Genomic DNA, 390,343 nt, shown 5'->3' with positions numbered 1-390,343 from the left:
AATCCGAGAATTCAACGCCGGTGAGTCCGTGGCTGCTGAGGCATGCGTCTGGTGCTCGCGGAGCTTTCTCGGGGTCGCACATCATGACCGTGGTGGTCGACGGCGAGAGCCTGACCCTGCCGGACCGTATGACCCTCACCGTGCGGGTGGAGGTGCCCACGGGCGGCGGGCACACCGTGGACCGGGAGGGCTGGGAGGCCGTCATGTGCCGGCTGGCGGTCGGCGTGGCTGACGCTGAGCGGGAGGGCCAGATCGTGTGGGTCTCCCCGGCCAGCAGCCACGTGACGCGCTCCTGGGACCTCTGGGAAGGCCGGATCACCCCGCTGCCGGTCGTAGCCCTGAGCGCGTAGCCATGGGCGGTGGTGCGGCCGCGAGGGCTGCAACCACCTGCGCCCCGGCGCCGCCGTCCCTGCCGCAGCGCACCGCCCGGGGCGGGCGAGGATTCCGGAGGAATCAGGTCCCAAAACCCTTAGGGTTTCATCATCTTGACGACCCGTAGGGTCGTGCGCCGTTCCTCCGGAGGAGGACGCGCGCTAATTGTTTTTAGGCTGGCAGGGAATGTACTGCAATTGAAATGAGCGGCAACTCGAATTCCAATTAATTCCCCGCCAGCTGCGCCCCACTCACCCGAGCGGAGCGCTCTATTCTACGCATGGAAAGAGGGGCAATTGATGGAGCCGACCGGAAACATGGATGCTGGGCTGCGCCATGTCGTCGAGGGGCGTGCGGTCGTGAGCCGTGCGTGGATCGTCGCCTACACCGGGGCGGGCCGCTCAACCGTGGCCCGGTGGTACGCGCTGCGCCACGAGCAGCCGGAGGGGCGCCGTCACCCGGAGCGGGTGGTCACCATCGACCGGGTCGACTACTACGACCAGGCGGAGGTGGAAGCGTTCTGGGCTGCGCACCAGAGGCCGTGGGGACGGCACGGTTGGGCGTCTCCGGGGTAGGAGCGGGGCAGGGCAGGGAGAGCGGGGGCGGGGGCCGTCCGGTGTCCTCAGAGCGCGCTCAGACCGTCGAGGTCGCCCTGGCGGAGCTCCGGCGGGCCGGTGGCCACCAGCGCGGCCTGGCGGCCCGGCTCGCCCGTACGCACGGCGGCGGCGAACGGACATGGGGCGGGCCGTCACACGACGCCCGGACCGCGTACGACGAGGAGCACGAGCACCAGGCGCAGCGGTCGGCCCCGGTAGGAGCGGCTGCGCCCCGTGGTGCCTCCCACGTCGGCCCGGCGCCACCGCGTCGGGCGAGGAGACAGGCCAGCGCAGCGCCGCCCCGACTTCCCCGCGACCACCCCCAGCACCACACCACCACCACACAGCAGGCAGGCCGGGGGAACAAGGGGAAGTCTGAGCACTCACCAGACGCGAACCGGGGCCTGACCTGCGGTTGTGCAACGGCCGCCGATTTTCCGGTGTCGCCATTGTTGTCGCTGTTGTCGTCGCTAATACCGTCGTCATTACCGTCGCCAATAGTGTCGCCGTTATACGACCGGTCCTCCCGTGGCCCCATGGGGGCCGAGGGCGCCCAGCACGCCGGGAGCGCCCGAGGGTGAGCCCCGGGGGTCCCGGAACGCCGCCCAGGAGGCCGCCAGGCGCCCCGGGGCCGCCTCGTCCGTCGCGGTGGCCCACCGGCCGCCGCGACACCCTCAGAGGCCAGCGCAGCGCCGCCCCGTCTTCCCCGCGACCGCCCCCACCACCAGACACCACACCCCACCACCACAGCAGGGCAGGCCAGGAGAACAAGGGGAAGTCCGAGCACTCACCGAATGCGAACCGGGGTCTGACCTGCGGTTGTGCAAGGACCGGGCCGAAACATGCGCGCCGGATAGTGGTACGGATAGCAGAACGGATAGTGGACCGGATAGCGGTACGGATAGTGCGCCCCTGCCGCCGAACCACCCCGCCCAGTCCTGAACGCGTCGACCAGGGCGCCGTCCTGCCATCGGGCCGGCGCGGCCCTCCCCGGGCCGTACAGGGCCCCGGACTGCCCCGCGCCGAGGTGTGGCAGGGTGCCAGGCGTCCGGGGCGGGTGGCTGGTGCCCGGTACCAGTGACGGAACACCCGCCCCGAACACCCCCGGGACCACATCCCCGCGGGCGCGGGGAGCAGACGCGGGCTCGCTCGGCTGCGCTCTTGGTGTTGGGACCATCCCCGCATGCGCGGGGAGCAGAGTCATCCGTAGCCGCCCTTCATGCCGTCGGCGGGACCATCCCCGCATGCGCGGGGAGCAGGACGCCCTGGCAGAACTGCCTGGGCCAGGACCGGGACCATCCCCGCATGCGCGGGGAGCAGGCCCGGAGCGGGAGGCTGGTTGTCTGCGACGGGGGACCATCCCCGCATGCGCGGGGAGCAGACTGCTTGACCTGCGACGCTACCGCGCCGCACAGCGGTTCTGACACACTTTCACCGAAACGGATATAGCACCCAAAGGCGCCCACGGAAGCCATGCCACCAGGGTGCCGCAGCGTGACACTCTGCACACCGCATTTCAGGTCCGACAAGAAAAATTTCCAACGGGTTGAGGTCTGCGGATTGCTGTGGTGAGTGAGTGCCGTCCCGCCTCTGACCTGCGGTGGTGAGTTTCCGACCAGGAAACTCACCACGCCCCGGGGCGAAAACTCACTGCCGCCGTGCGCACTCACCGCGAAAACTCACTGCCCCGTGCGGACTCACCGCGGAAAACTCACTGCCGCAGGTCAGCGGCCCGCCGGGGCGGTTGGCGTCGAGGTCCTGGACCTCGAGGACGTCGACGCCGGGACCCGTCGTCATCGTCGTCAGGTGGCGAGAGCGACGACGGCGACCAAGCCCACGACGACCGCAACGAGGAGGCCGCCGCCCCCGATCGCGACACCCAGCGGCTTCTCCATACGGGGGTGGCGGTGCGTGACGTAGGCCAGGCCGGCCAGGACGAGCCCGGACACCAGGACCAGGAGCAGCCCGACGAACAGGACGAGGACGAGGGTGAGCGTGGACACGGCGTTCTCCATTTCGGTGGGTGCGCTCCGGTAGAGCGCGGGCCACAGTCCGCAATCCCGGACGGCGAAGCGAGTCCTCGCGAAGATCCGTTCCGGGCCTTCGCAGAGAGGTCTCTGACGGGGCGTGGGGCGGATTCGCGAGCACTTGACGAACGGTTGGTGCGGGGTGGTGGCAGCACAATGACCGAGCCACGAGTTAGCGGCGCAACTCCGTGATCGCACAGCTCAGCCTTAGGCGCTGGGCGGAGTTCATTGGGCACCCGGCCGTGCGCCTGCACGCGCGTCTTGGCACCTGCGGATTCACCGATCTCGGCGGTGTTGAACATGAGCTGGAGGCCCGGAGATCAGGAGTCGGCCCTCCCGGCCTCGCTCTCCGGGCTTCCGGACGTCGGCGGTGGATGCCGTCTGCCGGCTCGTGGGCTTACCCCTTCGCCGCAGGGGTGGGAGGGCGGATGCCTGGCTACAGCAGTCCGGCTACGTCGGCGAGCCAGCGCCCGAGCAGATCGGTCTCCAAGTAGAAGGGGGCCACGGTCGCGGTGATCAACATCAGGGGCACCGCACCGAGCAGCATCCGGTCAGCTCCTGGCACAGAGGCCCACTTCGTCATCAGGTACTTGTCGCCGAGCGCGACAACAGTGAACCAGCACACGATCGCCCCGGCGAGGACGGCCAGGACGGCGACGGTGAGCCTGGCGATGCTCAGGCCCGGCTCGGCCTGAAACCCTGCACTGAGCCCTGTTCCCAGAGCCCCGGTCACCACTAGCGCCAGACAGATGAAGACCGTGTCGCAGCTCGCTTTGGGCCGCGACACGCTGGAGTGCAGGACGACCCGGGTACGTTTCCGGGCACGGTCAAAGGTGTGCAGCTCCGGCGAGTAGCGGTCGCCCGAGCTTCGGGACTTCCGCGCAGGAGCAACAGGGGGACGGTGCGGACCTGACGTACTCGCCTGGGCGGTCCGAGTACGGCGTTGAGCGAGTATGGCTTCCATGCCGGTGTCTTGCGTTGACACCCCGGAAACTGTGTGTGGCTGCTCCTCGACGAGGCGCTGGTTCTGCTTGCGCAGGACACCGACTTCCTGCTGCAGCAGCCGGGCCTGCTTGCGCTGCTCGGAGAGGTCGGCCTCGATCTGGTGGATGTAGTCCTGGGCGTGGCGCAGGCTCTCATCCTGTTCCCGGACCTGTTCCTGCAGGAGTGCTCGTGCGCCTTCGGTGGTCCGGGCGTGATCGAGTGCCTGGGCCAGTTTCGCGGCGAGGTCGCGGGCCTGGGTCTCGAGGTCGGCCAGGCGTGTGTCGGCGACCCGCTTCGCGTGCTGCTGCTCGTCCCGCAGGCGGTCCAGCTCCTCCCTGATCTGGACGAGCTGGACCGCGGGGGACCCGCTGGTGGCGTGTGCCTGACTGCACAGGGCGTCCAGCAGGTCGCCCGTCTCCTGGTCCCAGAGCAGGCCCCGCTCCTCGAGGAAGGCCCGCAGTTTACGAAGAAAGTCGTACGAGGCGACCCGGTCCCCGCTCAGGTAACGCGAGAGGGCGGCCTGCGAGATATACAGCGCTGCGGCTATGTCCTTCTGCGTGCCCCCGGTGGCAAGGAAGCCGTCCACCACGTCGCGCAACGCTGCCGCGTACGCGGCACCCGCCGCCGCTCCCTCTTCGGATCCACCCATCCCGGCCCCTCTACCCCCGTGAACACCGTCCGCAAGCAGCGCAGTTGACCGATTGTCGCGTATCCCTCGACGCGCCGGGGCCGACTCGTCGAGGACAGCCGCACACGACTGGACCCGGCCGGGCGTTACCGATTGCCGGGAACGGGCCGTTCCCACTCCCGCACCGCACACCGTCGCCCAAAGCTGTCATCAGCGGACGCACAGGGCGGACGCGAAACCCGAGTGAATGAGGTCGGACGATGGCCCTCTCCCCGAACCTGGTACCCGCATCCGTCACCGCAGTCAGCGGTCTCGCCACCGCGATGGCCGGCGCCCCCTGGTGGGGAGTCGTGATCTGCCTCGTCCTGACGCTGGCCGCGACATCCGTCCAGAACCTCTTCCCCCAGGACTCCCCCGACCGCCTCACCTGGTGGACCAACCACCGCGAGCACCGACACCTCCGCCGCACCCACGACCGCGACACCCGCCCAGGACCACCGGCATGACACGGGGCGGGGCGGCCGGTAGGTCCTGCGGCGCGGCGACCGGCGCAGCCCGGGTCGCCTACCGGTTCTTCCCGTTCCGTACGAGGGCGACGATCGCACCCGGCGCTACGGCGATCGCCGACACGAGCGTCGTCAGCAGCACGGGCGATGGCCAGTCATAGCCGATCCCTACTTCTGCGTTAGCCCCGTAGAGAGCGGCGACCAGAACGACGAGAACCGAGACACCCAGGACGCCCATCGCCCACGCCCTGGAGGCAGAAGGAGTACGCAACGGCACAAGCGCGACTAGTACCCACACCACCGCGAATACCACCAGAACTAATAGCAACATGCTCATTGCGGACTCCCCCAGGCCAGTTCCGAAGACAGGACAGACGACAGTGCCACGCTCTACGGGCCACGTCACCCCCGCAGAACCGCACCCTGACAGAACAACGACGGTGCCCGCCCCGCCCGTACAGCGGCTCCGGGGAGTGCTCGCGGTGTCGTGTGGCAGGGTGCCGTGGGTCTGGGGCGGGTGGCTGGTGCCCGGCCGGTTACGGAACACCCGCCCCGGACGACACCGGGGTGCTTGGCGGGGCCAGGGGAGCGCCCAGCCCGCCGGATGCGGTCCAGACGGCTCCAGCGGTGACCCTGCCCCTCGCGGCGGTCCTCCGGTCGACGGACTGTCCTTAGCTGCTGGTACAGCGCCGCCCTGCTTCCCCGGGTCCACGCCCGCCACCGTTGTCCGGCGGCAACGTGCCTGTGGGCTTCGCGTCGGCGGTCTGGTGCGCGGCTACAGCAGGCCGATGTTCTCGGCCAAATGGCGCCCCCAAGCATCCATACCGGGGATCCATGGAATGACCAGCCCTGCAGGCAGGGCGAACGGAACACCAACAATTGCGACCATGGTTGCCGTGTCAATCACGGTTGAATCGGCAGCAAACGAGATGAAGATCCCGGCGACCCAGCCCGGAAGGCCGTTGCTTCTTCCGGGGTGACGCCGCTCGCCAGCAGTATCCCGTCGAGCTCGCGCCCGTATGGCAGGAGGGTTCCGCCCAGCCACTCCTTTGCGGTGCGCTGTTCCTGCTCGGTGAGCTGTCCGGTGGGACTGATATGTCCTCTGTGGAGCGCGGCGAGAACCATGTCCCTGCCCTGCCAGGCCTGCCGGGAACGCAGTGCCCACAGGTGCGCCCCGAACTCATCCGGGGTACGGACCGTGGCCAGGCTCTCCACCAGAGACGGGCCCGGTACGGCTGCCCTTCCAGGGCGCCGCGCAGCTGGGTGGCTGTCCGTCGTGCCGGGCCGGTCACCCGGGCCCGGCACGGCCGCTGTAGCGGGTGCCCACACCTCGACGGGATCGTTGTCCAGGTGATCCGCGGGCAAGGTGTGGACAACTACTGCTGCCTGGGCGTTCTCGGAGTTGTCCACGACTTGTCCCGGGACAATCGTGGGGCCTTCGGGTACGCGGTCGACGGGACGGAGCCCGACGTGCTCGCGCGGGACATCGAGCTCCCGGTCCTGCTCGGCCAGCTGCTCGGCGGCCACCCGCAGGACCGCAGAGATCTGGTCCAGCGGGGGAACGTCGAGCACCGACTCCGTAGGCGCCGGGACCGTCTGCGTCTCTTCCCTGGCGTGGACCGGCTGCACTGGATCGGCGACACCCCATAGGGACCGCGCCCATTAAGCGCGTTGAGCCAGCAAGCCCCGCAAGTCCGGCTGCAAGGGGGCGGCGACACGGCCTGACCCACTGTGGCGCGCCGAGGGGCTAGCACCGCAAGCACCCGATCCGGCGGCCAGGTTTGAGGGCTTCCCTCGTGTGCACGCGTGTGCACGTGCACGTGCACGTGTGCACGCATTAACGCGCGCGACCACCCCCACCGAGCCGGTTCCGGTGGCCTGGACGCTCTCGGAGGACGTCTCCGGATCGGACCCCGGCCGCCGGGCTCCCGTGCCTCCCGTACGGGCCGCACACCCACCGCTCACCCGACGCCCGCCCACGGCCGCGCCCTCGCACCGGCGCAGCCGCGCAGTCGTCCAGGGGCGGACAGGCAGGCGCGGCTGCGGGGACGGGTGCGCGGGCGCAGCCCTGGGTGGTGGTGCCTTGCGTATGCGTGTGCGCAGCACGCCCGGCACGGGACACGCTCGGCACGCGTTGGGGGGCCGCCCAACAGGTCCTCGACACTGTCTCGCGACTCCCTGAAAGGGCGCGTGGCGGCAACCGAACGGCAAGCGGCAACGTCCGAAATCACAAAGGTCGCGCAGCTGATCAGATACCCGGCCATGATGCTCTTCAGGCAGCGGCAACGTCAGAACAACGTGGGCCGGATGTCCCGCTGCGCCGAGTCCGGGCACTACTTCCTTCCAAAGAGGAGCCGTCCATGAGTGAGCCGAGTCCTGCAGGACCACCGCCTCCTAACCCGCCGTCGCCTGGCCCGACACCTCCCAGAAGCCGCTTGGGCGAATGGGCAGCCGTCCTGTCTGCGCTGACAGGCGTGGCTGGGCTCTTACTCGGATTCTTCGGACTTCCGGTGGTGTTCAATTCGCCGACTGCGAGAACGCCGGTGGCACAGCCACCCGCCACAGTCACCGTGACGCACACGCCGACTGCCACCGAGTCCACCCCGGCTTCCACCGCCCCCTCCTCGTCGGCGGAGCCCGCGGCGGTCACCAGCAAAAACCTCCGCATGCCCGCCGACTACAGCCTTTTCCTTTCGGACAACCCGATCAAGCCTCGTCAGGATTTCAACTCCGATCTCTCCTACACCGTCGCGAATGGACTGACTTCGAAATCGGGGAAGCTCGTCCGACTGGACTCCGGACAGGACGGGACGCGGGCCGAATGCGAATCAGAAACCCGATACACCGACGCCGTCGGGGAACCGCAGCTGACCCAGGGAACCAGGGTCTGTGTTCTCAGTAACGATCACGTGGGGCTCGTGACAATCCGGACCGCTCCAGAGCAGCGGGACGGTGGCCACTTCGTGACCTTCGACATCATCGCCTGGCCGTAGATCCGTCAGAATCGAAAGAGCGGTTGTCTTGGACGGGGTCCAGAGACCCCAGGGGCGGGCGGCGCCGCGTTCCCAGGCCGGCTGCGCATGCGGCCGACGGACCCTTCAACAGCCGATGTGCTGCGCAGCCGGGCGAGCCCGACGTTGAGGTGGCCGGGCACCGGTACGCGGCACTGATCGGCGGGCCACTGGACGGGCAGCGCCTCGACGTCACCGGGTGGAGCGTGCAGCAGCTGGTGGACGGCGCGGCACTCATCACCGAGCAGGGTGCGTACGGGCCGGGCGGGCCCACTACGAGGGCCAGCCCGGCGACCCGGACCGACTGCACTGGGTCGGCGACAGCGCCTGACCCAGCTGTCGCGCGCCGAGGAGCAAGCCCCGCACGGTGGTTACTTACTCCTTCCCTCCTCCCTCGGCGGAGAGAGCCCGCCACCAGGCTCCAGGCCAGTCAATTGGCCGCTCCATGCCAGGAGGTGAGGAGTAAGGAACCACCGGGCGCGCGTCCCGGGTGCCCTTCGGAGGGTTGCTCGGCGGCCGACTGCGGGGGTCGGCACGAGGCCCTGCCGCACTGTGGCGCACCGAGGGGCCAGCCGTGCCACACCCGTGCCGGAACAGGCTGAGGAATCACGGGGAATCTGGTTCGTCGGCAGCCACGAAGGCCGGCGTGAGGGCTCGCCGTAACGTGACCGCGTGGATGAACCCAGGATCAAGGTGTACGGCTCAGCGACCGAGATCACCATTGCGGCGAACGCCGCAGGGTTGCGCGACCTGGCTGAGCGACTCATGGGGCTCACAGATCCCGAACTCAGCGACGGGTACCACGAGCACCTCGAGAGCGGCATCAATCTCGAAGACGGGATCGGTCAGCCTGATCCTGGCCCGGGACGAAGCGCTGTAGAGCCACGCCGACCCAGCACCGGTACCGCTTGACCCGCGCCGGCTACGGCAGGAAGGCAGAACCGGCCGGATTCGAACCGGCGTCCTCGCGATTTTGGAGACCGCGCGCGACGACCTCTGCGCTACAGCTCCGCCCCGTCCGCCATCCTAAAAGTGGTCACTTACAGTAGCCGCGCAAGCCCGGACGAGGGTCCGGGCCGTCCAGTCGTCCGCTGGGCGTCAGCGGATGTCTGGACGGGGCGGGCGGCGGGTGATTCCGGGCCGGCTGCGATGTGCCAACGACGCGTTTCGGCGCAGTGTGGGACATCGAGGGGTTAGGCCCGCAAGCCCGGCCGGAACCGTGCCGTGCCGTCGGTGCGGGCACCGCCACCCGTGTCCGTTTGACCGTCATACCCACCGCCACCCTGTCCGGTTTGCACCGTCATGCCCACCGCCACCCCACCGTCATCGGGTGGCGGTGCATGACGGTCAAAACGGGCGGGGTGGCGGTGCCATGTCGGTGCCGGGTGGCGGTCCTGACCTGGCCAAACAGCGAAAACGGCCCATCTGCGGTTTTCGCCCTCAGACAGGCCTCAGGGCCGAAAAAGCGCTCCAGTCGTCCCGAAGGGGCCCGGCGCGGCCGGACGACCCCGGCGAGGGCACCGGATCATCTGCCCGGACATCCGCCAGGGACCTGTCGGGAATCCGTCCAAAGGGCCCGTTCATCTGTCCCCCGAACAGACCCGGGACGGATTCCCGACAGGTCCCTGGACAGATCCCTGGCAGATGGCTGGACAGACCTCCGCAGTGCAGGCCCGCACGTTCTACGGCTCGCCACGAGGAAGTCGAAACCCCGCGCGCCTCACGCCGCTGTCTTCTCGCCAGGTTGAGCGATCGAGTCCTGGCGGGCCGGCGCAAGAGCCATCCTGAGCGTATGGAGGACTTCGAGTTCAACTGCTGGAGATGCTGGGAGACCAACCTCATCCAGGCCGGCCCAATGGATTCTGGACCACCACGCACTACGAAGTGCCCAGCGAGTGGAACTGCTGGTCATGCGGCGCCAGCAACACCACCCCCGACGACTGACACAGGCGACCTCCCGCTGCACCCGCGACCGACCTCCCCGCAGGCACTGCGCAGATTGCGCACCCGCAGGGTGCCCTTCAAGGCAGCGCGGAAGCATCGCGCGGGATTGCGCACCTTGCCGCGTACCGAATCCACGTCGCAGGAAGGACGCCTCACGCGCACAAGCGGCAGGAGCGCCACTGGTGTCCGGTCCGAGGATCGCGGCTTGCCGACGGACAGAGCGCCCAGCCAGCTCATGCCGTCCTCGCCTCGAGTTGCCCCTGACGGCGGGCAAGGCGCTTCAGCTCCACCCGGGCCGCGGGAACGCGGCCGGATGCAGTGGACCAGAACGGATGCCACTGAATCCGCACGGACAAGACCAGCAAGCGGCGGCGTAGCGCGGTGGTGCGGCGGGGGCGGGGTGTGGCGAGCTGGCGGTAGGTGGCGTGCCAGTGGCTTTAGTGCCGTCAGTTGTTCACGGGTTTGGGAGGCACCCAGATCCACGGTCGGGTGATGTTCACGAGTTTCGACAGCACCGGGGTACTTGCCAGGGCAGCATCGGGGTGCTCCTGGTGAAAGGTCCTGGTCATGCCGCAGATGTCGAAGGTCGAGTTGTACGCGGCGATCCGGCGTGATCACCGAGCTGGCATGAAGATGCGCGAGCTTGAGCGCAAGTACAACGTGTCGTGGCGGACGGTGAAGAAGGCCGTGGACTCGGTCTGGCCGGAGCCGCGCAAGAAGCTTCCGCCGCGGCCGACCGCGCTGGATCCGTACAAGCCGGTGATCGACGAGATGCTGCGGACGGACCTCGACGCGCCGCGCAAGCAACGGCACACGATCACCCGGATCTTCCACCGGCTGGTCGAGGAGCACAGCGCCGACGTGTCCTACCAGATGGTCCGGCGCTACGTCTCCGACCGGAAGCCGGAGATCCTCGCGGCCTCGGGGAAGGCCCCGGTGGAAGCGTTCGTGCCTCAGTCCCACCTGCCCGGTCACGAGGCTGAGGTCGACTTCGGTGACGTGACGGTGCGTCTGGCCGGCGAGCTGGTGACCTGCTATTTGTTCTCGCTTCGCCTGTCCTACTCGGGCAAGGCCGTGCACCGGGTTTTCGCTTCGTGCGGCCAGGAAGCGTTCTTCGAAGGGCATGTGCATGCGCTTCGGACGCTGGGCGGGGTTCCCCGGACCAAGATCCGCTACGACAACCTGAAGTCGGCCGTCGCCCAGGTGCTAGGGCTGAGCCGGGCGAGGGTGGAGACCGATCGGTGGATCGCTTTCCGCTCGCACTTCAACATCGAGAGCTTCTACTGCCGCCCCGGGCATCGAAGGCGCCCATGAGAAGGGCGGCGTCGAGGGGATGATCGGCTACTTCCGACGCAATCACTTCACTCCGGTCCCGGAAGTCGACTCCCTCGCCGAGCTAAACGAGATGGTTGATCAGTGGGACCTGCACGACGGGCACCGCCGGATCGGCTCGCGGCCGCGGACCGTGGACGAGTACTTCACCGTCGAACAGCCGCTGCTCATGCCGCTGCCGGAGGAGCCGTTCGAGACGGGCCGGCTGTTCACTCCGCGGGTCGACCGGTACAGCCAGATCGCCGTTCGCACCAACCGCTACTCGGTCCCGACCCGCCTCATCGGCAAGCGAGTGCGCGTCGTCCTGCACGCCTCTCACCTGGTGGTTTATGACAGGAATGTCGAGGTGGCCCGGCATGAAAGGCTGATCGCGAAGGGCAGCTGCCGCCTGGATCTGGACCACTACCTCGAAGCCCTCATCCGCAAGCCCGGTGCCTTTCCCGGTGCCACGGCTCTGGAACAGGCCCGGTCGGCGGGCAAGTTCACGCCGGTCCACGACGCCTGGTGGGCCCAGGCCCGCAAAGTTCACGGAGAACGGGACGGCACCCGGGCGTTGATCGAGGTCCTGCTGCTGAACCGGCACCTCGCCCACGAGCATGTGGTCGCGGGCCTGGCCACCGCGCTGCGGGCCGGCGCCCTGACCGCTGACGCCGTTGCCCTGGAGGCCCGCAAAGCCGCCCAGGCAGAGGACGAGCCAACAGTCGGAGCATCCGCTCCGGCGATTCCCGGGACGCCAGCGACTGTCACGTCGCTGCACGAGTGGCGCCTCGCGCACCTCCCGCCGGACACCAGACCGCTGCCGTCGGTGACCCCCTATGACCAACTGCTCCGACGCCGCCGCACCAGCGGCAGCGACCACCATGAGGGAGAAGCACAGTGACCACCCTGCCCCGCCAGCGAGGCTTGACCGAGCAGGCCGCCGACGCCGCGATCGACAGTGCTTGCCGCCTGCTGCGGTTGCCCTCAATTCGCAACGAGTTCAACGAGATCGCCGACCGGGCGATCAAAGATCAGATGACCTACCGCGGCTTCCTCGCCGAGCTGCTGATGACCGAGTGCGACGACCGGGCCAGGCGTCGTTCGGAACGACGGATCAAGGCCGCGGGCTTTCCACGGGAGAAGTCCTTGCGGGCCTTCGACTTCGACGCCAACCCGAACATCGACGCTGCGTGTGTCCACACCCTGGCCAGCTGCGAGTGGATCAAGAAGAGTCAGCCGCTCTGCCTGATCGGCGACTCCGGCACCGGCAAGTCCCACATGCTCATCGCCCTGGGCACCGAGGCCGCGATGAAGGGCTACCGGGTCCGCTACACGCTCGCCACGAAGCTGGTGAACGAGCTGGTCGAGGCCGCCGACGAGAAGCAGCTCAACAAGACCATCGCCCGCTACGGCCGCGTCGATCTCCTCTGCATCGACGAACTCGGCTACATGGAACTCGACCGACACGGCGCCGAACTCCTCTTCCAGGTTCTGACCGAACGCGAGGAAAAGAACAGTGTCGCCATCGCCTCCAACGAGTCCTTCGGCGGCTGGACCAAGACCTTCACCGACCCCCGCCTCTGCGCGGCCATCGTCGACCGTCTCACCTTCAACGGCACCATCATCGAAACCGGAACCGGCTCCTACCGCCTCGCCAGCACACGCGCGCGAGCCGAAGAGCCAGCCAAAGCCAGCTGACCCTGCATCTCCCACGCCGATGGACCGCCGCCTCGCCGGCGGCGGTTCCGCCTATGCTGACGGCGCGCGAAACAGCAGCAAGAGCACTGGTCAGACGCCTTCAGACCGACCAAGGGCCTCGTCGAGCCCGGTACAGTGTGCGATCGTCGCATCGTCCGCCGCCACCGCGTGGCGTGCCTCCGCCTGCCGGACACGATGGATGATTTCGACGGGTCCGCTCGACGCCAAGACGGCCATGACCCCTGGCCAGTCCGCGAGCTGGAACCGATCCACGATGCGGCTGGCTCCATTGCTGAGCAGGACGGCACCGGTCAGCTCGGAAACCGGACAGCTCCCGGTGATCGCCTCCTCTGCCGCCCACGGGTCGTCCTTGGCCACCCAGAAGCCGCCCGGCTGGTTTCGGTTGGCGCGCAAGTCCCGCAGGATTCGGTGGTACTCGTCGCTCCCTTCGGCGACGGACTCGAGCGCGGCTTGGTACGACCGGCTGATGACCACCTCCCTGGGATCGGAGACGACCAGCGGCCCACCAACTGCTTTGTCGAGCACGAGAACCGAGTCACCGAGCACCAGGTACTCGATGAGGCCGCCGGACAGCCGCAGGATGGCTACGGTTGCTGACGGACTGATGGAGTTGGCGACGTCGCAGGTGCCCCGGTGAATGTCCGTCACCTGCTGGATGGCCTCGGCGAGGAGCGCCGCGAGGCTGTGGTCCCGCTCGCGTGACAGGAGGCTGAGGAGGCTGCCTCCCAGGTGGCTGGCGTACCAGGCCACGCCGTGTCGGCAGATCGATTCGGTGCCGGCGATGCCGGCGCCGTCGATTAGCACGACTCCCGTCGGTACAGCGCCGGTGAAGTCCTCGTTCGCGTGGCCAGTCCGCGCCGCAGCGCTCGTCATCGTCACCCGCATGCCCTGCCGCTGCCCTCCTGCTGATTGAGGCGTCGACCATACAACCGCCGATGCCTTGGGGCGCACACAGCACGTTCAGCCGTAATCGTTTGGGCACGTTGACCTGCACGCCGACACGCCAAGCCGCAGTGCCGTCATTTCTCGTGAACACCCACCGCGACGCCGAGCATGAACTGCTGCTGAAACAGATCGACAAACGCTGTCGCTGGAAGTGAACGAAGCCACCGCATTGACGATGCCGGGGCTGCCCGCGCCGATGCTCTCGAAGAAGGTGCTCTTGGTGAGCCAGGCGTAGAGGCTGAAGAGTCCGCCATAGGAGTAGCCGAAGAGACCGTGACCGCCCGGGGCTGTGCCGTAGTCGCGTTCGATTCGCGGGTGCAGGTCGTCGGTAAGGAAGTTCAGGAACATGTCCCCGCGGCTGTCGCTCAATTCAGCGAGGTAGGCGTCGGCTTAGAGCTGTCCCGTAAATGATGGTGGAGGCAGGCACGACAAGGTGCAGTGGCAAGATGACGGCTTCGACGCTCCTGAGAGGTCATCTTCGTGCCCACGCCCGCCGACTACCTCGCACTGGCGCATGCCGAGAAGGACAGCGTCGTGCTGCAGCGTCTCGCGCAATGTCCGTACCCCTTCGTCTGGCAGGCCCTGGCTGCCAATCCCCACACCCCGCCCGTCGCCCTGCAGGAGCTGAGCACGGCCCGAGACAGCGTCTGGAACGACAACAGGCTCCTGTGTCTGCTGGCGAAACATTCCGGCGCGGACCCCGTCGTTCTTCGAGCTGTCCTCGGTGCCGTTGCCGCGAAGCTCGAAGAGGGCGAACGGCCCTACGCCGCCGTGCTTGCTCTTGCAGACCGGCTGGAACTTGATGCGGACGCGGTGAGGAAGCTCGGCAACCTCCGTGGCGCCTCTGCCCGTCTACGCCACCTGCTCAGACTGCGGTTGAGCCTTCGCACCTGAGCTGTCTCTGGTCATGGGTGAGATGATCTTGTTGTGGCTGGTGTGATCACGGCGTCGGAGCCCTCTTGGATAGCCCCCTTCACCGGGTTGAGTCCGCGGCAGTTCGGGAAACTCGTGACGGTTTTGCGGCATCAGGGAGCTGATGCGGTCCGCAGGGGCCGGCCGTGGAGCCTGTCATTGGAGGATCGGACACTGCTGGTCGCGGCGTACTGGCGCACGAATCTGACCATGCGGCAGCTTGCCCCGCTGTTCGGGGTGTCCAAGTCGGCGGCGGACCGGATCATCGATCACCTCGGGCCGATGCTCGCCCTCCAGCCCCGCAAGCGGTTCGCGAAGGACACGGTGCTCATCGTGGACGGCACCCTGGTGCCCACCCGTGACCACACCGTTGCTGAGCAGTCGAAGAACTACCGGTACTCCACCAACCACCAGGTGGTCATCGACGCCGACACCCGCCTCGTCGTGGTGGTCAGCCGGCCCTTGCCCGGCAACCGCAACGACTGCAAGGCGTGGGAGGAGTCCGGGGCGAAGGCGGCCGTCGGCACGACGATGACCATCGCCGACGGCGGCTATCCGGGCACCGGGCTCGTGATGCCGCACCGGCGCCAAAAGGGCAAGGAGCTGCCCGGCTGGAAGCAGGCCCACAACAAGTCCCACAAACAGGTCCGCGCCCGCGTCGAGCACGCTTTCGCTCGCATGAAGACTTGGAAGATTCTCCGCGATTGCCGTCTCAAAGGCGACGGCGTCCACGACGCCATGCTCGGCATCGCACGGATGCACAACCTCGCCGTCGCCGGATAGACCACCCGCCGTGCAGCAGCCCACCATGCTCGAGGCCGCTCAGAGATCATTTACGGGACAACGCTTTGCTCGCGAGTCGTCACACCCCTTTCGACCCCCATTTCCACCGCATCGATGTACTCCTTCGCGATGGGTTCGCCGGGCGGCACGAGGTCGCGGTTGCGCAACCGCTCCCAGCGCTCGGCTTCCTCGCCGGCCGGAGCAGCTGTCGCGTGTCCGCGGCTTCTTCTACGTCGTCGGACTGGCCGCGTACGCACCCGACGACTTCCGTGAGTTCGTGGAGTCGATCGACGACCTGACCGTGATGCTGTCCTCACTCGCGGAACGTGAAGGGCTCGAGGCGAAGGACGCGCGGGAGGTGGCCGCCATCACCACTGCCGCGATTCGCGGTCTCCTCCTGCAGGAACTCCTCACTACCGGAACCCGCTCGGAAGACGCGGTCACCTTCATCTTGCGCATGCGCGAAGGCCGAGCCGCTCCACGATCACGTCCGGAACGTTGAGCCTTCGCGCCTCCGGGGCGGCCCGAAGCTGCGTGTCCTGCCCATATGCCTCGTCGCCGGTCACCCACGGTGCCTCCACCCGGCGTCCAGTGCGGCAGCGATCATCTCCCAGGCAGGGCCTCGGCGAAGTCGCGTCATGCCCGGTTTGTGATCTGTGGGGCCCAGGAGGTGAGGGGTGTCGAACGTCCACGGACTTGAGTGCTGGTAGCTTCGCGCCCGTGATCGTGTATCCGCTGTGGCATGTCGGCCACCAGAACGAAGCTGGCGACGACGGCTCGACAGTGCACGTCGATGAGAGTGGCGTGTTCTGCGACGAGTCGGACGGCGACGACGTAAAACTGCTCGGTATCTACTCAACCCGCGAACGGGTTGAACAGCGTGTGCGTCAGGCTCGGCTGCTACCGGGCTTCCGTGACGAACCGGAGTGCTTCTCCTTCGACCCCTGCGAGCTCGATGAGAATGATTGGACCGAGGGCTTCGTTCGAGTTCCGCCGAGCGAGTAGGTCCGCAGGCAGAGCCCTGGTGGGCTGCCGTTCCCTGGGCGCGTAAACCTCAGCGCTTCGACGCCGCCCGGTCCTCCAAGGACAGGCCCCACGGTCGGCCCTTGCGGACCGCGTCCGCACCCTCGCGCCGCAGCACGATCACCAGCTTCCCGAAGATACGCGGGCTCAGCCCGGTGAACTGGGCTGTCCAGGACGGCTCCGACGCCGTGATCACACCAGCCACGCCGGGATCATCGCACCGGCCCGACGTGCCGCCCCAGCACCCCTCCCCGCCTCAGCGGAACTCGTGGACCACCTGGATATCGCCGACGATGTGAGCGTTGAAGTTGTCCATCTCCTCGGCCGGAACCCAGAGCTCGAGGATCGTCTGCCCGCCGGCCTGCTGGACGGGATACCGGCTCAAGAACTCCGACTCCACCTCAAAACGAGTGACAAAGCCGGCACCGTCATGCTTCACGTTCCAGTCCCGGGCGATCCTGATCGCGTAGTCCTCGTTCAAAACCGGGTAGAAGATCGGCTGCTCGGGCAGCCGGGGCGGCCACGCACGCCAGTTCAGCTCCCGAACCAGATCCAGCTCCCTGGGGCCGGTGGGGCGCCACAGGGTCGTCGTTGCTTGCTGGCTGGTCATGTGCATCGCTCTCTGAACGTAGGCCGCTGGTACGGCGGGTCGAGAAGCCGGACGATACCGGCACCGCGATCTTAGTAGCTACGCAGTTTCCGCACCCTGGACAGCTCCGTGACCAGCAGTTACGGGACAGCCCTTACGAGCTCGTGCACGGTTAGCGGTGAGACGTCGAGCGCGGATCGGCGATCATGGCTGCGTGGTGGGGAACGTGACGCGCACAGCAATCATCAGCGACCGGAGGATCACGGGCTTGTCGCCCGCTGTGATCGCTGAACTTGTTGCTGAGGTGGGCCCGTTGTGGCATGAGCGGCACCAGGCCAGGCTTGCGTCCAGGCCGCGGAAGCGTGCCGTGGGCGCTGGCGCGAAGCACCAGATGGTGTTCGTCGACCGGCTCCTGGCCACGCTGGTGCACCTTCGCCATGGGGTTACTCATGAGGTACTGGCCTGCTGGTTCGGTGTGGACCGCTCGACCGTCACCCGGGCTGTCGGTGAGGTGCGACCCCCGCTCGCCGAGCGAGGGTCCACCGTCAGCCCCGACGTGCGGCTGCGAACTCTGGCTGAGGTCGTGGAGCATCTCGGCCAGACCGGGAAGACGGGCATCATCGACGGCACCGAGATCCGGGTCCGCCGCCCGGCCGTCGGCCGCAAGGACCGAGACAGGTTCATCTCCGGCAAGAACAAGCAGAACGCCGTGAAGGCCATGGTGTTCACCGACGGGGACGGACGGCTGCTGTTCTGCAGCCCGACCAAGCCCGGAAGCTGCGCGGACATCACCCACGCCCGCGAGTTAGGGCTGGTCAAGCTCCTGACCGACGGTCCAGCGGTCGAGATCCTCGCCGATGCCGGCTACCAAGGACTCGGAGCACAGACCGGCGGACGCGTCGTGACGCCCCCGCACCGCAAGTTCAAGAAGAACGCCCCGGACTGGTACGAGGAGATACACGAGCGCCAGCGCAAAACGCACTCCTCACGCCGCATCCGGGTCGAGCACGGCATCGCCCACCTGAAGAACTGGCGGGCACTGGCTCGCCACGTCGGCCGCCGCGAGCACATGGACGACACCGTCCAAGCCATCGCCGGCCTGCTGTCCCAGCAACAGACCGCAGACCGGATCCTGGCGTGGCAGACGTGAGCACCGAGGCCCCCGGCTCTTCGACGTCTCACCGCTAACCGTGCACGAGCTCGTTAGGGATTGCAGATCATCAAGGTGTTGCTTCCCGCCCTGAGGCTGGTTGGTCTGGTATGCGCATCCCCGGACGAGACCCGTGACCAACTCTCCGCGACGTTCGCGGTGTTGTTCCCACATCTGGACGAGCGGCAGCGACGGCTGCTGATGGGAACCGAGGCCCGGCTGCTGAGGCATGGTGGCATCCGCGCTGTCGCCCGGGCGGCCCAGGTCAGCGAGACAACGGTAGCAATGGCGTGTTCGAGCTGGAATCCGGAGAGGGGCCGTTGGGGCGGGTCCGGCGTCCCGGCGGAGGACGCAAACGGGTCGCCGATCTGGATCCGGGGCTGCGGCCGGCACTACTGGCCCTGGTCGAGCCCGACGAGAGAGGCGACCCCATGTCGCCGCTGCGGTGGACGGTGAAATCGACCCGTACGCTCGCGGCGGAGCCGGCCCGGGCCGGGCACCGGATCAGCGCCGATACCGTGGGCGACCTGCTACGGGAGGAAGGCTTCAGTCTTCAGACCAACGCGAAGACGCTCGAGGGCAGTCAGCATCCGGACCGGGATGCCCAGTTCCGCTACCTCAACAAGCAGGCCCGCAACTGCCGGGACGCCGGCCAGCCGGTCATCAGCGTGGACACCAAGAAGAAGGAGCTCGTCAGCGACTCCAGTGGCCTCCCGCCGGCAAGCCTGTCCCGGTCAGCGTCCACGACTTCGCCGACCCGCAGCTGGGCAAAGCCATCCCCTACGGAATCTACGATCTGACCGCGAACACCGGCTGGGTCAACGTCGGCACCGATCACGACACCGCCGCGTTCGCAGAGGAATCGATCCGCCGCTGGTGGCACGGCCAGGGCCAGGCTGCCTACCCTCAGGCGACACGGCTGCTGATCACCGCCGACGCCGGCGGATCCAACGGCCGCACCCGGTCCTGGAAGCTCAAGCTGGCCCAACTCGCAGCTGAAACCGGGCTCACGATCACCATGTGTCACCTACCACCAGGCACATCGAAGTGGAAGATCGAGCACCGGCTCTTCTCGCACATCACCATGAACTGGAACAGCCGCCCGCAAGGTACAGACGCTGGGACCGGGCGACACCGGTCGCGGGTTTTATGAAGCGGCCGTTGGTGACCAGGACGATGACGTCGCCCTTGTGGACGGGGCGCCCGGTGCCGTTGAGGACACGCAGATCAGGTGTCCCGACCACTGCTCCGGCAAGGCCCGCACGGCGGTGTTTGCACTGGAGGACCCAGCGTCGCCCGAACGGGCCGGTGGCCTTCACGTCCGGCCCCGTTATCGCCGGCGCCGCCGACCTGGACCATCCGCGCAGCCGTCACGGAGCATCAGACCGCGTATCGCGTGCTCGAACTGCCGGTGCTGCAGCCCGTCCGCAGGGCAGCCATCGGGTACCTAAGGGCTCTCACCTGGGTGTGCCGCAGGGCTTGCGCCTGCACGCGGGAGCGGAACCAGACGAAACCACCGGCTCCCGCCAGAAGCGCCAAGAACAGGGGAACCCAGGGGCGGACAGCGAGCCAGTACACCACCTGGGAAGACAGCCAGCCGATGACGACAACGCCGACATGGATATAGCCGGTGTAGGCCTGCTTGCGCATACGCCACCGGGCAGAGCCGCGCCCGGGGCGCTTGACACGACGTCGCGCGATCATCGCGTGCTCCGGTCCCACGGAATCGGGTAGGTCACCGTCAACCGCGGTCGCGGACGGGCCGCTGTCTTCGGCGTCTACGGGAACCGGATCGGATACAACACCATCGGCCGAGACCGCAGTGTCGACGATGTCCGCTCGGGAGTGGAGGGCACAGTCAACGAGTTCGCCCACGGACACGGAATACGGCGCTGCCGCTACCGAGGACAGGGAAAGGCCCACATCCAGCACGTTCTGACAGCCATTGCCGTCAACATCGAGCGCCTCAGCGGACTGCCACCGGCCGAAGAAACACCGACGTCCCGCCGACCGACTGCCTTCCAGCGCTTCCTCGACCAGCGCGAGATACCCCGGCCGAAGTCCTGGCGAACCTTGGGAACCTGACCGGCACCTTCAAGATCCCCGACAGAGTCAAGTTAGGCCTCCTTGCTCCTCCTTCAGCCCCCGACTTGCGGAAGTTGATCGACCGCGACCGGTAGCCGCAGTGGCGGCCGTATCCGTCGCGCGGAGGAGGGCGAAGACCCCTCGCTCCGGCGATCCGCCAGGAGGTCGGTCGCTCCAGGATGAGTTGTGTCCCCGCCGGGCGCACCGAAGCACCGGCGAACCCTGGAGTTGGGTAGTTCATGATGAACCGTCGTATGGTCATGCTCGCGGTACCCGCGCTCACCTTCGCCTACGGCCTGTTCCGGATCGCGGACGGACTGGACGGCGAGCGAGGCCCCGGCCCCGCCTGGACCATCGGGCATCTGGCGTTCTGCGCGGCGCTGGTTCTCTTCGCGGTGGTGTTCCGTTGGCTGAGGGGGCTCGCCCCGTCGGGCGACCGAGTCGCGGCTGTGGCGTACTGGACGGCGACGGCCGGAGTCACCGTCCTCCTGATGCAGTTCGGGATCGACCTGGTGGCGGGGGCGGTGTCCGCGGACCACCTGGAGATGTCCCTGTTCACGGAACGGGCCTCGGAAGTGCCCGGTGTGGCAGCGATCGTCTACGACTTCGGCCCGTACCTCTTCTATGTGGGGATGCTCGCCCTCATCGTGCGGCTGGCCGTTGTCAGGGTGGTCAAGCCGTGGACGGCGGTCCTCGTCCTCGCCGACCTGGTGATGCCGCTGGCCGACAAGGATCTGATCCCGGTCGGTGCGCTGCTACTGTCCATCTCCTTCGCGCAGATCGCGCGGGTGATGGAGTCGCAGCAGGCCGCCCCCGGCTCGGCGGACGACCGTGGCAAGGGGCACCCGGCGGTGGGCGGTGCGCGGTGACGCGTCAGGGAGAACTGTGTTCGGGGGAGCTGTGATCTGGAGAGGCATTGGCGTGGGGGCGGACCGGATACGGGGGCGGCTTCGCGCCTTGTCCCCACGCGCGGTCGACACCGGGCTCACGGCCCTCGTGGCCGCCGCCCAGCTCTGGCCCTTCGCCGCACGGGCCGGCGGGGGCGGCGGACCGTGGAGCGGGTGGGGCGTCCTGGTCGTACTGGCCTCGGCAGTGCCGCTGTACTGGCGGCGGAGCCACCCGATAACGGTACTGCTGGTGAGCCTCGCGGCGACCAGTAGCTATGACTACGTCGGCGAGGTGCCGCCTCAACCGGTCTGGTACGCCGGTGTGGTGGCGATCCACTCGGTCGCCGAGCGGTCGGGGCGGTGGGCCCGTAACACGGTGGTCGCCGCGACCGTACTCGGCAGTTTTGCGCTCGCCTCTTCCGAATCCGGGCTGCGGATGAGCGTGTTGTGCGTCGCGGCTTACGCGCTCGGCAGGGCGGCCGCGGCCGGCCGGGCCCACGCCGAACGGCTTGAGCGTGAGCGTCTGGTGGAAGTAGAGAAGGCCGCACTCGCCGAACGGGCCAGAATCGCCCGGGACATGCACGACATCCTGTCCCACGCGGTGAGCCTGATGGTCGTCCAGGCCGAGGCCGGACCTGTAGTCCTGGCCACGGACCCGGCTCGCGCCGAGCGTGCCTTCGACGCCATCGCGAGTGCGGGGCGCGATGCGATGGTGCAGCTCAGAGGGATCCTCAAGGTGCTCGGCCCGGACCGGGCCGAGCAGCCCGAACGCACCCCCCAGCCCACCCTCGCCGATCTACCCGTCCTGACCGCCGGATCGGGCCTCACGGTCGAGTGCACGCAGACCGACGGCTCGGCCATCACCGTCGAGTACCCGCAGCCTGACGGGGCCGGCTACCGTCCGCTCGCCCCGCACGTGGAGACTGCTGCATTCCGCATCGTCCAGGAGGCGTTGACCAATATCGTCAGGCATGCGGGCACCGACCGCGCCCGGCTTCACCTCCACTGGCAGGAAGACCAAGGCATCGTGCAGTTCGACATAACCGACGACGGCGTGGCCACCGGACAGCGGCCCGCCCGTTCCCTGCCCTCCGGCGGCCATGGCCTGATCAACATCCGGGAACGCGCACGTTCGTGCGGCGGAACCGCCGAATGCGGTCCCCGTACCGACGGCCCAGGCTTCCGGGTCCGCGCCCGCCTCCCTCTCCTCCTTCCGTCATGAGCGGCGGTACGGCGGCCAGGCCGCTGCGCGTGGTCGTCGCCGACGACCAGGAACTGGTCCGGGCCGGCTTCACGATGATTCTGGACGCCCAGCCGGACATCGAGGTCGTCGCGGAGGCCGCCGACGGCGCCGAGGCGATCGCGGCGGTACGGGCCCACGCCCCGGACATCGCACTGCTCGACATTCGCATGCCAGGCACCGACGGCCTCACCGCCACTGCCGAGATCTGCGCTACCACCGCCACCCGCGTGATCATCCTGACCACCTTCGACCTCGACGCGTACGTGTTCGAGGCGCTGCGCGCGGGCGCGAGCGGTTTCCTCCTCAAGGACGTCCGGCGCGACGATCTCGCCCACGCGGTCCGGGTCGTCGCGGGCGGCGATTCCCTCCTCTCGCCTTCCGTCACCAGCAAGCTCATTACCCACTGCACCAACGCACCCACAGCTGTGCCGCTGCTCCCCGACCCGCGCCTCGACTCCCTCACCTCGCGCGAGACCGAGACCCTGCGCCTGCTCGCCCGCGGCCTCACCAACCCGGAGATGGCCGTGACCATGGTCATCAGCGAACACACCGTGAAGACCCACGTCAGCAACATTCTTGCCAAGCTCGGCCTCCGTGACCGCATCCAGGCGGTGATCACGGCCTATGAGGCAGGGCTGGCGGTACCGGGCCGAAGGGACCCGATGAACTACGTGGCCAGGGCGTCGTCTTCCGGCTCCGCCAGGACGACGGCAGCAGCCCCACTTCGTGGGGTGCTTGGAGGCGTTGAGAGGTAGTGGCGACGCGAAGCGGACTGTTCGCCGGTTGGCGATACCCCGTACAACTTCGCGCAGCACGAGACGACGTCAACGGAGCGATATACCAACTTCATGACAGTGAGCCACCTGCGGATGCACCGCTCCGCGTCGGTCGCCCGGACACAAGGCACCACCCGGTGTCAGTGGCCAGAGATCGCCATATGACCGTGTCCTGCATGGTCAGCTTGAGGAACCGTTTGTAGCAGCAGAGGGCGGCTGCGAGTCCGAGAAAGGCCAGGTAGTTGCGGGGGTGTCGTTCGTATCGGTGGTTGAGTCTGCGGTAGCCGGTGAGCCAGGACATGGTGCGTTCGATGACCCATCTGCGGCGGCCGAGCCGTTCGCTGGACTCGATGCCCTTGCGGGCGATGCGGACCCCGATGTGCTTGCCCCAGAGCCATCGCCGCAGGTGAGGTACGTCGTATGCCTTGTCCGCGTGGACACGCTGGGGTTTGAAGTACCGGCTGCGGTGGGGGTCGCGTCTCGTTCGGTGGCCGGTGATCACTGGCTTCAGCGCGAGGCTGTCGTGGGTGTTGGCCGCGGAGAGGCCGACGAGGAGGGGCAGTCCGTTCGCGTCCGACAGGACGTGCGTCCTGGAACCCGGCTTGCCCCGGTCCACGGGGCTCTGACCTGTGAGTTCGCCCCTTTTCCAGCCCTCACGTGCGCGGAGTCCAGGACCGCTCGGGACAGGTCGAGCAGGTCCCGTTCATCCAGGAGCTGGAAAATCTCCTGATGCAATCGGCCCCCATACACCGGCTCTCGACCAGATGACGAAGCGGCGGTGCACGGTCCACTTCGACGCCCCGAAGCACGGGGGTAAGGCCCGCCAGGCGCAGCCACTGACCAGCACGTAGATGATCGCCGCGAAGACTGCCTCATCATCGATGTCTCGCAACCCCGCCACCTTGGGGCCGCACACGCGCCGGCGGCAAGAACGGCCTCGCTACCTCCCACAGCCCGTCCGGAACGATCCATCCCCACTGTCCATTTCCCATGGCAAACACAACGACCAACTGACCATGTAGGAAACGGCCTTAGGTTGGCGGACGCCGAGGACTACGCCCGCCTCACCCAGGAGAGCCTGCACCAGGTCGCGAAGACCACGGTAAAGACTCCGCCGCAGTAGACCCGGCATCTACCGCGACCGGCGCTGGGGTGGTGTGGGTGCCAGCCGTGCCGCGGGCGGTAGGGGCGCGTGCTGAGGGCAGGCTTCGAACGCCTGGATCACCAGTCCTGCGAAGCGTCGGGAGGCCGTGATCTGGGTGGCGGTGGATGTGGCGTGGATTCCCTTGTTGGCCATGAGGATGAGGATCAGGTCGTCCAAGACGAAGTCGGAGCGCAAGCGCCCCACTTCTTTAGCTCGCTGGGCCAGTTCGGCAACTGCCTTCACCGTGTACTCACGGACCATGGCGGCATCCGGGCCCCCCGGGAATGCCGACAGGAAGGCTTCGGTGAAGCCCCGGTCGCGGGCGTGGAGCTCACAGATCTTCTGGATCACCAGGCACAGGCCGCGCCACGGATCGACGTCGGCGCACCCCTCGTCGACAATGACGCGGCACGCGTGAAGCTGGTCCGCGAAGGCATCAGCGATCAGCAGCTGCTTCGTCGGGAAGTGGCGGTACAAGGTGGCGGGCCCCACCCCGGCGCGCCGCGCGATCTCCCGCATAGGCACGTCCAGGCCGCCGGCGGAGAACAGCGCTCGGGCCGAGTCGAGGATGCGTTCCCGGTTGTCCAGCGCGTCGGAACGCAGGCGGTGAGGCAATTGGTCGGTCACCACTCTCACTTTACCTAAACGGACGGGGGCGTCCGTTACGGTCCGGAAGGTAGAAGCTCGCCGAGAGCATCGGGGCGCGCAGTTCGGTCGCGGGGAGGCCCCTTCCCGCCGGGCGGCGGCCGGTTGCGGTCACGGAGCGGGGATCTGCCCCAGCAGTCCGAGAACAAGGGAGACGACGTTGAAGGCCATCGCGATCCAGACGTACGGAGGTCCTGAGGGTCTGGCTGTTATCGACCTGCCGACGCCCGCCCCTGCTGCCGGGCAGGTGCTGATCGCCACCGAAGCGGTGGGTGTCGGCGGCGTCGACACCGTGATCCGAAGCGGAGCTCTGGCCGCCTACGGCTTCAAGGAGGGCCACATCCCCGGTGGCGAGGTGGCAGGGACCGTGACCGCGGTCGGCGACGGCGTCGACACGTCATGGATCGGCCAGCGGGTGTGGGGCTTCACCGGCACCGGCGGAGGCTACGCCGAACAGGCCGTCGCACCGGTCGAGGAAATCCTCCCCCTGCCCGGCGGGCTGTCCGCCATCCACGCGGTGACGCTCGGCAGTGCCGGTACGGTGGCCCACTTCGGACTGCGCCACGCCCACTTCACTCCCGGAGAGACGGTCCTGGTACGCGGCGCGGCCGGCAGCATCGGGATCGCGACCGTGCAGCTCGCGGCCCGCGCTGGTGCCGCAGCAGTGGCGGTCACGACATCGTCGGCCGAACGCGGCAAGCGGCTACGCCGTCTCGGCGCGGCCCATGTGCTGGAGCGCTCCGGCGACGGAGGGGAAGGCGCTCCCACGGGCTACGACGTCATCATCGACGTGGTGGCCGGTGAGGACATGCCGTCGTTCTTCGAAAGGCTCAATCCGAACGGCCGCATGGTGGTTGTGGGCGCTGTCGCAGGCCAGCCGCCCGCAGACTTCGGCACGAAGATCACGGCGGCGTTCCAGAAGTCGATGTCCTTCGCCACGTTCAGCGCGGCCACCATCTCCCAAGCCGACCGGTGTGCCGTGCGCAGCGAGCAGTTCGCCGCAGCCAGCCGCGGTGACCTCGACACTGTGGTGCACGAGGTGATGCCACTGGATCAAGCCGTGCTGGCGCACCAGAAGATGGACGCGGGTGAAGTGTTCGGCAGGATCGTGCTGACGCCGTAGCATCCGCGCTCCCCGACGTATGGGCGTATCTCGTGCACGGGCCGGGCAGCCGGCCATCAAGCCTACCGATGGTCATCGATGACACCGGGTTCCTCAAGGACGGGGGACGCGTCGGCGTGCGTGGCCCGGCAGTACACCGGCGCCGCGGGCAAGGTCACCATCTGTCAGGCCGGGGTTTCGCTGCACCTGGCTTCCGACGGCTGAGGTGCTTGCGGGTCTCGGCACGGGCGAACTTCATGTGCCGGGACTCCTCTACGAGGATGATGTTGATGGTGCGGACGAAGGGCACCACCCGTTCGCCCGGGCTGCAAAGGAGTCGGTCAGGACTCTGCTTCCGTGGTGGTCAGCCGTCACATTTCGACCAGGCCGACCACGTCGGGGCGCAGCCGCCGCGCGGACGGTGCGGAAGGGCACTGATGCTACTGCCACGCCCTGCCCCTCGGTGAAGCAAGCCCTACCGGGTACGACCGCGACTCCTTCCACACTGGATCGACAAGGACGGCGACGGCTGCGACACCCGCCGCGAGGTGCTCCTGGCCGAAGCCGTCACAAAGCCGTCGCGAAGCCGGAGCAAGGCGACCGGTGCGCGATCAGGGGCGGTTCCTGGTCCTCGTTCTACGACGAGGCCGAGGTGACCGACGCCTGGGAGCTGGACATCGATCGCATGGTCCCGCTGGCCGGAGGCCTGGGATGGCCTCGGCCAGGCGCGCGATGCCGAAGTCGCACAGCTTCGCGGTGTTGCCGGTTGGTCGATGAGGATGTTGGCCGGCTTGAGGTCGCGGTGGACGATGCCGCGGTGGTGGGTGTTCTCCAGCGCTTGGCTGGCCTGGAGCGCCCGGGTCAGGTCCTGGGCAACGGAGAGCGGGCGGCCGGTGAGCGTGTTCAGCGGCTCTCCGTCGACAAGGTCCATGGCCAGGAAGAGGATCCGGCGGCCGTCGAGTTCGGCGCCACCGTGGTCCCGGATGGCGACGACGGGGTGCTCCCCGGTTGCTCTGTGGGGTGGAGCCGTCCGTCGCCGGGGGCATCCGCCGTCCGTTCCACCCCGTGGGCCGCAGTTCTATCCGGCTCCGCACGGCGCAGCTGCGCTGCTCATCGGGGCGCTGGCCCTCCGGCGGAGTCCTCTCAGGGCCTCAGGGCCTCAGGGCCTCAGGGCCTCAGGGCCTCAGGGCCTCAGGGCCTCAGGGCCTCAGGGCACAGGCTGCTGGGTCATGCCCCCGAACGGCGGGTACCAGGGCTCGAACTCCGGGAGATCCGTGTGAGGCATGTGCTGGTGGAATATGGCATCGAGGAGCTCCCGTTCTTCTCTGAGATGGTCGTCCAGCGCCCGCGCCGACGCCCGCCGACGCCGCCCCAAGGTGGGCAAGATCGCGCAGAATGCCGCACTGCGGGACTTCATCCAGCATCACCTGTCCCTGCGGTGGAGCCCGGAGCGGATCTGCAACGCTCTGCGTGCACAATTCCCCGGGCGGCCGGAGATGTACGTGATTCACGAGACGGTCTGCCAGGCCGCCCTCTATGTCCAGGGCCGCGGCGACTACGCCGTGAAGTGGCCCGCGCCCTGCGCTCGGGGCGAACACGTCGCTGGCCCCAGCGACAGGCGGCCAGTCGGCAGCCGCGCTACAGCCACCCGATGGTCGTGATCAGTGAACGACCGGCCGAGGCGGAGGACCGGGCGGTGCCCGGCCACTGGGGGGCGACCTCATCATCGGAAAGGACAACGGCTGCGCAATCGATACTCTCGTCGAACGCGCCACCCGCTACGTGATGCTGGTACACCTGCCGGACGGCCGCGACGCCGAGCACATGCGCGACGCGCTGGTGAAGACCGTGCAGAGTCTGCCCTCGCATTTTGACGCTCTCCCCCAAGGGCACCGACCTGTCCGTCCACACCCGCGAGCACCTGGCTGCCGTTGCTGCCGAGCTCATCGGCCGCCCACGCAAAACGCTCGGCTGGGAAAATCCAGCCGAGCGCCTGCATAAATTACTCGCCGCCTGACACAACCAACCACGTGTTGCGACGATTCCCTAGAAACCGCCTAGTACGTGTACCGGCCGCCGACGGTGAGGTCGTAAGTGTCAGCGCCAGTACCGTCCGACGGTGGATGATCGCATTCTGAAACCAGGGAAGGCTCACCAGCACTGCGACTGTTGGGCCTCCTGAGTTCGTCAAAGTCCCAACGAGGCTAACGCCTCAATTTCGACCTCTGTACCCGTCTACCTGTTCGGCGATTTCCTCCAGAGCCTCCGCTCCGATGACCTTCTCCAGGGAGTCACCCACAAATTCACGGGCTCGAGCCAGTCGCGCAGGGAGGCCGTACTCCACCACATACTCAAGGAGAATGTGGTGGTCTTCTCCTGCCCCAATACGTGACAGCACCCGATCCAGAGAAACTACGTACTCCTCCAAATCCCGGAACAAATCGGTGAATCCCGCCAGCTCTACTGGGATGCTCTGGGTCACGTCCGTCACCTTTTTACCTGAATGTTCTCGACCGCTAGATCGCCATCAGCAACCCATTCGGTGATACCCATCTTCGAATTGCATCTCGACTGAACCCGGCCAGCCGGGACGTCGAATTCGAGCACGTGATTCCCCCTGCCTCGACCGATCCCCAGCGTGCGCTCGGCGTCACGCGGACTCATAGGCTTTCCCTTAGCTGGAACGAGGAAGACCTTGTTCTGGTCACTCGCTCTGATGACCTTACTCTGGATGATTCCTGCCTTGCCCCGGGAATTCGTGTAGTGCCGCATCCGAATCAGCTCTTCAGCGGCATCATCGCCACCTGAAGGATAATTGTGGACGAGGACCGGAGTGGGGCCCGCCAGCACATAGTACGTATGCAGGCCATTGACGGTGAGGTCGTGTGTGCGTTGCGGGCCCCGCTGATCACGGACTTCGGTAACGGCCACGCCGGCGTCGTTCGGGGTGCGCAGTGTGTCGCCGACCCGGAGGTCACCGGCTTCCTTCCACCTCTGGTCTTCCTCCAGCCAGAACGGGTGGTTGTCCGTGGCCGTGATCGTGGCCGGCCCGTGGTCGGTGGTGACGGTGAGCCGGGTGAAGTCCTTGTCGCCCTCAGTCGTGAAGGTGTTGGTCACCGGCCGCGTGGCGGTCAGCCCTGCGTGCGGATCGCTGGCGGCGACCCGGTCCCCGATACGTATTTCCTCGATGGCTCGGGTGGTGCCGTCGGCGAGCAGCACGGGGGTGCCGGACGGGAAGCTGTGGGGCTTGGCGCAGGTCGCGGCGTCGCGTTCCCCCCTCGCGCGGTCGGCGAGTTTCCGCGCCTCGACCTTGGCGAGCGCGCGGGCGTCGATCAGGGTGCTGGCGCGGAGCGGGTAGGTGAGGCGGACCTTGCAGCCGCAGCGATCGGCGTCGGCTTGGGCTTGTGCCTGTACGCGGGCCGCGACCGAGGCGTAGAGCGGTCCGGCTGCCGGGTTGGAGCATTTCAGGGTGCCTGAGACGTTGTTGCCGCGGATGGGGAAGGTGCGTTGCGGGCTGGTGCACTCGCCGGCGGGTTTGCCGTCGATGGAGAACGTGGCGCTCATCACCGCGGTGACTTCGCCCTTGGTGACGCGTTCCTTCCGCGCGATGGAGCTGACCGAGCCGGTGAAGTTCTGGGTGGCGGTGCAGCCCGACGGGCTGCAGTCCATCTCTCCCGCGCCGTCCAGGATGAAGGAAATACCCCGGTCGGTAGCGTCCTTGAGCTGGTCGGCGTACTCGACCAGGGTGTCGAACATCTTGTCGGCGGCGTCGGCGAGGATCGGGGTCAGGTCCATTCCCTCGCCGTCGCCGGATGCCAATGGACCCGTGGTCACCCTCGGGCGAGCTTCAGGCACTTCTCCTTTCTCGATCTGTTCCCTCATGTCGGAGAGGCCTTCACGGAGGTCGTACGCCTCCAGGCGCAGTACGCGATGCGGTGCGGCCTTGGTCACCAGCAGGCGTCCCGCCGAGGTTTCGACGCCGAGTGCGGGTGTTCCGTTCACGTTCGACGGACGCTGCCCTGACGAGTTCGAGGGCCCGGAGCCCTTTGCCGGCGGTGACTTCTCCATGTCGGTCAGGGCCTTGTCCAGCACGGCGGCCAGCTTCGGCGGGGCGACGGTACGCGCCAGCGCCTCGTCCACGAGTTTCGATCCGTCGTCCAGTCCCACGGTCCACTCGCTGGGCGGGGCCTTCGCGCCTGCCTTCAGGTCCTCTTTGGGGGCGGGGTCGTGCTGCCACCGCATGAACGTCTTGCCGCCTATGCGCAGTACGTCCCGCCCGTGGTCGTTCCGACCGGACGACGTGCTGCCGAACTGGCTGCCGCTCGCGGTGACGCTGATCTCGTTCTCGGTGATGCCGAAGGACGAGGTGTCCTTGTAGCGCAACCCCGGCGCTGTGGCCAGGTCGTCGACGGCTTCCCTGAACGGTCGCAGGTCACGGTGCGCGGCCTGCGTCTCCTTGGAGTCGGAGGAAGAGGAGGTGAGCGACAGAAGTCCGCCGATCAGGGCGAGAACGAGCACCGTGAGACCGCCCAGGAAGACGGCCCGCCCACGGCTGGGGCGGGCCCGTAGCAGCCCTGGTACGGAGAACCACGGGTTGGACGAGGCGTTGGGCGTCCTCCCCGGCATCGCGGGCGGAGGGGGCGGTACCGGAGGGGGCGCTGTCGGATCTGCCGCCGGGCTCGGCCTCACCGGACCGTTCGGTGCCTGCGCTGTGTCCGGTTGGTGCGTGAGACGAGGGGTGCTGTCGTCCGCCATGGCAGTGTGACCTTTCGTGTGTCCGGCTGAAGTCCTGGGAGCGCGTTCTCACTGGGCGTTCTCCAGTGCGCGTTTGCAGACCGTGTGGCGAGCGAGGGTGCTGCTGGTGGGGCCCGGGATGCGTGTCCGCGGACGCGGCGGCCGGCGGCCTCGTACTGGGGGGTGCGACCCGTCACGACGCCGGTCGCTCGGGCTGCCGGCGGCCTACCACTGGCAGGTGGCGACAATCACCAGCAAGAGGAACGCGATCCCGAGCATCGGCAGCCACCCGCGGGAGTGGGGGTTCTTCTGGTTGACCTCGACGATGCCGCCGAGTGCGAGTCGGGGGTGGTTCTCGGCGTAGTGAGCAGCCGCCAGATCGCCGACCTCGGATTCGGTGGTCCACCGGGTGGCGAACCTGCATTCGCCGCACCGGTACCGGTGTGCCATGTCAACTCCTCGGTGCCGTGGGACATAGGGACGAGGGAGGAGTGCGTGACCACCGATCGCCGGCGTACGAAGAGCCGGTCTGGAGGGCGCGCTCGTAAGCAAGTAGAGGGAGAAGGGTGCTGGACGGGTGGCCGGTGTGCGCTCCCCTGTTGCGTCGGCCGCGTCCCAGGAGACGGGGCCTACACGACGCACACACCGGCCACGTCAGACGGTGCGGTGAGAGGACACCGCACGGGGACGCTGTGTGCCGGCGTCGTCAGTCGCGCTGTGGTGCGTCCTCGCACAGCGCCGTGTCCAGCAGCTGCCGTAGCTGCGCGTCCGGGCGCTGGCCGACCTGCACCAGCACGTTGGTGACGAGGGAGACGTAGCGGCCGTCGTCCATGGTCAGGGTGAAGGTCTGGTAGCCCGGGACACCGCCGGAGTGGCCGCGTGCCGTACCGCCGCAGGAGGGATCGAACGTCTGGAGGCCCAGGCCGTAGCCCGTGTCGGTGCCCACCTGCCGCACTGTGCGCATCTCGGCAAGGCTCTTATCGGTAAGGACCTTTCCGGTGGCCAGCGCCTGGTAGAACGCGCTCATGTCCTCCAGCGTGGAGATCATGGATCCCGCGCTGCTGTACAGCGAGGGGTCGTACGTGACTGCCGGCACCCACAGGTAGAAGGAGCCCACCCGGACGCCGTGGTAGCCGTTGACGGCCGGCGTGGGCAGGGCGCGGTCACCGGGTGCGGGGAAGAGGGTGTGGGGCAGACCGAGCGGTTCGATGACGCGATCGGTCACGGCCTTGTGCACCGGCTGCCCCGTCAGCTTCTCGATGAGCATTCCGAGGATGTAGTAGTCCGTGTTGGAGTAGGTGAATCCTTCACCGGGGGCTGAGACCGGAGGCGAGGCGTCCAGCGCGTACCGCACCACCGCCGACAGGCTGAAGGTGCCGTCCGGGTTCGACGGAGGCGTCTTCAGCCCGGGGGACGGGGAGTAGGCGCCGAGACCGCCGGTGTGCTGCATCAGATGGCGCACGGTGATGCGAGTGCCGTCGTAGCCGTTGCCGGCGACGACACCGGGCAGGTAGTCATCGATCGGCGCGTCCAGGGAGACGCGGCCCTCCTCGGCCAGCTGCAGCACCACCACCGCTGTGAAGGTCTTGGTCTGACTGCCGATACGGATGTGTTCGTCGGCCTTGATGGGCCGGTTGGCGTTGACGGTTCCCGTACCCGCCGACACGGTCCAGGATTCGCTGCCGTTTCCGGCGTGGACTGCGGCACCGGGCCCCGCCGCCGCCTGGAACGCCTTGAGCGCGGCAAGCGTGTCGGAGTGGTCGGACTCGGCAGTGGCGGCGTGTGCCGTTGAGCTGGACAGCGTCAGTACCGTCGCGCACACGGCGCCGATGACGGAGGCCAGTTTCGTACCGTTTCGGGTGGTCATTCGGTGTCCGCTCCTCGGAGAGGTCTCGCTCGGTCGGGTTTGTGCCGGTCCTGCCGGCTCAGTTCTTCGCGGCGGCTTCGAAGGCGGCCGCCAGGCGCGGGATGTAGTCCGCGTAGGCAGGACGCCAGCACCCGTAGGTGTGGCTGCCGTCGCACTGGGGGGACAGGGAGGCGCCGTTGCCGTAGTCGACGAGCCGGCTGGGGATGCCGAGCTGGTCCAAGCGGTTCTTGACCGTGCGGGCGGCAGTCGCTGTGTTGGCGTCAATCACGCCCTGGTCCCCGGTGTAGAGGGTGACCTGGGTGTTCAGAAGCTTGGACAGGTTGGCAGGGGCGGCGGGGTCGTACGCATTCCAGCGGTGGTCAGCGCCCAGGACCGGGTACGGCGAGCCGAAGACGGCGTCGCTGTCGACGTTCGGTCCGTAGTTCGGGCAGCCCTGGCTGCTGGAGGTGCTGAGCGCGCACCAGGCGCCGGGGAGATTGAGCTCCGTGGCGAGTACGGCGGCGCGGACCGTGGCCATGGAGAAGTCGACTCCGCCGGAGAGGGAGGAGGTGTGGCCGAAGAGGTCGGGTCTGGCCTGGGCGTAGTGGAGTGCACCCGATCCGCCCATGGACAGCCCGGTGACTGCGCGGTGTTCGCGGTCAGGGAGGGTGCGCAGGTTGGCGTCGATGTAGGGGACGACCTGTTCGAGGTGGAAGGTCTCCCAGTCGGCCGCCCCCACGGCGGTGTTCTGCATGTACCAGTCGGCGTACCAGCTCTTGAGGCCTCCGTCGGGGACCACGGTGATCATGGCGTCGGAGTGCAGGGCCGGGGCTGCGGCGGCATCGTCCACGTTGCCGCCGCCTCCATGGAGGAAGTACGTCACCGGCCATCGCCGGTCAGGATCGTCGGCGTACCCGCTGGGCAGGAAGATCCGGATGCGGTGCGGGCCGGCAACTTCCGGCGTGGTGACGGTGATCGTGAAGTCGGTGCTGGAGCGTACTTCGGTGCCGTCCGCGACCTGGCTCAGGCCGAAGCCGTCCTTGAAGTCGATGCCGGGGACGGCCGGGGTGTCCGCCCAGGCGGCCGATCCCGCGGACACGGCCGGGAGCAGTGCCGCCAACAGGACGCCGGCGAGGCGACGGTGGCGGGCTGATGGAGTTCTCAATCCGGTACTCCCTTGTGCGAGGTGACCGACGGTCCGTCGGCACGACCACGATGCGGGCCACCGGGTCCGGAGAACAGGGCATGTGCAGGTCAGGAGGAGGTCATCTGTGACCGGTCATCCGTGACCGGTCGTCTCGATACCCTCGGGCGGTACCGGTGCCCATGGAAAGTGAGTCCGGAGTGACCAATGAGTTAGGCACGCGTATGCGTCAGCTGCGCAAACGCGCCTGCCTCACCCAGGAGCAGCTGGCGGAGCTGGCCGAGGTGAGCGTGAGCACGATCGGCCGGCTGGAGAACGGCAGGCTCCCCGAGCACCGGCTGCGGACGTTGCAGAAGGTGGCGGAAGTCCTGAACGTGAAGCCGGAGGAATGGCAACGGCTTACCGCGACCCTGGACGGGCAGCCGGCCCTCGCCGATCCGGCCGAGGCGCTGCTACCCGTTGATACGCGCGGAGAGCCGACCCCCGCTGCTCAGCCCGAGGAGCCGGCGCCGACCGGTCAGCCGGGGGAACCGGCACCCGCCGTTCAGCCGCGGACCCAGCCGGGGCCACCTGCACCGGCCGCGCCGCTCCCCGTTCCCGAGCGTGCCGTGCCGTCGCCGGCCGGCCCGCTCGTCGACGCCGCCGCCTCACTGGCCCGCGAGGTCGGCCGACGCTGGCAGCGGGAGGAAAAACATCGTCGCGTCCACGACCCGTTCCCCATACCCGTGCGATACCAGCCGGCTCCCGCCGTCCTGATGGACCGTCCGGAGAACATCCAGCGCCTGCAGCCGGGACTCCTTGCCCGGGATCTGGACCTGAACGGCGACCTGCGGACTGTCGCCGACACCTATCGGAGTGTCGAGTCGCAGCGACTGGTCATTCTCGGTCGCGCCGGCTCGGGGAAGTCCATCCTGGCCATCAGGTTCGTCCTCGATCTCCTCGCGGCCCCGAGTTCTTCGCTCCGGGTGCCGGTGATTCTCAGCATCGGATCCTGGGACCCGCTGACCATCACACCGCGAGACCTGCTGGTCGACCATCTTCTACGGGACCACCCGCATCTGGCCCGTACGACCCCCGAGGGTGCGACGCTGGCCGCCGAACTCGTCGACTCCGATCTGATTCTGCCCGTCCTGGACGGTTTCGACGAGCTCGCCGAAGCCCTGCGCGGCCCTGCGCTGGAAGCACTCAACGCCACGTCCCACCCGGTGGTCCTGACCAGTCGGCGGGACGAGTACGCCCGAGCGGTCCGCGACGTGCACACGCCTCTGGTGCTGGCAGCCTGCATCGAACTGGCCGACCTGACCGTCGAGGATCTGGCCGCGTACCTGCCCCGGACCGACCGACTCGGCGCAACCCTGGGCAGCGGCGGTGCCACAGGGGTGTGGGGTGCCGTTCTGGACGAACTGCGGGCCCGTGACACCCCGACGAGCAGCCAGCTAGGACAGGTCCTGGGAACACCGCTGATGGTGACCCTGGCCAGGACCATGTACAGCGAGGTGCCCGGTAACGACCCTGTCGAACTGCTCGACACTGCGCGCTTTCCCACCGGTCGCCACATCGAGGAACATCTGCTGGCGAATTTCGTGCCCACGGTCTACCGGCACCGCACCCCCGAACGGGCCGACCCCGCCCCGGGACGGCGCAACCGCGACCCTGACCAAGCCGAACGCTGGCTCGGCTACCTCGCCCACAGCCTGGCCACCGGTGCCCATGAGCGTCGGGATCTTGCCTGGTGGCGGCTCGGCGCGTCCGTACGACTGCCGATGCGCGTCCTGCACACCGCGCTGCTGGGCGGTCTGTGCATGTTCGCGGCCAACTGGCTTGTGATACTTTTCGCCGTTTCTCTCGGGTACGTGCCCACAGTGCAGACGTCGACGATGCTCGAGGTGGCGATGTTCGGGCTCTGCTCCGCGGTCGTCTTCGGTCTCGCGCACTGTGCACTTGCCGCCGTGGGCCGTACCGTGGCCGTTCCGACCCAGGTACGACTCAGGCTGGCGGCCGTGGCTCCCCGGGTCGAGCACAGGCCGGTTCGAGAGATCCTCACGCGCTTCGGGGTCGGGCTGTTGGCCGGCTCTGTACTGGGCGTCGCACACGCCTGGACGAACGCGATGTTCCGCGCGTTGGCCGGAACCATCCCGCGCGCGGATCTGATCAACGCGGCGATTCAGGACACGCTGGCCCTGGGACTGATCTTCGGTCTGACGGCCGGCTTGTCCGTGGGACTCGTCGCAGCCTTCGAGGCACCCGTGGACATCGCCGCCGCGGCCACGCCGATGCGCCTGCTGTCCGTCAACCGGTCAACCGCCACTCGGCAGTTCCTCGTGCTTGCTGCCGCTGTCACTGCCGGACTCGCTGTCTGCGGCCATGTCGTCGTCAGCCTGCTCCAGCAGGTGCTGCCCTGGACGCTGTTGTGGACGCTGGAGGAGGCTCTGCTGCTGGGGGCGGTCGGCGGGCTGGGCGGCTCGGCGGCGTACGTGCTCGCACTCACGGCGTGGGGGCAATGGCTGACGGTGGGCCGGTTCTGGCTGCCGCTGACGCGCAGGCTGCCGTGGGACACCGCCGCCTTCCTGGACGACGCCTATCGCCGGGGGGTGCTCCGGCAAGCTGGTGCCGTGTACCAGTTCCGGCACATCCGGCTGCAGCAACACCTCGCTCGCGTCTACGACCTCTCCGGCCGCGTCCCCAGCTATGTGAAACCGGGGCCGGGGCGCCGCGCATCCGATGAGAGGACGTCGTCGGAAGGCCATTGAGGGGCTGCTCGATGGTGGTGCTGGGGCGTGCGGGATCCGCTGCGAACGCGTTCCCGTCGGGTGCGCCGGGCGCGCCCGACGGCCAGGCGCTCTTCGGTTTCGCCGGCGGCGAGGCGTAGTCCTCGGCGACCTCGTCGTAGCCGTGCTGGAGCAGGACGGCCCGGACGTGGTCGACGGCGTCCTTGCCCAGGCTGAGCCACCGGCGCATCCCCGCCACTCCCCTACGCCGCGGACTTCGAGGATCCAGAGGTGACACAGGCCGCGGACGAGAACTTCTGGGAACGATTACGCGCAGCACTGGCCTTGTCGCAGGCGCTGCTTCTGGAAGAGGCATACCTCCGCAACGCCACCCGATGGCACCGCCTCACCGAGGACACCCTCCACGCGGTGCGCGTCGCTCTAGGTCCACGCGCGCTACTGACTGTCTGGCCCGATCTCACCCCTGATGTCGACGCGGTCCTCGCCGCACTGCCCCAGGACGAATCCGTGGAGTTCGTCCGGGAGGCACCGGACGCAACGATCCATCACGTCATCGTTGACGAGAGCGACCACCAACGACTCGCGACCTTGGTGGAGGGCGCGCGGGCTGCCTGCGTGCTGCCCCTACCCCTCGACGAACACCCTCCGCTCTTCCAGGCCGCTCTGCCCGACAGCGACGGCGTGCTCCGCGCCCGGTGGTGACCTGGCTTCTCTTCTGTTCGTCCGCACACGGCTGTGTGCGTTCACTCATACGCCGACATCGCCGGCCGTTCGGACGGGGTTGTCGCCGTGCAGGGAACCGAGTCGGTCCTGGTGCGGTGTGCGCGCAGCCTTCTTCTTCAGCTCGATGGTTTCGCGGTGGAGGTTCGCGGTCACTGGGCCTCTTCCACCTTGACCAGGTGGCGCGCTCGAGGGCGACGACGGCTCGGACGACGACTGTGATCCGGGTGGTGCTGCAGCGGAGCTTGCGCAGGAGACGCCAGGACTTGAGGATCGCCATGGCGCGTTCGCCAGGACTGCGAATCTCCGCGTGATCCCGATGGTAGCGTCGGCGCCGGTCGCGCGGATGTTTGCCACGGATCGGAACGCGGATGGCAGGGCCGACGCCCTGATCCACCCTGTCGGCCCAGCACTTGACGCCGTCCGAGGCGAGGACTTGCACGTTCATCCTGTGGCGCTTCTTCCTCCCGGAGCAGTACCGCTGGTCCACAGCGATGCGGCCGATCGCCGGCACGGTGCGGTCGCGGATCACGTAGGCCTTCTTCCGCACGGCTGCCATGGCCTGTTCCAGCATGGGCGCGAGGGCGTCCAGCAAGTCGACGGCCTCGCGTATGCAGCGGTAGGCCGTGGCGATCCCGATGCGGAACCCTGCGGCAGGACGGGCGTAGGTCTCAGCGCAGCGCAACTGGGCCAGAACGAGCAGGGCCCGCCGGCCACAGGTCAGGCGACGCCACCGGGAGCCGATCCGACAGCGGTGACCTGCGAGAACGGCAAGGGGTTGCGGGGTGCGGGGTGCGGGGTGCGGGGTGCGGGTAGACAAGCACGCGAAAGCTTCTGACGGACTGGTGATCTTGGTCGTGCACCCGTCTACCAGGAGCCTTCTTCACGCCCGCCACCAGGGCGCCGGCCCCAACACCCATCGGGTCGGAAACAAATCAAGATCATTTTGCAACGACGCTGGGCCCTGATGGCTTCGCAGGGCGCGTCAAACTACGTCCGAGGGTTACAGCATGCAAGATCGCAATTATGAACAAATGGCTCAAATGTCGCAGCGTCGAATCAGGGTCCTGGGAACATCGCGAGGGCATCCAGGCACGCATCAGCGAGTTGCGCGCGCTCCTGAACGATCGAGAGGAAGCACATCGGGAGGAAGAGGAGCCTGAGCGCGGGAGGAAGGAGAAACTTTTCGAGGAGGCCCATGCGGAATTGAACAAGGCGGAGGATGCCATCTCCCCCAATCACTCCTCCAGATATAAGAACGCAGCCCACGTCATCGTCGGGCGAATCCATATCGACGCCGCGCACAACATACTGCTGCGGTTGTCGAAAGATTCCGAGGTACTGCCGCTGCTACCGGGCGTGCTGGCCTTCTTGCGCGAGCATCTGCTGCCAGACGATCCGCGGCGGATCGAGGCTGAGAGGATCGCAAAGGAAGCGTCGGAGGAGAAACCTCCGTCGGATGTGAAGCGTGAGATCCTGCTTGAGGCGATGGGAGTGGCCCGCCAGGCGAGAGTCGACGAGGCCATGCGGGTGCGCAGCTTCGTCTACATCGTTTGGTGGATCATGCTCGGCTTGACCGCACTGGCCGTCCTCATTGCAATTCTTGGGTTCGTCAGCCCTGGAACGGTTCCGCTGTGTTTCACTCCCGAGGAGCTCAACGAATCCGCAAAGGTAGCCGTCTGCCCGGTCGAAATGAACCGCATTCCGGAGACCGCAAACCCTGCGGAGGCAAGGGAATTGGTGGCGGGAGCCGCCGAGGGGGCGGACTACCTGATCATCGAACTGGTAGGCCTTCTAGCTGCAAGCATCGCCGCCGCCGCGGCACTCCGCCGCATGCGGGGAACTTCGACGCCATTCGCTGTGCCCCTGACCCTCGCACTGCTCAAACTGCCGACCGGGGCGCTGACAGCTGTGCTCGGGATCTTGCTCATGCGTGGCGGGTTTGTGCCTGGGCTTACCAATCTGGACTCATCAGCTCAGATCATCGCTTGGGCTGTTGTCTTCGGATATGCACAGCAGATCTTCACGCATTTCGTGGACAACCAGGCGCAGTCCATTCTCGCCGTAGGGGGCCCCGGGGCCGCGCCCCCTGCACCCTCGACATCGGCTCTGGATTTTGGCGACGGTCAATCGTGACGCCTGAATGCGGGGACACAATGAGCCTTCCAACCTCATGCTGAGATGTGGTGATGGAGGGAACAGCCTTCACGGTGTCGATGATTCGGTTGGTGCTGCAGCGGAGCTTTTGAGCAGGCGCCAACCTTTCAGGGCGGCCATGGCCTCCTCGCCGACGCACTCAGCCTTTTCCATCTTGATCACGCGCCGAGTTCGACGGCGACGACGGCTCGGACGACGGCGGTGACCGGGTGGTGCTGCAGCGGAGCTTCCGCAGGAGCCGCCAGGACCTGAGTATGGCCATGGTGGGATCGCCGAGGCTGCGGATCTTGGCGAGGTCCCGGTTGTGACGTCGGTGAACACGGGCCAGTCGAGGCAGGCGGACACGACAGTGACGGGTCTTCTCGCACAAGCACCTGTGCGGTCACGATGCCCCTGGCTGGCCACGTGCGATGGCGTCACCGACAGACCGACGGATCAAGGCAAGGACACGAGATTCCGGTCAATCGGCCCAAGTGACAGATCCGTCGGTGACGCCATCACCGCCTCGGCCGACCACGGCAGGGTCTGGGCGAACAGATCGTGTTCAGCCTGCACGTCGTCGGGGGCCGCTCGGGCATCGAGGAGGTCCCGGGGAAGTCGTAGGCAGCCACACCCCAGTGCCATGTATGTTCGAATCGCGGCGCGACTGCCACCCGCGTCACCCCCTGAAAGTACGCAGGCCCCCGCCCCGGCAGGTCCAGTGCCGGGGGCGGGGCGTTTGTACTGGTCTCAGGCGGCCCAGCCGGCCGAGACTTCCTCCGCTCACGTGTTCCCATGGCCGGTGAGGGAGCGGTGCGGCCCTCGCGGTACTGCGGCCCGTCACGGGGACCGGGGCCTGATCCGCACACTCCATACCGGCACGGCCTGACACCGAGCCTGGCCCGGCCGGATGAGCAACCTACCCCGCTCCAAGAAGCCGGCCAGGGCCGAGCGCATGCCCGGTGGGCCGCTGCGCGCGTGTCACCACATCGAGTTCCCGAATGTAGCCAAGGTGACAGGGGTGCCGCGCTCGGCCACGCCAACCAGGTGACGAGTGCCGACCGACTGCGGCTTCCGGGAGCACCCCCATCCGCTCCCGGAGGCCACAGCACCAAGTGCCACCCCAACCCCGTGGTGGAGGCCACAGGGGACGGAGCGGCAGCAGGCCGCGGCTCCTGGGCTCACGTGTCGCACACCCGAAGCGGCCCAGGGCCTCAGCAGCGCGCCAGCCGAGCACTGGCCGCAGGAGACGCATTCTTCGACCGTGCGGATCAACTTCTCGCGGTCCGCCCCGCCCAGGTCGGCCGGAAGTCTGCGACATGTCCCTGAGGACTGTGGCCATGGGTGGTGCACACTCCCTCATTCAGCGGTTCACGTCTCCGGACGAGTTCATACGGGCCCAGGTGCGATCGTCTCGGGGCCGAACGGATCTCAGGCGGGCGACGAGGGCGAGGGCGGCCAGTACGGGGGAGGTGCCAGCTCCGCGCGGGCCGTCGTGGCCGAGCCGCACCCCGTATACGCGGGCCCGAGCGAGCGCTCAGTAGTCCTGTGAGCTGTCGCTGGACGCGGCAGCCGCAGAGTGGGACCAGAGCGCCCGGGAGCGAACGCGCTGCACGTGCAGGTGGCGGGTGAGACGGATCGCGGGCCGGACGAGTAGCTCGATGCTGCCGATCAGGAAGCACCAGGTTCCCGCGGTGGTCCACTGCTCGGAGAAGAACATGATGCTGCCGGTGACGAACCACAGGGCGATGAGAGCGTCGTTGGCGATACTGGCCACTTCGTAGCGTCGCTTGATGACGAGTTCTTCGCGGCCTACGTGGATGACCAAGGGCGTGCTGTCCGGAGCGTTCTTCATGCCTCCACGTTACGGAAGCCGCGCGAAACTCGGCGGTGGTCGCGTCGCGGGGCTGTCCTCGGGCGGGCACGGTTGTGGTGGCCCAGACAAGGCCGGGCGATGAGCTGCTTGTGCTGCTCGTCGCTGAGGCGGTCGCACCTGTTGCGGACGGTGGTAGCCCCGGAGCACAACCGGACCGGTTCGGCCGCATAGGCGAGCCGGAGGTGCACAGCTTCCCCGGACCGCACCTCGCACGAGGCGCTCGTCACCGCCGTACGCTCATGAAGGACGGCGAGCGGGAGCCGGGCCGCTCACCCCCGCATGGGCTCAAGGACGATGTCGATGGTGAGGGTGAAGCGGGGACATGTGGTGTGCCCGATACAGCACTGTCACGTTGGCTGCCGGGGTGAGATGATCTTCTGGTTGGGCGTGCTGGGAGGGGGTCGTGCCCGGGTAGCGTGCCGTCGTCGTACGGGGGGCACCGGCATCTGGTCGCGGGACCTCGGCTGCCGCGCTGTGCTGCCACAAGGCTGGCGAGAAGATTCGTTAGGGCATCGCCACCCGCTACCGGAAGACCGCAACCATCAACCTGGCCGGTCTCCACATCGCGGGCATCTTCCTCTGATCTGGTATCGCCACTCCACAGGTGGACAAAGAGCTGCTGTCGCCTGATCGTGAGGCGTCGTCACCGGGCCGGAGGGGGTGGCCAGTGCCGCCCTGCACATCCCACTGACTGGCCGCATGACAGTGCTCGCCGCAGCGGCCACACTTGCGGTGGCGGCCACCAGGCTGCCGTCGGCCTTGGTGACTGCGGCCGGGGCAGTGGCCGGAGATAAGTGAGACGAGGCGAGATCGGCCTCGGCGCCACGGCTCTGCCCCGCATCCAGGCAAGAGGGGCGAGAGCCGTGCGTCCGACGGTCAGCGCACCGGCTCCTCCCCCGTTACGTCTGTGCCGCCAACGATCCAGGAGAGCCACGCTTGGCTCCCGGAGTCCCCGCCCGGGAGGAGGTGATACACGCGCCACAGCCCGGTTCCGGCATCGGCCGTGCCGAGGGCAGCGCCGACCTGGGCGAAGGCCACTTCGCCCAGGACGGCATCGAACATGGTGCGCCTGGATCCGTTGAGGCAGACACCGAGTCCACCCGGGCGGGCACACCGGAGTCCGGCTCCGGGTCGCCCAGTACAAGGTGGTCCCTGACGACGGCGCGCAGCCGGTAGGGGCCGGCAACACCGAGTGCGGTGGGCTCGGTAGGTGCGGAGCCGACGCGCATCGCGCGCAGGGTGTGGTCCCCGCCCCTCGTCGGTGGCGAACCACTGATCGCCCGACGACGCGAACGAGCCCGCCTCCGCAGTGAGAGGGGTGTTCGCTGGAGAGGGCGTCACACCAGCATGGCGGCCTGAACGACTCGCGACCGGCGACTCACCTTCTCGTCGGGCTCCGCCGCCCGAGCCGGAGAATCCGGGGGCGGGACACGGCTTGATCGGCCACCCTCCTACTCGTCGCCCGTCACGGGAACCCCGTCCCAGGCAGGTGCGTTGACAGGGGTTGCGGGGAGGTGCGAGGGGAGTAGGACTGTGGTGCAGGGACACTCGCGGCATCCTTGGCGGCTGCTACTGGTCGAGGACGACAGGGAGCTGGTCGACATGCTCTCCGGCATACTGCGGGCCGAGGGGTACGCGGTCGACGTCGCGACCGACGGCCAGCGCGGTCTGCACCTCGGCCTCTCCCGCACGTACGACGTGCTCGTCGTCGACCGGCGCCTGCCGGCTCTCGACGGCCTCGACATGGTGAGCCGGTTACGGTCCCGCGCCGTCCGGGCGCCCGTATTGCTGCTGACTGCGATGGGCACGGTGCACGACCGGGTCAACGGGCTCGACGCCGGCGCCGACGACTACCTCACCAAGCCATTCGCTCTCGACGAACTTAGCGCCCGATTACGGGCGTTGTGCCGACGGGCGCTGGAGTCCACCGATGTGCTCAAGATCGGATCGGGACGCCTGCACGTCGGCCGGCGGGAAGTCGAGCTTGCCAGCGGCGAGCAGATCGCCCTCGCGGCAAGGGAGTTCGCCCTGCTGTGGGCGCTCGCCTCGCGTCCGGAAGCCGTGCACTCGCGGGCGGAGCTGCGGCGGCTGGTCTTCCAGGAGGCTCCCGCGTCGTCCATCGTCGACACCTACGTCTACTATCTGCGCCGCAAGCTCGGCCGGCGGGTCGTGCGCACGGTCCGCGGTCTCGGTTACCGCCTGGGCGCCCTGTGAGGCCGCCGACTGCCACCGAGTGGGCGGCGGTGCGCCGGGCGCGGCTACGGATCGCCGTGATCACAGGGGCGATCGTCACCCTGCTGATCACGGTCGTGGGCGGCGTCGCGCTCACGGTGATGGTGCACGCACAGAACGATCAGGTGTGGCGTGACTTGCGCTACGGGGCCGGGCACGGCCATCTGGCCAGCCCTCCGGTGTGCACCTGGCTGTACGCGCCCGGCGTGGCTCCCTTGTCCAACGCCCCCGGCGGCTTCCCGCTGCGCGCGGACGTGGCCCGGGCACGTAGCACCCACGAAGCCGTGGAGCGCACCATAGAACGTGACCGCACGGTCTACCTGGTGCGCACACAGGTCCGGGCTGACGGTGACGTGGTGCAGGCGGTGTTCGACATGCGCTTCCAGCTGGCCGACCGCGAGCATCTGTGGTTCGCGCTGGGTGTGGCCGAACTGGTGGGGCTGCTCGCCGCGGTCGTCACCGGGGCGCTCCTCGGTCGACGGGCCGTGGCACCTCTGGCGGAGGCCCTCACCCGGCAGCATCAGTTCGTCACGGACGCCAGTCACGAACTGCGCACGCCGGTCACCCAGGTGCACACGCGGGCGCAGGTTCTGGCACGGCAAGCGGCTGACCAGGACCTGCCGGACCCTCATCGCGACGGGCTGGCCCGGCTGGTCACTTCGGCCGGCAGGCTCGGCGAGGTGCTCGACGACCTGCTGCTGTCCGCGAGCCTCGCGGCAGGTCCGGCACGAACGTCGGAACGCCGTCCGGTGGATCTGGTCGCGCTGGCCCGTGCGGTGGTGGCCGAGGAGTCGGACCGGGTGCGGGCGCGTGGCCTGACCGTCGTCGTGGACGCCCCGCCGCATCCCCTCCTCGTCGACGGAATCCAGTCCGCGCTGCGTCGCGCCGTCGGTGAACTGCTGTCCAACGCGATCGGCCACACCCCGGCCGAGGGGCGGATCAAGGTGGCCCTGTCGCGGTTCTCCGGCACGGTCGTGCTGGCCGTCACGGACACCGGGTCCGGCTTCGACCCGGCCGCGGTCGACCAGTTGTTCCAGAGGTTCCACCGTGGCAGCGGCGACGGCGGACGATACGGTCTGGGGCTCGCGCTGCTGCGCGAGGTCGTCACCCGCCACCGGGGCACGGTCGCCGCCACCGGTCGTCCGGGCCACGGCGCCCGGTTCACCATCCGGTTGCCGGAGTACGTGCCTGCCGGCCCGGGCCCGGCGCGTCCGGTCACGGCAGTTCGCGCGATGCGAGCAGTCGGGCCGCGGCGCGGACGTCCGCGTCCAGCGGACGGTCAGGCTCGACCGGGGGAATCACCTCGATCAGAGCGTCGAGGAGTTCTGCGCATCGGGGCGCGGTGGGGCGGCGGGCGCCGACGTGAACCGCCTGGCGCAGACCGAGCGCGAGGGAGCCGGACAGCAGGCTGAGCAGCTCCGCCATGTCGTAGGAGCGCAGGGCAGCCTGGGTGCCGAACGGTACGACGTCCTGGTTGTGCAGGTTCGTCGGCAGACTCTGCATGCCCGCCGGTGTCGCGTTTCTCCGGATCTCCGCGACGAACGCGGTGCTGGCCAGCTGTACCCCCTGGAGACCGTGTTGCAGGCCCGGGGCGGTGGCGAGCATCGGCGGCAGTCCCCCGTTGCGAGCCGGATCGGTCAGCAGGTCGAGCTGGCGTTCGGCGAGGTTGCCCAGCTGGGCGGTGACGGAGGCGAGCAGGTCGGCCGCGAACGCGGCGGGCTGCCCGAAGAAGTTCCCGCCGTGCACCACCTTTCCCTCGTCCACGTCGTCGGGGAAGAACAGTGGATTGTCGCTGATGCCGCCGAGATCCGCGGCGACCACGCCGTCGACGTAGCGCAGCGCGTCCTCGGCCGCGCCGAGCAGCTGGGGGGCGCAACGAATGCTGTAGGGCTCCTGCAGTGGCCGGTCTCCGGAGGGGGTGGTGCCGGTGAGCGTTCCCCGCATCCGCGCACCGACATCGATCGCGCCGGTGTGGCCGTAGACGCGCAGCAGGTCGCCGTCGAGGAAGCCGGGGTCGCAGCCGAGGGTGTCGGCCAGCAGGCAGGTGAGGGCCATGAGTGAGCGGTGCGCCGTGCGGACGGTGTCGCGGGCCAGAGCCGTGGCGGCGGTGGTGACGGAGGTGCCGTTGACGAGGGCGAGCGCGTCGCGGCCGTCCAGAGCGAGCGGGCGCAGCCCGGCGGCGGTCAGGGCTTCGTCGGCCGGCATGCGGTGGCCGTCCACGTAGGCGTGTCCCCTGCCCCGCAGCGCTTGGGTGGCGTAGGCGAGCGGAATGAGGTCACCGCTCGCGCCGACGGAACCGTAGCGGGGGATGGCGGGCGAGAACGTCGTGGCGAACATGGCGGCGAGCCGGTCGACGACCTCGGCGGACACGCCGGAGACACCCTGCGCGAGGGACCAGGTACGCAGCAGGAGGGCGGCACGACTGATCTCGTGCGGCAGGTCCGGTCCTTGGCCGGCACCGAGGTGGGCCAAGGTGTTGTCGCACTGGTCCACCTCGTCGGGGCGGCCGGCGTACCCCACGAGTGCGCCGAATCCGGTGGTGACACCGTAGATCGACGGGGCCTCGCCGTCGCCGTCGCCGTGCCGCAGGCCGTGGAGGAACCGACGGCCGCGGTCCAGACGCGCGCGGGCCTCGGGGTCCACGGTGACGGTGAGTGGCGTCGCCGCGCGGCGCAGGGCGGCGGAGTCCGGGGGGCGGCTGAGCGAGAAGGCGTCCATGGTGGTGAGCACGTTGCGAAACGTAGGCGGGGAATCTCAGAGCGCTCTGAAACTCGGTGACTAGCTTCCGGGGAATGACCCATGACTACCTGATCATCGGTGCGGGGCCCGCCGGGCTGCAGCTGGCCGCCTTGTTCGAGCGGGACGGCGCGGACTACGTCGTTCTGGAGCGCGGCAGTGGTCCGGGGACGTTCTTCACGCGGTACCCCCGACACCGCTATCTGATCTCGAACAACAAAGTACACACGGGTTACGACGATCCGGAGCTGCGGCTGCGGATGGACTGGAACTCCCTGCTGAGCGACGACCCGGAACTCCTGTTCACCCGGTACAGTCCGCGTTACTTCCCGCCGGCCGACGACCTGGTGCGCTATCTGTCGGACTTCGCCTCACGGACCGGGGCGCGTGTGCGGTACGACACCGCCGTCGAGAAGGTCTCACGGGACGCGGCGGGATTCACCGTCACCGACCACACCGGGAAGACGTGGCGTGCACGGCATCTGGTGGTCGCCACCGGAGTGCCGGTACCGAACCTGCCTGCGGTCCCGGGCGTCGAACTGGCCGAACGCTACGACACGATCGACACCGATCCGAAGTCGTTCACCGACCAGCGGGTGCTCATCATCGGCCGTGGCAACTCCGCCTTCGAGACGGCCGAGAACCTGATGGAGACCGCGGCGGTCATTCACGTCGTCGGCTCGGGCTCGCTGAAGATGGCTTGGCGGACGCACTATGTGGGACACCTGCGCGCGGTCTACAACAACTTTCTGGACAGCTACCAACTCAAGTCGCAGAACGCTCTTCTCGACGGCAGGGTGCTCGCCATCAGGCGCGAACGGGACGGTTTCCACGTGCCGGTCGCCTTCGAGCGGGTCGACGAAGTGGTCAAGGAACTCCGCTACGACCGGGTGATCGTCGCCACCGGCTTCCGGTTCGACAGCTCGATCTTCGACCACACCTGCGCACCGGACCTGATCATCGGCGACCGTTTCCCGGCGTTGACGCCTCTCGGCGAATCGGTCAACGTACCCGACCTGTACTTCGCGGGGACGCTGATGCAGGGCCGTGACTTCGGGAAGGCAACGACCGGCTTCATCCACGGCTTCCGCTATGCGGTGCGTGCGCTGCACCGGGGCCTGCGGCAGCGCCACGACGGCGTGTCCTGGCCGACGACGGCGCTGGGGGACGCCACGGAGCGGGCCGTCGACGCGGTGATCAGCCGCGTCAACCGGTCCTCCGCTCTGTGGCAGCAGTTCGCCGTCCTCGGCGACCTGCTGCTGCTCGCCCCCGACGGCACTCTGCGCTACGCCGAGGAGGTTCCGGTCGCTCACGTGCCGGGTGCCGTGCGCGCCGGTGACTTCGGTGAGGTGGCCGCATACGCCGTGGTCACTCTGGAGTACGGGGAGGACCACGACCGGGTGGACCCCTTCGACGTCTCCGCGGGCCGCAAGTCCCAGCAGGACGTGTCCGGCCTGGACGGCCGCTATCTGCATCCGGTCGTCCGCTGGTACCGGGACGGCGGACTCGTCGCCGAGCACCACCTCACCGAGAACCTCGAGAACGAGTGGGACAGCGAGCTCTTCCACCGGGCCCCGCTGGACGCCTTCCTCACCGCGCACCGCAGCCCGGCCGCCCCGGTGGCGCCGTGACGCTCCGCGAACTGCACGACAGTGCACGGGAGATGCTGGATCCGGTCTTCTACGACTACGTGGCGGGAGGCGCGGGCGACGAGCGTGTCGTCGCCGACAACGAGCGGGCCTTCGGCCGGTACGCGCTGCTGCCGAGGGTGCTGAGCGGCAGCGAGGCGCGGGACACCGCCGTCGATCTGCCGGGGGCCCGGCAGGCCGCCCCGGTGTTCGTCGCACCGACCGCCTTCCACCGGCTGGTGCACCGGGACGGCGAGCGCGCCACGGCCCGTGCAGCCGCGGCCGAGGGCGCCGTCCTGGTGACGGGGACGGCCGCGACCACCGCGGTCCTCGACGTCGTCGCCGCGGCGCGAGAAGCGGCCTCTGACCCGGCTGTGTGGTTCCAGATGTATCTGCATCCCCGCAGGGAGGTCACCGCGGCCCTCGTCCGGCGCGCCGAGGACGCGGGCTGCACGGCTTTGGTGGTCACCGTCGACTCGCCGGTGTTCGGCCGGCACACCAGAGACCTGCGCAACGGTTTCACCGACCTGCCGCCCGGATACGCGGCGGAGAACATGCGCGACCTGCCCGGTGCCGAACCGGGCGCGCTGACCGCCGTCCCCATGTCTCCGACGGTCCGCTGGCCGGACTTCGCCGAGACCTTGGGCGGCACCTCGCTTCCCGTACTGGTCAAAGGGGTTCTGCATCCGGACGACGCACGGCTGGCTGTCGAGCACGGTGCGGCCGGGGTGATCGTCTCCAACCACGGGGGCCGCCAGTGCGACGCGGTCCCGGCGGCCGTGGACTGCTTGCCCGCGATCACGGACGCGGTCGCGGGCCGGGTTCCCGTCCTGCTCGACGGCGGGGTGCGCCGGGGCAGCGACGTCGCGGTGGCGCTCGCACTGGGCGCGAGCGCCGTCGGCGTCGGACGCCCCGTGGTCTGGGGCCTCGCCGTCGACGGGGAGGCGGGAGCACGGGGCGTCCTCGCCACACTGCGCGACGAGTACGACCACACGCTCGCCCTGTGCGGTGGTCGCCGCAACGCCGATCTGACGGCCGACATGGTCGTACGGAGGGGTGGGACATGGTGAGGAGCCGGACGCGTGCGGACGCGTGGTTGCTTCCGCGCGCCGTGGTGGCGCTGCGCGTGCGCATCTTCGAGAAGGTCAACGGAGACCGGGCGGTGACCCTGCCCAACGCCACGCACGGGCCTGAGGTGTTCGAGCGGGTCTACGCGCATCCCGCCGCGAACGGCAGGAGCGAGGGGGCCGGTCTGTCCGACCTGTTCTGGTACTGGCTCGCGCCGGGGCCCGAGGTGCACCAGGAGCACCTGGAGCCCGGCGAGCGCTACCAGGACGTGGCCGCGACGACGCGGCGCATCCTCGCCGGGAACTCGGAAGATCTCATGGCGTCAGCCGCCCACGCCGTCGCCTCTGCGCTGGACACACTCCCGGACACGCGGGTCAGCCTCGTACGGCTGCGGGACCTGGTGATGCCCGCGTGGGCCGCGTTCTGCTACGAGCTGGTCTTCCGGGAGCCGTGCCCGTCGGCGGCCCGGAAACTGATCACCGCTCACGCCGATGACGTGATCACCGCCCTGAAGTGCACCGGTCTGCGCCATCCACGACGCCGGGCCCGGCTGACGGCCTATCTGCGGGACCGTGTCGCGGCCGGTCACGTGCCGCACCGGCTGCCGGCCTCCCTTTCACTGCCGGAGCAGGTGCACTACCTGCAAGGGACGTTCTTCAACACGGCCGTAGTGCAGCTGTCCGAGGCGACCGCACACGTCCTGCTCGCCCTCGCCCGCCACCAGGACGTGCAGCAACGCCTCGCCGCGGATGCGGAAGACGACCGGTACCTCACGCAGGTGCTCGACGAGACGATGCGCCTGTACCCACTCTTCGGCATCGCCCATCGCATCACCACGGACGACATACCTCTGGACGCGACGACGGTACTGCCGGCCGGTTCCGTGGTGTGTTTCAGCTATCCCGACTACCACGCCACCGGATACGAACGCCCCGACGAGTTCGACCCGGACCGCTGGGCGGACCTGGCCGCCAGGGATGTCCATCACATCCCGTACGGCGTAGCGGCGAACCGCCCGTGCCCGGCCTGGCGCCTGGCGCCGCTCGTGCTGCGATCCGCGGTCCGCGAGGTGCTGGGCCGGTTCCGGCTGGACTCGACGGTCTCGCACACCCGCTCCATTCCGCACCGGGCGCCCTGCCTGCTGATACCGCGCGGCCTGCTGCCCGGACCTCGCCGCCTGAGCGCGCTGCGGAGCTTCGTGCGGCTCCGGGACGGGGTGGAGGACGTCACGCGGGGTGTACGCCAGCTGGTCCTCGGCACGCTCATGGTCCTGCATGCCCGCAGACTGCGTCCGACGGAACGGTACTTCGACGGGCAGCGGGCCGGAGGCTGTCCGGTCCCTCACCCGGAGAGAGGGGACGGATGACTCCCGAGGAGCAGCGTCGGTTCTTCCGCGGGGTGGGAAGATGACCGCACCCACGCAACCGGCGTCCCTGATACCCCGCCCTCTGGTGTTCTGGACCGGTGTCGCCCTCACCTGCGCGGGCGTCGGCCAGCACGTGTGGATGTTCATCGATTCCGCGTCCATGGGATTCCACATGGCGATGATGGGCACGTCCGGCGTGATGTGGGCCGCCATGGTCGCCATCGTGGTGGGCGTGGCGATCTCCGGGTTCGCGGTCGTGCAGCCTCCCGGAGCGGATCCGGCCGCACCCCCGGATCCGGCCCCGACGCCCCCGCCCCGGACGAGCCGCCACGGCTTGATCGCCGTTCTGAGCTTCGCGCTGATGGTGGACCAGATGAAACCCGCCACCCTGGCGTTCATCCAGCCCGGTATGCGCGCCGAGTTCCACCTCGGCGCCGCCGAGATCTCGTGGTTGCCCACAGTGGCACTGAGCGGCACAGTACTGGGATCACTCGTGGGGGGCCGGGCCGCGGACCGAATCGGGCGCAGGGCCACGATTCTCGTCGCGTCCCTTCTGTTCCTCGGTACGACGGTGTGCGGCGCCATGCCGACCTTCGGCGGCATCCTCGTCATGTGCGCCCTGATGGGCATGGCGGCGGGAGCCATGCTGCCCGTCGTCTACGCCCTGATGACTGAGAGCCTGCCACCCGGACGGCGCGCGGCCATCATGGTGCTCCAGGCCGGGCTCACCACCACGGGCGGCTACATGGCGGCCGCCGGACTGGCCGCGGTGCTCGTCCCGCTGGCCGGCTGGCGTGTCCTGTGGTTCGCCCAGCTCCCGCTGGTCCTGATCCTGATCGCGCTGAACAGGTGGATTCCGGAATCGGCCGCCTTCACGGCGCAGCAGTCACGGCCCGTGCGTGTCCCCGCCTCCACCCTGTTCAAACACCCCCAGAGAGCCAAGACGTTGGTCGTCAGCGGTTACGCGCTCGCCTGGGGCCTCGTCTACTGGGGTTTCATCACCTTCCTGCCCACCCAACTGGAGGCCTCGAACGAGGGGGGCATGTCCGCCGCCACGCTGCTGTTCATCTCCTCGCTGTTGTCCATCCCCACCTGCGTGGTGGCCGCGTGGCTCTACATGCGCTGGTCGGCGAAGGGCACCATGGTCGTCTACGCGGCCCTCACCGTCGCGGCGCTGTTCACCCTGGCCTCCGTCGGGCTGGACGGCAGCCGGCCGGTCCTCCTCACCGCGGTGATCCTGCTGTTCGCCGGAACCGCCGGTGTCATCGCACTGATCGGTCCCTACACGGCCGAGATCTATCCCATGGCCATCCGGGGGACCGCGGGCGGCTGGGCAGCGGCGGTCGGCAAGTCCGGCGGAGCCTTCGGGCCGCCGCTCATCGCACTGGTCCTGTCCGCGCCGGGAGGCATGCGCACCGCCGCTGTGCTGGTCGCGGTGCCGATGGCCGTCGCCGGGGGTGCCGTCGCCCTGCGCGGGAGCAATCCGGGGGCGGCTGCCCTGCACTCCGCGGATGCCACCCGGCAGAACGCCGTACTCGACGATCTGGCGCGCAGCGATCTCGTTCCCTCCGAGAGAACGACGAGGGTGGCACCTGTGGCGCGCAAGGATGGCGCTGCGCCGTGAGCAGCGGTGTCCACGACGGCGCACGCACCGTGCCTGGCTCCCTGCCACACGGTGTCGCCCCGGTCGGCACTTCCTGAACGGACCGTGCCCCGCTCGCGTGTTCTCGCGCGAGCGGGGCACGGATCCGGAAGAGAGGCCGCTAACTCCCGCCCACGAGACGTCGTTTGTCGGGTTTCCCGGCGGCCGTGAGCGGTACCTCGTCGATGAGGGTGAGCCGGGTGGGTGCGCAGGCCTCGCCCAGGCTCGTCGTCACCAGTGCGCGCAGTTCTCCCAGGTCAGGAGTGTGGCCGGTCTCGGGCACGACGAAGGCATGGACGGCTTCGCCCGTACTGTCGTCCGGCACGGCGACGACGTACGCCTCGGCGACGGAGGGATGGACGGCGAGCAGCCGTTCGACGGGCCCGGCGTAGTGGACGTTGGCGTTGACAATGATCACGTCACGGATCCGGCCTGTGAGCCACAGCCGCCCCGCAGCGTCGAGGCGGCCGAGGTCGCGAGTGGCTACCCATCCGTCGCGGAACACCGCGGCCGTGAGGGCGGGTTCCTGCCAGTAGCCGGAGCTCTGGGGCGGGGTGCGGACGAAGAGTTCGCCGTCGGTGCCGTGCGCCACCGGGCGGCCCGAGGGGTCGCGGACCTCCAGTTCGACGGGCGGTACTCCGAGGGAGCCGGCGGGCTCCTCCGGGGTGGCCATGGAGATCATGCCGGTCTCGGTCTGTCCGTAGCCGTGGAAGACGACCGGGCCGAGCACCTCGGCGGCCTCCCGCAGCCGTCCCGGATCCAGCGGTGATCCCGACACCATGAGGGCGCGCAGACCGTCGAGGTCGACCGGCGACCCGCGCTGGGCGGCCACGAGTTTCGTCAGCCGGGCAGCCGTGACGACGCTCGCGGTCGCCCGGTGCCGGACGAGGGCGGCGGGGAAGTCCGACGGGTCGGCGGTGACGAGCGTGCCGCCGGCGGCAAGTGCCAGCAGGCCGTACTCCATCATCACCTGGCTGGCCAGGGTGCCGAACACCAGGAATCGGTCCATGCGCCCGGCCAGTTCGCGGACGGCGGGTGGCCAGGCGGCCGGCCGGTGTACCCACGACGCGGTCATCGCCGCGTAGGTCTGGGCGCACGCCTTGGGAAAGCCGGTGCTGCCGCTGGTGTGCAGGAGGCGGGCGACGCCACCGGGCCGGGCCAGAACCCGTGGCCGGACACCGTCGTCCGCCGACGCCAGCAGATCACCGAGCGCGAGGACGAGCCCGTCCTTCCTGTCGCCGGCGACGTCGGACCGGTCGGCGACCGTCACCCCGGCACCCCGCAGGAGATGCTCCTGCTGCTCTCTGGTCAGGCCGGGCCGCACGCCGACGACACGAGCGCCGACGACGTGAGCGGCGATGATCGCGGCGAACTCCCCGGGGCCGGTCCCCAGCAGCATGGCGACGCCGTCGCCGGGCCCGACTCCGTGCTGCCGCAGGCCGCTCACCGCCCGCCTCACCGTACCGAGGAGCTCGGCTCCCGAGACTTCCCGGCCGGCGTGCTCGAACACCGTCCGATCGCCTGCCGCGTCGAGGATGTCCAGTACGGCGCCGGGGAACTGCTCAGTCAAGGCACTCCTTCACGAAAGCGGTGAGCGGCTGCCGGTGGACCTCCGCCAAATTCCATTCGTTCTCCAGGTTCTCCGCCAGGTGATGGGTCCCGGCGAGCACTCCGTCCCGGTAGTACCGGACGACGGGATGGAGGTACGTGGAGTCCATGGCGTGGTCCACATCGTTCTCGACGACCCGCGGGACGCCGACGTCGAACGGGTCGACCTGGTCGTGCTCGGGTCCGTACTCCAGGTCGACGACGAACCGGTGCGGGGCGGGGCCGAGGCTTCCGTCGGTCACGTAGTCCAGCGGCACCTCCTCCTGGTACACGGCGAGGTCACCGTCCACGCCGACCACGTCACCGAGGAACCCGAACTGCTGCCACAGGCCCGACGAGCGGTTGACCCGGCCGATGACGGCGTCGGCGATCGCCTCCGGCGTCGCGGTGAGCGTCCGGGCCGGCCAGGGGGTATCGAGGTGACGAGCGCTCAGGATGCGGTGCAGGGCGCGAGTCGCGTAGCGGAAACCGTGGATGAAACCGTTGGTGGACTTCTTGAAGTCCCGCTGCTGCATCAGGGTGCCGGCGAAGTAGAGGTCCGGTACGTTGACCGACTCGAAGGACGAGGTCTGCTCGGGAAACCGGTCCTTGATGACGAGCGCGGGGCGGCAGGTCTCGTCGAAGACGGACGCGTCGAAGCGGAAGCCGGTGCAGACGATGATCCGGTCGTAGTGCAGTTCGCGCAGCGGTTCCGTGGTCCGCGCGTAGCGGAGCATCACCCGGAAGCCGCCGCTCCCTGACTTCTCGATGCTCTCGACGGTGCCGTCGAGCACCGCGTTCTGCGACTTGAGCTGATAGGTGTCCAGGAAGTTGTTGTTCACCGCGCGCAGATGCCCGAGATAGTGGGTTTTCCAGGCGAGTTTGATCGAGTGCGGTCCGACGACGTGGATCACCGCGGCCTTCTCGACGAGGCTGTCGGCGGTTTCGAAGGCGGAGTTCCCCTTGCCGATGACCAGCACCCGCTGATCGGTGAAGGACACCGGGTCGGGATCGAAGGCGTCGTACCGCTCGGCGAGTTCGACGCCCGGGACGGGTGGCTCGTGGAGCCGGGAGACACCGGTCGCCATGACGAGCCGCCTGGCCTGCCAGGAGCGCCCGCCGCCGTCGAGTACCGTGAACACGCCGTCCGCACGGGAGACCCGCACGACCTCTGTCCCGTACTCGACGCGCACGCCGGTACGAGCCGCGAAGTCGGCCAGGTAGCGCACCAGGTCGTCCGCCGGTGGGAAGTAGCGCTCGCTGTACCGGGTGAAGAGCAGCTCCGGGTCGTCGCTGAGCAGCGAGTTCCAGTCCATGCGCAGGTTGAGTTCCGGGTCCGTGAAACCCGTGTGCACCTTGTTGGTCGATATCAGCTGCCGATGGCGGGGGTACCGGGTGAAGAACGTCCCCGGTCCACTCCCCCGCTCCAGGACGACATAGTCGCGTCCGTCGCGTTCCAGCAGAGAGGCAAGTTGAAGTCCGGCCGGTCCGGCCCCGATGATGAGATAGTCGCGCACCATGGGCCGGACGGTAGTGACGCGAAATCAGAGCGCTCTGAGATTCCGTGGCCCCACGTGACCCCACCAACCCGCTGAGCGCCTGGTAGCTCCGGGGCCGTCCGCGGCATTCGCGTCGCCCAGAGGGCCCGTCGCCGGGGCAAGCACTCCGCTGCCCGGATGCCAGGGCCCGGATCCAGCCCGCACTGGGCTGCCTCACCCTGACTCAAGACGAAGCAGGGTTCCCGGCAGCGGCGGTCTGCCCGTGACTCCGTACACCGGCGCCGATGCCACTGGCCTCGCCCTGACCTGTTCTGCAGGCCGTCGGGTGACGTCGTGGTGAGCGACCGCGGCGAAGGGTGGACGCCGATGCCAGGAATCCGACGAGTACAGCCGTCATTGACCCGGGCGGAGGCACCACCACCCGGTACGCCTACGTGGCTCCAGCTGCGGCCACGATCGGACGGTGTGCGGGCGGCGGTCGCCGAGGCGCCCTGAACAGCGAGCCGATCAAGTGGATCTTCGATTCAATCTGGGCCATCGACGGGATTCGGTCACGTCAGCAGTCCTCTTGAGCGGCCCGCATACTCACCGTGTCGATCGCACAGCGGGACCGGCCCAACGCACCACGCGCCCCCAAGTGGTCCGGGACCACGCGGTGCTGCCGAGCCCGTACTCGAGCTGGACTTCCCTGGGCGAGACGTCGACAGACCGTGCGCCGACCGTGTCGGGATCACCTGGCCCTGTGGTGCCCGCGTCGGGACCGTCTGTACAGCACCGCGCAGGACCCTGCGGCGAACAATGCGCCTGGGGCGGCGGTGGTCACGGCCAGCGACAGGCTGCCCAGGCTCCACAACGGCTGGCACGCGTTCGTGCCTACCATGCAGCCGAGGAGCCCGACCTGCACCGCCCATGTGTAAGTCGCGACGAAGCCGGCGCCGTAGGCGGCGAGCGTGGCCCGCGCAACTGGCAGTAAGGCGGGCCCGCGTCCGGCCCAGAAGGCAGCCGTCAGCTGCGCGGCGCCAATTGTCACCCAGAGCGCGGTTTCCGTACTCAGCAGCGCCACAGGGGTGAGGATTACCGTGACTGCCAGGCCGCTCGGGACGCCGAGTCGTGCCCACAGGCGCCCTGGCGGCCTGGCCGGGCCGAACTCACCGCGCGCGGCCGCGGCGGCTGGTCTCCACGACCACCACCGCCCGGCTGACAGCAGCACGCACACGGTGGGGATCGCCACCGATGCCCAGGCGGTCATGCTCACCTGGCTCATCCGCTGTGCACTCAGGAAGAAAGCGGCCGCGCCGGGCCAGCCCGGCGCCACGAACGAGGCGGCGTAGAGGGTCCACTCGGGAAGGCTGAGCAGGAACAACATCGCAGGCCATGTCCCTGCGGCGGACAGACCGAAGGCTGTCCACATGAGCAGTCGGGGTCTGCGGCTGTCGCGCACCGCTGCGACCCAGGCAGTTGCCACCCTTTCCAGCCAGCTCACCGCACCCCAGCCGGCTGCAGCACAGAGGACAACGTAGGGGAACACCATGGAGACGCCGTGACCGCCGACCATCGCTGCCGAGGAGGCGAGTGAGGGCGACAGGATCCGCGCCGTGAACAGGCCGAGCCCGAGACCGATCCCCGCTCGGCGCAGTCCGTGGAGGCGCTGCGCCGACCCCATCTCTGCGTGGTGCAGGCCGCGCGATTCCACAACGCTCCACACCGTCACACCCACCACGCCCACGAGGAGCATCGTGGCAGCGAGGGCCGCGACAGCGTCGGTCACCGTAGTCGCGAGGGTTCCGCCACCGAGGGGGCCCAGTTTCATCAGGGCGTAGAGGTAAGCCGTGATGAGCCCGACCGCGAACAGATCAAGTGGCGCGATGCGAACGCTTGGCCCAGGCTGCACGGCTTTGCGCACGCGCGTGGAAGGCAGGGGGTGCACGTTGAGGAGGTGTGCGTAGCCGCGTGACCCGTTCGATGCGGGCGGTTGTTCGACCGCGTGGGCGAGAACGCGTTGCAGCGGTTCCGCCGTGCCCATCCACTCCACCGCCCGGGCGTCGGCGTCCAGTTCGCGGCTTCGGAGGACGGCATTGCGCAGAAGCAGGATCACTGCTCCGAGGAACAGGCCCCCGAAGGTGGCGCTCAAGCCTGCGGCGAGGGCGCCCGACGGCACGTGCCCACCCATGGTGCCCGACATCTGGGACGCGCCTGCGGGCGAGGTGATCACGCTGAGGCTTCCCAAGCCGGACAGGACCAGTGCGGGCAGCAACAGCACGGCACTCCTGCCGACGAGCAGCGTGAGGAATCCGATGTCCAGATCACGGTTGCGTACATGTGCCAGCTCGTGCAGCACCACGGCGTCGAAGGAGTCTCGATCACGGGAGTGGAGGGCGAGCAGACCGCTGCTGAGCACCACATGACGCCTGCCCACCCGTCCGAAAGCCAGCCCTTGGACACACGGATTGAGCGGCTCGAGAAGGAACACGACACGCCCGCCGACCCCCGCCAGCTCGACGAGGAAGGACAGCCTGGACTCCACTTCCGGAGCGACCACTCCGGACAGGAGCACGTAACCGCGGTGCCGTGTGCGCCAGCCCGGCAGCAGCCAGTAGGCGACGGCGATCGCAAGGACAAACGCGAGCGCCATCAAGGACGGCAAGAACCACCCCATGCCGGCGCGAGGGTCGTGGCACAGCGAGGCTTCTACGTCTCCGGCCGCACCTACGGCAGCCCCCTCGGAAACCCGCCTCGCCGCACCGTCCTCAACTGCGCGCTGGTGGCACTCATAGAACGCGGCGACCTCATCCAGCCGCACACTGGTGAAGGCGACGCTGGAAACCGCGGTGGCGGACTGCATCACCACATAGGCGGTCACCGCGATCAGGAGGATGAACCGGATGGTGGTGCCCGTCGGGAGAAGGGTAGACCGGGACGGGGCAAAGCCCGGGTGTCTCACCCCGCCGCCGGTTCACCGTGCTGAGCAGTCCGATCGCTCCGGCCGGGGGGCGGACCCGAGGCATCGTCTGTCGCTGCGCATTGTGCTGCGGCCGTTGCCAGTTCCGCGATGATTCCGTCCGCGACAGCCTGTGCGACAGGTGCCGCCAGTCGTTGACGTAGTCCCGACTCCATGGCCAGCTGTCGCACCTGCGCGAGTTGCTCCGGCGTGAGCGTCGGCAACGGCTCCCCCGCCGCACGAATCGCTCCCTCGCCGCCTCGGAGGCGAGCGCGCCAGCGGTACCACCGCGTCCGGAGCGCCGGTTCGGCGGCACCCACCGTCCGATCGACCAGCTGCTGCGCCAGGTGATCGCTTACCTGAGTGGCTACCGCGAGTACCGCGGTGGTGAGGAGGACGGCGACGCCTTCCAGGCCCAGCCCGAGCGGCTCAGCGCCCCGCATCGCCCGCCGCCTCCGAGCCTCCGACGCGGTGAGGTATGTGCGGGACACGACCGCGAACTGCGGCAACTCGTCCGGCGCAACGTCCTGCAAGACCCTTCGGGCCAATTGCACTGCCCAGTCCGGTCTTTCCCCCGCTCCGGTCATCCTCCGCCCCCTGCTCCTTCAACGCTGCGGTTGCTTCGCGAACGTCAGCGATGCTCGACAGCCTGCCCCATTTGCAGTCTCCTCACCCTTTTGACGGGCGGCGCTGCCTGGCGTTGGTCGTCTCTCGGCCAGTCCGCGAACGGATCGATGGATCGGGGCCGGTCGAGCGCGGAGGCCTGACCGCGCTCCGGCTGGGCCGTGGAGTACCGTACGCGGGCCACCCTCGCTCGCTGTCATTCCGATCACGGGGAGCGGGGAGGCGAGGTGGAACACGCTGCTTGAGCTGGACGTGGCCGCCGGATGGCAGCCGACCCGGCCACCCGCGGGCCCCCGTGCCAGCATGAAAGCGTCTGTTTCTCGGAGACTGGGCGTGGCCAGAGCCTCTGATTTGCAGCTCGCTGTAACCGGATTGGTGATGCCAGAGGAATCACAGAGAGTGTTCCGGAGAGTGGGAGCCGCTCCGCCTGCCGCCTCAGTACTGTGACTTCGCATGACCGACACCGAGATCGAGATCACCGCAGACCTGGTCCGTGACCTGCTGCAGGAGCAACATCCAGACCTTGCAGGGCTGGCCATCCGGGAGGTGGCGGGCGGCTGGGGCAATCAAATGTGGCGCCTCGGAGACGAGTTGGCCGTGCGCATGCAGCGCATGGACCCCACTCCGGAGCTCCAGCTCAAGGAACGGCGGTGGCTACCGGTGCTAGCCCCGCGCTTGCCGCTCCCTGTGCCGCTCCCGGTGCGGTTCGGGGACCCGTCCGAGCGCTTTCCCAAGCACTGGACCGTGATGACGTGGGTTGCCGGCGAGCCGCTGGACCACGGCTCGATCAACCACGGCTCCCACGCGGCCGACACGCTGGCGGGCTTCCTCCGGGCGCTCCATGTAGAGGCGCCCGCCGAGGCGCCGATCTCTACGGATTTCGGTGCCCATCCCAGGAATTGCACGGACGGCTTCGAGAGCTTTTTCCAGGCCGTAGTCCCCGACGACATCGCTGCTGACGTCCGGGCCGTCTGGGACGACGCCGTTGCGGCCGACGCGTGGGAGGGCCCGCCGGTGTGGGTGCACGGCGACCTCCATCCCGCGAACGTCGTCGTCTCGGACGGAACGCTCTCGGGCATCGTCGACTTCGGTGCCCTGTTCGCCGGCGATCCGGCGTGGGACCTCGCCGCCGCATGGGTGCTGCTGCCCGCGGGCTCGGCCTCACGGTTCTTCGACATGTACGCGCACGCAGACGAAGCGGCGATCCGGCGCGCCCGTGGGCTGGCTGCTATGAAGAGCCTGTTCCTGATGCTCATGGGGCAGAACGGAGACCGGGGCCTTCCCGGCGGCAAGCCGCACTGGGGACCTGCAGGCCGGGCGGCACTTGACCGGGTCCTGAAGGGCGTTTGATGCACGCTCCTGCGAGCCTGTTCTCGATCTTGGCTGAGGGCCATGCGGCAGCCGACCTCCGTGGGTTCATCGATCACCACGCGCGGTGGAGATGCCAGTCCACAGCCTCTGCTGCCCATGGCCCGGATCGAACTGGCGGAGCTTCTCCTCGGTGCATGCTCGTCGGACCTTGAGATCATCCGACTTCGGCGAGTGCGCCACTCATCGGCTGGGAAGCCTGACAACCACACGACACGAAGTGGCCCGATGTCGTCATCCCGCCTTCTGCTGGGGTCGGCCCACACGTTCCCAGGTCTGGACGACCGCCAGAGCGTACGCCACTCGGGTGTCCAGGCGTTGGGGGTCTAGACGATAGGTCCTGCTGACGCCTCGGTAGTCCAGTGCCGTGCCCGTGCCGGGTGCGCGCCAGCGGGTCCGGCACGGGCTTCTGAACGTGTGGTCATCCGCGGTGCCGTCGAAGAACGAGTAGAGCATCATGCACAGTGCGAAGAGGAACCAGACGGGGGCTGTCGCCACGTAGACGAGCCACGCGTACCAGGTGCCCACCTTTCCGGTGAGCGGCTGCGGCACGTTGGTGACCACTGCCGACCATCGGACGCGCCGAGGCCAGGGCAGGAGGCGGGCGGCTCGGCGGGTGATGGTGGCCAGGGACGCGCCCTCGGTCGTGCAGACCTCATAGACGTCCGGAGTGGCGGAGCGCACCGAACACCGCAGCCGGCTGTCCGGGCCGCAGTGGATCCAGATGGACACGGGCACCTGGTGGCCGAGGCGCTGTGCACTGCGAGGGATGAAGACACGTGCCAGCGGGGTGTCCTCGGGGCGTCGGGCGGTCGACAGCCGGATCGTCGAGGCCATTTCGGCGTCGTACGGCAGCTGTGCCTGCAGGGGGTCGGGCACCGGAACGGGATTGTTCACGGAGACGAGGAACGAATACGGGGTGTTGTCCACGGTGTCATCCAAAGGGGTTGGCGTCCGAGAGGCGGCCGAGAACGTCGCCCGCTGTCTCTCGCGCCTGGTCGATTTTCTCGTGGATCTTCTCGGATCCGTACTGGACCGGATCGGTCGCCACGCGTACGCCTTCCTTGTACAGGTTCTTCGCGCCGAGGATCGTCTCGTAGCCGCGGGCCGTCCAGGAGCGGGGGTCGATATAGCGGCCGACCGTTTCCCCCGCGCCGTCGACAATGGGCCGGACGGAGTCCGCGAGGGCGGGGATACGTCCCAGCGGGGTGTTTTCGATCAACTGGGGCATCGCCCTCTGAAAGACCATGTCCGTGACCCCGGCGCCGGCTCGGTACAGGTTGCGGTCACCGAACTCCTTGGCCACGGCGACCGCGAGGCGATCCCCCAAAGTGTCCGCGGTGATGTGGATCGCGTGTGCTTTGCTGCCGAGGGCTCCGATGTTGCGCACTGCCCATTCCTCGGCGTCGTCGCCCAGTTTCGCAGTCCTGCCGACATGGGCGATGATGTCGTCCGCGCGCTTCCAGGAGTCTGCTGCCTTCGCTCCGAAGTCCAGCACGTTCATCGGAATCTTGACGCCCTTGAAGGCTCCCTTTCCGACTTTGCCGAGCCGTAGAAGGTCACCGAAGGGCACGAACCCGACGAGGTCCAGACCGATGTCCAGGGCGTTTCCCTTCTTCGCGCCTGCTGCCCAGCCGACACCGTGGAAGGTGAGGGCGCCGGCATTGAGCACCATGCCTATGCCCTCGAAGACGACGGCACCGATGATGGTCTCGGAGAAGATGACCGCGAGGATGTCGCAGGCGGCGCTGGCGTAGCCGAGCCAGTCCCCGATCTTGTAGATCGTGTCCGCGTGCTCCTTGATCCAGTTCCAGATGTCGCCCACAAGACCTTTGATCTTGTCGCCGACGCTCGTGAGAAGGTCACCGAGCTTGTCGAGCAGGGACTGATCAGGCGCGAACTCGGCGGCTCTGCGGATCGCCGCGGCAGCGGCGCGTGCCATTTCGTCGTGGTGGGTCAGGAGGTCGTGCGCCTTCTTGATGATGGCGTTCAGCTCTTCACGGGCCTCGTTGACTCGCTTCACCGCGTGGTCCAGGCGCTGCTGGGCTCGGTGCAGTTCGGCCTCCGTGTCGAAGGTCCGGCCCGCAAGCCGCAGGTCCCCGTTGTTCTGCGCGTCCGTCAGCGCTTTTCGCCCGTGTGCGGCCTCCTCCTCGTAACGGCCTGCCAGGACCTGGAAGTCCCGCAGGTGTGAGTCCCAGGTGTGCAGTGCGTGCGCGGCGTCGATCAGTGAGTGGTGGCCGTCAACCAGGTATTTGGGCAGGGTTCCGGTCTTCTTGGCGAAGGCGGAGGCGGCATCGCCGACCCAGGCAGCGTCCGCTTTGCCGAGGCGGGTCAGCGTTTCGTGGGCGTCATGGAGCCGCTTGGCCCCGCTGTTGAGCGCGATGACCAGCCGTCGTACCGAAGCGGGCGCGCCGGGTGCGGGGTCGAAGCCGAGCGCTTCGTACGTATGGGTGCTCATGGGATTCGTTCTTCTCGACGCGATCAGTAGGAGCTGAAGGGGGAGACGGAGGGGGCCACATCGGCCTCCCCCGGGCCGTCGGTCTCACCGAACTCGACGGTGTCGGCGATGTCCGCGAGGACTGCCTGGTGAAGATAGAGGTCCTGGACGTCGGCAGTGCTCAGGCAGAACAGCAGGAGCCGGTCTTCGCCAGGGAAGGGCAGCCAGACTTCGATCCGGACGAAGAACCGTTCCTGCTCGCCGTCCGGCAGCTCCCACACCGCGCGAGACCCTGCTATGCGGACGACTGCGGGACCGGCTGGAAGAGTCACCAGCTGGGTCTCGCCCTCGTTGCCGTCTCCTGCGGCGTGGTCCAGTGACTCCGCGATGCCCGCGGCCGTGACATGCGGGTCCGGGTTGCCCAGTTCGCGCACGCTGACCGTGAGTGTGGCCCTGCTGACGCGCTCGGGAGGCTGGGAGCCGTCCGAGCTGCCGCCGACAGGGAAGATGCCGAGCGCGTTGTGGACGGCGCCTCCCGCGACAAGGGTCTCCGCGTTAGCCGCGTACATGGCCTTGGTCAACCGGTGCAGCTGCTCGAGGTCTCCGCGCTCGCCCCAGTAGTCGCGGGCGAAACTCCGCAGTTGTTCTCCGAAGGCGTCCTCGTCTTCACCGATGCCCAGCGGGACGGTCTGGAACTCGGGCGGGACCTGGAAGCGAAAGGCGGTGGGCGACGTCGGCGACCCGCCGCTGTGGTCATCCGTTGTGCTTGAATCGTGCACGAGAGTCACCGGCCGTCGGCCCTCACGGCCCGCATCATCGCGTCGACCTCGTCCTCCAACTGCTGGTAGAGCCTGCCCGACTCTGCGACCTTCTCGGTGATACCGCCCGTGGCGTCGGCAATCAGCTTGATTCCATACCCCCACTTCTCCTGGAAGTCGTCACAGGCATCGCCCAGCTCCTGGGAGCCGCAGCCCTTGGGCCCGATCTCCTTGAGCTGATGCATCGTAGTCCGCATGCCCCCCGCGCACTCGCTGAGATCTCGTATGAGGCGGGACAGCGCCTCGAACTCCGCTTTGCAGAAACCGGCCATGGTCGTCGCGCTCCCCTACGTCTGTGCAACAGTCCATCTTCGCAGGTGGGGCAGGGCGCGATCAGGCCGCCCGGCTTGGAACACAAGGCGCCCATACAAACTTCCCGGGCGCTTCACCCCTCGGCTCGGGCTTCTTCGTTCGTCGTTTCGCGGAGCTGCTTGCCGACTGTGTGCCCGTAGTGGCGTGGGGGCCGGGTGTTTCGCTTCGGGGTGACGGGCCAGGCCCGGGGCCGGGAGGCCTTCCACAGCCGGCTTTCGGGCGGAGATGTCGAAAGTCGCGGCGGACGCGGGCTGGAGGGAGCCTGTCGGGCGGGGTCGGGTCTTCCCACGGCCGCCGCAGGTCGGCTGCCAGCGGGCGGGCGAGCCGTAGCTGCGTGGAGCCCGCGAGGATCAAGCCCTCGCTCAGTTCCGAAGGATCTCGGTGATCCCCAGATCGGCGGCGACCGACCTGATCGTCGCTTCCGGCCGCGACTCGTACAGCGCGACCGCGTCCGCCTTGAACCCCGCGGATAGTTCTTCATGACCACGAGATGTCCGTCCTCAGATCCTCAGGATCCAGTGTCTCGTGTGTCCGACATCAGAGGTCGAGGATCGCACTTCAGGAACTGGTCGAGGTCGCGCCAGGACATCAACCGCCTCCGCGACGTCCTCGACCCTCCGATCCCCGAGTCGGCCACCCTGCGGTCCCCGGCGTCGGCTACCACCCACAGCACGCGCAGCGCGCCTGGCGCGACATCGCCGACCTGCTCGCCGAGTGCCTGCCCGTGACGGAGGACCTGGGGCATGACAGGTACCGGAGGACTGACGGGCGTCAGGAAGCGGCCAGGGCGCCGGTCGGGAACCGTCACACCGCGCACCCGGCAGGTCGACGGCCGGACTGGTGACGGGCCGCGGCGGGGGATAGCCCCCCTTTCGGTTCTGGGGTGTGCCGGATCGCGACCCGTTGGGGGCGAAACTAGCGTCCAGTCATGACTTCGACGCTGCGTAAGCACCTTGCCCTGGCACTCGGTATCGCTATGCTGCTCGCTGCCGAGGTGGCCCCTGCTGTCGACCAGCCAGCCGGTCCCTCCTCCGTGAAGCAGTTACGCAGGGACACCGAGGCGATCCACGCTCTCGGCATCAGCGGTGTGCAGGCCCGCGTGATCGCGCCTGACGGTCGGCAGTCGGTGGCCACCAGCGGCACCGCCGATCTGAACACCGGCCGCCCGGTCCGGTCCGACGGCTACTTCCGCATGGCCAGTACGTCCAAGACACTGGTCGCCACCGTGGTCCTCCAACTGGAGGGCGAGGGCGAGCTGTCCCTGGACGACACGGTCGACCACTGGCTGCCGGGAGTGGTGCAGGGTAACGGCAACGACGGCAGCCGGACCTCCATCCGTCACCTGCTCCAGCACACCAGTGGAATCCGCGACGATCTTCCCGGATACACCACGCCGCACGAGTACTACCAGCAGCGCCATGCCGTCCACAGCCCCGAGCAGTTGGTTGCCCGGGCCATGGCCCACGCACCGGCAGACTTCTTGCCGGGCGAGGGCTGGGAGTACTCCAACACCGGCTACGTCCTGCTCGGGCTGATCATTCAGAAGGCCACCGGTCAAGCCGCCCACCGGGAGATCGAGGACCGCATCCTGCGCCCGCTCGGCCTCGATGGGACGCGGTGGATGGGCACCTCTCCCACCCTGCCCCGGCCGCACGCCAAGGCCTACCAGCTCTTCGGCCCCGGTTCCCGGGTGGACGTCACCGACCAGGTTGCGGTGGACTACGAGAGCCTTTCGTGGGTCACGACCACGCAGGACGAGAACGACTTCTTCCGGGCGCTACTCGCGGGCCGTCTGCTATCGACACGGCAACTGGCCAAGATGAAGCAGACCGTCCCCGTGAGCGGGCAGGTACAACAGATGTGGCCCAAGGGCCGATACGGGCTCGGCCTGGTCGAACGCCCCTTGGACTGCGGAGGAACCTACTGGAGCCACGAGGGCGGGGACGGCGGCTACATCACTCTCAACGGCGTCTCCGACGACGGCAGGCGAAGCGCCGTGGTCTCCATGTCCGAGGCACGCGGCGACACCCTGGAGCACATCATGGAGCAGGAGGACGCGGCCAGCGCCCTGATCGACCACGCACTGTGCGTCAAGGGTCCCGGGGCCCTGTGAGCAGAGGCGGACTCGGGCACAGCGCCCGGCTTCCGACACCGGCGCCCGCACGCCGCACTGAAGGCCGGCCGACTGTCCGTCCAGGACGCCGAGGCCTTCGCCGTACACACGGCAGCCGTGAACCAGTTGCTGGCGGTCATGGGCAGAGCCGGGGCGAGCCCGAAGCAGCTCCGTGCCGTCGTGGGGCGTGCCCCTCGACGCACTCTCGCAAGCGTTGCGCGCACGCAACCAGCGCTAGTTGCTCCGTACCCGGCACGTGGCCCTGAAAGGGGACCCGAGAAGCTATTCGTCGGTGTGCGAGAGTGCCGCGAGAAGCCGCATTCTCTCGTCGCTGTCGCTGTTCCTGTCGGGGTAGTAGACGACGAGGATGACGTCGCCGATGGGGAGCTTGTCGCGGTGGAGGCGTAGTTCACCGACGGCAGGGTGGTGGACCGTGGTCGTTCCTCCGTCGAGGCTGCGGACGTCATGGCGGGCCCACAGGGTGCGGAACCGCTGACTGGACAGGGCCAGCTCTCCGACGAGCTCGACGAAGCGGGGGTTGTCGGTGTCGTCCCCGATGGTGGTGCGAAGGGCGGCGACGAAATCGGCTGTGGCTTTCGTCCAGTCCTGGTGGAAGGCCTGTTCCTCAGGATCGAGAAGGAGAGAACGAAGCCGGTTCTGGCCGGGTCGCAGGCGAGGGGAGAGCGCGACCGCCATGGCGTTGGAGGCCAGGACGTCGAAGGCGCGCCCTTCGACGAACGCGGGGATCTGAAGGTGGGCGAGCAGCTCGTGCACCCGCGCCGGTACGTGCTCGGGCCGCGTGCGGCGCGGCGCCTTGGGGCGCGCGGCCGTGAGACCGAGCAGATACGCCCGCTCGATGTCGTCGAGCTGCAGGACCCGCCCGAGCGATTCGAGGACCTGCGGTGAGGGGTTCTTGTCCCGGCCCCTTTCCAGGCGCAGGTAGTAGTCGGGGCTGATACCGGCGAGCAGGGCGACTTCCTCACGGCGGAGGCCGGGCACGCGGCGGTTGCCGCCGGGCGGGACTCCTGCCTGCGCCGGGGAGACCAGCTCACGCCGGGCACGTAGATAGCTGCCGAGACGATTGCCGGATTCTTCATCCTTCATACCGACACCGTAATGCGGCACACGTGTCCGAGAGGGGGCCCTGGCAGGACCAGGGAAGACGGGGGCTCTGCCACAGCCGGGCAGTACCGCCGAGACTGCAGGAGCGCTGTTTCGAATGGGACAGGGAACATCACTGTCTGCGTCGCGGGCCTGAATGCCGTGGCGCCTTGGATTGAAGGGGAAGACCTCATGGATCTCTCCAGCCGCACCGTACTCGTCGTCGGCGGAACCTCGGGTATCGGGCGAGAGCTGGCCCGTCGGTTCGCCGCGGCCGGCAGCACCGTGGCCGTTGGCGGCCGCAGCCGGAAAGCACTGTCGGAACTCGCCGAAGAAGGTTTCGGCACGATCACCATCGACGTCACCGACGGTGCGTCCGTCGCATCCGCCCGTGACGTCGCGCTCGCCCGGTACCCCGAGCTCGACACCGTGGTGACGATGCCGGGCGTCATGCTCCTGGAGGACCTGCGCGACCCCGCGCACTTCGTGGCGGCGCAGCGAACAATCGACACCAACCTGCTCGGCACCATCCGGGTCGTCGACGCCTTCACCCCGCACCTGCTCCGGCGGGGCGGCGGCACCTTCATCACCGTCACTTCCGGCATCGCTTTCCTGCCCTTCCCGCCCATGCCCACCTACGCCGCCTCGAAAGCCGCGGTACACGCCTACTCCGAGGCCCTGCGCGCTCAACTCGACGGCACCGGGATCGGCGTCGTCGAGCTCGTGCCCCCGGCCGTCGCCACGGCAGGGCAGGAGAAGGTGAACCCGCACGCACTGCCGCTCGATGACTTCGCCACCGAGGTCATGCACCTGCTCTCGCAGGACCCCACCCCCCACGAAATCCTCGTGAAGGGCGTCCTCATGCACCGCTGGGCCGAGCGCGACGGCACCTACGACGATCTCGTCACACAGCGCTCCAAGGCCCTGGCCATGCTTCCCAGCCGCCAAGGCTGACGCTCATTCCGCCGATCGGCGACCTCATCGCTCACGCCGGCAGGGGAGGCCATTCCCGCGTGGCCTCCCCTGCCGGGCAACGACGCTTTCAGTGGCAGGTGTCTCCGAGGGGGCGAGCAGACGGTTGTCGATCTTCGGAGAGCGGTTCTGGCGGTCGAGTTCCTGACGAACGAGCAGGCGGCTCGGCGCGGGTCGTTTCACGAGGTGCCCTCGCACGCTGAGCTGGGCAGTCCGGTCGGGAAGGTCCGGCCGGCGTACGCGGCGCAACGTACCGACAGATGCGTCGGCAACATTCGATAAGATGCCGACACTGATCGCCGGAATGCTGCACACCGCCTTGGCCGCCGTCGAGAACGGCACCTCCCTCGATACGGTCACACAGCGCACCCTCGCACTCGTGCGCCGCTGCCTCACCACGGCCGGCAACACCGCCCGCGCACCGGAGGAAGGGGCCTGAGGCCCGCCCGCTGGAGCGATCGGCCGCGGCACCGACCTCGACAAGTACCGCCGTCTCATCCGAGCTCGCGGCATCACACCCAGGATCGCCCGCCGTGGTGCCCCGCACGGTTCCGGCCTGGGCAAGACCCGCTGGGTCGTCGACGGCGGTTCACACGACTGCGCCGAGCGTTCACCACGGCACGGCAGGACAGCGCGTGCGGACACTCAGCGGGTTGCCTGGAGCAACCCGGCCGAGCGTGCACTCGCTCGGGAGGCGGAGCAGCACCGGTCAGGCACCCATGCGGGCGACGGGGAGTGCGGGCTCACCCGCTCCCCAGGTCGCCTTGGCTCCCGAGTCTCCGATCCGGTAAACCTGCACGATCGCTCCGACCGCCACGACAAGCGAGAGCAGGACGGCGGCGATCCGCACGGTTGTGGCGTGCTTCCCGCTCGTAGCGACCGACCCGTTCACCTCCCGCGTCGAGGGCATCCCGACGCGCCGGTAGGTCCACCAGAGTGCCGTTGCCATCACGAATAGGCCCACCCCCCACGGCAGGAGCCCGTCCCCCATCTCCGTGTGCCGTTCTAGCTGTGCGTTCTCGTTCACGCGTTCCGCGAGCCATTCTCCGGCACGGGTGGTGAGTGGGACGGCGACCAAGGTCACCAGTGCCAGGACGGGCAGAGACAGACCTAGCCTGCGCATCACCGACGGCCACAGGGCACAGGCCAGCAGAGCCAGCGCGGTGAGAGGCACCAGCACCACGACGAAGTGGACGAGCAGCGGGTGCGCGGGGATGCCGTTGATCTCTGTGGGGCCCATCGGATCAGCTCCTGGGGGATGCGGTGCGTGGCGGCGGCAGGGCGGACGGTCACTGGCCCGCCGTGTGCCGGTGCACAGGAGGACGGGACGTGCCCAGTCGTATCTGTTCCTGGCCCGTTCAGAGGAGCAAACCCGTGGGGGACACCTGACCCCCGGTATGACGTCGCCCTGTGCGAGCCTGTGCCGACGCGGGTCTCGCTCACGGCCGTCCGGCCGCAGCGTACTGTTCCCGGAATTGGCGTGGCCCCGCACGGGGCACGGATCCACGGGGCCGGGGCTCTGAACCACGTCTGTCGGTCAGGCGTCCTTGATCTTCTCCTTGGCCGGCCGGGCGTCGGCTGGGCGTCGCCCTTGGCCTTTTCATGTCACGTAGGGGCACAGCAGGCGGGTGTCGTACGAGCTCTCTTCAGCTGCCCCGTCGGCCCACGGGTCCGGGGGCGAGGTTCGACCAGCACGGTCCCCGGAGCCGGTCCCGGGGACCCTCGCTACTCCTCAAGACTGCCCGCGGATGCGGTACGGCCGCATCCTGCGGCTTGGCGGGCCAACGGGCAGCTCCGTTCGCGGCCCAAAGGGCAAGCTTCGACGATTCATCGGGGTGGAACGCTTCTTCCGTCCGTAACCCTTTCCACCTGGTAGTAGGTGGCGACGCACGAGGCAGGCCAGGGCCGCTTCCCTCTGCTACCGAACGGTTCCGACATCTTGCTGACGACGAGTGGCGTGTAGGGCAACACCGTCGCCCCGGCCGCCGCCTGGTGTCGGAGCAGGCGGTCCTGTCGGTCCCAGGCCTCAGCTCGCAGGCGCATGTCCGTCTCCAGGGCCCGTAGCGGGAAGGCGAGCACGGCTGTGAGGCCCACACACGCCAGCGCTGCACCTGCGACTACCGGCTTCGTGCGCGGGCGGTAGCGCCGGGCTGTGACGTTGCCGAGTAGGCCTCCCAAGCCGGTGAGCAGGAGGAGAAACGGAAACAGGAAATCGTTCCACAGTCGGTTGGCGGTGGCGACCGACGGGCCGAACGCCGGATAGGCGATCACCGTGCATACGTATCCGGAGAACAGCAGAGCAGCTGCTCCGATTCCGAGGAGCAGGGGCGCTCTGTGGTCGGGCCGGGGGATGCGCCCGTCCACGCGGCGGACGAGGACACCGATCAGCACCCCCAGGGCGATGACACCGAGATACTGCCAGCTCGTCACCAGGGTGTAGAGGATGTCTACGTACCCCCTCAGCGAAGCTGAGAGCGAGTCGGGCGCGAACATGGAGTCCGCGTGGTGGCGTGTGCGCCGATTGCGTGAGCCGGGTGAGGCAAGAAGGACGGCGGTGCCGATGAGAATTCCCGCACCGGCAGCTGCACACCAGGCCCTCACGAACGTGAGCCCTCCCACAGGGAAGAGTTTGCGGCCCAGTAGCAGTGCCAGGGCAAGAAGGGTGAGGGTCACCACGGAGGTTTCTTCGGACAGGGTGCCCATGACTGCTCCGAGGCCGAACGCGGACGCGGCGGCAGCCGTCTTGCCCCATCTTGAGGTTGCCAGCAGGGCCGGGATCGTAGCGGCAGCGGCAAGGACGGGCGGGAAGGTGTGGGAAACAGACGAGGCAGGCCAGAAGAACGTCTTGTACGTGTTCACAGAGCCGAAGCAGAAGACGGCCAGAAGCATGACCGCCGAGAAGAGCGGAATGCCGCGTGGTACCTGCCACCCGGCGTGCCGGAGCAACGCATTCGCCCACGCCCACAGCAGAGCCAGCATCACGACCGAGCTGATCCCGGCGTACCACTGCTGGCCTGCGACGCCGTAGGTGGCGTAGGAGGCGACGAGCACGCCGTTGGCGATCCGTCCGTTGTCCGCGGAGTAGAACCGGTCCACCAGGGCCATGAAACCTTCGTCGCGTACGAGTGGCAGGAAGCACCATTCGTCGCCACTTGGGCGTACCCACCGCGCAATCCAGGAAGCTCCGCCGAAGAGCAACAGCGGTAGCAGTGGCAGCAGCTTCATTCCTGTCGCGGCGAGGCGGGGCAGGGCGATGACAGGAGTGGCTGAGTTCTCGGTCCCGTGGGTGTCGGTATCGGTTTTCTCTGGCTGCGGGGCGGGCGTCGGGAGTTCTTCGCTGCCCGAGCGGGCGGCGCTAGAGGGTGGAGGTGTGTTGCTTCGTCTCGGCAAGAGTGTTCTGTTTCGCTCCCGTGATGCTCGCCGGCCGTCGGCCGGAGTTGATGGCCCAGCGGGCGAGAAGGAAGGAGATCGGGGTGACGAGGACTCCGGCGACGAGTGCGGCAACGTTCTTGTCCATTCCGAGTCGGCTGACGGCCACGTAGAGAAGGGCGCCTGAGGCGACGAGGTTGAAGGCACTGGACAGCGGATACCTGCGGAACGCGCGCCAGGTCGGGCGGGTTCGACAGGTGATGTAGGAATTGAGCAGAAAAGACCCCATAATGCTGACCGAATATCCGAGAATATGTGCCATAAGGTATGGAATCCAAGGATTCAGGATGGCGTAGGTACTTAGATAGACGGACGTATTGACGAATCCGATCGCCACGAACGTCACGAATTGCCGAGTGGTTGTCGAGCGCCCTGCCGGCGTTTCAATCGGCCCATGGTGAGGAGGGTGCCTGGGAGCGGGACTCTCGTCCGTTTCCCGTACCACAAATGCTGGGCGGCGTTTCACCTCGTGGTAGATGCGGCCGACGTACTCACCGATGATTCCGAGGGTGATCAGTTGCATTCCGCCCAAGCCCACCGCAACCATCAGGAGTGTCGCGTAACCGGGAACGGTTGCGCCGTGCAGTGCCACGTCGAAGCCCACCCATGCCGCGTAGACGACGGTGGCGAGAAGGCACCAGAATCCTGCGTAGATGGCCAGTCGCAGGGGCCGGTTGTTGAAGGACAGCAGCCCGTCGATGCCGTAGTTGAGCAGACGGCGGCCGCCCCATTTCGAACTGCCGGCGAACCGTGGGGCGTTTTGGTAGGTGAAGGTAGCTGTCGTGAAGCCGATCCAGGAGAAGATCCCCTTGGAGAACCGGTTGGTCTCAGGCAGCGACAGAACCGTGTCGACCGCCTGACGCGACAGCAGCCTGAAGTCCCCCGCCCCGTCCAATACCTGTACGTCCATCAGGTGGCGCACCAGGGCGTAGTACCCGCGGCTCAACAGGCTGCGTGCCGCGCTCTCACCGTGCCGGTCCCTGCGCGGGACCACCTGGTCGTATCCCTGGCCGTGCAAAGCGAGCATCTGAGGAATGAGCGCCGGAGGATGCTGCAAATCCGCGTCCATGATGACCACTGCCCGCCCGCGGGACATGCGCAGGCCTGCGAGCATCGCAGCCTCCTTACCGAAATTCCTGCTCAGCACCGAGTACCTGATGCGGCGGTCAGCGACGCGCATGCCGTCGATGATGGCCCGTGTGCAGTCGGTACTGCCGTCGTCCACATAGCAGATCTCGAAGTCGATCCCCAATGGGCCGAGGACCTCATCGACCGCTGAGTGGAACCTTTCGACGACGGCGGCCTCGTTGAAGCACGGAACGACCACTGAGAGTTGAGGAGTCACCAAGATAATTCTCCTGACCGAACAGCCAGCGCGGTGCCGTCCACCGCAACCCGGGTCCTGCCCCTTGCACCGTGCAGCGGCAAACCCTCGACGTCATTCCACCGGAATAGCTTCGGAGATGGACGAAAGCGCACCACCAACCGCTCGCGAGCGACCCATTTGGCCTTCCAAAGCCACACGATGACCTCGGCTGGGGGATCCCACCGCGCTCCACGTAATGGGCTCAGAGCTCGCGGCGAGTCTGACGTCACTACCGTCGCCCCACTACATCGGGCAGGATGATTTGCGTACCGCGTACCATACGAGCAGACAAGTGAGCTCAGCAACGTGCCGTTTCGGCCCTGAAGCGGGCAAACGTCGCCAGGTGAACGACATCCCGCTGACCTGAACCGCTCGGGGTGTTACGAAACTTCCGTCGTGTTTCGCTGCTGCTGAACCGCCTGCCTTCCTCGCGAATCCCCCTCGGACTTACGGACGGCACGGTCGCATCCCGGATCGTAATCTCTCATTCATTAGGCTCAGCGTCTGCTTTGCTGCGGAAATGGAAATCCGAAGAGGCGAACAGGTCGCGAGGGAAAGCCATCAAAGCACAGCACAGCCCATGCCCTTGCCGAGGCGTCTGGGGCAGCACGCTGGGCAGGGGGTGCTGGAGATCGGACACAACGACGATGTCGGCAGACTCTGCGAGCGGACATCGAAAAGCCTCACGTCGTGGCTCCTGGACTCGACCACCGCACTGGCAGATTCGGAGGTGTACTCGTCGGCCGGCGCGTTCTGTGTCTTCGCCCGCTCGATTGCGGCGTCGGTGCGGGATTTGAGGTCTTCAGCCTCGCCCCCTCGGACGAGGTCGAAGACCTTATGCGCCGTGGTAACAGCTGACGTGGCTGCTGTCGTGGACGAGGCCGTTCGACCAACGTTTTGCGCAGCGAAGCACGTCAGTTGGTTGGCTCGTCGTGAGGTTCACCGAGATCGTCCAAGAGTCCGGTGACGCGCTGGTGGCGCTGGATTACCCGTTCCCACCCGCGAGTCTCAGCATCGGAGACCAGTTGCTGTTCGATGCAGAGGCGTTCGCGCAGGCGCGGCGCGTACTGAGGCGTGGTGACGAACTTCGCGCAGGTCAGGTAGAGGTCTCACTCGCAGGGCGCTCTTGCGGCAGGTGCAGGCTTCGGCCGAGTTCGAGTTGGGTGCCATCCGGCTCGTAGTCAGGCATCGGTTACTCCGGCAGTTCAGCGACGTAGGCGGACGGGGGGCGGCAGGGCCCCGGTACGGTCGCGGACCTCGCGGCAGGTGGACCTGCGGCGGCCCGGGGCGGCGGGTTTGCCGGACCTGCTCCCCACTGCACCGGTTGTCCTGGCCGGGCCTGTCACGAGCCGTCAACGGTCCCGCCGGTTGGGCAGCCTCCGGCATGGGCCTGGCCACAGCCGTCCTGTGGCTGTGCAGCCCCGGCGCCAGCTTCGTCATCGGCACCGCACTTCCCGCCGACGGCGGATACACCGCGTAGTGATCCCTGGGTTGCGATCGTCTTCACGAGCGCGCCCGGGCCCTATCGCGGGGCTGCGTGCGCCCGGGCAAAGCACGCTTATGGGCTTGCGGCACGACTTGCCGCATGCGGCGCCGCGGCTGCTGTCCCGGCGTCGACCGCTCCACCATCACCCTGCGATCGGCGAGATACGAAGACTGCCGGCAGAGCAGGGAGGCGCGCTCTCAGACCGGCCCAGCCTGCGGCTGCGGACCTTGGCGGATGTATTCGCATACGCCCAGGCCGAAAGCATCGAGCTGCGGCTGGACTCCTCCGAGGCCCAAGTTCGCCGGCCCCCGGCCAGCCGCGGCGGACGCCGACTGCCCCGACGATGCCCCGGTACGTGATCGCTCGTTCGTGGATTCCGGCACGTCAACACGGCCTTCGCCTGATCCTGTGCTCCGACCCTGGTGTGATGCGCTTGCACCAAGGCCCCATCGGTTCAGCTCCGTGCGCCCTGGGCATCCGCGCCGGAACTTCGTGCACCAAGCGCAGCCGGAACCCGGTTCCACCAAATCCCGGCTGCGAATGTCTGATCATTCTGGGGCACAGCCAAGTTCAAGATTGATTCTGGTGCTGGTGCGCTCCGGTCCCAACAACCGCGTCACGGCTCACGCCTACCTCCAGTTGGAACGGGGTGGACGGCGTGGAGCTGCACTGACATCTGCCCGGCGTACGGCAACGGGGTTTCCGAAGTGCCGATGTCGAGCACGCCTCGCTGGACGAGTCGGTAGTGCGGGGCCCGGTGAGCGACGCCAGTTCTCGGTGTGGCGCTACGGAGCGGACCCAGTTCATCTGGACGTCACCGGGGACGGCTGTGCGCGGAGTGCCGGGCGTTCCCCCATGATGCCCGGTGATCCCGAAGGGGTGACCATGGGAGGCCGTGCTCGGTTCGGTCTCAGTAGTCGAACACCGACCAGCAGATGTCGTTGCGCAGCCGCTGGTCATCAAGTACGAGGTCGTGGATCGCGTCCGGGAGCTGGTTGCGCTGCCACTGGCACTCGAGTCGTCCCGCGGTGTCGCTCTCGCCTTTCAGTGCCGCTGCCCGTGCGGCTTTGATCGCGTAGGCGGCCGCGCCGAGCTCGTGCGCGGCAACGTGGGCGACGGCCCCGGCCTGGCCGGCCGCGTACGCGGCATGCCGGGCTGCCCCACGCAGGTCTCTGGCGGCCCCCATCGCATGGCCGCCCGCCGCGCGGGCTTGCATCATCTTGACCTCTCCACGCACCCAGCCCCGGGCATGCTCGATCGCCTGACGCGGTCGCGGGTCCCCGGGCTGGGCCGACTCGAAGAGGCCAAGGACGTGCTCCGCACAAGTGGCCGCCCATAGAGCGAGGAGATGGTGATCCGCATCGGTGAGAGTCCCACCACGGCGGATCGTCACGAAGCGAGGGTCCCGGACCTTCGGGAGGATCATGACGTGCACTCCTTCCTGCGCACATCGGCGTCGATCGCTGCGGTGTGCCCTGGCGGCCGGTCAGCCGTCTGACTCAGGGAATGGGCCCGGAGTGCTCATCGGCCGGGCGACACGATAGCTGCCGCCTGTCGCGAGCGGGTAGCGGCAGAGCACATCGACGAGTACCGGGACCTGCAGGACGTCCTCCGTGTGCCGAACGTCGTGAGGCGTCACGACGCGCAGTTCGTCCGTCGTCAGATCGAAGTCTCCGGACACGGTGTGCGCGCTCCGGGCCAAGGCTCTGAGTCGTGTCCTTGCACGCCCCGTGCAGACTCTGCGACCAGGAGCTGAGGGATCGAGCGACGGGGAAACTGCACGCGGGTGGCGGCTATCGTCCCGGAGGCAGCGGAACGGGCTGCCTGGCGTGTTCGTGCACGGCAATGATGAGCGCGGCCTGAGCAGCGACGGAGCGGCTGCGGTCGCCGTCGTCCAGGGCGGCCAGAACGTCGGCCGCAGCCTCACGCACGCGGTGGGGCACTTCCTCCTCGGCAGCGATCTTGTAGGCGTCGTTTCGGCGAGCAGCGCGTTCGTCGGGGGTGACACCGTGCGGGCCGCTCCGGGGGAAGACCGCGGCTTCGTAGTTGCAGACGATCAGCAGGACGTACTGGGCGATGCCCTCCGCGTACCCGTGCGCCATCACGGCTGTCCTGGCACGCGCGTGCGCGGCCGTTGCGCGCCGCCGCACGAGGAAGGCTCCGACGGCGCTTCCGGCCCCCATGATGATCCCCAGGATCAGGGCAGTGAGCGGGCCTTCGATGATGAGGCCCACCAGTGCGCTTGCCGCGGTGGCCAGGCAGGTTATGCCGCTGGTGACCAACAGGAGGGCACGGGCAGGCGTCATGGAGCTCATGGGATGCAGTCTGCCAGGACCGGGTGGTCGGCCGACGGCCACCTCCCGCTGCCCGCGTGCGCGAGCGGTACTGCCGTGGGCCGGCTGTTCGCGGTGCCCGTCCGCCAGGTTCCCAGCCGGGGGCCGGACGAAGGAGAGTGCGGGCGGTGCGGCGGGGGGTACGTACCTGGCCCAGGTGTGCGGGATCGAGATGAAGGGCGGCGGCTTCGTCGCCCACACGGCCGACATTCTCGCTGCGGCAGGCTGGGACGTGAACCTGACGCCGTGGGCGGCCGACTCGTCCGCCTGCGCGTCCTGCCGCCCCGGCGGTGGTGGAACTCCTCCCAAGCCGTGCGCGGCTGGTCTCCTGCCCTGTCCCGGGCACACCCGGCCTACGAGACGGCGCGCTCGCTCTCGCCGAACCCGTCGGGCCGGCTCCGGACCACCGCGATGCAGAACCCGGACTGTGCGAACGGGTTTGGTTAGGTGTGGAGATGTGGGTGGGTCATGGGGCCGTGTGCTCGAATCGGACGCAGTTGGGCTTGGTGCTCATCGAGCGGAGGGCGGAGGTCCGACCCTCCGGGATCATCGGCCCGATGAGATGAGGATGCCGTCATGTCAGCCTGCGGCATCAGCGGATCGTCGGTGCTCCGTCCAGGCCCAGCATCTCCAGTAGCCGCCGCATCATGTCCTCGAAGAGCGGACGCCAGTCATCGAAGGCGAACGCCAGATGCTCGTGAACAGCCATACAGACCATGCCGTAAATCTGACGCCAGCAGGTGATCATCAAGTAGACGACGCCCAGTGGAAGGTCGGGGTCCATGCCATCTCGATATGCAACAAGCTGCCCGCGCAGAGCGACCGGGATGTCCTCCTCGCACGGATAGTTGAGCTTGCCGGAGGTCGACAGCCTCCGGAACGGCGGGACGTACACGGCGCCGACCTCGCGCACGAACAGCGTGCCCGTACTCTCGTCGTTCGCAGCAGCCCGCGGGTAGAAAGTGCCTACCAGGAGACTGAACTCCGTCTGATGCGCGACAGACCAGACGAGCACGGCCTCCGTCGCCGCGTAGAGGTGGGCGGCCGTATCGTCGGAGTCCTGGCGGAGCACCGCTGACCGCATACTGTCGACCAGTTCGGCAGTCAGGTCCTCGTAGACAGCCGTCACAAGTCCGGCCTTACCGTCGAAGTAGCGGTAGAGAGCAGGAGGGCTGACCCCCAGACTGCGGGCTACTGCTGAGAGGGAGAGTCCAGCAAGCCCCTCCGAGGCAAGTAGTTGACGGGCCTCACGTCTGGCCTCCTGTATCAGTTGTGTCCTCATGCGCTCACGGCGCGAGGGCTTCTGGCCGCTCTGCCCCTCGGTCGTACCTTCCACTGCCACTCTCCTGGGTGATCGCTGTCCCGACGCTGACTCTACGTGTGGCGTGCGTTTCACCGAAGGGCTTGCGCTGACATGCATTCGCGAGGTTAATGGTCTTCACATAGCGAGCCGCACTCACGCGTCTACGTTGGGTGGCGCTCGCATGCCTCTAGTCGCTGGTTCCCGTATGACTGTCGGAACCCATTCGATCGGAGCTCCCATGGAGTTAAGCCGACCCATTCCACCTCCACCGCGCACGGCGCCGAATGTAGGTGGCCCGATGAAAACCGAGTCGGGGCAAACTGTCATGCTGCGCGTGACCAAGGGCCTCCTATGGGTCGGCGAAGCTGCCTACCCCCTGCGAAACCTGGCACGCGTGTACACGGTCGATGTCATCCCGAACCGCGCGAAGGCATGGCGACAGTTCTGGTGGCGAACCGGCATCCTGCTCGGGCTGCTGCTGGTCGTCAAGCAGATCGACAGCATGGTCGCAGCCATCCTGTTGATCAATCCCGGAGGCCTGGCGCTGGTCTATTTCACGATCCGGCTGCTCATCGTCATCAAGTCCAAGGACTACTACGCCCTGGCCGCCGAGACTTGTGGGCAGTCCACCGCCATGGTGACTGCGGCCGACCGGGGGCACCTGCGCAGTCTGGCGTTCGCGATCACTGAAGCCATCGACAACCCAGCTGCCGAATTTCAGATGCAGGTACAAGCGATCAACTTCAACCCGCGGCACTACCACACAGGCGACAACGTGAACATGTACGGCGGGGTCGGCAACACAGGAGTGGCAAAGTGACGATGGCCGGAGACACGTACCACTGGGGCGACAGCGTCGCCATCAATGGCGGCAGCAATCACACTGGGATCGACAAGCGCCACGTCACCTCCAGTGCAGCAGGCCACCCCGCAGAGGAATTGCGCGTAGCGCTGGCCGAGTTGACCCGCCTGCTGCAAGACCTCCGACCGCGGTTGGAGGCCATTGACGCCGAGGTGATCGACGGTTCCCTGGCTGAGCTCGAGTCCGGCACCAGCGACCCGCAGCGCCAACGCGGTATTTTGCTCACGCTTGCGGGTATCGCCGCCACCGTCGGCGCCGTCGGGCAACCGGTTGCCGAGATCATCTCCCAACTCCTGCCTCTCGTGGGCAACCAGTAGAGATTCGACAGCCCACGCCACCAGCTGAGACTCCAGCGTCGCCACAGAGCGACTGGCCGACGCCGGCGGCGAAGGGCTGACGGCCGGCCGTCGCTGCTCGCTTCCGCATTGCCGAAGTGGCGGCCGCGATCCGGAGTGCAGCGGACAAGTCCCGGTGGGCTCGGCCGGATCACCGTGACCGGTGCCACCGGGCAGTCGTTACGTGAGCTCAGGTTCTTATGACGGCCCCCGCGGTCGGCGGAACCCCTTGCGATTGTCCGCACCCATCGACGCGACATCTGGCATTTCGGCAACGAGGCAACGAGGCAACGAGGCAACGAGGCAGTCAACTGCCACCTGCCTCACTGGTCGCTTGTGAGAAACGAGTACCGTAACCACCCCTGTCGTGACCGCTATTCCGATGTTCCTAGAGGCTGTCACCCAGCAAGCCGTCATGAAAGGCTGCGCCGCTTGCAGACCGACCACATCGACATCGAGGAAGCGCTCTCCGCGCTCACCGACCTGATCCGCAGCGGCAAGCCCGAGTGGTCAGCTCTTGCAGGATGCCTGCATCGGACATCGTCGAGGCCCAGTGGGTCGCCGAGCGGCGAGGGATGGAACCCCCAGAGTCCGTGATAACCGGCCCAACGACCTCCTCCGCGCCGACCTCTCCAGGCACCTCAGGGACGAACGCCGGGTCGACGTCATGGAGCAGCCCATTCCGCTTGCCGACGAAGCGGGTGTGCCGCTGACCCACTCGCCTCTATCACGCCCGGAATGATGGGCCGTCAAACGCAGCAGGGGTGGTGCGACGGGGTGCCGGACGCCGTCACCGATCCTGTTGGCTTGTTCGCTCACGCGGCAAGTGGCATGCCGAGACGGGCAAGGTGGCTGATGCGGGTGCGGTCGAGCTGGTGGCCGTTCCATTAGGCACCAAGGCGAATGAGGCGGTCCGGTGAGAGTGCTCACCCACCAGCCGCAGACGGCAGTGCTCCGGTGGGGCGTGTGTCGGGCTGTGAGCCGGGTGTGGTAGGCGAAGTTGACTGATTCGAAGCCGCTGCTGACCATCCCGACGTAGTCTCCGTCCGGGACTCGAAAACAGGACGGCTCATGCCGGCATTTCCCGTATCCGCCTGGACGGCCTACGCCACAGGAGGCGCGGGACTCTGAAAGGGGATGCCCTTGTCGGATCCAGTGTCGTTACTGGCCATGGCCGGCGCCACCACCGTCGTTTCAGCCATGGCCACCTCCGCGTGGGAGGTGGCCCGCGACCGGACGGTGGCGCTCTTCGGACGGCGTGACGAAGGTACGGCGGGAGGCGAGGAAGACCCCGTGCAGGCCGAGTTGGAGGCGAGTGCGGCCCGGGTGCGGGACGCGGCCGAGCTGGACGTCGTCCGCAACAGGCAGGTGCAGCGCTGGCAGGAGAACCTGGAGGATCTGCTGCGCCGTGCCCCGGAACTCTCCGGTGAAGTGACCGCGCTGATCGACGAGGTCGGTGCTCTGTTGCCGCCGGCTCAGAACATCTGGCAGCAGAGCGTGCATGCTACTGGCGGCGGGTCGGCGTACGGCGCTCTCGGGCCGGGCAGCAGCGTGCATATCCACCATCGCGCCTCGCCGTACCCCTCGCCACCACCGGCCGGCGCCACCGACGCCGGGGAAGACACGCCGTGACGCAGTCCGTCCGCGCCGAGAACGGCTTTGCCTATGGCGTTGTCGGCGCGGACATCCACGTCTTCGGCGATGGCATACCGGTGTACCTGCTTCAACGGTGGCGCCCACCGGCCACCGCCGACGACTCGTTCCTGCGCGAGGTTCCGAGCCGCATGCTCAACGCCCGTTTCGCCGTTGTGGAGTTCACCGGCCGGACGGCGGAACTGGCATCGCTGCGGCGATGGCGAGACGAAGGGCCACAGCTCGCCGTGCGGTGGCTGCACGCGCCGGGCGGGCAGGGCAAAACCCGGCTCGCCGACCACTTCGCGCATGAGTCGGCGGACGACGGCTGGCAAGTGGTCACCGCCACGCACGGCCCCGGGAGCGTAATTCCGCCGCCCGGCAGCCAGGACCTCGGTGCCGCTGCGGACGGCACCCTGCTGATCGTCGACTACGCGGACCGCTGGCCACTGTCGCACTTGCTCTGGCTGTTCAGCAACGCTCTGCTGCACCGGCCCGAGGTGCCCGCGCGCATCCTGCTGCTGGCCCGAGGCGACGATGTCTGGCCCGCCGTCCGCGCCTCGGTTGCCAACCTTCAGGCCGGAACATCCGCGCAGTTCCTGCCCCCGCTGCCCGACGGGACGCAGGAGAGGGAGGGCTATGGGTCACCGCGGACAGAGATGTTCGCTGTCGCGCGGGACAGCTTCGCCGCCCGGTACGGCGCCCCGTCCCTCCGCGTCGAAACACCCGCCGCCCTCGCCGGCGACGACTTCGGGCTGACCCTGTCGGTACACCTCGCGGCCTTGGTCGCCGTCGACGCCCACGTCGCGGGCCGCCGTCCGCCGCCCGACCTCGCCGGGCTGACCTGCTACCTCCTGGACCGCGAACACCTGCACTGGGCACGGCTGCACGGAGAGGGCGGCCACGAGATCGACCCGACCGCGCGGGCCTTCACCACCCCGCCCGACGCGATGAACCGGACCGTTTTCACCGCCGCGCTCACGGGGCCGATGGCGCCCGCTCAGGGGTTGGACGTCGTTGCCGGGCTCGACCTGAAGCTCCCGGCGCACCGCGTGCTCGCCGACCACGCCGTCTGCTACCCACCGGCGGACCCAGCCCAGGAGACCGTCCTGGAACCCCTGTACCCAGACCGCCTCAGCGAGGACTTCCTGGCACTCACCCTCCCGGGGCACCACGCCGAGTACCCGGCCCAGCCATGGGCCCGAGCCACCGTCGGCACTCTGCTCACCGACGCCACCGACCCTTCCACACTCCTGTGGACCCCCCGCGCCGTCACCTTTCTGGCATCGGCCGCCCAGCGCTGGCCACACGTCGGACCACGGCATTTGTACCCGCTCCTCGCCGCCGCCCCCCAGGTCGCCGTCGCCGCAGGCAGCGCCGCCCTGACCACGCTGGCCGATCTCGACGACATCGCCCCCGAACTCCTCGAAGCCATTGCGGCCCGCTTTCCGTCGTTCGGGCGACCCCACGCCGACCTCGACCCGGGCATCGCCGCCGTCAGCACCCGACTACTGCCTCACCGGCTCGCACGCGCCGGGCACCTCAACGACCAGGCGGCCATCCGGAACGAGCACAGCGTCCGCCTATACCACGCGGGGCAACTGGACGAATCGCTGGCGGCGGCCGAGGAGGCCGTGCGGGAATACCGGGCGATCGACGGGAACGAACTACGGAACCCCGCCGAGGCGGAGCTGGTCGAACGCAACCTCGCGACCGCGCTGGCGGCCTATGGCAGGCGGCTCTCCGCAGTCGGACGCCGCACCGACGCACTGGCGGCCACCGAGGAAGCCATCATGATCCTGCGCGAACTCGCCGGACGGGACGGTCGGTACCGGTCCGATCTCGCGAGTGCCCTGCTGAGCGTCGGGCGGGACCTCTTCCAGGCCGATCGGTGGGCCGACGCGACCGTCACGACACAGGAATGCGTGATCCTTTTGAGGGAGTTGGCCGCTGACGACCCCGTGGCCCATGAGCCCGACCTGTCCGCGTCTCTGGTGGCGCTCGGCCTGTGCCTCGGATTCACCGCCACCCCCGAGGAGTCTGTGGCGGCGCTCCGGGAGGGCATTATTATCCTGCGCCGCCTCGCGCGGACGAACGCGGCAGCGTACACCGACGCCCTGGCGAATGCCCTGGCCAACCTCGCCAAGGCACTGTGGCGCACGGGCGAATCCGGGAGTGTCCCTGTGGCGCAGGAGGCGGCGGCTCTGCTCCGCCGACTCGCCGCGGTCCATCCTGTCTCGTACGAGAGCAAGTTGGCGAACGTACTGGCCGGGAGCGCTGTGCACCTGCTCTACGCGGGGCAGCAAGCCGAGGCGCTCTCCGCCGCCCACGAGTCCGTATCCATACTGCGGCGCCTGGCCGGGCGCCAACCGCAAGCCCACACGCACGTACTGGCCGAGGCACTGGCCTCACTCAGCATCGTGCTCCTCGCCACCGGCCGCCGTGACGACGCCATCGCCGCGGCCGACGAGGCCGTGACCATACGCCGCCGCATGGCCGAGGCCGACCCGGGATTCGAGCCGAGGCTCGCCCTCATGCTGCTCTTCGCCGTCGGCCTGCGGACCGAGGCGGGCGGCTCCTGGCTGGATGAAGCCGTCGTCCTGCTCACCGAGGCCGGAACAGTCATCGAACGGCACGGCACCATGCCAGCGCAGCTTTCTCAGGGGTACCGCGAAGCTCGGGCCCTCCTCGCCGACCGCCTGACCGCAGGGGGACACCGCGCCGCGGCCGATGACCTCCCGCGTACTGTCCCCGGACCACCTGGTGAAGAGGATGCCGGCATGTGAAGCCGAGCTGCCCTGGTACGAACTGATCGCCGCCGTTGCGGCTGGTGGCAAGACCGCAGTATGGGGCGCGTCTCATGACGGGGCTGCCCCGGCGAGCCAGTCCAGGGCAGTTCAGGCCAGCGACTGCAGCGCGGCCCGCAGAGTCCCCCGGCCCAGCTCCAGCCGGTTCAGATCCCGCACCGCCGCCAGCACACAGGGAGACTCTAGCGGCTACGACCCGTGCCACCACCGCTCGCGCCACCTGCACTGTCAGCTCAGACATCTTCGGCCACGGCCCCGGCTGCGTCGACCTTATACGGGGGCGACTGACGGACTTGTCTGGCAAACGGTAGAAGCTCGCTGAACACTGCCGCGCCGACGTTCGGTCGGTAGTCACAACGGCGGACCATTTCATGAGCCTCTGGTGCTCGGGCGCAGCCCTTGTTCTGCGCCCGAGCACCAGGTCAGGTCTGATCTGCGGCGCGCAGGGCCCGCGCCAGCCATTCCAGCTCCTCGGTCGCGTCGGGCGAAGAATTCTGCCCGCGCACACAGGCAACAAGCCTGCGGTAGTGCTCTGCTCCTGCCTTGATCCCGGCTTCCAGACTATGCAGAACGGCGGCCCGATCGGTGTCTCCGAACAACTCGGACAGCACCTCGGCCGCTGCTGGGCCCTCGGGTGCGACTCCGTCTGTTCTGGCCTCCGCGATGGTCTGCACGATCTGCCTGGCCCACCAGATGGACGCCCCAGGAGGACGGGCTTGCCCCGGCACGGGCGTGTTCAGCTCCATCCAAGTGCGCAACCGGGCCCGGAACCCAGGGTCACGCAGCAACTCGGCCAGTTCGATCCAGGCGTCGACCTGCTCTGGTGTGGGATCGTCGGGCAATTCGATGCTGTAGGCGCGTATGCGGTCGCGCAGGTGCGGGTCGTCGAGACCGCCGAACACCTCCTCCTTGAATTCGTCGATGATCTGCTTGCGCTCGGCGGCGGAAAGCCGCGCCAATCGGTTCATCAGCGTTGTCTCCTCAACGGTCGAACCCCGTTTCGCCACGGTGGACAGGACGGCCCGGCTCACCTTGAGTGAGCGGATCTGCGCGTCAAGCGCGGCCACATGCGCGTCGGCGACCTCGGCGACCGTGGTGCTGCCGCCCAGGACACGGCACACGTCGTCGAGCCCGAGGCCCAGCTCCCGCAGGGTGCGGACCAGCTCGACGCGGGCCACGGACCCGGCGTCGTACAACCGGTACCCGCCCGTGGAGCGGGCCACAGGCGGCACCGCCCCATGGTCCGACCAGAAGCGCAGGGTACGCACCGGGAGTCCGGTGCGGTGCGCGAGTCGGCCAATGGTGAATACGTCAAGGTGTTCGTGGGCCATGGGTAGGATCCTGGACCTTCCGGCGGCTGGAGACTCAAGCGTCTCGGACGAGAAGGCTTCAGGAATCGCGAAACCACGGCACTGACCTCGCAGATCACGCGTCCGCCGCAGCGCCGACCTGGACCACGCCCCCCGGCCCTCGCCACCCACGCAGTCGCCCTCGACGGCACCGACCCAGCCGCCGAGATCCGCGGCCACGCCCCATACGGCGTGGACCGGATCATCGAGGTGTCCCTGTCCGACAACGCCGACCTGGACAACGACGTCGCCGCCAACGGCGCGGTCATCGCCGCCTACGCGACCCGCGCCGACCGTACCGAGATCCCTTTCTGGACACTGCTGTTCAACAACGTCACCCTGCGCCTACCGGTCAGCGACGACTTCCCCCGCAGCCGCCGAACGTCAGGCCGCCCGCGATCTCACGGCCGCAGCCGCCGTCGGGGCTCTCACCATCGATGTCGGCGACCGCTATCCCCTGACCGACATCGCGAAAGCCCACGCACGCGTCGACGTCGGCGGTCGCGGCCGCGTTCTGCTCGACATCCCGCAGTGACGGGACTCGCCCCGGCCTGGGGCGCACAACAGAACGGAGGGTCCACTCCCCCCAGAGAGCACCACGTCACTGAGGACCGTGCGCCAAGGCCCGGACGCTTTGCTTTTGACAGGAGCGATCCGGCGACAAGCTGGACCGATGCCGGTATGCCGGTACGCGCCGGAAGGGGGGACCGTGCTCTAGTCGATCAAGGCATCGGCCATAATGATCACCAGACCGATCAACATGTCCATGCTCCCCGCCCGGCACGAGGACGGCCATCCGTACCCAGCGATTCGCGCGGCCCAGGTACCCCATCCGAACAGAGCAACCGTGTTGAGCAGCAGGGCCGTGTCCACGGCCGTGGCTTCTGACCACCACCCGGCCACGGCGGCAAGGAGCATCAACACTGTCGGCAGCACGGCGGCGACCAGTGGCCACTCGGCAAGCACCAACCGAAGTCTGCTCGTCGTCGTTGCCCCGTCGAAAGACGCACGCTGGGCGATGACGTGCGCGTACCCATGGGCGGCACTTGCCGCCAGAGCGGTGAGTACTACCCACAGCGCGTCCGGGCCGGGATCGGCCTTCTCGCCTGTCGCATCCAGCGCAGCCACCAAGGCGCTGGCCAGCACCAGTCCGTAGATGCCGCTGAACAGCGCCTGCTCCGTCGGCCGGCGTCGCAAGGCCGACCTCGGTGGAACGCTTTCGGGGCGGACGTGTTTGGCGCGGGGCATCGCATCGCCTCGGTGAGGGAAGAGGGCTGGGTCCGCACATGCTCACCCGCGTGGTGTCAGGGACCACGACGCCACGCGCTGCTCGCCTGGTTGTTGTGCCATAAGAGGAGCGCCGTGCGGCGCGGGGAGCAGAAGGTCCGCGAACTCGAGGCCCGACCGCAGGAGGACAAGCGGCGCGGCTGCTGGCACGGGCCGAGGGTCGTGGAAGATCCGGCCCCTGATCGTCACAGCGCGCACGGGCACCGTGACCTGGGCGCATGGTGTGACGATGTGATCAATGCGGGCTTCGTGTCCCCGTAGACGGAACCCAGGCCAGGGGACTGAGCTGCTGCCCGGGAGCCGTGTAGATCCCCGGACCGCAGCCCGCCTACGAAGCCGTCAGACGAGCTCGATGGTCAGCTCGAAGTCATCGCCGCCGTGCCAGCCGGAGGAGTAGACCGAGCTGGACTTCGAGGTGTCCGACCAGCCGTAGAAGTGCTCCCAGCTCACCTTGTCGCCGTGCCAGTGGTTGGTGTCGGTGCGTGCGTACGCTTGGACGGCCTTTCCGTCGGTCTTCGTGTCCCAGAGCTGGAAGTTGCCCTTGACCTGCGACTTCCCGCTCACCGTCTGCAGGCACTCTTGGTACTTGGCCTTCCCCCCGGTGATGGTGATCGTCTTCCAGGCGGAACACGAGGCCGCGGCGGCCTTGACCGCGTGCTGTTCGGCCGTCGCGGCGGCGGCCGGGGCGGCAGCAAGGCCACCCGACAAGGCCAGTCCGGCAAGGATCAGAGCGAAGTCCTGACGTGACATCCAGAGTGTCCTTTCACTGGCACAGCGGACCGGGCCCCGATCGGAGACCGCTCATCCGCTGAGACGCAACTACCGTGCCCTGCCAACAGCCCTCGGGAGAACGATCGGCGGCAATGATCACCCCATCGGTGATGGTGCTTCACTGTTTAACGAGCGTCGGCAGTCGACTCGCCGTTGGCATGAGGACCAAGGCGCGGTCACGGAGGCCGGTGTGGTTGTCCGGGCAGGCAGCGCTGATCATGAACCAGGTGCTCGACCAGCAGAGGCGGGCCTGGCCCCGGCCGAGGGCTTCCCGTGGGCGTCCACCCCTCCAACCGTTACCTGAGCCGGTTGCGTGCGGGGTGCGCGACGCCGTTCTCCAGCTTCAGGCCGTGCTCGGCGGGGGCGGGGGCGATCGACCGAACGGATGCGATGTTCTGCCACCGCCAGCGCGGGGTGTGTTCATCAGGGACGTCCGGAGACGCGAACTGGAAAGGCACGTGAAGGTGGCCGGCCACGGCGACGGCAACGCCAGGAGGAAGGTCGTCAGGGGTGGTGGACGGTGGACGGTTGCCAGGGGGCGTCCGCTTGTGGGCAGGATGGCCTCCTGGTACTCATCGGTGCTCGCGAGGTAGTGCGCGAAGCCCGAGGCGCCGCGGATCCGGCGCAGACGCATCTGTTCGCCGTCATTCGAGCAAGGCGTTCGAGAGCGGACCCGGTCGTGCAGGCTTCCTTGTCAGCGAACCTGGTCGCTCTTCGATCCGATGCCCTTGATCCTGGTCGGAGTTCCGTCCGGGGTGAACGCGTGGTGGAACGTGAAGGCGTCCGGCGCGGAGCCGTGGGCGTGGAGGTGCTCAAGCTTCGAAACCCCGTCCTGCCAGGTGGGTGTCACATCGTCGGAGACCCACCAGAACACGTAATTCGGGTGCCCCGTCCTCTCGAACCAGTCATAACGCCTGTTCAGCGCCTCACGGTGCGGGCCGGTATAGATGGCGTCGAAGACGGGGCGCAGGTCGGTCCAGAGTGAGAGGGTCGTGGCCAGAGCGGTGGTTTCCGCCGTTTGGCCCTTGCTGTACCAGGTCGGTGCGGCGAACTCTCCCCAGGTACCCCAGTCCGCTTCGAAGAGCATGCCCTGGTCGCCGTCCACCGCTTCAGCGCGCGCGAGGTATCCGGGATGCTGACTGATCTTCCGGTAGACGACCTCACCGACGTCGTAGAACTCGCGCGTGAGAGGTGCGGGATCGGCGAGAGGTGACTTCAGGACGCCGAATGTGTACAGAGCAAGGTGGGGCATGCGTCTCTTCCTGGTTCGGGATGTCTGGTGTGGACCCGGTTCGGTGGCTTACGCCTGGGGCGAGGATTCGTGGGGCGTGACCGATGCATCCTGATGCGGTAACTCAGCCTGATCTAACTCCTGTGCGATCGTGGGCGATCGCCGAAGACCAGGTGAAGGTAGCTGCCCCTGCGCTCCGTGTCGAAGTTGCGCATTACCTCTTCAAGTGGCCTCCTGCACGGGTCATCAGGGGCCTGGGGGCCAGCTCCGAGCCCTTGAAGACCGCTATTACGCCACGGCAAGGCGTCCGCCAAGTGCAGGGGTTCGTCGCCCACGAGCCTGGCCGCAGTGATCACCACGTCGTAGTGGGCGGTCTGGCTGTCGGCGCACGGTCTCGAGGCCCCGTCCATTTGCGGCCTCGTCGGTGAAGGACCGGGCCCAGCCTGGCTGCTCTGACGCTACCGCGCCTTGACGGCTGCAGACAGGAGACGTGGTGCGGGCTCCTCCGACGAGGCTTCAGAGCAGAGCCGCGTACACGCTGCGTCGTCGCGAGGGCGTCATGGCCGGCCGCGGCGGGGTCTCGCTCGAGCCAGACGCGGGTCAGCTCGCGGGTCTCCCAGCGAATGCCCGTACACAAATATCAGCAGCCCAGGCTCATGTGACGCAGGTGGGCGGCCGGAGCGAGCGAGGAGAAGCGGCATGCTCTTTCAAGGAAACGGGGAGTCTGTCCAGGAAACGCGGGGTCTGTTCGCGACACGGGCCGGCTGCGAGGTCGGCGCGGACGCGATCTGCTTTACCCCGCACACACTCCAGGTCGATCGGCGGCAGGGCGGACAGAGCATGCGTTTGTCGTCGTGTTCGCGGACCACGGAGGACAACCGAGACTACCGTCGCCTCATGGGCCTCTGGTCGGGACGAGGCCGGCTTGGGGCTGCGGCCCGACTGCGGACGCGGGCCCTCTCTCCGGGAGAGCGGGCGGCGCACGGCGTCCGGGTGGCGGGGTGGCCGCACGGCGTCCGGCAGCGCGGTGCGTGGAGCCCCTTTACCGGTCTACCCGCCCCGAAGCCGCCCCCTCAAAGTGAGCCGCTGAGGACCTCGGGACCCGCCGCCCTCCGGCGTCGGCAGTCAGCGCCGAAGGGTGCGGCAGATGTCAGTCACGGGCAGCGGCAAGGGCGCCCGTCTCGGTCAAGGCCTGGCGCAACTGTTCGGTCTCCGCCGTGGCGCAGTGTCCCGGACAGGGGCACCCGCCACAGGACGCCAACGCCGTGCCCGCAGGCTGCGGCCACCATCTGCCGCTCCGAAAGCGGTCTCCGTCATCCATGCACCACCGCGGCCGTCTTCCACATCCTCACCCACGGCCCGTCATACCGGGCTCTGAACCGACCGACACAGGAAGGCAGCGAGTGAAGCGATTCTTCGGCAAGGTCCGCATGGCGGAGCCACAGGTCTCCGAGGCAGAACGCGAGCTCTTCGGCGGGCCGTTGCGCTACGACATGGGCTGGTCCCGACACGAGCACGCGGGACTGGACCTGACCATGCGTTCAGCGCTGCGCCAGATGCCCGGACTCGTCGTCGCCGCCCTTCGGATGGCCTGGAGCGCGGATCGCCGCGCGCTCGTGGCAGTGGCGATCAGCGAACTCGGCCAAGGCATCGCCGCCGCGGTCGGCCTGCTCGCCGTCAACGCGGTCATGCACGCGCTGTTAGGAGCCGGAGACGCTGTCGAGCGGCTGCACGCCCTGTTGCCGGGTCTGCTCGCCGCCGCATGCGTCGCCGTCGTGAACTCCGCCCTGGCAGGGTGGTCGACCTCACGGGCCGGCCGCCTGGAGCCCAAGGTGGAGAGGATCGCCACCACGCAGTACCTGGCCGCCGCGACCGCCGTCGAACTCGAAGCGATCGACGACCCGGACTTCCGCCGCCTGATCGACATCGCCCAATACGGGCCCGCCTCCGCGCGCCGCATGATCGGCGCCTGTGTCTCCGCACTGAACAGCAGCATCTCGCTGATCGCCACGGCCGGTGTACTCACCGTCCTGCATCCCACGCTGCTGCCCATGCTGGTGGTCATCGCCGCGCCCCGCGGGTGGGGCGCCATGCGGGTGGCACAGGAACGCTATGTGTCGATGATGAGCTGGATCGAGCACCTGCGGGCCAGTCGCCTCATCGGCAACCTCCTCACCGAACGCACGGCCGCCCAAGAGGTACGTATCCACGACGTCGGCCCCTTCCTCCTCGACCGGTACCGGCGCATGGCCGCCGGCGCAGAGGCGGAACAGGAACGGCTGGCCTCCAGCAAAGCCGTCACCGAATGGGTCGCCTCCGCACTGTCCGGACTGGCGATGGCCGCCACCTACGGCAGCATGATCTGGCTGATCATGGCCGGACACATGAGCCTCGCCGTCGCCGGCACGGCCGTGATCGCGGTACGGACCGGGTCGGCGAGCCTGGGCGCCCTGGTGATGAACGTCAATCAACTGCACGAAGAGTCCCTCTACGTCCGGGACCACGGACAGTTCCTGGTCGAGGCCGCTCAACGCGCCATCCCCCAGACCGGCAGCCCCGTCCCCGACAAGGTCGAGCAGGTCTCCCTGGAACACGTCACCTATCGGTATCCCGACCGCGAAGCACCGGCCTTGGACGACGTGACACTCACCCTCCCCATGGGGTCGGTCACCGCCGTCGTAGGCGAGAACGGCTCCGGCAAGAGCACCTTGATGAAGATCCTTTCCGGTCTCCTGCTGCCTCACGAAGGCACTGTGAAGTGGGGTGAGGCCGACATCGCCGGGCTGGAACGTGCCCAGGTCTTCCACCGCGTCTCCCTGCTCACCCAGGACTTCCAGCGCTGGCCGGTCACGGCCGCGATGAACATCCGCATCGGCCGTCCCGGCCGCGACGCCTCGACCCACGACCTGCAGCAGTCCGTCGACTACGCCGGAGCCGGGCCCGTCACCGCCAAACTCCCTAACGGGCTGGACAGCATGCTCGGCCGCATGTTCCGCGGAGCCATCGAACTCTCCGGCGGGGAATGGCAGAAAGTGGGTCTGGCCCGCACCCATTGGCGGAGTTCGACCTCGCAGGAAGACAGCGTCCTGATCGTCGACGAGCCGACTTCCGCCCTCGACCCGGAAGCGGAGATCGCCGCCTTCGACCGTATCCGGCACCTGGCCGGCCCACATCGGGCCGTCGTCCTGGTCACCCACCGCATGTCCGGCGTCCGCCACGCCGACCACATCTACGTGCTCGACCAAGGACGCCTCGCCGAGCACGGCACGCACGACAGCCTCATGGCCGCGGGCGGGCAGTACGCCGCCATGTTCGACACCCAGGCGGCCCAGTACGCCCCGACCCCGAACGTCCCGAAGCCGGCATCGCCCAGCGCCTTGGACAAGGCATGACCCGCTTCACCGAGGGACAGAGCGAAGCCCTCTCCGTCGGCACGAGAAGCATCGCAGTCCGTCCTGTCAGCTGCGCAGAGTGCGCCGGCCCGTCCCTCGGTGCGTCCCGGCGCCCCGCGTTCATCACCGACCGGATTCCCCGGGTCCTGCTGGTCCACTACGTCTTTGACGGCGCAGCCGAGGAGCGCCAGGTTCAGGCCGTGCCGGTCGAGCGGGGCCTCGCCCCGGCCGGCCCGCCCACCACCGTGAGCAGGTCCACGACGAAGATCAGCGTCGAGCCGGCCGGGATCGACGGAGAGGGCGACTGCTTGCCGTAGCCGAGACGCGGGGGAACGATGATCTCGCGTCGGCCACCGGCCTTCATTCCCCTCACCCCCCGGTCCCAGCCCTTGATGACCTTGCCACCGCCCACCGCGAACTTGAACGGCCGGTCCCGCTCCCAGGAGGAGTCGAATTCCCGTCCCGACGCGAACGTGACCCCTACGTAGTGAACCTGCACGACCCTGCCCGGCTGTGCCTCGGGCCCGTCCCCCACCACAAGGTCCCGGATCCTCAGCTCGGTAGGCGCGTCACCCTCCGGAACCACGATGTCGGGCTTCGTCAGTTCGCTCATCAGGGTCCCATCCCTCGCCACCGGAGTGCCACGGAGCACGGCTCTCGCATCGGAGGAATGTACCGGAGCGGGAGCCGGTCCCGCCCTCGCAGGCGCCAAGGCCGGTCGCGCGACGCTCGCCGGTGTCGCGCACGCACGACCCCGACGACCCGCGTGACACGTCCCCCTGCACAGCAGTCAGAGGCAGGACGGGCAATTCCTGCTGGTCGTCACCGGCCTTACCGCCGTGGAACGCAGCGAGGCATCATGGCCCGCGTGACGAACTACGCGGAGTTGCACCCCGCACGGATACCGGGCTATCACGACGGCCCCTTCTCCCAGCGCACCGAACTTCTGAGAACGAGGTTGTTCTGGTTGGGACACTTGTACCCCAGCGCCGACGGAGAGGCCGGCGAGTTGCTGTTCGGTCCGGATTACCCATGGTCCGACCACCGGAACTTCCAGCGCCGCCTCCGGCGGGAGGACGACTGGCCCACCTTCACCGTGCCACTCGGTGGTGAGTCCCGCCTCCACGTCGTCTACCGCACCGTCGAGGAGGAAGCGGGGGTCGACTACCTCGTACATCATCCTGACTGGGACAGAGCAGAGCTCCTCGCACAGACGGGGGGAAACTTCACCGGCCCCGGGCTGTCCTGGCGGGAGTTGGCAGCCGCCGCGTACAACCGCCTCCCTGGCGGCACGACCACGGACCCCCATGCCCGCCTCTTGCTCCTCCTGCCGGCCTTCGGGGACGACGCCGTACCGGCGCAGAACGCCGTCTGCTGCCTGGCAGAGGCGCTGAGCGCCTGTTTGGGCATGCCTGACACCGGGCCGCTCGCGGATGCCATCCTCGAACACCAGGGCCTGACCGGTCGCGTGCGCTGGGTCACGACTGACGGCAGGCGGACCAACGACGGCATGCACTCCTTCCGTAACCCCGCAAGCCACAACGCCCTGCCGGACGAACGCCTTACCCGGGTGTCGGCCGCTCTGGCGGGGTGAGGTTGTCGGTGGCCGGCGGAGAGAGAGCAGATGTGCGTGTCCGCCCAGTACCTCATGACGTCGATCAGTTGCCGGGTGTCACCGATGCGCCGGAGAAGGACGAGCGGGTGCGAGGTCACCGTGATCGTCCGGATGGGCGAGCAGCGGCGCCAGCGCGCTGCCGACGCTGCTCCAATGACGGTGTCCCCCAAGAGGCCGCACAGATAGGCGGCGCGAGGCAGCCATGACAGCAAGGCAGGCACAGGTCTAGGTGATCATGGAGTTGCGACGCTCTGTGGTCACCGGGAAGACGGCGCTGCTACGTTCACAGGCGCGGCGGTCGATGTCGGGTGCCGATGGGCCAGCTCACAATGGCGGATACGGCTTCCTCGAGGTCTCGAACTCGCCTTGTGCGGCCGATGGTTCTGGTGCGTAATGAGTGCCACGTCACAGCGGCCCATCTCAGGGGGATGCATGGGAACGCCCGCAACGCCGCCACCGAGACCATCCGAACCACCGGCACCGCGCCGCGCGTACGCGACCGCAGGCGCGCCCGGACCGAGCCTCCCGCCGCACGGTGACCTGGTCATCAGCGATCGGCTGCTCTGGGTGAACAGGGCCGCCTACCCTCTGGAGAACATCACCCGCGTCTACACGTTCGTACTGACCCCGCGTCGCGGAGAGGCGTTCGTGCAGTTCCTGAAGCGCGGCGGGGGCACTGTGGTCCTGATCTTCGTCCTGATGCTCTTCTCAAACGTGTCGGGCGGGTCGAGCGACTTCGAATCCTCCTCGGGCGACGACAGCGTGATCCAGTTCCTCGTGGTGCTCGCCGTGCTTGTACTCATCTACTTCTTCGGCACGATGGCGTCCGTGGTCTTCGCATCGAGTCATTACACGCTTGCCATCGAGACGAACGGCCAGTCCACGGCCCTGGTGGCGGGAGACCCCCGTCATCTCGACGAACTCGTGGTCAAGATCGCCGAGACGATCGACAAGCCGAACGCAGTGCTGAGGGTCAGGGTGGAGACCCTGTCGATCACCAACTACGGCAACTACCACTTCGGCGACTCGGTGAACATCTACGGCGGCTCGGGCCACACGGGGGTACTGAAATGAGCGGCGGGGACTTCCAGTTCGGCGACAGGGTCAGCATCGTCGGCGGTCAGGGCCATCGGGGCATCGTCCACCACAACCACGCCGCCCCGCAGCGCACCCTGGAGGAACAGCTGGGGGAGGTCGTCCAGCTCGCGCTGGCACTGCGCGGCGACGTACCCGACGACACGGACCGCGCCTCCATCGACCACGCGCTGCCCGCCCTCGGCGCCGACGAGCCCCCGGCCCGGCGCCGGTCACTGATGGCGCTCGCGGCCATCGCCGCCACCGTCGGCGCGGTCGGTGAACCCCTGCTCGGTTCCGTCAAGGCCGCGCTCGAACTCCTGGGCCGCTAAGAGCTCGCACAGATAAGCGTGTGCTCATGGACGGCGGTTCGGGCGGTCGTCCCAGCGGTGGGTCGTCCAGGCCCGGCGGATCAGGCTACGGACGGTGATGACCGTGTCCGCAAGGTCGAAGAAGGCGTCGATGACCGTCGCGCGGCGTTCGTAGCAGCGGGCGAGCCGGTAGAAGGCGTTCTGCCAGGCGTGGGTGCGCTCGACGTGCCACCGCTGGCTGGCCTGGATCGGCGCCTTCTCACCCTTGTGCGCGATGCGGCCGTGCAGACCGCGGGCGGCGAGTTCGGTGCGGGTCTTGTCCGAGTCGTAGCCGGCGTCCAGGCTGGACGTGGCCCTGGCGGTGCGCCGGCGAGAGCCTCTCGCGAAAGACGAACGGACTTACCTCAACACGATTGGCTCTCGCGTGAATCGCCCACCGAGGCAAAAGGCAGGTCGCGGCAGCCTCGGCGGGGCAGGAACCGTGTGAAACGGCAGACAAGCGACCAGAATCCCGGCCGGGTAAGTATGATCAAGCGATGTCTGACATGACGGAAACCACGCCCGGCTGGCTCACCACGGACGAACTGGACATGGCCAGGGCCCGGATGCCCGTCCTGTACGTCGAGGCTGTCCCTGTGCGGGTGGACGAGAGCGGCGACGTCACCAGCATCGGGCTGCTCCTCCGGATCGGCGCCGACGGAACCATCAGCCGAGCCCTCGTGTCCGGTCGCGTCCTGCACCACGAGCGAGTCCGTGACGCCCTGCTGCGCCATCTGGAGAAGGATCTCGGTTCGGTGGCCCTGCCGCGCGTCCCGGCCTCGCTGCAGCCCTTCACCGTTGCCGAATACTTCCCCACCACGGGCGTCACCCCGTTCCATGATCCTCGCCAGCATGCGGTGTCCCTCGCGTACGTCGTGCCGGTGACCGGCGATTGCCGCCCGCGTCAGGACGCACTGGACCTGGTGTGGTTCAGCCCGCAGGAGGCGGCCTCACCGGCTGTGCAGAGCGAAATGCCGGGCGGCCACGGAGTGCTTCTGAAGCAGGCTCTGGCCCACATCGGACACATCTACTGAAGGGCCCTGGCGGTTTCGTTTGGATCAGCCGGTCGTTGGTCTGAGTTGCCGTTGGCTGACGCGCAGTGGGCGCGCATCGAGCCGCTGCTTCCGGACCGGACGCCGAAGCGGGGTGGCCGCCGGCGCGATCACCGTGAGGTGGTCGACGATATTGCCTGCAAGTTCCGAACCGGGACCCAGTGGGTGTATCTGCCGGAGAAATACGGCAACTGGCGAGGCGTCTACAACCAGCTGCGGATGTAGGCCGCCGACGGCACCTGGGAGCGCGTGTTCACCGCCCTGGTGGCCCAGGCCGACGCGGACGAGGGTCTGGCCTGGGCCGTGTCGGTGGACTCCACGATCGTACGGGCCCACCAACACGCGGCCGAGGCCCGTGAAAAGGGGCCCCGGGCGGCGAACCTGACGACCACGCCATCGGCCGGTCCCGCGGCGGACTGACCACGAAGATGCACCTCGCCGCCGATGCCCGCTGCCGACCTCTGGCGTTCGTTCTCACCGCGGGCCAGGGCCCGGTGACCCCCCGCTTCCACCGATGCCATGGTCCGCCTGCGTGTCCCGCGCCCGCGAGGACGGCCCCGCACCAGGCCGGACCTGGTCCTGGCCGACAAGGCGCACTCCTCTCGCGCGGTCCGCGAGCACCTGCGCAAGCGCGGCATCCGAGCAGTGATCCCCGTGCCCGCTGACCAGCGCGCACAACTGCTACGCCGGGGCGGCCGCGGCGGTAGGCCACGGCCTTCGACCGGGGGGCGTACAAGCTGCGCAACACCGTCGAGCGGTGCATCAACCGCTTGAAGCAGTGGCGAGGCATCGCCACCCGCTACGAGAAGACCGCCATCATCCACCTGGCTGGACTCCACGTCGCGGGCATCTCGCTCTTGTCCGCCCCGTAGCCCGGTCTCGCTCGGTGACCTGTGGTGTTCAGCGGCCGATGCTGTCCAGTTCGGCTACATCCGCGTCTGAGAGGGAGAGACCGGCGCCTGCGATGTTGTCACGCAGGTGGGCGGTGGACGAAGTGCCGGGGATGAGCAGGATGTTCGGCGAGCGCTGCAGCAGCCAGGCCAGCGCGACCGACATGGGTGCCGCCCCCAGTCGGTTCGCGACCTGTGAGAGGGCCTCGGACTGTAGCGGCGTGAAGCCTCCCAGAGGGAAAAACGGCACATAGGCGATCCCATCGCTCGCGAGACGATCCACGAGATCGTCGTCGTGGCGGTGGGCGAGGTTGTACATGTTCTGCACGCAGACGATCGGGGCGATGCCGCCCGCCTCGGCGACCTGCTCCCCAGTGACATTGCTGACGCCGAGGTGGCGGATCAGTCCCTCTTGCTGGAGGTCGACGAGCGTTCCGAATGCTTCGGCGATCGAGCCGGGCTGGGGGCCCTGAGCGTCGCCCATGCGCATGTTGACCAAGTCGAGGGTATCGACGCCGAGGGATTCGAGGTTTTCATGGATCTGCTTGCGCAGGTCTTCGGGACGCCGCGCCGTGGGCCAGCCGCCCTGTGCGTCGCGGGTCGCACCCACCTTGGTGGCGATGAACAGCGGCTCCGGGTAGGGGCGCAGCGCTTCACGGATGAGCTCATTGGTGAAGCGCGGTCCGTAAGCGTCGCTGGTGTCGATGTGGTTGATCCCGAGGCTGACTGCCTCGCGCAGCACGGCCAGGGCGCCGTCGTGATCGGCGGGGGGCCCCATGACCCACGGGCCGGCGAGTTGCATCGCGCCGTAGCCGAACCGGGTGACGGAGGAGTCACCCAGCGTCCAGGTTCCGCCGGGAAGAGGTGTGGAGGGCGTGTTCATCGTGGTGCCTTTCACTTCATGCCTGGGGTGGTGTTTCCAGCCCTCTTGCATCAGTGTTGGGGAGAAACTTCCTGTCGGGAAGTAGGCACTCTGAAGTGCGTAACAGCCCAGAAGGTGAAAGGCGGAGATCAGTGACGATGTCGAGGGCCGACGAGAAAGCGCAGGCCAAGGCGGAGTACAACGCGTTCCTGGCGGTCTGCCCCAGTCGCCAGCTCCTCGACCGGATCTCGGACAAGTGGGTCGTCCTGATCCTGTGTGCGCTGGGCGGTGACACACCCGAAAAGTCCGGAGCATCGCACGCCCCGAAGAGGATGCGCTACTCCGAACTGGCCCGGCTACTGGTTGGCGTCAGCCAGAAGATGTTGACCCAGACGCTAAGAGCTCTCGAACGCGACGGGTTGCTCATCCGCACCGTGACACCCACGGTTCCTGTCACCGTCACCTACGAGCTGACCGAACTCGGGCTCTCACTCCACCACCTGACACGCGGGCTCAGACTGTGGGCCCAGACCCACATGGAACAGGTCCTCGCCGAGCGCGAGAACCACGACGCACGCGCTTCCTAGCGTGGCAGCGTTCTCCGTCTCCGCTGCCGGCTGGGATCGGCCTGACCATGAGTGCGGTGCAGTGGACGCGGGTCAAGTCGAGCCCGTGTCTGCGGATGGGGCGCCGACCGGACCTATGACCGGAAGAACGAGTGGGTGATCCAAACGAAACGGCCTGGCTGGCTGTGCGCTGTGGCGAGCGATCTCCGACCGTGTTCAGGAGTCAGGGCGAGCAGGTGTCGGCCTCAGGGCTCAGGTCGTCGCTCATGGCCGTGGTCCTCACTGCCCCTCGCGTGCGCGCCTCTGCGCTTCGAGGTACATGTCGATGGCCTGCTGTTGCTGTTCCGGGGTGAGCGTGGCTTCAGCCGGGCTCTTCGCCGTCGTCACTGCGGGCGCGGGCTGGATCAGCCAACGCGCCCCGACCAGCGCCAAGCCGAAGACACCCAGGACGATGCCGAATGTCTTCTGCGATTCCGCGTCGTGCAGGTGCTGATCGGCCAGCGCCATGTCCTCGTCGGACGTGCTGTCGAAGCCGAGGACGTCACCCCAGGCACTGGCACTGGCGTTGATCTGCTGCTGCTGGGCACCGGTGTAGTCGACGTCCCCATCGCCCCATGTGATCAGTCCGGTGACGGCGATGGCGAGGCCGAGGAGGGTGACGGTGAGCCGGGCGCGTCCGGGATTGCGGGCGGAGATGGGCATGGTCGTGGTCCTTACTGCTCGATGACGAAGTAGATGGCCCTGTTCTCGTCCACCTTCTCCAGCAGACCATCGTCCGCCAGCCGTCGGTACACCTCGCGAATGTACTTCTCGGAGGGGTGGAACCCGGCGTCCCGGAGGGTCTGCATCCCGCGGCTCGGGTCCCAGGTACCGCCCAGGGAGCGGAGGGACTTCTCCAGGGACTCCCGCTGGTTGCTCTCGGCCTTCTGGACCTTGGCCATGTGGTTGCGGATGCTTTCGGGCGCGCCCTTGTAGTCGCAGTGCTCGCACTTCTTCCAGGCGCCCGCTCTGACGGCGGCGTCGGTGACGGGGTTGTCGGGTCCGTAGCCCTGGGACTTGAGGAGTTCGGCGACGGAGCTGTTGTGGTGGGCGGCGAGGTAGGCGGCTTCGGCGATCTTGTCGTGGCCGGGGGCGAATGTGCGGCCGTAGCCGACTGTCGTCCGGCAACCGCAGTGGCAGCGGTCCGTGGGCGTTGCTGTATCTGTCATCCCGTCAGATTAGCGACTTGAAAACACCCTTGGCAATGCTTGGATATCCAAGGGTTCCTTGGGTCAAAGGGCGAGCGCTACCGGCCCGTACTCGCGCCACCGACGGGCGGAGGAGTGGGCCGGCCCCAGGAGGGGAAGTCGGCCGGCATCGCCCGCCAGGAACCCGCTCGCAACCAAGTGCCGTGCCTCGGTGGCCTTGAGTGCGTCCTCGCCGTTCAACGCGTGCTCGCCCACGTCGTGTTGCTTTCGCCGTCCTGTTCGGCCGAGGCTCCGGGAGCGCCGTCCACTCGCCTCGGCTGCCGCTGTGGCGACAACGGCCCGGGCTTCGGCTCGTCCGATGAGGAAGACTGAGTCCATGAGAGACGTCGTTTTCACACGCAGGAGCGACTGGATTCCGACTGTGATCCGCGAGGACGGTGACCTGAAGCTGGCGCTCGGGGCCGGGGCCGATGCCGGCCATGCGCCTCGCACCTTCACGTTCTCCATCGGGGAGGCCCATCTTGCGGTGATCCGGGAGGACCTGGCCAGACACCTGTTGCTGTGGAGTGCCGTCCTTCCGCTGTGCGACGCCGCCGGAACCCGGGGCCGGCTCGACGAGAAAGCTGCCGTCGCGCTCCTGGACCCGATCCTTCTTGCCGCGCCCGCAGACGTGGACGCGCTCTTCCAGCGCATCCGGTGGGACAGGGGTCGGCTCATCGCACATGGAGCTGACGTCGATCTGCTCGGGCGCGGTCAGGTCTGCGCGGCGATGCGCGCGGCGACCGAGACGTCCGACGGAAGACGAGCTCAGGAGTACCACGCGGCCCGCCGTCGCGCCGAGCACGGGGTGGTACTCGGTCCGCTCGACGCCGCGATCCTGATGTACACGGGCCAGTACCTGCACGGCGCGACGATACCGAGGCGGATCCCCGATGCCGTCGACCCGGCGCTGTTGCCCGAGGTCATGCGTGTGATCGCCACGGCGGAACAGGCATGTGCCGGCATGCGGATCGGCCGCGATCCGCGACGGGGAAAACGTGCCACGGACAAGCGTGACTGGGGTCGGATGGCGACCGCCGTCGACGCGGCCGTGCACCGTGCACGGCCTGAGCTCGTCGATGACGCGGTGCGTACCGTGAGCTTCCTGATGTGCTCGGAAGCCGCGGACCGCTCCAGGAGCACGTCCATGGAGGATGACGAGGACGCTGCCCGCGACCGCTTCGGCGAGAGTACGAGGAAGACGATCCTGTCGTTCACCGACGACAAGGGGGCCGAGAAGAAGTGGCTCGCTGACGATGCCCGAACCGCCACCGCGGAGTTCTGGGAGTTCGTCGGTGATCGCTCCGCCTCGGACAACGAAGTGTTCACCATCGAGGACGAGGAGATGGGCGAGGGAATCCAGCTTCACTTCTACGCGGATTCCATCGCCCGGGTCACGACGGCACACGAAGGCGGAGGGTCGGATCCGGAGTACCGGGTCGAGTACAGCCTGGTCGATGGGATCGGCGGATACCGGAACCTGGTGAGCGCCTTCGTCCGCGGCGGCTGTGCCGCACTCGAACAGTACGGCTCCTGGATGTCGGATGCCGCTGAGCTCGAGCGCGCGCGCCGACGGCGGGACGCCGAGTAGTCCCAGCGGCGGCCCGTGCACGCGCCGCCGGCAGGACCTGTGAGGAGCGGACAACAGGTACCGGCTGACTCGGGCCGTATCGCTCGGCCGGGGCCCGGGGCGGGGCATCGACGATCTCGAGGCCGAGGCGCCGGATCAGTTTCGAGTGCTTGTCCGGTCTTCACCGGTCTGATCGAGCGTGCGACCGTCGACACGCTTGCCACCCCGGGAGCGGTCTCGTGTGGGACGGACACGGCGGAGGACGGGCGCCGGTCATGGGCGGTGCTTGAGCTGCAGGTGCGGGCCACGGCCGGTGCGACTCTTTCCCGGGCCCACCGCAGGCGGTCACTTGTCCTCGAGGGCGTGCCCGTCGCGCAGAGGTAACGGACCGCCGTGCGGCCCGGGGAACTTGGGGAAAGTACCTGCCGAGGATGTTGATGTGATGGCGCAGGCACGGCGTCGGCCTGGCGACGCCCTCGTCGCGCACTTCGAAGCAGTCGCTGGGCAGCGCGGCCGGCCTGGCGAGGGAGCCCCGCCCGGCCGTGCCCGATCACTCGACAGGTGCCTGCCGGCTGCGGTCCCTGAGCGACCTCTCGATGGCGTTCGCACACGTGGTGAACGTTTCGACCTGGTCAGGAGTCAGATCGCGTACGGAGATCTGCTCCAGGGTGCGCCACATATCGGCGATGGGCTCCCGCAGCGCGCGGCCGGCATCGGTGAGGCTGACCACCATGACCCGCCGGTCGTGGGGAGCGGGCACCCGGGTGAGCAGTCCGGCCTCCTGCATGCGGCGCAGCGACTTGGAGACGGTGGAGTGGTCGAGGCCTACACGCTCGAGCAGTTCTGCCTGTGTCTGGCCGTCCTGGTCGAAGAGCTGCATCAGCAGCAGTTCCTGTCCCGGGTGCAGGTTCAGGGCGCGCAGCATGGCGGCGGCGTGGCTGCGATGGGCGCGGGCGAGCTGGAAGACGGCGTAGCTCAATCGCCCGTCGCGCGCGGCGTTCGGCAGTTCCGCTGAGGTGGTGTCGGACATGGCTGTTTCCTCATCGTTGGAGTGAGCGGGAACGGTCAGTTGACGGTGAGGACGATTTTGCCGCGGTTGTGGCCGGCATCGCTGGCCTGCTGCGCCTTGGCGGCTTCTGCGAGCGGGTAGGTGGCGCTGAGCGTGGTCACCAGTGTGCCGTCTGCGGCCTCCTGGGCCAGTTCGGCCAGCCTCGCGGCGGAGCGCCGCTGCGGGCCCTCGGCGAAGACGATTCCGAGTTCGCGGGCGCGGAAGTCGGCGGTGGTGACAATCCGGTCAGTGGTGCCGCGCAGGATGATCGAGTCCTCCAGTGCCCCCTTGCCCGCGGCGTCGAGGACAGCGTCCACCCCTTCGGGGGCCAGCTCGCGGACCCGCTGTACCAGGTTGTCCCCGTAGACCAGCGCGGTCGCGCCGAGCGAGGTGACGTACTCCTGGTTGGCCGGTCCGGCAGTGCCGATGACGCGGGCACCGCGTGCCACGGCGAGCTGGACGGCGATGGTGCCGAGCGCGCCGGACGCTCCATGGATCAGCAGCGTCTCCCCCGAGGTGACGTCGAGCAGGTCCAGCACGCGTTCGGCACCGTCGCTCGCCACAGGCAGAGCTGCGGCGTTCGACCACTCCAGGCCGACCGGCTTGGGTGCGAGGACGGCCGCCGACGCCAGGGCGTACTGGGCGTAGGAGCCGGTGTCGGACCAGCCCAGGACCTCGTCCCCCACCTGCAGGTGGTCGACTTCCCCGCCGACCGCGTCGACCACACCGGCGATCTCCCCGCCGGGCACGGCGGGCAGCGTGGTGGGGAATATGGCCTCCATCACGCCGGAGCGGATCTTTCCGTCCACCGGATTGACGCCGACGGCCCGTACACGTACACGGACCTGGCCGGGACCGGGCCGAGGAACGTCGATCTCTGCCTCGCGCAGAACCTCGGTGCCGCCGAACGCGTCGAAAACAATGGCCTTCATGACTGTGCTCTCCTCATCCGGATGTCCCGCCGATCACTTATGTGGCCAGCCACGTAAAAGTAGCACTGATTATGTGGCTGGCCAAGTAATTCCTCCGAGAGGCTTTCGGACGGCGCGAATGCGGTCACCGTCTCCGCCTCACGGGCCGCCGGCGTGCATCGCAGACTTCTCCATCGGCGCTTGGACCTGCACCCGGACCTGCTTGCGGCCGTCACCGCACGCGCTGCCGCCGGACCACCGGCCTGCACCGCCACCGGCCGCAGGGCGAGCAAGCAGTCCCCGTCGCGGACATCGCGAACCTCACCGACCGCATCCGTCGCCCGGACCGCGCCCACATCCGTCACCTCGAACGACGTCTCGCCGAAGTCCTCGGCAAACAAGTCCGGCGACAAGCCGGAGTCGGCGGACCCTCCGATTACGACGTGCCGGGCTCCGAACACGATCGACGGGAACGCTCCGTGGCACTGAGCCGAGAACGTTCTCCTCGCTGCCCCTGTCGTCGAGGATCCGCACCCTCACAACAGCGATCGAAACCCTGCTACGAGGGGCGGAGAACGGGATCGATCTCTGCCAGGCTTTCTTGCAGCCGACCGGCCCCCAGGGCAACACGGTCGTCAGGGTCGCCCGACATCGCCTCGCAGAGCCGTAGCGCCTCCTCCAAGTCGTCCGAGAAGATGCTGAAGACATCGACGATCGCGGTGTGGATGTAGTCGGCGTGGTTGTCGTCGGCGACTGCCAACGCGGACGCGACCAACCTCAGTCCGGCCCTGTCCTTTCGCCGAAGCAAGCCCTCCGCGGTCTGCCGGGTGACGAAAGTGTCACCGGGATCGAGCACGAGCCCCAGCAGCGGCTCCACGGCCTCCGGCATCTCGGCGAACCCTGCCAGGCTGTGCCCAGCGTCCGCCCGGTCACGCCAGTCATCGCTTCGCCCGAGTTCGCCGAGCGTCACGACGACCGCACGCCGAAGGTCGTTGTCCACGGATTCGCCCGCCCCTCCTCACGATGCCGGTCAAAATATCACCCAGGCGCCCGACCGGATGATCGCCAGGACAGGTCCTGTCCCTCGAGGCCGTGCCGGCGCGGAACCGGCGGCCGAGCTGGTGAGGAGCATGCCCTCCGACCTCTCGGAGGGCGCAGGCCTCGACGACGGCACGTGGTAGGCCGACGCCGTGCGGGCGACCACCCGGATGGAACACACCCGCAAGCCACTCGGCCCGGTGCCGTGTACTGATGCAGCGATGGTGATGATCCTCCGGCGGGGCGGGGCTCTCAGTCGTCACGATCTGCAGCGCCAGCGTGAAGTGCTGACCGTCCGTCCCTGCCAGCAGGCTGTCGAACAGTGGGGTGAGTCCGTTCACCGCACCGCATTCGGCATCGTGATTGGTCCACCAGGTGGCCGCCGGTCCGAGCAGGGACACCACCCGGTCCGCAGCGCGCTCGGCGGTCTCGACGGGCAGGTGCCGGTGGCTCGGCCAGACCAGGTCGACGGCCGCGACCTGGGCCAGGAACGAGGCTGCTCCGTGCGTCTCCAGCACTTCCAGAGCGGCGCAGATCTCCGGAGCGGTCGGCGGGGCGTATGCGGGCAGGAAGCGCCGCCAGGCATCGTCGGCCGCGATCGAGGCCAGCAGCGTGCGGATCCGGGCTGCCAGCTCCGGCAGGCCGGGTTCCGGCTCGGTGAACCGTCCGGCTGCCACGTACACCCGCGCAGGCGTGGACAGCTCCGCCATGCCGGCTTCCAGCTCGGCCAGGACCATGGGTGACGTCACAGCATGATTCTGCCGTACACCCCGCCCGCGCCTCGCTCCGCACCTGCCCCGTGCCGCGGCAGGTGTGTGGGTATGCCGAGTGTGACCTGCGGTGCTGACACGTGGGTGGCACGACGGGCGGCCAGGTGTCCCGCTGAAGCGTGGGCAGGACGCATCAGCTCGAGGGCGAGGGCCACGCGGCGTCAGAGTTCTGGGTGGCTGCCCACGAGGCGAGGAGGCGCAATCCTTCCTCATGGGGTGAGCCGGGCTCGGCGGTGTAGACAGTGAGGGTGAGGCCGGGTTCTGCGGCCATCTCCAGCCCTTCGTAAGCAAGCGTGAGATCACCGATGGCGTGGTGGTGGAAGCGCTTGGTGCCGGTGCCGTGGTGGCGGACGTTGTGGGCGCCCCAGCGGGTGCGGAAGTCGTCGCTGCGGGTGGAGAGTTCACCGACGAGGTCGTGCAGGTCCTTGTCATGGGGGTTGCGGCCGGCTTCGGTGCGCAGGATCGACACGGCAACGTCGGCGGCTTGGTCCCAGTCGGGGTAGAAGCGGCGGGAGGCGGGGTCGAGGAAGTTGAAGCGGGCCAGGTTGGCCTGGTTGTGGGCCGTGGCGTAGACGTCGTCGTAGAAGGCGCGGGCGAGCTGGTTGGTGGCGAGCATGTCCATGCGGCCGTTGCGGACGAAGGCCGGGCCTGCGGTGACAGCGTCCAGGACCCATTGCAGGCTGCGGTGGGCCTTCCACTGCGGGGAGCGCCTTCGGGGGCGGGTGAGGGCGTCCGAGCCGTCGGCTGTGTGGGCGAGGTTCAGCAGGTGGGCGCGTTCGGCGTCGTCGAGCTGCAGGGCGCGGGCGAGGGCTTCCAGGACGGCTGGGGAGGCGCCGGCGAGGTTGCCGCGTTCGAGTTTGGAGTAGTACTCCACGCTCATGTCGGCCAGTGCTGCGACCTCGCTCCTGCGCAGGCCGGGAACCCGGCGGCGGCTGCCGGACGGCAGGCCCGCCTGACAGGGGGTGATCTTCGCGCGCCGCGAGGTCAGGAACTCGCGGATCTCTGCTTGGTTGTCCACGTCTTCGACGGTACGTCCCGCCGTCGCCCGCAGCGATGTACTGGCAGTACACCCCTTGACCGTACCTCGCTCCGTTTCGAGACGTTGGAGGACCCGAAGATCCTTCACCCCACCGACGCGATCATGCGCACGGCGGTGACGTGTGTGTGCGGCTCGGATCTGTGGCCCTACCGCGGCGCCGAGCCCACCGACGAGCCGCATCCGATGGGGCACGAGTACGTCGGCTTCGTCGAGGAGGTCGGCTCCGAGGTCACCTCGGTCGAGCCGGGCCAGTCGTGGTCGGCTCGTTCGCCACCTCGGACAACACCTGCGCGAACTGCAGAAACGGCTTCCAGTCCAACTGCCTGCACCGCGAGTTCATGTCCACCTGCCAGGCGGACCATGTGCGTATCCCGAACGCCCAGGGCACGCTGGTCGCCACCGACGGCGTGCCGGGCGAGGAGCTGTGGCCGGTTCTGCTGGCGGTCTCCGACGTCATGGGCACCGGCTGGTGGGCCGCCGACGCGGCCGAGGTGAAGCCCGGGGCGACCGCCGTGGTGGTCGGCGACGGCGCGGTCGGCCTGTGCGCCGTGATCGCCGCGAAGGACCCGGAGCTCCGTACCGTCGACGATGCCGGTCGTCAGGAAGTGGCGGCTGCCTGGACCTTGCGGGCGAGCTCGGCGGCTTCGACGACGATCGGGTGGCCCGAGGTGGAGGGACACCGGCATCAGGTGCCCCGGCCGGAATGGGGCTCGACGTCCGCTGCGGACAGCCGTACCAGTTGGGTGTGCGCGGGTAAGGCGCGAGAAGTCGAGTCCCCGATCCGCTTGTTCCTCGGGAAGTGAGTTCCAGCAGCAGATCGCGAAGAGTTCTTCGCAAAGAACCCTTTGCGAAGAACTCTTTGCGGTCTACTGTGTGTCGCATGGCTGATGCAGTGGAGAGGCCGGGCGGCCCGAAGGTTGAGAAGGACTCGATTGTCCTGGACGCACAGGGGCTGCGCGCCCTGGCGCATCCGGTGCGCGTGCAGCTGGTCGGGCTGTTGCGGAAGTACGGCCCGTCGACGGCCACCCGTGTTGCGGAGCGGCTGGGCGTGAACTCCGGTACGGCCAGCTACCACCTCCGGCAGCTCGGCGCGGCCGGTTTCGTCGAGGAGGACACCGGACGCGGCAACGCGCGAGAACGCTGGTGGCGTTCGGTGCACCGGACCACCTGGTTCAACGATCCGGAACTGGCCGAGCGGGAGCCCGAGGCGGCACTGGCCTATCAGCAGTCCGTCGCCTCCATCTACACCCTGCGTGCGCAGCAGACCCTGAACGAGCTTCAGACTATGCCCCGCGCGTGGAGGAACACCTTCGACATGAGCGACTGGGCCCTGCGGCTCACCCCCGAGGAAACCGCAGACCTGTACCGGGAGTTGACCGAGGTCATCGCACGCTACCGGCGGGACGCGCCGGAGACCGCGGCAAGTGCTCCCGAGGGAGCCGAGCGGGTTGCCGTGATCACGCAGATCCTGCCCGAACTGGATGCGCCTGCCGCGTCGTCGCTCCCTTCCCTGCCGCAGGATGCGGAAGGGAAGCCCACCTCATGACCTGCGACGCCGCAGGGGGCGGCGGCATATCCGGCACGAGGTCCTTACGGTCGCTGGGCGGGGTGCTGGCGGCGATGGCCGTGTCGCTGACGGGCACGCGGATCTCCGTTGTGGCACTGCCCTGGTTCGTCCTGGTCACGACCGGCAGCGCCACTCAGACCGGGCTGGTCGCCTTCTGCGAGATGACTCCCTACGTGGTGGTCAAGGCGTTCACCGGGCCGCTGGTGGACCGGATCGGCCCACGAGCCGTTTCCTGGACCACCGATCTGTCCAGCGCGACCGCCGCCGCCGCGGTTCCCCTCCTCCACACTCTGGACCTGCTCTCCTTTCCCCTTCTGCTGGTGCTGGTCGCGCTGATCGGCGCGGCCAGGGGACCCGGCGACCTGGCCAAGGAGGTGATGGTCCCGGAAGCAGCCGAGCTCGGCCGGGTGCCGCTGGAGCGGGCCACGGGTCTGTCCGGCGTGATCGAGCGGCTCGCCTCCACCGTCGGTCTGGCGATCGGCGGGTCCCTGGTGGCGCTGCTCGGTCCCCTGACCGCACTCGCCGTCAACGCGGGCTGCTTCGCCCTCGGATCGGTGATCATCAAACTCGCGCTGCCGCGCGGCATGGGGCACACGGCCGAGGAAGCCCCCTCGTCGGCCGGGAAGACGGAACCGGGCTACTGGCGGCGGTTCGGCGAGGGTTTCACCTTCCTGCGCGGCGAGCCGCTGCTGCTCACCGTCATCGTCATGGTCGGCATCACCAACCTGCTGGACGCGGCGATCACCTCGGTGCTCGTACCCGTGTGGGCCAGGGAGTCCGGCGTCGGGCCGGCCGCGATCGGCCTGATGGGCAGCGTGATGGGAGCCGCGGGAGTCGGCGGGAGCCTGATCGCCGCGATGGCCGCCCACCGGCTGCGGCGCCGGATGATGGTCCTCACCGGGTTCCTGCTGGCCGGGGCACCGAGGTTCCTGATCCTCGCCGCCGATGCCCCGCCACGGATGGTGATCACGGTGTTCGCGGTCAGCGGGTTCGGCGCCGGCTTCGTCAACCCGGTGCTGGGGGCAGTTCTCGTCGAGCGGGTGCCGCGCCAAATGCTGGGACGGGTCAACGCGCTCGGTGACTCACTGGCCTGGGCCGGTATCCCTCTCGGTGGGCTGCTCGCCGGGGCGGCGGTGACCGCCTTCGGACTGGTACCGGTTCTGCTCACCTGTGGCGCCGCGTACTTCCTCACCACGAACCTGGCCGGACTGCGGCCGGAATGGCGCGAGATTGACCGAACGCGTGGGCGGGGCGTCCTGAAGGCGCATACGGAGGAAGAAGTCCCACAAGACAGTGCGAGTACGACGACATAGCCAGTGCGGGAGGGCGTCGGACCATCCGGTTCCCTCTCCCTCCCGTCGGTCCTTCCGGCCTCGCCCACGCCCCACCGCGCGGCCGACGGGATCTACATCCGACCCCGGCTCACTCCCGAGCCGGCAGCTCTGCCGGAACGGCACGTCGGACACGTACACGCTCCACTCGAAGGAACAGAAGCCGCCGTCCGCGACGCGGCTCTCCGTCCGCGCTGAACGCCTCACCGCTGAGAACGTCGGCGAACGAATCATGGGAGAGCGCCGCCACGCCTTCGCTCCCTGGCACGACCTCCCGCGGACTGACGCCTCCGTCCCTCTCGGAAATCAGGGGTTGACACCCGTCCGGGCTGAACGCGATGTCGCCCAGGGCTAGGTGGTCGGGCGACGAGGACACCACCGAGCGATCGGCCGCGTCCGCGACGTCCCACAACTGCACCCCGTCCCCGAGGACGCGGTGCGGGGACGCGCTCCTTCGCCCCGTCCGTCCTGTCGACGTCCAGGACGGCCGGCGAGCAGGCCGGCCCGCAGAACTGATGGCTTGCCCGCGCCCGATGCCCCCGCCGGCTGCTCCGCTCCCCCGTTGCTCGCCGGGTAGGCACGGTTTCGGGCCAGCACGATGGAGCCGAGGGTCGCTCCGGCGCAAGCGCTCTGAGGGCAACCGGTGGAGGGGCCCCGACGTGACCGGCCTCGGGAGGACCGGGGCACGCGCATCCTGCCGGCGTCCGGAAAGTCGGCCGGCTGGTCACGGTGCAGACCGGCTCGTTCGGTACCGCGTCATCGAGCAGTGAGGTACATGACCCGTCAGCGGCGGAGGAACGCCTCCGTCGTCGCCACGAACCGGCCCGGGTCGTCGAGCCACGGATAGTGGCCCGCTCCCGGTTGCACCACGAGCGTGGCGTCGGGGAACGCCTCCGCGATCTCCGCCGCGGACGCAGGCGGGCTGTTCAGGTCGAACTCTCCGGTGAGCAGCAGAAGAGGAGCGTCGCACGCACGCAGCGCCGCACGAGTGTTCTCCGGGTCGAAGGCGCCCTCGGCCGCGAAGAGAGCTGCGGCCTCCTGGTTGCTCGGCCGGCTGGCTGCGTGGTGCTGCTGTGCCGTGGCGTCCCACCGGCCCCAGAAGAAGGGGGCGATGGATTCCCAGTCGCTGCCCGTGCCCTCGGTGATCGCTTCCAGAGCGGTGAACGCCGCCGGGAACCACGGCTCGTTCTTCCGGAGTTGCGCGAGTTCGCGCCGCGTCCCGGCTGTGATCGCCACGCCGACAGCCCGGGGGCTGGGGCCGATGAGGGCGAGCCTGCTGACTTTCTCCGGATGCCGGGCCGCGTAGTGCGTCGCGATGTTCGTGCCGGCGGAGTGGCCGAGCAGATCCATCCGCGCAAGGCCGAGGTGTCGGCGCAGGGCCTCGACATCGTCGGTCAGGCGATCGCAGCGGTAGGAGGTGGTGTCCTGTGGGATCCCGGACCGGCCGGTTCCGCGAAGGTCCAGCACGATCAGCCGACGGTACGCGGACAGGCCGCCGAGGTCGCCGAGGTAGACGGAGTCCGCAGGTCCTCCAGGGATGCAGACGACTGGGTCGCCGTCACCGGTCACGCGGTACGAGAGCTGGGTTCCGTCAGGTGCGGAGAAGGTAGGCATGGGGGGATCCTGTCAGCCATAACCTGGTTGTACAACCAGGTTATGGAAGGCTGGTCGTGGTGTATAACCGGGTTGTGGCAGCCGAAGAGAGTGCGCGTCAGATCCTTGAGACGCTGAACGAGGAACAAGCCGGGCGGATACTCGCGGGCATGAACGAGGTCATTCGCGCGGGCGAGGAGATGCGGAAGCTGCGCGCAGAGATGATCAAGGCGCTTGCCGGCTTCGGCTGGACGCAGGAACGTATCGCGCAGTTCACCGACATGAGTCAGCCCGCTGTGTCCAAACAGATGGCGAAGCACAGGACCGATGACCTGCCGCCGCATTCGACGGGGGCGCTCCTCGGGCAGCGCGATGTCCCCTGGCTCGAAGGACGACTGTGGGGACTCGCCGAGCTGATCTCCGAGGCCCTCGACGAAACCGCCCGCTGTACCCGCTGCGTCAACGCACTGACCCGGGGGAAGAAACGCTTCACCCCCCGCAACATCGACGAGCTGCGGCGTCTCGTCGAGGAGGATCTGAGGCTGCACTTGACGGAGCTGCCCGACGGTTGTCAGGCCGCGTACGACGAGATCAGCCGCGGTCTCGACCTTCCCTCCAAGGTCGCCCCCACCACATCGGCATCGGTACGACGCTCCATCGGTCACCGGATTCAACGCGATCTGCTCAGGGGTGCGCACGCCGCTGGACTCCGCGGTGGTCAACGATGAGCATGGCGCCGACGAGTGCGGGTTCAATCCACCGCGGGAGCCTCCGGGACGACGAAGACGGTACACCGGCCGGTCATTCGGATCCGGGTAGCGGCGGCGTCTTCGGCTCGTCGGGGAGACGACGACCGAGGCGACAGGATCACGATGCGGATCAGAGTTCACCTCTACGACAGCACGGCGCGCGCCTGACCGAGGAGCAGCTCCGGCAAGCAATCGACGAAGCGATGGACAAGATGGAGCACGCGCAGCGCAACGGCGGGACTGTCCCGCAGGTCAGGGCCTGGAAGTGACGCGCGGACAGTGGGGCCGCGTGGCCGCTCCCGTGGGCGGCCTGACCACGGGGATGCTCGGGTCCGCGCTTCTGGCAGCCGCCTGGACGGCGTGCGACGTCGGGGTGAACGGCGCGGCCAACGGGCTCGCGCTGATCTTCTACGGAGCCCTGCTCACGCTTGTCGCAGCAGCCTGGTGGGGTGTGCTCATCGGATACACAGGCCGCTGGAACCTCGCGGTCGCCCTCCTCGGCGGCACGCTCGGCGCCGCGGTCATGGTCTGGATCTTCGTCGTCCTCCTCCACGTTCCGGACGGCTACCGCTGCTGACTTCTGAGGTACGCGGGATCCCCGGCTGGAACATGCACGCAAGACCGCCCCTGAACCCACCCAGGCCCCAGCCGCCGGTGACGGCGTCGGCACGCATTCCAGTAGCCGGCCCCTCGACCTCCTGACCGGTCCCGACCTCGTGTCGCTCGTCGGCGCGGCCGGCCTCATCGGGCGGCCCTGGTGGCACGCGTTGCCGCAGTGGGACCGACGGAAAGGAGCCCGGGGTCCGCCGCCGGCCGAGGCCGAGGGACCGGAGTCAGCCCTGCGACCTCGCCGTGCGTTGAAGCTGCGTACTCGCCGTGCGTTGAGCCCGGCGTGGGCGGCGAGACGTCGCGGAGAGAACGGAACGGTCTGCTCGGAGACGGTGTCTCGGGACCGTCCTATCCGTTCGGGGGCAGTTCGCCCTGCGCGACTTCGACCCCGTGGTGCAGCCAGGCAGCCCCGGTGAGAGATGACGCACCCGCTACGGCGCACAGGAGGACCATGGCCATCAGAGCCGGGGCCGTGCGCCGGACTGGAGGCTTCGCAAGCAGCGCCTTGACCCGCGCGGGCACGGGGCCGGTAGTTCCTCCTGCGGCGACAACCGGCAGTGCGCCACGGTTCCGGCGATGGGTCGCGGCCAAGGCGGCGCGCCCGACAGCCCGGGCGGCCAGACGGCGGTCTCCGCACACCCGGGCAGCAGCCTCGTCCGCAGCCCGTTCCGCGGCGAAGGAGATGTGCGGGATGACGGCGGACAGGGCTGGGTGACACCAGCCGGCGAGCTGGGCGACCGCGAGGAACAGGTGGTGTCGGGCAGCCAGGTGAGCGCGCTCGTGCCCGATCAGCACCTCGCGCTCTCCAGGCTGCAAGGCCTGGAGCATGCCCTCGGTGACCACGATCCGCCCCGCCCCCCGCATACCGCCGGGCAGCGCGAAGGCGTCCGGCCGCTCGTCGTCGACGACGCGCATGTCCCCCGCTCCGGGCAGGTGAGCAATCTTCTTCCGGGCTGTTCGCAGCCGCGTCACTTCGACTGCGGCACCCCGCACCCCGACGCCCATGGTCACGGCGAGGGCGCCTGCCGACAGTGCGGCGACCGCGACGACAAGAGCCGGCGGGCCGGCGTGGACCGGCTGGAGGACGTGGGCGAGGGCGGCGATCACGGGAACACGGAGGACGAGCGGAAGGAGAAGGACTCCCAGGCAGGAAACGACGCCAAGGGCCAGTGCGGCCGCCGCACCGGTCATGACGCACAGCGCCATGTCCGGACGTACCCGTTGGGCAGTCCTTCGCGCCAGAGGTGGCAACGCCCACGGCAGCAGCAGTGGGATCAGCAGGAGGGTGATCACTCGCGGCCGTCCTCCAGCAGGCGGAGCAGCTCGGCCTCGTCCTGCGGGCTGAGTCCGTCGACGAATCGGGCCAGCACGACGCTGCGGTTGTCGCCGCCCTGGTCAAGTTCGCGGTGCATACGCTGGGCAGTCAGGCCGTGTGAGTCCTCCACCGCGAAGTAGACGTATCCGCGCCCGTCCGCCCGGCGCTCCACCACTCCCTTCTTGTGCAGCCGTCCCAGCAGAGTGGCCACCGTGGTGCGCGCCAGATCCTGGGATATCGATGCTCTGACCTGCGCTGCCGACTGCGGGACTCCGGCTGCCCACAGCGCCTCGAGCACGCTGGCCTCCAGCTCGCCGGCGGGCCTGCGCTCGCCTTCGGTGTCCGTCAAGGAAGGGCCTCCCCCACGATTCGTCTACAGTGCTGTAGACCGACTACTGTGCTGTAGACAGAGTAGGCGCTTCAGATACGTCCGCGTCGCGCATCACACGGCGCCGCGGACGGCCCGATCCGGCCAGCAACGAAGGGCTCGCCCCATGACACCCGCGCACCCGGTCGCAGCACCGATGTACCTCGCGGTGAATCTGCTCGACGCGCAGTCGCTGCTCGCCACCTTCGGCATGCTGGGACTCGCCCTCGTCCTCTTCGCCGAAACCGGTCTGCTGGTCGGGTTCTTCCTGCCCGGCGACTCCCTCCTCTTCACCGCCGGCCTCCTGTCCGCAGGCACGGCGGACAAGCCGGCGACACTGTCCCTGCCCTGGGTCCTGCTCGCCTCGGCAGCCGGCGCTCTGGCCGGTGCCCAGTGCGGCTACCTCATCGGGCGTCGAGCGGGCGGGGCGGTCCTCGCCCGCAGCGGGTCCAAGCGCCTGCACCACGGCACGGAGCGTGCCGGGGAGCTACTACAACGGTACGGCCACCCCAAAGCGATCGTGCTGGCCCGCTTCGTCCCCGTGGTGCGGACGGTCCTGAACCCGCTCGCCGGGGCACTGGACGTCCCCACCCGGGTCTTCACCCTCTGGCAGATCGCCGGTGGCCTGGTCTGGACGGCCGGCCTGGTGCTGGCCGGGTACGGCCTCGGCTCATCCGTTCCCGATGTCGACCGCTATCTGCTGCCCGTCATCGCCCTGATCGTCATTGTGTCCCTGCTGCCGCCGGCAGCAGGACTGCTCCGCTCCCGGCGGGCCGCCAAGCACCGGAACGAGACCCCCTGATGCATCTCGCCTACGACGGCTCGTCCATCGACGGCCCTGCCTACCTCAGCATCGTCGGGCTGGCCCATCGGGCGCCCGGCTGGGTCGACAGCCTGGTCACCGGCTGGTCGGCCTTCGGGCTGGGACTGTTCGCCCTGTTGATGGTCCTCGCCTGGTGGCAGGCCCGACGCGCGGACACTCCGGCAGCGGCGGTCACCGCACTGGCGGTCCCACCGGTCACCGTCCTCGCCTTCGGCGTCGACTCCCTGCTGAAGCTGGCCGTCCACGAGAACCGCCCCTGCCGGCAACTGCACGCGATCACCCTCGAAGCGTGCCCCGCGCCCGGCGACTGGTCCTTCCCCAGCAACCACGCAGCCCTCGCCTCTGCGGCCGCCTTCGCGCTGCTCCTCGTATCACGACGCCTGGGCCTCGTCGCCTTGGCCGCCGCGGCCCTGATGGCGGCCTCCCGGGTGTGGGTGGGTGCGCACTACCCCCACGACGTCCTCATCGGGTTCGCCGTCGGCGCGCTCGTCGCCCTCCCCGCCACCTGGGCCGTGCAGCGCAAGCAGAGCGCGCTCGCCGCCCGGCTGAAGAACGGCCCGCTGCGCCCCTTGCTGACCACGGCCCGACCAGCCCCCGACGGCGGTGGCGGCTTCGCCGGGAGGCAGTGACCGGCCGCGCGTCGGCGGTCGCGTCGGCGGTGGCGCTGTCATCGACCGGAGAGTTCGCCGACCGCACCACGGTGCACGTCGACGAGCTGGTCGACGCGGCGTGGATCTCCACCCCCTCATCGAGCTCCGAGCCGCCGTTCGGCGTCTGACCGGGCCTGCCCGGACGACCGCGCCTCCACTGCGCGCGGCAGGCTGACGACACTCCAACCTGTCGTCAGTCGCTTCGGCGTGGCCACGGTGCCGTCCCGCCTCTCACCGGTGCTGCCGCACGGGGTGAGCCCGCTGCGCGTCGACGGCGCACCCCCCGGAGACCCGCCGGGTGCCCGTGGCGCGTCTCTCCGGCCACTCGCCCTGGCGATCACGGCCGTGACCCGAGCGATCACTTCGACCGCCTGAACCGTGCGGACGGTGGGACAGCCACGTGCGCTCCATGCGTACCGCGGACCGCTCCCGGCCGCTGCTGGTGCGGGCCCCTACGACCAGGCGGACGGATCCCGAACTGATTGTCACTGGGTGCGCCTAGAGTCTCTACCACTCGTCACGGTGCGTTGCCGTCGACGGGTCTCATCAGTGTGCCGCCGGAGCGGCGGCGTCCAGAACAACGGGGAGAACAGCGCATGGGGTGGGTACCGGCGGGTGACTACGAAGTCGCCCTGGAGGCAGGCCAGGTGGTGTGCCGCAACGGGAAGGGACGGCGGCTGAAGACCGTCCCGGCCAAACTGAAGGATGATCCGGCGGTCGTCGGGCTCCGGCAGTTGACCGAGTGGCTGGAGCGGCACGAACGCCGGTGCCTGACCGACGTCGAGCAGTGGATGGTGCGCTCGCTGCCTGTGCCCACGGCTGTTCTCGCCCAGGTCTGGCCCGACCCGGCCTGGCAGGCGGCCCTGCGGGACGTCGTGGTGACCGGCACGGACGGCGGGGTCGCCGGGTTCCTGCGCGATGTCGACCCCACGCGCGGTCTCGGCCTCGTCGACCTGGACGGCGACACGGTCCGCATCACCCCGGATGTCGTCAGGGTGCCTCACCCCGTCCTCCTCGACGACCTCGAAGATCTGAGGGAGTTCGCTGTCGAACTGGGGGTGCACCAGAACGTGGAACAACTGTTCCGCGAGGTGTGGCACCGCCCGCAGGGCATCGCCCCGGACACCACCTCCGTCGACACCTACGCCGGCGGAGTGTTCAAGGAACTGCGATTCCTGCACGGCCGCGTCACCCAGCTCGGGTACCGGTCACGCGGCGGGTACGCCGTCTGCCCGGTCGTCGAGGACGGTGCCACCGCCGAGGCCCGCATCTGGATCGGCGAGCACGACGGATACGACGAGTACGGCACGGAGACGGGCCCCCTGGGCTGGACCGACCCCGCGGGGCAGGCGTTGACGGCCGCCGAGGTCGGACCTGTCACCTGGTCCGAGGGCATGCGCATGGCGGCGGCGCTCTACGCCGGCCGCGACGTGGAGGACGAGGAGCGGGCGGCATGAACACCACTACGACGAAGGCAACGACGGCGAACACCAACGTGAACACGACCGCTGCGGACACGACGGCATCCCTGCCTGCCCAGCCCCGGGGCGAAGGCACCTCCACCCACGCCGCCGAGGCGCGCGTGGCAACCCTGCTGGACGCCGGCGCGATCCTCCCCGCCGGCAGCACCGACCGGGACGACGCCGACGCGCTGACCGCCCGCACCTACACGCACACCGCCCTCGGTGACCGCCCCGTGGTCCGTCTCGTGCCCGGCACCCTCGGCGAAGCCGAGGACCTGGCACTGGAGTTCCTCGGCTTTGCGCGGACCTCCGAGCCCCCCGTCGTGGGCCAGGTGCGCCGCGAAACACTGGGCTTCCCTGCCTGGGCCCTGGTCAACGACCCCGCGAACGGGCACCACGCCCTCGCCCTGGTCAAGGACATCGAGCGGCTGGGCCGCCAGGCCAGGAGCCGGGCCGGAGCGGCCAAGGAGGGCTTCGACGCACTCGGCACCAGGCTCGGCCGGGCCGTGCCGCACTTCCTTCCCACCTACTACGAGCAGGTGGCGCGCCTCTTCCTCCAGGCGGAGAACACCAGCTACGCCGCTTCCTTCTTCGGCAAGGCCCGCGAAGCCGAACGGGTGCACGGGCTGGTCGTGGACGAGGACCGGCAGCGGGCTGTCTTCCTTGAGTTCGCCTTCGCCGGTGCGCTGACCGTCAAGGCACTGCGGCAGTACGTGCGCGACCTGGTGGCCCGGCTCGCACCGGCGGACGCCTGGACACAGTTCCGCCGTCTACTGGTCGAGCGATGCGCCGCCGGCATGCCACCGTATGCGGCGCTGCCGCAGGATGTCCGCGCACTGGTCAAGGCCGCCGGACTGGACCGTGAGGCCGCCGAACGCGATCTGGTGGCCGATCTGATCGGCTCCCCCGGAATCGTCCGCGCGCCCGCCTCGTTCTGGACCGCCTACCGCTCCGCGCTCGTCGCACTCGCCCGACGTGAGGCGGCCGTGCGCACCCGGCTCCTCGCTTTCTTCCCGGAGACCTTCAGCGAGAGCAACCTGGACTCCGACGGAGAACACGGCTGGCTGGGGCTGCTGGCCGAATCCGGCGCCGAGGACCTGCTGACCGCGCTCCCGGACACTTCCGACGCAGCCGCCCCCAGTGACCAGTCCGTGTCTCCGGCGGACTGGATCGCCCGCTGGGAAGCGCACCGCCGACGCAACCGTGTCTCGCCCGGCCGCAGCCCGCAGACTCTTGACCTGGCCACCCGGATGGCGGACCGGCTGCGCGCCGACGGCCGCCCTCTCGAGCTGTTCCAGGGCCGCTGGCAGCGCACCGCCGACCTGGATCTCCTCGACCTCTGCCTGGCCCACGGCATCCCCGTCGCCGAGCCGGACGACCAGGACACGGCCACGCAGGGCCCCGGCGTCGCACTCGGCTCCTGGCTCACCGACCCCGCGCCCGGTGCGCGGGATCTCACCGCCGTCGCCGAACGACCGGCCTTCCGCGCCCTGCTGATCCGGGCAGTCGCCGGCCTCGGCGGTGGACGCGGTCAGCGACCGGACGACACCGGCATGGCGAGACTGGCGGCGCATCCGGTGCTGTCCGAAATCCTGCGGGAATGGCTGACCACCTGCGCGGAGGAGTACACCGCCGCGCGAGGACTTCCTGGGCTGAGGATCGCCTTCAACAAGCTCTCGGCGTTCCGCTCCGTGGTCGCGGAGGTCGCCCCGGAGGCGGTGAGGCTCCTCCAGGGCCACGATGTCGTCCCGCTGCTCGTCTCGACCCTGCGCACCGGCGTCCTCGACGAACTGGGCTGGCCCGCGCTGGACGAGACCTATGCCGAACTGGCCGCCGAGGCGGCCGCCACGCGTCAGCGACATGGCCGGTCCGAGGGCGTCGGCGTCACCGGGGCCTGGCCCGCGCTGATCCTGAACACCCAGGAACGCGCCGTCGTCGTCGGGCCGGAAGGCGTTCTGCTGCGGCACCCGCTGCGGCTGCCCTCAACCATCGACCACTGGCGGCAGCTCGCCTTCCGTTACGCCGACGGCGAGTTGCTCGTCATCTGGTGGGAGGAGGGCAAGCAGCGCGGCTACTGGTCGAGCCGTCCCGCCGAGGTGTTCACCGTCGGCGGCGAGCAGATTCCGCGCTGGGGCGCTTCCGGCCCCTCCGACGACGTCTGCCTGCCCCTGACCGGCGGCGGCCGCGCCACCGGCGGCAAGGCCCTGCACGCGGGCGACACCTCCATCCCGCCGCAGCGAGCCGTCCTCTCCGACGGCACCGGTCACTGGCGGGACGGCCACCAGGGCACGAGGCGGGTCTGGCTGGAATACGACCCGGCCAGCGGAACGCACGGTCGCGCCTCCCTGCCCGCTTTCCTCCACTCCGGAGTGCAGGACGGCACCCGGCTGCTCACCGAACACTGTCAGGTGCTGCCCCTTCAGCCCGGTCTGGAAAGCACCCCGTTCGGCACGGACGGCACGGTCCTCGGCCGCTGGGTCCGCCACACAGTGACCGAACCGGGTGTGCCCGCCCCCGCGGACGGGCACCGCATCGTCGCGGGTACCCCCGACGGCCACACGGTGACCCTGCCGCACTCTCGGCCCGTCGGCTCCCCGGTCCCGCTCGGCGCCCTCACCCTCCCGGGCGGATCGCGCCCCGTCATGGCCCTCTCCGGGCGCTCCGTCGAGGCCCACCCGGCGGACACGGAACGCATCGGCGGAAGCCTGTGGTCCGTCGTCCCCGGCTCCTCCGGCGGCAACGGCGCTGCGGGCACCCCCTACGTCCCTCCCGTCGCCTACTGGCACGCCATGCGCCCCAGGGACGAGCAGGGCTCCACCGCCCTGCGGAACCTGACGGACTCACGGGCGGAAGAGCTGTTCAAGGAGGTCGTCGACGCGGTCGTCCGGCAGCTGGAAGCTTCCCGTGCCGTGCAGGACTACACCGGTCCTTCGTCGCGTGAGGTGAGCCTGGAAGCCGTCGCCCGGGTGCTGCCCGAGGTGTCCGACGCCCGGCTCCTCGCGGGCGTCACCGCGCTCGTACGCGAGGCGGTGGACCGGGCTGCCTCGGCCGCCCGTTACGTGGAACCGCCTCAGCCCGCCGCGCCCCGGAGCGCCACACGCACCCAGGACATGTTCTCCGACCGCTCGCCCGAACACGGCGACGACACGACCCTTCTGCACGCCACCGGCTGGGGTTCCGAGCGCATGTCCGGCGGCTGGTGGGGAGCGGCAGGACGGTGGATCACGATCCGGCAGATCCTTGCCGTCAATCACGTCCTCGGCGGGCAGCCGGCTTTCGGCCCGCCCGTGCCGTCCAAGGTCCCGTTCACCCCCGTGGACGGCTGGCAGCGGGACGAGTGCACCGTCCCCGGCCAGTCCCAGGACTGGACTTCCCTGCTCGACAGGCTGCCCGAACTGGCTTACCGGGCGGCCTCGGCGACCACCTCGCCCGAGCACCGCGCAGGTCTCGTGATCCTGCTCGAGACGCTCGCCGAGGGCCCGCTGGCCGACCCGGCGGGTACGGTCCGGCAGGTGGAGCTCGTCGAGCCGTATGCAGGAACGCCCGGGCAGGGGCGCCCCGAGGCCGTCCACCGGCTCGGCCAGGTACTGCGCAAGGGCACCCGCACCGTCGTGGTACTGGCCGAGCGCGGCCGGAACTCCCGTAGCGACGCGTCACGCTGGCTGGCCCTGGACCACGATCCCACCGGGGCCTTCGGCCCCGTTCCCGGTTTCACCCTGGACCATGAGCACGTCCACCGGCAGGGCATCACCCGCACCCGCCTGAGCCGGCTCACCACCCTGGTACGGGAGCAGGGGCCGGCCCCCTGGCGCCCCGTGGCCGCGGAGGCCTTCCACACGGCCACCGGGATCGGTCCCCTCCAGTCCGCGGCCCTGGTGTCGGCCGCCGTCGATGAGCCGGGCGCCGAAGCCCTCGGGCTGCTCGGGGTGAAGACCCGCGCCTTCGAGGCGGCCCAGGCCAGGCTGAACGCCCTGCCCCGCGCCGACCACCATGCCCTGGTCCAGGCGCTGCTGCCCGGCGATCCCGCCGAGCTGTGGACCACGGGTCCGGACGTCCGGGCCGCCGCCGAGGTCTGGCAGACACGTCTCGCCTCCCTCGTCCGCGTCCCCGAGGAACTGGACCTCGACCTGTCGGGCACGACGCCCGGCGCCGTCGACGTGGTGCTCAACCCGGGTTCCCGGACGTGGCTGGGCAAGGGGTCCCCGGTCGAGGACGGCACAGGACGGCCCGGCCTGCGCCGGGTGAGTGCGCACGGCTCGCTCTCCTCCGCCCTGACCGCGCTGCGGACCCTGGCCTACACGCTGCCGTACGGGCACCCCCTGCGGGCACACCTGCCCGTCGGGCTCGCGGCCCTGCGCCGCACCCTCGCGGACCCGGACGTGGTGCTGGACCTCGGGCTGGACTGGACCGAGGCGGGCACCTCGATCGGCCCCGTGGTCAGGGCCGCCCACCAGCTGCCCGAGTCCGGCGGCGCGGGGCCCGACGGACTGGTCCGGGCCGGTGCGGCGCTGCTCCTCGCGGCCGACCACGGCAGCAACGAAAAACTCCTGATCCGCCCGGCCGGGCTGGACGGCCCCGAGGACCCGGCGTTCGGCCTGGTCGAGGGCACCGTCGCGCAGTACCGGGTGGGTGAACTCCGCGCCCTGCGCTCCCTGCTGGGCAAGGAGATCGATGCCGTTGTCTCGGCGGGTGCCCCTGACGGCGGCCCTCACCACCCTGTCCAGGACCCGACGCGCGCGGTGCCGGACCTGGTGGCCGAGGCCGCCGCAGCCCTCGGGCTGAGCGCCGACGCAACAGCCCTGTACCTGATGCTGCTCGCCCTGCCCGATCCGACGGACCGCAACTGCACCCGCTGGACCGAGTGGAAGCCCGCGCGGATGAAGAAGGCCCGGGCGGAGCTCGCCGCCACCGACCTCGTGGTGGAGGCCAAGCGCTCCCGCGCCGGCCGAACTCTGTTCCTGCCGTGCGGCTGGCTCGAACGCGGTGCGCCCGGCCTTCCCCTGGAGACCTGGAAGGAACGTCTGTACCCCGTGGCAGGATCCACCCGGACCCTGCCGGAGGTCCCCGTGCACGAGCTGTTCGCCACGGCTTGGGCACGGGCCCGGGGCGGCGACGCCCCCGCCTTCGAAGAACTGGACACCCGCGCACCCCGGAAGGGCCACCGCCGATGACGAGCGACATGACAATGACCACCGGCACCACCACCACGCCCGGGGCCCCGGACCGGTCGACACCCCCTGCCGGTGTCTCCGGCCGGGAGAACCGCCAGGTCACAGCACCGGAGGATCAGTACGGCACCGAGCTGGCCTTCCTCGCCGCCCACGACTCGGGACCGCGCCCGCCCGGCTGGCTGCTCACCCCGCGTGCCGTCGTCACCTTCGTGATGGGCAGTGCGGGCGAGGCACTCGGCCTGCCGAAGTCCGCGCGGCCCGGCGCCGGAGTGCCGCGGCGCCTGGTGATCGAGCAGAAGTTCGTCGGCGAACGGGCTCTGGTCGAACGCTGCGTGGTGACCCTCGCCGGGGAGCGCGGGCTGCTGCTGGTGGGAGAACCCGGGACCGCCAAGTCGATGCTCTCCGAACTGCTGTCGGCGGCCGTCTGCGGGACGAGCGCGCTCACCGTGCAGGGCACCGCGGGCACCACCGAGGATCAGCTCAAGTACGGCTGGAACTACGCGCTGCTGCTCGCCCAGGGCCCCACCGAGCAGGCCCTGGTGCCGTCCCCGGTGCTCACCGCCATGACCCGGGGTGCCGTCGCCCGCGTGGAGGAGGTCACCCGTTGTCTGCCCGAGGTCCAGGACGCGCTCGTGTCCTTGCTGTCCGAACGGCGGATCGCGGTACCCGAACTCGCGGGGAGTGAGGGTGCCCAGGTGTACGCGGCCCCCGGGTTCACACTCATCGCCACCGCCAACCTCCGGGACAAGGGCGTGTCGGAGATGTCGGCGGCGCTGAAGCGGCGCTTCAACTTCGAGACCGTGGGCCCGATCGGTGACGTGGACGCCGAGACCGCGCTCGTCCGACGCCAGTCGCGGGCCGCTGTCGAACGGGCGGGTGCCGACTACCAGGTGGACGACTCGGTCCTCGAAGCCCTCGTCACCGCTTTTCGGGACCTGCGCGACGGCCGCTCCGTGGAAGGCTGGGAGGTCGAGCGCCCGTCCACGGTGATGAGCACGGCGGAGGCGGTCTCCGTCGCGGGATCTCTGGGCCTGGCCACCGCGTACTTCCCGGGCGACCGCGACGTGCTCTCTCTCCTGCCCGGCCATCTGCTCGGCGTCGTCCGCAAGGACGACCCCGCCGACGCGGCACGGCTGCTGGGGTACTGGGACGGGCCGGTGCGCAGGCGCGCGGAGCAGGGGTCGGCAACCTGGCGTTCCCTGTGGGAGCTTCGCGCGGTGCTGGAGAACTGACGGATGAGCGAGTCGACCACCCCTTGCACGCGGACGGCCCCCGACGACTGGGCCACCACCGGCACGTCGCCCGGCGCCGAGGTGTCACCCGCCGGTGCACCGCGGCGCCCGGCGGGCGCGCCCACCACTCCGGAGGACGCGGTCGCGGCACTCGCAGCGGCCGGACCGGGGCTGCCGTTCCTGATCGGGGTGCGCCACCACGCGCCGTCGCTCGCGGCCGCCCTGCCGGCGCTCCTGGACGCGGCGGCCCCCGACATCCTCCTCGTCGAACTGCCCGCCGAGTTCCAGCCCTGGCTGGGGTGGCTCTCCCACGAGGAGACCGAGGCTCCGGTGGCGCTGGCCGCCGTGCCCTCCGACGGGACGGGGGCGGCAGGAGAACGAGGGCCGGCCTTCTATCCGTTCGCGGACTTCTCTCCCGAACTGGTCGCCCTGCGCTGGGCGGCACGGAACGGCGTCCCGGCCGTGGCCTGCGATCTGCCGCTGTCGGACCGGTCCTGGGCACGGGGCGGGCCGGACGACCCCGCCCGCGCACCGTTCCCCGGCGCCAGTTCCGCACCCGTGCCGGGCGAGGGGTACGGGCTGTCCGCCGCAGTCCGGTCCCGGCTGACCGGCCGGGCCGGCGACGACCTGTGGGACCGGCTGGTGGAGGCCCCGGCACCCGGTTCGACACCCGAGGCGCTCCGTCGTGCCGCCCTCCTCACCGGCTGGGCGCTGCGGTACGAGGCCGAGGCGAGCGGCGGCGTGGACGGCGGGGACCTGGTGCGCGAGGACTGTATGCGCGGACATGTCGCCGAGGCCTTGGCGAGCGGCCGACGGCCCGCCGTGGTGGTGGGAGCCTTTCACGCCCCGGCCCTGCTGCTGTCCGCCTCCGGAGTCACCGAGGCGACCGCCCGGCGGGAGCAGGCCGGCCCCGCCGTTCCGCAACAGCCGGACGCGGACAGTCATGTGACCGGCTCTGCCGCGGCGGTGGCGTGCACGGTCTCGCTGATCCCTTACACGTACCCGCTCCTCGACTCACGGTCCGGGTACCCGGCCGGTATCCGGGATCCGGAGTGGCAGCAGACCGTCCTGGAGGCCGCCGGGTCCCCGTCCGCGTTGCACGAGGCACTGGTCCGCACCGCGGTCCGTGTCTGTGCGGCCCTGCGCGAGCAGGGCCACCCCTACGGACCGGCGGACGGCCGGGAGGTCGTCCGGGTCGCCGGGGACCTGGCGCGCCTGCGCGGACTGCCCGCCCCTGGTCGCGGCGAGTTCCTGGAGGCCGTGCAGACGGTGCTCGGCCGCGGCGAGACCTATGGCACCGGCCGAGCCGTCGCCCAGGCACTCGAACGCGTACTCGTCGGAGCGCGCACCGGGCGGCCCGCCCCCGCCGCTCCGCGCAGCGGCCTGGGTCCGGCCGTGGAGGCCGAGACCGCGGCGCTCTCGCTCCCCGGCCCGGACGACGCTCACGAGAAGGCGCCTCGTGATCTCCGGCTCGATCCGGCCCGCTCCACCCTTGACGGTCGGCGCGAACTGCTGCTGCGCAGGCTGACGGTGTGCGGCATCCCCTACGCGCGCGAACAGTCGGTGACGGGTGCGGCGGGCTCGGAAGGACTGACGACCCGCTGGCAGGTGGCGTGGACCCCGGCGACGGCCGCCATGCTCACCGCGGCCGGAGCCCGGGGCGTCACCCCGGCCCAGGCGGCCGAAGGGGTGCTGCGACAGCGACAGGCGGCTGAACGCGAGCAAGGCGGACCGTCGGCTGCCCAGGTCGTGAGGGGCCTCACGGAGGCCGCCGAGTGCGGGCTCCCCGCCCTGGCCGACGAGCGGCTCACGGAACTGGCGTCCGTGCTCCCCGCCAGTGGCACCCTTCCCGAGATACTCGCCGGGCTCGGCCTCCTGGACCGCATCGCCGCAGGTCATCTTCCGGGCATGGCCTCTCCTGAGGCCGCGTCAGCTCATGGGGCCACCGAAGACCCGGCTGTTCCCGAGCACCTCACCGCCTCCGCCCGTGCCGTCCGCACCGCGCAGGCGGCGGAGATCCTGACCTCGGCGGCGGTCCGTCAGGTCGACGGCCTGACCGGGTCCGAGGATGCCGAGGACGCCCGCGCCCTGCTCGAACTGGCCCAGCGCGCAGACCGGGTGGGCGGTATCCGGCTCACCGACGCCCTCGCCCGGCTGGCCGCCGACGGCACTCCGCTGATCGCCGCGGCAGCCGGCGCCGTCCGGGTGCTCACGGACCACGAGGAGGCCGAGGTCTTCGGAGTGCGCGTCGCCTCCTGGGTGGACGGTGCGGTCGACAGTGCCTCCCGGGCCGCACTCACCGCCCGCCTCACCGGCGTCCTGACGGTCGCTGGACCGCTCCTGACCGTCGGATCCGGCACCCTGGATCCGCTGTTGCACCGTGTCGTCGAGTTGGACGACGCCGCGTTCCTGACACGGCTTCCCGCGCTTCGAGGCGGCTTCGACACTCTCAGCCCGGCCGCACGTGACCGGCTGCTGGACACCGTCGAGGAGCGGCTCGGTGAGCGGGTGGACAGCCTCGACGCCGATGACCCGGCCGACCTGGCGGCCCGGACGGCCGCCGACCTCTCGGCCCGCGAACTCCTCATCGGCCTCGGTCTGCCCGTGCCCCTCGACAGGCCGGACGACCGGTTCCCGCCCCAGTCGGACCACCCCTTCGCTCCCCCGCCACTCGCCACCACATCCCTCGCCGGGGCGGGCGCGTCCGCCAACTCCGCACCGGCGCAAGCCCACCCCACGGGAGCCCCGTCCGCGCGGACACTCGCCCCCGCCGACCGGTGGCGGCTCGTTCTCGGCCGGCGTCCCGATCAGCTGCCGTCCGCCGCCGCCCGGCTGGCGACCGCACTGGACGAGCTGTACGGGGAAGGACACGGCGAGGGTTCACGTGGCGGCATGCCCGACCCAGGTCTGGGCCGTGGCCGGCGGGGCGGCCGCGAGGCACCGTTCCCCGGGGTCCGCGACTGGTCGGAGGAACTGGCCGCGCTGTTCGGCCCCGGTATCCGCGAGGAGGTCCTCGCCGCCGCTGCCGCGACCGGCCGGCAGGACGTCCTCGCGGAGATCGACCCGGCGGCCGCCGCCCCCTCCGTGGAACTGCTCCGTACGGTCCTGCGCTACGCCGGTGGCCTCCCCGAGGCGCGTCTGGCGGCGCTTCGGCCGCTGGTGCGCCGCCTGGTCGACGAACTGACCCGGCAGCTCGCCACCCGGCTGCGGCCGGCACTCACCGGCACCATGCTCGCCAGGCCCACCCGTCGCCCGGGCGGCCGGCTGGACCTGCCGCGCACGCTGCGTGCCAATCTGGCCACCGCCCGCCGGACGGCTGACGGAACGGTCCAGGTGATTCCCGAGAAGCCGGTGTTCCGCAGCCGGGCCCGCCGGTCGGCGGACTGGCGCCTGATCCTGGTCACCGACGTCTCCGGATCCATGGAGGCCTCCACGATCTGGTCCGCGCTGACCGCCTCCGTGCTGGCCGGTGTGCCGACCCTGAGCACCCACTTCCTCGCCTTCTCCACGGAGGTCGTCGACCTCACCGGCCATGTGCACGATCCCCTCTCGCTCCTGCTGGAGGTGAGCGTGGGCGGCGGCACACACATCGCCGCCGGGCTGCGGCACGCGCGCAGCCTGATCACGGTGCCCACCCGGACCCTCGTCGTCGTCATCAGCGACTTCGAGGAGGGCGCTCCGCCAGGCGCGCTGCTGGCCGAGGTGCGGGCCTTGGTCGCCACCGGGGCCCATGTCCTCGGGTGCGCGAGCCTCGACGACGCGGGCCGGCCCCGCTACTCGACGGGCGTCGCCGGTCAGCTCGTGGCCGCCGGTATGCCCGTGGCAGCACTCAGCCCACTCGAACTGGCCCGCTGGATAGGGGAGAAGACCGCATGACCGCCGCCCAGTTGCCACCTGTCGCGCCGGAGGTCACGGCCACGCTGGTGGAAGACCTCTCGCCCCGGCTGCGCAAGCGGCTGGACGCGGCGGTCACCAAGCTCGGCTCCCGCCCGTCGCAGCGCGACGGGGACACGGTGACGATCGCTGTCGACGAGGAGACCGAACTGCGCCTGCACGCCCCGGGCGGCGTGGTGGCGTCGGCGGACGCCATCAGCTGCGGCTGTCTCCTCGCCCCGGCCTGCGTCCACCGCGCGGCCGCCGCCTGCGCCGCCCCCACCGCGGACCCGGTCCCCGAGCCCGCCGGGCGACCGGCTCCGGTCGCAGCCGGACCGGCATCGCACGTCGACGACACCGCCCCCGCGCCAGACGTGGCGAGCCCGGCCCAGCGTGCCGCGGCTGACGCCGTGTGGGCGGCGGCCGCCGCCGTGCTGGACGCCGGCGTCGACGGGGCCGGTGCCGTCGCCCAAGCGGCGCTCCTCCGCGCGGCGCACACCGCCCGGCTCCAGGATCTGCCGCGCGCGGCGGGCGCCGCACTGTCCGTCGTCACACTGCTGCGCGCGGCCCGTGCCGGGGACCCGTCCTACCGCACCGCGGACCTCGTGACCACCTTGGTCGAACTACTGGGGACGGCACGCCGGGTGGGGACCGCGTCCGGTGCGGAACTGGCCGCCGTCAAGGGCCGGTCGCGCCGCCCGTACAGTCCGGACGGCTCGCTGCGCCTGTACGGTCTGTTCACCGAACCCGTGGTCACCGACTCGGGGCACGGCGGTGTCCGCACCTGGGTCGCCGGACCCGACGGCCGGCTCTGCACGGTCAGCGACGTGGCCCCCGGCGGCGTCGGACGCGCCCTGGGCGTGGCCGACCGCGCCGTGCGTCTCGGGGAGAGCGCGCTCACCCACCGGGAGCTGGGCCGCGCCGGGCTGGCGGTTTCGGGGGCGACGGTCTCGGCGGACGGCAGACTGGGCGCGGGGAAGGGTGTCAAGGCAGTCACGGCCCGGGGCGCGGCGTGGACGGAGCCGCCGCTCGCCAGCTTGTGGGAGACGCCGCCCTCTGCGCAGGCCGAACGGGCTCTGCGTTCAGCATCCCGCTATGCGGACCCGGACGGCGGCGGCAGCGACCTGCTCTTCCTGGACGTGGAACTTCGTGGTGCCGTACGGGAGTCCGGCGGCACCTGTCTGCTCGCGTTGTGCGGAGGTGGCGTCCCCGTCCGGCTCACGGTCGCCGACGACGACCCCGCGCTGGCCCACCGGGACAACCTGATGCTCCTGGCCACGGCACCGGGGACACGGCTGCGGATCATCGGCCGCCTCGTGCCCGCGCTCCACCCCAGGCTCGCCCTCCTCGCCTGCTCGCACCCCACCGGTGAGGGCACGATCGACCTCGGTCTGGACCGTCTTCGCCGCGCCGACCTTCCTGTCCCGCACGCCCACGTGCACGCCGTCCCGCCCGGGCCCGGCGATTCCGGCGGACACTCCCCCCTGCACCTTCTCGAGCGGCGCGTCGAACAGACGATACCGGCGGGCCGGGCGGCCATCGGCATGCTCGGTGATGTCTCCGCCGAGACCCGTCGTCTGCGTCGGGCGGGGCTTCCCACGGCCGCCGGCCTGCTCGCCGCTCTGTGCGCCTCCGCGGCCCGACGTGAACGCGACCCCTTCGGTCGTCTCCTCCCCGCCGACACCGACGGTTTCGCCACCCACTGGCTCGCCGCCGCCCGTTACACCTCCGCCGTATCCGAGTCCCTCTGCGCGGCCGCCTGGGAACAGGCGCGGACAGGGCAATCTCACGGACGCACCCACGGCCCGTCCTCCGATCCGGCGTCACCGAACGCGCGGCACATCTGTGTGCCATGACCGGGTTCCAGCGGGCCGCCCGAGCAGTCCGGCATCACCTGCGCAGTTGTTGTCGGTCAGTGGCCGCGTCCACTGTGTTCGCCGGAGTCGGACGGATGGGGGCGGAGGCCGCAATGGGTGGGGATCACGGACCGGGGACGATCGTCGAGGTCGCATACGCGCTGGCATGGGACCTGGAGGCCCGTGCGATTTGGCGGCCCCTGACCGCCCGGGCGGCACGGGAGCGGGACGGCGTGGGTCTACCTTACGTCGTGGTGTACCGGCTTCCGGGGCGGGAGGTTCCGCTGGAGGTCCGGCTGGTTTCCTGGCGGGAGCACTACGTCGGGCTGTGGGTCTACGACGACCGGGGCCGCCGTACCGACGAGCTGGACCTGCGTCTGCTGGATGATCCGGGCCGGCTGCTCAGTCGACGTACCCGCACGTGGCGGTACACCGGGCCTGACGTCCCGGAGTTCGACGACGAGTGCCCTCGATCCACGACGGAACTGTTCCCGGACGGCAGGGGATCGATCACGCGGAAGCCCGAAGGCGAGCTCGGGCGGACACTCATCACCGTGCCTGACGCCGCTACACGGCGTTGGCAGGCCCGCCCCGGGTTCGATGACTGGCCCGTGGGCGCTGTCAGCAGGCTCGGGTTGCAGGGACCGGTGACGCTCCGGGCGGCGCTGCCCGCCCCTGACGCGGCGGAGACGCCGGACGCCGCGCGCGAGGCCCCCGCCACGTGCTGGCACCCGCCCCGCCCCGCACAACCCGGGCCGATCGACGCGCTGTTCAGGCCGGGGACACGTGTGACCGACGGGTACCACCCCGAGATGACGGTCGTGGAGCCGCGAAGGATGGGCACCCTGTGCGTGCCGAGCGGCCTCCTGGCCGTTTCCGGACCGGACGACCGCGCCGGGAAAGGGCCCGCCATGACGATCCCCGTCCCACCGGGGGCATACGCACTCGAAGAAGGCCAGGTCCACTTCGGCTACGACTGCGAGTGGCGCCAGACCTGGGTGACCCGCACGGACACCACGGCGGTCCGGTTGCTCATCAGCGAGACGCCCGCGCTGTCGTGGGAGATGTGCCTCGGGCCCGATGACGACACGAGGCTGCTCGTCGAGAACGAGATCTTCGGCTTCGACACCGATGCTGCGACTGGATGCTTCGCCGACGCCGGGGCTTGGGTGCCGCTCCAAGAGCTCTTCGAGCGGCATCTCCTCCGGGGTGAGCCGGGCGTCGGGGAGGACATCACGGACTCGATGTACTTCCTGCGTACTCAGGACGGGGCATCCGGCGGCGAACTGGTCGCGTTCGCGACGACCGGCGACGGTACCTACCCCGTGTGGGTGGGGCGCTCCGCGGACGGGGAGGTGGCCGAGCTGGTGGTGCCGGTCGGGGGAATGCCCACGGTACTCCAGGACGACAGTTCAGCTCCTCATGCCGGCAGGGACACGAGCTGAGCGGGGAGGACGACGGGGCCCCGGCAGGTCCTGGAGCGACGCCGAAAAATACCTCCTGCCGCAAGGTCTCCCTCTTTACCCGTCCGGGCGACGGCGTGGAGAGCGCCGACGATGGGGGCGGGGCCTCGTTGGGCGCACCGGTGGGGGTGGGCGCGCCCGACGCGCTCGTGTCAGACGGCCAGCGCCCGGGTGGTCACGGGGTCGCGGGTCACGATGTAGCAGGAGACCGTTGCGGCGCCGCCGACGCCCCAGCGGTCCTCCTCCGGCCACGTGTACCAGTAGACGTCTTCGTCAGCCGCTTCACGCTTCCATGTGCCGGGCGCCGAACGGTGTTCCCGGCGGCACGCCTCACCCGCCTGCCGCTGGGCGTTGGCGTCGCCGGGGTATTCGGTGCCCAAGGTCGCATGGGCGAACACACGGACGTCGTGGGGCTGGGTGCAGGGCACGGCGACGACCATGTCGAGCATGCGGTTTCCGGTCGCGAGGTCAGCACATGTGCCCTCCTTCTGATCACCGACCGGCCTGACGGCGGTCTTCGCGTCGAGCGTGGGTTCCGACGGCGTGGGCATGACCGGCGGGGAGTCGCCCTGTCCGCTCAGCGTCATCACCGCGTGAAGGCCGGTCATGTCCGCCAGGGCACTGTCCTTCCTGTCGAGAAGGCCGGAGAAGTCGGCTTCGGCGCGAGTGATGTGCCCCTCGGCGTCCGCAACGATGCTCAGCGTCACCGGGGTGTCCGTGCCGCTGGGGTCGATATTGCTGGTGAGTTCGGCTCGCATGTCCTGGGAGAACATGCGCAGCGCGTTGTACGCGGTGAGCTTTGCCGTGTACGTCCGGCCGCCCTCAGTGGCCTTGGTTCCCTTCACGTCCTGGGCACCGCTCAGTATCTCGAGCAGTGTGCCGCCGAACGCGGACTCGGATCCCCGCAGTGCGCTGATCGATGCCTCACCTCCGAAGGTCTCCAGAGTGCCCTCGTATGTCAGCCAGTAGCCGGCCTCGCCCGCACGCAGTCGCACGGCGTCCGGGTCCACGGCGATCCGGGTCCGCGCGGGGGAATTCCCTGGGCCCAGCCGAACGCCCAGCAGTGCGTCCTTGGCCCCTTCCGGCAGGCCAGGCGCCAATGACCACTCGACGGAACCAGCCGCGCGGCCGCTGGAGAAGTCGACACGTCCGGTGGACCGCTGGACCGTGTCCCCTGCGGGTGAGCCGAACGTCAGGGTCTGTGTGAAACGAGCACTCCCGCTCTCCTGGGTCGCGAGCAGGGCTTGACGGGGCTGCTGCCCGACCGGCGCGTCGAAGACGGGATGAGCGGGCTGCTCGTCCTCGGAACTGCCCGAACAGGCGGTGAGAAGGAGAGTGGGTACCACAACGGTACACAGGAGGCGAAGCCGGCTTTTGATCACTCAGGTTCGACCACCCAGACCACCCGCCGGTTGCGCCTCTCCGCATAACGGTATGGCCACTCCGCCCTCTCCCTAGCGGCACGGCTGTCCCGGCATGCCGGCCGCGGAAGAGGTCGTGCCTGTTGAAGGATCTATGGCACGGCATGCTTCCACGGGCACCTGCTGTCAGACGGGTGGCCAGTTCCGCGGCGCCGCGTCGGCCACCTGCTGGAGTTCGGAGCGGGTGGCGCCGCCGGCAGCCTGGACGGCGATGCCGTTCGCCACAGTCATGACGTATCGGGGAGCAGTTCCGGGTCCGCGCCGGGAGGCAGATCACCCTCGTCGACGGCCTGCTGGAACCGGTGGCGGAGGCGAGCACGGCCGTCGTCGCGCCAGGCGACCAGGGCATCCTGGGCCACCTGTCCGGACTCGCCGGCCTCACTCCGACCGGTAGCGGTCTCCTCCGTTCCGGGGCGCCGCGGTCCTCCCCCCGCTCAGGCGCCGGTCATGGACGACCCATGGGTGCGGGGCGGGAGTGCACGCTCACGGCATAACCGCATCCGTCCTGATAGGGGTCCCCGCTCCAGGTGGCGTAGCGCTGTCGCAGGGTCAGTCCGGCCTGGGTGCACCAGTGGTCGAAGTCCGCAAGTGTGAGCGGCGGCTCCGGCAAGGGCAGGTGTGCCGCGTCCAGACCCATGCCCGTGACCAGGAGACCGCCGGGCTGCAGCGCGGCGGCCAGTTGACGGATGACAACCGCCTCGGTGCCCGGGGCCAGCAGGGGGATGACGTTTCCGGCAGCGAGCACCAGGTCGAAGTCTGGCTTCAGACCGAGAGTGTCCAGGCGGGCCAGGTCGCCGAGGAGCCACTCCTGCCCGGGGGCCTCACGGCGCGCGACGGCGAGCATCGAGGAGTCGACGTCCACGCCGGTGCAGTGGTAGCCGAGCTCCGCGAGCCGGATCGCGATCCGGCCCGTGCCGCAACCTGCGTCGAGCACCCGGGCTTCGGGCCGCAGCAGTGCGGCGCAGAACGTGGCCTCGCCGTGGACGTCGTGGCCGGATGCGACGAGACGCGCGAAGCGCCGAGCGTACTCCTCCCCCGCTCGGCCCCCGGTGAGTTCCGCCCAGCGGTCCTGTTGCCCAGTCATGTTCAGCGTGCCTTCCAGTCGGTCTCGCCCTGCGGGAACGAGGCGGTGTCTTCACATTTAGGCGCGGACCGGTCGTTACCGCGCGGCACAGTGAACAGCGCGTGGTCGCAGAAGGCAAGGAACGGGATCGGTGACCACGCCGCCGACGCGTGGCGGACTCAGGGCGAGGTCACCCCAGTGGTCACCAGGAGCGGCTGGAACGAGTGGAGACCGGCCCTCTGACGCCCCACGGACGACGCCGTGGGACAGGACGAACCGGGATGTCCACCGTGCCGGTCCACAAGCGCCCCGGCTGAGTACGATCGCCTGTGCCGGTTCCCAGTACGCGAGCGGTTGTCCGCCACGCGCGGCACCGGAATGGTGGACACATGCGTCGACTCCTCCTGCTCTCACCGCTGTTACTGTTCGCCCTCGGCTGCGGGGTGGTGCAGTCCTCCGAGGACGAGGCGGCGGACGCCGCACGCGAGGCCGCCAGGAAGGCAGGGGAGCGGCTCTACGGCCAGAGTCCACGCACGGCGGAGGAGGTCGGGCGTTCCGCTGCGGGCATCGACGGGGTGGAAGTACTGCGGGTGAGGGGGACTTCGACACACGACGGGGATGGCATCGACGTGGTCGTCCGCACGTCCGGCTCGGCGTACGACGGCTGGCTCGCCCCCGAGGAGGTGACCGTGCAGCGCTGTTTCGCGGTGCGGGTGTCGCCGAAGTCGGAGTGGGGTGAGGCCCCTCGGGACGTGGATTGCCCGGACAGCCCTCCGCAGGCCTTCGCCCCGCCGCCCGAAGCGCCCCCACTGCCGTACGAGGAGCTCCGCGCGAAGCTTCCGAGGGTGCCGGAGGGCGGCCGGGTGGACGAGGCCGAGGTACGCCGTACGCTCGCTGCCCTGGACCTGCATCCGGGAATCCGGAGCGAGGTGAAGGCGGACGGCGGAATGGTCGGCGTTCTCCTGTCCGTCAGGGGCAACGGCTTCGACGCGCAGGACTGCCTCCTTGCCCGCGTGGCCCCCGGAGACACGGAGGTATGGGTGCCTTCGCGTATTCAGCGAATGCCCGGAGAGGGCGGCTGCGCCGTGGGCAACGCCTTGGGCCCGCAACCGTCATCTCGGTGAACGAGGTCCCGGCCTCCTCGGTCCTCGTGCCGCGGATCCGCGTACCCATCGGGTTCACGCGGCGGTGTGACGCGGTGCACGACGGTGATCCCGGACGAGCGGACGAGCTGACGAGCTGACGAGCTGACGACATCATGGATTCCCCACCACCACTCCACCATTCAGGTTAGGCTGACCTAAGTGGCCGTGGAGTCGGGGGCTTTACGCCGAACCGTCGTCGGCGCACCCGGCTTCGGCTGGCAACCCATCCGTTTCGGACCGGGCAACACACCTGGCGCCCATCAGAGTTCCGCCCGCACGAGGGCCTGGCATCGAGTGAGCGTGGGATGAGCGGGACAGGAATACAGATGGAGTCACTCGGTACGGCGGAGGCGACGAACCAGGTCGCGGCCGTCGGGGATCAGCTCCTGATGGAGCGGCTGGAGCTCGAGCGGCTCCGTGGCAGGGTCGTCGTGATCAAGTTCGGCGGCCACGCCATGGTGAACGAGGAACTCAGGACGACCTTCGCGCAGGACGTCGTGACCCTGCGGGGCGCCGGCCTGCTCCCGGTGGTCGTGCACGGCGGCGGCCCCCAGATAAGCGCGATGCTGGAACGGCTCGACCTGGAGGTGCGCTTCGAGGCGGGCCTGCGCGTGACGACCCCGGAGGTGATGGATGTCGTACGCATGGTACTGACGGGTCGGGTACAGCGTGAGCTGGTGGGCCTGATCAACGCGCACGGGCCCTTCGCGGTAGGGATCTCGGGTGAGGACGCGCACACCATGACCGCCGTACGGCGAACGGTCCGGGTGAACGGCGAACCCGTGGACATCGGGCTGGTCGGCGAAGTCGTGGACGTGAACGCTGATACCGTCCGTGCGCTCCTGGAGCAGGATCACATCCCTGTCATCTCCCCCGTGGCACGTGGAACGGACGGGCAGGTCTACAACGTCAACGCCGATCTCGCGGCGGCGGCTCTGGCGGTGGCTCTCGACGCGGAGAAGCTGGTGATGCTCACGGACGTCGAAGGCCTGTACGCGAACTGGCCGTACGGCACCGAAGTGATCCGGCGGATCACGACCGAGGAGACAGAGAAGCTGCTGCCTGAGCTGACGAGCGGCATGCTCCCGAAAATGGAAGGCTGCTTGAGGGCCGTCCGTGCCGGTGTCCGCAGCGCTCACATCCTGGACGGACGCGTACCCAACTCCGCGCTACGCGGCATCGTGTCCGGCGACTCCCTGGGGACCACCGTGGTTCCGGACCAGGGACCCCGCATGGGGTGACGCTCGACCACGGGGTCGCGGCACGTCAGCCGCGCGCTTCTTCTGCCTCCGGGTGAGTGGATACCTCGATCCGGCTGGGACCGGCGGCTCGGAGTCCAGGCCGCTCCGGAAGCCTGGCTCCTTGACGGTCACCTACGCCCTGGCTACGCATGGGTGATGCAGCATCACGGTGGGCTGACGCCGACCCAGGCTCGGGAAGCCGCCCTGGAGCGCTACCCGTACGAGACGGACGACACCCCGTTCCATGGACTCGCCTTTCACGTCGAGGCGTGGCACTGGGCGATGCCGGCCCCGCATGGAAATCGATACGTGGTGGAACTCCCCGAGCTGACCCACCCGTCCCCTGAATACCGGGCCATCGAGTGACGCTCGAAGACCCGGGCCACTCCCGGACGGGCGAGGACCCTTCGCTTCCGAGGAGCAGATGACGGCCGGCGGTGGCTGCCGAGTGGCGTACGCCGGCCCACGGTCGCAGACCTGGCGATGCGACCGGGTCGGCCGGCGTGCGCCGAGAACGGGTACCGGCACGGGATGTGGCGCCGGAGGGCACCGTGAGGCCCACAGGCCGGATCCCGCCGACGTCGCCTGACTTTCGAAAAGACCCTGGCGTTCCCACCCTGCCTGTGCTCCCCTGGTGTTACAGAGATGCCGCGTGTGTTTCATTGTACGAGTCGAAGAACGTCAGGCTGAAGGACTCGAGGAGGAGTTCGAGGCGATGGATGGACTCAACAGGCGCGAGATGTCGATGACGGGCGGAGCCTCAGGTGCCGTGGGGGCGTTGGGGGCCGCGTCGCCGGCGGGTGCCCGGTCACCGTGGGCACCGCCGTCCCCAGGGAAGCGCGCTCCGTCCACCACTCCAGGGACGGGGCCGACATGGAGGACCGTGTCGCCGGGACGAGCCTCCGTGTGAGGCGAACCGCGAGACCGGGCACCGGAGATCCATTCGCGTGAGCGGGACCCGCACCGGTGCCGGACGCCGTTCCGCGACGTCTCATGTCGCGCTTCGCGACTCGCAGACCACGGCTCACGGCTCGCACGTCCACGTTCGCACTTCACGTTTCCGCACGTCACGTTTCACACGTCACGGCACGGTTCTCATCGATCAGGACTCACGAAGGAGTTCAGGACAATGGACGGACTCAGCAGGCGCAAGATGTTGATGGCGGGCGGGGCCCTGGGGGCCGTCGGGGCGCTGGGGGCGGCTTCGCCGGCCCTCGCCCGGCCTCTGTGGACGTGGTCACCCAGCGCGTCGGTGGCAGGCACGGGCGTGGGGGTCGATCCGGAGTACGTGTGGGACGAGGAAGCCGACCCGGTACTCGCGGCAGTGATCGACCGCGGCGAGGTGTCCAGGGTCAACGCGCTGCTCAAGCAATGGACGCGGAACGACCAGCCGTTGCCCGACGGACTCCCGGGGGACCTGCGGGAGTTCATGGAGAGCGCCCGTCGCATGCCGTCCTGGGCGGACAAGGCGCGGCTCGACCGCGGCGCTCGGTTCAGCAAGACCAAGGGGATCTACGTGGGGGCTCTGTACGGCCTCGGCAGTGGCCTGATGAGTACCGCCATACCCAGGGAGTCACGCGCCGTGTACTACTCCAAGGGTGGCGCCGACATGAAGGACCGCATCGCCAAGACCGCGCGGCTCGGCTACGACATCGGGGACCTCGACGCCTACCTGCCGCAGGGCTCGATGATCGTCACCGCCGTGAAGACCCGCATGGTGCACGCCGCCGTGCGCCACCTGCTGCCGCAGTCCCCCGCCTGGTCACAGACCAGCGGCGGCCAGAAGATCCCGATCAGCCAGGCCGACATCATGGTCACCTGGCACAGCCTGGCCACCTTCGTCATGAGCAAGATGAAGGAGTGGGGTGTCCGGGTCGGCACCGCTGATTCCGAGGCGTATCTCCACGTGTGGCAGGTGAGCGCGCACATGCTCGGCGTCAGCGACGAGTACATCCCCGCCACCTGGGACGCGGCCAACGCCCAGTCGAAGCAGGTCCTCGATCCGATCCTCGGCCACACTCCCGAGGGGGAAGCACTGACAGAAGTCCTCCTCGGTATCGTGGCCGAGCTCGACGCCGGGCTCACACGCCCTCTGATCAGCGCGTTCTCCAGGTACACACTGGGCGGCGAGGTCGGAGACATGATCGGCCTGTCCAAGCAGCCTGTCCTGGAACGGCTGATCGCGACGGCCTGGCCGCTGCTCGTGGCCTTCCGTGAAGGTCTGATACCCATTCCCGCCGTCCCCGCGGTCCTCTGGACACTGGAGGAAGCGCTCCGTAGGTTCGTCCTGCTCTTCCTCGCCGAGGGCCGGCCCATCGCCATCGACATCCCGGACATGAACCGCCCCTCCTGAACGACACGGACGCCAACCCCCTTGCGGGCAACCGCCCGTCACCGCCAGGGGCGGCCCCCACCGCCCCTGGCGACCCACTGCCCCGTCACCCCACCCGGAGCCGAACCGCACACATGCAGCCGTCGACGAGATCGCAGCGCAGCGGGAAGACACGTCGATGCCTCCCCCAGACCCCCGGATACCCAACTCCGCAGAGGCACATAGGAGAAGAGGCAGCCCATGCCTGGTGCTGACCGTCCCGCCCGGCCTTCCTCCGACAGCCCTGCTCTGGGCAGACGACGGTTCCTGGGATATGTACTGGCAGCACCGACGCTGGTGACGGCCGCCGAACTCGTGCCCGCCGCGGAGGCCCGGGCCGACGAAACCTCGGGGGGCATCCCTTCTGCGGACATCACGGAACTGGTCGACCTCAACGACGTCATGTCCGCGGCCGCCCTGCCGACCTCCGGTCTGATCACGGTCCAGGTCCACACGGACGACACGGTGTCCTTCGCGTTGCCGCGGGCCGAGGTGGGACAGGGCATCACCACCTCGACGGCCATGCTCATCGCCGAGGAAATGGACGTACCGCTCGCCGACGTCCGGGTCACTCTGGCAGACGCGCGCCCGGAACTCGTCTTCAACCAGCTCACCGGCGGGTCCAACACGACCATCGCGACCTACACGCCCGTCCGGGTGGCAGCCGCCATCGCGCGCGGCCGACTACTCGAAGCCGCCGCGGTCGCACTCGACGCCGCCGTCACGGAACTCACCATCAGAGCGGGGGTGATCACGGGCCCTGCAGGCAGGAGCACCACCATCGGCGCACTGGCCGAGAAGGCAGCGGGCCTACGGACCCGGCAGGTCAGCACCGCACTCAAGTCACCCGGGCAGTTCACCGTCATCGGTCGGCCGCAGGGACGGATCGACGCCCTCGACGCGGTCACCGGCCGGAAGAAGTTCGCCATGGACCTCGCCGTCCCGGGCGCAGCCCCGACCATGGTGTGCCGTCCGCCGACCATCAACGGAAAGGTCGGATCCGTAGCCAACGCCGATGAGGTCCGGGCCATGCCAGGTGTCACCGACGTAGTCGTGATCACCACCGGTGTGGCCGTGCGCGCCCGAACCTTCGGCCAGTGCATCGACGGCGTACGCGCTCTCCGTGTGTCGTGGGAGCCCGGGAGCGCGGAGGGCAAGTCCGACGAGACCGTACGTCAGGAACTGGCTGCCGCCGAGATTCCCCTGGGACTCCCGCCACTGACTCCGAGCGTGGAGGGCAGGTTCACCTTCCACTTCCGCAGCAACAGTGCGCTGGAGACCAACTGTGCCATTGCCGACGTAAGGCCCGACCGTGCCGAGGTCTGGTCCAGCCTCAAAGCGCCGATCGTCGCGAAGCAGGCGATCGCCGCCGAACTCGGGCTGCCGCTCGGCGCGGTGACGGTCCATGTCACCGAGGGCGGCGGCTCCTTCGGACGTAAGCTCTTCTTCGACGCCGCGTTGGAAGCGGTGGAGGTCTCCCGGAAGATCGGGAAACCGGTCAAACTGATGTGGCATCGCGCCGACGACTCCCGTCAGGGGCGTACCCATCCCATGGCCACGTCCCGCGTGCGCATCGCCTACGTCGGAGACACCGTCCTCAGCTACAAGCAGCGGCACACCAGCGTGGCCACGGACCTGGGCCACGGCTTCGGGGAGATTCTCACCGCCATGGCCGCGAGGCTGCCGGTGGCCGATCTCGGATTCTCGGAGACCTTCTTCCAGCTCTCCCAGTCGATGCCGTACGACTTCGGTGTCAGCAGCCGTCTGCTGAACGAGACCGACAAGGGCTTCAACACGGGCAGCATGCGCAACGTCTACTCCCCCGACGTCACCTGCGCCCGGGAACTCATGATCGACAAGCTGGCGTCGAAGACGGGGAAGGACCCCTGTCGGTTCCGGCGCGACGCCCTCAAGGACGAGCGGTCCACCGCCGTGCTGGAGAAGGTGGCCGAGGTCGGGCGCTGGGGCAGACCGATGCCGGACGGTACGGCGCAGGGCATCGCGTTCCACTCCGAGTACCACGCGGTCAGCGCGGTCCTGGTGGAGATCGACTGCCGGCCCGAGACCGTCAACCGCCCCGTCCGCGACGGTGTCACCGGGCCCCGCGTCACCAAGGTGGTCGTCGCCGTCGACGCCGGCCTCACCGTCAACCCGCGCGGACTCGAGGCACAGATGACGGGCTGCGCCATGGACGGCATCGCGCTGGCCCTGACCTCCAGCCTGCACCTGCGCGACGGGTACTTCCTGGAGGCGAGCTGGGACAACTACTTCTACACCAGGCAATGGAACACGCCGCCCGAGCTGGACGTCGTCATCATGCCCGACACCACGGGGAAGCCCGGTGGTGCGGGAGAGCTCGGGGTCGCCGCGTCGATGGCCGCGGTCGCCTGCGCGTACGGCCGCGCGACCGGAACGATGCCCACCACGTTCCCCATCAACCACGGCACGCTTTCCTTCGAGCCGAAGCCGACGACCCCACCTGTCCCGCAGTCCCCGACAGATGGCCTGGACCACGCTTACTGATGTGAGGAGTTTTTCGTGCCCGAGCAGACATTCCGCCTCAACGGCGAGCAGGTCACCGTGGACATCGACGACGACGTGCGGCTTTTGTGGGTGCTGCGTGACGTCCTGGGCGTCACCGGTCCGAAGTACGGCTGCGGCATCAACGTCTGCAAGGCGTGCACCAGCCACCTCAACGGCAAGGCGGTGAATCCGTGCGCGATTCCGGTGGGGAGGCTGACGCCGACCGACGAGGTGACGACGATCGAGGGGCTGGCGGGCACGGTGGCCGAGGACTTGCACCCGATGCAGCGGGCATGGCTCGACCAGGATGTCGCCCAGTGCGGCTACTGCCAGCCCGGTCAGATCATGGCAGCCGTCGCGGTCGTACGCCGGGCAGCGGAGGAAGGCCGCGAGGTGACCGAGGCCGACCTGGACGGCATCCGCAACATCTGTCGCTGCGGCACGTACTTCCGCATCCGCGAAGCCATCAGAGCCGGCGCCGAGAACATGTGAGGGTGGCGGACCTCCGGCCCCTCCGCACGTTCGCGGCGGCGCGCGCGGTGGGGCTGCTCATGGAGCGGGACCTGATCACACGCCGGGCGGCAAGTGGGCACCACCGGAGCCCGGATCCGCGGCATGCTTCCCGGAGAGCGTCACCATCCATGCCCAGAGGCCACGGAACCAGTCGGAGATGCCCAGGTCGCGAGCTCCGCAGTCACCACCGCCAGGTGGTGGGACGTCGCCCATGCCCGCCACTGCGTGCCGCCGCCCGCTTTCAGCCTCCGGCCGTCGGCACACTCGTGGAGTGGCGCGTCCCCCACGACGTTCGTGAACCGGTGACGGGCCAGTGAGGCGAGGACACGAGGTCGCGGCTCAGGATGAAGAAGTCGTCGTTGCCCGGGCGCGTAAGCGGATATCGGCATCGGCCTCACCCCCGCGACTCGACTCGGCCGAGCGCACTCCGGTGAACACCTGCGTCGTCCATACGGGTCGCCTGGCTCACCCCTTCGGCACAGTCGCACAGCGTTCCGAAGGCAAGGCGGAGAAGGTGGGCCTGCCGGTGATGACAGGAGGACGGCGCCGACTGGTACGACGAAACGATCAGTGCTACAGCGGAGGGCAGGGCATTCATGCCGGGACCGAAACGACAGCCGCGCGTTCCCCGGCGCCGGGGTGACCGGAGGGCGACGGACCAGATGGTGCGGACGCTCCTGCGGCGCCGCAAGAAGGCCCTGACCGCCGAGGACGTGACGGTCACCGATCCACCGAAGGTACGCCGAGCCGTGACGGCGGCTGCGCTCGGAAACACGATGGAGTGGTTCGACTTCGGTGTCTACGCCTACCTGGCGGGCACCCTCGGCAAAGTCTTCTTCCCGTCGAGTTCGCCGGGCGCGCAGGTGGTGTCCACGTTCGCGACGTTCGCCGCCGCCTTCCTCGTACGGCCGCTCGGCGGACTGGTCTTCGGCCCGCTCGGTGACCGGGTGGGACGCCAGAAGGTCCTCGCGGTCACCATGATCATGATGGCGGCGAGCACGTTCGCGGTCGGCTTCCTCCCTTCCTACGCGACGATCGGATTCGCCGCCCCTCTGCTGCTGTTGGTGTGCCGGCTGGTACAGGGGTTCTCCACCGGTGGCGAGTACGCCGGCGCCACGACGTACATCGCCGAGTACGCGCCGGACAAGCGCCGCGGCTTCCTCGGCAGCTGGCTGGACTTCGGCACCTTCGTCGGCTACTCGCTGGGGTCCGGCCTCGTCACCGTGCTGACGGCGACGATCGGTACGGAGGGGCTGACGGACTGGGGGTGGCGCATCCCGTTCTTCGTCGCGGGACCACTCGGCCTGATCGGTCTCTACATGCGGCTGAAGCTCGAGGAGACCCCCGTCTTCCAGCGTGAGGAGGAAGCCCAGGCCGAAGCCCTGTCGGAGGGTGACCCCGTCGAACAGGCACGTCAGTCCGGCAAGGGCCGGCTGAAGGAGATCTTCACCAAGCACTGGCAGGCGGTGCTCATCTGCATGGGTCTGGTGCTGCTCTACAACGTCACGAACTACATGGTGACCTCCTACCTGCCGACGTACATGGCCGAGACGCTCGGCGAACCGGAGACGGCCTCGCAGCTCCTGGTCCTCGGGACCATGCTCCTCGTGGTGCTGATGATCACAGCGGTCGGCAGGTCGTCGGACCGGTGGGGCCGGCGACCGGTCTTCATGGCCGGGAGCGCGGCGCTCATCGTGTTCGCGATCCCGGCCTTCCTGCTCATCCGGGAGGGCGGCATCCTGCTGCCGGCGTTCGGGTGCGGCATTCTCGGACTGCTCCTGGTCTGCTTCGCGGGGACGTCCGCGTCGACGCTGCCGGCGCTGTTCCCGACGCGTATCCGCTACGGCGCCCTGTCGATCGCCTTCAACATCTCCGTGTCGTTGTTCGGCGGGACCACCCCGCTGTTCGCCTCCGCCCTCGTCGAGGCGACCGGCAACGACATGGTTCCGGCGTACTACCTCATGGTGGCCGGCGTCGTCGGACTCATCTCCTCCTTCTTCCTGCACGAGACGGCGGGCAAGCCGCTGCGCGGTTCCGGGCCCATGGTGGAGACCCCGGAACAAGCGCGGGTGCTCGTCGCACACAGCCGGACACGAGCGGGACGGCAGGCCCGTGACGTGTGGATCCGGATGCGGCACCCGTGGGGCGGGGACGACCGCAAGAGCTGACGGTGGCCGGGAAGCCGGCCACCGGGCGGGCCCCGGGCTCCTCCCGCCGGCTGGATCGTCGGCCGGACCGCTTCAGGATGCCTTCAGGTTGGGATCGCTAGCGTGGCCCGCATGATCGACAGTGGCGCGACCCGATGGGTGACCGACTTGATGAGCTCCCTCGGGGCGCCGGGGGCCGGGCTGGCCATCGCGCTGGAGAACATCTTCCCGCCGTTGCCCAGCGAGGTGATCCTCCCCTTGGCAGGCTTCACCGCGAGCGTCGGCGGGATGGGGCTCTACGCGGCTCTGGTGTGGACGACCATCGGATCGGTCGTCGGCGCACTCGCACTGTACGGAATCGGCGCCGCCCTGGGACGCGACCGGATGGTCACCCTCGCGACCAAGGTCCCGCTGGTGAAGGTCACGGACATCGAGAGGACGGAGGCGTGGTTCGAACGCCACGGCACCAAAGCAGTCTTCTTCGGCCGGATGATCCCGGTGTTCCGCAGTCTCATCTCGATTCCGGCGGGAGTGGAGCGTATGCCCCTTCCGGTCTTCCTCACGTTGACCACTCTGGGCAGCGCACTGTGGAACACGGCGTTCGTCCTGGCCGGCTTCTTTCTCGGCGAGCGGTGGGAGGTGGTCTCCGGATACGTGTCCACCTATTCCAAGGTCGTCCTCGCGGCAGCCGGCCTCGCTCTCCTCGTCCTCATCGGGATGCGGGTGTTCCGCAGGTCCGGTCGGAGGGAGCAGCCCGCCGGCCGGACATCTGGGCGGAACCTGCCGGCCGACGAGCGGTAGCCGGAACGACCCGCCGCGTACGGACGTGCGTTCACGCCAGGGAGGCGACGGCCCGGCCCGTAGCACGACTGAGGTGACCACAGGCCCTGTGCGGGCCCGGGCCGCCTCAGCCTCGACGGTTGCGTGCGGCTCAGCCGGTTCTGCTCGCCGCGGCGCTTGCCCTCGCCCTTGCCGTCGCCGCAGGGCGCGGCATCTGCTGGATTCCTGCGACCTGCCGGTGGGGCGTGGCGCCCACGGGGTCGGTTTCGCCACCGCCACGTCACTGCGGGGACATCTGGCGGCGGAGGCGGGAGTCGCCCCCTCCGCGTACCGGCGGACCTTCCGCGCCTCGGGCCCGGTCGCGCACGGCACCGGGGAAGCGCCGATCAGGGAGTCCGCCCGGCCCCGGGGCGGCTGATGACCTACGAGCCGCCCGCTGTCGCCCCGGATCCCGGCGCCCCACGCGGACCACTGGAGCGGAAATACCCCCAGGGGGTATGTTGTCATCAGTGGGTGAGGGCCCGGCATCGGGTCCACACTGGATGGAAGTGGGGATGATGGTCATGGATCACAGCACGCACCACGCCGATCCCGCGCACGACCTCGCCGCCGACCAGCACGGCGGCGGGCCTCACGACCGGCACGCGGCGGGGGCGTCATGGCCCATGGCCGCCAAGGCGACACTGCACTGCCTGACCGGCTGCGCCGTCGGCGAGATCCTAGGCATGGTCGTCGGCACCGCCCTGATGTGGGGCAACGTCCCGACCATGGTCCTGGCGATCGCCCTCGCCTTCGTGTTCGGCTATTCGTTCACGTTGTTCGCCGTTCGCCGGGCGGGCCTGGACCTCAAGACCGCGATCAAGGTCGCGCTCGCCGCCGACACGGTGTCCATCGCCGTGATGGAACTGATCGACAACGGCATCATCGCCCTGGTCCCCGGCGCTATGGACGCGAACCTGACCGAAGGACTGTTCTGGTCGGCGCTCCTGGGCAGCCTCGCCGTCGCCTTCCTCGTCACGACTCCGCTGAACAAGTGGATGATCGGCCGGGGCAAGGGGCATGCGGTCGTCCACGCCTACCACTGACCGGACCCGCGGGCGGTCGCCCCTGAGTCCCGGCCACCCTGCTGCCGTCCGCGTGTCAGAGTCGCCGGTGGTCACTCTGCGTTCCCGGATGGGTCGTCGTTCTTGATCGGTCCCGGCGGCAGCTGGGGCCTGGCTCCGGTGGCACCTGGATGGGGTTGTTGCACATGCCGTAGCGGCATGTGGTGGGGTCGGGGCACCACAGCACGAAAGGCTCTGTCTGCGATGTACCCCTCCCTCACGCCTCCCCGGCAGGTCAAGATCGGTGATGCCGCTGCGTTCGCCGGGATCACCCCACGCGCCATCCGCCACTACCACGAGATCGGTCTGCTGCCGGAGCCCGCGCGCGGCGGGGACGGCCGCCGCCGCTACGGCTATGACGACATGACCCGCCTGCTGTGGATCCGCAAGATGGCTGATGCCGGTATCAGCCTGGACGACATGCGGGCCGCCTTCGGCGAAGTCCGGGACGAAGCTGGAGACGGGGCCCTGGAGCAAGCCCCGGATATCGAGTCGGTCCTGAGCAGGCTGGAGGAAACCTTGGCAGCGCAGGAGGCCGCCATCAAACGTCGGCGCGCGGCTGTCCAGCGCCTCCAAGCGGTCGGCAGCCCGCTGGGGCTGCTCTCCGAACTGGTCACGGACCGGCTCAGCCACCTGCCCCCGGGCGCGTTGCGCCCCTCCGATCTGGACGCCCTGCTGGTCACGGAACGGATCTTCGGGCCGCTGGGCGCCGCCATGCAGGCCGGCACGTTCATCGTGCTGGCCACCCACCCCGACCTGCGGGCCGAGGAGGACCGTCTTGAGGCGGCCGAGGCCGCCCTCGACGACGGCGTCGAACCCGACGACCCGCGCGTCGAAGAGCTCGCCGTACAGCGATGCACTCACCAAATGGCCCTGAATCAGGCCATCGAGGCAGCTGGTCCAGACGCGGCCGAGGAGAAGATCTTCGAGATCTACGAAGCCGACCTGAAAGGGGAGGAGGGCAAAGAGATGAGTGCCGCCGCGGCGATCACCAAGATGCCTTACGACTTCTCTCCTGCCCGGATGCGCTGCGTAGAACTCGCCGGACGGCTCTTCGGCGAGGCCCTTGCCGACGCCCACTCCGCGGACAGCTGATCGCCTGTGCCTGGCACTGACGTGGTCCGACAACCGGTCGCGTCCATCCGCATGTGACCGGTCGGGTCAGACATCGAGCCCGGGCCGCGTCGGAAGGTCGCGCTGGTGACCGGGGCGAACAAGGGCATCGGCAGAGGCGTCGCCGAGCAGCTCGCCGCGCTGGGCATGCCGGTGCTGCTCGGTGCCAGGGATCTCCGACGGGGTGAGGAGACAGCGGCGGCACTGCGCGCGATGGGTGGTGACGTGCACACAGTCGGCCTGGAGGTCACCGACCAGGAGCGGGTGGACGGGTCGCGGGTGCTTCGGATCAGAGGCGGATGACGACGAGGGCGATGTCGTCGGCGGCACCCCCCGCGACGCCGAGACGGTCCAGGAGCACATCGGCCAGCCGGCCGGGGGCGAGAGCGCCTTCCTGGGCGAGGGCCGTGGTCAAGCGGGCCAGGCCGACGTCGATGTCCTCGTCGCGGCGCTCGATGAGGCCGTCGGTGTACATCACGAGCGTGTCCCCCCGGGTGTAAGGGAGGCCCGTCTGCGGGCGGGGCACGTGGTGGGGACGGGCGCCGAGCGGCGGATCGGTCGCCTGGTCGAGCAGTTCGCAGGTCCCGTCGGAGTGGCGGAGGACAGGCGGAGGATGCCCGGCGCTGCTGTAGATGATCAGCTCGCTGCGCGTGTCGATGAGTACCTTGACCGCGGTCGCGGCCGTGGCACCGGACAGCGAACGGGCGTACAGGCCGAGGACTTCGAGGGCCTGGGCGGGACTGGGAATGGCACGGATGACCGCGCTCAGGGCGCTGCGGAGCATACCCATGACCGCGGCGGCGTGCAGACCGTGGCCGACGACGTCTCCGACAGCCGCGGCGTAGCGGTCCGGTGGCAGGTCGACGACGTCGTACCAGTCTCCGCACACGTTCAGCGATGTGGTCGCGGGCCGGTAGCGCACGGCGATGTTGTCGTCGTGCCGGTCCAGGTCGGGGACGGAGAGCATGGCTTCCTGCAGGGTGACGGCTACTTGCCGTTCGCGGGCGTGGGCCGAGCGCAGTTCCTGGTTCAGCCGGTACAGCTCGCCGGCCCGTGCGTACAGCTCGGCCGCCATTCCCTTCTCCCGCTCGGTGAACTCCTCGGTCAGCTGGCGTGCGCGGCGTGAGTGCACGAAATCCGTGACGTCCTCGGCTCGCTGGACGATCCACTTGACCGTGCTGCCGGACCCGGCGATCGGCGTGTGGATCGAGGACCACCACCGCTCCTCGAACCCGCCCGGCTGGTCGGGTGCGGGGATGTCGTACCTCTGCAGCACCAGGGTGTCCGGTTCACCGGTGTCGAGAACCCGGTGCAGTGATGCCTTCAGGTTCTGTTGTGCGTCGTCGGGGAGGCCGGGGCGCTCCGGCAGGGCGTCGAAGAAGTACTTCCCGACGAGTTGCTCCCTGGTCCGCCGGGTGGTGTGCAGATACGCCGTGTTGACGTACGTGATCACCAGGTCCGTGTCCATTATCAGATACGGGCTCGGCGTGGCGTCGAAGAAGGCGCCGAAGTTGATGTCCGCCGTCATCACGCGCTCTCCGCGATAGGTGAGCGAGGCTGCTTTCCCATTCCAATCTACGCGCGATCCACCGGCCGGTCTCGGGCTGGGGAGAACATCCCGACGTCTGGGCCGCGCCTTGCCGCTCACGCGGGCCTCCGTGGTCCGACCGTCGGGACCGCGCTCCACCTCTCCGGTCCCGTCGGCGCACCACGATCGTCTGTCCACCGTTGACGACCATGCGTCGGACACGGATGGCGGCGCTCGGCGGGGAACGGGGCGACGGTCAGTTCGTGTAGACCTCAGCGCGGTCGATGCTGACGAACGAGGCGCCCGACCGGTCGTTGTGCTCCCCGGTGACCCGGACCCTCACCGTGTGCCGGCCGTACGGGAGTCCGGGGCTGAGGTATTGCAGTGTCTCGCCCGTGCGGAGCGGTCCGTAGTAGTCGAGACGTTGTTCCGGACCGCCGTCGACGCTCACGGCCGCGATGCCGTTGCCGGTGTCGCGGACGGAGAGCAGGGCGATACGGGTGCCGGTGAACGAGTACGTCGCCGTGTTGCCCGCCCTGTCGCTCCAGTGGTCGTCGCCCCAGAAGCACTGGGCCGCACATCCGGTCCCGGAGTTCCAGGTGCCCGTGTAGGAGACGGTCCCGTCACCACTCGACCGTCCGTCGTCGTTGATCCAGTAGGTGCCGGTTCCGGGGTCGCCGGAGGGCAGGTCCTGGGTGGCTCCGAGCGCGACGGGACGGCCGAAGTCGGGGCTGCCGTCGGCCTTCCACGTGAACTTCTGCGCACGGGTGGTGCGGTTGGAATAGGTGTAGTCGGACGTCGTCTTCGCGTGGTAAACGATCCAGTCCTCGGCGCCGTCGGGTGACCGGAAGAAGGCGTGGTGACCGGGCCCGTACACACCCCGGTCATCGGCTCGGGAGAACACAGGCCCCGGGTGCTGGGTCCAGTTGCCGGGCCTGAGGGGGTCGGCGTTCGACGGCAGGGACATCATCTGGATCTGGTAGTCGGGTTTGCCGGTGTCGCAGGCGGAGTAGGTCATCCAGGTCCGGCCGTTCCGGTAGAGGAACTCCGGCCCCTCACGGACTTCCGGGCAGCCGCCGGCGCCGTCGATGGCGACCGCGTCGCCGGAGACGGTGTACGGGTCGGACATCGGGGCGATGTTGAGGCCGTTGTGCTGGTACTGGTTGATCCCGCTGTAGGCCAGGTAGAGGCGGCCGTCGTGCTGCAGGATTCCGGCGTCGATGGCGAAGTCGTTCGCGTGGTCGGGTGGCGCCAGCTTGGCCTTGAAGTGGTACGGGCCGGCCGGATCGTCCCGGTCGGACTCCAGTACGTACAGGCGGTGGTGGTCGTCCACACCGTCGTCGGCCGTGTAGTAGAGGTACCAGCGGTCGCCGAACCGGTAGAACTCCGGCGCCCAGATGTTGCGGTTGCGCGAGGCGTCGGAATCGGTCCAGACGGTGACCGGGTCCGCGGCGAGCAAGGTGCCCAGGGAGGGCGAGCGCCACATCCGGATGCTGTCGCCCTGGGTGGCGGTGAGGTGGTACATCCCGTTCCAGTGCGTCATGAACGGGTCGGGCCCGGTGTTCAACGGATTGCGGAACGTACCGGCAGCCGCGGCCCGCCCTGCGCCGGCGTCACCCGCCGACGCCGCGGGCGCTCCGCTCAGCAGACCGGTCAGCAGTGCGAGGAGTGCGACCAGGACGGCGGCGCAACGGCGGAGGGCGGAGGTGTGGGGGGCGCGCATGGATGGCTCCTTAGGGGAGAAGCTCGTTCCAGCTGGGTGGGCGCTGCTCGATTACAACGATGTAACCGCGAGGAGACACCGTAGGGAAGGCTTCTGGTGGTGTCAACGGCGAGCGGGCCGCCGAGGCGTGCTCGACGGCACCGGGAGCGGCGGACGACAGCTGGTGCGGGTGGGGCCGCTCACCGGGCACGGTCTCCGGGCCGGCGACGCGGGCCGTGGCGACGCGCGGAGCAGCGCCTCCCCATCGTCTTGCGCGCTCGTGTCACATGCGCGGCGGCTGTCTCGTCCTCCTGCTGAGAGCCATGCCCGGCACAGAACAGAGGAGAGACCCGCATGCAGGCGACCCAAGCCGCGGACAACAGGGAGACGCTCAGCCGCTTCCAATCCGCCATGAACAGCGGCGACCCTGAGATCGCCTCGAAGGCGATCGACGACTTCGTCGAACCGGAGGTGCTCTTCCACGCGCCGGTCCCGATGCGCGCGACGGGAGCGGAGGCGCTGAAGCGCGTGTGGGCGGTACTCCTACGCGCGTTCCCAGACCTCCACGTGACCGTCGAGGAGACGATCGCGGAGGGCGACAAGATCGTCTCCCGCAACACGGTGACCGGGACTCACCGGGGCGAGTACCAGGGCCTGGCGCCCACCGGAAGGGCCGTCGCCTACAACGAGGTCTTCATCTTCCGTCTCGCCCACGGGAGGATCGCCGAGATCCGGGGAGTCGTCGACGTCCTCTCGCAGTTGCGTCAGCTCGGTGCCCTCCCGGACTGACGTGCACTGCGTCCGCACCGGTGCGGAGACATCTCCGTCTCGGGCCGCTGCGGCATTTCACCACCCGACTCCGACCACAGCAGCCACCTCGCGCAGCCCCGGGCACTTCACGCCTGCCTGTGCTGGCGCAACGCCGGTGCCCGCTAGCGTCGCGAGCGCACCCGCGTCCACAACGAGAAGAGCATCCGATGGGACGGCCGAGCGAGGATGGCGACTTGATCATTCGCCGATGTTCAAGGTCGCACAGTCCGCGATCCCCAGTTCGAGAAGCACCGCCCGGAGCCGCCGCAGGGCCTCGGTGGTGTCCGAGCCCTCCGCGATCTCAAGGTCAAGATGGCAACGGCCCAAGCCGCTGCCCGCGCCGGTGACTTCGCCGTCGGGCTCGAACGCCGCCTCCAGAGCCTCTTCGACGTCGTCGCGATCGATCGGCAGCCCCACGAAGACGATCTCGACGAACACTCCGGTCCTCCCTCTCGACCCGGCGAACCACGTCCGTCACAGCGCCGGTCAGCGAGGGGCCTCGGTCATGAACTCCGCGACCAGCTCGGCCGGGTTGGCGTCCGCGGTCAGCCCGAACATCGCGTCAGGGTCGAACATGTCGTACAGGATCACCGGGACAGACCGGCCCAGCACCTTCAGTATCCGACCACTCTCGTGGAGGTGTCGGGCCGCCCCGACGCACACCTCGTGGAACCACTCCACGAGCAGTTCATCACGGTGATCCGGCTCGTCGTCGTCCTCGTACCAGAGCCCTCGGGATTCGGCCTCCCGCCGGTGCGCGTCCGCGACGGCCGGATCACGTCCTACCTCCCGCACTCCTTCGATCCCTGTCTCCGGGAACGACGCATAACTCCAGCGTGCCTCCCAGGAATCCGATGCGAGGCCGGCTTGCTCGGCGGCGTAGGCCTCGGTGGTATAGCCGACCGCCACGTAGGGGAACCTCGGATCCTGATCGACGCTGTCGATGCGGAAGGTCACCGCGTATATCCCGTCGTCCGCCGAAAACTCTCCCACCACGTCGCCCGCGGTCCGCTCCACGTGTTCCTGAAACCCCATGCACCCCTCCACGATCAAATTCCTCCCGTCCTCTCCCTGGCCGACGCGCGAGGTGTGCACAACTGCCTGCCCGGTCGGCTCATGACAGCTCAACGCGCGGAGGTCCGCTTCTTCTCCCCCTCCTGGTACAGGTCGATGGCGAGAGCGACGGCGGCGTGGGTCGCGGGATGGGCGTCCTGGCGACGCCACATGAGGTGGACCGGCACGGGGACAGCATCACGCAGAGGACGGTAGGTGATGCCGTCACGGCGGTACTGGGCGGCGGTGGCCCGGGGAGTGACTCCGACGCAGCGGCCGGTGGCGATGGCGGCGAGCCAGTCGTCGATGTCGTGGGTGTACTCCACGGAGGGCCGTGCGGGCTCGGACCACAGATTCATCGTGGTGGTGCCGGTGCGGCGGTCGATGGCGAGGGTGCGGGTGGCGATCTCATCGATGCGGACGCTGCGGCGGCGGGCCCAGGGGTCGTCGGACGCCAGGGCGACGACGCGTCGTTCGTGGCCGACGAGCGCGTGCGACCAGGGGCCGAGATCGAGTGGGGCGCGGATGACAGCGAGGTCGCACAGCCCTTCGGCGAGCCCGCCGGTGGGAGCGTTGTGACGGATGAGCCGGAGTTCCGTCTCGGGGTGGCTGCGGTGCCAGCGACGTTGGAACTCCGTGGTGTGGCGGCCGAAGGCGGACCAGGCATGGCCGATGTGCAGGCGGGCGTGCCCGGCGGCCGCTTCGGCGACGAGTTCCTCCGCACCGGAGAGCAGGAGCCGGGCACGGGCGAGAACCTGTACTCCCACCGGCGTGGGTGCGACCGCCCGGCTGGTGCGGTGCAGCACTCGGACACCGAGGATCTTCTCCAGGGCAAGCAGATTGCGGGAGACCGCGGCCTGGGAGACGCCCAGCTCGATCGCGGCATCCGTGAAGCTGCCGGCGTCGATGACGGCTGCCAGACAACGCAGGTGCTTCAGCTCGAGCCCCGCGGAGGCCCCTCGGTGCGTATCCATGCGCTCAGCGTATAGATGGCGTCATTGATGCATTTTGCGCATAGAGGAGGAGCCCGCACCGTGAGCGCATGGTGCTGAGAATCTCCGGGAGTGCCGCCGAGCAGGCTCCCGCCACTGTTGACGAGACCGCGCCCGCTGAGGGCACGGGTCGCTTCGCAGGAGTGGCGTTGATGCTGGGCAGCGGGCTGTCCAACCAGGTCGGAGCGTCGGTGGCGGCACTGGCTTTCCCCGTGATCGGCCCCGCGGGCGTCGTCGCGATCCGCCAGTGGGTGGCGGCCGGGGTTCTCTGGGGGGTCGGCAGGCCGCGTCTGCGGTCATTCACCTCGGAGCAATGGCGCCCGGTACTGGGGCTGGCGCTGGTGTTCGCGGTGATGAACCTGTCCCTCTACACGGCCATCGACCGCATCGGGCTCGGGCTGGCCGTCACTCTGGAGTTCCTCGGTCCGCTGACGGTGGCACTGACGGGATCCCGCCGCCGGATGGACGCCCTGTGCGCCCTGGCGGCAGCGGCCGCGGTCGTGGTCCTGGCCCGCCCTTCCCCGTCCACCGACTACCTCGGCATCGGCCTGGGCCTGATCGCCGCAGTGTGCTGGGCCTGCTACATCCTGCTCAACCGCACCGTGGGCAGCCGCCTCCCCGGGCTGGAGGGCTCGGCGGCGGCTGCGGCTGTCTCCGGCGCGCTCTACGTCCCGGTGGGTGCGCTCGCGCTCTGGCAGCATCCCCCCACCCCGGCCGCTCTCGGCTGCGCCCTGACTGCCGGAGTGCTGTCCTCGGCAGTTCCGTTCCTTGCCGATCTGCTTGCACTGCGGCGTGTCCCGGCGCACCTCTTCGGGGTGTGCATGAGCGTCAACCCTGTCATCGCGGCTGTCGTGGGTCTGGTCGTGCTGGACCAGCATCTCGAGCCTGCCGCCTGGGTGGCCGTCCTCGTGATCGTCGGCGCGAACACCGTCTCCCTCACCGCGGCCTCCTCCACCGGGAAGGACAGGGGAGGGACCTGATCTGCCGGATCGCGCGCCACGGGCACGGCCGGACGGCGGTGAGGCCGGCACGACGGTCAGGAAGCGGGAACGGGGCCGCCGGGCCTGAACCTCTCCACGCCGACGACGTGCCGCACCTTGCTCGGACGTACGATCACCGCCACCCGCCGCTCCCCCCGGCATGGCCCACTCGAACCGCTCGCTGCCGATGAACGACAGCTCGTCCTCCCCTTCCAGGTCGACCCACATAGGGCTGACCTGCGGTGCACCGTCGGCGAACACAGTGCCGACGTACCAGACATGAAGGGCTTCCAGTCGCGCGCGGACGGCTTGGCCGAAGATCGCAGTCATCTTCGTTGGCTACCGGCCATGATCGGCGTGACAGCCCAGGACCTTCAGCTCCGGAGCGGTCGAAGCCGGGCCGGGTCGGTCACTGCCGGTGCCGGCCGGACATGAGGACGCGCCTTTCCACGGGCTGTGAACGCATGGCGGAACCGACCGGAAAGGGCGCCGTCGACGCGTGCGTCGCCTGCGAAGGACAGCCATGGACCGGGCGCGCCTACTCCGACTGATCGGCGTCGAGTGCGGTGACTCCGCCTTCCCATCGCCGGCGCCGCTCGGTGAGGGATTCCTCCCACCACGGAGTTCCGCGCTCGCCGAGCGCCACCTTCGCCGCGTGCACCCGGCTTCGGGCGCGTTTCTCGGCCGCGGTGTCCTCCCTCCGTCGCGAGGCGGCCACCGCGCGCCGTGCCGCCATGAGGTGGCGGCGCAGGAGGGCTGCGACCTCTTCGGGAATCTCCGGGTCCGTCGCCCGCCACTTCCGGCCCTTGACCACGATGTACCGCCCATCGGGAGTCCGCTCCGGCCGCGCAGGTGAATCCATGCGACTCATGCTGCCGCACGGGGGCGACGGATACCGGATGCCGTGGGCCGAGAGGTGGAGGGCCTCCCCCGCCGGGCGGCTTCCGTTCGGGTTGCATCACCCGGGCCGACCTACCCGCACCGCCGACCCGGCACCACGTGGCATCAGCGGGAACCGCTTGGCGCCACATGGCGCCATCGTGCGCCACTTTCAACCCGGACAGCGACGTGAACACGCGTGGCACCAGAACGACCACGGCAGATATCAGCACGTCCACGCAGGTCAACGTGGATGCTGACGCCGAGTGCACCACCAAGCCGCTCCCTTGCTTGTGCATGGCGCCACAATGGTGCCATTATGGCGCCATGGATCTCACTCCGTATGTCAACACGCTCCGCCGCGAACTCGCGGTGGCGGCCGAAGCAGGTGGCGAGGAAGCCCGCGAGCTGGCAGAGAGGCTCACCGCCCCCCTGGAGTCGGCGACCCGGCTGACCATGCTCAACGTGCTCTCCGCCGCGACGGACGAGATCACCCGCGAACTCGCGCCCGGCTCGGTCGACGTGCGGCTGCGCGGGCTCGACCCCGACTTCGTCGTGACACTCCCGCCCACCGACGGCGGCGCCTCCACGGCACCGTCCGCTCCGGCCGAGCCGTCTGCGGCCCCCGTCCCGGCCGACAACGACGAGGGGGGCACCGCCCGGGTCAATCTGCGCCTGCCGGCCCACCTGAAGGCCCGCGCCGAGGAGGCAGCGTCCCGCGAGGGCCTGTCGGTCAACGCGTGGCTGGTGCGCGCCGTGTCGTACGCGGTCGACGGGGGCGCCCAGCCGCGCGCGACGGAGAGGTCCAGGAGCGTCGGACAGAGCTTCACGGGCTGGGTGCGCTGACCGTACCCGGCCCCAACCATCACCCACAGCACGTCCCACCGGCGAAGACGCCCTGACAAACCAGGAGGACGGAACAGCCATGCCTTCATTCGACACTCCCGAACCGATCGCGGCCACGGCACACATGGAAGCCGGCTCCCTCCAGTTCACCGCCGGCGAACGCCGCGACACGGTGGTCGAGGTGCGGCCCCGAGATCCCAGGAAGGACCTGGACGTGCGGACGGCCGAGCAGACCGAAGTCACGCATGCGAACGGCGCGCTGACTGTGAGGACGCCGAAGTCGAGCCTGTTCGGCCTCGGACGTACCGGCGTCGTCGACGTGACGGTCGAGCTGCCCACGGGCTCGCACATCGACGTGACCGGCGCATGGGCCCAGGTGCTCGGCGAGGGCCGGCTCGGCGAGGTCCGCGTGAAGACGTCGTCCGGCGACGTCCGCCTCGACACCACCGGCCCGCTGCGTCTGACCGCATCACACGGATCGATCACCGTGGACCGCGTCGAGGGTTCGGCTGAGATCACCACCAGTTCCGGCAGCCTGCGCGTCGGACTCCTGGACGGTCCCGCCGTTCTCAAGAACTCGCACGGCACCACGACCGTGGGCGCCGCGACCGGCGAACTGCGGGTGAGCGGAGCCAACGGCGACATCGAGATCCGCCGGGCCGAGGACTCGGTCACTGCGACCACCGCCCACGGCACCCTGCGCGTGGACAGGGTGTCCCGCGGCACGGTCCAGCTGGAGACCAATCACGGCGCCATCGACATCGGCGTCCGGGAGGGCACCGCCGCCTGGATCGACGCCGGCTCCGGCCGCGGCCAGGTACGCAACGCCCTGACGGCGTCCGAGGCTCCCGGGGAGACCGAGGACACCGTCAGGATCCGCGCCCGCACGCGCTGGGGCAACATCGACATCCGCCGCGCCAAGGACTGAGCTCGGCCGGCCCGCTCGCCCACTCCTCGTCACTTCGACCTTCGAACGGAAGGGCACCATGCCTCCACCTGTCATGCCCACATCCAATACGGCCGCCGTCTCCGCCATCGGTCTGCGCAAGTCGTACGGCGACAAGACCGTCCTGGACGGGATCGATCTGCGCGTCCCCGCCGGGTCCGTGTTCGCCCTGCTCGGACCGAACGGCGCCGGCAAGACCACCGCCGTGAAGATCCTCTCCACGCTCGTCTCCGCCGACGGCGGGCAGGCGCAGGTCGCCGGTCACGACATCGCCACGTCACCGGACGGAGTGCGGGCGGCGATCGGTGTGACCGGGCAGTTCTCCGCCGTGGACGGGCTGATCACCGGCGAGGAGAACATGCTCCTCATGGCCGACCTGCACCACCTGCCCAAGGCCGAGGGACGGCGGGTCACCACCGAACTCCTGGAACGCCTCGACCTCACCGACGCCGCGAAGAGACCCGCCTCCGGCTACTCCGGCGGCATGAAACGCCGCCTCGACATCGCCATGACCCTGGTCGGCGACCCCCGCATCATCTTCCTCGACGAACCCACCACCGGCCTCGACCCCCGCAGCCGCCACAACATGTGGGGCATCATCCGCGAACTCGTCAGCACCGGCGTCACCGTCTTCCTCACCACCCAGTACCTCGAGGAGGCGGACCAACTCGCCGACCGCATCGCCGTCCTGAACAACGGCCGCATCGCCGCCGAAGGCACCGCCGACGAACTCAAACGCCTCATCCCCGGCGGCCACGTCCGCCTCCGCTTCACCGACCCCACCACCTACCGGCACGCAGCCGCCACCCTGACCGACGCTGCCCCCGACGACGAGGCCCTCACCCTCCAACTCCCCAGCGACGGCAGCCAACGCGACCTGCGCACCATCCTCGACCGCCTCGACACCGCCGGCATCGAGGCCGACGAACTCACCGTCCACACCCCCGACCTCGACGACGTCTTCTTCGCCCTCACCGGCCCCGGCACCGTCCCCGCCCAGACCAAGGACCAGTCCAGGGACCAGCCCAAGGAGGAGGCTCGATGAGTACCTTCGCCCTCTCGGTACGCGACTCGAACACGATGCTCCGCCGCAACCTCCTGCACGCCCGCCGCTACCCCTCCCTCACGCTGAACCTCCTGCTCACCCCGGTCATGCTCCTGCTGCTCTTCGTCTACGTCTTCGGCGATGTGATGAGTGCGGGTATCGGGAGCGGCGGCGCGGACCGGTCCGACTACATCGCGTATCTCGTCCCGGGCATCCTCCTGATGACCGTCGGCTCCACCGTGGTGGGCACCGCCGTCTCCGTGTCCACCGACATGAACGAGGGCATCATCGCCCGCTTCCGCACCATGGCGATCCGCCGGGAGTCGGTGCTCGTCGGGCACGTTCTGGGCAGCGTGCTGCAGTGCGTGATGAGCGTGGTACTCGTCGGGTTCGTCGCGGTGGCCATCGGATTCCGCGCCATCGACGCAACCGCTACGGAGTGGGTCGCGGCGTTCGGGCTGCTCACGCTGTTCGCCCTGGCGCTGACCTGGATCGCGGTCGGCATGGGCCTGTCCAGCCCCAACGCCGAGGCGGCAAGCAACAACGCCCTCCCGCTGATCTTCCTGCCGCTCGTCTCCAGCACTTTCGTCCCCGTCGACGCCATGCCTGGCTGGTTCCAGCCGATCGCCGAGTACCAGCCCTTCACTCCGGCAATCGAAACCCTCCGGGGGCTACTGCTCGGCAGCGAGATCGGCCACAACGGATGGCTCGCTCTCGGCTGGTGCCTGGGGTTGACCGTGCTCGGCCACCTCTGGTCCACATCGCTCTTCGGCCGCGACCCGAAGTAGCCGGCGACGGGCGGGCCAGCCGGTCGGGGCCCGCCGCGATCCGGTCCGTTCGGAGGGCGGCGTGTTCCGGCACCACGTCGGGGTACGCCGCCTCGCTCGCGGCGACGGTCGGGTGGCCGCTCACACGGCACGCTCCATGCACACCAGCCGGTCCCGAGCGTCCCAGGGATCGGTGACGGTGAACCCGTGCCGCTCGTACAGGGCGATGGCGTCCGTCCGCCACTCCCACACCGACAGGCGCACCGTGCTGACTCCGGCATCCGCAGCGTGTGCGAGGGCGGCGCCGATCAGGCCGGACGCGATGCCCCTCCCCCGGAATTCCGGGGCTGTCCAGAGCCTCTTGATCTCGCACCGCCCGCCGACAGGCGCGGTCACGACAAGGCAGCCGACGGCGGTGTTCCGGTGAGACGCCACCAGCACGGCATCGTCGGCGAACGCGGCGTCCGGGTCCAGGACCTCGGCCCGGTAGCGCTCCGGCAACCGGTCCGCGTCAGCGACGGCCTCGCCCTTCTCGGCCTGCGTCTGCAGATGGTAGGCGGCGAGCAGCGCGGCCGGCCCGCCCTGGTCGGAGGGGTCCAGCGCCGGCCGGCGGACGAATGCGATCTCACGTCGATCTGCCATCCCGACAGCATCACATCTCCTGCGTCATGGCTTTGAACCACCGTGCCGCCCCTGCCGAGCCTGTCTCTGTGCTGGATCGGACCGCCGACCGGAACTGCGTCGACGTTGCCGTTCGCGGACAGATCCCCGCGCCAGCGCGAGGCCGCTGTCGATGTCGATGTCGACCGGTGACGACCGGCGCGGGTCGGGTACCGGAGTCCGGACGGACTCCGTGGTCTCACCGTTCGGCTCGGACCGGAGGACGCGGAACTGGTGGAAGAATCCTACATCTGATGGTCCGGTCTCCCCGGCACGGTGCGTTCGACTGCGGGAATGAGCCGGGATTCCACGCCCAGCGGACGCACGACCACCGCGTCGAACAAGTCTTCCTCTTGCTCGACCCTCCCGCCCGGAAGAGCCCAGGTGGCCTGGCCCTTCGTGGCACGCGACAGGCCAAGAGCGTTCGCCCGTCCTCGACACACACGGCGTACGCCGCAAGCCGCAGACTCATCCCTGCCTCCCGACGTGAGACCAGCGGGGTGTCCGGGGTCCGCGGGGCCCAGGGGCTCAGCCCGTCGACTCGTCCGGGGCGGGGTGTTCGGGGTGGACTCCGGCATTACGGGCGGCTTCGCGGCCCGAGCCGGCTTCGTCGGGGTCGGGCACGTCGGTGCCGGACTCGGATTCCTGATCCGCCGTCCCGGGCGGGACGATCACATCGAGGGCATCTTCGCCGTCCTGGGCCTGCTGGTCCGGCATGTCGGCGGGTATCGGCGGCGGGCTGGCCTCCGCCCCCGTGTAGGCGGTTCCCTGGGGCCTGCGGTCAGTCATCTCGTTGCTCCCGTCGGTGCGCGCGCCCTCCTGGTGCGGGGGCGGGCCGGTGTCGCACGTCGCGTACCCACTGCGCCCGGTGCGACGCACGGTTTCCTGCGGCGACCTGCGAGGTGAAGGACTCGGCGCGTGCCGCAGCGTGGTGAAGCGCCGCGCGGCTGAGGTTGCGGGCGCCGGCCCGGTCGAACGCTTCGTGACCCACACCCATACCGTCGCAGTCAGTCGTTACGGGCCTGAGCCGCTCCGGGGCCGCTTCCAGGAAAAACGGCTCTGTGGTCGCGATCCTGCCGTTGTCGAGCAGCGGAATCGCAGGGTGCGGACCGACTAAAACGATCACCGAACTGTCCACCTGCGTCCAGAAAAACCCATGGAGTGGGTTTCGTTCCGCCGCATCGCCCGTTTCGGTGACTCAGGGTCACATCTCCAACACTTGGAGTTAGGGTTTGTCGTGCTGGTGAGTACCCCGCAGACTGGCGGCACAGCGCCGGCACATCCAACCAACTGATCGTCCGTCATGGCCCGGCGTGAGGAATGTACGTGAAGCTCTCCCCAAACCTTTCTACGCATTCTACTCGAATTGCCCGCGCAGTTGCGTCGAGCGCGCTCATCATGGCCGCCACGGTGACGTCGGGAGGTTCTGCGGCCGCCCGATCCGCTCTGGGTCCGGAACTACGGCCGGCCCGTGCGACTGCCGCCACGACGTGCGGCTTCTTCAGGTACAGCGTCCGGGAGTCCCAGTTCGCCGCTTACAGGCACTGCGGAACCACGACGGTCCGCATTCACGTCGACGTCAGAGGAGGCGGCAGCACCAACGACTTCCACCTCTGCGTCAACCCCGGCGAGACACAGCTTCCGGGGGCGGGGCCGAACTACCTCAACGCCTACTACATCGGCGGTGCCGGATGCCGAAGCGGTGAGCGCACCGGCCACACACCTCACTGAGCGGTGTCTGGTGGGTTGGCCGGGCGGCACCCGGATCCCATGCGGGCTGTCCGGGGATGCGCACCAATGGCCCGGTGCAGGCCGGGGGTTCTTCGTCGTGGGGCGGGAGGAACAGGACGAAGAACCCCGGCCGCTCAGTCGAGACAGAACTCGTTGCCCTCGATGTCCTGCATCACGATGCAGGACTCGTTCTCCTCGTCGGCGAGCAGTACACGCTGACGGACCGCGCCGAGCGCGACCAGCCGTGCGCATTCGGCCTGGAGCGTCGCGAGGCGCTCCTCACCCACGAGTCCGGTGCCCACTCGCACGTCGAGGTGGACCCGGTTCTTGACCACCTTCCCTTCGGGAACGCGCTGGAAGTACAACCGCGGGCCCGCACCGGCGGGATCGCCGCAGGCGAACGACGCACCCCGCTGTTCCACCGGCAGCGAGCGGTGGTAGTCGTCCCAGGTGGCGAATCCGTCCGGCGGCGGCGGTACGACGTACCCCAACACCTCGCACCAGAAGCGTGCGACGCGCTCAGGTTCTGCGCAGTCGAAGGTGATTTGAACGTGCTTGATCGACGCCATCGGCCCACCATAGCGACGCCTGCGACTCACGTCTCGCCGAATATTCGGTGGGGACCAGGCCGGAGGGACGTCCGCGGTAACGGCGGTCTTCGCGAGGCCTCCCGGCACCGGCTTGAAAGCATCGGTAGGCGAATCCACGCTCGGACGCGCTCGCGCAGAGGCGGGGCGACTGCCCGTCGCCCAGGTCGCAGTCCTTCCCGGACCCCCGCCCTCCCCGGCCTGTGTGCGCCGTGACCCGGACGGCCGCCAGGCGGTCGAGGCCGTCGGGCGCCGCTTGGGCGCTGGGCCAGGCCCTGGACGTGCGTGGCCGCTCCGGGGTGCCGGAGCGGCCACACGACACGGTTCGCCCCGGCGTCCGGGGCGGCAGTACGGGTCAGTGGCCCTTGACCACGCCTGACAGTTCGTTGGTGCTCTTGGGCAGAGTCACGGAGGCGAGCTTTCTGCCGTCGTCGAGGTCGAGGGCGTGCAGAGCGTTCTTGTTCGGGTCGGATACGTATGCGGTGTGATCGCGTACGAAGAGGGTGGGACGGGCCTGCTGCCAGTCCAGCGGCTCCTGCCACTTGCCGACCGCGGGGATCTTCTTCTCGACCTTGCCTGTGTCCGGGTCGACGACGTGGATGAAGCCGTCGGTGCCGAGGACCAGGGCTTCGCCGTGCGGGCCCCGGGCGAGCGAGCGGAACGAGTAGCTGGTGCCCAGGTCGACGAGGCGGAGCTTCGCCGTCTCGGTGTCGATCAAGGAGATCCTGGTCGGCCGTTCAAGTTCCGCTTCGGGGTCGGTCTTGTAGTCACCGAGGAGTACCGGGGAGAGGTCGCTGCCGGCCTGGTTGCCGATCCGCCCGTAGTCGTCAGGTGCGTCGACCTTGGTGAACGTTCCGTCCTTGTAGATCAGCACGCCGTCCTCACAGCCGACGGCGACGGCCTCTCCCCGGGCCGCGGCCTCGCCGTGGACGCCGGGGCAGTTCTCGTTGCGAGCGGTCTCCTTGTTGTTCTTGTCCAGTACCAGGGCTCCGGTGCGCTTCTCCTCGGTGCCCAGGGTGCTGAGGAGTTCACCGTTGCTCAGTTCGATGGCGACGCCGTGGTGGGCCTCGGCCGAGGCATAGGTGCGGCCGGCCGGTTTCTCTCCTCCGCTCAGCTCGGAGGGGTCGAAGACGTTGACCTCCCCGGTGCCGTCGGTGAAGAGGGCGGTCTTCCCCGCGTGGCGGACGACGTGGCCGGGCTTGGCCCCTTCGTACTCGATGTCGGTGAGCTTCTGTCCGGTGGCGTTCAGCACGCGGAAGCCGCTGTCGGTGGAGACGACGACGTGGTCGTCGTCCCCGGCAGGGTTGACGCGGTTGAAGCCGGACAGCTCGACGGTCCCGGCGAGCTCGAGGCTTTCGCCGTCGAGGATGTACAGGCCACCGTCGTAGGTGGCGACGAGGGGGTTGCCGACCGGGTCCGCCGACCCGGCACTCGGCTTGTCCTTCGCCTTCGCGGTCGACGAGGAGGCGCCCTCCCCTCCGCACGCCGTCAGGACCGTGGCCACTGCCAGGGCGAGTGCCGCTCCGGTGAGGGATCTGTTGCGTATCGACTTGTTCATCGGTGTTGCTTCCTTTCTCGGCCGCGAGGTCGCGGCGGGTGATGCGGGGCGGGCACGGCGCGGCCGTGCTCCGCGTGGGCAGGGGGTGTTCAGCCGCCGGTCAGACCGTCGGTCATGGCGGTGGTGTTGGCGCGCATCATCTGCAGGTAGGTACCGGCGCCGGCGCCCTCGCGGGTCAGCGACTCCGAATACAGCGCGACGACGCGTATCCGGCCGCCCAGCTCCGCGCGCAGCACCTCGGCGAGCTTCTTGGGCTGGGAGGAGTCGGCGAACACGGTCCGCACCCCCGCCTCCTCCATGGCCCGGGTGAGCTCCCGCAGGTCGGACGAGCTCGGGGAGGCGAGAGTCGTGCCGCTGGGAATGACCGCCCCGACCACCCGGAAGCCGAAGCGGTCGGCGAGATAGCCGAAAACGTGGTGGTTGGTCACCAGGGCACGCCTGTCCTCGGGAATCCTGTCGAAGGACTCCTCCATCCAGCCGGTGAGGTTGGCCAGTTGCTCGTCGTAGTGGGCGAGGTTGGCGCGGATCGCCTGCTCGCTCACACCGTCGACGTGTTCGACGACCTGGTCGGCGATCAGGCCGGATGCCTTGCGTATCCGGTCCGGGTCGGTCCAGAAGTGCGGGTCCGGTCGTCCTGCCTCCTCCCCCGGGCCTCCGTCGTCGCTCGCGCGGAAGGTGAGCGGATCGACGGCCTTGCCGGTCTCGAAGGTGGCGACCCCGGACTCGCGGGCGGCCTCCACGTGACGCAGTACGTTCTCCTCCAGGCCGAGGCCGTTGAAGACCACGAGGTCGGCACGTTCCAACTCGGCGGCCTGCACGGCTGACAGGCCGAAGGAGTGCGGGTCCGCGTCGGGCTTCATGAGGACGGTGACCTCGGCCTCGTCCCCGACGATCTCGCGCGTGATGTCACCGAGGATGTTGGTGGTCACGACGATGCGGGGCTGGTCGCCACCGGTGGTACAGGCGGTTCCCGCAGCGGCTGTGGTGAGGGCGATCAGGCCCATGAAGAGGCTGCGCAACCGTGCCACCCTTACTCTCGCGCGCTTGCCTGCGCCGGTCCCCGGCATGGTGGTCACCGTCCTGTCTCCTTCATCAGGTGCGGTTCGATGTCCACGTCGAAGGTGCGCGCGACGCGCAGGTCGTCGTTGTAGTCGATCTCGTGCACGCGTTTTCCGTCGGGGTCGTTGACATAGGCGCGGCTGCGATCGACCTCGATCACGGGCCCGCTCCCGCCGGTGGTGCCGGCCGGCCGGGGACCGGTGAGCAACGGCCCGGTTCGGGCGACCTGTTCGCCGGTGTCGACGTCGTAGCCGTGCAGCGATCCGTCGGTCTCGAGGACCAGCAGCGGAGATCCTTCTCCGGCGGTTCCGGTGGCAACGACGGGCCCGGTGCTCACCCGTTTCCAGCCGCGGTCCGTGACGTCCAGGACCCAAACGCCCTCGTTCCCGGCCGGTGCCGTGAGGGTGTCGCCGCCGGGTCGGTACCGGAACGAGACTGCACGCTCCGACGCGGGCACGTCGAGGCCGTAGGGGATCCTGTCCGCGGTGAGGACACCGTCCTCCTCGCTCACGAGCAGGGCACCGTCCGCGCATCCGAGGACCACTCCGCGACCGGTGACGGCATCGCCTCGCGGGTCCTCGCACTCGGCGTCCGGGGACGCGACGGGCTCGCCCTCACGGTCGTACACCGAGACCTTGGCCGCTCCGCCCCGTTTCGTGAGGGCCAGCAGGCGCTCCGCGTACGGTATGACGGCTCCGGCGTGTGCCCCGGGAAGTGCGCGGAGCGAGCTGATTCCGCCCTTCTCCAGTTCCTTACGGTCGTAGAGCTCGGTCCGGCCGTCCTCGTCGGTGACAGCGGTGACGGCGGCGTCACTGCGGACCTGCGTGCCCGGGCCCGTGGGGAGGTCACCGATGTCGCGTGTCGCCGCACGGTAGTAGTGCACATGGTCTCCGTGGTCCACCGTCCACGCACCGCTGTCGAGCACGTGTGTGCCCCGGGCGGTGTGCAGGAAGCCGAACCGGCCGTCCGTGTCCAGCTGTTCGGTTCCCGCCACGCGAGCTGTCGCACGCACCTTGCCGGTGATGAGGTCGAGCACGCGGCTGTCACCGGTGCCGGGGTCGTTGAGCAGCAGACGGGACTGCTGTTCGGCGGCTTCCTTCGCTCCTTCGACGTACCCGTGAGGAGTGGTGGCGGAGGAACTCGTCTCCGGCGCTGGATCGTCGGTGGTCCTCCCCGCACAACTCGTGGTGAGCAGCGCGGTGAGTACCAGGGCGGCCGAGGCCCATGGAGTGACGTTTCTTCGGACGGTCGGGTCGATCGCCACAGATTTCCTTCAGTCGGCTTTCGGGAGGGCGGGCGTGGCAGGGCTCGTGCGGCGGTGACGCAGGCCGGATGCCAGGTGGGAGAGGAAGAAGAGGCTCACCGCGAGGGCCGCGACGGTCGCGCCGGCGGCGGTGCTCAGGTGCCAGGACAGCAGCAGCCCGCCGAAGGTGGCGGTGGCGCCGACGAGCGCGGCGAGTGCCATGACCCCGCGGACGCTGTGCGCCCAGGGCAGCGCCGCCGCAGGCGGGGCGATGAGCAGGCCCAGGACGAGCAGCGTCCCCACGATGTGGAACGAGGCGACGATCGCGAGGCCCAGGAGAGCGAGGAGTACCGCGTGCGCGAGACGAGGACGCAGTCCGAGTGTCCGGGCCTTGCGTGGGTCGAACGTCAGGGCCAGGAAGGCCCGGTGGCCGAGGACCGAGACGGCCGACGCCACCAGCAGAGCGGTTCCCAGCAGGAACAGGTCCTGCTCCCGGACGGCGAGGACGTCACCGAAGAGGAAGCCGGTCAGGTCGACGGCGAAGGACTGCGATCGCGACACGATGATGACACCGAGCGAGAGCATGCCCACGAACAGCAGGCCGATCCCGGTGTCCTGGGAGAGCTTCGGAGTACGTCCGAGCGCGGTCACTCCCGCCGTCATCACCGCGGCGCTCGCCACGGCTCCGACGAGCAGGTTCCCGCCGAACAGGGCGGCCAGCGCCACTCCCGGCAACAGCCCGTGGGACATGGCGTCCCCGAGAAAGGCCATGCCGCGGAGCACCACCCACGTCCCGGCCAGCGCGCAGATCGCGGACACCAGGACTCCGCCCCACAGGGCTCGCTGCACGAAGGTCACCTCGAACGGTGCCGTCAACCATTCCATGCCGCGACACTACAATGAAAATCATGTTCAACAAACATCGCCTCTCACCCGCCGCTCCGCAGGCCCCCGCCGCACGCATCCTTTTCACCGACCTGTGCGCCGGCTATCCCGGCCGGCCGGTGCTCCATGAACTCAGCGGGTCGATACCGGCATTGGCCACGACGGCGCTCGTCGGCCCGAACGGCAGCGGGAAGTCGACGCTGCTCGGCGTGCTCGCCGGCGTGATCGACCCGACATCGGGACATCTCCGCCACGAAGGCACTCGGCCACCGGCCTTCGTCCCGCAGCGCGGCGCCGTCGGCGACGCCCTGCCACTGACCGTCCGGCAGACCGTGGAGATGGGGCGCTGGGGCGAGCGCGGCCTCTGGCGCCGGCTGACCAGGCGGGACCTGACGACGGTGGACACCGCGCTCGACCGGCTGGGCATACGAGATCTCGCCGCCCGCCAGCTCGGCGAGTTGTCGGGCGGGCAGCGGCAACGGGCCCTGATCGCTCAGGGACTGGCGCAGGAGTCGGACCTCCTGCTCCTCGACGAACCCACCACCGGGCTCGACCCGGAGGCGAGGGACCGGATCACGGCAGTCCTGGCCGAACTGGTCGCCGACAGTGTGACGATCGTCCACGCGACCCACGATCTGGAAGCGGCACGCGCGGCAGACGCGTGCCTCCTGCTGCATGACGGCCATCTGACGGGGCAGGGCCGCCCCGAGGACGTCCTCACCGAATCCGCGCCGATCCGGCGCCGGCAGCCGGCCTGACGCCCCTACGCCTCACCACCGGCCGGGCAGGCGACCGGAGGTAGCACGACGCAACCGGATCGTCCTGCCCCGGGACCACGGCCGATCCGGCCCCGGGCGCTCCGGCCTCGCCCCACGGCCGGAGCGCCCGGCAGTCACCGACTGGAGGGCACCCGGGGTCTGCCGCCGCCCTTCCCTTGATGGTTCAGCCCCGTCGCACGCGGGTTCCGTGCGGGCCCCGGGGCCGGAATCGGCCGAAGCGGGCTACCGCGGAGACGATCGAGTGAATCACGGCGACACAGCGTAGCAACGTCCCAAATCTGGCTAAAAAGGATCCAGTCAGTGAACGCACATTCGCTCGAATGGAGGGCGATCCGTACTGGAAGGCTGACAGTGGGAACGCTGAACAAGCTGGAGCAGCGCTTCGAGGCCTGGGTCAACGGCGCTTTCGCCAAAGCCTTCAAGTCTGCGGTCCAGCCCCTGGAGTTCGTCGGCGCACTCCGGCGCGAGTGCGATGTCAACGCCAGAATCTGGAGTCACGACCGCACTGTCGTCCCCAACGGCTTCGTCATCGAACTCAACACCGACGATCACGCACTGCACAGCACGTGCCTGGTGGTGCTCGGCGAGGAACTGGTCGAGAGGGTGCGCGAGTACGCCGATTCACAGCACTACACCTTCATGGGCCCACTGAAAGTGCAGTTGCAGTGCGCGGACGACCTGGCGACCGGTCGGTACCGGGTCCGGAGTCGCATCGAGATCCCGCCGGACGTCCAGCGGGCCGTGGAAGCCGCCGAACGCCGCGCGCTGTCGGTGCGCGAGTGGGGCGGCCACGGGCAGGCCATGGCCTGGAGGCAACCGCCGCGCCCTTCGATCAGGCAGAAGCAGGTACTGACCGTAGAACAGTTCATAGAGCATGAGTTGTCGATCGACAACAACGGCATGCTGGTCCGAAGCAGCCTGCGCTCGAGCGTCGGACCGTCGCAGCTTCGAGGCGTGAAGGCCATCGGGACCAAGGGCGCCGACGCTCCGGAGCTCCTTCCGTCCAGGCACATGAGCCCAGCCCTCCCGCAAGGCCTGAGGCTTTCCGACAGCCCCGCGTCCGGTGTCGTCGAGCCTGAGAATTCGGGTTCTGAAGTCGAGAAGCACCTTTCTACCGGCCGGCCACAACAGCCGGCGTCCGTTGTCGAGAGCCGCCCCCGCGAAGAGGCGCCTCGCCAACCGGAACCACACGGTAGATCGATCGTCGAACCAACCCGCCACCGACTCGCCGGGGCCGTCTCCATGGGCTCTTCCAGATCATCGAAAGGACTGAACAGTATGACTAATGACCGTGACATCAACGCTGGAAGCCCTGCTCCCGAGAGGGAGGAGAACAGCGTGGACGGCTTCGAGGGCCACACGCCTTCGGATCGGTATGCGGCGGGCGAGCCTCAGCCGCTGGAACGGTCAGGCGACGCGATCCCGTCCGGCGAAATCGGAATGCAGCCGATGCAGCCCTCCGCCAACGGGCCCGGCGTCGCTCGCCCGGGTGCGGCTCCTCTGTCACGCCCGTACACCGGGGCGACACAGCCGTCACGGTTCACCGACGGCCCGCCGATCGGCCACCGGCCGGCTCCGGCCTACGCCCCCGCGCCGATCGGGCTCCCCGGACACGGCAACGCGTTGGGACACAGTTCATCGGTCGACCTCTCGTCCGACCGTCTCCTGCGCAACAAAGCCGGTGTCCGCGGCAGTCTCAAGAAGCTGCGCATCGGGGGGAGGAGTGCCGAACGCGTACGTCAGCAGAAGCTGGCCGTGCTCCACACCCCGGTGATGGACTGCTACAAGATCGCCGTCATCAGCCTGAAGGGCGGCGTCGGCAAGACCACCACCACGGCGGCCCTGGGGGCGACGCTCGCCACCGAGCGACAGGACCGGGTCGTGGCGATCGACGCGAACCCGGACGCCGGCACGCTCAGCCGTCGGGTGCGCCGGGAGACGAACGCGACCATCCGCGACCTGGTCGCCGATCTCCCGAACCTGCCCAACTACATGGCGGTGCGCCGCTACACGTCCCAGTCCCCGAGCGGCCTGGAGGTTCTGGCCAACGACGTGGACCCCGCCCTCTCCACCTCGTTCGACGACGAGGACTACCGCCAGGTCGTCGGCTGCCTCGGGCAGCACTACCCGATCATCCTCACGGATTCCGGAACCGGGCTGCTCCACAGCGCCATGGGCGGCGTGCTGGCCCTCGCGGATCAGCTGATCGTCGTGGCCACGTCCAGCGTGGACGGCGCCGCCAGCGCAAGCACCACCCTGGACTGGCTCAACGCGCATGGCTACGCGGACCTGGTCCAACGGAGCATCACCGTGGTGTCCGAGCCCCGCAAGACCAGCAAGATCGTCAAACTGAACGACGTGGTGGCCCACTTCCGCGCCCGCTGCCGGGGCGTGGTGGTGGTCCCCTTCGACGAACACCTCTCGGCGGGAGCGGAGATCGACCTGGAGAAGATGAAGCCGCAGACCCGCGAGGCCTACTTCAACCTGGCGACGCTCGTGGCCGCGGACTTCCACCGCACCCAGCACGAACCTGCGGGCTGGCCCGCGATCCCGCACTCCGGTTACAGCTCCGCCAGCGTGTTCTCGGCTCCGGTCTGGGGCTGACGGCCGCGGCCGCGTTCGGGCGTGCGGCCCGGCGCGGCGACCATGACGACGCCCCGCGGCCGCGTTCGTCCCGGCCATGGCCGCGGGCGTTCGTTCCGCCGGCCTGCGGACCCGAACGCCCGCGGTCGGTGGGCAGGAGGCCGTGAGCCGGGCCCTGCGACGAGGTCCCGCCCTGCCGCCCGCATTCCCCGGCAGAGGTGTTTCCGCCCGTCCCGGCCCGGTCGCAGCTGTGCCGCACCGGAAGAAGAGGGCGGAGCCGCCACTTCCGATGGCCCGCTCGTCCAGGTTTGGCTACGTTGATACCGGTTACTGGTACGGCGATGCCTGGAGAGCGGGGAGACACCGGTCGGCGTAGGTATCTCACCCAGAGGTCCACGCCCGGTCTCGACGTCGACGAGCCGCCCCGTGTCCATAGCCCCGACCCACGTCCGCACCCACACCCCACGACGAAGGGGAACGAAAGTGACCAGCGCAGCGCACGAGCCGACCACCACCGACGCAGGCGTTCCTGTCGAGAGCGACGAGCACTCACTCACCGTCGGTCCCGCCGGGCCCATCCTGCTGCAGGACTCGTACCTGATCGAGCAGATGGCCCAGTTCAACCGTGAACGGATCCCCGAGCGTCAGCCGCACGCCAAGGGCAGCGGGGCTTTCGGGCACTTCGAGGTGACCGGGGACGTCAGCGGCTACACCAAGGCCGCGCTCTTCCAGCCCGGCACCACGACCGACCTCGTGATCCGTTTCTCCACCGTCGCCGGCGAGCGGGGCAGCCCGGACACCTGGCGCGACCCGCGCGGCTTCGCGGTGAAGTTCTACACGAGCGAAGGCAACTACGACATGGTGGGAAACAACACCCCCGTGTTCTTCGTGAAGGACCCGATGAAGTTCCAGCACTTCATCCGGTCCCAGAAGCGCCGCGCGGACAACAACCTCCGCGACCACGACATGCAGTGGGACTTCTGGACCCTCTCACCCGAGTCGGCCCACCAGGTCACCTGGCTGATGGGCGACCGCGGCATCCCGCGCAGCTGGCGTCACATGAACGGCTACACCTCGCACACGTACATGTGGATCAACGCGCAGGGTGAGCGCTCCTGGGTGAAGTACCACTTCAAGACCGACCAGGGCGTCGAGACGTTCACCCAGCACGAGGCCGACCAGATGGCTTCGGCCGACACCGACTACCACATGCGTGACCTCTTCGAGCACATCCGCGACGGCGACTACCCGACGTGGACGCTCTACGTCCAGGTCATGCCGTACGAGGACGCGGTGGACTACCGGTTCAACCCGTTCGACCTGACCAAGGTGTGGCCGCACGGCGACTACCCGCTGATCAAGGTCGGGAAGATGACGCTGGACCGCAACCCCACGGACAACCACGCCGAGATCGAGCAGGCCGCCTTCCAGCCGAACAACCTGGTCCCCGGCATCGGCCCGAGCCCGGACCGCATGCTGCTCGCACGGCTTTTCTCGTACGCGGACGCCCACCGCTACCGCATCGGAGCCAACTACCAGCAGCTCCCCGTCAACGCGCCCGTCGTCCCGGTGCACACCTACTCCAAGGACGGAGCGATGGCGTACCGGAAGACCACCGATCCCGTCTACGCCCCGAACTCGAAGGGCGGACCGGCGGCCGACACCACGCGTTACGGATCCCCTCCGAGCTGGCACGCCGACGGGGAGATCACCCGCGCGGCGTACGTCGACCACGCGGAGGACGACGACTGGGGCCAGGCCGGCACCATGGTGCGCGAGGTGCTGGACGACGCGGCTCGGGACCGGCTCGTGGACAACGTCGTCGGTCACCTGCTCAACGGCGTGTCCGAGCCGGTGCTGGCGCGGGCGTTCGAGTACTGGTCGAACATCGACAAGACGATCGGCAAGCGCGTCGAGCAGGGGGTGCGCGCCAAGGCGGGTGAGAAGGATCCCAAGGCGTCGGAACAGGGCAACCCCGCGCGCCGTTCCATGCAGGACAAGGCCTGATACCGGGGCGTACCACGACGCACCGGGCCTACGGGCCGTCCGCCCCCCGCGCCCCGGCCGACGCCGGGGCGCGGGGGGCGGCATGCTGTCTGCTGGGGCCCGGCGCGGGCAAGGCCGATGCGCTCCAGCAGACATACGACTTCGACGACGTCGGACGAATCCGAGGGGGCCGTACATGACCACGGCGAAAGACCTGTTCATCATCGCACTGCGTCTGGGGTCGCCGGACCGGCCCGTGGGGCAGGGAGACCTGTCGCTCGCACTGGCGGGGGCGGAGCTCATCGACCTCGTCTCGGTTCGCGCGGTCACCCTGGACGGCGACCGGATCGTCCCGGAAGGACAGCCGGCCGTGGATGATCGCCTCCTGGCCGCGGCCGCGTCGGCGCTCGACGGACAGGAGCCGTACGAACGGGTCGACGACTGGCTGTGGCGGCGGGGACGCGAACTCGCCGACGTCTATCAGGCCGCGCTCGAAGAGGACGGCGAACTGGGCCACGGACGCCGGGGCCGGTTCCCGTCCGGAGCGGACCGTATGGAAGCGGCCGACACTCCCTCCCGTCGCCGGGCTCTGGACCGCTGGGAGGACGGTGAGCCCGTGCTCGCGGCCCTCGCGTCGGCAGCGGGCGTTTCCGGCGGACGACCGGAGGACGAGCCGGGACCCGAGGACGAGGGCGTGACGACGGTGCTCCTCGCCGTCGGTGACGCGGTGATGGAGCTCGAGGCCGTACGGCAGAGGCGGGCCATCGAGAACGCCGCGTTCGCCAATGTCTGGCGCGGGCCGTGACAGGAACCGCGCGAGGGGCCGGCCTGCGGCCGGAGGTGTCGCGCCGCGTTCACCTCGCCGATGGGCTACCGGCCGCGTGCGGGCCTCGCCGGGGAGTCCTCGTCCGTCTGGCGGGTCCCGCACTCCTCCGGCGTCTCTCCGGGCATGACGACGTGAGTCAGGGCCTCCGTGACCGTGGGAAGCACCGGGATCAGTTCGCCGACCCCTGTGACGGCCAGCAGCCTGATGAGGTGCGGGGGCGTGCCGGCCAGGGAGAGGGAGCCGTGCCGGTCCTTCGCGTACCGCAGGATGCCGATCATCGTGTTGAGACCGGACGAGTCGCAGAACTCCACCGGCGTCAGGTCGAGGATCACGTGCGGTCTGCCCTGCCTGATCAGTTCCAGAGCCCTCGTCCGCAGGGCCGGCGCACTGTCCACGTCGATCTCGCCCGCGACGGTGAGGACCGCGATCGAGTCCGCCGGGTGCCGGACAGTGAGAGTGAGGGGCTGGTGCGGTGTCATGGGTATCAGAACTCCAGGCCGGGAGCGGGCGCCGTCGCGGCGGGACCGACGGTGACCGCCGAATGATCACGCATCGGATGTCGCCTGCGGAACCGTACCCGATGACAACTGTTGCCGCATGGCAACATATGGGTGCCGGACGCGACTCTCGGAAGTCCGCGGCGGTCAGGGGTACGATATTCGGGGCCACGCGTGTGTCCCGGAACCCTTGTCCTGGCTTTCCGCACGAGCGCATCGGATGTCCGGCGCCTCGCTCGGTCCGGTGGCCGGACGGACCAGTGAGGCAATGCCGAATCGGAGTGTCATCGAAATGGGCCTGAACCCCGAAGCCGACCAGCGGTCCCGGGACGCGGCCCGTGAGGGTTCCGAATTCGTCGAACTCCTCGAAGTCCTCTGGGAACACGGACGCGACGCCGTCCCGACGGGCCCGGTCTCCCCCTCCCAGCTCCGTGTCCTGTACACGCTGGACCGGGAGGAGGGCATCAATCTGCGCATGCTCGCCGAGGCCCTGGGATCGGCCTCGCCCTCGGTCAGCAGGCTGTGCGACCGGCTGCAGGCCACCGGGTTCGTGGAGCGTGCCCCGAGCCCGGTGAGCCGCCGCGAGCTGGAGCTCCGGCTGACCAGCCATGGCAGGGCGTACCTCGTCGACCTGCGCACGCGCCGGGAAGAGATTCTCATGGCCACCATCGACGCCATGCCCGCCAAGGCACGGCGTTCGCTCCTCGAAGGGCTCAGGGCCTTCCGCGGCGCGGCCGCAGCCGCGGGGCAGGACAGCGACGGGGCGAGACCCTTGCGGTCGACCGGGTGAAGACGGACCGGTTCGCCCGCTCGGCTCACACGGACGCGGCTCCGGTGGAGGATCGCCGGGCGAACCAGTCCAGGCAGACCACCAGGGCGTCGTCGTCCAGCGGTGCGGCCCCCCTGTGGTCCCGCAGGTCACGCAGTACCGCCAGAGGCACCTGCTCGGACGGCAGGAAGCGGTGCGCGGACAGCGACCGCGCGAGGGCGCGCTGCCCGTAGTACTCCCCCGCGCCCGAGGCGCTCTCGTAGACCCCGTCGCTGCCGATCAACAGCCGGTCGCCGGGTTCTACGCGCAGGTGCTGTACCACGTACTCCGTCTCCTCGAACATGCCGAGCGGGAGCTGCGCGTCGAACTCGAGGGCATCGACGGTGCGCCCCCTCAGCCGCCACATCCGGGGGGATCCCGCGTCCACGGCCTCCACCTCACCCGTGGCGAGGTCGAAACGCAGCAGCAGGACCGCCGCGTGCAGCGCACCACGGTGCTGCGCGTAGACGGCCTGGTCGGCGAGGCTGGCCTGACCGGCGAGGTCGAGGCCGGCCCGTCGGGCGTTCCGCAGCGCGTTGACGACGAGATTGGCCAGCAGGGCCGCCTCCATCCCCTGGCCCATGCCGTTGGTGACGGTGAGCGTGAGGTGATGGGCCGAAACCGACCAGTCGAAGTTGTCGCCGAAGATCGCGTACGCGGGCTCCAGATGGGCGCCCATCCTGAATTCGGGGCGGGACACGGAGCGACCGGGCAGCAACTGCCACTGCATCTCGGCGGCCAGCGTCAGCCGGGTGGCACGTCGGGCGAGGAGGTAGAGGTCGGTGTCCCGCTCGGCCACCAGGATCTCGTGGCCGAGCGCTTCGCAGATCTGCTGCATCTCCGCCAGATCCGTCCGGGAACAGCCTTCCTCGGACGCCGTGACGGTCAGGACACCGAGCCGGTCGCCCCGTACGGTCACCGGGAGGTGCACGACCACCGGTCCCGGCGTGCTGCGAGGCTCCACATACGGCTCCTGCGCTCCGAAGGCCCTGCCCTGCGGGCTGTCGTGCACGGGCACCGGCTCGGCGATCGGCACCTCGGACACCACCTGGAGTGTGGTCATGCCGTAGTCGGCGAGCCGCAACGACACGTTCCGCACGTCGAACCGCTCCCGCAGAGCCGCCGAGACGACGTCGAGGAGCCGATGGGGCGCGGCCTTGCGCAGCTCCCGCTCGACCGCAGCGAATCTGTCCACGTGATCCTGTTTCTCGTCGTGCTGCGCCGAAACCCGGACCGCTTCCGGGCCCCGGCCCCCGGCCTCCAGCGTACGGGGCCTGTACCCGATCCAGCACGGCGCGGCGAAGGATCGCACCGGTGGACGGCACTGCTCATCTTACGATGTCCAGGGACAACTGTTTCCTCACAGCAAGAAAAAGTGGTTCCTCGCGCATAGGGCTTCCGAGGCAGGGCAGGGGCTCGTCTGAAAGCGCACTCAGCACCAGGGAGGGTGGGACCAGTGATCGCTGGACAGACAGCCGGAACCGTACGTACTGATGAGGTGTCGGCCCCCGAGGCCTTGCCGGAACGCATAGGTGAACTGCCCTGGATCGAGGACGCCGGCAAGGTCACGCCGAAGGACGCCCGGGCTCTGTCGACGCTCTTCTTCGAGCGCCTGCAGGTCCTCGAAGAGGGCACGCACGAATACCAGTACGCGCGCAACACCCTTGTCGAGATGAACATCTCCCTGGTCCGTTTCGCCGCCCGCCGCTTCCGCAACAGGGGCAGCGGCGACATGGAGGACATCACCCAGGTCGGCACCATAGGCCTCATCAAGGCCATCGACCGGTTCGAGCTCTCGCGGGAGGTCGAGTTCGCGACCTTCGCCGTCCCCTACATCGTCGGGGAGATAAAGCGCTTCTTCCGGGACACCACCTGGGCCGTCCACGTCCCCCGACGCCTGCAGGAACTCCGCGTGGAGCTCGCCAAGGCCAAGGACGAGCTCTCCGTCCGGCTCGACCGTGATCCGACGGTGAAGGAGTTGGCCGAGCATCTGGACCGTACGGAGGACGAGGTGATCGAAGGCATCATCGCGTCGAACGGCTACACGGCCGGCTCGCTCGACATGCCGACGGACACCGGTGAGACCACGGGGGCGGCGTCCAGGACGTTCGCCGACATCCTGGGTGAGCCGGACTCCGCCATGGAGACGGTGGAGAACCTGCACGCTCTGGCGCCGCTCCTGGAAAAGCTGGACGACCGCGAGCGCCGGCTCATCGAGATGCGGTTCGGCCAGGAGATGACGCAGTCCCAGATCGGCGCGGAGCTCGACGTCTCCCAGATGCACGTCTCCCGTCTGCTCACCCGCACCCTGGGCAAGCTCCGGGCGGGAATGCTGGCCTGAGAGACCACCCGTTTCCTGCACACGAACGTGTCGTGCCGCCGCATCACGCGACCTCGCGGGTGCCGCCTTCGGATGTCCGGCACGCCTGCCCGTCCGGAAGCTCGGCTCCCGCAGCCGGGGCGGCGGCTCGTCGCAGGCTCGGGTCATGGCGCTGCCGACCTCTGACGCGTCGCACCGCGCGCCGCCGACGTGCCCACGTGACGCTCCACCACCCCGAACCCGCCTGTGGGCGGGCATGCGCACAGGCATGCCCGCCCACAGGCGGGTTCCTCGCTTGGGGCCCGGTTCCTCCGCGGAGTGCTCACCCGGCGGAGGAACCAGGGCCGGCCTCGAAGGCGTCAGCCGGTCGGGAGGTGTTCCCGAACGGCACCGGCTGCCGACCTGACGGCTTGCGCCCTGTCCGCCACCGCGGCACCCACGGCGTTTCCCGTGCTGCGGGCGCTACGCGCTCCGAGAGTAGCCGCGGCCCGTGAGCGGTAGGCGAGCGAGGGTTTGCCATGGGTGTCCGCCGCCGCGATGAGCAGCCCCCCGAGCAAGGAGAGGTTCTTCGTGAACTGCACACGCTGACGTGCTCGTTCCTCAGGGTCCTGCGCCTTCCACCAGGCGTGCCCCGCCAGGGTCGTGGGCACCAGCGAGGCGGCCAGCGCGAGAGCGGAGGCTCGCGGGAACCGACCGGCGGCGAGGAGCACTCCGGCACCGACCTGCACGGCACTGTTGATCTGCACGAGTCGCACCGTGTCGTCCGGAAGCTGCGGAACGCGCACCGCGACGGGCCGGGCCACCGGCTCGGCCGCACCGGCCACGGAGTGCGGGGCCCGAAGCGTGCGGAACCCGCCGGAGACGAAGACGGAGGCGAGCAGGGGGCGTGCGACTTTCCTCAGGATTGCCATGCTCCGCACGTGCCCTGCTTCGCTCCGCACACGCGTCCCGGTTCCTCGCGGACTCCCCCGGAACGCAGTCGCGGAACAGGCGACCGGACCGCGATCGGACAGGACGTAGACCTGCGTTCGTCCTCCGGTTCCCCACCGTGCGATGCTGAACAGCGCGTGGATCGTGGCGGACAGCGGAAGAAAGTGCAGGGTGAGGGCAGTGCGGCGGCGGGGCGGGGCCATGATGTGGGATCGGTTCGCGGCGTCCGACCCGGGGTTGCTCCGGCTCAGCGCGGGGCTGCGGACCGTCGCGGCGATCGGACTCACGCTGATGGTCCTGGCGGTGCTCGGCACCGATGTCACGCACATGGTCGCCGGTGCGATGACCGCGATGACCGCGACCTTCGCGATCAAGGACACTCTCGTACGCGACCAGGCGGTCACCCTCGCTCTGGGCCTGCCGGTGGCACTCGCCGCCACGTCGCTCAGTGCGCTGCTGACCTCTCAGGTCATCGTGGGCGACCTCTTCTTCGTCGCACTCATCTTCGGCGCCGTCTACTGCCGGCGGTTCGGCGACCGGGGCACGGCACTCGGCCTCATCGGCTTTCAGATCTACTTCCTCTCCCTGTTCGTCGGCGCCTCGACGGCTGCCCTGCCCGCACTCTGTCTTGCCCTGGTCATCGGGTTCGGCTGCAGTGCGGTGGTGCGGTTCGCCGTCGTCCCGGAGACACCTCGGCGCGTCCTGACGCGACTGCGCGATGCCTTCCGGACACGGGTCGCCCAGCTCGTCTCCCTGCAGATCGAACTGCTCGACGCCGAACCCGAGCAGTTGGAGAAGGTGCTCGACGACATGCGGCGGAGCACCGCGCGGCTGCACGAAGCCGCTCTGATGATCCAGGGCCGTCTGGAGGAGGGCACCCAGGACGCGGACAAGGCGGCGCTGCTGCAACGCCGGGTCGCGGACGCCGAGATCTCCACGGAGCGGCTCGGCATGCTGCTGCTGAACGCCCGGAGTGCCGAGCGTGCGGACACCCTCACCCTTCATCTGCCTCACGCGCCCGTGCCGCTCACCGGGGACTGGAAGCCTGCCGAGGACGACGCGACCATGGCCCTGCGCCGCGACCTCAAGGCGCTCCATCTCCTGGTGGACCGGCCCGCGTCGAGGGAGGGAGGCACGGCGGTCGCCCACATCCGCAACAGGCTGCTCGGCTACCGCGACGAGGAGAAGCTTCCCCCCGCCCCCGCGGGAATCCAGGACGCCTTCCGCGGCATAGGTGAGGCGGCACGATCCGTCCTCGGTCTGCGACTGGCTCTGGACGGGCCGCAGGACGAGTCCGACGACTCACCGGCGACCACCCGTTCGCGCGAGGAGTTCGACGCGGAGGACATCGCGCTCGCCTCCACCGAGGAGCCCGGGGGTGACGACCGTACGGGATTGCAGCGCCCCACCACACGGGCTGCCTTCCAGGTGTCGGTGGGCTCGGTCCTGGCGATGATCGGGGGCGAACTCCTCTCCACCCAGCGCTGGTACTGGGCCGTTCTGACGTGCTGGGTGGTCTTCCTCAACACCGCCTCCACCGGTGAGATCCTGGTCAAGGGCTACCGCCGGCTCCTGGGAACCCTCCTGGGCGCCGTGGCCGGAGTCGCGCTGGCGGGACTGGTCGGTGACCACACCTGGGTCGCGTTCGCCCTGGTACTCGTCTTCATCTTCGCGATGTTCTTCACCGCTCCCCTGTCCTACGCGGTGATGTCCTTCTTCGTCACGGCCATGCTGGGTCTGCTCTACACCCTTCTCAACTCGTACAGTTTCGACGTCCTGGTGCTGCGCATCGAGGAGACCGCCATCGGCGCCGCCTGCGGGGTCATCGCCGCGGTGCTGATCCTGCCGGTGCACACGGACCGCCGTACCGACGAACTGCTGGGTACCGTCCTGGACAGGCTGGGGGATGTAGCCTCCGCCGCGGTGGAGCAGCTCAGCGGAGGGCCGTCGTCCGATCTGCTCGGCAAGGCCCGCGGCCTGGACACGGCGCTCGACGAACTGCGTGACTCCACCAATCCGTTGACCTACCCGATCACCCCGTTGCGGGGCCGCCGGCAGACCGTGCGCTATCTGGTGGCGCTGCTGGAGACGTGTGCGTACCACGCACGCTCGCTCGCGGCGACCGCCGAGCTCGTGCCGCACAGCAAGACCGTCGCGGCCGACCCCCGTCTGCACCGGGCGGGACGGCGCATCGGGCACAACATCGAGGTACTCTCCGCCCATGTGGGCGACAAGGGCGTCGGCGGCGAGATCCAGTCGGCCGCCAGCATCGCCTCCACGCTTCGGGACGACGGGTCCGGCACCCCGCCGTCCGGCACCGTGACGTTCCGCGTACTGCGCCATCTGCAGCGTCTCGACGAAGGCGTGGTCGGTCTGGCCCGCCCCCTGGACGTACCGGTCGCCGAGCGTGCCGGGGAGAAGGCTGCACGCGGCTGAGGGAGTTGGCAGACCCGTGCTGTCCAGGCACGTGGAGTGACCGCCGCAGACGCCGGAGGGGATCGCGAACCTCGACGGGTATCGGCAGCAACTCGGCGCGACGGGCCCGGAAATGGCACGGGCTGTCGCGCGGTGCAGGGCACCGCGCGACAGCCGTTGCAAGGGCACTGATCAGCCGAAGCAGCCGGGGACCGGACTCGGGCTGTTGAGGCAGTTGTTCGGGGTGTTGGCGGCAACCCGGCTGGCGCGGAGGGTCACTGTGCCACCGTTGTTGTAGACGCCACCGGGGTTTGCACCGCCGGCGTTGTTGTTGCTGATGTTGCTGGCGATCACCGTGGAGGTGCCACCGGGGGCTGCGGGCACTCCGTTGGCAAGGCCGCCCCCTCCGTTCGGTGCGGTGTTGTTCACGAGGTTGCTGGCGCTGACCGTCAGTGTTCCGATGCTGGCAATGCCGCCGCCCCTCTGGTTCGCCGTGTTGCCGCTGATCTGTGAGGCGCTGACGGTCACCACGCCGTCGCTGACGATGCCTCCGCCGTTCTGGGTCGCCGTGTTCTGCGTGAAGACACTCGCGCTGATCTGGGCCCGGGAGCCATTGAACACACTGATGCCACCGCCGAAGTTGGCGTCGTTGGACCGAATCACGCCGGCGCTGAGGTTGAGGCTGCCGTTGCCGGTGACGACGATGGCGCCACCTGCTCCGTTCGCGATCATGCTGCCCGTGGCATCGCCCTCGCTGAGGATGGCCGCCCGGAGAGTCAGAGCACCGCCGTTCACCGTGAGGATGCGGAACGTCCCCGAGGTCCGGGTGATGGTGTCGCTGTTGCCGTTGACGACGATCGGCGTGGTGATGGGGGGCAGTTCGTCCGACAGCCCGTACGTGCAGCCGGGTGCCAGGTTGAGGGTGTCGCTGCCGGGGGTGCCGTTGGCGGTGTTGATGGCGTTCCGCAGAGCGGTCTCGCTGCACGCCACCGGCAGCGTCGCGGCCGAGGCGTGGGGGGCCAGGGCTATGGGAGCGAAGGTGGCCGCGGTGCCGACGCACAGAGCTTGGACGGACCGAGCCAGAGTCTTGTTCGTGAACATGCCATTCCTTGAGGGCGTGTGTCGCGGGCGCTCGGCTACGAGGAAGTTCGTGCGGCGCCGCGAGCAGGGTTGTCCGTCAAGAGGTGCCCGACACGCCGCACCGTGTCACGGATCACCTCTCGATATCCGCCCAATGGCCCCCTTCTGTGCCGCCCTTGGGGCCGATCCGGACCACCGGCCCTCGCCCGGCGTCAGGCGAAGGCGCTCTTCCCGTGCCGTCCGTCTCCCTGGCCTTGGAGGGCGCCAGGGCGAGGCTGATGTGCCGGACGCCGTCTCCACCGGCACTGCGGCGTGCGGCGGGCGATGACGGCCCCCAGCTCTTCCACCAGTTCCTCGAACTCCCCGGGAGTGACCCACACCGCGCCCTGCCGGTGGACAACGTCCTCGCGGCGGCGGGGGCCGGATATGACGGAGTCGTGCCCATGGCGTTTGAAAGTGTCCGGACGGTGCAGACGACGTGTTGACACCAGTTACACACGACGCGGTACGACGCGGCAGGAGACGCATCATGGGCATCATCGCTTGGATCTTCATCGGACTGCTCGCAGGCCTCATCGCCAAGGCGCTGATGCCGGGCAAGGACCCCGGCGGGATCATCATCACCATGCTCATCGGCATCGCGGGCGGTCTTCTCGGTGGCTGGCTCGGGAAGGTCATCTTCGGCGTCGATTCCATCGACGGCTTCTTCGACCTCTCCACCTGGGTCGCCGCCATCGCCGGTTCGATCATCCTCCTCGCCCTCTACCGTCTCGTCATCGGCAACCGCCGCCACGCCTGACGCGGGACCCTGCGCAACAGCACACCGCACGCCGGTCGGCTCCCCTACCCGGAGGAGCCGACCGGCGTCTCGCGTCGGGGCGTCCCCAACCGGTCGGTGCGTCGGCCTTCACGGCGCGGCAGAGGTGGTGGCGCCGGTGTCGTCGGCCGGGTCGGGGGCTGGGGTCGACATCGCGCCGGGGCTCGTCGCCAGCACCACCAGGTGGTCCTCGGCGCTCCAGACACGTCGCTCGTCCTTCGGCGGGTTGAGCCGGACCCCATGGCCGGTGGTGGGCTCCGTGCGCGCGTCGTGGCTGATGTAGCCGATGGCGCATTCCCCCCGGTCGCGTGCCGCGGCGACGAGGGTGGCGAAAGTGGCCTCGGCGTCCCGCAGGACGTACCCAGAGGCGGGTCGCAGACACACGCCGGCGCCCTCCGCGGAGAACAGCTCGTCGAAGACGGGGGCCAGATGGCGGTTCTGTGCGATCTGGGCCATGAGGAGGCCGGTCAGCTTCCCGCTGACGATCACGTCGGAGCCTTGGTTGACCGGCGCCAAGGGGCGGTTCCGGTCATCGACGAGCTCGGTGACCAGGCGGACCTCATGTCCGGTGCGTTCCTCCAGCAGTCGCAGGGCCAGCAAGGTGATGAGAGTCCAGTCGTCGGGGTGGTCCGGGCCTTCGCCCTGGTCCGGGCCGAGGACGACCAGCCCGTCGTACGGCGTCAGGTCGAGCCCGAGAAGGGTCTCGGGTCGCGACAGCGCCGCCGACCGGAAGCGCACATCGTGCCCGCTCGCCTCCATGTCCTCCGGCTCAGGTTGCCTCGGGCCGGGTACGGCGCTGTCGGTGACCACGTCCAGCACGGATCCGGGACGGGCCGTACGGCGCAGCTGACCGACCACGAGCGCAGCCCTCCGGTTCCAGCCGAGCAGCAGCAGCCGGGTCGAACGGTCAGGCACGGAGGAGGCCGGAAGGATCACCGAGGGGTCGACGAGGTGCCGGCAGACCCCGACCCGGGTGCTGACGTCGTCACGGGCGAGCACGATGAGGCGGCTTCCCGGCACGACGACGGTGTCCACCGGCGGGTTGAGCAGCGTACGGCCTTCGGGCGTGAGCAGTCCGACCACGCACGAGTTCGGGTGACCCAACAGGGTTTCGCCGAAGGATCCATGATGGAACGCGGCGGCATCGGCGAGGTGGAACTCGTCGCCCGCGAAGTCGAGAAGGTCACCGAGGACGAGTGAGAGACCGGGCCGGCCGACGCACTGCGCGATCAGCCGGGCCGCGACCGTGTCGGTCTCCAGCACCGTGCCGCGCGGGCCGGCAGCAAGTCGTGCCGGAGCCCGGTACCGGTCGTCCCGGACCGCCGCGAGCACCGGCGGCCCGTCCGCACCCTCACCGAGAACCGCGCGCAGAGCCAGCAGAACGCGCAGCACCTCGGCGTCGGCCGTCGGTTCCGCCGACGGAAGCACGAGGACGCTACTCGCTGTCCGCGGACTGACGAGCGCAAGCACGTCCGGGTCACTGGCAGGACCACTGCGACAGATGATCAGGGCGCGGGCGGCCGGGGGGACGCGGGCGGTCAGGAGCCTCTCCATCTCGACCTTGTCCCGGTCGGCGAGCAACACGATGGCCCGCGGCCTGTGCGGGGCTCGGGCCGCGACCAACTCGTGGACCACTGTGGTGACTTGATCCGACCAGCCGAGCACAACGACGTGGCCCCGCTCCAGGACGGTCGACCGACCGCGGCTCAGTTCAGCCATCCGCTCCGCAAGGCCCGTCGTGATCACTCCGACCAGGGTCGACACGCACAGCAGGGCGACCAGTCCGAGCACAGCCGAGAGCACCAGACGGAGCGGCGTGCCGGTTGCCGCGCCCAGACGCAGCGTCTCCGCACTGGTTCGCCACGCCGCGCTCAGCCGTCCGGACACCGACCTGGGCGCCCCCGGATCCGTCCACACCAGCACCGTGCTCACCGGCACGACGACGGCCAGACAAGTGATCACGAGCCAGCCCATCAAGGTCCCGGTGGAACGGGCCAGCGTGCGGTCGAACCGGTAACCCGCCCTGTCCCGCAGCGATACCCGCGGCCCCTTGGCTGTCTCCACTGCCACCACTCCCCTCACCCGCCGCCGCGCCCTTCGGCAGGCAGACCACGGCTGTCCCCTCACGCACAGTGCGGGCTCGAGGCCGAGGACACGCGGGGTACGGAGGCCTGTTCATCCTTTCGGGCGGGTGAACCTGCACGCCGATGGGCGGAAGGCCCGGCAGGTCCGGATCCGAGGTACTCGACGGGGCCCCGGACGGACGTCCTCATGTGTTCTCGTCCGAGTGCACGGGTCCGTTGCATGAGAGCAGGCGCAAAGGGCAGACGCAGTGCACACAGGCCCGTGGGCGGGCCTGAAACGGAGGTCACCATGCTGTGTCACAGACTTGAACACGATGTCCTCGTCATCACCGTCGACGAGGACCCGGGCATCAGCGGGCGCGCTGGACTGGCCACGCGAATCACGGACCTCGTCCACACCTACCGGCCTTCGTCCGTGCTTCTCGTCATCGGCCTCGCCGCAGCCACCCCCGCCACCGCCAGCGCCGTCCTCCGCGCCCACCGTCGGTGCGGCGAGACGGACACGGTGTTGTCGGTCGCCACGCAGGATGCCGCCACCCGTCGGCTCCTGGAGGACAACGCCGACTCCCGTGGGCCGAAGCTGGTCGTCCGTGACCGGGTTGACCTCCCAGTCGGAACGGCGTACGTCCCCGCCGCCTGAGCCGATGATTCGGTGCGTCCCGCACGAACACCGCGCACCCGGGCCGGAGTTGCCGGATCTCAGGTCGCTCGGCCGGCTACCGCGACGGGAGCCGGTCAGATGCCGGACCGTCGTCCTCCTCCACCCGAGGCGTGATCCATGGCCGCTGGACGTGCCTTACTCGGACGCCGTCTCCTGGCGCGCCACGCGGTAGCGGAGATGGAGCACTTGCGCGTTGAAGGCGCGGGTCTCGAGGAGTTCGAGATCCACGCGGCGCTCGTGCCGGGGAAAGAACGGAGTTCCGCCGCCGAGCAGGACCGGGTAGACCGTGGGCCGGTACTCATCGATAAGACCTGCTGCGGCAGCCTCGGCGGCGAGAGTCGCACCGCCGATCGCGATGTCGCCCTCCCCCGGCTCCGCCCGCAACCGCTCGATCTCCTCCCCAAGGCCACCGGAGGCAAGGCGGGCAGTACCCTGAACCGCCGTCAGCGTGCGGGAGAACACCACTTTGGGCAGCGGATTCCAGAGCGACGCCCACTCGAGTGCGGAGGGGTCGGCGGACGGGTCCTGGTCGGCGGTCTCCCAGTACAGCATCGTCTCGTAGAGCCTTCGCCCCATCAGGTGGACGCCGACACCCCGGATCTCGTCGATGAAGAAGCGGAAGACCTCGTCGCTCGGCGTCGTCCAGTTGAAGCCGCCGTCCGGTCCGACGATGTAGCCGTCGAGTGACACGCTCATCGAATAGGTGACGCTACGCATGGGAGTCCTCCTCGGTGACGGGTTCGACAGTACGACGGCGGGCCGCCGGACGTCGCGGGACTCATCGCGACGCGCAGGATCTCATGGCGCGAGCGACCCCCGCCCGCCCTGTGCGGGCCCGCCTCTCATCAGGTCGGGTGAACCGATCGGCTTCCGCGCTCCGGCTGTCCGGACCAGGTCACGGTGGAGGGCGACGCGGTCACCGCGAGGAGGATCGCCGACGTGGCCGGTGAACCGCGTGGGCTTACACGGCCGGTCCGTGGTGGCCGTGTTCTTCCTGTCCCACAGTGCGTACCAGAGGTCCCGGGGAAGGTCCGTCCTGTCCGTGGCTGTGCGCGTCCTCGCGTCCGGGGTCTGCACGAGGCGGCCGGCCGGCCCTGCGACGGCTCCCGGGCGGGTGCCACAGCGCGCGAGGCGTGAGGGTGCCGCATAGCGTGGGAGGGCCAGGGCCGTCGCGGCCGAGGATGCGCACGGGGCGGAAGCGTGTGAAGCCCGAACTGGATTACAGGTCGTTGTTCGCAGCGACACCGAGTCCCTACCTGGTGCTGGCATCGGATCTCGTGATCGTCGATGTCAATGTGGCGTACCTGCGGGCGACCCGCCGCACCTGGGACGACCTGGTCGGCCAGTACGTGTTCGATGCCTTTCCGGACAACCCGGCTGATCCGGACGCGGACTGGGTGCGGAACGTGGAAGCGTCGTTCGGCCGGGTGCTGGCTGCCGGCAAGTCGGACGTGCTGGCCATGCAGAGGTACGACATCCCCGTGACCACGCGGCCGGGGACGTTCGAGGAGCGCTGGTGGTCGACGGTGAACACTCCCGTCCTCGACCAGGACGGGCACGTGGCGTGGATCATCCACCGGGTGGAGGACGTGACCGCGTTCGTCCGGGCTCGCCGGACCTCCGACCGCGCGGCGGGTGAGCAGCTGACCGCGAGGGAGGAGGGGATGGAGGCCGAGCTGTATGTCAGGGCCCGTGAGCTGCAGCGTCTGAACGAGGAACTGCGTGCCGCGCACGGGCGGGAGCGGGAGGTCGCGGTCACGTTGCAGGAGTCGATGCTGCACTCGCCGGATCTGGCCCGCCACGAGGATGTCGCTGTCCGGTACCTGCCCGCGATCGGCTCTCTGAACGTGTGCGGCGACTGGTACGACACGGTCGATCTGGCCGACGGGCGGTTCACCGTCGCCGTCGGTGACGTCGTCGGTCACGGCCTGGAGGCCGCCACCGTGATGGGGATGCTCCGGAGCGCTCTGTCCGCGGCCAGCCGGGCGGTGACCGGGCCTGCCCAGGCACTCGAGGTACTGGGCATGTACGCCCGCTCGGTCGAGGGCGCTCTTGCGACCACCGCGGTCACGGTGCTCGTCGACGTCCGGTCGAATCTGCTGGTCTACTCCAGTGCCGGCCACCTTCCGCCGGTGCTGCTGCACAGCGACGGCACGCACGAGTTGCTGGAGAACGCCACCGACCCTCCGCTGGGCGCGCGACCTGAGCACGTACCGCGCCCGCAGGCGAGCGCCGCCTACCACCGTGGCGACACACTGATCCTCTACACCGACGGGCTGATCGAGCGTCGTGGGGAAGACATCGACACCAGTCTGGATCTGCTCAGAAGGGCGCTGGGCGGCATGACCGGCTTCACGCCTGCCCGGCTGGCGGACACCTTGCTGGCGCGGCTCGGCGTCACCGGGGGCGGCGAGGACGACATCGCCCTGGTCGTCGTCCGCCTCTGAGAGTCGCCGTACCGGAGTGCCCGGCAGTCGTCGGGGCCGGCGGCGTCGCGCCCCACGCGGTCCTCGCGCTCTCCCAGGCCCCGGGTGATCGACTCCTCGCCGTGCGGCGTCGACGATGAAGTTCCCTCACGCCCGACGTAGCGGTCGAGTACGGCAAGGGAAGCCTTCTCGTCGGTGAGCGAGCCGGACAGCCCCGCGCCGAGCGCGAGCACACCGACCTCAGGCTGCGCCTGCGTGCGGCCCGCGGTGCCGTCTACGCCGTCGAGGGACGCATTGATCGACACTGTTCCGGCGCGGCGGCTGACAGCCTTGCTGACAGACCTCGACACCATGACCGCGGCCCTCGACGGATGAATGCGCGTGGTTGACGGACACCCATGGCGACGTGACGATCGGACGATGCCTGGCCTGCACGCACCAGATGAATCTTCGCGGCGGTGGCTCCACCGCCGCCGTGGTCGCCCGTCGCGCGGCCGAGGTGCCTTTCTACGGAGGACTCCCACGCCGCACGCTCGAGGGTGAGGTGACACGGAATGGTCCGGCCGCCGGGCCGAGGAGCGCGTTCCTCTGGGAGGCCGTGACCGTCACCTGCCTCATCGGAGCGGAGGCGTGGTGGCAGGCACTGGCCGAGACGGCGGAGCCCGAGGAGCTGACCGAGGCGGCGGAGCCCGAGGAGCTGACCGGCGCGGGACACAAGTTGCCGGCCGGTCCGCACGCGGCGATGGCTCGATGCCGCGCGGGCAGTCCGGCGGCGCCGCAAGACCTCGCGGGGACACGGCGTCCGGCGCCGCGAGGCCTCGTGGCAGGATGTCAGCCGCCCGGTGCCGACATCCGGTCAGGCGTGCGCCGGCTCACGTTCCGCCTCGGCGGTCGCTCGGGCGGCGGACGCCGTCCGACGCCAGTAACCGCAGAAGTAGATCCGCTCCTTGTCGATACCACGCTCGTTCACCAGGTAGCGGCGCACGGACGTGGCCAGTGTGGACTCGCCGGCCACCCAGACGTACGGCGTACCGGGAGGGAAGGACAGGCCACGCAGAGCCTCCACCGTTCGAGAGCCGGCAGAGCCGTGAGTGCCCGAGCGGTGGAGCCAGTTCACCTCGCGCGCCAGGTCGAGCACGTCCCCCTCGTCCTGGACCTCGAGAAACGTGTGGACCGGGGTGCGGATCCCTTCGAGCATGGACGCGATGGCGGGCAGAGCCGTCTCGTCGCCGACGAGAAGCTGCCAGTCCGCGTCACCCGCCCGGTAGCGGGCACCGTCGCTGAGTATGCCGACCCTGTCGCCCGGCTCGGCGGCACCGGCCCAGGCGGACGCCGGCCCGCTGTCCCCGTGGAGCGCGAAGTCGACGTCGAGCCGGCGACGTGCATGATCGATGAGGCGGACCGTGTAGTTCCGGACCACCGGGCGCCGGTCGGCAGGCATCGCCTGCAGTTCGGTCCACCAGTCCGGGCCGGCCGGCAGTCGCAGCTCGTCGCCGACCGGCAGGAAGAGCCGAACGAGGTGGTCGGGGCCTGCGTAGTCGAAGTCACCCACGTCGTCGCCGACCAGCGTGATCCGGACCATGCGTGACGCGAGTCGGCGCACCTCCGCGACCGTCGCGAACATGGGCCGCTGCGGTGGCATCTGACGGGCTGCGTGCGATTCGGACATCGAAGGACCAATCCTGACGAACAAGAGATTCCGTAATTAGGTTAGGTTTAGCTTAGTTGAAATGTGCCGTGCTGACACATCGCCCCCTCCACCGAAGGCTGTTCCCAGGGCTGGTCAAGTGGCCGTCCGGAGAGCTCGTGGCGTCGGTTGCTGCTCCGGCACTCCGTGGTGCGGCAGGATCGGGCCTGCGGCTGCCGTCCGCGAGCTGCCGGGTGACCACCGCTGTGACGGCTTCGGACGGGGGGCCGCCGGGCACGCCCGTCCGCACCGGAGGCGACGGGTGCCGGTCGGCTGAACACACTTCATCGAGGATGTGGCGAGTTGAACAGTGAACCGGATGCCGTGCTGGGGCCGTTCTCGTCCCCGGACGCGCGAGCGACGCCATGGGCGTCGGCGTTGGCGGTCATCGGTGAGGCGGAGGTGTTCTGGCTGTCCACCGTGCGGCCCGACGGGCGACCTCACGTGACGCCGCTGCCGGCGGCGTGGAGTCTGGGCGGCATGTTCTTCACCACGGGCGGTCAGGAGCGCAAGGCCCGAAACCTCGAGCACGAGTCCCGCTGTGTCCTGACGACGGGCACGAACGCCCTGACCGGCGTGGACATCGTCATCGAGGGTGTCGCAGCCGTGGTGGACGGGCGCTCCGACAGTGAACGGGCTGTCGCGGACTTCCAGCTGAAGTACGGCGCGCATCTGACCGCTCCCGAGGGTTCGTGGCACGGGCCGGGAGAGGCCGTCGTCGCCGGTGACACCAGGCTGTACCGGGTTGCGCCGACCGTCGGACTCGCCTTCGGCAAGCTGCCGGCATCCAGCCAGACCCGTCACACGTGGCCGAGCCGGTGACCGGGATGCCCGCGTTGCGGCAACGGCGGCTCATCGGCCCGCACCAGCTCGAGGAGTTGACGGCGGTGGCCTTCGAAGGGACCGACCAGGTCTTCGGCAACCCGGCGCGGCTGGCTCTGGGCTATCCGCTCGGCCGGATCGGCACTCGGCCGGACGAGGCACCCACCACGTTCGGCTGGGCCGGTGGCGGCGGCAGCTACGTCTGGGCCGACCACGCCACGGGCACCTCCTTCGCCATGACCAAGAACCGTCTCACGCCTCATTTCGACACCGCGCGGCGGCTCGCGGACCTGGTCGCAGCCGAGGTCGGCCCACGGGCTTGAGTATCGACACGAGGTGCTGTTCCCACGGGGCCGGAGCCACGGCCTGACGGCCGCGTCACGCATCCGGACAAAGAGCCTGCCGCCGGGGCCTGTTGTGCGCAGGCGCATTGCCCGTACCCTCCCTCCAGCCGCCGACGTGGGCAGGTCCGTGCCGCCGGGGAGGGCCTTCGTTCTCCAGGTGTACGGCGTGGTGTCACGAACCCACCCCCGTCCGGTACCCCGGGACCGCTGTCCTTGGGGCCGCCCCTGATCCCCCCACCGTCCCAGAGGTCGTCACCATGACAGAGTTCGACCGTCGCAGGTTCCTGCACATAGCGGGAGGCACCGCCGCCCTCACGATGCTGAACGAGAGCATCGCGAGAGCCGCCGCCATCACGGCGCGAGGCAGCACAGGAACGATCCAGGACATCGAGCACATCGTCGTCCTGATGCAGGAGAACCGGTCCTTCGACCATTACTTCGGGTCGCTGAAGGGGGTGCGCGGCTTCGGGGACCCCCGGCCGGTGCTCCAGGACAACGGCAGGTCCGTCTTCCACCAGTCGAACGGGTCGAAGGACATCCTGCCCTTCAACCCGCAGGTGGCCGACCTCGGGATGCAGTTCCTGGAAGGACTCGACCACGACTGGGCCGGCGGCCACCAGGCCTACAACAACGGCAAGTACGACAAGTGGGTGCCGGCGAAGACGGCCACGACCATGTCGTACATGACGCGGAACGACATCCCGTTCCACTACGCCCTCGCCGACGCGTTCACCGTGTGCGACGCCTACCACTGCTCGTTCATCGGGGCCACCGACCCCAACCGCTACTACCTGTGGTCCGGGCACACCGGCAACGACGGTACGGGTGGCGGCCCCGTCCTCGGCAACCAGGAGGCCGGCTACAGCTGGAAGACCTACCCCGAGCGGCTGGAGTCCGCCGGGATCTCGTGGAAGGTCTACCAGGACGTCGGCGACGGCCTGGACGCGGCCGGGTCATGGGGATGGATCAACGACGCGTTCCGCGGCAACTACGGCGACAACTCCCTGCTGTACTTCGACAACTACCGCAACGCCCGGCCCGGCAGTGCCCTGTACGAGAAGGCCCGTACCGGCACCGACGTCAAGGCGGGTGGCACCTACTTCGACCGGCTGCGCGCGGACGTGACCGGCGGGACGCTGCCCAAGGTCTCCTGGATAGCCGCACCCGAGGCCTTCAGCGAGCATTCCAACTGGCCGACGAACTTCGGCGCCTGGTACATCTCTCAGGTCCTGGACGCCCTCACGGCGAACCCTGCGGTGTGGGCGAAGACGGCCCTGTTCATCACCTACGACGAGAACGACGGGTTCTTCGACCACGTGGTCCCGCCGTACCCGCCCGCGTCCTCCGCATGGGGCCTGTCCACTGCGGACGTGTCGAAGGACCTGTACCCGGGCGGGGGGAACTACGCGGCGGGCCCGTACGGACTCGGCCCCCGCGTGCCGATGATCGTCGTCTCGCCGTGGAGCAAGGGCGGCTACGTCTGCTCCGAGACCTTCGACCACACCTCGGTGATCCGCTTCATCGAGAAGCGCTTCGGGGTGCGGGAGCCCAACATCTCACCGTGGCGCCGCGCCGTCTGCGGGGACCTGACCTCGGCCTTCGAGTTCGCCCGCGCGGACACGGCTCCCGCAGCCCTGCCCTCCACAGCCGGATACCTGCCGCCGGACAGGAACCGCCACCCGTCCTACCACCCGACGCCGCCGGCCACGGGCACCCTCCCCCAGCAGGAGGCGGGCTCCAAGCCGACCCGTGCCCTCGGCTACAGCCCGTACGTGGACGGCCGGGCCACCGTCTCCACCGGCAAGTTCACCCTCACGTTCGCCGGCGGCCCCACCCTGGGCGCCCACTTCCACAGCACCTCGGGCAACCGCACGGACGGCCCCTGGCCCTACACCGTCGAGGCCGGCAAGACCCTCTCGGACACCTGGAGCACGAGCGGCTCCACCGGCAACCAGATCGATCTCACGGTCTGGGGCCCGAACGGCTTCCTGCGCGCCTGGCGGGGTCCGGCGAGGAAGAGCGGCCCCGAGGTCACCGCCCGCCACGTGGCGACCAGTGGCGACCTGACGCTCAGCATGACGAACTCCGCCGCGACCGCGGTCGATCTGACGGTGACCAACACCTATGGCGGTGCGGCCCAGACCTTCAAGGTCAAGCCCGGCGCGACCGTGTCCCACACGGTCGACCTGCGCGGGACCGCCCGCTGGTACGACGTCGAGGTGGTCTCCGACACGGACTCCACCTTCCTGCGCCGTTTCGCCGGCCACGTGGAAACCGGCGCACCGGGCGTCTCCGACCCTGCGATCAGGACGGTCTGAGACGGCGGTGCGCGGTCCGCCCGCTCTCCGGGCGGACCGCTCGGCACCCGGCAGCCACGTCAAGGTGTACGCCCGGTTCCGCGCCCCGCTGGATCGGCGGACCGACCGGGACCCGACCGACGCCGAGGCGACACGACCGAGCCTGCTGGCGCTGTTCGACGGCTGGGCCGCTCCCGTCCTCGATCTCCTCCGTCACGGCAGGACGAGGCCGTCCGCACCTTCGAGGAGCAGATGTGGGTACGGGCCGGCAGGTGGGCGAAGCGCCCTACGAGCGGCCTGGAGCGCCTCGTGAGCCCGGACCCCGCCGAAGCCCTCGCCCTCTTCGGCCAGGTCCAGAGGCCCTGACGGCCGAGGGCGAGATCATGGGCAGACACGCCCTGCCCGGCAGGGACCCGCGGTTCAGTCCTGACTCGTACCGGCGGGCGGGTCGGCGTACACCTCGTGCAGCATGCCGGTGGCCTGCCCGACTTCGATGAGATAGCCGTCAGGGTCTCGCAGGTAGCACCGCAGTTCGGCCTTGCGATCGATGGGCGGCGTGAGGAACTCAGCGCCCTTCGCACTCCATTCGCGGTGGCACGCCTCGATGTCGGCGACACGGAGGTTGAGGAAGCTGCTGACGGTGCCCGGGTCGGCGGGCGGGCGCAGGGTGACGTCCGGCTTGTCCGGGGTGGGGCCGCCACCGGGATTCATGATGATCCATCCATTGGCGAGCTTGACGGTGCAGGGGTTCTCCTCGAGCACCACCTCACCACCGAGCACATCGGTGTAGAAGGCGCGCGACCGGGCGACGTCGGCGACCGTCAGGAAGTGGGTGACGAGGAGCCCGGAATCCGGGGCAGGAAATCCGTCACGGCGCATACAAGACCTCCAGATAAATGGGATCTTTCAGCCTATAGCGGCGGACCGCGGTTCGCGGCCACGCATGCACAGGGTCGGCGGTGGAGCCTGCCGCTCCTGGTCCGTCGGAGGTAGCCGGGACCGATGCCGGCCCGGTGACCGGGACACCCGAGGCTGAGCCGCCGGGCACTCCTGCCCGGGCACTCCTGTCCGGGCACTCCTGTCCGAGCGCGACGGACCGCCCGCCCGGAGTCGGGACCCCTCGTCCGCCATGGCCCCGTCGGGGATTGCAGCCTCGCCGGGGAGACGGCACCGGACGGCCCCGCCCAGGTGGCCGGTGCCCCTCGTCTGCGATGGACTGGGCCCGGCGGCCCGGCCCACGTGGCCGACACGACCGAGGAGTACCTGATGAAGCGCCACACCAGAACTGCCACCGCACTGGCCGCGGCCCTGCTGGTAGCAGCGGCGGCCGGCTGTTCCGAGGACCCGGCCGGGGGCAGCGGCACTAGCGGCACGGACGCGGAGCTCCAGAGCGGCGGCCGTCAGGCAGACGTGCCCGTCGCCGCGTCGAAGTCCCCCTCCGCGACCGTCTCCGTCAGGAAGAGCACGTACGGCAAGTCCCTCGTGGACGACAAGGGCATGACGCTCTACGTGTTCGACAAGGACACCAAGAACAAGTCGCACTGCTCCGGGGCCTGCGCGAAGGCGTGGCCGCCGCTGCTCGACACGGCCGCGCCGACGGCAGGCAAGGAGGTCAAGTCGAACCTGCTGAAGACCACACCCCGCAGCGACGGGAAGAAGCAGGTGACCTACAACGGGCACCCGCTGTACCGGTTCGATGCGGACCAGAAGGCCGGCGACACCAACGGGCAGGCCGTCGACGCGTTCGGTGCCAAGTGGTACGTCATCGGCACCGACGGCAAGCAGATCACCACCAAGCCGACGAGCAACACCGACAGCGGCTACTGATCCGCGTCCGCTCCGGTTCACGAACAGCGGGGCGCACTAGCGCCCTTGGCGAGGTCGGGCACTGTGGGGTCAGGACGACGACACTCGGAGACCGCACTCCCGGCAATCCCGATTCCCCCGGCGCTGCCGCGCCGGGCGAGGTCGACGACCTGGATGCGGAGACCGAGCGCGCCTGCGCCCTGAGGGGCGATGCCCGGGGAGTGCCGGCCCGAACACGACGTGCGCGTCCTCCGCGAGCCTCGGGCCTGACCGCCGCGTGTACGCGCGCACCGCCGGCCCGGAGCGGCTTCGCCGGCCACCCCGCATCTGTCCCGGCATCAATGCCACGACACCGCCCGCCGATCGACCAGGCCTTCGCCGAGTCCTGCCGGCCGCGGTGACGCCCGGACCTCGCACCGACCTCTTGTGTCCTCGACCGCAGCCGCCCTAGAGTGCGCAGCAAGCGCTTTCTACAAGCGGGTGTCAACCGTGGCACGGCTGTCGTACGGCCCCCGCCCAGGTGCCCGCACCGGCGCGACGCGCGTGGCGGCGATCAGCCCGGAGCCCAGATGTGTACGAGAGGGAGACGTGACGAAGGATCACGCTGTCCAGGCGCCGTCGACCGGCCGGCACCGCTTCGACTACTCGCCGTGGGCCTTCTGGTCCGAGGCGGGCGCCGAGGAGCACGCCCGGCAGTCGGCCCTACAGGAGGCCATGCTCGAGGAGCACCCCGGCCACACCTACGGCGACCGGTGCTACATCTCGGAACTCGCCTCGGTGGACAACACCGAACTGGATCTGGGCGAGAGCTCGTACGTCGCGGCGGGCGCCTACCTGACCGGATCTCTGCGCGCCGGCCGTGACTGCACCATCAACCCCTACACCGTGGTGCGCGGCCGGGTCAGGCTGGGTGACGCGGTACGGATCGGTGCGCACACCTCGCTTCTCGGCTTCAACCACACCATGTCGGATCCCGACACCGAGGTCTTCCGGCAGCCGCTCACCTCGAAGGGCATCCAGATCGGGAACGACGTATGGATCGGTTCCCATGTGGTGGTGCTGGACGGCGTCGTCATCGGCGACCGCGCTGTCGTCGGAGCCGGCAGTGTGGTGACCAAGGACGTCCCCTCCGGATCGGTCGTCGCCGGCAACCCGGCGAAGGTGCTGCGATGGCGTGCTCCCCGAACGGAGCGGGCCGCTTCCGCCGGACCGGGTGATCTGGCCGGATCCGTCGCGTCGTTCGGCGACTCCGCGCGCGCCCAGGTGGAGGAGGTCCTGAGCCGGTGCTTCGACGGGAAGACCGACGGCGGCATCTTCACCGACCGGCCCGGTGCCACACCGACGGTCCGCGCGCAGTGCGACGCGATCGAGATCGCCGACATGCTCCTCGGCCGAGCGCCCGGCCAGCTGCCGGCCGACCGTCAGATCAGCAGGCTGCGCGACTGGCAGGACCCGACGACCGGCATGGTGGGACCGCTCCTGCCGGACGGCAGTCAGCGCAGACCCGAACCGACGCTGTTCGACGAGGAGTCCGGCTACCACGTGCTGTGCGCCGGTTACGCACTCGATCTGCTCGGCAGTGCGTTCCCCGCACCGATCCGAGTGGTGGCGGACGCACGAGCCGCCGACGTGGCCGGCCACCTGGAACGGCTGCCGTGGTCCGACAACGCGTGGAGCGCCGGACACTGGGTCGACATAATCGGGACGGCCCATCTCTGGAACGCGCTCGCCGACGAGGAGCGCCACCCCGGCTCCTACGAAGCCCTGTTCGGCTGGCTGCTCACCCACGCCGATCCACGCACCGGTATGTGGGGCCTCCCCCGACCCTCCGACGGGCTGCTCCAGATCGTCAACGGCTTCTACCGGGCCTCACGCGGTACCTTCGCGCAGTTCGGGCTGCCGCCCGCCCATCCCGAACGCGTCATCGACACGGTCCTCGAGCACGCCCGGGACGTCCGGTACACGAGACCCGAGCGGCAGAACGCCTGCAACATCCTCGACATCGCCCACCCTCTGTGGCTGACCCGGCAGTCGGGCTACCGCACCGAGGAGGCCGACGCGCTGGCACGGCGTCTGCTCGCCGACGCGCTCACGCACTGGACACCCGGCCAGGGCTTCGGATTTCAGGCACCGCACACGGGCGCACCCGTTCACGCCGAGTCGGTCCCGGGTCTGCAGGGAACCGAGATGTGGCTGGCCATCGTCTGGTATCTCGCCGACCTCACGGGGCTGGAGCAGCTTCTGGGCTACCGCCCCCGCGGGGTGCACCGTCCCGAGCCTCATCCGGGAGTCGATCCGCGCGGCGTCAGGAGGCCCTGAGCGGCCGGCCGGTGGCCGGTGGGACGCATCTGCGACGTTGCGTACAGCCGGCTGTCGAGGCCTGCGGGCGGGGGACGAGGTACAGGACCTGCGCCGCCGTCTTCATCACGGTGAGGCACACGGAGCATCGCCAGGACCGAATCCGCGTCGGTGAAGGCGGGTTCCTCGACGAATCCGGATCGACAGTGCTCGAGGCGGCAGTTGGGTCCGGACCGGCGCTCGCCCTCGGGAGACACCAGGTGCCCGGTCAGAGTGCGGAGTGAGGTCGGCGAACTCCCCACAACATCCCCACACCGGTCCGGAACCGCCACTCTCCAGACCTGTGGGACGGACCGTCAAGTCGCCGCTACACGGCGTGTGATGAGGGTAAAGAAGTTCTCCGTGTGTCGACTTTCCCCCTGTGAAGATTGCGTAGATCACAGGACGATTACTAAGGTCAGTCATCGAACCTTCGCTCGATCGCTCGCCCATCCGGGGTGGCGGCGGAGGCTACCGCCGAGTCCGTGACGTGCGCGGAGCCGGGGATTCGTTGGTGTCCCCAGACCCGGTAGGCGGGCTCGAGGAAGAAGGAGCTCGCCATCGTGGCGTCCCACCGCCGTCCAAAACAGCCGAGCCGCACCCGTGTGACCGTGCTGACCGCGACCGCCGCCGCAGCCGTGGCCCTGACCTCCCAGGCCGCCCACGCCGATCCCAAGCCGACCAAGAGCGAGGTCAAGGCGAAGGTCGACAAGCTCTACCACGAGGCCGAGGAAGCCACCGAGAAGTACAACGGCGCCAAGGAGCAGCAGGACAAGCTCAAGAAGCAGGCCGACGCCCTCCAGGATCAGGTCGCCCGTGGCCAGGACGAGCTCAACACCCTGCGTGGCGAGCTCGGTTCGCTCGCCACGGCGCAGTACCGCTCCGGCGGCCTCGACCCGTCGGTCCAGCTCTTGCTCTCCTCGGATCCGGACAGCTTCCTCGACCAGGCCTCCGCGCTCGACCAGCTGACGGCGAAGCAGGCCGAGTCGCTGCAGAAGATCCAGGCGAAGCAGCGCACCCTCGCGCAGCAGCGCAAGGAGGCCCAGGGCAAGCTCGCGGACCTCGCCGAGGTCCGCGAGACACTCGGCAAGAACAAGGCGAAGTTCCAGGGCAAGCTGGCCGACGCCCAGAAGCTGCTGAACACCCTCACCGCTGCCGAGCGCGCCAAGATGACCGAGGACGATCAGCGCGCCAGCCGCTCCGCCGGCGACCGGGTCGAACTCGGCAACGAGGCCCCGGCGTCCGCACTCGGCGCCGCCGCTCTCCAGGCCGCGAACACACGGGTGGGCGCGCCGTACGTGCGCACCGCTACCGGTCCCGGATCCTTCGACTGCTCGGGTCTGACCCAGTGGGCCTACGCCCAGGCCGGGGTGGACATCACCCGCACCACGTACACCCAGATCAACCAGGGCACCCGCATCGCGCGCAGCCAGCTCAAGCCGGGCGACCTTGTCTTCTTCAGCAACACCTCGCACGTGGGCCTCTACGCGGGCAACAACACCGTGCTGCACGCCCCGTACCCCGGTGCCTACGTCCGCTACGAGTCGATGAGCACCATCGGCTCGTACCAAGCCGCGGTACGTATCTGAACGCGCCCTGACGTACGAGGCCCTGAGCACCCATGTCGCTGATGTCCCCGGCGCAGGACAGCCCGGGAGCATTCGCGGTGCCCGCTCAGGGCCTCGTGCCACTACGCGCGGTCCCCGGGGGCCGCGGACGGCCCGGAAGTGACCGCACCCGGCCGGATCGGCGCTTCCGCCCCTCAGCTGTGAGCACGGAGGGTGGCGGCGGGGGTCACGCCGTAGAGCCGGCGGTAGGCGGCAGCGAAGCGTCCCACGTGAGGGAAACCCCACGCCGCCGCGATCCCCGTCACGCTGGAGGTGCGGGGGTCGGCGGTGGCGAGCTCGGCGTGGGCGCGGGTCAGACGGACCTGCCGCAGGTGGCCGAGGGGTGTGGTGTCGGTGTGCCGGCTGAAGGCGTACTGCACGGCCCGAGGAGTGACGAACGCGGCCGCGGCTATATCGGCGAGACCGATGGCACGGTGAGCGTTCTCCTCGATGAAGGCCTTCGCCCGGCGCAGGGTCTCGGTGTGCGCGTCACGGCTGTCGGTGCGGTGGCCGTCCTCCCGGGTCGTGGTGCTCGGCAGCGCGCTCAGGGTCACGGCGGCCAGGTGCTGGGCGGCGGTGGCGACGACGAGCCCCTCGGCCGGACCGGAGAGGACCTGGTCCCTCAGGAAGGTGACGGTGCTGCCCAGGCGTCGGTTGGCGGCCGCGTCGATCGGACGCTGGCCGGTGAGCCGGACCGGTCCGCCGGCATCGGCGCCGACGGCGGCCACGCGTTCGAGCACGGCGGGGTCGAACATGGTGATCGTGTAGCGGGCCGAGTGGAGCGCGCCGGTGTAGGGGCGGTCGGGAGGGGCGATGAGGAAGGTCTCACCGGGGCCGTAGACGTCGTCCCGACCGTCCGTGGTGTCCACCATGCTGCCTTTGTGGACGGTGATCAGGCAGATCGTGTCCAGGCGGTTGGCGTCGTAGGACATCGTGTAGCCGAAGTCGAGACGGTCGACGACCAGTCCCTCGGCCGCGTTCCGGACGATTCGGGTCCGCGTGTTCTGCGGCCGCCCGCCGATCCGCATGGGCGTGTACGCCCGCGACAGAAACGCCTCGGTCGCCTCGAGGCTCCCGCTGTCGAAGCGTTCCGTCTCCATCTTCCCCTCCCCCGCCGCGGGGCCTGTTGCGGCTCCTCGGCTCACGGTACGCCGTCCGCCTCCCTGGCGGTGACGAGCGCCGGCCCCGGGGGCGGCGAGCCGAGTGATCACGCGACTCCGACCGGGCACGACCTGCCACACCCCGCCCTTCGTTCCGGGAGCGACGGGAAAGGTCAGGAAACGAACTGCTGTGGCCTCTGCCGCGAAACTTTGGCGGCGCGGCCGGGGCAAGGGAGTGTTCCGGGCCGGGCGGGGGCAATCCGAGGACCCGAGGGGTCGGCAACGACCCACCGATCAGGTCGTCGTGGGGATACGGAAGGAGGGCGGCGATGCTCGCAGTTCGCAGGATTCGGCATGACGGCGGCAGGGCTGAGCTCACCGCGTACCGGGAAGCGTACGCAGGAGGCGAATGGCTGCTGTACGTGGCGGGAGAGTTCGACGACGCCACCACCGGCTCTCTGGTCGATGTGCTCGACGACGCCTGTCGGGAGCGGGCCTGGCGGATCGTGATCGACTGCTCAGCCGTCACCTTCGCCGACGTCGCCTTCCTGAGAGCACTGCTGGGACCCCGCGCTCGCGGCTCCCAAGTCACCCTGGCCGCACCGTCGACGGCCCTGCGCCGGCTTCTTCAGGGCACGGGAACCGTCAGCCGTTTTCCCGTCATGAGCCATGCCCGCGCCGCCCGTACCGGGTGATCCGCGGGCTTCGCCGAGAGCCGCCGCTCAGGGCGAAGCGTCGCAGGGCCGGACTCCAGGGCTCGTATGATCAACGGCAGGGTGGGGGTCGTAGCGCAGAGGTCGTCGCGCCTTCACGACATGTAGGAGGACGCCGGTTCGAATCCGGTCGCCCCCACCCCGCTCGTTCGAGGGCGGGAGCGGAGACGCCACCGCGTGACCTTACGGCGCTGCTCCTGCCCCGCGGCGATCCTGTCGGCCATGGGATCAGGCCCCTGCGGCGTCAGCCGTCGATGCCGTCCCGGAGGATCCCTTCCGCGACGAGCCGGCGCACACCGGCCAGCTCTCCGGAGATCCGCCTCTCGCTCTCGTCGCTCATGACGACGGCCGCCGGGACGGGCGCGGCCGCGAGCAGGCGCTCGCGTCGGAGGTGGGTGGGCGGGTGACTCGAGTCGACACAGTGGCCCCTCGCCGCACCGACCCGCCGCCTGCGTTCGTACTCGTGGTCCGGGATCGACTCCACATCGGCGGCGAGGACGGCCCAGAGGTTGTCGGCCCCCTCTGTTGCCGTTCCCGGCCTGCGGCGTCCCGCTCGGGGCCTGTTCGCCTCACGTCTCATCGTCGTGGCCGCCGACTCCGCGACAAGGAGCTTGTCCATGAGGTCCGCCGCCGCTTCGGTGGAACCGGCCCGGCCCGCGAAGGAGTCGGCCAGATACTCGCCGCGCCGGTGGACACCTGAGGTCAGCCGGTCGAGGGTCAGCAGCACGGCCCTGATCAGCAGACGCGGCACGAGGTACACCAGGTTCACGACCATCTCCACGGGGGTCGGATCGGCCGTCGGCGCCAGGTAGTACCGCCAGGTGAGCAGGGAATGGTAGGCGGTCCCGACGACGAGCCCACGGCGCGTGTCGCCGTTGCTGAAGTGGCCGAGTTCGTGTCCCAGCAGTGCGATCCTCTGCTGGGACCCGAGCATCTCCCACAGGGGCAGTCCCAGCGTCAGCACGCGTCGACCGCGCAGCCCGCAGCTCGTCACGCTCGCGTTGATCTCCGCGTCGACCACGACGAGGTCCACCCCACGTGTACCGGCCACGTCGGCGACCTCGTCGATCACGTCGTACAGCGCCGGCGCGTCGTCCCGGCCCAACACGTGCCCGCCCTGGGGCAGCCGGGACAGCCGCGGCCTGAGAGTCCACGCCAGGAGGAGCAGGACCAGACCCAGCAACACGCCCAGGCCTCCCCAGCCACGAACGACGCACCAGGCCGCGACTGCTGTCAGTACCACTGTGACGGCGTGCACGGCGCAGGCGATGGCGTGGACGAGGATCAGGGAGAGGCGCCCTCCGCCGCCCGCCGACTCCGCGTCGCCCATCCGGGTGTGAAGCCTTTCCCCGTCGCGGTGGGCCCTGGCCCGGCGCGCCTTCTCGAATCGTCCCGATCCCTCCTCCGGTGCGTCCGGGTCGACATTCCAGTCGCACTCCGTGCACCACGTGGTGAATCGAGGGTCCATACGCATCTCGGCCCCGCATTCCGGACAGGGCTGAGTTGTCTGTTCGTCGACGACGCTCACCGGAGCGCTTTCCTTCCCCCCGCGACCCCTCCCCCAGGGATCGCCCGTACATGACATGGCGAAGTGGATCACGTGGACGTGACGGCGTAAAGGCACGTACGGGGTCGCGCCTCTGCCCATAAGCGATTCCGGCCCCTCACACCTGGCAGCAGCAGGTCGTGTCGTGCGGACCGAGGCCGGGTCAGCCCCGCCGCGCCTATCCTTCCGGCATGGCATGCCGAATCAGCGAACTCGTGATCGACGCCGAAGATCCCGGCCGGCTGGCCGCGTTCTGGTGCGATGTCCTCGGCTACGTCGAGTGGGAACGCGAAGGCGACGGCAGCATCCACATCGGTCCGCCCGGAACCGGATTCGGTGGAGCGCAGCCGACCATGGTCGTCAACGCGGGCCGCGACCGCCGGGCAGGCAAGCTCCCGCTGCACATCGATGTCAGCGCCACCGACCGCGACCAGGACGCCGAACTGGCCCGTCTGCTCGCACTGGGCGCCGTGCACGCGGACGTGGGCCAGTCCGGTGAGGAGAGCTGGTACGTCCTGGCCGACCCCGAAGGAAACGAGTTCTGTCTCCTGCGCACCCGGCTGGAGCCCGTCTGACGGGTCGGCCGGCTCGATGCCGATCATGGAGAGCCTGAATCCGACTCGTCGCTGTGCGGTTCAGGCCCTGCCTGCGGTGAAGCCACCTGACGGCCCGGTCACGGCCGGAACTTGTTCGCGAACACCCAGCGGTTGCCCTCCAGCGCGTCGTTCGGCTCGGGCAGCGGGCCCCGTCCGTGCCGACGGGTGAAGTCGAAGGGCGTGTGGACCGATGTGGACCAGCCCCTGCCCTCCAGATCACCTGCGGAGTCGGGCCGTGGTCCTGCGTCGAACAGATTGAGCAGGTCGATGCCGATCTGCTGTTGCGTGGAGGTGTAGAGCGGGCTGTCGCGGTATTCCAGGAGGTCCTTCTCCAGCTTCACCTCGTACGCCAGGGCGCTTCCTCCCGTACTCAGCCGGTCCACCGTGTCGATGAGGTACGTCTCGGCGGTGATCGGCAGGTAGAACAGCAGCCCCTCGGCCAGCCAGATGCTCGGGGCGGCCGTGTCGAAGCCGGCGCCGATCAGTGCTTCCACCCAGTCGGCGCGCAGATCGATCGGGATCGGGACGCGCGCCGCCTTCGACGTGGCCGACAGTCCGTCGAGTACGTCGTGCTTGAAATCCAGCACTCCCGGTTTGTCGATCTCGAAGACCACGCAGCCGGACGGCCAGTCGAGCCGGAACGCCCGCGAGTCCAGCCCGGCGCCGAGCAGCACCACCTGGCGAGGGGGCCCGGCGTGCACCGACTGGAGGAGGAAGTCGTCGAGCACCCGCGTCCGCAGACCGAAGTACCGCGCGAAGCGTCCCCACAGGGGGTTCGCGTCCCCGTCCGGAACCTGTTGGATACGGACGGGCCAGTCCGCGGACGCCGGTGCGGCACGGACGAAGTGCTCCGCGTAGACGTCGCGTGCCAGGCTGTCGTGACGATGGGTCTCGATCGCCCGTGACGCGGCGACCAGGAGGGCGGTCAGTCCGATACCCCCTTCCACGCCCTCCACCCCGTTGTTCCGACGCGCTGTGTCGACCATGTGCACTCCTTCGGTGCGAGAAACGAGAACCAGGACCAGCGAGGGCGACCGTCCCACGGCCGTGCGAGTCGGGGAGACCGGTCCCCGGGCCGCGCCGATGGCTCCCTCGCTCATCGGCCCCTGCTACGGAATCAGGACCGGTTTGACCACGCGGCCGGCTTCACAGTCGCGTTCGGCCTTGTTGATGTCGGCCAGCGGGTAGGTGCGGATCAGCTGGTCGAAGGGGAAGAGCCCGGTCTGCCACAGCGCGGTGAGCCGCGGAATCAGCAGTCCCGGCACCGCGTCCCCTTCGCAGATGTGGGAGAGCTTCCGGCCGCGGTCCAGCGACCCCGGCCGGAGCGGGAGCGGCGTGTGTATGCGTGCGACCAGGCCGAGGTTGCCGGTCGGGCGCAGTGCCTGGAGCGCGTCGTTGATCAGCTCGGGTGAGCCCGTGGTGTCGAGTGCGTACTGCGTGCCGCCGCCGGTCAGTCGCCGGATGCGGTCGGGCAGGCCGGCCGTCGAGGCGTGCAGCGGGATCGCGCGGAGCCGCTCGGCGGTGGCCAGCCGTTCGGGGTGCCGGTCGACGGCCACGGTCACCGCCCCAGCGGCGGTGGCGGCCATCACCGCCGCGAGGCCCACGGCCCCCGCGCCGAACACGGCGATGCTGTCGCCGGGGCCGACGCCGAAGGAGTTCAGGACGGCGCCGGCGCCGGTGAGGAATCCGCAGCCGAGCGGCCCGAGCAGTTCGACGGGCAGGGAGGGATCCACCCGGACGGCGTTGCGCGCCCTGACCATGGCGTACTCGGCGAACGAGGACTGGCCGAACCATCGGGGGGCCAGCTCGCCCCCGGCGGCGTCGGTGAACCGCGCGGCACCGGCCTTGCGTCCCCCGAAGAGGTTGAGCGAGGCGAACGAGTCGCAGTAGGCGGGCTTTCCGCCCATGCAGTTGTGGCAGTGTCCGCAGGAGTCGAAGCTCAGCACGACGTGGTCGCCCGTGCTGAGGCCGGTGTCCGGGCCGCCCGTCTCCACCACGACTCCCGCACCCTCGTGGCCGAGCACCGCCGGCAGCGGTGTGCGGCCTGCCGAACTCCGGACGGCCAGGTCGGTACGGCACATCCCGCAGCCCGCGATCCTGACCAGGACCTCGCCGTCGGCCGGACCCTCGCGCAGTGCCACCTCCTCGACGGTGAACGGCGTGTCGTACGAACGCAGCACCGCCGCCCCGAACCTCGTCGTCATGCCTCCTCCGGACGGTGCACGACGAACGGCCTGAGATTGCCGTAGAGCCCCCAGGGGCCGCCCGCGACGCCGGCACCGCTTTCCTTGATGCCCGCGAAGGGCTGGGCCAGGGAGAGTTCGGCGTGGTGGTTGATCCAGGCCGTCCCGCACTCCAGACGGCCGGCGACCGCCTCGGCCCGGTCGAGGTCGGTGCCCCAGACCGACCCGCCCAGCCCGAAGCCGGTGCCGTTGGCCGCCGCGACGGCTTCGTCGACGCCGGTGTAAGGCAGCACCGGCAGCACCGGTCCGAACTGCTCCTCCGTCACCACCGGGCTGGTGGAGGGGACATCGGCCAGGACGGTGGGGGCGAAGAAGTACCCCGGCCGGTCCAGGCGGTGGCCGCCGGCCGCGGCCCGGGCACCGTCCGCCAGTGCCCGGGCCGTGTAGCGCTCGACCCTGGCCAGCTGGGCGGCGTTGTTGACCGGTCCCAGCTGCGAAACGGGGTCGAGCCCGGATCCGACGACGACGGTCCTCGCGCGGTGCGCGAGGGCTTCGACCACCTGGGAGTGGATCCGGGCCGGGGCGTAGACGCGCTTGACCGCCATGCAGACCTGTCCGCAGTTGCGGAACGCGGCCCAGAACAGCCGGTCCGCGACGTGTTCGACGTCCACGTCCTCCAGGAGGATGGCGGCGTCGTTGCCGCCCAGCTCCAGGGTGGCGCGGGTGAGCGAGGCAGCCGCGCTCTCCGCGACGGCCCGCCCGGTGGGAATCGAGCCGGTGAAGGTCACATGGCGGATCCTCGGATGGGACGCGAGGCGGGCACCGAGGGGTTCGCGGCCGGTGACGACAGTCAGTACGTCCTCAGGGAGGACGGTGGAGAGGACCGACCCCAGAAGCCGTGTGGAGAGAGGGGTGTACGGCGAAGGCTTGAGGACCACCGTGTTGCCCGCGGCGAGCGCGGGCGCGAACTTCGCCGACGCGAGCTGGAGGGGAAAGTTCCACGGGACGATGGCGGCGACGGGGCCGAGCGGTCGCCAGCGGATCTCGCTGCGCACCGGCCGGCCGTCCGTGATGAGCTGTGAGCCGGGGTCCAGCTCGGCGAAATAGCGTAGGCGGGCTGCCGTCCGGGCGATCTCCGCGTACGACTCGGACAGGGGTTTGCCCTGTTCACGGGTGAGGAGGGGGGCGAGGTCCGTCCCGGCGGCCTCGACGGCGTCGGCTGCCGCGAGCAGCGCACCGGTACGGGCGACGGGGTCGGCCCGCCAGCCGCGCCAGGCCACGTGGGCCGCGTCGACGACGGCGTCCAACGTGTCCGGCTCCTGGTCGGGAGCCTCGTCGAACGGCTCGCCCGTCGCGGGATCGAGCACGGCGAAGCACTTGTCACGGGCCCCGGGCGCACGAGTGGGTCGTTGCGTCGGCATGCCTGGTGATCAGCTCGCGGCGACCGCGGTCGCCGCGTGGGCACGGGCGTGCCGGTCCATCTCCGCCCGGAAGGCTGCCACCATCGGCGGCTGGATCCTTCCGGTGGTGCGGTCGCCCCGCTCGCAGACCGCTCCGCGCACTCCCACGATGTCCGTGCCGATGCGGGTCAGCGTGGCGAGGTCCTCGGCCTTGATGCTGCCCGCGAGTGCGGCGAGAAGATCGGCCTCGTGGGCCAGCCGGACGAACTCCGCACAGGCGTCCGGCGGGACGTGGTCGAACAGCCGGGTCCCGTCCTTGACGGCGGTGTCGAGCATGGCCGCGTCGGAGCCGGAGAGCCGGGCGATTTCGGGCAGTGCGAGCGGGTTGACGCAGCCGATCCGGTGGGCGTCGGCGTAGCCCGAGGCGACGACGAACGCGTCCGGCCGGTAGTCCTTCACGGCTCGGACGACACCGCGCATGACCTCGACGGCCTGCTCGGGCGTCGTGCATCCGTAGAGGCCGACCTTGATGTACGTGGCTCCGGAGACAGCGGCACCGAGGGCGGCCTGGGCCACCGTGCCCGGCTTGTACGGTACGTCTCCCACGGTGGCGGACACCGGCTTGTCCGCCGGGACCGCGGCGCGGATGTCTCTGATGACCCAGGGGTAGTTCGCGCCGAGCGAGCCCTCGTCGGGCTTCTTGACGTCGACGATGTCGAGGTGCCGGGCGGCCTTCGCGCAGTCGAGTGCTTCCTCGACACTGTCCGGGGAGATGAGCAGCAGCAACGTGGATTCCTTCCACCGTCGGTCCACCTGCCGGCGGCAGGTGTGCGGAGTCGCTCGGATCATGTGCGGTGTGCTCATCATTGCCGTGACCCGGGGTGCCCGGCAGGGCGCGCGGAGTACCGGACGGATCACTGCGCCGCCGTGCCCACGCCCCTCGCAGCGCGCCGTCCACGCCGGTTCGCACCAGCCTCGCGGCCCACACCCCTTCAGGAGGTCCGGGCGCGACCGGCGTCCGGGGCGGTGTGACCCGGGGGCCCCTGGACGCGTCCCACGGCGTGCTCGCCCAGCGGTCCGACCCTGAGCCCCCGTCGGCGGCACTCGGCGAGCAGGGTGGGCAGGGCGTCGAGCGTGGCCCGCCAGGCCCCCGGCGCGCTCCACCGGTCCGCGTCGTGCAGCAGCACGGTGCCTCCGCCGGTCAGGTCCTTCAGGACCGCGGTCGTCACGGATCGGGCGTCCGCGTGCGCTGTCCAGTCCTGGCCCCACGCCGACCACAGCACGGGCCGCAGACCGGCGCGGCGGGCTGCCGCCAGCCGGCCGCCGGTGAGGATGCCGTAGGGCGGCCGGTACCACCTCGGGTCCGTCCCGCAGAACTGCCGTACAGCGTCGGCGGCTCGCCCCACCTCCCGTACGTCGCGCAGCGGCGCGGGGAACCAGGGGCGGTCGTGGTGCCAGCCGTGCACCGCCGCCTCGTGTCCCGCCGCCACGAGCGCCCGGCCGAGGGCGGGATGACGGGTCAGCGATTCGCCGACGAGGAAGAAGGTGGCCCGCACCCGGTGCTCGGCGAGGACGCGCAGGAAGTGCGGGGTGCCGGCCGGGTCCGGTCCGTCGTCGAAGGTCAGTGCCACGTGGTCGGGGCGGCCTCGGCCGTCCAGCGAGGGGCTCAGGATCCGGCGTACGGGCGGCAGCCAGGTGGCGGCGGGTCCGATGTGCCATGCGGCAGCCGCTCCCAGCACGCCCGCCGCCACACCCAGGCCGACGGTGCCCGGGTGTCCGGGGGATCTCACCATCGTTGCGCCTCCTTACCCGAGACGAGTGGGGACCGGCTCAGATGTACACAGGCGAACGCGACGAGGCCGAGCGACGCCACCTCCGGCAGCACCCGCCAGCCGAGGTCGATCCGTTCCTCGAACAGCGAGATCCCCAGGATCACGCTCAACAGCGAGTCGCCGAGGGTGAGGGCGGGCTGTGACGCCGCCAGGGAACCGGCCCGCAGCGTGGCCTGGAGCATCAGGAAGGAGCCGAGGCCCACCGCTGCGGCCGTGTAGATCTGCCACGTGGTGAACACGTCCCCCGATCCGCCGGAAACGAGGCCGAGGGTGTCCTTGATCAGCGCCGCGGTGAAGGAGAAGCCGATGGCGGTGACCGACCCCAGGACCGCCGCCCGCGCCGCCCCCCGCAGTCTCCTGCCGGTCACGGTCAGCGTGATCGAGACGGCCAGGGCGGGAAAGGCGCTGATCAGCCACCTCTTCGGCGGGACGGTCTCCACGCCGCCGGCCGGACCGGCGAGCAGGAGGAAGGCCGCAAGCCCCAGCGCCATCCCGAGGAATGCCGCCCACGCCCGGGGGCCCGGCGGCCACCGGAAGACGACGGCGGCCAGTACCAGCGTGAACAGCAGCTCCGTCGTCATCACCGGCTGCACCACTGCCAGCGGGCCTGTGGCCAGGGCCAGGGCCTGCGCCGCCCCGGACACGGCGAGGAGGCCAGCCCCCCAGCGCCACGCCGGGCGGCGTGCGAAGGCGAACCGCCCTGTGGGACGCCCGCCCGAGGTGTCGGCCAGGTCGGCCGCTGCGGCGTGGCGCTGCAGCACGGAGGCCGCCGCGTTCGCGAGCGCCGCGAACAGCGCCATGACGACGGAGAGGATGATCACGTCTGCCGCCCTCCGCGACCGTTCCGGAGCCGGGGGCGCCGCTCAGCCAAAGCGCGTGGCCAGCCTGCGAAAGAGGCGCGGGGCCATGCCCTGGATCCGGCCCGGGGCTCCCAGCCAGCGCGGCACGGTGATCTCGTCCCGCCTCCCGGTCAGCGCTTCCTCGACCGCCGCGGCCACGCGCCCGGCGGGTACCGGCCGCGGCCAGGCTCGCGTGTACGGGGTGTGCCGGTGGGCGAAGAACGGGGTGTCGACGGGGCCGGGCTGGACCAGGCAGACATGGACGCCGGTGCCCTGGAGTTCGTAACGCAGACTCTCCGCGAACGGGATCAGCGCACCCTTCGTCGCCGCGTACGCCGCCTCACCCCGTACGCCGAACCTGCCGGCGACGGAGCCGAGCAGGACCAGCCTGCCCGACCCACGGGCGACCATGTGCGGCAGCAACAGGTTGACGAGGTGGAGCACCGCGGTCACGTTGACGCCGACCAGGCGATCCACCAGGGTGGGTGTCATCTCGCTGTAGGCGCCCGCCCACCCGAACCCCGCCGCGGCGACGAGCGCGTCGACCTGGTCGCTGTGTGCCAGCGCCGCCTCCGACAGTTTCCGGCAGCCCTCCTGGGAGGCCAGGTCCATGGGCAGGGCGGCACCGCCGGTGCGGTCGGCGACCGCACCGAGCCGCCCCTCGTCCCGGCCGTTGAGCAGCAGCTCCCACCGGCCACCCGCCGCGAGACGTGAGGCGACGGCGGCACCGATACCGGACGAGGCGCCGGTGATCAACGCGACCTGCCGCCGGCCTGCGGGACGGCCGCCCGCGCCGGACGGCTCCACGCCGGCCGCGGCAACCGGGCTGCTGCGGGGTGTTGGGCTCGCGCGCATGGGCCTTCCGTCCTCCGTGGCCACCGGCCACGCGGGGCTCCGTTCCGAGCCCGGCCGCACCGGAGCGTACTCAGTCATCCTTCGGTGCAACCGGCGCACCGGCAAACGCGCGTGACCGCATTGGGCTAACGGCTCACCGGGGCCGTGTCTGGCACGCGGGGCGCCGTAACGGGACCATGCGGGAATGAGCAGGTTTCTGATCATCAGCGCGAGCATGGGCGCGGGTCACGACGCCGTCGCCTCCGAACTGGCCGGACGTCTGCGGGCCGACGGTCACCGGGCAGCGCGTGTGGACCTCCTGAACCTGCTGCCCTCCGGTGCGGGCCGCTCGCTGCGCGCCGCGTACCGCACGGCACTCCGCCGCTGCCCCTGGGCCTACCAGGCGGTCTATTCGGCGTTCTTCCACGACCGCGGGGCCTCCGGGGGCGCGACCGACTGGTCGTCGGCCACCGGTCCGCTGGCCGCAGTACTCGCGCCACGTCTGCGCCGCGTCGTCGACCGGTGGCGCGCGGACGCGCTGGTCTCCACCTTTCATCAGGCCGCCCAGGTGACAGGGCGATTGCGCAAAGCCCACGGCGGCGACTGTCCACCGAGCACTGTGGTGGTCACCGACTTCGCCGTGCACCGGCAGTGGCTCCACCCGGACAACAGCCTCTACCTGTGCCTGACCGATGCCGCCGCGGTGCGCGTCCGTGCCGCGACCGGACGCCCGGCGGAGGTGTGCGGTCCCGTCGTACCGGCGTCCTTCACCGCCGCCGGCCGGGAGGAATCCGACCGGCAGCCGTCCCCCTGGGCGGCCGAGCTGGCGCGGCGCGGTCCCGGCCGGCCCGCGGTGCTGGTGTCCGCCGGCGCCTGGGGGGTGGGCCGGGGACTGACGGCCACCGCGCGCCTCCTCGCCGACGCGGGCCACCTGCCGGTGCTGCTGTGCGGCAACGACCACAGGCTGCGGGCACGTGCCGCGAAGCTCCCCGGCGTCCTCCCGCTGGGCTGGATCGAGGACCTCCCCGGCCTGATGGCGGCGTCGAGCGCCCTGGTGGACAACGCCGCGGGGCAGACGGCTGTGCAGGCTCTCGCCGCGGGAGTGCCGGTCGTCGGATACCGGCCGATCCCCGGTCACGGGGCCGAGGGTGTGCGCGAGATGGCCGGCGCGGGCATCACGGAGCACGTCGCGGACGATGTCGCGCTGCTCGGCGCGCTGGACCGGCTGGCGCGCCCCGGCCCCGACCGGGACCGCCGGATCGCCGCCGGTCGCGCCGTGTTCACCGCGGACGCCGCCAAGCTCGTGGCCCGCTGAGTCCCTGCCTCGCGGACGCGGAAGCCACGCCGGAGGGTGCGTGTCGCACGGTGTGCATACGATGTCGGCCGTGACGCAGAACGAGGACGAGCTGGACGGCCTGGTACGCAAACGGATCCGCGCCCTGCGCGTGGCCCAGGGCTGGTCGCTCGAAGACCTGGCCGCCCGTGCGCACATCAGTCAATCGACGCTCTCACGCATCGAGAACGGGCGCCGCCGGCTCGCGCTGGACCAGTTGGTGACCCTTGCCCGTGCGCTGGACACGACTCTTGACCAGTTGGTCGAGACGGCCTCCGACGATGTCGTCGTCAGCCCGACGATCGACGCGGCCCACGGACTGATGCGCTGGCCGGTCAAGGGCGACCCGGGCATGAGCGTGGTGCGCCGGCGCATGACCGAACCGCCGCCGGACAACCCCGCGCGCATGCGCGCACACCCAGGGCGGGAATGGCTCGTCGTCCTGTCCGGTACCGCGATCCTCATGCTGGGGCATCGCCGCTTCCGTGTGGAGACCGATCAGGCCGCGGAGTTTCCCACCATGCTTCCGCACGCCATCGGCGCCGAGGGCGGCCCCTGCGAGATCCTCGGGATCTTCGACCGCGATGCCCGCCGTGGCCACCGGCGCGAGGAGGGCGGACTGAGCGACGAGGGACACCGCGAGTCGAACGACTCGCGCCCGTGACGCCTCGACGACGTACGTCATGCGTGTCCGGCACGTTCTCGGGTCATCTTCTTGCGTGTGCGGCAACGAATCGTGCTGTATGCGCACGGTCGGCCTAGCGTGGGCGCATGACCCACACCCACCCGCACTCCCCCGGCCACGACACGCACCACCACCCTGATCACGCCTCCGACTCCGGCGGCCAGGCGGAGATCCTCGACCTGGACGCCGAAGTCCTCGCCGAACACACCGCCTCCATCATGGCGTGGCTGCCCGTCGAAGCACCCCGAGAGATCGTGGATCTGGGCTGCGGGACCGGCGCCGGCACCTTCGCTCTCCTCGCCCGTTTCCCCGGGGCGCGCGTGACCGCCGTCGACGCCTCCGCCGAGCACCTGCACCGGCTGCGGGAAAAGGCCACCGCCCAGGGAGCGGAGGACCGCGTGCGCACCGTGCGGGCCGACCTCGACGCCGCCGACTGGCCCGGCCTCGGGACACCGGGCCTCGTCTGGGCCTCCGCCTCGATGCACCACATGGCCGATCCCGGCCGCACACTGCGCCAGGTGCACGACGTGCTCGCACCCGGCGGTCTGTTCGCAGTCGTCGAGCTGGCCGGTTTCCCCCGCTTCCTGCCCGCGTACGCACCCGAGGAGAGGCCCGGCCTCGAAGAGCGCTGCCACACCGCGACCGACCGCTTCCACACGGAACACGTGCCCCACCGTGGTGCCGACTGGGCACCGATGCTGACCGCGGCCGGGTTCGCCGTCGAGGGCGCACGCACCGTCGAGGTGCGCATCGAGGGCTCCCGCACCGAGGCGATCCCACGCTACGCCCACGGCACCCTGCGACGTATTCGTGGCGCAGCCGCCGAAACGCTCTCGCCCGAGGATCTGGCCGCTCTGGACCAGCTCCTCGACACCGACAGCCCTCGCAGCGTCCTGCGCCGCACCGACCTGACCGTCCGCACCGAACGGATGGTGTGGGCCGCACGCCGCGAGGGGTGAGCGGGAGCGGCGGCTCGGTGGTGCCGCGGCTTCCATCTGAAGGCGTCGGCACCGGAGTTGTCCCTGCACGCGGGACACCGCACCGCAGCACCTTGTCCTACGGCACCATGAACAGGAGTGCCCGGTCTCCGGGAAGGTCCGCCGGGCACGCCTCGCGTCGGCTGCCGGGGCGTCCACGAGCGCATACTGGGCTCATGGACTCGTCCACGCCTGCCTCGACCGGACTGCGGGAGCGGCTCGGCAGCGCAGTCTTCGCCCGGGTCGCCGGTCCCGCGGGACCGGAGAACCGCGCCCGCATCCACGGGACACCCGGTCCACGCTGGTTCGGCCCCGACCGGCCGATCCGTACGGTCCACGGCGACGCGTCCATGTTCATCGGCGGTCTCCGGGCACTCCTGCTCCAGTCCCTGCACCCGTTGGCGATGGCGGCCGTCGACGCCCATTCCGGTTACCGCGGCGACCCCTGGGGCCGGCTCCAGCGCACCAGCACCTTCCTCGCCGTGACCACGTACGGAACAGCGGACCACGCACAGCAGGCGGTCGACCGGGTCCGGGCCGTGCACAGCGCGGTGCACGGAAGGACCCCGTCCGGGGAGCCCTACGACGCCTCCGACCCGCACCTTCTCGGCTGGGTGCACGTGGCCGAGATCGAAAGCTTCCTGCTCGCCCACCGGCGCTTCGGCGCGGAACCCCTCGACGCCGCCGGCTACGACGGCTACATCGCCGACACGGCACGAGTCGCGGAAGCCCTCGGCGTCACGGACCCTCCGCGCAACCGGGCGGAGCTCGTGGCCCAACTCGGTTCCTACCGAGCCGAACTGCGCTCCACGGAGGAGGCGCGCCAGGCGGCGCGCTTCATCCTGCTGCACCCGCCCCTGCCCTGGGCCGCCCGCGCGCCCTACGCCGTCCTCGCCGCGAACTCGGTGGCCGCGCTCCCCCGGTGGGCCCGTACGTCGCTGGAACTGCCCCGGCTGTCCGGCGTGAGCGAGGCGTGCGTGACCCCGACCGGACGCGCTCTGACCGCCGCGATCCGGTGGGCGATGGCTCCGGCACGTCAACCGGGCTGAAGCGTCGGGCAGGTGGGGCAGCCGCGTCCGGATGCACGACGTGTACCCGGGCACCGCCTCGCCGGGCGGGCAGGCGGGCAGGCGGGCGAGGGCGCGGGACTCGGACACCCTCGGCAGGGGGCGCCGGCGCTGCCTTCGACGAGGAGGCGGGTCCTGAGAAGATCACCCTCATGCCACACAGTGACGTTCAGCGGACAGGGGTCGCGTTCGGCAGCGCGCAGGCATCGGACACGGCTCGCGCCGAGGCCCTCCGGACGCTCGAGGCCGAGACCTCGCTGCACACGGACTGGATCGTGGGCCTCGCGACGAACAGGGAGGCACCGTACGAGGTGCTCCGGCGCGTGTTCACGGTCGACCCCCTGCCCGAGGCCCGCTACTGGCTCACATGTTCCAGGCTGTCCCCCAGGACGGCCGAGGTCGCGGTAGCTCACCCCGAAGCGCGGGTCCGTGCGATGGCCGCCGAGAATCCGTATCTGCCTACGGCATCGCGCGCCGTGCTGGCCGAGGATCCGGACCCGAGGGTGCGACGCCTCGCGGTGATGGTGGCCCGGGAGTACGGCGTCGAACTGCCTGAGGAGCTGACCGTGCGGCTGGCCACCGGCCCGGAGCCGCGCCTGCGGTACCTCGCCGCCGGGCTGCCGGGCCTGCCGGAAGCGACCCTGCTCTCTCTGGCCGAGGATGACGACCCCCGCGTCCGGGCAGCCGCCATCGCCTCCTGGACCTGGCCCCGGCTGCGCCCGGAGATCCGGGCGGCGGCAGAGGCCGACCCCGATCCAGGGGTACGCGAGGCGGTGCGACGCGCCACCCATGTCGATGCCCCCCTGCCGACGACGGTGGGGGACTTCCTCGCGGAGACCGCCGAGCGCCGTCGCCGCGACGCCGCTGCCACCGCACCTGTCGACGCGGCCCTGGCGCACCAGCGTCTGTGCGCCGCAGGCTCGACGCACGGCACGGCACAGCACCGCGGCGCCCGCGATCGCCCGGACAGCAGGGAGGGCCTGCTCCCGCCGTTGAGGACCCACCGGGACACGCGGCCGCCACGGCGAGCGGGCGCAGCAGGGTCGGCGAGGCCGAGGCCGACGACCATCGCGGGGGTGCCGGCGCGGAAGGGCGGTGCGAAGCAGGCGGCAACCGAGGGCAGTACGGCAGTGGCGTGGACGGCGGGTGGGAGCAGGTAGCCGATGCCGCCGGCAAAGGGTGTCGCACGGGCACGGCCACCGCCGTCACTGCCGGCGCGCCTTTCCGTACCCTGGGGGCATGCGTATGCGCCCGACCCTGAGCTGGACCCCTACCGAGGACGTGTCGCCGGGCACCACCGATCTGAGGCCTGTCGCCGCCGCCCTGAGCACCGGCAGGGTGCTGGTCCTCAGCGGGGCGGGCATCTCCACGGAATCGGGCATCCCGGACTACCGGGGCGAGGGCGGGAGCCTCAGCCGGCACACCCCGATGACGTACCAGGACTTCACCTCCAGCCCTCAGGCCCGGCGCCGGTACTGGGCCCGCAGCCACCTCGGCTGGCGCACCTTCGGCCGCGCGCGCCCCAACGCGGGCCACAGGGCTGTGACCGCGTTCGGGCGGGAGGGCATGCTCTCAGGTGTGATCACCCAGAACGTCGACGGTCTGCATCAGGCGGCCGGCAGCGAGGGAGTCGTCGAACTCCACGGGAGTCTGGACCGGGTCACCTGCCTCACCTGCGGCACCTTCAGCCTGCGCCGTGAACTGGCCCGACGGCTGGAGGAGGCCAATCCGGGCTTCCGGCCGGTGGCCGCGGCGATCAACCCGGACGGCGACGCCGACCTCACCGACGGACAGGTCGGGGACTTCCACGTGGTGCCCTGCGCGGTCTGTGGCGGCATCCTCAAGCCGGACGTGGTCTTCTTCGGCGAGACCGTGCCGCCGCGGCGGGTCGAGCAGTGCCGCGAACTGGTCCGCGAGGCGGCGTCACTGCTGGTCCTGGGGTCGTCGCTGACCGTGATGTCCGGGCTGCGGTTCGTCCGCCAGGCTGCCGAGGCCGGCAAGCCGGTGGTGATCGTCAACCGGGACGTGACCAGGGGCGACCGGCACGCCGTCACCCGCATCGCGCTCCCGCTCGGTACGGCTCTGGCCACCGTGGCCGGCCGGCTGGGCGTCCCTGTCGACGACGGGACGCCAGGGCCTGTGTGAGGCGCGGCGGCGGGGGCACCGGGGGTGCTACCGGTCACCGCACCGACGGACGTCCGTGCGTGGCCCAGTGCTCGTCGGCGGTGATGCCCAGCAGCACCGTGTCGTGGTACTCGCCTGCGAAGTACTCGTGCCGGCGAAGCCGTCCTTCGTCGACGAAACCCAGCCCGCGGTAGAGGGCGAGGGACGCCTCGTTGAAGGCGTGGACCTCCACCTCACACTTGTTGAGGCGCTGCTCGCCGAACATGTAGGTGAGGAGCAGCCCGGTGGCCTCGGTCGCGTAGCCCTTCCCCCGGTGATCGCGGGATATCTCGATGCCCGTCCTGAACCGTCCGGAACGGCTGTCGGTCTCCCCGACGGTCACAGCCCCCGCGAAGACACGCTCGGCCAGCGCCTCGACCACCAGCCGGAACGCTTCGCCGCCCGGTGGTCTCCCGGCACGGTCGGCGGTCCACGAACGGAAGCTCTCGTCGGAGCGCGGGGGCTCGACCCGGTCGGCAGCGCGTGCGTCGACGGCGTTCCGGGCCAGGTCCCGGAAGCCCTTCCAGTCCTCCGCCTCGACGCCGCGGAGCCGGACCTTGCCACCGGTCCACATGTCGTTCATGTCCACCCTCTCGAATCGGACGCGGGCGACGGCGGCCGCGCTCGACCATGAACGGCGACACCGGGACACGGGTGCCCACCCCGGCACAGGACAGCGCCTGCCGGGCTCGGCCCGTAGACAGGACGCCGACACCACCGCGCCGCACAGCGCGGCCGTGCGGACCGGTCGGCCTGCCCCCTGCTCCCCCGCACTCGAGGTCACTTTACCCAGCCGAAACCTCTGAAATACCTCAGATTTGTTTTCGCCAGGCACACCGCACTGCCAGAATCACAGGGTTCCTGATCATGCGCCTTCGAGCCATCGCCAGGTGCCCACCCCCACGGGCCCTGCCGGGACCGACCATCTCCCCCTCACAAAGGCGAACCCCCCACATGAGTGACGGCAGCATGACAGCAGCCGATCAGCTCGGCGCCGACGCACCGGCGACGACTTCCCCCCACGTGGACGCCGGCGACGCCGGTTACAGCAAGGACCTCAAGTCCCGCCACATCAACATGATCGCCATCGGCGGCGCGATCGGCACGGGTCTCTTCCTGGGCGCCGGCGGACGTCTCGCCGACGCCGGCCCCTCGCTCGCCATCGCGTACGCGGTCTGCGGCGTCTTCGCCTTCTTCGTCGTGCGCGCGCTGGGTGAGCTGATCCTCTACCGCCCGTCCTCCGGCGCCTTCGTCTCCTACGCCCGTGAGTTCATGGGCGAGAAGGGCGCCTTCGCAGCCGGGTGGCTGTACTTCCTCAACTGGTCGACCACCGCGATCGCGGACATCACGGCAGCGGCGACGTACGCCCACTTCTGGGGCATGTTCAGTGACGTCCCTCAGTGGATCCTCGCGTTGATCGCCCTGGCCGTGGTGCTCACGGCCAATCTCATCTCGGTGAAGTACTTCGGCGAGATGGAGTTCTGGTTCGCCATCATCAAGGTGGCGGCGCTTGTGGCCTTCATGCTGATCGGCGTCTTCCTGGTCGTCACCCAGCATCCGGTGGACGGCCACACCCCTGGGCTGAGCACGGTCTCGGACACCGGCGTCTTCCCCGTCGGCACGCTTCCGATGCTGCTCGTGATCCAGGGCGTCGTCTTCGCCTACGCCTCGGTCGAGCTGTGCGGCGTCGCCGCCGGTGAGACGGAGAACCCCGAGAAGATCATGCCTCGAGCGATCAACTCCATCATGTGGCGGGTCGGACTGTTCTACGTCGGCTCGGTGGTGCTGCTCGCGATGTTGCTTCCCTACACCGCGTACTCCGGGGACCAGAGCCCGTTCGTCACCGTCATGGACAAGCTCGGTGTCCCGGGTGCGGCCGGCGTGATGAACCTGGTGGTGCTCACGGCCGCCCTGTCCAGCCTGAACTCAGGCCTCTACTCCACCGGCCGCATCCTGCGCTCCATGGCCCTCTCGGGATCCGCCCCCCGCTTCACCGGCCTGATGAACAAGGGGCAGGTGCCCTACGGCGGCATTCTTCTGACCGCCGGCTTCGGAGTGCTGGGCGTCGGGCTGAACTACGTGGTGCCCGGCCAGGCGTTCGAGATCGTGCTGAACTTCGCGTCGATCGGGATCCTCGGGACCTGGGGCATGATCATGCTCTGCTCCCTGGCTTTCTGGTACCGGTCGCAGAACGGCCGGGTCACCAGGCCCGCCTACCGGCTGCCGTGGGCCCCGTACACCCAGATCGTCACCCTGCTGTTCCTCCTGGGCGTGGCCTTCCTGATGTGGTGGGGCGGCGGAGTCGGCCGGACGACCGTGTCTCTCCTGCCGCTGATCGCGGCGGCATTGGTGGGTGGCTGGTTCCTCGTCCGGGGCCGCGTGCGCGAGATGGCGCGGGCCAGGCAGGACGCCTGAACCGTTCGCAGCGGCCTGCAGCCGTGACGCCGGTCGGAGCGGTGTGCCCCCATCCACGGGTGGGGGCACACCTGTGTCTCCGCTGTCCGCGATGCGCGCTTCCTGCAGGGCCCCGGCCGCCCACGAGCTCGCATCGATGCGGACACTCCCGCGTCAATCAGCCGCTCCCCCGAGTGGACCGGCCTCCGGGTGGGGAGCAACAGGACGGCACATCACCGGAAGTGAGGACGGTACAGCCGCATGGGGGTGGTCCTGCTGTCGGCACTCTTCATCACCTTCGCCGCAGTCGTCATCATGGGCGTGGTGCGCGCGGGACGGCGGGAAGCGCGGGCGGAGAAGGCCCGCCTCGCCCGGGAGGACCTGCGGCGGGCGCGCAGGTCGCTCGAGGCGGTCTGGGCGATGGACGACCGCGGGTTCGAGGAATACGTCGCCGAGCTGTGCCGCCGTGACGGCTGTACCGATGTGAGGCGGGTCGGCGGTCCCGGCGACCTGGGAGCCGATGTGACCGGCCGTCTGCCGGACGGCCGGAAGATCGTCGTCCAGTGCAAGCGCTACGCGAGACACCGCACGGTCGGCAGCCGCGACATCCAGACCTTCAACGGCACCGCCCGCGTCGAACACGGCGCCGACGTCCCCCTCTTCGTGGCGTCCTGCGTCTTCACGAAGCCGGCCCGCGCATTCGCCGCCCGCCACCATCTGGCACTCGTCGACATCGATCTGCTCGGCTTCTGGAGCAACGGCACCGCGCTGTCGTCGTTGCTGGACCTGGACATCGCCCGTTCCGGCACGCATCGCAAGCTCCGTGCGGACCGCGACTGACAGGGGCACCGCGATGCCGGGGAGCGGGCGTCCGCGTACGCCCGCCACATGACGGTCCCGTGAGTCGCCCTTCACCGGCCACGTCCGGCGATGGCGGGCCGCGCCCACCTTCTCGTGACCGGCTGCGGATTCCATGTCGCCGTCATCGACGCGCCCGGTCACGGCGATCGGCCGCGCACGACGAACGGAGATCGCCGCGCTGCGCGAGGCGCAGGCGGCGGGCAGTCCGGAAGGCCCGCTCGTGGTCCCCTGCAACGCCCGCCTGGCGCGGCTCGCCGTGCCCGGGTGGCGGGCGACCCTGGACGCCCTCCAGGCCCTCCCGGAGATCGGCGCCGATGGGCCCGTGGGCTACTTCGGCATCGGCCTGGGCACCGCGATCGGAATGCCCCTGGTGGCGTCGAACCCAGGATCAGGGCTGCGGTCTTCGGCATGATGTGGCCCGACGCCCTGGTCGGGACGGCGAAGCGGATCACCGTCCCGGTCGAGTTCACCCTGCAACGGGACGACGAGCGCATCCCACGCGAGGACGGCCTGGCCCTGTCCGACGCCTTCGCGTCGAGGAAGAAGACGTTGCACGCCGACGCCGGCAAGCACGTCGAACTCCCCAGGTTCGAGGCCGACAGCGCGGTCCGGTTCCTCGCGCGGCATCTCGGTCCGGCGGTCACCGCACCCCGCCACGCCCGGATCCCGTTGATGCCATGTCCCACCGTGTCGCGACCGCCTTTCCCAGGGAGGCGGTCGCCGCCGCGGTGCGCAGGCCGGGTACGGCAGCCGGGCGCGGTCAGGGGCTGCCGTCCTTGACGGCAGCCCCTGAACTGTTCACTCGCCACCGAAGTCAGGCCCCCTTCTGGTCGTCGGCGCGCGGGACGAGGCCGTCGGCGACCAGGCCTTCGAGTACCGCCTGGCCCAGGGCGTGGACAGCCGACCGGGGGCGGACCATCACGGTGAACTCCTTGATCAGGCCCGCCTCGTCGAACTGGAGCAGGTCGATCCCGTGGATCTCCTTGCCGTTCACCGTGGCCCGGAAGAGCAGGATCGTCGACCTGGCCTCCTCCCCGTCGGCACTGGTCTCCGCCGTGCCCTCGAGGTCTCCGATGTAGCGGAAGTCCTCGAAGGTGCGCAGCAGGACACCGAAGAGCCCCAGCACCATGGGTTTGCCCTCGAAGGGCGTGAACTTCACGGGGCTGTACAGACGGATGTCCTCTGTGAACAGGTCTCCCAGTGCCGTGAGTTCGCCTTTCTCCACGGCGTCGCGGAAGCGTTCGGCAGTCTCCATGACCTCTCCTACTACTCAAGGATATGACTAATCACTTTGTTGAGTATGATGCAGTGAGGGACGAGGAATGGGAAGGATAATTTCGATGGCCTTGCGGCATGCGGTGCTCGCGGCACTGCTCGACGGCGAGTACAGCGGATACCAGTTGGCCAAGGCGTTCGACATCGGTGTCGCGAACTTCTGGCACGCCCTCCCGCAGCAGCTGTACGCCGAGCTGACCAAGCTGGAGAAGGAAGGGCTGGTCTCCGGCAGGCAGGTGGTCCAGGAGACACGGCCGAACAAACGGCTTTTCCAGGTCACCGAAGCCGGCCGCGCCGAGCTGGAGACGTTCGCCGAAGCCCTGGCGAAACCCTCGTTCATCCGCGACGACCTGCTGGTGAAGGTCCAGGTCGCCGACCGGATCGGTACGGCGGCGGTGATCGGACAACTCGATGAGCGGGCGTCCGCGGCCGAGGCCAAGATCGAGCTGCTCGGCAAGCTGCTACGGCAACTGCGGGGCGACACCGGCGAGGAGGAGTTCCTCCTCCGGGGCGAGCGGATCGGGCCGTACCTCACATGTCTGCGAGGCCTGGCCTTCGAGCAGGAGCACCTGACCTGGTGCCTCAGGATCGCGTCCGTCCTCAGGGAGAGGCAGTCGATCCATGCCGAAGGGTGAGTACATGCGCTACGTCGCCCTGGGCGACAGCCAGACCGAGGGCCTCGGCGACGGGGACGACACCTTGGGCCTGCGCGGTTTCGCCGACCGGCTCGCCGAACACCTCGCCGGCGCCGGCTCGGAGGTCCTGTACGCCAACCTGGCCGTTCGGGGCCGCCTCGCCGGCCAGGTCCGCGCCGAACAGCTGGGGCCGGCCCTGGCGCTGCGGCCCGACCTGGCGACCGTGGTCGCCGGAGTCAACGACGCACTCCGGCCGCGTTCGACGCCGCGGAGGTGACCAGGCACGTGGAGGAGATGTTCGCCGCCCTCACGGAGGCCGGGGCCCACGTCGTGACACTGGCCTTCCCCGACGTGGCGAAGATCGTGCCTCTCGCTCGGCCGATAAGGCCCCGCATCCTTGAGCTCAACGCCCGCATCCGCGCCGCGGCGGCACGTCACGGGGTCACGGTCGTCGAGACCGCACGGCACGCCGTCGCCACCGATCCGCGGTTGTGGAGTGCCGACCGGCTCCACGCCAGCTCCCTCGGTCACGAGCGGATCGCCGCAGCGGCAGCGCAGGCCATCGGCCTGCCGGGAAGCAGCGATACCTGGACGCTCCCCCTGCCGCCGCAGGCGGTTCCCACGGGGTGGCAGGCCGCGGGGGCCGAGCTGCGCTGGGCGGCCGGCTTCCTCGGCCCTTGGCTCGGACGGCGTTTGCGCGCCCGGTCCTCCGGTGACGGGCGCACCTCGAAACGCCCCCAGCTGCTGCCGATGGCCGCCACGCCCCGTCCGACCGACGACGCAGGACAAGAACTCCCGTAGACCGGCGAAGCCCCGGCCCGGGCGGCCGTGCCGCCGTACCCGGATCGGGGAACACAACGCCACGGCACCGCGGGCGGGATCACGCGATGGGCCGTCAGGTGGGCAGGACGTGCGCCAGGAGAAACTCCGTCGCCCGGGCGATGGCCTCGGTCGAAGTGGCGTGAACGGACTCGGACTCCTCTTGCTGCTGATCCGCGGCCGTGGCCGCGTACCACCAGGTATCGGCGTCCGGGTCATGGTGAATGAGAGCGGCACCGCCCGCGTACTGGAGAGGAATGGACTGCCCGGCAGTCCTCTTGGCCACCGCGTGGGGCCACTTGAGGCGTGCGGACTGGCGCTTGATACCACCCCAGGCCGCGCCCAGCTGTGCGTAGCTCGCCCCGCTGCGGCCCGCCACGGTGGCGGCGCTCTCCGCAAGCCGGTCGACGGACTGCTTGGTTTCGTACAGGGCCCGCAGCAGAGCCAGTTGCACGTCGGGCGCCGCCATGAGCGCGGGGTCGAAGGCCCGGCCGGCGGTGCGGTAGGCCAGTGCGCGCGTCGAGATCCGTTCGGCGAGCGCCCGGACCGCTTCGAGCACCTTGTCATCCATGGAGAACGCGTCGTCCTCGGTGGGCTCGCTCCAGGCGGGCTCGACCTGGGTCATGACTGAAGCCCAGAAGGTCTCGTCGCTCTTGTCGGGGGTCGGGATCGCCGCCACATCGTCCATGCGACAAAGCTACCTGCCACTCCAGGGTTTCGACAAGAGAAACTGTCAGCAACTTATACGGCAGCCGAACCTGTCGCCAGTTCGACCGGGATCGGACACGAGGCCCGCCACCTCACGGTCGCGAAGCAGGCACGGGACACGAGGGCATGGCACCCCTGACCGCTTCCCCCACGCCCGCCCGCGACCGCGTCCGGCCGATGAGGGAGGGTCGCTCTAGTCGCGGATCAGGAGCACGAGGCCGGCGATCACGGCGGCGAGCAGCACACCGGCCACTCCGTAGACGAGCCGGTGCGCGCGCAGGCCGGGCAGGAAGCGGTCCACTGCGATCCGGCCGGGCCCGGTGAGGGCGAGTCCGGCAGCTCCGGCGAGCAGCAGCACCTCGAATTCGACACCTGCGGGAGCGAAGAATCCGCCGCCCCACTTCACGGCCAGCGCGTTGATCATCGTGCCGAGTACCGCGGCACCGGCCAGCGGCGTGAGAAGCCCGAGGACGAGACCGAGACCGCCCAGCGTCTCGCTGAGGCCGGCGATCACGGCCATCGCCTTCCCGGAGGGGTACCCACTCATGGCGAAGAACTGACCGGTGCCCTCGAGCCCCCCACCCCCGAACCAGCCGAACAGCTTCTGTGCGCCGTGCGCGGCCATGGTCAGCCCGAGGACGACACGTACGAGGAGCAGACCGACGTCGTACGCGTGCGGCGACGCACCTTCGGAGGCGGTCGAGGGCGACGTGACGGAGCGGTTGAGGACGGAAGTCATACGGCACAGATCCTTTTCCGAGACGCACTTGAAGTTTCAAGCGTTTCCCCGACCCTAACCGATACGTGAAGTTTCAACAATTCATCGCGCCGGGCGCCCTCACGCCGGGCCCAGCGGAAACCACGGCGCCCGACCGCGTGGTCCACACAGCCGAACGGGTTCGGGGTCTTCCGGTGGCTCACGGGTGTCGAGGACGGCGAGGAATCAGGCGGCTCCGCACCGCAGACCTACTCGATCCGCTCGTCGGCAGCGACGCGTGGGCGCCCCGAGGAGTCAGGCGACGGCCGGCACCCGGGGGAAAGGGGCAGCGTGCGTCGCCGGCGGTCGACGCCCGTGACGACGACCACCATCTCGTCGCCGATCTGGACGACGTCATGCGGACCGGTCACGGGACCGGGGGCGAACTCCCGCGAGTGCACCAGCCCTTCGATACCGCCGGAGACCCGGACGAAGGATCCGAACGTGACCAGCCCGGTGACCTCTCCTCGCATCACGTCGCCGACCACGAGGTCCGAGTCGATGCCCTTCCCCGAAGCGCACCGACCTTTCCTTACTCTGAAGTAACCTTTGTGTGCCTCACCGCCGGTCAAGGTCCAGGAGCCCTCATGGCACGTATCCCCCGCACGTCGCGCTCACCCTTGCTGCTCGCCGGCTTCATGGCCGCGGCCGGGGTCGCGCACTTCGCCGCTCCCGCCTCCTTCGACGCGATGGTGCCGCGATCCCTCCCCGGCAGCCCCAGGTCCTGGACCCGGGCGAGCGGCGCGGTGGAGCTGGCGCTCGCCGCGGGAATCGCCGTGCCCCGCACCCGGCACGTCAGCGCTCGGGCGACCGCGCTCTTCCTCGTCGGCGTCTTTCCGGCCAACATCAAGATGGCGTACGACTGGCGCACCCGCCCCGCACCCGCGCGGGCTCTCGCCTACGGCCGCCTCCCCCTCCAGCTCCCGCTCTACCTGTGGGCCCGCGCGGCGGGACGCTCCACCACGGGCTGATCCGACGGCCCGTCCTCCTCGCCGTCGGCACCCGCACCGTCATGGCTGCGGGGTCACGGCGACACGACGGCTCGGCTCCGACCGCTCTCGGCCCTAGGATCGGGCCATGGGCAGAACCGACCGCGCCAGCCGGGTCATCGCGGCATCACCGGCGACCGTCTACGACGCCCTCCTCGACCGGGACTCGTTGGAGGCCTGGCTGCCTCCGGACGGCATGAGCGGGCGGGTCGAGCACTGGGATCCCCGGCCCGGCGGCGGGTTCCGGATGGTCCTCACCTACCTGGACCCCACCGGCGGTCCCGGCAAGACCTCAGGCGCGACGGATGTCGTCGACATCGGTTTCGCCTGCCTGGTGCCTTCGGAGCGTGTGGTCCAACGGGCGGTCTTCGAGGCCGACGACCCGGCGTACGCGGGCACGATGACCATGACCTGGCACCTCGCAGGCACCGATGGCGGGACCGAGGTGACCGTCACCGCGGTGGACGTGCCACCCGGCATCGGTCAGGCGGACCACGAGGCAGGCATCGCGTCCTCGCTGGCCAACCTGGCGTCGCACGTCGAGGCCTCGGGCTGACCACGGCCGGCCGCCGCACCCCTGTCGGGCCGGGGCGCTCACGTCAGCTTCCGGTCCGGGCCACCCACGCCGAGCCGCATCCCGCCGAGCGGAGAGAGCCGTGCGACGCCGTCAAGCCCTGACTCTCGTCCTCTCGGCACCGGAAAGGCCCTTGTCCCACCAGTGTCCGTAGCGCCGGTAGACCACCGGCTCCCGGCCGGCGAGCAGCGCCGACAGTTTCTCCGCCTCTTCGGTCAGCCCCTGCCACGCGACCTTGCCGAGCTTGTGGAAAGCGGTGAGCTCCAGCCCGCCGTCCGTGGCGCGCCACACTCCGGCGACCCGCCCGTCGACGAGCAGGCAGGGCAGCATGTCACCGTTGCGCCGGACGACGAACGGCCGGTACTCCTCCGGCAGGACCCGGCCGGGTACCGCGTGGGCCAGCAGCGTGCTGTCCCACATCGGCAACAGCCTCGGCGGCGCCGGGACGTCCTCGGGAGGGACGGTGGCGCCCTCCAGGTCGAACAGTGCGGCGCGGCCCGGGCCCGCCACGCGCACCACCTGGTCCCCGAGACCGTGCAGCGCCCGGGTGATCACGGGGCGCGTCAGCAGGGTGAACCGGGCGAAGTCCTGCGCGGACGCAGGCCCGAACGCCCGCAGGTAGGCGAGCAGGAGCCGCTGGGTCCCCGTGTCCGCGTCCCGCGACGGGGCCCCCGGCTCTGCCGAGGAGTCCAGGTACGTGTTCGGCGGTGTGAAGGACCACGGGCCACCGGCGGGAGCGTGGCGGACCGGTGCGTACGTGCGCAGCGCCCACCACACGCGGTGCGCGTGCTCACCGAACCGGCCCGTGACCTCGCTCTCCACCTCGGCACCGGTCCGGGGTCGCGCCAGGAAACCGGCGAGTTCAGGCAACAAGGCGTCCGCGTCGGCAGGAGTCAGCCCCGTCGAGGTGAAGCGGCGGTCGTACAGGCGCGACGCCCGCAGAGTGCTCAGCATGGCGGCGTGGTGGTGCGCGTAGTCCTCGGCGTGCACGGCGTGCAGTGTGATCCGCATCAGGGTCGCCTTGACGATCCGGCCGTCGGCGAAAGCCGCGTCGAGCTCCTCGGGCGTGAAGTCCCGCACCCGGTTCCACAGCGCCAGGTACGGCGACGCCGGTGTCTGCGCCTGCAGAGCGCAGACACGGCGCACCGCGTCCGCAACGTCGACGCGACGGCGTTCGAGCAGGAGCTGACGGTCCAGGGTGGCCAGGGCGAGCTGTCGCACGGTGAGGCTCATGGCGGGATCATGCCACTGCGGCTCACGCGTGCGGGACGTATTCGCCGGTACGCGCTACTCAGTTGCACTGCCCGGCCGCCAGGTGCTGGGCCCGGCCGTGGCCCTGCGTTCGTCGTCATCGGGGCGCACGACGGCGGCATCAGGAGGGGCCGCGGAACGAACGGGCAACACCCCTGCACGGCTGGGGCGTTCGACGAATCGGTGAGCCCGCTCATGGTCCGGCCGGCTCCGGCGCGCCGACCCCGTGATCGAGCCGTGGTGGGCCGCGCTGGTGCTCGCATGGTGTCCCTCCGCACCGGCGCCGTCGTGCTCGCCGCTGCCGGTCTGCCGGACGGCAGACGAGGGACCACGCACTGGGCGCACACGCAGGAGCGGGCCGGGCGCCATCCCCACGTGACGGTGGACCCGGCCGCCCGCTACGTGGACGACGGCAGCGTGCTGACCTCCGCCGGCAAGGCCGCCGAGATGGATCTGCGCCTGCGCCTCGTGCGCCTCGGCCACGGCTCGTCGGTCGGTCCTGGGGACCCCATGCCCCGTACCGCTAGGGAGGCGGCCGACAGGGTGCGTGGAACGCCTCGCGCGTCAAGGAGGAGCCGCCGTTCCCGCGGGCAGGGCTGCAGCAACTCCAGCCCCGTGAGCCGGGTGACCTCCAGCGGGTCGGCCAGGGCGCCGGGCGGGGCGATGAAGACTCCCGCGCGAGCTGCCTGGTGCCCGCCGATCGAATGAATTCGGCCAGGCCTGAATCCATCGCTCGGCGTGTAACTCGCACAACCAAATCGAACAGACGTACTATCCAAGAGTGCCGATGTACGACTTCCCCCAAGACCTGCGCGACGCCCAGCTCGCCCTTCACCGAACCCGCACGGCTCTGGATCGCTGCGCCGGGAGCCTCCCCTGGTCCGCCGAGCCGATGACCGGGTGGCGGGCCGAGAAACACCTGCACAGCGGCTACAGGTCCGAGAAGACGGACAGTCCCGGCTACACCGCCGAGCAGCACGACGAGGTGGCCCGGCTCCGGAAACAGCTGATCGACCTCAGCGTCACGGTGTTCACCCACCCGTACTGGGCGACGGTGGACAAGAGTGACGCCGTCGAGGTCCGCATGGCCCTCAAGCACGCCCACAAGACAGTGGACGGGGTGCCGCGGCCGTGACCGGTGGGATATCCCGGCTCGAGAAGTGGCGGGCGACACGCGACTACCTCGCCTGGCAGCTCCGGAATGCCGACCACCGGATCCGAGAACTCGAGGCGCAGGAGCAACGGGAGAGACGCCTGCGTGAGCAGGCGCGGGCCGAGCAGTCCTGGAAGATCCAGCCACAGCGTTCGAGTACGAGCGCCCTGCTGCACCGTGGGAACTGCACGCTGTACAGGAACGACTCCGGGTTCATCAGCCGCGACGAAGCGGTGATCGCGCTCGCCGAGCCGGACATCGAGGCGTGCCAGATCTGCAACCCGCAGACCGGACTGCGGTGAGCGGCACGGAGATCCGTGAAAAGGTGACCCGGGCTTCCCGTGGAACCAGAGCCGGGGGCGAAGGGCACCGCCCGCCCGGGCGGCACCGGCCGGACCGGCCGGCCCGTTCACTCCTCAGACGTTCCGCCGGGCAGCCTCGCGCTTCTGCCGTTTGCCGAGGGGCGCCTGGGAGAGGTCCTCCGCACTGCTCCTGAGGTTCTTGTAGCCGTAACCTCGCTCTTCCAGCCATGCCCTCGCCGCAGCTTCAGCGCGTTCGGCCGCCTCCACGACGTCCTCCTCCGCTTCCCCGGAGTCGGAGAAACGGAAGGTGAAGGCAGAGCGTGCGGCCACGTCGTAGCTGAGGTGCCCCTCAGGGGTGAACGCCGCGAGCAGGACATCGTGCTCGGCGGCACGGGCGAGGAGCTCCGCACGCTGATCGGCGCCTAGCCCGTCGAACACACCACGGACCGTGATTCGGAAGGTACGAGTACTCATCCCGCGACCCTAACCAGCAGGGCACCACGACTCCACGGCATTTTCCACGGGACTCGGACGGGTGCGGGCGCGTGACACGGAGCGCGTGGACTTGGTAGGCAAGCGCACACTTGCCTATCCTGTCGCTGTGGCCGACGAAGTCTTCAGAGCCCTGGCCGACCCCACTCGCCGCATCATCCTCGACGAGCTCCTGGAGAGACCCGGACAGACACTGTTCGAGATCTGCTCGCGCCTGAGCATGAAGCATCAGCTCGGCATCTCACGCCAGGCGATCTCACAGCACCTCGCCGTGCTCGAGGCGGCCGGTCTCGTCGAGACCAGGCGGGAGGGCCGCTACAAGTTCCACGACCTGAACACAGCCCCACTGCGGCAGATCATCGACCGATGGCTCGTGCCCGACGCACCCGGACCGGAGAAGAGCACCCCATGAAGATCCATCTGACCAGCGTCTTCGTCGACGACCAGGCGAAGGCCCTGCAGTTCTACACCGAGGTCCTCGGCTTCGAGAAGAAGCACGACGTGCCGGTGGGCGATAAGGACCGGTGGCTGACCGTCGTGTCCCCCGAAGAGCCGGACGGCACCGAACTCCTCCTGGAGCCCGCCGGACACCCTGCCGCCACGGCCTACCGAAACGCGCTCGTCGAGGACGGCATCCCGCTCGCCCAGTTCGCCGTCGACGACGTCAAGGCGGAGCACGAGCGCCTCAGTGGCCTCGGTGTCCGTTTCATCCAGGAACCCCTGGCCATGGGGCCCGTGACGACCGCCGTCTTCGACGACACCTGTGGCAACTTGATCCAGATCGCGTCGCAGTAGCCGGTCCGGCGCCCGGGCCGTGTGCCACTTCGCCGTGGCCCGGGAGGGAGGGGCGGCCGGAAGACCGCAGCGCGCCGGGCACTCACGGGAATCTGGAGGTGCCCCGTGGGCCGCTCACCGGGCGGCGCCGTGGATGACCGCGAGGGCGTGTTCCCTCGCCCGCTCCCTCAGGATGTCGTCCAGTTCGTCGAAGAGCGCACCCGCGGTGCTCCCGTTCCAGTCGTCCGGGAGCAGCGCGAGGGGAATGCCGGGGTCGCGATAGGGCAGTCGGCGCCACTCGGTGAGCATCGGCACGTAGGCCCGGAAGGCTTCTCCCGGAGTGGCACGGGCCCAGGAGGCGGAGTCGGCGAGCGAACTGTGGCGGCGCAGGAAGTCCGCGTACATCTCGGTGAGTTCGTTCAGGTCCCACCAGGTTCTGACCTTGGACCGCAGGTCGCCGAACGCGAGGTGCTCGGCACCGAAGATGTCGACGTAGCCTGTGAGTTCACGGCGTTCCAGCGTGCGCCGTGTCTCCGCCGCCAGGCTTCCCGGGGCGATCCAGGCACCGGGAGCGGCGGTGCCGAAGCCCAGCCGGGTGAGGCATGTGCGGAGCTCGTGCCTCTTCTCCCGCTCCGTCTCGGGAACGGAGAACACGACGAGGAGCCACCCGTCCTCCACCGTGGCCCGGGCTCGCCGGAAGATCCGTACGTCGCCTTCGGCGAGGGTGCCGAGTGTGGACTCGGCGAGGGAGTACCCCGCCTTGCCCCCGTGACGCACGCTGTCCAGGATGCCCCGGCGCTTCATGCGTGAGACCGAGGACCGCACGGCGGGTGCGTCCACACCGAGGTCGGACATGATCCGCACCAGGGACGCCACCGAGAGCCAGTTGGCCTCGCCCCGCGCGTACAGTCCGAAAAGGGTCGTGATCAGGGGACCGTGACGGGTGTCGCGGTTCGCCGCGCCGGGAGTCTCCGATCGGGTTGCCGCCGTCATGTACGCACCATGGTCCCCGTAGCCGAGCCGTTCGCGAATCCCCCAATCCTAAGGGATGCCGTGCGCGGCCCGGCCGGGCCGGCCGGAGGGCACAGGACACCCGCCGCCGCTCCGCCCACGTGGCATCGGCGACGGAAAAGCCGGGGCATGGGAGCGGTGTCCGCACAACAGGGGCGCGGTGTGCCTGGTCGCGCGCCTCGCCGCCCGGCCCGACGGACGGTCCCCGGCGTGGGGCCGGCCGTGGGCCCACCGCCGGGGACCGCCTGTGTGCGGCGCGTCCGTCAGTCGCGCCGACGGGAGTTGAGCCGGGCGGCCTGACGCGTCAGGTGGTCACGTTCTGCGAGGTCGCCCGCTTTGCGTGCCGCCTCGGCGTACAGCTTCGCCGCGAGCGCCAGGTCACCGTCGCGCTCATGGAGGTACGCCGCCACCGCGGCGTGCCGGGGCAGTGAGTCGTCCAGCACCGCGAGCGCCGCCAGGCCCGCCCGCGGTCCGTCGGCCTCGCCGACGGCCACGGCCCGGTTGAGCCTGACGACCGGGCTGCCGGTCAGCCGCGTGAGCTCGTCGTACCACTCCACGATCTGCACCCAGTCCGTCTCCTCCGCCGTGGCCGCGTCGGCGTGGAGGGCCGCGACGGCGGCCTGGGCCTGGAACTCCCCCAGTCCGTCGCGGCTGAGGGCGGCCTGGAGGATGTGGACGCCCTCGGTGATCGCCTGGGTGTCCCAGCGGCCGCGGTCCTGCTCGGCGAGCGGCACCAGGCTCCCGTCGGGCGTGGTCCGGGCGTTCCGCCGCGCGTGGTGGAGGAGCATCAGCGCGAGCAGGCCGGACACCTCGGGGTGGTCGATCGACGCCGCGAGCTGCCGGGTGAGCCGGATGGCCTCGGCCGCGAGGTCGACATCCCCCGAGTAGCCCTCGTTGAAGACCAGGTAGAGGACGCGCAGCACGGTGGCGACGTCGCCGTGCCGGTCGAACCGCACGCCGGACACCGTTCGTTTCGCCCGGCTGATGCGCTGCGCCATGGTCGCCTCGGGCACGAGGTAGGCCTGGGCGATCTGACGTGTGGTCAGCCCGCCGACGGCACGCAGGGTGAGGGCGACCGCGGACGACGGCGTCAGCGACGGATGCGCGCACAGGAAGTAGAGACGGAGCGTGTCGTCGGTCGCGGGCGCCGGCCCGGGTGCCGGCTCCTCGTCGACGAGGTCTTCGCGCCGGCGCCGGGCGGCGTCCGCCCGGGCCGCGTCGAGGAACCTGCGCCAGGCCACGGTCACCAGCCAGCCCTTGGGGTCCCGTGGCGGATCAGCGGGCCAGACGCGGACCGCTTCGACCAGTGCGTCCTGGAGGGCGTCCTCGGCCGCCGCGAAGTCGGCTCCGCGGCAGACGAGAATGCCGAGCACGCTCGGCGTGAGGCTCCTGAGCTTGGCCTCGTTCACGCCGGAGCTCACTCCGTGATGGTGGGCGGGGTGCCCAGGAACGGCCGCAACTCCAGCCACTCGTGGATCGGCTTCCCGCCCGCACCGGGGGCGGCGGACAGTTCCCCGGCCAGTTCGACGGCACGCTCGTAGCTGTCGACGTCGATCACCATCCAGCCGGCGATGAGGTCCTTGGTCTCGGCGAACGGCCCGTCGGTGACGGGCGGACGCCCCTCGCCGTCGTACCGGACGAAGGTCCCCTCCGGTGACAGCGCCTGACCGTCGACGTACTCGCCGGTGCCCTCGAGACGGGTCGCGAAGTCCGCCATGTACTTCATGTGCGCCGAGATCTCCTCGGGCGTCCACCGGTCCATCGGCACATCGTTGACCGAAGCCGGTGCGCCTCGGTAGTGCTTGAGCATCAGGTACTTGGCCATCGGGTTTCTCCTCCGTGCTGTGCGGCCCGTCGTGGTCGCGTTCACTGCGGGGACGGAGCCGGCTACCGGTTCTCGACATCAGGGACCGAAGTTCTTTCGGCTTTCTCGATCAGGCGGGACGAGCCGGGGCGCGCACGACGTCTTTGCTCACCGCGCGGAGTCAGGACGGACGTGGCCACGACCATCGATACCACGCCGACGGCGGGCGGCCGGCGAACTGCGGACAGGCATGGCGACGGACGGCCCCGCGGCCGTGTCCCGCTGTGCGGCCGCGCAGACATCCCCACCCGACCTACCCGACCGAAAATACGAAATACTTATTGCGCAACTATTTTTTCCTGTCTACCGTGGGCGCATGCCTGAGAAACGCGAGCCCGAACACGTCACCGACCTGCGCCGGTTGAAGGCGTTCACCAACCCCCTGCGGATGCAGCTCTACCGGCTGCTGTTCGCCGCGGGCACGGCGACCGCGTCCCAGCTGGCCGAGCAGGTCGACGAGGCACCGTCCCTGGTCAGCTACCACCTGCGCAAGCTGGCCGAGCACGGCTTCGTGACCGAGGCGACCGGACGGAGCGCCGACGGCCGGGAGCGGTGGTGGCAGGTGACGACCGAGGACGGCTGGGGCTTCCGCACCTCGGACTTCGCTGACACACCCGAGGGCGCGGCCGTCGCCGGTGCGCTGACCCGGGGCATCTTCGAGGCACGCGTCTCGCAGTACCGCGCCTATCTGGACCAGTCGGCCGCATGGGGCAAGGAGTGGACCGACGCCGCGTTCAGCTCCGAGTGGCTTCTCGACCTGACTCCCGCCGAACTCGCCGAGATGAGCGAGGAGTTCTCAGCGGTGGCCCGGCGCTGGCGCGATCGCGGCGAGGAAGCCAGGAAGACCGGGGCCACCGAGAACCGTGAGCACGTGTCCGTGCACCTCAACGGCTTCCCGTTCCGGCCCTGATCCCCCCCGTCGCCCACTCGCAGGAGTCCCGCATGACGACCACCGGCCCCGCCCTGCCCGGATACCCCACCCGGCCGGCCCACCGTGACGGCAACGTCCTGCGGTGGCTGACCGCGCACACGGCCTCGCTCGTCGGCGACAGCGTGTACTTCGTCGCCCTCGGCTGGTCGGCGCAGAAGGCAGCCGGACCCGCCGAAGTCGGACTCGTCATGGCCGCGGGAGCTCTGCCACGCGCGTTACTGATGCTCCTCGGGGGTGTGGTGGCGGACCGGTTCGACCTCCGCCGGGTGATTCTCGGCAGCGACGCCGTGCGCTGCCTGCTCATCCTCTCGGTGGCCGCCGGAATCGCTCTGACCGCGCCGGCCCTGTGGCTGCTGGTCGTGGTGGCGCTCGTCTTCGGCGCCGTGGACGCACTGTTCGTACCCGCGATCGGGGCCCTCCCGCCGAGGATCACCAGCCCTGACCAGCTGGCCCGCGTCACCGGCATGCGTTCCCTGTCGATGCGGCTCAGCCAGATCGCGGGCCCGCCCGTAGGCGGTCTGGCCATGGGTCTGGGAGGCACGGCAGCCACGTTCACCGTCGCCGGCCTGCTCTTCGCACTGTCCCTGCCGTTCCTGTCGACGATGCGAATACGCCCCCTCGAGAAGGACGACGTGCAGCGGCCGGCACACGGCAGCGCACGCCAGGACCTGCTGGACGGGCTGCACTACATCCGACGCCACCGTCTCCGTCGGTCCGCTCGTCGTGGTCGGCGCCTTCTGCGAGCTCGGGCTCATAGGCACCCTCAACGTCGGCATGGTCCTCCTCAACGCGGAGCGCGGCTGGGGGCCTTCCGGCTACGGATGGATCGTGAGCGGCTTCGGTGCGGGGGCGGCTGCGAGCGCCGCACTGCTCACCGTCGTCGGCCGGCTGCCTCGAGCCGGACTCGTGCTCGCCGGCACGCTGCTCGTCTGCTCCGCCGGAGCCATCTCCGTCGCGCTGGTGCCGGCCCTGTGGATCGCGGTGGTCATGGCCGTGGTCACCGGTGTGTGCGCGGGCACCTTCGGCGGTCTGAACAACGCGCTCGTCCAGACCGCGACCGATCCCGCCTACCTCGGCCGGGTCACCTCCGTGGCCATGCTCACCATGGTCGGTCTCGCTCCTCTCAGCTACCCGCTGGTCGGCGCCGCCATCGGGGCCTGGGGCAGCGCCCCGGTGTTCGTCGGCTGCGGCGCCTTCGCCTGCCTGGGTGTGGCACTCGTCCTGGCCTCCGGCGAGGTCCGGCACGCCGAACTCCCGCGCCGTGGTTGACAGGTGGCCCGGCCGCCCCGGGGAGTGACGGCCCACGACGAGGACGTCGGGTGCCGGGTGTCCGGCCGGGCACCGCGGTTCACCGCCGGGGCGCCTCCAGGCCTCGTACGCGTCGGCCCGACGAGGGGACCATCCGCACGACACCGCGGACGACCGTGTCGATCAGGTCGTCCGTGGGAGCGTCGCTTCCGTGCGTCAGGATCCGCGCGAGGGAGTGCACCAGCGCCGGTGAGCGCATGACACGCCGGTTGAGGAGCGGCCGGTAGCCGTAGCGGGCGAGCACCAGATCGGCGACGGTGTTGCCGAGGCGGTAGTAACGGCCCCAGCGACGGTTCACCTCGCTGGCGTACTGGCGCAGAGCCTGCTCACGACCGGGGCCTTCCGGGCGGTGCAGAGCGAGGGCCACGGTCTCGGCGGCGACTTCACCGGCCTCCATGGCCTGGACGATCCCCTCGCCGCTCCACGGACTGACCATGCCCCCGCTGTCGCCGACGAGGAGAAGACCGCGACCGTACTGGGGGCGCCGGTTGAAGCCCATGGGCAGCGCGGCACTGCGCAACGGCGAGTCGGCGTTCTGTTCCCGCAGTCCCCAGTGCGCGGGCACCCGGGCCAGCCAGCGTTCCATGGTGGCCCGCAGGTCGACCGCCCCGTGGCCGCGGTGCGGCAGGGCGCCCAGGCCGACGTTCACACGGCCGTCCCCGAGCGGGAAGATCCATCCGTATCCCGGCAGATCACGTCCGGTGCGGGAGCAGCGCAGATCGGCCCAGAGCTCCAGGTAGGGGTCGTGCGTACGGACCTCGCTGCGGTAGTAGCGTCGAGCGGCCGTGGCCATCGGCTTGCCGGGGTCACGCTCCAGCCCCATGGCCAGGGCCGTACGGGCGGAGGCTCCGTCGGCGGCGATCACCAGGGGCGCGCGGTAGCTCCTCGGCTGCTTGTCGGCACCCGCGACGGCGCTGACACCGACGATGCGGCCGGCCCGGTCGGTCAGGGGGCCCGTCGCCTTGGTCTCCAGACACAACCTCGCGCCGGCGGCCACGGCGTGGCGGGCCAGGATGTCGTCGAAGTCGTGCCGGGACCGGGTGAGCCCGAAGTCGGGGTGGCTGCCCGACCGCGGCCAGTCGATGTGCACCTGACGGCCTCCGCACACCCACCGCATTCCCTTGGTGCGCATCCATCCCGGAGCGTCGATGTCGACTCCCATGCGCACCAACTGCTGCACGCCTCGCGGGGTGAGACCGTCGCCGCACACCTTGTCCCGGGGGAAGGTGCCCTTCTCGAGCAGCAGCACGTCCACTCCGGCCCTCGCCAGGTGCAGCGCCGCGGCGGAACCCGCGGGTCCCGCGCCCACCACGATCACCTGCGCCTGGTGGTCGCCGTTGTCCACACCCTCGTCTGACTCCACGTGCTGGCTCCTCGATGAGTCGGGCGGCCGCGAATCCGGTGCGGGACCGGCATTGGCAGTTGGTCCGGCAGACCTTTTCCGGGCCTGCGCACGGAGCACCTACCCGGCCCGAGCCTGGAGCACCCTCCTGAGCCGGGAGCACCCTCCTGAGCAGTGGCGAAGACGTCCGCGAACGGGACCGGGGGCGATGTGCGTCCGGTCCTGACGCGCGGGGCAGCGCGTCTGTTCGCACCGCGGCCGTCGCGTGCGCACCGGCCCATGACGGCCACCAGGCCCCGGGATCGTGCTCCCCGGGGCCTGGGTGATCTCGACCTACACCGTCAGGCGGTCGTGATGTTCTCCGCCTGCGGGCCCTTCTGGCCCTGGGTGACGTCGAAGGTGACGGCCTGGCCTTCCTGGAGCTCACGGAAGCCGGTGGCGTTGATGGCGGAGTAGTGCGCGAAGACGTCCGGCCCGCCGCCGTCCTGCTGGATGAAGCCGAAACCCTTTTCGGCGTTGAACCACTTGACGGTTCCGCTGGCCATGCTCGTGCCTTCCCGTTGACATCCGGATCCGCACCACGCGGTCCCGGGGGCGCCGTGGCCGCACCGACACAGCGAAACGCCCGCACCGAGGCGCGGGCTGGTACGGCGAACCACGACTTCTGGCAGTGACGCTACATGGCGAAACCGGCCCCCACCAGAGAGCAACGACGGGATGTGTGGGACTTGTGCGCCCGACTCACTCCTACGCAGTCCCCGCGCCGGGCGTGATCCACTGACACCGTGTCCGATTCACTCACCATCGACGGCATTGGCGCGGTGGAGGGATGACCGGACGACAGCGGCCCGAAGACCCGAAACATGGCCAATTCGCATCTACCGCGACGCCGCCTACGTCTGTGTCGGTAGCATCGACCGCCCTACCTGTTTGAGACACAGCGACCGAAGGACGAGGATTGCATGTCCGAAAACACTCCCACATCCGGCATCAGCGCAGACTACGCACAGCGGATCACGGATGATCTCGCGGCGAACCGGAGCGAGCAGGACCGGGCGCGTGCCGAGCTGACCCGCCTCCAGGAAGAGCTTGTCCAACTGGAGGAGGGCGAGCAGATCCTGGTCAAGATGCAAGAGGTGCTGGGGGCCGCCGAGAAGCCCGCACCGGGCAGGAGCAAGGACCGAAAGGCGGCGGCGTCCGTACCCGCCGCGCGCCGGGCCAAGAGCGGGACGGCGACCCGGAAGACGGGTGACGCGCCGAAGTCCCGCGCGCGCGCCGGACGGCAGGCGCCCGCCGGCAAGACCGCCGCGTCCAAGGCGGCCTCGCTCAAGGGGGCCGGCGAGCCGACGTGGCGCGAACTGGTCACCGGATACCTCGCGGACCAGAGGGAACCGAAGTCCGCCGCAGAGGTGGCTGCCGCCCTGACAGAGGCTCACCCCCAGCGCACGCCCCAGGTCACCGTCGTGCGGAACACTCTCGAGCAGGGTGTCGCGCACGGGCTGCTGGAGCGCTCGAAGCAAGGACGCTCCGTCTACTACAGCCCCGTCCCGGCCTCGGAGCTCGAGGCTGCAGGGGCATCTGCCAAGTAGCCGGGGGCTGTCGCGGCCCGGTGCGCGAGCAGCGGGCACGGCGACCGGACGTGCAGTTCGTACGGCCCCGGTGGCCCGCGAAGCGGGGCCGGGGCGGGGACCGTCTCCTGGACCGCATGGTCAGGGAGGCTGTGCGGCACGTCAGTGCCGTGGCGCCGGATAGGCCGTCGGCAGGGGCATGCCGCGCGCGGCCATGATGTCCCGCACGCGGTCCGGGTGGTCGGTGATGATCCCGTCGATCCCCATGTCCAGGAGTGCCTCGACGGTGGCGGGGTCGTCACAGGTCCAGGGGATGACTTCCAGTCCGCGCCGGTGCGCATCGCGCAGCATCTTCCTGTCGGGGTAGAAACGGAAGCCGGGGTCGGTGACCTTGCCGTTCTGCGGGAAGCCGTAGTTCGGGGACAGTGCGGTCACGCCGGGGACGGCGGCCGCGGCCCGCACGAAGTCCCCGTCGTGGTCGTCGGCGTCGATCCCGCCGAGCCAGGGGGAAGCTCCGGGCTTCCCCACCTGGAGGAAGTCGTAGTTCGTCAGCGCGACCAGAGGGTAGTGCGGTGCGAGTTCGTGCATCTCCCTCAGCGACCCCCAGTCGAAGGACTGGACGGACACCTGGTCCTCGATGCCGGAGCGGTGGATCTCCTCGAACACACGGCGGACGAACAGCCCGCGCGGCGCCGTCTGTTCGGGAGCTCCGGCCTCCACCTTCGTCTCGATGTTCAGCTTGACCCTCTTCGCCCCGTACCTCCTCACCAGGCCGAGGACGTCCCTGAGCTCGACCAGGCGAAAGCCGGCGACCCGCTCCTGTTCCGGGAATCCGGGCAGCTGCTGATATCCGCAGTCCATGGGCTTGATCTGCGCGAGCGTCAGGTCCTTGATGTACTTGCCGACGTACGGGTACATCGGGTCGCCCGAGGTCAGCGGGCCGGTGTCCCTGCACTTCCGGGCATCGACCTGCCGGTCATGGGTCACCACCACCCTCCGGTCCTCGGTGATCTGGGTGTCCAGTTCCAGGGTGCTGACACCCAGGCGTATCGCCTTGCCGAAGCCTTCCAGGGACGACTCAGTGGTCAGCCCGAGGCCTCCACGGTGGGCCTGGAGGTCGAACACAGCCCGGTGGGCCGGTTCGTGCCCGTGGAGTGCGGCCGCGTGCGCGGCTGACGGGACGGCGAGCGCGGGGAGAAGGACCAGGCCGGCGATGGTGTGCCTCAGGGACATGTGTGCCTCGTCTGTTACGTCGGACAGGACACCGCGAAGCCGATCCCGGGGATCCTGCTCGCACGGAGACCCACGGTAAGCACCTCGTGAACGTCCGCGAAACGGTGCCTCGTGGGGGATTGCGGCTGTCCCGTCCCACCATTGGCTCCGATCGGATGAATCAGCGTCCGGCCGGGAATAGCCCGATCGGGACGCGGTTGACCTCACCATGACTTCTGAGAAGCGTGGGACATTCGGACAGGTCGGCATCTGGAGCAGCGCCCTGCACGGGTCACGAACGGACGACGCGGGCAGGGGTGCGATCGCGGAAGCCGTCGCCGAGCTCGAGGAACTGAAGTACGGCACCCTCTGGATCGGTGGGAGCCCCTCGGTCGGGGACGCGGCAGCCGTGGTGGCCGCCACCCGCACGGTCACCGTGGCGACCGGCATCCTGAGCATCTGGGACCACTCCGCCGAGGCGGTGGCGAAACACGTCGCCGCGATCGACGGGAGCGCCCGGGGGCGGTTCGTGCTCGGTCTGGGCGTCAGCCACGGCCCGATGGTTCCCCGGTACGAGAAGCCCTACAGCGCGATGGTCGCCTATCTCGACGCGCTCGACGCGGCGACGCCACCGGTGGACTCCGGGCACCGGGTCCTCGCCGCGCTCGGTCCGAGGATGCTGAAGCTCGCCACCGACCGTGCCCAGGGCGCCCACCCCTATCTCGTCACCGCCGAGCACACCGCGGAGGCACGCACGGCGCTCGGCCCCGACGCACTGCTCGCCCCGGAACTGTCGGTGGTCCTCGACAACGACATCGACCGGGCCCGCACCACCGCACGGAACATGCTGGCGATGTATCTCGGACTCCCCAACTACACCGACAACCTGGTGCGCCTGGGGTTCGCCGAGAGCGACTTCCACGGCGGGGGCAGCACACGTCTCCTCGACGCTCTCTTCGCCCTGGGTGACACCGCACGCGTGCGGGCCCGGACGCGCGAGTATCTCGATGCCGGGGCCGATCACGTGGCGCTGCAGATCCTCACCGCCGAGGAGGGCGGCGGCGGGCTGCCCCGAGCGGAGTGGCGTGAGCTGGCGGGGGCGTTCGGCGACGACTTGTAGGACGCGGACCCGCCGGAGCTCCCGTTCCGGCGGGCAGCGGGACGCTATCCGAGTTCGATGGTGGTGGCCGCGTAGATACCGGGCAGATCGACCTCGGGTACGCCCCTGGTGTACATCCGGGCGCACTCGAAGGTCGGTTCGAGACCCAGGCGTTCCATCAGCACGATCGCCGCTGCGTTGACATCCGGTACGTCCAGGGCCAGCGGCTCCCCCGGCCGAGCCGCCGACAGACCGTGCAGCAGGGCGAGAGCGACGTCGTCGGACGCGGCGTGGAGCGGGCCGACGCGCGCCCCGGTACCGGCGGGGCGCGCGACCCCGAAGCCCCGCAACTCGCCGTCCTGAACAGCCACGAGGGCCGTGTGGCCGGGAAGCGCCACCCACAGGGAGAGGAAGGCGTCACGAGGGGCGGGGAAGAAGCGGCGGTCGTAGGACGCCAGCACGCCGAACGGCACGGTCCCGGCGTCGACGACCGAGATGTCTCCGCTGGGCCTCCCGACGCCCGGAACTCCCGCGTACCGCAGGTGGTTCCACGCGGTACGGAAACCGGACCTGCGGTAGTTGTCCTGCTGGCCGACCACACCGTCGAGACCCACGTTCCGACCGTCCAGGTGCCGCATGGCCGCCCGCCACGCCTGGATCGCGTAGCCCCGGCCGCGGACCGGTGGCCTCGCGATGTAGAACCCGATGAATCCGAACTCCCGCCCGTACCGCACTGCTGAGACGGACGTGACCGGTTCGTTGTCCAGCCTGCCCAGGAAGAACCCGTGCGGGTCGGCGGCATGGAAGGGGAGCCGGTCCAGCTTCCCGGGGTTCCACTGCTCGTCTTCGGCCCACTCCAGGAACGTCGTCATCTCGCGGCTTCCGGCAGTCGTGATCTCGTACTCGCCCATGCCTCCCTTCTACTCGGTGTTCCACTCCATCCGGCGCATCGACGGCACGGTTGCGCCCCGTCACCGGGGTGAAGGGGCGCTCGCGTTCCGATTGCCGTCGGCAGGCTGTGACGCGTCACCTCACGCGGTTGCGCAGCGTTCCCGGAGAATGCCGACCCCGTCGCCCTCCAGATCACCGAGGTAGGCGGCACGACCGGTCATGGCCATGACCAGTGCTGTGGTGGTGCCGGAGACGAGTGGTCCGGCACCGGCCCTGAAGGGGCCGTCGGACGCGGCGAGCCGCAGCCCACGGATACGTTTCCTCGCGGGAACCACGAGGTCCGAGTCCCGGTAGTGGTCGGCGACCCGCGTGACCGTGCCGATCGGATAGTCCCGGCGGATCCCCAGAGGACGCCGGATGTCCTCCGAGTGCACGATCGTCTCTCCGAGCATGGCCACGACCGGGAGGGGCGGCTTCGTCGTGCTCGGCACGACGCTCCGGAACCGCTCGAGCGTTCCGGCCGGTGAGTCGCCCAGTTGCTCGGCCAGCCGTAAGGCCACCTGTCGGTCGAAGTCGAACCTGCATCGGATCACACCGGCCATCCACCGCACCGGGTCGAGGCTCGCCCCCGCGGTGAGATGCGCCAGCACCTCACGGACCGTCAGCTCACTGCACAGTGAGGGTGCCTCCCACTGATCGTCGGACAAGCAGGAGAGGTCGGCCGCCAGCGCCGCCCTCTCGGCGCGGATCAGGGGCCAGATTCCCCCCGCGTCGCGGCCGGCGTCCACCACCGGTGTCGAATCGGTCATCAGAGCATGTCTCCCGTCACGGATGGTCGCGTGCGCGTCGCCCTGGGCGGGAGCAGAACGAGCCCGGCAGGACGACAGAGGTGAAGACCGAGTCCCCTCCGAGAAATCATCGGCGTCGGGGGACACATCGTCCGTGCGCACGGAACCGCGGCCCCAGGCCATGGGACACCTGGCCGACGCGGAGGTTCCCGTCCACGGGTGCAGCGATCAGGCAGGACACCGCGACACCGGCCGGACCGACGACGGGCCCACGCCGGTTCGTCGCTCCGGCAGCGGGCCGGTTCGCCGGCCGGGAGCGGTTCGTCCTCGGCGACCCAGGTGGCTCATGCCTCTTCGCGTACCCGGCCGGAACGGTGCCGCCGCAGCGTTCCGGCCGGGTACACGGAGGTCACCGTCGCCCGATCCGACGCCCGTTTCCGATACCCGCGACATGCAGCGCCAGCAGGATCAGGCCGATCAGCATGACGTTCGTCGAGGAGAAGATGTCGTTCGTCGCCATCTCCGCGGCGTTGATCAGGAAAGCGATGAAGAACAGAACCGCCGCAGCAATACCCAACATGATGTGGCTCCTTTCGCCGTTGGAACGCATGTGCCCCCGGACACTCGCATCAGACCTGGACGGCAGCACGTCATTCGGCACGCGTCAGCACGAACGGCCCGGCGGCGAAGCGCGCGTTCGGGCCAGCTCCGACCTGGTGAACCGTCCGGGCGCCGTGCGGGCCGCCGTACAGGCCATCCGATGAGCCCAGAGAGGTGTTGCCGCGCATGCGCGTCGGTCGGCATGCTCACCGCTGTGAATCCCCACGCGAATCCGCCCGCACCACCCTTTCCGTCCCTCTCCACGTCCGAGGTCTGCCGGCACGGGACCTGCCCGCATGCACATGGTCGGGCTCAGCCACCCACCTGCGCCATGTGGAGGGGGAGTTGGTGCGCGCCGCTGCCGGAGAGGTGGACTACCTGGCCGTGTGCACCGCCGCGGACCTGCCGGTGGCCATCGGCGGCGTCGACTACCAGGTTGCCGACGGGGCCGGAACCCTGTGGCAGCTCGCCGTGCTCCCCGCGCCGCAGGGCCACGGTCTGGGGACGCTGCCGACAGGGGCGGCCGAACAGAGGGTCAGGGACCGTGGCCTGCGCAGGGCGGAACTCTCCGTGGAGGAGGACAACCCCCGGGCCCGCGCCCTCTACGAGCGCCTGGGCTACGTCGCGTACGGTCGAGCACCGGACGCCTGGGACGCCGAAGGGCCTGACGGGGCGGTCCACCGTCACGAGACGATGTGCGTCCTCATGCGCAGGGACGTGTGAGCCACCCGGCCCCTGACCCGCCCGCCGGCTCCGACGCCCTGCGACTCCGCCGGGCCCCGGGGGCCCGCCGGAGGACGGCCCACGGGCCGGCCCCACTCCCGGGACACGTGCCTGCCGCATGGGCAGCCGGACCCGGCTCCACCACGCTTGCCCCATGACGAACTGGACGCGCAGCACACTGTTTCTGACGCTCTGTACCACCGCCGTGGCCGCCACGGTGACCGCCGCCCCGCCAGCCGCCCACGCGGCCGGCACGGAGAGCACGCCCGTCCCACGGCTCGCCTGGCAACCGACGGGCTGAGGCAGGCCCTCCAGAACGCCCTCTACAGCGACCGGGCGTTCCCCGCGATGGCCCGTCTGGTCCGGGAGGCCGGGGACCCGCAGGGCGTGCCGTCCCTGCCGCCGGATCTCACCCAGGTCATCCCGGACGAGGACGCCTCGCTCCTGGTCTCGACGATCTGCAACGACGTGCGCTGGCCCGGTCCTGACTCCGGATACGCGGAGCGGGTCGCCGCCGACCGGGTTCGGTATCCGCTGACGGCCGGGATGCCCGTCAACATCACCCCGTGCGCCTTCTGGAAGGGCGCCCCGGTGGAGGAACCCGTCCGGATCACCGACGAGGGCCCGTCGAACATCCTGATGCTGCAGAGTCTGCGCGATCCCGCGATCCCGCGACGCCCTACGCCGGTGCGCTGAGGATGCGTGCGGCGCTCGGTGACCGCGCCAGGATGGTCACCGTCGGCCAGGGCGGACACGGGATGTATCTGGGGAACGGCAACGAGTGCGGCGACCGCGCCGTCACCCGCTTCCTCACCACCGGGCACCGCCCCGCGCGGGACACCCGCTGCGCCAACTGACGTGGCCCCGTCGAGGCGGACGGCTCAAGGGCTGTCCGCCTCCCACGCCCAGCGCTGCGGGTCGGCCGCCACCGGCCCGTAGACGGCGCGACCTCCCGCGCCGAACCGCCCCAGTTCGGTGCCGAGCGCGGCCCCTGCGGCGAGGCGGTCCCGGGGCCAGCCGGTCACGTCGAGGAGCAGCCCGTCCAGCGGGCCGCCCACCAGCTCCACGTAGGCGCGCCCGGGCCGGGGTCCCGGGTCGGGGTCGTCGTGGTCGGCGCCGTAGACGCGGCGCCTCATCAGTTCGTCCATGCCGCCCAGCATCACAGCCGCCACTGACAGTCGCCGCGGGGGAACGGCGGGCCGGTCCGTCACCGCCGCGCGTGGGCGGGCGCCGGACCGTGAAGTCGCCGGTCCTGAAGTGCCCGGTGACCGTCCGGAACGCGAAGTGACCGCCGGTGCGGGGCTTCTGAGGGTCGCGGAACCGCGGCCGTGGGGCAACCGCGGCCCCTCGCCTCGGGCTCATCTCGGGGCGCGGCGCGAGGCGGTACGTCACGCCGCCCGTGAGGTGTGGCAGCGTGGAGGCGCACCCTCCGAACCACCCGGTGTGGTTCAGCGCCACAGGGAGGGCAGCAGGAGACAGAGGAGAGAACGTGTCGAAGCCGCCGCTTCCCGACGCCGCGGTCGCCATGCTGCGCAAGCCCAACCCGGCTGTGATCGCGACCCTTCGTTCGGACGGGCAGCCCGTCTCCACGGCCACCTGGTACCTCTGGGACGACGGCCGGGTGCTGGTCAACATGGACGAGGGCCGCAAGCGCCTCGACCACGTCCGCAGGGATGCCCGCGTCACCCTGACGGTGCTCGACGACTCGGACTGGTACACCCATGTGACCCTGATCGGGCGGGTCGTCGAGATGAGCGCCGACGAGGGTCTGGCCGGCATCGACCGCCTGTCCCGGCAGTACCTCGGCCAGCCTTACGCGGCCCGTGACCGCGGCCGGGTGAACGCCTGGATCGAGATCGACCGCTGGCACGGTTGGGGCGGCTTCCGCGACAGCGCGCAGGCAGCGACCTAGCAGGGTGTCGTGAGGCGGTACCGGAAGCCCTGTCCCGGGCGTCGGGACAGGTCCGCAGCCGGGCGGAGGTCCGGTGCCCTGCGACTGGACTCGGAGGGCGTCGCCGAGCGCCGCGGTCCCCGCCCGGCCCCGCGGCCGGACCCGTGCCCGCGTGAGCGGACCCGCCTCACGTGTGCCCGCTGAAGTGCTGGACGTGGGCATCGGGCCCGGGGAAGATCAGCGTCACTCGCCCCGTGTCCGACCAGCGCACCTCGTACGGGGGGCTGCCGTCCGTGTGGCGCACGCCGACGATCTCCCCGTCCCGTCCTTCGTCCCCGACCGCGGCCCCACCGACGATCAGCCGGTCCCCCACCCGGGCCCACAGGCCGGCTCCGGTCTCTGTGCCGTCTCGCTGTGATCGTGCTCCGGACTGCGGCATGGCCGTCTCCTCTCCCCGGACGCATCACGCCCTCCTTCCCACCGTCCACCTCCGCCCGTGAGCCCTCGTAGGGCTGACGGTCCCGGGAAGGGGCCCGTTCGGCACTCCCGGCAGGCCCCGTCGATGCCGCACGATGGGTAGTGCCCGATTGCAGGGTGGAAGGATCACCATGCAGCACCGCACTGTCTTCGAAGTCATGACCCACGACGTCGTCACCGTGGGTCCCACTGCCTCGTTCAAGGAGGTGGCACGGCTCTTCCGTGATCACGACATCTCCGCGGTTCCGGTCGTCGACGCCTCCCGTCGTGTGCTCGGAGTGGTCTCGGAGGCCGATCTCCTGCGGAGCACCGTCGACCTGCCGGATCTGGAGGGACGCGGGACGAACACCCGTCCGCTCCCCGAGGGCCGTGGGCGGCCCGGAGCGGAGACAGCGGCCGAGCTGATGACCACGCCCGCACTGACCGCGCAGCCCACCTGGAATCTCGTGGAGACCGCCCGCACGATGCACGGCAAGGGCGTGAAACGGCTTCCCGTGGCGGACGAGACCGGGCGGCTCGTCGGGATCGTGAGCCGCAGTGACCTCCTGCGGCCCTTCCTCCGGCGCGACTCCGCGATCCGCGAGGAGATCGAACACGATGTGCTGAGTGCCACGATGCGCCTCGCCCCCGACGACATCCGCGTGAGTGTCCGTGACGGCGTGGTCACACTCACGGGCAAGGTCGACGAACGCGGCAGCATCCCGGTCCTCGAACGACTCTGCAGGTCCGTCGACGGAGTGGTCGCGCTCCATGAGTCGGTCGAATACACCTACGACAACCTCGGCCTCGACGTGGAGCCACCGCGATGACGGTCCCGTCGGCCTCTCCGGTCATGCGCGACTACGGCAGCGTCCGCGCCGGCTTCGACTGGCGGCGCGCCCGCGCCCGGCTCGCGGGCCTGCCCGGCGGTGGAGTGAACATGGGCTACGAGGCGGTCGACCGGCATCTGCTCGAAGGCACCGGAGAGCACGTGGCGCTGCGCTGTGTGTCACGGGAGGGGACGGCCACGAGTCTCACCTTCGCGCAGTTGGCCGACCGCAGCTCACGCTTCGCGAACGCCCTCGGGACCCTCGGGGTGGCGCGCGGCGAGACGGTGTTCACCCTCCTCGGCCGCGGCACCGAGCTGTACGCCACCGTATTGGGCACCCTGCGCGCGGGCCGGGTCCTGTGCCCGCTGTTCACGGCCTTCGGTCCAGAACCCGTGCGGCTGCGGATGGACCTGGGGGGAGCGCGGGTCCTCGTCACCACCCGAGCCCTCTACGACCGGAAAGTGGCCTCGATCCGCGCCCGTGTCCCCCGTCTGCGGCATGTCCTGCTCGTCGACCCCGGGGACGGCCCCCTTCCTGACGGCACCTTGTCCCTGCCGGAGCTCATGGCGGCCTCGTCCCCCGACTTCACCGTCACGGCGACGGATCCGGAGGATCTGGCTCTGCTGCACTTCACCAGTGGGACCACCGGGTCCCCCAAGGGCGCGATGCACAAGCACGGGGCTGTTCTCGCCCACGAGGTCACCGCGGCGTATGCGCTCGACCTGCGGGAGGGCGACGTGTTCTGGTGCACGGCCGATCCGGGCTGGGTGACGGGCATGTCGTACGGCATCATCGGCCCGCTCACCCTCGGGGTCACGACCGTGGTGGATGCGGGTGACTTCGATCCGGGCCGCTGGTACACGATCCTCGCCGAGGAGAGGGTGACCGTGTGGTACACGGCGCCGACGGCCTTGCGGATGCTGATGCGTCTCACGCCCCGTGCGGGTTCCGGTACGCCGCGCGAGCAGTACGACCTCTCAGCCCTGCGCTTTGTGGCGAGTGTGGGGGAACCGCTCGCCCCGGAGGCTGTCCGCTGGGGTCAGGAGGCACTCGGACTGCCTGTCCACGACACGTGGTGGCAGACGGAGACGGGCGCGATCATGATCGCCGGGTTCGCTGCCGACCCGGTGCGGCCGGGATCGATGGGACGGCCCGTCCCCGGGGTGGAAGCCGCCGTACTGCGGTGCGGCGACGACGACCGGGCCGCCGTGACGAACGGGCATGTCCGGGTCGTCGACGCTCCGGGCGTACGGGGCGAACTCGCCCTGCGCGTGGGCTGGCCTTCGATGTTCTGCGGGTATCTGCACGAACAGCACCGCTACGAGGCGTGCTTCGCCGACGGGTGGTATCTGACGGGCGATCTGGTCACCCGTGACGCGGACGGCTGGTACTGGTTCGTGGGCCGCTCCGACGACGTCATCAAGTCCGCCGGGCACCTGATCGGTCCGTTCGAGGTGGAGAGCGCGCTGATGGAACATCCGGCTGTGGCCGAGGCCGGGGTCATAGGACGGCCCGACGCCGTGGCCGGCGCGATCGTCAAGGCCTTCGTCGCGTTGCGGACCGACTACACGGCGGGGGACGAACTGCGCCGGGAACTGCTCGCGTTCGCCCGGAAGCGTCTCGGGCCGGCTGTCGCTCCGAGGGAGATCGACTTCGAGTCCGATCTGCCCAGGACGCGCAGCGGCAAGGTGATGCGCCGGCTGCTGCGGGCCCGTGAACTCGGTCTGCCCGAGGGAGACGTGTCATCTCTGGAGACCACCGGCCACGCGCGCGGCACGTCCGGAGGGAGCGAGGAACAGCGATGAACGGCGCACCCGGCGTTTCCGCCCCCGCGCGTCAGCACCGCCGTCAGGCGGGATCGGCCGACGCCACCACGGTCCACGACCGGCAGTTGCTCCGGGACATGCTGCTTATACGCCGCTTCGAGGAACGCTGTGTCGAGCTCTACAGTGCGGCTGCCATCCGGGGCTTCGTCCATCTCTACATAGGGGAGGAGGCCGTGGCGGTCGGTGTCCAACAGAGCCTCACCGAGCAGGACGCCGTTGTGTCCACCTACCGGGAACACGGGCACGCACTGGCCCGGGGAGTGCGTCCCGAGGCCGTGATGGCGGAGATGTACGGGCGGGTGACGGGGTGCAGCAAGGGGCGTGGGGGCTCCATGCACCTCTTCGATCCCGGGAAACGTTTCTACGGGGGCAATGCGATCGTCGGCGGCGGGCTGCCGTTGGCCGCCGGTCTGGCGCTGGCCGACCGGATGCGCGGTACGGACGAGGTCACCTGCTGCTTCTTCGGGGACGGTGCCTTCGCCGAGGGTGAGTTCCACGAGACGGCCAACCTCGCGGCACTCTGGGAGCTGCCGGTGTTGTTCGTCTGCGAGAACAACCTGTACGCCATGGGGACGGCACTCGCCCGGGAGCATGCCCAGACGGACCTCGCGATGCGTGCGGCGTCCTACGGGATGGCGGCATGGGCCGTCGACGGCATGGACGTGCACGCGGTCGAGAGGGCCGCGCACCGTGCGGTGACCTCGATACGTGCGGGCAACGGTCCGCACTTCCTGGAGGCACGCACCTACCGCTTCCGGGCGCACTCGATGTACGACCCGGACCGGTACCGCTCGAAGGACGAGATCGAGGAGTGGAAGCGACACGATCCCGTCACCGCTCTGAGCGAGACGCTGATCGACGCGGGGCGTCTCACCCCGAACAAGCTGAAGAAGGTGGAGCGCGAGGTCACCGAGGAGATCGAGGCCGCGGTCGAAGCCGCCGAGCAGGCGCCCGAGGAGCCTGTGGACAGCCTCCTGCGTCATGTGACGGGCCGGAGCGAGGAGGAGCCATGAAGGCGGGCGGCGCCCACGACGGCGGAGGAAGCGGGGCCACCACCTACCGGGAGGCCCTGCGGGAAGCACTGCGGGAGGCCCTCACCGCGGACGACCGGGTCTTCCTGATGGGTGAGGACGTGGGGCGCTACGGAGGCTGCTTCGGCGTCAGCCTCGGACTGATCGAGGAGTTCGGGCCGGACCGTGTCCGCGACACCCCGTTGTCCGAGTCCGCCTTCGTCGGCGCGGGAATCGGCGCCGCACTGGCCGGGATGCGGCCGATCGTCGAGATCATGACCGTCAACTTCAGTCTGCTGGCGCTCGACCAGATCCTCAACAACGCCGCCACGCTGCGCCACATGTCGGGCGGCCAGATCGGTGTCCCGCTCGTGATCCGGATGACCACGGGCGCCGGACGTCAGCTCGCCGCCCAGCACTCGCACAGTCTGGAGGGCTGGTACGCGCACATCCCCGGCATCCGGGTCCTCGCACCGGCGACGCCGCAGGATGCGCGTCTGCTGCTCGCTCCCGCGCTGGCAGACCCCGACCCCGTCCTCATCTTCGAGCACTGCACGCTGTACAACACCGGAGGGGATCTCGATCCCGCCGTGCCGGCGGTGGATCTGGACCATGCCGCAGTGCCTCGCGAGGGCGAGGACCTCACCGTGATCGCCTACGGCGGCTGCCTTTCCAAAGCACTCACCGCGGCGGAGGAACTGGCCGGGGACGGCGTCAGCGCCGAGGTGATCGACCTGCGCTCCCTGCGGCCGCTCGACGATGCCACCGTCGTGGGTTCGGTCCGGCGAACCCACCGTGCGGTAGTGGTCGACGAGGGCTGGCGGAGCGGAAGCCTTTCCGCCGAGATATCGGCCCGGATCACGGAGCAGGCGTTCTTCGACCTGGATGCCCCCGTCGAGCGGGTCTGCAGTGCGGAGGTGCCGATTCCCTACGCCCGGCAGTTGGAGGAGGCCGCTCTGCCGCAGGTGGCGGGGATCGTGGAGGCGGCGCGCCGGGTGGTGAGCTGAGATGCCCGAATTCACCATGCCGTCCCTGGGGGCGGACATGGACGAGGGAATGTTGTCCGAGTGGCTCGTCCACCCCGGGGACCATGTCTCCCGGGGCGATGTCGTGGCCGTCGTCGAGACGTCCAAGTCAGCCATCGAGGTGGAGTGCTTCCATACGGGAAGCATCGACTCCCTGCTCGTCCCGGAGGGCACGACGGTGGCGGTGGGTACCCCGCTGGCGCTGATCGGGACCGGTGATCAGGAGAAGCCGGCGGGTGAGCGCCCCGGGAACGAGCCGCCTGCCCCTCGCGGTGAGCAGCCTTCCGCGGCTCGGCCGGAGAGCACGGCCCCGGGGAGCGGGACCGTCACCCCTCTGATCCGCCGCCTCGCCGAGGAACAGCGTGTGGACCTGACCCGGCTTCACGGTTCGGGTGCCGGCGGGCGGATCACCCGCGCGGACATCACCCGGACGGCGGACACCGCTGTCGGGCCGGTGCCCTCGGACAGGCGGAAGAAGGCATCGCCCCTGGCCCGCAGGCTGGCGGCGGAGTCCGGGGTGGACCTCGCGGAGGTGTCCGGAAGCGGGCGAAACGGCACAGTCCGCGCTGAGGACGTGCGGCGGGCCGCCCGGGCGCGGGGTGCACCGCCCGCACGGGAGACCTCGCGTCCCACGGCGGCGCAGGGCCCGTCCTCGCCTTCGCCATCACCTGTCCCGAAGGGAGCGGACCGCGCGGCGACGGCTCGCCTGATGACCCGTTCCAAGCGGGAGATCCCGCACTTCTACCTGTCCACGACCATCGACATGGGAGCCGCGCTGGACTGGATGCGCGACCGCAACGCGGCGCTGCCGGTTTCCGAGCGGCTGATACCCGCTGCGCTCATGCTGAAGGCCGTGGCTCGTGCGGCCGGAGAGGTCCCTGAGCTCAACGGGCACTGGGTCGATGACGCGTTCGTGCCCGCCGGCCGGGTCCGACTCGGTGTCGCGGTCGCGCTCCGGACGGGTGGGCTGGTCGCCCCCGCGCTGGCCGCAGCAGAGGAACAGTCCCTGTCCGACGTCATGGCCGCGTTGAAGGATCTCGTGTCCCGGGCGCGCAAGGGGCGGCTCCGGGCCTCGGAGACGGCCGATCCCAGCATCACGGTCACCAGCCTCGGCGATCAGGGTGTCGAGCGCGTGTTCGGTGTCATCTATCCGCCGCAGGTCGCTCTGGTCGGGCTCGGCCGCATCGTCGAACGCCCCGCGGCGGTGAACGGTCTGCTCGGCGTGCGGCCGACGCTGGCGGCGACGCTGTCCCTGGACCACCGGGCGGCCGACGGTGCCACCGGAGCGCGCTTCCTCAACTGCCTCGACCGCCTCCTGCAACGACCGGAGGAGCTATGAATCACGATCAAGCACGTATGTTCGTGCAGGAGGCCGCCCAGCGCGTCGTCCCCGGCGCCGACTTCACGAGCCTGGCACCCGAGGCGGATCTCCGGGACGCGTTCGAGATGGACTCCCTCGATTTCCTCGAATTCGTCGAGGCGCTGGCCGAAATCAGCGGCCGGGAACTCACGGAGAACGACTATCCCTCCCTGGACACCTGGGACGGCTGCGCCCGTCTGCTGGAGTCGCGCGAGCCCGTCACGCACAGATGAGGCCCGTGTCGAGCCGTCGATGGTCGACGAGCTGACGAGTCGGCGAGCCTGCGTGCGGTGCCCGGCACGCTGTGTCCGGCTCGGCTCCCGGGCCGGGCGTCACGGCGTGGTCCGAGCCGTGCCGTCCGTCAGTCTGACAGCGGTGACCTTGTACTCGGGGCAGGAGGTGACGGTGTCGGCATGGCCGGACGTCAGGGCGTTGACTCCGCTCTCCGGGAAGTGGAAGGCGCAGAAGACCTGTCCGGGGGAAAGTCCGCTGCTCAGTCTGGCTGTCAGACGGGCCCTGCCGTGGCGGCTCTCGACGGTCACCTCGCTGCCGTCGTGCACGCCGTGGCGTGCGGCGTCCTGCGGGTGGAGATCGAGGTAACCGCGATCCTCGAGGAGCAGGTTGTCACCACGCCTGGTCATGCTGCCGGAGTTGTAGTGCGCCCAGCGGCGGCCGGTGACGAGGAGCAGGGGGTACGCGGTGTCGGGGGTCTCCCCCGGTGGCAGGTAGGGGGCCGCGCTCAGTCTCGCCCTGCCGTCGGGCGTGGTGAACGCGTCGGTGTAGAGGGTGGCCTCACCGGGCCTGTCGGGCGCGGGGCAGGGCCAGGCCACGGCTCCTTCCCTGTCGAGCCGTGTGTGGGAGAGACCGGCGAAGAGGGGAGCGACACGACCGCACTCGGAGAGGGCCTCGGCCGGCGTCCTGCATCCCAGGTCCGCTCCCATCGCGGCGGCGACCGCGTGCACGACGTCGAAGTCGGTCCGTGCCGCTGCGGGCGGGCGCACCGCGGTGCGTACCCGCTGGAAGCGACGGTCGAAGTTCACGAAGGTCCCCTCCTTCTCGAGCCACGACGCGACGGGGAGGACGACGTCGGCGTGCTTCGCGGTCTCGCTGAGGAAGAGTTCGTTCACGACGACCAGTGGGCAGGCGTCGAGAGCCTCGACGACCTGGCGGCTGTCGGGATCCGTGGCACAGACGTCCTCACCGATGATCCACAGGGCACGCAGACTTCCCCGTCGCGCGGCCTCGAACATCTCGGGGATGCGCAGACCTGCCTGCGCGGGCAGTGTGCGTCCCCAGACGGCTTCGGCCCGGCTTCGCGCCTCGGGGTCGGTGACCCGGCCGTAGCCGGGGAGCATGTCGGGCAGTGCTCCCATGTCGGATGCACCCTGCACGTTGTTCTGGCCTCGCAGGGGGGTGATGCCGTACCCCCGGCCGGTGTTCCCGACGGCACCGCGCAGGATGGCGAGGTTGGCGAGGGTACGTACGCCGTCCGTGCCGTGCAGATGCTCGGTGACACCGAGCCCGTACACGATGGCGGGACGCTCGGCCCTGCCGTAGAGGCGGGCCGCGGCCGTGATGAGCTCAGCGGGTACACCGGTGAGCTCGGCGGTGCGCGCGGGCGTGTGCCGGGTGAGCAGTTCGGTCAGTTCCGGGAGCCCGGTGGCACGGTGGCGCAGGAAGTCGGGATCGGTCATGCCCTCGGCGACGAGCACGTGTGCGAGGCCGTGGAAGAGTGCGACGTTGGTACCGGGGCGGGGCCGCAGGTGCACGTCCGCGTGGTGCGCGAGACCTACCTCCCTGGGGTCGGCCACGATCAACGAGGCTCCGGCGAGGGCGTGTTGCAGCAGCCGGGCCCCGATCACGGGGTGGGCTTCGACCGGGTTGGCCCCGACGACGAGAAGACAGTCCGCCTTCTCCACGTCGTCGAAGGAGTCGGTGCCCCCGGCCCGTCCGAACGCGGCGGACAGTCCCGCCGCGGAGGGAGCGTGGCAGAGGCGGGAGCAGTTGTCGACGTTGTTGGTGCCGATGACCGTGCGCAGGAACTTCTGGACGAGGTAGTTCTCCTCGTTGGTGGTCCGGGCTGAGGAGATCGCGGCCACGGCGTCGGGGCCCCCTGTCGCCACGGCTTCGCGCAGTCCGTCCGCGACCAGGGCCAGAGCCTCTTCCCAGCCGGCCGGCTCGAGGTGTCCGTTCTTCCGGATCAAGGGCTGTGCCAGGCGCTCCGTGGAGGTGAGGTACCCGTGTGCGAACCGGCCCTTGACGCAGGCGTGTCCCTGGTTGACGGGCCCGTCGAGGGCGGGCAGTACCGCCGATACCCGGTTCCCGTCGGAGACGACGTCGAGCGTGCAGCCGACACCGCAGTATCCGCAGGTGGTGCGAACGCTCTCCGGGTGCGACTGTGCGGTGGTGATGCCGCGGCCCGGTCCGGGTCGCGTGATCGCTCCGGTGGGACAGGTGTCGACGCACCCTCCGCATGCCACGCAGTCCGACTGCGCCCATGGTCCACCTGTTCCGGGTGCGACGACGGTGTCGGCTCCCCGCCCCGTGAGGGTGAGCGCGAACGTTCCCTGCACGTCGTCGCACATGCGTACGCAGCGGCCGCAGGCGATGCACAGGTCCCGGTCGAGCTGGACGTAGGGATGACTGTCGTCACGCCCCTTGGACGCCTCGGAGGCCGCTGCCTGCGGGGTAATGTCCATGGTGCGGCAGGTGTCGGCGAGTTCGCTCCGGCAGTCGGCGGAGAGGGCGCGGGGCGGGAGCCCCGACACGATGAGCTCCACGGCGTCGCGGCGCAGCGCCCGCACGTCTTCCTGCGCGGTGGCGACGTCGGTGCCGGGGGCGGCGGGAGTTACGCAGGCCGCCGTGATCCGGCCGTCCGCGCGGACCAGGCAGGTCCGGCAGGAGCCTGCCGGCCGAAGACGGTCGTCGTGGCAGAGTGTGGGCAGCGATCCTCCCGCCGCGCGGACGGCATCGAGCAGGGATGCCCCTTCGGGCACCTCCACGAGGAGGCCGTCCACACGCAGGCCGGTCACCGGTCCCATCCCGTCAGCTCCGCTCCGTAGGCGCGTGCCAGGCTGCGGACGGCCGCGGGCACCCTGCGGCCGAACGCGCACATGCTCGCCTCGCTCATGAGCCGTGCGATCCTTCCGTACGGCTCACCCGGTGCGGCGCCGGTGCCGGCGAGTTCCAGGCCCCGGCGTGTCCCCACACGGCACGGCGAGCACGCCCCGCAGCTCTCCTGCGCGGCGAACTCCCAGATGTGCCGCAGCAGTGCGACCGGCTCCGTGTGTGTGTCGAACGCGACGATGCCGGCGTGCCCGAGTGCGGCGCCACGGGCTGCCAGTGCCTTCGACGTCAGAGGGACGTCCAGGTCGGCGTCCGTGAGGAAGCCGCCGAGCGGACCGCCGACCTGGAGAACGGCCGGGGCGCCGCTCCTCAGCCCTCCACCGAGTTCGTCGACGATGCGTCGTACGGGGGTGCCGAGCGGGACCTCGAAGGCACCGGGTCGGACGAACCGCTCGGAGAGGCACACGAGCTTGGTACCGGGTTCGTCCGAGGTGCCGTACCGGGCGTAGCGGTCGCCGCCGTTCTCCACGATCCAGGGCAGCGAGGCCAGCGTCTCCACGTTGTTGACCACGGTGGGCGCCCCCCAGAGCCCCCGGTCGGTCGGGTACGGAGGCCGGGGGCGAGCGCATCCCCTTGCCCCTTCGAGGCGCGCGATGAGGGCGGTCTCCTCACCGGCGACGTACGAGCCCGCTCCCTCGACGATCTCCACGACCGGTCGCCTCTCCCCCTTGCGCTCGGCGTCGGCGAGGTGGCCGTCAGCCACCGCGTGTGCCACCGCCCGTCGCAGGCGGATCAACGCCCGGGGGTATTCGGAGCGCACCAGCACGATGCTCCGGCGGGCGCCGCAGGCGAAGCAGGCGAGCGCCAGGCCTTCGAGCACCCTGTCGGGGTCCTCCTCCATGAGCAGCCGGTCAGCGTACGAGCCGGGATCTCCCTCGTCCCCGTTCGCGATGACCACGGTGCCGGGCCGTGCCCCCGCGGCGGCCCACTTGTCCGCGACGGGGAACCCCGCGCCGCCCCGTCCGCGCAGACCGGAGGCGGCGACCTCGCGCCGGACGTCGTCCGGGCTCAGACGCGCGAGCGTCCTCCGCCAGGTGCCCCAGGCGGGTCGGCCCGCGACGATCCCGGAGAGCAGCACCGGATCACCGGTGGCGTCGGCCACGGGGATCTCTGGCGCTCTGGGAGGTTTGCTCCCCGCCAGCTGCTCCGCCAGGTCCGCTCCCGTGCGGGGGAGGGTGCCGTCGAGTGCTGCGGGGCCCGCGTAGCAGTAGCCGAGGCAGTGGACCGTCTGCAGTGACGTCCCGCCCGCCGGGTCGGCCTGGTTCGCCCGGACGCCGAGTTCCCGTTCGATCTCGCCGAGATGACGGCCGCCCCGCGTCGCGAAGCAGGCCGTGGCGGTGCACACGCGTACATGCCGTTCGGCGTGAGGGGTGGCGAGGTCGGAGAAGTAGGTGGCGGGCCCGAGGCCTGCGGCTGCCGGCAGTCCCAGGTCGATGCCGACCCGGGGTGCCCACGTCCCGGGGGCGGCGGGTGTGCCGGCTCTGGCCCGGCTGAGGGCCTCGGGAAGCAGTCCCCCACGCCGGCCGCGCCGCGCGGCGAGCGCACGGGCGGCGTCCGTCGGCTCGTGCGGCATCTGACCGTCCTGCTCTGCCATGGCTTCAGGGTGCCCCTCGGCCCGGCACGGCGCACGCGGAACGCCGGCGGACTCCTCCGCCCCGGTCACGCGTCCCGTACGGGGTGGGAGCCGGTGTCGCGCGTCTCATCCATACGTGTCCTGGAGGGAGGCGAGTGCGGCGTCCAGGCCGCGGGTCGCCTCCTCGGCGACGGGTTCCATGGCGTCGAGCCCGGTGAGGGTGACCATGGTTCCGGGGTCGATCGCCTGCACCACCACCCGGCTGCCGTCGGCGCGGACGACGACGTTGCAGGGAAGCAGCAGGCCGATCGACCGGTCGGCCTCCAGTGCCCGGTGGGCCAGGGCGGGGTTGCAGGCTCCGAGGATCAGATAGGGCTCCATGTCATGGCCGAGCTTGGTCCTGAGTGTGGCCTGTACGTCGATCTCGGTCAGGACGCCGAAACCCTGCTCGGCAAGGGCTTGCCGAACGGCCTGCGCCGCCGCCTCGAACCCGGCCTGCAGATGGACGGTGCGGTCGTAGGACATGGTCTCCCACCTCGTCTCTCGTGCTTCCGGTGCCGTCGGCGGGCGCGGCGCGCGGATGAGGGGTCCGCGCGAGAACCCGCCCGCCCGGCAGGACGGCGTCCTGCTCACAGTGTCGCGGTCGTGGTGGAATGCACAATTCCGGTGTGCCGGCCGCAGGGCGGCTCGCCGGGACAGCAGGGGCCGGAAGGGGCCTGTTCGGGCCGCTCGGCCCGGCGACCGCGCAGCCACCTACGATCCGTACCGGTGGAATCCCGTCGTGACCCATTCCTCGCCGTCGGGCGTCACCGCGAGCGCCTCGTAGCCGTGCAGGCCTTCCAGCCAGCTCCGCGCGCCTTCTCCCCTCGCGAACGCGGCGGTGGCGTAGGAGTCGGTCAGGGTCAGGCGCGGTCCCACGAGCGTGAGGGAGGCGAACCCGGTCGCGGGTCTGCCGCTGTGCGGGTCGAAGACATGGGCCCCGCGCTCGGCGGTGCCGGAGGTCGCGACCGCCAGGTCGTCGTGGGCGGTGACGACGGTGACCAGTTCGCCGGGGCGCAGGGGGTGGGCGATCCCGATGCGCCAGGGGGTCCCGGGGGCCGCCGGGCCGCGGAGCTGGATGTCCCCGCCACCGTTGACGCAGATGTGACGCGCACCGGCCTCGTGGAGGATGTGGGACGCCGCTTCGACGGCCCAGCCCTTCACGAGACCCGAGGGATCCAGAGTCCCCTCGGGCACCACGCTGAACCAGCCGTCGCTGACCCGCGTGGCGTGCGCGCACAGGCGGAGGACTTCGAGGACTTCGGGCGGGCAGTCCTCCCGTCGGATCTCGCCACGGCCGAGGCGGCTGATGTAGCTGTCCGGACGATAGGTGGAGAACACCTCGTCGACCCGGTGGAGGTGGATCACTGCCTCGTCGAGGGCACGGCGCAGCGCGGGGGTGGGCTCGTCGCGGACGTCGAAGGAGAAGACGCTCCCCATGACGTGCTCGACGTGGCGGAGTCCGGGCACGGCGTCAGACATGGGCCTGGTCCAAGGCGCTCTGGAGGGACTCGACGTAACCCTGGCTCGTGTAGCTGGCACCTGAGACCGCGTCGATGTGGGCGCTCTGAGCGGTGATCGCCTCCTGGGTGAGCCGTGGCAGGGCCCGGGAGGAAATCTGCTGGTCGCGCCCGTTCTGATCCGGTGCCTGGAGCACCTCGACCGACGTGACCTTCCCCTTGGTGACGGTGACGGCGACCTGCACGGTCCCGTACCGGGTGTCGACCGGATCTCCCGTGTACGTGCCCGTGCCGGCTGACGATCCGGAGGGCGCCGTGGACGTGCGGGCGGACGCGGGAGCGTGGGCGGCCGACGCGTCGGGCCCGGGGAGTTGGTGGGGTTTGAGTGCGAGCAGGGCGATGACCAGGGTGCTGAACCCCGTGCCGGCGAGGACGGCTCGGCGCATGACGGTTTCTCCTCAGAACTCGAAGGACTCGTGGTGGATCCGCCGTGCCGGAACGCCGGCCCGGCGCAGGGCCTCGGTCGCGGTCCGTGTCATCCCGGGCGGGCCGCAGAGGTAGACGTCGTGTGCGGCCAGGTCAGGCACCAGCTCGCTCAGGCCACGGGCGGTGAGGGGCGAGGAGCAGCCTGCCGTTCCGCCGGTGACGTAGTGCACGGTCGCCTGTCCGCGTGCGGCTATCGCGTCGAGTTCGGCACGCAGGGCGAGGTCCTCGGCGCGACGGGCCCGGTAGACGAGGGTCACCTGGCCCGGCAGGGTCTCGAAGAGTGCCCGCAGGGGGGTGATGCCGACGCCGCCCGCCAGGAGCAGCACCTTGGGGACGGTGCGGCGACGGGCGGTGAAGCCGCCGTAGGGTCCCTCGGCCCACACCCGGGTACCGGGGCGCAGACGGGCGAGCGCGGCACTGTGGCCACCGGCGCTCTTCACCGTGATGCGCAGATGACGGGGGTGCGGGGGTGCGGAGAGGGAGTAGGGATTGGCCGTCCACCACAGCTCGCGGGTCAGGAAGCGCCAGCGCAGGAACTGGCCCGGCACTCCGCCCAGCTCGTCCAGGTGTTCGCCGGTGAGGTGGACGGACACCACGCCCGGCGCTTCGGGATGGACGGCGGCCACGCGCAGACGGTGGCGCACTCCGCGCCGGACGGGCATGGCGAACCGGTACCAGGCCACCAGGGCCGCGACGCCGAGGAACAGCGCGTACCAGGCGATCTGGGCCAGGCGGTTCCCCACGAAGTCGGCCCCGTCGGAGAGCTGGTGCCCGAAGGCGAGAAAGACGGCCAGGTAGGTGGCGAAGTGCAGGTAGTGCCAGGTCTCGTAGGACATCCTGCGGCGTGCGGCGCGGGCGGAGAGAACAGCTGTGGCCAGGAACAGGACGAAGCCGATCGTGCCCTTGAGCAGGTCGGGGTAGTGCAGCACGAGCGTGGAGGTCTGACCGACCACGCCGGTGTGGGACGTCAGTGAGTAGCCCCAGATGATCAGCAGGGTGTGCGCCAGGACGAGTGAGATGGTGCAGCGGCCGCCCCACGCGTGCCAGCGGGCGAGCCGGTCGGTACCCACGGTGTGGTCCAGCAACGGCACACGGGCCATCAGGAGCAGCAGGACCGCGGAGCCGTATCCGGCCATGAGCCCCGTGATACGTCCCGCGCCGGTGATCCAGCCCGCCGGTCCGACGACCGAGGCCGTGTCGCTCCACCAGAGGGCCAGCACAGCGGCGGCGCCCGCCCAGATCGCCGCCGGTACGAGTGCGGGGACGACGCTTCGGCGTGGGCGCCGGTGGTGCGTGCGGTCGGTGTCCGTGGTGGCGAACGTACTGGTCATGGGGCTCCTCCGGACGGGCCGGGCTTCCGGTGACGGGAGGCCCATGCTCACAGCCCGACTTCTGAGAACCCTCTGAATCACCCCGGTCCGGCAGCTCCGGCCGTGATTCAGAGGAAACGCACAGGCCCGGCTCCCCTGCGCGCGGCCCGGGACCCGCGATGCTGGAAGGACCATGAGCGATCCACGTACGACATCACCTCTGCGACGCCCTGACGGAGAACCCGTGCGGGTACTCGTCGTCGATGACGAGCCCGACGTGACCGATGTTCTGGCGGAGGTGCTGACGGGTGAGGGCTGGCAGGTCCGTACCGCGGGCGACGGAACGACCGCACTGGCCACCGCCCGTGCCTTCCGGCCCGACGCGGTGGTCCTGGACTGGATGCTGCCCGACCTGGACGGCCTGCAGGTACTGGACGCCCTGCGTCGTGAGGCACCCCACGTGTGTGTGCTGTTCCTGACGGCTCGCGACGCCGTGGAGGACCGCATCGCCGGCATCACGGCCGGCGGCGACGACTACGTCACGAAGCCCTACAGCCTGGAGGAGGTCCTGGCCCGGCTGCGCGGCCTGCTCCGGAGGGCAGGCATGACCGCGGAGCCGGGCACGAACCAGCTCGCCGTCGGGGATCTCACGATGAACGAGGAGGCCAGGGAGGTGAGACGGGGCGACGTCGTGGTCGATCTCTCCCGGACCGAATTCGAACTCCTGCGGTACCTGATGCGTAATCCGCGCCGGGTGCTGTCCAAGCAACAGATCCTCGACCGGGTCTGGGCCTACGACTTCGGCGGACGCGCGCACATCGTCGAGCTCTACATCAGCTACCTGCGTAAGAAGATCGATTCCGGACGCACCCCCATGATCCACACCGTCCGAGGTGTCGGTTACGTCCTGAAGCCCGAGTCCCCGTGAGGCGCCCGGCGCCCCGTACGCTGCAGGGCCAGCTGACGGCTGGGCTGGTGACGCTCCTCGCCCTCGCCTGCCTCGCGGTCGGCAGCGCCACCGCCCTCGCTCTGCGGGGATTCCTCATCGGCCGCCTGGACGAGCAGCTCGCCGCGTCCGGCGGCCGGTTCGCCGCGAGCCTGGAGCACGAGGCCGATCCCGACGCCGACAATCGCTCCGACACCCGCGGCCAGGCCGAGGACACCTTCGGCGCCCGCCTGCTCGACGACGTCGTCACACAGGCTGCCGTTGTCGACGACGCCACCGACCGCCCTCTGGTACTCACGGCCGGCGACCGCCGCGCCCTGGCACGGATCCCCGTGGACGAGGACGGTCACAGCATCCATCTCTCCACCTCTCCGGGCCGGTACCGAATGATGGCCGTCCGGGGCGATGACCAGGACATCCTGATCACGGGGCTGCCCCTGCACCCGGTGGAGGAGACGGTGCACCGTCTCCTGGTGCTGGAGGCCGCACTCTTCGGCGCCGCGCTCGTGACGACCGGCATCGCGGGGGCCCTGTGGGTACGCGTGTCCCTCCGTCCCCTCCGGCTGGTCGCCGCGCAGGCCACGGAGGTCGCGGACCTGCCGCTCGCCAGCGGCGAAGTCGCCATGCCCGGCCCCCTCCCCCACGCCGATCCGCGCACCGAGGTCGGCCGGGTCGGACAGGCCGTCAACCACATGCTGGGCCATGTGGAGGACGCCCTCGTCCGACGGCAGGCCGGCGAGGAGCGACTGCGGCACTTCGCGGCCGACGCCAGCCATGAACTACGCACCCCCGTCGCCAACATCCGTGGTCACGCCGAACTCGCCCTGCGCCACCAGGGGCCCGTCCCTTCCGAGATCCGCCATGCCCTGGAACGCGTCGACGTGGAATCACGGCGTATGACCCGCCTCGTCGACGATCTGCTGCTCCTCGCGCGCCTGGACGCCGGACGCCCTCTTGAACACGAGGCGGTCGACCTGACCCTGCTCATCCTGGACGCGACGGACGACGCCCGTGCCGCAGGCCCGCGGCACCACTGGTTCCTCGACCTCCCCGAGGAACCGGTCACCGTGAGGGGAGACGCCCACCGGCTCCAGCAGGCCATCGGCAATCTGCTCGCCAACGCCCGCAATCACACCCCACCCGGCACCGACGTGGCGATCACCCTGACGTCCGACGGCACCAGGGCCTGCGTGGACGTGAGTGACAACGGACCGGGCATTCCCGAAGAGCTGCAGGCCGAGGTCTTCGGACGTTTCGTACGCGGCGACCACGCCCGTTCCCGCAACACCGGCAGCACCGGACTCGGTCTCGCGATCGTCCAGGCCGTCGTCACCGCTCACGGCGGAACCGTCGCCGTCACGAGCACCCCCCGACACACCACGTTCCGCGTCTCGCTCCCCGTCCGAGGCGTGTCGCACGGATGATGGTCTTCAACCGCTCCGCCGTTCCACGGCCGTCGTCCCCTTCCGCCTCGGCGTCCGGGCGCCCGCACCCTTGGTGCCGGACGGGCCCTGACAAGGGCCGGACGGGCACCACCTGAGCCCGGCCCCTCAGCCTCGCCCCGCCCCTTGCGGAGCTGTCCACGCCCTGTCCGAACGCCCGCTCATCGGGCCCGCATGCACGGCAGCACGATCTGGGGTACTCCTCGGAGGACGGAAGCGATGTGTGCTCCGGCCCTCGGATGTCCGCGTCGGCCTTCCCGTCCGTCCCGGCGTCGCACGAGGCGGCGGCGTCCGCCTCCCCTCCGAAGGGCAACCCGTCATGACCGAGAACGTCGTCCCCCACGGCACGGGAAGCTGTGCGCCGGCGCTCGTCCGGCGCCCGAACCGCTGCTGTCGCGAGGACGGTGGTAGCCGCCGATGAAGGTCTCCGAAGCGATGAGCAGTCCGGCGGTGTCCGTGCCCGCAGGGACACCGCTGGGACGGGCGGCCCAGGAGATGGCCGCGTGGGGGATCGGGTCCGTCATGGTCACCGAGGGCGGGGCACTCCGCGGAATCGTCACGGACCGTGACCTCGCGGTGGGTGCCCTCGCCCGGGGGCTCGACGCGGCCGAGACGGTCGACACGGTGATGACCTCGCCGGTGATCACGGTGAACGCGGACGACGACATCCACAGGGCCTACCGTGTCTTCCGCACGTCCGGCATCCGTCGTCTGCCCGTGGTGGACGGGCCCCGGGTCGTAGGCATCCTGACCGTGGACGACATGCTCATGGACGTGTTCCAGCGTCTGGCGGACCTGTTGGGCCCGGTCGCCTGGAGCGTCCTGGAGGAGCCGCCCGGACCGCCCTCCACCGGCACCCGTGGGCGTGGGGTCTGACCGCCTTCGGGAACTCACTCACTCCTCGTCGATCCTGGGCGGCGCCAGGTTCGCCGGCCCGGCGAACCTGCTCCGGCAGGCAGAGTGCGAGTGCTCACGGGAACGGTGTGCACCGGTCACCACAGGACGTCGTCACGGCCCGTCGCCGTACAACTGTCCGGGTGACACGAGGAGCACCTCTCCGTCCGACTCGGCGCGCTTCAACTCCGGACTGAACCCGGCTGCCCCGTAGCAGGCGAGACGGGTTCGGCCGACGTCCTCACCGAGCTCGGCGAGGTCCGCCAGAGAGCCGCGCAGTCGTTCGAGGTCGCTGGTGGACAGGGGATCGCTCCACCTGGCCAGCCCGATCGACAGCAGTGGTCCCTGACGGCCGTCGCCGCGGCCGCGCACCACGACGTCCACATCTGCGGGGGAACCGGGCGGGTGGGGCAGCGAACCCGACAGCACGGACGCGGGTGCGGCACCGAAGGTGTCCGGGGCCGCGAAACGGGCCGCCCATTCCCGGCACGTCTGCGCGAAGTGCGTTTCCGCGAGGTCGCGTTCGAAGACCGTCCGGGCGTCCTGCCAGATCTCTTCGATCTCGCTGTCGTCCGCGTCCAGGAGACGGAAGCGGTACGGGCGGATGACGGCGTGTTCGAAGGCGAGCAGCGGCTCGGCGACGCGGTAGTGGATCAGGCCGGGATGGAAGGCGTCGGGCTCTCCGCTCATCAGGCCTCGTTCGGTGAGGCAGGACAGGATGTGCGGTACGTCGGTCGCCGGCCGGTCGAGCCGGTCCGCTATCTCACCGGGCATGGTGTGGCCGGCGGCGACGGCGGCCACGGTGGAGTGGCAGGCGGCGAGGTCCCACGTCTCCGTCACACCGTCCAGCAGGTGCACCGCCTTCCAGAACAGGGGCTGACGCGGGTTGAGCACACTCCGGCGGACCCAGGGATCGAAGGCGGCGGCTGTGTCAGGAGGCCGGTCCCCCGCAGGATCGAAGCGGAAGGCCGGGCTGCTGCCGACGACCGCGTGCACCCGCAGTGCGAGCAGCGGGTCCGCGATCCCCCACAGTGCCCGTGCCTGCCGGAAGTCCAGAGGCATGATCTCCAGCACGTCGTCGACCCACCCGGCGGACGCGCTGAGCAGTCTCCTCATCACGGGGGTCGTGCTGCCGCAGAGGACGAGCCGGAGCGGGGGTGCGGTCGCCGGAGCGTGACGCAGTGACCGGCACACGTCACTGATGGCAGCGGGGAGGCCGGGGCTCTGCCGGACGAGTTCGGGCAGTCCGTCGAGGACGACCACCGTCGCCGAACCGCTGCCCGTCGTCACCAGGTCGAGGAGCGCGTCCCTCCATCCGGTCCAGTGGGGCGACTGTGCCAGGTGGGCACGGCGCGCGAACTGCTGGGCGAGGAACCGCAAGGTCTCCGCCTGGGCGGCTTGCTGCCCGCAGAAATAGAATCCGCCAGTGGCACGGGCCAGCGCGCGCAGCAGGTACGACTTGCCATGACCCCGCGGCCCGGTGACCATACCGATGGCGGGTCCGGGACGGGGATCATCCACGAACGCCACGAGCCTGTCCCACTCGGCCTCACGGTCGTACAGCCGCTCCGGCCGGGCGACGGGCGTCATCAGGGGTCCCACCGTTCTCTCCCCCTTCCAGGGCATCCGTGGTGCCTGTGGAGGACCGAAGACGAGGACGAGTGAGGGACTTCGCCCCCTGGGTCCCACTCTACGAGCCGGGACGGGGACTGTGCGGGGCCCGATCGGGTCGTCGGGGGCCCGTTCGGCCCTCCCGGCGGGCGCCGCCAGGCCCCCCTCCGGATGCGGAGGGGGGCCTGGCGACTCCCGCGGGGCCTTGTCGCTGGAGGAACACCAAGGGTGCGGCCCATGGTCACTTCGATGCCGACCGACCCGACGGCCACGAACCAGCGGCCGGAACGGCCTGCGCAGCCACGGCCGGGCGGACGAACCCCTGTCCGCCCGGCCCCGGACGTCACGCGTTGGGGTCGAAGGGAATTCCGGCGGGGCGGGCCTTTTCCAGGTGGCTGCTGAAGTTGCCGTCCTTGAGGCCGAAGACCGCGCTGCCGAAGTTCGCCTGTACCAGCTTGTCCCGCAGGCCGGCCGGATAGCCGTTCCAGCCGACGAGGGTGGGGAACCGCCAGTCGTGGTAGTGGTTCTCCGGCGGCTCGTCGTTGGAATTCGCGGGACGGAAGCAGTGGGTGCCGATTCCGTCCTTGTGGTACACGACCTTGGGATGGGTTCCGTCCCAGCGGATCTGATCACGGCTGTAGATGTCGAAGTCCCCGTGTGCGGAGGTGGACACGTAGCGGGCCTCGCCGTTCTGGGTCCACACCACGACGTGCTCCCAGTCGTGCCGGTGTCCGCCGAGCCCGCTGCCGGCCACCGCCTGGTCCTTCTCGAAGTAGAGCCCGTACATGACCGCGCACCAGCCGTTGTTGCACTTGGACCGGGCGTAGCCGTTGGTGTTGTCCAGATCGACGGCGTCACGGCAACTGCCGTTGACCGCACCGGTGGTGTTGAGGCCGGTGGCGATGGCTCCGTCGGGGCCGATCGCCGGCGTGGGATAGCAGCCGTCCGTGTCGTAGTCGTACGCCGGCTGGTATGTCTGCTCGATGGCGTCGGCAGAGGCGGGCAGGGCCGGCGGCGGGGCGGCGAGCGCGCTCCCTGCGGTGGCGATGACCAGAGCGACGGCGCTGGTGACCACGAGTATGCCCTTGCGGATCGGTGCGCTGCTTCTCACTGCTTCCTCCAGGTCGGCGCGTGTCTGTGGGGGGCACGCGCGGCTACGCCTGGCATGCCCAGCACAATCGCTTTGAACCCTGTGAACGCACCGCTCCTGTAACGGTGTTGCCGGAAACAGAGTGCCGTCAGGTTTCGGCGGGCAGGGCGTCGCACGCGCCACACCCGCCTCATTCAGCGCCGGCGTACGCCCGTGGGGGCAGCCGCACCGGGCTGCGCGGCCTTGCCCGGGCGCAGCGTCCAGGGCACCGGATCGGTGTTCGTCAGCCACCCCTCGGCGATCAGCCGGCGGATCACGTGGATCCGCAGTTCCCGTGACATCTTTCCCCAGCCGAGCTCCTTGCACAGCTGCTTGACGGAGGGTCCGTGGCCGTGCGACGCGCGGAACGCGGCGGCGCGCTCCGCGGCGGCAGGCCCCTGATCGGGGTACTTGGCCGCCCAGACGCCGTAGGCCGTACGCGCCTTCTCGCCGAACTGGGCGGGGACAGCCTTGCGCATGAACGCCTCCGACACCCTGGCCGTGGACAGCGCACACTCGGGGCAGTTCTCGACGGCCTCGACGTGCCGTCGCAGGGCCACGCTCGCCCGGTCCTTCCACTCCTGCCAGCTGGGCCCCTCCGCCTCCGGCTCGTCACGCGTGGCGGGCCGGGTGTCCGGCAGGGGACGCATGCCCGACAGATGGCGCACCGCGTCGGCCAGCATGTACCGGTCACCGTCCAACACCCGCAGGAACCCCTTGCCCAGCAGTTCGGGCAGAGCGGCACGGCATGCGTCCGGAAGGTGGACGGGCAGCGTGCCGGGCTCGTCGGCCGGTCCGTGGGCCGCCAGGAACAGCGCGGCGAGCCGCGCTGCGGTCGAGGTCTTCTTGACCGGCTTGGCCGACAGGGTCCGCACCGTCCAGCCCGACACCCGGGAACGCATCACCTTGCCGAAGGGCAGCGGGGAATCCGGCCGGCCCGCGAGGTCCGGCACGATCACGCCGACGGGGGTCACCAGGTCCGCGCCGAGCAGAGCCTCCTGCCCCTGCCAGCCCAGAGCCGCGAAGGCGGCGACCGCCCCCTCCGGATCGGCCAGTCGGAGACTGCGCACGTCCTGACCGGTGAGGTTGCCGACACCCGCGCGTGCGGCCCGGATCGCGACGACGGTCGCGAGGAGCTGCGCGTCGGCCGTCGTCAGCGGCAGCGCGCCCACATAGCCCAGGAGCGCGCGTGCTGCCTCTCCCTGGTGGGGCGTCAGCAGGAAGGGCTTAGGGGGCACCACGGGGGCGGCCGGGGTGAAGGGTGCACTGAGGGAGGAGGACACGCCCTGTACAACGCGCGCGAGGACACGAGGTCACCGTTCGCTCCGATGTATGTCCGAAAGCAATCGCCGGTGAACGATATGAACGCAAGGGCGCGACCTCTGGCAAACGGTCCCGGCATGGCTAGCATCGGCCGGCATGCACCTGAGCGAGAAATCAACCAATGCCGTGAACGCCTCCGCCGGGGGACGGCGTTCACGCGGGAGGCTGTCCACCATGGCGGTGGGCGCTGTGGCGGGGGTCCTGGCGGCCTGCCTCATCAGCCCCGCCCACGCCTCGGCGGCGGCCGGAGCACCGGCCACCGTCCCCTGCCCGGCCGGCCTGGCGGCGAAGGCGACGTGCTATTCGGGCCAGGACTCCAACGGCGCCCACTACAGCGTCGCCGTCCCCCGGTCGTGGAACGGAACGCTGGTCCTGCACGCCCACGGCGGACCCGGCCTGGGCGAGGAGTCGGACCCGGACCGCAGTGCCGACGACCTGGAGCGCTGGTCGGTCATGGTCGACCAGGGATACGCCTGGGCCGGATCGGCCTACCGTCGCGGCGGATACGGAACGAGGATGGCGGCCTCGGACACGGAGAACCTGCGCCGGCTGTTCACGAAGAGGTTCGGGCGCCCGGACACCACGCTGATCCACGGACAGTCCTGGGGCGGGAACGTGGCCGCGAAGACCATAGAGGTGTACGGCTCCGGCGACGACTCGCCCTATGACGGCGCCCTGCTCACCAACGGTGTCCTGGCGGGCGGCTCCCGCGGCTACGACTACCGGGTGGACCTCCGCGTCGTCTACCAGTACTACTGCCGCAACCACCCTCGGCCGACCGAGCCGGCGTACCCCCTGTGGATGGGTCTCCGTGAGGACTCGGCCATGACCGGTGCGGGGCTGCGCGCCAGGCTCCAGGAGTGCACGGGGTACACCTCCCGGCCCGCCGACCGGACGCCTCTCCAGCAGCGGAACCTGGACGACATCCTCGCGGTCACGAAGATCCCGGAGCGGACGCTCGAGTCCCATCTCACCTTCGCCACTTTCACGTTCCGCGACATCGTCCGACGCGTCGGAACGCGCAGCCCCTTCAGCAACAGGCACGTGCGCTACAGCGGTTCGCACGACGACGCGGCGCTGAACGCCGGGGTGGAACGCTTCGACGCCGACCCCACCGCGCGACGGGACCTGTCCTACGACAGTGATCTGACCGGCGCGGTGTCCATCCCCGTACTCACCTTGCACGCCATCGACGACCCCACCGCCTTCGTCGAGCACGAGTCGGCGTATCGCGAGAGCCTGGAAGGCGCCCACCGCGACCGCCACCTCCTGCAGACCTTCACCCAGGAGAGCGAGCACAGCGGGCTCAGCACGGCGGAGTACGCCGGCGCGGTCTCCGCGTTGTCCGGGTGGGTGCGGACGGGGCGCAAGCCGACGCCCGCCTCCGTGGCGTCCTCGTGTCCGGCCTTCGACGCGGTGTACGGGACCGGGTGCTTCTTCCGGCCGGACCATCGGCCCAACGCCTACGCCTCACGGGTGAACCCCCGTGCGGGCGCCACGCACTGGCCTGCGATGACCCGCAGCCAGGAGCGGAGGTGGAGCCGCATCGAGAACGTCGGAATCGCGCCGTGATCCGGGGAGGTGGCCGTCCGACCGCGGACCGCGGCTGGATATCGTCGCCGCATGACCGTCCTCGAACGCCTCCGCCCTGATCATGCTCCTGCTCTCCTCGCCTTCGAGCGGGAGAACCGCGCGTACTTCGGCGCGTCGATCCCGGACCGGGGGGACGACTACTTCGCCGGGTTCGACGCGCAGCACGCGGAGTTGCTCGCGGACCAGGCCGCGGGGCTGCTCCACTTCCACATCCTGACGGACGGCCACGGAGTCGTACTGGGACGTGTGAACCTCGTCGACGTCGCGGACGGCTCGGCGGAACTGGGGTACCGGATCGGCGAGCGGGCGGCAGGAAGGGGGCTCGCCACCTCGGGCGTGCGCATGGTGTGCGGACTGGCCGTCGCCGACTACGGCCTGACCACTCTCCGGGCCAGGACGACGGTGGACAACGCGGGTTCGAGGGTCGTCCTCGCCCGGACGGGATTCGTGGAGGCGGGCACCATCACTCTGGCGGGAAGGCCAGGACTGCGCTTCACGCGTGACCTGACCGACAAGGACCGCTGAGCGCGAGCCCGTGGGTCCTGCCGCGGCTGACGGATGCGGGCCCGGGAGCCCGGCGCCCCCACCTCCGTGCCGCGAACACACCGGTGGCGCACCGCGATGCGGTGCGCCACCGGGGATCCTGTCCGCGCCGTGAGTCAGTCGTCGTCGACCTGCTGGTCCGTGATCGTGCCCTTGGCTGCGTCCACGTCGAATGTGGTCTTGTTCCAGTCCTTGGAGACCACGTCGACCTGCCAGACCAGGACCTTGCTGTCGTTCTCGTCGAGACCGACCGAGGTGACCCAGCCCGGCTGCTTGTCCGTGGCGACCTTGGCCGCCTGCTGGGGCGTCTGCGTCGCCTGGGAGAGCTGGTCCGCCAGCGCCTTCTTGTCGGCGTCGCTCTGGTCCGCGTCCGGCGCGGAGTCGATGACGTCCCCGGACACCGCGTCGATGGTCACCTTGTGAGCGGTGCCGTCCTCCTCGGCGACCTCCGCGATCCACTTCGGACTGCTGGAGCTGCCGCTCGGGCTGGGGCTGCCGCTACCGCTCGGGCTCGCGCTGCCGGTACCGCTGGGGCTCGCGCTGCCCTCGGGGCTGGGGCTGCTGGAGGTGCCGGAGGGGCTCGGGCTGCCGGACGCGTCGTCCTCGTCGTCGAGGCCCTCGAGGTCCAGGTCCGTCAGCTTGCCTCCGGACACCTCACCGACCGCCGTCGTGGCGGCCGTGTCGAAGGTGACCTTGACGGTCGACAGCAGGTCCTTGCGCTCGGTCTGGTCCTGGGTCAGGCTCGCCGTGCCGGAGGGGCTCCCGGAAGGGCTGGTCGTCTGGTTCGGAAGGACCTTCGCGGCCTCGGAGGTCTCCGCGGCGGTGTCGTCACCGCTGTTCTGGCCACAACCGGTCACAAGGGCGGCGGCAAGGGCAACGGCGCACAGGGCGCCGCCGGCGACACGGAGCCGGCGGGTGCGCGGGGAAGCGGTCTTGTTTCGACGGGGCTCAAATCTCATGGTGGGATGCCTAGCCGCCTCCGCGAACAGTCATGTTGTCCGACCGGCGGGTGTCACCCGTTCGACGGCATCCTCCGCCCATTCGGCGTGTCGCGCGGCTCCGCGGCCTGGAAGCGTTCCGGACGGACGGACGGACGGCGCCGGTTCGACAGAACCGGCGCCGTCCGTGGGGAACCTCGCGGCGTCAGGCGGTCAGCCGCACCTCTGACGGCCCGGGCGAAGCCGCGGAGGGGACGGCGTGCAACCGCGCCGCCGCGGCGGCCAAGGCGTCGGGCACGGCCCTCGTCCCGGTGGTCACGCAGAGGGTGTAGGAGACGTCGTCGAGTTGACGCCTGCTCTCGGGAGTGCCCAGCCGTGCGTGGATGCTTCGCAGTGTCTCGTAGCGCTTGACGAGATTTCGCAGCGTTGCGGGATTGGCCATCAGCACGGCAGTTCCTCTCCACAGGGCGGCCGGGAGCCCGTGGGCCCCGCGCCGACGAAGTCCGATCGCGCCGGCGGGTGCCGCCTGGCGTCACGGCCCGGCCGTGCGAGGTGGTCAGCACGCGTCCGGTCCCTTGCACATGATGGTCGCCCCGCCTCACCCATTCCGCATCCCCAGACACATACGGTCACCTGCCCGTTCTCCCGAAGCGCCGCGCGCCCTGTTGGGAAACAATGGGGAGGACGGGCGAGCGTGTTCCGTGCCCGGTCGGAGGTCGATCATGGATTACCCGGAGAGCTACGAACTCATCTTCCAGGCGGGCGGCGCCGAGGACGACGTGGTCGTCGTCCATCTCACGGCACGCTCCGGCGCCGGTGGTTACCCGGTCTACGCGGACGAAACCGGAATCGTGCGTGCCGAGATCAGTGAGCGCGGGGAAGTGCGGATGCAGGCGAGCGGCGGCCATCAGGTCCTGGGCGTACCGCTGCTGGCCCGGCCGCTGAGCCCGCGGACGGCCACGCACGGCACAGGTTGAGCGCGTCCGGAACGGGCTCCACCGCAACCGGAGTCCGTTCACGCCCACCTCACGTCCGAATGTGTTTACTTTCCTGACGTCCGGCCGTAGTGTGCCCGTGAAACCACAGACTCGGGCACGAAACGGATACGTAACCACATGTACGCACCGGAGCGGCAGCAGGAGATCCTCCGCATCGCCGGCGAGAGCGGGCGCGTCGACGTACCGTCCCTGGCCGCGCACTTCCAGGTGACGGCGGAAACGGTTCGGCGCGATCTCAAGGCCCTCGACAGGGCGGGACTCCTCCGCAGGGTGCACGGCGGTGCGATCCCGGCCGGACGGCTCGGATTCGAACCCGATCTCGCCGAGCGTGACACCGTGGCGGCCGGGGAGAAGGACCGTATCGCCGCCGCGGCCCTGGCCGAACTCCCCGCCGAGGGCAACATCATCATCGATGCCGGCACGACGACCGTCAGGCTGGCGGCCTCGATGCCGGTCGACTCGCGGCTCACCGTGGTCACCCATGCCCTGCCGGTGGCGGCGCGCCTCTCCGACCACCCGGGAATCGCGTTGCACCTCGTCGGCGGCAGGGTCCGGCACCGCACCCGCGCGGCTGTGGACGCCTGGGCGCTGAGCGCGTACGCCGAGATCAACGCCGACGTCGTCTTCCTCGCCACGAACGGTTTCTCCCCCGGGGGCGGCCTGACCACCCCGGACCTGGCCGAGGCCGCCGTGAAGCGTTCCGTGATCGCGGCGGCCCGCAGGGTGGTGCTCCTCGCCGACTCGGGCAAGGCCGGTCAGGAGCACTTCGCGCGCTTCGGCGACCTCTCCGACGTGGACCTGCTGATCACCGATACGGGGCTGAGCCCCGAGGACGCCCGGGCCGTCGAGAGCCGGGGCACGGAAGTGGTACGCGCATGATCCTGACCGTCACCCCCAATCCGAGCCTGGACCGCACGTACGAACTTCCGGGGCTCACCCGTGGCGCCGTCCTGCGGGCCACCGCGGACCGTGTCGACCCCGGCGGCAAGGGCGTCAACGTCTCCCGGGCCGTCGCCGCGGCCGGGCACCGCACCGTCGCCGTCGCGCCGTTGGGCGGGCCCGAGGGGGCTCTGCTGACCCGGTTGCTCGGTGAACACGGCATCGAGGCCGCCGGCGTGCCGATCGTCGGGAGCACCCGCGTCAACGTCACGCTCGTCGAACCCGACGGCGCCCTCACCAAGGTCAACGCGACGGGACCGGAGATCACCCCCGCCGAGGCCCGGCGCCTGCTGGACACGGTGCGGGCGCGTTCGGCCGGGGCGGACTGGATCGCCTGCTGCGGGAGCCTGCCGCGTGGGCTGTCGCCGCAGTGGTACGCCGAGTTGGTGGCCCACAGCCACGGCGCCGGTGTCCGGATCGCCCTGGACACGTCCGGCGCCGCACTCGTCGCCGCGCTGCGTGAGCGGCCCGACGTGATCAAGCCGAACACCCAGGAGCTCGCCGAGGCGGTCGGCCGTCCGCTCGCGACGGTCGGTGACGCGCTGAAGGCGGCGCAGGAGCTGTGCGGGCTCGGGGCACGTTCCGTTCTCGCCAGCCTGGGTGCCGTCGGACAGCTGCTGGTGGAACCTTCCGGAGCCCACTTCGCCCGTGCCCGGGTGGACACCGTCCGGAGCGACGTCGGCGCGGGTGACGCCTCGCTCGCGGGATTCCTGTCCGCCGGCGGAACGGGCCCGAGGGCCCTGGCCGCTGCGGTGGCGCACGGCGCCGCCGCCGTGCAACTGCCCGGAAGCGCCATGCCGACGCCCGCCGACCTCGACTTCTCCGCTGTGGTCACCACCGCGGACATCCCCGTGGACCTCGCCCTCCCGGTGCAGGTCCCATGACCGCGGTATCCCTGCACGGTCGTACGACTCCCCCGTCACCCCGCACCGTCCGCTGGACGGTCCACGAGCAAGGAGCCCCGCGATGAGTGAGCTGATCACCGCGGAACTGGTCGATCTCGACCTGTCCGCCGGGACGAAGACCGAGGCCGCCCGTTCCCTGGCCGGACGGATGGTCACGGCCGGCCGTGTCACCGACCTCGACGGCTTCCTCGCCGACGTGGCGGCCCGCGAGGCCCAGATGCCGACCGGCCTGGACGGCGGCATCGGCATCCCGCACTGCCGGAGCGAGCATGTCGCCACGCCGACGCTGGCATTCGGCCGCAGCCCGAGGGGCATCGACTTCGGTGCCCCGGACGGTCCGGCGGATCTCGTCTTCCTGATAGCCGCGCCCGCGGGCGCGGACGACGACCACCTCACCATCCTGTCGAGCCTGGCACGGCGGCTCATGGACCCCGGCTTCACCGACGCCCTGCGGGCGGAGGAGAACGCCGCCGCGGCGGCGGCGCTGATCCGCGGCGAGGAGGCGCCCGCGCCGGCTCCGGAGCCCGAGGAGGGCACGAAGGAGAAGGCTGCGGAACCGTTCCGCATCGTCGCCGTGACGTCCTGCCCGACCGGTATCGCGCACACGTACATGGCCGCCGAGTCGCTGGAGGCGGCCGCGCGCGCCCAGGGTGTCGTGCTGGACGTCGAGACGCAGGGATCGGCCGGGTTCGAACGTCTGGACCCGGCGGTGATCGCCGCCGCGGACGCAGTCATCTGGGCGCACGACGTCGATGTGCGGGAGAAGGGGCGCTTCGGCGGCAAGCCGCTCGTCGACACCGGGGTGAAAGCCGGTATCAACCGGCCGGCCGAGCTCATCGCCGAGGCCAGGGCCAAGGCCGAGCGGGGCGAGATCAGCGGGATCGCCGAGGACGGCGCCGGGCAGTCCGAAGGCACGGGCGGCACGGCGGGGGCCTCCGGACACTTCGGTGTCCGTCTGCGGACCTACCTGATGTCCGGCGTCAGTTACATGGTTCCGTTCGTCGCGGCCGGAGGACTGCTCATCGCCCTCTCCTTCGCCATCGGGGGCTACGAGATCGCCGGTGCGAAATCGGTCGCCGACCACTTCGCCTGGGGGGAGTCCGCCAGCTGGGCGGCACTGCTCAACCAGATCGGAACCGCGGCCTTCGGCTTCCTGGTCCCGGTACTGGCGGGGTACATCGCCTACGGGATGGCGGACCGTCCCGCGCTCGTTCCCGGGTTCGTCGGCGGCGCCATCGCGCTCACCATCGACGCGGGCTTCCTCGGAGGTCTCGTCGCGGGTCTGCTGGCCGGTGCGGCGGTGATGGCGATCCAGCGGGTGAAGGTGCACCCCACGCTGCGCGGCATCATGCCGGTGCTGGTGATTCCCCTGCTCGCGTCGATCGCCGTCGGCTTCCTGATGTTCATCGTGGTCGGCAAGCCGATCGCCTCGCTGCAGAACGCCCTCACCGACTGGCTGAACGGTCTGTCGGGTTCCAACGCCGTCATCCTGGGCGTCGTCCTCGGCCTGATGATGTGCTTCGACATGGGCGGGCCGCTGAACAAGGTGGCGTACGCCTTCGCGGTCGGCGGTCTGGCCGATCCGACACCCGGCAGCCTCAAGGTCATGGCCGCCGTGATGGCCGCCGGCATGGTGCCGCCGCTGGCGATGGCCCTCGCCACGACGCTGCGCCGCGGCCTGTTCACCCGGACCGAGCAGGAGAACGGGCGCGCGGCGTGGGTGCTGGGTGCCTCGTTCATCACCGAGGGCGCGATTCCCTTCGCCGCGGCGGATCCCCTGCGTGTGATCCCCTCCGTGATGGCCGGCGGGGCGGTCACCGGCGCGCTGTCCATGGCGTTCGGCTGTACGCTCCGCGCCCCGCACGGCGGTGTGTTCGTCGTCCCGCTCATCGGCGAGCCGTTCCTCTACCTGCTGGCGATCGCCGTCGGCACCGCCGTGTCCACCGCTCTGGTCGTCGTACTCAAGGGCATGCGGCGCGCCCCGGACGCCGAGGCCCGCGCCGACGACGGTCCCACCGTCGCCGTGGCCGCCTGACCACGGCCCCCTTCCCGTACCGAAGAACCCCCTGTGACTCAGGAGTGAACCCGTGTACCAGCGCACTGTCACCGTCGGCTCCCGCAGCGGCCTGCACGCCCGTCCCGCCTCGCTCTTCGTCCAGGCCGCCATGCGTCAGCCGGTCGCCGTCACCGTCGGACGGGAGGGCAGTGCTCCGGTCGATGCCCGGAGCATGCTGTCGGTGCTCGCGCTGGCCGCTCGGCACGGCGACCTGCTGGTGCTTTCGGCCGTCGGCGAGAGCGCGCCGGACGCCGTCGAGGAGCTGGCCGGCCTGCTGGCCCAGGACCTCGACGGGGAGGGCTTGAAGTGACCGAGGCCTGGGATGCGACGGGAGCGGGCGTCCTGCGGCTGCCCTCGGGGCGGCTGGTCCGCGGGCGCGGGCTGAGACATCCGCTCCCCGCGGGCCCTGAGCCCACGCTCACCGTCCACCTGCTGGGTGGTCCGCCGCCCCCGGTGACGTGGGAGTCCGTGTGGCTGCGCTGGCCCGACTTCCGTCTGCCCGCCGACCGGGCCGCGGCGCTCACCGTGCTGGGTGACGCGTGGCGCCGGGCTCCGGACGAGCGGGTCGAGGTCGCGTGCGGAGGAGGCAGAGGCCGCACGGGTACGGCACTGGCGTGCCTGGCCGTGCTGGACGGGGTCCCTGCGGAGGAAGCTGTCGCGTTCGTCCGCAGGAACTACCACCCCAGGGCCGTGGAAACTCCCTGGCAGCGTCGATATGTGGTGCGTTTCGCGGTGGTGTGAACGGGCTGCCGCGCCGCCCGGACGGATCAGGCCAGCGAGTGCGGAGCAGGAACCGTGGCTCCGCCGCCGGCGCGTACCGCCTCCACGACGCTCTGGTGGAGGGATCTGCTCTCTTCCTCCGATCGGCACGGCACCGGACTGCCGGCCAGGGTGAACCAGTCCGAAGCGCCGCTGTACTGGACGGCGACCTCGGCCTGCCTTTCGGTCCAAGTCGTGTGCACGGTCAGATCACCGCTCACGACACCTACCTCTTCGGTGCGCACTCCGCCGGTTCCCGCGAAGACACCGAGGGTGGTCCACGATGCCCAGTTCATGACGCGTCGCCTTTCGGGACTGTGACAAGCCTGTCAAGCGGACTTGTCTTGAGTATGGCACCGGGAACCATCACTCGCACAGGTGTGCCCGTGAGTATGCGTTCGGTGACGCCGGGCCGCGGGTTCAGGGGTGCATCGACGCGCCTTTGAGGATCTTGTCCACGCCGTTCCGCGGCCCGTACACGGCCAGGCCGACGAGATCCATGTCGTCCCCGCGCACCGCCCGGACCGCGGCCCGGTTGGCCTTGTCGTGTCCGGTCGCGAAGAGGTCGGAGGTGAAGACGGCCAGGGTCGCGCCCCGGCCGAGCGCCCGGCCGTGCGCGGTCGAAAGGAGCTCCTTGGAGCCGGTGAACACGAGCACGGGCTGCCGGAACATCGGCAGGTACCGGGTGTCGTCCGCGTCCGCGTACGGCTCACCGATCACCTCGGGCACCTGCGTCCCCAGACCGCTCACCAGGAAGGCGGTGACATTGAGGCGCTGCCAGGTCTCGAGGTCGTCGCGGAGCAGCACGGCGATCTTGGTGTCGAAGCGTACGGGTGCGTTGTCGTCGGTCATGTCAGGGAGTCTGCCGAGCCGCCCGCCGGCCGTCTTGTACGAAGTTTGCACGTGCCGGAGCACCGTGACGCTCTTGTACGCTCTGTCCATGAGCGCACGTCCGGACATCACCGCCTGGCGTCCGGACGTCGAGGGGATCGACGAGGTCTTCCACGCTCACTTCGCCGACCATGCGTACCCGATGCACACGCATGACGCGTGGACGCTCCTCATCGTCGACGAGGGAATGGTCCGTTACGACCTGGACCGCCACGAGCACGGGGCACCCAGTTCGGTGGTGACACTGCTGCCCCCGCACGTCCCCCACAACGGCGTCGCGGCCACTCCGGGGGGCTTCCGCAAACGCGTCCTGTATCTGGACACCGGGCAGATCGGCGCGGACCTCGTGGGGCACGCGGTCGACCGGCCCGTCCTGCGGGATCCCCGGCTGCGTCACCGGGTGGACCAGCTCCACCGGACGCTCGTACGTCCCGGAGACGAACTGGAGGCCCAGAGTCGTCTCGCTCTCGTGTCCGAGCGTCTCGCCCGGCATCTGCGCGACGAGCCCGCCGCACCCCAGGCACACGACCGCCGGATCGCTTACGCGCTCCGGGACCTGCTCGACGAGCACTTCGTGGAGGGACTGACGCTCCGCGAGGCGGCGGAGAAGCTGCACAGCCACCACACGCACCTGGTACGGGCCTTCAGCCGCGAGTTCGGCATGGCGCCGCACCAGTACCTGACGGGGCGACGCGTCGATCTGGCCCGGCGCCTGCTGCTCGGCGGCATGCGCGTGCCGGAGGTCGCGGCCTCGGCCGGGTTCTACGACCAGTCCCACTTCTCCCGGCACTTCAAGCGTGTGGTCGGCACGAGCCCCGGCCACTACGCGCGTACCGCGGTCGCGTCGCCCCGGACCGTCTAGCGGCGCTCCAGCGCGCCGCGGACGAAAGCGGCCTGACCGGCGTGCTGCAGGTCGTCGGCGACGACACTGACCAGCCGCACGCCGAGGGTCACCGGCGGCGACCACGCGTCGTCCACGACGCGGTCGAGGGACCGGCCGTCCAGTCCTCGTACGAAGGCGAGGGTCTGCTCGTGCACGGCGTCGAAGTAGCCGAGAAGGAGTTCGGCCGACTGCACCTCGACGGACCCCACCTGCGCACTGCTGTGCCCGTAGCCGGTCGAGTCCTTCGCCAGGGGGAGCTCGAAGCGGGACGCCCAGTCCTCGGAGGACCAGACCTGCTCGGTGCCCGCCGCATCGGCGATGTGGTCGTCCTGGACCCGCGTGAGGTGCCACACGAGCCAGGCGACGGAATTCGCGTCCTCGTCGAGCCTGGCGTTGAGGTCCTCGGCCGGGAGACCTTCGACTGCCGCGTGCACCGCTTCATGAATGCGTTCGAACGCATCGGTGAAAATGTCCGCACTGTTCATACGCCCACCATCGCCGGTCCGCGGACAGGGCCCCGCCTGCGACACGCGGCCGTCACGGGCGCACGGTGTGCAGCCACTTCGTCAGCAGGGCGTTGACCTCCTCGGGGCGTTCCTGCTGGATCCAGTGACCGCAGCCTTCCAGGATGTGTGAGGAGACCAGGCCCGGAAGCGTGGTCGGGAAGTCGGCGATGGCGTCGGCCATCCACGTCGTGGAGGAGTCGAGAGCACCGCCGACGAACAGCGCGGGACAGGCGAGTCGGACTCCGTCCCAGGCGGCGAGGTCCTCCCAGTCACGGTCCACGTTCCGGTAGCGGTTGAGCGCGCCGGTCGGGCCCTTCCTCTCGAACTCGGCGCTGTGGACGTCCAGTTCGGCATCCGGAAGCCAGGAAGGCAGGGCGCCGCACGTGAAACGGTCCCGCATGGCCGCTCCGGCGGGCACGAAGAAGGGGCTGTCCGTGCCGGGCGGCGGCATGGTGTCCCCGGAGAGCGAGGTGTAGAACCCTGCCAGCCATCCGCGTACATCGGGTTCGATCTCGGCCTCGGCGCGGCCGGGCTGCTGGAAGTAGCTGACGTAGAACTCCTCGCTCCCACCGATGAGGGCGAAGCCGTCGGTGGGACGGACCTCGCTCCGGGGAGCGTAGGGAACGCTGAGCATGGCCACGGCGGTGAACATGTCGGGGCGCAGCAGCGCGCTGTTCGCCGCGATGGCCGAGCCCCAGTCATGGCCGACGACGATCGCGGTCTCCTCGCCCAGTGCGTGCACGACACCGACGGTGTCGGAGACCAGGGCGGTCATCCGGTAGGCGTCCACGGGTCCGGGAGCGAAGGAACGCCCGTAGCCGCGTACGTCGACGGCCACCGCGCGGTAGCCCGCCGCGGCTACGGCGGACATCTGATGGCGCCAGGAGTACGAGGTCTCGGGGAAGCCGTGGATCATGAGGACGAGGGGGCCGGCCCCCTGTTCGATGAGGTGGATCCGGCCGCCGGGGACGTCCACCATCCGGTGGGACGCCCCGGGGACGGTGGTGGAGGGCTCGGCGGCAGGAGTGGGCTGGGGCATGTCGGTCTCCTGGGGTTCTCCGGGTCTGTCTGTGCGGCCATCATTCGGCCCCATGACACCTTCGGCCAAGAGAACTTGCCGTTACGGCAAAGCCGCCCCTCCGAGGGGGTCAGCGCGGCGGATCGGCGTAGCGGACCGTGACCTTCTCGAATCCGAGGGAGCCGAGCAGTCCCTGGAGCATGGAGGTGGTGTTCTTCTCGGCGCGCTTCGTCAGCCCGCTCTCCTCGGCCGCCTCCCCGATGTGCTGGGCCGCGAGCTTGTTGACCGCCTGCTCGCTGCCGGGGTTGTCGGAGAAGAAGTCGCCGAGCCGGTCGAGGATGCCGCGCTGCTTGGACACGGCGTAGGAACGGTCCGGGTCCAGAGCCGGCTTGCCCAGCACCGCGTGGGGCAGCACGAGTTCGGCCGTGGTCCGCTCCTCGTTCACGGTCACCCCTTCCGCCCCGACCTTGCCGAGGTCGACGGACGCCCCGACGGTGCCCGCGCCGACGTACAGCGTCCGGGTGCCCCGGATGGCGTCGGGCAGGTACTTCGCGTCCTTCTCCAGGTCGACGACGACCTGGAAGTTGCCGGACGCCGCCTCGTACGCGCTCATGTCCTGGATGGACTTGAGCACCGCGGGGCCGGACCGGTCCGTGGTCTTCTCCTCGAAGAGGTCGTCGAGGCCCGGCAGCAGGCTGAGCTTGGAGCCCAGGAGCAGCAGGACCAGTGCCGCGGCACACACTCCGGCGAACGGCAGACACCCGCGCAGCCGGGCACGGCGGCGCGGCGTGCTGCCGGGCCCGGGGTCACCGGTGCTGTCTGTCCTTACGTCAGTGGACGTCATTCCTTCCATGTGACCCGGTCCGTCGTTTTCAGTCCGCCCCAGGACGCCGAATACGCCAGATCCTGTACGGACGGGGCCGGTTGAGCCGCGCCGACGGGGTCCCGGCCGCCGGCTGGACGGCCGGAGCCGGGACCCCTGGTGCTGCGGTCACTCACTCCAGGAGGTCGGCGTACGCCCCCAGGGCCAGTGCGACGTCGGTCTGCGCCCAGAACCGGTGGTAGGTGAAGACCGGGGCGGCTCCGCCGTCCAGATAGGCCTGCACCTTCGGCCAGTTCGGGTCGTCCTCGTAGAACGACCTGATGGAGAGGAACGTCGAGTCCTTGTCGACGGTGTCGCCGTTGGGCATCGCACCCGTCCAGCCGCTCGGGACGTACACCGGGTCGTCGAACCGGTTGTAGTCGGCGCGCGTCTCCGGCACCGCGATCCCCGCGTCGTCCTGGTAGTGGCCCCACATGCCGTCGAGCAGCCCCTTGGCCGTGGCCTTCGCCTCCGCGTCACCGGACTTGGCGGCGTAGTAGGTCAGCGTCCTGGCGTAGGCGCCGGCCACCCCGACGTCGTTGGTGTAGTCGGCGACCGTCACGTGGAGACCGGAGTTGGCGCCGGGGCTCGACGCGTTCCATGTGTCGGGTGCGCCGGACCACTTGAGGGTGGACGGCATGAGATAGGTGCCGTCCGGGTTGATGGTGGTCTCGGACAGTGCCCAGTCGACCCACTTGTCGAGCACTGCCTTGGCCTGGGCGTCACCCGACTCGTGGTAGTACTCGGCGACGCGTTCCATGGACCACGCCTGGAAGCCGAACCACTGGTTGGACGGCGGGTCGTGGTAGACGGGCTTCTCGTCGTAGTACATGCCGTAGAAGGTCGGCGTACCGGCCGGGGGCTGGGCGTAACTTCCCTTCCAGCTGTTGGTCGCACCGCCCGCGATGGCCCCCTCGTCGGACTGGAGCCACTGGTAGAAGTCCATCTGACGGTCCAGGCTCTTGGCCCAGTCCTGCTGTCCCGTGGCCGACTTGGGTTTGAGGTCCGCGACGGAGCTCAGCGCGTAGGCAGCCATCGGGTTCTGGTAGCCCCCGTGGGCGTGGCTGGATCCGATGCGCCAGGACCAGCCCGCCGAGGTGTCGGTGGCACCGCCCCAGGCGTAGTACCAGGACATCAGGTAGTGCGCGCTGTCCTTGCCGCTGCCGGCGGGGCAGGTGGTCGGGCCGACGCAGTTGCCGACCTTCTTGAAGTACTTGTCGAACATGGAGTAGCGGAGGTAGTCGCCCATCTTCGCCGCCTTGCCGACGGTGGCCGAGACCTCACCCGACTTGCCCTGTTCCTTGGCCCAGACGTCGGCCCAGTAGGCGGCCTGCACGGCACGGGCGTCCGCGTCCGGGGCGTTGGTGAACTTCCACTGCTTGGCGTAGGAGGCGTCCCCGGTGAACAGGTCGAGGTAGCCGTTCTTCCCGCCGTAGGTGAAGTTGTCGCAGGTCGGGTGGGTGACGGTCTCCCAGACCGACTCCTGCGAACCGCGCTGGAAGGTGTTGATGTACGACGGCCCGGCCGCGGTGGGGCCGGCAGAGCACTTGCCGGGTGTGTTCCCGTATCCGTAGACGTTGTCGACGTCCTGGATCCAGTGCATCCCGTAGATGTCGTCGGTGCCGTACGCGCTCTTCAGCTCGCCCGCGATCGGGTCCGAGCCGGCGGTGGCCGACCCGTCGAGGACTGCGGGGTACTGGTTCGGTGTGTCGTGCTCGGGCGCGTAGGTCGCGGGCTTCGACGCGTTGTAGAAGGAGTTCGTGGGCTGGTCGGCGTGGGTGGGGATCATGTACTTCTCCATGGTGGCCCACGCGGCGTTGAACTTCGTCCAGTCCCCGGTGATCTTCCCGTACATCGCCTGGAGCCAGATCAGGTAGCTGTACGCCTCCGACGTCGTCTCGTGGCCCTGGTCGGGAGCCTCGACGATCAGCGTCTCCACGGAGTGGTAGGGGATGCCCTCCGAGGAGAAGTAGCCGTTCGCCGGATCCGTGATCTTCCCGTAGAGGTCGAGGAAGCGCGCGTCGTAGTCCTTGGCGGCGGCGAGCTGGGTGACGGTGACCTCGGCCTTGCTGTGCCCGGGGGCCGTCACCGTGAAGGTCGCGGCTCCCGTGCCGGACGCGGCGGCGGTCACCGTGACCTTCTGGGGCGTCGACCAGTTCGACGGCGTGAACGTCAGGCTCGCGCCGCTGGACACGCCGAGCCCGGTGTTGCCCGCGGTGCGCGCCACCGTGGCGGTGACACTCGCGGAGGGCGCGGTGGACAGCGAGACGTTGAAGGTCCCGGACTTGCCCTGCTGCACACCGAGTTGCGCGGGTGTCGCGACGACGGCGGGGCCGGCGACGACGGTGATGCCCGCGGGGGTGGACTCCGCGGACGCGCCGAGGCTGTCGTAGGCCCTGGCATACACCGAGTGCGCACCGGCGGCGAGGCCCTGGGCACTGTAGGTGTACGGGGAGGTGGTGTCGGTGCCCAGCAGAGTCGTGTTGTCGTAGAACTCGACCTTGCTGATCCCTGCCCCGTCCGCGGCTGCCGCGGTGGCTGCCAGCGGCACGGCGTCCCCGGCGGAGAAGACGGCGCCCGCCGCCGGACTCGTGAGGACGGTGATCGGCGGCTGGTGGGCACCCACGCACGCCGTGCCGTTGACGGCGAAGGCGGTGGGAGCGGTGTTGGTGCCGCTGTAGGAGAACTGCGCACCCGTCGTGACGGCGGCGCCCGCGGCGACCGTACCGTTCCAGGCGGCGTTCTTGACGGTGACGTTCCTGCCCGACTGGGACCAGGTCCCGTTCCAGCCGTTGGTGAGCTGCTGGTTGCCGGCGTACGCGTAGGTCAGGGTCCAGCCGTCGATCGCGGAGGAGCTCCTGTTGGTGACGGTGAGTTCGGTGCTGAAGCCCGAACCCCAGTCGTTCGCCCTGTAGTCGACACTGCACTGGACGGCGGCCGCCCGGGCCGGCGTACCGGTTGCGGCGGTCATTCCCAGAGGGAGAGCCAGCGCAGCCACCAATGCGGTCATCAGGCGTCGGTTTCCGGCTCCGGTTCTTCCCGGTCTTCTCGGTAACCACGTTCTTCGTACGCGTCCCGTTGGCATGCGCGGTACCTCCTCGCGGCTCGGCGACATGGGGGTGTGCGGAGTTGAGCACAAGCCTTGAACCAGTGGGAGCGCTCCCAGCATGGGGACGAGGAAAAAGGGAGTCAAGAGACTTGAAGAGTCGAATTATTTCGACGACAAGAGATGCCAACTGGTGTGTTGACCGACACCACTTGACGCTCTAACGTCAAGCCACACCAGTGGGAGCGGTTCCACCAGTCGACGTGCCGTAGGGGGCACGCCCGGTCTGCAAGGAGTCGCTCATGTGTCATCCCCCGCGCTTATCGCACCTGTTCACGCCGCTCCCCGGAGCGGTGCTCGACATGGCCGGCAGCACTTCCGCGGCCATGGGCACGGCTTCCGGATCCGCCGTCGTACGCACGGTGGTCGAACAGCACCGTGCACCCGCGGATCCGCGGATGTCCGGAAGCGGGCACCACGGCCGGCGACGGCACGGACAGGACACGGGCGAACAGCGCGGGCTCGGCGTCAGGCTTTCCGACCGCCGCAGCGCCACCGGGTCACGCACCCGGTGCGTCCAGGCTCGACAGCACTCTCCGCACCAGGGATCCGACCGGCTCCACAGGTCCGCCGGGTCCTCCGTCCCCGTGGACCGACCGCCCCGACCGGGCGTCGGCAGCGACGAGCTCGCCGACCGCACCACCGTGCGGGCCGGCTCCGGAGGGAACGGCCGCCCCCACGCCCCCGAACGAGGAGTACCGGCTTGACCTGACCAGCACGCCGCCGAGGCCCCCGGCATCGGCCACGAGGACCACGGGGGCGCGGGACCACCCGCCAACCGTGGCGCCCACACAACCGCACCGTCCGTGAGACCGGGGTACGTCCGCGTTCCACGCTCTCACCGGCCGGACCGAAGTCCCCTCGCCTTGAGCGGGACCGGCCAGAACATCTGCCCCCACCGGCTCGACCGGCCGGGTGCCGCAGAAGGTTCCACGGCCGGAATCTTCCCCCGGACGGATCCGGAACACCTGGGACCCTTCCACGGCCCGTCCTTCGATCAGCGACCAGCACGGTACCCCCACCCGTACGGAATCGGGCACGCCGCGTTCGCGCGCCCTCTACAGCTGAGGAAACGGAATTCGCATGAGCCGCACGAGCCGCACCAATCTGCGCCGATCCCGCATGGCACTCATAGCCGCGGGAGCACTCGTCGCCGCAGCCGCGGGCTCCGCCGCCGCGGTGGCCCCCTTCGGAGCGTCTGCCGCAGCGGCGGCAGGCTGCACGGTCGACTACAAGATCCAGAACCAGTGGAACGGTGGCCTCACCGCCGCGGTGAGCGTCACCAACAACGGTGCCGCCGTCTCCAGCTGGCAGCTGGAGTGGTCCTTCGCCGGCAGCGAGAAGGTCAGCCAGGGCTGGAACGCCACGGTCTCGCAGAGCGGCGCCGCCGTCACCGCGAAGAGCCTCTCCTACAACGGTGCCCTCGCCACCGGCGGTTCCGCCTCCTTCGGCTTCAACGCGTCGGGCAACGGCAACAGCGCCGTACCCGCGACCTTCAAGCTGAACGGTGTCACCTGCAACGGTGACACGACGGGCCCGACCGACCCGACCGACCCCACGGACCCGCCCACCGATCCGCCCGCGGGCAGTCGCGTCAACAACCCGTACGAGGGCGCCAAGGTCTACGTGAACCCGGAATGGTCGGAGAAGGCCGCCGCCGAACCGGGCGGCAGCCGGGTGTCCAGCCAGCCGACGGGTGTCTGGCTCGACCGGATCGCCGCCATCGAGGGCGCGAACGGCTCGATGGGTCTGCGCGACCACCTGGACGCGGCCCTGACGCAGAAGGGCTCCGGCGAGCTCGTCGTCCAGCTCGTCATCTACAACCTGCCCGGGCGCGACTGCGCGGCGCTCGCCTCCAACGGTGAGCTCGGCCCCACCGAGATCGGCCGCTACAAGACGGAGTACATCGACCCCATCGCGGCGATCCTGGCCGACTCCAAGTACGCCGGACTGCGCATCGTCACCACCGTCGAGATCGACTCCCTGCCGAACCTCGTGACCAACGCGGGCGGCCGCCCCACCGCCACACCCGCCTGTGACGTCATGAAGGCCAACGGCAACTACGTCAAGGGCGTCGGCTACGCACTCAACAAGCTCGGCGACGCGCCGAACGTCTACAACTACATCGACGCGGGCCACCACGGCTGGATCGGCTGGGACGACAACTTCGGAGCGTCCGCCGACATCTTCCACGAGGCCGCGACCGCCGAGGGCGCGACCGTCAACGACGTCCAGGGCTTCATCACCAACACGGCCAACTACAGCGCGCTGAAGGAGACGAACTTCAAGATCGAGGACTCCGTCAACGGGACCTCGGTGCGCCAGTCGAAGTGGGTCGACTGGAACCGTTACACCGACGAGCTGTCCTTCGCCCAGGCCTTCCGCAACGAGCTGGTCTCCGTGGGCTTCGACTCCGGCATCGGCATGCTCATCGACACCTCGCGCAACGGCTGGGGCGGCACGCAGCGGCCGGCCGGCCCGGGGGCCACCACGAGCGTCGACACCTATGTGGACGGCGGTCGTTACGACCGGCGCATCCACCTGGGCAACTGGTGCAACCAGGCCGGAGCCGGACTCGGCGAACGGCCGAAGGCCGCCCCGGAGGCCGGCATCGACGCGTACGTCTGGATGAAGCCCCCGGGGGAGTCGGACGGGTCCAGCAAGGAGATCCCGAACAACGAGGGCAAGGGATTCGACCGGATGTGTGACCCGACCTACACGGGCAACGCCCGCAACAACAACAACATGTCCGGGGCTCTGGGCGACGCCCCGGTCTCCGGAAAGTGGTTCTCCGCCCAGTTCCAGGAGCTCATGAAGAACGCCTACCCGGCGCTCTAGGCTCCGCGTCGACGGGCCCCGGGCGCTCCCCCGCCCGGGCCCTCCCGACGACTGCGCCACCTGTCGAACAGAGCGCGTCCGCGAGCCGTCTGCGCGGACGCGCTCCGGCCTGCGGCGGGCTCGGCCGCGGGCTTCGCCCTGCCCCCGGTCCGGGTCCCGGCCTTCGACGAGGCGGCAGGCTTCGGCTTCGTACCGGAGTTCGCCCCCGCGCCGGGCTTCGCCTTGGACAGGAGCTTCGCCCCGCTCCCGGCCTTCGCCTTGGTTGCGGCCCTCGACTCCGTGTCAGGCTTCGCCTTCTTCCCGTCGCCCGGCTTCGTCCTGGCCGGGGTCCGCGGCGTGGTCCTCGCGGCCTCCACCTCGGACGGTCCGTCGGCGAGCGCGTGATAGTAGTGGCTGACGCGCCGCCCCAGCACCACGTACCCGAGGAGCGCGCCGGCCGTGTTGAGGATGACGTCGTCGACGTCGAAGGCCCGTCCCGCCACGAGCGCGCCCTGCACGAGCTCGACGACCGCGATGACCAGCACGGTGAGCACCGTCATCCGGATCATCCGCAGACGGCGCGGCACCAGGATCGGCAACAGGACGCCGAAGGGCACGCCCAGCAGAAGGTTTCCGCCCGCCTGCTTGCAGGCGGCGAGGAAGGTGTAGTCCTCCGCGTACTGCCTCAGGGAGCGCCCTGGCCTCAGATTGGACGTCACGATGTCCTCCGACGCCGGTGACGGCGTGAGCGTCACCTTCGCCAGAACGACGGAGAACGCCACAAGTGCCATGAATGCCACGGTCACTACTGCCGCACGCAGCAGTCGTCGTCCCATACCTCTGCGTCGTGCACTACGATCCGCCTCTGCTGTCATGGCGGAACGGATGCCCCCAACCCTGTCCGCCACACCCGGTAATCGGGTGCGACGATGGGCGCATGAGCGCACAGGAGAAGGACGACCTACTGGCGGAGGCCGTGAGGCTGCGCGAAGAGGGGCATCCCGAACAGGCCAGGGAACGCCTCCTCTCCCTCACCGCCGCGTTTCCCGACGCGGCGGACGTCGCCTATCAGACCGCCTGGGTCCACGACGTCCTCGGCCTGGAGGCGGAGGCCGTCCCCTACTACGAGCGGAGTCTGCAGGACCACGGGCTCGGCGACGAGGAGCGCAGGGGCGCACTGCTGGGGCTCGGCAGCACCTACCGCGTCCTGGGCAGGTTCGGGCAGGCCGTCGAGACGCTCCGGCGCGGTGTGTCGGAGTTCCCGGACGACGGGGCGCTGCGGACCTTCCTGGCCATGGCGCTGTTCAACACCGGGGAGCATCACGAGGCGATGCAGCTCCTGCTGCGACTGGTCGCGACGACCAGCGACAGTCCCCACGTGCGGCAGTACCGGCCTGCCATCGAGCACTACGCGGCGGATCTCACACAGACGATGTGAGCGCCCTGGCGATCTTTCCAGGCCGGGCCGACCGGATTCGGCGGCGCGTCACGCGGTACGAAAAGAAGCCCCGGCCGGATCGGGGGAATCCAGCCGGGGCAGCTCGTGCGCGGAGGTGAGGGCCGATTGCCGTCAGGCCCTCACGCCCACGTATAGATGAACGATAAACCACCGCCCGCCGTTCCGGAAATCGCCGCCCGGCCGTGTGATCCGCACCACGACCCTGCAGGCCGGAGCACGCCCAGCGGCCACGCGACGGCGATTCAGCCGGCCGTCAGCGGATCTCGCGGAACACGACGTGACGCCCCGCGGCCGGATCGAACTTCCGAAGCTCCAGCCGGTCGGGATCGTTGCGCCGGTTCTTCCGCGTCGCATAGGTATGGCCGGTTCCGGCCGTTGACCGGAGCAGGACGACGGGCCTGGTCTCACTGCGCGCCATGGGACCTCCAGACAGGATCCGACCCCGCCCCCAGGATGGGAATGGGTGTCGTTTTCAGTTCTTGGTCGGCACAACACGTACAGGTGCGCCGCCATTCCCTCGATGGAGCCCCCTCCGGCGCACCAGGATCCGAACGGCCGGTCGACGAACCTCCGACCATCACACCGAACACCTTCTCGACATCCAGGATCGGTGGCACCCGTCCGCGCCCGCCGACGAGCCCGCGCCACCCCGGATACGCCCTGATCCCGACCGGTGCGAGCCGCACGGGTCCGCGTGCGCGGGCGTACGCCGGGCCGCTCACGCCGGTTGACTTGCGTCAACCCCCGCAAGGGGCAAGGGTGTTCGGCGGACCCTCGCTCCACCCAGCCGATGGCATATGCCAGGAGCAAGAACGCATCGAGTGTTGCCAAACCCCTTACGGGGCTCCCGAGCCTGTGCAACAGTCGTGTTCGGTCCACCCCCACGAACCGGCCGTACCGCCTGTATCGGAGTACCAGATGCCGTCCCATCTGTCTGCGGACCGCCCCGCCCCACAACCGCCCGAGCGGCAAGCCGTCGACGCCCTGATCAACCGGACGCGGCTCCTGCGCGGCGATGTGGACGCCGTGCGGCGCGACGCCTCCGTGATCGACGACGACGATCCCCATCTGCGCTGGCAGCGGGCGCTCTGCGACCTCGCCGTCCATCAGCTCGACGACCTCGGCGAGCATCTGGGACAGCTGCGGGACGGCATCCCCGGCAGCGCGACCGGCGAGCCCGCGGGCGGCAGGTCAGTCCGCACACCGGCCGGGCCGCCGACGGGCTCCCTCCTGAGCAGAGTGGGAAGCGCGGAGTGGAATCTGCTCACCGACGAGGTCAGCTGGTCCGACGAACTCTTTCAGATCTTCGGCAGGACGCCTGGAACCGGAGCGCTGTCCCTGGACGAACTGCCGTCGGTGCTCCTCGCGGAGGATCAACCCCTCCTGACGTCCATGGTGACCGACTGCCTGGTCGACGGCCGGCCGATAGACGGCGAATTCCGGATCCTGCTGCCCGACGGCGACATGCGGACGCTGCACATGATGGGCGAACCCGTTCTCGACCCGGACGGCTGCACCGCGTCGATGTGGGCGGTCCTGCGCGATGTGAGCAGGCTGAGGCGCGGTGAGCACCTCGTGGGCAGGACCCAGGACACGATGCGTCATCGGGAGCAGATGGCCCGGGCCGAACACCGGATGGCGGTACAGCTCCAGGAAGCCGTACTGCCGCCGTGGCGGGGCTCGCTGCCGATACCTGGCCGGGGGACGAGCGTTCTGGACATCGCGGCCCATTACCTGCCGTCCGGTTCGAGCGAGCTGATCGGCGGCGACTGGTACGACGCGCTGCCACTCCCGGACGGCAGGACGCTGCTCACCGTCGGGGACCTCACCGGCCACGGGATCCCCGCCACCTCGGCCATGGCGATGCTGCTCGGCGCCCTGCGGGGCATGGCCGTCGCCGGTGTCGACCCGGGCCAGGTCATGGGCCATCTCAACCAGCTGATCGAATGCTCCGCGCAACCCGCTCTGGGCAGCGCCGTGTGCTGCCGCTTCGATCCCGTGACCGGCACCCTCGAGTGGGCGCAGGCAGGCCACCCCGCGCCGCTGCTCTTCCGCAACGGAGTGGGATGCCCCCTGCCCGCGCCGGACGGGGTTCTGCTCGGGGCGACCTCGGGAGTCACCTATGAGCAGGACCGGATGGACCTGCTGCCGGGCGATGTGCTCGTACTCCACACCGACGGACTGACACGGCACAGCGACCGGAACGCCGGTCCGGACATGCTGCTGGGACTGGCGCCTCGGTTCACGCGGGCCCGTACCGCACAGGAATGCGTGCGGATCATGGTCGAGGAGCTCGGTACGGACGAACGGCCCGACGACGCCTGCGTGCTGGTGGCCCGCGTCGAGGCGTGACCAGGACTGCCGGCCGGCCGGAACGCCCCGGACCTCGACCGCCCGTGTGCTGGGCCCGACGGCAGTCGTGCCTCAGACCCGGGAACCTTTGGCCTTCTTGTGGGACGCGCTCGGCGGGAGGGCGCGTTCGATCTCCTCACGCAGGTCCTCGATCTTGGCGTATCCGGCGAACTGGCCGGTGAGCCGGTACATCTCGCGCAGCCGGTCCCAGGTGCGGTGCGAGGACGTCTCCCCCATCGACATCAGGGCGAGCCGTGCGTAGCGGTCGGCCTGTTCGGGGTCGTTGGCGATGAAGCACGCCGAGGCGAGCGAGATGTAGTCGAAGATCTTGGACCGCTGGCGGCCGTTCATCCGCAGATCAAGTGCCTGCTTGGCGTGCCGCTGCGCGGTGGAGGCTGCGCCCGGGTCGTGTTCGGCCAGCGTGCGGAAGGCGAGCGCCTGCATCCCGTGCATGTCCGCCTCGTCGAACATCTGCATCCAACTCGGCGGCGGCACATCGCCCTTGTCCGACACGAAGAGCTCCTCGGCCTCGCCGAGTGTGCGCTTCATGGCCTGCCCGTGCCCCATCGACGCCTGCGCCCAGGCCTCGATGGTGTGCAGCATCGCCCGCGTGCGGGGCAGGGTCTCCTCCCCGGAACCGGTCTTGGCGAGCTTCATCAGGTCCAGGGCGTCGTCCGGCCGGCCCAGGTGGACCATCTGGCGAGCGGCGCGGGAGAGCGCCTCACCCGCGCGTGGACGGTCGCCGCCCTCGCGCGCCGCGTGCGCGGCGATCACGAAGTACTTCTGGGCGGTGGGTTCGAGGCCGACGTCGTGGGACATCCAGCCGGCGAGGACCGCGAGGTTTGCGGCGACGCCCCAGAGGCGGCGCTGCAGGTGCTCGGGGTGGCGGTAGGCGAGCATGCCGCCCACTTCGTTGAGCTGGCCCACGACGGCCTTGCGCTGGAGTCCGCCTCCTCTGGAGGCGTCCCAGGCCCGGAACACCTCGACCGAGTGCTCGAGGGCCGCGATCTCCTCCGAACCTACGGGCGCGGCCTCGTACAGGTCGAAGCCGGCGTTGTCGGCGTACAAGGGGTCGTTGAGACGGGTGGCCCGGGCCGCCGGAGCGGGCTCGGAGTGCAGCCAGTCGTGCATGGCGCCGGTGATGGCTGAGCCGGCGGCGAGCGCGGCGCCCGCGCCCACCAAGCCGCGTCGGTTGAGCATGAGGTCCATTCCCGTGAATTCGGTGAGGACCGCTGCCGTCCGTTCGGGCGCCCACGGCAAGCCGTCGGGATTGTCTTCGGTCCCGGCCTTTCGCCGTTTCCCCACACGCCCGCGCCGGCCGAACCCGAGGTCCTCGATGGTCACGACACGGCCGAGTCGCTCGGTGAACAGAGCCGCCAGCACTTCCGGCACGGGATCGCGGGGGGACTCCCCCATGTCGATCCAGCGCCGGACCCGCGAGGTGTCGGTGGCGAGTTGGAGGTGGCCCATGGCCGCCGCCTGCCTGTTCACCATTCTCGCGAGTTCGCCCTTGGACCAGCCGGCCAGGCCGAACAGGTCGGACAGGCGGGTGTTGGGTTCTCCGGTCACGTCAAGCCCCCAGGTTCTCGGCTGACTTGACCCTAGCCCCCCGGCGGATGCCGGGAGAATATTCGCCAGGGTTCGCCAGGGGGCGCTAGATGTTGTGCCACCCGCGCGCCGGTGTCAGGTAGGAAAGCGCCACCCCGCCCGGCAGCCCTAGGTACTCCCCAGGGTGCCGATCGGCCGTCGGACGGTGCGGCGCAGGCAACTTGTCGGCGCACGAAGGGATCTGTCTCGCCCATGTACACAGCATCGTCCCCCGTGTCCGCCCCGCCCCGGCCGCTTCGTCCTCTGGGGGCGGGTGGCGGGCCGTATCTCGACCCCCGCGCCGCGTCACCGGCGTCCGGTACGGGTCGGACCCGGCGGGCGGCGGGTCCGGGCTCGCAACCGCTCAGTGGCAGGCTGGATTTGTCGGGAGCTCAGGGCGCGCAGCTCCGGATGGCCATCGCCTCGGTGCACCGCATCTGTCCGGAGTTCAATCCGGTGCAGGTGCTGCGACGCAGCGGGCGCTCGGTCCTCGTCGTGGGCACCACCGGCCGCGCGACCGCGGTGGCGAAGTGTTTACTCGATCACTCCCCCGCGTGGACCGAGCGGTTCCGGCACGAAATAGCTGCATACCGTGCCTTCGTCAGGCACCGCCCGCCGGTCCGGGTGCCCCGCCTCATCGCAGCGGACCCGGAGAACTGCACCCTGGTGATCGAGCGGATGCCCGGTCGGGTCGCGGCGCTGACGAGGCATCCGGCGGAGGCGCCGCCCCGCGCGGATCTGCGCGCCGTCCTCGGAGCGGTCAGCCGGGTCAACGCCTGGAGGCCGCCCGCCGGTCTGTTCGACGCACCGCTGGACTACGCCGCACGCATCGCCCACTATCACGAGCTGGGGCTCTTCAGGGACCGTGATCTGGGTGATCTGCAGAAGCTGCTGCACGGTCTGGCCCATGCCGGTGGACGGCAGGGCATGGGGCAGTTCTGCCACGGTGACGCCCTGCTTTCGAACATCCTGCTGCCGCCCACGGGGCCGGTGCTCGTCGACTGGGAGCACGCCGGCTGGTATCTGCCCGGGTACGACCTGGCGACGCTCTGGGCCGTGCTCGGGGACGCACCGTCGTCACGACGCCAGATCAGCCAGCTGGCCCAGGCGTCGGGCGCTGCGGCCCGTGACGCCTTCCTGGTCAACCTCATGATCGTGCTGACGCGGGAGATCCGTACGTACGAGACGGCTGTCCAGCGTGCCATGCGCGAGGGCGCTCCGGCCGGTGGTGGCCAGGCGCGGCAGGGTGTGCTGTCCTCCGGCGAGGAGCAGCGCCTGCTTCTGCGCAGGCTGCACGACGACTGCGCGATGGCCCGGCGGGCCGTGCGCGCGGCGGTGGGTACACGCTGACCACGCCGGATGGACCGGCCTGACGGACGGGGGAAGCGCGCTGCGGGACCGGTGCCGACACACGGGTCCCGCAGCGCGCCGTTTCGCCATGTCAGCGCTCGGTCATGAGCCGGCTCGGACCACGTCCACGTCGGTCGCCTTGACGAAGCCGATGCGGTGGCCGATCTGGACCGTCACGTACTTCTGGGAGCCGCTGAAGTAGGTGTGGTCGTACGGCTTCGAGGCGTCGATCGTCGGCGCGTAGAAGTAGCCGTTGGGGGCTTCGCCACCCCCGGGGAAGGCCTGCCCCGCCTTGATGGTGTAGACGAGTGGGGTGCCCACGGTCGGCTTGACGAAGTCCGTGGGGTACTCGGCCTTCTCCGGGTAGGCCACGCCGTACACCGGCACCTCGGCCTTGCCCTCCTTCGGCCGCACGACACTGCCACGGGTCGGGGTGGTGACCCGGCTCCCGGGCGGGGTGCTGAACCACGCCTTGTCGCCGTACCACCAGATGGCGGTCCAGCCCGGTGCTCTGTCGGCGACGACGGCCTGCTGGGTGGCACTGATCTTGCTGCCCCAGTCCGCGGCGCAGTTCGTCCCCGGCGAGCCGTCGGGGTGCAGCCCCGGGTCGGAGAAGAGCGGCGCGTCAGCGGACGGTTCCGTGTGCAGCGGGACCGCGCTGCTGCCCTGCCGGGGCAGGTCGACGCTCTTCTCGCAGTCGCGGAACTCCTGTTGGTTCCTGGCGAAGTCCGCGCTGACGGTGATCAGTTCGCTGTCCTTGGGGGCGGTGGGCACGGTGGGCGCGCCGAGGAGTGCCATGAAGCGGTTCCAGTCCCAGTAGGGGCCCGGGTCCCAGTGCATGTTCTTGGTTCCGGCTGCGCTGGTGGGTGGCACACCGTCGTGCCCGAGGATGTGCTGCCGGTCGAGTGGGATGTCGTACTTCGCGGCCAGGTGCCGCACCAGTCGTGCGGTGGAACGGTACATCTCGGGGGTGTACCACTTGGCGCCCTCCGCCGCGACGCCCTCCTGCTCGATGCCGATGGAGTGGGTGTTCAGGTACCAGTTGCCCGCCTGCCAGGCGACGTCCTTGTTCCTCACCATCTGTGTGACGTGGCCGTCGGCCGAGCGCACCACGTAGTGGGCGGAGGTCTGGTTGGCCGGGTTCTGGAAGATCTTCAGGGTGGTGTCGTAGTCGACCTCCGTGTCGTGCAGGACGATGAACTTGACGGGGCTGCTGACGGGCCGGTTCGCCGTGTCGTAGTTGCCGTAGGTGTCCTTGTCCTCCGGGTCTCCGGTCTGCTGGTAGGCCGCGGGGACCCAGTCGCAGGCCAGGGTCCGCGGGCACTCCGGTCGTACGGTGTCCGCGCCGGCCGCTGCCGGGGAGAGGAGCGCCACGCCGAGCGCTCCCGCCGTGGTCAGTGCGAGCGCGAGTCTGATCCTCTGCTTCGACGTCATGACAACCCTTCGTGAGCCAGCGGCGGCGGAGCGTTCGCCGGTCGACGCTCCCCGTGTTCCTCGGTCGGCGGTCACTCTGTGGCGGGAGGTGTTGGTGAGTCAAGAGTGCAGTGTGCCGCGGAACCTGAGCTTGTGTGACTATCTCGCGCTGCGCGTGCCCCGGATGGCCGAGGGGTAGTGCTGGCGCCGACAGGACCGGTCCTCGTGGACCGCACCGAGTGCTCGGAAAGGCCGGACGCACATGGCACAGCCCTTCTCACTGCCGGACTTCTACGTGCCGTACCCGGCGCGTCTCAACCCCCATCTGGAGGCGGCCCGTAGTCACACGCGGGAGTGGGCGCGCGGGATGGGGATGCTGGAGGGGTCGGGAATCTGGGAGGAGAAGGACCTCGAGTCCCATGACTACGCGCTGCTCTGCGCGTACACCCATCCCGACTGCTCGTCCGAGGCCCTGTCCCTGGTCACCGACTGGTACGTGTGGGTCTTCTTCTTCGACGACCACTTCCTGGAGCTGTTCAAACGCACTCCGGACCGTGAGGGCGCGAAGAGCTGTCTGGGCCGGCTGCCCGCCTTCATGCCGATGGAGCGGGGCGGGGCGACGCCGGAGCCCGCCAATCCGGTGGAGGCGGGACTGGCGGACCTGTGGGCGAGGACGGTTCCCGCCATGTCGGACGCCTGGCGGGCCCGGTTCGCGGAGTCGACGGAGAATCTGCTCAACGAGTCCTTGTGGGAGCTCTCGAACATCGACGAGGGCAGGATCGCCAATCCCGTCGAGTACATCGAGATGCGGCGCAAGGTGGGCGGCGCCCCGTGGTCGGCGGGCCTGGTGGAGTACGCCGCGAACGCGGAAGTCCCCGCCTCACTGGCGGACGCCCGTCCGCTGAGGGTGCTGCGGGACGCGTTCTCCGACGCGGTGCATCTGCGCAACGACCTCTTCTCGTACCAGCGTGAGGTCGAGGACGAGGGCGAGAACAGCAACGGCGTGCTGGTGCTGGAGAGGTTCCTGAACTGCTCGACCCAGGAGGCGGCGGACGCCGTCAATGATCTGCTGACCTCTCGCCTCCACCAGTTCGAGAACACGGCTCTCACCGAACTTCCGCCCCTCTGCGCGGAGAAGGGTCTGAGCCCCGACGAGACCATCGCGGTCCTCGGGTACGTCAAGGGTCTCCAGGACTGGCAGTCCGGAGGGCACGAGTGGCACTTGCGGTCCAGCCGCTACATGAACGGCGGGGCCCCGGCCACCCAGGCCCTGTCCGGTTTCGGGATGGCCGCCGCGTCCATCCGCCTCACCCCCCGCTCGGAGTCGGCACGGTTCCGCGGCCACGCCCACGTCCCGTTCCAGCGCGTGGGGCCGTCCTTGCTGCCGGACTTCGAGATGCCGTTCACCACCACGCCGAGCCCGCATCTGGGCGGGGCACGGGTGCGGATCGTGGAGTGGTCACGGCGTATGGGGCTGCTGGACGCGCAGCCCGGCGTGCCGGGTTCGCACATCTGGGACGAGGAACGGCTGATCGCGACGGATCTGCCGCTGTGCGCGGCGGGCCTGCACCCCGACGCGACACCGGAGGAGCTGGACCTGTCGTCGGGGTGGCTGACCTGGGGGACGTACGGCGACGACTGGTTCCCGGTGGTGCACGGCCGGGCCCGTGATCTGGCGGGGGCACGGCTCGCCAACGAGCGGCTGTCGCTCTTCATGCCGCTCGTCGGGACCTCCGTGCCCGAGCCGGTCAACGCGCTGGAACGAGGGCTGGCCGACCTCTGGGGGCGGACGGCGGGACCGATGGACGAGGCTGCGCGGCGCACGTTCCGGGATGCCGTGGAATCGATGACCGCGAGCTGGCTGTGGGAGCTGGCGAACCAGGCGCAGAACCGGGTTCCCGACCCGGTGGACTACATGGAGATGCGCCGTGCCACGTTCGGTTCGGACCTCACGATGAGCCTGTGCCGGCTGGGACACGGCAGGAAGGTGCCTGACGAGGTCTACCGCAGTGGTCCGCTGCGGTCCCTGGAGAACGCGGCGGCCGACTACGCGTGCCTGCTCAACGACCTGTTCTCCTACCAGAAGGAGATCGAGTACGAGGGCGAGGTGCACAACGGGGTCCTGGTCGTGCAGAACTTCTTCGGGGTGGACTACCCGACGGGGGTGGCGATCGTGCACGACCTGATGAAGGGGCGGATGCAGCAGTTCCAGCATGTTGCCGAGCACGAACTACCGGTGCTGTACGACGACTTCGGCCTGGACGCCGAGGCCCGGGAGACGCTGGCGGGCTATGTGCTGGAGCTCAGGCACTGGCTGGCGGGCATCCTGACCTGGCACCGGCACTGCCGGCGCTACCGCGAGGAGGATCTGCGGAGGGGTACCGGCGCCCCGTGGCGCCTCAAAGGGCCCACGGGGTTCGGGACGTCGGCTGCCCAGGTGATCCGGACGCTGAGCGAGCAGGGACGTTTCAGCCCTGCTGGAACAGTTCGGCGGGCAGGGGTTTGAGCAGTGCGTACAGGTCGTCGGTGATCGGCCGGTCCCAGCTGGCGATGGTGACGAGCACGCCGTCGCTCCGGTCGAACTGGACGCAGGAGATCCGGCTCTCGGAGAGCTTGACGCGGCGCACGATCAGCAGGCTGTCGCCCTGCATGACCGGCACGTTTTCCGTGCCGGTCACCTCGACCGGCTCGTCGTTCTCGAGGGCGAGGAGGAGCTGGGCGACCTCGAACGGAACCTGGCCCTCCTCGGTCTCGCGGGCCGGTGAGCCCTCCGGAAGATTACCGATGATCATCGCGGGGCCGCGGCCGCCGAACAGGTCGTAGCGCAGGAACACGCCCTGACAGCTCCCGTCGGGAGCGGGGAGCAGACCGGCGCCGAGGTTGCCGGGCCAGTCCCCCGGGTCCATGGCCAGGACGTCGAAGTCCGGGCCCGCGGGTGTGGCGGCGCTACGGCGGCGGAGGAAGGACATGGTGCCATGTTACGTGTCCCGGCTCACGTCTCGGAGCCGGGCACTGCTAGCCGGACTCCGCGGCCAGCGCTTCCAGCACACGGACCGCCTCGGCCGCACGCGCGTACGGAACGAAGAGGTGGTCGTGGTGGTATCCGGCCACCACGTTGCAGCTGATCCCCGCGTCCGTGAGGGCGAGGGAGACGGCCGCGGTCAGTCCGACGGCGTCCAGTGCCGAGTGCACGCGGAGCGTGATCCAGCCGGCGACGAACCCGTACGGCAGTCCCGCCTCCACGGCCTGCGCCTCGGGCACCACGAGCGTCAGCCCCTCCCGCTCGGAGACGGTGACCACCGGGGTGACACCGGCGGGCATCTCTCCGGCGGACGTCCTTCCGGTGGACGTCCCTCCGGTGGGCAGGGTGGCGTAGACATAGCGGCCGGGCATCAGCTCCGGCCGCATGCCGTGCAGCAGTTCCCTGAGATCGCGCTCGCCCGTCATGGGACCACGCTACGGCCACCCGGACGCGCCCGCGCCCCGGCGGGAACACGGGCGCGCGTAAGCCATTCAGGCACGCCATGTATCCGTACGCTCACCTTGCGTGGCACCCGCGGTTGTTCGCCCATAGCTTCGGCTCATGAGGAAAAGACACATGAAATGCCTGGCGGGGATCACCCTCTCCACAGCCACGGCCCTGGGTCTCGCGGCCGTCCCCTCGGCCGCGGCCGGATCCGGTCGCCTCGTGGTGCGCCCGGGCGATTCCATCCAGAGCGCGGTGGACGCCGCCCGCCCGGGTGCCACCATCGTGATCCTGCCCGGCACCTACCGCGAGAGCGTCCTGATCACCAAGCCGGGCCTGACCCTGCTCGGCACCCGTGGCCGCACGGTCGTCGCACCACCGGCCGCCGACGGCGCCAAGGCGGCCAACGCCTGCGCCACCGGCGGAAACGGCATCTGCGTCATCGGGACCAAGGGCCACACCGTCGACGACGTCAGCATCCGCTCGCTGACCGTCTCCGGCTTCGACAAGAGCGGCATCTGGGCGTCCTGGACCGACGGACTCAGCGTCCGCAAGGTCACCGCCCGGAGCAACGGAACCTGGGGCATCGCCCAGGAGCGGTCGACCCGTGGTGAATTCCGGCGCAACACCGCCACCGGTAACGGGGACGCGGGCATCTTCATCGCCAATTCGGTCAGCGAGGAGGGCGGAGCGACCGACACCGGAGGGACGCTCGTCCTGGACAACTCCGTGAGCGGCAACCGCATCGGTGTCACGGCCCGTCGGGTGAGGAACCTCGTCATCGACGGCAACCTCCTGACCGGCAACTGCAGCGGGGTCTTCGTCGTGGGTGACGAGTCCAAGCCCGCGGCGGGGGCGATGACGATCAGCGGCAACCGGATCCTCGAGAACAACAAGTTCTGTCCGGCGACTCCGCGGCTGTCCGCGATCCAGGGATCCGGCATCGTGCTGACCGGCAGCGAGGGCACGGACGTCCGTTCCAACATCATCCGGGACAACGTCGGCTCGACCCCGCTCTCCGGCGGCATCCTGCTGTTCAAGAGCTTCGTGGGCGCGCTGAACACCGACAACACCATCAGCCGCAACCTCGTCCAGGGCAACAAGCCGGCCGACCTGGCCGACCGCGACACCGCGGGCACGGGCAACACCTTCGCCGGCAACACCTGCGGGACGTCCGTCCCCGCCGGGATGTGTGCCGGATGACGGCTCCTCGCCGCACAAGGAGAAACGAGACGGTATGACCACCGTGAGTCCCACCCCCGACACCACCCCTGGGGCACCCCTCCTCGGCTCGTCCCAGGTGTCCGCCCCCCAGAACCCGCCGCCGTCCATGCGGCTCCGGGAGCTCGCGTTCGGAGCGGCCGTCGCCGGGGCCGTGCGCGCTGCGGCCCGGCTGGGCGTGGCCGACGCGCTGGGCGAGACGCCGGCCTCGGCCGCGGAGCTCGCCCTGGTCGTGGACGCCGAGCCCGCGCCCCTGCGGCGCCTGATGCGCGCGCTGTGCTGCTACGGGATCTTCGGTGAGACGGCGGACGGCACGTTCGTCCACACCGAGATGTCCCGGCTGCTGCGCGAGGACGACCCGAACAGTCTTCGGTACATCTCCCTGTGGTGCACGGAGCCCTGGACCTGGGAGGTCTGGCCGCGGCTCGACGACGCGGTGCGCTCCGGCACGAGTGTCTTCCCGGAGACGTTCGGCAAGGGCTTCTTCGAATATCTCCACCAGGACGCCGGCGAGTCCGCCCAGGTGTTCAACAGGGCGATGACCACGTCCAGCATGCAGTCGGCGCAGGACGTCGCCGACCTCCTCGACCTCACCGGGGTGACCTCGGTCGCCGACATCGGTGGCGGCCAGGGTCATGTTCTCGCGAGCCTGCTGGAGAAGCACCCCTCGGTCCAGGGAACCCTCCTGGACCTCCCGGGCGTCGTGGCCCGTGCGGACGCCAGGCTGCGGGACGGCGGCCCGCTCGCCGACCGTGTGCGGATCGTGCCCGGCGACTGCCGCGAGGACATCCCCTTCGAAGTGGATCTCTACATCATCAAGAACATCCTCGAATGGGACGACGAGAGCACCCGCAGAACGCTGCGCAACGTGGTCGCCGCGGCCCGCCCCGGCGCCCGTGTGGTGATCATCGAGAACCTCGTCGACGACACCCCTTCGATGAGGTTCACCACGGCCATGGACCTGCTGCTCCTGCTCAACGTCGGGGGTGCCAAGCACACCCGGGAGAGCCTGGTCGGACGGATGTCGGACGCGGGGCTGCGGGTGGGCGAGGTCCACCCCGTCAACGCGTATCTGCACGCGTTCGAGTGCGTCGTGCCGTAGCGCGTGGTCCCGGCGGCGGAGATCGCCCCGGGTCCGGCACCTGAGTGCCGGACCCGGGGCGATCATCGTGTGTCAGGCGGAGCTGTCGCTCTCCCACCGGTAGAACTGCTGCGCCATCGCGTCCTTGGGACCGCGCCAGGTCTGCGGGTCGTAGGGGCTCACGAACGCGGTGAGCCGGTCGCTGATGGCCTTGAACTCCGGGTGCTCCATCACCTTGGCGATCTCCGGGCCCGGAGGCCTGTCCGATTCGATCAGGTGCAGGTACACGTCGCCGAACTGGAACAGGGTGCGCCTGTTGACGCCGACGAGGTGCGGAAGGTCGGTGTTGTCCGAGGCCTCGAACAGCTTCGCGATGTCCGGCGCGGACTCGGGTGCCATCCGGGCGACGATCAGTGCGTGGTGCATCTGGCTGCCTTTCGGGGCATCAGTTGGCGGGGACCGAGGCGGAGCGGCGTTCCCGGTCCCGCTGCTCGATCTTGTCGCGGATGAGCTCCAGCTGGACGCGCGAGTTGCGGTTGATGTTGTCGGTCATCCACGCGTCGTCGACCGGCGCGTCGGGCCGCATCGCGAAGTCCTGGCGCCAGTGCATGCGCGTGCCGCCCGGGACCTCCGAGTACTCCCACCGGATGTCCATGTGCTGGAACGGGCCGGGCTCGACCCTCCGGGCACGGACGTTGCGTCCCTGGCGGTCCGTGGTGCGCTCGGAGACCCAGCTCCAGACCTTGCCGTTGTCGTCGGGGTGCATGGTGAGGCGGAAGGTCGTCTTCTGTCCCTCCCGCTTCATCACCTCGACGGCCGCGTACTCGCTGAACAGCTGCGGCCAGTTCTCGAGGTCGTTCGTCATGTCCCAGACGAGGTCCAGGGGCGCGGCGATGGTGATCTCGTTCTCGGTGTGTCCGGACACGTCAGACTCCTGTCACTGGGGTGTTGTTCACGAGGTCGAGGAACTCGCCCGGCGTCTTGCACCGGTCGGCGTCGGCCGGCAGGGGGCGCCCGTACCGGTTCTCGAGCGCGGCCACGATGCCGAGCAGGCCGAGCGAGTCCAGGCCGTACTCGTCGAACGCCGAGCCGGGGCGGTCGGCCATCTCCGACGGATTCACGGTGAGGCCGGCGCCGTTCTTCATGAGCACGGCCAGTTCTTCGTACGTCAGTCGATCGTTCATGAGGGACTGCTCCTTCTCACACGGGGGTGTCGGTGGGACGCCGCAGCACCAGGGCCGCGTTCGAACCCATGAGGCCTCGGCTCAGCACGAGCGCCGTCCGAAGTTCGGCGGGGCGTGCGCGCCCGGTGACGACGTCGAGGTCGTGGCACACCTCGAAGACGTTGGGCGTCGGCGGGATCAGGCCGTGCTCCATGGCGAGCACCGCGGCGGACGTGTCGAGCACGGGTGCGCCGCAGTAGGCGCGGCCCGTCCCGGTCTTGGGCGCGGTCACCGGGACACGGCGCCCGTGCGGGCCGAGGGCGTCGGCGATCGCCAGGGCTTCCGCCCGGTCAGCCGAGGGCACGCCCATCGCGTCCGCGAAGACGACGTCGATCTCCTCCGGTGCGCAGTCCGCCTCGCGGAGCGCTCCTTCGATCGCCCGGGCGAGTCCCGCGCGGGACTCCTCCCACCGGGCCGCGCCGGTGAAGGTGGCGGCGTGACCCGCCAGTTCGGCCCGGACCCTGGCACCGCGGTCGCGGGCCGCCGTCTCCTCCTCGACCACGAGCATCGCTCCCCCCTCGGCCGGTACGAAACCGCAGGCGTCCGCGGTGAACGGCCGGTAGGCGCGGGTGGGTTCGTCACAGAGGCTGAGGTCTGCGTAGCCGAGCTGGCAGACGACCGAGTACGGTGCGAGCGGTGCCTCGGCCGCTCCCACGACGACGGCGTCCGCGCCCCGCCGGATGGAACGTCCGGCGTGCATCAGCGCGTCCAGACCGCCTGCCTCGTCGCTCGCGACGACGGCGCACGGCCCCTTGAAGCCGCCCCGGATCGAGATCTGGCCGGTGCTGGCCGCGTAGAACCAGGCGATGGACTGGTAGGGACCGACGAATCTGGACCCCTCGCCCCACAGCCTCTGCAGCTCGCGCTGCCCGAACTCGCCGCCACCCGATCCGGCCGCGGTGACCACACCCACCTTGAACGGCGCGCCCTCGTAGTCCGCGCGTCCGAGACGCGCGTCGTCCAGGGCGAGATCGGCCGCCGCCATCGCGTAGTGCGTGAAGCGGTCGGTCTGGACCAGGAAGCGCTCCTCGATGAACGCGACCGGGTCAAAGTCCCTGACCTCTCCCGCGACCCGCAGCGGAAGGTTCTCGCAGCCCTCACGGGACACGAGATCAAGGACACTGACACCTTCCTGGGTCTGTTTCCAGAAGGCACCGGCGCCGGTCCCGTTGGGGGCGACGACACCGATCCCCGTGATGACGGAACTGCGGCGTGCCGGGGTTGCCGGAGCGTTCATGGGGTCCTCCCGCCTGATCGGGTCATGGCGACGGCTGACTGGAATCCGCCGAAGCCACTGCCGACCGAGAGCACGCTGCGCAGCTTGAGGGGCCGTGCGGTGCGCGGTACGTAGTCGAGGTCGCACTCGGGGTCCGCGGTCTCGTAGTTGGCCGTCGGCGGCACCGTCTGGTGCTCGAGGGCCAGGACGCACGCGGCGATCTCGATCGCTCCGATGGCGCCCAGCGAGTGGCCCACCATCGACTTGATCGAGCTCATCGGCACCTTGTACGCGTGAGCGCCCAGGGCCCGCTTCACCGCCGCCGTCTCGTGCCGGTCGTTCTGCTTGGTGCCGGAACCGTGCGCGTTGACGTAGTCGACCTGCGATCCGCCGAGCCGGGCGTGTGCGAGGGCGGTGTTGATCGCCTCGGCCATCTCCAGTCCTTCGCTGGTCAGCCCGGTCATGTGGTAGGCGTTGCCGAAGGTGGCGTAGCCCGATATCTCGCAGTAGACCGTCGCACCGCGTGCGCGGGCGTGCTCCAACTCCTCGAGGATGAGGACGGCGCCGCCCTCGCCCATGACGAAGCCGTCCCGGCGGGCGTCGAAGGGCCTGGAGGCGTGCTCCGGGTCGTCGTTGTTCGCCGAGGTCGCCTTGATCGCGTCGAAGCAGGCCACCGTGATCGGAGTGATCGGCGTGTCGGACGCCCCGGCGACGCAGACGTCCACCCGGCCTTCCTCGACGGAGTGGAAGGCGTACCCGATCGCGTCGAGGCCGGAGGTGCAGCCGGTCGAGACCGTCTGCACGGGGCCGTGCGCCCCGACCTCCTCCGCGACGGCGGAGGCGAGGGTGCTGGGAGCGAAGGCCCGTTCGAGATGGGCGCCCGCCGGCCGGTGGTCGACGTCCCAGCGCGCACCGCTGCCGCTGACGGCGACGTAGTCGTGCTCCAGGCGGGTGGTACCGCCGACCGCGGTCCCGAGGGAGACCCCGATGCGCCACGGGTCCTCCTTCTCGAGGTCGAGGCCGGCGTCGCCCAGCGCCTCCCTGGCCGCCACCAGGGCGAACTGGATGTAGCGGTCCGAGCGTGCGATGAGTTCGGCGTCCAGGCCGTGAGCCACGGGATCGAAGTCGCACTCTGCGGCGATGCGCGAACGGAACTGGGCCGGGTCGAACAGTGTGATGCCGCGTGTAGCGGTACGGCCGTTGGCGAGCAGGTCCCAGAACGCGGGGACCCCGATGCCACCGGGGGCGACGACGCCGACCCCGGTCACGGCGACGCGCCGCCGGGTCACGAGGCCGCCCCCGTTCGTTCTGGCGGCGCGTAGCCGTCGCTGGGGTCCGCGGTCTCCGTGACCTCGGTGTCCACGTGCCCGAGTTCGGGGCGCGGGGCGAGCGGGCCGAGGTGGAAGACCATGCGCGCCTCCACGTCACCCACGTTGCGGAAGCGGTGGCGGACGTGCGGCGGGATCAGCAGGCCCTGGTCGCGCCGCATGGCGAGCGTCTCCCCGTCCAGGTCCACTTCGAGGAGTCCGTCCACGACGTACACGAACTCCTCGGAGTACGGGTGGTAGTGCTCACCGATGCGGTCACCGGGGTCGACGATGGCCAGCCCCATGAAACCGCTGGTGGCGCCCACCGCCGTGGGGGTGAGCATGGCGCGCAGGTCGCCTCCGCGCCTGCGGTTGGGCTGAGTCTCGCTGAGGTCCACGATGCGAGGCCGGTGGGTGGTCATGGCTGTTCTCCTCCAGGCACGTTGTGCGGTGGGACGGCGGCACGGGTGGCCCCGCCGCCGGTGACGCATCAGGACTCTGCGGCCCGACGGTCGGTGATCAGCTTCATCTCGGCCTGCGCGAGGAAGCGTGCGGCCTCCTGGTCGGTCGTCGGCATGCCGTTCGCACCGCCGTCGAGCAGCCGGCCCAGCATGGCCGCCTTGCGGTGGCCGCCGATGCCGAGCGCCTGCGTGGGCTGTGCGCCGAGCGGGCCGCTCACTTCGAGGAGCCGCACCACGACGTCGTCGCGCTGGAAGATCGTGCTGCTCTCGATGGGACTCGAGGCGTCGTTCGCCGCCTCCTCGTCCTGGCCGGCGAGCAGCCGGGCCAGAGCCATGCCGCAGCCCTCCTTGGCCTGGTAGAACAGCGAGTGCCGCTGGACGTCCTCGGCGGCGTGGCGGCCCGCCGTCACGTGGTGGACGGTCGGGAGCGCGGCACGGGTGAAGAACATCCGGGCGGAGTCGGGGTCGCTGAGGTCGCGGTCATGCTCCAGGTACGGGTTGATGGCCTCCTCGACGGCCCTGACCTCCGGCTGACGGGAGACGTGACGGAGCGCCGCCATGAGGTCTCCCTCGACCTCGACCGCGCGCACGACACGGTTTCCGTGCATGAAGAGCGAGGTGCGGCGGAGCCGGGTGTTCTCGTCGACGCGGGCCTGGGGGGAGTCGTAGTCGGCGAGGATCTTCGCGACCATCTCCTCCGTGCCGGGCTTCACCGTGAAGGTGAGCGCGTGCCGTACGACACCGTCACCGAGGCGGGGAGCGGCCTGCAGACCGCCCTTGACCTTGTCCGAGTTGTTCTCGAAGGCGACCCCGGTCTCCCGGAGGACGCTGAAGCGAAGGGAGCGGGTGTCGCGGACGCAGTTGTGCAGCGGCTGCACCGTCGCCACGTGCTCCTCACTGTTCACCCAGGCGAGGAAGGGCGGCGCGCTCTCCCACTCGCTGGTGATGAGCCACTGCGAGGGGTTCTCGATGGACTGGCACAGCTGGTCACTGATGTGTCCGGGGGTCGAGGCCACCTGGTTGCGCATGTGCTCGTATGCTTCGAGGAACTCGTTCTGGGCACCGTCGTACAGGTCCATCATCAATATGACCCGGAGCCTCGATCCGTCGAAGGCCGACTGGGATATGCGTTCCGAGACGTTTGCCATCGTGCGCTCTCCTTCGGGACAGTACGGCGGCCACGTCCTGTGGCCCCTCGTCATCCGTCGTTTCGGTGGGAGCGGCGCAGTTCCTGCCCGTCGGCGTGAGGTCCGCCCCGCATCGCGGGCATCGCTCCCGCGACTGATCGTGGAACGCTGGTACGGGCGGCGCGAGATTTATGAACCGTTCAGGTGAGGAGTCGTCCGAAGCCCGGCCGAAGGCCCCCCGCGAGGGCATGGACACTGCGTCCGCCACGCGCCCGAGCTGGAGCAACAGATGAACGAGAACGCCGACCTCCGCGTACCGGTCCTCATCGTGGGCGGGTCCCTGGTGGGCCTGTCCACTTCCCTCTTCCTGAGCCGGCTCGGAGTCCGCCACCTGCTGGTGGAGAAGCACAGCAGCACCTCGACGCACCCTCGCGGACGCGGGAACAACGTCCGCACGATGGAGGTGTTCCGTACCGCGGGTGCGGAGCGGCTGATCCGTGACGCGGCGTCCGTTCTCGCGGAGAACCACGGAATCCTCCAGGCCGGGTCGCTCACCGGGGACGACCAGGAGTGGCTGTTCAAGGAGATCGACCCGGGCGGCGGGCTCGCCAGGTTCAGCCCGAGCGGCTGGTGCCTGTGCAGCCAGAACGATCTGGAGCCCGTGCTGGTGGACCACGCCCGGGCCCAGGGCAGCGAGCTGCGGTTCTCCACCGAACTGCTCTCCTTCGAGCAGGACGCGGACGGGGTCACCGCCGTGGTGAAGGACCGGGCGACCGGGGAGCACACCACGGTGCGCGCCGACTACCTCGTCGCCGCAGACGGGCCCCGCAGCCCGGTGAGGGAGCAGCTGGGCATCGGCCAGACGGGGCCGGGCGACCTCTTCCACAACGTGAGCATCACGTTCCGCTCCCGTCGGCTCGCCGCCGTGGTGGGTGACCGGCGCTTCATCGTCTGCTATCTGACGAACCCGGAGGCGGACGGGGCGCTGCTGCCGGTGGACAACGTGGAGCGATGGGTGTTCCACGCCCCGTGGCAGCCAGACCGGGGCGAGACGCTGGAGGACTTCACCGACGAGCGGTGCGCGGAGCACATCCGCAAGGCGGTCGGGGCGCCGGATCTGGACGTCGAGATCACGGGCAAGGCTCCGTGGCATGCGGCCGAGCGGGTCGCCGAGAGGTACGGATCGGGCAGGGTCTTCCTGGCGGGCGACTCCGCGCACGAGATGTCACCCACGGGGGCGTTCGGCTCCAACACCGGCATCCAGGACGCGCACAACCTGGCGTGGAAGCTGGCGGCCGTGCTCGACGCGGCGGCCGGTCCCGGACTCCTGCGGACGTACGAGGCGGAACGGCTGCCGGTGGCGCGGGCCACGAGCGCGCGCGCGTCCGCCCGTTCGGGAGAGCACAGCCACCCGGGATACGCCGGGTCTCCGGGGCCGGGCGGCGGCCGCAAGGGCGGCATGCTGACGGTCGCACTCGGATACCGCTACGTGCGGGGCGCCGTCCTCGGTGTCGATCCCGGTCTTCCGGTGGTGCCGGAGGGAATGGGCCTGACGGGTGAACCCGGCACGCGGGCGCCTCACATGTGGCTCGGCCGGGAGGGCGGGCGCGTGTCGACCCTGGATCTCTACGAGAAGTCGTTCGTGCTGCTGTGCGACGCCCGGTATCAGGAGTGGCGTCCGGCGGCGGAGCAGGTGGCGAAGCGGCTGTCGGTCCCCCTCCAGGCCTTCGGGATCGGTTCCGCGCCGGGTGCGGACCTGGTGCCCGAGGGCGGGGCGGACTGGGCAGCCTCCCACGGCACGTCGGCCGAGGGCGCCGTTCTGGTACGCCCCGACGGATTCGTGGCGTGGCGCTCCGAGGGTGCCGCGGCGGACCCGGAGGCGACGCTGTACGAGGTCATGATGACGCTGCTCCACCGCGACTGACGCCGCGGGTGCCGTCGGCGGGCCCCGCGGGGCCCGCCGTGCCGGTCAGCCGATCCCGAACGACCTGAGGGCGGCGAGGAACGCCTCCGGGTTGTCGGCGTGCACGAGGTGACCGGCGTCGACGGAGGCGAACCGCCCTCCGGGTATCTGCCGGGCCGTCCACTCCAGCTGGACCTGGTCGATGTGGCTGCGGGATCCTCCGACGACGAGTGCGGGGGCGGTGATCTCGCCCAGCCGTTCCCGTGCCCCCGGGTCCGGGTGGTTCAGCTGGGCGTCGATGGACGGCACGACCCGCCAGTCGAAACCGAGCTCCTCCGACGGCCGCTCGGCCGGGGGGCGGGGCGGGTCGAGCGGGAGCAGGAGCGGCGCGTCCTCGATGACCAGTGCCCCGATCAGTGCCGGGTGTCCTTCGGCCAGGAGCAGCGCCGCCACGCCACCCATGGAGTGTCCGATCACCGTGGCGCCGGAGAGGTTGCGTGCCTCCAGGAAGGCGTGCAGGTCGTCGCGGAAGAACTCGAAGGAATACCGCCCCGGCCAGTCGCTGAGGCCGTGTCCCCGGAAGTCGAGGGCGTACACCCGGTGACGGGCCGCGAGCTGTTCGGCGATTCCCGTCCAGTCCAGGCTGCTCCCGCCCCTCCCGTGCGCGAGCACGACAGGCGGGGCGGAGGGGTCGCCCCAGGTGCGGTGGGCGAGCCGGACCCCTCCCGCCTGGACGCTGCTGACGCCGGGATCGAGGAAGGCGGCGACGGCGCGGGTGAAGTCACCGGGGCCGTCCATCCACGGGAAGTGACCGGCACCCCGCTGGACCACGAACTCCGCGTGCGGGAAGAGCGCGGCGAGCTCCGCCGCGCGGTCGGGGGTGGGTCCGCCGTCGTACTCCCCCGCGAGGACGAGCACGGGCACCGGCAGTTCCCGGAGCGCCGCGACGGCGGCGGTGGTGTCCAGGCCGGTCTCCGGGTAGTGGAGCGACCCGGCCACGGCGTTCCGCTGCGTGGGGGATTCGGCGGCGTGCGCCTGGGCGGCGGCGTCCCAGCGGCCGTACATGAAGGGCCTCACGCCGGCCCAGACCTCGGGGGTGCCCCGTCCGGCCTGGATCTCGTCGAGCGCGGCCCTGGCCTCGGCGTACCAGGGTTCGTGGGCGCGCAGCGCTGCGGCGTCGCGCCGGTCCTGGTCGGTGGCGGGGAGGCCCAGCGTGCCTGTCGCGGGAGTGACGAGGGTGAGGGAGCGCAGCCGCTGCGGGTACTTCGCCGCGTAGAGTGCCGCGAGTTCCCCCGCGGCGGAGTGGCCGAGCACATCGGCCTGTTCGAGGCCGAGGTGGGCGCGGAGCGCCTCGACGTCGTCCACGAGGCGGTCGATGCGGTAGGTCGACGGATCCTCGGGGACAGCTGATTCCCCGGTGCCCCGCAGGTCGAGCAGCACCAGCTGCCGCACCCGGGACAGGCCCCCGAGGTCACCGAGGTAGCGGGCGGCCCGCATGGGGCCGCCGGGCAGGCAGATCAGAGGTTCGCCCTCGCCCACCATGTGGTAGGCGAGTTCGGTTCCGTCGTACGTGCTGAAGACCGGCGTGGATGTCATCCAAACAGGCCGGACGGCCCGTCGCGGGTGCGTACGCCCACAGCGAAGCAGCTGACGGTGCTGTCCGCCAGGAGCCGGGCGGCCGCTCGCCCCGCCTGCCGCGCGGGCTCGGGCGTTCCGGAGACGGCCGCGGTGACCATCACGCCCTCGGCGAGGTGCACGTGGGCGAGGGCGGATTCCTCCGGCCGTCCCACCGCCACGAGCAGGCCGGTGGCGTAGGCGCGGAAGGCCGCCGTGTGGGGCCGGGCGATGTCGGCGCCCGAGTCGTCCGTCGCGTCGAGGACGCCTGGAACACCCGTGCCCCGGAGAGGGTCGCGCTCGTCCACACACCGGATGCACGCCGGCGCAACCGCCCGGAGTGTGTGACCGGACGGGAGGTGATCGTCGGCTTCCTGACGCGCAAGTGGGCCCGCGAGCTCGACTGCCGTCCCGTCAGGGAACTGTGGGCGCACGACGGCAGCCGGATCGCCGTGCGCTTCGCCTACGAGGGGCACGACGACGCGGGCCGCCGGTACCGCGCCCACGGCAACGAGGACTGGGAATGCGACGACCGCGGGCTCGTGCGGGTGCGTGACGCGTCGATCAACGACGACCGATCGAGCGGGCCGGCCGACGATTCCACGGGCAGGCGGGGCGTGGCCGGACCATCACCCCGGGTCACCGAGCCGGGCCTCTGATCAGGAGTTGTCCACAGGCTGCTCCTCCCCCTTGCCAGAACCCCCCGCCTCCTGAATTACTGCTCCCAGGAGGCGACCGAATGGTCGGTCGCCGCTCGCCGAGGGAGTGATCCGTATGACCGCGCTGCTGGACGCCGGCGAGCGGCTCGGCCGCGACGAACTCGAGTCGCTGCAGCTGGAGCGGCTCCGGGCCACGCTCCGGCACGCCTACGAGAACGTCGGCTTCTACCGTGCGGCCTTCGACGGGGCGGGGCTGCGCCCCGAGGACTGCCGGACGCTCGGCGATCTCTCCCGCTTCCCGTTCACCGTCAAGGCGGACCTGCGCGACAACTACCCGTTCGGGATGTTCGCCGTTCCCGAGGACCGGGTGCGGCGCATCCACGCCTCCAGCGGCACGACCGGCCGGCCCACGGTCGTCGGGTACACCGAGCGCGACCTGGACACCTGGGCGGACGTGGTCGCCCGGTCGATCAGGGCGGCGGGCGGGCGGCCCGGCCACAAAGCCCATGTGGCCTACGGGTACGGGCTGTTCACCGGAGGCCTCGGGGCTCACTACGGAGCGGAACGCCTCGGCTGCACCGTCATTCCGGCTTCCGGGGGCATGACGGCGCGCCAGGTGCAGCTGATCCAGGACTTCCGTCCCGAGATCATCATGATCACGCCCTCGTACATGCTGACCCTGCTGGACGAGTTCGAACGCCAGGGGGTCGATCCCCGTACGACGTCACTGAAGGTGGGCATCTTCGGCGCCGAGCCGTGGACCGAGCAGATGCGCGGCGAGATCGAGGAGCGGTTCGCCATCGACGCTGTCGACATATACGGGCTCTCGGAGGTGATGGGCCCCGGTGTCGCCCAGGAGTGCGTCGAGACCAAGGACGGCCTGCACATCTGGGAGGACCACTTCTACCCGGAGGTCGTCGACCCGTTCACCGGCGAGGTCCTGCCGGACGGCGAGGAGGGCGAGCTGGTCTTCACGTCGCTCACCAAGGAGGCCATGCCGGTGATCCGCTACCGGACACGGGACCTGACACGGCTCCTGCCCGGTACGGCCCGTGCGTTCCGGAGGATGGAGAAGATCACCGGACGCAGTGACGACATGGTGATCCTGCGTGGGGTGAACCTCTTCCCGACCCAGATCGAGGAGATCGTGCTGCGGACCCCGGGGGTGGCCCCGCACTTCCAGCTCCGGCTGACCCGGGAGGGGCGGCTGGACGCACTGACCGTGCGGGCCGAGGCGCGGGCCGGCGCGACGACGGCCGAGCGCGAGGCAGCCGCCCTGTCCATCGCGGCGGCGGTGAAGGACGGGGTCGGTGTGAGCGTCGGGGTCGAGATCGTCGATCCGGAGACATTGGAGCGGTCGGTCGGGAAGATCAGGCGGATCGCCGACCTGCGGGAGGGCGGGTGAGGCACGGTCGAGCCATCCGGGCCGGCCGGGGTGATCAGCGCACGGCGGTCATGGCGGCGAAGACCACGACGTTGTCCTGATAGCCCGTCTTCTTGTCGTAGTCGCCCCCGCAGGTGATCACCCGCAGTTCGGGCCGGGCCGAGGGACCGTAGACCTTTCGGTCCGGGAAGGCCTTCTTGTCGTAGACCTCGACGGCGTAGACCGTGAACACGGCGGTGCGCCCGTCGGCGCGGACGATCTCGACGGAGGCGCCCTTGCGCACGGCCCCCAGCTGGTGGAAGACACCGGGTCCCAGACGGGTGTCCACGTGCCCGGCCGTGACGGCCGTGCCCACGGCCCCGGGGACCGTTCCTCCGGCGTACCAGCCGGCGAGCACGGGGTTGTCGTCGGGCGGCGCTTCCAGGGCCCCGGCCGCGTTCAGAGCGAGCTTCATCATCGGAGCGTCCACCCTGAGCGCCGGGATCCGCAGCCGGAGCGGGGTCGAGGGGGTGAGCGGACGCACGGCGGACTTCGGGGCTTCGGCACTGAGCGCGGGTACCTGAGTCGCGGGGGCAGCGCCGGCCGGGCCGAGTTCTCCGGGGCCGGCCTCTGCGGGGCCGGCCTCTGCGGGGCCGGTCCGCAAGGGACGCAAGGGGGCCGGACGGAGCGGCGGCAGGGACAGGGGCGCCGGTGCCACGGACGACCGGCTGACGTAGGAGGGCGGTTCGGGCACAGGACGTCGCGGGGCCAGGTAGGCGAGCGCCTGCGCGGGCGCCGCGGGGCGGCCGGTGGACCCGGTGGGCGCCACGGGAGCCTCGGTCCCGGCGCTCGGCGGCAGGGGCGGCCGTTCGTGGCGCGTACCGCTGATCACCAGTACCGTGCCGACGGCCAGCGCCCAGACGATGTGTCTGACCGCCGGGAACGGCTGGGAGGACGTGCTGGTCGTGCGCCCGGTGTCCATCGCATGTGCCTCTGTTTCGCGGCGGGTGTGGTCGGTGCGCCCGCGGGCCCGGGCCGGTACGGCACTCCGGGCCCGCGGACAGGACTCGTACGTTCTCTGTTCAGATGCGTGACCCGGTGCTCCGGCGACGCAGCCTGACCACCCCCCCGGCCGCCGCTGCCGCGAGCAGGACGCTGCCCGCGGCGAGCTGGGTGCCCTGGTCCGTGGGCGCCCCGAAGCCCGCGTCGACCCCGCCGCTCGGAGCGCGTTCGACGATCCGGTAGGTGTCCGTGATCTTGATCCGCGGCGGGCACTTCACCGTGACCGTGTCGGTGCCGGGTCGGGTTCCCGCGGGGATGTCGAACACACCGACGAGGACGCCCTCCCGGTCGCCGGCGAAGAGGTGGAAGGCCCCTCCTGCCACCGACGTTCCCTTGCCGTAGGTCTCCTTGCCGCAGGCTCTGGTGCTGACGGTGACCTGCGAGCCCGGTGAGGCCTTGGCCGGGCTGATGTGAATGCTCTGTTCACCGGACGGGCCGGCCGCAGCTCCGGCGACCGGGGCCGCCAGAGCGAGAGAGACTACGGCCAGACAGATACCCGCACCGATGCGTGTGTTGCGCATGTGGTTCCTCCAACGGGAGCAGGGTCCGGCCCGTCTGCGCGGCACCTCTGCTGTGCTCCGTCCCCGAGGCAACCGACAGCGCGTCACCTGTGCAACACGAGGCTCCACTCCGCTCGTCACCCGGCCAGGCTCAAGGCTGATCAGCCCGCGGGCCGTTCGCGCAGGTCACCCGAGTCCGGCGGCCAACTGAGGAGGAGTCACGCCCAGGACTGCGAACGGGGTACGCCGGCCGTGACCGCCTCGCACCGCTGACCGGATCCCGACCACGACGGCGGCCCCCCGGGACGTGACACCGGTCAGGCCGTCGGCCGATCCGCCGCGCCGGCGGAGCCGGAGCCGGGACCCACGGTGGCCGCGGAGCCAGTGCCGGAGTCGGAGTCGGAGTCGGAGTCGGAGCCAGTGTCGGCGTCGGCGTCGGCGTCGGCGTCGGCGTCGGCGTCGGCGTCGGCGAACCGGTCGCGCAGTTCCCGCTTGAGGATCTTTCCGCTGGCGTTGCGCGGGAGCTCGTCGACGAAAAGAACCTTCTTCGGGGCCTTGAAGTGGGCCAGCTTCCCCCGGGCGTGCTCGATGAGCTCTGCTTCCGAGGCCTCGCCCCGCAGGACGACGACGGCGGTGACGGCCTCGATCCAGCGTGCGTCGGGCAGTCCCACCACGGCCGCCTCGGCGACCGCGGGGTGTGTGTAGAGGGCATCCTCCACCTGCCGGGAGGCGACGAGCACACCGCCCGAGTTGATGACGTCCTTCACACGGTCGACGACGGTGAAATAGCCTTCGGGGTCGCGCACGGCGAGGTCACCGGAGTGGAACCAGCCGTCGCGGAACGCCTCGACGGTCTCATCCGGTTTGTCCCAGTAGCCCTGGCACAGCTGGGGGGAGCGGTAGACGACTTCACCGGCCGTGCCGTCGGGCACTTCCTTGCCGTGCTCGTCGACCACCTTCGCGTCGACGAACAGTACGGGCCGTCCGCAGGAGTCCATCCGCCCTTCGTGCTCGTCGGGGCCGAGCACCGTGGCGAGGGGGCCGATCTCGCTCTGGCCGAAACAGTTGTAGAACGCCAGCTCCGGCAGCCGCTCACGCAGGCGTTCCAGGACGGGCACGGGCATGATCGACGCGCCGTAGTACGCCTTGCGCAGGGCGGAGAGCTCGCGGGTGGCGAACTCCGGGTGGTTGGCGAGACCGATCCAGACGGTCGGCGGCGCGAAGAGGCTGTCCGCCCGCCCCGCTTCGACGAGGTCGAAGATCCGCCCGGCGTCCGGGGCGTCGAGAATGGTGTTCTCGGCGCCCACCGCGAGGTACGGCAGCAGGAACACGTGCATCTGCGCGGAGTGGTAGAGCGGCAGCGAGTGCACCGGCAGGTCGGTGGCACGCAGGTCGAGCGCCGTGACGGCGCTGACGTACTCGTGGACCAGCGCACCGTGCGTCATCATCGCACCCTTGGGCTGGGCCGTGGTGCCGGAGGTGTAGAGCAGTTGGACCAGGTCGTCGGCGCCGGGTTCCCGCTCCGGGGTGAAGGACCGCGGGGTGTCGAGTTCACCGAGGAGGGAGTCCGGTGCGTCGCGCAGCGGCCGGACGGCATGGCCGGCCGGGACGCGTGGGGCGAGGCCCGGGTCGGTGAGGACGAGTGCGCTGCCGGACTGACGGAGGACGTACGCCAGGTCCTCGCCGGTGAGGTTCTGGTTGACGGGCACATGGACCAGTCCGGCCCGGGCGCAGGCCAGGTAGGCGATGAGGTACGCATCGGAATTGTGGGCGTAGGAGGCGACCCGGTCGCCCGGGCGCAGTCCGTGTGCGGTGGTCAGCACGGCGGCCGCGGTACTGACCGCCTCGTCCAGGGCCGCATAGGTCCAGGACCGCTCGGCGTACCGTACGGCGGTGCGCCCTGGAGTGCGCCGTGCGCTTCGCGTCACGACTCCGTCTACTGTGCTGCTCCGAACACCTGTCATGGCGTGATCCTGTGCGGCGGGCGGGCCGAGGGTCAAGGGCCCGGAACGTCTGTGTCGGCCCCCTTGCCCGGGACGACGGTCCGGCCGGACGCGGGGAGAGGCAATCCGGCCCGGCAAGCGACTGCACCCGGTTCGTCACCGTGCCGGAGAAGCCTCACGCCCCCGCCGCTCGCCCCCAGCACATCAGGCCTCCTGACCCGACGCCGAGACACCGCGGACGAGAGCTTCCGGATCGCTCAGGATCACGGATTCGACTCCCGCATCATCTGATCGTCGGTCAAGGTATGCCGTCGACCGACGGGAAGTGGCCGTCTGCGCCGCACCCACCTCGGTGGTGGCGCCCGGCTGGCGGGTATGCGGTAGTGGTGTCGAGGCGCGATCCGAGTTCTCGGTGTTCGATGGTGTGCGGATGTCGAGAACGTGCCACCGGCTCCGTCCCAGGGACGTCAGCGGCCACCACCGGCCGTACGAGGAGGAAGGAGTCACCGGCATGGCGGTTCAGCGGATGGACAACGTCGGCATCGTCGTGGAGGACATGGATGCCGCCATCGCGTTCTTCGTGGAACTCGGTATGGAGCTGGAGGGCAGGGCGGAGGTCGAGGGCCTCTTCGCCGATCAGTGCACCGGGCTCGACGGCGTCCACTGTGACATCGCGATGGTCCGGACCCCGGACGGTCACAGCCGGCTCGAGCTGGCGAAGTACCGCAGCCCCGCCGCGCTCCGTACCGGGCCGCGCAACCAGCCCCACAACATTCTGGGCACGCACCGTGTCATGTTCGCCGTCGACGACCTGGAGGACACCGTTGCCCGACTACGCCCTCACGGCGGCGAACTCGTCGGCGAGATCGCCCGGTTCGAGGACAGCTATCTGCTCTGCTACGTCCGCGGTCCGGAGGGGATCATCGTCGGACTGGCCGAGCAACTGGACTGAGAAGAGGGACCAGCACCGGCAACCGGACGGGACTGCGGCGTCACGTCCCGTTCCTCGGCAACGGCCTGGATCGCTCGTCGCCTCGACCGGCCGGGCCGTCGTCGGTTTCGCCTGGCAGGGGCGCAGGACGGAACGTCCTGCGCGCCGGCTCCGCAGCGGGCACGGGCCGGCTCCACCGACGGCAGCTGCCACCAGTCGGCCTGGCGGCCGGACGACTGCGCTCCAACCTCGAGCTGACGTTTCGTCAGTTTCTTTGTGACCCCAGGGACCCCACGAGTGGCCGCGGTGACAGTAACCTCTGCTTCGGCAGGAAGTTTCATCACCGTACGAGATTTCGAAAGTTACTTTCGCGCAGGCGCTTTCGACGTGAGGGGAAGGGTTTCCGGATGGCCGGTGACGTGTCGGGGCGGGGATTGAGCCGCCGGAGGATGGGTGGCGGGATACTGGCGCTGGGCGGAGCACTCGCCCTCGCCCCGATCCCCTTCGCCGGGGCCGCCGGGGCGGCGGCCGGCGTCGAGCGGGGTACGGAGCCGCCGGGCGGCGGAGCTCCGGGCGCGGCATCGGGAACCGGGACGGGTATGGGATCAGGGCGGGGCCGGCCGACACTGCGCCGCGGGCCGGCCGAGCGCGCCGGGCTGCTGCCGGACCAGCTCGACCTGCTCGTCACGGACGCGGAGAAGTACCTCGCGGACTCCCCCGCGCACCCCTGGTACGCGGGAGCGGTCCTGCTCGCCGGCCGCGGCGGCACCGTGGCCCTGCACCGGCCGATCGGACAGGCGGTGCGCTATGCGGCGTACGACGAGACGACCGACACAGGGGTCGAGTTCCCGCCGGACCAGCAGATCGCGATGGCCGAGGACACGGTCTTCGACCTGGCCTCGGTGTCCAAGCTGTTCACCTCAATCCTCGCCGTACAGCAGATCGAGCGCGGCACGCTGGAGCTGGAGGCGCCCGTCGCGTCCTACCTCCCCGAGTTCGGCGGGGGCGGCAAGCAGGACATCACGGTGCGTCAGCTGCTCACGCACACGTCCGGCTTCCGGGCCTGGATCCCGCTCTACAAGGAGCCGACCCGTGAAGGGAAGCTGCGCCTGCTCTGGGCCGAGGTTCCGGCGGCGGCGCCCGGCACGAAATACCTCTACTCCGATCTCAACCTGATCTCGCTGCAGCTGATCCTCGAGAAGATCACCGGCCGCTCCCAGGACGTCCTGCTCCGCGAGGAGATCACTGCTCCGCTCGGGATGCACCGCACCCGGTACAACCCGCCGGCCTCGTGGAAGCCGAAGATCGCGGCCACCGAGGACGCACGGCTGCCCTGGTCGGGGCTGGAGCGTGGTCTGGTCTGGGGCGAGGTCCACGACGAGAACGCGTACAGCCTGGGCGGGGTGGCGGGCCATGCGGGTGTGTTCTCGTGCGCCTGGGACCTGGCCGTGCTGGCCCGTACCCTGCTCAACGGGGGTGTCTACGGCAGGGCCCGGATCCTGTCCGAGGAGTCCGTGGAACTCCTGTTCACCGACTTCAACACCGCGTTCCCCGGCGATGAGCACGGGCTGGGCTTCGAGCTGTACCAGCACTGGTACATGGGGGCGATGGCCACACCGCGCACGGCGGGACACACGGGTTTCACCGGCACGAGCCTGGTCCTCGACCCGACGACCGACTCGTTCCTGATCGTGCTGGGCAACTCCGTCCATCCGGTGCGCACATGGCGTTCGGGCAGCGCCCCGCGGGTGGCGACGGCCAACCGGATGGCGCGCGCGGTGCCGGTCCGCCCTGCCCGGGGCCGTACCGCCTGGTTCTCCGGCATGGCCGGCGCCACCACCGCGACACTCGCACTGCCCGCGCTGCGCCCGGTCACCTCACGCACGATGATGAGCTGCGCCCTCTGGTGGGACACCGAGCCTGCCTCGGACGTACTCCATCTGGAGGCCTCGTCTGACTCCGGGGGGACATGGCAGGCCGTGCCCTTCACCTCCCTGCAGGAGCAGGAGGGCCGGGCCGGAAAGCCCCTGCCCCATCCGGACGGCTCGGTCTCCGGCTGGTCGGGACGCGTGTGGCACCGGGTCGAGGCGGACCTGGGGACCTGGCGGGGCACGGAAGTACGGCTCCGCTGGCGCTACGTCACCGACCAGTTGTACGTCGGACGCGGCGCCTACGTGGACGACGTCCGGGTCGAGGACGGCGGGCAGACGCTCTTCGACGGCAACAGGCCCGGCGACGCCGGACGCATCGAGGCGACGGGCTGGACCGTTTCCTCCGATTGAGCCGGTCCGGCTGGTTGGATGTCCGGCATGAACGGAACCCAGTCCATAGCCAGCCCGTGGGGCGTGTCGGTGTTCGGAGCGGCGAGCGTGGACTCCGCTCCGGACCTGGCACGCCTCCGCGTCGCTATATCGCAGACGAAGAACAAGCCGGGCGAGGCCTTCGCCGCGACCCGGGCCGGGGTGAACCGGATCCGGGAGGTCCTGCGCGGGCACGAGGTCCCGGAGACGGCCGTGTCCACGTCGAGGCTGAACCTGTCGTCCCAGTGGAGCTACGGCAACGACCGCACGTTCCTGGGCTACGAGTGCACGGCGTCCTTCGTGATCGAACTGCGCGAGCTGGACACCCTGGAGTCGGTGCTCGTCGACGTCGTGGACGCCGGGGCCAACGAGGTCCAGGGGGTCGAGTTCGACGTGCGCGCGAAGCGAGAACTGCGCGCCCGTGCGCGTACGGCTGCCGTCGCCGCGGCCCGGGAGAAGGCCGCGCTGTACGCGGAGGCGGCCGGGGTGCACCTCGGGCCCGTGATCCACATCAAGGACGTCGACGCCGAACCGATGCAGAGCTACCGCAGCCACAGCAGCCACCAGGGCGGTGGCGCTGAGGGCGACCTCACGCCTGGCAGGGTGACCGTCTCCGCCGGGGTCGTCCTCGGCCTCTCCCTGATCGGCGGCTGAGGGCGCAGGGTCTGCGGCGTCACGGTGCGCGGGGCCGGGCACGCCGCGGTGTGGAGCGGCGAGCGCGGACCTCTCTTCCTGGAGACGTTCCGCATCCATGTCGCCGCCTCACCCTCACCGCCTCGCACCCTCACCGCCTCGCAGTCTGGCCACCTGGCCGCTGGCCGCGGAGGGTGACTGCCCGTCATCGTCGTCGCAGTCGACCGGACCCTCCCCGGTGCGGATGGCCGGACTCCGCGGCGAGCGGGCCCGCGGAACGGGGCAACGGAAGGCGCCCCCGGATCAATTCCTGCGCGGGGTCTTCGGGCGGTAGGGCGGCGGTCACCGGCCCAGCGCCGCCATGGCGGCGTTGTGGCCGGGCACCCCGCTGACCCCGCCCCCGCGCACCGCGCCGGCCCCGCACAGCAGGACGTTGGCGTGCGCGGTCTCCACACCCCAGCGGCCCGTCTCCCCGGTGGCGTACGGGAAGGACAGGTCGCGGTGGAAGATGTGGCCACCGGGCAGTCTCAGGTCCCGCTCCAGGTCCAGAGGGGTCTTCGCCTCGATGCACGGCCTGCCGTCGGCGTCGAGCGCGAGGCAGTCGAGGACCGGCTCCTCCAGGTGGGCGTCGAGTTCGGCCAGGGTCGCCGTGAGCAGTGCGTCGCGCGTGGTCCCGTTGTCGGCGGCGAAGAGCCGGGCGGGGGTGTGCAGGCCGAACAGGGTGAGGGTCTGGTAGCCGCGGGCCGCGAGGTCGGGGCCGAGGATCGAGGGGTCGGTCAGCGAGTGGCAGTAGATCTCGGAGGGCGGGGCGGTGGGCGGACGTCCGGCGGCGGCCTCACGGTAGGCGGTGGCCAGCTGTGTGTATCCCTCGGCGACGTGGAAGGTGCCGGCGAATGCCCGGTGCGGGTCGACGGACCGGTCACGCAGCCTCGGCAGCCGCGTGAGCAGCATGTTGACCTTCAGCTGGGCGCCTTCGGCCGGCGCGGGCGGCTCCTCGCCGAGCAGCGCCGCCAGGGCCTGCGGAGAAGCGTTGACCAGGACCCGGCGCGCGCCGACCGCACGCTCCCCGTCGGGTGAGCGGACGGTGACCTCGGCGCGGGTGCCGTCGGTGTCGATGCGGGTCGCCTCGTGCAGGACCCGGATCTCGGCGCCGGCCGCGCGGGCCGCGCCGGCCAGGGCGTCGGTGAGCGCGCCCATCCCGCCGACCGGGACGTCCCAGTCCCCCGTGGAGTTGCCGATCACGTGGTAGAGGAAGCAGCGGTTCTGGACCAGGGACGGGTCGTGGGCGTCCGCGAAGGTGCCGATCAGGGCATCGGTGAGCACGACACCACGTACGAGGTCGTCGGCGAAGTTCTCCTCGACGGCGACGCCGATGGGCTCCTCGAACAGCGTCCGCCAGGCGCCCGTGTCGTCGAGGCGTGCACGCAGGTCCTCGCGGGACGGCAGCGGTTCGGTGAGGGTCGGGAACACCCGCTCGGCGGCCCGCCGCGTCATCCCGTGGAAGCGCTGCCAGGCCTCGTACTCACGGCCGTCACCGGTGAGGGCCGTGAAGGAGTCCCGGGTTCCCTCGCCACCGACGAGCAGCCCGGTGGCACGGCCGCCGCGCACGGCCGGGGTGTACGAGGAGACGGTCCGCTTGCGGACGGCGAAGTCGAGGCCGAGCTCCCGGACGATCTTCTGCGGGAGGAGCGAGACGAGGTAGGAGTAGCGGGAGAGCCGGGCGTCGACGCCGTCGAAGGGCCGGGTCGACACGGCCGCTCCCCCGGTGGTGCCGAGACGCTCCAGGACCAGGACGCTCTGCCCTGCCCGGGCGAGGTAGGCGGCGGCGACCAGGCCGTTGTGGCCGCCGCCGACGACGACCACGTCGTAGGAGTCGTGTGCGGGTGTACCGGCTGAGGGCGTCTCGTCTGCGGACATGCTCCTTCGTAACACGCGTCGGTCGGCTCAGGACAGGGCGCGGGACCGTGGCGGACCGTGCCCGGGATTCGGGAATCCGCTGGTCGCCGCGCTCACGCCTGTGCGAGGGTGCCCGCGGCCGCGTCGATCCGCCCGACACAGGAGAGTCCATGAGCGTCCCCGCCCGTCTGGCACCGCTGCTCGACCAGTTCGACCTGTCCTGCGAGCGCCTGGGGAACCGGCTTGCCGGGCCGTTCGTGGACAGCGGCAACGGCACGGACGTGGCGGTCCCGGCACTGACCGACGAGGAGTACCTGTGGGAGCCGGTGCCGGACTGCTGGTCGGTCCGTCCTCGCGGTGCGGGCCCCGGGCCGCACGCGACCTTCCTGACGGGTGCGGGCGGATGGGGGCGTGACACAGCGCCGTTCCCGCACCCCTCACCGCCGCCCTTCACCACACTGGCGTGGCGTCTGAGCCATCTCAGCGAGATGCTGGCCCTGCGCGCCGATCACACGGCGGGCGGCCACGGCATGACCCGGGACGACTACCGGGTGGCGGGTGACGCGGCGGAGGCGCTCGCCGACTTCGGCGCCTCGGCGGCCGCATGGCGTGCGGCGCTGCTGGGCGCCGACGACGCGGCGCTCGACACGGTCGGGTACAGCACCTACCCGTACGGCAGCGATCCGGAGGATCCCTTCCTGGAGACCGTGTGGTGGGTCAACCAGGAGGTGCTGCACCACGGGGCCGAGATCGCGCTGCTGCGTGACCTCTACCGGGCGCGGGGCGGCGCGGCCTGACGGCCCGTGGGTCCTTTGCCGCACGGGCCGGTGGTCAGTGCGGCGGCACCCCGCGCAGCCTGCGCAGGTCGGCGACCCTCCGGTAGACCTCCACCGCCTCCGTTCCGCGGCCGAGCTGTTCCAGGCAGTGCGCCTCGTCGTTGCGGCTCGCGAGGGTGTCGGGGTGGTCGGGGCCCAGGGTCCGCTCGCGGATCTCGGCGACCGTGCGGTAGTCGGTGAGCGCGTCGGTCCAGCGGCCGAGCCAGCCCAGCCCGACGGCCACCTCCCGGCGGCTGACGAGCGTGTCGGGGTGGCCCGCTCCGAGGGTGCGTTCCCGCAGGGCGCAGACCTCGCGCGACTCGGTGAGCGCCTCGTCCCAGCGCGCCAGCCGGCCCAGGTTGACTCCCAGGCCGTGCCGGGCGCGCAACGTCTCGGGGTCGGAGGGACCACCGACCCGGGTGCGGTCCTCGACCAGGGTGCGGTAGAGCTCCAGGGCCTCGGCGCTGCGGCCCAGCCGGCCGAGGCTGATGCCCACCTCGTAGCGCGCGGACAGTGTGTCGGGGTGGTCGGCGCCGAGCGTGGTGGCACGGGCCCGCGCGACGTCCCGGTAGGTCTCCAGGGCTTCGGTCCAGCGGCCCAGCCGGCCGAGTGTGTACGCCACTTCGTACAGCGTGACCAGGGTGTCCGGATGCGCCGCGCCGAGCAGACGGCCGCGGGCGTCCGCGACCTCCCGGGCCATGCGGTACGAGTCCTCGAGGCGGCCCAGTCTGCTCAGGTTGAAGGCGAGGTTGTGGCGGCAGCGCAGGGTGTCGGGGTGGTCCGGCCCCATGGAGCGCTCCCGCGAGGCGAGCACCGCGGCGTAGATCTGGTGGGCCTCGAAGTGCCGGTCGAGCCGGCCCAGGACGTACGCCGTCTCCTGGCGGGCCGCGAGGGTCTCGGGGTGGTCGGGGCCCAGGGTGCGTTCGCGGCCGTCGGCGACCCTGCCGAACTCCCTGAGCGCGTCGGTGGCGTGGCCGGTGCGGATGAGGGTGAATCCGACCTCGTACCTGCTGGCGAGGGTGTCGGGGTGGTCGGGGCCGAGCGCGTGCTCGCGTTCGGTGGCGACAGCTCGGTGGACGTCGCCCGCCTCCTCCCAGTGGCCCAGCCGCCCCAGGTCGAGTCCCGCGCTGTGCCGGCCGGCCAGCGTGGCGAGCAGCCCGGGAGAAGGGGTGGGGCGGCCCGGTCCCGCGAGGGGGATGCCGCCGGTGAGGGCCTGCCCCGCCCCGCTGGTCCAGGCGACGGTCAGCGGGGTGGCGTGCTCGACGGCGGCCGTCGCGGGGCCCCCCGCGCCGACGGCCCTGTGGCCGGTGGTCATGTCGCGGGTCCAGGAGGGGAGTCCGGGCTCCGCGCCTCCGGCCCGCGCCACGGGGACGGGAGGGGCAAGGCGGACCCGTCCGGCCTGCGGCTGCTCGCCTGTGCGCCCCAGCGTGATGCGCTGCCGGAGGTCACCGGCGTCGGACGGCCGCTCGTCCGGGGTCTTGGCCAGCAGCTCGAGGACGACCTCGTCGAAGTACCCGGGGAGTTCGGCGCGGTGGCTGCGGGGCGGCTCGGGGACGGTGTCGCGGTGCCCGACGAGCACGGACCAGGCGTCCTCCATGTCGAACGGCGGTACACCCGTGGCGATCTCGTACAGCACACAGCCCAGGGAGTAGAGGTCACTGCGGTGGTCGACCTCGCCACCGCTGATCTGCTCGGGCGACATGTAGTGCGGGGTGCCCATGGCGATGCCGGTCCCGGTGAGGCGGGAGGTGAAGCCGATTTCGTGGCCGAGCCGCGCGATGCCGAAGTCGCAGAGCTTCACCGCGCCGTCGTCGAGCCGCATGATGTTGGCGGGCTTGAGGTCCCGGTGCACGATGCCCTGCCGGTGGGTGTAGCCGAGCGCGTCCGCGACCTGTTCCGCGATGTCGACGACGTCGGCCACCGGCAGCGGGTGCTGCTTGTTGTCTTCCAGGAGCTGGCTGAGGTTGCGCCCCTCCAGGAGCTCCATGACGAGGTAGAGGACACCGTCCGACTCACCGAAGTCGTGGACGACGGTGACCCCGCGGTGCTGGAGCGCCGCGGCCACCCGGGCCTCTCTGCGGAAGCGCTCGCGCAGGACGCGTGTGAAGGCCTGGTCGTGCTGGGGCCCCATCGGTTTCAGGCACTTGACCGCCACCTGCCGGCCCAACGACTCGTCGCGCGCACGCCACACCTCGCCCATGCCTCCGCGCCCGATCAGATCGAGCAGCCGGTACCGGCTCTGGATCAGCCTGGTGTCCGCCATCGCCTGTTGTCGCCCCCGTTTGTTCCGCCGCCCACTACTGGTGCGCCCGCCCCGGCCCGTCCAGTATGGCTGCCTGTCCGCGGAGTTCGTACGGGGCGGGCCTGCCGCGCGGACGGCGGTCCACGGTCGGCGGGTCCGGATCGTTCGACGGCTGGTGCCTTCCGTTCGGCGATCCGGCCGGACCGGGTGGCCGGTCGTGGTGCCGGGTGCGGTGGTGCCGGAAGGATCATGACTCGTAGGATGGCGACCCGGCGCGCTCACATGCATACCGCAACCGCGCGTGTTCCGGGGAGGGGTGGGGCCGTGCCGAGGTGGGGACTGGTCGTCGAACAGAACCTCGGGTACGGCCGGCAGGGACGGATGTGGTCGGTCGGCGTGCTCGACCATGTGGAGGGCACCCGCGAGGAGGCGCTCGCGGCCCTCAGGATCCGGGCCGAGCGCTTCGAGCCGGTCCATCCGGCCAACCCGAAGAACCGGGCCCTGTACCGGGAGGCGGATGGCTTCCTGCTGGTCGTCGAGGGGGTCTGGCAGCCCTGGCACTGCCGGTTCACGGTGGCCGAGCAGGTGTACGACAGTGCGGCGCCCGAGCCGGTGGAGGAGCAGCCGGACGCCCCGGAGCAGGCCGAGGCTGTTCCCCGCCCACGTGAACCCGGACCCGGTCCCGGCCTCCCGCCCGCCTGGGACGCGCAGGTGCCCGAGGTGCCGTCCTGGCTGGGCCGGGACGACCTCCCCTGAGGCGGATCAGCGCTTGACGGCCCGCAGGACGACGAACTTCGGGTCACCGGCGACGGTGGTGCAGTTGCCGAAGATCCGGCGGAGCTGTGTGTGGTAGCCGAGGTGCCGGTTGCCGACGACCCACAGTTCGCCGCCCTGGCGCAGGGCGGAACGCGCTCCGTGGAACATGTTCCGGGCCGTGGCGTCGGTGACCGCCTGGTGCGAGTGGAACGGCGGGTTGCTGAGGACCAGGTCCACGCTGGCCGGGGGCACGTCGGCCATACCGTCGCCGACCAGGAAGTCTGCCTGGGCCTCCGGCCCGGTGTTGTCGCGGAAGGTCGCTTCGGCGGAGGCGACGGCCTGGTACGACTCGTCGGTGAAGGTGACATGCGCGTCGGGATTGGCCAGTGCGGCGGCCGTACCCACCACGCCGTTCCCGCAGCCGAGGTCGACGACCCGGTCGGGCCCCGTCCGCTGCGGGAGGTGTTTCAGGAAGAAGCGGGTGCCGATGTCCAGACGCTCGGCGCAGAAGATCCCGGCGTGGTTGGTGACGGTACGGCCCGAGACCACCCCGACGTCGCCCGGCAGTTCGTAGCGGTACGGCCAGGGGCTGGGGGTCCTGGGCAGTGCGGGGTCCGGGGTGCAGAAGATGAGCCGCGCCTTCTTCACGGCGAGGGAGGTGCGCGTGGGCCCGATGATGCGCTCGAACAGCTTGAGGGTGGAGGTGTGAATCTCCTTGACCATGCCGGTACCGATGACGACCGTACCGGCGTGCACGGCGGGTGCGAGCCGGTGGAGCTGGTCCTCGAGGAGTGCGAGGCTCTTGGGCACCCGCACGAGCAGCAGGTCCACGCGCTCGGGCGGGGTGTCGCGCACCGACCGGACGTGCACGGAGCCGGGGTCGGCTCCGTTGCGCGCCAGGTTGGCACGCGTGGCCTGCCGCGCGAGGTACGAATCGGTGATCAGGACCGGGTGGTGTGCGGCCAGCGCGGTGGCGAGGGCTCCCCAGCGGTCGCCGACCACGGCGACGGTGCCGGTGGTACGGACGGGATCGCCCCCCTCCGCTCCCTCCAGGTGCCGCAGCAGGTACTCGTCGGCGGCGTCCCACGCACGGAGCGGATCGCGCGGGTTCTCGGGATGGCGGGCGAGATCGAATTCGCCCTGTGACGTCGTCAAACGGTTCATATTGCGTTCAGGCTAGCCGAGGGGCGGGGAGCGCCTCGCACGCTCCCCGCCCCGGGATGTCGCACGGCTCTACGGGAGCCGCTTGTCCATGGCCGAGCGGCCCTCCTCCGACAGCCTGCGCTGTGCCCACTCCAGGCTCTCGGGGGTCAGATCCCGCCCGGAGGCGAGCACCAGGTCCTCCGCGGTGGGCTGATCGTTGCCGCCGGTGTGCAGCAGACGGTCGGGGGTCACACCCCGTGCTTCCGGCGCCGGTACGGATAGGGATTCGGACTCTTCGCTCATACCGCCTCCTCGTCCTTGCGGCAATTCTCGCGCCGGGTCGGCGTCCGCGCATCCGATGTCCGGGAGGGCACGGATCAGCTGTCACTTGACTTGCACATGATGAATACGCAACGTTCACACGACCGGCACCGTGCGTGTGGAAGGCTCCCGACCGAACAGCCAACGCCCGGCCCTCACGACCCCGTTCCGTCGCCCCCGGAGAGGACACCCCACATGTCCAGTCGTCACCGTTTCTACGCGCGTCCACTGCTCGCGACAGCCGCCTCGATCGTCGTACTCACCGGCGTCGCCGCCACCGCGCCCGCCGCCACCCCCGCGACGGCCCCGGCCGCCGCGCTCGACGACACCTACTACCAAAACGCCCTCGGCAAGACGGGAACCGCGCTCAAGAGCTCGCTGCACACGATCATCAGCGACCAGACCAAGCTCTCCTACACCCAGGTCTGGGACGCCCTCAAGGCGACGGACCAGGACCCCGCGAACTCGTCCAACGTGATCCTCCTGTACACCGGCCGCTCCCAGTCCAAGAGCGAGAACGGGGGCGACACCGGCGACTGGAACCGCGAGCACGTCTGGGCGAAGTCCCACGGCGACTTCGGCACAGCGACCGGCCCCGGCACCGACATCCACCACCTGCGCCCGGAGGACGTGCAGGTGAACTCCATCCGCGGCAACAAGGACTTCGACAACGGCGGCAGCGCCGTCTCGGGGGCACCCGGCAACTACACCGACGGCGACTCCTTCGAACCGCGCGACGCGGTCAAGGGGGACGTGGCCCGGATGATCCTCTACATGGCGGTGCGCTACGAGGGCGACGACGCCTTCGCGGACCTGGAGCCGAACGACAGCGTGAGCAACGGGTCGGCCCCGAACATCGGACGGCTCTCCGTGCTGAAGCAGTGGAGCCAGGAGGACCCGCCGGACAGCTTCGAGAAGAACCGCAACGAGGTCATATTCGACCGGTTCCAGCACAACCGGAACCCCTTCATCGACCACCCCGAGTGGGTCGAGGCCATCTGGTAGGGGCTCAGCCGGGACCTGCCACGGCCCGGGCGCACTGCTCGGCGGCCTCCTCGCGGGAGCCGAACCGCGGCAGGTCCTGTCCGGTCCGCTCACGGATCAGATCGGGGGGACCCAGCCGGTCGCCCGGATCGACGACGGCCGCCCGCCGGCCCTCCCGCGCCAGCCGCGAGAGGCCGGCGTGCAGCAGCGCGAGGGCGTCGGAGTCGGCGCCGGTCACCTCCCGCAGGTCGAGCACCACGGGGCCGGCGTCCTCCGAGCCCGACTCGTCGAGTGCGTACAGCACACGCTCGGCGGCGGTGAAGTCGAGGGCCCCCTGGGCGGCGACGACACCCACGCGCCCGCGCAGCGCGCGCTCCCGCCGGCCGGACGGCGCCGAGGCCAGAACATCGGCCGTGGTGACCAGGGTGACGGTGGAGCCGGGAAGGGCGGGGTTCCTCATCAGGTGGAGCCCGAGACGCTCCGAGAGGGCGCCGAGCGCGGCGTGGCCGCGGACCGAGGTGCCCGACGCGTCCAGGAGCGGGCTGTAGGCGGCCAGGCCGAAACGGGCCGGGCCGGCGGCGAGCAGACCGCCGGAGACCCCGCTCTTGGCGGGCAGTCCGACCCTGAGCAGCCAGTCGCCGGACGAGTCGTACATTCCGCAGGTCGCCATGACGGCGAGGACCTGGGCCGCGACCCCGGGGGAGACGACGCGCTCCCCGGTGACCGGATTGACACCGCCGTAGGCCAGGGTCGCGGCCATCACGGCGAGGTCGACGGCCGTGGCACGCACCGCGCACTGCCGGAAGTAGGTGTCCACCGCCGCCACCGGGTCGACGGGCAGGGTTCCCGTGCTGCGGATCAGATAGGCGAGGGCCCGGTTGCGGTCCCCGGTCGCCGCCTCGGAGCCGTAGACGTCCTCGTCGACGTCCAGCTTCCGCCCGGCGAACCGGCTCAGGCAGGTCAGGATGCGGCGGAACGCGGGGTCCTCGCGGCTGTCGGGGACCAGGGCGGTGGTCACGATGGCGCCGGCGTTGACCATCGCGTTGGCCGGCCGCCCGGTGCCGGGCTCCAGGCTGATGGCGTTGAACGCCTCGCCGCTCGGTTCGGCGCCCACCCAGCGGCCCACCTCGTCGAGGCCGAGCGAGGCCAGCGCGAGGGCGTAGACGAAGGGCTTGGACACCGACTGCAGGGTGAAGGGGGTGTCCGCCGCGCCGGCGCTGTAGGAGTGCCCGTCCATGCTCACGAGGGCGAGCCCGAAGTCACCGGGGTCCGACCTGGTCAACTCCGGGATGTAGTCGGCCCGTCGGCCCTCGTGCACACCGGCGAAGCGTCCGTGCAGCTCACGCAGCGCGTCCGTCACGGCCTCCGAGGCGCTCACGGGTTGCCCGCCGGGCTCAGCACGGGCCTTGCCTGGGGCAGCCCCTCTCCCGTCGTTCCGGGTGTGGACATCGCATACACCTCCGGAAAGAAAAGAATAATTCGCTCATATTAGGATCAAAAGGTATGAATTGACTCGTCGAACAACCGCTCCGCACAGAGGGCGGCCCCAGTACCGCGGACCCCCGGGAGGGAACGATGGACACGGACGCGCTGACGCCCGGCCTGCTGCAGGAACTCCGGGCGACCAGGCCCTATCCGGCCCTGTCCCTGACCATGCCGACCCACCGCCGCGCGCCGGACAACGCCCAGGACGCCGTGCGGCTGCGCAACCTCGTGGCCGAGGCCGGCAACCGACTGGACGCCGACCCCCGGGTGACCCACGAGACCCGGGCCGCGGTGAAGGCGCAGCTGGACCGCGCGGTGGCCGAGGTGGACCAGCGCCGCGCCCTGGAGTCCCTCCTCATCTTCGCCGACGCCGACGAGTACCAGATCTGGCAACTCCCGCGCACCGCACCCGAACGAGTGGTCCTGAGCGACAGCTACCTCACCCGCAACCTGGTCGCGGCCAAGGCCGGGGCGCGGCTGTTCTGGGTCCTCAGCCTGTCCGCCGAGCACGCCTCCCTGTTCTCCGGCACGAGCGAGGACCTGCGCCCCGAGCAGCGGGACGGGTTCCCGCTCACGGCCCCGCACGAGGAGCCGAACCCGCAGCGCGAGGAGCGGATCGGCGACACCCCGAGCACCTACAGCAGCGAGGACGCCCGCAACTTCATGCGCTCGGTCGACGAGAAGCTGCGCGCGGTTCTGGCGGCCGACCCGCGCCCCCTCTTCCTCGTGGGCCTCGCACCGGCACTCTCCCTGCTGGACGAGGTCGGCGAGAGCGCGAAGCCGGCCGTGGGCCGGGTCGCGAAGGGGACCACGGCGGACACCACTGCCCCCGAGTTGCTCAAGGAGCTGGGCCCGGCCCTCGAGGACTGGCGCGGGCAGACCGCCTCCCGGATCCGGGGCAGGCTCGACAAGGCGCACAGCAGCCGCTCGTTCGCGGGCGGACTCGACGAGGTGTGGCTGGCGGTACGGGAGGGCAGGGCGGGCCTGGTCGCGGTCGAGGAGCACTTCGACGAGACGGTGAGGGTCACCGACGGTCACCTCGAGCCGGTGGGCCGGGAGTCCGTCGCGGCCCAGGACGGACAGGTCCGCGAGGACATCGTCGACGAGCTCGTCGAAGCGGCACTGGACAAGGGGTGCGAGGTCGCCTTCGTCGCGGACGACTCGCTCGCGCACCACGGGAGGCTCGCGGCGGTCCTGCGTTTCTGACCGCGTGTTCCTACGTGAGGATTATGTGAAGTTTGTCTAGATTTGGCGCTCCGAAGTCGATCTCACGACGTCGATCTCCCCGATCACGTCGGGCACGAAGGAGAGCCATTCATGGACCGATTCAGGCGCGCGTCGGCGGCAGCCCTGCTCACAGCGGTGGCGCTGGCCGGAGCGGTGGGCGGGGCCGCGGCGTCGTCCGGTGTCCCCGCACCGCCGTCCGGGGAACGCGCGCAGGACCTGGCCACGCGGCCGGCTCTCTCCGCGTACGCGACCGCGCGCAGCGTGTCGGCCTGGGAGGAGTTCCGTATCCACGGCGCCGCCCGGAACATCGGTTCCGGCACACCGGTCACCCTGCAGCAGAAGCAGGGCAAGCGCTGGGTGACCCTGCCCGCCACCATCAGGACCACCAGGAGCGGCGAGTACAGCATGCGCGTGAAGCTGGGCATCACGGGCGAGAACGCCCTCCGGATCGTCGGGGGCGGGGCCGTGTCGCCCGTCGTCCGTACCACCGTGACGCCGGCCGTGACTCCCGCCGTGAACTGAGCACCCGTCCCCCCGCACTCCGGCCGGCCTGTTTCCCCGCAGGCCGGCCGGAGTGCGTCGTGCGGTGTTCAGCCCTCCCAGGTCCAGTCGGCGACCTCGGGCAGGTCCGTGCCGTGTTCCCGGATCCAGTCGTGGTGCCGGCTGCGGACGTCCGCCATCGCCTGCCGGACGGAGACCGCACGGACTCCCAGACCGGGCACCCGGTCGAGCACGTCCATGACCAGCCGGTAGCGGTCCAGGTCGTTGCGGACCACCATGTCGAACGGCGTGGTGGTGGTCCCCTCCTCCTTGTAGCCCCGCACGTGGAGATGGGCGTGTCCCGTGCGCCGGTACGCGAGGCGGTGCACCAGCCAGGGGTAGCCGTGGTAGGCGAAGATCACGGGCTTGTCCCGGGTGAAGACGGCGTCGTACTCCGCGTCCGGCATGCCGTGCGGGTGCTCGTCGTGCGGCAGCAGCCGGGTCATGTCGACCACGTTGACCACGCGCACGGCGAGCTCCGGAAGATGACGGCGCAGCAGACCGGCCGCGGCCATCGTCTCCAGGGTGGGTACGTCGCCGGCGCAGGCCAGCACCACGTCGGGTTCGCGGCCGCCGTCCTCGGTGCCGGCCCATTCCCAGACGCCGGCCCCTCGGGCGCAGTGCGCACGGGCCTCGTCGAGGGTGAGCCAGTCGAAGCCGGGCTGCTTGCCGGCGACGATCACGTTGACGTAGTCACGGCTGCGCAGCACATGGTCGGCGGTGGACAGCAGCGTGTTGGCGTCCGGCGGCAGATAGACCCGCACGACCTCGGGACTCTTGTTGAGGATGTGGTCGACGAAGCCGGGGTCCTGGTGCGAGAAGCCGTTGTGGTCCTGACGCCAGACGTGCGAGGTGAGCAGGTAGTTCAGCGAGGCGACGGGCGCGCGCCAGTGCAGCCGCCGCGACGTGCGGAGCCACTTGATGTGCTGGTTGACCATCGAGTCGACGATGTGGGCGAAGGCTTCGTACGAGGAGAAAAGGCCGTGCCGTCCGGTGAGGACATAGCCCTCCAGCCAGCCCTGGCACAGGTGTTCCGACAGGACCTCCATCACCCGGCCGTCGCGGGCCAGGTGCTCGTCGGTCGGAAGGACCTCCGCCTGCCAGGCTTTTCCGGTGGCCTCGTAGAGGGCGCCCAGGCGGTTGGACTCGGTCTCGTCGGGTCCCACCACCCGGAAGTTCCTGCGGTCGGCGGTGGCGGCCATGACCTCTGCGAGCAGTCCGCCCAGGATCCGGGTGGGTTCGTGCAGGACGGTCCCCGGCCTGTCGACCCGCACGGCGTGGTTCTCGAGGGGAGGAAGCGGGAGGTCGCGCAGGAGCAGCCCTCCGTTGGCGTACGGGGTCGAGCCGAGCCGGGCGGCTCCTTCGGGAACGCACTCCAGGACCTGGGCGGTGGGCCTGCCCTCGGAGTCGAAGAGTTCCTCGGGCCGGTAGGAGCGCATCCACTCCTCGAGCTGACGCAGGTGGTCCGGGTTGTCCCGGACCCCGGGCAACGGGACCTGGTGGGCCCGCCAGGTGTTCTCGACGGGGAGCCCGTCGACGTCCACGGGGCCGGTCCAGCCCTTGGGGGTTCGCAGCACGATCATGGGCCAGCGGGGGCGCGCGGACGCGCCGTCGGTGCGGGCCGCCCGCTGGTAGGCGTCGATGCGGTCCACCGCGAGGTCCATGGCGGCGGCCAGCGCGCGGTGGACCACGGCGGGCTCGTCCCCCTCGACGTACACGGGGTCGTGGCCGTACCCGCGCAGGAGTGCGTCGAGTTCGTCCTCGGGCAGCCGGGCAAGCACCGTCGGGTTCGCGATCTTGTACCCGTTGAGGTGGAGGATCGGCAGGACGGCGCCGTCGTGCACGGGGTCGAGGAACTTGTTGGAGTGCCAGGACGCGGCCAGCGGACCCGTCTCCGCCTCTCCGTCCCCGATCACGCAGGCGACGAGGAGTTCCGGGTGGTCGAAGGCGGCGCCGTAGGCGTGGGTCAGCGCGTATCCCAGTTCGCCGCCCTCGTGGATGGACCCCGGGGTCTCCGGGGCGACGTGGCTGGGAACACCGCCGGGGAAGGAGAACTGCTTGAACAGCGCTCCCATCCCGGCCCGGTCCCGGCTCACATCGGGGTAGGTCTCCGCGTAACTGCCCTCGAGCCAGGAGTTGGCGAGGACGGCGGGGCCGCCGTGGCCGGGCCCCCAGACGCACATCGCCTGCCGGTTCCGTGTCGTCACGATCCGGTTGAGATGGGTGTGGACGAGGTTCAGTCCGGGTGAGGTGCCCCAGTGGCCGAGCAGCCGCGGCTTGATGTGCTCCGGGGCCAGCGGCTCCTCCAGGAGGGGGTTGGCCATCAGATAGATCTGTCCGACCGCCAGGTAGTTGGCGGCACGCCAGTGCGCGTCGAGTGCCGCGATCTCGGTGTCGGACGGGGCGGATACCCCGGACGGCGTACGGGCGTCGGTCATGAGGCGTCTCCCTGGGGCATGGCGAGGGTCCGGGTCCGTCCGTGTCTAGCGGGCGTCCGAGCCGGGCCCGTACCAGACGGTGGTGGCGTTGCAGAACTCGCGGATGCCGTGCCCGGCCAGCTCCCGCCCGTAGCCGGAGCGCTTCACCCCGCCGAACGGCAGCGCGGGGTGGGAGGCCGTCATGCCGTTGAAGAAGACCCCGCCGGCCTCCACGTCGCGCACACAGCGGTCCATCTCCCCCTGGTCACGTGTCCATACGTTGGAACTGAGCCCGAAGGGGGTGTCGTTGGCGAGCTCCACGGCCTCGTCGAGGTCCGAGACCCGGTAGAGGGTCGCCACCGGTCCGAAGGTCTCCTCGCGGTGGATGCGCATGGCCGGGGTGATCCCGGTGAGGACCGTGGGCTCGTAGAACCAGCCGCGGTCCATGCCCTCGGGTCGCCGGCCCCCGCACAGCGCGGTCGCGCCCTTGCCCAGGGCGTCGTGGACGAGCTCCTCCAGATCGGTGCGGCCCTGCTCGCTGGAGAGCGGACCCACGTCGGTGGACTCCTCCAGCGGGTCCCCGACGCTCAGGGCGCGCATCCCCGCGGTGAAACGCTCGGCGAAGGCGTCGTAGACGTCCGCGTGGACGATGAAGCGCTTGGCGGCGATGCAGGACTGGCCGTTGTTCTGGACACGGGCGGTCACCGCCGTGTCGGCTGCCTTCTCGACGTCCGCCGAGGACAGGACGACGAAGGGGTCGCTGCCGCCCAGTTCCAGCACGGTCTTCTTGACCTCGTCGCCCGCGACGGAGGCGACGGCGCGGCCGGCCGGCTCGCTGCCGGTGAGGGTCGCCGCGGCGACCCTCGGGTCTCGCAGGACCGCCTCGACGGCACCCGAGCCGATGAGCAGCGTCTGGAAGCAGCCCTCGGGGAAGCCCGCCCTGGTGAACAGGTCCTCGAGGTACAGGGCGGTCTGCGGCACGTTCGAGGCGTGCTTGAGCAGACCGGTGTTGCCCGCCATGAGCGCGGGTGCGGCGAAGCGCATGACCTGCCAGAGCGGGAAGTTCCACGGCATCACGGCGAGCACCACGCCCAGCGGCCGGTAGTGCACCCGCGCGCGGGAGGCACCGGAGTCCTTGACGTCGGCGTCGTCGGGGTGTTCGTCGGCCAGCAGCCGCTCGGCGTTGGCCGCGTACCAGCGCATGGCCTTGGCACACTTGGCGGCCTCGGCGCGGGCGGCCTTGACCGGCTTGCCCATCTCGGTCGTCATGGTCCGGGCGATGTCCTGCAGGTCCTCGTCGAGGAGATCGGCGGCCCGGTTCAGCAGACGGGCTCGCTCGGCGAAGTCCGTGGTGCGGTGGTCGCGGAACGCGCGGTGGGCCGCGGCGATCCTGCGCTCGGTCTCCCCCTCGTCCAGTGCGTCGAATGTCCTGAGCGTCTCGCCGTTCGCGGGATTGACCGTCGCGATGGGCATGGCTGTGCCTCCTTGCGTTGTTCTTCGACCGTCACGCGCCACGCGGCGGCGCGCGACGCGACCCCTCACGCACGCGTACCCGGCCGGTGCGGATCATGCGTGCCGCAGGCACACCGTCCGCACCGGCCGGGCCGGAACCGGGCCGTCCGTCACACGAGTTCGGCGACCGGGCCGCTCCCGGCGACGGGGCCGCCCTCGGAGACCGGGCCGTCGAGGAACGTACGGCCGCCGGGCAGGGGCGCCGGCGGGAGAAGCCCGGTGGTGACCGGGGTCTCCGCGTAGCGCGTGAACCACACGACCTTGCCGTCGGCGGTCCGGCAGGTGCCCCAGCTGTCACTCAGGGCCATGACGCGGCTGAGGCCGCCGCCACCGCCGTCCAGCAGCCGGGGCATCCGGGAATCGTCGTCGGCCACGGACACCGTCAGGTGCCGGCCGGTCCAGCGGAGCTCGAGGACGCAGCGGTTGCCGTCGCCGACATGTCGCTGGACGTTCGTCAGGAGTTCCTCGGCCGCCCGGCACACCGGCCGGACGTGCAGTTCGAGACTCCAGTGACGAAGGTGCGCGGCGACTATGCGCCGCAGCTGGGAAATGCGCTCCGCCGACACCTGCAGTTCGACCAGGTAGTGCCGGTCGAGTGGAACGGTCATCGTTGAGGCTCCTCACCGCGAGGCTCACGTGCTTCACCCCGTTGAACCGACGACCCCCGAACACGAAGCGTGAGCAGTAATCACTTCTTGGTCATTCATCAGGGTGACCCCGGGGGGACGGTCCCGCAACCGAGGGGGCCCGCGGCGGGTGTCACGGCAGGTAGGGCAGCAGTTTGTCCGGGGTCAGCGGGAGCTCGCGCAGCCGAGCTCCGGTGGCGTGTCGCACGGCGTTCCCGATCGCGGCCGCGGTACCGACGATGCCGATCTCGCCGATGCCCTTGCTGCCCATGGGGTTGAGGTGCGGGTCGTCCTCATCGATCCAGTGCGCCTGGATGTCGGGGACGTCCGCGCAGGACGGCACGTGGTAGGAGGCGAGGTCGCTCTCGGTGAAGTCGCCGAAGGCCGGGTCCATGGTGCTGCCCTCGGTGAGGGCCATGCCGAGGCCCATGACCATGCCGCCGATGAACTGGGAGCGTGCCGTACGGGAGTTGAGGATCCGTCCGGCGGCGTACACGCCGAGGAGCCGGCGCACCCGCACCTCCCCGGTGAGGGAGTCGACCGCCACCTCGGCGAAGTGGGCGCCGAAGGCGTGCCGTGCGTACGGCGACTCCTGGGCCGTCTCCTCGCCGGTGTCGGCGGTGACGGTGACGCCGTCCGGCGGCAGCGGGCCGGTGTGCTCGGCGAGGCGCCGTACCAGGGCGGTGGCGGCCTTGTGCACCGCGGAGCCCCAGGAGGCGGTGCCCGAGGAACCGCCCGCGATGGACGCGGTGGGCAGATCACTGCTGCCGATGTCGACGTGTACGTTCTCCGGTGCCGTGCCCAGGACCGACGCGGCGATCTGCGCCAGGACGGTGCGGGCGCCGGTGCCGATGTCGGTGGCGTTGACCCGGACGCGGTACGAGCCGTCCGGAGCGGCCTGCGCGGACGCCGCGGTCTTCGAGACGAGGACGGGGTAGGTCGCGGAGGCGACCCCGGTGCCGAGCAGCCAGGACCCCTCCTCGCGGGCGGCGGGGCGGGGGTCCCGGTCGTTCCAGCCGAAGCGCCCGGCGCCCTCGGTCAGACAGGCCGCGAGGTTGCGGCTGCTGAACGGGCGCCCGCTGTCGGGTTCGGCCGGCGGTTCGTTGCGCAGCCTCAGCTCGACCGGATCGATCCCGAGGGCGCAGGCCAGTTCGTCCATGGCCGACTCCAGCGCGTACATGCCCGAGGCCTCTCCCGGCGCGCGCATCCAGGACGGGCTGGGCACGTCGAGTGCCGCCACGCGGTGTTCCGTGCGGCTGTGGGGTGAGGCGTACATGACGCGGGCGGGAACGGCGGCCTGCTCGACGAACTCCTTGATCCGCGAGGTCTGCGTGACGATCTCGTGGGAGACGCTGGACAGGACGCCGTCACGGTCCGCGCCCAGACGTACCCGCTGCAGGGTCGGTGCGCGGTGGCCGACGATCGCCGCCATGTACCGGCGGGGCAGGGCGAGCTGGACCGGGCGGCCCGTGTGCCGTGCGGCCATCGCGGCGAGCACGGACTGGGGGCGCGGGGTGCCCTTGGAGCCGAAGCCGCCGCCGACGTGTTCGGAGACCACGGTGACCCGGTTCCGGTCGAGCCCGAAAGCCGTGGCGAGGCTGTTGCGCACGGCGGTCGATCCCTGGCTCGAGTCGTGGACGGTCAGGTGTCCGTCGGCCCACCGGGCGGTGGAGGCGTGCGGTTCCATGGGGTGGTTGTGCAGCCCCCGCAGTGTGTAGGTCGCGTCGATCCGCACCGGGGCGGCGTCGAACGCGTGCATGGCGTCACCGCGTTCACGCAGGCCCGGATAGCCGCCGTTCGCCTCCTCCGGGACGTAGAGGCCCGGGTGGTCCCCGGTGAGGACGACGTCGTGCCCGGTGGTGGTGTATTCGACGTACACGGCGTCCGCGCCGGCCCGCGCGGATTCCAGGCTCTCCGCCAGGACGAGGGCGACGGGCCAGCCCCGGTGCGGCACCCTGCCGTCCTGGAGCACGGCGAGGATCGCGTCGTCGGTCTCCTCGAGTCTCGGCGCGTTGTCATGGGTCAGGACGGTGTGCACTCCGGGCAGTGCCAGCGCGTCGGCGGTACGGATCGCGGTGACACGGCCGGTGGGGACGGTGGCGGGCACGATCCAGCCGTACAGGCAGTCCGGCGATGTGTGCTCGGCGGCGTAGCGGGCGGTGCCGGTGACCTTGTCCCGGCCCTCGCGGCGGACCAGGGGCGCGCCCAGCACCCGGGTGGAGTCGCTCATGACGGAAGTCCTCGGTTCGTCGGGGTGTGCGGTCCGGTGGATCAGGCGGATTCGGTCCGCGTGGTGAGTTCGACGAGGGCGCCGACCGCCATCCGGCGCGCGAGGCCGACCTTGAAGGCGTTGTCGCGCAGGGGCCTGGCCGCTTCGAGCTCCGCGTCCACCGCGCGGGCGAAGGCGTCCTCGGTCGGTGGGACACCCCGCAGCCGGTCCTCGGCGACGCGGGCACGCCACGGCCGGTGCGCGAGCCCGCCGAAGGCGAGCGAGACGCGGTCGACGTGGCCGTCGCGCACGCCCAGGACCGCGGCGACGGAGGCCAGGGCGAAGGCGTACGAGGCACGGTCCCGGGCCTTGCGGTAGAGGGAGACGGCACCGTGGGAAGGCGGGGGCAGCACCACTTCGGTGATCAGTTCGCCCGGGCGGATCACCGTGTCCTGATCGGGATTTTCGCCGGGCAGCCGGTGGAAGTCGGTCACGGGCACCGTCCGCTCGCCCTCGGGCCCGTACAGCTGGACGGTGGCGTCGAGGGCCGCGAGGGCGACCGCCATGTCCGAGGGGTTCGTGGCGACGCAGTGCTGCGAGTGGCCCAGCACCGCGAGATCGCGGTGCGTCCCCTCCCGGGCGGGGCAGCCCGACCCGGGAACGCGCTTGTTGCAGGGCTTGGAGACGTCCTGGAAGTACGGGCAGCGGGTGCGCTGGAGCAGGTTGCCTCCGGTGGTGGCGGTGTTGCGCAGCTGCCCGGACGCACCGGCCAGGAGCGCCTGCGACAGCGCGGGGTAACCACTGCGGACGTCGGGATGGGCGGCGAGGTCGCTGTTGCGAACCGTCGCGCCGATCCGGAGGCCGCCGTCGGCCGTCCGGGTCATCCGGTCGAGCGAGAGCCGGCTGACGTCGACGAGCAGGCCTGGTGACTCCACCCCGAGCTTCATCAGGTCGACGAGGTTGGTGCCGCCGCCGAGGAAGTGCGCGTCGGGATGCCCCGCGCCGGCACGGACGGCCTCGGCCACGGAGGTGGGACGCAGATAGGCGAAGGGTTTCACGGGGCCACGTCCTCGATGGCTTCGACGATGTGCGGGTAGGCGCCGCACCGGCAGAGGTTGCCGCTCATCCGCTCGCGGATCTCGTTCGCGTCGAGCGGGACCGGGCCTCCGGCGGCGAGCGCCGTCGGGGAGGTGACGTGGGAGGGGAAACCGTCCTCGGCCTCAGCGAGCATGCCGGCAGCGGAGCAGATCTGTCCCGGGGTGCAGTAGCCGCACTGGAGCGCGTCCCGCTCCAGGAAGGCCGACTGCAGCGGATGCAGCCGGTCCCCGTCGGCCAGTCCCTCGACGGTGGTGATGTGGGAGTCCTCCTGGGCGACGGCCAGCAGCAGGCAGCTGTTGGCGCGCCGGCCGTCGACGAGCACCGTGCAGGCACCGCACTGGCCGTGGTCACAGCCCTTCTTGGCTCCGGTGAGCCCCAGGTGCTCCCTCAACGCGTCCAGCACGGTGGTGCGGTGATCGAGCGTCAGGGTCCGGGCCGTGCCGTTGACGTGCAGGGTGAAGGTGGACCGGTCGTCGGGAGCCGGCGTCTGCGCCGCCGCTCCCGCGCCGACGGTCCCCGGGGTGGCATCCATGTGCGCGTACCTTCCGGTGTGGGTGGTGTGGTCGTCACGCGGGCCGGTGACTCTCCAGCCGCAGGCGGATCTCCTGCTCCTGGTCGCCCGCCGCCGTTCCGACGAGCCGGACGGTGAAGGCGTCGGCCAGGTGCTTCCGGAGGCGGTCGACGGCCCAGTAGCCGCCCTGCGCCTCGACCATCACCGGTACGGAGAGCCGGGCGGGTCCGGCGCCGGCCTTCGTCTCGGAGACGTCGACGGTCGCCGTCCACACGGTGGGGCGTGTGTCCGACTCCTCCTCGGGGACATCGCTCGCCGGACGGTCGGAGTCGAACGAGCGGCGCAGGACGTCGAACACGGTGCGTGCGTCCTCCTTCGGGCAGCCGGTGACCGCCACCACGACGTCGCCGCTCTCCTGGTGTCCCTGTGCTGCTTCCTGCGTGCTGTTCACCCTGCATTCCTTTCAATGGGAGCGCTGTGAGCGCTGTTCGGCGGCCTCTCGCTGGGGTCCGACCGTGTGTGCCGGGTCCTCGGCGGAGGCGATTCCCGCCGCGAAGACCCCGAAGCGCGTGCAGGCAGAGCCCGCGAGCAGTGCGAGGCCCGCACCGGCTGCGACGGGCCGGCTGCGGTGTCCGAGCAGAAGACCCGCCGCCGCCCCGGCCGCGGTGAGCGCGCGTGCGGCGCGCGTCAGCGTCCCGGCACGGCCCTCCCGGCAGGTCACGGCGACGGAGCCCAGGCGCCGTTCCATGGCGCGGCTCGCGGCGCCGTCGGCGACGGCCGCGAGTACGGAGGCGTACCGGGCCGGTGTGTTCTCGTGCACCGGACCGGTGACCATAGCCATCCCGGCGGCGGCCGCGGTGGCCGACGCCGCGAAGAGGTAGGGGAGTTCACGGTGCGCGCCGTGCCACGCGGGGACGGCGGTGTCGGCCGCCAGGACGGCGGTGTACGTCGCCAGGGTGGGGCCCAGCAGCGCGGCGGCGGCGGTGGCCGCCGCGCCGGCCCGGGGGAACCTGCCCGTCACCGCGGTGAGAGCGGCGGCGCCCGCGGCGGGTCCGTAGCCGGAGAGCAGCCACGTGCCCATGCTCATCGGCGAGGTCGGTTTGAAGACGCGGAGCATGTGGAGGAAGCGCGACGGGCGGCCGAGGTCGTGGACGAGCGCTGCCGCCGAGAGGGTGACGGCTGCGAGGGAGGAAACCTTCAGCGCCCTGGCCGTGGTGTCGCGGCCCGTGACATGGGCCCCGGCGGCAAGGACGGAGCCGGCGCCCGCGAGCCCGCCGAGGAAGAAGTATCCGGCGATGTCCTGGGCGGACCACGACGGCGCCTTGATGACGGGCCTGCCGTAGTAGGAGTCGGGCACGGCCCGGCCCGGTCCCTTCTCGGGGCTGCTGGTGGTCATGTCCGGCCGCTCCTGCGGGTGAGTGAGGGGATGGAGAAGGAGAGGGCGGCTCCCGCCGCGAGCGACAGCGCGGCGATACCCGCGTGACGCCACATCGCCGGCAGGTCCCTGGTGGTGACCACCGGGTCCGGGGGCAGGCCGTACACCTCGGGTTCGTCCATGAGGAGGAAGAACGCGCCGTCCCCTCCGACCCCGTTGTCCGGTTCGTGTCCGTACAGCCGTGCTTCGGCGACCCCGGCCGTGTGCAGCTGTTCCACTCGCAGCGCGGCACGCTCCCGGAGTTCGTCGAGCGGGCCGAACTGGATGGACTCGGTGGGACACGCCTTGGCGCACGCGGGTTCCTGCCCCGCGCCGAGACGGTCGTAGCAGAGGGTGCACTTGAACGCCCGGCCGTCCTCGGGACGCTGCTCGATCACTCCGTACGGGCAGGCGGGTACGCAGTAGCCGCAGCCGTTGCAGATGTCCTCCTGGACGACGACCGTGCCGAACTCCGTGCGGAACAGCGACCCGGTCGGGCAGACGTCCAGACACGCGGCGTGGGTGCAGTGCTTGCAGACGTCCGAGGACATCAGCCATCGCACGCCCGAACCGTCTTCCGGCGTCCCCGCGTCCGGCTCCACGAGCGGCAGTTGCGTCCGTCCGGCGGGCGCGGGCTGCTCGATGAAGGCGACGTGCCGCCAGGTGGAGGCGCCCAGCCCGGCGGTGTTGTCGTAGGACATCCCGGTGAGCGACAGTCCGTCCTCGGGGAGGGCGTTCCATTCCTTGCAGGCGACCTCGCACGCCTTGCAGCCGATGCAGACGGAGGTGTCGGTGAAGAACCCGACGCGAGGCGGGGCGTTCCGGTGTCCCGCGTCAGCCGCCGGGTCGGGCTCGGGCCCGCTGAACAGGTTGTCCCTCACATCGTCTCCCGGGTTCCGGTCGTCTCCGTGATCCCGGCCCGGCGGCGGTACTCCGCTACGAGTTCGGGCAGTGCGGGGCCCCTCGGCCTGCGCCCGGGCCGGATGTCGGCGGTGAGCGCCTTGTCCTCCTGGATCAAGGCGTTGGGGTCGAGGGCGATGGCCATCAGTTCGTTGGCCGCGTCACCGGTGGCGATCCCGTTGGGGCCCCAGTGGAAGGGCAGCCCGATCTGGTGCACGGTCCGGCCCCGGACGGTCAGGGGGGTGATCCGGCGGGTCACCATGACGCGCGCCTCGACGGCGTTGCGCGCCGTGACGATCGTCGCCCAGCCGCAGTGCTCGAGTCCTCTCTCCGCGGCGAGCTGCGGGGACACCTCGCAGAAGAACTCCGGCTGCAGCTCGGACAGATACGGTGACCAGCGGCTCATCCCGCCCGCCGTGAAGTGTTCGGTGAGCCGGTGGGTCGTGACGACGTAGGGATACACGTCCGCGCCCGGTTCGTCACCGCTCGGGTGGTAGCGGTTGCCCTCGCGCGGGTGCAGTTGCCTGACCGGCGAGCGGGAGCGCGAGGGGTGGAGCGCGTTGGTGAAGGGCGAGTCCTGCGGCTCGTAGTGGGTGGGCAGCGGCCCGTCCACCAGGCCGGCGGGGGCGTAGAGCCAGCCCTTGCCGTCGGCCTGCATGATGAACGGGTCGTCCCCGCGCAGCGCGTCGGGTCCCTCGGCGTCGGGCGCGGGTACGTGGCCGGGGGCGCGGTCCGGAACGAAGTCGGGGACGTCGTGACCGGTCCACCGCCCTTCGAGGTCGTCCCACCAGACGTAGGCCTTGCGTTCGCTCCAGGGGCTGCCGTCGGGCGCCGCCGAGGCCCTGTTGTAGAGGATGCGGCGATTGGCGGGCCAGGCCCAGGCCCATTCGGCCGCCACCCAGTCCTGCTCGGTGTGGGGCTTGCGGCGGGCGGCCTGGTTGACCCCGTCCGCGTACACCCCACAGTAGATCCAGCAGCCGCAGCTGGTGGAGCCGTCGTCCTTGAGTTCGGTGTAGGCGGAGAGGGGGGCGCCGTCCGGGCCGTGTCCGTTGATCTCGGCCAGCACCGCAGCCGATACCGGTTCGGCGAGCGGACCGTCGACGGGGTAGTCCCAGGTCAGGTCCTGGACGGCGCGGTCCATCGGGTCGGCGGAGGCCGCGAGGCGCTCCTTGACGCGCCGGCCCAGGTGGTACATGAACCAGAGGTCGCTGCGTGCGTCGCCCCCGGGTTCGACGGCGGCGTGGTGCCACTGGAGCCACCGGTTGGTGTTGGTGAAGGAGCCGGACTTCTCCGTGTGCGCCGCCGCGGGGAAGAAGAAGACCTCGGTGCCGATCTCCTCCGTGGTCATCTCCCCGGTTTCCGTCTCGGGGCCGTCCTGCCACCAGGTGGCGGATTCGATGAGCGAGAAGTCACGGACGACCAGCCATTCGAGCTGGGCCATGCCGAGCCGCTGCAGCCGTGTGTTGGCGGAGCCCACGGCGGGGTTCTCACCCATGAGGAAGTAGCCCTTGCACTCCCCCGCCAGTTGCGCCATCACTGTCTCGTACGTGCCGTGGGATCCGGTGAGCCGGGGCAGGTGGTCGAAGCAGTAGTCGTTGTCCGCGGTGGCCGCGTCGCCGTAGTAGGCCTTGAGCAGGCTGACGAAGTAGGCCCGCATGTTGCCCCAGAAGCCCTTGCCGGTACGGCTGGCCCGGACGAGGGCGTCCAGGTCCTCGTGCGCGTGGGCATGCGGCATCGGGAGGTAGCCCGGCAGCAGGTTGAAGAGGGTCGGGATGTCGCTGGAACCCTGGATGGAGGCGTGTCCCCGCAGGGCCTGGATGCCGCCGCCGGGCCGCCCGATGTTGCCGAGGAGCAGCTGGAGCACGCTCGCGGCGCGGATGCACTGGGTGCCCGTGGTGTGCTGGGTCCAGCCGACGGCGTAGGCGAAGGCGGTGGTGCGCTCCCGGCCGGAGTTGGAGGTCAGCGCGTCGCAGACCTCGAGGAACACCTCCCGCTTCACCCCGCAGATCTCTTCGACCATCTCGGGGGTGTAGCGCGCGTAGTGACGCTTGAGGATCTGGTAGACGCACCTGGGGTCGCGCAGGGTCTCGTCGCGCGGCGGCCACGCGCGGGCCTGCGGGCCCCCCGAACCGTGGGTCTCCGACCCGGCCGCTGCATGGACCCGGTGCTGCGCCTCCGCGCTGCGGGAGCGGTCCTCGTACAGCTCGTCCACGTCCCCGGAGGGTGCCTGGACGTCGGATTCCCGGTACTGCCACGAGCGGGGGTCGTAGTGGCCCCGCTCCTCGTCCAGGCCGGAGAAGACACCGTCGAGGTCCTCGGTGTCCTGGAAGTCGTCCCCGACCAGCGTTGCGGCATTGGTGTAGTTGAGGACGTACTCCCGGAAGTCCTTCTCCTCGGTGAGGACGTGGTTGATGATGCCGCCGAGGAACGCGATGTCGCTGCCGGCCCTGAGAGGCACGAAAAGGTCGGCCAGTGCGCTCGTGCGGGTGAAGCGCGGGTCCACATGGATGATCCGGGCACCGCGGGCCTTCGCCTCCATCACCCACTGGAAGCCCACCGGATGGGCCTCGGCGAAGTTCGACCCCTGGATGATGATGCAGTCCGAGTGCTGGAGGTCCTGCATGAAGGTGGTCGCTCCGCCCCTGCCGAACGAGGTGCCGAGACCGGCCACGGTGGAGCTGTGGCAGACCCGCGCCTGGTTCTCCACCTGCACGATGCCGAGGCCCGTGAAGAGCTTCTTGATCAGGTAGTTCTCCTCGTTGTCCAGGGTGGCGCCGCCGAGACTCGCGATACCCAGGGTGCGTGCCGTGCGGAGTCCGTCGTGCTCCCACTGCCACGTCCTGCGCCTGGTGTCCACGACACGGTCCGCGACCATGTCCATCGCCGTCTCCAGGTCGAGAGTCTCCCAGTCGGTGCCGTACGGACGCCTGTAGAGCACCTGGTGCAGGCGGGCCGGGCCGGTGGTGAGCTGGAGCGTGGAGGAGCCCTTGGGGCACAGCCTGCCCCGGCTGACCGGCGAGTCCGGGTCGCCCTCGATCTGGACGACCCGGTCGTCCTTCACGTAGACCTGCTGCCCGCAGCCCACCGCGCAGTACGGGCAGACGGACTTGACCACGCGGTCAGCCGTGGCCGTTCTGGGGCGGACCGCGTCGGTCTTCCGCGACATCACGGCCCGTCCTCTGCCCAAAGGATCACCGCCGGTCAGCTGCCGATACACGGGCCAGCGGGCGAGCGGATTGCCTGCTCCCATCGCGTTTCCTCCAGGGGTCCGGGGACTCACTCCAGGCTCACCCCACCGCTCCGAGTCGGCGACACGAGCGCGACGGTCAGGACCGGCAGGCGACGACAGATCTCGTACCCGGTGAGCCACGGGGAAACGTGGGGCCGGGCGGCGCGCTACAGCTCGCGCAGCGCCGGCAGGAGTGTGCTGCGGGCCCAGTCGATGAACGGCCGCTGATGGGCACCGCCGATCTGCACGAGGGCGACCTCGGTGAACCCCGCCTCGCTGTAGGGGCGTACGGCCTCCACGAACGCCTCGACGTCGGAGCCGCACGGAATCGATCCGGTGATGTCGTCCGCGCGGACGAACTGGGTCGCCTGTTCGAAGGCGGAAGGGCCCGGCAGCTCGGAGTTGACCTTCCAGCCGCCGAGCGACCATCGGAACTGGTCGTGGGCGCGGGCGATCGCGGCGTCCCGGTCGGTGTCGTAACAGACGGGCACCTGACCGACGCGGGGCTTACCGGTCCCGCCGTTGCGGTCGAACGCGGTCAGCAGCTCACCCTTGGGCTCCGTCGCGATCACCAGATCGCCGAGCCTGCCCGCGAGTTCGCAGGACCTCTCCCCCGAGACGGCGATGCCGATGGGGACCGGCTGTTCGGGCAGGTCCCAGAGCGTGGCGTTCTCCACGTCGAAGTGAGTGCCGTGGTGGTTGACGTAGCCCCCGCCGAAGAGGGCGCGGATGATCTGCACGGCCTCCTCGAGCATCTCCAGCCGAACGTGCGCCGCGGGCCACCCCACGCCGACGACGTGTTCGTTGAGGCTCTCCCCCGAGCCGAGGCCGAGCCGGAAACGGCCCTCGGCGAGCAGTTGGAGCGTCGCGGCCTTCTGCGCGACCACGGCCGGGTGGTAGCGGGTCGTCGGACAGGTCACGTACGTCATCAGCGGGATCCTGGACGTGGCCTGCGCGGCGGCCCCCAGGACGGACCAGGCGTAGGGCGCGTGTCCCTGGGAAGCCAACCAGGGGAAGTAGTGGTCGGAGGTGACGGAGAAATCGAAGCCGGCCGCTTCCGCCGCGACCACGTCCTCGACGAGGGCTCGAGGGCCTGCCTGCTCGGTCATCATCGTGTAGCCGATTTGCACCATATGAAACACATTTACCGCGACATCGCCATAAAACATGAATTCATGTCAATGGCTGTCTGTGATCGATTCCCCGGGGTATGCGCCATGCATGGACGTAACGAACGGAGCATGGGAATCGCTCGCCAGCACCGGCGGCAGCAACGGGCCGGGCGCGGTGGGGGTGGTCATCGGCGTCATCGGCCTGTTCGTGGTGCTCGTGCTGATCGGGGGCTTCTGGTTCGGGATGAGGCGCCGGGACAAGGAGTCACGGCCGCCCCGCCCCGATGAGCAGCCGCCGCGTCCGGATCACCGGACGGAGATCCAGGAGACCGGGCACCACGGTTCGGACCGCTTTCCCGAGAACGGCCGCGCTCTCTCGCCGTACGAGCTCAGCGACCACGGCAACGAGGTGATCCCGCCGCCGGAGGACGAGCCCCGGCGTGACTGAATCACCGGCGTGCCGTCGGCGGACAGATGAACAGGAGGCCGGGACCCCCGTCGAGCGGGCCCGGACTCCTGTCCCGCGCGGCGTCACCTCTCGCCTTCGATCGGAGGACCATGGAACCGGGGGGCATATGAAGCGGCCGGAGTCGGACCGCACGACCCGAGTGACGGAGTCGGACCACAAGACGCACGTGCCGGAGTCGGACCACAAGACGCACGTGCCGGAGTCGGACCACAAGACCCGCGTGACCGTCCTGGTCGCGCTCGGCGCCAACCTCGTCATCGCCGCGGCCAAGGGAGTGGGGGGCCTCCTGTCGGGTTCGCCCGCCCTCCTGTCCGAAGCGGCCCACTCCGTGGCGGACAGTGTGAACGAGGTCTTCCTGCTGGCCGCGCTCCGGCGCAGCCGCCGCCCGCCCGACGCCCGTCACCCCTTCGGCTACGGCAAGGAGCGCTACTTCTGGTCGTTGCTCGCGGCCGTCGGGATCTTCGTCGTCGGCGGCTGTTTCTCGTTCTTCCAGGGCTTCGAGGCACTCGGCAGCCACGAACAGCAGTCGCACGACGGCTACACGGTGGGTCTGATCGTCCTCGGGGTCGCCCTGCTGGCGGAGGGAGCGTCGCTGGTCCGTGCGCTGCTGCAGCTCCGCGGCGAGAAGGGCGCCGCTCGCGACCCCGCCCTGCGGACGGTGATCGCCGAGGACAGCACGGCCGTGCTGGGGGTGGTGCTGGCCATGGCCGGGATGGTGCTGCACATGGTGACCGGAGACGTCGTGTGGGAGGCATCGGCCTCTCTGGGGATCGGCGCACTGCTCGTCTACGTCGCGTTCCGGCTCGGCAAGGACGCCCGCGACCGGCTGATCGGGGAGTCCGCCGACCCCGGGATGCGCCGGGGCGTGGAGGAACTCCTCACCTCCCAGGAGGAGATCGACAACGTGGCGGCCCTGTTCACCATGGGACTCGGCCTCGACTCGGTGCTGGTGGCAGCCAGGATCGATCTGGCTCCCGGCATCGACAGCGAGGAGGTCGAGCGGGTCGCCGTCCGGATCAAGCGGGCGATCGCCGGCTCCTGGCCGGAGGCCGAGCACGTCTTCCTCGACATCACGAACGCGCCGCCCCGGGGCGGGGTGTGATCGCCGCCGCGTGTTGCGGGAGTCGTCGGGGCGCATGAGGCTGGTCCTGGCCGCGCGGCACGGAAGAAGTCGTGCCGCAGAACCGATAGGGCAGTGGACCATGACTCCTGGCGACCGTCGGACCGTGCCGGAACCCGCAGTGCTGAGCGGTGCGAGCGCCCCGTGCTGGGTCCATCTGGTGACCCGCGACCTCCGGGACGCGCAGCTCTTCTACGGCGCCGTTCTCGGCTGGACGTTCCGCCTCGGACCGCTGGGCCGGGACTTCGTCATGGCGCGCTCCGACGGGGTACCGGTGGCCGGTATCGGCGCGGTGGCGTCCGCCTACCAGGTGGCCGTGGCCTGGATGCCGTACTTCTCCGTCCAGGACGCCGACGTCGTGGCGGCCCGCATCCGTGAACGCAGCGGCACCGTGGCGGTGGGCCCGCTGACGGTGGGCCAGGGCCGCGCTGTCCTGGCCGCCGACCGGGACGGCGCCTCCTTCGGCGTCTGGGAGTGGACCGGGCGCGCCTCCACCCTCGCGCCGTCCGGGAACCGGGCACACGCCTGGCTGCGGCTGCGCACCAGGGACGCCTTCGACGCGGCGATCTTCTACGGCGAGGTCCTCGGCTGGGAGAGCGGGGAGCCCGGGGGCTGCGACATCGCCTACGTGAGGGAAGAGGTACTCGTACGCTGCAACGGACGCCCACTGGCGCGGATCAGCTCCGGTGCCGTGGAGGCCGCTCCGGACCCGCAGGTGCGCCCGCACTGGCAGGTGCAGTTCCCGGTGGCCGACGTGGACGCGACGGTCCTCGCCGCGGAGCGGAACGGCGGAACCCTCATGGAGCGGCGCGAGGTGCCGCACGGCAGCGAAGCGACCCTGAGGGACCCGGACGGCGGTCTCTTCACCGTGACGGACGTACGCAGCCCGGCCGACGTCGACGACGGCTGAACCGGAGGGTCAGGGACGCGGGCCGGAATCCTCGGAGTCCTCGGCCTCCGCCCCGTCGGCCGGCTCGCGGCGGCCGCCCCGGGCGATGGCCCACAGCGGGAACACGAACCAGCAGACCAGGAACCACAGGGCCATCCCGCCCACCAGCCAGAGCGCGGTCACGTTGTGGAGCGCCACGCGCAGGATGAGCAGCAGCGTGCTGCACATGGTGCAGAACAGCAGGCCGAGCCCCAGTTTCGTCAGCCGTGCGGCCCAGGTCACCGTCTGCGGCTTCATCCGCCGTCCGGTGAGCAGCCGGTGGTACGACACGGGGCCTATCAGCGCGGCCGCGGTGGCCGAGCCGAGCATCACGGTCACGACGTAGATGTTCCGGTCGGCGGTGGACAGATCCGCGAAGCGGGGCTGGAAGACGACCGCGAGCAGGAAGCCGAAGAGGATCTGGACGCCGGTCTGCGCGACCCGGAGTTCCTGGAGCAGCTCGCCCCACTGCCGGTCCGCCCGCTCCTCGTCGGTCTCCCGCCGTCCGCTGCGCGGGTTCCTTCCGGCCATGTCCCCACCGGTCCCGTCGCTGCCCGTCGGTATCTGCCCCATCGATGCCTCCCCCACCTCGTCGAGGTGGTACTGGTTCCCCGAGGAGCCCTCGTGAATCCTGAGGTCCTCCGCGTGACCGGCAGTCGCGGGACAGCGCACCGGCCGGTCCTCCTCATGGTGGCAGCCGCCGGGAAAAGCACCACACCGGCAACCGGGCGGGCGGGCCGGAAATCGATGCCGAGCGAGGGCCATACCTCGACGCACCGTGACAACTCGCTTAAGATCGTCCTACGGCATCGCGCGTCGGTCACCGGCCGGGTGAGGCGTGGAGGTAGCCCGTGAGATGCCCGTTGGAGGCATTCCACAGTGTCAGTCGAGTTGAATCACACCATCGTCCACAGCCGGGACAACCGCGAGTCCGCCGAATTCCTGGCGCGGCTTCTGGATCTGACCGTCGGTACCGAATGGGGACCTTTCATCCCGGTCGTCCTCGCGAACGGCGTCACGCTGGACTTCGCGACCGTTCCCGCCGCGTCGATCACCATGCAGCACTACGCGTTCCTCATCTCGGAGGCGGAGTTCGACACGGCCTTCGGCCGCATGGAGGAGCAGGGAATCGAGTACTGGGCCGACCCCCACCGCAAACAGCCCGGCGAGATCAACCACAACGACGGCGGACGCGGGGTGTACTTCCTGGATCCCAGCGGACACGGGCTGGAGCTCATCACCCGCCCGTACGGCGGCTGGTCGTAGCGGCCCCTGCCGCAGGGCACACGGAGGGCCCGGCCGCGATCCCCGATCGCGGCCGGGCCCTCCGGCTCAGAGGCCGCCGTCGACCGTGAGCACCATTTCGGGCCGGTCCCACATGACCGCGGGCGGACGGGCCACGACGGTGCCGGTGCGCTCGGCGCCCATGCTGCGGTAGAACCCCTCGGCGGGAGGGTGCGCGACCACGCGCACGGCGGTCAGACCCGCGAGGCGCGCCCGCCCGAGCAGGTGCCCGACGAGGAACCGCCCGACTCCCCGCCCCTGGGCCTCGTCGGCCACGAACATCAGGTCGAGCTCCGGCGGGGACACGACCAGCGCGTAGAAGCCGAGGATGCGGCCGTCGTCGTCCACGGCCACGTGGACCTCGTGCGCCTCGATGTAGTCGGGGCCGACCTTGTACCCCTCGACCAGGGGGGCGTAGGGGCCCTCGTAGGCACCGGACGTGGTGACCAGACGGGTGAGCCGCTTCGCGTCGCGGGCGACCGCCGGTCTGACCCGGACTCCGCCACGTCGATCCGTAATACTCGATCTCATGCGTCGAGTATTACGCACTTCCGAAGCCCGGCACGCGTGGCCCTCGGCGGACCCGCCTCCCGGCGTGCCGCTCCCCCACGTTCGCCTCGGTCGGCACGCGACTGACGGCACCGCGGCCGTCCGGCGGAGGGCCTTCGGGCCGGCTTTTCCAGGATGCCGGGAGCATTCCCGGCATGAACGGCGTGGAGAGGGTTACACGCCTCATGCACGCAGCCCGGTCACACACCGAACCGGGCTCGGACCGGAAGGGGTTGACGAGAGTGAAACAGCACGACGCACCGACCGCGAGCCGACGGGAGCGTCGGCCATGACGACCGTGGTGATCATCGTCGCCGTCGTCCTGGTGGCAGCGCTCGCCTTCTACCTCGTCCGCGGACGAGGGACCGGTGGGCGTGGGCTGCAGCGTCGCTTCGGATCCGAGTACGCCCGGACGGTCGCCCGTCACGACGGCGACACGAAGGCCGCCGAGCACGAGCTCTCCGAGCGGGTGAAGGCGCACGGCTCCCTCTCCGAGCGACCCCTGCGACCGGAAGCCCGCGAGGCGTACGCCCGCCGCTGGGCCGAGGTGCAGGAACGGTTCATCGACTCTCCCAGGGACGCGGTCGTCGAGGCGGACGCGCTGCTCGCCCAGCTGGCGCGCGACCGGGGCTTCCCGGACGGCGGCAGCTTCCAGGAGCAGACGGACGCCCTCTCGGTCCATCACGCCGAGCAGGTCGACGGTTACCGAAGGGTGCACACCGCCGTGCGTGGCCAGGGCGGCACGGAGGAGATGCGGAGGGCCCTGAGCGAGTCCCGGGCCCTCTTCGACGTCCTCCTCGCGGACTCACCTGACGACACGGGCCGGACCACGGGCCGGCACGACGAAACGGCCCGGACGGACCGGCACGAGGCGAAAGGCAGTGCAGCATGACCGACCACACCGAGCGCATGACGAATCCCGTACTCGGCACCGAGCCCCGGCGGGGCGACCCCGCGGTGAGCACGCATGAGCGGGACCCGTCGGTGAGCACGCCCGAGCGGGACCCCGGAACCGCACAGGGCAGGACCGCGGAAACGACGGCCCCCCACGCACCGGTGGACAGAAAGGGCCTGGATCAGAAGCTCGGCGGCCACGGCGTTCCGCCCGCCCCGCGAACACCCCCCGCCGGCGCGCACACGGAGCGGGCAGGCCACCAGGAGGCGACCGGCACCGACCGGCCCCTGGTCCCACGCGGCGACCAGGACAGGCTGTCGCAGCGGATGCAGCACGCGGTGACCGACTTCGTCGAGAGCCCCCGCCGGGCCGTCGAGGAGGCGGAGAGCACGTTCGACCAGATCGTCGCGGGCCTGACCGAGGCCCTGGCCGAGCGCAAGCGCGTCCTGCGCGCGAGCTGGCAGGAACAGGACACCGAAGCCCAGACGGAGGAACTCCGCGTGGCGCTTCAGCACTACCGCGACCTCAGCGAACATCTGCTCAAGATCTGAGCGTCGCCCCCACAGCACGCGGGCCCGGTACCACGTCCTCGGACGTGGTACCGGGCCCGCCGCGTCCAGGGCCGGCCGTCAGACGGGGACGGCCAGGTCGGCGCGCAGCCGCTCGGCCACCGCCGGGGGAAGTCGCAGCGCCTTGCCGAGGTAACCGTCGAGCCCGCCCCAGCGTTCGTCCATCGCGTCGAGGGCCGCTTCGAGATACCGGGGCCGGGCCTCGATGACCGCGGACGCGATGTCCGGGTCCCCGCCCTCGTCGAGGAAGCGCCGCACCGCGGGCCCGAAGGCGGCGCGCACCGCCCGGTTCACCGCGAGGAACTCCGCTCTGACGACCTCACGCGACGCACCCGCCATCATGAGCAGCAGCGCGGTGCCCCATCCGGTCCGGTCCTTGCCGGTCGCGCAGTGGAAGAGCAGCGGCCTCGCCCGAGGATCGGAAACGGTGTCGAGAAGGGCCCGGTAGGCGGCCGCGGCCCCCGGGGAGAGGACCATCTCCCGGTACGTCTGCGCGAAGAGCTCCTCCGCCCTCCCGCCGCCGAGCAGAGAGGCTGCTCCGACCGGGTCACCGAGGAGCGCCTTGAGCCGGGCCGGCGTGATCCCCGGATTGTCGCCGAGCACGTCGGCGACGAAGAGCCTCGCGCCCGTCGGGAGCCGGTCCGGCGCCCACCGGCGCTCGTCGGCGGTGCGCAGATCGACGACGGTACGGATACCGAGGGCGGTCACCGCCATGTCGTGTTCGGCGTCGAATTCGCTCAGCTGGCCCGAGCGCAGGAGGATTCCCTGGCGCAGGCGGCGGTGGCGCCCCAGGGCGATGCCACCCAGATCGCGCAGATTGACAATGGTCGAGGCGGGGACGGCCCGGGCGGTCTGCACGATGAACTGCCTCTTTCCCGACAGACTGCAGGTCGGAATCAACGTCGCACGGCGTACGGATATCGACAAAGGGAGCGTGAGGTACGGGGCGTCGGCCGGCGGGTGGATCAGTCGGCGAGAATCCTTGTCTTCTGCGCCGAGAACTCCTCGTCGGTGAGAACACCCCGCTGCTTCAGGTCCGCGAGCCTCTCGAGCAGCGTGATGACGTCGTCCCCACCGTCCGCCGGGACCCTCTCGTGTGCCAGGAGCCGGCCACCCGCCTCCTCGACCACCCGGGTGAGGGGTACCGACCAGAGGTCCTCCCACACGATCAGCGCGGCAGAGTGCGCCTCGGGCAGGCCCTCGAGCACGTCGAGCTCCGCGATCCGGGGCAGCCCGGCCGGGCGGTCGTCCGGTGGATCGAAGGGTACGAGTCCCTGCGGGTCCATCTCGGCCCGTTCGACACGCTCGACGGCGCCGCCCGCGGCTCTGCGGGCGAAGGCGAGATCGAGGATGCGGACCGCCTCGGACGCGACGGCGTCGGCCAGCACGGGCGCGATCGCGTCGGCGAAGCGGCCGCCGGGAAAGGTGACGACGAGGTACTCCACGGGTCCCACGGGCACGATGCGTCCTTCCCCTGCGGTTCTGGATCGACAGCAGCATAACTTCGGGCAATCAGTGACGCACTGTGAAAATTGCTGACAGAGACCGAAGCTGCGGCCGCACGACCGGTCAGGAATGAAGAAGCGGAAGCTCCCCGCCGCCCGTAGCGTCGTCCGCATGGAGATCGAGCGTTCGCGGCGGTTCGTCGCCGTCGGCGTCCAGGACACGGCGCCGGCCTGCCACCGGGACGCCCTCGGCCCGGAGCTGCGCGACGGCCCCTCCTGCAATGTGCTGCGCGTCAGCCGGCCTCGCGCATGATTCCGCCGCCGACGACAGCGTGATTCTGATAGACAGCGACCGTTGCCGCGACCGCGCCGGCGACGCCGACGGTGGCCGCCCGGCGGCCACCGCGTAACGGATGGGGAACCGACGAGCATGGCCACGAGGACGGACACGCGGGCACCCGCGCCGCATGTTTCCGACAGCCACGATCTGATCCGCGTGCACGGCGCGCGCGTGAACAATCTCAAGGACGTCAGCGTCGAGATCCCGAAACGCCGGCTGACCGTGTTCACCGGGGTCTCCGGCTCGGGTAAGAGCTCGCTGGTGTTCAGCACGATCGCCGCCGAGTCGCAGCGGATGATCAACGAGACCTACAGCGCCTTCGTCCAAGGCTTCATGCCGACGCCGGCACGGCCCGAGGTCGACGTGCTCGAGGGGCTGACGACGGCGATCATCGTCGACCAGCAGCGGCTGGGTGCCGACCCGCGCTCCACGGTCGGCACCGTCACCGACGCCAACGCGATGCTGCGCATCCTCTTCTCCCGTCTGGGCGAACCGCACCTCGGCCCGCCCGGCGCGTACGCGTTCAACGTGCCATCGGTCAGGGCGAGCGGCGCGATCACCGTCGAGCGCGGCAACAAGAAGGCCGTGAAGGCGACCTTCAACCGCACCGGCGGCATGTGCCCGCGGTGCGAGGGCCGGGGCGCGGTGTCCGACATCGACCTCACCCAGCTCTACGACGACTCCAAGTCCCTCGCCGAGGGCGCGTTCACCATCCCCGGCTGGAAGTCGGACAGCCAGTGGACCGTACAGGTCTACGCCCAGTCGGGCTTCGTCGACCCGGACAAGCCGATCAGCAGGTACACCGCGAAGGAGCTCCAGGACTTCCTGTACGGGGAGCCGGTCAAGGTGAAGGTCAACGGTGTCAACCTCACCTACGAGGGGCTGATCCCCAAGATCCGGAAGTCCTTCCTGTCCAAGGACAAGGAGGCGATGCAGCCGCACATCCGGGCGTTCGTGGAGCGGGCGGTCGCCTTCACCACCTGTCCCGAGTGCGAGGGCACCCGGCTCAGCGAGGGCGCCCGGTCCTCGAAGATCGATCGGATCAGCATCGCCGACGCCTGCGCGATGCAGATCAGCGATCTGGCCACCTGGGTCCGCGGTCTGGACGAGCCGTCCGTGGGGCCGCTGCTCACCGCGCTGGGCAGGACCCTCGACTCCTTCGTCGAGATCGGCCTCGGCTACCTCTCGCTGGACCGGCCGTCGGGCACCCTCTCGGGCGGCGAGGCGCAGCGCGTCAAGATGATCCGGCACCTCGGCTCCTCGCTCACCGACGTCACCTATGTGTTCGACGAGCCGACCATCGGTCTGCACCCCCATGACATCCAGCGGATGAACGGTCTGCTGCTACGGCTGCGCGACAAGGGCAACACGGTGCTGGTCGTGGAGCACAAGCCGGAGACGATCGTGATCGCCGACCACGTCGTCGACCTCGGCCCCGGCGCGGGTACGGAGGGCGGCACCGTCTGCTTCGAGGGCACCGTCGAGGGGCTGCGGGCCGGGGACACCGTCACGGGCCGTCACTTCGACGACCGGGCCGCCGTCAAGGAGACCGTGCGCGAACCCACCGGCGTGCTGGAGATCCGCGGCGCGGGCACGCACAACCTGCGCGACGTGGACGTCGACGTGCCGCTCGGGGTGCTGACCGTCGTCACAGGGGTTGCCGGTTCCGGCAAGAGCTCGCTCGTGCACGGGTCGATCCCTCCCGGCGAGAACGTCGTGTCGGTCGACCAGGGCGCGATCCGCGGTTCGCGGCGCAGCAACCCGGCGACGTACACGGGACTGCTCGACCCGATCCGCAAGGCGTTCGCGAAGGCCAACGACGTGAAGCCCGCCCTGTTCAGCGCCAACTCCGAGGGCGCGTGCCCCGGTTGCAACGGGGCAGGCGTCGTCTACTCCGATCTGGCGATGATGGCCGGTGTCGCGTCGACCTGCGACGAGTGCGAGGGCAGGAGGTTCCAGCCCGCCGTACTGGAGTACCGCTTCGCCGGCCGCGACATCAGCGAGGTGCTCGGCATGTCGGTGACCGAGGCCGAGGAGTTCTTCGGCGCCGGGGAGGCGCGTGTCCCTGCCGCGCACCGCGTACTCGGGCGGCTCTCCGACGTGGGGCTCGGCTATCTCAGCCTCGGCCAGCCGCTCACCACGCTGTCCGGCGGCGAGCGTCAGCGGCTGAAGCTGGCCACCCACATGGCGGAGAAGGGCGGTGTCTACGTCCTGGACGAGCCGACCGCCGGTCTCCACCTCGCAGATGTCCGGCAGTTGCTCGGCCTGCTCGACCGACTCGTCGACTCCGGCAAGACGGTCGTCGTCGTCGAGCACCATCAGGCGGTCATGGCACACGCCGACTGGATCATCGACCTCGGGCCCGGGGCCGGTCACGACGGGGGCCGGATCGTCTTCGAGGGCACGCCTGCCGACCTCGTCGCCGGCCGTTCCACGCTCACCGGCGAGCACCTCGCGGCCTACGTCGGCGCCTGACCGGAGGCTGCCCGGCGCCCGCCCTCCACGGGGCGCCGGGCTTCGCCTCCCCGGTCATGGCCCGAGGACAAGGCCACCCAGCCGGGAGATCAGGCACATTTCGGAGAGTGCAAGGTCACAGTCAGTTGCCCTGCTGCGCTTCAGAGTGCTGACCTAGCATCTCCAGCATGACGGTCCTGCCTGCTGACGGGTTTTCTCCGGCCGCCGAGTTCACCGACCCTTCCCACGATCAGTGGCAGAGCCTCGTCGAAGGCGTACTGCGCAGGTCGGGCAAGGACGTCGCGGGCGCGGCAGCCGAGGAAGCACTGTCCACCTCGCTCGGGGACGGACTCACGGTCCGCCCTCTGTACACCTCCGCCGACGCGTCACCCGACCCCGGTCTGCCCGGCTTCGCCCCCTTCACCCGGGGCAGCAGGGCCACGGGGAACACCACGGACGGCTGGGACGTGCGCCAGCGCCACGAACTGGCCGATCCCGTACGCCTGAACGAGGCTCTGCTCGGCGACCTGGAGAACGGCGTCACATCGCTCTGGCTGGCCGTGGGCGGGCCCGGTGGCGTTCCGGTCTCCGGCCTCGCCCGGGCGCTGGAGGGTGTCCATCTCGACCTGGCTCCGCTCGTGCTCGACGCGGGTGCCGATCCCGGCCCCGCCGTACGGGAGTTGCTCGGCCTGTACGAGGCCAGGGGGCTCGCGAAGGAGGCCGCGCGCGGCAGCCTGGGGGTGGATCCGCTCGGGCAGGCCGCCCGTACGGGGGCGGGGCCGGACCTGGGCACCGCTGTCCACTGGGCGCTCCTGTGCTCCCGCGAGTACCCCGGGCTGCGCGCCCTGGCCGTGGACGCGCTGCCGTACCACGAGGCGGGCGGCTCGGCCGCCGAGGAGCTCGCGCTGTCGCTGGCCACCGGGGTCGCCTATCTGCGGGAGCTGACGGCGGCGGGGCTCTCCGTCGAGGAGGCCTGCGCACAGCTGGAGTTCCGGTACGCGGCGACGGCCGACCAGTTCCTGACGATCGCCAAGCTGCGCGCGGCCCGGCGGCTGTGGGCCCGTGTCGCCGAGGTGTGCGGGGCGCCGGACGCCGGCGCGCAGCGGCAGCACGCCGTGACGTCGTCGGTGATGATGACGCGCCGTGACCCGTGGGTGAACATGCTGCGGACGACCCTGGCGTGTCTGGGCGCGGGTGTCGGCGGAGCCGAGTCGGTCACCGTACTGCCGTTCGACCACGTGCTGGGTCTGCCGGACGCGTTCGCCCGGCGGATCGCCCGCAACACCTCGACGATCCTCATCGAGGAGTCCCATCTGGCCCGGGTGACGGACCCCGCGGGCGGGTCCTGGTACGTCGAGCGGCTGACCGACGAACTCGCCGCCTCCGCGTGGGCGTTCTTCCAGGAGGTCGAGCGGGCGGGCGGTCAGGCCTCCGCGCTCCGGTCGGGCATGGTCCGGGAGCGGCTCGCCGCCACCTGGGGGGCCCGGAGCAAGGACCTGGCGCGACGGAAGGAACCGGTCACCGGGGTCAGCGAGTTCCCGGCGCTTCAGGAGCGGCCAGTGGAGCGCGTGGCCGCACCCGCCGGACCCGCGTCCGGCGGGCTGCCGAAGGTCCGGCGCGACGAGGCGTTCGAGGCGCTGCGGGCGAGGTCGGACGCGCATCTCGCGGCGACGGGAAGCCGTCCGAAGGTGTTCCTGGCCGCTCTGGGGCCGGCGTCGGTACACACCGCTCGCGCCTCCTTCGCCGCGAATCTGTTCCTGTCGGGCGGCATCGAGCCGGTCCACGACCCGGTTTCCGTGGACGCCTCGACCGCCGCCGCGGCCTTCGCCGCCAGCGGCGCCGGCATCGCCTGCCTGTGCTCGACCGAGGCCCTCTACGGCGAACAGGCCGAGGACGTCGCCACGGCCCTGAGGGCGGCCGGCGCCGAGCAGGTCTTCCTGGCAGGACGCCCCGCCGAGTACGCGGGCGCCGACGTCCACGTCTTCGCCGGCTGCGACGTGGTCGCCGTCCTCTCCTCCGAACTCGACCGCATGGGAGTGGCGTGATGCAGACCCCCGAGACGACCGGGACCGACGTGCCCGTGGTGCCGGCCTCCGTGGTGCCGGACTTCTCCGACGTGTCCTTGACAGGAGGCGCTCCCGCCGGGGCGTCCGAGGAGCAATGGCGCACCGCGGTCAAGGAGTCGGCCGGCCGGTCCGAGGACGAGCTGCTCTGGGAGACCCCGGAGGGCATCGAGGTCAAGCCGCTGTACACCGGCAAGGACCTGGAAGGGCTCGACTTCCTCGGGACGTACCCCGGCATCGCACCGTACCTGCGCGGTCCGTACCCGACGATGTACGTCAACCAGCCCTGGACGATCCGTCAGTACGCCGGGTTCTCCACGGCCGAGGAGTCGAACGCCTTCTACCGGCGCAACCTCGCGGCCGGGCAGAAGGGCCTGTCCATCGCGTTCGACCTGCCCACCCACCGCGGCTACGACAGCGACCACCCCCGGGTGACGGGTGACGTCGGCATGGCGGGTGTGGCGATCGACTCGATCTACGACATGCGCCAGCTCTTCGACGGCATCCCGCTGGACCGGATGTCGGTGTCGATGACGATGAACGGCGCGGTGCTGCCCGTCCTCGCGCTGTACATCGTCGCCGCCGAGGAACAGGGCGTCGCCCCCGAGAAGCTCGCCGGGACCATCCAGAACGACATCCTCAAGGAGTTCATGGTCCGCAACACCTACATCTATCCGCCCGGCCCCTCGATGCGGATCATCTCCGACATCTTCGCGTTCACCTCGCAGAAGATGCCGCGGTACAACTCGATCTCGATCTCCGGCTACCACATCCAGGAGGCCGGCGCGACGGCCGACCTGGAGCTCGCCTACACCCTGGCCGACGGCGTGGAGTACCTGCGGGCCGGGCAGGCCGCGGGCCTGGACGTGGACGCGTTCGCCCCGCGCCTCTCGTTCTTCTGGGCGATCGGCATGAACTTCTTCATGGAGATCGCGAAGCTCCGGGCGGCGCGGCTGCTGTGGGCGAAGATGGTCAAGGAGTTCGGCCCGAAGAACTCCAAGTCCCTCTCGCTGCGTACCCATTCGCAGACGTCCGGCTGGTCGTTGACGGCGCAGGACGTGTTCAACAACGTGACGCGCACCTGTGTCGAGGCGATGGCGGCGACCCAGGGGCACACCCAGTCGCTGCACACCAACGCACTCGACGAGGCGCTCGCCCTCCCGACGGACTTCTCGGCGCGGATCGCCCGCAACACCCAGCTGCTGCTCCAGCAGGAGTCCGGCACCTGCCGGGTCATCGACCCGTGGGGCGGCAGCGCGTACGTCGAGCGGCTGACGCACGACCTGGCGCGGCGGGCCTGGCAGCACATCGAGGAGGTCGAGGCGGCCGGCGGGATGGCCAAGGCCATCGACGCGGGCATCCCGAAGCTCCGGATCGAGGAGGCCGCGGCCCGTACGCAGGCGCGGATCGACGCCGGACGTCAGCCTGTCATCGGGGTGAACAAGTACCGGGTGGAGACCGACGAGAAGATCGACGTCCTCAAGGTCGACAACACCTCGGTACGCGCCCAGCAGATCGAGAAGCTGCGCCGGCTGCGCGAGGAGCGCGACGAGACGGCCTGCCAGGACGCGCTGGCCGCGCTGACCACGGCGGCGGAGCGGGACCCCGGGCCGGGTCTCGAGGGCAACCTCCTGGCGCTGGCGGTCGACGCCGCCCGGGCGATGGCCACCGTCGGGGAGATCTCGGACGCGCTGGAGAAGGTCTACGGCCGGCACGCGGGCCAGATCCGTACGATCTCCGGGGTGTACCGCAAAGAGGCAGGAGAGTCCCCGTCCGTGGACCGCACACGCGCCCTCGTCGACGACTTCGAGGAGGCGGAGGGGCGGCGTCCGCGCATCCTCGTCGCCAAGATGGGCCAGGACGGACACGACCGCGGCCAGAAGGTGATCGCGACGGCCTTCGCCGACCTGGGTTTCGACGTGGACGTCGGCCCGCTCTTCCAGACGCCGGGCGAGGTCGCCCGGCAGGCGGTCGAGGCGGACGTGCACATCGTGGGCGTCTCGTCGCTGGCCGCCGGTCACCTCACGCTCGTGCCGGCGCTGCGCGAGGAACTGGCCGCGGAGGGCCGGGAGGACATCATGATCGTGGTGGGAGGAGTGATCCCGCCGGCGGATGTCGACGCGCTGCACGAGGCGGGTGCCGCAGCGGTGTTCCCGCCCGGCACGGTGATCCCGGACGCCGCCCACGACCTGGTCACGCGGCTCGGTGCCGCGCTCGGCCACGAGCTGTGAGCCGCTGACGGATGGCGCGGATCGAGATCGACATCGACGCGTACGCCAAGGGCGTGCTCGACGGGAAGCGGGCGTTCGTGGCCCGCGCGATCACCCTCGTCGAGTCGACCCGCCCCGACCACCGGGTGCAGGCGCAGCGGTTGCTCAGCGAGCTGCTGCCCCGTTCGGGGCGCGCCCGGCGCATCGGGATCAGCGGGGTTCCGGGCGTCGGGAAGTCCACGTTCATCGACGCCCTCGGCACCCTGCTCACGGGGCTCGGGCACCGGGTCGCGGTGCTGGCCGTGGACCCGTCGTCCAGCCGGACGGGCGGTTCGATCCTGGGCGACAAGACCCGGATGGAGCGGCTGGCGGTGGACGCGCGGGCGTTCGTACGCCCCTCCCCCACCGCGGGGACGCTCGGCGGAGTGGCCAAGGCGACCCGGGAGTCCATCGTGGTGATGGAGGCGGCGGGCTACGACGTGGTGCTGGTGGAGACGGTCGGCGTCGGGCAGTCGGAGACGGCGGTCGCCAACATGGTCGACACCTTCCTGCTGCTCACGCTGGCCCGTACCGGAGACCAGCTGCAGGGCATCAAGAAGGGCGTCCTGGAGCTGGCCGACGCCATCGCGGTCAACAAGGCCGACGGCCCGCACGAACGCGACGCCCGCGCGGCGGCGCGTGAACTGGCGGGAGCGCTGCGGCTGATGCACCCGGTGGACGCGGCCTGGACTCCCCCGGTGCTGACGTGCAGCGCAAGGGAGTCGACCGGGCTGGACGCCCTGTGGGAGCAGCTGGAGCAGCACCGTACGCTCCTCGAGTCCACCGGGCGTCTGTCGGCCAAGCGCCGCGAGCAGCAGGTGGACTGGACCTGGGCGATGGTCCGCGACGAGCTGCTGGACGGCCTGCGCGGCCACCCGGCGGTGCGCGCCCTGACACCGGAGGTCGAACAGCGTGTCCGGGAAGGCGAGTTGACGGCCACGCTGGCCGCCGAAGAGATTCTCCGGGCGTTCCGCGGCCGCGGCTGAAAGCCCGTCCGGCGGGGGCGGGCGCACGCGGTGCCGGGTGCGCCCGCCCCGACGTCAGCCGGCGCCGAGTGCGTCGGAGACCAGGGCGCGGGCCTCGTCCTGGACCCTCGCCAGGTGCTCGGCCCCCTGGAAGCTCTCCGCGTACACCTTGTAGACCTCCTCCGTGCCCGACGGGCGCGCGGCGAACCACGCGCTGTCGGTGCAGACCTTGAGTCCCCCGACGGCCGCGCCGTTGCCGGGCGCCTCGGTGAGCACGGCCGTGATCGGTTCCCCGGCCAGCGTGTCGGCCGTGACCTGCTCCGGGGAGAGCCGGGCCAGCACCGCCTTCTCCTCACGGGTCGCCGGGGCGTCGACCCGGGCGTAGGCCGGATCGCCGAACCTGGCGGTGAGTTCGCCGTAGTGCTGGGAGGGGGTGGAGCCCGTGACGGCGGTGATCTCCGACGCGAGCAGGGCGAGCAGGATTCCGTCCTTGTCGGTGGTCCACACACGGCCGTCGCGGCGCAGGAAGGACGCTCCCGCGGACTCCTCGCCGCCGAATCCCAGTGTGCCGCCGAACAGACCGTCCACGAACCACTTGAAGCCCACCGGGACCTCGACCAGTTGCCGCCCGAGATCGGCGGCGACGCGGTCGATCATGGAGGAGGAGACCAGGGTCTTGCCGATGCCGGCGGCGGCGGGCCAGCCCTCGCGGTGCGCGTAGAGGTAGCGGATCGCGACGGCGAGGTAGTGGTTGGGGTTCATCAGTCCGCCGTCGGGGGTGACGATGCCGTGCCGGTCGGCGTCGGCGTCGTTGCCGGTGGCGATGGTGTAGGCGTCGCGGCGCTCGATCAGGGAGGCCATGGCGTACGGCGACGAGCAGTCCATCCGGATCTTCCCGTCCCAGTCCAGCGTCATGAAGCGCCAGGTCGGGTCGGCGAGCGGGTTGACCACCGTGAGGTCGAGCCGGTGGCGCTCGGCGATGCGCCCCCAGTAGGCGACCGAGGCGCCGCCGAGCGGGTCGGCACCGATCCGGATGCCGGCGTCGCGTACGGCGTCCAGGTCCAGGACCGCCGGAAGGTCGTCGACGTAGCCGGTCAGGAAGTCGTGCCGTCCGGTGGTGTCCGCGGCGAGCGCCCGGGCGTAGGGGATCCTCCGGACCTCCTTCAGCCCTCCCTCGATCAGGGCGTTCGCCCGGTCCTGGATCCAGGAGGTGGCGTCCGACCCGGCAGGGCCGCCGTGCGGCGGGTTGTACTTGAACCCGCCGTCGGCGGGCGGGTTGTGCGAAGGGGTGACGACGATGCCGTCGGCGAGGCCGCCCGTGCGGTCACGGTTGTACGTCAGGATCGCGTGCGAGACGGCCGGCGTGGGGGTGTAGCCGTCGTCGCTGTCGATCAGGACGGTCGCGCCGTTGGCGGCCAGCACCTCCACCGCCGTGATCCGGGCGGGCTCGGACAGTGCGTGGGTGTCGGCGCCGAGGAACAGCGGTCCGTCGGTACCCTGGCGCTCCCGGTAGTCGCAGATCGCCTGGGTGGTGGCGGCGATGTGGTCCTCGTTGAACGCCGCCGCGAGCGCCGATCCACGGTGCCCCGAGGTCCCGAAGGCCACACGCTGGCCGGGCTCTGCCGGGTCGGGGTGAACGGTGTAGTAGGCCGTCACCAACCGTGCCACATCCACCAGGTCTCCGGGCTGCGCCGGCTGACCGGCCCGTTCGTGAACCATCGTTTCTCCTCTGTCCTCATCGGCCGTTCGCGGACCGCCACGGGGCGGACGATCATCACGAGTCGTACCCGATACTGCCCCTTCGGCCCGTGCGCGGGTACACGGCCCGGCCCTCAGTGGATCCGGCGCGCGGCGGACACCACGGCCGTTCCGGCGTGGTTGGCCGGTTCACGCGCAGGCGTGCGGGACGACGGAGGGGCCCGGAAAATGCCGCCAGGACGACAGGAACACCCCGGGCCTGAATTCGTCCGCTCAACTCGGCGGCGAATTCGGCACATTACCGTTCGGCGCATCCGGGGGTCCGGGGATACACAGAGGCATACGGCCCGGTCATCATGCGGCACCGCCGCGGACAAAGGAAGACATGGCCGCCTGACACGCCGCACGATTCGAGGAACCGGTGGTCGGCAGCCTGTCCACGGTCAATCCACGTGGACACGAGCGCGAGTCTGCGTGTATTCCCACGTACGTTCTGCAACAGTGCGTTTCGGTTTCCGTTCCACTCATTCGGTCTCCACCGCCATATTCCTTGCCGCCGGTGTTCAACCGAACCGGCTCTTCGGGGGCATGTGAAAGAGAGCCGTGCGTGCTGCAGAAGAGTTGCACCGACAGAAGTCGGCTGACAGTCCTTCACCTGGTCCAGCCGGTGGAGGGCGGCGTCGCGCGGGTCGTGACCGACCTGGTCGCGGCGCAGGTACGGGCAGGGCTCCGTCCCGTCGTCGCCTGCCCGCCGGACGGGGCGCTCGCCGCCGGGGCCTCCACGGCCGGGGCCCGGGTGCGTGCCTGGCCTGCCGAACGGGCCCCGGGCCCCGGGCTGGGACGGGAGGTCGTCACCGCGGACCGGCTGATCCGCGCGTGTGCTCCCGATGTGGTCCACGCCCACAGTGCCAAGGCCGGGCTCGCCGGACGTCTGGCCGTACGCGGGCGGGTTCCGACGGTCTTCCAGCCGCACGCCTGGTCGTTCGAGGCTCTGGAGGGCCGGGCCGCACGGCTGGCCGCGGCGTGGGAGCGTTTCGGGGCGCGGTGGAGCGACCGCATCCTCTGTGTCAGCGAGTCCGAGCGCGGGGCCGGACAGCGCGCGGGCATCACGGCGCGCTGGTCGGTGATCCACAACGGCATCGACCTCGGCCGCTTCCGCCCCGGCGGCGAGGACGCCGGCATGTCGGCCCGGTCCTCCCTCCCCCTCCTCGAAGGGATTCCGGCGGACGTACCGCTCGTCGTGTGTGTGGGACGCCTGAGCCGGCAGAAGGGCCAGGACGTGCTGCTGCGGGCCTGGCGGACGGCAGCGGTCACAGGTGCGCGGCTGGTCCTGGTCGGTGACGGACCGCACGGGGACGAGCTGCGGCGCACCGCGCCTCCCGGCGTGCTGTTCGCGGGGGCCGCCACGGATGTGCGGCCCTGGATCCACGCGGCGGATCTGCTGGTGCTCCCCTCTCGCTGGGAGGGGATGGCCCTGGCTCCCCTCGAAGCCATGGCCTGCGGCACCCCCGTCCTGCTGACCGACGTCGACGGGGCCAGGGAGAGCCTGCCGCCCGGACAGCTGTCCCACTGCCTCGTGCCGCCCGACGACCCACCGGCCCTCGCGGCGGCGCTGACCGCGCTGCTGGGCGATCCGGTGCTGCGGGCGGAGCTGGGCAGCACGGCGCAGAGCCGCACCCGGGCGGTCTTCGACGTGTCGAGGACCGCGGGCGCGGTCCTGAATCTCTACGAGGAACTTGTCGGCCAGTCCCGCTCAACGACGAGGAGGCGCACCGAGCGATGACGACGGAGAGTGCACCTGTCCCCCGGGCCGCCCAGGCGACGGCCGTGCGGCGTGCGGCTTCCGCGATCCGGCCGCCGCGCAGCGGCGGGAAGGACGCCACGGCACCACGGCCCGCGGTACGCGCGCCACGACGACGCGCACCGGCGGCTCTCATGGCCGCCGACGCCCTCGCGCTCGGCGCGGCCGCGGCCCTGGTCGCGCCGGGGATGTGGCCGACGGCCGTCGTCCTCGTGCAGGCCGCCGTCCAGCTGCTCCTGCACGCCTACCGGGGTCTCTACCGGCCGGGTCTCTCCCCGTCCGCTCTGGCGGAACTGCCCGCGCTGGCCTGGCTGGCCGTCGTGCAGTGGTACGTCGTCGCCGAGGCGGTGACCCTGCACGACCCGCGGAATGCCGCCGGGTGGACGGCCCTCGGCTGCGCGGCCGGTCTCCAGATCCTGGTGGGCTGCGGTGCCCGCGCCCTGGTCCACCGGTCCCGGCTCTGGTCGGCCGGGCGCAGCCCTCGGTCCGCCCTGGTGGTCGGCGACGGCCCGGTCGCCGACCGGGTCGTCGCGGTGCTGCAGGAACACCGGCGGTACGGGATGCGGCCGGTCGGCCGGGTGACCGGCTCCGGTACGCAGGGGGACCAGCCGGCCGGGGAGGCGGCCCTGCCCGTCCTCGCGTCGGTGCAGGACGCCGGCCGGGCGGTCGTGCAGAACTCCGTACGGCACGCCGTCTTCACGGTCGCGCCCGAGACGGTGCCCGACGGGGCGGAACTCTTCGACCTGTTCACCCGGCACGGCTGCCAGGTGTGGCTGATCACCGATCAGAGCGCGGTCGGGCGATACCGGACCACGGACAGACCGGACCATGTGTGGGGCTTCGCCGCCCACTCGCTGCGCGCCGGGCCCCACCGGTCCGTCGCGCACCGGGTGAAGAGGGTGATGGACGCGGTCCTGGCCGCGGTCGCCCTGATCGTGGCGTCCCCGGTACTGGCCGCCTGCGCGCTCGCCGTCCGTGTGTGCGACGGTCCCGGCGTCCTCTTCCACCAGGAGCGGATCGGCGAACACGGACGGCCGTTCGTCCTGCTGAAGTTCCGCACCCTGCGTCCCGCCGACGCCCATGAGTCGGCCACCCGGTGGAACGTGTCGTCGGACCGGCGCATGAGCCGGGCCGGCCGGGTGCTGCGAAGGACGTCGCTCGATGAACTGCCGCAGCTGTGGAACGTCGTACGGGGCGACATGAGCCTGGTCGGCCCGCGGCCCGAACGCCCCTATTTCGTGCAGAAGTTCAGCCGTATGCACCCGGGCTACCGGGCCCGGCACCGGATGCCCGCCGGCATCACGGGGCTGGCGCAGGTGCACGGTCTGCGCGGCGACACCTCGATCGAGGACCGCGCCCGCTTCGACAACCGGTACATCGAGACCTGGTCGTTGTGGCAGGACCTGTGCGTGCTGGCGCGCACGGCCGGCTCGGTGTTCCGGCTCGGAGGCAGCTGAGCCGTGGCACTCACCGTAACCGCGGCACCCGCCGTTCCCGATGGCCGCGAGGAGGTGCCGCCTCGCGGGTGGAACCACCGCCGGCCGGTGCTCGTGCTGATCGCGACGGTCCTGCTCGTGGCCCTGCCGGGCGACGGAGCGGAGGCCTGGACCGTGTACGGCCTGCCGGCGGCCGATCTCCTCTCGGGGGTGGCCGTCCTCGTCTGCGCGGGGCGTCTGCTGTACCTGCGGAGGCGTCCCCTCAGCCCGGTCGCGGCGGTGGTGCTGGGCCTGCCGGCCGTGGGCCTCGCCGTGGCCACGGTCACCGCCGCGGACCCGGTGGCGGCGCTGCCCGGGTTCGTCCGGTACCTGCAGATCTTCGTGCTGGTGCCGGCCGCCGTCCTTCTGCTGGTCAGGGACGCCCAGGGGTTCCGGGCCGTCGCGGGCGCCCTCGTCGTGCTGGCCGTCGTCCAGGGGGCGACGGGTGTCCACCAGTACGTCACCGGATCCGGCGCCTCCTACATGGGGGAGGACATCCGCGCGGTCGGGACGTTCGGCCCCGGCGATGTGATGGGGATGGCCACGGTGGTCGGCTACGGCCTGGTCGCCGCCGCCGCGTACGCGCTCCGCACGCCCGTCGGCACCCCTCGCCGGCTGAGGCCGTGGGCCCCGTCGACCGCAGCCCTGCTGGTGGTCCCGCTCACGCTGTCCTTCAGCCGGGGTGCGTGGATCGCGACGGTGGCAGGCGCCCTTGCCATGATCGCCCTGACCGGGTTCCGGCAGGCCGTCCGCGCGCTGGCCGTACTGGGCGCCGCCGGAGTCGTCCTGGTCGGTGGTCCCGGTGTCGGGTCCGAGATGATCTCGCAGCGGCTGACCAGCATCACCGACGTCACCGGTGCGCCCGACCGGTCGGTCAACGACCGCTACACCATGTGGGCCGCCGCGGCGGACATGTGGCGCGAGCACCCCGCCACGGGCGTCGGTCTCAAGGGCTTCCCGGCGTACCGGGACGGGCACGCCTCGATCGGGCTCTCCGCCGGGAGCGACACGGCGGGGGCCGGCCAGGAGTTCCGCAAGCAGCCCCTGCTCTCCCCCCACAACATGTACCTGCTGGTCCTCAGCGAGCAGGGACTCATCGGCTTCACCGCCCTGGTGGGATCCTGGGCGGCTCTCCTGGCCGGCGGTGTCCGCAGGCTGCTGCTCGCCCGGGCCCGGGGGGCGGCGGCCGTCGACTGCGGCCTCGCTGCTGTCGGTCTGATGACCTGGCAGACGGTCGACTTCCTGTACGCGGACATCGGCGGTCCCTCCACCGTGCTGACCGGCATCGTGCTCGGCCTCGCCGCGTGGTGGGCGCTCGCCGAGCCGGAGAGGACGGCCCGCGCGTGAGCGGAGCCACCACGGATCCGGCCCCGGGAACGACGGCCGACGAGCCTGCCGCCCCCGGTGCCCGGACGCGGCCTGGTCCCTTTCTCGCCCGGGCGGCGGGCGGCGCGGCGGGACTGACCGTCGTCGCCGCCCTGTTGGGGCTCGTCCGGGACCAGGCCGTCGCCCGGCTCTTCGGCGCCAGTCACGCCAGCGACGCCTTCCTGATCGCCTGGACGGTGCCGGAGATGGCCGCCACGCTGCTGATCGAGGACGGCATGGCGCTGCTGCTCGTCCCGGCGTTCAGCCTGGCGCTGACCCGGCGGGCCGCCGGCGGGCACGCGCGGGACCCGGTCCGCGCCCTGGTGGCCGACACCCTTCCCCGGCTGTCCGCCGCACTGGCGTGCGCGGGCGCGCTGCTGGTCTGGGGTGCGCCCTGGGCCGTCGGCATCCTGGCACCGGGGCTGGACGATCCCCGGCTCGCGGTGGACTGCACGCGTCTGACGGCCGTCACGGTGCTCACCTTCGGGATCACGGGGTACTTCAGCGCGGCACTGCGGGCGCACGGCAGGTTCCTGGCGCCGGCCGGTGTCTACATCGCGTACAACGTCGGCATCATCGGCATGGCCCTGGCGCTGCACTCCGTGTGGGGGGTGCGAGCCGCCGCGGCGGGTGTCGCCGTCGGAAGTCTGCTGATGATCCTCACCCTGCTGCCCACGTTCGTGCGGCTGGTGCCGGGCGGAGGCGGGAGGCGGGCGGTGCGGGAAGAGGGCCCGGCCCTTCTCGGTGTGACGGTCCTGGCCCCGGTGATCCTGTTCGTGGTGAGCCGTCAGTCGCAGGTCTTCGTCGAGCGGTTCCTCGCCTCTTCCCTGCCGGACGGGGCCATCTCCCATCTCAACTACGCCCAGAAGGTCGCGCAGTTGCCGATGGTGCTGTCCATGATGATCTGCACGGTGACCTTCCCCGTCGTCGCGCGGGCCATGGCGGCCGGGGACCGGGAAGGAGCCAGGCGACGGGTCGAACGCGATCTCGCCCTGGCCGGCACCGTGGTGCTGCTGGGCACGGCGACGGTCCTCGCCTGTGCGCCGCAGATCGTCGAGGTCCTCTTCCAGCGGGGAGCCTTCGACGCGGCGGACACCGCCGCCACCGCGGGCGTCATGCGGGTCTACGCGCTCGGCCTGCTCGGCCACACGCTCGTCGGGGCGCTGTGCCGGCCGTTCTTCTCGGCGGGCAGGCCAACCTGGTACCCGCTCGGCGCGATGGGCGCCGGTCTCCTCGTCACCACGGTCGCCGGTCTGCTGCTGGCCGGCCCGTCCGGCGTCGACGGCATCGCGGCAGCCAACGCCGTCGGCATCAGCACGGCAGCCCTGCTGATGCTGCTCGGACTGGGCACACGGGCGGTCGCGGTGCGGCCGGGGACCGTCGCGCTGTCCCTCGCCCGTCCGGTGGCCGCGGCGGCGGTCGCCGCGGCGGCGGGCCGGCTGGCCACGGACCTGGTACCGGGGCCGGTTCCCGGACTGGCGGCCGGCTGTCTCCTCGTGCCCCTGACCTTCCTGCTCACCGGACTCGTGCTCCGGGCCCCCGAAGCCGTCCATCTGCTGGCACTCATCCGACAGAGGTTCCCCCATGGCCGCTGACACCTCACCACGCCGTGCGCGTACGCTCCCGGTCCGGTCCCGGCCGTGGATCTGGACCTACCACTCGGTGAGCGATCCGACGGACGATCCGTACGGCATCACCGTCTCGGCCGACCGCCTCGACGAGCAGCTGACCTGGCTGCGCCGCCGGGGACTGACCGGCGTGGGCACCGCGACGCTGCTGCGCGGGCACGCCGCCGGGGAGCACGGGCTGGTCGGGCTCACGTTCGACGACGGGTACGCGGACTTCCTGGACGAGGCGCTCCCGGTGCTGCTCGCCCACGGCTGCACCGCGACGGTGTTCGTCCTGCCGGGACGGCCCGGCGGCTCCAACGTCTGGGACCCGCTCGGCCCGCGCAGACCCCTCCTGACCGAGGAGGGTGTCCGCACCGTCGCCGCGGCGGGCATGGAGATCGGCTCGCACGGACTGCTCCACCGGGATCTGACGCAGCTGTCCGACGACGAGCTCCGCCGCGAGACCCACGGCAGCCGGGAGGCGCTGCGCCGCGTCACCGGCCGGGCGCCTGCCGGCTTCTGCTATCCGTACGGCACGGCGGACCGGCGGGTGGCCGCGTCCGTGCGTGAGGCGGGATACGCCTACGGGTGCGCCCTGGCTCCCGGCGCCCTGGCGGGACCGCTCGCCCTGCCCCGCACGCATGTCAGCCACGCCGACCGGGGCGCGCGCCTGCGTGCCAAGGAAGTGCGGCACCGGCTGCGGTACCGCGTGGCCGGCACCGCGGGCCCGGGTGACGCCGCGTGAAGGCACTGCACGTCATCACCGGACTCGGCGCCGGCGGGGCCGAGCAGCAGCTGCGGCTGCTGCTGCGTCATCTGCCGGTGCGCTGCGACGTCGTGACGCTCACCAACCCGGGGTCGGTCGCCGAGGGGCTGCGCGCCGACGGCGTGCGTGTGCGGAACCTCGGGATGCGGGGCAACCGGGACCTCGGCGCCCTGCCGCGGCTGGCCCGGCTCATCCGACGCGGCTCCTACGATCTCGTGCACACCCACCTCTACCGTGCCTGTGTCTACGGCCGGATCGCGGCGCGCCTGGCCGGCACCACCGTCGTGGCGACGGAACACTCCCTCGGGCGCGCGGAGATCGAGGGACGGCCGCTGAACCGCGGTACCCGAGAGCTCTATCTGCGCACCGAGCGGCTGGGCGCGGCGACGGTCGCCGTCTCCGACACCGTCGCGGGCAGACTGCGCGACTGGGGTGTGCCGGCCGCTCGGATCCACACCGTGCCCAACGGAATCGACGCCGCCGCCTTCCGTTTCGACAGCGGCCTGCGGACGTCCACACGGGCCCTGCTGGGGCTGCCCGACGCGGCCTTCGTGGTGGGGGGCGTGGGCCGGCTCGTCCCCGGCAAGCGCTTCGACGCGCTGATCCGTGCCGTCGCCGCGCTCCCGGACGCCTGGCTCGTCCTGGCCGGGGACGGCCCGGAGGCCGCGCCGCTCCGCGCTCTCGCCGCCCGGCTCGGGGTGACCGGCCGTGTCAGGTTCCTCGGCGAGTGCGGCGGCGCGGGCACCGCTCCCGGCGTCCCGGCGGTGCTCAGCGCCGTCGACCTGTTCGTCTCGGCGTCCCGCGAGGAGTCCTTCGGTCTGGCCGTGGTCGAGGCCCTGGCCGCCGGACTGCCCGTTGTGCACGCGGCCTGCCCCGCGGTCGAGGACCTCCCGGCAGGCCGCGTGCCGGGTACCACACGCATCGGCTCCGCCTCCGGCACGACCGATCCCACGGCCGGACTGACGGCCGAACTGACGGCCGCCCTGCGGCACCGGACGGAGGGCGGCGCCCGCCGGCTGCCACCGCCCGCGGCCGTGGACCACTACGACATCCGGCTCAGCAGCCGGCGCCTCATGGACGTCTACGCACAGGCCGTCGACACCGCCACCGTTCCCACGACCGAGAGAGCACATCCATGACCGACTCGCCCGAGCAGCAGCCGACCGTCGCCGGACGGCTGCGCAGGCTCCGCCCCGCACTCGTACGCCCCGCCTGGTGGCCCCTGCCGGCCTGTGTCCTGCTCGGAGCCACCTGCGGATTGTCCTACGGTGTGCTCGCCCGCCCCGAGTACGCGGCCACCAGCTACGCCGTGGTCACCGCGGGCAAGGACATCGACCCGGCCGCCGCGCTGGGTTACGCGCAGTCGTACGGCCGGCTGGCCACCAGCGACGCCACCCTGGCCTACGCCAAGGGGGCCGCCGGGGAGCCCGTGCGCGAACTGCGCACGCACGTGAGGTCCGAGACCTCACCGGACTCACCCATGATCGCGGTGACCGGCACGTCGGCCGACCGGGACCGTGCGGCGGACATCGCCAACGCGGTGACCGAGGCCGTGGTCGTCAGCAGCGGGCACGTCTCGAAGGACACCGGGGTGAAGCTGATCAAGTTCTCGCACGCCGTGCCCCCCGTCGATCCGGTGTCCCCGTCCGCTCCCCTCGGCACCGCCGTCGGCGCCGGCGCGGGCGGACTGGTCGGCGGACTGGTCCTGCTCGTCCGTCCCCGCCAGGGCCGCCGCGGCGTCACCGCGCAGGTGCCCGGCCCCGCCCAGGGCGGCGCGGCAGGCGAACGGGAGCTGGTGCGATGAACACCGACCGTCGTGGCCGGCTGACCGTCACCCTCTGCCGTGACCTGGCGGACTTCGCGGACCTCGCCGCGGAGTGGGACGCGCTGCACCGCCGCTGCCCCACCGCCACCCCCTTCCAGAGTCACGCGTGGCTCCACTCCTGGTGGCTCTCCTACGGAGTCCCCGGCCGGCTGCGGGTCGTGCTGGCGCGCCGGGACGGACGCCTGATCGGTGCGGTGCCCCTGATGCTCGTCCACCGCCCCATGCCTCTGCTGGTGCCCATGGGCGGCGCGATCTCCGACTTCTTCGACATCCTGGTGGACGGCGAGGACACCCGGGCGGCGGTCACCGCGCTGGAGCGCGGGCTCCACAGGGCGGCCTCGCACACCGTCGTGGACCTGCGGGAGGTCCGGCCCGACGCCTCGGCGCACCTGCTGTTCGAGGCGTGGCCGGGCGCACGGAGCAGCCGCACGGACTCGACGTGCATGGAGCTGCCCGCGGAGCCGATCGACGCCCTCATCAGGAGGATGACCGGGTCCCGGGCCCAGCGGGCCCGCGCCAAGCTCCGCAGGATCGACGCGCTGGGGATCGAATGCCGCACCGCGCCGGTCCACCGGGTGGCGGGGGCGATCGGCACCCTGCTCGCGCTGCACGAAATGCAGTGGCTCGGCCGAGGTGTCAACCCGGAGCACCTGCGCCCGCGCTTCTGCTCCCACTTGGTGCGCTCCACCCGCCGGATGGTGCGCGACGGGGAGGCCTCGGTCAGGGAGTTCGTGCTCGACGGGGAGGTGGTGGCCGCCGACCTGTCCTACCGCTCGGCACAGCTGACCGGTGGCTACCTCTACGGCGTCCACCCCGGGCTCAGGGAGAGGAAGGTGGACGTCTCCACGATGCTGCTGCGCGAGATCGCCCGGGAGACCGAAGGCGTGGACCACGGTGTGCTGAGTCTGCTGCGCGGCTCGGAGCAGTACAAGAACCACTGGGGCCCCGTCGCCGTCGTCAACCGGCGTCTGCTGCTGGCCCGTGCCGGTCTGGAGCCGCTGCTGCGGCTGCGCGAGACGCAGCTGACCGCACGGGACCGCGCGGCCCGGACGGTGAAGTCCCGGGTCCCCGCCGCGCGGGACTGGCGCGGCCGGCTGAGCGGACTCCCGGCGGCCGGACTGGCGTTCATCGGACGGGATTGAGCTGAGATGATGAGTTTTCCGACAGTCCGTTACCGTCTGTCGGCTTCCGCGTTGTCAGAGCATGCCGGCCGCACTCCAGGTGGCCGGTTTCGATCCTCTCAAGGAGAACTGATGTCGCGTATCTCGAAGGTGGCCGCCGTCATGGCAGGTACCGGTGCCCTGATCGCCGGCGGTGCCGGCATGGCTACCGCCGACTCCGGGGCGGAGGCCGTCGCGGCCCACTCCCCCGGTGTCCTTTCGGGCAACGCCGTCCAGGTGCCCGTGCACATCCCGGTCAACGTGTGCGGCAACACGGTGAACGTGATCGCCCTGCTGAACCCGGCCTTCGGCAACGCCTGCGCGAACGTCTCGGACAGCCACGAGGACGAGGGCGAGTACGGCTACGGCCACTGATCTCCCGAGGCACCGCCGGGCCTCCTCCCTCCGCCTCCGGGCGGGGGAAGGAGGCCCGGTTCCGTTCCGGGTGGCGGCCCGCGCCGTTCAGCCGTACCGGTAGAGGCGGGTGTGGTCCATGAGCTGTGCGGGCGCCACGTCCCACGGCGGCATCGGCCGGTCGAGCGGGAAGATCCGGTCCTGCTGCGGGTCGTCGGCGGGGAGGGCGCGGGACGGCAGGTAGCGGGAGCGGGGGTGCGCCTTCTGCCAGCGGGTCCAGAGCAGGTCGATGAAGGCGTGGTGCAGCCAGAAGACCGGGTCGTCGGGGGACGCCGCACCCGCCATCGACCCTCCGATCCAGCGGTGCACCTTGTTGTGGTTGGCCACACCGCGGCCGCCTCTGATGCCCCAGCCCTCGATCCTGTTGCGGAAGCCGGTGGTGCTGACACTGTTCCAGGGCGCGGTGTCGTACACCGGGTCGTCCAGCGCGCGGGCCACCTCCGCGGCGCCGGGCAAGGTGACGGGCGAGGAGGGCCGGCCGAAGTCACGTCGCAGGAAGTGGTCGTCGGTGACCTCGGCGCGGATGCGCCAGTTTCCCCGCCGGTGGGCGAACGGCCCGGTCATGACCTGCCGGTCGCCGGGCCTGCCGTTGCCGCCCAGGAAGTCCTCCGCCCAGAGCGACGCGCTCGCCGTGTTGTCCCGGGTCCAGTCCCAGTAAGGGATCGACACCCGGGGATCGACGGAGCGCAGCGCCTTCTCGAACTCCAGGAGGTACTGACGGTGCCAGGGGAAGAAGGACGGGGTCATGTGGGCGGGGCGGGGCCTGCTCTCGCCGTCGGTGACGTAGTGCTGCCGGTGCAGGGTGACGAAGTCGTCGTAGCGGCCGGATCGTTTGAGCTCCAGGATCGCGTCGACCAGGCGTTTCTTCTCGGTGCGCGTGAGGTCGCGCTGATTCTTGCGGCTGTGCACCCGTGCTCGTCCTTAAGGTCTCAGATGGTGTGCGGGGAGACGGCTGACAACTGGGCGGTGCCGAGTGCGTCGACCGCCGCGCGGGCCGTCTCGAGGAGTGTCGGGAACGACTCGTAGTGGTTGACGGTGCTGAGGTAGCTCCCGTCGGCGCGCCGCATCACGTGCAGCGTCCTCCCGTCGACGCTGACATCGACGGCGGGGGCGGCGAAGGCGGCACCGGCGTGCGGCTGCGCCCCGGCCGGGACGACGGCGGTCGCCGTGCCCCGGATCTCGCGGCCCTTGTACAGCTCGGAGAACCGCTCGGGCCCTACGGCGTCACGTCCCTGGCCCGGGCCTGCCGGCTCCTGTCCCTGGAGGAGGACCGGGGCGAGCGCACCGCCGGTGCCGGCGAGCGCGGCCGCGGTGAAGACGGTGCGGAGCACCGCGCGGCGGGCCGGCCGCGGGGCGTCGGCCGGCTCCTCGTCGGTCCCGCTGGTCGGATTCATGACGGGTGTACCTCCCTCTCGTCCGCTCCTGCGAGATGTCTCGCTCCAGTGGGCAACGAGACGGGGCGCGAACGGTTCTCTCATGCGCCGGACATCGCGCGACCGTGGGAACTTCTCGCGCCCGTCCGGCCGTGTCGGCCGCCGGGTGCCGCCCGCCGGGCAACCATGGCCGTCCGAACTCCCGGAGGTTGTGCATGAACGCGCCGACACAGGTGCCCACCGACCGCGCGCGAGGCGCAGCGGGCGCCGATCTGGCCGATCCGGCGTTCTGGCGGCTGCCCCGGACGGAGCGGCTGTCGGCCTTCGCCCGGCTGAGGGAGCTCGGCGAACCGGTCCGCTTCACGCCTCGTACCGGCTCGCGCACGCCGTTCCGCGTGCTGGTGAAGCACGCGGACGTGCGGGCCGCCAGCCGTCAGCCGCAGGTCTTCGCCAGCGCTCCGGGTGTCACCCTCCCGGAACCGGCGCCCTGGGCCAAGGCGGTGTTCGGCAACTCCATGGTGAACATGGACGGCGCCGAGCACGCGGGACTGCGCAGGACCATTTCCCGCGCCTTCACGCCCAGGCTGTTGGCCGCCGCCGAGGAGAACATCGAGGCCGTCGCCCGGCGGCTGGTGGACGAAGTGGTCGCCGAGGGCCCGGGCGACTTCATGCGCTCGGCTCCCTCGCGCATGCCGTTCGAGGTCATCTGCGACCTGATGGGGATTCCCGCACGCCATCGGGCCGCGATCGCCGCGCGCATCGACCACGCGTCGGAGTACGTAGGAGTGCAGCGGCGTGGTCGCGCCCGGCTGCGGGTCCCGGGACGGGGCCTGCGCTCCCTGGCCCGTATGCAGCTGGAGATGGCGGGCATCGCCCGTGAGCGGCGCCGGGCCCCGGCCGACGACGTGATCTCGGCGCTCGTCCGGGCGGACGTCGGCGGGCAGGCCCTGTCCTCACGTCAGCTCGGCGCCTTCTTCTCGCTGCTCCTCGTCGCCGGTGTGGAGACCACCCGGAACGCGATCGCCCACGGGATGGTCCTGTTGAGCGCGCATCCGGACCAGCGCGCCCTCCTGGAGTCCGACTTCGAGCGCTACGCCGACGGCGCGGTCGAGGAGATCGTCCGGCACTCGACGCCCATCATCCAGTTCCGCAGGACGGTGGCAGCCGAATGCGCGCTGGGCGGTCACACCTTCGCACCCGGGGAAAAGGTCGTACTCCTCTACGCGTCCGCGAACCGGGACGCGTCCGTGTTCGAGGATCCCGACGCCTTCGACATCACCCGGTCACCCAATCCGCACCTCGGATACGGCGGAGGCGGCCCCCATCACTGTCTGGGGGCACATCTGGCGAAACTGGAGATGAAAGCCCTCTTCCGCGAAATGCTCGGTCGGCTGGGAGATGTCCGGGCTTCGGGTGAACCGGGCCTGGTGGACTCGAATTTCGACAACCGTGTCGGGTCTCTTCCTTTCACCTTCCGTACGAGTCACCCGAACGGCCCGCGATGAGGCCGCGTGTGTCGCGAATGGTCTATTGACAGGCGATACAGCAGCCCATTGTTGAATCTTTCTCCCTAGGGTCGGCAGGGTCGGAGTCAGGCCGCAGTCCCAGGAGGATCCGTGCCCGTACAGCGTCGTCTCACCACGTTCGGCATCGGGGCGACCGCGCTCTGCCTCCTCGTCGGCGGTGCGCTTCTCGCCGACCACGACGCCACGGCCACCCAGGCCGGCAAGGGTGCCGCCCGGGGAGCGCCGGAGCCCGGCGGGTCGACCGCCATCGGCGCCTATCTGGACTACGGGCCGCAGGGCGTGCGGAGGATGGGGGAGCTGTCGCGCTGGCTCGGCGGTACGGAGCTGCGGGTCGGGCACACCTATCTGCCGGGCGACCTGTGGGAGAACATCGAGGGCCGTCCCGGCTTCCTCACCTCCTGGGCGGCCTGGCGGAAGGCCGCCGAGGACCGGATGCTGGTCCTCAACACGCCGATGCTGGAACGGAACGAGAAGCGTGTCTCCGACGAGGAGGTGCGGGGCCTGCTGCGGGCCGGTGCCCAGGGGCAGTTCGACGAGCACTTCCGCCGGCTGGCGGAACGCCTGGTCCAGCTGGGCGTCCCGGACACGGTGATCGTCCTCGGGTGGGAGATGAACGGCACGACGTACACGCACCGTTGCGGGCCCGACCCGGTCGCGTGGAAGGCGTACTGGAACCGCGTCGTCACCGCGATGCGGTCCGTGTCCGGCCAGAAGTTCCGCTTCGACTTCGCACCGAGCCGTGGACGGGACGCCGTGCCCTGGACCGAGTGCTACCCGGGCGACGACGTCGTGGACATCATCGGCATGGACTCCTACGACCAGCCTCCGGCGCGGACCTTCGACGAGCAGGTGAACGAACCGTACGGTCTGCGGAAGCAGGTCGACTTCGCCGCCGAGCACGGCAAGCCGATCTCCTTCCCCGAGTGGGGGCTGTTCCGCAACGGCGACAACCCCGAGTACATGCGCCGCATGCTGGAGTGGATGGACCTGCACGAGCCGGTCTACCAGACCATCACCGACTACTGCCCGCACGGGGTGTGGCAGTGCGCCGAGAACCCCGAGTCCTCGAAGGTGTTCCGCGAGACGCTGAGCGGGCTGCCGGACGCCACCGAGCCCTCGGCTCCCGCTGCCGACCCGAGCGGGACGCCGACGGCGCCCGTACCCGACGAACCCTCCCCGGCGGAGCCCACGCCGGGCACGAACGACCCCGGATGGTGCGTGACCGTTCCGCTGAGCGAGTGGTTCGGCCAGTGGCTGACCGACCGCGAGTTCTGTCCGCGCGGCTGAGGGCCACGCCCCGGCGGACCGGATCCGCGGCCACCGCCGCGTCGGTGGGGAGCGGAGGGGCGGGCCGCTCCCCCGTCGGCCCGCCCCGGGCCCCGGGCCCGTCCGGCGGCTCCACCGGTCCGCCCCGGACTCGTAATTTCCGGCACCCGTCTCTCCGACGCGTCGCTTCCGGATCACACCTGTCTCTTCGATACTGGGTGCCGTACGCGGGACCCGACTCACCACGACGGGCGGTCAGTACCACCGGCCGGCCGCCGCTCCCCCAGGAGGAACCCTTGCGCATGCTCATCAACGTGCCGGAGACCGTCGTCGCGGACGGACTCCGCGGAATGGCCGCCGCCCACCCCGACCTCGTCGTCGACGTCGACAACCGGGTCGTCGTCCGGCGTGACGCCCCGGTCGCCGGGAAGGTGGGCCTGGTGTCCGGGGGCGGCTCGGGGCACGAACCGCTGCACGCGGGGTTCGTCGGGCCCGGGATGCTGTCCGCGGCGTGCCCCGGGGAGGTCTTCACCTCGCCGGTGCCCGATCAGATGGTGCGGGCGGCCGCCGCCGTCGACAGCGGCGCGGGCGTGCTGTTCGTCGTCAAGAACTACACCGGCGACGTACTGAACTTCGACATGGCCGCCGAGCTCGCCGAGGACGAGGGTGTCCAGGTCGCCCGGGTCCTGGTCGACGACGACGTCGCGGTGTCGGACAGCACGTTCACGGCCGGCCGGCGCGGGACCGGGGCGACCCTGTTCGTCGAGAAGATCGCCGGCGCGCTCGCCGACGAGGGTGCGCCTCTGGAGCGGGTGGAGGCCATGGCCCGGCGTGTGAACGAGTCCGCGCGGAGCTTCGGGGTGGCCCTCAGCTCCGTCACCACCCCGGCCAAGGGGAGCCCCACGTTCGACCTGCCGTCGGGCGAGCTCGAGTTGGGCATCGGCATCCACGGTGAGCCTGGCCGGGAGCGGCGCCCGATGATGACGTCCGGGGAGATCGCCGACGTCTCGGTCCACGCGGTGCTGGAGGAACTGCGCCCCGACGGTCCCGTGCTGGTTCTGGTCAACGGCATGGGGGCGACGCCTCTGCTGGAGCTGTACGGGTTCAATGCCGAGGTGCAGCGGGTGCTGTCGGAGCGGGGCGTGACGGTGGCTCGTACGCTGGTGGGCAACTATGTGACGTCACTCGACATGGCAGGCTGCTCGGTGACTGTCTGCCAGGTGGACGAGGAGATGGTCCGGCTCTGGGACGCGCCGGTACAGACGCCCGCGTTGCGCTGGGGCCGGTGAACGGACTTTCCACCGTACGAGGAACAGGAGATCTTGTGCTCGACACCGATTTCTTCCGGCGCTGGATGGCCGCCACCGCGGCCGTCGTCGACCGTGAGGCGGACCGGCTGACCGAGCTCGACGCCGCGATCGGGGACGCCGACCACGGGAGCAACATGCGGCGCGGCTTCGCCGCCGTGCGCGACGTTCTCGAGAAGGAGGCCCCGGAGACGCCGGGGACGGTGCTGACGCTGGCCGGCCGCCATCTGATCTCGACGGTCGGAGGAGCGTCCGGGCCGTTGTACGGGACTCTGCTGCGCCGCACCGGAAAGGCACTGGGCGATGCGACGGAGGTGACCCCGGAACAGCTGGCCGACGCCCTCGGGGCCGGTGTCGCCGCGGTGGCGCAGCTCGGTGGGGCGCAGGCGGGGGACAAGACGATGCTCGACGCGCTGTTCCCCGCCGTCGAGGCGCTGGGCACCTCGTTCGAGGCGGCCCGGGACGCGGCGCTGGCGGGCGCGCTGGCGACCGTGCCGCTGCGGGCGCGCAAGGGCAGGGCGAGTTACCTCGGCGAGCGGAGCATCGGGCATCAGGATCCCGGGGCCGCCTCGTCGGCGCTGTTGGTCGGGGCGCTCGTCGAGGCCGCCGGGTCGAGCGACGGGAGCGGCCGGTGAGCGAGGAGAAGCAGGTCGGGATCGTGCTGGTCTCCCACAGCGGACCGGTGGCGGAGGCCGTCGTCGAGCTGGCCAGGGGACTGGCGGCCGGAGGCGCGACGGCTCCGATGGCGGCGGCGGGCGGCACCTCGGCCGGCGGCCTGGGGACGAGTTCGGAGCTGGTCTCCGAAGCGGCGAGCAAGGTCGACAGGGGTGCCGGGGTGGCTCTGCTCGTCGATCTCGGGAGCGCGGTGCTCACGGTGAAGTCCATGCTGGCGGAGGGCGACGAGTTGCCCGACGGCGCGCGGCTGGTGGACGCCCCGTTCGTGGAGGGCGCGATCGCCGCGCTGGTGACGGCGTCGGCGGGCGGCGACCTGGACGCCGTGGAGGCCGCGGCCACGGAGGCGTACGCCTACCGGAAGACCTGAGGTACCGCGAGGACACCGCGCGGCTCCCGGACTCGCTCCGGGAGCCGCGCGCCCGCATGTCCGACGGCGGTGTGTCAGGCCGCTGGGGCGACCGCGCCGGCCGCGATCCGGACCTCCGCGCGCCGGGTGACCCCGTTGACGGTCACCGCGAGCGTGACGGTGCCCGGCCGGAGAGCGGTCAGTGTGCCCGTGGCGGGGTCCAGGGTCGCGATGTGGCGCGGACGGGCGCCGTCGGACCCGCCGATGTGGACGTTCGGCGAGCCGGTCCAGTCGGTGCTCAGCGGAAAGGCCGCGGGCACGGTCCGTGTGCCCTGGGTGACCTGCGCGCCGACCGCCGCGCTCTGGCCCCTGACCAGCTGGGAGGGGGCGTCGAGCGCCAGCGCGTCGACGTGGGCGCGGGTCTGGACCGAGACCCAGTCGGGGCCGCCCCGCCAGGGCTGACGGCGCGCCGCGGCCTGTTCTCCGGGTGGGACCCGGTCGGCGCCGACCAGGGACCAGCCGGTGAATCCGCCCTCGTCCGCGGGCCCGGCCGGCGCCTTGCCGGAGTTCCCGTTGATCAGGTACGGGACTCCGTCGACGTGCGAGGCGTCGAAGACCCCCGCGTGGCTGCCGATGAAGGCGGCGCCCTTGCCCGTCGTGCGGCGGAAGCCGGCGAGCCACTGTTCGACGAGAGCCGCCTCCTTGCGGTCGCTCAGCCGGCTCCCCTGCTGCGCGGTGGGGTCGCGTGGGGGCACGTGCTCGATCAGCATCACGGAGCCGACGGAGCGGTCCTTCGCCGCCGTGTCCAGCTGCGCGCGCAACTCCTGGATCTGGGCGAATCCCCCGCCGCGCAGGCTGAGCCCCGAGGTGTCGAGGGTGATGACCCGGGTCCCCTCGTGGTCGAACGTGCGGTGGGCCGGGCCGAACTCGGCGACGAAGTCGTCGATCCTCCCGCCCATCACCTCGTGGTTGCCCGGCACGTAGTACCAGGGCAGCGAGTCGCCCAGTTCCTCCTCGAGGACCTGCCGGGCGAAGGCGAGGTCGGCGGGCGATCCCTCGTCGACGAGATCACCGTTGACGACCAGGAAGTCGGGCCGGGCCGCCTTGATCTCGCGCAGGGTGCGCCGGGCCTGCCGGACGATGGGGCTGTCCGGGTCCCGCGCGACGAACTGCGCGTCCGACATGACCGCGAACCGCCAGTCCCGGCCCTCGGTGACGGAGGCCGTGTCGATCAACGGGTCGGCGGTATCCGCCTGTTCGGGCAGCTCCACGGTGGGCGGCACCTGGGCGGCCAGGTCGTCGACGACGATCTCGCCGGTGTACTGCCTCGCCGCGGCCGTCTCGGCGAGGTAGAAGCGGTACACGGACAACGGGGCCGCCGCGCCCGGCGGCACGGCGAAGGTGACCTGACGCCATCCGGTCCAGGTGATGTACGGCCCCCGCAGCAGTTGGTCGGATCCCGCGGCGTCCTTCAGGTGCAGGGTCGGCCAGGCGCCGTTGCCGTCCCCCTTGATCCACAGGGTGTACGTCTGCGGCCGGCCCGGCACGACGACGGGCCGCGGCGGGGCCGCGTAGGCGGCGCGCGTGGCCGTGGAGCGGGTGAAGTCGTAGGTGAGCCGGAGACCGGTGCCTGAGTGCCCGTCCGGCGTCGCGGCGAGCGAACCGTCGGCGCGGGCCTGGCTGAACTTCCATGATCCGGCGTCGTCGAAGTCCGCCACCGTCTGCTCGGTGAGGCCGACGCTCACCGCGAGGGTGGTGCTGATGCCCGCCACCGTGGCCGTGATGCGTCCCGCCCCGGAGCCGGTCAGGGACGTGACGGTGAAGGATCCCCGGCCGTCCTCGGCGACGGCGAACAGGGTGCGGTCGTAGTCGAGGGTGACGTCCGCCGGCTCGACCGGGGCGCTCGCGCCGTGGGCGTCGAAGCCCACGATGCCGAACCCGCCGGTGGCCTTCTCGTCCGCCAGGCCGACGCGCGTGGTCGTCGGCCGGATGCGGGCCAGCCCGTCGAGGACGGTGAGCCGGGTCCCGCCGTGGGCTCCGGCGCGTTCCGCCCGGACCTCGGTCGTGCCGCCGCGGCGAGCGGTGAACGTCCCCCGGGCGTCGACGCCCCCGACCGCCGGGCTGACGGCACGCCAGCGCGGGGCGCCTGCCGCGGGACCGTACGTCTCGTCGTATCCGGCGGCGGTGAGACGCCGGGTCAGGCCGGGGAAGACCCTCTCGGGGTGTCCGCCGGCGACGGGGTCGTCACCGGGAGCGGCTCCGGCCGGCGTACGGGTCCCGACCCAGTACCCCTCGAGGCGCCCGCTGCCGTCGGGGGCGGTCAGGGCCAGACCGTTGGGTACCGTGCGCTCGCTGCCGTCGGACGGGCTGTTCTCGACCCGCAGCGTGTCACTGCCCGGTTCCCGGGCGACGAGGGTCGAGGACCCTCCCCCGTCGAGGTTCAGGGCGCTGTACGAACCGGCCCGGCGCATCATCCCGCCCAGTTCGGTGAGGGTGACGCCGCCGCTGTCGGTCTGCCGTCCGTCGACGGTGACCACCTGCATGGTCCGGCCGTCCTCGGAGAAGCCGACCGCGGTGCGTGGCGCGGTGGTGTTGTTGCCCTCGCCGTCGTGGTTCTGTGCCTCCCCGTCGACGACGAGCAGTTCCCGGCCGCCCACGGCGGTGCGCGGGACGTCTCCGCCGTCGGTGCGGGCCCGGTACGCGATCCCGACCGGGTCCCCGGGCTCGAGGGCGGCCAGCAGTCCCGCTCCGGCCTCCCGGCCGACGAGGACCACCGTGTCGTCGGGCACGGGCCCCGATCCGGTGCCGTCCGACACGGAGACGACCTTGCCGTCGCGGACGGCCGCCTCGGCGACGGGCCGCGCGTCGTCGACGGTCAGCGCCCGGTCGGCTCCGCCCCAGGCCGGCGTGTAGGCGCCCACACCCTGGGCCGGCACGTTCGCGGCGTTGTACGCGGCCAGCGGATGGGCACCCGAAGGGAGGGTCAGCGTGCCCTCGAAGTACAGCTCCAGGACGCGGCCGGCGTTCTGCGGCCCGATGCCCACAGCGCGGTTGACGCCCGGGGCCGGGGAGTGGACCGTCAGACCGTCCTTGATCCCAGGTCCCTGGGGCGCCCCTGTCTGGTTGATGTCGAAGAAGTCGGCGTTGATCGCGGCCACGGTGCGCCGGCCCTTGCCCGGGTCGTGCGCGGCGGCCAGTTCGGAGACCGTGCGGCGGTCGGCGACCTTGCCCGAGGACATGTAGTCGGCACGCACTCCGCTGCCGTCCAGATCGACGGAGAGGGTGTCGACACGCAGCCACTTGTCGGACTCGAGGCGGTCGTACGAACTCAGGCGGACGCCGGGGGCGACGGGGCGGGTGGCCCGGGCGGTCTCGATGCCGTCGCCGTCCACGACGGATCTCGCCTCGCCGGCCGGCCCGCTCGCAGGCGGCGGTGCGACGGGTCTGAGGATCTCGGCGGCGGTGTGCGGATGGGGGTCGGGCGTCGGGTCGGCGGCCGCGGGGGCGACGGCCCCGGCCACCGTCGCCGCCGCGGTCGCCAGCAGCACGAGCGACCGACGGATGCCGTGATGCGTGCCAAGGGCCACAAGTCCTCCTGGTGGGGAGCGGATCGCGCGCGGATCGCGCCGTCGGCGGACAGCATGACCGGGCCGGGTGGAACGCACCAGAGGGCCACGGGGGCATCAGGAGGAACAGCGCACGGCGAAGGAGTGACTCCCCCGGTCCCGGCAACGGGACAGGGGAGCCTCCCCGCACCACACTTGACGCCATGTCGACAGTCAGGCGCAGCGCGGGTCTCCTCCTCTTCCAGGTCGTGGGCGGCGAGGACGGCCGGCCCGACGTGGAAGTACTGATCGGCCATATGGGCGGGCCGTTCTGGGCCAGGCGCGAGGCGGCCGCGTGGTCGGTGCCCAAGGGCGAGTACGAGCCCACCGAGGAGGAGCCTGCCGCGGCGGCACGCCGGGAGTTCCAGGAGGAGCTCGGGCTGCCCCTCCCCGACGGTGTCTGGGTACCGCTGGGCGAGGCACGTCGGTCCGGCGGCAAGATCGTCACCGTGTGGGCCGTGGAGGCCTGGCTGGACCCCGCCGGGGCGGTCCCGGGAACCTTCACCATGGAGTGGCCGAAGGGCTCCGGTGTGGTGCGGGAGTTCCCGGAGATGGACCGGTTCGCCTGGTGCACGCCCGACGAGGCCCTCGAACGGCTGGTGGCGGGCCAGCGGGTCTTCGTCGAGCGGTTGCGCGCCTACGTACGCGAGGGGCGCTCCCCCTCGGAGGCGTAGGTCTCCCTCGCGGCGCGGCCCGCCCGGAGTCCGAGGTGTTCGCCGGTGAAGCGGCTCAGGAGGCTCCGGTCGCGCGAGACGACGACTCCCTCGTACCGGTCGAGCGCTGCCTCCAGTTCCTCGACCTGGCCGGGTGCGATGTGGTTCGTCGGCTCGTCGGGGATCAGCAGTTGCGCCGGACGGTCAGCCTGGATCACGAACTCCCGCGCCCTTGCGCTCGTTCCGTCCCGCTTCCCGCACGCAGCCCTCTGCCGCCTGTGTGGCACCCGGTGCTTCCGGGCGCGCGATCACGTCCCCTGATCGCCCCGTACGCCGTCACGCGCAGTGCGGGTGCCCCTGCGCGGGCCGCTGCACGGCGTCTCCGCCGGGGGTCGCCGCCGCGCTCCCGCGGTCCGGGGGTCTGCTCAGCAGGAGCACGGCGACGTCGTCCCGGCGTACCCCGCCGGAGAAACCCTCCAGGTCCGCCTGGAGCGCCACCAGGACCTGGTCCGGGTCGCGGTCCGTCCACCGGCCGAGCCGCTCGTCGAAGGGGTAGAAGTCACCCGTGGCGTCGCGGGCCTCGGTCACCCCGTCGGTGAAGACGAGCAGTGCGGCGTCCGGCGGGAAGCCGATCCACTCCGCGGCACGCGGCTCACGGCTGAGATCCGCCATGCCCAGCGGTACGGACGTCCGGTGCAGGGTGACCACCGACGCCGTGCCGGCGTGCATCAGCCGTGGTGCCAGGTGACCGCAGTTGACGACCCGCACCCTGTCGCTCCCGTCGAACCCCAGGACCAGGGCGGTGACGAAGCGCTCGGCCTCCCCGGTCTCGGCGGTGAAGGCGTTGTGGCGGACGACCGCGTCCTCGACGGAGTCGGCCACCGCGACGATGTCGGACTCACGCACGGCGGCCTCCCTGAACGCGCCGAGCGCAGCGAAACCGGCTCCGATCGCGGGCAGCCCCTTGCCCTGCACATCGCCGATGATCACGCGGGTCCCGTGGGGTGACTGCACGACCTCGTAGATGTCGCCGCCGACGAAGCGGTCCTCCTCGATCGGCTCGTAGAGCCCGTGGGCGCAGATCTGGCGCGTGACGATGGGGAGCGGGCGCAGGATCTGCCGCTGGAGGGCGACGGCCGCCGTGCGCAGCCTGGCCACCTCGGTGGCGTGCCGGATGCGCGCGGCACACGCGACGACGCCGAGGGAACTCGCGAGGGCCGTGAAGCCGATGAGGAAGAGCACGTCCCAGAAGGCGCCCGCCGCGGGGATCCTGGTCGCCACGACCACCGCCGTGACCCACACCGCCACGGCGGTGGTCTGCCGCACCGAACAGAAGACCGAGGTCAGCGCGGGCAGCACGACCAGGAGGGGTATGACAGGGAGGTCGTCGCCGGTGAAGGCGTCCAGGACGACGACGGCGGCGGTGAGGAGGAAGAGCCACAGGGCGAGCGCCGCGTTCCCGATCCGGGAGGCACCCGCGGACTCCTCACCCACATCCACCCCGGGCAGCGGCGCCCTGTGCGCCGCCGACGGGCGCCGGAGTCCCATGACCACGGCATGCCTCCCGCCTGTTCGTCCCTATCGCCCCACGTGTTCCAAGCTACCCGTCCCGCGGTCCCGGGTCCTGGCGTCGGCGGCCGGCACCGCGTCCGCCGGGACGAGCGCCGAAAGGAAGGCGGTCCTGCGGCGCAGGGTGAATCCGAGGGATTCGTAGAGCCGGATGGCTGAGGTGTTCGACCCCGCGGCGTGCAGGAAGGGTGTTTCGCCCCGCTCCCTGATGCCGTGGGCCACCGCCCTGACCAGGCGGGACGCGAGCCCCTGGCCCCGGACGGACCCGTCGGTGCAGACACCGCTGATCTCGGTCCAGCCGGGCGGGTGCAGCCGCTCCCCCGCCATCGCGACGAGGACTCCGGACCGGCGGATGCCGAGGTAGGTGCCGAGTTCCACGGTACGGGGCAGGAAGGGGCCCGGGCGCGTGCGCTCGACGAGGTCCAGCATCTCCGGGACGTCGGCGGGGCCGAGGAGCCTGGCCTCCGGGTCGGGGGCGGCGTCCACGCTGTCGTCGACCAGTTGGACGCCGTCGGCCTGGAAGACGATCTCCCAGTCGGCGGGCGGGGGCTCGCGGAAGGCGGTGAGGGTGACGGGCGAGCCGGGACCCGCGAGCGCGGCCACGTCGGCCCAGTCCTGGGCTTCGGGCGCGTCCGGCAGGGCCAGCCAGGGGGTGACGTCGGGGTGGTAGCGCAGGATGCGACCGCGCCGCTGGGCGAAGTGGGCGTGCGGGCCGGTGAGCGAGGCGCGGGCGGGGTTGTCCAGCGGATGGGGCGGCTCTGTGCCCGTGCCGGGTCCGGCGGCTCGCGACGCGGACGGGTTCGTGGGCAGGGGTGTGGCCTCGGGCATGGACTCTCTCACTCCGGTTGATATCGGCGGCCGGCGACAGAAGGGGAAGGCCGCGCCGCCCCGCGCCTATTCCCGGGCCTCCCGCCTGTTCACGCGCGTGCGGTCAAGGAGCTGCGCGGCGGCGCGCACCTGCACCTCGACGGTGCCGCCACGGTGTCGCCCGTGCGTGCGGGGGTTCCGACACGCGGCACCCTGAACGGCCGGTGCGGCGAATGTGCACCACTGCGCGGGATTCGCTCCCAACAGGTCCCGGCCTGTGGCACCCTGGAGACGGCCGCCCCACCGGGCTCCCCCGTACCGGTGGGGCGGTCCTGTGCGCTCCCCGTGCTCCAGGGCTCCCCGGATGCGCCCCCGTAGGACCGATCCGGCGATTTACGGCCAATCCAGGCGGGATCATGGCTCAAATCAGTGCGTCCATGCATGAGTTGCGGTGGGCAGGGGAAGGCGCCCACACCTCAGGGACCGCAATCTGAGGAGCGTGACGGCATGACCGCGCACACTGCACAGACCGCCGGTGCGGAACGAGCAGATTCCTCCGGCACACTCCCCTGGATCGAGGACGCCGGGCTGATCGCCCCGCAGGACGCACGGAGACTGTCGAAGCTCTTCTTCGACCGGCTGCGGGTCCTCGACGAGGGCACCCCCGAGCACCAGTACGCCCGGAACACCCTGATCGAGATGAACCTGTCCCTCGTACGCTTCGCCGCCGGACGCTTCCGGAACCGGGGCAGCGGCGACATGGAGGACATCGTCCAGGTCGGCACCATCGGCCTGATCAAGGCCATCGACCGCTTCGACCTCGCCCGGGAGGTCGAGTTCACCTCGTTCGCCGTGCCGTACATCGTCGGGGAGATCAAACGGTTCTTCCGGGACACCACCTGGTCCGTCCACGTGCCGCGAAGGCTGCAGGAGCTGCGGGTGGACCTCGCCAAGGCGAAGGAGGCACTGGCGTCGGACCTCGACCGGGATCCCACGGTGCGGGAGCTCGCCGGGTATCTCGGCCTCGAGGAGGAGGAGATCACCGAGGGCATCGTCGCCGCCAACGGTTACACGGCAGGGCCGCTGGACATGCCGGCCGATGCCGGGGACCACGCGGGCCGCGCGACGGCCGGGCGCACCTACGCCGACGTACTGGGCGAGCCCGACCCCGCGATGGAGGCGGTCGAGAACCTCCATGCACTCGCCCCGCTGCTCGGGGAACTCGACGCGCGCGAGCGCCGCATCATCGACATGCGGTTCGGCCAGGAGATGACGCAGGCTCAGATCGGCGAGGAGCTCGGCATCTCACAGATGCACGTGTCGCGGCTGCTCAACCGCATTCTGCGCAACCTGCGCAGCGGTATGTTCGCCCAGGACTGACGCACGACCGACGCCGGGCCGGCTCCGCGGAAGGCGGGGCCGGCCCGGCGTGTCTGTTGCGACGGCATTGCAGCTTCGTGGCCACCTGCGCGACCTGCTTCCGTCCCGGCACGCGCGGCCTCTACGGTCCGTAACCAGTGCGCCGCCGCGGCGAGGCCACGTGCTCGCGCGGACACCCTGAGAACGGCGCACATCCTCCCGAACGACCGTGCGAGGTATGACATGAGCCAGCCCGTCGACTCCGTCACCGCGGGGCACACACCTGAGGACCACGACCGGCAGGACGCCGGGGCCGCCTGGTCCTTCGAGACGAAGCAGATCCACTCCGGCGCGGTGCCGGATCCGACGACCGGTGCCCGCGCGGTGCCGATCTACCAGTCGACGTCCTTCGTCTTCAAGGACACCCGGCACGCGGCCGACCTCTTCTCGCTGGCCGAGCCCGGCAACATCTACACCCGGATCCACAACCCCACGCAGGACGTCCTGGAACAGCGCGTCGCCGCGCTCGAGGGCGGTACGGCCGCCGTGGCGCTCGCCTCGGGCCAGGCGGCCGAGACCCTGGCACTGCTGACGCTCGCGGGCGCCGGGGATCACGTGGTCTCCTCCGCCTCCCTCTACGGCGGTACGTACAACCTGTTCCGGCACACGCTCCCCCGGTTCGGCATCGAGGTCTCGTTCGTGGAGGACCCCGATGACGCCGAGGCCTGGCGGGCGGCCGTCCGGCCGGACACGAAGGCCCTGTTCGCCGAGACGCTGGGCAATCCCCGGGGCGACGTGCTCGACATCCGGAGCGTGGCGGACGTGGCGCACGAGGTGGGGGTTCCGCTCGTCGTCGACAACACGGTGCCCACGCCCTACCTCCTGCGGCCGCTGGAGCACGGCGCCGACATCGTGGTCCACTCCGCGACCAAGTTCCTCGGTGGTCACGGCACCACCATCGGCGGTGTCGTCGTGGACGGCGGCACCTTCGACTTCGGAGCCCACGCCGAGCGGTTCGCGGACTTCCACACGCCCGACCCCAGCTACCACGGGCTTCGGTACTGGCCGGATCTCGGCCCCGGGGCCTTCGCCGCGAAGCTGAGGGTCCAGCTGCTGCGCGACCTCGGACCCGCGCTCTCGCCTCACTCGGCCTTCCTGCTCCTCCAGGGAGTGGAGACGCTCAGCCTGCGCCTGGAGCGGCACACCTCCAACGCGCTGGCGCTGGCCCGCTGGCTGGAGGGCCGCGACGAGGTGTCGGCGGTCCACTACGCCGGACTCGAGTCCAGCCCCTGGTACGACGCCGGCCGGCGTTATCTGCCGCGCGGAGCCGGCGCGGTGCTCGCCTTCGAACTGCGCGACGGGGTGGAGGCCGGCAAGCGCTTCGTGGACGCGGTCGAGCTGTTCAGCCACCTCGCCAACATCGGTGACGTACGAAGCCTGATCATCCACCCGGCGTCCACGACCCACAGCCAGCTGACCGAGGAGGAACTCGCCGCGACGGGCGCGACGGCGGGGCTGGTGCGCCTCTCCGTGGGGCTGGAGAACGTGGACGATCTCAAGGCGGATCTGGAGGCGGGGTTCCGCGCCGCGAAGGCGGCGTCCTGAACCGGGGGGCCGCACCCCACGCTCTCCCCCTCCCGCCCGCTGCCGGAGGTTGGCGGGAGGGGGACCCGCCCGGCCGCCGTTCGTGGGCCGTGCTCGACGCTCCGCTCCGGCTCGGGTCCGGGGCGGAACTGCCGGGTGTGCGGATGGCGTACGAGACGTGGGGCCGCCTCGCGCCGGACGGCGCCAACGCGGTGCTGGTCCTGCACGCGCTGACCGGTGACAGCCACGCGGCGGGCCCCGCCGGGCCGGGGCATCCGTCGGCCGGCTGGTGGGACGCGCTCATCGGTCCCGGCCGGGCACTGGACACCGACCGCTGGTTCGTCGTCGCGCCGAACGTGCTGGGCGGCTGCCAGGGCAGCACGGGGCCGTCGTCCCTGCGGTCCGACGGCACCCGTTGGGGCCCCGCCTTCCCTCGTCTGACGGTGCGTGACCAGGTGGCCGCGGAGGCGCGTCTCGCCGACGCCCTGGGCATCGGCCGGTGGGCGTCGGTGATCGGCGGTTCGATGGGCGGGATGCGGGCGCTCGAGTGGGCGGTGAGCCGGCCCGGCCGTACGGGGTCGCTGCTGGTGCTCGCCGCCCCCACGGCTTCGACGGCCGAGCAGATCGCCTGGGGCAGTACGCAGATCGCCGCGACCCGGAACGACGCGGGCTGGCGGGGCGGCCGGTACCACGACGCGGCGCCGGGCTCGGGCCCTCACCGGGGGCTCGGGCTGGCCCGCCGGATCGCCCATGTCACCTACCGGAGCGAGGCGGAGCTGGGCACACGGTTCGGCCGGCGGGCGCAGCCCGGTGAGCTTCCCTCGCAGGGCGGGCGCTATCAGGTGGAGTCCTATCTCGACCACCACGCGGACAAGCTGGTGCGCCGCTTCGACGCGGGCAGCTACGTGGTGCTCACGGAAGCGATGAACGCCCACGACGTGGGCCGGGGACGCGGCGGTGCCGCGCGGGCGTTGCGCCGGGCGGGCATGCCGGCGCTGATCGCCGGCATCGATTCGGACCGGCTCCACCCGCCGGCGCAACAGGCGGAGGCGGCGGCGCTGCTGCCGGGCGCCGACCGCCTCCGGATCATCGAATCCCCTTACGGACACGACGGCTTCCTCATCGAGACCGAGCAGGTGGGGTCTCTCGTGAGGGAGTTGCTGCCCCCGCCCGGACGACCCGGTCCGCCCGGCCCGGACGCCGGACCTCTTCCCCTGGAGTGCCCATGAGTCCCGCCCCCCGTCCGAAGCCCCCTACGACCGGACGCGGCTTCGACAGTGGACCCGCGGCCGTGCGAGATCGGTGAACGGGGAGCCGCTGCCTCCGGACCACGGCGCTCAGGAGCTGGGTCCGCCGGAGCGCCGCCCGGGTCCCGGGGAAGAGAGACCCGGGCGGGCTGCTCGCGCGGGCGACGGACGGCTCGGGCCGCACCCAGCCGGCGACGACCGCCCACAACACGCAGGGCTACCTCTTCGACGCGGTGGTGAGGCACCGGTGACCGTGGTCTGAGGGTCAGTGCGCCCGGGGCCGGCCCGCGTAGTACGTGGCGATCATGTCCTGGTCCCCGTGTCCGGCGGCCTCCGCCCGGGTGAACCGCTCGGCGGAGGCGGCGACCAGGTCGAGCGTCACTCCGGCCGCCTCGGCCGCGTCGAGGATCAGCCGGGAGTCCTTGAGGGCGGTGGAGAGCGCGAAGCTCGGGCTGAGATCGCCGGAGAGCACCGCCGCGGACTTGCCCTGGAGGTACGGGGTGTCCAGCGGCCCGCCCTTCATCGCGGCCAGGAAGAGCTGCGGGTCGACGCCGAGTCCTTCGGCGAGGTTGAGACACTCCGCCACGCTGTTGACGAGGTTGATCACCCAGGTGTTGGCGACGAGCTTGAGCCGGGTGGCGGCGCCAGGTTCCTCGCCGACCCACACGGTGCGCTGCCCGATCGCCTCCAGGACGGGTTGTGCGGTGGCGCGGGCGCCGGACGGGCCGGAGACGAACACCGTGAGCGCGCCCTGCTCCGCGGGCTGCTTCGTGCCGGAGACCGGGGCGTCGAGGTAGACCAGTCCCAGTCCGGCGGCCCGGTGGGCCAGGTCGGTCGTGGCGTCGAGGCCGACGGTGGAGCTCTGCAGCCACACCTGCCCCGGGCGCAGACCCGGCGCTGCTGCGGTGAGGGTCTCCGCCACCGACCGGCCGTCGTTCAGGGCGGTGAGGACGACATCGGCTCCGCGTACCGCTTCCTCGGCCGTGTCCGTCACGGTGGCGCCGTGGCCGGCCAGGGGCTCGGCCCTGGACCGTGTGCGGTTCCAGACCCGGACCGGCAGCCGGTCCCTGAGCAGGCTGCGGGCCATCCCGGTTCCCATGATGCCGGTGCCCAGGACCGCGACGGCCGGTGGTCCCTGGGCGGTTCCGGCGGGGGATGCGGTGGTCATGGGGAGGTTCCCTTCGTCGGTACGGCGCGGTCCCGGGCCCGTGGGTCTCGAGACACGGCGAGGTCCCGGACCGGTGGGTCTCAAGACTGCCGCAGGGCGCCGTCCAGCACGGCGCGGTGCACGGCTCTGGCGAGTCGCGCACCCCAGACCGAACGTGGCCCGGCGAACGGCTCGCCCTGCCCCTCCGCCGGGTCGGGCGCGGCGACGCACACGGCGTCCGTCGGCGTGCCGGAGCAGTCGAGTCCGGCGTCGAGCAGTGCCTGGACCTTCGCCTCGGTGGCGGTGGCCACCGCGTTGACCAGGGCCGCGTCGGAGAGCCCCACGGGGAGGGTGACGACGATGTTGACGGTGCCGGGCGGCAGCGGACGGCCGGAGCCCTCGGCCGGAGCCGCGGCCCATCCCCGTACACCGAGGCCGCTGGTGACGGTCGCCGTCACCCCGCCGTCGTCGGCCGTGGTGTACGCCGTGACGTCGGCCGCGGTCATCAGCCCGGCTCCCGGTCCGTCGAGCGCTTCGGCCGCCGCGATCTCAGCGAGGTGGCGGCCGGGGTCGAGTCGCGGATAGCCGCCGGGCACCTGCGCGTTCAGGATCCAGGCGCGCGGCCCGATCCCGCCGCCGAGCACGGCGCTGCTGCACACCCGCCAGCCCGGCCCCAGCCGCCAGACCAGGTGGTGCAGTCCGAGGCCGTCCTCGTGCCGGGCCGACAGCTCGCCGCGCCGCCGGGGCGGACGGGTGCCCACGGTTTCCACCACACACCCCCTGACAGGCCCGCCGGAGATCGGCGGCGGCGCGTCGATCATACGGTCGGGCCGAAGCCGCACCTCCGGCGCACCCGGGAGAGTGCTCACCCGAATGGCCTAACGCATGTGGCGGTCCGACAGCCCCGTGGAACCGGGCAACCGCCCCTCCCCGCCGCCCCGGGCCGCTCGCGGCACCGGCCGGGAAGTTGCAGTGTCCAACCGGGTGAGGCGCGATGGAAGCCGGACGCGCCTCCCCTGCTGGATCCAACCGCAGGACGCGCCCGGGCGAGGAGGAATCGGCCATGGGAGCCGCTGACGGTTTCACGGATTCCGGAGAACTCGACGGTCTGACCGTCTACGACAGTGACGGGGAGAAGGTCGGCACAGTGGGGCGGGTGTACGTCGACGACGACACCGGCAAGCCCGACTGGATCACGGTCAAGACCGGCATGTTCGGCATGAAGGAGAGCTTCGTGCCGCTTGCGGGAGCCCGCCGGGTGGGCTCCGACCTGCACGTCTCGCACCCGAAGGAGAAGGTCAAGGACGCTCCCCGGGTCGATGCCGACGCGCACCTCTCCGTATCGGAGGAACAGGAGCTCTACCGGCACTACGGGATGACCAGGAAGGGCACCGGCAACGCCGGAGCGGGCGGTGACGCGCGCACGACGTCCGGGACCGGAACGGGAACCATGGGTGCCGCGGGTGCGGCCGGGGCGGCCGGTGCGGCCGGTACCGCCCGCACCGGACACGCGAAGGACACCGGCACCACCGCCGGCACGGGCACCACCGGCGCCGGTATGGGCAGGCACCGGGACACGGAGACCTCGTCCACGTCGCGCCCGCTCGCGGGTGCCGGAGCCGAACGGTCCGCCGCCGGCACCGGCCGGGAGGAGATGGTCCGGTCCGAGGAGCAGCTCCAGGTAGGTACGGAGGAGTACGAGAGCGGGAGGGCACGCCTGCACAAGTACGTCGTGACGGAGAACGTCACCCGGACCGTGCCGGTGTCCCACGAGGAGGTGCGCGTGGTGCGCGAGCCCCTGCAGCCCGGCGAGAAGGGAGCCGTGAAGGGGCGGAGCGAACTCGGCGAACAGGACGTCGAAGTCACCCTGCACGCCGAACGAGCCACCGTCCGCAAGGAGGCGGTCCCCGTGGAGCGGGTCCGTCTCGAAACCAGCAAGGTCACGGAACAGAAGGAAGTGTCCGCGGAGCTCCGCAAGGAGAAGATCGACTACGCGGACGGCAAGGACATGGGCAGCGACAAGGACATGGGCGGCGAGTACGGCCAGGGACGTCGTCGCTGACCTGACCCCTCACACGGCGGCGAAAGGCCGCGCGACACCAGCGAGGGGCGGACCCGGGTGGTTCACGGGCCCGCCCTCTCGTCGCTCCCGTAGCGTGCGTGGACCGCTCTCCCCGGGAGGAACCGCACGGAAGGGCGCCCGTCCGGCCCCTCCGGAGTGACCACCGCGCGCACCCGGTAGACGTCGGCGATGAGTTCCTCGGTGATCACCTCCGAGGGCGTTCCGCCGGCCACCACCCGGCCCTCCTTCATGACCGTGACCCGGTCGCAGAACATCGCGGCCAGGTTGAGGTCGTGCAGCGCGACCACCGCCGTCACGGGCAGCGCGGCGACCAGGGACAGGAGCTCCAGCTGGTGCTGGATGTCCAGGTGGTTGGTGGGTTCGTCCAGCAGGAGTTCCCTCGGCTGCTGGGCGAGGGCGCGGGCGATCTGGACCCGCTGGCGCTCACCGCCGGACAGGGTGTGCCAGGACTGCGCGGCCCGGTCGGCGAGTCCGGTGCGCGCGAGGGCCTCGCGTACGGCCTCCTCGTCCTCGGGGCCGGACGCGGACCAGGCGCGGCGGTGCGGGATGCGGCCGAGCCGGACGACGTCCAGGACGCTCAGGTCGACCTGGGTCACCGCGTGCTGCTCGACGACGGCCACGCGGCGGGCCACCGCCCTCCGGCCGGTCTCGGCGAGCGTGCGGCCGTCGAGGGTCACGACGCCCGCGCCGGGTGCGAGCACGCCGGCCATCACGCGCAGCAGCGTGGTCTTGCCGGAGCCATTCGGTCCCAGGAGCCCGACCGTGGCGCCGGGCGGCGGCGCGATGCTCACCCCGTCGAGGACGATCCGCCCGCCGGCCTCCCGGGTGATCCGGGCGGCCCGCAGGCCGTCGCCCGGGGTGCCTGTCCCGTGCTCGCCGGGTGTCATGCGCTTCTCCGGGTGCGGTGGAGGATCAGGACGAACACGGGCACACCGATGAGGGAGGTGACCACCCCGACCGGGACCTCCTGCGGGTCGAGGACGGTCCTGGCCAGCGTGTCGACCCAGACCAGGAACACGGCGCCGGCGAGCGCGGTCACCGGGAGCAGTCTCCGGTGCCCCGAACCGGTCAGCGCCCGGGCGGCGTGCGGCAGGACGAGGCCGACGAACCCGATCGCGCCCGCCGAGCTGACGAGGGCGGCGGTCAGCAGGGCGGTCGCGCAGAGCAGCACGATCCGGGTGCGGGCCACGTGCACGCCGAGGGCGGCCGCGGCGTCCTGGCCGAAGGCGAAGGCGTCGAGGGTACGGGCATGACCGAGGCAGATGACCAGGGTCACGGCCAGCACGGCGGAGCACGTCCACACGTCGGTCCAGCCGACCCCGCTCAGCGAGCCGAGCAGCCAGAAGAGCACTCCCCTGGTCTGTTCGGCGTCGGCGGCGGTCATCACGACGAACGAGGTGAGCGCGGAGAAGAGCTGCATGGCCGCGACCCCGGAGAGCACGACCCGGTCGGTGGATCCGCCGAGTGTGTGACTCAGCAGCAGCACGAGGGCGAACGAGCACAGGGCGCCGACGAAGGCGCCGCCCGAGACCGACACCGCTCCCCCGCCGACGCCCAGGACGACGACCACGACCGCCCCGGTGGACGCCCCCGAGGACACGCCGAGGACGAAGGGGTCGGCGAGCGGGTTGCGCAGCAGCGACTGCATCACGGTGCCGCACACCGCGAGCCCGGCCCCGCAGACCGCTGCGAGCAGGGTGCGGGGCATGCGCAGGTTCCAGATGATGCCGTCCCGTATCGGGGTCAGCCGCCCCTCACCCAGGCCGAGGTGCGAGCCCACCGCGGACCAGACGTCCGGGACGGAGACGCGGGCGGGGCCGATCGTGACGGCGACCGCCACGGACAGGAGAAGCAGGGCGATCCCGGCACTCCACAGGGCACCTTCGCGCAGGATCCGTGCCCCGGAGGGCGTCCGCGCCGGAGGGGACAGCCGCGTATCCGTGTCAGGGTCGGGTGCGGTCCCCGTCACCTCGCGAGTCCGAACGAGCGCAGCCCCGCCGCGACACGCTCGACGCCCTCCACGGTCCGGACGGTCGGGTTCATGGCCTGGCCGCTGAGCAGGACGTACCGCTTGTGCCGGACGGCGTCCAGATTCTTCGTGGCGGGGTTGGACTCCAGGAAGGCGATCTTCTTCTCG

Annotated in this window: 338 protein-coding genes, 2 tRNA genes and 35 pseudogenes (1 of these 375 only partly in view); 198 read left to right on the top strand and 177 right to left on the bottom strand. The window is 70.4% G+C overall.

The window, feature by feature from the left end:
• Positions 1-83: 83 nt before the first annotated feature.
• Positions 84-350 (top strand): hypothetical protein, encoded by a 267-nt coding sequence (locus LWJ43_RS32780; protein WP_277335764.1) that lies wholly within the window; start codon positions 84-86, stop codon positions 348-350.
• Between the two features lie 321 nt (positions 351-671).
• Positions 672-947 (top strand): hypothetical protein, encoded by a 276-nt coding sequence (locus LWJ43_RS32775; RefSeq protein WP_277335763.1) that lies wholly within the window; start codon positions 672-674, stop codon positions 945-947.
• A gap of 1,823 nt (positions 948-2,770) precedes the next feature.
• On the opposite strand, the gene LWJ43_RS32770 is transcribed toward LWJ43_RS32775, so the two are convergent.
• Positions 2,771-2,971, bottom strand: a complete 201-nt coding sequence (locus tag LWJ43_RS32770; RefSeq protein WP_277330185.1) for a hypothetical protein — start codon at positions 2,969-2,971, stop codon at positions 2,771-2,773.
• Positions 2,972-3,431: 460 nt separating this feature from the next.
• On the bottom strand, positions 3,432-4,628 hold the full coding sequence (locus LWJ43_RS32765; RefSeq protein WP_277330186.1) for a helix-turn-helix domain-containing protein: 1,197 nt from the start codon (positions 4,626-4,628) through the stop codon (positions 3,432-3,434).
• Between the two features lie 239 nt (positions 4,629-4,867).
• Here LWJ43_RS32765 and LWJ43_RS32760 point away from each other — a divergent pair, with 239 nt between their 5' ends.
• Entirely contained in the window at positions 4,868-5,113 is a 246-nt protein-coding gene (locus LWJ43_RS32760; RefSeq protein WP_277330187.1) for a hypothetical protein, read from the top strand.
• 58 nt (positions 5,114-5,171) lie between these two features.
• Here the strand turns inward: LWJ43_RS32760 and LWJ43_RS32755 are convergent, their stop codons facing one another.
• The gene (locus LWJ43_RS32755) at positions 5,172-5,450 is read right to left on the bottom strand and encodes a hypothetical protein (RefSeq protein ID WP_277330188.1); all 279 of its coding nucleotides are present in this window, start codon (positions 5,448-5,450) and stop codon (positions 5,172-5,174) included.
• 1,013 nt (positions 5,451-6,463) lie between these two features.
• Between LWJ43_RS32755 and LWJ43_RS32750 the strand changes: the two genes are divergently transcribed.
• The 3 genes from LWJ43_RS32750 to LWJ43_RS32740 all read left to right on the top strand — a co-directional run bounded on the left by LWJ43_RS32750 (position 6,464) and on the right by LWJ43_RS32740 (position 9,036).
• Complete coding sequence (locus LWJ43_RS32750) at positions 6,464-6,763, top strand: hypothetical protein (protein WP_277330189.1); 300 nt, start codon at positions 6,464-6,466, stop codon at positions 6,761-6,763.
• Between the two features lie 920 nt (positions 6,764-7,683).
• Positions 7,684-8,106, top strand: coding sequence for a hypothetical protein (locus tag LWJ43_RS32745; protein ID WP_277330190.1), 423 nt, complete (start codon positions 7,684-7,686; stop codon positions 8,104-8,106).
• Between the two features lie 690 nt (positions 8,107-8,796).
• Complete coding sequence (locus tag LWJ43_RS32740; RefSeq protein ID WP_277330191.1) at positions 8,797-9,036, top strand: Imm32 family immunity protein; 240 nt, start codon at positions 8,797-8,799, stop codon at positions 9,034-9,036.
• A 24-nt stretch (positions 9,037-9,060) separates the two neighbouring features.
• On the opposite strand, the gene LWJ43_RS32735 is transcribed toward LWJ43_RS32740, so the two are convergent.
• Positions 9,061-9,135 (bottom strand) — tRNA-Trp (locus LWJ43_RS32735).
• A gap of 1,509 nt (positions 9,136-10,644) precedes the next feature.
• Here LWJ43_RS32735 and istA point away from each other — a divergent pair.
• Both istA and istB read left to right on the top strand, forming a co-directional pair.
• Positions 10,645-12,280: pseudogene (gene istA / locus LWJ43_RS32725) on the top strand (IS21 family transposase).
• Positions 12,277-13,077, top strand: a complete 801-nt coding sequence (gene istB, locus LWJ43_RS32720; protein ID WP_277330192.1) for an IS21-like element helper ATPase IstB — start codon at positions 12,277-12,279, stop codon at positions 13,075-13,077. The pseudogene istA and the gene istB overlap by 4 nt, the downstream one beginning before the upstream one ends.
• Before the next feature lie 90 nt (positions 13,078-13,167).
• Here the strand turns inward: istB and LWJ43_RS32715 are convergent, their stop codons facing one another.
• Together LWJ43_RS32715 and LWJ43_RS32710 are read right to left on the bottom strand one after the other, a co-directional pair.
• Complete coding sequence (locus LWJ43_RS32715) at positions 13,168-13,983, bottom strand: protein phosphatase 2C domain-containing protein (RefSeq protein WP_277330193.1); 816 nt, start codon at positions 13,981-13,983, stop codon at positions 13,168-13,170.
• A 75-nt stretch (positions 13,984-14,058) separates the two neighbouring features.
• Positions 14,059-14,412, bottom strand: a complete 354-nt coding sequence (locus LWJ43_RS32710; protein ID WP_346771956.1) for an alpha/beta hydrolase-fold protein — start codon at positions 14,410-14,412, stop codon at positions 14,059-14,061.
• A gap of 111 nt (positions 14,413-14,523) precedes the next feature.
• Between LWJ43_RS32710 and LWJ43_RS32705 the strand changes: the two genes are divergently transcribed.
• The 4 genes from LWJ43_RS32705 to LWJ43_RS32690 all read left to right on the top strand — a co-directional run bounded on the left by LWJ43_RS32705 (position 14,524) and on the right by LWJ43_RS32690 (position 16,743).
• Positions 14,524-14,937, top strand: a complete 414-nt coding sequence (locus LWJ43_RS32705; RefSeq protein WP_277330195.1) for a hypothetical protein — start codon at positions 14,524-14,526, stop codon at positions 14,935-14,937.
• A 33-nt stretch (positions 14,938-14,970) separates the two neighbouring features.
• Positions 14,971-15,738 (top strand): transposase, encoded by a 768-nt coding sequence (locus LWJ43_RS32700; protein WP_277330196.1) that lies wholly within the window; start codon positions 14,971-14,973, stop codon positions 15,736-15,738.
• A gap of 277 nt (positions 15,739-16,015) precedes the next feature.
• The gene (locus tag LWJ43_RS32695) at positions 16,016-16,240 is read left to right on the top strand and encodes a hypothetical protein (RefSeq protein WP_277330197.1); all 225 of its coding nucleotides are present in this window, start codon (positions 16,016-16,018) and stop codon (positions 16,238-16,240) included.
• Between the two features lie 218 nt (positions 16,241-16,458).
• Positions 16,459-16,743: a DUF7336 domain-containing protein gene (locus tag LWJ43_RS32690; RefSeq protein WP_277330198.1), complete on the top strand. Its 285-nt coding sequence runs from the start codon at positions 16,459-16,461 to the stop codon at positions 16,741-16,743.
• Between the two features lie 64 nt (positions 16,744-16,807).
• On the opposite strand, the pseudogene LWJ43_RS32685 reads toward LWJ43_RS32690, so the two are convergent.
• Both LWJ43_RS32685 and LWJ43_RS32680 read right to left on the bottom strand, forming a co-directional pair.
• A pseudogene (locus tag LWJ43_RS32685) lies at positions 16,808-16,966 on the bottom strand (IS5/IS1182 family transposase); the annotation flags it as partial.
• A 51-nt stretch (positions 16,967-17,017) separates the two neighbouring features.
• Positions 17,018-17,377 (bottom strand): hypothetical protein, encoded by a 360-nt coding sequence (locus tag LWJ43_RS32680; RefSeq protein ID WP_462100853.1) that lies wholly within the window; start codon positions 17,375-17,377, stop codon positions 17,018-17,020.
• 340 nt (positions 17,378-17,717) lie between these two features.
• Between LWJ43_RS32680 and LWJ43_RS32675 the strand changes: the two genes are divergently transcribed.
• Positions 17,718-18,500: a transposase gene (locus tag LWJ43_RS32675; protein WP_277330200.1), complete on the top strand. Its 783-nt coding sequence runs from the start codon at positions 17,718-17,720 to the stop codon at positions 18,498-18,500.
• Positions 18,501-18,701: 201 nt separating this feature from the next.
• Positions 18,702-19,605: pseudogene (locus LWJ43_RS32670) on the top strand (ISAzo13 family transposase); the annotation flags it as partial.
• On the opposite strand, the gene LWJ43_RS32960 reads toward LWJ43_RS32670, so the two are convergent.
• Both LWJ43_RS32960 and LWJ43_RS32955 read right to left on the bottom strand, forming a co-directional pair.
• Entirely contained in the window at positions 19,580-19,819 is a 240-nt protein-coding gene (locus LWJ43_RS32960; RefSeq protein ID WP_346772006.1) for a restriction endonuclease, read from the bottom strand. The pseudogene LWJ43_RS32670 and the gene LWJ43_RS32960 overlap by 26 nt on opposite strands.
• 61 nt (positions 19,820-19,880) lie before the next feature.
• Positions 19,881-20,375 carry a hypothetical protein gene (locus LWJ43_RS32955; RefSeq protein ID WP_346772019.1) on the bottom strand — a complete coding sequence of 165 codons (495 nt, stop codon included), beginning with the start codon at positions 20,373-20,375 and terminating at the stop codon, positions 19,881-19,883.
• Here LWJ43_RS32955 and LWJ43_RS32660 point away from each other — a divergent pair.
• From LWJ43_RS32660 to LWJ43_RS32645, 4 genes are all read left to right on the top strand, one after another.
• A complete protein-coding gene (locus LWJ43_RS32660) occupies positions 20,346-20,585 on the top strand; it encodes a transposase (RefSeq protein WP_277335762.1) in 240 nt (79 codons plus the stop codon). The genes LWJ43_RS32955 and LWJ43_RS32660 overlap by 30 nt on opposite strands.
• Before the next feature lie 239 nt (positions 20,586-20,824).
• Positions 20,825-21,454 carry a hypothetical protein gene (locus tag LWJ43_RS32655; RefSeq protein ID WP_277335761.1) on the top strand — a complete coding sequence of 210 codons (630 nt, stop codon included), beginning with the start codon at positions 20,825-20,827 and terminating at the stop codon, positions 21,452-21,454.
• Positions 21,455-21,542: 88 nt separating this feature from the next.
• Entirely contained in the window at positions 21,543-22,694 is a 1,152-nt protein-coding gene (locus tag LWJ43_RS32650; protein WP_277335760.1) for a sensor histidine kinase, read from the top strand.
• A complete protein-coding gene (locus LWJ43_RS32645; RefSeq protein ID WP_277335759.1) occupies positions 22,691-23,470 on the top strand; it encodes a response regulator transcription factor in 780 nt (259 codons plus the stop codon). Before LWJ43_RS32650 ends, LWJ43_RS32645 begins: the two co-directional genes overlap by 4 nt.
• A gap of 214 nt (positions 23,471-23,684) precedes the next feature.
• Here LWJ43_RS32645 and LWJ43_RS32640 read toward each other — a convergent pair.
• Positions 23,685-24,483 (bottom strand): annotated as a pseudogene (locus LWJ43_RS32640) (IS5 family transposase); the annotation flags it as partial.
• Between the two features lie 140 nt (positions 24,484-24,623).
• Positions 24,624-25,262 carry a TetR/AcrR family transcriptional regulator gene (locus LWJ43_RS32635; protein ID WP_277335758.1) on the bottom strand — a complete coding sequence of 213 codons (639 nt, stop codon included), beginning with the start codon at positions 25,260-25,262 and terminating at the stop codon, positions 24,624-24,626.
• 178 nt (positions 25,263-25,440) lie between these two features.
• Here LWJ43_RS32635 and LWJ43_RS32630 point away from each other — a divergent pair, with 178 nt between their 5' ends.
• A complete protein-coding gene (locus LWJ43_RS32630) occupies positions 25,441-26,403 on the top strand; it encodes a zinc-binding dehydrogenase (RefSeq protein ID WP_277335757.1) in 963 nt (320 codons plus the stop codon).
• Between the two features lie 68 nt (positions 26,404-26,471).
• A pseudogene (locus LWJ43_RS32625) lies at positions 26,472-26,580 on the top strand (transposase); the annotation flags it as partial.
• A 19-nt stretch (positions 26,581-26,599) separates the two neighbouring features.
• On the opposite strand, the pseudogene LWJ43_RS32620 reads toward LWJ43_RS32625, so the two are convergent.
• Positions 26,600-26,701: pseudogene (locus tag LWJ43_RS32620) on the bottom strand (diiron oxygenase); the annotation flags it as partial.
• Between the two features lie 155 nt (positions 26,702-26,856).
• Here LWJ43_RS32620 and LWJ43_RS32615 point away from each other — a divergent pair.
• Positions 26,857-27,095: pseudogene (locus LWJ43_RS32615) on the top strand (HNH endonuclease); the annotation flags it as partial.
• Positions 27,096-27,205: 110 nt separating this feature from the next.
• Here the strand turns inward: LWJ43_RS32615 and LWJ43_RS32610 are convergent.
• Positions 27,206-27,313 (bottom strand): annotated as a pseudogene (locus LWJ43_RS32610) (hypothetical protein); the annotation flags it as partial.
• 403 nt (positions 27,314-27,716) lie between these two features.
• Between LWJ43_RS32610 and LWJ43_RS32605 the strand changes: the two are divergent.
• A pseudogene (locus LWJ43_RS32605) lies at positions 27,717-28,399 on the top strand (IS30 family transposase); the annotation flags it as partial.
• A 195-nt stretch (positions 28,400-28,594) separates the two neighbouring features.
• Here LWJ43_RS32605 and LWJ43_RS32600 read toward each other — a convergent pair.
• The 5 genes from LWJ43_RS32600 to LWJ43_RS32580 form a co-directional block, all read right to left on the bottom strand.
• On the bottom strand, positions 28,595-28,864 hold the full coding sequence (locus LWJ43_RS32600) for a hypothetical protein (protein ID WP_277335756.1): 270 nt from the start codon (positions 28,862-28,864) through the stop codon (positions 28,595-28,597).
• Positions 28,865-28,869: 5 nt separating this feature from the next.
• Positions 28,870-30,900 (bottom strand): HYD1 signature containing ADP-ribosyltransferase family protein, encoded by a 2,031-nt coding sequence (locus tag LWJ43_RS32595; RefSeq protein ID WP_277335755.1) that lies wholly within the window; start codon positions 30,898-30,900, stop codon positions 28,870-28,872.
• Positions 30,901-31,341: 441 nt separating this feature from the next.
• Positions 31,342-31,566: a hypothetical protein gene (locus LWJ43_RS32590; protein ID WP_277335754.1), complete on the bottom strand. Its 225-nt coding sequence runs from the start codon at positions 31,564-31,566 to the stop codon at positions 31,342-31,344.
• A 256-nt stretch (positions 31,567-31,822) separates the two neighbouring features.
• Positions 31,823-32,983, bottom strand: a complete 1,161-nt coding sequence (locus LWJ43_RS32585) for a serine hydrolase domain-containing protein (RefSeq protein WP_277335753.1) — start codon at positions 32,981-32,983, stop codon at positions 31,823-31,825.
• A 58-nt stretch (positions 32,984-33,041) separates the two neighbouring features.
• Positions 33,042-34,127: an alpha/beta hydrolase gene (locus tag LWJ43_RS32580; RefSeq protein ID WP_277335752.1), complete on the bottom strand. Its 1,086-nt coding sequence runs from the start codon at positions 34,125-34,127 to the stop codon at positions 33,042-33,044.
• Between the two features lie 179 nt (positions 34,128-34,306).
• Between LWJ43_RS32580 and LWJ43_RS32575 the strand changes: the two genes are divergently transcribed.
• Both LWJ43_RS32575 and LWJ43_RS32570 read left to right on the top strand, forming a co-directional pair.
• Entirely contained in the window at positions 34,307-36,856 is a 2,550-nt protein-coding gene (locus tag LWJ43_RS32575) for a helix-turn-helix domain-containing protein (RefSeq protein ID WP_277335751.1), read from the top strand.
• Positions 36,857-37,105: 249 nt separating this feature from the next.
• Positions 37,106-37,537, top strand: a complete 432-nt coding sequence (locus tag LWJ43_RS32570; protein ID WP_277335750.1) for a hypothetical protein — start codon at positions 37,106-37,108, stop codon at positions 37,535-37,537.
• 45 nt (positions 37,538-37,582) lie between these two features.
• Here the strand turns inward: LWJ43_RS32570 and LWJ43_RS32565 are convergent, their stop codons facing one another.
• On the bottom strand, positions 37,583-37,711 hold the full coding sequence (locus tag LWJ43_RS32565) for a hypothetical protein (RefSeq protein WP_277335749.1): 129 nt from the start codon (positions 37,709-37,711) through the stop codon (positions 37,583-37,585).
• A 34-nt stretch (positions 37,712-37,745) separates the two neighbouring features.
• A pseudogene (locus LWJ43_RS33175) lies at positions 37,746-38,375 on the bottom strand (transposase family protein); the annotation flags it as partial.
• Positions 38,376-38,581: 206 nt separating this feature from the next.
• Between LWJ43_RS33175 and LWJ43_RS32560 the strand changes: the two are divergent.
• A complete protein-coding gene (locus LWJ43_RS32560; RefSeq protein WP_277335748.1) occupies positions 38,582-39,691 on the top strand; it encodes a hypothetical protein in 1,110 nt (369 codons plus the stop codon).
• Positions 39,692-39,870: 179 nt separating this feature from the next.
• On the opposite strand, the pseudogene LWJ43_RS32555 reads toward LWJ43_RS32560, so the two are convergent.
• Together LWJ43_RS32555 and LWJ43_RS32550 are read right to left on the bottom strand one after the other, a co-directional pair.
• A pseudogene (locus tag LWJ43_RS32555) lies at positions 39,871-40,016 on the bottom strand (IS5/IS1182 family transposase); the annotation flags it as partial.
• A gap of 1,212 nt (positions 40,017-41,228) precedes the next feature.
• Positions 41,229-41,546 carry a YrhK family protein gene (locus LWJ43_RS32550; RefSeq protein ID WP_277335747.1) on the bottom strand — a complete coding sequence of 106 codons (318 nt, stop codon included), beginning with the start codon at positions 41,544-41,546 and terminating at the stop codon, positions 41,229-41,231.
• A gap of 1,554 nt (positions 41,547-43,100) precedes the next feature.
• On the opposite strand from LWJ43_RS32550, the gene LWJ43_RS32545 reads away from it, so the two are divergent.
• Positions 43,101-43,781 carry a response regulator transcription factor gene (locus tag LWJ43_RS32545; protein ID WP_277335746.1) on the top strand — a complete coding sequence of 227 codons (681 nt, stop codon included), beginning with the start codon at positions 43,101-43,103 and terminating at the stop codon, positions 43,779-43,781.
• A gap of 119 nt (positions 43,782-43,900) precedes the next feature.
• Positions 43,901-44,968: pseudogene (locus LWJ43_RS32540) on the top strand (sensor histidine kinase); the annotation flags it as partial.
• Between the two features lie 46 nt (positions 44,969-45,014).
• On the opposite strand, the gene LWJ43_RS32535 reads toward LWJ43_RS32540, so the two are convergent.
• Positions 45,015-46,529 carry an HAL/PAL/TAL family ammonia-lyase gene (locus LWJ43_RS32535; RefSeq protein ID WP_277335745.1) on the bottom strand — a complete coding sequence of 505 codons (1,515 nt, stop codon included), beginning with the start codon at positions 46,527-46,529 and terminating at the stop codon, positions 45,015-45,017.
• Between the two features lie 62 nt (positions 46,530-46,591).
• On the opposite strand from LWJ43_RS32535, the gene LWJ43_RS32530 reads away from it, so the two are divergent.
• Genes LWJ43_RS32530 through LWJ43_RS32515 form a run of 4 tightly spaced genes read left to right on the top strand, consistent with a single transcriptional unit; the run spans position 46,592 to position 52,221 of the window.
• A complete protein-coding gene (locus LWJ43_RS32530; protein WP_277335744.1) occupies positions 46,592-48,166 on the top strand; it encodes an NAD(P)-binding domain-containing protein in 1,575 nt (524 codons plus the stop codon).
• Complete coding sequence (locus LWJ43_RS32525; RefSeq protein WP_277335743.1) at positions 48,163-49,233, top strand: alpha-hydroxy acid oxidase; 1,071 nt, start codon at positions 48,163-48,165, stop codon at positions 49,231-49,233. The genes LWJ43_RS32530 and LWJ43_RS32525 overlap by 4 nt, the downstream gene beginning before the upstream one ends.
• Positions 49,227-50,597: a cytochrome P450 gene (locus tag LWJ43_RS32520; RefSeq protein WP_277335742.1), complete on the top strand. Its 1,371-nt coding sequence runs from the start codon at positions 49,227-49,229 to the stop codon at positions 50,595-50,597. The genes LWJ43_RS32525 and LWJ43_RS32520 overlap by 7 nt, the downstream gene beginning before the upstream one ends.
• A gap of 40 nt (positions 50,598-50,637) precedes the next feature.
• Positions 50,638-52,221, top strand: coding sequence for an MFS transporter (locus LWJ43_RS32515; protein WP_277335741.1), 1,584 nt, complete (start codon positions 50,638-50,640; stop codon positions 52,219-52,221).
• A gap of 139 nt (positions 52,222-52,360) precedes the next feature.
• On the opposite strand, the gene LWJ43_RS32510 is transcribed toward LWJ43_RS32515, so the two are convergent.
• The 4 genes and pseudogenes from LWJ43_RS32510 to LWJ43_RS32495 all read right to left on the bottom strand — a co-directional run bounded on the left by LWJ43_RS32510 (position 52,361) and on the right by LWJ43_RS32495 (position 58,185).
• Positions 52,361-53,809: a class I adenylate-forming enzyme family protein gene (locus LWJ43_RS32510; RefSeq protein WP_277335740.1), complete on the bottom strand. Its 1,449-nt coding sequence runs from the start codon at positions 53,807-53,809 to the stop codon at positions 52,361-52,363.
• Positions 53,802-55,346 carry an NAD(P)-binding domain-containing protein gene (locus LWJ43_RS32505; protein WP_277335739.1) on the bottom strand — a complete coding sequence of 515 codons (1,545 nt, stop codon included), beginning with the start codon at positions 55,344-55,346 and terminating at the stop codon, positions 53,802-53,804. Before LWJ43_RS32505 ends, LWJ43_RS32510 begins: the two co-directional genes overlap by 8 nt.
• A gap of 553 nt (positions 55,347-55,899) precedes the next feature.
• A pseudogene (locus LWJ43_RS32500) lies at positions 55,900-56,010 on the bottom strand (IS5/IS1182 family transposase); the annotation flags it as partial.
• 45 nt (positions 56,011-56,055) lie between these two features.
• The gene (locus LWJ43_RS32495) at positions 56,056-58,185 is read right to left on the bottom strand and encodes a M48 family metalloprotease (RefSeq protein WP_277335738.1); all 2,130 of its coding nucleotides are present in this window, start codon (positions 58,183-58,185) and stop codon (positions 56,056-56,058) included.
• A 1,155-nt stretch (positions 58,186-59,340) separates the two neighbouring features.
• On the opposite strand from LWJ43_RS32495, the gene LWJ43_RS32490 reads away from it, so the two are divergent.
• Positions 59,341-60,237, top strand: a complete 897-nt coding sequence (locus LWJ43_RS32490) for a phosphotransferase (protein ID WP_277335737.1) — start codon at positions 59,341-59,343, stop codon at positions 60,235-60,237.
• A gap of 252 nt (positions 60,238-60,489) precedes the next feature.
• On the opposite strand, the gene LWJ43_RS32485 is transcribed toward LWJ43_RS32490, so the two are convergent.
• From LWJ43_RS32485 to LWJ43_RS33170, 5 genes and pseudogenes are all read right to left on the bottom strand, one after another.
• A complete protein-coding gene (locus LWJ43_RS32485; protein ID WP_277335736.1) occupies positions 60,490-61,185 on the bottom strand; it encodes a hypothetical protein in 696 nt (231 codons plus the stop codon).
• 4 nt (positions 61,186-61,189) lie between these two features.
• Positions 61,190-62,713, bottom strand: a complete 1,524-nt coding sequence (locus tag LWJ43_RS32480; protein ID WP_277335735.1) for a hypothetical protein — start codon at positions 62,711-62,713, stop codon at positions 61,190-61,192.
• A gap of 23 nt (positions 62,714-62,736) precedes the next feature.
• Positions 62,737-63,471 (bottom strand): hypothetical protein, encoded by a 735-nt coding sequence (locus tag LWJ43_RS32475; protein WP_277335734.1) that lies wholly within the window; start codon positions 63,469-63,471, stop codon positions 62,737-62,739.
• A gap of 5 nt (positions 63,472-63,476) precedes the next feature.
• Entirely contained in the window at positions 63,477-63,695 is a 219-nt protein-coding gene (locus LWJ43_RS32470; protein ID WP_277335733.1) for a hypothetical protein, read from the bottom strand.
• A 148-nt stretch (positions 63,696-63,843) separates the two neighbouring features.
• Positions 63,844-64,176 (bottom strand): annotated as a pseudogene (locus tag LWJ43_RS33170) (hypothetical protein); the annotation flags it as partial.
• 268 nt (positions 64,177-64,444) lie between these two features.
• Here LWJ43_RS33170 and LWJ43_RS32465 point away from each other — a divergent pair.
• The 3 genes and pseudogenes from LWJ43_RS32465 to LWJ43_RS32455 form a co-directional block, all read left to right on the top strand.
• Positions 64,445-64,564: pseudogene (locus tag LWJ43_RS32465) on the top strand (dienelactone hydrolase family protein); the annotation flags it as partial.
• A gap of 186 nt (positions 64,565-64,750) precedes the next feature.
• Complete coding sequence (locus LWJ43_RS32460) at positions 64,751-65,935, top strand: serine hydrolase domain-containing protein (RefSeq protein ID WP_277335732.1); 1,185 nt, start codon at positions 64,751-64,753, stop codon at positions 65,933-65,935.
• A gap of 39 nt (positions 65,936-65,974) precedes the next feature.
• Positions 65,975-66,173, top strand: a pseudogene (locus LWJ43_RS32455) (TetR/AcrR family transcriptional regulator); the annotation flags it as partial.
• 44 nt (positions 66,174-66,217) lie between these two features.
• On the opposite strand, the gene LWJ43_RS32450 reads toward LWJ43_RS32455, so the two are convergent.
• Positions 66,218-67,039, bottom strand: coding sequence for a helix-turn-helix transcriptional regulator (locus tag LWJ43_RS32450; protein ID WP_277335731.1), 822 nt, complete (start codon positions 67,037-67,039; stop codon positions 66,218-66,220).
• Positions 67,040-67,228: 189 nt separating this feature from the next.
• Between LWJ43_RS32450 and LWJ43_RS32445 the strand changes: the two genes are divergently transcribed.
• The 3 genes and pseudogenes from LWJ43_RS32445 to LWJ43_RS32435 all read left to right on the top strand — a co-directional run.
• Entirely contained in the window at positions 67,229-67,990 is a 762-nt protein-coding gene (locus tag LWJ43_RS32445) for an SDR family oxidoreductase (RefSeq protein WP_277335730.1), read from the top strand.
• A gap of 310 nt (positions 67,991-68,300) precedes the next feature.
• A pseudogene (locus LWJ43_RS32440) lies at positions 68,301-68,447 on the top strand (TetR/AcrR family transcriptional regulator); the annotation flags it as partial.
• Positions 68,413-68,591 (top strand): annotated as a pseudogene (locus LWJ43_RS32435) (IS5/IS1182 family transposase); the annotation flags it as partial. The pseudogenes LWJ43_RS32440 and LWJ43_RS32435, both read left to right, overlap by 35 nt.
• A 126-nt stretch (positions 68,592-68,717) precedes the next feature.
• Here LWJ43_RS32435 and LWJ43_RS32430 read toward each other — a convergent pair.
• The 3 genes from LWJ43_RS32430 to LWJ43_RS32420 all read right to left on the bottom strand — a co-directional run bounded on the left by LWJ43_RS32430 (position 68,718) and on the right by LWJ43_RS32420 (position 72,785).
• Complete coding sequence (locus LWJ43_RS32430) at positions 68,718-69,248, bottom strand: DUF2231 domain-containing protein (protein WP_277335728.1); 531 nt, start codon at positions 69,246-69,248, stop codon at positions 68,718-68,720.
• A 587-nt stretch (positions 69,249-69,835) separates the two neighbouring features.
• Positions 69,836-71,113, bottom strand: a complete 1,278-nt coding sequence (locus LWJ43_RS32425; RefSeq protein WP_277335727.1) for a DUF6056 family protein — start codon at positions 71,111-71,113, stop codon at positions 69,836-69,838.
• A 250-nt stretch (positions 71,114-71,363) separates the two neighbouring features.
• Positions 71,364-72,785 carry a glycosyltransferase gene (locus LWJ43_RS32420; protein WP_277335726.1) on the bottom strand — a complete coding sequence of 474 codons (1,422 nt, stop codon included), beginning with the start codon at positions 72,783-72,785 and terminating at the stop codon, positions 71,364-71,366.
• A 1,408-nt stretch (positions 72,786-74,193) separates the two neighbouring features.
• Here LWJ43_RS32420 and LWJ43_RS32415 point away from each other — a divergent pair.
• Together LWJ43_RS32415 and LWJ43_RS32410 are read left to right on the top strand one after the other, a co-directional pair.
• Positions 74,194-74,283: pseudogene (locus LWJ43_RS32415) on the top strand (oxidoreductase); the annotation flags it as partial.
• Positions 74,284-74,354: 71 nt separating this feature from the next.
• Positions 74,355-74,621: pseudogene (locus LWJ43_RS32410) on the top strand (transposase family protein); the annotation flags it as partial.
• A gap of 578 nt (positions 74,622-75,199) precedes the next feature.
• Here the strand turns inward: LWJ43_RS32410 and LWJ43_RS32405 are convergent.
• From LWJ43_RS32405 to LWJ43_RS32395, 3 genes are all read right to left on the bottom strand, one after another.
• Positions 75,200-75,715: a putative immunity protein gene (locus LWJ43_RS32405; protein ID WP_277335725.1), complete on the bottom strand. Its 516-nt coding sequence runs from the start codon at positions 75,713-75,715 to the stop codon at positions 75,200-75,202.
• A 367-nt stretch (positions 75,716-76,082) separates the two neighbouring features.
• Positions 76,083-76,604, bottom strand: a complete 522-nt coding sequence (locus LWJ43_RS32400) for a hypothetical protein (protein WP_277335724.1) — start codon at positions 76,602-76,604, stop codon at positions 76,083-76,085.
• 610 nt (positions 76,605-77,214) lie between these two features.
• Complete coding sequence (locus LWJ43_RS32395; protein WP_277335723.1) at positions 77,215-77,958, bottom strand: TetR/AcrR family transcriptional regulator; 744 nt, start codon at positions 77,956-77,958, stop codon at positions 77,215-77,217.
• Between the two features lie 265 nt (positions 77,959-78,223).
• Between LWJ43_RS32395 and LWJ43_RS32390 the strand changes: the two genes are divergently transcribed.
• The 4 genes from LWJ43_RS32390 to LWJ43_RS32375 all read left to right on the top strand — a co-directional run bounded on the left by LWJ43_RS32390 (position 78,224) and on the right by LWJ43_RS32375 (position 83,540).
• Positions 78,224-78,745, top strand: a complete 522-nt coding sequence (locus tag LWJ43_RS32390; RefSeq protein ID WP_277335722.1) for a DUF6232 family protein — start codon at positions 78,224-78,226, stop codon at positions 78,743-78,745.
• Entirely contained in the window at positions 78,742-79,104 is a 363-nt protein-coding gene (locus tag LWJ43_RS32385; RefSeq protein WP_277335721.1) for a hypothetical protein, read from the top strand. Before LWJ43_RS32390 ends, LWJ43_RS32385 begins: the two co-directional genes overlap by 4 nt.
• Positions 79,105-80,292: 1,188 nt before the next feature.
• Positions 80,293-80,754: a hypothetical protein gene (locus LWJ43_RS32380; RefSeq protein ID WP_277335720.1), complete on the top strand. Its 462-nt coding sequence runs from the start codon at positions 80,293-80,295 to the stop codon at positions 80,752-80,754.
• Positions 80,751-83,540, top strand: coding sequence for a tetratricopeptide repeat protein (locus LWJ43_RS32375; protein ID WP_277335719.1), 2,790 nt, complete (start codon positions 80,751-80,753; stop codon positions 83,538-83,540). The genes LWJ43_RS32380 and LWJ43_RS32375 overlap by 4 nt, the downstream gene beginning before the upstream one ends.
• A gap of 443 nt (positions 83,541-83,983) precedes the next feature.
• On the opposite strand, the gene LWJ43_RS32370 is transcribed toward LWJ43_RS32375, so the two are convergent.
• On the bottom strand, positions 83,984-84,892 hold the full coding sequence (locus tag LWJ43_RS32370; RefSeq protein WP_277335718.1) for a helix-turn-helix domain-containing protein: 909 nt from the start codon (positions 84,890-84,892) through the stop codon (positions 83,984-83,986).
• A 100-nt stretch (positions 84,893-84,992) separates the two neighbouring features.
• Between LWJ43_RS32370 and LWJ43_RS32365 the strand changes: the two are divergent.
• A pseudogene (locus LWJ43_RS32365) lies at positions 84,993-85,445 on the top strand (MDR/zinc-dependent alcohol dehydrogenase-like family protein); the annotation flags it as partial.
• A 179-nt stretch (positions 85,446-85,624) separates the two neighbouring features.
• Here the strand turns inward: LWJ43_RS32365 and LWJ43_RS32360 are convergent.
• The 3 genes from LWJ43_RS32360 to LWJ43_RS32350 form a co-directional block, all read right to left on the bottom strand.
• Entirely contained in the window at positions 85,625-86,158 is a 534-nt protein-coding gene (locus LWJ43_RS32360) for a hypothetical protein (protein ID WP_277335717.1), read from the bottom strand.
• 378 nt (positions 86,159-86,536) lie between these two features.
• Positions 86,537-86,947: a hypothetical protein gene (locus LWJ43_RS32355; RefSeq protein ID WP_277335716.1), complete on the bottom strand. Its 411-nt coding sequence runs from the start codon at positions 86,945-86,947 to the stop codon at positions 86,537-86,539.
• Positions 86,948-87,662: 715 nt separating this feature from the next.
• Positions 87,663-88,220, bottom strand: a complete 558-nt coding sequence (locus tag LWJ43_RS32350) for a DUF3291 domain-containing protein (RefSeq protein ID WP_277335715.1) — start codon at positions 88,218-88,220, stop codon at positions 87,663-87,665.
• Positions 88,221-89,602: 1,382 nt separating this feature from the next.
• Between LWJ43_RS32350 and LWJ43_RS32345 the strand changes: the two genes are divergently transcribed.
• Positions 89,603-91,591 carry an ABC transporter ATP-binding protein gene (locus tag LWJ43_RS32345; RefSeq protein WP_462100932.1) on the top strand — a complete coding sequence of 663 codons (1,989 nt, stop codon included), beginning with the start codon at positions 89,603-89,605 and terminating at the stop codon, positions 91,589-91,591.
• Between the two features lie 193 nt (positions 91,592-91,784).
• Here the strand turns inward: LWJ43_RS32345 and LWJ43_RS32340 are convergent, their stop codons facing one another.
• Entirely contained in the window at positions 91,785-92,204 is a 420-nt protein-coding gene (locus tag LWJ43_RS32340) for an FKBP-type peptidyl-prolyl cis-trans isomerase (RefSeq protein WP_277335714.1), read from the bottom strand.
• A 255-nt stretch (positions 92,205-92,459) separates the two neighbouring features.
• Between LWJ43_RS32340 and LWJ43_RS32335 the strand changes: the two genes are divergently transcribed.
• The 3 genes from LWJ43_RS32335 (at position 92,460) to LWJ43_RS32325 (ending at position 94,612) form a co-directional block, all read left to right on the top strand.
• A complete protein-coding gene (locus LWJ43_RS32335) occupies positions 92,460-93,185 on the top strand; it encodes a hypothetical protein (RefSeq protein ID WP_277335713.1) in 726 nt (241 codons plus the stop codon).
• Positions 93,186-93,599: 414 nt separating this feature from the next.
• A complete protein-coding gene (locus LWJ43_RS32330; RefSeq protein ID WP_462100931.1) occupies positions 93,600-94,280 on the top strand; it encodes a DUF6232 family protein in 681 nt (226 codons plus the stop codon).
• Positions 94,277-94,612 (top strand): hypothetical protein, encoded by a 336-nt coding sequence (locus LWJ43_RS32325; protein WP_277335712.1) that lies wholly within the window; start codon positions 94,277-94,279, stop codon positions 94,610-94,612. The genes LWJ43_RS32330 and LWJ43_RS32325 overlap by 4 nt, the downstream gene beginning before the upstream one ends.
• Positions 94,613-94,636: 24 nt before the next feature.
• Here the strand turns inward: LWJ43_RS32325 and LWJ43_RS32320 are convergent.
• Positions 94,637-94,942, bottom strand: a pseudogene (locus tag LWJ43_RS32320) (transposase); the annotation flags it as partial.
• Between the two features lie 185 nt (positions 94,943-95,127).
• Between LWJ43_RS32320 and LWJ43_RS32315 the strand changes: the two are divergent.
• Complete coding sequence (locus LWJ43_RS32315; protein ID WP_277335711.1) at positions 95,128-95,664, top strand: NUDIX hydrolase family protein; 537 nt, start codon at positions 95,128-95,130, stop codon at positions 95,662-95,664.
• A 45-nt stretch (positions 95,665-95,709) separates the two neighbouring features.
• Positions 95,710-96,554 (top strand): annotated as a pseudogene (locus LWJ43_RS32310) (IS5 family transposase).
• Positions 96,555-96,582: 28 nt separating this feature from the next.
• On the opposite strand, the gene LWJ43_RS32305 reads toward LWJ43_RS32310, so the two are convergent.
• Positions 96,583-97,455, bottom strand: a complete 873-nt coding sequence (locus LWJ43_RS32305; protein ID WP_277335710.1) for an aldo/keto reductase family oxidoreductase — start codon at positions 97,453-97,455, stop codon at positions 96,583-96,585.
• Between the two features lie 137 nt (positions 97,456-97,592).
• Here LWJ43_RS32305 and LWJ43_RS32300 point away from each other — a divergent pair, with 137 nt between their 5' ends.
• Complete coding sequence (locus LWJ43_RS32300; RefSeq protein WP_277336055.1) at positions 97,593-98,021, top strand: winged helix-turn-helix transcriptional regulator; 429 nt, start codon at positions 97,593-97,595, stop codon at positions 98,019-98,021.
• 258 nt (positions 98,022-98,279) lie between these two features.
• Here the strand turns inward: LWJ43_RS32300 and LWJ43_RS32295 are convergent, their stop codons facing one another.
• On the bottom strand, positions 98,280-98,702 hold the full coding sequence (locus LWJ43_RS32295) for a hypothetical protein (RefSeq protein ID WP_277335709.1): 423 nt from the start codon (positions 98,700-98,702) through the stop codon (positions 98,280-98,282).
• Between the two features lie 11 nt (positions 98,703-98,713).
• Positions 98,714-99,208 (bottom strand): SAM-dependent methyltransferase, encoded by a 495-nt coding sequence (locus LWJ43_RS32290; RefSeq protein WP_277335708.1) that lies wholly within the window; start codon positions 99,206-99,208, stop codon positions 98,714-98,716.
• Positions 99,209-99,563: 355 nt separating this feature from the next.
• On the opposite strand from LWJ43_RS32290, the gene LWJ43_RS32285 reads away from it, so the two are divergent.
• A complete protein-coding gene (locus LWJ43_RS32285; protein ID WP_277336054.1) occupies positions 99,564-100,817 on the top strand; it encodes a DUF6357 family protein in 1,254 nt (417 codons plus the stop codon).
• Between the two features lie 529 nt (positions 100,818-101,346).
• On the opposite strand, the gene LWJ43_RS32280 is transcribed toward LWJ43_RS32285, so the two are convergent.
• From LWJ43_RS32280 to LWJ43_RS32260, 5 genes are all read right to left on the bottom strand, one after another.
• Positions 101,347-101,826, bottom strand: coding sequence for a MarR family winged helix-turn-helix transcriptional regulator (locus LWJ43_RS32280; protein ID WP_277335707.1), 480 nt, complete (start codon positions 101,824-101,826; stop codon positions 101,347-101,349).
• A 35-nt stretch (positions 101,827-101,861) separates the two neighbouring features.
• Complete coding sequence (locus LWJ43_RS32275; protein WP_277335706.1) at positions 101,862-102,776, bottom strand: NADP-dependent oxidoreductase; 915 nt, start codon at positions 102,774-102,776, stop codon at positions 101,862-101,864.
• A 538-nt stretch (positions 102,777-103,314) separates the two neighbouring features.
• Positions 103,315-103,755 (bottom strand): hypothetical protein, encoded by a 441-nt coding sequence (locus LWJ43_RS32270; RefSeq protein WP_277335705.1) that lies wholly within the window; start codon positions 103,753-103,755, stop codon positions 103,315-103,317.
• Complete coding sequence (locus LWJ43_RS32265; protein ID WP_277335704.1) at positions 103,694-104,530, bottom strand: hypothetical protein; 837 nt, start codon at positions 104,528-104,530, stop codon at positions 103,694-103,696. Before LWJ43_RS32265 ends, LWJ43_RS32270 begins: the two co-directional genes overlap by 62 nt.
• Before the next feature lie 166 nt (positions 104,531-104,696).
• A complete protein-coding gene (locus LWJ43_RS32260; RefSeq protein WP_277335703.1) occupies positions 104,697-105,581 on the bottom strand; it encodes a helix-turn-helix transcriptional regulator in 885 nt (294 codons plus the stop codon).
• Positions 105,582-105,704: 123 nt separating this feature from the next.
• On the opposite strand from LWJ43_RS32260, the pseudogene LWJ43_RS32255 reads away from it, so the two are divergent.
• From LWJ43_RS32255 to LWJ43_RS32245, 3 genes and pseudogenes are all read left to right on the top strand, one after another.
• Positions 105,705-106,169, top strand: a pseudogene (locus LWJ43_RS32255) (alcohol dehydrogenase catalytic domain-containing protein); the annotation flags it as partial.
• A 313-nt stretch (positions 106,170-106,482) separates the two neighbouring features.
• Positions 106,483-107,148, top strand: a complete 666-nt coding sequence (locus LWJ43_RS32250; protein ID WP_277335702.1) for an ArsR/SmtB family transcription factor — start codon at positions 106,483-106,485, stop codon at positions 107,146-107,148.
• Positions 107,145-108,482, top strand: a complete 1,338-nt coding sequence (locus LWJ43_RS32245) for an MFS transporter (RefSeq protein WP_277335701.1) — start codon at positions 107,145-107,147, stop codon at positions 108,480-108,482. Before LWJ43_RS32250 ends, LWJ43_RS32245 begins: the two co-directional genes overlap by 4 nt.
• Before the next feature lie 801 nt (positions 108,483-109,283).
• Here the strand turns inward: LWJ43_RS32245 and LWJ43_RS32240 are convergent.
• Positions 109,284-110,114 carry an alpha/beta fold hydrolase gene (locus tag LWJ43_RS32240; protein WP_277335700.1) on the bottom strand — a complete coding sequence of 277 codons (831 nt, stop codon included), beginning with the start codon at positions 110,112-110,114 and terminating at the stop codon, positions 109,284-109,286.
• Positions 110,115-110,188: 74 nt separating this feature from the next.
• Here LWJ43_RS32240 and LWJ43_RS32235 point away from each other — a divergent pair, with 74 nt between their 5' ends.
• Both LWJ43_RS32235 and LWJ43_RS32230 read left to right on the top strand, forming a co-directional pair.
• Positions 110,189-110,821 carry a sigma-70 family RNA polymerase sigma factor gene (locus tag LWJ43_RS32235; protein ID WP_277335699.1) on the top strand — a complete coding sequence of 211 codons (633 nt, stop codon included), beginning with the start codon at positions 110,189-110,191 and terminating at the stop codon, positions 110,819-110,821.
• Between the two features lie 310 nt (positions 110,822-111,131).
• The gene (locus LWJ43_RS32230; protein ID WP_277335698.1) at positions 111,132-111,419 is read left to right on the top strand and encodes a hypothetical protein; all 288 of its coding nucleotides are present in this window, start codon (positions 111,132-111,134) and stop codon (positions 111,417-111,419) included.
• A gap of 380 nt (positions 111,420-111,799) precedes the next feature.
• On the opposite strand, the gene LWJ43_RS32225 is transcribed toward LWJ43_RS32230, so the two are convergent.
• Positions 111,800-112,744 (bottom strand): M48 family metalloprotease, encoded by a 945-nt coding sequence (locus LWJ43_RS32225; RefSeq protein ID WP_277335697.1) that lies wholly within the window; start codon positions 112,742-112,744, stop codon positions 111,800-111,802.
• A complete protein-coding gene (locus LWJ43_RS32220) occupies positions 112,741-113,115 on the bottom strand; it encodes a BlaI/MecI/CopY family transcriptional regulator (RefSeq protein WP_277335696.1) in 375 nt (124 codons plus the stop codon). The genes LWJ43_RS32225 and LWJ43_RS32220 overlap by 4 nt, the downstream gene beginning before the upstream one ends.
• Before the next feature lie 145 nt (positions 113,116-113,260).
• Here LWJ43_RS32220 and LWJ43_RS32215 point away from each other — a divergent pair, with 145 nt between their 5' ends.
• The 9 genes from LWJ43_RS32215 (at position 113,261) to LWJ43_RS32175 (ending at position 129,646) form a co-directional block, all read left to right on the top strand.
• Positions 113,261-113,935: a DedA family protein gene (locus LWJ43_RS32215; RefSeq protein ID WP_277335695.1), complete on the top strand. Its 675-nt coding sequence runs from the start codon at positions 113,261-113,263 to the stop codon at positions 113,933-113,935.
• Entirely contained in the window at positions 113,935-114,585 is a 651-nt protein-coding gene (locus LWJ43_RS32210; RefSeq protein WP_277335694.1) for a phosphatase PAP2 family protein, read from the top strand. Before LWJ43_RS32215 ends, LWJ43_RS32210 begins: the two co-directional genes overlap by 1 nt.
• On the top strand, positions 114,582-114,734 hold the full coding sequence (locus LWJ43_RS32205) for a hypothetical protein (RefSeq protein ID WP_277335693.1): 153 nt from the start codon (positions 114,582-114,584) through the stop codon (positions 114,732-114,734). Before LWJ43_RS32210 ends, LWJ43_RS32205 begins: the two co-directional genes overlap by 4 nt.
• Positions 114,735-115,202: 468 nt before the next feature.
• Entirely contained in the window at positions 115,203-116,063 is an 861-nt protein-coding gene (locus LWJ43_RS32200; RefSeq protein ID WP_277335692.1) for a DUF4132 domain-containing protein, read from the top strand.
• Positions 116,060-121,240, top strand: a complete 5,181-nt coding sequence (locus LWJ43_RS32195; RefSeq protein ID WP_277335691.1) for a hypothetical protein — start codon at positions 116,060-116,062, stop codon at positions 121,238-121,240. The genes LWJ43_RS32200 and LWJ43_RS32195 overlap by 4 nt, the downstream gene beginning before the upstream one ends.
• Complete coding sequence (locus LWJ43_RS32190; protein ID WP_277335690.1) at positions 121,237-122,472, top strand: ATP-binding protein; 1,236 nt, start codon at positions 121,237-121,239, stop codon at positions 122,470-122,472. Before LWJ43_RS32195 ends, LWJ43_RS32190 begins: the two co-directional genes overlap by 4 nt.
• A gap of 3 nt (positions 122,473-122,475) precedes the next feature.
• Positions 122,476-126,348 carry a vWA domain-containing protein gene (locus tag LWJ43_RS32185; protein ID WP_277335689.1) on the top strand — a complete coding sequence of 1,291 codons (3,873 nt, stop codon included), beginning with the start codon at positions 122,476-122,478 and terminating at the stop codon, positions 126,346-126,348.
• Entirely contained in the window at positions 126,345-128,201 is a 1,857-nt protein-coding gene (locus tag LWJ43_RS32180) for a hypothetical protein (RefSeq protein WP_277335688.1), read from the top strand. Before LWJ43_RS32185 ends, LWJ43_RS32180 begins: the two co-directional genes overlap by 4 nt.
• Positions 128,202-128,314: 113 nt before the next feature.
• Positions 128,315-129,646: a DUF4241 domain-containing protein gene (locus LWJ43_RS32175; protein ID WP_277335687.1), complete on the top strand. Its 1,332-nt coding sequence runs from the start codon at positions 128,315-128,317 to the stop codon at positions 129,644-129,646.
• 170 nt (positions 129,647-129,816) lie between these two features.
• On the opposite strand, the gene LWJ43_RS32170 is transcribed toward LWJ43_RS32175, so the two are convergent.
• The 4 genes from LWJ43_RS32170 to LWJ43_RS32160 form a co-directional block, all read right to left on the bottom strand.
• Positions 129,817-131,010: a septum formation family protein gene (locus LWJ43_RS32170; RefSeq protein WP_277335686.1), complete on the bottom strand. Its 1,194-nt coding sequence runs from the start codon at positions 131,008-131,010 to the stop codon at positions 129,817-129,819.
• 201 nt (positions 131,011-131,211) lie between these two features.
• On the bottom strand, positions 131,212-131,316 hold the full coding sequence (locus tag LWJ43_RS33165; protein WP_462100930.1) for a TetR family transcriptional regulator: 105 nt from the start codon (positions 131,314-131,316) through the stop codon (positions 131,212-131,214).
• Positions 131,313-131,444, bottom strand: a complete 132-nt coding sequence (locus LWJ43_RS33160; protein ID WP_462100929.1) for a hypothetical protein — start codon at positions 131,442-131,444, stop codon at positions 131,313-131,315. Before LWJ43_RS33160 ends, LWJ43_RS33165 begins: the two co-directional genes overlap by 4 nt.
• 86 nt (positions 131,445-131,530) lie before the next feature.
• A complete protein-coding gene (locus LWJ43_RS32160) occupies positions 131,531-132,169 on the bottom strand; it encodes a class I SAM-dependent methyltransferase (protein ID WP_277335685.1) in 639 nt (212 codons plus the stop codon).
• A gap of 368 nt (positions 132,170-132,537) precedes the next feature.
• On the opposite strand from LWJ43_RS32160, the gene LWJ43_RS32155 reads away from it, so the two are divergent.
• The 11 genes from LWJ43_RS32155 to LWJ43_RS32100 all read left to right on the top strand — a co-directional run bounded on the left by LWJ43_RS32155 (position 132,538) and on the right by LWJ43_RS32100 (position 145,387).
• The gene (locus LWJ43_RS32155; protein ID WP_277335684.1) at positions 132,538-133,272 is read left to right on the top strand and encodes a translation initiation factor IF-2; all 735 of its coding nucleotides are present in this window, start codon (positions 132,538-132,540) and stop codon (positions 133,270-133,272) included.
• Positions 133,273-133,682: 410 nt separating this feature from the next.
• Positions 133,683-134,534 carry an acetylglutamate kinase gene (argB, locus tag LWJ43_RS32150; RefSeq protein ID WP_277336053.1) on the top strand — a complete coding sequence of 284 codons (852 nt, stop codon included), beginning with the start codon at positions 133,683-133,685 and terminating at the stop codon, positions 134,532-134,534.
• A gap of 156 nt (positions 134,535-134,690) precedes the next feature.
• Entirely contained in the window at positions 134,691-134,900 is a 210-nt protein-coding gene (locus tag LWJ43_RS32145) for a hypothetical protein (RefSeq protein ID WP_277335683.1), read from the top strand.
• A 763-nt stretch (positions 134,901-135,663) separates the two neighbouring features.
• Positions 135,664-136,887: an oxygenase MpaB family protein gene (locus LWJ43_RS32140; RefSeq protein WP_277335682.1), complete on the top strand. Its 1,224-nt coding sequence runs from the start codon at positions 135,664-135,666 to the stop codon at positions 136,885-136,887.
• 219 nt (positions 136,888-137,106) lie between these two features.
• Positions 137,107-139,428 (top strand): molybdopterin cofactor-binding domain-containing protein, encoded by a 2,322-nt coding sequence (locus LWJ43_RS32135; RefSeq protein ID WP_277335681.1) that lies wholly within the window; start codon positions 137,107-137,109, stop codon positions 139,426-139,428.
• Positions 139,429-139,443: 15 nt separating this feature from the next.
• Positions 139,444-139,920 carry a (2Fe-2S)-binding protein gene (locus tag LWJ43_RS32130; protein ID WP_277335680.1) on the top strand — a complete coding sequence of 159 codons (477 nt, stop codon included), beginning with the start codon at positions 139,444-139,446 and terminating at the stop codon, positions 139,918-139,920.
• A 683-nt stretch (positions 139,921-140,603) separates the two neighbouring features.
• Positions 140,604-142,109 (top strand): glycine betaine/L-proline transporter ProP, encoded by a 1,506-nt coding sequence (proP, locus tag LWJ43_RS32125; RefSeq protein WP_277335679.1) that lies wholly within the window; start codon positions 140,604-140,606, stop codon positions 142,107-142,109.
• A 111-nt stretch (positions 142,110-142,220) separates the two neighbouring features.
• Complete coding sequence (locus LWJ43_RS32120) at positions 142,221-142,889, top strand: DedA family protein (protein WP_277335678.1); 669 nt, start codon at positions 142,221-142,223, stop codon at positions 142,887-142,889.
• Positions 142,890-143,431: 542 nt separating this feature from the next.
• Positions 143,432-143,953: a DUF4396 domain-containing protein gene (locus tag LWJ43_RS32110; protein WP_462100928.1), complete on the top strand. Its 522-nt coding sequence runs from the start codon at positions 143,432-143,434 to the stop codon at positions 143,951-143,953.
• Positions 143,954-144,175: 222 nt separating this feature from the next.
• The gene (locus LWJ43_RS32105; protein ID WP_277335676.1) at positions 144,176-145,066 is read left to right on the top strand and encodes a MerR family transcriptional regulator; all 891 of its coding nucleotides are present in this window, start codon (positions 144,176-144,178) and stop codon (positions 145,064-145,066) included.
• 105 nt (positions 145,067-145,171) lie between these two features.
• Complete coding sequence (locus LWJ43_RS32100) at positions 145,172-145,387, top strand: SDR family NAD(P)-dependent oxidoreductase (protein WP_277335675.1); 216 nt, start codon at positions 145,172-145,174, stop codon at positions 145,385-145,387.
• On the opposite strand, the gene LWJ43_RS32095 is transcribed toward LWJ43_RS32100, so the two are convergent.
• Together LWJ43_RS32095 and LWJ43_RS32090 are read right to left on the bottom strand one after the other, a co-directional pair.
• Positions 145,374-146,612 carry a PP2C family protein-serine/threonine phosphatase gene (locus tag LWJ43_RS32095; protein ID WP_277335674.1) on the bottom strand — a complete coding sequence of 413 codons (1,239 nt, stop codon included), beginning with the start codon at positions 146,610-146,612 and terminating at the stop codon, positions 145,374-145,376. The two genes, LWJ43_RS32100 and LWJ43_RS32095, sit on opposite strands and share 14 nt — an antisense overlap.
• 256 nt (positions 146,613-146,868) lie before the next feature.
• Positions 146,869-148,335, bottom strand: a complete 1,467-nt coding sequence (locus LWJ43_RS32090) for a glycoside hydrolase family 43 protein (RefSeq protein WP_277335673.1) — start codon at positions 148,333-148,335, stop codon at positions 146,869-146,871.
• A gap of 333 nt (positions 148,336-148,668) precedes the next feature.
• On the opposite strand from LWJ43_RS32090, the gene LWJ43_RS32085 reads away from it, so the two are divergent.
• Entirely contained in the window at positions 148,669-149,103 is a 435-nt protein-coding gene (locus LWJ43_RS32085; protein ID WP_277335672.1) for an ester cyclase, read from the top strand.
• Positions 149,104-149,322: 219 nt separating this feature from the next.
• Here LWJ43_RS32085 and LWJ43_RS32080 read toward each other — a convergent pair whose 3' ends face one another.
• The 3 genes from LWJ43_RS32080 to LWJ43_RS32070 form a co-directional block, all read right to left on the bottom strand.
• Complete coding sequence (locus LWJ43_RS32080; RefSeq protein WP_277335671.1) at positions 149,323-149,562, bottom strand: hypothetical protein; 240 nt, start codon at positions 149,560-149,562, stop codon at positions 149,323-149,325.
• 48 nt (positions 149,563-149,610) lie between these two features.
• Complete coding sequence (locus LWJ43_RS32075; RefSeq protein WP_277335670.1) at positions 149,611-150,159, bottom strand: hypothetical protein; 549 nt, start codon at positions 150,157-150,159, stop codon at positions 149,611-149,613.
• 89 nt (positions 150,160-150,248) lie between these two features.
• On the bottom strand, positions 150,249-151,151 hold the full coding sequence (locus tag LWJ43_RS32070) for a LysR family transcriptional regulator (protein WP_277335669.1): 903 nt from the start codon (positions 151,149-151,151) through the stop codon (positions 150,249-150,251).
• Between the two features lie 170 nt (positions 151,152-151,321).
• On the opposite strand from LWJ43_RS32070, the gene LWJ43_RS32065 reads away from it, so the two are divergent.
• Positions 151,322-152,149, top strand: a complete 828-nt coding sequence (locus tag LWJ43_RS32065; protein WP_462100963.1) for an EamA family transporter — start codon at positions 151,322-151,324, stop codon at positions 152,147-152,149.
• A gap of 56 nt (positions 152,150-152,205) precedes the next feature.
• Here LWJ43_RS32065 and LWJ43_RS32060 read toward each other — a convergent pair.
• A pseudogene (locus LWJ43_RS32060) lies at positions 152,206-152,479 on the bottom strand (pyridoxamine 5'-phosphate oxidase family protein).
• Positions 152,480-152,687: 208 nt separating this feature from the next.
• Positions 152,688-153,011 (bottom strand): hypothetical protein, encoded by a 324-nt coding sequence (locus LWJ43_RS32055; RefSeq protein WP_277335667.1) that lies wholly within the window; start codon positions 153,009-153,011, stop codon positions 152,688-152,690.
• Between the two features lie 344 nt (positions 153,012-153,355).
• On the opposite strand from LWJ43_RS32055, the gene LWJ43_RS32050 reads away from it, so the two are divergent.
• From LWJ43_RS32050 to LWJ43_RS32035, 4 genes are all read left to right on the top strand, one after another.
• Positions 153,356-153,874 (top strand): toxin-antitoxin system HicB family antitoxin, encoded by a 519-nt coding sequence (locus LWJ43_RS32050; RefSeq protein WP_277335666.1) that lies wholly within the window; start codon positions 153,356-153,358, stop codon positions 153,872-153,874.
• A gap of 79 nt (positions 153,875-153,953) precedes the next feature.
• A complete protein-coding gene (locus LWJ43_RS32045) occupies positions 153,954-154,802 on the top strand; it encodes a DUF4097 family beta strand repeat-containing protein (protein ID WP_277335665.1) in 849 nt (282 codons plus the stop codon).
• A gap of 58 nt (positions 154,803-154,860) precedes the next feature.
• The gene (locus LWJ43_RS32040) at positions 154,861-155,865 is read left to right on the top strand and encodes an ATP-binding cassette domain-containing protein (RefSeq protein WP_277335664.1); all 1,005 of its coding nucleotides are present in this window, start codon (positions 154,861-154,863) and stop codon (positions 155,863-155,865) included.
• Entirely contained in the window at positions 155,862-156,653 is a 792-nt protein-coding gene (locus LWJ43_RS32035; RefSeq protein ID WP_277335663.1) for an ABC transporter permease, read from the top strand. Before LWJ43_RS32040 ends, LWJ43_RS32035 begins: the two co-directional genes overlap by 4 nt.
• 120 nt (positions 156,654-156,773) lie before the next feature.
• Here LWJ43_RS32035 and LWJ43_RS32030 read toward each other — a convergent pair whose 3' ends face one another.
• Together LWJ43_RS32030 and LWJ43_RS32020 are read right to left on the bottom strand one after the other, a co-directional pair.
• Positions 156,774-157,274, bottom strand: coding sequence for a GNAT family N-acetyltransferase (locus LWJ43_RS32030; protein WP_277335662.1), 501 nt, complete (start codon positions 157,272-157,274; stop codon positions 156,774-156,776).
• Between the two features lie 546 nt (positions 157,275-157,820).
• Positions 157,821-158,081, bottom strand: coding sequence for a hypothetical protein (locus LWJ43_RS32020; protein WP_277335661.1), 261 nt, complete (start codon positions 158,079-158,081; stop codon positions 157,821-157,823).
• A 531-nt stretch (positions 158,082-158,612) separates the two neighbouring features.
• On the opposite strand from LWJ43_RS32020, the gene LWJ43_RS33155 reads away from it, so the two are divergent.
• The gene (locus LWJ43_RS33155; RefSeq protein ID WP_462100927.1) at positions 158,613-159,023 is read left to right on the top strand and encodes a DUF6355 family natural product biosynthesis protein; all 411 of its coding nucleotides are present in this window, start codon (positions 158,613-158,615) and stop codon (positions 159,021-159,023) included.
• Between the two features lie 134 nt (positions 159,024-159,157).
• On the opposite strand, the gene LWJ43_RS32015 is transcribed toward LWJ43_RS33155, so the two are convergent.
• The 5 genes from LWJ43_RS32015 to aztB form a co-directional block, all read right to left on the bottom strand.
• On the bottom strand, positions 159,158-159,592 hold the full coding sequence (locus tag LWJ43_RS32015) for a VOC family protein (protein ID WP_277335660.1): 435 nt from the start codon (positions 159,590-159,592) through the stop codon (positions 159,158-159,160).
• 373 nt (positions 159,593-159,965) lie between these two features.
• On the bottom strand, positions 159,966-161,168 hold the full coding sequence (gene aztD, locus LWJ43_RS32010; RefSeq protein WP_277335659.1) for a zinc metallochaperone AztD: 1,203 nt from the start codon (positions 161,166-161,168) through the stop codon (positions 159,966-159,968).
• A gap of 89 nt (positions 161,169-161,257) precedes the next feature.
• Positions 161,258-162,235, bottom strand: coding sequence for a zinc ABC transporter substrate-binding protein AztC (gene aztC / locus LWJ43_RS32005; RefSeq protein WP_277336052.1), 978 nt, complete (start codon positions 162,233-162,235; stop codon positions 161,258-161,260).
• 5 nt (positions 162,236-162,240) lie between these two features.
• Positions 162,241-163,491: a hypothetical protein gene (locus LWJ43_RS32000; RefSeq protein ID WP_277335658.1), complete on the bottom strand. Its 1,251-nt coding sequence runs from the start codon at positions 163,489-163,491 to the stop codon at positions 162,241-162,243.
• A gap of 9 nt (positions 163,492-163,500) precedes the next feature.
• Positions 163,501-164,355 (bottom strand): zinc ABC transporter permease AztB, encoded by an 855-nt coding sequence (gene aztB, locus LWJ43_RS31995; protein ID WP_277335657.1) that lies wholly within the window; start codon positions 164,353-164,355, stop codon positions 163,501-163,503.
• A 14-nt stretch (positions 164,356-164,369) separates the two neighbouring features.
• Here aztB and aztA point away from each other — a divergent pair, with 14 nt between their 5' ends.
• The 4 genes from aztA (at position 164,370) to LWJ43_RS31975 (ending at position 170,508) form a co-directional block, all read left to right on the top strand.
• Complete coding sequence (aztA, locus tag LWJ43_RS31990; RefSeq protein WP_277335656.1) at positions 164,370-165,113, top strand: zinc ABC transporter ATP-binding protein AztA; 744 nt, start codon at positions 164,370-164,372, stop codon at positions 165,111-165,113.
• A 372-nt stretch (positions 165,114-165,485) separates the two neighbouring features.
• Entirely contained in the window at positions 165,486-167,738 is a 2,253-nt protein-coding gene (locus tag LWJ43_RS31985; protein WP_277335655.1) for an FhaA domain-containing protein, read from the top strand.
• A 462-nt stretch (positions 167,739-168,200) separates the two neighbouring features.
• Complete coding sequence (locus LWJ43_RS31980; protein ID WP_277335654.1) at positions 168,201-169,724, top strand: catalase; 1,524 nt, start codon at positions 168,201-168,203, stop codon at positions 169,722-169,724.
• A gap of 175 nt (positions 169,725-169,899) precedes the next feature.
• Positions 169,900-170,508: a GOLPH3/VPS74 family protein gene (locus tag LWJ43_RS31975; protein WP_277335653.1), complete on the top strand. Its 609-nt coding sequence runs from the start codon at positions 169,900-169,902 to the stop codon at positions 170,506-170,508.
• Positions 170,509-170,573: 65 nt separating this feature from the next.
• Here the strand turns inward: LWJ43_RS31975 and LWJ43_RS31970 are convergent, their stop codons facing one another.
• Positions 170,574-171,008: an STAS domain-containing protein gene (locus LWJ43_RS31970; protein WP_277335652.1), complete on the bottom strand. Its 435-nt coding sequence runs from the start codon at positions 171,006-171,008 to the stop codon at positions 170,574-170,576.
• Positions 171,009-171,318: 310 nt separating this feature from the next.
• Here LWJ43_RS31970 and LWJ43_RS31965 point away from each other — a divergent pair, with 310 nt between their 5' ends.
• Positions 171,319-171,816, top strand: a complete 498-nt coding sequence (locus LWJ43_RS31965; RefSeq protein WP_277335651.1) for a MarR family winged helix-turn-helix transcriptional regulator — start codon at positions 171,319-171,321, stop codon at positions 171,814-171,816.
• A gap of 25 nt (positions 171,817-171,841) precedes the next feature.
• On the opposite strand, the gene LWJ43_RS31960 is transcribed toward LWJ43_RS31965, so the two are convergent.
• Positions 171,842-173,029, bottom strand: coding sequence for a PP2C family protein-serine/threonine phosphatase (locus tag LWJ43_RS31960; RefSeq protein ID WP_277335650.1), 1,188 nt, complete (start codon positions 173,027-173,029; stop codon positions 171,842-171,844).
• 303 nt (positions 173,030-173,332) lie between these two features.
• Here LWJ43_RS31960 and LWJ43_RS31955 point away from each other — a divergent pair, with 303 nt between their 5' ends.
• Entirely contained in the window at positions 173,333-174,175 is an 843-nt protein-coding gene (locus LWJ43_RS31955) for a SigB/SigF/SigG family RNA polymerase sigma factor (RefSeq protein WP_277335649.1), read from the top strand.
• 338 nt (positions 174,176-174,513) lie between these two features.
• Here the strand turns inward: LWJ43_RS31955 and LWJ43_RS31950 are convergent, their stop codons facing one another.
• The gene (locus LWJ43_RS31950; protein ID WP_277335648.1) at positions 174,514-175,065 is read right to left on the bottom strand and encodes a DoxX family protein; all 552 of its coding nucleotides are present in this window, start codon (positions 175,063-175,065) and stop codon (positions 174,514-174,516) included.
• 220 nt (positions 175,066-175,285) lie between these two features.
• On the opposite strand from LWJ43_RS31950, the gene LWJ43_RS31945 reads away from it, so the two are divergent.
• A complete protein-coding gene (locus tag LWJ43_RS31945; protein WP_277335647.1) occupies positions 175,286-177,520 on the top strand; it encodes an FUSC family protein in 2,235 nt (744 codons plus the stop codon).
• A 171-nt stretch (positions 177,521-177,691) separates the two neighbouring features.
• On the opposite strand, the gene LWJ43_RS31940 is transcribed toward LWJ43_RS31945, so the two are convergent.
• Complete coding sequence (locus tag LWJ43_RS31940; protein ID WP_277335646.1) at positions 177,692-178,600, bottom strand: hypothetical protein; 909 nt, start codon at positions 178,598-178,600, stop codon at positions 177,692-177,694.
• A gap of 508 nt (positions 178,601-179,108) precedes the next feature.
• Here LWJ43_RS31940 and LWJ43_RS31935 point away from each other — a divergent pair.
• Entirely contained in the window at positions 179,109-179,378 is a 270-nt protein-coding gene (locus LWJ43_RS31935) for a GlsB/YeaQ/YmgE family stress response membrane protein (protein WP_277335645.1), read from the top strand.
• 108 nt (positions 179,379-179,486) lie between these two features.
• On the opposite strand, the gene LWJ43_RS31930 is transcribed toward LWJ43_RS31935, so the two are convergent.
• Positions 179,487-181,460, bottom strand: coding sequence for a CASTOR/POLLUX-related putative ion channel (locus LWJ43_RS31930; RefSeq protein WP_277336051.1), 1,974 nt, complete (start codon positions 181,458-181,460; stop codon positions 179,487-179,489).
• A 309-nt stretch (positions 181,461-181,769) separates the two neighbouring features.
• Between LWJ43_RS31930 and LWJ43_RS31925 the strand changes: the two genes are divergently transcribed.
• On the top strand, positions 181,770-182,120 hold the full coding sequence (locus LWJ43_RS31925) for a hypothetical protein (protein ID WP_277335644.1): 351 nt from the start codon (positions 181,770-181,772) through the stop codon (positions 182,118-182,120).
• A gap of 156 nt (positions 182,121-182,276) precedes the next feature.
• Here the strand turns inward: LWJ43_RS31925 and LWJ43_RS31920 are convergent, their stop codons facing one another.
• On the bottom strand, positions 182,277-182,858 hold the full coding sequence (locus tag LWJ43_RS31920) for a dihydrofolate reductase family protein (protein ID WP_277335643.1): 582 nt from the start codon (positions 182,856-182,858) through the stop codon (positions 182,277-182,279).
• A 485-nt stretch (positions 182,859-183,343) separates the two neighbouring features.
• Here LWJ43_RS31920 and LWJ43_RS31910 point away from each other — a divergent pair, with 485 nt between their 5' ends.
• The gene (locus LWJ43_RS31910) at positions 183,344-184,588 is read left to right on the top strand and encodes a PP2C family protein-serine/threonine phosphatase (RefSeq protein ID WP_277335642.1); all 1,245 of its coding nucleotides are present in this window, start codon (positions 183,344-183,346) and stop codon (positions 184,586-184,588) included.
• An 835-nt stretch (positions 184,589-185,423) separates the two neighbouring features.
• Here LWJ43_RS31910 and LWJ43_RS31905 read toward each other — a convergent pair.
• Positions 185,424-186,236, bottom strand: a complete 813-nt coding sequence (locus LWJ43_RS31905; protein ID WP_277335641.1) for a siderophore-interacting protein — start codon at positions 186,234-186,236, stop codon at positions 185,424-185,426.
• Positions 186,237-186,557: 321 nt separating this feature from the next.
• On the opposite strand from LWJ43_RS31905, the gene LWJ43_RS31900 reads away from it, so the two are divergent.
• The 4 genes and pseudogenes from LWJ43_RS31900 to LWJ43_RS31885 form a co-directional block, all read left to right on the top strand.
• Positions 186,558-187,076 (top strand): pyridoxamine 5'-phosphate oxidase family protein, encoded by a 519-nt coding sequence (locus LWJ43_RS31900; RefSeq protein ID WP_277335640.1) that lies wholly within the window; start codon positions 186,558-186,560, stop codon positions 187,074-187,076.
• The gene (locus LWJ43_RS31895) at positions 187,061-187,399 is read left to right on the top strand and encodes a serine hydrolase domain-containing protein (RefSeq protein ID WP_277335639.1); all 339 of its coding nucleotides are present in this window, start codon (positions 187,061-187,063) and stop codon (positions 187,397-187,399) included. The genes LWJ43_RS31900 and LWJ43_RS31895 overlap by 16 nt, the downstream gene beginning before the upstream one ends.
• A gap of 278 nt (positions 187,400-187,677) precedes the next feature.
• Entirely contained in the window at positions 187,678-189,738 is a 2,061-nt protein-coding gene (locus LWJ43_RS31890; RefSeq protein WP_277335638.1) for a phosphocholine-specific phospholipase C, read from the top strand.
• Between the two features lie 22 nt (positions 189,739-189,760).
• Positions 189,761-190,083: pseudogene (locus LWJ43_RS31885) on the top strand (FAD-dependent monooxygenase); the annotation flags it as partial.
• A gap of 54 nt (positions 190,084-190,137) precedes the next feature.
• Here LWJ43_RS31885 and LWJ43_RS31880 read toward each other — a convergent pair.
• Positions 190,138-190,596, bottom strand: coding sequence for a VOC family protein (locus tag LWJ43_RS31880; RefSeq protein ID WP_277335637.1), 459 nt, complete (start codon positions 190,594-190,596; stop codon positions 190,138-190,140).
• 387 nt (positions 190,597-190,983) lie between these two features.
• On the opposite strand from LWJ43_RS31880, the gene LWJ43_RS31875 reads away from it, so the two are divergent.
• The 3 genes from LWJ43_RS31875 (at position 190,984) to LWJ43_RS31865 (ending at position 195,449) form a co-directional block, all read left to right on the top strand.
• Positions 190,984-191,544, top strand: a complete 561-nt coding sequence (locus LWJ43_RS31875) for a COG4315 family predicted lipoprotein (RefSeq protein WP_277335636.1) — start codon at positions 190,984-190,986, stop codon at positions 191,542-191,544.
• Between the two features lie 567 nt (positions 191,545-192,111).
• Entirely contained in the window at positions 192,112-193,842 is a 1,731-nt protein-coding gene (locus LWJ43_RS31870; protein WP_277335635.1) for an acyltransferase, read from the top strand.
• Positions 193,843-194,423: 581 nt separating this feature from the next.
• A complete protein-coding gene (locus LWJ43_RS31865) occupies positions 194,424-195,449 on the top strand; it encodes a C40 family peptidase (protein ID WP_277335634.1) in 1,026 nt (341 codons plus the stop codon).
• Between the two features lie 173 nt (positions 195,450-195,622).
• On the opposite strand, the gene LWJ43_RS31860 is transcribed toward LWJ43_RS31865, so the two are convergent.
• Positions 195,623-196,567 carry a helix-turn-helix transcriptional regulator gene (locus LWJ43_RS31860; RefSeq protein WP_277335633.1) on the bottom strand — a complete coding sequence of 315 codons (945 nt, stop codon included), beginning with the start codon at positions 196,565-196,567 and terminating at the stop codon, positions 195,623-195,625.
• A gap of 329 nt (positions 196,568-196,896) precedes the next feature.
• Between LWJ43_RS31860 and LWJ43_RS31855 the strand changes: the two genes are divergently transcribed.
• Positions 196,897-197,262 (top strand): STAS domain-containing protein, encoded by a 366-nt coding sequence (locus LWJ43_RS31855; RefSeq protein ID WP_277335632.1) that lies wholly within the window; start codon positions 196,897-196,899, stop codon positions 197,260-197,262.
• A gap of 83 nt (positions 197,263-197,345) precedes the next feature.
• Positions 197,346-197,419: transfer RNA gene (locus LWJ43_RS31850), tRNA-Val, on the top strand.
• 105 nt (positions 197,420-197,524) lie between these two features.
• Here LWJ43_RS31850 and LWJ43_RS31845 read toward each other — a convergent pair.
• Positions 197,525-198,808 (bottom strand): M48 family metallopeptidase, encoded by a 1,284-nt coding sequence (locus LWJ43_RS31845; RefSeq protein WP_277335631.1) that lies wholly within the window; start codon positions 198,806-198,808, stop codon positions 197,525-197,527.
• 209 nt (positions 198,809-199,017) lie between these two features.
• Here LWJ43_RS31845 and LWJ43_RS31840 point away from each other — a divergent pair, with 209 nt between their 5' ends.
• Positions 199,018-199,401: a VOC family protein gene (locus tag LWJ43_RS31840; protein ID WP_277335630.1), complete on the top strand. Its 384-nt coding sequence runs from the start codon at positions 199,018-199,020 to the stop codon at positions 199,399-199,401.
• A gap of 98 nt (positions 199,402-199,499) precedes the next feature.
• Here LWJ43_RS31840 and LWJ43_RS31835 read toward each other — a convergent pair whose 3' ends face one another.
• The 7 genes from LWJ43_RS31835 to LWJ43_RS31805 all read right to left on the bottom strand — a co-directional run bounded on the left by LWJ43_RS31835 (position 199,500) and on the right by LWJ43_RS31805 (position 206,531).
• Complete coding sequence (locus tag LWJ43_RS31835; protein WP_277335629.1) at positions 199,500-200,408, bottom strand: class I SAM-dependent methyltransferase; 909 nt, start codon at positions 200,406-200,408, stop codon at positions 199,500-199,502.
• 123 nt (positions 200,409-200,531) lie between these two features.
• A complete protein-coding gene (locus LWJ43_RS31830) occupies positions 200,532-201,626 on the bottom strand; it encodes an NAD(P)-dependent alcohol dehydrogenase (RefSeq protein ID WP_277335628.1) in 1,095 nt (364 codons plus the stop codon).
• Positions 201,623-203,026, bottom strand: coding sequence for an aldehyde dehydrogenase family protein (locus tag LWJ43_RS31825; protein WP_277335627.1), 1,404 nt, complete (start codon positions 203,024-203,026; stop codon positions 201,623-201,625). The genes LWJ43_RS31830 and LWJ43_RS31825 overlap by 4 nt, the downstream gene beginning before the upstream one ends.
• 9 nt (positions 203,027-203,035) lie before the next feature.
• Positions 203,036-203,791: a (5-formylfuran-3-yl)methyl phosphate synthase gene (locus tag LWJ43_RS31820; protein ID WP_277336050.1), complete on the bottom strand. Its 756-nt coding sequence runs from the start codon at positions 203,789-203,791 to the stop codon at positions 203,036-203,038.
• Between the two features lie 206 nt (positions 203,792-203,997).
• Complete coding sequence (locus LWJ43_RS31815) at positions 203,998-204,798, bottom strand: polysaccharide deacetylase family protein (RefSeq protein WP_277335626.1); 801 nt, start codon at positions 204,796-204,798, stop codon at positions 203,998-204,000.
• On the bottom strand, positions 204,792-205,658 hold the full coding sequence (locus tag LWJ43_RS31810) for a DMT family transporter (protein ID WP_277335625.1): 867 nt from the start codon (positions 205,656-205,658) through the stop codon (positions 204,792-204,794). The genes LWJ43_RS31815 and LWJ43_RS31810 overlap by 7 nt, the downstream gene beginning before the upstream one ends.
• A 42-nt stretch (positions 205,659-205,700) precedes the next feature.
• Entirely contained in the window at positions 205,701-206,531 is an 831-nt protein-coding gene (locus LWJ43_RS31805) for an SDR family NAD(P)-dependent oxidoreductase (protein WP_277335624.1), read from the bottom strand.
• 184 nt (positions 206,532-206,715) lie between these two features.
• On the opposite strand from LWJ43_RS31805, the gene LWJ43_RS31800 reads away from it, so the two are divergent.
• The 6 genes from LWJ43_RS31800 (at position 206,716) to LWJ43_RS31775 (ending at position 212,717) form a co-directional block, all read left to right on the top strand.
• The gene (locus LWJ43_RS31800) at positions 206,716-207,825 is read left to right on the top strand and encodes an MGDG synthase family glycosyltransferase (RefSeq protein ID WP_277335623.1); all 1,110 of its coding nucleotides are present in this window, start codon (positions 206,716-206,718) and stop codon (positions 207,823-207,825) included.
• Positions 207,826-207,886: 61 nt separating this feature from the next.
• Positions 207,887-208,507, top strand: coding sequence for a helix-turn-helix domain-containing protein (locus LWJ43_RS31795; RefSeq protein ID WP_277335622.1), 621 nt, complete (start codon positions 207,887-207,889; stop codon positions 208,505-208,507).
• A 107-nt stretch (positions 208,508-208,614) separates the two neighbouring features.
• On the top strand, positions 208,615-209,487 hold the full coding sequence (locus LWJ43_RS31790) for a class I SAM-dependent methyltransferase (RefSeq protein ID WP_277335621.1): 873 nt from the start codon (positions 208,615-208,617) through the stop codon (positions 209,485-209,487).
• Between the two features lie 194 nt (positions 209,488-209,681).
• Positions 209,682-210,554, top strand: a complete 873-nt coding sequence (locus LWJ43_RS31785; RefSeq protein ID WP_277335620.1) for an oxygenase MpaB family protein — start codon at positions 209,682-209,684, stop codon at positions 210,552-210,554.
• A 170-nt stretch (positions 210,555-210,724) separates the two neighbouring features.
• Positions 210,725-211,732, top strand: coding sequence for a HEAT repeat domain-containing protein (locus tag LWJ43_RS31780; RefSeq protein ID WP_277335619.1), 1,008 nt, complete (start codon positions 210,725-210,727; stop codon positions 211,730-211,732).
• Positions 211,733-211,811: 79 nt separating this feature from the next.
• On the top strand, positions 211,812-212,717 hold the full coding sequence (locus LWJ43_RS31775) for an NAD-dependent protein deacetylase (protein ID WP_277335618.1): 906 nt from the start codon (positions 211,812-211,814) through the stop codon (positions 212,715-212,717).
• Between the two features lie 34 nt (positions 212,718-212,751).
• On the opposite strand, the gene LWJ43_RS31770 is transcribed toward LWJ43_RS31775, so the two are convergent.
• A complete protein-coding gene (locus LWJ43_RS31770; RefSeq protein WP_277335617.1) occupies positions 212,752-213,318 on the bottom strand; it encodes a GNAT family N-acetyltransferase in 567 nt (188 codons plus the stop codon).
• Positions 213,319-213,689: 371 nt separating this feature from the next.
• On the opposite strand from LWJ43_RS31770, the gene LWJ43_RS31765 reads away from it, so the two are divergent.
• The 3 genes and pseudogenes from LWJ43_RS31765 to LWJ43_RS31755 form a co-directional block, all read left to right on the top strand.
• Positions 213,690-215,150 (top strand): amino acid permease, encoded by a 1,461-nt coding sequence (locus tag LWJ43_RS31765; RefSeq protein WP_277335616.1) that lies wholly within the window; start codon positions 213,690-213,692, stop codon positions 215,148-215,150.
• Between the two features lie 240 nt (positions 215,151-215,390).
• A complete protein-coding gene (locus LWJ43_RS31760; RefSeq protein WP_277335615.1) occupies positions 215,391-215,969 on the top strand; it encodes a restriction endonuclease in 579 nt (192 codons plus the stop codon).
• 72 nt (positions 215,970-216,041) lie between these two features.
• Positions 216,042-216,635, top strand: a pseudogene (locus LWJ43_RS31755) (alpha/beta hydrolase family protein); the annotation flags it as partial.
• A gap of 169 nt (positions 216,636-216,804) precedes the next feature.
• Here LWJ43_RS31755 and LWJ43_RS31750 read toward each other — a convergent pair.
• Positions 216,805-217,245 (bottom strand): nuclear transport factor 2 family protein, encoded by a 441-nt coding sequence (locus LWJ43_RS31750; RefSeq protein WP_277335614.1) that lies wholly within the window; start codon positions 217,243-217,245, stop codon positions 216,805-216,807.
• Positions 217,246-217,330: 85 nt separating this feature from the next.
• Here LWJ43_RS31750 and LWJ43_RS31745 point away from each other — a divergent pair, with 85 nt between their 5' ends.
• Both LWJ43_RS31745 and LWJ43_RS31740 read left to right on the top strand, forming a co-directional pair.
• Complete coding sequence (locus LWJ43_RS31745) at positions 217,331-217,900, top strand: PadR family transcriptional regulator (RefSeq protein ID WP_277335613.1); 570 nt, start codon at positions 217,331-217,333, stop codon at positions 217,898-217,900.
• A pseudogene (locus LWJ43_RS31740) lies at positions 217,887-218,701 on the top strand (SGNH/GDSL hydrolase family protein). The gene LWJ43_RS31745 and the pseudogene LWJ43_RS31740 overlap by 14 nt, the downstream one beginning before the upstream one ends.
• Before the next feature lie 94 nt (positions 218,702-218,795).
• On the opposite strand, the gene LWJ43_RS31735 reads toward LWJ43_RS31740, so the two are convergent.
• The 3 genes from LWJ43_RS31735 to LWJ43_RS31725 all read right to left on the bottom strand — a co-directional run bounded on the left by LWJ43_RS31735 (position 218,796) and on the right by LWJ43_RS31725 (position 220,672).
• Entirely contained in the window at positions 218,796-219,407 is a 612-nt protein-coding gene (locus LWJ43_RS31735) for a hypothetical protein (protein ID WP_277335612.1), read from the bottom strand.
• Positions 219,408-219,620: 213 nt separating this feature from the next.
• The gene (locus tag LWJ43_RS31730) at positions 219,621-220,166 is read right to left on the bottom strand and encodes a DoxX family protein (RefSeq protein WP_277335611.1); all 546 of its coding nucleotides are present in this window, start codon (positions 220,164-220,166) and stop codon (positions 219,621-219,623) included.
• A gap of 227 nt (positions 220,167-220,393) precedes the next feature.
• Entirely contained in the window at positions 220,394-220,672 is a 279-nt protein-coding gene (locus LWJ43_RS31725) for a S1 RNA-binding domain-containing protein (protein WP_277335610.1), read from the bottom strand.
• Positions 220,673-220,780: 108 nt separating this feature from the next.
• Here LWJ43_RS31725 and LWJ43_RS31720 point away from each other — a divergent pair, with 108 nt between their 5' ends.
• Positions 220,781-221,155: a DoxX family protein gene (locus tag LWJ43_RS31720; RefSeq protein WP_277336049.1), complete on the top strand. Its 375-nt coding sequence runs from the start codon at positions 220,781-220,783 to the stop codon at positions 221,153-221,155.
• A 106-nt stretch (positions 221,156-221,261) separates the two neighbouring features.
• Entirely contained in the window at positions 221,262-221,729 is a 468-nt protein-coding gene (locus LWJ43_RS31715; RefSeq protein ID WP_277335609.1) for an SRPBCC family protein, read from the top strand.
• 111 nt (positions 221,730-221,840) lie between these two features.
• On the opposite strand, the gene LWJ43_RS31710 is transcribed toward LWJ43_RS31715, so the two are convergent.
• On the bottom strand, positions 221,841-222,980 hold the full coding sequence (locus LWJ43_RS31710; RefSeq protein WP_277335608.1) for a winged helix DNA-binding domain-containing protein: 1,140 nt from the start codon (positions 222,978-222,980) through the stop codon (positions 221,841-221,843).
• Between the two features lie 267 nt (positions 222,981-223,247).
• Here LWJ43_RS31710 and LWJ43_RS31705 point away from each other — a divergent pair.
• The 3 genes and pseudogenes from LWJ43_RS31705 to LWJ43_RS31695 all read left to right on the top strand — a co-directional run.
• Positions 223,248-223,493: pseudogene (locus LWJ43_RS31705) on the top strand (DJ-1/PfpI family protein); the annotation flags it as partial.
• A gap of 292 nt (positions 223,494-223,785) precedes the next feature.
• Positions 223,786-224,133: a hypothetical protein gene (locus tag LWJ43_RS31700; RefSeq protein ID WP_277336048.1), complete on the top strand. Its 348-nt coding sequence runs from the start codon at positions 223,786-223,788 to the stop codon at positions 224,131-224,133.
• Positions 224,130-224,453 carry a DUF6233 domain-containing protein gene (locus LWJ43_RS31695; RefSeq protein ID WP_277335607.1) on the top strand — a complete coding sequence of 108 codons (324 nt, stop codon included), beginning with the start codon at positions 224,130-224,132 and terminating at the stop codon, positions 224,451-224,453. The genes LWJ43_RS31700 and LWJ43_RS31695 overlap by 4 nt, the downstream gene beginning before the upstream one ends.
• A 114-nt stretch (positions 224,454-224,567) precedes the next feature.
• Here the strand turns inward: LWJ43_RS31695 and LWJ43_RS31690 are convergent, their stop codons facing one another.
• Entirely contained in the window at positions 224,568-224,927 is a 360-nt protein-coding gene (locus LWJ43_RS31690; protein ID WP_277335606.1) for a DUF6204 family protein, read from the bottom strand.
• A gap of 127 nt (positions 224,928-225,054) precedes the next feature.
• Between LWJ43_RS31690 and LWJ43_RS31685 the strand changes: the two genes are divergently transcribed.
• Together LWJ43_RS31685 and LWJ43_RS31680 are read left to right on the top strand one after the other, a co-directional pair.
• Entirely contained in the window at positions 225,055-225,357 is a 303-nt protein-coding gene (locus tag LWJ43_RS31685; protein WP_277335605.1) for an ArsR/SmtB family transcription factor, read from the top strand.
• Positions 225,354-225,740 carry a VOC family protein gene (locus LWJ43_RS31680; RefSeq protein ID WP_277335604.1) on the top strand — a complete coding sequence of 129 codons (387 nt, stop codon included), beginning with the start codon at positions 225,354-225,356 and terminating at the stop codon, positions 225,738-225,740. The genes LWJ43_RS31685 and LWJ43_RS31680 overlap by 4 nt, the downstream gene beginning before the upstream one ends.
• Positions 225,741-225,854: 114 nt before the next feature.
• Here LWJ43_RS31680 and LWJ43_RS31675 read toward each other — a convergent pair whose 3' ends face one another.
• The 3 genes from LWJ43_RS31675 to LWJ43_RS31665 all read right to left on the bottom strand — a co-directional run bounded on the left by LWJ43_RS31675 (position 225,855) and on the right by LWJ43_RS31665 (position 228,555).
• On the bottom strand, positions 225,855-226,712 hold the full coding sequence (locus tag LWJ43_RS31675; protein ID WP_277335603.1) for a PaaX family transcriptional regulator: 858 nt from the start codon (positions 226,710-226,712) through the stop codon (positions 225,855-225,857).
• A 281-nt stretch (positions 226,713-226,993) separates the two neighbouring features.
• Positions 226,994-228,139, bottom strand: a complete 1,146-nt coding sequence (locus tag LWJ43_RS31670; RefSeq protein WP_277336047.1) for an RNA polymerase sigma factor — start codon at positions 228,137-228,139, stop codon at positions 226,994-226,996.
• Between the two features lie 8 nt (positions 228,140-228,147).
• Positions 228,148-228,555, bottom strand: a complete 408-nt coding sequence (locus LWJ43_RS31665; RefSeq protein ID WP_277335602.1) for a YciI family protein — start codon at positions 228,553-228,555, stop codon at positions 228,148-228,150.
• Positions 228,556-228,910: 355 nt separating this feature from the next.
• Here LWJ43_RS31665 and LWJ43_RS31660 point away from each other — a divergent pair, with 355 nt between their 5' ends.
• Positions 228,911-229,504, top strand: coding sequence for an ArsR/SmtB family transcription factor (locus LWJ43_RS31660; protein ID WP_277335601.1), 594 nt, complete (start codon positions 228,911-228,913; stop codon positions 229,502-229,504).
• Positions 229,505-229,536: 32 nt separating this feature from the next.
• A pseudogene (locus tag LWJ43_RS31655) lies at positions 229,537-230,794 on the top strand (MFS transporter).
• A 79-nt stretch (positions 230,795-230,873) separates the two neighbouring features.
• Here LWJ43_RS31655 and LWJ43_RS31650 read toward each other — a convergent pair.
• Both LWJ43_RS31650 and LWJ43_RS31645 read right to left on the bottom strand, forming a co-directional pair.
• Complete coding sequence (locus tag LWJ43_RS31650) at positions 230,874-232,196, bottom strand: geranylgeranyl reductase family protein (protein WP_277335600.1); 1,323 nt, start codon at positions 232,194-232,196, stop codon at positions 230,874-230,876.
• A gap of 320 nt (positions 232,197-232,516) precedes the next feature.
• Positions 232,517-232,720 carry a cold-shock protein gene (locus LWJ43_RS31645; protein WP_014158060.1) on the bottom strand — a complete coding sequence of 68 codons (204 nt, stop codon included), beginning with the start codon at positions 232,718-232,720 and terminating at the stop codon, positions 232,517-232,519.
• 417 nt (positions 232,721-233,137) lie between these two features.
• Between LWJ43_RS31645 and LWJ43_RS31640 the strand changes: the two genes are divergently transcribed.
• On the top strand, positions 233,138-233,764 hold the full coding sequence (locus tag LWJ43_RS31640; protein ID WP_277335599.1) for a hypothetical protein: 627 nt from the start codon (positions 233,138-233,140) through the stop codon (positions 233,762-233,764).
• A gap of 141 nt (positions 233,765-233,905) precedes the next feature.
• On the opposite strand, the gene LWJ43_RS31635 is transcribed toward LWJ43_RS31640, so the two are convergent.
• On the bottom strand, positions 233,906-234,976 hold the full coding sequence (locus tag LWJ43_RS31635; RefSeq protein WP_277335598.1) for a glycerophosphodiester phosphodiesterase family protein: 1,071 nt from the start codon (positions 234,974-234,976) through the stop codon (positions 233,906-233,908).
• A gap of 208 nt (positions 234,977-235,184) precedes the next feature.
• On the opposite strand from LWJ43_RS31635, the gene LWJ43_RS31630 reads away from it, so the two are divergent.
• Complete coding sequence (locus LWJ43_RS31630) at positions 235,185-236,075, top strand: TIGR03620 family F420-dependent LLM class oxidoreductase (protein WP_277335597.1); 891 nt, start codon at positions 235,185-235,187, stop codon at positions 236,073-236,075.
• 44 nt (positions 236,076-236,119) lie between these two features.
• On the opposite strand, the gene LWJ43_RS31625 is transcribed toward LWJ43_RS31630, so the two are convergent.
• The 3 genes from LWJ43_RS31625 to LWJ43_RS31615 form a co-directional block, all read right to left on the bottom strand.
• On the bottom strand, positions 236,120-236,965 hold the full coding sequence (locus LWJ43_RS31625; RefSeq protein WP_277335596.1) for a GNAT family N-acetyltransferase: 846 nt from the start codon (positions 236,963-236,965) through the stop codon (positions 236,120-236,122).
• Positions 236,966-237,085: 120 nt separating this feature from the next.
• Positions 237,086-237,754: a maleylpyruvate isomerase family mycothiol-dependent enzyme gene (locus LWJ43_RS31620; protein ID WP_277335595.1), complete on the bottom strand. Its 669-nt coding sequence runs from the start codon at positions 237,752-237,754 to the stop codon at positions 237,086-237,088.
• A 388-nt stretch (positions 237,755-238,142) separates the two neighbouring features.
• Positions 238,143-238,313, bottom strand: coding sequence for a hypothetical protein (locus LWJ43_RS31615; RefSeq protein WP_277335594.1), 171 nt, complete (start codon positions 238,311-238,313; stop codon positions 238,143-238,145).
• 293 nt (positions 238,314-238,606) lie between these two features.
• Here LWJ43_RS31615 and LWJ43_RS31610 point away from each other — a divergent pair, with 293 nt between their 5' ends.
• The 3 genes and pseudogenes from LWJ43_RS31610 to LWJ43_RS31600 all read left to right on the top strand — a co-directional run.
• Positions 238,607-239,056: a GNAT family N-acetyltransferase gene (locus LWJ43_RS31610; RefSeq protein ID WP_462100962.1), complete on the top strand. Its 450-nt coding sequence runs from the start codon at positions 238,607-238,609 to the stop codon at positions 239,054-239,056.
• Positions 239,057-239,210: 154 nt separating this feature from the next.
• Positions 239,211-239,357: a hypothetical protein gene (locus tag LWJ43_RS31605; RefSeq protein WP_277336079.1), complete on the top strand. Its 147-nt coding sequence runs from the start codon at positions 239,211-239,213 to the stop codon at positions 239,355-239,357.
• Positions 239,348-239,913 (top strand): annotated as a pseudogene (locus tag LWJ43_RS31600) (alpha/beta hydrolase); the annotation flags it as partial. The gene LWJ43_RS31605 and the pseudogene LWJ43_RS31600, both read left to right, overlap by 10 nt.
• A gap of 24 nt (positions 239,914-239,937) precedes the next feature.
• On the opposite strand, the gene LWJ43_RS31595 reads toward LWJ43_RS31600, so the two are convergent.
• Positions 239,938-240,204 (bottom strand): hypothetical protein, encoded by a 267-nt coding sequence (locus LWJ43_RS31595; protein WP_277335592.1) that lies wholly within the window; start codon positions 240,202-240,204, stop codon positions 239,938-239,940.
• Between the two features lie 341 nt (positions 240,205-240,545).
• On the opposite strand from LWJ43_RS31595, the gene LWJ43_RS31590 reads away from it, so the two are divergent.
• Positions 240,546-240,968 (top strand): PPOX class F420-dependent oxidoreductase, encoded by a 423-nt coding sequence (locus tag LWJ43_RS31590; protein WP_277335591.1) that lies wholly within the window; start codon positions 240,546-240,548, stop codon positions 240,966-240,968.
• Positions 240,969-241,152: 184 nt separating this feature from the next.
• Here the strand turns inward: LWJ43_RS31590 and LWJ43_RS31585 are convergent.
• Positions 241,153-241,332 (bottom strand): annotated as a pseudogene (locus tag LWJ43_RS31585) (DUF1918 domain-containing protein); the annotation flags it as partial.
• A 223-nt stretch (positions 241,333-241,555) separates the two neighbouring features.
• On the opposite strand from LWJ43_RS31585, the gene LWJ43_RS31580 reads away from it, so the two are divergent.
• The 6 genes from LWJ43_RS31580 to LWJ43_RS31555 are packed head-to-tail and all read left to right on the top strand — an operon-like array spanning position 241,556 to position 247,687.
• Positions 241,556-242,233 carry a CBS domain-containing protein gene (locus tag LWJ43_RS31580; protein WP_277335590.1) on the top strand — a complete coding sequence of 226 codons (678 nt, stop codon included), beginning with the start codon at positions 241,556-241,558 and terminating at the stop codon, positions 242,231-242,233.
• Entirely contained in the window at positions 242,230-244,038 is a 1,809-nt protein-coding gene (gene acsA / locus LWJ43_RS31575; RefSeq protein ID WP_277335589.1) for an acetate--CoA ligase, read from the top strand. Before LWJ43_RS31580 ends, acsA begins: the two co-directional genes overlap by 4 nt.
• Positions 244,035-245,072, top strand: a complete 1,038-nt coding sequence (pdhA, locus tag LWJ43_RS31570) for a pyruvate dehydrogenase (acetyl-transferring) E1 component subunit alpha (RefSeq protein ID WP_462100926.1) — start codon at positions 244,035-244,037, stop codon at positions 245,070-245,072. The genes acsA and pdhA overlap by 4 nt, the downstream gene beginning before the upstream one ends.
• Positions 245,069-246,076: an alpha-ketoacid dehydrogenase subunit beta gene (locus tag LWJ43_RS31565; RefSeq protein WP_277335588.1), complete on the top strand. Its 1,008-nt coding sequence runs from the start codon at positions 245,069-245,071 to the stop codon at positions 246,074-246,076. The genes pdhA and LWJ43_RS31565 overlap by 4 nt, the downstream gene beginning before the upstream one ends.
• A 1-nt stretch (position 246,077) precedes the next feature.
• Positions 246,078-247,433: a dihydrolipoamide acetyltransferase family protein gene (locus LWJ43_RS31560; protein WP_277335587.1), complete on the top strand. Its 1,356-nt coding sequence runs from the start codon at positions 246,078-246,080 to the stop codon at positions 247,431-247,433.
• Positions 247,430-247,687: an acyl carrier protein gene (locus LWJ43_RS31555; RefSeq protein ID WP_277335586.1), complete on the top strand. Its 258-nt coding sequence runs from the start codon at positions 247,430-247,432 to the stop codon at positions 247,685-247,687. The genes LWJ43_RS31560 and LWJ43_RS31555 overlap by 4 nt, the downstream gene beginning before the upstream one ends.
• Positions 247,688-247,786: 99 nt before the next feature.
• Here LWJ43_RS31555 and fdhF read toward each other — a convergent pair whose 3' ends face one another.
• From fdhF to LWJ43_RS31525, 6 genes are all read right to left on the bottom strand, one after another.
• A complete protein-coding gene (gene fdhF, locus LWJ43_RS31550) occupies positions 247,787-250,495 on the bottom strand; it encodes a formate dehydrogenase subunit alpha (protein WP_277335585.1) in 2,709 nt (902 codons plus the stop codon).
• Entirely contained in the window at positions 250,483-252,174 is a 1,692-nt protein-coding gene (locus tag LWJ43_RS31545; protein WP_277335584.1) for an NADH-ubiquinone oxidoreductase-F iron-sulfur binding region domain-containing protein, read from the bottom strand. Before LWJ43_RS31545 ends, fdhF begins: the two co-directional genes overlap by 13 nt.
• 105 nt (positions 252,175-252,279) lie before the next feature.
• Entirely contained in the window at positions 252,280-252,678 is a 399-nt protein-coding gene (locus tag LWJ43_RS31540) for a DUF302 domain-containing protein (protein WP_277335583.1), read from the bottom strand.
• A 228-nt stretch (positions 252,679-252,906) separates the two neighbouring features.
• Positions 252,907-253,674 (bottom strand): FAD:protein FMN transferase, encoded by a 768-nt coding sequence (locus tag LWJ43_RS31535; protein ID WP_277335582.1) that lies wholly within the window; start codon positions 253,672-253,674, stop codon positions 252,907-252,909.
• A complete protein-coding gene (locus LWJ43_RS31530; RefSeq protein ID WP_277335581.1) occupies positions 253,667-254,098 on the bottom strand; it encodes an FMN-binding protein in 432 nt (143 codons plus the stop codon). The genes LWJ43_RS31535 and LWJ43_RS31530 overlap by 8 nt, the downstream gene beginning before the upstream one ends.
• Before the next feature lie 12 nt (positions 254,099-254,110).
• Positions 254,111-255,469: a ferredoxin reductase family protein gene (locus LWJ43_RS31525; protein ID WP_277335580.1), complete on the bottom strand. Its 1,359-nt coding sequence runs from the start codon at positions 255,467-255,469 to the stop codon at positions 254,111-254,113.
• Between the two features lie 172 nt (positions 255,470-255,641).
• Here LWJ43_RS31525 and LWJ43_RS31520 point away from each other — a divergent pair, with 172 nt between their 5' ends.
• The 3 genes from LWJ43_RS31520 to LWJ43_RS31510 all read left to right on the top strand — a co-directional run bounded on the left by LWJ43_RS31520 (position 255,642) and on the right by LWJ43_RS31510 (position 258,712).
• Positions 255,642-256,376: a response regulator transcription factor gene (locus LWJ43_RS31520; RefSeq protein WP_277335579.1), complete on the top strand. Its 735-nt coding sequence runs from the start codon at positions 255,642-255,644 to the stop codon at positions 256,374-256,376.
• Positions 256,373-257,818, top strand: a complete 1,446-nt coding sequence (locus LWJ43_RS31515; protein WP_277335578.1) for a sensor histidine kinase — start codon at positions 256,373-256,375, stop codon at positions 257,816-257,818. The genes LWJ43_RS31520 and LWJ43_RS31515 overlap by 4 nt, the downstream gene beginning before the upstream one ends.
• 435 nt (positions 257,819-258,253) lie before the next feature.
• The gene (locus LWJ43_RS31510; RefSeq protein ID WP_277335577.1) at positions 258,254-258,712 is read left to right on the top strand and encodes a CBS domain-containing protein; all 459 of its coding nucleotides are present in this window, start codon (positions 258,254-258,256) and stop codon (positions 258,710-258,712) included.
• Between the two features lie 132 nt (positions 258,713-258,844).
• On the opposite strand, the gene LWJ43_RS31505 is transcribed toward LWJ43_RS31510, so the two are convergent.
• The 3 genes from LWJ43_RS31505 to LWJ43_RS31495 all read right to left on the bottom strand — a co-directional run bounded on the left by LWJ43_RS31505 (position 258,845) and on the right by LWJ43_RS31495 (position 262,753).
• Positions 258,845-260,332 (bottom strand): AAA family ATPase, encoded by a 1,488-nt coding sequence (locus LWJ43_RS31505; protein WP_277335576.1) that lies wholly within the window; start codon positions 260,330-260,332, stop codon positions 258,845-258,847.
• Positions 260,333-260,684: 352 nt separating this feature from the next.
• Positions 260,685-261,452 (bottom strand): NPP1 family protein, encoded by a 768-nt coding sequence (locus tag LWJ43_RS31500; RefSeq protein ID WP_277335575.1) that lies wholly within the window; start codon positions 261,450-261,452, stop codon positions 260,685-260,687.
• A 173-nt stretch (positions 261,453-261,625) separates the two neighbouring features.
• Positions 261,626-262,753: a hypothetical protein gene (locus LWJ43_RS31495; protein ID WP_277335574.1), complete on the bottom strand. Its 1,128-nt coding sequence runs from the start codon at positions 262,751-262,753 to the stop codon at positions 261,626-261,628.
• A gap of 214 nt (positions 262,754-262,967) precedes the next feature.
• Here LWJ43_RS31495 and LWJ43_RS31490 point away from each other — a divergent pair, with 214 nt between their 5' ends.
• Both LWJ43_RS31490 and LWJ43_RS31485 read left to right on the top strand, forming a co-directional pair.
• Positions 262,968-264,365, top strand: coding sequence for a hypothetical protein (locus LWJ43_RS31490; protein WP_277335573.1), 1,398 nt, complete (start codon positions 262,968-262,970; stop codon positions 264,363-264,365).
• Between the two features lie 51 nt (positions 264,366-264,416).
• On the top strand, positions 264,417-264,911 hold the full coding sequence (locus LWJ43_RS31485; RefSeq protein WP_277335572.1) for a GNAT family N-acetyltransferase: 495 nt from the start codon (positions 264,417-264,419) through the stop codon (positions 264,909-264,911).
• A 134-nt stretch (positions 264,912-265,045) separates the two neighbouring features.
• On the opposite strand, the gene LWJ43_RS31480 is transcribed toward LWJ43_RS31485, so the two are convergent.
• Both LWJ43_RS31480 and LWJ43_RS31475 read right to left on the bottom strand, forming a co-directional pair.
• Positions 265,046-265,888, bottom strand: a complete 843-nt coding sequence (locus LWJ43_RS31480) for a PepSY domain-containing protein (protein ID WP_277335571.1) — start codon at positions 265,886-265,888, stop codon at positions 265,046-265,048.
• Positions 265,889-266,072: 184 nt separating this feature from the next.
• Positions 266,073-266,315, bottom strand: a complete 243-nt coding sequence (locus LWJ43_RS31475; RefSeq protein WP_277335570.1) for a DUF5133 domain-containing protein — start codon at positions 266,313-266,315, stop codon at positions 266,073-266,075.
• Positions 266,316-266,589: 274 nt separating this feature from the next.
• On the opposite strand from LWJ43_RS31475, the gene LWJ43_RS31470 reads away from it, so the two are divergent.
• The 6 genes from LWJ43_RS31470 (at position 266,590) to LWJ43_RS31445 (ending at position 271,506) form a co-directional block, all read left to right on the top strand.
• Positions 266,590-266,844 (top strand): DUF6296 family protein, encoded by a 255-nt coding sequence (locus tag LWJ43_RS31470; protein ID WP_277335569.1) that lies wholly within the window; start codon positions 266,590-266,592, stop codon positions 266,842-266,844.
• A gap of 138 nt (positions 266,845-266,982) precedes the next feature.
• Entirely contained in the window at positions 266,983-267,744 is a 762-nt protein-coding gene (locus tag LWJ43_RS31465; RefSeq protein WP_277335568.1) for a DeoR/GlpR family DNA-binding transcription regulator, read from the top strand.
• The gene (pfkB, locus tag LWJ43_RS31460) at positions 267,741-268,688 is read left to right on the top strand and encodes a 1-phosphofructokinase (RefSeq protein WP_277335567.1); all 948 of its coding nucleotides are present in this window, start codon (positions 267,741-267,743) and stop codon (positions 268,686-268,688) included. The genes LWJ43_RS31465 and pfkB overlap by 4 nt, the downstream gene beginning before the upstream one ends.
• Before the next feature lie 82 nt (positions 268,689-268,770).
• Positions 268,771-270,744 carry a PTS fructose transporter subunit IIABC gene (locus LWJ43_RS31455; RefSeq protein WP_277335566.1) on the top strand — a complete coding sequence of 658 codons (1,974 nt, stop codon included), beginning with the start codon at positions 268,771-268,773 and terminating at the stop codon, positions 270,742-270,744.
• A gap of 52 nt (positions 270,745-270,796) precedes the next feature.
• On the top strand, positions 270,797-271,075 hold the full coding sequence (locus LWJ43_RS31450; protein WP_277335565.1) for an HPr family phosphocarrier protein: 279 nt from the start codon (positions 270,797-270,799) through the stop codon (positions 271,073-271,075).
• Complete coding sequence (locus LWJ43_RS31445) at positions 271,072-271,506, top strand: protein-tyrosine phosphatase family protein (protein WP_277335564.1); 435 nt, start codon at positions 271,072-271,074, stop codon at positions 271,504-271,506. Before LWJ43_RS31450 ends, LWJ43_RS31445 begins: the two co-directional genes overlap by 4 nt.
• Before the next feature lie 26 nt (positions 271,507-271,532).
• Here LWJ43_RS31445 and LWJ43_RS31440 read toward each other — a convergent pair whose 3' ends face one another.
• Together LWJ43_RS31440 and LWJ43_RS31435 are read right to left on the bottom strand one after the other, a co-directional pair.
• Positions 271,533-271,820, bottom strand: a complete 288-nt coding sequence (locus LWJ43_RS31440; protein ID WP_014158031.1) for a hypothetical protein — start codon at positions 271,818-271,820, stop codon at positions 271,533-271,535.
• A gap of 124 nt (positions 271,821-271,944) precedes the next feature.
• A complete protein-coding gene (locus LWJ43_RS31435) occupies positions 271,945-272,376 on the bottom strand; it encodes a DUF2000 domain-containing protein (protein WP_277335563.1) in 432 nt (143 codons plus the stop codon).
• Between the two features lie 88 nt (positions 272,377-272,464).
• On the opposite strand from LWJ43_RS31435, the gene LWJ43_RS31430 reads away from it, so the two are divergent.
• Positions 272,465-273,277, top strand: a complete 813-nt coding sequence (locus tag LWJ43_RS31430; RefSeq protein WP_277335562.1) for a helix-turn-helix transcriptional regulator — start codon at positions 272,465-272,467, stop codon at positions 273,275-273,277.
• Here LWJ43_RS31430 and LWJ43_RS31425 read toward each other — a convergent pair.
• The 4 genes from LWJ43_RS31425 to LWJ43_RS31410 form a co-directional block, all read right to left on the bottom strand.
• The gene (locus tag LWJ43_RS31425; protein ID WP_277335561.1) at positions 273,274-273,783 is read right to left on the bottom strand and encodes a mycothiol transferase; all 510 of its coding nucleotides are present in this window, start codon (positions 273,781-273,783) and stop codon (positions 273,274-273,276) included. The genes LWJ43_RS31430 and LWJ43_RS31425 overlap by 4 nt on opposite strands.
• A gap of 52 nt (positions 273,784-273,835) precedes the next feature.
• Complete coding sequence (locus tag LWJ43_RS31420) at positions 273,836-274,843, bottom strand: alpha/beta fold hydrolase (RefSeq protein WP_277335560.1); 1,008 nt, start codon at positions 274,841-274,843, stop codon at positions 273,836-273,838.
• A 109-nt stretch (positions 274,844-274,952) separates the two neighbouring features.
• Entirely contained in the window at positions 274,953-275,666 is a 714-nt protein-coding gene (locus LWJ43_RS31415) for a DUF4230 domain-containing protein (protein WP_277335559.1), read from the bottom strand.
• Between the two features lie 151 nt (positions 275,667-275,817).
• Positions 275,818-278,694, bottom strand: coding sequence for a glycoside hydrolase family 48 protein (locus tag LWJ43_RS31410; protein ID WP_277335558.1), 2,877 nt, complete (start codon positions 278,692-278,694; stop codon positions 275,818-275,820).
• A 1,179-nt stretch (positions 278,695-279,873) separates the two neighbouring features.
• Here LWJ43_RS31410 and LWJ43_RS31405 point away from each other — a divergent pair.
• Positions 279,874-281,628, top strand: coding sequence for a glycoside hydrolase family 6 protein (locus tag LWJ43_RS31405; RefSeq protein ID WP_277335557.1), 1,755 nt, complete (start codon positions 279,874-279,876; stop codon positions 281,626-281,628).
• On the opposite strand, the gene LWJ43_RS31400 is transcribed toward LWJ43_RS31405, so the two are convergent.
• Positions 281,625-282,482 (bottom strand): VanZ family protein, encoded by an 858-nt coding sequence (locus LWJ43_RS31400; RefSeq protein ID WP_462100925.1) that lies wholly within the window; start codon positions 282,480-282,482, stop codon positions 281,625-281,627. The two genes, LWJ43_RS31405 and LWJ43_RS31400, sit on opposite strands and share 4 nt — an antisense overlap.
• Before the next feature lie 62 nt (positions 282,483-282,544).
• Between LWJ43_RS31400 and LWJ43_RS31395 the strand changes: the two genes are divergently transcribed.
• The gene (locus LWJ43_RS31395) at positions 282,545-283,045 is read left to right on the top strand and encodes a tetratricopeptide repeat protein (protein ID WP_277335555.1); all 501 of its coding nucleotides are present in this window, start codon (positions 282,545-282,547) and stop codon (positions 283,043-283,045) included.
• Between the two features lie 274 nt (positions 283,046-283,319).
• On the opposite strand, the gene rpmG is transcribed toward LWJ43_RS31395, so the two are convergent.
• Positions 283,320-283,484 (bottom strand): 50S ribosomal protein L33, encoded by a 165-nt coding sequence (gene rpmG, locus LWJ43_RS31390; protein ID WP_277335554.1) that lies wholly within the window; start codon positions 283,482-283,484, stop codon positions 283,320-283,322.
• A gap of 500 nt (positions 283,485-283,984) precedes the next feature.
• Here rpmG and LWJ43_RS31385 point away from each other — a divergent pair, with 500 nt between their 5' ends.
• The gene (locus tag LWJ43_RS31385; RefSeq protein WP_277335553.1) at positions 283,985-285,418 is read left to right on the top strand and encodes a PP2C family protein-serine/threonine phosphatase; all 1,434 of its coding nucleotides are present in this window, start codon (positions 283,985-283,987) and stop codon (positions 285,416-285,418) included.
• Positions 285,419-285,490: 72 nt separating this feature from the next.
• Here LWJ43_RS31385 and LWJ43_RS31380 read toward each other — a convergent pair whose 3' ends face one another.
• Positions 285,491-286,987 (bottom strand): DNA-binding protein NsdB, encoded by a 1,497-nt coding sequence (locus LWJ43_RS31380; RefSeq protein ID WP_277335552.1) that lies wholly within the window; start codon positions 286,985-286,987, stop codon positions 285,491-285,493.
• A 231-nt stretch (positions 286,988-287,218) separates the two neighbouring features.
• On the opposite strand from LWJ43_RS31380, the gene LWJ43_RS31375 reads away from it, so the two are divergent.
• The gene (locus LWJ43_RS31375; protein ID WP_277335551.1) at positions 287,219-288,355 is read left to right on the top strand and encodes an aminoglycoside phosphotransferase family protein; all 1,137 of its coding nucleotides are present in this window, start codon (positions 287,219-287,221) and stop codon (positions 288,353-288,355) included.
• A gap of 102 nt (positions 288,356-288,457) precedes the next feature.
• Here LWJ43_RS31375 and LWJ43_RS31370 read toward each other — a convergent pair whose 3' ends face one another.
• Positions 288,458-289,789, bottom strand: coding sequence for an N-acetylmuramoyl-L-alanine amidase (locus LWJ43_RS31370; protein WP_277335550.1), 1,332 nt, complete (start codon positions 289,787-289,789; stop codon positions 288,458-288,460).
• Between the two features lie 241 nt (positions 289,790-290,030).
• Between LWJ43_RS31370 and LWJ43_RS31365 the strand changes: the two genes are divergently transcribed.
• Positions 290,031-292,274, top strand: a complete 2,244-nt coding sequence (locus LWJ43_RS31365) for a terpene synthase family protein (protein WP_277335549.1) — start codon at positions 290,031-290,033, stop codon at positions 292,272-292,274.
• On the opposite strand, the gene LWJ43_RS31360 is transcribed toward LWJ43_RS31365, so the two are convergent.
• Positions 292,237-292,737: a hypothetical protein gene (locus tag LWJ43_RS31360; RefSeq protein WP_277335548.1), complete on the bottom strand. Its 501-nt coding sequence runs from the start codon at positions 292,735-292,737 to the stop codon at positions 292,237-292,239. The two genes, LWJ43_RS31365 and LWJ43_RS31360, sit on opposite strands and share 38 nt — an antisense overlap.
• Positions 292,738-292,783: 46 nt before the next feature.
• Positions 292,784-293,215 (bottom strand): ACT domain-containing protein, encoded by a 432-nt coding sequence (locus LWJ43_RS31355; RefSeq protein WP_277335547.1) that lies wholly within the window; start codon positions 293,213-293,215, stop codon positions 292,784-292,786.
• Between the two features lie 136 nt (positions 293,216-293,351).
• Between LWJ43_RS31355 and LWJ43_RS31350 the strand changes: the two genes are divergently transcribed.
• Positions 293,352-294,437, top strand: a complete 1,086-nt coding sequence (locus tag LWJ43_RS31350; protein ID WP_277335546.1) for a right-handed parallel beta-helix repeat-containing protein — start codon at positions 293,352-293,354, stop codon at positions 294,435-294,437.
• A 34-nt stretch (positions 294,438-294,471) separates the two neighbouring features.
• Entirely contained in the window at positions 294,472-295,557 is a 1,086-nt protein-coding gene (locus LWJ43_RS31345; protein WP_277335545.1) for a methyltransferase, read from the top strand.
• Positions 295,558-295,629: 72 nt separating this feature from the next.
• Here LWJ43_RS31345 and LWJ43_RS31340 read toward each other — a convergent pair whose 3' ends face one another.
• From LWJ43_RS31340 to LWJ43_RS31310, 7 genes are all read right to left on the bottom strand, one after another.
• Entirely contained in the window at positions 295,630-295,962 is a 333-nt protein-coding gene (locus tag LWJ43_RS31340; protein ID WP_277335544.1) for a TcmI family type II polyketide cyclase, read from the bottom strand.
• Between the two features lie 19 nt (positions 295,963-295,981).
• Positions 295,982-296,461, bottom strand: coding sequence for an SRPBCC family protein (locus LWJ43_RS31335; RefSeq protein ID WP_014158010.1), 480 nt, complete (start codon positions 296,459-296,461; stop codon positions 295,982-295,984).
• A 1-nt stretch (position 296,462) separates the two neighbouring features.
• The gene (locus LWJ43_RS31330; protein ID WP_277335543.1) at positions 296,463-296,720 is read right to left on the bottom strand and encodes an acyl carrier protein; all 258 of its coding nucleotides are present in this window, start codon (positions 296,718-296,720) and stop codon (positions 296,463-296,465) included.
• A 16-nt stretch (positions 296,721-296,736) separates the two neighbouring features.
• Positions 296,737-297,996, bottom strand: coding sequence for a ketosynthase chain-length factor (locus tag LWJ43_RS31325; RefSeq protein WP_277335542.1), 1,260 nt, complete (start codon positions 297,994-297,996; stop codon positions 296,737-296,739).
• Positions 297,993-299,264, bottom strand: coding sequence for a beta-ketoacyl-[acyl-carrier-protein] synthase family protein (locus LWJ43_RS31320; RefSeq protein WP_277335541.1), 1,272 nt, complete (start codon positions 299,262-299,264; stop codon positions 297,993-297,995). The genes LWJ43_RS31325 and LWJ43_RS31320 overlap by 4 nt, the downstream gene beginning before the upstream one ends.
• Entirely contained in the window at positions 299,261-299,704 is a 444-nt protein-coding gene (locus tag LWJ43_RS31315) for a cupin domain-containing protein (protein WP_277335540.1), read from the bottom strand. Before LWJ43_RS31315 ends, LWJ43_RS31320 begins: the two co-directional genes overlap by 4 nt.
• A 68-nt stretch (positions 299,705-299,772) precedes the next feature.
• Positions 299,773-300,891, bottom strand: a complete 1,119-nt coding sequence (locus LWJ43_RS31310; RefSeq protein WP_277335539.1) for a TcmI family type II polyketide cyclase — start codon at positions 300,889-300,891, stop codon at positions 299,773-299,775.
• A gap of 268 nt (positions 300,892-301,159) precedes the next feature.
• Between LWJ43_RS31310 and LWJ43_RS31305 the strand changes: the two genes are divergently transcribed.
• Positions 301,160-302,794 carry an FAD-dependent oxidoreductase gene (locus tag LWJ43_RS31305; RefSeq protein ID WP_277335538.1) on the top strand — a complete coding sequence of 545 codons (1,635 nt, stop codon included), beginning with the start codon at positions 301,160-301,162 and terminating at the stop codon, positions 302,792-302,794.
• Positions 302,795-302,839: 45 nt separating this feature from the next.
• On the opposite strand, the gene LWJ43_RS31300 is transcribed toward LWJ43_RS31305, so the two are convergent.
• Complete coding sequence (locus LWJ43_RS31300; protein ID WP_277335537.1) at positions 302,840-304,369, bottom strand: alpha/beta fold hydrolase; 1,530 nt, start codon at positions 304,367-304,369, stop codon at positions 302,840-302,842.
• Complete coding sequence (locus LWJ43_RS31295) at positions 304,366-304,695, bottom strand: hypothetical protein (protein ID WP_277336078.1); 330 nt, start codon at positions 304,693-304,695, stop codon at positions 304,366-304,368. The genes LWJ43_RS31300 and LWJ43_RS31295 overlap by 4 nt, the downstream gene beginning before the upstream one ends.
• Between LWJ43_RS31295 and LWJ43_RS31290 the strand changes: the two are divergent.
• Positions 304,606-305,101, top strand: a pseudogene (locus LWJ43_RS31290) (DUF1348 family protein). The gene LWJ43_RS31295 and the pseudogene LWJ43_RS31290 overlap by 90 nt on opposite strands.
• A 60-nt stretch (positions 305,102-305,161) precedes the next feature.
• Complete coding sequence (paaK, locus tag LWJ43_RS31285; protein WP_277335536.1) at positions 305,162-306,451, top strand: phenylacetate--CoA ligase PaaK; 1,290 nt, start codon at positions 305,162-305,164, stop codon at positions 306,449-306,451.
• 34 nt (positions 306,452-306,485) lie between these two features.
• Here paaK and LWJ43_RS33150 read toward each other — a convergent pair whose 3' ends face one another.
• The 3 genes and pseudogenes from LWJ43_RS33150 to LWJ43_RS31270 form a co-directional block, all read right to left on the bottom strand.
• Entirely contained in the window at positions 306,486-307,391 is a 906-nt protein-coding gene (locus tag LWJ43_RS33150) for a class F sortase (protein WP_462100924.1), read from the bottom strand.
• Between the two features lie 100 nt (positions 307,392-307,491).
• Positions 307,492-307,992, bottom strand: coding sequence for a sortase (locus tag LWJ43_RS31275; RefSeq protein ID WP_277335535.1), 501 nt, complete (start codon positions 307,990-307,992; stop codon positions 307,492-307,494).
• A gap of 446 nt (positions 307,993-308,438) precedes the next feature.
• Positions 308,439-309,935 (bottom strand): annotated as a pseudogene (locus LWJ43_RS31270) (acyl-CoA synthetase); the annotation flags it as partial.
• Between the two features lie 490 nt (positions 309,936-310,425).
• Between LWJ43_RS31270 and LWJ43_RS31265 the strand changes: the two are divergent.
• The 3 genes from LWJ43_RS31265 to LWJ43_RS31255 all read left to right on the top strand — a co-directional run bounded on the left by LWJ43_RS31265 (position 310,426) and on the right by LWJ43_RS31255 (position 313,799).
• Positions 310,426-310,866, top strand: a complete 441-nt coding sequence (locus tag LWJ43_RS31265) for a VOC family protein (RefSeq protein ID WP_277335534.1) — start codon at positions 310,426-310,428, stop codon at positions 310,864-310,866.
• Between the two features lie 386 nt (positions 310,867-311,252).
• Positions 311,253-313,127 (top strand): serine hydrolase, encoded by a 1,875-nt coding sequence (locus LWJ43_RS31260; RefSeq protein ID WP_277335533.1) that lies wholly within the window; start codon positions 311,253-311,255, stop codon positions 313,125-313,127.
• Positions 313,128-313,154: 27 nt separating this feature from the next.
• Positions 313,155-313,799, top strand: coding sequence for an SIMPL domain-containing protein (locus tag LWJ43_RS31255; RefSeq protein ID WP_277335532.1), 645 nt, complete (start codon positions 313,155-313,157; stop codon positions 313,797-313,799).
• A gap of 321 nt (positions 313,800-314,120) precedes the next feature.
• On the opposite strand, the gene LWJ43_RS31250 is transcribed toward LWJ43_RS31255, so the two are convergent.
• A complete protein-coding gene (locus LWJ43_RS31250; RefSeq protein ID WP_277335531.1) occupies positions 314,121-315,695 on the bottom strand; it encodes a phytoene desaturase family protein in 1,575 nt (524 codons plus the stop codon).
• Positions 315,696-315,844: 149 nt separating this feature from the next.
• Between LWJ43_RS31250 and LWJ43_RS31245 the strand changes: the two genes are divergently transcribed.
• The gene (locus tag LWJ43_RS31245; protein ID WP_277335530.1) at positions 315,845-316,471 is read left to right on the top strand and encodes a DinB family protein; all 627 of its coding nucleotides are present in this window, start codon (positions 315,845-315,847) and stop codon (positions 316,469-316,471) included.
• 34 nt (positions 316,472-316,505) lie between these two features.
• Here LWJ43_RS31245 and LWJ43_RS31240 read toward each other — a convergent pair whose 3' ends face one another.
• Positions 316,506-318,752 (bottom strand): serine/threonine-protein kinase, encoded by a 2,247-nt coding sequence (locus LWJ43_RS31240; protein WP_277335529.1) that lies wholly within the window; start codon positions 318,750-318,752, stop codon positions 316,506-316,508.
• Positions 318,753-319,055: 303 nt separating this feature from the next.
• Here LWJ43_RS31240 and LWJ43_RS31235 point away from each other — a divergent pair, with 303 nt between their 5' ends.
• Positions 319,056-319,487, top strand: a complete 432-nt coding sequence (locus LWJ43_RS31235; protein ID WP_277335528.1) for a hypothetical protein — start codon at positions 319,056-319,058, stop codon at positions 319,485-319,487.
• Positions 319,488-319,493: 6 nt separating this feature from the next.
• On the opposite strand, the gene LWJ43_RS31230 is transcribed toward LWJ43_RS31235, so the two are convergent.
• Together LWJ43_RS31230 and LWJ43_RS31225 are read right to left on the bottom strand one after the other, a co-directional pair.
• Positions 319,494-320,651: a methyltransferase gene (locus LWJ43_RS31230; RefSeq protein WP_277335527.1), complete on the bottom strand. Its 1,158-nt coding sequence runs from the start codon at positions 320,649-320,651 to the stop codon at positions 319,494-319,496.
• A 69-nt stretch (positions 320,652-320,720) separates the two neighbouring features.
• Positions 320,721-320,933, bottom strand: a complete 213-nt coding sequence (locus LWJ43_RS31225; protein WP_277335526.1) for a hypothetical protein — start codon at positions 320,931-320,933, stop codon at positions 320,721-320,723.
• A 213-nt stretch (positions 320,934-321,146) separates the two neighbouring features.
• On the opposite strand from LWJ43_RS31225, the gene LWJ43_RS31220 reads away from it, so the two are divergent.
• The gene (locus tag LWJ43_RS31220; protein WP_277335525.1) at positions 321,147-321,956 is read left to right on the top strand and encodes an endonuclease I family protein; all 810 of its coding nucleotides are present in this window, start codon (positions 321,147-321,149) and stop codon (positions 321,954-321,956) included.
• A gap of 4 nt (positions 321,957-321,960) precedes the next feature.
• Here LWJ43_RS31220 and glsA read toward each other — a convergent pair whose 3' ends face one another.
• Positions 321,961-323,313, bottom strand: coding sequence for a glutaminase A (gene glsA / locus LWJ43_RS31215; protein ID WP_277335524.1), 1,353 nt, complete (start codon positions 323,311-323,313; stop codon positions 321,961-321,963).
• Between the two features lie 197 nt (positions 323,314-323,510).
• Here glsA and LWJ43_RS31210 point away from each other — a divergent pair, with 197 nt between their 5' ends.
• Both LWJ43_RS31210 and LWJ43_RS31205 read left to right on the top strand, forming a co-directional pair.
• A complete protein-coding gene (locus LWJ43_RS31210; protein ID WP_277335523.1) occupies positions 323,511-324,626 on the top strand; it encodes a baeRF3 domain-containing protein in 1,116 nt (371 codons plus the stop codon).
• A gap of 111 nt (positions 324,627-324,737) precedes the next feature.
• A complete protein-coding gene (locus LWJ43_RS31205; protein ID WP_277335522.1) occupies positions 324,738-325,169 on the top strand; it encodes a hypothetical protein in 432 nt (143 codons plus the stop codon).
• A 68-nt stretch (positions 325,170-325,237) separates the two neighbouring features.
• On the opposite strand, the gene LWJ43_RS31200 is transcribed toward LWJ43_RS31205, so the two are convergent.
• The 11 genes from LWJ43_RS31200 to LWJ43_RS31150 form a co-directional block, all read right to left on the bottom strand.
• Positions 325,238-327,625 carry a phosphoketolase family protein gene (locus LWJ43_RS31200; RefSeq protein ID WP_277335521.1) on the bottom strand — a complete coding sequence of 796 codons (2,388 nt, stop codon included), beginning with the start codon at positions 327,623-327,625 and terminating at the stop codon, positions 325,238-325,240.
• 45 nt (positions 327,626-327,670) lie between these two features.
• Complete coding sequence (locus LWJ43_RS31195) at positions 327,671-329,077, bottom strand: NADP-dependent succinic semialdehyde dehydrogenase (RefSeq protein ID WP_277335520.1); 1,407 nt, start codon at positions 329,075-329,077, stop codon at positions 327,671-327,673.
• A 149-nt stretch (positions 329,078-329,226) separates the two neighbouring features.
• Positions 329,227-329,724, bottom strand: a complete 498-nt coding sequence (locus tag LWJ43_RS31190; protein WP_277335519.1) for an ATP-binding protein — start codon at positions 329,722-329,724, stop codon at positions 329,227-329,229.
• A 151-nt stretch (positions 329,725-329,875) separates the two neighbouring features.
• Positions 329,876-331,972, bottom strand: a complete 2,097-nt coding sequence (locus LWJ43_RS31185) for a xanthine dehydrogenase family protein molybdopterin-binding subunit (RefSeq protein WP_277335518.1) — start codon at positions 331,970-331,972, stop codon at positions 329,876-329,878.
• Between the two features lie 41 nt (positions 331,973-332,013).
• Positions 332,014-333,009 carry an FAD binding domain-containing protein gene (locus LWJ43_RS31180; RefSeq protein WP_277335517.1) on the bottom strand — a complete coding sequence of 332 codons (996 nt, stop codon included), beginning with the start codon at positions 333,007-333,009 and terminating at the stop codon, positions 332,014-332,016.
• On the bottom strand, positions 333,006-333,581 hold the full coding sequence (locus tag LWJ43_RS31175) for a 2Fe-2S iron-sulfur cluster-binding protein (RefSeq protein WP_277335516.1): 576 nt from the start codon (positions 333,579-333,581) through the stop codon (positions 333,006-333,008). Before LWJ43_RS31175 ends, LWJ43_RS31180 begins: the two co-directional genes overlap by 4 nt.
• Before the next feature lie 34 nt (positions 333,582-333,615).
• A complete protein-coding gene (locus tag LWJ43_RS31170) occupies positions 333,616-334,011 on the bottom strand; it encodes a hypothetical protein (RefSeq protein WP_277335515.1) in 396 nt (131 codons plus the stop codon).
• A 12-nt stretch (positions 334,012-334,023) separates the two neighbouring features.
• A complete protein-coding gene (gene nrfD, locus LWJ43_RS31165) occupies positions 334,024-334,956 on the bottom strand; it encodes an NrfD/PsrC family molybdoenzyme membrane anchor subunit (protein ID WP_277335514.1) in 933 nt (310 codons plus the stop codon).
• The gene (locus LWJ43_RS31160; RefSeq protein WP_277335513.1) at positions 334,953-335,855 is read right to left on the bottom strand and encodes a 4Fe-4S dicluster domain-containing protein; all 903 of its coding nucleotides are present in this window, start codon (positions 335,853-335,855) and stop codon (positions 334,953-334,955) included. The genes nrfD and LWJ43_RS31160 overlap by 4 nt, the downstream gene beginning before the upstream one ends.
• Positions 335,852-339,124 (bottom strand): formate dehydrogenase, encoded by a 3,273-nt coding sequence (fdh, locus tag LWJ43_RS31155; protein WP_277335512.1) that lies wholly within the window; start codon positions 339,122-339,124, stop codon positions 335,852-335,854. The genes LWJ43_RS31160 and fdh overlap by 4 nt, the downstream gene beginning before the upstream one ends.
• 146 nt (positions 339,125-339,270) lie before the next feature.
• On the bottom strand, positions 339,271-340,236 hold the full coding sequence (locus LWJ43_RS31150) for an LLM class F420-dependent oxidoreductase (RefSeq protein WP_277335511.1): 966 nt from the start codon (positions 340,234-340,236) through the stop codon (positions 339,271-339,273).
• 88 nt (positions 340,237-340,324) lie between these two features.
• Between LWJ43_RS31150 and LWJ43_RS31145 the strand changes: the two genes are divergently transcribed.
• The 3 genes from LWJ43_RS31145 (at position 340,325) to LWJ43_RS31135 (ending at position 342,714) form a co-directional block, all read left to right on the top strand.
• Entirely contained in the window at positions 340,325-340,663 is a 339-nt protein-coding gene (locus LWJ43_RS31145; protein ID WP_277335510.1) for a DUF6479 family protein, read from the top strand.
• Positions 340,664-340,790: 127 nt separating this feature from the next.
• On the top strand, positions 340,791-341,786 hold the full coding sequence (locus tag LWJ43_RS31140; protein ID WP_277335509.1) for a cation diffusion facilitator family transporter: 996 nt from the start codon (positions 340,791-340,793) through the stop codon (positions 341,784-341,786).
• Positions 341,787-341,886: 100 nt separating this feature from the next.
• Positions 341,887-342,714: a VOC family protein gene (locus LWJ43_RS31135; protein ID WP_277335508.1), complete on the top strand. Its 828-nt coding sequence runs from the start codon at positions 341,887-341,889 to the stop codon at positions 342,712-342,714.
• Between the two features lie 9 nt (positions 342,715-342,723).
• On the opposite strand, the gene LWJ43_RS31130 is transcribed toward LWJ43_RS31135, so the two are convergent.
• Entirely contained in the window at positions 342,724-343,263 is a 540-nt protein-coding gene (locus LWJ43_RS31130) for a DUF6328 family protein (protein ID WP_277336044.1), read from the bottom strand.
• Positions 343,264-343,611: 348 nt separating this feature from the next.
• On the opposite strand from LWJ43_RS31130, the gene LWJ43_RS31125 reads away from it, so the two are divergent.
• Positions 343,612-343,998 carry a VOC family protein gene (locus LWJ43_RS31125; RefSeq protein ID WP_277335507.1) on the top strand — a complete coding sequence of 129 codons (387 nt, stop codon included), beginning with the start codon at positions 343,612-343,614 and terminating at the stop codon, positions 343,996-343,998.
• Positions 343,999-344,064: 66 nt separating this feature from the next.
• Here LWJ43_RS31125 and LWJ43_RS31120 read toward each other — a convergent pair whose 3' ends face one another.
• Positions 344,065-344,547: a GNAT family N-acetyltransferase gene (locus tag LWJ43_RS31120; RefSeq protein WP_277335506.1), complete on the bottom strand. Its 483-nt coding sequence runs from the start codon at positions 344,545-344,547 to the stop codon at positions 344,065-344,067.
• Between the two features lie 307 nt (positions 344,548-344,854).
• Here LWJ43_RS31120 and LWJ43_RS31115 point away from each other — a divergent pair, with 307 nt between their 5' ends.
• Together LWJ43_RS31115 and LWJ43_RS31110 are read left to right on the top strand one after the other, a co-directional pair.
• Positions 344,855-345,457, top strand: coding sequence for a hypothetical protein (locus LWJ43_RS31115; RefSeq protein WP_277335505.1), 603 nt, complete (start codon positions 344,855-344,857; stop codon positions 345,455-345,457).
• Complete coding sequence (locus LWJ43_RS31110) at positions 345,454-346,011, top strand: hypothetical protein (RefSeq protein WP_277335504.1); 558 nt, start codon at positions 345,454-345,456, stop codon at positions 346,009-346,011. Before LWJ43_RS31115 ends, LWJ43_RS31110 begins: the two co-directional genes overlap by 4 nt.
• 78 nt (positions 346,012-346,089) lie before the next feature.
• Here LWJ43_RS31110 and LWJ43_RS31105 read toward each other — a convergent pair whose 3' ends face one another.
• Positions 346,090-346,887 carry a tyrosine-protein phosphatase gene (locus LWJ43_RS31105; protein ID WP_277335503.1) on the bottom strand — a complete coding sequence of 266 codons (798 nt, stop codon included), beginning with the start codon at positions 346,885-346,887 and terminating at the stop codon, positions 346,090-346,092.
• Positions 346,888-346,994: 107 nt separating this feature from the next.
• Positions 346,995-347,489 carry an SHOCT domain-containing protein gene (locus tag LWJ43_RS31100; protein ID WP_277335502.1) on the bottom strand — a complete coding sequence of 165 codons (495 nt, stop codon included), beginning with the start codon at positions 347,487-347,489 and terminating at the stop codon, positions 346,995-346,997.
• Between the two features lie 115 nt (positions 347,490-347,604).
• On the opposite strand from LWJ43_RS31100, the gene LWJ43_RS31095 reads away from it, so the two are divergent.
• The 5 genes from LWJ43_RS31095 to meaB all read left to right on the top strand — a co-directional run bounded on the left by LWJ43_RS31095 (position 347,605) and on the right by meaB (position 355,566).
• Entirely contained in the window at positions 347,605-347,787 is a 183-nt protein-coding gene (locus LWJ43_RS31095; protein ID WP_277335501.1) for a hypothetical protein, read from the top strand.
• A gap of 117 nt (positions 347,788-347,904) precedes the next feature.
• On the top strand, positions 347,905-350,289 hold the full coding sequence (locus tag LWJ43_RS31090) for an excinuclease ABC subunit UvrA (protein ID WP_277335500.1): 2,385 nt from the start codon (positions 347,905-347,907) through the stop codon (positions 350,287-350,289).
• A 167-nt stretch (positions 350,290-350,456) separates the two neighbouring features.
• Entirely contained in the window at positions 350,457-352,313 is a 1,857-nt protein-coding gene (locus LWJ43_RS31085) for a methylmalonyl-CoA mutase family protein (RefSeq protein WP_277335499.1), read from the top strand.
• Positions 352,313-354,562: a methylmalonyl-CoA mutase gene (scpA, locus tag LWJ43_RS31080; protein WP_277335498.1), complete on the top strand. Its 2,250-nt coding sequence runs from the start codon at positions 352,313-352,315 to the stop codon at positions 354,560-354,562. The genes LWJ43_RS31085 and scpA overlap by 1 nt, the downstream gene beginning before the upstream one ends.
• An 11-nt stretch (positions 354,563-354,573) precedes the next feature.
• On the top strand, positions 354,574-355,566 hold the full coding sequence (meaB, locus tag LWJ43_RS31075) for a methylmalonyl Co-A mutase-associated GTPase MeaB (protein ID WP_277335497.1): 993 nt from the start codon (positions 354,574-354,576) through the stop codon (positions 355,564-355,566).
• A gap of 54 nt (positions 355,567-355,620) precedes the next feature.
• On the opposite strand, the gene pgm is transcribed toward meaB, so the two are convergent.
• A complete protein-coding gene (gene pgm, locus LWJ43_RS31070) occupies positions 355,621-357,264 on the bottom strand; it encodes a phosphoglucomutase (alpha-D-glucose-1,6-bisphosphate-dependent) (RefSeq protein ID WP_277335496.1) in 1,644 nt (547 codons plus the stop codon).
• A gap of 586 nt (positions 357,265-357,850) precedes the next feature.
• On the opposite strand from pgm, the gene LWJ43_RS31065 reads away from it, so the two are divergent.
• From LWJ43_RS31065 to LWJ43_RS31025, 9 genes are all read left to right on the top strand, one after another.
• Positions 357,851-359,026, top strand: coding sequence for a glycosyltransferase family 4 protein (locus tag LWJ43_RS31065; RefSeq protein WP_277335495.1), 1,176 nt, complete (start codon positions 357,851-357,853; stop codon positions 359,024-359,026).
• Positions 359,023-360,501 carry a sugar transferase gene (locus LWJ43_RS31060; protein WP_277335494.1) on the top strand — a complete coding sequence of 493 codons (1,479 nt, stop codon included), beginning with the start codon at positions 359,023-359,025 and terminating at the stop codon, positions 360,499-360,501. The genes LWJ43_RS31065 and LWJ43_RS31060 overlap by 4 nt, the downstream gene beginning before the upstream one ends.
• A gap of 3 nt (positions 360,502-360,504) precedes the next feature.
• Entirely contained in the window at positions 360,505-361,866 is a 1,362-nt protein-coding gene (locus tag LWJ43_RS31055) for an O-antigen ligase family protein (protein ID WP_462100923.1), read from the top strand.
• Complete coding sequence (locus LWJ43_RS31050) at positions 361,863-363,479, top strand: lipid II flippase MurJ (RefSeq protein ID WP_277335493.1); 1,617 nt, start codon at positions 361,863-361,865, stop codon at positions 363,477-363,479. The genes LWJ43_RS31055 and LWJ43_RS31050 overlap by 4 nt, the downstream gene beginning before the upstream one ends.
• Positions 363,469-364,239, top strand: a complete 771-nt coding sequence (locus tag LWJ43_RS31045; RefSeq protein WP_277335492.1) for a polysaccharide deacetylase family protein — start codon at positions 363,469-363,471, stop codon at positions 364,237-364,239. Before LWJ43_RS31050 ends, LWJ43_RS31045 begins: the two co-directional genes overlap by 11 nt.
• A complete protein-coding gene (locus tag LWJ43_RS31040) occupies positions 364,236-365,399 on the top strand; it encodes a glycosyltransferase (protein ID WP_277335491.1) in 1,164 nt (387 codons plus the stop codon). The genes LWJ43_RS31045 and LWJ43_RS31040 overlap by 4 nt, the downstream gene beginning before the upstream one ends.
• Positions 365,396-366,064 (top strand): YveK family protein, encoded by a 669-nt coding sequence (locus LWJ43_RS31035; RefSeq protein WP_277335490.1) that lies wholly within the window; start codon positions 365,396-365,398, stop codon positions 366,062-366,064. The genes LWJ43_RS31040 and LWJ43_RS31035 overlap by 4 nt, the downstream gene beginning before the upstream one ends.
• The gene (locus LWJ43_RS31030) at positions 366,061-367,227 is read left to right on the top strand and encodes a GNAT family N-acetyltransferase (protein ID WP_277335489.1); all 1,167 of its coding nucleotides are present in this window, start codon (positions 366,061-366,063) and stop codon (positions 367,225-367,227) included. Before LWJ43_RS31035 ends, LWJ43_RS31030 begins: the two co-directional genes overlap by 4 nt.
• A gap of 111 nt (positions 367,228-367,338) precedes the next feature.
• On the top strand, positions 367,339-367,620 hold the full coding sequence (locus LWJ43_RS31025; protein WP_277335488.1) for a chaplin: 282 nt from the start codon (positions 367,339-367,341) through the stop codon (positions 367,618-367,620).
• Positions 367,621-367,707: 87 nt separating this feature from the next.
• On the opposite strand, the gene LWJ43_RS31020 is transcribed toward LWJ43_RS31025, so the two are convergent.
• Both LWJ43_RS31020 and LWJ43_RS31015 read right to left on the bottom strand, forming a co-directional pair.
• Positions 367,708-368,568, bottom strand: a complete 861-nt coding sequence (locus LWJ43_RS31020; protein ID WP_277335487.1) for a tyrosinase family protein — start codon at positions 368,566-368,568, stop codon at positions 367,708-367,710.
• A gap of 20 nt (positions 368,569-368,588) precedes the next feature.
• Positions 368,589-369,053: a tyrosinase family oxidase copper chaperone gene (locus LWJ43_RS31015; RefSeq protein WP_277335486.1), complete on the bottom strand. Its 465-nt coding sequence runs from the start codon at positions 369,051-369,053 to the stop codon at positions 368,589-368,591.
• A gap of 194 nt (positions 369,054-369,247) precedes the next feature.
• Between LWJ43_RS31015 and LWJ43_RS31010 the strand changes: the two genes are divergently transcribed.
• The 5 genes from LWJ43_RS31010 to LWJ43_RS30990 all read left to right on the top strand — a co-directional run bounded on the left by LWJ43_RS31010 (position 369,248) and on the right by LWJ43_RS30990 (position 374,173).
• The gene (locus tag LWJ43_RS31010; protein ID WP_277335485.1) at positions 369,248-370,537 is read left to right on the top strand and encodes a cytochrome P450; all 1,290 of its coding nucleotides are present in this window, start codon (positions 369,248-369,250) and stop codon (positions 370,535-370,537) included.
• A gap of 111 nt (positions 370,538-370,648) precedes the next feature.
• Positions 370,649-371,845 carry a glycoside hydrolase family 26 protein gene (locus tag LWJ43_RS31005; protein ID WP_277335484.1) on the top strand — a complete coding sequence of 399 codons (1,197 nt, stop codon included), beginning with the start codon at positions 370,649-370,651 and terminating at the stop codon, positions 371,843-371,845.
• A 281-nt stretch (positions 371,846-372,126) separates the two neighbouring features.
• Positions 372,127-373,113 (top strand): dihydroxyacetone kinase subunit DhaK, encoded by a 987-nt coding sequence (gene dhaK, locus LWJ43_RS31000; RefSeq protein WP_277335483.1) that lies wholly within the window; start codon positions 372,127-372,129, stop codon positions 373,111-373,113.
• Between the two features lie 35 nt (positions 373,114-373,148).
• Positions 373,149-373,766, top strand: a complete 618-nt coding sequence (gene dhaL / locus LWJ43_RS30995) for a dihydroxyacetone kinase subunit DhaL (protein WP_277335482.1) — start codon at positions 373,149-373,151, stop codon at positions 373,764-373,766.
• Positions 373,763-374,173 (top strand): PTS-dependent dihydroxyacetone kinase phosphotransferase subunit DhaM, encoded by a 411-nt coding sequence (locus LWJ43_RS30990; RefSeq protein WP_277335481.1) that lies wholly within the window; start codon positions 373,763-373,765, stop codon positions 374,171-374,173. The genes dhaL and LWJ43_RS30990 overlap by 4 nt, the downstream gene beginning before the upstream one ends.
• A gap of 74 nt (positions 374,174-374,247) precedes the next feature.
• Here the strand turns inward: LWJ43_RS30990 and LWJ43_RS30985 are convergent, their stop codons facing one another.
• Complete coding sequence (locus LWJ43_RS30985; RefSeq protein ID WP_277335480.1) at positions 374,248-377,739, bottom strand: phosphodiester glycosidase family protein; 3,492 nt, start codon at positions 377,737-377,739, stop codon at positions 374,248-374,250.
• Between the two features lie 182 nt (positions 377,740-377,921).
• Between LWJ43_RS30985 and LWJ43_RS30980 the strand changes: the two genes are divergently transcribed.
• The gene (locus tag LWJ43_RS30980) at positions 377,922-378,431 is read left to right on the top strand and encodes an NUDIX domain-containing protein (protein ID WP_277335479.1); all 510 of its coding nucleotides are present in this window, start codon (positions 377,922-377,924) and stop codon (positions 378,429-378,431) included.
• On the opposite strand, the gene LWJ43_RS30975 is transcribed toward LWJ43_RS30980, so the two are convergent.
• The 3 genes from LWJ43_RS30975 to LWJ43_RS30965 form a co-directional block, all read right to left on the bottom strand.
• Positions 378,395-378,628: a hypothetical protein gene (locus tag LWJ43_RS30975; protein WP_462100922.1), complete on the bottom strand. Its 234-nt coding sequence runs from the start codon at positions 378,626-378,628 to the stop codon at positions 378,395-378,397. The two genes, LWJ43_RS30980 and LWJ43_RS30975, sit on opposite strands and share 37 nt — an antisense overlap.
• A gap of 118 nt (positions 378,629-378,746) precedes the next feature.
• Complete coding sequence (locus LWJ43_RS30970; RefSeq protein ID WP_462100921.1) at positions 378,747-379,964, bottom strand: PP2C family protein-serine/threonine phosphatase; 1,218 nt, start codon at positions 379,962-379,964, stop codon at positions 378,747-378,749.
• 24 nt (positions 379,965-379,988) lie between these two features.
• Positions 379,989-380,807, bottom strand: coding sequence for a GNAT family N-acetyltransferase (locus LWJ43_RS30965; RefSeq protein WP_277335478.1), 819 nt, complete (start codon positions 380,805-380,807; stop codon positions 379,989-379,991).
• A gap of 486 nt (positions 380,808-381,293) precedes the next feature.
• On the opposite strand from LWJ43_RS30965, the gene LWJ43_RS30960 reads away from it, so the two are divergent.
• The 4 genes and pseudogenes from LWJ43_RS30960 to LWJ43_RS30945 all read left to right on the top strand — a co-directional run.
• The gene (locus LWJ43_RS30960) at positions 381,294-382,166 is read left to right on the top strand and encodes an RNA polymerase sigma factor SigF (RefSeq protein WP_277335477.1); all 873 of its coding nucleotides are present in this window, start codon (positions 381,294-381,296) and stop codon (positions 382,164-382,166) included.
• A 222-nt stretch (positions 382,167-382,388) separates the two neighbouring features.
• Positions 382,389-383,750 (top strand): bifunctional o-acetylhomoserine/o-acetylserine sulfhydrylase, encoded by a 1,362-nt coding sequence (locus tag LWJ43_RS30955; RefSeq protein ID WP_277335476.1) that lies wholly within the window; start codon positions 382,389-382,391, stop codon positions 383,748-383,750.
• The gene (metX, locus tag LWJ43_RS30950; protein WP_277336041.1) at positions 383,747-384,958 is read left to right on the top strand and encodes a homoserine O-acetyltransferase MetX; all 1,212 of its coding nucleotides are present in this window, start codon (positions 383,747-383,749) and stop codon (positions 384,956-384,958) included. Before LWJ43_RS30955 ends, metX begins: the two co-directional genes overlap by 4 nt.
• Positions 384,959-385,071: 113 nt before the next feature.
• A pseudogene (locus LWJ43_RS30945) lies at positions 385,072-385,227 on the top strand (sulfite oxidase); the annotation flags it as partial.
• 14 nt (positions 385,228-385,241) lie between these two features.
• On the opposite strand, the gene LWJ43_RS30940 reads toward LWJ43_RS30945, so the two are convergent.
• On the bottom strand, positions 385,242-386,144 hold the full coding sequence (locus tag LWJ43_RS30940) for an NAD(P)-dependent oxidoreductase (protein WP_277335475.1): 903 nt from the start codon (positions 386,142-386,144) through the stop codon (positions 385,242-385,244).
• Positions 386,145-386,224: 80 nt separating this feature from the next.
• Entirely contained in the window at positions 386,225-386,944 is a 720-nt protein-coding gene (locus LWJ43_RS30935) for an adenosylcobinamide amidohydrolase (RefSeq protein ID WP_277336040.1), read from the bottom strand.
• A 242-nt stretch (positions 386,945-387,186) separates the two neighbouring features.
• Here LWJ43_RS30935 and LWJ43_RS30930 point away from each other — a divergent pair, with 242 nt between their 5' ends.
• The gene (locus tag LWJ43_RS30930) at positions 387,187-388,185 is read left to right on the top strand and encodes a PRC and DUF2382 domain-containing protein (protein WP_277335474.1); all 999 of its coding nucleotides are present in this window, start codon (positions 387,187-387,189) and stop codon (positions 388,183-388,185) included.
• Positions 388,186-388,247: 62 nt separating this feature from the next.
• Here LWJ43_RS30930 and LWJ43_RS30925 read toward each other — a convergent pair whose 3' ends face one another.
• The 3 genes in view from LWJ43_RS30925 to LWJ43_RS30915 are tightly spaced (each overlapping or abutting the next) and all read right to left on the bottom strand, a layout consistent with a single transcriptional unit that may run on beyond the window.
• The gene (locus tag LWJ43_RS30925; RefSeq protein ID WP_277335473.1) at positions 388,248-389,093 is read right to left on the bottom strand and encodes an ABC transporter ATP-binding protein; all 846 of its coding nucleotides are present in this window, start codon (positions 389,091-389,093) and stop codon (positions 388,248-388,250) included.
• A complete protein-coding gene (locus tag LWJ43_RS30920) occupies positions 389,090-390,175 on the bottom strand; it encodes a FecCD family ABC transporter permease (protein WP_462100920.1) in 1,086 nt (361 codons plus the stop codon). Before LWJ43_RS30920 ends, LWJ43_RS30925 begins: the two co-directional genes overlap by 4 nt.
• A protein-coding gene (locus LWJ43_RS30915; RefSeq protein ID WP_277335472.1) for an ABC transporter substrate-binding protein crosses the window boundary here: on the bottom strand, positions 390,172-390,343 show its 3' end. The gene runs 902 nt beyond the window's last position; only the last 172 of its 1,074 coding nucleotides appear in the window; the start codon falls outside the window, past its right edge — the gene reads right to left on this strand; its stop codon occupies positions 390,172-390,174. Before LWJ43_RS30915 ends, LWJ43_RS30920 begins: the two co-directional genes overlap by 4 nt.

The organism is Streptomyces sp. JH34 (genome assembly GCF_029428875.1).
GTDB lineage: Bacteria > Actinomycetota > Actinomycetes > Streptomycetales > Streptomycetaceae > Streptomyces.
Note: the sequence above shows the minus strand (reverse complement) of the source record. Positions and strands in the feature narration are given on the sequence as shown.

Excerpts from the sequence above, each read along its gene's own strand:
- LWJ43_RS31555 (WP_277335586.1), top strand. The coding sequence starts at position 247,430 with ATGAATCACGATCAAGCACGTATGTTCGTGCAGGAGGCCGCCCAGCGC.
- argB (WP_277336053.1), top strand. The coding sequence starts at position 133,683 with ATGGAGCGGCTGGAGCTCGAGCGGCTCCGTGGCAGGGTCGTCGTGATC.
- fdh (WP_277335512.1), bottom strand. The coding sequence starts at position 339,124 with ATGGGAGCAGGCAATCCGCTCGCCCGCTGGCCCGTGTATCGGCAGCTG.
- LWJ43_RS32050 (WP_277335666.1), top strand. The coding sequence starts at position 153,356 with ATGGATCTCACTCCGTATGTCAACACGCTCCGCCGCGAACTCGCGGTG.
- LWJ43_RS31540 (WP_277335583.1), bottom strand. The coding sequence starts at position 252,678 with ATGTCCTACGACCGCACCGTCCATCTGCAGGCCGGGTTCGAGGCGGCG.
- LWJ43_RS32105 (WP_277335676.1), top strand. The coding sequence starts at position 144,176 with ATGTACCCCTCCCTCACGCCTCCCCGGCAGGTCAAGATCGGTGATGCC.
- LWJ43_RS31480 (WP_277335571.1), bottom strand. The coding sequence starts at position 265,888 with ATGAGATTTGAGCCCCGTCGAAACAAGACCGCTTCCCCGCGCACCCGC.
- LWJ43_RS32285 (WP_277336054.1), top strand. The coding sequence starts at position 99,564 with ATGAGAGACGTCGTTTTCACACGCAGGAGCGACTGGATTCCGACTGTG.
- LWJ43_RS31785 (WP_277335620.1), top strand. The coding sequence starts at position 209,682 with ATGGACTCGTCCACGCCTGCCTCGACCGGACTGCGGGAGCGGCTCGGC.
- LWJ43_RS31435 (WP_277335563.1), bottom strand. The coding sequence starts at position 272,376 with ATGACCGACGACAACGCACCCGTACGCTTCGACACCAAGATCGCCGTG.
- LWJ43_RS31210 (WP_277335523.1), top strand. The coding sequence starts at position 323,511 with ATGGACACGGACGCGCTGACGCCCGGCCTGCTGCAGGAACTCCGGGCG.
- LWJ43_RS31410 (WP_277335558.1), bottom strand. The coding sequence starts at position 278,694 with ATGACCGCATTGGTGGCTGCGCTGGCTCTCCCTCTGGGAATGACCGCC.
- LWJ43_RS31265 (WP_277335534.1), top strand. The coding sequence starts at position 310,426 with ATGGCGGTTCAGCGGATGGACAACGTCGGCATCGTCGTGGAGGACATG.
- LWJ43_RS31110 (WP_277335504.1), top strand. The coding sequence starts at position 345,454 with ATGACCGACCACACCGAGCGCATGACGAATCCCGTACTCGGCACCGAG.
- LWJ43_RS31195 (WP_277335520.1), bottom strand. The coding sequence starts at position 329,077 with ATGCCCATCGCGACGGTCAATCCCGCGAACGGCGAGACGCTCAGGACA.
- LWJ43_RS32275 (WP_277335706.1), bottom strand. The coding sequence starts at position 102,776 with ATGAAGGCCATTGTTTTCGACGCGTTCGGCGGCACCGAGGTTCTGCGC.
- LWJ43_RS31490 (WP_277335573.1), top strand. The coding sequence starts at position 262,968 with ATGGCGGTGGGCGCTGTGGCGGGGGTCCTGGCGGCCTGCCTCATCAGC.
- LWJ43_RS32030 (WP_277335662.1), bottom strand. The coding sequence starts at position 157,274 with ATGGCAGATCGACGTGAGATCGCATTCGTCCGCCGGCCGGCGCTGGAC.
- LWJ43_RS32245 (WP_277335701.1), top strand. The coding sequence starts at position 107,145 with ATGACCTGCGACGCCGCAGGGGGCGGCGGCATATCCGGCACGAGGTCC.
- LWJ43_RS31905 (WP_277335641.1), bottom strand. The coding sequence starts at position 186,236 with ATGTCCGAATCGCACGCAGCCCGTCAGATGCCACCGCAGCGGCCCATG.
- LWJ43_RS32070 (WP_277335669.1), bottom strand. The coding sequence starts at position 151,151 with ATGGATACGCACCGAGGGGCCTCCGCGGGGCTCGAGCTGAAGCACCTG.
- LWJ43_RS32305 (WP_277335710.1), bottom strand. The coding sequence starts at position 97,455 with ATGAACACGCCCTCCACACCTCTTCCCGGCGGAACCTGGACGCTGGGT.
- LWJ43_RS32560 (WP_277335748.1), top strand. The coding sequence starts at position 38,582 with ATGAACAAATGGCTCAAATGTCGCAGCGTCGAATCAGGGTCCTGGGAA.
- LWJ43_RS31150 (WP_277335511.1), bottom strand. The coding sequence starts at position 340,236 with ATGGTGCAAATCGGCTACACGATGATGACCGAGCAGGCAGGCCCTCGA.
- LWJ43_RS32765 (WP_277330186.1), bottom strand. The coding sequence starts at position 4,628 with ATGGGTGGATCCGAAGAGGGAGCGGCGGCGGGTGCCGCGTACGCGGCA.
- LWJ43_RS32135 (WP_277335681.1), top strand. The coding sequence starts at position 137,107 with ATGCCTGGTGCTGACCGTCCCGCCCGGCCTTCCTCCGACAGCCCTGCT.
- LWJ43_RS31700 (WP_277336048.1), top strand. The coding sequence starts at position 223,786 with ATGTACGACTTCCCCCAAGACCTGCGCGACGCCCAGCTCGCCCTTCAC.
- LWJ43_RS31630 (WP_277335597.1), top strand. The coding sequence starts at position 235,185 with ATGACTTCTGAGAAGCGTGGGACATTCGGACAGGTCGGCATCTGGAGC.
- LWJ43_RS31815 (WP_277335626.1), bottom strand. The coding sequence starts at position 204,798 with ATGGTGAGATCCCCCGGACACCCGGGCACCGTCGGCCTGGGTGTGGCG.
- LWJ43_RS32175 (WP_277335687.1), top strand. The coding sequence starts at position 128,315 with ATGGGTGGGGATCACGGACCGGGGACGATCGTCGAGGTCGCATACGCG.
- LWJ43_RS32645 (WP_277335759.1), top strand. The coding sequence starts at position 22,691 with ATGAGCGGCGGTACGGCGGCCAGGCCGCTGCGCGTGGTCGTCGCCGAC.
- LWJ43_RS32250 (WP_277335702.1), top strand. The coding sequence starts at position 106,483 with ATGGCTGATGCAGTGGAGAGGCCGGGCGGCCCGAAGGTTGAGAAGGAC.
- LWJ43_RS31665 (WP_277335602.1), bottom strand. The coding sequence starts at position 228,555 with ATGGCCAAGTACCTGATGCTCAAGCACTACCGAGGCGCACCGGCTTCG.
- LWJ43_RS32350 (WP_277335715.1), bottom strand. The coding sequence starts at position 88,220 with ATGCCCCACCTTGCTCTGTACACATTCGGCGTCCTGAAGTCACCTCTC.
- LWJ43_RS31805 (WP_277335624.1), bottom strand. The coding sequence starts at position 206,531 with ATGCGCGCGAGCCCAACACCCCGCAGCAGCCCGGTTGCCGCGGCCGGC.
- LWJ43_RS32405 (WP_277335725.1), bottom strand. The coding sequence starts at position 75,715 with ATGATCCTCCCGAAGGTCCGGGACCCTCGCTTCGTGACGATCCGCCGT.
- LWJ43_RS31355 (WP_277335547.1), bottom strand. The coding sequence starts at position 293,215 with ATGACGGGCGAGCGCGATCTCAGGGAACTGCTGCACGGCATGCGGCCG.
- LWJ43_RS31245 (WP_277335530.1), top strand. The coding sequence starts at position 315,845 with ATGAGCGTCCCCGCCCGTCTGGCACCGCTGCTCGACCAGTTCGACCTG.
- LWJ43_RS32355 (WP_277335716.1), bottom strand. The coding sequence starts at position 86,947 with ATGTCACGTCAGGACTTCGCTCTGATCCTTGCCGGACTGGCCTTGTCG.
- LWJ43_RS32290 (WP_277335708.1), bottom strand. The coding sequence starts at position 99,208 with ATGACAGATACAGCAACGCCCACGGACCGCTGCCACTGCGGTTGCCGG.
- LWJ43_RS31640 (WP_277335599.1), top strand. The coding sequence starts at position 233,138 with ATGTCCGAAAACACTCCCACATCCGGCATCAGCGCAGACTACGCACAG.
- LWJ43_RS31030 (WP_277335489.1), top strand. The coding sequence starts at position 366,061 with ATGAACACCGACCGTCGTGGCCGGCTGACCGTCACCCTCTGCCGTGAC.
- LWJ43_RS31620 (WP_277335595.1), bottom strand. The coding sequence starts at position 237,754 with ATGACCGATTCGACACCGGTGGTGGACGCCGGCCGCGACGCGGGGGGA.
- LWJ43_RS31580 (WP_277335590.1), top strand. The coding sequence starts at position 241,556 with ATGCAGCACCGCACTGTCTTCGAAGTCATGACCCACGACGTCGTCACC.
- LWJ43_RS31635 (WP_277335598.1), bottom strand. The coding sequence starts at position 234,976 with ATGTCCCTGAGGCACACCATCGCCGGCCTGGTCCTTCTCCCCGCGCTC.
- LWJ43_RS32760 (WP_277330187.1), top strand. The coding sequence starts at position 4,868 with ATGGCCCTCTCCCCGAACCTGGTACCCGCATCCGTCACCGCAGTCAGC.
- LWJ43_RS32780 (WP_277335764.1), top strand. The coding sequence starts at position 84 with ATGACCGTGGTGGTCGACGGCGAGAGCCTGACCCTGCCGGACCGTATG.
- LWJ43_RS31510 (WP_277335577.1), top strand. The coding sequence starts at position 258,254 with ATGAAGGTCTCCGAAGCGATGAGCAGTCCGGCGGTGTCCGTGCCCGCA.
- LWJ43_RS31525 (WP_277335580.1), bottom strand. The coding sequence starts at position 255,469 with ATGACCAGTACGTTCGCCACCACGGACACCGACCGCACGCACCACCGG.
- LWJ43_RS31925 (WP_277335644.1), top strand. The coding sequence starts at position 181,770 with ATGCTGTGTCACAGACTTGAACACGATGTCCTCGTCATCACCGTCGAC.
- LWJ43_RS30955 (WP_277335476.1), top strand. The coding sequence starts at position 382,389 with ATGAGCCAGCCCGTCGACTCCGTCACCGCGGGGCACACACCTGAGGAC.
- LWJ43_RS32185 (WP_277335689.1), top strand. The coding sequence starts at position 122,476 with ATGAGCGAGTCGACCACCCCTTGCACGCGGACGGCCCCCGACGACTGG.
- LWJ43_RS32065 (WP_462100963.1), top strand. The coding sequence starts at position 151,322 with ATGCTGGGCAGCGGGCTGTCCAACCAGGTCGGAGCGTCGGTGGCGGCA.
- LWJ43_RS31660 (WP_277335601.1), top strand. The coding sequence starts at position 228,911 with ATGCCTGAGAAACGCGAGCCCGAACACGTCACCGACCTGCGCCGGTTG.
- LWJ43_RS32390 (WP_277335722.1), top strand. The coding sequence starts at position 78,224 with ATGAAAACCGAGTCGGGGCAAACTGTCATGCTGCGCGTGACCAAGGGC.
- LWJ43_RS31185 (WP_277335518.1), bottom strand. The coding sequence starts at position 331,972 with ATGAGCGACTCCACCCGGGTGCTGGGCGCGCCCCTGGTCCGCCGCGAG.
- LWJ43_RS30925 (WP_277335473.1), bottom strand. The coding sequence starts at position 389,093 with ATGACACCCGGCGAGCACGGGACAGGCACCCCGGGCGACGGCCTGCGG.
- LWJ43_RS31315 (WP_277335540.1), bottom strand. The coding sequence starts at position 299,704 with ATGACCACCCACCGGCCTCGCATCGTGGACCTCAGCGAGACTCAGCCC.
- LWJ43_RS31045 (WP_277335492.1), top strand. The coding sequence starts at position 363,469 with ATGGCCGCTGACACCTCACCACGCCGTGCGCGTACGCTCCCGGTCCGG.
- LWJ43_RS32680 (WP_462100853.1), bottom strand. The coding sequence starts at position 17,377 with ATGCACATGACCAGCCAGCAAGCAACGACGACCCTGTGGCGCCCCACC.
- LWJ43_RS31440 (WP_014158031.1), bottom strand. The coding sequence starts at position 271,820 with ATGAACTGGGCATCGTGGACCACCCTCGGTGTCTTCGCGGGAACCGGC.
- LWJ43_RS32755 (WP_277330188.1), bottom strand. The coding sequence starts at position 5,450 with ATGAGCATGTTGCTATTAGTTCTGGTGGTATTCGCGGTGGTGTGGGTA.
- LWJ43_RS30965 (WP_277335478.1), bottom strand. The coding sequence starts at position 380,807 with ATGCCCGAGGCCACACCCCTGCCCACGAACCCGTCCGCGTCGCGAGCC.
- LWJ43_RS31145 (WP_277335510.1), top strand. The coding sequence starts at position 340,325 with ATGGACGTAACGAACGGAGCATGGGAATCGCTCGCCAGCACCGGCGGC.
- rpmG (WP_277335554.1), bottom strand. The coding sequence starts at position 283,484 with ATGGCGCGCAGTGAGACCAGGCCCGTCGTCCTGCTCCGGTCAACGGCC.
- LWJ43_RS31205 (WP_277335522.1), top strand. The coding sequence starts at position 324,738 with ATGGACCGATTCAGGCGCGCGTCGGCGGCAGCCCTGCTCACAGCGGTG.
- LWJ43_RS32210 (WP_277335694.1), top strand. The coding sequence starts at position 113,935 with ATGCATCTCGCCTACGACGGCTCGTCCATCGACGGCCCTGCCTACCTC.
- LWJ43_RS31015 (WP_277335486.1), bottom strand. The coding sequence starts at position 369,053 with ATGAATCCGACCAGCGGGACCGACGAGGAGCCGGCCGACGCCCCGCGG.
- LWJ43_RS31760 (WP_277335615.1), top strand. The coding sequence starts at position 215,391 with ATGGGGGTGGTCCTGCTGTCGGCACTCTTCATCACCTTCGCCGCAGTC.
- LWJ43_RS31835 (WP_277335629.1), bottom strand. The coding sequence starts at position 200,408 with ATGGTCGACACAGCGCGTCGGAACAACGGGGTGGAGGGCGTGGAAGGG.
- LWJ43_RS31775 (WP_277335618.1), top strand. The coding sequence starts at position 211,812 with ATGCGTATGCGCCCGACCCTGAGCTGGACCCCTACCGAGGACGTGTCG.
- LWJ43_RS31350 (WP_277335546.1), top strand. The coding sequence starts at position 293,352 with ATGAGGAAAAGACACATGAAATGCCTGGCGGGGATCACCCTCTCCACA.
- LWJ43_RS32055 (WP_277335667.1), bottom strand. The coding sequence starts at position 153,011 with ATGGATTCACCTGCGCGGCCGGAGCGGACTCCCGATGGGCGGTACATC.
- LWJ43_RS31595 (WP_277335592.1), bottom strand. The coding sequence starts at position 240,204 with ATGGACGAACTGATGAGGCGCCGCGTCTACGGCGCCGACCACGACGAC.
- LWJ43_RS31615 (WP_277335594.1), bottom strand. The coding sequence starts at position 238,313 with ATGTTGGGTATTGCTGCGGCGGTTCTGTTCTTCATCGCTTTCCTGATC.
- LWJ43_RS31765 (WP_277335616.1), top strand. The coding sequence starts at position 213,690 with ATGAGTGACGGCAGCATGACAGCAGCCGATCAGCTCGGCGCCGACGCA.
- LWJ43_RS31770 (WP_277335617.1), bottom strand. The coding sequence starts at position 213,318 with ATGAACGACATGTGGACCGGTGGCAAGGTCCGGCTCCGCGGCGTCGAG.
- LWJ43_RS32425 (WP_277335727.1), bottom strand. The coding sequence starts at position 71,113 with ATGGCCCTGGTGGACCGGTTCTACTCCGCGGACAACGGACGGATCGCC.
- scpA (WP_277335498.1), top strand. The coding sequence starts at position 352,313 with ATGCAGACCCCCGAGACGACCGGGACCGACGTGCCCGTGGTGCCGGCC.
- LWJ43_RS31275 (WP_277335535.1), bottom strand. The coding sequence starts at position 307,992 with ATGCGCAACACACGCATCGGTGCGGGTATCTGTCTGGCCGTAGTCTCT.
- LWJ43_RS31855 (WP_277335632.1), top strand. The coding sequence starts at position 196,897 with ATGCTCGCAGTTCGCAGGATTCGGCATGACGGCGGCAGGGCTGAGCTC.
- LWJ43_RS32015 (WP_277335660.1), bottom strand. The coding sequence starts at position 159,592 with ATGGCGTCGATCAAGCACGTTCAAATCACCTTCGACTGCGCAGAACCT.
- LWJ43_RS32360 (WP_277335717.1), bottom strand. The coding sequence starts at position 86,158 with ATGCCCCGCGCCAAACACGTCCGCCCCGAAAGCGTTCCACCGAGGTCG.
- LWJ43_RS31745 (WP_277335613.1), top strand. The coding sequence starts at position 217,331 with ATGGCCTTGCGGCATGCGGTGCTCGCGGCACTGCTCGACGGCGAGTAC.
- LWJ43_RS31130 (WP_277336044.1), bottom strand. The coding sequence starts at position 343,263 with ATGGCCGGAAGGAACCCGCGCAGCGGACGGCGGGAGACCGACGAGGAG.
- LWJ43_RS31140 (WP_277335509.1), top strand. The coding sequence starts at position 340,791 with ATGAAGCGGCCGGAGTCGGACCGCACGACCCGAGTGACGGAGTCGGAC.
- LWJ43_RS31750 (WP_277335614.1), bottom strand. The coding sequence starts at position 217,245 with ATGGAGACTGCCGAACGCTTCCGCGACGCCGTGGAGAAAGGCGAACTC.
- LWJ43_RS32330 (WP_462100931.1), top strand. The coding sequence starts at position 93,600 with ATGAGTGCCACGTCACAGCGGCCCATCTCAGGGGGATGCATGGGAACG.
- LWJ43_RS32325 (WP_277335712.1), top strand. The coding sequence starts at position 94,277 with ATGAGCGGCGGGGACTTCCAGTTCGGCGACAGGGTCAGCATCGTCGGC.
- LWJ43_RS31220 (WP_277335525.1), top strand. The coding sequence starts at position 321,147 with ATGTCCAGTCGTCACCGTTTCTACGCGCGTCCACTGCTCGCGACAGCC.
- LWJ43_RS31400 (WP_462100925.1), bottom strand. The coding sequence starts at position 282,482 with ATGACAGCAGAGGCGGATCGTAGTGCACGACGCAGAGGTATGGGACGA.
- LWJ43_RS33155 (WP_462100927.1), top strand. The coding sequence starts at position 158,613 with ATGTACGTGAAGCTCTCCCCAAACCTTTCTACGCATTCTACTCGAATT.
- LWJ43_RS31385 (WP_277335553.1), top strand. The coding sequence starts at position 283,985 with ATGCCGTCCCATCTGTCTGCGGACCGCCCCGCCCCACAACCGCCCGAG.
- LWJ43_RS31330 (WP_277335543.1), bottom strand. The coding sequence starts at position 296,720 with ATGAACGATCGACTGACGTACGAAGAACTGGCCGTGCTCATGAAGAAC.
- LWJ43_RS32530 (WP_277335744.1), top strand. The coding sequence starts at position 46,592 with ATGACCCATGACTACCTGATCATCGGTGCGGGGCCCGCCGGGCTGCAG.
- LWJ43_RS32515 (WP_277335741.1), top strand. The coding sequence starts at position 50,638 with ATGACCGCACCCACGCAACCGGCGTCCCTGATACCCCGCCCTCTGGTG.
- LWJ43_RS31010 (WP_277335485.1), top strand. The coding sequence starts at position 369,248 with ATGAACGCGCCGACACAGGTGCCCACCGACCGCGCGCGAGGCGCAGCG.
- LWJ43_RS32075 (WP_277335670.1), bottom strand. The coding sequence starts at position 150,159 with ATGGGGTTTCAGGAACACGTGGAGCGGACCGCGGGCGACGTGGTGGGA.
- LWJ43_RS31950 (WP_277335648.1), bottom strand. The coding sequence starts at position 175,065 with ATGGCAATCCTGAGGAAAGTCGCACGCCCCCTGCTCGCCTCCGTCTTC.
- LWJ43_RS32295 (WP_277335709.1), bottom strand. The coding sequence starts at position 98,702 with ATGCCCATCTCCGCCCGCAATCCCGGACGCGCCCGGCTCACCGTCACC.
- LWJ43_RS31090 (WP_277335500.1), top strand. The coding sequence starts at position 347,905 with ATGGCCACGAGGACGGACACGCGGGCACCCGCGCCGCATGTTTCCGAC.
- LWJ43_RS31530 (WP_277335581.1), bottom strand. The coding sequence starts at position 254,098 with ATGCGCCGAGCCGTCCTCGCCGGCACGGGGTTCAGCACCCTGGTCATC.
- LWJ43_RS31790 (WP_277335621.1), top strand. The coding sequence starts at position 208,615 with ATGACCCACACCCACCCGCACTCCCCCGGCCACGACACGCACCACCAC.
- LWJ43_RS31190 (WP_277335519.1), bottom strand. The coding sequence starts at position 329,724 with ATGACCGTTCCACTCGACCGGCACTACCTGGTCGAACTGCAGGTGTCG.
- LWJ43_RS31120 (WP_277335506.1), bottom strand. The coding sequence starts at position 344,547 with ATGAGATCGAGTATTACGGATCGACGTGGCGGAGTCCGGGTCAGACCG.
- LWJ43_RS31370 (WP_277335550.1), bottom strand. The coding sequence starts at position 289,789 with ATGACGTCGAAGCAGAGGATCAGACTCGCGCTCGCACTGACCACGGCG.
- LWJ43_RS31250 (WP_277335531.1), bottom strand. The coding sequence starts at position 315,695 with ATGTCCGCAGACGAGACGCCCTCAGCCGGTACACCCGCACACGACTCC.
- LWJ43_RS32095 (WP_277335674.1), bottom strand. The coding sequence starts at position 146,612 with ATGACGGCGGACATCAACTTCGGCGCCTTCTTCGACGCCACGCCGAGC.
- LWJ43_RS31545 (WP_277335584.1), bottom strand. The coding sequence starts at position 252,174 with ATGGCAGAGCAGGACGGTCAGATGCCGCACGAGCCGACGGACGCCGCC.
- LWJ43_RS32550 (WP_277335747.1), bottom strand. The coding sequence starts at position 41,546 with ATGAAGAACGCTCCGGACAGCACGCCCTTGGTCATCCACGTAGGCCGC.
- LWJ43_RS31945 (WP_277335647.1), top strand. The coding sequence starts at position 175,286 with ATGATGTGGGATCGGTTCGCGGCGTCCGACCCGGGGTTGCTCCGGCTC.
- LWJ43_RS31625 (WP_277335596.1), bottom strand. The coding sequence starts at position 236,965 with ATGGGCGAGTACGAGATCACGACTGCCGGAAGCCGCGAGATGACGACG.
- LWJ43_RS31360 (WP_277335548.1), bottom strand. The coding sequence starts at position 292,737 with ATGTCCTTCCTCCGCCGCCGTAGCGCCGCCACACCCGCGGGCCCGGAC.
- pfkB (WP_277335567.1), top strand. The coding sequence starts at position 267,741 with ATGATCCTGACCGTCACCCCCAATCCGAGCCTGGACCGCACGTACGAA.
- LWJ43_RS31305 (WP_277335538.1), top strand. The coding sequence starts at position 301,160 with ATGAACGAGAACGCCGACCTCCGCGTACCGGTCCTCATCGTGGGCGGG.
- LWJ43_RS31465 (WP_277335568.1), top strand. The coding sequence starts at position 266,983 with ATGTACGCACCGGAGCGGCAGCAGGAGATCCTCCGCATCGCCGGCGAG.
- LWJ43_RS31225 (WP_277335526.1), bottom strand. The coding sequence starts at position 320,933 with ATGAGCGAAGAGTCCGAATCCCTATCCGTACCGGCGCCGGAAGCACGG.
- proP (WP_277335679.1), top strand. The coding sequence starts at position 140,604 with ATGGTGCGGACGCTCCTGCGGCGCCGCAAGAAGGCCCTGACCGCCGAG.
- LWJ43_RS31240 (WP_277335529.1), bottom strand. The coding sequence starts at position 318,752 with ATGGCGGACACCAGGCTGATCCAGAGCCGGTACCGGCTGCTCGATCTG.
- aztD (WP_277335659.1), bottom strand. The coding sequence starts at position 161,168 with ATGAACAAGTCGATACGCAACAGATCCCTCACCGGAGCGGCACTCGCC.
- LWJ43_RS32145 (WP_277335683.1), top strand. The coding sequence starts at position 134,691 with ATGCAGCATCACGGTGGGCTGACGCCGACCCAGGCTCGGGAAGCCGCC.
- LWJ43_RS31880 (WP_277335637.1), bottom strand. The coding sequence starts at position 190,596 with ATGCGCCGTGACGGATTTCCTGCCCCGGATTCCGGGCTCCTCGTCACC.
- LWJ43_RS31970 (WP_277335652.1), bottom strand. The coding sequence starts at position 171,008 with ATGACACCGCACCAGCCCCTCACTCTCACTGTCCGGCACCCGGCGGAC.
- LWJ43_RS32180 (WP_277335688.1), top strand. The coding sequence starts at position 126,345 with ATGACCGCCGCCCAGTTGCCACCTGTCGCGCCGGAGGTCACGGCCACG.
- aztA (WP_277335656.1), top strand. The coding sequence starts at position 164,370 with ATGAAAATCATGTTCAACAAACATCGCCTCTCACCCGCCGCTCCGCAG.
- meaB (WP_277335497.1), top strand. The coding sequence starts at position 354,574 with ATGGCGCGGATCGAGATCGACATCGACGCGTACGCCAAGGGCGTGCTC.
- LWJ43_RS31395 (WP_277335555.1), top strand. The coding sequence starts at position 282,545 with ATGAGCGCACAGGAGAAGGACGACCTACTGGCGGAGGCCGTGAGGCTG.
- LWJ43_RS30940 (WP_277335475.1), bottom strand. The coding sequence starts at position 386,144 with ATGACCACCGCATCCCCCGCCGGAACCGCCCAGGGACCACCGGCCGTC.
- LWJ43_RS32090 (WP_277335673.1), bottom strand. The coding sequence starts at position 148,335 with ATGCGCGCCCCCCACACCTCCGCCCTCCGCCGTTGCGCCGCCGTCCTG.
- dhaK (WP_277335483.1), top strand. The coding sequence starts at position 372,127 with ATGCTCATCAACGTGCCGGAGACCGTCGTCGCGGACGGACTCCGCGGA.
- LWJ43_RS31975 (WP_277335653.1), top strand. The coding sequence starts at position 169,900 with ATGACCACGGCGAAAGACCTGTTCATCATCGCACTGCGTCTGGGGTCG.
- LWJ43_RS32585 (WP_277335753.1), bottom strand. The coding sequence starts at position 32,983 with ATGACCACCCGAAACGGTACGAAACTGGCCTCCGTCATCGGCGCCGTG.
- LWJ43_RS31095 (WP_277335501.1), top strand. The coding sequence starts at position 347,605 with ATGAAGAAGCGGAAGCTCCCCGCCGCCCGTAGCGTCGTCCGCATGGAG.
- LWJ43_RS31715 (WP_277335609.1), top strand. The coding sequence starts at position 221,262 with ATGGGCAGAACCGACCGCGCCAGCCGGGTCATCGCGGCATCACCGGCG.
- LWJ43_RS31690 (WP_277335606.1), bottom strand. The coding sequence starts at position 224,927 with ATGAGTACTCGTACCTTCCGAATCACGGTCCGTGGTGTGTTCGACGGG.
- LWJ43_RS31780 (WP_277335619.1), top strand. The coding sequence starts at position 210,725 with ATGCCACACAGTGACGTTCAGCGGACAGGGGTCGCGTTCGGCAGCGCG.
- LWJ43_RS31875 (WP_277335636.1), top strand. The coding sequence starts at position 190,984 with ATGAAGCGCCACACCAGAACTGCCACCGCACTGGCCGCGGCCCTGCTG.
- LWJ43_RS32110 (WP_462100928.1), top strand. The coding sequence starts at position 143,432 with ATGGATCACAGCACGCACCACGCCGATCCCGCGCACGACCTCGCCGCC.
- LWJ43_RS32160 (WP_277335685.1), bottom strand. The coding sequence starts at position 132,169 with ATGACTGGGCAACAGGACCGCTGGGCGGAACTCACCGGGGGCCGAGCG.
- LWJ43_RS32200 (WP_277335692.1), top strand. The coding sequence starts at position 115,203 with ATGGGGTGGGTACCGGCGGGTGACTACGAAGTCGCCCTGGAGGCAGGC.
- LWJ43_RS32775 (WP_277335763.1), top strand. The coding sequence starts at position 672 with ATGGAGCCGACCGGAAACATGGATGCTGGGCTGCGCCATGTCGTCGAG.
- LWJ43_RS31430 (WP_277335562.1), top strand. The coding sequence starts at position 272,465 with ATGAGCGCACGTCCGGACATCACCGCCTGGCGTCCGGACGTCGAGGGG.
- LWJ43_RS32120 (WP_277335678.1), top strand. The coding sequence starts at position 142,221 with ATGATCGACAGTGGCGCGACCCGATGGGTGACCGACTTGATGAGCTCC.
- LWJ43_RS31735 (WP_277335612.1), bottom strand. The coding sequence starts at position 219,407 with ATGGACGATGTGGCGGCGATCCCGACCCCCGACAAGAGCGACGAGACC.
- LWJ43_RS31920 (WP_277335643.1), bottom strand. The coding sequence starts at position 182,858 with ATGCGTAGCGTCACCTATTCGATGAGCGTGTCACTCGACGGCTACATC.
- LWJ43_RS31935 (WP_277335645.1), top strand. The coding sequence starts at position 179,109 with ATGGGCATCATCGCTTGGATCTTCATCGGACTGCTCGCAGGCCTCATC.
- LWJ43_RS31420 (WP_277335560.1), bottom strand. The coding sequence starts at position 274,843 with ATGCCCCAGCCCACTCCTGCCGCCGAGCCCTCCACCACCGTCCCCGGG.
- LWJ43_RS31025 (WP_277335488.1), top strand. The coding sequence starts at position 367,339 with ATGTCGCGTATCTCGAAGGTGGCCGCCGTCATGGCAGGTACCGGTGCC.
- LWJ43_RS31405 (WP_277335557.1), top strand. The coding sequence starts at position 279,874 with ATGAGCCGCACGAGCCGCACCAATCTGCGCCGATCCCGCATGGCACTC.
- LWJ43_RS32035 (WP_277335663.1), top strand. The coding sequence starts at position 155,862 with ATGAGTACCTTCGCCCTCTCGGTACGCGACTCGAACACGATGCTCCGC.
- LWJ43_RS32520 (WP_277335742.1), top strand. The coding sequence starts at position 49,227 with ATGGTGAGGAGCCGGACGCGTGCGGACGCGTGGTTGCTTCCGCGCGCC.
- LWJ43_RS31800 (WP_277335623.1), top strand. The coding sequence starts at position 206,716 with ATGAGCAGGTTTCTGATCATCAGCGCGAGCATGGGCGCGGGTCACGAC.
- LWJ43_RS31840 (WP_277335630.1), top strand. The coding sequence starts at position 199,018 with ATGGCATGCCGAATCAGCGAACTCGTGATCGACGCCGAAGATCCCGGC.
- pgm (WP_277335496.1), bottom strand. The coding sequence starts at position 357,264 with ATGGTTCACGAACGGGCCGGTCAGCCGGCGCAGCCCGGAGACCTGGTG.
- LWJ43_RS31345 (WP_277335545.1), top strand. The coding sequence starts at position 294,472 with ATGACCACCGTGAGTCCCACCCCCGACACCACCCCTGGGGCACCCCTC.
- LWJ43_RS31485 (WP_277335572.1), top strand. The coding sequence starts at position 264,417 with ATGACCGTCCTCGAACGCCTCCGCCCTGATCATGCTCCTGCTCTCCTC.
- LWJ43_RS32490 (WP_277335737.1), top strand. The coding sequence starts at position 59,341 with ATGACCGACACCGAGATCGAGATCACCGCAGACCTGGTCCGTGACCTG.
- LWJ43_RS31115 (WP_277335505.1), top strand. The coding sequence starts at position 344,855 with ATGACGACCGTGGTGATCATCGTCGCCGTCGTCCTGGTGGCAGCGCTC.
- LWJ43_RS32020 (WP_277335661.1), bottom strand. The coding sequence starts at position 158,081 with ATGACTGACCGCAGGCCCCAGGGAACCGCCTACACGGGGGCGGAGGCC.
- LWJ43_RS31200 (WP_277335521.1), bottom strand. The coding sequence starts at position 327,625 with ATGACCGACGCCCGTACGCCGTCCGGGGTATCCGCCCCGTCCGACACC.
- LWJ43_RS32655 (WP_277335761.1), top strand. The coding sequence starts at position 20,825 with ATGATGAACCGTCGTATGGTCATGCTCGCGGTACCCGCGCTCACCTTC.
- LWJ43_RS31520 (WP_277335579.1), top strand. The coding sequence starts at position 255,642 with ATGAGCGATCCACGTACGACATCACCTCTGCGACGCCCTGACGGAGAA.
- LWJ43_RS32265 (WP_277335704.1), bottom strand. The coding sequence starts at position 104,530 with ATGGTCCTGGCCGAGCTGGAAGCCGGCATGGCGGAGCTGTCCACGCCT.
- LWJ43_RS30935 (WP_277336040.1), bottom strand. The coding sequence starts at position 386,944 with ATGATCGACGCGCCGCCGCCGATCTCCGGCGGGCCTGTCAGGGGGTGT.
- LWJ43_RS30980 (WP_277335479.1), top strand. The coding sequence starts at position 377,922 with ATGTCGACAGTCAGGCGCAGCGCGGGTCTCCTCCTCTTCCAGGTCGTG.
- LWJ43_RS31535 (WP_277335582.1), bottom strand. The coding sequence starts at position 253,674 with ATGTCTGACGCCGTGCCCGGACTCCGCCACGTCGAGCACGTCATGGGG.
- LWJ43_RS31455 (WP_277335566.1), top strand. The coding sequence starts at position 268,771 with ATGAGTGAGCTGATCACCGCGGAACTGGTCGATCTCGACCTGTCCGCC.
- LWJ43_RS31605 (WP_277336079.1), top strand. The coding sequence starts at position 239,211 with ATGACGAACTGGACGCGCAGCACACTGTTTCTGACGCTCTGTACCACC.
- LWJ43_RS32315 (WP_277335711.1), top strand. The coding sequence starts at position 95,128 with ATGTCTGACATGACGGAAACCACGCCCGGCTGGCTCACCACGGACGAA.
- LWJ43_RS31710 (WP_277335608.1), bottom strand. The coding sequence starts at position 222,980 with ATGAGCCTCACCGTGCGACAGCTCGCCCTGGCCACCCTGGACCGTCAG.
- LWJ43_RS32445 (WP_277335730.1), top strand. The coding sequence starts at position 67,229 with ATGGATCTCTCCAGCCGCACCGTACTCGTCGTCGGCGGAACCTCGGGT.
- acsA (WP_277335589.1), top strand. The coding sequence starts at position 242,230 with ATGACGGTCCCGTCGGCCTCTCCGGTCATGCGCGACTACGGCAGCGTC.
- LWJ43_RS31860 (WP_277335633.1), bottom strand. The coding sequence starts at position 196,567 with ATGGAGACGGAACGCTTCGACAGCGGGAGCCTCGAGGCGACCGAGGCG.
- LWJ43_RS33165 (WP_462100930.1), bottom strand. The coding sequence starts at position 131,316 with ATGACTGTGGCGAACGGCATCGCCGTCCAGGCTGCCGGCGGCGCCACC.
- LWJ43_RS31940 (WP_277335646.1), bottom strand. The coding sequence starts at position 178,600 with ATGTTCACGAACAAGACTCTGGCTCGGTCCGTCCAAGCTCTGTGCGTC.
- LWJ43_RS32715 (WP_277330193.1), bottom strand. The coding sequence starts at position 13,983 with ATGCGGGTGACGATGACGAGCGCTGCGGCGCGGACTGGCCACGCGAAC.
- LWJ43_RS31135 (WP_277335508.1), top strand. The coding sequence starts at position 341,887 with ATGACTCCTGGCGACCGTCGGACCGTGCCGGAACCCGCAGTGCTGAGC.
- paaK (WP_277335536.1), top strand. The coding sequence starts at position 305,162 with ATGACCGCGCTGCTGGACGCCGGCGAGCGGCTCGGCCGCGACGAACTC.
- LWJ43_RS31060 (WP_277335494.1), top strand. The coding sequence starts at position 359,023 with ATGACGACGGAGAGTGCACCTGTCCCCCGGGCCGCCCAGGCGACGGCC.
- LWJ43_RS31310 (WP_277335539.1), bottom strand. The coding sequence starts at position 300,891 with ATGGCAAACGTCTCGGAACGCATATCCCAGTCGGCCTTCGACGGATCG.
- LWJ43_RS31365 (WP_277335549.1), top strand. The coding sequence starts at position 290,031 with ATGGCACAGCCCTTCTCACTGCCGGACTTCTACGTGCCGTACCCGGCG.
- pdhA (WP_462100926.1), top strand. The coding sequence starts at position 244,035 with ATGAACGGCGCACCCGGCGTTTCCGCCCCCGCGCGTCAGCACCGCCGT.
- LWJ43_RS32040 (WP_277335664.1), top strand. The coding sequence starts at position 154,861 with ATGCCTCCACCTGTCATGCCCACATCCAATACGGCCGCCGTCTCCGCC.
- LWJ43_RS32380 (WP_277335720.1), top strand. The coding sequence starts at position 80,293 with ATGGCCGGCGCCACCACCGTCGTTTCAGCCATGGCCACCTCCGCGTGG.
- LWJ43_RS32340 (WP_277335714.1), bottom strand. The coding sequence starts at position 92,204 with ATGAGCGAACTGACGAAGCCCGACATCGTGGTTCCGGAGGGTGACGCG.
- LWJ43_RS31260 (WP_277335533.1), top strand. The coding sequence starts at position 311,253 with ATGGCCGGTGACGTGTCGGGGCGGGGATTGAGCCGCCGGAGGATGGGT.
- LWJ43_RS31300 (WP_277335537.1), bottom strand. The coding sequence starts at position 304,369 with ATGACATCCACGCCGGTCTTCAGCACGTACGACGGAACCGAACTCGCC.
- LWJ43_RS31325 (WP_277335542.1), bottom strand. The coding sequence starts at position 297,996 with ATGAACGCTCCGGCAACCCCGGCACGCCGCAGTTCCGTCATCACGGGG.
- LWJ43_RS31795 (WP_277335622.1), top strand. The coding sequence starts at position 207,887 with ATGTCGGCCGTGACGCAGAACGAGGACGAGCTGGACGGCCTGGTACGC.
- LWJ43_RS33150 (WP_462100924.1), bottom strand. The coding sequence starts at position 307,391 with ATGGACACCGGGCGCACGACCAGCACGTCCTCCCAGCCGTTCCCGGCG.
- LWJ43_RS32430 (WP_277335728.1), bottom strand. The coding sequence starts at position 69,248 with ATGGGCCCCACAGAGATCAACGGCATCCCCGCGCACCCGCTGCTCGTC.
- LWJ43_RS31965 (WP_277335651.1), top strand. The coding sequence starts at position 171,319 with ATGGGCCTGAACCCCGAAGCCGACCAGCGGTCCCGGGACGCGGCCCGT.
- LWJ43_RS32300 (WP_277336055.1), top strand. The coding sequence starts at position 97,593 with ATGTCGAGGGCCGACGAGAAAGCGCAGGCCAAGGCGGAGTACAACGCG.
- LWJ43_RS32400 (WP_277335724.1), bottom strand. The coding sequence starts at position 76,604 with ATGAGCTCCATGACGCCTGCCCGTGCCCTCCTGTTGGTCACCAGCGGC.
- LWJ43_RS31425 (WP_277335561.1), bottom strand. The coding sequence starts at position 273,783 with ATGAACAGTGCGGACATTTTCACCGATGCGTTCGAACGCATTCATGAA.
- LWJ43_RS31470 (WP_277335569.1), top strand. The coding sequence starts at position 266,590 with ATGGATTACCCGGAGAGCTACGAACTCATCTTCCAGGCGGGCGGCGCC.
- LWJ43_RS31645 (WP_014158060.1), bottom strand. The coding sequence starts at position 232,720 with ATGGCCAGCGGAACCGTCAAGTGGTTCAACGCCGAAAAGGGTTTCGGC.
- LWJ43_RS32480 (WP_277335735.1), bottom strand. The coding sequence starts at position 62,713 with ATGAGCACCCATACGTACGAAGCGCTCGGCTTCGACCCCGCACCCGGC.
- LWJ43_RS31890 (WP_277335638.1), top strand. The coding sequence starts at position 187,678 with ATGACAGAGTTCGACCGTCGCAGGTTCCTGCACATAGCGGGAGGCACC.
- LWJ43_RS32215 (WP_277335695.1), top strand. The coding sequence starts at position 113,261 with ATGACACCCGCGCACCCGGTCGCAGCACCGATGTACCTCGCGGTGAAT.
- LWJ43_RS31340 (WP_277335544.1), bottom strand. The coding sequence starts at position 295,962 with ATGCACCACGCACTGATCGTCGCCCGGATGGCACCCGAGTCCGCGCCG.
- LWJ43_RS30960 (WP_277335477.1), top strand. The coding sequence starts at position 381,294 with ATGACCGCGCACACTGCACAGACCGCCGGTGCGGAACGAGCAGATTCC.
- LWJ43_RS31375 (WP_277335551.1), top strand. The coding sequence starts at position 287,219 with ATGTACACAGCATCGTCCCCCGTGTCCGCCCCGCCCCGGCCGCTTCGT.
- LWJ43_RS32370 (WP_277335718.1), bottom strand. The coding sequence starts at position 84,892 with ATGGCCCACGAACACCTTGACGTATTCACCATTGGCCGACTCGCGCAC.
- LWJ43_RS31730 (WP_277335611.1), bottom strand. The coding sequence starts at position 220,166 with ATGACTTCCGTCCTCAACCGCTCCGTCACGTCGCCCTCGACCGCCTCC.
- LWJ43_RS32195 (WP_277335691.1), top strand. The coding sequence starts at position 116,060 with ATGAACACCACTACGACGAAGGCAACGACGGCGAACACCAACGTGAAC.
- LWJ43_RS31825 (WP_277335627.1), bottom strand. The coding sequence starts at position 203,026 with ATGCCGACGCAACGACCCACTCGTGCGCCCGGGGCCCGTGACAAGTGC.
- LWJ43_RS31415 (WP_277335559.1), bottom strand. The coding sequence starts at position 275,666 with ATGACGTCCACTGACGTAAGGACAGACAGCACCGGTGACCCCGGGCCC.
- LWJ43_RS31085 (WP_277335499.1), top strand. The coding sequence starts at position 350,457 with ATGACGGTCCTGCCTGCTGACGGGTTTTCTCCGGCCGCCGAGTTCACC.
- aztC (WP_277336052.1), bottom strand. The coding sequence starts at position 162,235 with ATGCCGGGGACCGGCGCAGGCAAGCGCGCGAGAGTAAGGGTGGCACGG.
- LWJ43_RS31830 (WP_277335628.1), bottom strand. The coding sequence starts at position 201,626 with ATGACGACGAGGTTCGGGGCGGCGGTGCTGCGTTCGTACGACACGCCG.
- LWJ43_RS32085 (WP_277335672.1), top strand. The coding sequence starts at position 148,669 with ATGCAGGCGACCCAAGCCGCGGACAACAGGGAGACGCTCAGCCGCTTC.
- LWJ43_RS32190 (WP_277335690.1), top strand. The coding sequence starts at position 121,237 with ATGACGAGCGACATGACAATGACCACCGGCACCACCACCACGCCCGGG.
- LWJ43_RS32450 (WP_277335731.1), bottom strand. The coding sequence starts at position 67,039 with ATGAAGGATGAAGAATCCGGCAATCGTCTCGGCAGCTATCTACGTGCC.
- LWJ43_RS31560 (WP_277335587.1), top strand. The coding sequence starts at position 246,078 with ATGCCCGAATTCACCATGCCGTCCCTGGGGGCGGACATGGACGAGGGA.
- LWJ43_RS32140 (WP_277335682.1), top strand. The coding sequence starts at position 135,664 with ATGGACGGACTCAGCAGGCGCAAGATGTTGATGGCGGGCGGGGCCCTG.
- LWJ43_RS31175 (WP_277335516.1), bottom strand. The coding sequence starts at position 333,581 with ATGGATGCCACCCCGGGGACCGTCGGCGCGGGAGCGGCGGCGCAGACG.
- LWJ43_RS31680 (WP_277335604.1), top strand. The coding sequence starts at position 225,354 with ATGAAGATCCATCTGACCAGCGTCTTCGTCGACGACCAGGCGAAGGCC.
- LWJ43_RS31675 (WP_277335603.1), bottom strand. The coding sequence starts at position 226,712 with ATGACGGCGGCAACCCGATCGGAGACTCCCGGCGCGGCGAACCGCGAC.
- LWJ43_RS31255 (WP_277335532.1), top strand. The coding sequence starts at position 313,155 with ATGAACGGAACCCAGTCCATAGCCAGCCCGTGGGGCGTGTCGGTGTTC.
- LWJ43_RS32280 (WP_277335707.1), bottom strand. The coding sequence starts at position 101,826 with ATGTCCGACACCACCTCAGCGGAACTGCCGAACGCCGCGCGCGACGGG.
- fdhF (WP_277335585.1), bottom strand. The coding sequence starts at position 250,495 with ATGGGACCGGTGACCGGCCTGCGTGTGGACGGCCTCCTCGTGGAGGTG.
- nrfD (WP_277335514.1), bottom strand. The coding sequence starts at position 334,956 with ATGACCACCAGCAGCCCCGAGAAGGGACCGGGCCGGGCCGTGCCCGAC.
- LWJ43_RS31565 (WP_277335588.1), top strand. The coding sequence starts at position 245,069 with ATGAAGGCGGGCGGCGCCCACGACGGCGGAGGAAGCGGGGCCACCACC.
- LWJ43_RS32590 (WP_277335754.1), bottom strand. The coding sequence starts at position 31,566 with ATGGCACACCGGTACCGGTGCGGCGAATGCAGGTTCGCCACCCGGTGG.
- LWJ43_RS31035 (WP_277335490.1), top strand. The coding sequence starts at position 365,396 with ATGACCGACTCGCCCGAGCAGCAGCCGACCGTCGCCGGACGGCTGCGC.
- LWJ43_RS32155 (WP_277335684.1), top strand. The coding sequence starts at position 132,538 with ATGCGTCGACTCCTCCTGCTCTCACCGCTGTTACTGTTCGCCCTCGGC.
- LWJ43_RS32045 (WP_277335665.1), top strand. The coding sequence starts at position 153,954 with ATGCCTTCATTCGACACTCCCGAACCGATCGCGGCCACGGCACACATG.
- aztB (WP_277335657.1), bottom strand. The coding sequence starts at position 164,355 with ATGGAATGGTTGACGGCACCGTTCGAGGTGACCTTCGTGCAGCGAGCC.
- LWJ43_RS32505 (WP_277335739.1), bottom strand. The coding sequence starts at position 55,346 with ATGGTGCGCGACTATCTCATCATCGGGGCCGGACCGGCCGGACTTCAA.
- LWJ43_RS32240 (WP_277335700.1), bottom strand. The coding sequence starts at position 110,114 with ATGCCTACCTTCTCCGCACCTGACGGAACCCAGCTCTCGTACCGCGTG.
- LWJ43_RS32460 (WP_277335732.1), top strand. The coding sequence starts at position 64,751 with ATGACTTCGACGCTGCGTAAGCACCTTGCCCTGGCACTCGGTATCGCT.
- LWJ43_RS32470 (WP_277335733.1), bottom strand. The coding sequence starts at position 63,695 with ATGCATCAGCTCAAGGAGATCGGGCCCAAGGGCTGCGGCTCCCAGGAG.
- LWJ43_RS31230 (WP_277335527.1), bottom strand. The coding sequence starts at position 320,651 with ATGAACCGTTTGACGACGTCACAGGGCGAATTCGATCTCGCCCGCCAT.
- LWJ43_RS30930 (WP_277335474.1), top strand. The coding sequence starts at position 387,187 with ATGGGAGCCGCTGACGGTTTCACGGATTCCGGAGAACTCGACGGTCTG.